Here is a 461373-nt window from a genome sequence, read left to right on the forward strand (position 1 = left end):
AATTAATAATAGAAGGTGATGAAACGTGGAAATTGCTATTATTGCGTTGTTTATCGTCAGTATAGCGCTTATTGCATTCTCATATTCTCAAAGAGATCCGATGAAAGACGTGGAACAGGAGCTAGAAACGCTTCAGCTTTCCGCCATGCAGGAAATTTACAAGTTGAAAAAGAAAATGACGGTGCTTGAAGAAGAATTGCTGGAAACCAACCTCGTGATCCGCAAAGCCAAAAGCAGCGGCATTAACCAAAAAATCGCCAAACAAATCATTTCAAAATATAACAACGGAATGTCTGCGGAAGCCATCGCAAAAGCGGAGCACGTGTCTGTCGAGGACGTCAATACCATTATTAAAGATAATGAGAAGGTGCTCGTATGACAAAACGGGGCATTCAGGCTTTTGCAGCAGGCATGATTTTAGCGACGGCCGTTCTCGCCGCTGTCTTCTATTTGACTGACCATGACCAGGCAGCCGCCGTTAAAACCGAAAAAACAGCATTGACAGAAAAAGAAGTAAACAGCTACCTCGACGATCAGCACAAAGTCTCCGTCAACCGGGATGACTATCAAAAACTGCTTGATTCTAAAGAAAAATCATTAAACAACGACCAAAACATAGACGCTAAAAAGAAAAAAGTAACATACAAACTGACGATTAAAGACGGAATGAGCACTGCTGATGTGTCATCCATTCTTGAAAAAGAAGGGATTATTCCTTCAGCGAAAGACTTCAATGATTACGTCATTGACGCAGGCTACCACAAAGAAATCCGTGCCGGCCATTTCAAAGTCGACTCAGATATGAGCTTTAAAAAAATCGTCAAAACATTAACCCGCTAAAAAAGCTTGCAGGCATCGTCCATTCAGATGGATACGGCCGGCAGGCTTTTTTAATAGGCATATAAAAAGGACCCGGTCAATGGCCGGGCCCGTTTTTTTATCCGAATTTTCCGGTGATATAATCATGTGTTTTTTGATGATCCGGCTGACAAAATATTTTTCCTGTATCGCCCCACTCCACCAGTTCGCCCATATAGAAAAACGCGGTTTGATCAGAGACCCTCGCAGCCTGCTGCATGTTATGAGTCACAATGACGATTGTATACTTTTCTTTCAATATCAAAATCAGCTCTTCTATTTTCCGCGTGGACACGGGATCAAGAGCGGACGTCGGTTCATCCATCAGAAGGACGTCCGGTTTGGTGGCGAGCGCCCTTGCGATGCACAGGCGCTGCTGCTGACCGCCTGACAGTGAAAGCGCCTGCTGGTGAAGGCGATCCTTCACTTCATCCCAGAGCGCAGCTGCTTTTAAAGATTCCTCAGCGATTTCAAGCAGTTTCTTTTTATTTTTTTCGCCGTGAATTCTCGGACCGTACACGACATTCTCAAATATTGACTGGGGAAACGGATTGCCTTTTTGAAACACCATACCGATCTGTTTTCTTAATTCTGCCGCATCCGTCTTTTCCTTCAGCAGATTGCGCCCGTTATAGATCATGTCGCCTGTCACTTTGACATTCGGAGCCATTTGCAGCATTAAATTTAATGTTTTAATAAAAGTGGATTTCCCGCAGCCGGACGGACCGATGATCGCAGTTACCTTCCGCTCCTCAAAACCGATCGTAATGTCTTTTAAAGCCTGATGGGCTCCGTACCATACGTTCATGCCGTGAATATCAAATAAATTCTGTGTGTGCACCGCTTCCTTCACAAGTCTCACAGTCCTTCCCCCTATCCGAACTTTCCGTTAATGTAGTCATCTGTCTTTTGCGCTTTAGGACTCGTAAAAATTTGTTCTGTCTGCCCGTATTCCACCACTTCCCCGTTTAAAAAGAAAGCCGTTCGGTCAGACACCCTCAGCGCCTGCTGCATGTTATGCGTAACGATAATAATCGAATAATCTTTTTTCAGTTCTGTCAAAAGCGTCTCGATTCTGGCGTTTGAAATAGGGTCCAGAGCGGATGCCGGTTCATCTAAAAGAAGCACGGCAGGTTTCATCGCAAGCGTACGGGCGATGCAAAGGCGCTGCTGCTGGCCGCCTGATAACGACAGAGCCGATGAATGAAGCCGGTCTTTGACTTCATCCCAAAGCGCCGCCTTCGTTAAGCTTTCCTCGACCGCATCATCCAAAACGGCTTTCCTGCGTTCCCCTGCATACTTCAGCGCATGTGTGATGTTATTGTAAATGGATTTCGGGAACGGATTCGGTTTTTGAAACACCATACCGATCTCCCGTCTGAGAGACACGACATTAATCGCTTCACCCAAAATATTCAGCCCTTCATAAAGGATCTCTCCCTCGCTTCTTGCCGAAGCAATGGCATCGTTCATTCTGTTAATCTGTCTCAAAAATGTTGATTTCCCGCAGCCTGACGGACCGATCAGAGCCGTCACCGCATGTTTTTCAATATTCATGTTTACATCTTTTACCGCTTGTTTGTCACCGTAATAAATTGATAAATGCTTCACTTCCAAAATCGAAGACTCCGGCGAACGCTTTGTCTGTTCCGCTTGTTCCCTGATGATGTGATCAATCATGTTTTCGCCTCTTTCCGATTAATTTGCCGTAAGCTTTTTATAAATGACAGACCCGAGCCATCTCGCACAAAGGTTAAACAAGAGAACCGAAATCACCAGCACCGCCGAGCCGCCGTTTGCAATCGCTTCGGCGTCAGGGATGATTCCCTGCGTATTGACACTCCATATATGAACCGCCAGCGTCTCAGCCGGCCTGAAAATGTTGAAAGGAGATGATTCAGAAAACGGGTTCAAATCCGTAAAGTTCAGCCGCGGCGTTGTCAGCCCCGCTGTAAATAACAATGCGGCCGCTTCTCCGAATACTCTTCCTGATGCGAGAATGGCTCCGGTTAAAATCGAAGGAATCGCACTCGGAATCAGCACCGTTTTGACGGTATGCCATCTCGATACGCCTAAAGCGAGAGAAGCTTCTTTCAGCTCCTTAGGGACTGCAGTGAGCGCGCCTTCTGTCACCCGGACCATAACGGGAAGGTTAAAGACCGTTAATGCGAGCGCGCCCCCGATAATCGTGTAGCCCCATCCGGTCAAGTTTACAAACATCAGCATGCCGAACATCCCGATGACAATGGACGGAAGCGAAGACAGCACCTCAATACACGTTCTGATAAAATCGGTGATTTTATTTCGGGGCGCATATTCAGCCATAAAGACGCCGCCCCCCACACCAAGCGGTATCGTGATCAGCATGGTGATAAACAGAATGTAAAAGGAGTTAAAAAGCTGATCCCGTATTCCGCCGCCTGAGGCAATGGCGCTCGATTTTGACGTAAGAAAATGCAAGGAGATTTCAGAGACGCCGTGAATAAGAATGTACAAAAACAATCCTGCCAAAATCGCCGCGATTACAGCGGCGCATAACCCGAATACACCGGTGGCCAATTTATCCGTTATTTTCCGGTTCATTACACTTTCCTCCTAGATGACAAGTAGCGTATGAGCAATATAAACAGAAACGACATGATGAGAAGAACAAGCCCCATAGACCATAACGTATTATTTTCAATACTGCCGTATGTGGTATGGCCCATGTTTAACGTGATAATCGTCGTTAATGTTCCCGCCGTATCAAGCAGGCTTTCCGGCAGAAGCTTTGTATTTCCGATAACCATCTGTACGGCGAGTGCTTCTCCGAACGCTCTTGCCATCCCGAGCACGACAGCGGTCAGCAATGTCGGAAACGCCGCCGGGATAAGCACCTTTCTGATTGTCTGCCACCTCGTCGCACCAAGCGCATATGAACCGTCGCGAAGGTGTTTCGGAAGTGACGCAAGCGCATCAGCGGAAATCGATGTAACAGTCGGCAGAATCATTACCGAGAGTACGATCGTTCCCGCCAGAAGGCTGTGACCCGTTCCGCTTGATTTAAAAGAGCCGATAAACGGAACCAATACTGTAAGACCTATGAATCCATAAACGACGGACGGAATGCCGACAAGCAGCTCAATTACCGGCTGCAGCACTTTTTTTCCCCAAGTCGGCGCAATTTCCGTCATAAACACGGCACCCGCAATACCGAGGGGCGCTGCGATCAGAGCGGACAGAACCGTGACCGCAAATGATCCGAAAATAAAAGGCAGCGCGCCGAACTCAGGTTTTGCCTGGGTTGGATTCCAATTCAGACTTGTTAAGAACTCAATCGGGCTTACACCATTTACAAAAAAAGATTGCAGCCCCTTTATGCCGAGAAAAATTGTGATCGCCGCTGATGCCGCAATGATAATCGCGGCACACACAGACACAATCACCCTTCCGCGGACTTCATCCAATTGCCTGTTTTGTTTTGAGCTTATTAAGCGTTCGCTTACAGACTCTTTTTCTCTGTGATTTATCATTTGTTTACACTCCTATAAAGAAGAAGAGGCGGGGAGCCCGCCCTCCCCTCAGCTTTGCTTGCCGTTTGCGTCACGTGTGACTTTCATATCAGAGATCGGAATGTAGCCCTGATCTTTTACGATACTTTTCTGTACTTCATCGCTGTTCATATAGTCAAGAAACGTTTTTGTAAGGCCTGACGCTTCACCTTTCGTATAAGAGTGCTCGTAAGCCCAAATCGGATACTCGCCTGTGACGACATTTTTCTCTTCCGGTTTGATGCCTCCGATCGATAAAGGCGTTACTTTGTCATCGTTTATATAAGAGAATGCCAGATAACCGATTGCTCCCGGCGTTTCCGCAATGATTTTTTTGACTGTATTGGAGGAATCCTCTGTAATGCCCTCTGCAGGCTCTGCTCCGTCAAGAGCATATTTGACGAACGTAGCGCGTGTTCCAGATGAATCAGGACGGTTCACGAGTGTAATTTTTTGATCTTTACCGCCAAGTTCTTTCCAGTTTTTAATTTTGCCTGTAAAGACATCTGTCAGCTGTTTTTTGGTTATATCCTTTACGCCCGCACCGGGGTTGACCGCAGCCGCCATCGCCACTACCGCTACTCGGTGGTCTTTTAGGGCTTTCGCATCAATGCCTTCTTTTTCTTCAGCGAAGACATCTGAGTTGCCGATTTGCACTGCCCCTTCAGACACTTGCGAAAGTCCTGTTCCTGAACCTCCCGCTTGCACCTGCACATCAGCATCCGGATGTTTTTCCATAAACTTTTCCGCCGCTGCCAGTACTAACGGCTGCATGGCTGATGAACCAGAAATGGTTAAAGAACCTGATGCTTTTTTATCCTCACTTGCAGATTGACTGTCTGTCTTGCCGCTTTCCTTTGCATTTCCGCATGCTGCAGCAACAATCATAACAGCAGCCATCAGAAGCATAAGCATCCATTTGTTTTTTTTCATTTCCTGAATTCCCCCTGCATTTAATGTGTAATTTGTCCTACACGTATAGAGTAAAGGGTTCTTGTAAAATGCGTATAAATCAAGTGTTAAGGTTTTGTAAATCCGGATGTTTTTTTGTATAAAAAAAACGCTCACAGGTTGTGAGCGTTTTTCTGTTAGTTGCTTGTATTGCCGTTTTCAGCGTCTTCCTGAATTTTATCTTCGTTTTTCTGCTTCGTATTATTATCTTCTTGTTTCTTTTTCAGCTCAAAGTATTTGTCCAGAGCTGCTCTTCCTATATCATTCGTAATCGAATATCGATCGCTGTAATTAATATAGGCCCAAGGAACGACTACAGAAATAGCCACTTCCGGATTATCAGCAGGTGCATACGCGACAAGAGTCGTATTATACGTTCCTTCACCCGTCTCTGATTTGTCAGGACCGTCATAGAAAGATTGCGCCGTACCCGTTTTACCGGCAGGACTGTATGTCGCCGTCGCAAAATCAGTTGCGGCTGTCCCTTTTGTCATGACACGTCTGAAACCTGCCTGCACTTCTTTAATGTCTGCATGATTCATATCAATCTTATTCAGTACTTGAGGCTGAACAGACTCTACAACGGCTCCGATTCCTTTTTTCGAATCAGGCTGTCTGACCTCTTTTACAAGCTGAGGTTTCAAACGATAGCCTCCATTGGCGATCGTTGATACATACTGCGCCATTTGCAGCGGTGTAAACGTATCATACTGTCCGATGGCAAAGTCTAACAGAAGACCGGAAATTCGCTGTGTCCCTTGGTACCCGGTTGCTTCATTCGGAAGATCAATCCCCGTCTTAACTCCGAGTCCGAACTGATTGAAGTAGTATCTGAAAGTATCGAATGCCTTCATATCAAGCGGCAGGGACTGGCCTTTTTTGTACTCCCCTTTACCGACAGCAATCGCCGTTTTGAACATGAACACGTTTGATGATTCCTGAAGCGCTTTTTGGATATCTACGGGACCTAAATTCGTCCATGATTTTTTCGGGTTTTTACTTCCCTTGAAATACATAGGTTCATCCTGGAAAACGGTGTTCAAATTAATCGCGCCCGTCTGCAGTCCGGTCAACACCGTCGCTCCTTTGACCGCCGATCCCATTGCGTAGGAGGAAGTCATTGCGCCGAGGGCATAATCATTAATTTTGTACTTTCCATGGTCATTCGTAATCTGCTTGCCGGCCATCGTCAGCACTTCTCCGTTTTTCGGGTTCATCATGACGACGAAGGCCCGATCAAGAAGCTTCGTGCTCGGTCTCGCTTTTGCCGATCTTAAATTTTTCTCAATGATTTTTTCAACGGATTTCTGCAGGTCCATATCAATGGATAAAACAAGGTCTTTGCCGGCCTGTCCTTTTGAAATCACTTTGCTGCCCGTGACATTTCCGGATGAGTCGGTTAAGTTCTGCACTTTCTCTTTTTGACCCTGCAGCAGGCTTTCATATTGATATTCTAAATAGCTTTTTCCGACCCTGTCATTCCGGCTGTAGCCGAGTGACAGATAGTGATCCAGCAGATTGGAAGGAAGACCTTCGTTCGCACTGGATACACTGCCGAGCAATGTCCGGATCAGGCTTTTATAAGGATAAGACCGTTCCCAGTCAGACGTCACGTCAACTCCCGGCAGTTCATCTAAATGTTCACTGACGACGGCCATTTCTTTTGCCGACACCCCTTCATTTTTGATGTATTGAGGCGTCAGTGAATAGCCTGAATCCATCTGCCTTTTGATCGCAAGGATCTGCATATCTTTTGAAGTGAGCTCGTTCAGCTGTTTGTCTGTGATACGTTTCAGCTGAAGCTGATATAAATCATCTTCAGACAGTTTTTTGTCTTCAGCTTTTTGCTTTTCTTCGGCCGTAATCAGTTTTTTCGCTTCATCAGGCCTCGTTAACATCCAATAGTCTTTTTTATCCCGCTCAGTCACCTTTTTGGTGCTTACCTTAATCATACCCGACAGTTTTTTTGCGATTTTTAAACGCTGCGCCTGGGTGGTTGAGGCTGAACGTGTATATGTAATCGCATTTAATGCTTTATTCGTTACGATAGGATTTAGGTTCCGGTCGTATATCTTCCCTCTCGGAACCGCCGTGCTGACATCAGACTCCTCCTGCTTATTAGCGGCGTTTTTATAATCATCACCCTGAACAATCTGCTTGATGCCAAGCTCGACGATAATCCAAGTGAAAATAAGAAACGCGGCCAAAAACAAAAAATTAAGCCGGATCGGCAGTGATTTTTTCTTTTCTTTGTTTACAGCTATTTTCTTTTTATTTCTCCTCATGACATCACCTTTTCTTATTTACAGAAAGAAATGACACCTTCTGTTCAGGTGCCATTTTTCATTCTAAAGGTTTTTTCGATATTTTTCTACAGATAACCCTTTTATCTTTCTCCTTTTATAAAATTCGGTTCCGCCGCCTGTTTTTGTCGGTCTTCTTCTACTGTTTCATCAGAAGTTTCCGTATCCAGTTTAATGTCTTTTATAAAGTAATAAATCAGCGGATGGCCGGCTCCGAGCAGCACGAGCGCCGCCGGTATTCCCACTTTTTCCTTGAATAATGTAACGATTACAAGGAAACAAAGGATGGAAACGATCCGGCCCGCATTTAAAAATAACTCCCTGAGCACAATGTATTCAATTCTGGCTTTTCTGGCAAGACGCGCCCGGCCTATCACATCATATGTAAGCGAGACATACGGCACGAGCAGAACTGGATAGCCGATCGCAATAAACACTCCGTACAAAAGGAGCGTCGTGAAGCTCATTTTAAAAATGATGAGAAACAGGGCGCCATACAAGATCAATCCGCCGATAAGAATCGCCTTTTTCCGAGCTCTTTTTTTGATGAGCCTTGATGCAAAATAATAGGCAAAAAAAGAAACCGCGGAATTGACGAGACCGAATGTTCCGAGCGCCAGCTCACTGTTTGTCGCAATGAATACAAATACGCTGATTAAAAAAACAAAAATCCCTTCTCTCAAGCCTTGAAAAAAGTGCGCGTTGGTAATCCGGCGCCAATTCAGATTCGTGTGGCGCTCATCAAAAACTTTTTTCAGCATAAACCGGCCTTTCGACTCCCTCCGCTTCAGAAAAAAGCTCATAACCACGGCAAGGGCAAATAAGCCGAGCGACAGGCTGAAAATGATTGTATAACCCGTATTGTTTTCAAGTCTTGAAATGACATATCCGGCCACAATCGGACCGATCATGCCCGCCGATGAAGACAAAATGCCTAAAAACCCGTTAAAAAAATCTCTCGTTTCCGGTTCCGTAATTTCGAACGTCAGCACATTAAAAGCCAGCCAGTAAAAGCCGTATCCAACTCCGAGCACGGCCCCTATCAAAACGAGACGGGAAGCAGCAGTTTCTCCGGCAAGCAGCACACTTAAATAAAAAGCCGCCAAAAAGATAACGCCGAACCTGAGAATAAACACCCTGTCGATTTTTTTAGCCAGCCGGCCAGCCAGCAGAAAGGTAACCGGCTGCATCGTTACGACCGACAAATTGTATATGGCCAAATCAATAAATTTTCCCGACTGCTTCCACAAATACACGTTGACAAATGTATTTGACAGCGCGATGCCCAATGAGTAAAGGCCGCCAATCGTCAATAACAGCAGCAGCCCTTTATTTATTTCGATGTCGCCGATAATTTTTTTTATTTTGCTCATCATTGACTCCCCTTTACTACACATTAGTTTGTCTCACTCAAACTGAGATATGTAAAAGGATTCAAAGTCAATAAAAAAACAAGGCCTCCCGCGGGAGACCTTGTTTGATCGAACTATTTATTTTGCTTCGCTGTAAAGACGGGCAACTTCATCCCAGTTCACAACATTCCAGAAAGCTGAAATGTAATCAGGACGGCGGTTTTGGTAGTTCAGGTAGTACGCATGCTCCCAAACATCAAGACCGAGGACAGGTGTTTTACCCTCTGAAAGCGGTGAATCTTGGTTTGGCGTGCTTGTAATTTCAAGTTTGCCGTTGTTTACAACAAGCCAAGCCCAGCCTGAACCGAAACGGCCGGCAGCTGCGGCGGCGAATTTTTCTTTAAATTGATCGAAGCTTCCGAACGTGCTTTTGATCTCTTCAGCAAGCTCACCAGTCGGTTCGCCTCCGCCGTTCGGAGATAAAAGAGTCCAGAATAAAGAGTGGTTGGCATGTCCGCCGCCATTGTTGCGGACAGCTGTGCGGATGTCCTCCGGCACTGCGTTCAAATCAGCAACAAGCTCATCTACAGATTTCTCTGCAAGCGCTGATCCTTCGATCGCTTTGTTGAGGTTTGTCACGTATGTGTTATGGTGCTTCGTATGATGAATCGTCATCGTTTCCTTATCGATATGAGGTTCTAAAGCATCATAAGCGTAAGGCAATTCTGGAAGTTTGTAAGCCATAATTTTTTTCCTCCTTTAAATATATGTACTGAAATGCCGCTTAACGCGAACTTTTCTAATCTCAATGTAACAAAAGAAAGCATGGTAATCAATGAAAAAGCTCACAATCCGGCGATTCCAGCAGACATATTACACTTTATCCGTTCACTGCCGAAATTAAACCTTTCTAAAGCACCGTCCATAAGAAATATCCGATCATAAAGAGCTGAATGACGCCTTTTGCCGCCACGCTTGTTAAAAAGCCGATTAACGAGCCGAGCCCCACTTTTGCCGCGGACTTGATATCCTTTTGATGAACAAACACCTCAGCGCAGACAGCACCGATAAACGGGCCTATTATAATGCCTGCCACGGGAATAACGAAGGGCCCGATCAACAATCCGATCGTGCTTCCCCAGATTGCCGCCCTGCTTCCTCCGTACCTTTTAACGCCAAGTAAATTTGACACATAATCAGCTGCAAATAAAACGGCCGCAAATACCGCCTCAATGAGCCAAAACAGGTAAGAATAAGGACTGAAGGAAAACAAAAATCCGTAGAGAAGAAAACCGGCCACAATAAAAATAACGCTTGGAATCACCGGATATACAAGCCCGATAAAAGCAATGACGAAGACCGCAATGATAATCAGCCAATACAAAACACTCATGACAAAAACACCCTCCTTTGTTTTGCGGGCGATCACCGCTTCCCGCTTTATCTTATTATGTATGATTCCTTATCACCGCTTTAAATACTCTCACTTGTGTTCATCCCCTGTGAACGATACAATAAGCAACATATACCAGTTTAGGCTAGGAAGTGAAGATGTTGAACATATTTACGGCTTTATTGAAAAGTACATACTCTCCGGCAGATATTGCAAAAACACGGTTTCAGGGGATAGGAAAAGCGATCCTTTATGTATTTTTGCTGTCTGTCCTTTTTACGCTGCCAAGCGCTTATTACCTTTGCTCCGGCACCGTAAACTCAATGAACGGTTTCAAAACCGTGTTAAAGAAAGATTTCCCTGATTTCAGCATTTCAAACGGAGAATTGCAGACGAAAGCATCCGCCTCTAAGGAAACGGAAGCGAACGGGTTCGTCATCGTGTTTGATCCCACAGATGCTTACGGCGCTAAACAAATAGCGGCGAAACAAAATGCGATCGGCATTTTGAAAAATAAAATGGTGCTTGCTGTAGACGGACAGGCGACAGAAATGAATTATTCGCTGATGCCTGCCGATATCACAAAAAAAGAAATCATATCAGCATTAAACCAAAATAAAACAATGATCGTCACCGTCCTGTCCGTTTTGCTGTTCATCATGACAGCGGCCGGCAAATTCATTGAAGTATCATTTCTCGCCGTCATCGGCCTGATATTGAAAAATGCGCAAAGAAAGACATTGAATTACCAGCAGCTCTGGAAGCTTTCGGCTTATTCCATTACACTTTCGACCATATTCTTTACGATCATGCGCGCGCTTGTTATTACGGTGCCGAGTGAATTTTTAGTGAATTGGTTTGTAAACTTTATCATCCTTTTCCTCGTCTTAAAAGAGATACCGCGAAGTAAAACAGCTGTGTAACAAAGACTGCCCCCGGCGGTCTTCTTTTTTGTCATGAACAAAACGGGACAAGCATACAATGAAGTAAAAATGTATGCGGGAGGCGGTTGGAATGAAGCGGCTTACTTTTGTATTCGGCAGTTTATTTGTGATATTCATTATCTTTTACGATCTTAAAATCGGCACGATCCCTTCTCAAGACCTTCCAGCATACGCAGCGGCGGCACAGCCAGCCCAACAGGAAGCTTCATACAGAACGGTTACGGTCAAAAAAGGCGATACGGTGATGTCGATAGTCGGCGCACATAAAGCGCCAGATGATATTGCACAAGATTTTGAGGCGCTGAATCCGAATGTAAAAGCAAACGCCATTCAGGCAGGCACCGCTTATAAATTCCCCGTCTACCGCAATTAAACGTTAATTTCTTGTCAGTTCGGCAAATACACTGTTACAATATAACATGTAAATAGAAGTTGCCTGACATGTAAAAGGCTCAGCCTGCAAAAGCGGTAACTACAATTAAGGAGCGATTGACAAGTGAGTGAAATCACACATCGTACAAAAACGCGTCCCGTCAAAGTGGGACCTTTAACAATAGGCGGAAATAACGAAGTCGTCATTCAGAGTATGACGACGACCAAAACACACGACGTAGAAGCAACAGTTGCGGAAATCAACCGTTTAGCCGAAGCCGGCTGCCAAATTGTCCGGGTGGCATGTCCGGACGAACGCGCTGCTAACGCGATTGCCGACATCAAAAAACAAATTTCCATCCCTCTCGTTGTCGATATTCATTTTGACTACAAGCTTGCATTAAAAGCAATTGAGGGCGGGGCCGACAAAATCAGAATCAACCCGGGTAACATCGGCCGGCGCGAAAAAGTGGAAGCCGTCGTAAAAGCGGCGAAAGAAAAAGGAATTCCGATCCGGATCGGCGTAAACGCGGGATCTTTGGAAAAGCGTATTTTAGAAAAATACGGCTATCCGACTGCTGACGGAATGGTTGAGAGTGCGCTTCATCATATCAAAATCCTGGAAGACCTTGACTTTCATGACATCATCGTCAGCATGAAAGCCTCTGACATCAATCTCGCCATAGAAGCATACGAAAAAGCGTCAAAAGCATTTGATTATCCGCTTCACCTCGGAATTACAGAATCGGGCACGCTGTTTGCCGGAACGGTAAAAAGCGCGGCCGGACTCGGAGCGATTTTAAGCAAAGGAATCGGAAACACGCTCCGGATCTCTCTGAGCGCCGACCCGGTTGAAGAAGTGAAAGTAGCCAGAGAACTGCTGAAATCATTCGGTCTCGCTTCAAACGCGGCTACGCTTATTTCATGCCCGACATGCGGACGGATCGAAATTGATCTCATCAGCATCGCAAATGAAGTGGAAGAATACATTTCTAAAGTCAAAGCGCCGATTAAAGTAGCCGTTCTCGGATGTGCCGTTAACGGACCGGGAGAAGCAAGAGAAGCCGATATCGGGATTGCCGGCGCGCGCGGCGAAGGACTTCTTTTCCGCAAAGGCCAAATCGTCCGCAAAGTCCCTGAAGAAACAATGGTCGAAGAGCTCAAAAAAGAAATCGACAAGCTGGCAGAAGAACACTATGCAAAGCTTGAAGCGGAAAAAGCAAAAGCAGAACAAGAAACACAAAAAGCTTGACGGATATTCCGCCAAGCTTTTTTTTGCGTTGTGTTAAAAAAACGGTGTAATGAAGATGCCAAGCACAAGGGAAACAATACCGATTCCCATCGCCCATCCGCCTAAAGCGCCTGCTCCTCTTCTTCTGGCGATATAGCCGACGATAATGCCGCATGCCCCTAATAAAACAGGGAGCACAAACAGGGAAATGATAGAAATAGCCAATGCTGCATACCCTATCCCCCGGCCTTCACTTACTCCGTCCCGATTATCATCACGGTCTGCTGCCCGGTCAGAAGCACGATATGGCTCTGAGATTTCGGCCGCTGTTTCTTCTGAATAAACATCACGCGTGATATCGGTTCCTTCCGATCCATGATCTACATAGTAATCGTTGCCTTTTCGATTTTCGTAATCGTATGCCACCTTCAATTCCCCCTTTTTCTTTTATGAAAGGAGCTTTTTTAGTTTCCGCGTTTTTTACGAATTCATGTTTGCTAAACTTTTCTGGTATTGTTAATTGTTTATGTTACACTTGAAGGGATGAATTTATAGGAGTGTGGACATGTTACGGTTAGGTATAGATATTGACGGCACAGTTACGGCACAGGATACATTTGTCCCTTATTTAAACCGCTCATTTCATCTTTCCATTACCTTGGATGATATGACTGATTATGATCTGACGAAGCTTTTGAACATTACAGACGAGGAATTTTGGGAATGGATGAACGTTCATGAAGCAGCCATATATAAAGAAGCGAAGCTCGCGGAATTTGCCAAGCAGGCACTGGACGGACTGAAAGAAGAGCACCGTCTTATCTACATTACGGCAAGACGCGGCCACTTAGCAGATGTTACGCTGGACTGGTTTGCAAATCGGGACATTCATTACGATCACATTGAGCTTGTCGGAGGCCATCACAAAGTGGAAGCCGTCAAAAAACACGGCATTGATTTATTTTTCGAAGATCACCACGGCAACGCGACAATGATCGCAAAAGAAGCAGGCATTCCGGTTATCCTTTTTAACTCCCCATATAATCAGCTCCCCATCGATTCCAATATTATCAGGGTGCAGAATTGGCTTGAAGCCGTCGCCTGGATTCATAAAAACAAACACAGCTTTCAGCATGTTAAAAGCTGAAAAAAACCTCCTGTATAAGCAGGAGGTTTTTTATCGGCACGCAGGACAGGTGCCGTAAATTTCAAACTTATGGCCGCTGATTTCATACCCTTCCAAATCATCGTGCAGCTTATCCATCGGACAGGACTCAATTTCCTTCGTTTTCCCGCAGGTTAAACAGATAAAATGGTGATGATGATGGGTATAAGAGCATGTAAAACGGAACAGTTTTTCTCCGGAAAGCTCCGTCGTTTCCAAAATGCCGAGTTCTTCATATAACGAAAGATTTCTGTATATGGTATCAAAGCTCAGACCCGGATAGTCGTCATTTAATGCGGCAAGCACGTTTTTGGCGGTCAGATATTTATCAGAATCAGCAAAAAGCTGCAGCATGTCTTCTCGCTTACTCGTATATTTATACCCTTTTTCTTTCAGCAGGTTCAACGCTTCTTGTACGTTCATGAGGACCTCCCCTTTACAACACGGTATCGCTCCAAAAAGAAAATGGCAGCTGTCTGAACAGCAGGCCATTTTCTTATGATGTATCAAATTATACCTATAAAATGATGAAAAGTAAATGAAAGCCTAGTGAATCGCGGTTTTGAACTTACCGCCCCTCGTTTCATGGGTATTCATGATCGTAATAAAGGCGTTTTTATCAATTTCAAACACAATGGATTTCAATTTAGTCACTTCAAGCCTTGTCACGACCGCGTAAATGACTTCTTTGGATTCATCCGTATATCCGCCTTTTCCCTGAAGCTTGGTGGTTCCCCTTCCAAGCCGATGCAAGATTGCATCTGAAATTTCCGCATACTGATCTGCCACAATAATGACCGCTTTTGTTTCATCAAGCCCCTGGATGACGGCGTCAATCGTTTTCATGGCAATATAATAAGTCATGAAAGAATACATCGCCTGCTCCGGACCGAACACAAAACCGGCCCAAATAAAAATAAACACATTGATGAGCATAACGAATTCTCCGACTGAGAAGGGCAGCTTTTTTGTGAGAAGGATACCGAGTATTTCAGTACCGTCCATCGAGCCTCCGTTTCGGATGACAAGGCCTACCCCGAAACCGAGCAAAAGCCCGCCGAATACCGTCGCCAAAATAGGCTGGGTCGTAATGGCCTCCACATGGTGCAAGGAGGATTCAATCAGCGCTAAACCGACGATTCCGATAACAGTAGAGATGAGAAATGTTTTTCCGATATATTTATATCCGAAAATCATAAATGGAATGTTGAGTAACACAACGAATAAGGCGAAATTGAGGAGGGGATTGGACATAAAGAGGTGGTCTAAAATTAATGAAACACCGATAATGCCTCCGTCGATAAAATTATTAGGGACCAGAAACAATTCAATACTTACAGCGGCTGAACCCGCCCCGATCAGAATCATGATGACCCTGAAGATAAAGTGTAAAAATGATTCTCTTTTATGCTGTTTATTTGGGGTCATAAAATCTCCTTTCCTGTAATAACTATTTTAAACAGTAAGCAACTTCATTTTACCATTAAAAGCCGTAACATTTTAATGATTTGCTCAATACATTATGTCTAAAGAGGTGAAAGTATCGATGATTTTAATACAAAGAATTATTTTGCAGCGGCTCAATCAAGTCACTGCGGACGATCTTCTGAAATATTCCAAGCAATACGGAATCAGCATTACGAGAAGTCAAGCGGCTGAGGTAGCGGCTCTGATGCACGGAAAAAACGTCAATATTTTTGATGAACAGGAGCGGCTTCGCCTGCTGAAAAAAGTGGAAACGATAACCTCAAAAGAAACGGCTCGGAAAGTTGACGAACTTTTCAATCAATTCTCAGGGTAAAAAAGGAGGGGCAATTCCCCCTCCTTTTTTATTGAGCTGATATTTTTTTAAGAAGCTCCTGATCAAACTGCTTTTCTTTCAGCATTTCGATTTCAAAACGGTACGGCGGCTTCTTATTTTTCTTGTCTTCGCCTACATACGGTGTTTCGAGGATTTTCGGAATATCGGCAAGCTGCTCGTGATGAACGATGTACTGCAGAGCGTCAAAACCGATCTCTCCGAACCCGATATTTTCATGGCGGTCTTTCCGGGCGCCTTTAATATTCTTACTGTCATTCACATGAAGGACTTTTATCCGATCGATACCGACGATTTTATCAAACTCGTTAAGAACGCCGTCAAAATCATTGGCGACATCATATCCTGCATCATGGGTGTGACAAGTGTCAAAGCAGACGGATAGATGTTCATTATGCGTAACCCCCGAAATGATCTCGGCCAGCTCTTCAAAGCTTCTTCCGCATTCTGATCCTTTGCCCGCCATTGTCTCCAGCGCAATCTGCACGTGTTGACCGGGAACAATCACTTCGTTTAAACCTTCAATGATTTTTTTGATGCCCGTCTCAGCCCCGGCTCCGACATGCGCCCCTGGATGAAGCACGATCTGTTTCGCGCCGATCGCTGCCGTTCTTTCAATTTCAGAACGCAGAAAATCAACGCCCAGCTCAAACGTTGCCGGATTTGTCGTATTTCCGATGTTAATGATGTACGGCGCATGCACGACAATCTCGTCGATGCCGTTTTCCTTCATATGGGCGCGGCCCGCTTCAATATTCAAGTCTTCAATTTTTTTGCGGCGCGTATTTTGGGGAGCGCCCGTATAGATCATAAATGTGTTCGCCCCGTATGAAACGGCTTCCTTGCTTGCGGCAAGGAGCATATGTTTTCCGCTCATTGAGACGTGTGAGCCTAATTTCAGCAACCCGATTCCCCCTACTTTCCTCTGTTAGATTGGTTTCTTCTCTGCTTCTTTCTGATTTTTTCCATTTCGTAGCTCATTTTCTTTTTATAGCCCGGCTTTACTTTTTTCGGCTTTTTCACAAGGCGTTTCGCCATTTGGTCAGCCTCATTTGCCGTCTTTTTGCGATTTTTGCGGCGGTGGCGGTCATCGCCTTTCTTCCATTCGCCGTTTACAAGCTCCGCATATTCAAACACAATACCCATCTTTTCGAGTCTTACGAGCGCATCTTCGTCAGAAAGCTCATAAATGGTCAGTGCTTGGCCTGATGAACCGGCGCGTGCGGTTCTCCCGACGCGGTGAACATAAAAATCCAGATCGTCCGGAAGCTCATAGTTGATGACGTGGCTTACGCCTTTAATGTCAATTCCTCTTGCCGCAAGGTCTGTCGCAATGACATAAGTGAATTCCAGATCATTAATCTGCTTCATTACCTTCTTACGCTCACGCGGCGTTAATCCCCCGTGCAGAAGACCGATCCTCATGCCCTTTTCAGTCAGGTATTTCGCAATATGGTCAGCCGTGTTTTTCGTATTGGCAAACACAATGCCCAGATAAGGGTTCAGATGAGACATCATATCAAAAAGCAGTTTGTCTTTATCACGCTGTTTAGAAGGAACCAAAACATGTTCAATCTTTTCGGCTGTGATTCTTTTCGGCTCAACATGCGCGTACTTCGGATTTTCCATATACTTTTTCAAAAACGGCTTCAGCTTTTCCGGAATCGTAGCTGAGAACACAAGCATCTGAAGTTCTTCCGGCATCCGCGATCCGATATAATCAACGTCTTCTAAAAAGCCCATGTCAAGCATCAGATCAGCTTCGTCAATGACGAGAGACTGCGCTTTATAGACGTTCAATGCCTGCGCCTTAATCAGATCCGCGATCCGGCCCGGCGTTCCGACGACGAGATGAGGCTGTGTTTTCAGCTTATCAATTGATTTTTGCTTGTCCGTCCCGCCGATGAAGCATTTTGTCCGGATCGGCTCATCTTCCGCACCCTGTGTGATTTTGAGCGCTTCCTGATGAATCTGATTGGCAAGCTCTCTCGTCGGCGCCGTGATAACAGCCTGCACCGTATCAGAACCCGGATCAATCCGATTCAAAATTGGCAATAAATAGGCGTGGGTTTTCCCCGTCCCCGTCTGGGACTGCCCGATCACGCTTTCGTTTTTCAGTACGGCAGGTATCAGCCGCTTTTGAATATCTGTCGGTTCATAAAAACCAAGGCGGTGAACTGCATCTATAATAAACGGTTTTAAGTTATATCCATCAAATTTAGTTTCTTTCATTTTTCCCAGCTCCTTAAAGCGGCACATTCTGTGTCCATCATCACATTATAACCGATTTTATTTAAAAACACCATGTCTTGGGGGAATCCTGTTTTCGAGACAGAAAAGCAAATGCCCCCTCCGATGCATATTGTAATAGCAGAGAGACAGAAAGGAGGTACAAGTATGTTTCCACAGCAGCCGATGAGAAATATGGCGCAGCAGGGCCGGCCGTTGATGAATCCGCGTATGAGGATGGGAGGAAGACCGTCATTGCCGGGCCGGCAGCTGATGCAGCAGGGCCGGCAGCTTTTCCCTCAGCAGCAGATTGCCGGAGCGGGCCTGAGAAACGCAGGCACGGGCGGCGGAGGGGGCTTAAAAGGGATGCTTTCCCGTTTTTTACCCGGTTCAGGAGGAGGAAGCGCTGCCGCGTCTGCACCGGCGGCGGCCAGCGGAGGAGCAGGTGCAGGACTGCAGGGAATACAGAACCTGGCAAGTCCGGCATCCCTGTCGAGCATGCTCGGCAACGTTCAGAAGGTGCTCGGCGTGGCGCAGCAGGTTACGCCGATGATCCAGCAGTACGGTCCTTTAGTACGGAGTCTGCCCGCCATGATGAAGCTTTACAGCCAATTAAGCAGCAGCGATGATGAGAATGAATCTGACGAGACAAAAGAAACAGACGAACAGGACAAAAAGGATGAAGCTGAAAAAACAGATGAAACAGAAGCTGAAAACAAATCAGACGCCTCATCCAAAACACCAAAGAAAACGTCAAAAAAAGCATCCGCTTCAAAAGAAAAAGACGCCGCACAGGCAGAATCAGCGGAACAGCCGCGTCCAAAAAGAACATCGGGCAGATCAAAGCCGAAATTATATATTTAACATTCTTTGATATCTCACGAAAGATTAGCTATAATGAGATCAGAAGAATGCAAGATTTGAGCCGTTTAACTACGGCTTTTTATATTGCCTCTACACTCACTTTTGATAGGAGGACATCTACATTGGACGTTATCAAAATATCGCCGCGCGGCTACTGTTACGGCGTTGTTGATGCCATGGTCATAGCCAAAAACGCGTCACTCGATAAAACACTGCCAAGACCTATATATATACTCGGAATGATTGTTCATAATAAGCATGTCACAGATGCGTTTGAGGAAGACGGCATTTACACGCTTGACGGTACAAACCGTCTGGAGATTTTAAAGCAGGTGGAAAAAGGAACCGTTATTTTCACGGCTCACGGGGTATCTCCGGAAGTAAGAAAAGCTGCTGAGGAAAAAGGGCTTGTTACGATTGACGCCACATGCCCGGACGTCACGAAAACACATGACTTAATCCGAAAAGTAAAAGCTGAAGGCTATCATGTCATATACATCGGCAAAAAAGGCCACCCCGAGCCTGAAGGAGCCGTCGGCGTCGCTCCTGAAATCGTTCATCTCGTTGAAACAGAAGAAGACGTGAGAAATCTCGATATTCAGGCTGAGAAATTAATCGTTACAAACCAAACGACAATGTCCCAGTGGGACGTCCACGATATTATGGAATCAGTCAAAGAAAAGTACCCGCACGTGGAATACCATCAGGAAATCTGCCTGGCCACACAGGTTCGTCAAGAGGCTGTATCGGAGCAGGCAAAAAAAGCGGACTTAACCATTGTTGTCGGCGATCCGAAAAGCAATAACTCCAACAGGCTGGCTCAAGTGTCAGAAGAAATCGCCGGAACAAAAGCCTACCGAATCGGAGACATCAGTGAACTGAAGCTTGAATGGCTGAAAGACGTCAATACCGTCGCCGTTACCGCGGGCGCATCAACACCGACACCGATTACAAAGGAAGTCATCCGCTTTTTAGAGCAGTTTGACCACAACGATGAATCGACATGGCAGCTTGAACACAGTGTGCCGCTCAAAAAAATCCTTCCGAAAGTAAAAATAAAAAACTGAGGCCCGGGGCCTCAGTTTTTTTATAAGAAGGTAAATGGGTTTGTATCTGTTTCGGAAGCGAAAATGCGCACGTCATAGTTTTTCTCTACGGCCATTGCCGTAAGCTTCTCAGCCGTGCCTTTTCTCATGATCTTTTCAGCATAATGCCCCGGGTCTACGACGTTTAATCCCATCATCATCGCATCCTGCGCTACGTGAAAATAAAGGTCGCCCGTCACGTAAACATCTGCACCTTTCCGCTTTGCCTGATAAATATATTTATTTCCGTCGCCGCCAAGAACCGCGACTTTTTTCACCTTGCTGTTTCGCTCTCCGACCATCCGGACTCCGTTAACGTCAAACTTTTCTTTCACAAACAGAGCAAACTCTTCAAGCGTCATGTCCTGCTGAAGTTTTCCGATCCGGCCGAGTCCTTTTTCAAGCGGAGACTGCTCCACCGGATAAATATCATACGCTACCTCTTCATACGGATGGCTTTTTTTCAGCGCTTTTACGACGGTTTTCTCCATACTTGCCGGAAAAACGGTCTCAAGTCTCACTTCATGGACGAGTTCCAGCTCTCCCGTCTGTCCGATAAACGGGTCTGCCCCCTCCAGCGGCTTAAAGCTCCCGATTCCCTCAGAAGAGAACGCGCAATGGCTGTAATTGCCGATATGTCCCGCTCCGGCGTTGCCGAGTGCGGTTCTTACAGCTTCTTCATAGTCTTTCGGAACATATACGGCAAGTTTTTTCATCGGGTCCGAATATGTCGGGACGAGCACTTCTGTGTCTGTCAGGCCGAGAGCTTCGGCAAGCAGATCGTTAACACCGCCGTCCGCTACATCAAGATTCGTATGAGCCGCATATACGGCAATATCATGCTTTATACATTTCTCAATCAGTCTTCCGCCCGGCTGATCAGTGGTGATCTGTTTAAGCGGCCGAAAAATCGGCGGATGGTGGGCGATAATTAAGTCAACTTTTTTCTCAATGGCTTCATCTACCGTTTGTTCCAGAACATCCAGTGTCACCATGACATTTTTCACCGGCTTATTCAATGTACCGATCTGCAGTCCGATTTTATCTCCTTCCACCGCATAAGCCTTCGGTGAAAATTGTTCAAACAGCTGGATGATTTCCTGTCCGTTCACATGTTTAGGCATGTCCGATTACCTCCTTCAGCAGAGAAATCCGCTCTTTCAATTCAGCTAATTTTTCATGATTTTCATGCTTTGCGCTGCGGCTGATCTGTTCATAAATTTGTTCAGTATGCTTAAGTTCCTGGCTCCATTTCCGAAGAAACACTTCGTTCCTCTCTTTTAATAAAAACGGACCCGCAAGCATTCCGGCAGCCATCGGCACGTCCCGGTACGGCGCATCACGGTCGCCAGTTTCCGCAACGAGGATTTCATAACACTTTCCGTCTTCTTCGAGAATCACTTCATCAAGCAGTTCATAACCTTCCTGATACAGCCACTCTCTTATATGAACGGCATGAATATTCGGCTGCAGAATCAGCCGTTCACGCCCCGTCAATTTCGTTTTTCCCGACTCCAAAATATGAGCGATCAGCGCTCCGCCCATGCCAGCGATCGTAATGGCGCCGGCTTCTCCTTTTTCAAGGACGCTCAGCCCGTCACCTTTCCTTACGGAGATAAGAGTGCTTAAGTCCAGTTTTTCCACCTGCTGTTTGGCGGATAGAAACGGTCCGTCTGTAATTTCACCGGCGATTGCGCGGCTTGCCAAATGATTCAAAACGGCATAGCAAGGAAGATACGCGTGGTCTGACCCGATATCAGCAACCAGGGCACCCGGAGGGATATATTCCGCCACAGACTGCAATCTTTTAGATAACTTCATTTCATTCACAATATCACAACTTTTCTCATGTTCTTTTTCCTTTACTATCATATAAAAAAACCGCCCGGAATCCAAGCGGCGGATAGAGTTTTTCATATGTCTTTTATATAGGGACCGGTAAAGCTTTATTTAATGTCAGAAACCCATTTTGCCATGTCATCCAGCTTTTCGGCCGGCACAAGGCCCGCAGGCATCCCGTTGCCGCCTTTTTCAATTTTTGTTTTAATCTCAGCGACATCTTTTCTTTTGCCGACGCCTTTTAAGTTCGGTCCTGACACACCTTCATAGTTTTCCCCGTGACAGGTGATGCAGTTCGCTTTATAAATCTCTTCAGGTGAAGCGTTTGCAGTTTCCTTCTCGGCATTTTTGCTTTCACCGCCGCTTGCGATCTGATGCGCATCTCCATTGCCTTTTACAGCTAAAAAGAAAGTCAGCCCTATTCCCAGCACTGCAATGAGCAAAAAAGGAATCAGCGGATTCCACTTCATATCTCCATCCCCCTTTTTCATTCTCCCCCTATGTAAACACTTCTAATTCTAACTTATTTTTACAAAAAGTAAATGGTCTTGCTCAGCAATTTCATTGATTTCACAATTTATACAAAAAGCAAAAATAACTGTTTTGTTTATCACAAAATTATCTTTATTCTATTGTATAATGAATTGTATACGCTTACAATAAAGAATATAAATAAACTTATCTCATTTTCCCTCTTTCAGGACATGCCGCATTTTTTCCGAACCCATTTGCAAAACATATGCTTATCCAGTAAAATAAAGGTATATTATCCATATATCTTATACATAAAAAAGAACGGATCAAAAAGACCCGTTCCATTCTATTCGAGAAAATCCTTCAGACGTTTGCTTCTGCTCGGATGTCTCAATTTACGAAGCGCTTTTGCTTCAATTTGGCGAATACGCTCTCTCGTTACTCCAAACACTTTGCCGACTTCTTCTAAAGTTCTTGTGCGTCCGTCATCCAGACCGAAACGGAGACGCAGCACGTTTTCTTCACGATCTGTCAACGTATCCAGCACATCTTCCAGCTGTTCTTTTAAAAGCTCATATGCCGCATGATCCGACGGAGATGTCGCTTCCTGGTCTTCGATAAAATCACCGAGATGTGAGTCGTCTTCTTCACCGATCGGCGTTTCTAAAGAAACCGGCTCTTGAGCAATTTTTAATATTTCACGGACTTTTTCAGGCGTAAGATCCATGTCTTCAGCAATCTCTTCCGGTGTCGGCTCTCTGCCAAGATCCTGAAGAAGCTGACGCTGCACCCGGATTAATTTGTTAATGGTTTCCACCATGTGAACCGGGATACGGATTGTTCTCGCCTGGTCAGCGATGGCGCGTGTAATCGCCTGTCTGATCCACCAAGTCGCATACGTACTGAATTTATATCCTTTACGGTAGTCAAACTTCTCGACGGCTTTCATGAGACCCATGTTTCCTTCTTGGATCAAGTCTAAGAAAAGCATGCCGCGGCCGACATACCGTTTAGCAATGCTGACAACTAAACGAAGGTTTGCTTCAGCCAGTCTGCGTTTAGATTCCTCGTCACCCTCTTCAATTTTTTGAGCGTAGGTGATTTCTTCTTTAGCAGAAAGAAGATTTACCCGTCCGATTTCCTTAAGGTACATGCGGACTGGATCATTGATCTTTACGCCAGGCGGTACGCTGAGGTCATTAAGGTCAAATTCTTCTTCGGCTTTGGCAAGCTGTTGAATATTAGGATCTTCCGTTTCTTCATTTTCACTAATTAATTCAACACCTTGTTCTCCTAAAAATTCATAATACTCATCCATTTGGTCTGATTCAATTTCAAAGCTGGACATGCGTTCAGCAATTTCTTCATATGTTAAAACGCCACGTTTTTTTCCAGTTTCAGTAAGCTGTTCTTTTACCTGGTCTAATGTAAGTTCTGTTTCTGTTTCGTGGGTTTGTTTATCAGCCATTATGGATCCCTCCTTCCAAAGCTTGCAACGAATTCTAAAAGCGGTATGTTTCTTATCCGCCCCGGAAGCCTTCTCTCTTTTTCAGCATGCAGGGCTGCGGATAATAATGACAATTCATGATGAGGTTAAGCGATCTATTTGCTCCTCCGCAAGGAATCATTGCCAATCAGAACGCAAGCCTCTTTTTGGTGTTACTTTAATGATCGGTTCAATGCAACAATTTCTTGAGCCAGAGACGCAGCTTTCACGAAGTCTTTCTGCCTCTCCGCATCCGCTCTTTCTGCTTCTTTTTCCTTTATCATTGACCATTTTCGGTGATCCAACACTTTTTTTACGTAATCGGATAACTCGGCCTCTGAGAGCTCCTCGTTTACTTGGAGCATCCCTATATCTGAAAGCAGCTGGCTGATTTCCTCATCCTGCATTCTCGCCATAAGATGCTGCGGCGTCATGTCAGCACCCTCTTCATAAACAGCGTACAGGTATGCTGCCAGCGCACGATGTCCGTCAATGTTAAATTCAAAGCCGACACGCTCAATCACTTTCTTTATGACGTTTCGGTCTCTCAGCATATGAGCGAGCAGAAGTCTTTCCGCGTTCTCATAGGCGGGACGGAGACGGCGCCGTTTCGCTTTTGTCGTCACCCGGGCCCGTCTTGTCTGCGGTTCGGCGTTTTTGTCGCCGGGGGCGTTTTGTCTGGCGTAGATGGAAAGCTGTTCCGTCAAAGATTCTACCGAAAGAGAAAATTCAGAGGCGAGCTGCTTCACATACATTTCCTGCTCAAGCGACCCGGAAAGAGCGCTGATTTCTTTCAGCACTTCTTTCATGTAAGCGAGCCGGTCTCCTTCGTCAGATAAGTTTTTCCCTTTGCGGAAATATTGCATTTTAAAAGCCATGACCGTAACGCTTGCATCAATGATATCGGTCCGGAATTTTTCTCCGCCCCGGGTTCTGATATAATCATCAGGATCAAGCCCGTCAGGCAGCATGCTTACTCTTACCTTACAATCAGCTTTCTGGAGCAGGCCGGCCGCTTTCAGCGTAGCTTCGTACCCGGCTTTATCCGAATCGTAGCAGAGAATGACCTCCTGAACATTTCTTCTGAGGATTTTCACATGCTCTTCGGTGAGCGACGTCCCCATTGTGGCGATACTTTCTTTTACGCCTGAGCTGACGGCGGATATGACGTCAGCGAAGCCTTCAAACAGAACGGCTCTCTCCTCTTTCCTGATCGGCAGGCGCGCCTTATGAAAGTTATACAGCAGCTTAGATTTATGAAACAGCGGCGTTTCCGGGCTGTTCATATACTTCGGCTGCTGGCTTCCGAGCGCCCTTCCTGAAAAAGCCGCCACGGCTCCGTGGTGATCATGAATGGGAAACATAATTCTGTTTCTGAAACGGTCAAAATACCCGCTGCCGTCTTCCCTTCTGATCAGCAGACCCGCTTTTTCCATCATTTCTTCCTCAAAACCGCGCTTTTTCAAGAATTTCGTCATGAAATCCCAGGAATCCAGCGCGTAGCCGATTTCAAACTCATCTATGAGCTCTTTCGTAAAACCCCTTGATAAAAGGTAATCTAACGCTTCCTGGCCTTCCTTTGTATTTATTAGCAAATGATGGTAAAATTTCTTCAGAAGCTCGTGGGCTTCCGCCATCTTCTGCTCTCCGGAAGATTCAGGCCTGGATGCAGAGTGAATCGTTATATCATCAGGGAAATCAATCTGATATTTATCCGCAAGGTGAGAAACAGCTTCCGTAAATGAATAGCCTTCCATCTGCCGTAAGAAAGAGAAAACGTTCCCGCCCGCTCCGCATCCGAAGCAATGAAAGATCTGCTTATCGCTGGAGACGGAAAACGAGGGCGTGTTTTCCCCGTGAAACGGACAGAGCCCAAAGTAGTTGCGGCCTTGCTTTTTCAATTGGACATAATCACCTATGACTTCAACAATGTCTGCTGACTGCTGCACCTGATTAACTACTTCATCTGGTATGCGGTTTCCCATCTTATAACACTCCGTCGTACATTATTCGATGTTTTGATTTGAAATCCCTTCATCATTCGACAGGATTTTTTTAAGCAGGGTAACAAATCGATTCCGATCTTCTTTATTTAATTTTTTAGGTCCTTTGGAATGAATGCCGCTTCTTCTCATTTTGCCTGACATATGACGGCTCATCAGAGCGAAGTCAATCGTGTCTTCAGTATAAGAACGGCCCCTTTCCGATAAGACGGCAATATTTCTGTTCAGCAAAAGAGATGCTAAACCGATATCCTGCGTGACTACGACGTCTCCCGATCTCACATGGTTTGCGATATATAAATCTGCCGCTTCTTTATGAGGATCAACGTATACCCAGTTCTCGTCTTTGCTTCTGGAAAGCTGGTAGTGTTCAAATGATGCGACGAAAATAACCCGAACGCTGAATTGCGATGCAATGAGCATTATTTCCTCTTTTACGGGGCATGCGTCTGCATCGACAAAAATCGTCTTTTCTTTTTCATTTAGAAGACTAATTCTCCATCCCTCCATCAATCTCCTGCATAAAAACAAGCGAAATCGCATATGCTCCATGACTGCGGATCTATTTTGAGCTTTGTCGAAAAATTTCCGGGAGTTATTCTTGACATCTTACCCATAATAGTTTATTCGTATCACACGAAGCTTAAACCTAAAAATAAACATTTTATCACAATTTTTTATTATAATACAAACTTCGCGAAGATGCCATCCTTTTTGTTTATTCCCTATTTGCATACCCAAAAACCCAGGATAAAGCGTCCTGAGTTATCGGCCCTTTGTTTTGAGATGATGAATGATGTTCGCTGTTTCTTCGACTGCTTTATTCGAAACGTCAACGACTTGGCAGCCGATCCGGTCCACGATTTTCTCAAAATACTCCAGCTCTTCTTTAATTCTGTTGATATTGGCGTAAATGGCTTTGTCATTTAAGCCGAGAGATTTTAACCGTTCTTTACGTATATGGTTCAGTTTATCAGGGCTGATTTTTAAGCCGATGCATTTTTTCGGATCAACGCTGAACAGTTCTTCCGGCGGATCGACCTCAGGAACGATCGGCACATTGGCCACTTTCAGACGCTTATGGGCAAGATATTGTGATAATGGGGTTTTAGACGTTCTGGATACTCCGAGCAGGATGATATCGGCTTTTAAAATGCCTCTTGGATCCCTGCCATCGTCATATTTGACGGCAAACTCGATCGCCTCGACCTTTTTGAAATAATCTTCATCAAGCTGGCGGACGCGGCCCGGTTCATATTTGGCGGTCAGACCGTAAGCCGATTCCATTTTATCGATGAGCGGACCGATAATATCGTAATACAGCACATTCGCTTTTTCCGCTTGTTCAACCAGGTATTTGCGCATTTCAGGAACAACGAGCGTAAAACAAATAATGCCGCCGTCCGCTTTGGCGAGAGACACGACTTCATTAATGGTGCCGATATCTTCCACATAAGGTATTCTTCTGATATGCGTATCATCGGCTGAGCCGTTAAACTGGCTGAGCGAGGCTTTTACAACGAGTTCGGCGGTTTCTCCGACTGAGTCTGATACTACATAAATGATGCGATTGTCCATGTTATCCCCCCGTTAGTTTTCAAGCTTATATGATTTCATTTTCTGATAAACTGACAAGTATCTTAGTCATATTCGTTTTGGTAAACCGGCCGATGACCTCAAAGCCTTTATCCGTATCTTTAATAACGGGCAGGGCATCGATCTGTTTTTCAATTAAATACTTGGCGATGTCCATCACATAATCATCACGCCGGCAGACGGCGATATTCGGCATTCTTGTCATGATAATATGAACCGGTATTGAGGCAAGTTCCTGCTGGCCGATGCTCGCCCGCAGCAAATCTTTGCGTGACAGCACACCGACTAAGACAGCATCACGATCTACGACAAATAACGTGCCGACATCTTCTAAAAACATGGTGCAGATGGCATCGTATACCGAGACATTTTCATTGATGACAACAGGGATCGATTGAAAATCTTTCACTTGCAGCTTTTTCAATTTATCCGCAAGCAGCTGATTTCCCGTTTTCCCCGTATAAAAATAACCGACCCGCGGACGGGCCTCTAAGAAGCCTGACATGGTGAGTATGGCCAAGTCCGGCCGCAGCGTGGCCCTCGTTAAATTGAGCTGTTCTGCGATATGCTCTCCGGTAATCGGGCCGTTTTCCTTTACAATCTGTAAAATTTGTTCTTGCCGTTTATTTAATTCGATCGTACTCACCACCTTTATGGAAGGGTTTCTTTATCTATGTTTTCATTCTGTGATGTTTATGTAAAAGGGGAAAAGACGATTGCCGATCACACAGCAACCGTCTTTTTCTTTATTTTACAATAAGATGATTCATATTAGCAAAAGACTTGATTACATCTGCAAGAGCGGCCATTTGCGCTAAACGGTTGGTTTTTAATGCTTCATCGTCCGCATTTACCATCGTGTGATTAAAGTAATCTTCGATCGGCTCTTTTAATCCGCTGAGCACGGCAAGCGCCTGTTCATAGTTTTTGGAGGCAAAGCTTTCCGCGACACTGTCTTTTGTTTTTTCATAAGCGTCAAACAGCTTTTTCTCCTGTTCATTTTCAAACAGATCCGGCTTGATATCGCGGCTCTCGCCTTTTTTACTGATGGAGATAACCCGGCCGAGTGATTCAGCCGTTTCTTTAAAGCCGGGTGTGCCGAGGTGCTTCTCAAGCACTCTTGCCTTATGAACGGCTGCATACGGCTCAAGTTCTGTGCTGTCCAGAACGGCTTCAATAACGTCATGACGGATGTCTTCGGCGTTTAAGACGTATTTCAGACGCTGTGTAAAGAAATCGAGGAGTTCATTTTCTTTTTCCGTTTCTGTCAACGACAGCAGTTCTTTAAAAGAAATGCCCCAGTTGCGGTCGATCAGAATGGAAACAATGCCGCTTGCCTGACGGCGCAATCCGTACGGATCCTGAGAACCTGTCGGAATTACGTCAATGCTGAAGAAGGAAGCAATCGTGTCCAGTTTATCAGCTAACGCCACGACCGCGCCGGTAAAGGTTGAAGGCACTTCCCCCCCGGCCGCTCTCGGCATATAGTGCTCATTGACAGCGGCAGCGACGGCTTCATCTTCACCGAGCATGCGCGCATATTTTTCTCCCATCACGCCTTGAAGCTCAGGGAACTCATAGATCATATGTGTAACCAGGTCAAATTTAGAAATCTCTGCGGCGCGCTTCACAAGTTTTTGCGTCTGTTCATCCGCTTTCAGGCGGACGGCAAGTTTGCCCGCAATGGTGACCGCTCTTCTTACTTTATCCCCGAGGGAGCCGAGCTCTTCATGGAAAACGATATTTTCCAGTTTCTTCACGTTTTCATCAATGTTCAGCTTTTGGTCTTCTTTGTAGAAGAACGCAGCATCTGAAAGCCTTGCTCTCAGCACTTTCTCGTTTCCGCGGGCAACATTTTCAATTGCATGGCTGTTCCCGTTTCGCACCGTAATAAAATGAGGAAGCAGATTCCCGTTTTCATCTTTTACCGGGAAGTAGCGCTGATGCTCTTTCATTGTTGTCACGAGCACTTCTTCAGGGATAGAAAGAAACTCGGATTCAAAAGATCCGTAAAGCGCCGTCGGATATTCCACCAGATGGTTGACTTCGTTCAGCAGATCCTCATCGACCGGAATATTCCATTTTTTCTTGGCCGCAAGCGCATCCAGCTGGCTTTGGATCATTTGTTTGCGTTCTTTCGGGTCAGCAATGACGCTTTGTTCTTTCAGCAGCTTTTCGTATGATGACGGCACATCAACAGATACTTCTTGGCCGAGAAAGCGGTGTCCCTGCGTGTTCCGGCCCGTCTCGACATTTGTGATTTCAAACGGAATGACATCTTTTCCAAAGAGGGCGGCAATCCATTTGATCGGACGGATATAACGCAGATCCTGCGTGCCCCAGCGCATGTTTTTCGGAAAATGCATTCCGGCAATCAAATTTTCCAGCTGCGGTAAAAGTGTCTTCGTCTCTTGTCCCGCCTGGAATTTTTGAACGAAGACATATTCCGTGCCGTTTACATCTTTTATATACAGGTCATCCACTCCGGCGCCTTGGCCTTTTGAAAATCCGATAGCGGCTTTTGTCCAGTTTCCGTCAGCATCCAGAGCGATTTTTTTCGCAGGGCCTTTTGCTTCTTCCTGAATATCAGCCTGTTTTTCTGCTACGTCTTTTATATATACTGCCAGACGTCTCGGCGTATTAAAAAGTTTCACTTCGCCGTGGGCGATATTTTTTTCAGCAAGCCAGCCGGTCAGCTTTTCACCGAGCTGCACCATGCTGTCATGTAAAAACCGCGCCGGCATTTCCTCGAGTCCGATCTCTAAAAGCAAGTCTTGTTTACTCATGGGAAGAGCCCTCCTCTTTAAGCATTGGGAACCCTAATTTTTCCCGTTCTTCATAATACGTTTTTGCCACTTTTCTCGCTAAGTTGCGGACACGGCCGATATATCCCGTCCGCTCTGTCACCGAGATCGCGCCTTTTGCATCAAGCAGATTAAATGTGTGAGAGCATTTCAGCACATAATCATAGGCCGGATGCACAAGCCCGTTATCCATTTGTCTGATCGCTTCTTTTTCATAGGTGCTGAACAAATGGAAAAGCATATCCACGTCAGATGTTTCAAAAGTATAAACGGAATGCTCGTATTCAGCCATCATAAATAAATCTTTCACAGTAAATCCTGACGTCCATTCAAGATCAAAGACGTTTTCTTTATCCTGAATATATGACGCGAGACGTTCAATACCATATGTGATCTCAACGGACACCGGTTTACATTCAATTCCGCCTACCTGCTGGAAATATGTAAACTGAGTAATTTCCATCCCGTCAAGCCATACTTCCCAGCCGAGACCTGCACAGCCTAAAGACGGGTTTTCCCAGTTGTCTTCTACGAAACGGATATCATGTTCAAGCGGGTCAATGCCGAGCGCACGCAATGAATCAAGGTAAAGCTCTTGAATGTTATCAGGCGACGGCTTGATAATGACTTGGAATTGGTGATGCTGATAGAGCCTGTTCGGGTTTTCACCGTACCGTCCGTCCGCAGGCCGTCTGGACGGCTCAACGTAAGCCACTCTCCACGGCTCCGGCCCGATGCTTCGTAAAAATGTATACGGACTCATTGTGCCTGCGCCTTTCTCCACATCATACGACTGCATGAGCACACAGCCTTCATTCGACCAGTGCTTCTGCAAGGTTAAAATCATATCTTGAATGTTCATTTCAAGCACCTCCACTTTCTCCATTCTTTTACAAGTGCGGCGGCAACCAAAAAACTCCCGTCTCTATGCTTGCCGGCCGCAAACATAGGGACGAGAGTTCTCCCGCGGTTCCACCCTAGTTGCTGAGGATGTGAATCACTCAGCCTCTTTTTAAAGGGTTGCTCGAGAATGCCTTTCGTTGCGCGCTCATCCTTAGCTTACACTGTCCTAAGGTCGCTTGTATGAGTTGGACGCAAGTACTTCTTTCTGTCACTGCAACATATTTTATAATAAATGATCATATAAAAAGATGGGCAGAATGTCAACTTTTGTTTTCATCCAAAAGGTTCTTCATGCTTTCCATCTGGTCTAAAAACCGTTTTGACTTTAAATAAAGTCCTGAATATTCCTCGTAATACAGATCAATGACCTGTTTAATTTCGTTTTTGGTTTCCTGTTTTAACGAGACGCTGCCGAGCCTTCCGATATCAAAGTAATAAAAAAGCCTTAGCAGCCTTGCCGTTTGCGGCGAAATCGGAACTCTGTACGGATCCTTTTCAAAGCAGCGGTGGCAGATAAAACCGTTATCTCTTATCGAAAAATGAAACGTCCCTTCCCCGCTTTTGCAGTGGACACAATGATTCAGCTCCGGATACAGCCCCATGACGCCGAGCATTTTCATCTGCACGATGAATGTGATCACGTCCGGGTCAGTCCCGTCATTCAGCCTCTTAAAGGATTCGAGAATCAATTCGAATAAATAGGGGTTCGGTTTCTTCTCTTCCGTTCCTTTGTCAGTGAGTTCAGCGATAAAAGCGGCATACGCCGTCAAAAATAAATCTTCTCTGATCGTTCTCATGCTGAGAATCATTTCACCCTGCTGGAGCGTGCCGAGTCCGGATGTTCTTTGCATTAAAAATGACCCGTACAAAAACGGCTGGCTGACTGCTGACAGCCGGCTGGCTGACTTCCTGGCGCCTCTTGCCATGACGCCGATTTTGCCGTGTTCCCTCGTCAGCAATGTCACGATTTTATTCGTCTCCCCGTAGTCATTCGTACGGAGCACGATTCCTTCACATTTAGTCAGCATTTCCGCACCTTCCAACAACGGGAGGGGCCAAGAGGTTTACAAAATTGGAAAATCAATTCGGGCTAGCTCATCTTCCGGTTCTTCGGGTCTTTCCAGGTTCTCTTTTTCCAGTTCTTTAAAAAGAAGGTACGTATCAACACTTCCTGTTTGAGAAAATACGTTCCAGGTAAAATTCAACACAAAAAACCCACCTTTCATCATTAAACTAGCTTGCCAATCCAAATTCTTACCCTTATCTTGACCTGATGTCCTCCTTTTCATGTTAAACAAATTTTGCTAACGAATCCCTGTTTCTGTGAGGTAATCCCACACATCAGGCATGCGCCTCAGATGAATTAATATTCATCCTCTTTGAAGCCGAAATCACGCAGCTGAGACATTTTATTCCGCCAGTCCTTCTGCACTTTCACCCATAATTCGAGGTAAACGCGTGAACCCAGCAGCGCTTCAATATCAGCCCGCGCTCTTTTGCCGACTTCTTTCAGAAGCGCTCCTTTTTTCCCGATGACGATCCCTTTTTGAGAATCCCGCTCAACCACAATGGTGGCGGCGACATGGACGGAGCCGTTCTCCTGCCCTTTAATGGACTCGATAGCGACAGCGATGCTGTGCGGCACTTCTTCCCTTGTCAGATGGAGCACCTTTTCCCTGATCAGTTCAGAAATAATGAACCGCTCGGGATGGTCAGTCACCTGATCGCTCGGATAGAACTGAGGCCCTTCCGGTAAATACGCTTCAATCTGCGCGAGAAGGGTTTCGACGTTGTTCCCTTCCAAAGCTGAGATCGGCACGATTTCTTTAAACGGATAGCGCGTACGGTACTCATCAATTAAAAGAAGCAGCTGGTCGGGGTGGATCTTATCAATTTTGTTTACGATCAGAAAGACCGGCGTGGACGTCTGTCCGAGCTTTTCAATGATAAACTCGTCGCCCTTTCCGTACCCTTCTTCGGCGTTAATCATAAATAACACCAAGTCAACTTCTTTCAGCGTATTCTGCGCCACTTTCATCATAAAATCGCCAAGCTTGTGCTTCGGTTTGTGAATGCCCGGTGTATCAATAAAAATGGTCTGCGACGTGCCGGTTGTCAGCACCCCTTGGACTTTATTTCTTGTCGTCTGGGGTTTGTCGCTCATGATGGCGATCTTTTGACCGATGACCCTGTTTAAAAAGGTAGACTTTCCGACGTTCGGTCTTCCGATGATAGATACAAATCCTGATTTAAAGCTTTCGTTCGTCATGTAAATCCTCCGATGAAAATGCGCCCGGCAATAATTCTTCCGCAGTCATTTCTTTTATTTGTCCTTGTAAGTTGGTCAGAATAACAAGCATATCCTTTGAGCACAGCTCGGAAATTACTTGTCTGCAGGCTCCGCACGGCGAAACCGGTCCCGGAGTATCCGCAGCCACGGCGAGCATCGCAAATTCCGTATCCCCCTCGGAAACAGCTTTGAATATCGCCGTGCGTTCAGCACAGTTGCACATGCTGTATGCCGCATTTTCAATGTTGCAGCCTCTGTACACTTTTCCGTCTTTGGTAAGAAGAGCGGCTCCCACTCTGAAATTTGAATACGGTACATACGCTGTGTCCCGTGCTTTTAATGCTTCTGCAATCAATTCTTGTCTGTTCATGTGTACTTAATTCCTCTCTTACCTTTATCCTGTATGATACCGCTGTCACTTTTATTTTACATAATTATGATCGGTTTTTCACGCCCATTTTTGGCAATGTAAAATAATTGTAAGAATCTTCTGCTAACATATCTTCGGCAGGAAGATGAGTAAACCAATGATACACGATATCACGGCAAAGACGCAAACGGCTCCGGCGGCCGCGTCCTTTGCCGCTTTTGCGAGCGGGTGATACTGATCGGTAACTAAATCCACAACATGCTCTATCGCCGTATTTAAAAGCTCCAAAGCAAGCATCCCTCCGATCAGCACCAAAACAACGGCCCATTCGGCTGTGCTCAGCCCGGTGAGAAAACCGCAAACGATAACGGCGCAGGCCGCGGTAATATGAAATTGAAAATTCCGCTCTGACCGCGCCGTTTTCCAGATTCCCCTCCATGCATGGACAAAGCTCTTCAGGAACCTGCTCCACTCATTTTTATGATCTCGTGAGTCCATACTCATCCAGCAAATCCTTTTGCTTTGAAAACATTTCTTCCTCTTCTTCTTTTGTCATGTGATCATAGCCAAGCAAATGCAAAAAGCCGTGCACGGCCAGAAAACCGAGCTCTCTCATAAACGAATGGCCGTACTCTTCCGCCTGCTCTTTCGTTCTGTCTGCGCTGATGATAATATCTCCTAAAACAGGCGGCATGTCGGCGCCTACGATTTCAACCTCGTCTTCGCCTTCTTCTTCAAGCGCAAATGAAATGACGTCAGTCGGGGTGTCTTTTCCCCGGTAGTCTCTGTTGATTTCTCTGATTTCTTCATTTGTCACAATCGTGACCGATACTTCAGCCTGATCCTGAACGCCTTCTTTTTCCGCCGCGAATTGGAGCAGCTTCTCCACTTCTTGGAGCGCATCAGCTGAGACGCTGTTCGTTTCATCAACAATATCTATGAGTAAACCCATTTATTTCACCTTCTTCGTAGCCTCCGGATATTCAATCCGGGAGTGGAAAATTCCTTTTAAAGTCGCACATAGTGTTTTTGCGATCGTATCCAGTTCTCGGAACGTGAGATCACATTCTGAGAATTGTCCGTCCTGAAGCTTATCGGATATAATTCCCCGCACCAGTTTTTCGATCCGCTCAGGATTGGGATTATGCATGGAACGGACGGCGGCTTCAACGCTGTCGGCCACTGAGATAATAGCCGCTTCTTTCGATTGCGGCTTCGGCCCCGGGTAGCGGAACTCTTTCTCTGTAATCTGGTCGCCCTTTTCTTTCGCTTTATAATAAAAGAATTTTAAAAGGGACGTTCCGTGATGCTGTTCCGCGATATCCACAAGCTCTTTCGGAAACTTATAGCTTCTGAGCATATTCGCACCGTCTGTCGTATGTGCGATAATGATATTTTTGCTGAGCTGCGGAGACAGCTTGTCATGCGGATTATCCATATTCATCTGATTTTCAATAAAATATTGCGGACGTTTCGTTTTGCCGAGATCGTGATAATACGCTCCGACCCGTGCCAAAAGACCGTTTGCCCCTACGGCTTCACAAGCCGCTTCCGACAGATTTGCCACCATGACGCTGTGATGATATGTACCGGGTGTTTCCGTTAAAATCTTTCGAAGCAGGGGATGATTCGGATTAGACAGTTCAATCAGCCTCATCGTTGAAAGAATGCCGAATCCCGTCTCAAAAAACGGCATCAGACCGATAATTAAAACGGATGAAGCAAGTCCCGAGACGACCCCCATCAGCATCAGCGTTCCGATTTCAACCGGTGACAGCGCCGTATTTTGTATTAATAAAAGCGACAGCACGATAATCATATTAATAAATGAGACGAACAGTCCCGCCTGCAATATTTTTGATCTCGCATTGTGTTTCCCCAAAAACAGAATGCCTGAAATGCTGCTGATTAAATAGTAAATGCCGATGACGTAATTAAATGTTCCCGTCACACCCTGATTAAACATCATACTGCCGCAGATCGCCAGAATGATGCTTCCTAAAATGGCGAGCCTTTCATTGAGCAGCAGCCTGATTAAAATCGCGCCGGCGGCGATCGGCACAAGATAGCCGATATTGGTGTATTCAATCTTCTGAAAGAGACTGACGACTTCCATAATGACGAGAATAAGCGTTGTAATGATAGAAAACAGCAAAAGAGATTTATTTTTCAGCTTAAGCTCCTGCTGCTGTTTCTCAAAATAGTAGACAAGCGTGGCAATAAACAGCCCGATCATCAGAAGCAGACCGCTGATCGGTTTTAACAGGTTGGAATTATTCAAAAGCCCCGTCAGTTCAAGCTTCCTGTATACTTCCCGGTCGATCAGATCATTCTCTTCCACGAGAACCTGTCCCTGTTTGATCTGTACCGGCTGGACGCTGTCTGACGCTTCCTGGCGTTTTTCATCCGTCGCTTTCGGATCAAATACGTAATTCGGGATGACCGCGTATTTTCCGATTTCAGTCGCAGCCGCTAAATATTTTGACGGCACAGAAGCGCTTTTCAGCTCTTTTGCGACCTTATCCTTCGCTTCGGCAAGCTTTTCAGAAGGAATTTCACTGCTCATCACCGTATTCACCGCGGTAATGACGGAATCCCTCACAAATGAGAAATCTTCATTGTTTGCATGGAGAAGCGATTTAATGGCATCTTCCGAGACGGATTCATTGACATCCTGTGTCAGCTTGTTTTTCACCGATTTGACCAGTGATTTTTCCGATGGTGACTTTTTGTCTTTTTCCGCATCTTTTTTCACTTCGCCGATGCTGTCAAAAATGGAAGTGATCAGGTCAAGCCGGTTGTCGGTATAGCCTTTTTTCAGGGTGTATTGATCTTCCACCGCATCTTCGGCCGCCTGTTTTTTCGATTCCGTCGCCTGCTGATCTTCCACTGTGGCGGGCGCGTAAATCGTCTTATCACTGACTGAAAACAAATCCAAATTAAGTGATTCAGGTTTTACATGAATAAAGAGCAAACCAAACATGATCGCTGAAAGCAGCAGGTACAGCAGCACATGGGCTGAGCGGGCATGTCTGAAACTGCGGAACCGTTCCCGGGCGCTTTTGCCCTTTTCCTTCTTTTTCAAAACAAGAACCTCCTCCCTGAAACATCAGGAACACATCATATAAAAATGACCCGATAACGGGAGATCGGGTCATTTTTGCATTACTTTTGCTTATCATAAGCTTCAATAATTTTTGCAACAAGCGGATGCCTGACCACATCTGTCTGGTCAAGTTCAATCACGGAGATGCCGTTTATATCCTTCAGCATATCCTTCGCTACTGCAAGTCCCGATGTGACGCCTTTCGGCAGGTCAATTTGGCTTACGTCGCCCGTAATGATCATTTTAGAGCCAAAACCCAATCTCGTCAAAAACATTTTCATTTGAGCGGGAGTGGTATTCTGGGCTTCATCAAGAATCACATACGCGTCGTCAAGCGTCCGCCCTCTCATATAGGCAAGCGGGGCAATTTCGATAACCCCTCTTTCCATAAGACGCTCCGTATGGTCGCTTCCGAGCACATCATGGAGCGCGTCATACAGCGGGCGCAGATAAGGATCTACTTTTTCCTTTAAATCTCCGGGCAGAAAACCGAGGCTCTCGCCGGCTTCCACAGCGGGTCTTGTTAAAATGATTTTTTTAATGTGGCCGTTTTTTAAAGCATGCACCGCTTTTACGACCGCCAAATAAGTTTTGCCGGTTCCCGCCGGCCCGATGCCGAACACCATGTCGTTTTTCTTCATCGCCGCCACATATTCTCTTTGGCCGAGGGTTTTGACACGGATCGGTTTGCCTTTTGCCGTTTTCGTTATTTCCTCTTCATACATGCTTTCAAAATAGTCCAGTTCATCTTTTTTTGCCATTTTCACGGCATACAGCACATCACGTTCCGAAATCTCGATCCCCTTGCGAATTAAAGTAAGGAGCGAGCCTAATAATCTGTCAGCGATCTCAAATGTTTCATCATTCCCGGAAACGTAAATGGTTTCACCGCGTGTGATGAGGCTAATGCCCAGATCCTTCTCCATTAAATGTAAAAAGGCATCTTGGCTGCCGAACAAAGAAAGTGCTTCGTCCGGGCTTTTCAGTTTGTGATTAATCGCAAGTAAATGTTCTGCCATTCTTTAGTCTCCCTGAACAATAGGTGTGGTTTGAACGATATCTTCTATAACTTGGTAGAGAATAATCAACTTTACTTTACCATTCTCAACGGATTGGTGCAAAACTTTTTCACTTTCCACCTCTCCGCTGCCGTTTAATCGCTTTTCTACATCTTGTCTTCCCATTTTGATACCGGCCTGAACCGCTTCGCCTTTCGTATAAGTCCGCACGGTTGTTTCACTTTCTCTTGTCTGTTCTTGAACGTAAGACACCGGAAGCTTCATCCCCAGAAATTGAAACGGGTGCTTTTCTTCCTCTGTTTTCGGATGTTTCAGCGGCTCCTCATTAAATTCAAAGCCCCAAAAAGGCACGCCCCATGATCCGAAAGACAGCTTGTGCTTCGTCCTTACTTTACCCGTATATAGCGTAAATGATGTTTCAAGAGGCACGGTTACTTCTGACTTGTACCATGTTTCTCCGTAAATTTCCGCTTTTGAGGCGACTTTCCGGTCTTCATTTCCGATCAGTCCTGAGACGAGAAGCTGTCCTTTGTTAACATGATCGTTCACAAAAGCCATCGGCTGCCCCTTTTGCACGAACATCCTTTTGATGACCGCCTTCTTTTTGGCAACGATATGGCGGGGGCTCACGTACTTTTCTTTTGTCGGTTCGTTTTTTTCGACCACTTTCATATGAAGGGCTGTCCCGTTCAATTCCACACCGACCCACGTAATATTATCAATGCCGTTTGTTAATGATTTTTGGATTTTCTCCGGCGTCATCATTAAAAATTGCAAACGGCCTTTTTTCACACCGATTTCTTCAAGGTGCTTTACCATCTGATGCTCGGTTTCGGGCTTGGCCCCTTTAATATCAATGTCCCAAATCATGTTGGACAAAAGAAACAATATAATGAAAAACATCACAAATCCCGCAGTGAAGCCCAGGTTTAATTTTGATTTGAGAAGCAGAAAGGGAAGACCCTTTCTTTTTGTAAAGCTTGCTTTGCATTCATGTTTTCTGATGACTCTTCTGAAAGCATGTACATCTTGAAGCTGAATCATCAGCAGAACACAGTCTTGCTTTTTTTTCACCGCAAAGATGGCGATTCCGTTTCTCGTGCATTCATTCAGCAGCCGTTCAATCCCTTTTCCTTTGACTTCCATTTGGACTTTACCCGAAAAAAATGACAGCCATTTGTTTTTCACATTATTTCCCCCCGGCTTTATGAATCGACATATCGTACGTGATCTATCGTGCCTTCCAAAAGGATTTCCTCAGGAAGGATTGCCTTAATGACCAAGTTTTTTCCTGATATGATACATTGCCCCTGCTTGAGCATCAGCCTGACTTCTTCTTCGCTGAACAGCAGGAGGCCTCTGTGATTCTCTATGTAGATATGAAGTCTGCCGACCATCGTAATACGAGGCAGATCCATCATAACGTCCGGGGGAATTTCCAATGCTCTTGTCAGCCATGCCTTTACACGATTCTTTCTTTGCCCCATAAAAAAAGAACCCCCTTTCATCTCATATGTATGATTTGAAAAGGGGTTCTAACACTTTATTTTTTACCGATGTTCCGCATGGTCCGATGCGGTTTTTTTGCACGGGGCGGACCCAAAACCTCACTGAATATGATGCCTTGGACCGCAGTTTCTTTATTTATTTTGAGGGCTGATTTCTTCAGAGATGCGTTTCGTGCGCGTTGAGAAGTCAGCTTATGTTCAAGCCCGTTAAACATCTGCTCCGTCTCCGCTAGGCGCTTTTCAGCTTCCCTTCTTTTTTGCTCAAAAGGGTTCTCTTCTGAAACGGCAGGCAATTCTTCCGCTTCCGGCTTATGCTCTTTCTGCGGCTGTTTTTGATCCTGCTTTTTTGCCTGATTTTCGGGACGTGTACCCGGCGGCCGTTTTTCATCTTTGTTTTTCTTGCCGAATATTGCCGATATAATGCCGATGACGGCGGCAATGACGAGCGGATTTGTCAGAATCTCGTGCATACAGCGGCTCCCTCCTTAATAGAGAGGTTATTGTTGGTCTTCATCTTGCTGGTCATTCGTCAGCTTGCCGATAGAATCCCTCATGTCCGTATCCGCGTCGATATTTTTTATGTTCATATAGTCCATGACGCCGATGTTTCCTTCACGCAGCGCTTCTGCCATCGCAAGCGGCACTTCGGCTTCTGCTTCCACGACTTTTGCACGCATTTCTTCTACGCGAGCGCGCATTTCCTGCTCTTGGGCGACCGCCATGGCACGGCGCTCTTCGGCTTTGGCCTGCGCAATGTTTTTGTCTGCTTCTGCCTGATCCGTTTGAAGAATCGCTCCGATGTTTTTGCCGATATCAACGTCGGCGATGTCAATCGAAAGAATTTCAAAGGCGGTGCCTGAATCCAGCCCTTTGCCAAGTACGGTCTGCGAAATCATATCAGGGTTTTCCAGCACTTTTTTATGATTACCCGAGGAACCGATTGTCGAGACAATCCCTTCTCCGACACGGGCGACAACCGTCTCTTCTCCCGCTCCTCCGACAAGGCGCTCGATATTGGCTCTTACGGTGATTCTGGCTTTTGCTTTTACTTCAATTCCGTCCATGGCGACACCCGCGATAAACGGTGTTTCAATGACCTTCGGATTGACGCTCATCTGTACGGCTTCCAATACGTCACGCCCGGCCAGGTCAATGGCTGCGCAGCGTTCAAATGTCAGCTCAATATTGGCGCGCTGTGCCGCAATCAGGGCATTGACCACCCTGTCGACATTACCACCGGCCAGATAATGGCTTTCGAGCTGATTTGTTGTTGCGGATAGGCCGGCTTTGTGCGCTTTAATTAACGGATTGACAACGCGGCTTGGTATGACGCGCCGCAGCCTCATTCCGACCAAAGTAAAAATGCTGATTCTGACTCCTGCCGCAAGCGCCGAAATCCATAGCATCACCGGTACAAAGGTGAAGAATATGGCTAACACGATTATGGCAGCTGCAACTATTGCTAAAATCGCCAAACTTGACAGTTCCATCTAATTCCTCCTCAAGGTTATCATCTATATTTCTCTCACGACAATGCGTGAGCCTTCCGCTTTCACTACTTTCACCTGTCTGTCTTTTTCAGTGAATGATCCTTCCGAGACGACATCCAGACGTTCATCATCAATAATGACGGTGCCTGACGGTCTGAGGGCTGTAGCGGTAATGCCGACTTTCCCCAACAGCTCCGTCCGATTCTGATTTGAAACATAACCGCTCTCCGTGCTTGTTGAATCAGTTAATATTAATTTTTTAAAGAATTTCATTCGTTTCCCCAACACCCTTGTTAATATGATAAAGGCTGTAATAGACACAGCAATGGCGATCAAGAGAGAAACCGCCATTACGGTAAAGCTGCCCGCAGCGAGAAAGAGGCTCGCGATGACGCCTGCAATACCGATAAGACCGATTATGCCTCCGGGCAGAAATATCTCTAAAAGGATAAAAACCAAGCCCGCGCAAAATAAGAATACGCTGTCATAGCCGGCGAATCCGGCAGCGATATGCCCGGTGAAAAACAGCAGCATGGCCGTCAGTCCGACGGCACCCGGTATCCCGAGGCCCGGCGAGAACAATTCAATGGTCAAACCAAGCAAAGCAAGCGTTAATAAGACGGGGACAACAAACGGATTTGTCAGCCATCTGCCCAGTTTGCCGACGAAACCTTCTTTTGCATGGTGAACATCCGCTTTGTCAAAACCTAGCTTTGTATATAAAGCATCAAGGTCTGAAACCGTGCCCTCCGAATATCCGACTTCCTTGGCTTTTTCAGCTGTCAGTGTCAGCAGTTTTCCCTTTGGGGCGCCCGCTTCCTTTGCATTGATGGCGGGATCTGCCATGGCCAGGGCGTATTTCGGATTTCGGTTGTTTTTAACCGCTGCGTCCTCCATTTCTGCATGCCACAGTGATTGAGCCTTTTTGTCCGCCGCATTTCCTTTTCCGTCGATGATGGCTGCGGCACCCATTTTTCCGCCCGGCGCCATATAGATTTCATCTGCCTGAAGCGCTATATACGCTCCGGCAGAAAGCGCCCGTTTATTAACGTAAGCGGTAACAGGCACATCCGCGCGGCCGATGATATCCGCAATATCCAAGGCTGATTGAACGGCGCCTCCCGGTGTATTGATGTCAAGAATAATGTGTGACGCGCCGGACTCCTTCGCTTCTTTGAAAGAACGCGATAAAAACGAGGCGAGCCCCTGTTCGACATTTTTCTCAACCGGGATGACATAAACCGATGGGTGATCAGCTTTCGCGTTCAATTGAACCCCTAATAAAGATAATACAAATAAGCCCAATAGAGCAACAGCAATTCCGTTTTTTTTTCGGAACAAGGCAAATATACCCTCCTTCCCGTTTCGTTCTTCTTTATATACGTAACAAATGTACTTTAGTTTCATTTTTTTATGTATAAAAAAAGACATCTCTCTAGGAAAGATGTCTTTTTTCTCGTCAATTAAGATAATTGACTGCTGACAAGTCTGTTAATTACGCTGCCGTCAGCTTTACCTTTTACTTTAGGCATAATAGCACTCATCACTTTGCCCATGTCCGCTTTGGAGCTCGCACCGACTTCAGCGATGGTTTCATTTACAATTGTCTGCAGCTCTTCTTCAGAAAGCTGCTTCGGTAAATAAATTTCTAAAATGTCCAGCTCTTTTTGAACTTTATCTACTAAATCTAAACGATCAGCGTTTGAAAATTCATGGAGGGAGTCTTTACGTTGCTTAAGTTCACGAGATAGGACAGTAAGTTCCTCATCCTCGGTCAAACTGTCTTTCTTAAGCTTAATTGCTTCGTTTTGAAGTGAAGCTTTCACCATTCGAACGACAGTCAGTTTGTCTTTCTCACGGCTTTTCATATACAGCTTCATATCTTGGTTAAGTCGCTCAAGAAGACTCATAAATCCACCCTCTTTTAGAATTTGCGTTTTCTAGCAGCTTCTGACTTTTTCTTGCGCTTTACGCTAGGTTTTTCATAAAATTCGCGCTTTCTTGCTTCTTGCAAAGTACCTGTCTTTGATACACTGCGTTTGAAGCGACGAAGAGCATCTTCAAGCGATTCGTTTTTTCTAACGACCGTTTTTGACATTCTCTTTCCCTCCCTCCGAATACACCAATCGACTACCTTTAAAAAGATACATATATAAACATGTACTTTGACATTATAATATAAGCCATCAGTCAGGTCAACTAAGCGAGCTCACTTTTCCGTCATGAATAAGGCTGCTTGTCTATATAATGATGGAAAGGGGTGTTTCGTTTGATAATACTGATTCTCTTTACCGCACTTATCCTGTTTTTTTTACTCGGAATGAGCCTGCTCAGGCAGGGCCTGATCGCATTAACGTATTCAAAAATTGAGAAAAGCCTGCTCTTATTTACCGACCACCCTTTGAAAGCTTTTCTCATAAGCATCGTATTCACCGGTTTTCTTCAGAGCAGCTCAGCCTTCATGGTCATTGTCATCGGCTTTGTCAGCGCAGGCGCTTTATCTTTTAAACGGACCATTCCGATGATTCTCGGCACGAATGTCGGCTCCACATTTACGACGGAGTTTTTAGCCATAAAGATGGATGTGCTCATTTGGGTGCTTTTTATCGGAGGCCTTGTGTTTATCCTCATCCGTAAATATCCGTTCAGGCAGATCGGTATAAGCTTCCTCGGTCTCGGCATCATCTTTTTTTGCATCACATGCTTCAGCCGGCTTGCCGTTCCGCTGACAGAAATGAAGGCGGGGGCGGAGGTTTTGCGCCATGTGAATGATTCGAGCTGGTCCGCTCTTTTTATCGGCATGATATTGACGGCAATCATTCATTCAAGCTCCGTCTGCATCGGCATTTTGATGAGTTTTATGAACGAAGGGGTGATCGGCATTGAACAAGCGGTCAGCGTCATTCTGGGATCTAATATCGGGACATGCGTCACGGCCGTCATGGCTGCTGTTTCAGGCGGTTATGCCGCCAGACAGACCGCCGGTGCTCACGTAGTGTTTAATATTCTCGGCGTGCTGCTCGTCTTTCCCTTCCTGTCTGCATCAGCAGGTATTACGGAGCGCCTGTCTGATGATCCCGCGCAGATGATTGCGCATTTCAGCCTGTTATTTAACGTAGTCACCGCGTTATTGTTTCTGCCGTTCACACATTTGTTTTACCGGCTGATTGACAGGCTGATTCCTCCGAAACCGTAAAAAAACCGATGCGGGAAGGCACCGGTTTTTTTATCTGTTATGAAGACATGCGCATGTTCCGGGTCATTTCACCCTCAACGACGCGGACGAATTGTCCTTCGTTATACGGATAGCCCGCTTTTTGAATTTTGACTTTAACAAGTTTGCCGATTACATCTTCCGTGCCTTTGAAGACGACTTTCATGTAATTGTCCGTATAGCCGACGAACATGCCGTCCTCATCAGACTCTTTAAATGCCTCTTCCGGAATGATTTCCAGAACCTCTCCTTCATAATCGGAGGCGTATTCTTTGGCAAGCTGGTCAGACAGCGCAATCAGCTTATGCACCCGTTCGTTTTTCACGTTCTCGTCAACCTGGTCTTCCATTCTGGCCGCAGGTGTTCCGGTACGTTTGCTGTAAGGGAATACGTGAAGCTCTGAAAACTTATGTTCTTTAATGAACCGGTATGTTTCCATAAATTCTTCTTCCGTTTCACCCGGGAAACCGACGATGACATCAGATGTGACGGCAAGACCCGGCAGCGCTTCTTTCAGCTTATTTAAACGGTCCGCGAAAAATTCCATCGTATATTTGCGTCTCATCCGTTTCAGAACGGTGTTTGATCCTGACTGAATCGGGATATGAAGGTGGCGGACGATTTTATCAGACGCGTCCAGCACTTCAATCACTTCATCAGTGATTTGGCTTGCTTCAATAGATGAAATTCTGATCCGCTTCAGTCCTTCTACACGTGTATCAAGCTCGCGGAGAAGCTTGGCGAAATTATAATCTTTCATATCTTCGCCGTAGCCGCCCGTATGAATCCCCGTCAGGACGATTTCTTTATAGCCGGCATCCACCAGCTGCTGCGCCTGTTTAATGACTTCTTCCGGATCGCGGGAACGAAGCAGGCCGCGCGCCCAAGGGATAATGCAGAACGTACAGAAGTTATTGCAGCCCTCTTGGATTTTTAACGACGCTCTTGTGCGGTCAGTAAAAGCGGGAACATCCAGCTCTTCAAACACGCGTGCTTTCATAATATTGCCGACGCCGTTGATCGGCTGACGCTCTTCCCTGTACTGCTCAATGTAACCGAGCATTTTTTCACGATCCTGCGTGCCGACGACGATGTCAACACCCGGGATGGCCATAATTTCTGCCGGAGAGGTTTGCGCATAGCACCCTGTTACGCAGATGACGCCGTCAGGATTTTGGCGGATCGCCCGTCTGATGACTTGACGGCTTTTTTTATCTCCCGTGTTTGTTACCGTACATGTATTAATGACATATACATCTGCTGTCTGTTCGAATTCTTTTCGTTCATAACCCGCATCTTTAAACAGCTGCCAGATTGCTTCTGTTTCATAATGATTGACCTTGCAGCCAAGGGTATGAAAAGCAACAGTTGCCATTACTGATCACCTCTTAATAACTCTGTATGATAGGAAACTGCGCTTAACGCGTAAAGAGGCGCAGTTTCAGTCCGTAAAATTCTCGGTCCGAGGCCGCATAAGACGGCGCCTTTTTCTGAAAGCTGATGAACTTCAGACTCAGTCAGACCGCCTTCAGGGCCGAATACGATTAAAAGAGACGAACCTTGCGGAAGGCTTTTAAGCTCCGCGGCGAAAGCGCCCGTTTCTCCCTGCTTTGATGACTCCTCGTATGCAACGACACATTTATCGACATTCTCCGCCATTTCAAGCAGCTGCCGGAACGTATGAACGGTTTTCACTTCGGGAATTTCATTGCGGTACGATTGCTCCGCCGCTTCCTTCGCGATTTTCGCCCATCTCTCCCGCTTTTTCTTTGCCTTTTTGTCGTCTAGCTTAACGACGGATCTGGCGCCTTGAAAGGGGATGAACATACTAGCCCCCAGCTCGGTCCCTTTTTGGATAATCCATTCAAGCTTATCGCCTTTCGGAAGGCCGCTGGCAATCCTGATCTTCAAAGGCAGTTCACGGTTTTCACCCGTCCATTCAGCAATGCTGCATGATATATGATCTTTAGAAACCGCTTTGAGCAGGCATAACGCTTCATGGCCGTCTTTCGAACAGCAGATAATCCGGTCTCCCGCACTCATTCTCATGACGTTCGCTATATGGTGGACGTCTTCCCCCGTAATTTGAAAATCGGGAGTTTCGTCCATCTCCTGCTTCGTGAGCTCGATAAAATATCGTTGCATACGCTGTGACACCTACTAACTGTTATTTTTTCGCGATGATGCTGACCCAATCTTCCATAGACAGAATCTCTGTGATGGTAAAGCCGGCTTTTTCCAACGCTTCTTTTACTTCCTGTTTTTTCTGGCCGATAATGCCTGAAGTAATAAAATGGCCTCCGTCTTTGAGCAGGTCGTACGCCTGTGATGTAAAGCGGAGAATCACTTCTGCCAAAATATTTGCGACAATGACATCATGTTCGCCCGTGATGCCGTCTAACAAATTGTTCTGCTTCACTTCGGCCGTATCACTCACTTTGTTCAATTTTAGATTCAGACGCGCGCTTTCAACAGCGACCGGATCAAGGTCATATGCATGAACCGATTCGGCCTCAAGCATGGCGGCCGCGATGCTTAAAATTCCTGAACCGGTGCCGACATCAATGACACGGTCGCCTTTTTGAACGATACGCTCAAGCGCCTGAATGCACAGAACGGTTGTCGGATGCGTTCCCGTACCGAATGCCATGCCCGGATCCATTTCGATAATCAGTTCATCGGTATTCACGGGTGTGTACGTTTCCCATGTGGGCACGATCGTGAATTTTTCAGAAATTTTCACCGGATGATAATACTTTTTCCAAGCTGTCGCCCATTCTTCTTCATTAACTTCAGAAATGGTGATTGTGTTTCTGCCTAAATCAATGTCGTACAAAAGCAGATTATTAATCGTCTCTTTAATGCCGTCCACCGTTTCGCCGAGGAAACTGTTAATCGGCAGATACGCTTTGACAATGACACCCTCATCGGGGTAATCATTGGGGTCGAGCTGGTAGATTTCCCCGTAAACATTCTCACGCTCTTTCATTAAATCAAGCGGATCTTCGATGACAACCCCGCTCGCACCAGCTTCATGCAAAATATTTGAGATGGGTTCGACCGCTTCATGTGTTGTGTGAATGCTGATTTCGGACCATTTCAAAACTACCAACTCCTATCCAATCATTACTCGCCTTTAAATGCGCGTTTTACTTTGTCAAAGAAACTCATTTCTTGTTCATCCGGCAGGTTTCCGCTGACTTCAGCGAACTCGCGGATGATGTCTTTTTGTTTGTCTGTCAGATTCGTCGGTGTGACGACGCGGACGACAATGTGCTGGTCGCCTTGTCCGTAGCCCCGGACGTTCTGAACGCCTTTGCCTCTTAATCTGAATTTCGTGCCTGTTTGTGTGCCGGCAGGTATTTTCAATTTCACTTTTCCGTGAAGCGTCGGCACTTCCACTTCGTCTCCGAGTGCTGCTTGGGCAAACGTTAACGGCATTTCGCAATAAATATCGTCTCCGTCGCGTTCAAAGAACTCGTGGGCGCGCACATGGAATACGACAAACAGATCTCCCGCAGGCCCTCCGTTTACGCCAGGTTCACCTTGGCCCGGAACGCGCAGCTGCTGTCCGTCATCCACACCGGCAGGAATCGTGACATTGATTTTTTTCCGTTTTTTCACTTTGCCCGTGCCGCCGCAGTCAGAACACTTGTTTTTGATGATTTTTCCTGTTCCTTCACAGTGGTGGCAGACTCTTCGGTTAACCACTTTGCCAAACGGCGTGTTCTGTTCGACGTTCAGCTGGCCTGAACCTCCGCAGTGCGAGCACGTATCCGGCTTTGTTCCCGGCTTCGCGCCCGATCCTTTACATGTTTCGCAATTCTCTTCGCGCGGAATTTCAATGATCGTTTCTTTTCCGAAAGCCGCGTCTTCAAATGACAGGGTCATTGTATACTGCAGATCCGCGCCTTGCCGCGGCGCATTCGGGTCACGGCGTCTCGTGCCGCCTCCGAAGATGCTTGAGAATATGTCATCGAAACCGAAGCCGCCGAAGTCTCCGCCGCCTCCGAAACCGCCGCCGAATCCCTGGTTAGGGTCTGTATGGCCGAATTGGTCATATTGAGCGCGTTTTTGGTCGTCTGAGAGCGCTTCGTACGCTTCTTTTACCTCTTTGAATTTTTCATCTGCTCCGGATTCTTTATTGATATCAGGATGATATTTTTTTGAAAGCTTCCGATAGGCTTTTTTGATTTCATCCTTTGAAGCGCTCTTACTTACCCCAAGCACTTCATAGTAATCACGCTTACTCATCTCGCTTCACTCTCCCGAATTTCTCACATAAATTAGATTGTATCATTTTGAATTATGTTTTTTCAATTCCTTTTATCCCGGGCAAGAAAAAAAGTCAAAGCCAAGAGATGCCTGACTTTGACTTTCTGTCTGTTGAATCAGAATATGCTGGGTGTTCTTCCGCCTAAAGCCATGCGGGAAAGAACTTATTTTTTCGTTTCGTCGTCTTTTACTTCTTCGTATTCCGCATCGACAACGTTGTCATCCGCTTTTTTGCCTTCAGCGTTTGCTGCGCCTTCAGCCTGCTGCGCTTTTGCCGCTTCTTCATAAAGCTTCATAGAAAGCTCTTGAACGATTGTTTGAAGCTCATCTTTTTTCGCTTTGATGTCTTCAATTTCGTTTTTCTCGATAGCGGCTTTCAGCGCGTCTTTCGCGTCGTTTGCTTTTTTCACTTGCTCTTCGTCCACTTTGCCTTCCAGATCTTTTAATGTTTTTTCCGTTTGGAACACAAGCTGGTCAGCTTCGTTGCGGACTTCGATTTCTTCTTTTCTCTTCGCATCAGCGTCAGCGTTTTCTTCCGCTTCTTTTACCATGCGTTCGATCTCATCATCAGAAAGACCTGAAGAAGATTTGATTGTAATGTTTTGTTCTTTTCCTGTGCCTAAGTCTTTCGCTCTTACGTTTACGATACCGTTTTTGTCAATATCGAAAGAAACTTCGATTTGCGGTACGCCGCGCGGTGCAGGCGGGATATCAGTAAGCTGGAAGCGGCCGAGCGTTTTGTTGTCGGCAGACATCGGGCGCTCACCTTGAAGCACGTGAATGTCAACAGCCGTTTGGTTGTCAGCTGCAGTTGAGAATACTTGAGACTTGCTCGTCGGAATTGTCGTGTTGCGGTCGATCAGTTTCGTGAACACGCCGCCCATTGTTTCAATACCGAGAGAAAGCGGTGTAACGTCAAGAAGAACAACGTCTTTTACGTCTCCCGTGATGACGCCGCCTTGAATCGCTGCACCCAACGCTACAACTTCATCAGGGTTTACGCCTTTATGCGCTTCTTTACCCGTTTCTTTTTTAATTGCTTCCTGTACGGCAGGAATACGTGTTGATCCGCCGACAAGGATAACTTTGTCGATTTCGCTCGCAGAAAGATCCGCATCTTGAAGAGCCTGACGGACAGGAGCCATTGTGCGCTCAACAAGGTGAGCGGAAAGCTCTTCGAATTTAGCGCGGGTCAGTGTCAGCTCAAGGTGAAGAGGACCTGCTTCTCCCGCTGTGATAAACGGTAAAGAAATTTGTGTAGATGATACGCCGGAAAGATCTTTTTTCGCTTTCTCAGCCGCATCTTTCAAACGCTGAAGCGCCATTTTGTCTTTTGAAAGATCAATGCCGTTTTCTTTTTTGAATTCTGCTACGAGATGATCGATGATGACTTGGTCAAAGTCGTCCCCGCCAAGACGGTTGTCACCGGCAGTTGAACGGACTTCAAACACGCCGTCGCCAAGTTCAAGAACAGATACGTCAAACGTACCGCCGCCAAGGTCGTAAACAAGAATCGTTTGGTCTTCGTCCGTTTTATCAAGTCCGTATGCAAGCGCTGCTGCAGTCGGCTCGTTGATAATACGCTCTACCTCAAGACCGGCGATTTTACCGGCATCTTTTGTCGCTTGGCGCTCTGCATCGTTGAAGTATGCAGGAACCGTGATAACGGCTTTTGAAACTGTTTCGCCGAGGTAGCTTTCAGCGTATGCTTTCAGATGCTGAAGGATAATAGCTGATACTTCTTGAGGCGTGTAGTCTTTTCCTTCGATTTCCACTTTATAGTCAGTACCCATATGGCGTTTAACAGACATGATTGTGTTAGGATTTGTGATTGATTGGCGTTTCGCCACTTCCCCTACTTGGCGCTCGCCGTTTTTAAATGCAACGACTGACGGAGTCGTACGGTTTCCTTCAGCGTTGGCGATTACTGTAGGCTCTCCGCCTTCAAGCACTGCCACACATGAGTTTGTCGTACCCAAGTCAATTCCGATTACTTTACTCACTTTGAATTACCTCCTGCTATGTAGTTATTGATTCACTTTTACCATTGAAGGACGGATGACGCGATCCTTCAGTTTGTAGCCTTTTTGCAGTTCTTCGATAACAATATTGCTGCCGAAGTTTTCATCTTCCACCTGCATGACGGCTTGGTGAAGGTTCGGATCAAATTCCTGACCGACAGCTTCGATGGCTTCAACGCCTTCTTTTTCAAGTGCGTCCATCAGCTGACGGCGGACCATTTCCATACCTTGCAGCAAGCTTTTTGTCTGCTCGCTTTCAGCTTCTACCTGTAACGCCCGTTCAAAGTTGTCGAGAGCCGGAAGGATTTCCGTTACGACGTTTTGAGAACGGTATTTCTGAGCAGCTTCCATTTCAAGGCGGCTGCGTCGTTTATAGTTTTCAAAGTCTGCTTGAACACGCAAAAGCTTGTTTTCTTTTTCATCAAGCAAACCCTGCAATTCATCAATTTGGTGCTGAAGGGCTTCTTCCTGACCTGCCGTTTCTTCATGCTGCTCTTGTGAAGCCGCTTGTTCTGCCTGTTCTGTCACTTCTTCTTGTTCTGCTGCTTCAACCTGTTCTGCGGTTTGTTTTTCTTCTGACATTGTGTTCACCTCCCTCAAATGCTGTAAAAAGATGACTGAAAATGATTGCCAAAATTCCCTTATTCATCATACAAACTTGTGAATGCTTTTGACAAGTCCGAAGTCACGTGCTGCAGCAGGCTGACGACTCTTGAATAATTCATGCGCGTCGGCCCGATAATCGCGATTGATCCGATCTGCTTCGTATCAACTGTATAGGTGGCCGTGATTAAGCTGCAGTTTTCCATTTCTTCGTAGTCGTTTTCTTTCCCGATTTTGATTGAAATTCCGGCTTTTGATGACTGAAACAGCTTCAGAACATCCTGCTCTTTTTCAATTAAAGATAAGAGCGAGCGGACCCTTTCAATATCGTGGAACTCCGGCTGATTCAGCATGTTGATCTTTCCGCCGAAAAACAATTTCTCAACGTGGGCCGCCGGATGGAATGTGGAGCGGAGCGATTCAAGTATGCTGTCATAGTTGGCGATATGCTGCCTTAAATATGTGACAACCTCTTTGAAAATGCGCTCATTCAATTCGTCCATCGGCACGCCCGCTAATCGATCGTTTAATATATTGACCAGTTTTTCAATATCGGCCAAATCCACTTTAGCCGGGAAATTGATGGTGCGGTTTTCGACATGCCCCGTGTTCGTGACGAGGATGGCGACCGCCTTATCCGGCTGGATCGGAACGATTTGAATCTGTTTAAGATAGTTCTCGCTCAGCGTCGGCCCGAGGACAATCGATGTGTAGTTTGTCAGATCGGACAGGATTTGCGCTGATTTTTGGACTGTTTTTTCCAGCTCGAAGATTTTTTCTTTAAATATCGAGTGAATTAAATCCAGATCGGTTTTTGTCAGCTTGACGGGTGACAGCAAATGATCGACATAATACCTGTACCCTTTTTCCGACGGAATCCGTCCTGAGGATGAATGGGTTTTTTCAATAAAGCCCAATTCCTCCAAGTCAGCCATCTCGTTTCTGATCGTTGCAGAGCTGAATGTAATCTCGTCTTTTTTTGAAAGAGTTCTTGATCCTACAGGCTGCGCTGATTGTATAAAATCATTAATAATCACTTGCAGGATCAACAGCTGACGATTTGTTAACATCATCATCACCCCTGTTAGCACTCAAGGTCAGCGAGTGCTAATTCTATATCAAAAGTAACAAACCAAAAGAAAAATGTCAATTATAACTCACCCAAAAAAGCGCCAAAAACCTCATTTCCTAATAATTTGCCCTCATGCGTTAATGCAACCGATTCTTCCGTGTCACAGATCAGGCCTTTTTCGGTTAAATCTTTGAGAACATCGGGAAACAGTTCGTCAACCGAGCGTCCGAATTTATCGAGAAAAGCTTGCTTTTGTACGCCGGACATTTTTCTGAGACCGAGGAACATTTCTTCTTCAATCTGCTCCTCCCGTGTCACCTCGTGCGTATCACGGTAAGGCAGCCCCTTTTCTTCGATGAGCTGAATATAATGTTTCACAGGCCCGGCGTTGACGGTGCGCGTGCCGCTGATATATCCGTGAGCGCCTGCGCCAAAACCGAAATACGCTTCATTGCTCCAATACGTCAGATTATGCTGTGACTCGTATCCGGGCTTTGCAAAGTTACTGATCTCGTATTGACGGATGCCCGCTTCACTCATCTGCCTCATGACCGTTTCATACATCTCGGCCTCTTGTTCTTGCGCCGGGAGATGCAGACGGCCTTTTTGCATTAAATTATAAAACACCGTTTTCGGCTCTACGATCAGCGAGTAAACGGAATAATGCTCCGCATCAAGAGACAAAGCCGTTTTGACGGAATTGTCAAGGTCGGCCAGCGTCTGACCCGGCAGGCCGAACATCAAATCGAGACTGATGTTGTCGAAGCCGAGAGCCCTCGCTCGTTCAAAGGAAGTGAATACGTCCTTTTGTTTATGCACTCTCCCGATTTTTTGTAAAAGCTCATCTTCAAAGGTTTGAACACCGAAACTCAGCCGATTGACACCGGCATTTTTCATGATTTTTAATTTTTCCGGGGACAAATCATCCGGATTCGCTTCCGCGGCAAATTCTATGAGTCCGTCAGAAGGTTTCAGCACGCGGTGAATGGAATCCATCAATTTTTCCAGCTGGGCGGGTGAGAGCGATGTCGGCGTGCCTCCCCCGATAAAAATCGTGCGGAGATCAGGGCGTCCCGTCCGTTCTATTGTATTTATCATTTCCTTTTCGAGTGAGTTTAAGTACTCATCGACAGGCTGGCTCTGAATAAAATATTTATTGAAATCGCAATAGTGGCAGATATGCTCACAAAACGGAATATGAATATAAGCTGATTTCATTTTGAAACACCTTCTTCTTTACAGAAAGAAGCCGCAGCGCGGGACTGCGGCGGCTTCCGTTATTTTTTCGGGCTGTCATCCATTTTAAGAACGGCCATAAACGCTTCCTGCGGCACTTCTACCGAGCCGACCTGCTTCATCCGGCGTTTTCCTTCTTTTTGTTTTTCAAGAAGCTTCCGTTTCCGCGAGATGTCTCCTCCGTAACATTTTGCAAGGACGTTTTTCCGCATGGCCTTAATGGTTGAGCGGGCCACGATTTTCTGTCCGATCGCTGCCTGCACGGGCACTTCGAATTGCTGGCGGGGGATCAATTCTTTCAATTTTTCGACGATGACTTTCCCGCGCTCGTATGCGTAATCGCGGTGCACGATAAACGACAGCGCATCAATTTTTTCTGCATTCAGCATAATGTCCATTTTGACGAGTTTGGACGGTTTGTAGCCGATCAGCTCGTAATCGAAAGAGGCGTACCCTTTCGTGCTGGATTTCAGCTGATCAAAAAATTCATATACGATTTCCGCAAGAGGCATCTCATATACAATGCTGACCCGGTTGGCGTCTAAGTACTGCATATCGATAAAGTTGCCCCGTTTCCCCTGGCAAAGCTCCATAACCGCTCCGACGTAATCGTTCGGAACCATCATCGTCGCTTTGACATAAGGTTCTTCCACCCGCTCTATTTTTTGCGGGTCAGGCATGTTTGACGGGTTATCCACGATGATCTTTTCGCCGTCCGTCATATAAACGTCATAAATAACGCTCGGCGCGGTCGTAATAAGGTCAATTTTAAATTCCCGTTCAATCCGCTCTTGAATGATTTCCATGTGAAGCATTCCTAAAAAACCGCAGCGGAAACCGAAGCCGAGGGCTTGTGACGTCTCCGCCTCGTATTGAAGAGATGAATCGTTCAATTCAAGTTTTTCCAGAGCTTCACGCAAATCATTATATTTGGCTGTGTCAATCGGATAAAGTCCGCAGTATACCATCGGATTGAGTTTGCGGTAGCCCGGAAGCGCTTCTGCCGCAGGCTTAACCGCGCTCGTGATCGTATCACCGACACGGGTGTCGCCGACGTTTTTGATTGCGGCTGTCAAATAGCCTACGTCACCGACTGTCAATTCGTCAGCCGGCTGCGCTTTCGGCGTAAAGACGCCGACTTCAATGACTTCAAACTCTTTTCCGGTTGCCATCATTTTAATTTTCTGGCCCGGTTTGACCGTTCCTTCTACGACTCTGATATACGCGACGACTCCGCGGTACGCGTCATAAAGCGAGTCAAAGATGAGCGCTTTCAGCGGAGCTTCCGGATCTCCCGCGGGAGCCGGCACTTTTTCTACGATCTGTTCTAAAATGTCTTCGATGCCGATGCCCGCTTTCGCTGAAGCGAGGACGGCGTCTGAAGCGTCAAGGCCGATAACGTCCTCAACCTCTTGACGCACACGTTCTGGCTCTGCGCTCGGAAGATCGATTTTATTAATGACAGGAAGAATCTCAAGATCATTATCAAGCGCCAGATAGACGTTCGCCAATGTCTGCGCTTCTATTCCCTGAGCCGCATCAACAACGAGAATCGCGCCTTCACAGGCAGCCAGGCTTCGCGAAACTTCATATGTAAAGTCGACGTGTCCGGGCGTGTCGATGAGATGGAATATATATTCTTCTCCGTCTTTTGCTTTGTATTTCAGCTGAACGGAATTTAATTTGATGGTAATTCCCCGTTCGCGTTCAAGGTCCATTGAATCAAGCAATTGTTCTTTCATTTCCCGCTGGGTGATCGCCGATGTTTTTTCTAAAATCCGATCCGCCAAGGTCGATTTGCCGTGGTCTATATGGGCGATGATGGAGAAATTCCGGATTCTTGACTGCCTCTCTAAACGCTTTTCTTTATCTGTCACAATCTATCACTCCTACTATTAAACGCAAAATACACTAGCTTAGATTATATCAATAGGATTGTAAACATTCAATTAAAACAAGAAAGAGAAAAGCTTCCTTTAAGGAATCATCCGCTTTTCTCTTCATCAATGCTATCGGTTCAGTTTCGAAACCCACTCGTACATCGCCTGCGCCGAGTCCGTCACGGTATTTGAAAGGGTTTCTCCCGCTTTTGAAAACAGGTTGAAGGTTTCCGCCTGTTCCAGCTGTTTTTGTTTTTCTTCCAGATCTTTCGCCGTAACGGTTTGCCCCAAAATGGAAGCTTCTTTTTCCTGTCCTTCTCCGCCGCCGAGGGTGAATGCTCCTTTTAAGGAGGGATCTTTGTATCCTTTCATATCAAGCATTCCGCTGTTTGCCTGCTGCATGCCGAACAAAACGCCGAAAAACATGACAATGGCGATCAGCAGGCATTTGCCGGTAAAACGGATCATTCGAATCACCTGATTTCTATTGTTTTTTCTTCTCTCCTGATTGCGAGCTGACCTTGTCTGCATCCCAGTACAGTTCGCTGAACACATCGGCCACGGCATCTGATGCGCGCCTCAGTTCTTCTAGATTGTTATCCACGCCCCCGAATTCCAGCAGAAGCGACCGGTCGTTTAAATCCTGGTTGTATACTCCATTATCTCCCGGAGAGCCTTTTGATAAAACACCGACGCTTAAGCCGGGGTATTTTTTCTCCATCAGCTTATGAAGTTCACTTGCGAGTTTATAGTTTTCTTCAAAATTAGCGCTTTTTTTGCCGACCACGATGGCGACTCTGGCATAGCTTTTTCCTTTGATGTCGGCTGTCGTATTTTTCTTGCGGCGGGAATCCCGGTGAATGTCTATGGTATATTGCAGGTTTTTATTTTTGGCGAGCGCGCTTTTTACGACCGGCCTTGATTCGTCATAGCTTCGCGCATAATTTAAGCCGTCTTTGTTCAGGCGGGCCTGAATGTCGGTTTTATCTACGGTCGCTCCTACACCTTGCGCTTCAAGCGCTTTTCCGAACATATCTCCGACAAGCGTGACATTGGCCTTCGAATGGCGGGCGTTATCCGGATTTGTTTCCCCCTTTAACAGAGGAAGATAGGATTCGGTATTATGAGTGTGGTAAATAAAAACGACTTTTTTGCTGCCTGTTGAATGTTTCGGCGGCGCCGTTTCTTCTTTTTTCGTTTTGTTTTCGATTTCTGCCAGGTTCACTTCTTTTTCTTTTTCCATCACCTTCGACGGCGGCGGAGATTCAGCAGGCATATTCGTATAATCCGTCCCCTGCCCCGCCAGAAGGATCTCCGTATCGTATTGGGCAAATCCCGGCAGCTCACGTCCCAAGAAACTCCGCGGGTCTTCCATATTAATACTTGTCGCCAGTTTTAAGGAAAGCCGGGACAGCTGAAAAGAGTCTTTTTCAGGAAGCTCTGAGGCGAAATAATGATTTTCCATACCGAGGAGGTGTGCAAACGCGTCACCCGGAAGTTCTCCGGCAATTCCGTGAAGAGAATCCGAAGAAAGCCTCAGTTCAGGGCGAAGCGATGTGAGCACACCCGATAATACGAAAATAACGATAAGGCTTGTCATAAACAAAAACATGCCCTTGAGCGCATTTCCACCGTTTACTGCAACGACAATTTGACGGTTTCTGCGTTTTTTTCTCATGATTTGAATCCCTCCAGCGCTTGTCTAGTAATTACTCTATGAACAAGCTAGAGGAGGTAGAACCATTTTAATGATTATAAGAGCCTTTGTTATCTTGTGACACTTTTTCATGAAGGGCGGTGTTTAACCCGTTTGCAAGCACGTTCGCCATATCATCAATAAAGGTGTCAATCTCCTTCGGCGTGACCATCAGATTATGGCCGAGCGGAGAGAGCACTTCGTGAATCAGCTGGCGTTTTTCGTTTTCGTCCAGCGTGCCGACAATACCGAGAAAGGATTGGCGTTCTTTTTCTCCGGGAAGGTCTTCGTCTGTCAGCACCTTCTTTTTGCCGAAGTTCATTCCGGCGGGCACCAGAGATCTTGACGGGCTGTCATCTTTCATCTCTCTGCCGAAATGCTTTAATATATAATCCACCGTATCGCTTGCGATCGTAACCGCATCAACGACAGTCGGTACCCCGATTGCGATGACGGGGATGCCGAGCGTCTCCTTGCTTAATTCTTTTCTCTTATTGCCGACGCCTGATCCCGGGTGAATGCCCGTATCAGAAAATTGGATGGTCGTGTTCACCCTTTCAACGGCTCTTGCCGCAAGAGCGTCTACCGCAATCACAAAATCCGGCTTTGATTCTTTGATCACACCTTGAATAATATCGCTCGTTTCAATTCCCGTTAATCCCATCACACCGGGAGCAAGCGCGCTGACCGGCCTGTACCCTTCCTGTACGTTTTCCGGCTGAAGCCTGAACAGATGCCGTGTCACAAGAAGGTTTTCGGTCACGAGAGGGCCGAGCGCATCCGGCGTCACATTCCAGTTGCCGAGACCGACGATCAAACAGCTTGCATCCTTTGGAATCTTTAATGCCGACAGATAGGCGGAAAATTCCTCGGCAAACACTTCCGTTACTTTTTCCTGCATGTCAGAGTCGTGTTCCCGAACCCCTTGAGCCTCGATCGTGACATAGCGTCCCTGCTTTTTCCCCGATAGCTCGGCGCCTTCTTTGGTAATATCGACGGTTCTGACTTTAATGCCGCCCTTGTCGCGTTCTTTTTCAATAAACCCGTTTATTTCTTTTGTCTGACCGGCTTGTCCGTCTTTTACCGCCTGTTTCGTTTCTACCGCTAAATCCGTCCGTATCAGAAATTGATTGACATTCAGTTCGTTGTTTTTCACAGGAAAGACCTCCTTCAATCATCGTGGTACATAGTGTGGCCATTTACAAAACGAATCATGCGAATTTACCCATCAACGAAAAATACTTTACATTTATATTGCAATCTAAAGTTCTGTTTGATAGAATACAATTTGTTCTATTGTGAAGAAGATTTAACCTTAAGACACTGTGCTACAGGTTGTATCTTAGGAGGTGAAACACATGCCAAACATTAAATCAGCGATTAAACGTACAAAAACAAACAACGAACGCCGCGCTCATAACGCGACAATCAAATCTGCTATGCGTACTGCAATCAAACAAGTTGAAGCTTCTGTTGCTAACAACGAAGCGGATAAAGCGAAAACTGCTCTTTCTGAAGCAGCGAAACGCATTGATAAAGCAGTGAAAACAGGTCTTGTACACAAAAATGCCGCAGCTCGATACAAATCTAGACTTGCGAAACAAGTGAACGGACTTTCTGCATAATACAAAAACGATCCCTTTAACGGGGATCGTTTTTTTCATTCAGTCCGGAGAAGCTCAAGGAGAAAGAGCTCCAGCAAGAGCTGCTTGTCCTTTTTCCCCGTTTTCATTTCATAATCCATCACTGCGAGCCTTTCTATAATACGCCGCAGCTCTTCTTCAGAAAAAAGCCTCGCCTGATCCATCGCCAGCTTTACCCGGAAAGGGTGCACCTTTAAGTTGGAAGCGATTTGCTTTTGGCCGTATCCTTGTCCCGCAAAATACTTTGTCTGCATAATCAGACGGAATTGGTTGGCGATCAGCGCCATAATTTTGATCGGTTCTTCGTTTTGTTTTAAAAGATCATAAAATATTTGAAGACTTTCCGTCCGTTTTCGGTTCACGATTTTGTTGATCAGCTCAAAAATATTCTGCTCCAAACTTCTTGCGACAAGCTCCCGGACATCTTCAAGCGTGATCTCATGTCTGTCACCGGTGTAGGCGGAGAGTTTTTGTATTTCCTGATATATGGAAGACAGATGGCCGTTTGCAAGCAGAACCAAATGCTCGGCAGCTTCTGTATCCATCGTTTTATTTTCGGATTTCGCCAGATTAATCGTAAAATCAGTCGTCTCCTTTGCATTCAGCTCCTTAGCTTCAATCATAAGGGCTTTTTGCTTCAGCGCTTTCGTCAGCTTTTTCCGTTCGTCCAGCTTTTCATACGGAGCCACAATCACAAAGACCGTATAAGGCGCAGGCTCCTTCAGGTAAGTCTCCAAAGCGCTTGTATTATGCTCTATTTTTTCTTTCTTTTTTTCTCCTGTTAAAAAAGACGGATTTTTTACGATAACCAGCCGCTTCTCTCCCATAAACGGAAACGTTTCCGCATCGGTTATGGCCTGGTCAAGCGGATCCTCTTCAAGATCAAAAACAGACAGGTTAAAATCTTTAGTCTCCTCATCAACGACAGCTTGTCTGATCCGGCTGACAGTCTCTTGGAGCAGATACGTTTCTTTTCCGTATAAGCAATAAACGGAGCGGACATCCCCTTTTTTCAGGGCTTTCCAAACATCAAATACCATGATCGTATGACTTCCTCTCTTTCTTGATCCCCTTCTATCCTAAATTGAGTTCGGCAAATAGTAAAGAGGAAGCTTTAAAAAGGACAGCTTCCTCATTTATAATAAACGCCTGATTCACAAGCTCCCGGGTCTGCTTGTAAAAAGGCGATAATCACAAGAACAGAAAACGTTACCATCACTTCTAGATTTTTCAAAACAATTCCAGTATACTTAGGGAAGTCAGGAGGGATGAAATTGAATGATTTTGAAAAAAACGTTCAAAGCAAACGAAATGATGCTGTTGACTCAGCTGTCGGTTTTGTCGTGTCCTTCGGATTTTTCGCCTTTTTGTTCGTGATGGCAACAGCCATCCATCTTATCGGCTCTTAGCCGCATTCCGGGCTGCTGTCAATCGGCAGTCTTTTTTACTTCTTGCGCCCTGGTTTCTTCTATATCATATGGAGGGAAGACGGAAAACGTTCCGGCGCCTTTTTCAAATCTGTATTGAATCGTTCCGCTGATATCGGTGCGAAGCACATTGACAGAGTACGCCTTCAAACGATCCAGCACTTCTTCATGCGGATGATGGTATCGATTCTCTTTTCCTGCTGAAATCAGCGCTGCTTCCGGCTGAAGCTGTTTCAAAAAGGCTTCACTCGTTGAGCTTTTGCTGCCGTGATGACCCGCCTTCAATATATCAGCCTTCAGTTTCGGATACGTTTTCAGCACTTCTGTTTCGCCGTCCGATTCTAAATCTCCCGTCAAAAGCCAGCTCACTCCGCCTAAAACCGTCCAAAGCACCAGTGATGAATCATTTTTACTCTTTCCGTCAGATGACTCCGGAGACAGCACCTGAAACTGAAGATCACCCGCTGTAATGGTGTCGCCCCGCTTTGCTTCGGCAACGGGAATGTTGTTTTCTTTCGCCATTTTTAATATGTTCTGATCCTTCGGTTCTTTTACGAATCCCACGGGGACAATTAACCGTTTGACTCTATGATTTTTGATTAACACTCCGGCTTCTCCGATGTGATCCTGATCCGCATGGGTTAAAAACAGCGCATCCAGCTTTTTCACCCCTTTTCCGTTTAAAAACGGAATCAAAACCTTCTCGCCGATAGAATACGGGTGGCGTTTTTCTTTCCATGATTCTCCGGGATAAGCAATCACTCCCCCTGTATCAACCATTACGGTCCCTTTGCGGTATGGCGCGCTTATAAACAGCGAGTCTCCCTGCCCGATATCAAGCATATCCGCTTCTCCCCATGGACTGAAATACGGACGGCATATTAAATAAGCCAAAACCGCGCAGAAAAAAAGAGCCGATTTCCTGAGTTTTAAAAAACCTCCCTTTTCCAAAGCCGCAAAAAGCGTAAAAACGGAAACCGCAAGCAGAAGAAGGGAAAGAAAGTCAGGCTTTGACACAATCATAGTAAATAAATCAACGGATGCCGCATATGTAATGAAATCATGCACAGGCTTCATCACAAGGTCAAACATATCAAACAAACATTCTCCCATCTGCCTTGAAAGCAAAAGAAGAAGGAAGCCGATGACAGAAACCGGAATGACAAATAACGTATAAAATGGCACCATCACCATGTTCATCGGAAAACTGACAAGTGAAATTTGTTGAAAATGATAGAGAAGAAACGGAAGTGAGCTGAGCTCTGCAATGAATGAGGCCATCGCAAGCCCGGCAAGTCTGCTTTTCCCCGCTTTCTTTAAAATGGAGGATGACAGAATTAAAGAGGCGCTTACCGCAAAGGAAAGCTGGAAGCCCGCCTGCCAAAGGAAGTAAGGATTAAACAGCAGGAGCAGCAGATAAGACAGAGACAATGCAGCAGAGGAATGAATGCCGCGTTTAACAAGAGTTCCGGCGATATAAAATCCCAGCATGAGGGATGCGCGCAATACGGATGGGGCGGCACCGCTCAGCAGCGTATATACCGGCAAAAACAGCAGCAGCAACATCCCCGCCTTTTCTCTTGTCAGCCCGATTCTGATCAGAGCATAAAATAGTCCCGCCGTAATAAGACCGACATGCATTCCTGAAATCGCCATTAAATGAACGACTCCCAGATTTTGATATGCACTCAGTATATCGTCCTCTATAGAAAATCTTTCACCTAAGGTCAGCGCTTCAACAATTCCGGCGGAAGATTCAGGCACGTGATTCCGAATGATTGAAATCAAATTTTTTCTGATGTTCAGCAGTTTAAACAGCGGCTGTTTGGATTTTTCACACCGCTGAATGGAAGTCACGGAAAATAACCAGTGAATCTGCTGAGAGTAAAGATATTCCTTATAATCAAAACCTCCGGGAATCGTCGCATGTGCAGGCTGTTCCAGAGAGCCTGTAAACGTGCAGCGCATCCCCGGTTCAAGCTGTTCAATGAGTCTCTTTTCCTCAAGAGACCGGATTTTATACGAAGCCGCCCATTTTTCCTTGTCATGTGTACGGATAACGGCTGACATTTTCGCTCCGTCAACCTTCGGAATATTAGTGATGACGGCCTGTTCAGTATAACTGCCGGCCTGATATCGCGTTACATTCGCAGCGTCACAAACCGTATAAAGAAAGAAATAAACACAAAAAGAAACGAGGCAGATGATAACCGGAGCAGGCTGCTTTGTTTTTATCATAATAAAGAGAAGATACAGAAGAAAAAGGAGCAGAACCCAGAAGACATGAGCGGCGGCAATTCCCGCAGTTGCAGAAACCGCCGCCAGAGGCAGAAGAAGGTATTTATATTTCATTTATACGTAACTGGTAAACAGCTCATTGGCCTGTTCATGAATTTTTTTCAGTTCATCTGCCTTAACTCCCGCATCAGATAATTGCTGAATCAGACCTGCGACAAAAGACAATTTTTCGCGATTTTTGAGATCGATGATCATTTCATCAAGTTCGACCTGCTCCACCTTGACTCCGGCTTGGCTGAACAGCTCTTTTGCATAAGGCTGTGTTTTGTAATCTTCGGCATAATAGACCGTTTTGATGCCTGCCTGGATAATTGATTTGCAGCATTGAATACAAGGATAATGCGTCACATAAATTTCGGCGCCCTCCGTCGGAACACCGAACTTAGAACATTGCAGAATCGCATTCATCTCTGCATGTATGGTCCTCTGGCAATGATTATCTATTAAAAGGCATCCTTCATCAGCGCAATGGACGCCGCCGGCAATTGAGCCGTTGTATCCGCCGGCAATCATCCGCTTATCTCTGACTACGGTTGCCCCGACTGACAGTCTCGGACATGTGCTTCTCAGCGCCAGCAAATGGCTTTGCGCCATAAAATATTGATTCCATGAGATTCGTTCCACAAGTGTTCCCTCCAAAAAGTCTTGTTGCTTTTCTAAGTTTACATAGATTTAAGCAGAACCGTCAATTCACTTTACCGTAATGGAAGTTTTTATCCGCTCAAATGACTTTTCTCCAAAGCCTGATACATTCATCAAATCTTCAGCAGTCTGAAACCGTCCGTTTTCTTCTCGGTAGGCGATAATGGCTTCCGCTTTTTTCTGCCCCACCCCGGAAATCGCCTGAAGTTCGTCCAAAGATGCCGTATTGATATTGACAGCTGCATTCTCCTTTTCACCCGCTGCTGTTTTCGGGTGATTCTCTTCTTCGCCTTCACTCGGAATATAAACAATCGTCCCGTCCTGCAGCTGCTCTGCTAAATTAACATTCAATTCATCCGCCTTTTTCTTCAGGCCTCCGGCTTTTTCAATGGCTTGCGTCACTCTGTCTCCCGCTTTCATTTCATACACGCCGGGATTTCGGACCGCACCTTTCACATCAATCATAATCTTATCGTCTGCGGTGTCTTTTTTGTCCGCGACGGATGCCGAGGCTGTTTGGCCGAGCACGGACTGCTGTTTGACCGGCTCTTCCTTTTCAGAACGAAACAGCCAAATACAGATAAAAACCGCCCCTGCCGCAAGACAAGCGCCCAGAATTTTCAGGTTCCGCCGCAGCCGCTCCGTCATCATCGCTTTCGTCATATTGCATTGCCTCCCCGCATAAGGTTTAGAGGATTAAGGGAAAAAGGAGGGGAATTCATTGAAAATAGGCTTTATCGGCACCGGAAACATGGGAACGATCCTGATTGAATCGTTTATCGAATCAAACGCTGCCGATCCCTCACATATCACCATCACAAACAGAACAATCGAAAAAGCATTAAAACTAAAAGAACGTTTCAGCGGCATCCATGTCACTGAGGATCAGGAAAAGCTCGTACAGGATAATGAAATAATATTCATTTGTGTAAAACCGCTGGATATATATCCTTTGCTGAAAAAACTCACACCGCATTTACGGAAAGATCACATTTTAATCTCCATTACCAGCCCCGTTCAGACGGATCAGATTGAACATACGGTTCCGTGTCAGACGGCCCGCGTCATTCCGAGCATTACGAACCGCGCCTTGGCCGGCGTCTCGCTTGTTACGTTCGGCAAAAGCTGCAGCGAGTCTGCAAAAGCGGATATTCAAACGCTGTTCACTCATATTTCAAAACCTGTTGAAATCAGCAGCGGCATTACAAGAGCGGCGTCAGACATTGTCAGCTGCGGACCCGCTTTTATGAGTTATCTCGTTCAGCGCTTTATTGACGCGGCAGTGGAAGAAACGGACATCACCAAAGAAGAAGCCGTGATTATGTCGACAGAAATGCTTGTCGGTCTCGGAAAGCTTCTTGAAACGGGGCATTACACGCTTCCCGCCTTGCAGGAAAAAGTATGCGTAAAAGGCGGCGTCACCGGAGAAGGACTGAAGGCTCTCGAAAGCGGTGTTCAGGATATGTTCAATCGTGTCTTTCAGCGTACACATGACAAATACGATGAAGATATATCGTTAGTGAAGAAGCAATTTCACGTGTAACTGAGTATGCCATAAAGAGCTTTATCGCGCCAATCGCAAAAAATGCATTTTAAAAACCATCGTTCCGTTTAAACGATGGTTTTTGGTTTGCCTGCCGTAAAGAAAAGACGTTCAGACTCTGTTGAAGGAGGCCGGTCTGTAAAATCAGCCGTCACCTTCTTCAGTTCAAATCCGGTCTCTGCAAGCATTTGTTCATATTCTTCAATGTAAAATGTTTTTTGCTCATGCGTCTCGTCATAGCGGTCATAAGATTGTCCGTTCCATACGAAAAAGGACATATCATGGATGACAGAAAGCTCTTCATCGCCGGCAAAGCTTTGCCAGATATAGCTGATCTGCTCATCCTGATCCGCATGGGTGCTGTCCGGAAAAAGCTCCGTCATTTTATACGGGGAATGGACGTCAAACAGAAGCAGGCCGCCCTCCTTCAAAACTTGAAAAACACTTTTGAAGGTGCTTAAGACATCATTTTTCGTTTTTAAGTAATTTAGGGAATCACAGCAGATGACTACGGCATCAAACTGTTCTTCAAAACCGGAAAGCTCTCTCATATCCTGCTGGAGAAAAAGAATCGGCTTTCCCGTTTTTTTCTGCTGGGCACAGCTCAGCATATCTTCACTCAAATCAATCCCCGTGACTTCGCAGCCTTTTTCAGCAAGCCTGATGGATATTTCTCCGGTTCCGCAGGCAAGATCAAGCACCCTTCCCTTTTCCGGAAGAGACGCTTCAATCCAGCCCGCCCATTCATCATACGGCGCATGTGACATTAACTCGTCATATACACCGGCGAAGCCTTGGTAAATCATGAGTTCAAGCCGAGTTCAAGCTCTGCGAGCGGCGCGTCGCCCCATAGCTTTTCAAGATTATAGTAGCTTCTTTCATCTTTATGGAAAACGTGGACAATGACGTCGCCGAGATCAACTAAAACCCAGCGGGCCTCATCAAACCCTTCCATCTTTTTGACATCAATGCCGTTTTCTTCTGCCTGATCTTTAATTTCACGCGCAATGGCCTGAACCTGTTTATCAGAATTCCCGTGGCAGATTAAAAAGTAATCCGCTACAAGTGAGATTCCTTCCATGTCCAGCGCTAAAATATCTTCTGCACGTTTATCGTCGCATGCTTTTGCCGCGATTTTTAATACGGAAGCTTGATTCATTTTCCATATTCCTCCTGTCATTTTTGAGACACCAGCCAGTTATAGGTTGCAAACGTCTCCGGAAAGACCGGCTGGTTTTTTTTCATCAGAAATATCATTGTATTTTTCATCGCTTGTATGAGCGCTTCGTTCAGATCTGTTTCCGCCAGACGGCGCACCTCTTCCACTCCGGGAAAATGGCGGCCGGGTTCAATGTAATCCGCAACGTAGATGACTTTGTCTAAAAGGGTCATTCCGGGACGCCCTGACGTGTGATAGCGGATTGCATCCAAGACCTCGGGATCAGTGATCCCCGCTTCTTTCTCAGCCAAATACGCTCCCACAGGGGCATGCCACAGCTCGGCATTGTAATCCAAGAGCTCAGCAGGCATTTTTTCCCGCACGATGATCTGCTTCATTTCTTCTTTCGGCCGGAATTTCGCATAATCATGAAAAATAGCCGCCATTTCCGCTTTTTTCGGATCTGCTCCGAACCGGCCTGCGAGAATAACCGCCGTATCTGTCACGCCGATTGTGTGGATGTAGCGATGCTCGGTCAGCTGTTCTTTGACGCAGGCAAGTGCTTCCTCACGATTCATATAAATCATTCTCCTCTATATACTGCCTCACTTTATCCGGCATTAAGTATTGCGTCGGCTTTTTTGCTTTGAGACGTTCTCTCAGCATCGTTGACGAAACGTCAAATTCCGGAACGTCGGCAAAAAGCAGCGGGTACGGGGTCTCGATATGATACCCCGGGCGCCGCACTCCGATAAATTGAATGAGCGTGAGCAGTTCGTCCAATTTGTACCATTTCGGCAGATATTCAATCATATCCGCCCCGATAATAAAGAAAAGCTTGTCGTTCGGGTGCCGCTCCTTCAGTAAACGGACGGTATCATAGGTATAAGAAGGGCCTTTCCGGTCCATTTCCGCAAGCTCAAGCTTAAAGAAGGAATTAGAGCTGATGGCAAGCTTCAGCATCTCCACCCGGTGCCGGCTGTCTGTAAAGTCTTCATTCTGCTTATGCGGCGGGATTTTATTGGGCATAAACCAAATCTCATCGAGCTCCGCCTGATGAAGGACTTCATTAGCCATCAGAAGATGTCCGTTGTGCGGAGGGTCAAATGTGCCCCCGAATATTCCGATTTTCTTCATGTCAACCACCTTACGGAAGCTCGATTTGTTTATTTTCCTTTGATTCCTTATACAATACGATCGTATTTCCGATCGTCTGCACCAATTGTGAGCGGCTGCCTTTCACAAGGGCTTCTGCGACATCGTTTTTATCGTCTTCGCAGTTTTGAAGCACGCTGACTTTAATCAGCTCTCTTGCTTCTAAAGCCTCGGCAATCTGTTTCACCATGTTTTCGTTGACTCCGCCTTTTCCCACTTGAAAAATAGGCGTTAAATGATGCGCTTTTGAACGCAAAAACCGTTTTTGTTTTCCTGTTAACATTGTGTTCCTCCTAGTTTTCCTTCAACAATTGCTCTCATTAAGCCGCTGTCAGGCTCTTGTTCCGTCCACAGCTTGAAAGACAGTGCAGCCTGTTCCACAAACATGCCGACACCGTCAAGGGTTGTTAAACCTCTTTTTTCAGCTTCTTTTAAGAACGCCGTTTGAATCGGGTTGTATACGATATCACAAACGATGGCGCCCGTTTTGGCCCGTTCCAATGAGAGCGGCACGGCATCCGTTTTCGGATACATGCCGACAGATGTTGTATGAATAATGACGTCATATTGTTCAAGCTGATTTTCAGCTTCTTTTAAAGTAAGGGCGCGTTTCTGCTGAAAAGAGGGAGCAGCCGCAATCAGACTTTCCGCTTTTTCCGGCGTGCGGTTGCAAACGTCAAATTGTTTCGGCTCTCTGCGGACGATTGTCGTAAAGATCGCTCTTGCCGCCCCTCCCGCCCCAATCATGAGGATGGAGAGCTCTGATATCGGTTTGTCCAATACTTTGACTAAGGATTTATAAAACCCATCTCCGTCAGTATTATACCCGATGAGCCTGTCTCCCTCTCTTTTGACGGTATTTACGGCCCCGAGTACTTTCGCGCTTTCATGTATTTCATCCAGATGCTCCATGATCGCAACTTTATGCGGAACTGTGACGTTCACTCCGCAGATGCCAAGCGCCTTGATTCCGTTAACGGCGTCCTTGAGATGACGAGGTTCCACCTGAAACGCAAAATACTGCCCGTTGATGTTCTTATCTTGCAAAGCTGCGTTATGAATATCGGGTGACATTGAATGCCCGATCGGATTTCCGATTACTCCGTACAATTGTTTCATGCTCCCTCTCCCCTTCTCTCTATATTAATGAACGGCGGACAAATACGTGTACGCCTTTCGGAGCGTATGCCGTTATTTTTTTATCTGCTTGCTGCACCGTGACCCAGCCGAGTCCGGAAAAAACGATATCCGTCTTTCCTTCTTTAATCGTAAACGTGTGGGCCGTAAGCTCCGGAAATTCATCCAAATGATCTTTTCCGGGCGGGGTAAGCAGTTCTCCCGCATGCTTTTCGTATAAAGCATCAGCATTTTCAAGCTTTGTTCTGTGAATCATCAATTCATTCGGCATATAGCAGACAAACGCCGTTTTATCGCCTGATACATAGTCAAACCGGGCAAGCCCGCCGAAATAAAGCGTTTGTTTTTCATTCAGCTGAAAAGTGCGCGGCTTCAGTTCTTTTTTCGGTGTCAGCACCTTTAAGTCACGCTTGTCCACGTAATGCGCCATCTGGTGATGGTTAATGATTCCCGGCGTATCATAAAGCGCAGATCCGTCATCAAGCGGGATTTCAATTGCATCAAGCGTCGTGCCCGGAAATTGAGAGGTGGTAATAATATTCTCTTCCCCTGAGACCTCTTTAATAATCCGGTTGATAAATGTGGATTTGCCGACATTGGTACAGCCCACCACATACACATCGCGCCCTTCGCGGTAATGTTCAATGGCGTCAATGACTTCCTTCATCCCTTGTCCGCGGGAAGCGCTGATTAAAAAGACATCAAGGGGTTTTAAGCCGTATTCTTTCGCTTCGCGTTTCATCCATTGGACGAGCCGTTCCCGCTTTACGGATTTCGGCAGGATATCGGCCTTATTACCGACAAGAATGATCGGATTACCGCCGACAAAGCGGTTCAGCCCGTTTATCCAGCTTCCGTTAAAATCAAAAATATCAACGACTTTGACAATTAGAGAGTCAGTATCGCCGATTGTGTGCAAAATATTTAAAAAGTCATCATCCGTTAATGAAACATCTTGAATTTCATTGTAATTTTTCAGTCTGAAGCAGCGCTGGCAGATGACATTCTCTTTTGTGAGCGATGCCTTTGGCGCGTATCCGAGACCTTGTTTATCCTCGGTCTGGATCGTTACTCCGCAGCCGATGCAAACAACCTTTTCCATTCCTAATCCTCCCACTGAATATGGCCTTTACGTTTCAAAGAACTCAATATTCTCCGTTCAATCCGGCGGTTAAAGCGCGTCATGACTCCGTCAGAGGAAGCGACAGGCACGACGAGGATCGTATGATACCCGTTTCTGTTTCCGCCGAGAACATCAGTAAGCAGCTGATCGCCGATGACCACACAGTCTTCTTTTTTCAGATCCATGCTGCTGACGGCTCTTTTAAAGGCGCGCCCCATCGGTTTTCTTGCCTTATAAATAAACGGTATGCCAAGCGGCTCCGAGAATAATTTCACTCTTCGTTCATTATTATTGGAGACGATCGTGACTTTAATGCCGTGCTCCTTCATTTCTTCAAACCACTCGATTAATCGAGGTGTCGCACTCGGTCTGTCCCACTCCACAAGCGTGTTGTCAAGGTCTGTAATAATCCCTTTCACATTGCGTTCCTTGAGCTTTTCCGGTGTGATATGAAATATATTTTTCACAAATTCGTCAGGTAAAAAAAACTTTTTTAACAAAACCCGCACCCTTCCTTTTCTTTCTATCATCTATATGTCGAAACCTGTCAGATTTAAAAACAAAGTCGGACTCAGTAAAAAAATTTCGACAAAAATTGGGTTTCTTCACCAGTTGTGGATAAAATTACACACATTATCCACTCTTATTACATCCGGATTTATCCAGATTATAAACAAGATACTAACAAGTTATCCACTTACGAGTGTGGATAACAGAACGATTGTTCTTATTTGTATTTCATGGTAGATTAAAGATAACCTCACCATGATTGAAACGCAACCTTCCATCATATGCTTGCGTCTGATGATTGATTACAATTGTAAGGAGGTGCCACTCCCATTAATTGGGTCCCCGGCATGAGAAAGCTTTCTGATGAATTACTAATAGAATCTTATTTCAAAGCCAATGAAATGAATTTGAGCCGTGAATTTATCGAGTTAATTGAAAACGAAATCAAAAGAAGATCGCTCGGACACATTATTTCCGTTTCTTCTTAAACAGAAAAAATTCCCGGGCGAATTTCCTTTTTTTACTCAGATGACTGATATTATATCACTTCGGTTATGCGCATTACTACCACTTTCAACAAAAAACACCCCTAAAATAGAGGTGTTTAAGAGGACGGCTGCTATATATTGAACCAATACAGACCGCCCAGGACGAGAATGACGACGAGCAGCACAACAAAAAATGCGTACCAGTACCCCGCATTCACCCGAGGAGGCGGGCATACAGGATATTGCGGAGGGAAACCGCGGTTCATAGCAATCGCCTCCAAAAGATGTTTTTTCTACAGCCTATGAAGCAGAAGCAAAACGGTTTAGGCAGCTGACGGCGTCAGCGTTCCAAAACCCGCCCATTTTTTATGCCTTCAATTAAGATTCTGGCACCTTTTGGCGTCATATGATTTCCGGAGGGATCTATCAGTCCGGATTGGATCAGCGCCCGGTCTGTATCTTTGCCGCCGTCCGCGCGTATAAAGTGTTTCCAGTTATCCACCAGCGGCACTTTCAACTCAGCTGCAACCTGCCTCGTAACGCCGTTATAGGAATTATGCCATTTTCTCGCGCCGCCTTTTTCTTTAAAGGCTGAGGCTTTATATCTCGAATAGTAATAGAGATGATGCGTTCCGTTTCCTTCTATAACCGGGATGCACGTCATTAAAATCGGCTTTATGCCGTGATTTCTGCTTTCGTTTATGAAATAAGTCAGGTTTTCTTTAAACCGTTTCTTTGATACTCGCGGCTGATCTCCCGTCAAAATGCCCGCATCATTTGTTCCGAACATGATAAATAAATATTGGGGCTTACGCTCCAGCACATCGCTTTGAAAGCGCAGGCGCGCATCCTCAGTCGTCTGGCCGCCTATTCCCGCATTTATAACCGTAAGACGGCCGCGTTCCGCTGTTTTTAAAATATTTACCCACTGCTGCGCCTTCGGATAATCACGATAATCCCAGTTGGAACCGCGCGTATTGCTGTCGCCGAACGCGACAACACTTTTCTCTTTGCCCGCAGCGCATCCTGATAACAGACAGGTTATCGTAATAAAAAGAACAGCAAACTTCATTTTCTCTCCCTCCAAACCTTACCTCCTATGGTACACATCTCTTTGGCGGCTTTCAACGCGGCGCTCTCTTTACTGGATATGAAAAGGACCGGAATCCTGTCCGATCAAATCCGAAACCTTAACAAACGTGTAGCCCTGCTTTTTCAGCTGGGGAATGATTTCTTTCAAAGCCTCCACCGTCTGGCGCCGGTTTCCTCCGCCGTCATGCAGAAGAACGATATCTCCATCTCTGGCATGTGAAACAACGTGCCTGACGATTTTTCCTTTTCCGGGCCTTTTCCAGTCCCTCGGATCTTGGTTCCATGACCACATGATGATATGATAGCCCTCTTTTAAGATGCTTTTGAAAGCCGTCTGATTCAACGACCCTCCCGGCGGGCGGAATAACTTGTCCCCTTCCGGCTGCAGCGATCTGATATGATGCGCGGAGCTGTGAAGCTCTTGTAAAATGTCTTTGCGTTTTAAACGGTGAAAATAAACATGGTTCATCGTATGGTTGCCGATTTCATGTCCTTCTTCAACGATGCGTTTTGCCGTTATGGGGTATTTGTCTATACGGCTCCCGATACAAAAAAAGGTTGCTTTAACATTGTGCTGTTTCAGCACGTCTAACACAGCCTCCGTATAGACAGGATGGGGGCCGTCATCGAAGGTTAAAGATAGCTTCTTTTTTTCAGACCTTATATCCCAGTACACGTTTCCCGTCTTCTCCATGTCACTTCTTTTTAAAGATTTCGCATCGGCGGACACGGCAGTGAGACTCGTGAGGACGCATATCATGATGATCAGATGAAAGCATCTCAACGTTTACACCTCCAGTAAACACTACTGTTAACGTGTCCCCTTTTATAAAAAATCATTCTCTGCATCAAATGATGTACATCCCCGCTTCCCGCTTGTTTTTGTCCAAATCCGGGTGCAGCCGTTTCTCATCAAACGGCAAATGCTGATAAACAAGTACGCTTATCGGACAGCTTATTTTAATAGAAGGAGATAGATTTGTGCTGTATACTAATTGAAAAGAGGTGAACGTACAGATGATAAAAAAGGGATTCAGTCTTGCCGTCATCATTGCTGTCGTGATGATCGGCTTTATGCAAAAAGACGTCTGGCTCAGCATGATTCGCGCGGGCGGCATGTACGCCGTGCTTATGAGTATCCTTCTGGTCGCAGCTGACGTATTTTTTCCGATCGTTCCATTCGCCATTATCGCAGCCTTAAACGGAGCGGTTTTCGGGATTGTAAACGGAGTGTGGATTACATTGTCAGGCGCGATGCTCGGAACAATGGCATTGTTTTTTCTCGTCCGGTACGGATTCAGAGACTGGGCCAGAAAAAAGCTGGCGGCTTACCCGGCCGCGGCTCAATATGAAGATTCATTTCATCAGCACGCGTTTACGGCGGTGCTTTTCGGGCGGCTGATTCCGATTATACCGTCGCTTGCCATGAATACCGTCTGCGGGCTGAGTAACATACGATGGCCGATCTTTTTTTCTGCGTCGGTGCTCGGCAAAATTCCGAACATTGTGATCGTGACCGTCGCAGGCGCTTCATTTACAAGCAACAAACTGCTGTCTTTCGGGATTTACGGAATGTATATGCTCGTCTTAATGGCGGTCATTTATAAGAAGTTTCCCGGTCTTTTAAAAACAACGAGAAAATGAAACGCGTACCGCCCCCTATTCCGGCGGTACGGCTCCTCTCATTCTGAGAACTTTTCCGTTACATTCTGAACCGATCACTTCCATGTTTTTCTTTCTGTAAAATGACAGAGCCGCTTCATTGCCCGGCGAAACTCTCAGGTGATATTCCGAAACACCGTTCGCTCTGAAAAACTGATTCGCGTATTGATGCAGTTTTGTTCCGCACCCTCTTCCCCTCTGCTGCTCAGTCATATAGTAAAGGTGCACATAACCGATTTTTTGGCTGCGGTAAAATTTGATGGAAGCTTCAAGCTGTCCGATCGGCTGCCCGTTATGAAGAAGCAGCTTAAAATTGTCGGGTGAGCATTAGATTTGGGATGACAGCCATCTGAGATATTCATCCTTAATAAAATGATCCGCCGTGCCAAAGCTGACGAAAAACGAATCCTCACGAAATGAAACGGCCGTCTCTTTATGTTTGTTTACATTGATCCGCTTGAAATACATCGGGAGTCCTCCTTTTTGAGGCCGCAAATAAGAACGAGCATAAAATGGCTGCCAACGCCAGCATAACAGCAGCCCCTGCGATGACGATGCCGCGGACGGAAGAACTGACAGCCGCCGCTCCGAAAACCGCCGTTACCAATATAATGAAGACGGCTTCGACTAATGAATAAAAGCTCCCCACTCTCCCCATGATGTCCACCGGAACATTCTTTTGATAAAACGTCAGAAAGCCTGTATTGGCAAACGCCAGAAAAAAAGCGAGAAGGAAAAATCCGAAAGCAGCCGTCCAAAAAACGTCAGAAAACGCATAAATCATATATCCTGCCGCTGTGAATAAAGAGCCCATTCCCATCAATAAAGAAGCCGGCATTTTTTTATTAAAGAACACATTGACAAGCGCCCCCGCAATAACCCCTGCCCCAGAGACACTGACGAGAAAACCGTAATCGGCATCAGTCAGCTGAAGAACTTCTTTTGAAAAAGCGGCTTCAAGCGAATCAAGCGCGGATAGCATAACGGTCATGACCAGACTGAATAAAAAATAAATGATCATGACGTTTCGCGCCGTTCGGCTGAAGCGATAGACGAGCTTCCAATCTTCTTTGCACACTGCCAAAGAAAGCTTCTGTGCGGGAGAATGTACGTGGGGCTCATTTTCAAGGTTCGGCAGCATCATCGTGATGAAACCGGACAGCACTAAAGCCCCCGCATTCACCCAAATCGCAAAAATCGGCGTGCCGGCGATAAAAAGCAGCCCGGCCGCAGCCGGCCCGAGGAGAAAAGCCCCTGATTCCGACAAAGCCCTTAGTGAATTGAATCGTTTTCTCCTTTCAGCCGGAATAAGCATCGTCACATACGCCATGGAACACGGTCGAAACATCGCATTGGCCATTTGAATCAAAAACACGATACAATAAATGGAAAATAAAGACCATACAGTAAACATCAACGGCAGAACGGCAATGAATGCAGCCCGGATGAAATCAAGCGACATCATCATATTCCGTTTGTTACACCGGTCGATGATGCTGCCCGCCCACCCATTTGTCATCAAAACAGCCGCAGGTCTGATTAAATAAAGGATGGAAACCGCAAAAGCAGACCCCGTTTCTTTTAAGACAATAAGATTAAGAGACAAAAAATAAATCCATTCACCAATATTTGCTATCCCGATTCCGGTTAACAGAAGCATCGGGTACCGCCAAGACTTCAGGTTTTTCATCTTATCCCTCCCTTAGAAATAAAAAACGCCCTCAAGACAATAAAGTCTTGAGGACGGGAAACAGCCCGCTATGCCACCTCAATTCGGTTTGGTGCCGGCCTTGCCGGGTACAAAGCTTACTCGGTAACAGGAGTATCCGCCGCATCATCCTCGTTTTTCATGATTCCGATGCGAAGCTAAGAGGTTTGTTTCAACACATCCATTCATACTCCTTCACAGCTCCCGGAGCTCTCTGTCATGAATGATATCTGTCTACTCGTCTCTTCAGCGCTTTTCGTTATATTCTTTTCACCCTTACTTTTTTTAACAATATACAGGCTCAATCAGCAAAAATCAAGAGGCTGTAAGAAATAAAACCTGCCTTTGATTAATTTCCCTGTACAGACACAAACAGCCTGACTGCCACATACAGTTACATATAGGCTTTTGCCTACATAACTTTGTGGAGGTGAGGATGGTGACAGGTGTTTTTGCAGCGCTCGGGTTTATTGTGAAAGAACTCGTGTTTTTAGTATCATACGTGAAAAATAATGCCTTTCCACAACCGCTCTCAAATAGTGAGGAGAAAAAATACTTAGACCTTATGGCTGAAGGCGATGAACACGCCCGCAACATGCTGATCGAACATAATCTCCGTTTAGTCGCCCATATTGTGAAAAAATTCGAAAACACGGGAGAGGACGCAGAAGATCTGATCTCCATCGGTACAATCGGACTGATCAAAGGAATTGAAAGCTACTCAGCCGGAAAAGGCACGAAGCTTGCCACATATGCCGCACGATGTATTGAAAATGAGATTTTAATGCATCTGCGCGCATTGAAAAAAACGAAAAAAGACGTCTCCCTTCATGACCCGATCGGCCAGGATAAAGAAGGGAATGAAATAAGCCTGATTGATGTTCTCAAGTCGGAAAGCGAAGATGTGATCGACACCATTCAGCTCAACATGGAACTTGAAAAGGTCAAAAAATATATTGATATTTTAGACGACCGCGAAAAAGAAGTCATCGTCGGCCGCTTCGGGCTTGATTTAAAAAAAGAAAAAACGCAGCGCGAGATCGCAAAGGAGCTCGGCATTTCAAGGAGTTATGTGTCGCGGATTGAAAAACGCGCATTGATGAAGATGTTTCATGAGTTTTACCGGGCGGAAAAGGAGAAGCGGAAGAAGAAGGGAAAGTGAGCAAAAAGCCGGATCTGACATTCCGGCTTTTTCTATTTTATCTTTTTCAATCATGACTATAAACAGAATATGCGTAGCGCTCAGTGTGAAGGGACAAATATACAAACTGTTTAATCGCGTCAAGGCCTGTGATGAATTCATTTGTGATACGGCCATTTTCAAAATATATTTTGTAGGTTTGAGAGGTCCCTATGACTTCGCTGTCATCTTCAATATCATCAAATTCAATTTCTGAGGAAAGGGTCATGATAAGATCACTCCTATAACGTTCCTCCATTTATTGATTGAATGAACCATAATAAAAACCGCTCCTAAAGAGCGATTTTAAAATATAAGAAATAATCATTCTAAGAAGAAATCGAAAGGGATTTATTTACTGCTTTTTGAGCATGGATTAAAGTCGTATCAAATAATGGCACTTTTGAATCGTCTGCCTTTACTAATAGTCCAATTTCAGTGCATCCAAGAATGATTCCTTCTGCTCCTCTATCCACCAAATTATTTATGATCTTCTTATAAATGTTTTTGGAAGACTGTTTAATTTCACCCAGACACAGTTCTTGATAAATAATATTATTTATTAATTCCCTTTCATCATCATCAGGAACAATGACATTAATATCATGAGACGCAATACGTGATTTATAAAAATCTTGTTCCATCGTATATTTAGTACCTAGCAATCCTACTGAGCGAATGTCTTGTCTAATAATTTGTTCTGCAGTTGCATCGGCAATATGCAAAATAGGTATAGTGATCATTTCTTGGATATATCCAAGAACTTTATGCATAGTATTTGTACATATTACAATAAAATCTGCACCTGCTTTTTCTAATGATCTTGCAACTTGACCTAAAGCTTCACCTGCTTTATCCCAAGCTCCTATGGATTGATAATGTTCAATTTCCTTAAAATCAACACTGTATAAAAGGCATTTTGCCGAGTGAAGCCCTCCTAACTTCTTTTTTATTTCTTCATTGATAATTCGATAATACTCAGCTGAAGATTCCCAACTCATTCCGCCAATAAGACCAATAGTTTTCATAACCCACCTCGGATAAAATTTTCAAAATATTATAGTTATTCTATAGCATAGATTAGGTCTTTACAATTATTTATTTTTTCAGGATTATTATCATAAATTTTATCGAGAATAAAAAATGATTGCCCGCCTTTTAAGGAGACAACCATCAAATTCTCACCCATTTTCAGTTCTTCATCTTCTCCAGAGCGCAACCGTTTAGGAATAATAATCAAATCAGCAGTATTATTAATTTGTCATTTTCATTAAGCCTTATTTCAATAGATGAAACGGAAATCACTTCAGCCGGCATAATATCCACCGGTGACTCAGAATCAATAAAGTCAGAATATAGAAAAAGAGATGTGACAGTTATGAAAATCATTTTTCTCATTCGTTACTGCATTTTGGTATCAAATGACTTGACTTATAAGTCCTTAACTTGCGTCCTCTCTCAAACGATTCAACGCCGGACGCTCTAAAAAGCTCTCAGAAAGTCCTTCACAGGCATACTTCAGTCCCTGCTTTCTATTTGCAGACCTCGATCTGGCTGCCGATGCTTGAGCCCTTGTTCCTCGGTTGATAACCTTACAGCTAATGGCTATCATCCTGAATCTTCTTCTTATACAGTTTTATTAAATAATGATAGAAATCGTTATGCATTTTCCAGTTTGCGGCTCTCGAAGATTATCACCTTCTTTAAATGCATCACCCCTTTGGTTATACTACGTAATAACTGTTTGTCCTACTTAGGTGATTTTCAACGGTGGAAAAAAGAAAAACTAGTTACTGATTAGTAACTAGTTTTTATCTTAAAAGATTCAAATATTAGGTTTCAGATTTTCTGGTTTAACCATCTCATCACATTGTTCTTCCGTTAATAATGTAAGCTGCACGCAGTCTTTTTAGCATTAACCCTTCCTTATGAACAAACTTGGCATTTTCTAATAATTTTCATACCTGATAAGGTTCTAATTCCCTAAGTTGTAGTATCGATATCCTCTGTGTAATCCATGGGATTAACCTTTTAAGTTTATTAAACCTAACTGTTTTATTAGACAAAGCTTACAGATCGAATTTCATAGCGCCTATCGATTTTACAATTTCCGGATCTTGGTGCGACCCGAAAAGACTTTCTCCTTTATCAAGGGTGGAAATTTTTTCGATATCCTCTAAGCTCAACTCAAAATCAAAAATGTCAAAGTTTTCGACAATCCGTTCTTTTCGCACCGATTTTGGAATCGTAACGACTTCACGCTGAACAAGCCAACGCAGCACAACCTGGGCGACGGATTTATTGTGTTTTTCCGCAATGGAAGTCAACACGCCGTTGCTGAACATGTTATTGCGCCCTTCAGCGAACGGTGCCCATGACTCGTGTTGAACTCCCTGCTCTTTCATAAAAGCAGCACTTTCTTTTTGCTGGCAGAATGGATGCGTTTCGACTTGATTGACGGCTGGCACGATTTCATTATGCATGATCAGATCCATTAGACGGTCGGGATGGAAGTTGCTGACTCCGATTGCCCTGATTTTTCCTTCGCGGTACAGATCCTCCATCGCGCGCCAAGCGCCGTAGTAATCGCCGTATGGCTGGTGAATAAGGTATAAATCAAGATAATCCAGCTGCAGCTTATTTAAAGATTTGGAAAATGCCGCCTTGGCACTTTCATAGCCGGCATCCTGAATCCAGAGCTTGGTCGTAATGAACAGCTCCTCACGCGGTACGCCGCTCCGCTTGATTGCACGTCCGACTGCCTCCTCATTTAGGTAACCGGAAGCAGTGTCAATCAGGCGATAACCGGCCATCAGTGCTTCATATACTGCGTTTTCACATTCTTGAGCATCGGGGACTTGGTATACACCGAAGCCGATAATTGGCATTTTCAATCCGTTGTTTAATGTTACGGTTTGCATTGTAATTCCTCCTATTGTTCAAATGTAGAACGACAAACGGCACGCATCCCGAAAATCGGGCACTGCAGAATGAATTCCACTGCGGCTGGTTTGCGTTATAATAAGCTTATTACCTTCGTGCAACACGAAGGCAAGCACTTTTTTAATAAATTTTTAAAGGAGGATTACACATGCATACAGTCAAAGAAGCAGCGATGATAACCGGACTCACTGAGCATGCGGTGCGCTTTTACACGGATAAAGGCCTGGTGCCGAGCGTACAGCGCAATAAAAACAATATCCGTTTGTTCGATGAAGAATCAATCAACTGGCTGTTTGGCGTCAAATGCCTCAGGCAATCCGGAATGCCGATTGAAGACATTAAAACGTACGTGAATCTCTGTCTCGAAGGAGATTCGACCATCCCACAACGGTACACACTCATGATGGAGCATAAAGAAGAAGCACTCGCTCAGCTCGAAGAAGCCAAACAGCACATTGCCCATTTGGAACAAAAAACCGCCCTATATCAGGCCATTCTGGAGCACCGCTCTTTTGATACAACTAATCCCGCCAACTGGGAAAAAATACAGCATATGCATAGTGACGTATTTTACTCGCCCACTGTCCGGTAGATGTGAAAGATATTTATGAGCACATCAATGGATCTTAAACTCCTAAATTGGAATCCATATTGAATAGGCTAAGTTTGATGACATGTTATGAGCGATTAAATTTGTTTATACGGCTATAGGGCTGCAAGTCCTTAATTTTTTTCTTACGGTTACTTTCTATTAATTAGAAATTGATAGAAGTCGCATCTGTATGCGACTTCTTGTTCGATGTTGTTTTCAAGTGTGTCAGTTGTTTCCACGATTTAATGGTGTTCACTGACACTCCGTACTTCTCGGCAAGGTCCTTGTATTTCATACCTTTAAGGTAGTCTTTATGCGCTTGAATGTACTTTTTAGCCATCTACATCCACCGCCGCCTCCTTTTGGATTGAGTTGTTTTGGAAAGTAATTTCTAAAACAACTCAATTCATTACGTTGACTAAATTGCATATTCTGAGTATTAAAAAGTACAAAAAAAAGATACCCTTTGAGGTATCTAGTTTATAAAGTACTAAAAGAAGCCATTGACATAAAAATAGAGCTTAAGTGTCTATTGTCCTTATTTAGATCAACAACTTCTTCGAGGCACTGCTCATAAAATTTAGTTCCAATTCCGGTTAACTTCCTTATTACGTGTTCATTCATTTCATGTTTCAACATATTTACCACGGAATATTTTATTAGACCATTTAAATCACTTCTATCTATACTATTCTTTAAGAAGTTAGCCGTATCAGCTGTAATCTTTTTTAATTGCTCTCCCTCAAATTCAATAAGTAAAAAATCGTTATCTTTTTTAAAAGTAAGTTCATTTACTAATTTTAAATATTTTTCAAATTGATCTCTGAAATTATTAGGTAAAGGCACAGAATAATCATTTATCTTTAAATTGTTATATTTAAGGTCTAGATTATTTTTTTTCAAGTTGCAAATTATTTCATAGCGTACCCCAGTTAATATTATCAATTTAATGATTATTGCTGATCTAAATTTATTAAAATATCTTTTCTCTTCAAAGGCATTTATATATATATCATCTGAATTTAATGTTTCATCACATTGCTTAATGAGATCATTAACCTCTTCTTCAAGTAATGTATTAAAACCGCTACTGTTTTTTAATATAGAGTTGTTTGAGATAAATTCATTCATTTTATATCTATATGATGAATGATTGCTAGCTGATAAATTTAACTCTCTTTCAAAGTCGAGGTTCTTGATACAATGTTCAGATTGGAGATACATAAAAAATTTTTTTATAACAACACTATACATATAAGCAGTTTCTTTTTTTAAAATTTTTTTCTTGCTCTGTGATCGATTTTCAATATTGAATTTTAAAGAATCAATTATCCTTTCTGTTCTAACACCTTGGAGAAAATCTATAATTGTATCATCAGTGACCTTTAAATGTCTCAGATAATCTTTAAAAGCCTTCAAATGAGTGAAATATGTATAAGGTACACTTTCAAGAAAAGACTCAAATATTTGTTCCATTTTACTCATCTCCCATCTTATTATCGACGAAAAACAATGATAATGGAACCATTTGCAAAATTTGTCGACAAAAAAGCACCCTACAGGATGCTTTATTTTCTGCTCTTGATGTAATTTTCCTTACTGATACCTAAAAGCTCCGCAGAATGCTCATCAGCTGAATGTTCTAAATGGCGTATTTGGTATTTAACGAATTCTTCTTCTGTAAATACCTTTTTGTCGATGAGAATATCAATAAGAGCTTCTATTGTACATTGACGGTTTACCGATCCGCATGCTAACTATTCTAACAAATGTTGTTGATTAACATTAATTGTTCTTGTCATGCTTTCACCTCCTACCTTAATATCGGCAAGAGATTATGACAAAGAACATTTTGCAGAATTTGTCGAACGCTTATGCATTACACAGATCCTTTTTTATATTAAAATTATTTCAAGGCTTTAGTAAGCTAGGTGGGCGCGGCTCTCACGGTTAATCCGACCAAGTCGAAATCCTTACTCGCCTAGAGGGGGGTGTGGTTATGGAAATCCACTTCAAAATTTCCCGAGAGTTTGCAGTCGCTATTTTAATTGCAATCGCTCATGCCTTTCTCCATTAGGAGAAAGGTTATTTCTAACGCGAATGATTAAACGATCCGCACCGACCTGCTTCCCATTTGACGCTACAGATTTTTTCAGATTCAACAAACGCTCAAAGTGGCAACCTAGGCATAAATGGATGATGAACTCATCTTTCATTTTGTGTACAGTTTCCCTTGAAATGCCAAGGTGAAGGCCAATAGCACGGTAACTCACCCCCTCCCTCATGCAATTATAAATAACTTTGTGTTGCTCTCCTTTGGTTTTTCCGGCGCCTAACTCAACTGCATATACTCGTTCCTCATAGTATTTAAGACGTTTGAAAAGACGCTCTTCTCTCATATCCATTTGTCGCAACTCAGCCTGACTCTTCCCAGGACTTCCTTTTGGCATAGCTGCTTTTAATCCATATTGAGCAACACCCTAATTTTTCATAGGAATTGTTGAACCATAAAGTACCCTTTGCAATCGATGAACCTCTTTCACCATCCAGTGATAGCTATTGATTAGATTTTCAATGCCTTTTCGATTCATGAATAGGTCCTCCTTTTCCAAATAAAAACGACACTAAACAAGCAGCGTAAATAATACTATAAGTTCAGTGTCCACAGGCTCTCCGTCTTGAACTTAATCTTTTAAATTTAATAATAAATCATTCAAATCGCAAATAAATTTGTAAACAACTTCGTGAAATTCTTTGCAAAATTCCCTATTTAGTATATGTATTCTGTCACGGTCATCAATTTCAATATAATTGTTTTTTCTAATAATTTGAATTAATTCTTTTTGCTTTGTTTCATCTGGTATCATTGTTATTATTCCTGAATTGTGAATATAACAATTTCTAATCTTAGAATAATCAACTATTTTATTCCAAACATTGTTCGAGAATATTTCTGACTCTTTAAATTTCTCATTACTTTTATATCTTAATTTAAAATAACTTTTGGCTTTAAAAATCCCTCTATCATACTTAACTTTGTCTAAAATTGCTTTATCTAAACATCTGCTTATAAGGTGGTACTCTAAAAAGCTATATATACTCGTGAATACACTACTTCTCAAAATTGAAGGATATGTGCTATTGAAGTCATGGTATTCATCAATATAATAATCCCAATAATCTTCTTCAATTTCCGGGCTCAATTCTTTTGCTTCATTTTCATACCGCATTTTTGATTTTTCAAATCTGTCTTCAACATCATCCAAATATTCAATAAACTCATTTAAAGGTGACAAAACCCTTAAATAGAAAGCAACACCTGATCCCTTTAAAAACATACTATCCTCCAGCGTTTTTGTTTATTTTACTACAAAATCACTTTTAAGTGCCTTTTTATTAAACTATCATTCATTTTAAACCCTATCTCATGATCAACCCGCGCAAAGCTACCCTTTACAGTTTGAATCACTGTTTTACCATGCTCCGGAGCATCTAAAACATGGGCAGTTCCTTGATTCCCATCTAAAACAATGATCTGAACTTTTCTGGGCCAATTTTCTGCTGAATAGTGAAGTCTTTTTTGAATTTCTCTTGGATTGTACACTCAATGCGCCCCCCTGTGTTATGATAGAAGGATCAGTTCATATCAAGAACACTGAGGCTAAGCGCTTCGGTGTTTTTTATTTTTAGGCAGAAACCTCTTTTATCTTGATCTCCACTCTCGGCTCTGCGCTATAAAACTTGCTTACTTTCAGATCCACAACCTGACTATCATCTTTGTATATCAGATGATTCAAAGCACCTTTTACACCCTTTACGTAGTTTTCAATATCAGGCTTCGTTTTTCCAGTTCGTCTTTGTTAGAAGGCTCGGAATCAATAATTCCTGAACTGTCTGCTTCATTAATAACTGCTTTTTAGAAAGAATTCCCCACTTACTCAAACCTGCTTTTTATACAGTCTTAATAGTCATCGCATCCCAGTCATTTTTCCATCCAACATCAGATTTACTGAGTTTCTTTTTGTGTTTCTCCACTTGTACCTTTGTCCAGTACACTGTTTTTCGGAAACCATTTATCAAAAATAAGCTCCATAACCAATCACTACGTCTGAATTCACACTTTTCAAAATCAATCTCGATCTCCTCAGTCAGCGGATTCCGCTTCTCCAATTCGCCTTCATGAATGGGTATGCAATTGATGGACTTATATTGGCCTGTTCGCAAAGCAAGCTGTATGTACCCTTTGTATCCTAGCTGGAATTGGGCCTTTCCTCCATAAGGAACTATCCAGGCATACCCTAAGTTTTTATCTATAGGCAGGTCGAGTGTCTGCCACAGGAACGCTTTTCATACATCATAATAAAACCTTATTAAAACTTTACAAGACAAGCTGAATTGACTATAGTCTAATTAGACTAAAATATTGATGTAAAGAAGTGAAAAATCAGATGATAAAGTCTTTTTTAATGTTGGGACAGTCGAATATGGCGGGCCGTGGATTTTTGAATGAAGTAGACCCTATCTATAATGAAAAAATTAAAATGCTGCGCAATGGACAGTGGCAGATGATGACAGAGCCGATTAATTACGACCGTCCGGTTTCCGGCGTTGGCCTGGCGGCATCTTTTGCAGATGCATGGTCAAAAGCTCATCCCGATGAAGAAATTGGCTTGATCCCGTGTGCGGAAGGCGGCAGTTCATTGAATGACTGGCATCCGGAAGGCATCCTTTTTCAGCATGCTTTGTCCGAAGCCCGCTTCGCCCTCCGTTCCAGTCAAATTTGCGGAATCCTTTGGCACCAAGGTGAGAGTGACAGTTATCATTCGCTGCATGAAACTTATTACGAGAAATTAACTCTTATCATTGGGACGCTAAGAAACGAGTTGAAACTTGATGAGGTACCGTTGATTATTGGAGGGCTTGGTGACTTTCTTGGGAAGACCGGTTTTGGACAGCACGCGACTGAATTTCGACAGGTTAATGAACAATTGCTGCGTTTTGCTAATGAACAACAGAATTGTTATTTTGTTACTGCGGCAGGTTTGACTGCGAATCCTGATGGCATTCATTTAGACGCAGCTTCACAACGTAAATTCGGTTACCGCTATTTCGAGGCTTTTTCGAAAAAGCACCATATCCTGAAACCCATTTCGGGAGAGGAGCAATCACTGAAAGTGAATGGTGACTATTCTAAAACAGAACAGATTTACCTTCATAGTATGGATTTGGCTTCGGGTAAAATCACGTACGCGGAATTTGAGGCGCGGATGGCGAAGGTGATGAAACCATGATTCCCTTACTTATCCTTGGCTTGCTCATCCAAAACCCCGGAGCTCACGGCTATGAACTTCTGGCTTTAATGGAAAAACGTCATTACAAATACATTGTTAACTTCACGAAAGGTTCATTTTATTACAATCTGCAGCAACTTGAAGAAAAGTGTTTGATTGAACAGATTCAGCAGAAACCCTCAACCAGCGGGCGTGAAATCCGTAACTTTAAAGTCACAGATTCGGGAAGGGCAGAATTCGAAAAATTAATGATCAAATACGGCACCAAATCGGAATATGTGAACCTGCAATTTTATGGGGCGTTACTCTTTGCCGATGAATTCGACAAAAATAAATTACTGGATCTGATCCAATCACAAATCGATCAGACTAAAACTCGAATCGAGCTCCTTGATGAATACCTGTCCATCACTCAAGAAATTCCCGGCACAATCAATTACTTTCGCCGTATGAATGAAAATTCCCGTTCACATCACTTGGTTAATTTAGAGTGGTTCGAAAAATTGAAAGCAGAAATAGAGTGAGCTATTGCATAATAAAATTTCGCATCGTCGGCATTAAAAAAAAGAGTCCCTATTTTGTTCAAAGGCGTGAATCCTGACATTGCAGCGATGTGGGAAAGTTTAGATGAAGCAGCAATCAATCAACTAAAAGAGCTTTCTAATGCAGCGCCTGCAGGACTCATCAGTGCATCCACGAACTTTTCTGAAGGCCGGACAGAGGAAAACGGAGAGCTTGATCACTATATTGGCGCAGCCACAACGAAACATTGCCCAAATCATCTATCACAGCTTGAAGTCCCTGCCTCAACGTGGGCTGTATTCAAAGCAGCCGGATCATTTCCGGATGCACTGCAGGAAGTATGGGGGCGGATTTATTCCGAATGGTTTCCATCGTCACATTATGAACAAATTGAAGGCCCAGAAATCCTGTGGAACGAGCATAAGGATGTAACATCGCCATCTTTTAAAAGTGAAATTTGGATACCCATTTCAAAAAAGTAATATATCTGACAATAAAATTAGAGGAATTAAAGGTTTTAAGGAAGGGGTCTTATCCCTTCCTCTTTATGTCACTAACCCGATCTGCGGCAATATTGATGCCACTAATCTTCGAATTGAGTTTTTTAATGAGCAGAGCCGATCTTACTGAAAATATAAATTGAGGTGTATTGCGTTTTGATGATCTGCTTCTCACTTCTTATTTTCCGCCTTAACGTCCGATCATTTCTGCAATTCTTCCCCAAAGTCTGACGTTGATGATTGACCGCCAAGTCTCCCGTTTTGATTCCTGCCTTCACGGTTTCCCGAAGTGAGTTCTCTATTAATTCCGCTGCTTCTTTCCGGAAATAAATCACTTCACAACAGACAAACTGAAGGCGGTATAAAAAAACAGCTCCGTTAAAATGGCCGGAACTGTCTTTGAATTTTGGATTTTGCAGTTATCTCCATCCGTTAGTTTAATTAGAATTCAGATAATCCAAGACACGATCAACTTTTTCATTGACTGAGTAATCTCCTTCAATTTTTAACAATGGACAAGATAAATCTGCCATCCAATGTTCGTGTAAAGCTTTGCTTCTAACTTCCATTCCGGCATGATCATATAAAGAAGCCCACTCTAAAAATGTTTTTGATTGTTCATATTTACTGCCGCCGGCTAACACTTCGTTTCCATAACGCTGAAATTCCCTATGCCTTAATCTCTCAAGCCGTATATCCTGCGGAATCCATAAGAAGATGACAAGGTCAAAATAACTTTTTAGATCATCGCCCCAGCGGCACACTGCGCCAGAAAGAATCCATTTCTCATTTATTGTCAAGTCTTTTTCAAGCAACTTTCTTCTTTCAGGGATTTCTCTTTTTTTAGTGAATTTATCTGTCCAATAGTAATCATCCGTATCAAGATGCGTATGCGGCAAATGCTTTGATAATGCAACACCCAATGTTGACGTTCCGACTCCGGAGGCTCCCAATATGTGAATCTTATTTTTCATACTTCCCCCTCCTTATGAAGCAACGAAACTCCCTGTCCGCTGCACAAGGTTCTTACTATTATTTTAACATAAATCCCCAAAAACCTTTACTTTGCCAGGGGAATCCAGATGCGGTTAAAACCATACCGCTTACGAACTTCATGGTCATTTTCAAACAGAATGATTAACTTTCTCTCCGGCCTATTTTAATATCCCTATACACTTTTTCAAAAGTCTCGATTGGCAGTGAAAACTTGGTTGTTTTCTCGTTACGGTGATTGATTACGATCTCAATTTGATTATTTTTTTGTTCAAACTCAATAAGTGCGTTCTCCCATTTATCTCTGATTGAAATGATACAATTTCCATTTTTCTTTTCCTTTTTCTTATAAATGTAATTCACTTTAACGCCCCTTTCATTGATCGGCAAAAGGTTTCGGAATAAGGAAGCTCCTCAAAAAAAGGATCAAAACTTTTATCAAGTTTGATCCTTTTCCCTTTTTAGTCATTTCTTCGCGAACGTTTATAGACATTCACGGTTACCAGCCAGCTCATAACAACGATTCCTGCAAAAAGAATGAGCATATTACTGTACAAATAAGCGGAATGATCAGCGTTAACAGGCAGCAGCCTTTGATCCAGCAAGCGGATCGATAATAAACCGCCTGCAATCGAAATACCCGTTCCCTCTGATAAAAAGCTCGTAAAATTAAGCAGACTCATTCCGGCGCCGGCTTCCTTTTGTTTCAAACTGCCAGACACAATTGTAGATATAACCGTTTTTGTGAAGGAGAGCCCCCCAAAAACAAAAACGATTATAACGGTCATGAGCCAAGGTGCCGCATCTATGAAAAAGGCAGCGATTAAAAAGCTGGAAGACATCAATACAATCCCAATGGTCAGCACATACAAAGAACCTTTCCGATCAACAAGCAATCCTCCAATGTAACCGAAGATGATGACGCTCATCGTCCCGGGGAACATAATCCCGCTTCCAATTGCCGCAGTACTTAAATGGTGAACATCTTTCATCATATAAGGAACCATAGACACAAATCCTGCAGCAGTGCCGAATATCAGGCCTCCGCAAAGGACGCCCATCATAAACAAAACATTTTTCCCCAGTGCAGGGTCAACAAAGGGATCTTGAGTTTTCCTAATATGTCTCACAAATATCAGGAAAGCTAGAGTACTGATGATCAGAAAAGATAGTCTATATGACGTTGTAAACAGCAGAAAAAATACGATGCCTGCAGACATTAATATAATCCCCGTCATATCAAAGCGCCCGCTGATTCTTTCTTCCTTTTCCAGCAGTTTCATCAGGAATGGAACGGTGATAACTGTTGCTGTCGGAATAAGCAGCAAATATGACCAGTGAATATAATGAGCGATCATTCCGCCAATAGCTGGCCCGACACCTTCCCCCATTGCCACCAGCGACCCGATCAGACCAAATGCTTTACCCCTGTTTTCTTTCGGAATATAGCGTACTACTGCAACCATCACAAGAGCCGGGAATGCGGCTGCACCAGCCCCTTGAATAAATCGGGCCAGAATGAGTACAGGAAAGAAAGAGTGTCCGACAAATCCAATGATCGACCCGAAGCCATTTACCATAATTCCAAATAGGAGCAGCTTTTTGATGCCCAGCTGATCTGATAACTTCCCATACAGAGCAGTTCCGATGGAAAAGGTTAACATAAAGGCCGTGTTCACCCAGTTTGCACTCGCTGGAAGTTTATGAAAATCGTTGGCGATATCAGGTAACGAGACGTTCAAAACCATTTCATTTAATACGCTGAAAAATGACAGAACACAAAGCCAAATGAACACTTGGTTGTGCCGTAAAGCTGACTGTGAATAAGGCGTATTCACAAATTTCCCTCCATTAATGAGGGCAGACGCAGTTTATAGGGCCATTGATACGCTTCCCTCTTTTAATTGTACCCTGTTCATTTTTTTGCACTTCATACATAACTCCCCCTGCATTGATTGATATACCTTATTATAAATCCTCAAGCCGATGTTTTGAATACTTTGCGGCACACACCCGCAAATAACGAAACATCAAATACTGTTATATTTAAAATTTACAGTACCAAAAAACCGCAATTTCATTTGCTGTTGAAAGATTGGAATAAAGCATTGTATCGACCGCTCCTATGACAAAGTTATTTTTGGCATAAAAATGACAAGCTGAAACATTAATATCTTGTGTTTCAAGCATAAGACCGCATAAATGATTCTCCTTTGCCCACTCAATCGCTTTATGTAATAAAGCCGTCCCGACACCATTTTTTCTATAATCTTTTGCAACGGCAATGTCTTCAATCAGTGCGTATCCATTCCAATTAGAACGAAGCTTACTCCGGCCGACACAGTCGTTCTCTGCGTAATAAAAAAAGACAACTTTATCCTCTTCTTCAATATAACTGACATCAATGTCATCATCGTCATATTTTTTGACATAAGGTTCAGCAAATTTCTCCTCTGTATATGTCCAAACATTGTTTTCAAATGAAGGGATGATTCTCCCTGAAACAACGAAAGGTTCGTTTGGTTTATTGAAGTCTTTCATATTGAAACGAGTCATTTTAGTTATCATCATAATCACCTTTCTGCATTTATTGACCTTAATTTACATCTTTTGAACTGTTGATTCGTCTGCATGTCAAGATACCGGTTTAATCACTTTAAGACTAAAACAAAAAAGATACCAACATCGATTGGTATCATCTATTCATTCGAGCCCTGCAACAACATCCTATTTCGGAGCTTCCAAACCAAATGTTGTCCATTCCTCTTTTGCCGGACCATAAATACCCGGAACAGGTAAACCCGCTTGTCTCATAAGGACAGTCATTTGTCCTCGATGATGGTTTTGATGTTGAATTAAAAACATCAAAAGTGAACCATTTGGCAATTGCTGACCAATAAAGTTGACACATTCTTGAAGTGTATCATCAGTCCATTGCGTTTTTAACGCCTGTACAAATGCATTACTGGCTTGGTGATAACTCTCAGCAATAAACCGCGCCGATGCAGGAACAGGATAATCTTCAGCAGGAGCGTGGAACGTTAAATCTGTGTTTGAGGTAATGATGTGAATGGCCGCAACAGTATGCCATGCAGTACGGCCTAAAGTCCAATGTTGTGAAGTGATTTCTTGTTTAAGAGATTCATCAGTCAGTCGATTCAGCAGTTTTTGTGTCGCGTCGGCTTCGAATTCCCAAGATTTCAAAAAATGGTCTAAGGTTTGAAACATAAAAATCCTCCTTATCCTTTTTTGTTTTTCTATGTATCTGCAGTTCAATTATAGTGCTCCGTTTAGTTAAAAAAGAACAAAACGATAGACAGACATGACAATAACAGACAAAATATAAGAACATAACAGATCACTCTATACTTCCTTTTCTTCAATCGACAAAAAAGGATAGCTGTTCAAACAGGATTCTTCAGTCTAATATTTTCGCTTTGCAAAAGTCCATATCGTCTTAGTGATTGAACCGGAGATAAAACAGCTCCCCGTCATCATAGCCACCCAAATGAAAAATGTCGGTTCGGCACCTATTACAATAAACATAAATATCAAGGACAAAATGAATACAATAACAACCATCATCCATACTTTTTTGAAAATGAAATATCCTAAAATCCCTAACAGAAAAGAAGCTGCCGGAAGAAAAATGAGAATGATATACGCGGGACTCAACAGCGGGCTAATACAAACACCTCCCAATTTCAAAACGAGGAAGTTCCTACTTTTTGTCTGATATCAAATGATATGAAGTGATTTTTTTCATCTTGATATTACGCCGTTTCATTCATTTTATACATATTATACCAATAAAACCGAGTCAAATATAGATATTTATTCATTTTTAACATATTTCCGGAAAATGAGGAGTGAATTAAAGTCTGAGAATAGCCCGCTTTTTCTTTTCCTAGTAAGTCCTGCCTCATTGGCTTTAGCCCATCTGCTTTCTCATTGTTTTTGCAGCGCTAATATTCTCATAATCGTGTGCATGACGCTGCTTTCCTCATTTGATTTGATGACAAAGTGCGCCGCATCTTTTATTTCGTCAATGGCGTTCTTAACCGCAAAGCTGTAGGATGCCGCTTCCATCAATTCTTTGTCATTGCGGCCGTCTCCGAATGCCATTGTTTCATCAGCCGAAACCCCTAATAATCGTTGCAGTTCTTGTACTGTTGATCCTTTATGTATTCCGATATTTGATATATCCATCCAGGTATCTTCTGATGCTACGATATATAATTGGTGAAAAAATTCATGCAGCTTTTCTCTCGTTTCCGGACAGTTGGCGTCGGGGTCATGAACCGTAATCTTGATAAAATCGTCTTTTATCTCAGTAAAATCAGTTATTTTCGTTACATGTGCATAAGAGGCATTTACATATTTCATTTCACTTTCAGACAGATTTTCTTTTACGATCGCGCCTTTTTTTGTGCACGCGATAATGGTGTGCCCGCAGCTGATTTTTTCTAAAGCGCCTATAATTGACAGTCCGGCTTTATTGCTGATTAAAGATTCATATACGAACTTGCCGTTCTTTTTCATACGTGCAGCACTGTCTCCTAAAATCCAAAAATCTTTCGCGTCTTCTCCGAATAAGGCTTCCACCCTTTCACACTGTTTCCCGGTGCAGATGGCGAAAGCGACATGCTGTTCCTCCATTACTCTTTTTGTCTTTTCAAATAACGTTCTGTCAAAATCGCCTTGATTATTTAAAAATGTGCCGTCTAAATCCGTAATCACTAATTTAATCATCGTTCAGCACCTCCGCAGTTAAAATGTCTTTTTCAGACAAAGGGTTTTTCACATTTGAGAATGGAATCAATCGCGTTTAAGACCCCTTCCTCATTGTTTGATTGCGCGATATGCGCCGCGGCCTGTTTAATGCTTTCCTGCGCATTATCCATGGCGACTCCGTATTTCACGGCGGACACCATCTCCAAATCATTGCCGCTGTCTCCGAAGGCCGCGCATTCTTCAGCATTTATCCCCCATTGTTTCTGGAGAAGCTTAATCCCGCTTGCTTTATGAAGCCCCGGTATGATCAGATCTATGTCACCGTGCCCGCTTGATACAGGCGTGACGAAAGACCCGATTGCGTTTTTTAAATGGCTCAGAAGTGCGGAACAATGTTCGGCGGGAAAGCTGATGGAAAATTTTAAAATGTCATCATCGATGTTTTCAAAATGCGGCACCCTTTTTAACACATAATAATACTTACTGGCATGCAGATATTCATCTTCACTGGCATTTTCATGAATATACGCGCTTTTTTTTCCGCAGACAATGACGTTTTTCACCTCATACTGCTCTAAAGCACGGATTACTGCTTTTATAGTGTCTTCAGACATGCTACCTGCGAATACTTCTTCTCCGGCATTCACGACGAAAGCGCCATTCTCGGCAACGAAAGCGATTTCACTTTTGATTTCCGGAAAGAAAGATGTAAGCTGCGCATATTGGTTTCCGCTTGCTACGGCAAATTTAATTCCCCGCGCTTTTAATTCACGATACTGATTCATAAAACGCTCTTCGTTATATGCCATTTCATCATTCAAAAACGTTCCGTCCATATCAACCGCTATCAGTTTGATACTCATATTGTCCTCCTTTTTTCGGCCGCTTTTGTCAGCGCCCCTTGAAGAGATCATGCATAAAGCGTATGAACGAATTATATCCGCAGTTGTTTTGACCGTAAATCATTGGCTGACGTCTTGTTTTGAATGACACAAAAAGTGATTTGTCACATAAATATAACACTATGTTTCTTTTAAAAATGATATGTTACGATGAGATGTACATTCACCATTCTCATAAAAAGGAGAATCCCCCTGCATGTTCACACACGAAATGATTGCTTCATTTAACGAGCTTGAAACTTCTTTATACAACTACATCTCCCAAAACAGCGAGAAAGTCGTCTATATGCGCATCCGTGAATTGGCAAATGAAACCCATGTATCTACGGCTTCTATTTTACGTTTCTGCAAAAAAATAAACTGTGAAGGGTTTTCAGAGTTTAAGGTGAAGCTGAAAATGTATGCGGAGGCAAATAAAAAAACGATTTTAAAGAGTCCCCATCATTCCGTTGCCGAGTTTTTTGAAAGAACAGTAAGCGGAGGGATGGAAGAAAAGCTGAAGGAAGCAGCAGCCCTTGCGGCCGATGCAGAAAGCGTCATTTTTATCGGAGTGGGTAGTTCAGGAATTCTCGCCGAATACGGAGCCAGATATTTTTCGTGCTTAGGGAAACTTTCAATGTATATTAAAGATCCTTACTTTCCGGCCCATTCCCATTTCCGCCATAACAGCATCACGATCGCATTATCGGTTTCAGGTGAAGGAGATTCTACGGTGACTCATCTGAATCAGCTGAAACAAGAAGGAAGCCGGGTCATCAGTATTACAAATCATAAACATTCAACCATTGCCAAAATGTCCGATGTGAATATTTCATATTACGTGACGGAAGAATGGGTTGAAAATGCGAATATCACCACCCAAATCCCCGCTATGTACATACTTGAATCAATGGCTCGGGAGATATACAAATTGAGAGAATAAATTCAGGAACGGACCACTGACACGTTAGAAATTTCGGCCTTTTTGTAAAAGTAACGAGAAACCCTTCTCTGCTGCCAGAGAAGGGTTTTGAAGATCACAGATGAGACACAATACACTTTGCATGGCCCGCCAGTTTATATTCTCCCAAACCGGAAGGCAGGAGAATGTGATCTCCTTTTCTAAAGGGATGTTCATGCCCGCCTGCAATCATTATTCCGTCTCCTTCGATCACGCTGACAAGAAGGAAGGGATGATTCTGGAATAAATTTGCTTCACCTTTTACATCCCACTTTTCGACTGAAAAATAAGGACATTCTATTAAAACAGCTGCCAGCAGATCATCTGTTTGTTTATATTGAACGGTCGGCCGTTCACGGACAGCTGGAACGTCTGTCACTTCTATACTTTTTTCCAAATGGAGCTCGCGCATCCTGCCGTCCGCATCTTTTCTTCCGTAATCATACAATCTGTAAGTCGTATCTGAATTTTGCTGCGTCTCTAAAATAAGTGTGCCCTTTCCAATCGCGTGAACGGTGCCGCTTGGGACAAAAAAGAAATCTCCCGGCTTTACCTTAACTCTGTTCAGGAGCCCGTCCCATTCTCCGCGCTCAATCATGGATATCAGTTCTTCTTTTGTTGTTGCGCTGTGGCCGAAAATGATCTCCGCATCTTTTTCACAATCAATGATATACCAGCATTCGGTTTTTCCAAGTTCCCCGTTTTCATGCATTTTGGCAAAGTCATCATTCGGATGCACCTGAACGGACAGGTCTTGGTCCGCATCCAAAATTTTTGTAAGAAGAGGAAAACGGTCTCCTTCAAGGTTTCCGAATAAATCTCTGTGATGCTCCCACAATTCACCGAGCGTACATCCTTTATACATGCCGTTTCGAACTGTGCTCTGTCCATTTTGATGAGCGGCGAAGGCCCAGCACTCCCCTGTCCGCTCGGACGGAATATTATAGTGAAAATCACGCAGGGCGGCGCCTCCCCAAATTCTTTCTTTGAAAACCGGATTGAAAAATATCGGTTCAGTAGACATGATCATCCCTCGCTTTATTCGATTTCTTCCAGAAGCTCATACGCCTCTTCTTTTGTCTGAACGGAGAGCAGCCTTTCCCGATAGCTGTCATCCATCAGTTTTCGGGATAACATCTGCAATATTTTCAGATGCTGATTTCCGCCGCTTTCCTTCGGTACAGCAATCATAAAAATCAGTTTTGCATCAGAACCATCAAGGCTGTTCCAGTCAACACCCGAACGTCTTATTCCGAATGCAACACCCGGCGTTCTGACGGCTTCAGACTTTCCGTGCGGAATGGCGATATTCATACCTATCGCCGTGGTTCCCTGCTGTTCACGGCTCAAAATGGCCTGCTTAAATCCGCTGTCAGACAGCAGCATACCTTTACGGGACAATTTCTCGATCATTTCATCGATAATGTCATCCCTCGTTTCGCCGGATAAATGCGGTTCAATCAAGTCCGTGCTGATAATGTCAGTCAGTTTTTTGATTTCGGTCATCCCGGCTTTTCGGCTGTCAGCCTGAGATGGTTCCTTTGTTTCTTTTGCCGCTGCAGCTTCATTTGATGCGGCAGACGGCAGCACCTCACCGGGCGCGGGGGATTTCGCCATATCTTTCTTCAGTACATTAACCAACAGAGCGGTGACAAGAGAGCCTGCTGTTACAGCGATAAAAAACATCAATACATGATCTACTGCTCCAAGTACAGCAACGATGGGGCCGCCGTGTGCCACTCTGTCCCCCACATGGCCGATCATCGCTATCACCGAGCCGGTCATAGAACCCGCCATAATACTCGGGATCACTCGAAGGGGGTCTTGGGCCGCAAATGGAATGGCTCCTTCCGTGATACCGAAAAGGCCCATCGTAAATGAAGCTTTTCCCATTTCTCTTTCTGCGGCGGCGAATTTTCTTTTTCCTAAAAACGTCGCAATCCCAAGCCCTATCGGCGGTATACAAATGGAAACGGCAATCGGGCCCATAATTTCATAATTTCCTTCTCCGATCATTGCCGATCCGAATAGAAAGGCCACCTTGTTTACGGGTCCTCCCATATCAAAGGAAATCATCGCTCCTAAAATCAATGCCAGGAGAATTGAGCTCGAGCCTTTCATTCCCGCAAGCCAAACCGTTAATGATGCGAAAATATGAGCGACGGGGGCGCCGATCAGAAACACAAACGCCAAACCGACGATCAGTGAGGCAAACACCGGAATAATAATGATCGGCATAATCGGCTGTATTGCTTTAGGAACTTTACATTTTTTGATTCCAAGCGCCGCATATCCCGCCAAAAATCCCGCAATGATTCCTCCAAGAAATCCTGCGCCGCTCGCACTGTCGTAAAAGCTGCCGGATGCCGCAATATATCCGCCGATCATTCCGGGGACAAGACCCGGCTTATCGGCGATGCTGAACGCGATGTACCCGGCTAAAATCGGGATCATGAATGAAAAAGAAGCGCTGCCGATCTGTTCAATCGTTTTCCAAAAAGACGCATCCGGAATGACTAAGCCCTTTGGTGTTTTTTCTCCTCCAAGCGTCAATGCAACCGCTATCAATAATCCGCCGACGACAATGAAAGGAACCATAAAAGAAACGCCGTTCATTAAATGACGGTAAATCGGGTTTTGTTTTTTGCCCTGCTGACTTGCGGATTCAGTTTTTGAAGCAGATTGATAGACCGGCACTTCACCGCTAAGCGCTCTTTGAATTAATTCTTCCGGTTTGCGGATGCCTTCCTGAACCCCGACGGCCAGCAGCTTTTTTCCCGCGAATCGGTCTTTGTTCACCGAACGGTCCGCCGCGATAATGATTGCGTCTGCTTCCCGGATTTCCTCTTCGGTCAGCCTATTTTCCACCCCGATTCCGCCCTGGGTTTCCACTTTGATCTCAACGCCTAATCTGCCGGCTGCTTTTTGTAAATTTTCAGCAGCCATATACGTATGGGCAATGCCGTTCGGACATGATGTAATCGCTAACAGTTTCATATAAATTCTCCTTTGCAGTCTGAATTTCAAGATCTTGTCTCAACTTTATACTGAAATCAGCCTGTGATAAGCGCGTTTTTTTACCATAAGTTCCGGAAATAACGGCATTTTTCCCTATAAACAGAAAAAAAGCAGGGAGCCATTCCCTGCTTTTAATAGTTTAAATACGATAAAAACGTCATCACATTTTTTTCTTCCGTCAGTTTTTGAATAAATGCCGGCTGCTCGCTAAGATAGGAAAGCTCACTGAATAATTGCTTTACCTTGTTTTGATCTTCGTGTTTGACGGCAAGCATAAATACAAGCGACACCTTTTCCGTCCCCCACTCAATGGGCTCTTTTAAGGTGGCGATTGCAATGGCTGATTGTTTGATATATTTAGAGTTCGCGTGAGGGATGGCAATACCCGCCCCGATATTTGTCGCCGACATTTTTTCTCTCATTACTGCATGAATGCCATACTCTTTTTCTACATAGCCTTTTTCATACAAAGCCTGCGCCAGCTGTTCAATGACCTGATAACGGTGCTCTGTCTCTTGCTGTAAAAAAACGAGAAACGGAGTCGTATCATTCAGCATTTTAAACGTTTTTTGCTCCCGGCGGTATGATGTATCAAGCTGTTGCATAAATGCGCTGAGCTTCTTTTCATCAGCAGGCTCCAAAAGCGGTGATACGACGATATGAGGGATCGTTACATTTCCAAGCTCTATCGTAGAAATGACGAAATCTATATCTTTATGCTTTTTGATATACTCTGTCAGCTCCGCTTTTGCGATACAGTCTTTTATCGTAATGTGATGAAATTTGCGTTCAATTTTAGTCCGCAGCAATTGCGACATGCCAATGCCCATATGGCAGACGATGATCGTCCTTTTAGGGTTATGACTGCTTCGGCGCAGCCGTTCGATCGCTGCCTGAAAATGCAGCGTCAAATAGGCCGCCTCTTCTTCAGGAATATAAAGATCAAATGTTTGATTGATGTCTTCTAAAACGTCAATGATAAGATGAAACAAATAAGGGTACATTTTTTTGATATCGTGGAGCATGGGGTTTGAAACAGAGAGATCATAGCTCAGCCGCTTCAACACCGGATCGAGATGAATGTTCAATCCGTTGATCAATTCCTGGTCTTTGTGAAAATCCAGCATTTTCAGTTCTGAAACACGATTGATCAAATGCCTGACGACTTTGGAAAGCTCAGAATCTTCAAGATCAAGTTTCTTTTCTTGCTGCAATGGATAGCGGACTTTCCCGCCTATTATATGTAAAGTTAAATAGACGGCTTCTTCCTCGGGAAACCGGATGGCAAATACCGGCTCAAGCCGTTTTAAACAAGCCAGTGTCCATTCATATTCTTTCTTCTTTTTTACCGCCTCCAGCTGTCTTGCAGAGATGGCGACCGGCTGTTTCATTTTGATACGGCGGATGGTCAGCAATGTATGCAGCAGCAAATTTTCAAATGTTTCATCCGTAAAATAGATAGAATGGTTTTTTTGTAATAACTTGATTTCTTTTCTCACAAAGTCCGCTTCATGACTTAAAAACTTACTTTTTATAAATTGGCTTGTAAACTCCGCATTATCAATCAAATCTGAAATTCGCGCCAATGCTTTTCTTTTGTTTTTTTCGTCCCCTTCAATCTTTAAGCCGAGCCGCTGTTTAGAAACCAGTATGAGGTCAAATCGCTTCAGCCACTCTTCAACCGCACTAATATCCTTTTTAATGGAAGCTCTGTTTACAAAATGCTGTGCGGCAATTTCTTTTGCGGAAACGGGCTTTGAATTCATTAATAAATCATAAGCGATGTGAAGTATTCTTTCTTCATCGGTCTTGTGCCTGCATGTAAAGTGCTCATTATAAATGTGCCGGCTTAACCGTGACCTTTCCTGTTCAGATATATGTAAATAGACGCCTAATCCCGGTTTGCGGATCAGCTGAGCTTGAGCATGTTCATTCAGGAAATCTTCAATCGTTTTCAAATCATTCCTGATCGTTTTTTCAGAACAGCGGACCCTGTCTGCGAAATCTTGCACAACTAAGTAGTCATCAGGTTCAGATAACAACAGATACAAAATCTTTTTCTGTCTTGAATTCATGTATTTCATCTGTTTTTCTATCCTTCCTGTCCGTTTCTGCTGGAGCAATTATGATAGGTTAAATATACTGCGCATACGAAACCGTTTTCATTGTATAGTGAAACAAAAGAGTAAAAAGTTTTGTTTTTTACCGCAGATTCCGGAAAAATCATGTTTTATACTGAGGCTGTTCACCTTTGGTTGACAACAAAACACCAACCGTTTTTAAACGATTGGTGTCGGCAGAAAACCTGCTGTTACAGCCAAAATGTTTCGCCAAGCGCTAATGCTTTCAGGTTTTCAGGAGGTAATGCACGCCGGTCCCACTCGCTGTGCAGTCTGCTTAATGCTTCCGGGCCTGTATCATCAGCAAGCCGGAATGCCCCGTAATGCATGGGAATGAAGCTGTCAGCCTTCAGCTCCAAAAACGCTTTCACGGCGTCTTCCGGATTGATATGTGACACTTTCATAAACCATTCGGGTTCGTATGCTCCGATCGGCATCAGAGCCGCCTTAATACGAAACCTCTCTCCGATTTCTTTAAAGCCTTCAAAATAGCCTGTATCTCCTGCAAAATAGATGGACTCGCCGTTTTCGCTTTCTATGACCCAGCCTCCCCAATGAGAGGTATCGGTATCCCAAAGCGTTCTCCGTGTCCAGTGCTGGGCCGGAACAAATGATATATTCACCCCCCGCATCTCAAAACGATCCCACCAATTCATTTCATGAACCTTTTTGCGGCCTTTTTTGATGAACAGCTTTTTCAGTCCCGCAGGCACGTAAAAATCCGGGTTTCCTCTCAGTTTTTTTATACTCGGAAAATCAAGATGGTCATAATGCCCATGTGAGATGAGCACGGCATCAATGTCAGGCAGTTCGCTCAATTCATATCCCGGCTCTGTCAGCCGTTTTTGAAAACCCATCCTCCGCGCCCATACAGGGTCGGTCATTATGTTAAGCCCCTGTATTTGGATCAGAAATGAAGAATGGCCGATCCATGTTATGGCGGTTTCCGTCCGATTGACGGCAACATCACGGACATCCCTTTTGACCGCTTTCGGAATGTTCTCGCTTAAGTCTTTACTTTTTTCTCTTCGTTCTTTCATCCATTTCCACATATCTCTGAATCCATGTTCATTCTTCACGCCATTCAAGTTTTCATATCTTTTTTTCATTATCATTCTCCCTTGAAACGTGTATTCCATTAGATTCATCGGACATTTATACAATGTCTGTAAATACCGCTCCGCTTGCTTCGGCTAAATCTTGAGGCGCTACTTTCAGCTGCATTCCGATTTTCCCCGCACTGACAATCATAAACCCCAGTGTTTCAGCGGATCTATCAATAAAAGTCGGAAACCTTTTTTTCATTCCGATCGGAGAACAGCCGCCGCGTATATAGCCGGTCACTCCCAAAAGGTCCTTCATGGCAATCATTTCTATTTTCTTCTCACCTGCCGCCTTCGCAGCCTTTTTCAGATTCAGTTCTTTTGCAACGGGAACGACAAAGACGTAATAACGATCAGTTCCTGCAGATGCCACTAAGGTTTTATAAACATATTCGGCAGAGTATCCGATTTTTTGTGAAACGGAAAGACCGTCTGCGGGCTGTCCCCCTTCTGTTTTGTAACCTAATAGCTCATAGGGAATGTTTTGCTGCTCAATGATACGGACAGCATTTGTTTTCACTGTTTTTTTCGCCATGGTTATCCTCCGTTTTCTGTATTTCTTTCTGCTTTATTTTCAACTTCGATTTTAATAAAATGACCGCTCAGTTGCGTGCTTTGTAATAATCAAGTGCAAACTGTTTAAAACGCTCAGCAGCGGGAGAGAGAGCATGGTTTTTTAACTGCGCTAACGCTATGGTGCGTTCGCATTGGTAATCTGCAACCGGGAGAAAAACGACCGGAAAGTATGAATGCTCCGCGGTTTTCGGCAGCACTGCAGCCCCAAGACCCGCGGCGGTCAGCCCTAATATGGTTGACACTTCCTCTCCTTCAAATGCGAGATGCGGGTGTATATTCAAATCCCGGCACATCAGATCAAACATATACCTCAGCCCGTATCCCGGTTTAAATCCGACAAAATCCTCGTCCTGCATCTCTTTCATTTGAATGCTTTTATTTCCTGCAAGCGGGTGGTTCTCAGGAAGCACCGCATAAAGAGGCTCTTTCTCCAGCACTGTCCATTGTAAAAGCTCGCTGGGAAGCGGCGGGGAGCTGAGACAGATATCCGCATCTCCCGTTTCCACCATTTTGCGAAGCGTTTCATTTGCGCCTTGATAAAGCCGGAAGGTCACGTTTGGGTATAGCTTTTTAAATTCGGCAATCAGCTGAGGCATTAAGCGCAGCCCGAGCGTATGAAGAAAAGATACAGATATTTCGCCGTGTTCCAGGCTCATATTTTTTTTCACTTGTTCAACGCCTTCATTTAAAGCTCGTCTCGCTTGTTTTGCTTTTATTAAGAACTGCTCTCCGTGCCTTGTCAGCCGGACGGCTTTTGTCTCTCTGTAAAATAACGGCGCGCCTAATTCTTCTTCGAGCCTGATAATCGATCGGCTTAATGCCGGCTGAGAAATCATTCTTTCTTTTGCCGCGTTTGTGAAATGCTGATGAGTTGCCGCCGCAATGAAGTTGTCAATTTGATGAAGCTCCATTTTCTCCTTCTCCCCTTTCCTCATAACCTACACGCATTAATTCTATAGTTATTATAAATTAGACACATTGAAATGAAAAGCGTACGATACATATATAACCAACAGTGAGAAAAGAGGGACATTCATGACGTTTATTCAGCCTCATACAAAGGCTTACAGAAAGGCCAGCTTGGCTCTGTTTATCAGCGGCTTTGTGACATTTGCCACGCTTTACACGACACAGCCGCTTATGCCTTTGTTTTCGGAAGAGTTTCATATTTCCGCTGCGGCTGCCAGCTTAACTTTATCCATCTCAACAGCCGTTTTGGCATTTTCATTATTGGCCGCCGCTTCGTTGTCTGACGGATTCGGCAGAAAAAAATTAATGGTGCTGTCGTTAACAGCTACTTCTGTTTTAGGTCTATTAACAGCGTTCAGTCCGGCTTTTCCGGCGCTTTTGGCGATGAGGGGGCTGCTCGGTATTTTTCTGGCAGGCGTTCCTGCTGTCGCTATGACATATGTAGGCGAGGAGTTTGATCCGAAGGGCCTCGGGAAAATGATGGGCTTATATATCAGCGGCACAAGCATCGGGGGAATGAGCGGCAGGCTGTTAACGGGGCTTCTGACTGATGTATTCGGCTGGCGGCCGGCGCTTGCCATTATCGGCATTCTTTCTATTGTATTAAGCTATTTGTTTTGGCGCTTTCTTCCGGCTCCGCGCCATTCATCTCAGCGGCATGCGGGCGTAAAAGCGGCATGTAAGGAATACGGAGCGGTTCTACACCGCAAACGGCTGCTTTTGTTAATATCTCTGGGATTTATATTAATGGGGAGTTTTGTGACATTATATAATTATATCGGCTTTCATTTAATGGCGGCTCCTTATCATTTGTCACAGACTGTGATCGGTTTTATTTTTATTGTCTATCTCGCGGGAACGTTCAGCTCTGTCTATATGGGGAAAAAAGCGGACCTTTTCGGAAGTTCAAAAATGATTAAGATTGCGATTTTTGTTATGCTGGCCGGTGCAGCGGTGACACTTTTGCCCCAGCTTGCCCTTAAAATTGCGGGCATTGCCGTGTTTACCTTCGGCTTTTTCGGCGCGCATTCGATCGCAAGCGCCTGGGTCGGCCGCGCAGCCGGTGATCAGCGCGCGCAAGCCTCTTCATTATATCTGCTTGCATACTATATCGGGTCAAGCGTGGCCGGGTCTTGCGGCGGTTTCTTTTGGACGCATTTTCATTGGATCGGTATCATTTCATTTATTTCGGTTTTGCTATTGCTGTCTTATCCGGTTTTATTTCTGGCGGAATTCAGAAAAAAGGGACATAGCCGCCTGCATGTAAATCAATAAAAACATTAAAGATTTGTGTCTTTTGTCCGATACTAAAGATAAGGCCGGCACGATACTCCCTATAACTATTCCTTTTGATTCAGTAGATTTCAAATATCGTGCCGACTTTCTTCAATTAAAACACAATCTTCAATTGCCTTACGCTTCTGTTACACACCTGCCCAAACATCTTTCGCATATCTTCCTTCCGCCTGCAGCTGTTCAAGCCAATTCGAGGAAGCTTTTGAATCAGTGTTATGCACCTTTTCATACGCCTGAAGCAGTACATTTTCGACAGCCGGAGCCATTTTGCTTCCGTCTCCGCATATATAGAGATGGCCGCCTTGGTCAAGAAGCGCAATAATCTGTGCAGCCTCGCGAAGCAGGACATCCTGTACGTAAACTTTACAGTCCTGATCTAATCTGGAATACGCCCGATGCACGGTGACAAGGCCGTTTTTCTCCGCATGGTCGAATTCATCTTTGTACAGATCGTCTTCTTCAGGATGTCTGCAGCCGAAGTATAAATGAGCTTCGCCCAGGCTGTTACCGGACATTTTTTCTGCTGCCCGCGCCTGGATAAATCCCCTGAACGGTGCAATTCCGGTGCCTGCTCCGATCATAATGAGAGGCGTTTTCGTATTTTCAGGCAATGCGAAACCCGACTGCGGCGAGCGGATGAAACAGACGGCAGAATCGCCATTTTGTAATCCGGCTAAATAGTTCGAAGCCACGCCCCTGTATTCTCCCCGGCCGCTCCACGCCGGAGCCGTCACAACGCCGACCGTGATACTGAGCTCCCTTTTGTTTGACTTCGGTGAGCTTGAGATTGAATAATAGCGCGCCTTTAAGGACGGCAGAAGTTCTAAAAAGCGCTCAAACGGCAGTTCACAAGCCGGATAATCTTCCAGCAGGTCCAGCATGGTCATTCGTTTTTTCAGCACGTTTTCTTTATATGCCGCATCGTCAGAATAAAGATGCTCCAATTCTTTTTGGTGCGGCGGGCACACGGTATGGGCGGCAAGTTCGCGAAGCTGGGCTCTCGTTGCCGGTTCCTGCAGCTCTACATATGACGCCAAAAGCGCCGGCGCATTAACCGGCCGGTCCATCGGCAGATGAGGCAGCTGCCGGCCCTTGATCTTAAAGTGCTGGTTCGGATCAAGACCGAATCGGCGAATGACACGGCTGATCAGTTCCCCGCTGTTTTGCGGAAGCACCCCGAGATGGTCTCCTTCCCGATACGTTTCGGTTTTCGGGAGACGCAGCTCAATATGCCGGACTGAACGCTTGCTGCTTTCGGTATGAAGCTCTTTGTTTGTGATGACTTCCGCCTCAAATGCTTTGTACGTTTTGGCAATCGGCGTCTCGGCTGCTTCACTTACGTATTCGATTGATAACTGTGATTTGTTTGCCTGTTTTGGAGCGGCCTCTATATGAAAAGCCTTCATGATGTCCTTCCAGAATGAGTCTTCCCAGGCTTCCTGACTGTACTCAAAATCATCGGCATTGTCGCCCTCCCCGATAGAAGTCAGCCTTTTTGCCCCTTTTTCTTCAAGCACTTTGTCTATCAGGCGGGGGATCCTCTGGTAAGTGGCGGCCCAGTTGCGGTCTCCGCAGCCGAAGACAGCATAAGAAACACCCTTTAATTCCTGATCTTCAAGGGTTTCCATCCATTTCACAAAACCCGCCGCATTATCAGGCGGCGCCCCGTTATAAGAAGCCGTCACAATAACGACTGCGCCTTTTACAGGCAGTTTCCCTGCATAATCATCGAGCGGGCCGGTTTCAGTTGAAAATCCTTTGCTTCTGCCGATGTCAGCCAGCTCTTCCGCAATTCCTTCCGCAGTTCCCAAATTTGAACCGTAAAGAATGAGAAGCGGCGTTCCGTGGGACGGTATTTCTTTCGTTTCTTCTTTGTGACCGCTGCCTTCAGCTTTATGGTTTTGTGCGGACTGCTGATTGGACACATCCTTGTTTTTCACACGGATTTTAAAATCACCGGGCTTAATGGTTAAAGCTTCTTTAATCGTAAGCTCATAATCAGTATGATCAATCAGTTCAAAGTGTTTAAGGACAAGGCCGAGCACCATTGTCGCTTCCTGCAGGGCAAACTGCATCCCGATGCATGCGCGCTGTCCGTTTCCGAACGGCTTATACGCATCAGCCGGAATTGCCGCGGGATCGCTGAACCTTTCCGGACGGAATAACTCGGCATCTTCTCCCCACGCGCTTTTATCCCGGTGCAGCTGCGGAGTCAGAATCGTCACCGGCTGTCCCTTCGCAATCGGATATTTCCCGCCGAGAACCGTATCTTCTTTCGCGTACAGGGAAAATGCCGGGGCAGTCGGATACAGCCGCAAAGTCTCGTTCAGCACCATGCGGATATATGTCAGCTGCTGAATCTGCTTATATTCAGGTGTCTCTCCCGTCAGCACCCGCTCGGCTTCCTGAACGGCTTTTTTCAATTTATCTTTATTTTTCAGCAGGCAGTATATCGCAAAAGAAAGCAGCCCGCTTGTGGTTTCATGCCCCGCGATCAAAAAGGTAATGATTTGATAACGGATATTTTCATCATCCAGCCTTTCCCCTGTTACAGGATCTTTCGCTTCAAGCATCAATGCTAAAAGATCAGACAGATTCTCATCCGGATTTTCTCTCCGCTCAGCGATGATCCGGTCTACGAGTTCATTCATCACTTCAATATCCTGCTGGAACTGATGTCTCGTTTTGATCATCAGCTTGTCCTGCAGGCTGTGTCTCTGTGATTGGCGCATTGCCTCCTGCAGCGCGCGAAGCATGCTCGTGATAAAAGGATGCTGTGTGTCGCGGTAAAAGCTGTTAAAGCGGTAATGAAATCCGCACAGGCCGATTGTATCCAGCGTCAGGCGCGTCATATCTTCAGCGACGTCAATTTCTTCATTCGGATTTAACCTGCTCCACTTCTGCACGAGCTGCATGGCAATATCAAGCATCATTGAATGATAGCCTTTCATCGCCTTCTGGCTGAAGCTCGGCAATAAAATCCGATGCGCTTTCTGCCAATTCTTTTCGTGAGTCCAGCTCGTAAATAGTCCGTCACCGCCAAACTCACGGACTTTCAGCAAGGCTTTGCTGAGGTTTTTATCAAATCGCTTTTCATCACAGACTTCTGCCGCGAGCTCGCGGCCTGAGACGAAGACCCCGACAGAGCTCGGAAATTCAAAACGAAAGATCGGGCCGTATTCTTCGGCAATTTTCCAGAGCGATTGTGACAGTTTTTCTTTTTCCAAGTGAGGGAGATTTTTCAGAGGTCCGTATGTTTTCGGCTGCGGTATAGCGCTTAGCTGTTTCATATCGATCTTCCTTCCTTCGGCGAATAATTAATGAGTTCTGATGGCATCCCAAGAACATTGTTCCAGTTCTTTCAGAAACGGTTTTGTTATTTCGACGCTTCCCGTCCGAATAAGCTGATAGAGTTTGAGATATGCCCCGAGCAGCAGCGCCATCAGCACATTGGACGGCAGATTGCGGAGCACACCTTCAGACTTGCCGCGCTGAAAAAAGACGTCAAGCATCTGTGTTATTTCATCAAGAAGCTTACGGCTCGTTTCATTCAGAAAGTAGGCGTCCTTATTCGTTTCAAGAAAAAACAATGCATACTCACTTTCCTTCGTAAAATCAATCAGACAATAAAACAGGTGATGAAACCCTTCTCTTACAGAGATACCCTGAAAGTCCGTTTTGACTTTTTTCATAAAACGCTGCGCACTTTCCTGATACAGTACGTTCACAAGTGTCTCTTTACTGTCAAAGTAACGGTAGATTGTGCCGGTTCCGACATCGGCCTGAGCGGCAATCATCGGAATCGTCGTGGCGTCAAATCCTCTATCTGTAAACAAAGTAAGCGACGCTTTCATAATGAGTTCAACCTTGTTTGAAGCTGTCATTTCATCCCCCTTTCTAAATGCGGAATGAATGTTCATTCCGTTTGTTCAAAATATTTAAAATGTACGGTCATCTGATTACCATTGTATAAGAAAAAAACTTTTTTTAATATAAAATAGATGTGAAATAACCAAAAATAAGGAAATATGCCCAATTTCACAAAAAGAGCTGCAGTGACTTAAGCAGCTCTTTTTATTTCCCAAGAAATATTCTATTTAATGGCAGTAATAAAATGGAATGAATCTCTGCTGACAACTGAAATGTCTCTGAAATGCTGATCATAGAGCACCTGAATCACATCCTTCTCACTCATCCGCGAAGGTTTCAAAACCATATAGAAACATCCGTCAATTTGAAGAACGCGGTACACTTCTTTACATGCTGTCCTGTAATCGCTGACTGTTTCAGCAGTATGTAATGAGAAAACTTTATGAAAGCTGCGATCGCGGAACGGTAAGCTTTCAGGCCTCCCCTGCTGAATGTTTCCGAGCCCGGCTTTTATAACCGAACGGTTTGCGCGCTGTGTTTTCCGTATTTTACGTTTCGATGTTTCTATCCTTTTAAGACTGCCCTTTTCAAGCTGTCCGATGATTTGTTTAAACATTGAGCCGTTTCCGGTCCCGATTTCCAAAATGCGGTCGTATTCCTGTATGTCCATCAATATTTGCTGAATGACTGACTCTGCCGGTTCTGATGCAGCAAAGTATTTCGCGCGCATTCGTTTTAATGCTGAAGATGTATGTTGCAACATTGTATAACACCCGCTTTTCCATTCCTGTGATTTATTATTCAGAAATAATATTACCTCGTATTAGTATGAGGTACTAACTAGACGCACTTCTCTTCATGAACGTTTCGATTTATTTGAAATTTATATTTGTTTTCATAAAAAAAAGACGGAAAACGTAGGTTTTCCGCCTGCTCTAGTACCAATAATACGGTGCTATATATCTTGTCTGCCGGGAAAGCGCCGCCATTCTCTGCCGGCGATACGGGTTGCCGTAGCCGTGTTTAAATGAATGGGGCATTGACGCATACCCGTGCCCGATGGATGGAATTCTGTTCTGACCGCCTTGCATGCTATCACCCGCTTACCAATTTTTCTTTCTTTACCATGGTATGCAGGCCGTCTGCGACGTGACAGCAACATCCTCGCTAAACCTGGTCCTTCTCCATTGTGTAATGATTCAGCAGTTCAATTCTGAACATGATGATCTCCTCCTTCTCCTCCGTTTTGGCCCTTCGTGTCCGTTCAGTTCATATAAAAGTGTTTCAGCTGTCGTTCTTTCGCTTCATTATAAAACTCTTCGACCTGCTGTTCTCGTTCATACTCTTCCGCACTTTTAAAACGCTTTGAAATGGTCAGTGTTAAAAAGAGAAGATTAATGGTCATTATCGCTCACCCCCTTTCAATATCCGCACAAGCGAAAATAACCCGCAGCAAACTTCATATGCGCTGCGGGCAGACTAAATCCGCAGACAAAAGAAGACGGAGCTTCTTTCCCTGCGGGGAGCTGCGAATGTCCTGATACTCCGAAATTAACGTGCTTGACGGGCAGAGGTTAAGGAAGGACACGAACTCTTCCACAGGCTGAATCGGTTCAATTGTAAATTTTGATTGCCGTTTAACGTCGTCATGTGATTCAACCTCCCTTTGCTTTTTTCTTACTTTGTAAGTATATCCATCAGCTTCCATTTTGTAAACATTTTTTTCAAGATTTGGACGGAAAATGTGCTGGCATTCCGCTTCAATTGTCCGTGTTTTCCGGCATCTTTCTTACCTCAGGAAACTCTTTTCATCCCTTGCTTTTTCTGATCTTTTTTTGAATATGCAATAAAATAAATAAGGCCGACAAACACTGCCCCGCCGATTACATTCCCGATAAAGGCCGGAATGAGATTGCCAATCAGATCACCCCACGAAAAAGAACCTGCAAAAATCGCAGCCGGGATGATAAACATATTGGCTACAACGTGCTGAAAACCAATTGCGACAAACGCCATAATCGGAAACCATATACCCGCGATTTTTCCGGCTCCGTCTTCTGCGCCGAAAGAAAGCCAGACGGCCAAACAGACAAGCCAGTTACAGCCGATCGCCGAAACAATGACTTTTCCAAACGGCATATCCAATTTGCCTTGTGCGACCGCAATCGTTTTTTCCAAGTAAGGTCCTGTTTCGGTTAATCCGACAACATGTCCGAAAAAGTAAGCGACAAACAGTGCGCCGACAAGATTCATCAACGTCACGATCACCCAATTTTTCACTAATGCACCGGCGGATATTCTTCTGGAAAACAGCGCCATAGATACCGACATCATATTTCCCGTAATCAGCTCCGCGCCGGCAAGAACGACGAGCACCAATCCGATGGGAAACACGGACGCCCCGATTAAACTCGACAGGCTTCCCCATTCTTTCGGAAGGTCGCCGATGACACGGATATCAAGCAAATAACCGAGTGCGATAAACGCTCCTCCCAAAAATCCTAATACAATCAGTGCTGAAAGCGGTGAATGCACCTTTTTTACCCCTGATTCGACCGCAAGCTCCGCTATTTCGTCCGGTTTACGAAAAGCCATAATAACCCCTCCATTTATCATTTCAGCCCGCAGTTTCCAAAGGCGCCTAACAAAAAAGGCAGCATTCAAACAGCCCGTCTAAAACGGGTTTGAATGCTGCCTAACTTGTATGCATACCCATACAACAATATCAAGCAGAATGAAAATATTAGCTATAGAAAATGTACAGATCATGCACACATTCCATAAAAAAATCGTCCTTAAGCCACTGCTGGCAGTTCATATCATATCAAATGTGACAATTTCGTGTCAATTGAATTTTTTTCAGCTTTTGATTTCTTCACGGCGCTCTTCAATGGTTCGGTCAAAGACAAATACAGACACCGCAATATTCTCTTCGATCTTGATGTCTGAAAACAGATGCACGAGCTTTGCTCCGATGAGCTCTTCCATTCCGTCAGGCGTTTGTTTTGAATACAGTTCCTGAATTAAGCTGGTCCGCGCCGCATGAACCATTTCTCTTCCTTCAGGCGTGCGTGCGATAAACTGCTCACTTGCGCTTAGATTGCCGTAAAGCGTTGATACCGCCATGTTATCCACAAAAACGGTGTGAATTCGTTCCGGCCCCTTTCCAAATAATTCTTTGCGCAATTTCCGGATAATATCGTTAAATTCATGAATTTTTTTAGACATATTGTCCCCTCCGATTTCAGCCTATGAAAGACATTCCCGGTTCCCCTTTTTGACATTTCACCTGGTTAAAGTTTTCCTTTCGTATTGTATTATAATAAATATCACCTTATAATAAAAGCAGTGAAGATGGATTTGTAATAGGAAACGTGTTACGAGTCTATCGTTTTATACAAATAGGATTGGTCTGTTAGTAAGACTTGCTAGTGAACTATTCCGCCATGCGTATTTATACCGTTCTCCGGACAGGAGGCCGGTATCTATGTGCATGGCTTTTTTTCGAGTTTAAAAGATGGAGGGGAATTGGAAGTGACAGACGTTCAGTCTATCCGTGTCAAAATTGACGGCACGGAGTATGAAGCACCAGAGGGGTCAAAGATTTTAGATATTTTAAACCAAAACGGAATTGAGATTCCGCAAATATGCCATGTACCGGAAGTAGATCCGATTCAAACATGTGACACCTGTATTGTTGAAGTAAACGGGAAATTGCAGCGCTCTTGTTCCACGGCTGCAGAAAACGGGATGTCCATCTCGCTTACGTCGGGAAGGGTAAAAGAGGCTCAGACAGAGGCCATGGACCGCCTGCTCGAGAATCACCTGCTTTACTGTACGGTATGCGATAACAACAACGGCAACTGCACACTGCATAATACAGCGGAAATGATGGGAATTGAGCATCAGAAATACCCGTATACGCCGAAAGATGATTCAAAGTGCGCGGTTGATATGTCTCACCCGTTTTACCGCTATGATCCGAACCAATGCATCGCCTGCGGCCAATGTGTGGAAGTGTGTCAAAACCTTCAGGTGAATGAGACCCTTTCAATTGATTGGGAGCGCGACCGCCCGCGGGTCATTTGGGATGAAGGCGTCGCCATTAATGAATCATCCTGCGTCAGCTGCGGCCAATGTGTCACTGTCTGCCCTTGTAACGCACTGATGGAAAAATCAATGCTCGGCCAAGCCGGATTTATGACAGGAATAAAAGAAGATGTCATGGAACCGATGATTGATTTAGTGAAAAATGTTGAACCCGACTATACAAGCATCTTCGCCGTGTCAGAAGTGGAAGCGGCTATGCGCGATAAACGGACGAAAAAAACAAAAACAGTCTGCACGTTCTGCGGCGTCGGATGCTCTTTTGAAGTATGGACAAAAGGCCGTGACATCCTTAAAATTCAGCCTGTTTCCGATGCTCCGGTTAACGCGATTTCCACTTGTGTGAAAGGGAAATTCGGCTGGGACTTCGTGAATTCGGAAGAACGGATTACAAAACCGCTTATCCGGAAAAACGGCGCATTTGTTGAATCGTCATGGGAAGAAGCTCTTGACCTTGTCGCTTCAAGACTCGGTTCGATCAAGGCCGAACACGGAAATGGTTCTGTCGGTTTTATTTCTTCTTCTAAAATTACGAATGAAGACAACTACGTTATTCAAAAATTAGCGCGTCAAGTATTTGAAACCAACAACGTGGATAACTGTTCACGCTACTGCCAGTCACCGGCAACGGACGGCTTATTCCGCACAGTCGGTATGGGCGGCGACGCCGGCACAATTAAAGATATCGCAAAAGCGGGCCTCGTGCTCATCGTCGGCGCCAATCCGGCAGAAGGACATCCGGTTCTGGCCACACGCGTGAAACGCGCCCATAAGCTGCACGGACAAAAATTAATTGTTGCCGATCTGCGCAGAAATGAAATGGCTGAACGGTCCGACCTCTTTATCAGCCCGAAACAAGGGACTGACCAAGTCTGGCTCATGGCAGTGACAAAATATATGATTGACCAAGGCTGGCACGATCAAGCGTTTATTGATGAGAATGTCAACTACTTTGAAGATTATAAAGAAACGCTGAAAAAGTATACATTAGAATATGCGGAGCGCATCACCGGACTTTCTCAGGATACAATCATCCGCATTGCCGAAATGATTCGTGATGCAGACGGCACTTGTGTTCTTTGGGGCATGGGCGTTACCCAGAATACAGGCGGCTCTGATACATCAGCGGCGATTTCCAATCTGCTGCTTGCCACAGGAAACTACCGCCGTCCGGGCGCCGGAGCCTATCCGCTGCGGGGACATAACAACGTTCAAGGCGCTTGCGATATGGGAACTCTTCCAGGCTGGCTTCCGGGGTATCAGCATATTACCGATGATGCGGCACGCGCTAAATTCGAAAAAGCTTACGGTGTTGAAATTGACGGCAAGCCGGGTCTTGATAATATCGAAATGCTCCATGCGATTGAAGAAGGAAACATGAAAGCCATGTATCTTGTCGGTGAAGATATGGCGCTCGTCGATTCAAACGCCAACCATGTTCATGACATTTTATCCAGCCTTGATTTCTTTGTTGTGCAGGATATTTTCCTTTCAAGAACGGCGCAATACGCGGATGTCATCCTGCCTGCAGTTCCATCTCTTGAAAAAGACGGAACATTTACAAACACAGAGCGGCGTGTGCAAAGATTGTATCAGGCGCTTCCGACGCTTGGTGATGCTAAACCGGACTGGTGGATTATTCAGGAAGTCGCCAATCGTTTAGGCGCTGATTGGAATTACACGCATCCAAGCGATATTTTCTCAGAAATGGCGAGCCTTTCTCCGCTGTTCGGAAAAGCAAGCTACGACGTTCTTAGCGGCTGGAACAGCTTCCTGTGGGGAAGCTTTACGGGAGAGAGCACTCCGCTTCTTTATGAAGACGGCTTTAACTTCCCGGACAAAAAAGCCCGTTTTGCGCTGAGCGATTGGGTGGAGCCTGCCGTATTCCCTGAAGAATATGACCTGCATATTAACAACGGACGGATGCTTGAACATTTCCACGAAGGAAACATGACAAACAAATCGAAGGGCATTCAGTCTAAAGTGCCGGATGTATTTGTTGAAGTATCGCCGGAGCTCGCGGCTGAACGCGGAATTTGCGACGGAACAATGATCCGGCTCGTCTCTCCTTTTGGGGCGGTTAAATTGAATGCGCTTGTGACAGACCGTGTCCGCGCAAATGAGCTTTATCTGCCGATGAACTCTACAGATAAAGATTCTGCGATTAATTTCCTGACCGGGCCTGCGTATGATTCACGGACACATACACCTGCCTATAAACAGACAAAAGTCCGCATGGAAGTGCTCGGCTCCTGTGATACACCGCCGCTTCCGAAAACGAATCCGCGGAACAAAAAACGTCATCCGCAAAACAGTGTGGAAGCTCAGCGAAAATGGAACCGTCCGGGCTATGTGCACCTAACTGATTAAGGAAAGGAGGAAACATTATGGCAAGCCCAATTACTGAAATTCAAAAAGAAACGAAAACAGAGGAACAGCTGAAAGCTGAAAAACTGGAAGAACTGAAGACGCTTCTCGCAGAAAATGAAGAAGCCGTCGCGAAAACGATGTCCATTATGGCAGAGCTGAATGGCTTGGGCATTTTTGATGCCGCCGGCTATATGCTCCAGGCAAAAGAGGAGATTGCCAAAATCGCACTCGGACAGATTTCCCGGGAACCTGTCACCAATCTTCTGAATACGATGATGGCCGCGGGAGGCGCGCTGTCAAAAGCTGATCCCGAATTTATGGGCAGACTTTTAGAAAGCGCCATGGCCGGGACGGATCAGGCGCAAAGATTTTTAAAGGAGGACAGGAAAGTCAGTATGTTTGAACTGATGAAAGCCGTCGGTGATCCTGATATTAACCGCGCGCTCGGCTTCGGGCTTCAGTTTTTAAAAGGAATGGGAAAAGAATTACGCGAAACCCCGTCTGAATAAGAAATGAAAAAGCCATTGTCAAAAGACAATGGCTTTTTTTATTCATCGGCCTCTTCCAGCCTCTTTTTATAAATAAGTGAACGGTCAACGCAGAAATAAGCACCCGCTAAAAATGCACAATCCGTTACAAACATCAGCATTTTCTGGCCCGCAGTCAGCCCTTGTCCGGGAAGAACCGCGCCGATATAAATGAAGGTGCTGACTGCAAGCAGAATAAATGCGTAATGCTTAAAATCTTCTATTAATGATTTCAGTCTTTTCTTCTCCATATAAGGTCACCTGCCAGTTTTATAGTCTACCAACATTATAATACAAGCTGACAGCCGACAGAGAATGTAAATCTATCCATTCTTTATAAAAGGGAATCAAGCGCCTGTTTCACATCCGCCGTTAAATCCTCAGTATCCTCAATACCGATTGAGATCCGTACGAGCCCGTCGGTAATGCCAAGCGCAAGCCGGCGGTCGCGCGGGATCGAAGCGTGCGTCATTCTGGACGGCACGGAGATTAAGCTTTCAACCGCTCCTAAGCTTTCAGCGATTGTAAACAGGTTCAATTTTTCTAAAAATGCGTCGACGCGTTCACTGCTGCCGATATCAAAGGAAATCATTCCGCCGAAACCGGAGCTTTGCGCTTTTGTCAGCTCATGGCCCGGATGTTTCGCTGATCCCGGATAGTAGAGCGTCTGAACGGCATCATGCGCTTCAAGCAGCTCGGCGATTTTCCCGGCGCTGTGATTGATGGCATCCATTCTGAGTCCCAGTGTTTTAATGCCTCTCATTAAAAGCCATGAATCCTGCGGTCCTAAAACGCCGCCCGTTGAGTTTTGCACGTAATGAAGCTTTTCACCGAGCTCTTTATCAGCCGTCACAACTAAGCCGCCGACGACATCGCTGTGGCCGCCGAGATATTTTGTTGCGCTGTGAAGCACGATGTCCGCGCCGAAGCTGAGCGGCTGCTGGAAATACGGCGTGTAAAACGTATTATCGACGATAAGCAATACGCCCGCTTCTTTTGCGATGTCAGACATCAGTTTGAGGTCAGTCACTTTCAATAGCGGGTTTGTCGGTGTTTCGATATAAATGGCTTTCGTATTCGGGCGAATGGCCTTTTTGACTTTTTCTTCACTGCTCGTATCAACAAAGTCCGCTTCAATGCCGAAGCGGTTCAGCACACCTGTCATCACCCGGTAAGTGCCGCCGTATACATCATCCGTCAAAATAACATGATCGCCGCTGTCAAACAGCATCATCACGGCAGTAATCGCAGCCATGCCTGAGCCGAACGCATATCCCGCCGCGCCGCCTTCAAGCTCCGCAATTAAGCTTTCAAGCGCCGTCCGCGTCGGATTGGCCGTTCTTGAATATTCATAACCCGTGTGCTCGCCCGCTTTCGGCTGCCGGTACGTGCTTACTTGATAAATCGGTACGGAAACCGCTCCTGTTTTTTCATCTCCCGTAATTCCTCCGTGCACCATCAGCGTTTTTTTCTTCATCTTACTGACCTCCTTGAAAAATGTTTTTGCTTATATATCGATCGCTGCCGTCAGGGAAAATAGTGACGATATTTGATCCGGCGGGCGCTTTTTTCGCTTCTTCAAGCGCTGCATAAAGAGCCGCCCCTGAAGAGCTTCCGATTAAGAGGCCTTCTTTCTCGGCCGCTTCTCTGACAAGCGAAAACGCCGTATCGTCTTCCACTGTGTAAATGGCGTCAAAATGGTTCTCGTCCATATATTCCGGGATAAACTCCATGCCGATGCCTTCCGTTTTATGGGCATGCGGCTCTCCTCCGTTCAGGATCGAGCCTTCCGGTTCAACGATCACCGTTTTGACGGCAGGATTTTTCTCTTTTAAATAAGCTGCCGTACCGGCAAAGGTGCCGCCGGAACCCGCTCCTGCGACAAAGGTGTGGATATCCCCGCCGAGCGCGTTCCATATTTCAGGTCCGATCGTTTTATAGTAAGTCAATGGATTTACTCGGTTTTTAAATTGCAGAACGGCATAAGAATTATTAATCTCTCTCTCCAGTTCAAGCGCTTTTCGAATGGCTCCCTGCATGCCTTCTTCTCTCGGGGTATGCACGATGTCCGCTCCGAGAGCTTCCATAATTTGCTGCTTTTCTCTGCTGAAATGCTCCGGGACGCAAAAAACGGCGCGAAGCTGATGCTTTCTGGCGCACAGAGCGAGTCCGATCCCGGTGTTTCCGGCAGTCGCTTCGATGATAACACCGCCCGGTTTCACCTTTCCCGTGCGAAGCGCATCTTCAATGAGCATTCCGCCCAGCCTGTCTTTAATGCTTCCGCCCGGATTCATCATCTCAAGTTTAGCATAAACCGCTGTTCCCTCCGGTATATCAAAATGCTTGAGACGGAGCAGCGGTGTATTTCCGATCAGTTCTGTAATATCTGTTATCACGTTCAATATGTGTCCTCCTCCTGGAAAAGCGGAGGAGAACGAGAATCCCCCGCTTAGTGAATTCGTTTGATGACATTCAGGACAAGCTCAGTTGAATGAGCGGCAGCCTGTTCTAAAAATTTATCAAATGAAACGTCAGATTCTTTTCCGGCAATATCAGATAAAGCTCTGATGACAACAAAAGGCGTTTTGAACTGGTGGCACACCTGTGCGACAGCCGCAGCTTCCATTTCAACCGCGTACAAATCTGCAAATTTGGCGCGTACGTCTTCAACCCGCTTCGGATCATTCATAAAAGAATCTCCCGTAGCGATTGTGCCTTTGGCGACTTGAATGCCGTTCAGTTCAGAAACCGCTTCCTCAGTAATACTGATCAGCTTTTCATCAGCTTTGTATGCTGCCGGAAGACCCGGCACCTGTCCGTATTCATAGTCAAACGCCGTCACATCCACGTCATGATGGCGGACATCTGTTGAGATGACGACGTCGCCTACATTCAATGTATGATGAAAACCGCCCGCTGAGCCTGTGTTAATCACATAATCAGGTTTGAAACGGTCAAGCAGAAGCGTCGTGCTGATCGCGGCGTTGACTTTTCCGATCCCCGATTTCAGCAAGATAACTTCGACGCCTTCATAGCTGCCCGTCGTAAACTCACAGTGAGCGATCATCTCTTGTTTTGCGTCTTTCAGTTTGCTTCTTAAAATCGTAACTTCCTCTTCCATTGCTCCGATGACTGCCAGTTTCATTTATACACAATCCCTTCGATTTACCGTTTAATCGCCTCCATTATCCAGACAAAGTCATTTTGCTGCGTAAACCGCGCGGCAAATCCCTCTTCTGAAAAGATGTTTTTCATTGTCCCGAGTGTCGGATAATGTTCCGTCTTTAAATCGTCCGCTAATTGATGATAGCCGTTTCGGATTGCTTTTTTAATTGTTTCATCATAAGCTTCATGATCTTTAAAGACGGTATCGGCAAACACTATTTTATCATGCTTCTGAAGGATTGTGCCATATTGCTTTACAGCCGCTTGCTTTTCTTCATCTGTTAAATGATGAAAGGCGTACGAGCTGACGATGGTATCTATTTGAAAAGGCGGAGCGGGAAACTCCAGAAAATCTCCGTCACTGAACACGGCTTTGTCAGAAAGCTTGTCAGCCGCCAGTTTTCTCATTGACGGAGACGGTTCTACACCAAACACCTTTTTGTTCGCGGCGGCTAATTTCGCCGTTAAATTCCCTGTGCCCGGTCCGAACTCTAAAACGTTTGAACCTGAAAGTGCGACGATGCTGTCAAGAATATTGTCATACCCTTTAAAAACATCAGCATATTGTTTGTCTGCCCCGTGCACTGTGGCATCATAAGTCGCTGCCCAATCTTCAAATAATGGAATAAATTCACGGCCCATATTTTTCACTCTCCATAATTTATAATTCCTATGAGTATAGTATGGATTAATCGTGGAACAGTTCCTATCCTATCACAAAAAAGAATGGAAGGGTACTAAAATACTTTGGGATTATTGCGCAATTACGGCAGAAAGGCTTATACTTTCATTGACTCAGAAGAAAAATCAGGAGGATCTGTACTGATGAATTTTCAATTGGATTTAATCAAAGATAAAGTAGAATTTTTCGAAGCGGCATCTTTGCAGGAGCTTGAAAAGAAAATAAACGTTCAGATTGAAAACAACCAGGCGATTATGCTTCGCGTCCGTTCTGTATCCCATCAGGTGACGGCCGTTGACGGCAGAATCCTTTACAGCGCGTCGGTGCATTTTTCAGCTGACGTATGACAGAAAAAAGCAGCTGAATAATCAGCTGCTTTTTTGCGGTTATTTTAACGTTTCTACTTTTGTCGGCTTCCAGCCTTTTTTGTCTTTCCAAGTGATGGTGACCTGATACTTTTTGCCGTTCGTTTTGTCTAAAACTTTACCCTTCGCATCTTGCGGGCTTCCATTGTTTCCGAGCCACAGCACTGTCATGTGATCTTTTGACACGCCTGTTGCGTAAGAGATGGCGTCAAGCATTTCGGACCAGTCTTCAGAGCTTGAGTCATACGTCGCCGCATGTTCTCCCGTCTGCTTTGTTCCGACCGCTTTCCATTTTGGGTTAACAATTGTTTTCTCGACATCGCTTGATGAGCCGCCCTCTGTTATTTTTGCTCCTTTAAAAGGATCGCTTGAATCAGAGTCTTTTTTGCTGCTGTCATCACTTTTCGATGAATCATCGTCTTTTTTGCTGTCAGAGTCTGAAGATGAATCAGATGTGTCCTTATCCTGTTTATCTTTTTTGTCATCGTCTGATGCCTTATCTTTTTTGCTGTCTTTTATGTCTTCATCGGATGTCTGCTTCGTCTTGCCTGATGCAGGTGTTTCCTGCTTCTGGCTCGTGTCCGCTTTTTCGCTCACGTCGCTCGACGGACTGTTGATGAAGAGGCTGACTGCAACGACGACAATAAGAATAGATACGATAGCAATTAAAATGTTAAGCACCATATTTGCTTTTCTGCGCTTATCACGGTTTTCAAAACGAGATTGTTTATTGCTCAATCATTCTGCACTCCTTTATCCCTCTTGCTCAGCATATATTTTAACATGGGCTGAGCGGTTGTTCTATGTCTGATTTGTTTCATTTTCATGTACCTTTTTAACAATATCATAAAACACTGTATTTGTCAGAGCCTTATCCCCCGGCGTGTCCATGTGCAGCACCACGAGAGCGTATTTCGGCTTGTCCGCGGGAAAGTATCCCGCAAACCATTTGTGGTAAAGCGTCTGTTTTTCTTTTGTGAACATTCCCGTCTGGGCCGTTCCCGATTTGCCTGCTATCTCATACGGCAGATCCTGAAACCTTCGGCCGGTTCCTTTCGGTGAGGTGACGACTTCTCTGAGAATTTTTTGAAGCTGCTGCGCCGTATATTTGTCGATGTTTTCCCCTTTTAACGGCTGATCTTTGAATGACGCCATCGTCGTTTTGTTTTTGTATTCAATTTTGTCCGCGATTTTGACTTGTTTTTTTTCACCGCCGCGCGCGATCGCCGCCATCATATTGGCGACTTCAAGAGGCGTGACTTTCACGTTTTTTTGCCCGATCGCCGTCTGTGCGACGGCTTTTTTTACGGTTTTGTCTTTGTCATCTCCCCAAATGACCCCGCTTTTTTCATTATACAGCTGCCTGAATCCGTCTTCCCGGTACAGCTTGCCTTCCCAGCCCGCCCGCTGTGTGAGACCTAGTTTTTCCGCCATGTTTTCAATAACGGAATCATCTTTTTTGATCAATTTTTCCGCAAGACTTGTAAACGTATAATTGCAGCTTTGGGCAAAGCTTTCTCCAAAACTGAGCGTGCCTTTGTCATCCCCCGGCTCTCCGTACAGGTTGAGATTGCAGTTAAAGGATGTGCCCGGCTTCACTTCGTTTTGTTCTATTGCGGCTGCGGCAATCACCGTTTTAAACACTGATCCCGGATAAATCGGCGTCAGCATGTAATTTTGCAGTGTCTGCTGCTTTGACATGTCAGCGTCAGGCTTTGATACCATTCCGAGCACACTGCTTTTTTCAATGTCTAAAAGGACGGCTCCCCCCTTTTTTAACCCGCGGTCTTTCAATACATCTTCCATTGCTTCTTGAATATTGCGGTCGATGGAGGTTTTGACTTGCAGCGGATAAAACGCGTTTGCTTCAGCCGTATATTTGACGTCCATTCCGAATAAAGGGTTTCCCCTTCCGTCGACATGATACAAAAGTTTTGTGTCCTGATCCGCCAGTAAAAACTCATCAAACGTCCGCTCCATCCCGCTTGTCCCGATTTTTGCCGTGATCGGCAGTTCCTTCCTCCCGGGGTATTTCTTTTTCAAAAGCTCAGGGTCCTGGTTTGTCGCGCCCAACAGATGAGCGGCTATGTTTGTTTCTTTGCTGTCTTTCATATATACGCCGTAAATGCCGGGATATTTCAAAGAATTGATATTTGCCACGGATTGTTTCGTCAAATGTTTTATTTTTCTGCTGTTCAGGATCACCGGTTTTTTTGCTTCCGTGAGCAGCTGCCTGAGCTCCCCCTGTTTCATTCCGAGAATGTCTGATACCCGGTCAACCGGCCAATCCTGCGTCACGAGAAAGGGAAACAGTATGACGGCAGGCTGCTTTTTTCCGGTCAGCTCTTTGCCGTTCCGATCAAGAAAAGAGCCGCGTCCGTCTGAAATAAGGACTTCTTCCGTCCGCTGCTTGACGCTTTCCTGAATCAGATTAATATTGGATTTTGAAAAAGATTCTGTAAAAAACAGCTGAATTTCAGCCAGCCTAGCAAGCAGAAAGAAAAACACGAGCAGAAAACAAATCACGGCCGTTTTCAGCCTTTTTGATACGATCATAAAAAACACCTCATCCACATTTTGGACGAGGTGTTTCATTGTTAAACGGATCTTATGAAATTTTCACAATTTTCACGAGCATTTCTCCGCCCGGCGTCTGAACTGTCACTTCTTCGTCCACTTTTCTGCCGAGCAGGCTTTTTGCGATTGGCGAGTCGTTTGAGATTTTTCCTTCAAACGGATCAGCTTCAGCGCTTCCGACAATCGTGTAAGATTCTTCTTCACCGTCGGGCAATTCGATGAATGATACGGTTTTTCCCAAACCGACTACATTTGAACCGCCGTCATCCTCGATGATTTTCGCATTGCGGATCATGTTTTCAAGCGTCGTGATGCGCCCTTCCACAAATGCCTGTTCTTCTTTTGCGGAATCATACTCAGAGTTCTCTGACAGATCTCCGAAGCTTCTTGCGATTTTAATGCGTTCTACTACTTCTTTACGTTTAACCGTTTTCAATTGCTCTAATTCTTGTTCAAGTTTTTGTTTTCCTTCGTGAGTCATCGGAAAAACTTTTTCTTGTGCCATGTTCCTTCACTCCTTGGTGGTTGTCCCTCAACAATAACGTGTGATTATGTATGAGAGCATAAACGAAAAAATCAAGAATGAGAACACAGGGCAGTCCTCGTTCTTCTCTCCCATATAGGTACTGTTTATCTTAAACTGAATGTGTGTTTTCTGCAAATGTTTCGGTTTATAAACAGGGAAAGAAGGGAACTGTCTCATTCCCTTCCAGCCTATACATAATATGGTCTGAGTTATTTATGTCTATGCTATGGTATTACAAAATTGCATTTTGTTCAAGGATCGTTTGAATCTTCGTGACCATCAGATCAATTGCGACGTGGTTTTGTCCGCCTTCCGGAATAATGATGTCCGCGTAGCGTTTCGTCGGTTCAACAAACTGATTGTGCATCGGTCTGACGACGGACACATACTGCTCAATGACAGAATCGATTGAACGGCCTCTTTCGTTAATATCTCTCATAATCCGTCTGATGATACGGAGATCCGCGTCCGTGTCGACATAAAGTTTCATATCCATGAGGTCGCGAAGTCTTTTATCTTCGAGGACGAGAATGCCTTCCAGAATAATGACATCCTTCGGCTCAACCGGAATGGTTTCCTCAGAACGCGTATGCAGTTTATAATCATAAATCGGCTTTTCTATCGGCCGGTAATTCAAAAGCTCTTGAATATGCTCGATTAAATAGTCATTATCAAATGCGAGCGGGTGATCATAGTTTGTGTTCAGCCTTTCTTCAAACGGAAGATGGCTTTGGTCTTTATAATAAAGGTCTTGCTGGATCATTAAAATCGAGTGTCCTTTAAACTGTTCATAGATGGAACGGGTGACGCTTGTTTTTCCTGATCCGGACCCTCCTGCGATGCCTATAACTACAGGACTCTTACCCATTGGTGATTACTTCCCCTTTCTCATCATGTTGCTCGGATAAATCTTTTTGTCTACTTTAAATGTAACGATTTGCAGGGGATGGCGGGCAGCATCAAGCTCGTTTCCGTCTTCGTCCCAAATAGTGCCGATTGTGAATGTGAAATTGTCGATTTCAGGACCGAAAAATTCCACTTCGTCACCTTGTTTAAAGAAATTGCGCTGCTGGAGCGTCACCATTTGAGTTTCCTCGTTATACGCGAGCACGAGACCGGCAAAATCAAATGTTGTTTTCTTTCCGTGTTCGCCGAACATCTGCTCTTCATACCCGGGCGTGCCTTCAAAGAAAGCAGGCGCGGTATCCCGGTTTGCACATTTGTCCAGCTCATCCAGCCATTCTTTTTGAATGACAAAGTTTTCAGGATCAGCGCAGTATGCGTCGATGACTTTGCGATACACGCTGACAACCGTCGCAACGTAATGAATTGATTTCATCCGGCCTTCAATTTTCAGACTGTCGATACCCATCTCGATCATTTGCGGAATGGATTCAATCAATTTTAAATCTTTCGGGCTCATCGCAAACGGAGCGTCTTCTTCGTCATAGAGCGCGACCGCGTTTGCACCGTCTGTCTGATACAGATCATAATCCCAGCGGCAGGACTGACAGCAGCCGCCGCGGTTGGAATCCCGGGCCGTCATGTGATTGCTCAGCACGCATCGTCCTGAATAAGCGATACACATAGCGCCGTGGATAAAGGTTTCGATTTCAATATCCACCTTTTCCTTCATTTCTTTAATTTCCAGTCCGCTCGTTTCACGGGCAAGCACCACGCGGTCAAGCCCTTCTTCTTTCCAGAACTGCACCGCTTTCCAGTTTGAAAGGGACTGCTGTGTGCTGAGGTGAATTTCTACGTCCGGGGCCACTCTCCGGCATGTTTCAATAATCAGCGGATCAGCGACGATAATTCCGGCAACTTTTGCGTCTCCCAACGCTTTTAAGTATTCTTCCAGACCGTCCATATTTTCATTATGGGCGAAAATGTTTGTTGTCACATATATTTTTGCCCCGTATTTTTTGGCAAATTCTACGCCCTCTGCGATTTCTTCTATTGAGAAGTTATCCGCATTTGAGCGGAGTCCGTATTCCTGTCCTCCGATAAAAACCGCGTCCGCTCCGTAATGAACAGCAATTTTTAATTTTTCAAGGTTTCCTGCCGGAGCAAGGAGTTCAGGTTTTTTCGTAATGACGCGTTTTCCGTTTACGACTTTGGAAATGGTTTGATTTACGGCTGTCATCCGTTGCACCCTCCTTTTTAATAGACCGTTTCTTTAAAGAAGAATCCTGTGTCGATGCTTCTGTTCACAGGCTGAATGCTTTCAATCCGCTCTATCCAGCTCTCTTTTTTCTCTTCGTATGTCTCTCGGCTTTCAAAGCACAGATTGATTGCTTCTCTGTACATGCGGGTCACTTCAGTTAAGTATTCAGGAGACTTCAAAACTCCGTCAATTTTGAAAGAATCGATGCCGGCGTCCATCAGGTCCTCTAATTCATCAATCATGCACACATCGTTCGGGCTCATGATGTGCGTGCCGTTTTCATCTTCAAAAATCGGGTATTTATTGCCCCGTTCCTTGTCATGCAGAAACATTCCCGCTTCTTTTTTCTTCTGTTCGATGTCCATGACTTTTCCCTGGTATTCGAAGTAATGGCCCACTAAAGAACGCTTCGATTGGAACATGCACGTCATGCCGTGGATTTGAATTTCAATTTCCACTTCGGCGTTTTCTTTTATGTCAATGATGCTGTCCATATTTAATTCTTTAGCCAGCACTGCCCGCCGTGCGCCTTTGCGTCCCCAGTAATTGCAGGAATAGTAGTTGGTACCCGTTGTTTCCGTGCTCCAGTGCAGTTTGAGATCGGGAGCCGCTTCACGCGCCGCCATTAAAACGGCCGGATCACCGAAAACAGCAGCATCAACGCCGGCCTCCTGCAAAAAGGCAAGATAGCCGTTCAGCTCGTCCACTTTTTCGTTGTGAAAAATAGCATTGACGGCGGCGTACACTTTCGCGCCTTCCTGATGAGCTGTCTTTACGGCTTCTTTTATATCTTCTCTTGAAAATTCCCCGGCCAGTCTCAGGCCGTATCTCTGTTCTCCGACTAACAGGGCCGTTGCGCCCGCTTGAATGAGCGGAAGAATATCCTGTACAGAAGTCGGAGTCACCAAAAGTTCAGGTTTTTTCATGATCATTCACCTCTTCTTTTTACTGATGGCGATGCCGTCTCCGACCGGAAGTATGACCGTTTGATAGTCAGGCCGGTTCATCAGCCATTGGTTATATTGATCAATTTTTTCAACAAGCTTCCGTCTTCTTTTCGGCTCAATGTCCGAGTGATTTTGTGCCACCAGTCCTTTAAACAGAACATTGTCCGTAAAAATGACTCCATCCGGCGCAAGCATCGGTTCATAGAGCTCAAAAAAGTTCGTGTACTGGCCTTTGGCCGCGTCGATAAAAATGGCATCATAAGGAGCCGTGACACGGACAGACTCAGAAAGTTCCAGCGCATCCCCGTGCATTACGTGAATCCGTTTTTCCATTTCAAAGTCTTTTATATTGTTCACAGCTTCTTCATAGCGTTTGTCGTCCCGTTCAATCGTGTAAATATTCGCATCCGGAAGCTCAAGCGCCATCCGTATGGCGGAATATCCGATTGCCGCGCCGATTTCCAAAATGTTTTTCGCCTGTTGAATCGACAGCATTTGAAGCAGCACTTCAATGCCCGCTTCTTCCATAATCGGAACATGGTGCTCTTTTGCATAGGCTTCAAGCTTTTTCACTTTATCAGGCCGAGGCTTCAGCATCGCGTTTATATACTCGTTTATTTGTTCATACCGATCATTCACGGCAAACAGCCTCCGTTCTAAAAAGGAGTGCCCCTGACGAATCCGCGGGGACACTCTCTTAAGACACTTCTTTATCCATAAGTAAACAACCCGATATATTTTATCATAAAACCTTTCAGAATGGAATAAAAGGAGAGCTTTTGCCCTCCTTTTATTCGCTGTCTTTTTTGGAAATATACTTTTCCTTCGCTTTATTATGGTCTTTTAATGTTTTGGTGAAAACGACCTCGCCGTTTGATTTTGCAAGGAAATAGAGATAATCCGTTTTGTCAGGGCGGAGAGCCGCTTCCCATGATGAATCGCCGGCATTTGCAATCGGTCCCGGCGGCAGCCCCTTATGTTTATACGTATTAAACGGAGAATCAATTTTCAGGTCTTTGTAGTAGACCCGGCTTTTATGCCTGCCGGCCGCATATAATACCGTCGGGTCAGTCTGCAGCGGCATTTTTTCTGCAAGCCTGTTGTAAAAAACGCTGGCGATTTTGTGACGGTCGGCTTTGGCGGTGGCTTCTTCTTCAATAAGCGATGCCATCGTCAGAGCGTTATGGACGGAAAGTTTCTTTTTTTCCAGTTCAGATTTATACGTTTCGATACGGGTGTTTGTTTCCTGAACCATTGCCGTCAAAATCGTGTCAAGCGATGCATCCGGATCATTAAACGGATATGTGGCCGGATACAGATAGCCTTCGAGCGGATGCTTGAGCTTCTTGTTTGAAAGTGCGTCCGTTATCGTATCAGGAAACTGTTTTTTCAGTTTGCCGATGAATGTTTTGTCATCCAGTTTCGCCATAATCTCTTCTTTTGAATATGATGTTTCTTTTGCGATCGCATCCGCAATCTGTGTAAGCTGTTTTCCTTCAGGAACGGAGATCTGAAAGGCATATCCCGTTGATCCCGCGGTCAGTTTTTTGATAATCGCATCCGCATCCATTCCTTTATTCAGGTGGTAAAATCCCGCCTGAAACCCGGAAGCGCCTTTATACTTCACATACAGCTGAAATGCTTTTTTGCTTTTGATGACATGCTGATCCTCAAGAATTTCAGCGATTGCCGAAACGGAAGAACCGCTCGGAATATTAATATTGACTGCCGTTTTGCTGCCTTTGTCAACCGGAGACAGCAGAGATTTTCCATAGAAAAAAGCACCGCAAATGATGATAAGCAGAGCAATCACGGAGGACAGTATTATCGTTGTTTTTTTGTTTTTACGCGGAAATGAATTTTTAGTCTGATTGATATTCATACAAGTATTTTCCTCCCAACAGCTCTTATACTACATGATTCATGTGCATTCGGCAATTTATTACAAAAAAAAGCCGAAGCGCATATGCGCTCCGGCTTTTTCTGTTCATTTTATTCTTCGTCTTCTTCCGCTAAAAACGTGTTCAGCGTTTCTTCGATCATTTCCCACTCTTCATCGGTTTCAATCGGCATCAGTTCGCCGTCTTCACCGTTTTCGTTCGGTTCGAAGCTTGAAGCGTGAATTTCGATTTCATCATCGTCTTGAGCATCAATCGGATAATAAAGTACGTAAGATTTGTTGAATGTGTCGTTTTCAAATGTGAACAGCACTTCGCAAAGCTGTTCGTTGCCTTGATCATCGACAATTGTAATGTGTTTTTCGCCGTGTTCCATTTCTTTCACCTCTTAGTTTAAACTGTCCAGATATCCTTGAAGGATCATGACAGCCGCCATTTTATCAATGACTTTTTTTCGTTTTTGCCTGCTGACGTCAGCCGCGATCAGCATTTTTTCAGCCGCCATCGTCGTCAGACGCTCGTCCCACAGCACAACAGGGACATTGTACGCTGTTTCAAGCAGTTTCGCAAATGTTTGGCTGGCTTCGCCTCTCGGACCGATCGTCCCGTTCATGTTTTTCGGAAAACCGAGCACGATCTTCTCTACATTATAGTCTTTCATCAGCTCGGATAAACGGTCCAGACCGTAATCTCCTTCAGCCTCGTTTATTTTTATCGTCTCAATGCCTTGAGCGGTCCAGCCCATTTCATCGCTTAAAGCTACGCCGAGTGTTTTCGTACCAAGATCAAGTCCCAATATTCTCATGAATGTATTTACGCCTCTTTATGCTGTTCTAGATAGGATTTTACCAATTCCTCGATTAATTCGTCACGTTCCAGTTTGCGAATTAAGTTCCGGGCGTCGCGATGCCTAGGAATGTATGCAGGATCTCCAGACAGCAAGTATCCGACAATCTGGTTGATAGGATTGTACCCCTTTTCCTGAAGCGCATCATATACCGTATTCAGCACTTCTTCGACGTTTGTTTCAGCAGAATCATCGGAGAAATTAAATTTCATCGTTTTATCAAACGAGCTCACCGTTTTGCACCTCTTTCCCAAATTCGCAGGCAAAGTTCAGCCTGAGGTCCTCATCTTATCATCATTCTACACTAGTTGAAAGGATTATAAAACGGATTTTATCCAATCTTCCGCAGATGCGAGCGCCTCTTCCAATTTTTCAGGCTGCTTTCCGCCGGCCTGCGCCATGTCCGGACGGCCTCCGCCTCCGCCTCCGCAGACTTCAGCCGCTTGTTTGACCATTTTGCCGGCGTGAAGGCCTTTTTCGATCAGGTCTTTCGTCACGCCTGCTGAAAGGTTGACTTTCTCGTTTTGCACGGCGCCGAGAATGATGACCGCAGAACCGAGCTTCGCTTTCAGATCATCCACCATAGTGCGAAGGTGGTTCATGTCTTTCGCATTTACTTTTTCAGCCAGCACTTTTACGCCGCCGATGTCTTTTACTTTAGACAGAATGGCTCCGGCTTCCACATTGCCAAGTTTGCTGAGCAATGATTCATTTTCTCTTTGCGCTTCCTTCAGCTCTGCTTGAAGAGACTGAATTCGCTTCGGTACGTCTTTTACGTTTGATTTCAGCTCGTCCGCAGCGTGCTGCAGAAGGCTGAGCTGGCTGTTCATTTCCTGATAAGCGCCTTTTCCTGTTACGGCTTCGATTCTTCGCGTACCTGCGCCGATCCCTGATTCGGATACGATTTTAAACAGACCGATTTCAGCCGTATTCGTGACATGGCATCCGCCGCAAAGCTCAAGGCTGTAATCTCCGACTTGTACGACGCGGACGATATCGCCGTATTTCTCGCCGAACAGGGCCATCGCGCCCATTTCTTTCGCTTCATTGATCGGTTTCAAATCAATCGCTACCGGAATGCTCTCCCAGATTTTTTCGTTGACGATTCCTTCAATGCGTTCAAGTTCTTCTTTTGTCACTTGACCGAAATGAGAGAAGTCAAAACGCAGACGATTTTCGGTAACGAGTGAACCCGCTTGGTTGACATGTGTGCCGAGAACGTCTTTCAGCGCCTGGTGCAGAAGGTGGGTTGCTGTATGGTTTTTCACCACGCCGCTTCTCATTTGATCTTCAACTTCAGCCGTCACGCTTGCGCCTTTTTGAATCGTGCCGCTATCCACCGTGCCTTCGTGTACATGCTGACCGTTCGGAGCTTTTTTCACGTCCTTAATGGTTACGACAGCCTGCTCGCTTCTCAGCACTCCTCTGTCACCGATCTGTCCGCCGCTTTCAGCATAGAAAGGCGTTTTATCAAGAAGAATTTGGACGGTATCCCCTTCATGCGCCTCGCTGATTAATTGCCCGTCATGAAGAAGCTCGATCACCTTCGCTTCAGCTTTTACGGCACTGTAGCCGACAAATGTGCTTTCTGCGGTAATGTCGCGCAATGCGCCGCCCTGCACCTGCATGCTTCCTACATCTTGGCGCGCATTTCTCGCCCGTTCACGCTGTTTTTCCATTTCGGCTTCAAAGCCTTTATGGTCAACCTTCATTTGCTCATCTTCCGCGTATTCCTCCGTCAATTCAACCGGGAATCCGTACGTATCGTACAGTTTGAATACGTCTTTTCCGGAGATGATGCCGCTGCCTTTTTCCTTCTCTTTCTTTATCACGTCGGATAAAATGGCCAGACCTTCGTTTAATGTTTCATGGAAGCGCTCTTCCTCCGTTTTGATGACTTTGGCGATAAACTCTTGCTTTTCTTTCACCTCCGGATAGAAAGCGTCCATAATTCCTGCAACAGTCGGAACCAGCTCGTACATAAACGGACGGCTGATACCGATGGTTTTCGCGTATCGCACCGCCCGGCGCAAGAGGCGTCTCAGTACATACCCGCGCCCTTCATTTGACGGCAGAGCTCCGTCGCTTACCGCAAATGCGACCGTTCTGATATGATCGGCGATCACTTTAAAGGCCGTATCCTTCACTGCATCCTTTCCGTAAGTATCTCCGGAAATACGCTCTGTTGCTTCAATAATCGGCATAAACAAATCAGTGTCAAAGTTTGTCGGGACGTCCTGAATCACGGAGACCATCCGTTCAAGCCCCATGCCCGTATCAATGTTTTTCTTCGGAAGCGGTGTGTACGTGCCGTCCGGGTTGTGGTTGAACTCTGAGAATACCAGGTTCCACACTTCAAGATAGCGGTCATTTTCGCCGCCCGGATACAATTCAGAATCTGACGGATCATTGCCGTATTTCTCGCCGCGGTCATAGAAAATTTCTGTATTCGGTCCGCTCGGGCCTTCGCCGATATCCCAGAAGTTCCCTTCCAGACGGATGATTCTTTCTTCCGGAACGCCGATTTTTTCCGCCCATAGCGTATAAGCTTCTTCATCCTCAGGGTGAACCGTTACAGACAGCAGCTCCGGATCAAAGCCGATCCACTTTTCGCTCGTTAAAAACTCCCATGCCCACGTGATGGCTTCTTCTTTAAAATAATCACCGATGGAAAAGTTTCCGAGCATCTCAAAGAACGTGTGGTGGCGCGCCGTTTTCCCCACATTTTCAATATCATTTGTGCGGATTGATTTTTGCGCGTTTACAATTCTCGGATTCTCCGGCACAACGCGGCCGTCAAAGTATTTTTTCAGCGTCGCAACGCCGCTGTTGATCCATAATAAAGACGGATCTTCATGCGGAACCAATGAGGCGCTCGGTTCAACGGCATGGCCTTTTTCTTTAAAGAAATCTAAAAACATTTGACGCACTTCAGCAGAAGTTAAGTGTTTCATCTATATTCCTCCTTATCACTACCCGAAATTCTCTTTTGCGACAGCAAAAAAGCTCTCTCCCTATGCAAACCATGCGTTCACACAGGGACGAGAGCTGTCTCGCGGTACCACCCTGATTACAGGCCGAAAAAGGCCTGTCACCTTTCATCCCGTAACGCAGGATTGCGGCAGCCTTTAACTGCACTCAGGATTAGCTTCGGCCGATCTTCTGCTGAAGCTCCTTTCAGCGTATCGGAGCTTCTCTCTTAAACAGGGCTTCGGCGTACTCATATCCGTCACTCGAGATTCGTATGTATTCTACTCGAAATTATAGACAAGCAGAACCCGAATGTCAATGTTCCGTCCTGATCCGCAAAAAGTGAATGGCCGTCACTTTTAAAACGGCTGCCGCCGGAACAGCGAGAATCATGCCGGGAATGCCCGCGAGCTCCCCTCCGGCAAGAAGCGCAAGCATGATCACGACGGGGTGCATCCTGAGACTTCGTCCGACAATGAGCGGGCTCAAAATGTTTCCTTCTATAAATTGAAGAATAAAAATCGTGACGATTACGATGATCACAGCCTTGGAGGAAATCGCCAGCGAAAGGAGCAGCGCCGGCACAGCGCCGATAAACGGACCGAAATACGGGATGACATTCGTAATCCCGATGGCAAGGCCCAAAATCAGCGGGTAAGGAAGCCCGAACAGCCAAAATGAAACGCCGGCTATGAACCCGAGCAAAAAACAAACGAGAAGCTGACCGCGGATGTAATCACCGAGAGAGTCGTCCACATCCCGCAGAAATTCACTCCCCCTTTTTCTCCAGGATTTCGGCGTCAAATACCAGACCGTCTTTTTCATAACGTCTATATCCTTCACCATATAGAACACGAGAAAAGGAATCGTCGCCGCGATCAGGATATAATCAAGCACGAAACGGATGCTTCTGATCGTGCTTTCAATCGTGCCGGCAAGAAACGTTTCTGTCTGCTGAATCATTTTGTCCATCCGATGGTGCATGCCGTCAGGCCAATGATCCGTGTGATTATGCAGATGCCTCAGCATGCTGTTGTAGTTTTCGGCCAGACCGGGAATGCTCTCAGACAGATCCTGCAGCTGTTCAATTAAAACAGGAACCCCTTTATAAACCCCCCAGCCGATTCCGCCGAAAAACAGGCAATAAATCAGAAGCAGGCTTAAAGTTCTAGGCATCCCTTTTCTATGAAGCCATTCAGTAATCGGAAGTAAAAGATAAGCAATAAATACTGCGATGAATATAGGAATAAAGAGAGATTTTATAACAAGCCAAATGGGAGACCATAACATATCGAGCATGCAAAAGACATACACTGTTAACAAAACGAGCAGACATACAGCCGTCCACATTAAGAGCTGCAGCGGTTTTTGAAGCATGACGTTTCACCTCTTGCTTTATCTTTTGACAGAAAGCCGGAATTATTCCCGTTTCATAAACTCCGCCTTATGACGCAGACCTCTTGATGGAAATAATTATCAGAAATTACGAAATAGTCTAACTAATATTCATAAAAGTCTGTATAACCATCGTAATGTGTTAAGGGATTTCAAAACTGTCCAGTCAATATGACTCATGTTTTTTTAAGGAGGATGGCCATGATTTCATTTCAGGATGTAAATAAGCACTACGGACATTTCCACGTGCTGAAAAACATTAATCTGCACATTAAAAAAGGGGAAGTCGTCGTTATCATCGGACCTTCAGGATCGGGAAAAAGCACGCTTCTCCGCTGCATTAATCAGCTGGAAACAGTTGATGGAGGCGCCTTAACGGTAAACGGCGTCTCCATCCGTGACAAGAAAACGGATATCAATCAGGTCCGCCGGAATATCGGAATGGTGTTTCAGCATTTTCATCTGTACCCGCACAAAACCGTTCTGCAAAACATCATGCTCGCACCGATCAAAGTGCTCAAGCAATCAAAAGAAGAAGCAAAGGAAACGGCCTTATACTATTTGAAAAAAGTCGGTATACCGGACAAAGCGGACGCTTATCCTTCACAGCTTTCCGGCGGCCAGCAGCAGCGTGTCGCCATCGCCAGGGGGCTTGCGATGAAGCCCGAAATTATGCTGTTTGATGAACCCACATCCGCGCTTGATCCGGAAATGATCGGGGAAGTGCTGGATGTCATGAAAACACTCGCAAAGGAAGGCATGACCATGGCAGTCGTCACACATGAAATGGGATTCGCAAAAGAAGTGGCGGACCGCATCGTGTTTATCGACGGCGGATCCATCTTAGAAGAAGCTGCACCGGCTGAATTTTACGAAAGCCCCCGTGAAGAGAGGGCGCGTTTATTCTTAAGCCGTATTTTAAATCACTGAAAAGAAACGGAGGAGCGCTTATGTCACGCGTAACAAAATGGTTGTCATTCGGATTGATATCACTGCTGGCCGTCTTTATGCTGGCAGCCTGCGGAGGGAAAGAAACGTCCGGGGATTCAAAAGGAACGGGAAAAGACACGTTAGCCTCTATTAAAGACAGAGACAAAATCATCTTCGGCGTCAAAACCGACACGAGGTTATTCGGGCTGAAAAACCCAAGCTCCGGTGATATTGAAGGCTTCGATATTGATATCTCAAAACAGCTCGCAAAAGATATTCTGGGGGATGAGAAGAAAGCGGAATTTAAAGAAGTGACGTCAAAAACGAGAATTCCGATGCTGCAAAACGGCGATATCGACGCCATCACCGCCACGATGACGATAACGGATGAGCGGAAAAAAGAAGTTGATTTCTCAGATGTTTATTTTGAAGCCGGGCAATCCCTGCTCGTCAAAAAAGGAAGCAGCATCAAAAGCACCGAAGACCTGGGAAAAGGCTCAAAAGTATTAGCGGTAAAAGGCTCCACTTCCTCACAGAACATCAGAGAAAAAGCGCCTGACGCCTCAGTGCTGGAATTTGAAAATTACGCCGAAGCGTTCACTGCGCTTAAAGCGGGACAGGGAGATGCGCTCACAACCGATAATGCGATTTTATACGGCATGGCGGATGAAAATAAACAATATCAGCTGACGGGCGAAACCTTCACCGATGAACCTTACGGAATCGCCGTCAAAAAAGGCCAATCCGGCCTTGTCAAAAAAATCAACGCCTCTTTGAAAAAAATGAAAGCCGACGGCAGGTACGAAAAAATCTATAAAAAATGGATAAAAGAAGAACCGGCAAAATAGGACGGACCGCGGGATGAGCAGGCATGCTCATCCCCGTTTTATAAGGAGTGACATAGATGAACTTTTCAATTTTAACGGAAAACTTCGATATGAATATGGACGGTTTCCTGCACACATTGCTTGCGAGCTTCATCGCGCTGGCAGGCAGCTTTGCGGTGGGCGTTCTGATCGCAGTCATGAGAATCACGGCTTTCAAACCCCTTCAATGGATCGGCACTGCGTATGTGGAATTTATCCGGAACATCCCTCTTCTCCTCATCACATTCGTTTTTTATTTCGGACTTCCGAACGCCGGGCTGAGACTGGACGGCTTTCAGGCGGGAACGATTGCGCTTACGATTTACACGTCCGCCTTTATCGCAGAAGCCATCAGAGCCGGAATTCAGACTGTCCCCAAAGGGCAGATGGAAGCGGCCAGATCGTCAGGCTTCACCTACAGTCAGGCGATGAGATATATCATTCTTCCTCAGGCCGTAAAAATCGTCATTCCCCCGCTCGGAAACCAATTTCTCAACCTTGTCAAAAACTCATCAATACTCGGAGTGGTGGCGGGACTCGATTTGATGTATCAGGCGGATCTCGTGTCCTCGAGCACTCTTGTCGTGTTTGATGTCTATATTTTCGTCGCGCTTTTTTATTTGATATTAACGATCCCGCTCAGCATCGGGGTTCACTATTTGGAAAGACGTCTCGGAAAGAGTTATTAGAGAAGGAGAGTGAAAAACATGGATTTTAGCGGCGCCTATACACCTGACCATCTGCTGTTTTTATGGGACGGCTTTTTGGTCACACTTTATGTTGCGCTGATCTCCATTGTCCTGAGTTTTATTTTCGGGCTTGCCGCCGGCACTTTGCGCTATGCGAACATTCCTATCGTCTCGGGCATTATAGCGGCCATTGTGGAAACCATCCGCAACCTGCCGCTGTTATTAATCATTTTCTTTACGTTTTTTGCCCTTCCGGAAATCGGGATCAAACTGGAAATTACCGCGGCCGCCATCACGGCGCTGACGATTTTTGAATCGGCCATGCTGTCAGAAATCATCAGAAGCGGTTTGCAATCCGTTGACAAAGGACAGATTGAAGCGGCGCGTTCTTCAGGACTGACGTACACGCAGACTCTTTTTCTCGTCGTCATGCCGCAGGCGCTCAGGCGTATGGTTCCTCCGATTGTGAGCCAGTTTATCTCCTTATTAAAGGATACGTCACTTGCGGTCGTCATCGCTCTGCCCGAACTGATTCATAACGCGCAGATTTTAAACGGACAAAGCGCTGACGGGGGGTATTTTTTCCCGATCTTTCTGCTGGCGGCCCTGATGTATTTCGCGGTTAATTACAGCCTGTCTCTCGCAGCCAGACGGCTGGAAGCGAGACAAACGTAAAAAGGATACTTCCGGAGAAGTATCCTTTTTTCTGCTTAAAACATTTTCATGACTCGTCTTCTCATCCGTTTCATACCTTTTTTATTCAGCATATCGGACTGAGAAGCCATACGATACATAACGGCTCCAGCTCCTAAAGCCAACAGAGAGGTCATTGTTCTGCCCATCGCGCGTATCTCCTTTCAACTTTAAAAATTGATACTGCGTTCGTCTTCAGAAAACAAATCATCAAGACTGCTTAACGTGCCGTCTTCCTCTACTTGATGTGTCGCAATTTTGCCTTTGGCCACCGTCAGCTCAATGAAGCAGCCCCAGCAATAGTATTGGTTTACGCCGATTTTGCCGATATCTTTACTTTTGCAGTTCGGACATACAAGCACAGACTACACCTCTTATCCGTTCAGGACGATGCCTTCTTTCCCCGCTTCAATAAGCGTATCGGCGGCGCGGCGCACTTGGCGTCTGCCAGCCAGATCTGAAAAGAAGCCGTCCGAGAGTTCATATGCTACGATTATGCCCCTGTCCAAACAAAAGTATACATCTTCCAGCAAACCGAACATTTCACCATCAGGCGATTTCACCGGCTGCATTTTAATCTGTTCAAAGGTGAAACAGCTCTTCGGCAAAGGCTGCAAATGAGCATGACCGGCAGCTACGGCTTCTTGATCCATCTCTTTTATATCACTTGCCCCTAAAAAAAGATGGCGGTTGTGAAACAAGCGTTTCTGCTCCAGCACGAAACCGAGAAACCGGCCGTCCAGAGAGAAACATACATCCGATATCATTCCGAGACTTCGCCCGGTGTTTTCGTCATATACTGTTCGTCCTTCAGCTGCATGGCATGTTCTCAAAGTGTGATCAACCACCTTTTGTTGAACACGTATAGGTTTTGCCAAGAAGCCGGGCAGCATACTTTGAAATGACTTCCACAGGCGAAAAACCGGCGCATAAACATGTGCCGGGTTTTATTTACGCTTTTTCTTCCATAAAGTCAAAAGGCGTGATGCCTTCCATTCCGATGTTCGCATCGTATACACTGAACGGCAGCTCTTTTTGCAGGGCGGCCAGTTCTGCATCCATCTCTTCAGTCTGCTCTGTGAGCCTGTTTTTAAGCGACGTCTGTCTGACGGTGGCATCATTGTTTTTGACGCCCCATTCAAGCGCTTCTTCTTCTCCGCAAAGAATCAGGAATTTTTTCGCTCTTGTAATGGCGGTATAAAGCAGATTTCTCCTGAGCATTCGATAGTAGCCTTTGACGACAGGCAGGACGACAATCGGGAATTCGCTTCCCTGCGACTTATGAATGGAACAGCAGTAAGCGTGGGTAAACTGGCTGAAATCCTTTTTCGTAAAGGTGATTTCGTTGCCGTCAAACGAGACGACGACCATGTCTTCTTTTTCCGTATTTTCTTTGGCATAAAAAATGGACACGATTTCGCCGATATCGCCGTTAAACACATTGTTTTCCGGCTGGTTGACAAGCTGCAATATTTTATCGCCCGTCCTGTAGACGACATCCCCGAATTTCAGCTCCCGCCTTTTTTCTTTAGGCGGATTCATGATGTCCTGAAGAAGCATGTTCAGCTCGTTAATTCCCGCTTTTCCCCTGTACATCGGGGCAAGCACTTGAATATCTCTGGAGGTATACCCCTTTTTTAACGCATTCGAGACGACCTGATCCACGACTTCTTTAATCTGTGAAGAATTACAGCGGATAAATGAGCGGTCCTTTGTCGGCGCGGTCAGCCCCTTTGGAAGCAGTCCTTTTTTCATATCATGGGCAAGTTCCACAATGGATGATCCTTCAGCCTGACGGTAAATATCTGTCAGGCGCACGGTCGGCAGCACTTCAGAAGCCAAAAGATCTCTGAGCACCTGCCCCGGTCCTACTGAAGGAAGCTGGTCTTCATCACCGACAATAATGAGCTGAATGTGCTTAGGAAGCGCCTTAAACAAATGGCTGGCGAGCCAGATATCAAGCATACTCGCTTCGTCTATAATGATCAGTTTCCCTTCAATCGGCTGATCTTCGTTGTAGGTAAAGCCTTCAGCGCCATTCCAGCCGAGCAGCCTGTGAATCGTAACAGCCGGCAGACCCGTAGATTCGCTCATCCGTTTTGCGGCTCTTCCGGTCGGCGCGGCAAGCAGCACCGGAAACGCCTCGTCTTTTTTATAATCACCGGGGTCAAGGGATACGCCGTGCAGTTCACTGTATAATTCCACGATTCCTTTAATAACGGTCGTTTTCCCCGTTCCAGGTCCTCCGGTCAGTAAAAGCATCGGTGAAGACAGCGCTTTTTGAATGGCATCCTTTTGGCTTGGTGCGTATTGAACATTCATCCGTTCTTCCAGTTCACCGAGTGCAAGCAGAAATTCCGATTCAGGAAATTGATCGGCATACTCCGTCTGAGCGGCAATGTCGAGCACGCGTTTTGCGACGTTTTGTTCCGCGTAAAACAAGGACGGAAAATAGCAGCGCTCTCCTTCGATGACGATATCCTTACTCTCCCCGAGGGCGATGATGCCGTCAGCCGCATCCATTTCCGTGACGCGGCCGCCTTCAGCTGACTGATTCAGAAGCGTTTGCGTATTGATAATCAGCTGCTTTGTTTCTATGTACGTGTGGCCCTCTGAAAGACATGTCGATTCAATCGTATATAAGATAGCCGCTTTGATCCGCTCCGGGTGGTTTCCTGACAGACCCATTTTTCCGCCCAGCTCGTCAGCTTTCACAAAGCCGATGCCCTCAACGTCTTTTACAAGCTGATAAGGATTTTCCTGAATTTTCTCCAAGGTTTCCGTTTCGTAGGCCTGATATATTTTCATGGATAGCTGGGGCCCGAAACCGTATTGGTTCAGAGAGATCATAATCTGCTCAAGACCCTGATGCCGCTGCAGCTCTCCGGCAAGCTTATCCGCTTTCTTTTTCGACATTTTCGGCACATCGTAAAGCACCGACGCATCCGACAGAATTTTATTGAGCGCGCCGTCTCCAAGCTTTTTGACGATTTCTTCCGCCGTTTTTTTTCCGATTCCTTCAAACAGATCACTTGATAAATAGTGAATGATTCCTTCTTTTGTGGTCGGAATTTCTTTTTTAAAGTGTTCAGCCTGAAATTGCAGGCCGAACTTAGGATGCGTGGCAGTTTTTCCGTAAAATGTATAGGTCTCATCTTCTTGCAGCAGAGGGAAGTAGCCCGTTACGGATACGACCTTGTCTTCGATCGCCTCAGACGTTTCTGCAACCTTGACTTTCAGCACTGTATACAGGTTGGTGTCATTATGATAAATGACCGTATGAATGACGCCTTTTACATACGGCTGTTCTTCGATGTTCAGCTGATCCACGAGCCTTCCCTCCTTTTGTTATGACTGGGTGATAAGCTGTTTCGCATGAAGCGCAAGCATATGATCAGGCTGTATGCCGATTGCGCCTTCCAGCATCTCAAGCGCCTTTTCACGATTTTCTTTGTACGCGTAAGCGACCCCGGCATTATAAAATGCGTCCGCGTGGCCTGGATCCTGCTCGATCACCGTCTCAAACTGCGCAAGCGCTTCATCCAGCATTTCTTCATTTGCAAGACACATTCCGAACTGGAAGCGCGCTTCCGTGTCATTTTCGTTTAATTCAACGGCACGCTGCAAATACGGCAGTGCAAGCTTCGGCCGCTCTAATTTAACGAGAACGGTCCCCAGCATATAAAACAAATCTCCGTTTTCCATTCCGGAACGAAGCGCTTTTTCAAACATATCCTTCGCTTCGGAAAACGATTCTTTCATCACATATACGTTTCCCGCACCGTAATAAGCGGCTGCCGCCGAATTGTCCAATTCAAGCGCTCTGTTATAGAATGCAAGCGCCCGTTCGAGTTCGTTCACAGAAGAAAGCAGATTTGCGAAGTTGATGTACGGCACCGGGTCTTGGCCGTTTTCCTCAATCGCTTTCGTAAAAGCCTCTGCCGCTTTTTCAAAATCGCCCTCCTGCATGGCGTCAATCCCGATTTTATTATAATCCATTTTTAACTTCCTTTCGCTAAAAAACCCCAACATGCGAGTTGAGGTTTTTTACATGTGTTATACGTACCACAGTTTTGTTCCGTCTTTATAAACGTCATCTATCGTTCCGCCGCCGAGGCACTCTTCTCCGTCATAAAAAACGACGGCTTGTCCCGGCGTAACGGCGCGTACCTGCCCGTCAAAAATGATTTCCGCTTCATCATCACCCGTCATTTTCACCGTTACTTTGTGATCTTCCTGACGGTAGCGGAATTTCGCCGTGCATGTCATTTCGCCGCTGTCCATCAGACCGGGACGCGTCCAGCTGACATTTGTCGCCGTGATCTTATCGGAATACAGAAGCGGATTATGGAATCCTTGATCAACATACAGAATGTTTTTTTCAAGATCTTTACCGACGGCGAACCACGGCTCGCCGCTTCCGCCGATTCCAAGACCGTGGCGCTGTCCGATTGTATAATACATCAGACCGTCATGACGCCCTTTTATTTCTCCGTCCATTGTCATCATATCGCCCGGCTGAGCGGGGAGATATTGGCTGAGAAACGTTTTGAAGTTGCGTTCGCCGATAAAGCAGATTCCCGTGCTGTCTTTTTTCGCAGCTGTCGCAAGTTCCGCTTCTTTGGCGATTTCCCGCACGCGGCTTTTTTGCAGATCACCGATCGGGAACATGACTTTGCTGAGCTGTTCCTGATTGAGCTGATTCAGAAAATAAGTCTGGTCCTTGTTTTCATCCAGACCGCGGAGCATGCGCACTGTACCTGCGCTTCTGTCCACGCGGGCGTAATGGCCCGTCGCAAGATAATCCGCGCCGAGTGACAGAGCATGATCCAAGAAAGCCTTAAACTTAATTTCTTTATTGCACATGACATCCGGATTGGGGGTTCTTCCGGCTTTATATTCATCAAGGAAATATTGAAATACCTTCTCCCAATATTGCTTCTCAAAATTGACGGCATAATACGGAATTCCGATCTGGTTGCAGACCCGGATGACGTCTTCATAATCTTCCGTCGCCGTGCAAAAACCGTTTTCGTCCGTATCATCCCAGTTTTTCATAAAGATTCCGATTACATCGTAGCCCTGCTCCTTCAGCAGAAGGGCCGCCACGGAAGAGTCCACGCCGCCGGACATGCCGACTACGACTCTTGTATCCTCCGGCCGTTTTTCCATTTGCATTCACTCCATTAAAAACGTAAGTCCGCCGTTTTAAGCAAGCCGTTTAACGACGGCGGCAAGCTTTTCGGCGGCTGTTTCGATTTGTTCCGCCGTATTGCCGAGGCCGAAGCTGAGGCGGATTGACGAAGTCAGCCTGCCGCTCTCACTTCCGAACATGGCCGTAAGCACATGGGACGGAAGAACGGATCCCGCTGTACAAGCAGATCCGCTGGAGACGGCAATGCCTTCCATGTCAAGATTGACCAGCAGCGCTTCCACCGGCACACCGGGAAAGTAAAGGTTTAAAATATGAGGCAGGCATTTCTCGGCATCTCCGTTCACCTCCGCTGTGACGCCGGCTTCTTCCAGCGTGCTCATGATGATGTTCTTAAACTCCTTATACTTCGCTGTTTTCTCTTCCCTCTCACGGTTTGAAAGGACGACCGCTTCTTTTAAGCCGGCGATGCCCGGTACATTTTCCGTCCCCGCGCGGCGCTTTCGTTCCTGCTCTCCCCCAAGAAGAATCGGTGACAGCTTCACCTCTTGATTTACATATAAAAAGCCTGTCCCTTTAGGCCCGTTAAGCTTGTGACCGGAAACAGACAGCATGTCAATTCTGCTTTTTTTCACATCAATCGGCATATAACCGAATGCCTGGACGGCATCTGTGTGAAAATAGGCCTGATGCCCGCTTAACAGCTCTCCGATTTCGTCAATCGGCTGAATGGTTCCGACTTCGTTATTGCCATACATGACGGTAACAAGGATTGTATCATCACGGAGCGCTTCTTTCACCTGATTTGCACTGATCCGTCCTGAAGGGCCGGGGATGAGGTATGTCACCTCAAAGCCGTCTTCTTCCAGCTTTTCGCAGGCGTGCAATACAGCATGATGCTCAACAGCGGTCGTAATGATATGCTTTCCTTCATTCTTCCGGGCGGCAGCCGTTCCGAAAATCGCTAAATTATCAGCCTCCGTGCCGCCGCTTGTGAAAATAATTTCCTGTTCTTTCGCACTGATTTCGCGCGCGATGTCCGCTCTCGCTTCATCGACCCATTTCCGGGATTCTCTCCCGAATGAATGAATGCTTGACGGGTTGCCGAAACTGCCGAAGAAATGGGGCTTCATTTCTTCGAGCACACGTTCATCCATCGGGGAAGTCGCGGCATGATCTAAATAAATCCGTTCCATTGTCTTTACACCTCTGGTTTAAATATAGAACATATAAGCTTCCTGCTCGCCGTCCGTGTAGCTCGCAAGGTCTTCTAACGTCGTGCTGTCCAGCACGTCTTTTACAGCGTCGCGGATGCGGATCCATAACTCCCGCTTGGCAGGCTCTTCATCCTCAAGCACTTCTACCGGGCTGATCGGCCCTTCCAGCACTCTGATAATATCTCCGGCCGTTATCTCTTCAGGCTGGCCCCCGAGCACGTAACCCCCGTAAGCGCCTCTGATGCTTTTTACGAGTCCGGCGTTTCTGAGCGGTGATACAAGCTGTTCCAAGTAATGCTCAGAAAGGCTGTTTGTTTGGGCGATGCTTTTGAGCGACGTCGGACCGTCTCCATGCTTTTTCGCCAATTCAATCATAATGGTGAGCCCGTATCTTCCCTTTGTCGATATTTTCAATATGAACACCCCAGTCAATTCTAATTGTTAATTTATACAAGTAAATGGATATGAATAATCTGTTTAGTATCTTATAGACCAACTGTTATTATAACATAACTTATCCTAATTTTCATTGAAACACGGGGCCCGCCGCAATTCGCTTTTCTAATCGGCCGTTTTCCGTTACCCTGTATATGTAAGGAGAGATGTTCATGAAACCATTGGCATATCGGATGCGGCCTGCCAATATCGAAGACATTATCGGCCAGGAACATTTGGTCAAAGAAGATAAAATCATCGGCAGAATGGTGCGTGCGAAGCACTTATCATCCATGATCCTGTACGGACCGCCGGGCATCGGAAAAACGTCCATCGCCACAGCGATCGCAGGATCGACAAGCATCGCATTCAGGAAATTGAATGCCGTCATTCATAATAAAAAAGACATGGAGATTGTCGTACAGGAAGCGAAAATGTCTGGTCAGGTCATTTTAATCCTTGATGAAGTGCACAGGCTTGATAAGGGAAAGCAGGATTTTCTGCTGCCCTATTTAGAAAACGGCATGATTATTTTAATCGGCGCGACGACCGCCAATCCTTATCATGCCATTAACCCGGCCATCAGAAGCCGAACCCAGATATTTGAGCTTGAACCGTTAACACCCGATCTGATCAAGCTGGCATTGAAAAGAGCGCTCACAGATGAACACCGGGGACTCGGTTCCTACAGCGTTTCGGTGGACGACGACGCGATGGATCATTTCGCACAAGGATGCGGAGGAGACGTCCGCTCCGCTTTGAACGCACTGGAGCTTGCCGTGCTCTCCACAAAGGAATCAAGCGACGGCACGATCCGGATTACACGGGAAACGGCGGAAGAATGTCTGCAGAAAAAAAGCTATACCCATGATAAAAACGGCGATGCGCATTATGACGTCTTATCCGCGTTCCAAAAATCGATCCGGGGCTCGGACGCAAACGCCGCCCTTCATTATCTGGCCCGTCTGATCGAAGCCGGAGACCTTGAAAGCATATCAAGAAGACTTCTCGTGATCGCCTATGAAGATATCGGCCTCGCAAGCCCGCAGGCAGGCCCCCGGGTGCTGAGCGCGATTCAGACCGCAGAACGGATCGGCTTTCCGGAAGCGAGAATTCCGCTGGCCAATGCGGTAATCGAATTATGCCTCTCGCCAAAATCAAACTCCGCCATCTCAGCCGTTGATGAGGCGCTCAAAGACATCAGGACTGGTAAAATCGGCGATGTGCCGAAACATTTAAAAGACGCCCACTATAAAGGGGCCCAAGAGCTCGGACGCGGGATCGGCTATCAATATCCTCACGATTTCGAGAATGGATGGGTCGAACAGCAATATTTGCCCGATCCGTTAAAAAACAAGCAATACTATAAACCGAAACAAACGGGGAAATTTGAAGCCGCCATAAAGCAAGTGTATGAAAAACTGATGAAGCAGAAAAAATAACCGGACAAGATCTTTCGTGTAAACGGCGGATTCAAATAAAAAAACAGCCTTTCCTGAAGAAGGCTGTTTTTCTTTTTACTTATCTTTAACCCGTTTAATGTCGATGTCCTTTAAGAGCTCCATGACAACATGTCCGCCCATAATCAGACCGGCCACTGACGGAACCCAGGCGTTGGAAGACGGCGGCATTTGCGCTTTGCGGATTTTCGCTTCATCATTCCCGACTTCTTTTCTGACGTCTTCACGGATGACGATCGGGCTTTCATCAGAAAAAATGACCTGTATGCCTTTTTTAATGCCCTCTTTACGAAGCCTTGTGCGGACGACTTTGGCAATCGGATCAGTATGGGTTTTTGAAATGTCAGCAATCTGAAAGCGTGTCGGGTCTGTTTTATTCGCCGCTCCCATGCTTGAAATCAGCGGAACATTCCGTTTCAGACATTCTTTCATCAGATGAATTTTATAATGAATCGTATCTGACGCGTCAATGACGTAATCAAGCGGATACTCAAAGAACTGCTCATACGTCTCTTCTGTATAAAACATTTTTAAGGCGACGACGTCACAATCCGGATTAATATCAGCGATCCGCTCTTTCATCAATTCTGTTTTCGGCTGTCCCACCGTCGACAAGAGCGCATGCAGCTGGCGGTTTACGTTTGTAATGTCAACATCATCTTTATCGACAAGCACGATCCGCCCCACTCCGGACCTCGCCAATGCTTCGGCTGCGAATGAACCGACTCCGCCGACGCCGAGAACGGCCACCGTGCTGTTTTTTAACGTGTCCAGCCCTTCTTTTCCAATCGCTAGCTCATTTCTGGAAAACTGATGTAACAAGAGACTCACTCCACATTCTGGTTTTATAAACTCGGCTTGTCAGAAAGCCGCTGGTTTTAGCGCACAAAAAATAAAGTCCCAATTGTGCCGTTGCAGCTTTCCTTCGTTTTGAACCCGCTCTCAGCAGGTGGGTGCCCTTTTTTAAATCTTGTAAGTCCTCTTTAGCGAATGAAAAGAGGCATGTACGCCATTTAAAAATGCGGGCTCCCAAATCAAAAAAATGTTCGGTCAAAACTAGGTGTACAACTAACACATCAGGACTTTATTTAACTTGTCAAAATCATATCACAGCAGATTTTGATTTTCAAGAAACAAACTGCTGATCTTTACTGTTTCACTTTTCTTTTGACAGAAAGGTGAAGTTCTTCAAGCTGGGCGTCGCTCACTTCGCCGGGCGCTTCCGTAAGAAGGCAGCTTGCGCTTGCCGTTTTCGGGAAAGCGATCGTATCTCTTAAGTTTGTGCGGCCTGCAAGAAGCATAACCAACCGGTCTAAGCCGAGCGCGATTCCGCCGTGCGGAGGGGCGCCGTATTCAAAGGCTTCAAGAAGGTATCCGAACTCCTGCTCCGCTTCTTCTTTTGTAAAGCCGAGAAGCCCGAACATTTTTTCCTGAACGTCTTTTTCAAAAATACGGATTGAGCCTCCGCCGAGTTCATAGCCGTTTAAGACGAGGTCGTAAGCCTGCGCTTTCATATCTTCAGGCGCCGTTTCAATCAGGCCAAGATCTTCACGGACAGGCATTGTAAACGGATGGTGAGCCGCATAGAAACGGCCTTCTTCCTCGTCATGCTCCAATAACGGCCAGTCCACAACCCACAGGAAGTTGAAGAGGCTTTCGTCAATCAGGCCGCGTTCTTTGCCGAGCTTTAAGCGAAGCGCGCCGAGGGATTGAGCCACAACCTCAAACTTATCAGCGCCGAACAGGAGCAGATCGCCTTCAGAAGCATCAAGCGCTTCAGCCAGTTTTGCCTGCTTCTCTTCATCAAAGAATTTCGCAATCGGGCCTTTTACGCCGTCAGCTTCTACTTTCACCCAAGCGAGACCTTTCGCGCCGTAATTTCCGGCAAAAACGCCGAGCGCATCGATATCTTTTCTGGAATAGTCGCCGGCAGCGCCTTTGACATTGATCGCTTTTACAACGCCGCCGTTTGCCACGGCTGATGAGAACACCTTAAATTCAGTATCTCTCACTATGTCTGACACGTCCGTCAGCAGCATGCCGAAGCGGGTATCGGGTTTGTCGGAACCGTAGCTGTTCATCGCTTCTTCATATGTCATTCGCGGAAGCGGAAGCGATACTTCAACGCCTTTTGTTTCGAGCATGACTTTCGCCATCATCTCTTCCGCCAGAGCCATGATGTCCTCTTGACTCATAAAGGACATTTCAATATCAATCTGCGTAAATTCCGGCTGGCGGTCGGCACGCAAGTCTTCATCGCGGAAGCAGCGGGCCACTTGATAATACCGTTCAAAGCCCGACACCATCAGAAGCTGTTTAAAAATCTGCGGCGATTGCGGAAGGGCGTAAAATTCCCCTTCATGCACCCGGCTCGGCACTAAGTAATCACGGGCGCCTTCGGGAGAACTTTTTGTTAAAATCGGTGTTTCAATATCAAGAAATCCGTTTTCATCCAAGAAATGGCGGATGGATTTTGTGACTTGATGCCGCATTTGCAATGTTTGAAACATCGCCGGGCGGCGCAAATCCAAATAGCGGTGTTTTAACCGGACGTCTTCAGAAACCTCAGCCGCCTGGTCACTGATCGGAAACGGAGGCGTTTTCGCCGTACTGAGCACCGTCACCGCTTCAGCTTTGATTTCAATTTTACCGGTTTTCAGGTTGGGATTCACCGTGCCTTCTTCACGGGCAGAAACCGTGCCTTCGATATCAAGCACATATTCGTTTCTGATTGCTTCCGCTGCGGCAAGGGCTTCCTTCGATACGTCAGGGTTGAACACGACTTGCACAATACCCGAGCGGTCACGCAAATCAATGAAAATCAAGCCGCCGAGATCGCGCCGCTTCTGCACCCACCCTTTCAGTTTGACGGTTTCGCCAATCGCTTTTTCAGTTATCTCGCCACAATAATATGTTCTTCCAAACATAGCGTTCCTCTCCTTCACTGCTTTTGATCTGCCTTTAACACTTGTATCAGCTCGTCTAACACCACTTCACGCTGCTCTCCTGTTTCCGCATCTTTTACATTGATTTTATTTTGGGCAAGCTCATCTTCCCCTAAAATCGCAATAAAACGTGCGCCGAGACGGTCAGCCGTTTTGAATTGGCCCTTCATCTTTTTATTTTCATAATCGATTTCACTTGAGATGCCCGCTTCTCTCAGTTTGTACACGAGGGAAACGGAATAATCCTTCGCTTTTTCTCCGAGCGTCACGATGTAGCAGTCGATCCCCTGATTGACGGGAAGGTCTGTTTTCTCAGCGTCAATGGCTGCCAGCAGTCGTTCGATGCTCATCGCAAATCCGATACCCGGCGCTTCAGGTCCGCCGATCTGTTCAACAAGCCCGTCATAGCGGCCCCCGCCGGCAAGGGTTGTAATCGCTCCGAATCCTTCGGCATTGCTCATAATTTCAAAAGCGGTATGGTTATAATAATCAAGCCCTCTGACAAGGTTCGGATCTATTTCGAACGGGATGCCGAGACCGTTTAAGTATTGTTTTACTTTCTCAAAATAAGCGGCTGATTCTTCATTTAAGTAATCAAGAATGGACGGAGCCGTTTTCATCAGTTCATGCTCTCTGTCTTTCTTGCAGTCAAGAATTCTGAGCGGGTTTGTGTGCAGACGCGATTGGCAGTCTGAGCAAAATTCTCCGATGCGCGGTTCAAAATGTTTGACGAGCGCTTCCCGGTAGGATTTGCGGCTCTCCTGGTCACCAAGGCTGTTCAGCACAAGCTTGACATGTTTCAAACCGGCTTTACGGTAAATACTCATCGCAAGCGCAATGACTTCTGCATCCACGGCCGGATCTTTGGAGCCGATCGCTTCAATTCCGAATTGATAAAATTGGCGGAAACGCCCTGTCTGCGGACGTTCGTAACGGAACATCGGTCCGACATAATAAAGCTTCGTCGGCTGCACCGGGTTCGCAAATAATTTATTTTCATTGAACGCGCGGACTGCGGCGGCTGTTCCTTCCGGCCGAAGCGTCAAGCTTCTCCCTTTGCGGTCTTCAAACGTGTACATTTCTTTCTGCACGATATCTGTAGACTCACCGACGCCTCTTGCGAATAATTCCGTATGTTCGAAGATCGGCGTGCGGATTTCTTTATATTGATAAGTGCGGCACGTCTCCCTCATAATTTGTTCGACGAACTGCCATCTGTCTGATTCACCCGGCAGTATGTCCTGTGTGCCTCTTGGAATGTGATATGCCATGTTACAGGCCTCCTTAATGTCTTTCTTCAAATAAAAAAACTCCCGCTCCTACTATACATGTATAGTAGGGACGAGAGTTATACCCGTGGTGCCACCCTAGTTGGAATGCCGAAGCATCCCCGCTCTGACCTTTAACGCAGGTTCACGTCCGCTGCCTAATGACTTGCAAAAGCGTTCAGCAGGGAACCTCCGGAGTGTTGTTTCGAGAAAGATGCAGTGCGGATCCGCTTTCAGCCCGGGACGGTTCCTCTCTTTTCCATGCATTCTGACCTACTCTTCTCCATTATCGGTTCAAAATCGTTATCATGAGTTATGTACATCAATTTCTATTATAATAATGGGATTGCACTCCCCTGTCAAGTTTTATTCCGTCTGTTTTTCCTTGCGACCGCTTCTTTCGATAAGAGACCGAACTCCGTCGCCGTCTCTTCAAGAAAACCCGCCTTTTCTCTATCGCTCTGATCACTGAAATGCAGATTTCCTTCCGCATCGTGCAGCGCGCGCCCCATTTTTGGTTGATATTTCATGATTTGCACACCTTTTCGCTGTATTTATGACTAGTATAAACAAACCATTTTATTTTTATTTAACATTCAGCAAGGAAAATACGATATTATACAAGAATGTATTTTAGTTAGTTCAGAAAGGAGGACAGCCATGAAGAAGAGAACTCTTGCTCTTATTTTATGCGGCGTCATCATCACAGCGCTTCTTCCGTCATTTCACACCGCAATCGCCGCAGAGGGAGAAGCGGTCATCGCGACAGACAAGATCAATGTCAGAGGCGGTCCCGGCCTGAGCTACGGAATAAAGGCTGAAGTAAAAAAAGGGGAAAGATACCCGATCGTTAAAGAAGAGGGAGACTGGGTACAGCTTCAGCTGAGCCCCGGTAAAACCGGATGGGTCGTTTCCTGGCTGATATCAAAAACAGCCGGGGGAGCAGACAATTCATCCGCAAAAAGCGGAACGGTCACTTCCACCGATCCTGACCTCCGCATCAGAAAAGGCCCGGGGACATCGTATGAAGTCATCGGCAAACTTCCGCAAGGCGCGCATGCATCCGTGCTGGACAAGAACAGCGGATGGGTGAACATTTCTTATCAAGGCACAACCGGGTGGGTTTCTTCCGAATACGTCACCGCGGACAGCGGCGGATCGGATACGAAAGCAACTTCGGCCCGAAGCGGGTCAAAAAGCGGGACGGTCGGCGTTTCTTCATTGAATGTCAGAAGTGCAGCGTCACATGATTCAGCGATTATGACTAAATTATCACGCGGAACAAAGGTTTCCATCTTAAGTGAAGACCACGGCTGGCTGAAAATTGAAGCAAACGGGCAAAAAGGCTGGGCAGCAAGCCACTACATCATAAAGGATTCTGACTCATCGGGCAGCGCATCCGGCTCGGGAGACGGTTCTGCGGGCTCAGGCTCCTCGAAAAAAGCGTATATTGTTTACAGCGGCACCAACTTAAGGAGCTCGGCCTCGACTTCCGCTTCTATCGTAAAAAGAGCAGATAAAGGCGCAGCCTACCCGATTGTCGGCTCAAGCGGCAAATGGTATGAAGTCCGGCTTGAAAACGGACAAACCGCATATGTGGCAGACTGGGTCGTACAAACGTCAAAAAGCGGTGAGGAAACAGGCGAAGCACCTTCTCCCAACACGTCAGGCGGCAGCGGCTCACTTAAAAACAAAACGATCGTCGTTGATCCCGGACACGGAGGAAAAGACAGCGGAACGATCGGCTACTCCGGAAAGTTTGAAAAAAACGTAACGATTAAAACCGCTAAGCTGTTAGCCGGAAAATTGAGAGCGGCCGGTGCAAACGTGTATATCACCAGACAGGATGATACATTTATCAGCCTGCAGGCCAGGGTTTCAACCTCTCATTACCGGAATGCGGATGCCTTTATCAGCATTCACTATGACAGCTATGCCGATACGTCAACGAGAGGAAGCACGGCTTATTATTACAGTCCGTCTAAGGACCGCCAGCTTGCCTCAGACGTCCATTCTGAAGTAGTGAAGCGTTCCCCTATTCCTGATCGCGGCGTTCTGTTTGGCGATTATTACGTCCTGAGGGAAAATAAACGGCCTGCCATGCTGTATGAGCTCGGCTATCTCAGTCAACCGCAAGAAGAAACAATCATACATAGCGGCTCTTATCAGGAAAAAGTGACAGACGGAATTGAAAGCGGATTGGAACATTATTTTCAATCATAAAAAAAAAGCTGCCGAACGGCAGCTTTTTTATTGTTTAGAATCCATAATCAATGTAATCGGCCCGGAATTCGTCAGCTGAACATCCATCATGGCTCCGAATATTCCGGTTTCCACTTTGACTCCTTTTTCCCGAAGGAGTTCGTTCCACTTTTCATAAAGGAGCACAGCCTGATCCGGTTTAGCCGCATTCATAAAATTCGGGCGTCTCCCTTTCTTTGTTTCGCCGTAAAGCGTAAACTGGGAAACGGATAAAATCTCCCCGCCCGTATCCAAAAGCGATAAATTCATCTTGCCGCTTTCATCATCAAATATCCGAAGATTCACGATTTTATCCGCCAAGTAAGCGGCATCTTCTTCTGTATCTTCATGAGTGATGCCGACAAGCGCCATAATACCGGGTCCGATCCGGCCGGCGACAGCGCCGTCAACCGTCACACTCGCTTCTGTTACACGCTGAACAACTAATTTCATAGCAAGCTCCTTTTAGTTCATTACCCGCCGGACTGAATAGATGTCTCTGATCTGTTTAATCCGCTCGACCACTTTGTGCAGATGATTGATGTTTTGAATAAAAATCGCCATATGAATCGTAGCGACTTTATTGCGGTCGGATTTGCCGGAGACAGAGGAGATGTTGGTTTTCGTTTCATTTACGGCTTGGAGCACCTCATTTAAAAGCCCGAGACGGTCATACCCCAAAATCTCAATCTCAACGTTATATTCTTTGCGTCTTTGAACCTGTGATTCATGCTCCCATTCAACGGGAATCAGACGTTCCTGCGCTTCATTCGTTTTGACGTTCGGACAGTCGTCCCGGTGAACGGATACACCGCGCCCTTTTGTAATAAAACCGACGATATGGTCGCCCGGCACCGGGTTGCAGCATTTCGACAAGCGGACGAGAAGGTTGTCAATGCCTTTTACGCGCACACCCGCTTCCCGTTTTCTCCCTTGAGGATAATGTTTCGGCTCGGAAGTGACTTCCTGAACGATTTTTTCCTGCTCTTCCTGGTCACGCAGCTTCCGTTCTTTTTCGGTGAGCCTGTTGGCCACCTGAAGAGCGGTAATGCCGTTATACCCGACCGCCGCGTACATATCCTCTTCATTTGAGAAATTGAACTTGTCGGCAACCTTTTGAAGATTTTCGAGTGTTAAAACATCTTTCACTTCAAAATCAAGATTTTTAATTTCTTTCTCGACAAGCTCACGGCCTTTTTCGACGTTTTCTTCCCGGCGCTGTTTCTTAAAGAATTGGCGGATTTTGTGTTTCGCCTGGGACGTCTGCGCCAGTTTGACCCAGTCTTGGCTCGGACCGTAAGAATGCTTGGACGTCAGAATCTCGACGATGTCGCCCGTCCGGAGCTTATGGTCAAGCGTCACCATTTTTCCGTTCACTTTCGCCCCGATTGTTTTGTTGCCGATCTCCGAATGGATCCTGTAGGAAAAATCAATCGGCACAGAGCCTGACGGCAGTTCAATGACATCGCCTTTTGGCGTAAATACGTATACCATGTCAGAAAACAGATCGATTTTCAGCGATTCCATAAATTCTTCCGCATCGGTAGACTCGTTTTGGAATTCCAGAATTTCACGGAACCAGGACAGTTTTTTCTCAAATGTCGCTTCTTCGTTTGCAGCCTTGCCTTCTTTATATGCCCAGTGTGCGGCCACCCCGTATTCAGCGATCTCATGCATCTCAAACGTTCTGATCTGCACTTCCAGCGGATCGCCTTTAGGCCCGATTACGGTCGTATGCAGAGACTGATACATATTCGGCTTAGGCATCGCAATATAATCTTTGAATCTGCCCGGCATCGGCTTCCAGCACGTATGAATAATGCCGAGTACGGCGTAGCAGTCTTTAATGCTTCCGACAAGAATACGGACGGCGAGCAGATCATATATTTCATTGAACTGTTTATTTTGCAGCGCCATCTTGCGGTAAATGCTGTAGATGTGCTTCGGACGTCCTGAAAAGTCCGCTTTAATATTCACTTCTTCAACGCGTTTTTTCACTTCATTGACAACCTCTTCGACATAAAGTTCGCGTTCCGCGCGCTTTTTCTTCATGAGGTTGACGATTCTGTAATATTGCTGAGGATTCAAATAACGGAGAGCGGTGTCTTCCAGCTCCCATTTGATCTTAGAAATCCCGAGCCGATGGGCCAGCGGAGCGAAAATCTCCAGCGTCTCATTTGAAATTCTCCGCTGCTTTTCCTGCGGAAGATGCTTTAACGTCCGCATATTGTGAAGGCGATCCGCCAGCTTGATCAATATGACTCTGATATCCTGAGCCATAGCGACAAACATTTTTCGATGGTTTTCCGCCTGCTGCTCCTCTTGAGATTTATACTTAATTTTACCGAGCTTCGTCACGCCGTCGACAAGCATCGCCACTTCTTCAGAAAATGCTTCCTTCAGGTCGTCGAGGGTGACATCCGTGTCCTCCACCACATCATGCAGAAATCCGCCCGCAATTGTGGAAGGGTCCATTTCCAGATCGACGAGGATCCCCGCCACCTGAATCGGATGAATGATGTACGGCTCACCTGATTTGCGGTACTGTTCGCGATGCGCGTCTTGCGCATACAGGTAAGCTTTCTCAACAAACGCAATCTGCTCCTCCGGCAGATAAGTGCGCGCTTTATCTATTACTTGCTCGGCAGTCAATACTTGTTCGTTCGCCATGGAATCACCTTTTTTAAATGTAAACTGTATTAGTTTATTATCAAGAAAAAAACGAGAGATGTAAAGGGCAGAAGTTCAAAACACCTAAAGAATCTGTCAGGATGATGAAATAATAGGAAAAAAGCACCCTGACACGAGTGCTTTTTTCCATATGCGGTTAATATTTCATTAATGTTAAAATATCGTAATCGTCAAGCTTGTCTCTGCCGTCAAGGTAAGAAAGCTCGATTAAGAATGCAATACCGGCTACGACGCCGCCCAGTTCTTCGACAAGCTTAATCGTTGCTTCGATCGTGCCGCCTGTTGCAAGCAAGTCATCAGTAATCAGCACGCGCTGTCCCGGCAGGATCGCATCTTTATGAATCGTCAGTACGTCTTTTCCGTACTCCAAACCGTAATCGACTTTAATGACCTCACGCGGAAGTTTCCCTTCTTTCCGAACCGGGGCAAAGCCGACTCCGAGCGCGTATGCAACCGGACAGCCGATAATAAAGCCACGCGCTTCAGGCCCGACAACTAAATCAATTTCTTTTTCTTTTGCATATTCAACAATTTGGTCAGTGGCGTAACGGTATACGTCGCCTTTGTCCATCAATGTCGTAATATCTTTAAATTGTACGCCTTCTTTCGGGTAATCGGGCACAATTGTTACGTATTTTTTAAGATCCATCTGTTCTATGTCCTCCTCGTACTTTCATAAGCCTCTGAACCTTGGTTCATCAGCTTATTCAGCCATTCCTTCAGCTCATGGGCTGCGGAATAATTGAGCTTCTGGTCTAATTCCATCAGCTGCTGTTTTACCTGATAGGTTTGCGAATCTGCCAGGTCGCGTTTTTTCGCGCCGCTCACGACAGACAGCACACCATCTTCTATTTTAACAAAACCGAGATCAAAAAACACCTTTGTCATGAAATTGATTGTGTCAATTGACCATCCTCTGTGTCTCGCAAGCTCTGAACCATGCTTGCCGAAGTCAAAAGCGCCCCTTTTCAAGAGAAATGCGTAAAACCACTTGAAATCATTCCGCGATGGAAATGAGGACAGGAAATGTTCTTCATGATTGATAAAAACAAAATAAATCCGTTCCGGCTTCTTTCCGTCAAGCAAATGCTGCAGGCGATCCGCTGACGGCGGCACATCCAGAAAAACGGCATATTTTCCGTCAAGCTGGAGAGCTTCCGCCTCGGATTCCGAAGTGATCTCGGCAAGCTCGCCCGTCAGCTCTTTTTCACGGAGCTTCTGAGCGGTTTTTTCGTTAAAGCTGATGAGCACCCGTTTTTCCTTCGGCAGTGCGGTGACCGTATCTTCCCACGTCCGCTTGCCTCGAATATCAAAAAGCTGCCATTCCGGCACCGCAGCATCTTTAATCATCAGCTGGGGCTTCTTTCTGTTGTTCCATTCATTAATGGACATCTCGCCGACAATGGAAATCGTTGATCCGGGAACAACTCCGGCTTCCAGCTCTCCTTTGTTAAAGCCGACGCAGTCAAGGACGGCGGAATCACTTTTCACCGTCATTTTCACGTGGTTTTTATTCGCTCCGATCAGGCGCACATCATCAAGCACGGCATTTTTCACCATCACATGCGGTTTAGGGTTAAGCATGCCGAACGGCGACAGCATATTCAATTCTGTAATGCTTTCAACGGTTATGTCTTCAACGCCGCAGACAAGATCAACCTCCTGAACGGGAATAAAATCCTCTTCCGTAAGGGTTTCTTCAGCCATTTGATTCAGCCTGTCCCTTAATTCCGCCACATCTTCAGCCTTCAGCGTCATTCCGGCCGCCATCGGATGCCCGCCGAAATGAGGAAGAATGTCTCTGCACTGTGAAAGGCTCGTAAAAAGGTTGAAACCTCTGATGCTTCGCGCCGACCCTTTGGCGATTCCCTGCTCCTCATCTATCCCAAGCACAACAGCGGGCCGGTAAAAACGTTCAGCCAGCTTCGATGCGACAATACCGACGACGCCCGGATTCCAGCCGGCTTTTGCCACTACAATGGCAGACGGGTTTCCGCCTTGTTGCTGTACCATTTCAACAGCCTCTTCGGTCATGGTTTTCACCATTTTCTGCCGCTCTTTATTCAGCCGGTCAATATCCGAAGCCAGTTCCTCCGCTTCAAACTGATCTTCGGTCATCAGCAGGTGCACAGCGGGATCGGCCTGTTCTATTCTTCCGACGGCATTAAGCCTCGGTGCGACCTGAAATCCAATCGTTTCCTCATCAGCTTGTCCGATATCTCCGCCGGAAAGCTTAATCAGAGCTTTGAGGCCCGGCCGATTTGTCGTACGAAGCCTTTCAATTCCGAGTGACGCAATTAATCTGTTTTCATCATGAAGAGGCACCAGATCTGCAACCGTACCGATTGCCGCCAAGTCCAGCATAGCTTCCGGCAAAGAACCCGTAAGCGCGTGGGCAAGCTTAAACGCCACACCGACGCCGGCCAATTCTTTAAACGGATAGCCGCATCCCGGCTGCTTCGGGTGGATGATCGCAAATACGTCAGGAAGCTCGGGTCCCGGCTCATGGTGGTCGGTAATAATGACGTCTAAGCCCAGCTCTTTTGCGACTTCAGCTTCATGGACGGCGGCGATTCCCGTATCCACTGTAATGATCAGCGAAAATCCCCGCTCTTTTATGGAGCGGAAAGCTTGTTCATTCGGGCCGTAGCCTTCTGTAAAACGGTCGGGAATATAAAAGTCAACGTCCGCCGACAGCTGTCTGAGTGCCGTCAGCATCACTGACGTGCTTGTAACGCCGTCTGCATCGTAATCTCCGTAAATCATAATCGGTTCCCCTTGAGAAACCGCCAGTTTTATCCGATCAACTGCTTCCCGCATTCCCTTTAATTCATACGGGTCATAAAAGTCTGCATCCTTTGTATGTAAAAACAGCCTTGCGCTTTCGGCAGTATCAAAACCTCTTTTTACAAGCAGTGATGCCACAAGAGGTGTTATGTCCAATTGTTCTGTGAGTGATTTGACTTTTTCCTGATCCGGCTGCTGGATTTCCCAGCGCATTTTTGACGCTAACATAAATTCACCCCTCAACCACCCTATTATACTAGAGCGGACTGAGGGGTTTCAAATGTTATTCTGATCCTTTTTTCTCTTCAAGCATTTCTTCCGGCGGAGCGGCTGTTTTTTTGCCGTCCGAATCAGCCGTCAATTCACCTGCGGATCTGTTTTCTTCCCGCAGCATTTTAATTTCGCGCTTCAGTTTCATCACTTGAAAGATACCGGCTGAAAACACGATCAGCGCTCCCATTAACACAGAGCCTAAAATGACTAAAATCAGCGGCCATTCAGCGGTTCCGAACAGATAATCAACCTCAACCGCCCGCACGTTAATGACGGCAAAGATGGCGACAATCAGAGTAAATAGTAAAGCGAATATAATAGTCCATTGTTTATTCATGCGTCTGCCCCCAATTATTGATTCTTATCTTTTCCCCCGTTTTCCCGGGAGTAAACCCCGGCCTCAGGAAATCCGGGCCGTCAACTGCTCGCGGACCAGCTTTTTCAGTCCGCTTCTTTCTCCCGATATGACGAGGGTGTCCCCTTCTTCAATTACGGTATCAATACCGGGACTCAGCTGTTTTTGCCGGTTTTTCTTCACGATCGCAATAATCTGGACGTTGTAATGTTTCTTGATCTCCAAATCTCCGATTGTACGGCTGACAGCCGGTGCATGAGATTCGGCTTTAAACCACTCAATGACGAGGTCATCAAGCGCGACTTCCACAGATTCCAGCGCTTTCGGCTTATACGTCATCCCGCCTAAAATAGCGGAAATCTGCCTTGCCTCTTCGTCGTTAAATTCAACGGATGCCAAGCATTCGTCATGATCATTCTCATCGAAGTAATAGAGCTCTTTTCTGCCGTCATCATGAAGAATAATACTGATTTTATCGTGATTTTTCGTAATGACTTCTACTTTCTGGCCGATGCCCGGAAGCTCCGACTCACGAACGTTCATAAGAACCCTCCTACATGTTTTTACAATGATGATTGATTATGTAAGCGTATGTCATTATAGCAAATGCAGGTTTTAAGTTCAATGCGGCCTAAAAAAAACAGGCTGCCTTCCGGAAGACAGCCTGTTTCCTTTTACTCTTCGATTGATTTTTTCCCTTTAAATTCTTTTCCTTTCCATACAAGCCACAGCTGCGCGGCGATGTAAAGAGAGGAATAAACGCCCGTCAATAAACCGACCAATAAGGCGACGGAGAAGTTTGTAATTGACGATGAGCCCAAAATGAGCAGCACGACGACAACAATCACAACGGTCAAGACCGTATTGATCGAACGTGTAAAGGTTTGCTGCAAACTCAGATTCACGATGTGTTCCAGATCGGCAAATGACTTCGGCTTGCGTTTTTTCATCTGCTCGCGTATCCGGTCAAATGTAACAATCGTATCATTTATCGAGTAACCGATTATGGTGAGAATAGCGGCGATAAAGGTTACGTCAACCTCCAGCCTTGTAATGCTGAAAAACGCGACGATAAAGAAAGCGTCATACAGCAGGGATACAATTGCGGCGATAGCCATTCTGTACTCGAAACGTATTGATACGTAAATAATGATGCCGATTGATGCAATTGCCACGGCATATAAAGCATTACGGGCCAGTTCTTTTCCGACTGTCGGCGATACCGTGCTGACGTTCGGTTCAGATCCGTATTTGTCCTTAAAGTACGTTTTGATTTCAGCGATTTTTTCTTTGGATGGCTCTCCGACAAACCGGGCCGCGGCAACATGGTTCTCTTTACCCGAGAGCACGATGTTTTCCGGATCCATGCCGAGAGAGTCAAAGTCTTTTTCAACCTGCTGCGCCGTCAATGCATGATTGCTCTGCACGTCAATCCGCGCCCCGCTTGCAAAATCGATTCCCAGGTTGAGCTTAAAGACCAGCAAGATGATAATTCCTGCAATGGTTACAGCGCTTGAGAAAATAAAGAAATATTTTCGCTTGCTCGTGAAATCCCATTTTTGGAATGCCGTATGCGGTTCAGTATTTTCATCCGTTTTTTGAATGTCCATAATATGTTTTTTCTTGACGCCGAACCAGCCTTTTTTCCGGTCAAGCCATCTGCTTTCCACGAGAAGGGAGAGCAGGAATCTTGAAAGGAAGACAGCTGTAATAAAGCTTGTCAGAATTGACAGAATCAGCATCGTCGCAAACCCTTTTACAGAGCTTGTCCCGAAAATAAAGAGCACGACCGCTGCGATGATCGTTGTGATGTTCGCATCGAAAATCGTCGCGAATGACCGTCTGTTCCCTGAACGGAAAGCTGAGCGGACGGATTTGCCGAGTTTCAGTTCTTCTTTTATCCGTTCATAGGTGATGATGTTGGCGTCAACCGCCATCCCGACACCCAAAATGAGAGCCGCAATACCCGGAAGCGTCAGCACCGCCTGCATCCAGTCAAACACTTGAAGCGTAATATACACGTATACAGAAAGCGTAATGACCGCTATGAGTCCAGGCAGTCTGTAATAAAGCAGCATAAATAAGAAAACAATTGCAATACCGATGATGCCGGCCTCTACCGTATCATGCAAAGCCTGCTGTCCGAATTGCGCCCCTACTGAAGTAGAGTATTTTTCGGTCAGTTTCACAGGCAGCGCGCCCGCGTTTAAAATATTGGCCAAGTCCTTCGCTTTTTGAACGGTGAACTGGCCTTCAATCGTGACATCCTTCGTGTTTAATTCCTGGCTCACATTCGGAGCGGATACATATTTCGGATGTTTTTTACCGACTTCTTTTTTAAATGAATCGCCTTTTTGGTAATCAAGCCAGATCACAAGCTGATTATTTGGCGCCATTTTCTTGACTTTTTTCGTCACTTCTCCGAACTTATCCGCATCTTTCAGCTTAACGCTGACAATCGGTTCGTTCGTCGTCGGATCAAAGGTTTGCTTCGCGCCGTTTTCCACGAGATCAGAGCCGTTTAACAGCTCTTTATCATTCGTATCCCTGAACGAGAGCTGCGCTTCCGTTGACAGAATTTCGCGCGCCCTGTTCTGGTTCGTGACGCCAGCCAGCTGAACGCGGATACGGTTATTTCCTTCAATCTGAATGTTCGGCTCGCTTACGCCGAGAACGTTAGCCCGGCGGTTCAGCGCCTGCACCGTGCTGACGAGCACGTCTTTTGTGATTTTATCGCCTTTTTTGACGGGCTGCACATCGTACAGAACTTCAAACCCGCCGCGTAAATCCAATCCTAACGTAATATTATCGGCAGCCGGTTTTGTAAAATACCCCAGCCCTGTGCCGATCAATAATACGATCAGGAAAAACGCAATCAAGCGTCCTTTTTTCATTATGTATTTCCTCCTTAAACCTATGCCGTCAAATCATTATCTCAGCAGTTCATCCAAAGCTTCCTGACCCTCATCGCTTTCCAGCCAATTAGACGACTTAAAAGCTTCAACGGTTGCATAGTTCATAAAATCGCCAATTTTAACTGATAAAATATGACCGGCCAATTCATGCAGCGGCAGTTCCTTTTTCTGTTTCCACTTTTTATGTATTAAGTATGACCATAAACTCTCGTGCTCAACATCATCGTATCCGAGGATTTTGAACTCTTCAAGTTTACTGTACAAGAAAGGCCGCAAATGATCTTTGTACATTTCGGCGGGATGTTTCTCCACTGGGCGCTCGCTCCTTTTTCCATTTTTCTCGAAGACTTGTCATGCTCGGACGACATCGGCGCATATCTTTATTGTATATGATTCCAGGTAGTTTGAGAAGGCAGGGGTTTATAAAATGGCAAAACAGACTTTTTTAAGGGGCACTCTTATTCTCATCGCAGCCGGGATGATTACGAGAATGCTCGGCTTTGTCAACCGGGTGGTTATCGCCCGGTTTATCGGTGAAGAAGGGGTCGGTTTATACATGATGGCTGCCCCGACATTTTTCTTGGCCACCACTTTGACTCAATTCGGCCTCCCCGTTGCCATCAGCAAACTTGTCGCTGAAGCAAGCGCGCGGGGGGACCGGCAGAAAATGAAACACATTTTAGTGATGTCGCTTACCGTCACTGGGATATTAAGTCTCATCTTCACGCCGCTGTTTTTATGCTTTGCGCCGATTATGTCCGAAACGATGCTGACGGATCAGCGCACGGTTTACCCGCTTCTGGCGATTACGCCCGTCGTGCCGATTATCGCGATCTCCAGCGTGCTCCGCGGTTACTTTCAGGGCAGACAGAATATGAACCCGCTGGCGTTTTCCCAAGTGCTTGAGCAGATCGTGCGGATTTCACTTGTCGCAGTCTGCACGACGGTGTTTCTGCCGTACGGGATTGAATATGCCGCAGCAGGAGCCATGATTTCGTCTGTCATCGGGGAGCTTGCCTCTCTTATTTATTTATTCATTTGTTTTAAAGCAAATAAAACAATCAGAATCAGAAAACAATTTTTCAAGTCGATCGCAAATGGAAAAGAAACCTTCCGCCAGCTGATGAGCGTGTCGCTCCCGACAACCGGAAGCCGCTTCATCGGAAATTTATCTTGGTTTTTTGAACCTATTGTCGTCGCGCAGAGCCTTGCGATTGCAGGAGTGGCCACCGCTGCCGCCACCAGCCAGTACGGAGAGCTGACCGGATTTGCCATGACGGTTTTGACGCTGCCCAGCTTTATAACCTATTCTCTGTCAACAGCGCTTGTTCCTGCGATCAGTGAAGGAATGGAGCAAAAAAAGCTGCAAGTTGTCGAATACCGTCTGGAACAGGCGATGAGGCTGTGTCTTTTAAGCGGAGGCATTTCGGTGGTTATTTTATTCTCTTTCGCTGATGAACTGATGTCCGTCATGTACGGATCAACTAATGCGGCGGTATTTGTTAAAGTGATGGCGCCGTTTTTTCTGCTTTACTATTTTCAGGGGCCCCTTCAGGCGGTGCTGCAGGCTCTCAATTTAGCCGGGGCAGCCATGATGAACAGTTTTATCGGCGCCGCTGTCAAAACCGGCCTAATTTTTGTTTTGGCGACCAGGCCCTCCTTGGGCATCATGGGCGCCGCACTTGCGATTGTAACGGGGATGGTCCTTGTCACCCTGCTGCATGCGGCCACCGTAAGCAAGGTGCTTCCGATCAGCATTAAAATAAAAGAATACGCGCTCTGTTTTGCCGTCATATTCATTTGCGGTTATGTCAGCCGCATCATCAAGCACGCCGTTCATTTTTCAGGATCAGAGGCTGTTAATCTCACAGGCTGGATTGCAATGACGGCGGCTTTGTACATTGCGCTTCTTCTGTTATTCAGGCTGATTAAAAGGGAAGAGCTGATCCGGATTCCGGTCATCGGCAAGTTCGTGACGCGGTGAAACCGATTTATGGCTCCCCTTTTTCATCTTTAAGATCAATAAAAAAAGCGCCGTCCGTAAACGTGCAGAATGATATAACCGAAAGATCGCGATATCCTCTTTTTGCTAAATTTTTTTCAAGCCAGTGTTTATCTTTCCCGATTCTGTCCAGATGCTCGTTCTGAATGACCCCGTCAACGATAAGCGATGTTTCCATCTGCTTATCCTTATTGTTTTTCTTTTTGACGATTGACAGTTTGCCCGAAGACTCCAAAATGGCGTACGACACGTCAGAGATTCTATCGATGTTATTCTCCCTCAGCTGCATAAGAAGATCGTCAAAATTGTAGCGCTGCGATCTCATCGCCCGTTCATCAATTTTTCCCTGTTTTATAATAATGGTGGGTTTTCCGTCAAGCAGCTGCCGTATTTTTTGGCTTTTGAGCGAAATAAAAGCAAGGCTTACTTGAATAATCATTAAAACGACAATCGGCACTATTGTGTGCAAAAGCTTATCTTTTACATTTTCAATTGCCAATACGGCAATCTCGGCAATCATAATGGAGACGACAAGGTCTAAAATGCTCAGTTCTCCGATTTCCCGTTTTCCCATCAGTCTGAAAATCACAAGAATGATAAAATAAAGCACAATCGTACGAAACGTAATAATGAAAATATCTTCCATATCGCACCTCCAACGGTCATAGCATTTGCCATCGGCTCTGAATTATGTAATAAACGGGCTGAACATCATGCATTTACGTCTAATTCGAACATTCAGAGAATACATTTAGAAAAAGACGGGCTCCGGCTTGTCATATATCAGGCCGCAGAGCGGAGAGGAGATAAAAATGGAAGAAACGAAACAAGTGGGAAGAGGCGTTTTGTACGGTTTAGTGGCTATTTTTGCGGTGATGCTTCTTACAAGTTTGGCGATTTCGCTTTTACTGACGGTTACCTCAATGGAAGAATCATCTTTCAGCTGGCTGATCACCGCGCTTTCTTTTCTTTCTTTATTTGCGGGAGGTTTTATATCGGGCGGCAAAGCGAAGGAAAAAGGCTGGATGATCGGAGCGTTAACCGCCGTCTGTTTTTCATTAATCATCTTGCTGTTTCAATATTTAGGGTTCGGAAAAACGTTTACATCCGGTCAGCTTTTGTTTCATCTCGGCTTTTTGGGAGTCAGTATGCTGGGCGGCATTTTCGGAGTGAATTTGAAAGGAAGCAGATCAGCGTAATAAAAAAAGAGCGGATTCTCCGCTCTTTTTTTGTATGTATGAGCTTCGCTGTTATTCAGCGGAAGCTTCTCTGATTGCGCGGCGGTCAAATGTTAAACGGGTGTTATCACCTGTTTTAATGACGACCTTGCTTTCATCAATTGAATCAACAGTGCCGTGCAATCCTCCGATTGTCACCACTGAATCCCCTTTTTTCAGCTCTTCCTGCATCTGGCGTACGGCCTTCTGCTGCTTTTGCTGCGGACGGATGAGCAGGAAATAAAGCACTGCAAACATTAAAATAATAGGAACGATTGTGCCTAAAGTACCCATCTGTTTCCCTCCTTTCAAGAATGGTTTTATTTAGAAGCTTTTCGCATTTGGCTTATTATAGCCGTAACGCTCAAAGAACTCTTCTCGGAAATCACCAAGACGATCCTCCCGGATGGCTTGTCTGACCTGCTCCATTAAGTGTAACAGAAAATGAAGGTTATGGTAAGTTGTTAATCGAATTCCAAACGTTTCATTACAGCGGATCAAATGTCTGATGTAAGCGCGGGAGTAATTTTTGCATGTATGGCAGCTGCACTCTTCGTCAATCGGACGGAAATCACGCTCATATTTGGCGTTTTTCATATTCAGACGCCCTTCATTCGTAAACACCGTGCCGTTTCGGGCAATCCGGGTCGGCAGTACGCAGTCAAACATATCCACGCCGCGGATGGCGCCGTCAATTAAGGCATCCGGTGAACCCACACCCATTAAATATCTCGGCTTGTCCTTCGGTAAAAGCGGAGTTGTAAACTCAAGCACTCGGTTCATGACGTGCTTCGGCTCGCCGACAGATAATCCGCCTATGGCATACCCCGGAAAATCAAGCGAAACCAAGTCTTTTGCACTTTGTGTCCGCAGGTCTTCGTATTCTCCGCCCTGTACGATCCCGAACAGACCCTGCTCATCTGAGCGCCCGTGCGCCTCCAGGCAGCGTTCCGCCCAGCGGCTGGTCCGTTCTACAGAGCGTTTCATGTAATCATACTCTGCCGGATACGGCGGACACTCATCAAACGCCATCATGATATCAGAGCCGAGGGCGTTTTGAATTTCCATCGCTTTTTCCGGAGATAAAAACAGCTTGTCTCCGTTTAAGTGATTGCGGAAATGAACGCCTTCTTCTTCTATATTACGAAACTTGCTCAATGAAAAGACCTGAAAACCGCCGGAATCTGTTAAAATCGCGCGGTCCCAGTTCATAAACTTATGAAGCCCGCCCGCTTCTTTTACAATGTCGTGTCCCGGGCGGAGCCATAAATGGTACGTATTGCTTAAAATAATGCCCGCATCCATAGATTTCAGCTCATCCGGAGACATCGTCTTTACCGTAGCAAGCGTGCCGACCGGCATAAATACAGGCGTCTCAAAGGAGCCGTGGGGCGTATGAACTCTGCCCAGCCGCGCTCCCGTTTGTTTGCATTCCTTTATAAATTCATAACGTATCGGTTGTTCAGCCACTTTGTATGAGGCCTCCTGTCATTCAAATTAGATAATCAGCATGGCGTCGCCAAAGCTGAAGAAACGGTATTCCTCTTCTACCGCATGACGGTAGGCGGAAAGAACATGCTCTCTGCCGGCAAGCGCAGAAACGAGCATGATAAGGGAAGATTTCGGCAGATGAAAATTGGTGATCATGCCGTCAATCGCTTTAAATTCATATCCCGGATAAATGAAGATGGACGTCCAGCCGCTTGAGGCGGTAAATACGCCGTCATGCTCGCCGGCAATGGTTTCCAGGGTGCGCGTTGATGTCGTCCCGACCGACACGATGCGCCCTCCCGCCTTTCTGACCTCGTTTAAAGAGGCGGCGGTTTCTTCCGTCATTTCATAAAATTCCGCGTGCATGTTATGCTCTTCCACATCATCCGCACTGACTGGGCGGAATGTGCCGAGTCCCACATGAAGTGTGATAAATTCAATCCGCACACCCTTTTGCTGCAGCTCGTCCAGAATCTCTTCCGTAAAATGAAGTCCGGCCGTCGGAGCTGCGGCAGATCCGATTTCTTTTGAAAAGACGGTCTGATACCGTTCTTTATCATCAAGCTGCTCTTTAATATAAGGAGGCAGCGGCATTTCACCGAGTGATTCAAGCACTTCGTAAAAAATCCCGTCATACCGGAATTCTATTTTTCTGCCTCCGTGATCAAGCTCCTCCGTGCAGACCGCTGTCAGCCGGCCGTCGCCAAATGTCAGGACCGTTCCTTTTTTTACGCGTTTCGCCGGCTTTACGAGCGTTTCCCATGTATCATTTTCTTCCTGTTTTAATAACAGAAGCTCCACTTTCGCTCCCGTATCTTCTTTTGTGCCGAATAATCTTGCAGGCAGCACACGGGTATTGTTCAAGACGAGACAATCCCCTTCATTAAAAAAGCTTACAATCTCTTTAAACGAACTGTCCGTCAGCCCGCCCGTCTGTTTGTCGAGCACCATCAGCCGTGATGCGTCACGCTCTTTCAGCGGCACTTGGGCAATGAGGCGTTCAGGCAGTTCAAAATCAAATAAATCGACTTTCATCATTTCACCTTTATTCTGTCTATTGTTATTTCATTCTGCCGAAAAAATTAAGCAGAATGGATAGTATCACACTGATCACAATACAAGTGACAACGGGAAAGAAAAATGTAACATTTCCCTTCTTAACGAAAATATCTCCGGGCAGCCTTCCGACAAAGTGCCAGACTGCGCCGGCAATAAGCAAAACGGCACCGAGAACCATGAGAACCTTCGGAAAGTCAGTCACGGGCGGGCGCCTCCAATCGAAAATGTTCATACACAGCCGGAGTCACGACCCGTCCCCTCGGCGTCCTCTGTAGAAATCCGATCTGCAGCAGATACGGTTCGTACACATCCTCTATTGTATGCGGTTCTTCGCCGATTGTCGCGGAAATCGTATCAAGGCCGACAGGACCGCCGCTGAATTTTTCGATCATGCCCATCAGCAGCTTATGGTCGATATGGTCAAGGCCGAGCGCATCGACTTGAAGACGTTCGAGCGCGTCGTGAGCGATTTCTTCCGTGATGCGGCTGTCGCCGAGCACCTGGGCAAAATCTCTCACCCTTCTGAGAAGCCGGTTTGCAACCCGCGGCGTTCCCCTTGACCGTCTGGCGATCTCCAGAGCCGGAGCTTCTTCGATATCCACTTCAAAAACGTCAGCCGTTCTTGACACGATATCTGTCAGCTCTTCCTGCGTATAGTATTCAAGGCGCGACAGCACCCCGAACCGGTCTCTGAGCGGTGCGGTCAATAATCCGACCCTTGTCGTCGCTCCTACAAGCGTAAAAGGGGGAAGGTCGAGACGGACGGAGCGGGCGGACGGGCCTTTTCCAATGACGATATCAAGGCAGAAATCCTCCATCGCCGGGTACAGCACTTCCTCAATCGAGCGGTTCAGCCTGTGAATTTCGTCTATAAACAGCACATCCCCTGGTTCGAGCGCCGTCAAAATGGCTGCCAAATCTCCCGGTCTTTCGATGGCGGGACCTGACGTCGTCCGCATCTCCACCCCCATCTCATTGGCCACGATAGACGCAAGCGTTGTTTTCCCGAGACCCGGAGGCCCGTATAAAAGAACGTGGTCCAGCGTTTCCTGCCTCATTTTCGCCGCATCGATAAACACGCGCAGATTTTCTTTCACCTTCTTTTGGCCGATATACTGGGCGAGATTCTGCGGCCTGAGGCTTTGCTCGATTATTGATTCATGGCTGTCTGCTTCACTTGAAACGAGCCGTTCATCCATGAACATCACCTTACTTTAATAATTTTTGCAATGCTTTTTTCACATATTGATCTGTTGAAAGCGCCGTTTCCTCTTTTAAGTGAGGAAGCACTTTTTTAATTTCTTTTTCGGCGTAGCCGAGAACCCTAAGCGCTTCAAGCGCCTCGTCAAGCGCCGTTTCAGCCTCTTGTTTTTCAATGCGCGCTTCATGATTGAACAGGTTGTCAATCATTTCAGGCACGACGTCGGCCAGTTTGCCTTTCAAATCAAGAATAATCTGCCGCGCCGTTTTTTTGCCCACACCCGGAAATTTCACCAAAAAGGCTTCATCTTCCTGTTCGATCGCTTCGATGACGGCTCCGGGGTCACCGGAACCGAGGATGGCGAGCGCCCCTTTCGGCCCGATGCCGGTGACGTTCAGCAGCTTTGTGAAAAGCGCTTTTTCTTCCCGGGTTGAAAAACCGTACAAAGAAAAGGCGTCTTCTTTTATATGATGATACGTAAAAATGGTCTCTTGATTGCTTACCTTATAAATAAACGGATTCGGAGTGAAGACCTGATAGCCGATTCCGCCGTTTTCAATCACGATGTATTGGGGAGATACATAATCAATCGTCCCCTTCACGAATTCAATCACACCTATTCACCTCTTTGACTGCTTATCATTGTAACACAAAAACAGCCAAAGTCTTATAGAAAAGTTAACGTATGTTCGCTTTGACACCTTCCATTCAGAAAAAAAAGACATGTGTCACATGTCTTGCGTCAAAGTCAGCCGCTGTAAGTCTTAATATGATCGATCACGCTCTCAAACTCCGCTTTTGTCCTGTACGGTATGCCGTGTTCCAAGTGCTTTTGCAATCGGCTTTCCAGCCTTTCTATATCAATCTGGAAGAAAGATTGAATCGGCTCGGCCAGCGATCCGGGACGGCCGTGAAAAGTGGAGATGACGCCTCCGTCCGTGACGCCGATATAACCGTTAACCTTACTGAGCGGAGAAATGTCATCAACATGCTTACGGAAAAGGACGAAGCCTTTTTTCTGCTCAACGAGCGTCCAGCCCGCATATGCGGCCCAAAAATCCTCCATCGCCAAAACGGTTTCATCCGTATGTTCGATGCCGACATCACCGTCCAGATAGACCTTTTCCAGCTGGACGTGCACCCGAAGCGGCCCGTAATGCTCAACCTCCGCCCCGTATGCGCCTTTTCCTCCGCAAATCAGGACTGCAGCCGATAAGATAAGCATAAACAATAGACGAGCACCGCAAATTCGTTTCACCAATAACACCTCTTTATTCAATCAAACTCTTGATGCTAGTTTGACCAAAGATGCCGGTGCTTAACCGTTTTCTTTCATTTGTCTGTTTCAGCCGGAAAAAAGCAGCCTCTATATGAGGGCTGCCCCGATGATTATGCCCGGCCGGCTGAAATCAGTTTCATTTGTCCGGGCGTCAGTTTGAGCCGGTATCCCCTTACGGTCAGATACACAGTTTTTGCTCCGCGGCTTTTGTCATGCTCCGTTTTTTTCATTCCGGCCCCTCCGTTACGTTTTATTACTTTTATGTTACCACCGCAACATAAAGAGCGTTTTAAGAATATGTAAAGAAATGATGAAGCTTTATCCATAAAAATACTGCCGGATGAAATCATCCGGCAGTCCCGTTTAACGGCTGTTTCTGTTCATGTCTTGCAGCTTTGTAAAAGTAGCGTTGTCGGTAAACACTTGAATTGTACGGCCGTCCGCAAATTTTTTGGCCGCATGTTTGACATGTTTATCATCATTTTTCGTAAAAGGATGATTTGTTCTGACGGCAATGACGACTCTCGTGTCAGTCACGATGACCTGACTATCCTGTACGCCTTTTACTTTTTTCACGCGGTTTGCAACTTTTGCCGCCAGCCTGATGTTTTCGGCGTTGTCATACCCATTATAAGACATTGCTGCCGGCGGCGTATTGACATTTCGGCCGTTATATGTGCCGTCCGTCGTTAACGGAACCCCGTCATTAGGCGCATACTGGTCGGACACGTTTGTCGTATTATGACGGCCGTTTCGGTTTTCCATCATTTCAGAAACGGGTCCTTGATGGTCCATTCCGTACTGGCGTCTGCCGTTATCATTATCATTCGAATAATATCCGACCGGACGTGTTGACTGATTGTAGCGTCCGTCATTCATGGCATTATTTGCTCCGCATGCCGTTAAGCTTGCCGTCACGGCTAAAACGCCTGCGATCGTCATCAGTTTTTTACCCAATGGAAAAACCCCCCGTGGATTCATCGCTGTTTGAGCGTTTTCCGCTCATGTTTAGGATGTGCGGCCGACGGCGGGTTTAAGCTTGTCAGTTATGTCCATTCCTCAGTCGGACATAAAAAAAGGAACGACATACATCGTCCCGAAACATTAATCTTCTTCTTCCTCCGGCCGTCCGAATACTTGATTTGGACTCGGCTGATTCGGCGCGGCATTAGGATTTGCTCCGCCGTAAGGCATAAAATATCCGGCGTTTGCACCCACATTCGGATACGGCTGCACAGGCACATTTGCGTGATGGTGATGTGAACCGTGGTGATGATGGTGGTGGTGATGTGAATCATGGCAGCCGCAATCATCATCCTTATATTTTCCATCATGATGAGGCGCGTTTGCGTAATGTGACGAATATCCGCCGTAATACGGCATTTGACCGTACGGAGCACCGCCGAAACCTGATGCAGAACCATCATAATGCTCTGCATTTTCATGGGCCTGGTTTTCATATTCACCGTAACCCGCTTGCGGCCCAAATCCCGGATGATGGAATCCGTGATGATGGAATCCGTACGGTAACGGCATCGGCATTACCGGAAAGCCTCCATAACCTCCTCCAAAACCGCCGAAACCCCCGCCTACCGGGAAGCACGGATGGCATAGTCCCGAACCCGGCAGCATCGGTGTCACCGGAACCGGACAAGGACAAGGCATGCACGGCATCGGGTAATGCATAAAAGGCGGTTCAACGGCCGGCATATTCGGAAACGGGACATTCGGAATGTTTGGCATGTTCGGCAGATGATAAGCGGCGTTTTCTTCTTCCATCTTACCGGCTTCAGGCGCCTTCGGCATATTCGGGTAATTCGCGTTTTCCATGTTGATCATTTCCTCCTGTTGTGGAATGTTATTGTCATGCTCTTTTTCTTTCGGCTCGACAAAATGTGTCACCGGTTCCTCCGGCTTAGGAGGCGACCACGGCTGAAACAGCTGATTGGACGGATAATATTGGTTCATATCAGCTTCCGGCAGCACATTTTCATGCTTTTCAGGGATTGGCGGCACATACGGAATTGACGGCTTTGGTTCTTCCGGTATGGTGTCTTCAATGTCCACAACTGATTTCGGTTTTTCTTTGGCATATGGATGCTCATGCTTATGCGCAGACGTTCCGAAGCCGGCCTTGGGTTCTTTTCTGACCGGAACGGCTTCTGAAGGCACCTTTATCTTCATTCCAGGCATAATTAAGTCTGGATTGCTAAGCTGATGATTCAGTTTTTTTAACTCTTCAAGATCAACTCCGTATTTTTCAGCTATTTTCCAGAGCGAATCGCCTTTTTGAACGATATGAATTTTCAACGTTTTCCCCTCCTATGCACAAAACGTGAACGGTACATTTGTCATTACAATACGTTTCTTCACACTATATGCCGGTGGACTGGGCATGATGATAAAAAATTTGGGAAGGAGGGGAAATTTTTATGATTACGTATGACTCAGCATTCTGTTCAAAGCACGAAGCGCTTCTGTCCGAACCGCTTCCGGAACTTTAATGACACCCTTCGGCTCGCCTTTTTCAAGCTGCTCAAGCGACCACAATAAATGCGGCAGGTCGATTCTGTTCATTGTCAGACACGGACACATATCGGGATTCAATGATTCAATCTGTTTATCCGGGTGCGAGTGAATGAGGCGCTGAACAAGATTCATTTCCGTGCCGATCGCCCACTTGCTTCCCGGTTCTGCCTGTTCAATCGTATCAATAATATATTTGGTAGACCCGCTGTCGTCACTGAGCGAGACCACTTCCCGCGAACATTCCGGATGAACGATAATGCGGATGCCGGAATCCCGCTGCCGCAGCTGAGAAATATTTTCCGCTGTAAACTTTTCGTGTACGGAGCAATGCCCTTTCCAAAGGATGACTTTAATGTTTTCCGGATGGTCAGTAAGCAATCGGTTCTGCCCCGGGTCCCATACAGCCATTTCTGTCAGCGGAATGCCGAGGTCATAGGCCGTATTTCTGCCTAAATGCTGATCCGGCAAAAATAAAATTCTTTCTTTTTGTTTAAAAGCCCATTTCAGCACACTCCGGGCATTCGAAGAGGTGACGGTCGCTCCTCCGTGCCGTCCGACGAATGCTTTAATTTCCGCCGTCGAGTTAACATATGTTAACGGAATGATGGTGTTACCGTACAGTTCTTGAAGCTCTTGCCATGCTTTGTCCGTCTGCTGAATATCTGCCATATCAGCCATCGAGCATCCGGCGCGCATGTCGGGCAAAATGACAGTTTGGTTATCATCAGTCAGCATATCAGCGGTTTCCGCCATAAAATGCACGCCGCAAAACACAATATATTCCGCCTCTTTATTTTTTTCTGCCACTTGAGCAAGCTGCAGGGAGTCACCTGCCGTATCGGCGAATTGTATCACTTCGTCTTTTTGATAGTGATGCCCCGGAATGAATAAGCGCTTTCCGAAAGCCCGTTTAATGGCGGCGACACGCTTTTCCATTTCTCCGGTGCTCATGTCTTTATAATGGCTCGGCATCATTTCGGCTGATGCAGTTAGCACGTCAAAAATAGACATCTTAAAAATCCCCCTGTTCCGCAGCCTCAACATCCATGCTGATGTCGGCGCTTTTTACTGAATGAGTCAGAAATCCGAGTGAAATATATTGGACGCCCGTCCCTTTATAAGCGGGCAATGTATCGAGTGTTATGCCTCCGGATGCTTCCGTTTTGATATGACCCGGTGTCATGCCTGCAAAACGCCGGACGGACTCAGGCGGACAGTTGTCAAACATAATAATGTCTGCGCCCGCTTCTATTGCCTCGAGCAGCTGCTGTTCGGATTCGATTTCGACTTCCACCGCAAGCATCTGCCCCGCCGTTTTTCTTGCCCGCTTAACGGCTGCCTTTATCGATCCGCAGGCGGCAATATGATTATCTTTAATCATGATGCCGTCATATAAGCCGAAGCGATGATTAAAGCCGCCTCCGATGCGCACAGCGTATTTTTCCAGCATTCTGAGCCCGGGTGTCGTTTTTCTCGTATCACAAAGCTTGATGGACGGATCATCAAGACGCCTTTTGGCCTCATCCGTCATGGTCGCAATGCCTGACATTCTTTGTATGAGATTCAAAATGACCCGCTCCCCCGTAAGAAGAGCTGCCGCCCGGCCTTCCATTTCAGCGAGCACGTCTCCTCTTTTCATCCGTTCTCCGTCTTTTTTCAGGGAGCGGATGCGGATATCATCGTGTAAAAGCTTCCATCCTTCACGGATAACGTCTTCTCCGGCAAACACGCCGTCTGTTTTTGCGATGATCCGCGCTTTACATTGCTGATCAGAAAAAATCGCTTGTGACGTCGCATCACCCGTTCCGATATCTTCCTGAAAAAAATGAGTCAGCATTTGTTTCAGCTGCAGAATGTCCATAGTTCCCCAATCCTTTCGTTTTTTCTGATAACTGTTCCAGATGTTGAATGAATGATTTGTTTTCCGTGCCACTCTTTCTCCGTCCCGGGAAAATCAGTGCGAAAATGAGCGCCTCTGCTTTCTTCCCGAATAAGGGCTGAGGTCACAACAAATTGCGCAGTCTTCCATAGGCAGGATAGCTCGGCTTGTTCCATTGTGATATCCTTCACATTCATATGACGCACAGATACGTTGTTAAGCCAGGATGCCAGCGCCTGCAGGTTTTCTTTTTCCCTGACGATGCCCGCTCCGGTTGTCATTTTGGCTTGAAGGACATGAAGCGTTGTGTCCGGCACTTGTAAGATGACATCAATTTTCTTCGGGGTTTTTTTATATCTTCCGTTTAACGGTGTATGAATGATATGTTCAGCACATCGTTGCCCGCTTGCCAGCGCTTCCAGCAGTGAGTTGCTCGCAAGGCGGTTCGCCCCGTGCAAGCCTGTGCAGGCGGTCTCGCCTATGGCGTACAAATCAGGCACGGACGTTTTCCCCCATGTATCGGCTTTTACTCCGCCCATTAAAAAATGCATTCCGGGTGCTATGGGGATCCCGCTTTCAAGATCAACGCCGGCTGTTTGACAAATTTCTGTTATGGTCGGAAAACGTTTGTTAAAATCGGCTATTCGGCTGCAATTTATAAAAACAGGATTTTCTTTCATCATTTCTTCATAAATCGCCCGTGAAACCACATCCCGGGGCGCCAAATCCTCAAGCGCGTGTCTGCCAGCCATGATCCTGCGCCCGAAGCGATCCGCTAAATATCCGCCTTCTCCTCTCACTGCTTCAGAAATCAGACCGTAAACAGTCCCGTTTTTCACAAGGAGGGTCGGGTGGAATTGGGTGAACTCCATATCCGTGATCTCAGCACCCGCGCGGAAGGCAAGAGCGATGCCGTCTCCCGTTATGGCGGAATCATTTGTGTGATATTGGTACAGACTGCCGCAGCCGCCTGAAGCAAGCACTACACAATCCGCTCTTCTGTAAGAAACGGCGCCTGAAGCATCCTTTACGGCAACGCCTGCGCATCGCCCGTGTTCAATCAGCAGATCAACAACCGTCTCGTGTTCAATGATCCGAATGCCGTCCCTCAGCTGCCGAACCAGAAACTCAACCAGCATCCGTCCGGTCGCATCTCCCCCGGCGTGCAGAATCCTCCTTTTGGAATGAGCGCCTTCCCTGCCGAGACAAAAGGTTCCATCCGACTTCGTATCAAAAGGGAAATGGCCTTCTATCAGCCTGTTTATCATGCTCTGTCCGCTTTTCAGCAAATGCCGCACGGCTGTCACGTCATTGTGTCCGCATCCCGCATACAGTGTATCGTTCACATGGGATTCTATAGAGTCATCTTTTGCGTATGACACAGCAATCCCGCCTTGAGCATAATGCGAATTGCTGTTCGTTACGTTTCTCTTTGTAATGACGGTCACTTGGTATGACGGAGGAAATGAGGAAGCACAGGCAAGGGCCGCCGTCCCCGAACCAATGACGATAATTGTTTTTTCAGACATACATCACCCTCCTGTTATATTTACACCTGTCTTGACACCTATATTTACACAACGATAAAATAAACTCAAGCTTTTTTTAACATAAACGGATAGGAGACGGGCTGTATGATTTATCTTGATTACGCGGCGGGAACGCCTTTAAGCAAAGAAGCCGCGAAAGTCTTTCAGCATCTCAGCACAGAGGTATACGGCAATGCAAGCAGCCTTCATGACGCCGGAGGAAGAGCGGCGGACGTGCTGGAATATTGCAGACATTCTGCAGGAAAATTGATCGGCGGAGCGGCAGACGGCATTTACTTTACAAGCGGCGGAACGGAAGCGAACATCTTGGCCGTCCAATCGTTGCTGCACGGTCTGCCCGACCACAAAAAACATTTTATTACGACCGCAATGGAACACCACTCGATCCATAATGCCGCGGCGTTTTTAGCTGACCGGGGAATTGATGTCACCATCATATATCCCGACGAAAACGGCCTTATAACCGAGGACATACTGGCGGCTCATATCCGACCTGACACGGGGCTCGTTTCCATACAGCACGCCAATTCAGAAACCGGCCTCATCCAGCCTGTGAATCGTCTGGCCGCTTTTCTTCACCAGAGAAACATTTTGCTGCATTGCGATTGTGTCCAAAGTTTCGGCAAACTGCCGATTGATGCGGATCAGGCGGGAATCGACGCCCTTTCCGTCTCCGGTCATAAAGTATACGGCCCGAAAGGCACCGGGGCTGTTTACATTCGGCCCGGTGTCAGCTGGAATCCGGTTTATCCGCATACCGTGCATGAAAACGGGTTCAGGCCCGGTACGGTGAATGTGCCGGCCATCGGCGCTTTTACCGCTGCTGCGGAGCATGCAGTGAAACATATGGAGGAACACCGTGAGCATGCTGACAGGCTGAGGAATTATTTGTATGATCAAATTCGGCGTCAAGGCCTTCCCATTTCATTTTCAGAGGAAGAAACCGGCGGTGAATGCCTGCCCCACATTGTCGGGTGTTTTTTTCACTCCTTTGAAGGACAATATATTATGTTAGAATGTAATCGTAACGATATTTGCATCTCAACCGGGAGCGCATGTTCCGCCGGCAGCCACGGCCCTTCTTCAGCTATGAAGGCGCTGAGAAAAACCGAACGGGAAGCGCGGCAGTTTTTCCGGATCTCATTCGGAAACGAAACAACATGTGAACAGCTCGATATGCTGATACATACATTTACGGCGCTATGGGAGCAAAAGAAAGGAGAATCAGCAATTTGACAGAAGGAACGAAGCTTACTGGGGCGAAAAGACGCGACATGCTGCTTCATTGGCTGAAAGAAGCCGGCTCGCCATTAACAGGAGGCGAATTGGCCAAAAAAGCAAATGTTTCAAGACAGGTGATCGTGCAGGACATATCGCTCTTGAAAGCAAAAAGCGAACCGATTATCGCGACGAGCCAAGGCTATTTATACATCAGCATGAATGCCGGCGGCGAAAAAAACGCCGAACGGATTGTCGCCTGTCTGCACGGCCCTGAGCGGACGGAAGAAGAGCTTGAACTCATTGTCGATGAAGGCGTCACCATAAAGGACGTCATTATTGAACACCCCGTATACGGCGATTTAACCGCCGCCATAAGAGTCAGCACACGGAAAGAAGTCAAACAATTCATGGATCACATTAACTCGACAAATGCCGCTTATCTTTCACAGCTGACCGGAGGCGTGCATCTCCATACGTTAAGCGCCCCGACAAAAGAGCGGATTGACCAAGCCTGCCAAGCGCTGGACGACGCGGGTATTTTAATAAAAGATTAAAAAAAAGCCCCCTGAAGGGCTTTTTTTATATCGAATAGGATTGATATGTTCCCAGAAGCTTGACCCGGCAGCCGAGGGCTTCCATCTCTTGAACGGCACCGGGAATGAGAACCTGATCCATCGCCTGTTCAATATCAATAATAAAGAAATAGTTGCCGAGACCCGTTTTTGTCGGGCGCGATTCGATCTTTGATAAATTCAGGTTTCTCCATGAAAAAGCGGACAGCACCCTGTGCAGCGCGCCTGATTGGTCATCTTGGGGAAGCGTTACCATCATCGTCGTTTTCGGCCGTGAAGACAGTTTCGCATTCACTTCGAATGAGACGTCTTTTTCAGGCGAAAGAATGACAAATCTCGTGTGGTTGTCCTGATAATCCTGAATATCCCGCTTCACGATGCTCAATCCGTATGTAGCGGCCGCCATTTCATTTGCAATCACGCCGATCGGAAGGTCCGAATGCTCACTGACATACTTGGCCGCCGCACCTGTTGACTTCGCATACTCATAAGGAACGGACGAAAAATGCCGGTGAAGAAATTTGTGGCATTGCGCAATCGCATGGGAATGAGAATAAATTTTCTCAAGCTTTTTCCACTCATTTTCTCTCGAAGGGTGAACGAGCAGATGCTGGTGAATCGGCAGCGTCATTTCCCCCACGATCGCAAGAGGCTGCTCATGAATCAAGTAGTCAATCGTTAAGTTAACCGAGCCCTCCAGCGCGTTTTCCAAAGGAACAAATGCAAGATCAACTTCTCCCGCAACCGCCGCATCCATGCATGCCGGTATTGTTTGATAAGGTGCTTGTGTCACGCTGTTTTGAAAGCAGGAACTGACTGCTAGATGTGTAAATGTGGCTTCTGGCCCTAAATAACCGACTTTCATGTCTCTTCTCTCCTTACGCGCCTGACCCTAAGATCTCAACTTTTTCTATAAAATCAAATTTTCTCAGTTTATTCATTAACGTATGAATGTTTTCTTCCATTGCGGACGTACTGATTGAGAGCGTGACATTCGCCCTGCCCTGAAGCGGAATCGTCTGGTGAATGGAAAGCACGTTGCTTCCTGAGTCAGCCACCGCCTGCAAAAGCTGGGATAACGCGCCTGACCGATCCTCCAAATGAAAGAAAAGTGTGATTATTTGTTCTTTAACCATCGTGTAAAAAGGGAAAACCGCATCTCGGTATTTATAAAAAGCGCTTCTGCTTAAATCAACTTTTTGCACGGCATCTGCAACCGATTCAGCCTTTTTTCTGTCCAGCAGTTTTTTGACTTCAAGGGTTTTCCGCATCGCATCAGGCAGAACGTCTTCACGCACTAAATAAAATGTCTCTTCTTTCACCTGCACCCCTCCCTTTTACATCAGAGAGCCTGCATTGCAAGCTCTCCATTTTTTTAATCAATAAATTCAAATTCAAATTCCAGCAGCCGGATGATATCGCCGTCTTTAGCACCGCGTTCTCTGAGCGCTTCATCAACGCCCATACCGCGCATCTGTCTTGCAAAACGCTTGACGGATTCGTCACGGGAGAAGTCAGTCATTTTAAAGAGGCGTTCCAGACTGTCACCTGAAAGCACAAACGCGCCGTCCGGATCACGGGTAATGTCAAATGGAATTTCTTCATCTTCCATCGTGTACATTACGCGGTTTTCCGCCAGTTCTTCTTCATCATACAGCGGGAATTCAGGCGTTGTTTCCAGCTGGTTGGCGACTTCAAACAGAAGATCGCGGAGCCCTTCTCTCGTCACCGCGCTGATCGGGAAGACAGGATGGTCATCCTGAAGCTTTTCTTTAAACGCTTTAAGATTTTCAGCCGCTTCGGGCATGTCCATTTTATTCGCAACGATAATTTGCGGACGCTCCGTCAGCCGCAGATTATATTCACTGAGCTCCTGATTAATGGTCACATAATCCTCATACGGATCACGGCCTTCCATCGCTGACATGTCAATAACGTGAACGATGACGCGCGTCCGTTCGATATGGCGGAGAAATTGGTGGCCTAAGCCGACTCCTTCGTGCGCTCCTTCAATCAAACCGGGCAGATCCGCCATGACGAAGCTTCTTCCGTCATCCGTTTCCACCATGCCCAGATTCGGAACAAGCGTTGTAAAATGATAATCGGCGATTTTCGGCTTTGCCGATGAAACGACAGACAGAAGCGTAGATTTTCCGACGCTCGGAAAGCCGACGAGACCTACGTCTGCAAGCACTTTCAGTTCAAGCACGATATAGCGCTCTTTTCCGGGTTCTCCGTGCTCTGACAGCTGCGGTGCCGGGTTGGCCGGTGTCGCAAAGCGGGTATTTCCGCGTCCGCCGCGTCCGCCTTTTGCGATGACGGCGCGCTGCCCGTGCTCTGTCAGATCGGCAATGACCTGTTTTGTATCGTCATCCGTTACGACTGTGCCGGGCGGAACTTTAACAACCATATCGTCCGCATTTCTGCCGTGCTGGTTTTTAGACATGCCGTGCTCGCCGCGTATCGCTTTGAAATGGCGCTGGTACCGGAAGTCCATAAGCGTGCGCAGTCCTTCATCAACCTCAAAAACGACGTCGCCTCCATTACCTCCGTCACCGCCGGCAGGCCCGCCTTTCGGCACATATTTTTCACGGCGGAACGCAACCATTCCGTTACCGCCGTCGCCGCCTTTTACATATACTTTCACCTGATCTACAAACATAATATCCTCCGTTCTAAACCGTAAAAAACCGCTAGTTCATTCCAATTTCGGCCACACATTCATGGCCGGTCAGCTCAAATTGCATGACATCAAAGTCCTCATACCGCGATTTGCGAAATTCATCAAACACATCTGCATTTGCAATCGTTCCATGAAAATCGAGATATACAATAAGCTGTCTGTCAGGGTGATCTGTCTGCAGCGATACGGTCAGATGATTTTCACTTTCATTGCTTACCGCCAGACCGAACAGATGAAACAGTTTTCTCATCAGGTTCGACAGCTTTTGATCATATGCCGATAAATCTTTAATTTCTCCGAGCACTTCGTATTCGAGCCTCATATAACGGGACTTCCAATTAAATGTCAGAAAGTCAAACGCCAAGTGCGGGGTTTTCAGGTTTGAGAGCTTTGATTCGTGCTTTGCATCTATGACCATTTCGTCAATAATTTCAACGACCCTGTCATACTTCTGCAAACTTAAGTTTCCTTTTATCAGCTGCAGCTTATTCATCCAATCATGACGGAAATGGCCCATTAATTGGATCAGTTCATTGATCAGAGCCGCATCGCTTACAGGTTCTTCTTGTTTCTTCGATACATCCTTCATTTTCGCACTCCCAATCGTTTAATTTCTTTTTAGGAGTCTTGATAAGTGTGTACTATGAATTATAACAGAGAAGGCTTTGTTAAAAAAACACTTGTTTTTCCTGGTTCATCATGTTCCTTTTTCGGATCGCATACAATGCGGATGCCAGGCAGAAACATTTTTGGTATCACTGCTTGGGGAACATATCCAGTGGGTATGAGAAGCTGATGTCCTCATTCAAGGCGGGGTTCACTCACGCATCCTCTGCTTTTCATTCTTGATGTTACTCCGCTTACTGCAAAAAAAACTCCAGTCAACGACCGGAGTTTTTTGTGTCATTATTGAGCTACAGGATATACGCTCACTTTTTTGCGGTCACGGCCGAAACGTTCGAATTTAACAGTTCCGTCGATTTTAGCAAAAAGAGTGTCATCTCCTCCGCGGCCCACGTTTTCACCTGGGTAGATTTTCGTTCCGCGTTGACGGTAAAGGATAGATCCGCCTGTTACGAATTGACCGTCTGCACGTTTAGCGCCTAAACGTTTAGATTCAGAGTCACGTCCGTTCTTTGTAGAACCTACACCTTTTTTAGAAGCGAAAAACTGAAGATCTAATCTAAGCATGTAACTCACCTCCTATATTTGGTTTGCAGTCAACCGTAAGTGTTCACTGTAATCCCGCTCGATCGTTTCAAGAGAAACAATCATGCCTTCAATCAGCAGCTGCGCTTTTTGCAAAGCTTCCTGATCAGCGGCTTCAGGGAATTCAAAGTAGAAATAACCCCCGTCCTCGCCTATATCAAGAATCGGTTCGAGAGGAGCCAGCGCGATAACCGCATTGACCGCTCCGAAAACGACAGCCGTGACCCCGGCGCAAACGAGATCTCGTCCATGTTCAGCAAAATCGGCATGTCCCGTCATTTCAAAGGACAAAATGCCCCCGTCATCCCGGGATCTTCGAATTGTTGCCTCAATCATGCTTACGCGTTGATTTTTTCGATTGTCAATTTAGTATAAGGCTGACGATGACCTTGTTTTTTATGAACATTTTTCTTTGGCTTGTAACGGAAAACAGTGATTTTTTTCGCACGGCCTTGTTTTTCAACTTTAGCTGTAACTGTCGCGCCTGCAACTGTTGGGTTGCCGACTTTCACGCTGTCTCCGCCAACAAACAATACGTCTTCAAACGTCACTGTTTCACCTGCTTCAGCAGCAAGTTTTTCGATGTAAACAGTTTGACCTTCTTCAACTTTGATTTGTTTTCCGCCTGTTTTAATGATTGCGTACATTCTCTGCACCTCCTATTAGACTAAGACTCGCCAGCAACAGGGGGCTTTAAAGCTCTTATCACCTGTCCCGAGCGGTTGTAGCATTGGTGCTACATCCATAACATTAAAAAATATATCAGAACCAAAAGGATATGTCAATCTATTTCTAGTAAGGCAGCAGCAGGTCTTCCATAGAGGAATCTGTCCGTTTATCGGCAAAATACGCATGAAGCACTTCATTTTCATCGAGCTGGCTGAGCTTTTCTCCGGCTTTTTCAATGATAATGGGGTGCTTGCATCCCCGTTTGAATTCGGCCATGACATGCTTTACTTTGGCATCGGCCGCGACCGTCAAAGGATGCAGCATGGCGACATCGCGGTTTTTGCCGTAGTATCTCTCCAAAAGAAACCTCAGCTGAATATAATGCCGCTTCCGGTATTCATCCCATAAAGAAGCGGCGAGAAAGACGAACAGCACCCATGCGCTGACCTGAAGGGGGACGGCCAGCACAATCCAGCAGCAGAGCAAAAGAGCGGAAACGGCCGATGTCTGCAGGCTGAGGAGATGCGCTTTTTGAAAAGCCATTTGTTTAGAGAAGTATAAAAACACGAACTTGCCGCCGTCAAGCGGCCAGATCGGCAAAAGATTGATGAAAAGAATGGAGAGATTATAAAAGGTAAACATCTCAAATGTCTGCTCACTTGCAAAGCCTGACATGAAAAAGAGCCAGGCTGCCGCCTGAAGCCACACATGCTGAAGCGGGCCCGCCAAAATGACCGCGAATTCCTCTTTTAGCGGCCGGTTTCCGTGCTCCTCCACCTCAACCGTCCCGCCGAAAGGGAGCAGAAAGATGCGTTTAATGCGCCACGAAAAAAACACAGCCAGAGCAGCATGCCCCAGCTCATGAACGGATACAACCAGCAAAAGACACAGCAGCGCTTTGATGTGCCCCGTCATAAGACCGAGCCCCATAATAATCCAAAGAAAAGGATGGACATGAATTTTAAAAAGGAGGATGAGCCATTTATTCATCAAATGTGATCACCTGGATCGGATCTATGAATTTATCGCCATCCTGGATCGCGAAATAGTACTGGCCTTTACTTTTATCGTTGAGCTTGATCGAACCGATCTTTTTCCCTTTATCGACAAAGTCGTACAATGAAACGTTAACATCTTTTAGCCGGCCGTAAATGCTGCTTGTATTGTCGGCGTGCTGCACCTTCACCGTCAGCCCTGTTTTTTTATCTTTGCTCACTTCCATAATGTAGCCTTCTTTTACACTGTCAATGGCTTCACTGGCGGTTTCGACGACGACGCCCTCTCCGTTATTTTGAAAGTCCTGCTGGATTTTCCCCGCGGCAGGAACGGCCATATCCTGACTGACCGCCACCTGACCGTCCTTCTTTTTCGTTCCCGGCGTAAGAAAAGCGAGCGGGTTTCCGAAGGAAGATACGAACCAATTGCTTACGGCAGCAAACTGAAATTCTTTTTGAAAGGTTTGTGCGATTGCCGGTTTGATCTGACTCAGCGGCTGTTTGTCAGTTTTATAGGCAATAGCGGAGATCAGTACGAGACAGGCGGCCAGCAGGCATTTTAAAATAATAGAATGAGCGCTGATCAATGGATGCCGCCCGTTAAATTCGGGCGGGTGTTCCGTTTGATATTCGTAGTCCGGAAGAAGCTTGTGCTTTTCCTGCTCCTTGACCGTCTGCCACGCGGGAAAATTCTGCGTTTGAGCGTTTTGAACGAAAGTCCGTTTTGATTCAGGCCGCTGTTTTCTTCTTTTGGCCAGTCTTTTTCTAATTTCATCAGCTCTGTGACTCATCGCCATCATCCTTTGCAATCGTTGGGTTTGTACATCCTATGTCTTGTCCATTGCAAATATGCGCTCTTAAAAAACAAAAAAGACCTGATAAGCTGGGCTTCATCAGATCTTTGTATTCTGGTATATATTATGAACGCACGCCGAAAAATGACTTGATTTTCGCCATCATCCCTTTTTGCTGCTCTTCAAGCACCTGCAAAGGAACGGATTCTCCTAAAATGCGCCGGGCGATATTGCGGTACGCAATGCTGGCGCGGTTTTTGGAATTCATGGCAATCGGTTCGCCGATATTTGAAGCCCTGATCACTTCATCATCGTCAGCAACGATTCCGAGGAGATCAATAGACAGATGATGAACAACTTCATCTACATCCATCGTGTCACCGTTTTTCACCAGGTGATTTCTGATGCGGTTCACGATAAGGCGCGGCGGTTCGATATCTTCCTGCTCCAAAAGTCCGATAATGCGGTCAGCGTCCCGCACCGCTGATATTTCCGGCGTCGTCACAACAATCGCCTTATCAGCTCCGGAGACGGCATTTTTATAGCCTTGTTCAATTCCGGCCGGACAATCAATAATGACATAATCAAATTCCTGCTTAAGCTCCTGCACAAGCAATTTGATCTGCTCAGGGACAACAGCCGTCTTGTCGCTTGTCTGGGCAGCCGGCATTAAATGTAGCAGATCATCAAAACGTTTGTCTTTGACAAGCGCCTGATGCGTCTTGCATCTGCCTTCAATTACATCTACTAAGTCGTAAATAATTCTGTTTTCAAGACCCATTACGACATCAAGGTTGCGCAGTCCGATATCTGTGTCTACCAAACAGACGCGCTTCCCTAAAATGGCTAAGGCGGTACCGAGGTTTGCAGATGTTGTTGTTTTACCTACTCCGCCTTTTCCCGAAGTTATTACGATAGCCTCACCCAATTTCACATTCCTCCCTCAAGCCTTGTTAGATCAGGTCTTAAATGAGCCAATTGCTGAAGGCGTTCAATGACCATATTTCCGTCAGTATCTAAATAAGCACATTCCATGTCGTTCCCTTTTTGAATGTGGTCTGGGGAGCGATTTAACACGTGATTGATCCTCAATTGTGTCGGCATCATTTCGGATGCGGCGATCACAGCCCGGTTATTTCCGTTATAACCCGCGTGGGCAATCCCTTTTAATGAACCGAGAACAAATATATTTCCTCCGGCTCTGATCGTACCGCCGGGATTCACATCTCCGATTAAAAGCAAATCTCCCGTCACGTGAAGCACCTGGCCCGAACGGACGATTTTGGAAACCGAAACAATTTCCTGCTCCTCTTTCATCCGCTGCGCTTCTTCTTTGGCGATGACTTCACTGTCAATTGAATGCACGACTAAATCTTTCTTTGACGCGATCAGATCAGTCAGCTGCTCTGCCTGTTCCTGATACAGATACCGATGCCCGAGTTTAATATGAACACTGATTTTTTGGCCTTTGCCATCAGTATATTGTTCAATCGACAGCATGTTTTGAAGACCATCGAGGAGCTCATCAAAAGAACACGCATCATCCAGATGCAATGTTAAGCCGTTTTTTGTTCCTTTTATTGTTACATATTGCTGCTTTTTGGTCTTCATCAATGTTCACCTCAACAACATACTCTTTTCGTCAAAAAAAGATAAAATCCTTTTTACTCATCTCTTAATTCTTTCTTCAGACTTATATAAAACAGCCTGAAGGGCAGGACTAATATAACGGCTCCCGCAATATTCAGCAAAGCGGTCGGCAAGAACCGCTGAATGACAAAATCGTTAAACGTCATAGTGCCGCTGCGGATTAACGTCTGAATGCCGTAGACGTAAAATTCAAGCACACATACGCTCAGCACCGCGACCAGAATGACCATCAGGGCGTTTGTCTGCAGCACTTTAAACGCTTTGGCCGCCAGATAGCATAATCCGGCAAAACCAAACATATAAACGCCTAAAACACCCGTATAATTGATGTCATAAAGAAATCCGAAAATGAAACCGTAGATCACCGCATGCTTTTGGTTGATATAAGCCGACATAAAAATCAGCGCAAGCAAAAGAAAATGCGGAACGACCTGCTGCTCGACGGAAACGAAAGGAAAACGCACCAGATCGGTATAGATGCTTTCCGCACAAAAGACCAAAATCATAATCAAAGGGAGAAGGAAACGTTTCACGATCCTTCCTCCCCTGTTGCTACGCTTCGGTTCACGACGATGACATGGTCAAGATCGTACAAGTCGGCAGCCGGTTTCACGTAAGCGATTTTCGTCAGGCCGTAAGCATCTGATTCTACATCGGTCACTTCGCCGACCGTCAGCCCTTGAGGAAATACGCCGCCCGTTCCGGAGGTCTCCACGAGGTCGCCTTTCTTCACTTCACGTTTTTCATCCGGTTCAAGGATGGTCATTTTCAGGGTCTGTTTCTTTTTATCATACCCTTCAATTAAACCGTAGCCTTTGCTTCCCTTTTTGCCGGAGATTTTGGTGGCCACTCTGTTATTGCGGTCAACATCGCTCAGCAGCTGAACGGCGGATGTGAAACTGTTGAGTCCGCTGCTTTTGATCTTCCCGACCAGCGCACCCTTTTCGTTCGTGACAGCCATGTCTTTGGCCACTTTATGCTTCGTTCCCTTATTGATCATGATCTGCTTGTACCATTGATCAGGGTTTCTCGCGATAACGGTCGCTAAAATCGGATCATAGTCGGAAATTGATTTGACATGCCCGAGTTCATCACGCAGCTTCTTGTTTTCATCTTTGAGTTCTTGGAGCTTCGCTTCATATTGTGTCTGTCCGTCCAGCTTTTGTCTTAAGCGTTCGTTTTCTTTGTACGTGTTTTTCAGGTCTTTTATGTCCCCGAAGAACCCTGCAAAATATTCGGCAGGCGTGTGAAAAATGTTTTGAAATACTCCCGTCGTATCACCGATCAGCTTTTCAGGCCAGGTGGTATTACGGCCGTTCTTCAGCGAGAATCCAATCATAGCCACCAATATGATAATACACAGAAGTAATAGCATTAACCGTTTGTTCGGCATCGTGATACACCTCTTCTATTTAACTCCTGATTATCTTGTTTTTCCTTTGAAAAGATGGATGTGCTCCAGTGCTTTTCCAGTGCCGATCGCAACACAATCCAGCGGATCTTCAGCGATAAGAACAGGCATTTTCGTTTCGTCGCTGATGACTTTGTCGAGATTGCGGAGCAGGGCGCCTCCCCCTGTTAATACAATACCTCTGTCCATAATGTCAGCGGCCAGCTCAGGCGGTGTTTTTTCAAGCGTGCTCTTCACCGCATCAACGATTGAGAGAACTGTATCACGCAGTGCATTTGCAATTTCCGTTCCCGTGATTTCGATCGTTTTCGGCAGACCTGTCAGAAGATCGCGGCCGCGGATTTCCATTGACGCATTTTCTTCACCGGTTTCGGCTGAACCGATTTCCATTTTAATGGCTTCCGCCGTACGGTCACCGATCATCAGATTATATGTTTTTCTGATATAGCTGATGATTGAGTCGTCCATTTCGTCACCGGCTACGCGGATTGACTGGGACGTGACAATGCCGCCTAAAGAAATGATCGCCACTTCAGTTGTTCCGCCGCCGATATCAACGACCATGCTGCCCGTCGGCTCCCATACCGGAAGATTCGCGCCGATTGCGGCCGCAAACGGTTCTTCAATCGGATAAGCGTCACGTGCGCCCGCTTGTCTTGTCGCGTCAATGACCGCCCGTTCTTCAACGGCCGTAATACCTGACGGCACACACACCATAACGTACGGCTTTCTCGCAAACAATCCTTTATTTTTCACAGCCTGATTAATGTAGTATTTCATCATTGTCGCAGTTGTTTCATAGTCAGCGATAACGCCGTCTTTCATCGGACGGAGCGCAACCACGTTGCCCGGAGTTCTTCCGATCATGTTTTTCGCATCGTTACCGACCGCAACGATTGACTTCGTATCCGTTTGCAGAGCAACGACAGACGGCTCTCTCACTACGATTCCTTTACCTTTAACAAACACAAGCGTATTCGCGGTTCCCAAATCTATACCAAGGTCTCTTGTACCAATTCCGAACATATGTATGTATCTTCCTTTCTTAAAGCAAAAATACCCTAAAGGGAAAAACTCATAAAATCTATTATATCTTAAATCAACGAAAAAAAAAGTGTTACAAATATCCTTTTTCCTTTAAACTCACAAATTTTTTATCACCAATGACCAAATGATCCAGCAGCTCGATGCCGATTAAATTTCCGCACTCAAAAAGCCGCCTGGTTACCTCTATATCTTCCCTGCTCGGTGTAGGATCTCCTGAAGGATGATTATGAACGCAAATGAAGGACGCGGCGGATCGTTTGAAAGCTTCTTTAAACACCTCCCGCGGGTGGACAATAGATGAATTCAGACTTCCGATAAAAACGGTGCGTTTATGAATGACTTGATTTTTGGTATTTAAATATAAACAGACAAAATGCTCCTGGGATAAAAAGCGCATATCCTCCATCACATACTTCGCCCCGTCTTCCGGAGAGCGGATGACGCAATGCTCCCCGGCGGATGTCTTATGAATGCGGCTCCCCAGCTCAATTGCGGCAAGAATCTGAACGGCTTTCACCGTGCCGATTCCCGGAATGCTGGAAAGCTCCTGGGCAGAGGCGCCTTTTAACAGGCGCAGCCCGTCAAACGTCCGCAGCAGCCGGTGAGCGAGGTTCATGACGGACTCATGTTTCGTTCCCGTCCGCAGCAGGATGGCGAGCAATTCATTGTTAGAGAGATGTTCGGCTCCGAAGTGCAGAAGCCGCTCTCTCGGTTTTTCTTTTTCGGGGAAATCTCTTAATTTTAACGGCAGATCACGGATGATCAACCCCTCCTTGTTCCCCTTCCCGGTTTGAACATCAAGCTTTTATATTAAATTCTTTCAAGGCTCTCATTGTTTTAGCGACAGGAAGCCCGACGACAGAATAAAAATCACCGTCTATTTTTTTCACTAAAAGCGCGCCTTTTCCTTGGATGCCGTATGCACCTGCTTTATCCATCGGTTCTTTTGTTTCAATGTAGAGCTGTATGTCGTCTTCACTGAGCGGCCAAAACGTCACTTCCGTCGTGTCACAGAATGTTTCTTTCCGGTCATGCGTCTGAATGCTGACCGCCGTAATGACTTGATGGCTTCGGCCGGAAAGCCTCCGCAGCATCTGTGCCGCTTCTTCCCTGTCACGCGGTTTGCCGAGGCACTCGCCGTCTATGCACACCATCGTGTCAGCCCCGATAACGACTGCATCGGGATTTTCGGCCAATACAGCACCGGCTTTTTGCTCGGCCAAACATTGGACGTTTTCTTCCGGCGAAAGGTTTCGATTTAATTTTTCTTCTGTGCGGCTCGCAATAATGCTGTAAGGAATCTGAAGAAGATTAAGGAGTTCTTTTCTTCGCGGAGATTGTGATGCGAGTATTAAGCGTTTTGTCATGGTTGTCATCCTTTCAGGGTTTGCTTAAGAAAAAAAGATACTTGTCTATCCTACCAAATCAAACGGGCAACCACAATTTCAGAAAAATAACTTTTTGATGACAAAATAAAAAATCCCGCCGGATGACGGGAAATGAGATACTATTTTACAACACTTAAAAGCTCTTTTTGGGCTTTCCAGCCGGATTCCGAACCCGACGTTTCCAGTTCTTTCAGCGCTTGAAGCACGGCCTCTTTCTGCTTTTTGTCAGCGGCGTCTGCGCCGTCTGCCGCTTTTGCCGCTTCAGCCACTTCCGTTTTTGAAAGATCTTTACCGGTAATCGCTTTGGCGGAGAGCTCAGATGCCTGTTTAAAAGAGTCTTCCAGCCCTGAATCGACCGCAAAGCTGAGCTCTTTTCCGCCCCAAGCCTCAAAATCATGGTCTATCAGTGTCTGACCCAATTGCTGTGATAAGCTTTTTTCCGCTGCAAGCCCGGCGATCACGTATGTGTATCCGTCTTCTTTTGCCAGAGAGACGGCCGAGTATCCTTTTTCAGTCAGCTGGTCAACAAGCGTTTGCGCTCCTTTTTCTGATGAAAATTTTCCGGCCTGCACCGCATATGTTTTATAGTTTCCCACTGAAGATTCCGCATCTCCTGTGCCGGCTGTTTCAGATTTGTCTTTAGAAACATCTCCCGCTTTCACCGTCTGCCCTTGTGAACCTTTGTCAGCTGATGCCGGAGCGGAGGCTTCTTTACTTCCCGACATATTTAAGGCGACAAGGCCGAGCCCGGTGCCTAAAACAGCCGCAACGGCAATTGTCGTGACCGCTTTTTTAACTGGAGAAGACGGCTGCTTTTTTTTCGGAAAATGAGGGCCTGTTTTTTTCTTCTGGTATGGCGGAACGACTTTCGGGTCATCTTCAAATACCTCAGAATTCTTCTCATGATCCCAATTGAAATCTTCTTCTTTCGGATCTTCATGGGAAGCGGCGGTCTCCTGTTCCGCCTTTTTTGTTTCTTCCCAATTGGAAAATGTGACGGTCTTCTCCCCGCCTTCATTCACATCTTCTTGTCCATACATCGTTTCTTCTTGTCCGTTAATGGTTACTTTAAGGGCATTGTTTTTAGCTTTGCTGTGCTTTTTGCTCTTCCTTTTTTTCAACGTCTCTTCCCCCTTGCATTCGTCTTGGCCGTACCTTGAACTGATCATGGTTCACACTTTAGCATAGGCGAAAAAAAAAAGAACAAGACTTTTGTCGTCTTGTCCAAAAAACGTTCGCCAAATTTTTCAAGCCCCGCCTGAAGCGAGCTTGATGTAAAACGAAAACAGCTCTTCTCCGTATAAATAACTCAAAGCGCTCCCGGCTGAGATGGCCGGCGCAAACGGAAATGGCTGCTTTTTACCAAGCCTGCCCCGGGCTGCGGCGCACATACCGTATACGGCTCCGATCATAACGGAAAGAAAGAATGCAATGAGCACGAGCTTCACGCCGAGCGTCAGGCCGATCACCCCAAACAGTTTCACATCACCTGCGCCGATGCCTCCTTTACTGACAAACATGATAAAAACAAGCAGAGCAAATCCACAAACAGCTCCTGCAAACCCCGCATACCATGAATCCAGCGGAGAAAACATACGGCCGGCGATGAAAAGCGGAAGAAAAAACAGCAGAACCTTGTCAGGAATCAGCATATATTGCAGATCCGTCACAGTAACAATCATCAGCAGAGACAGAAATAACAGCGCAACTAACAGTTCTTTTGAGAAACCGAAATGAATGCCTGCAGCCGTGAATAAACACGCCGTCCAGCATTCCGCCGCCGGATACATAACCGACAGCTTCGCACGGCAGTTTCTGCATCTGCCTCTTTGCAGAATATAGGAGACGACGGGCACAAGCTCCCCCCAGGAGAGCGGCAAGCCGCAGAACGAGCAGGCTGAACGCGGCGAAATAACCGAGATTCGAAGCGGGATACGGCACGCTGCTGTATAAAAAAAAGAACCGAAAATCAAGCCGAGAAAAAACAGAATCAAAAGCACTCAGACCACACCTTTACTATCAATCTGGCTCAGATTATAGCAAAGAAAAACACCATGACTGAAATGGCTGAAAATATATTTTCAGCATAAAAACACCCGGCAAAACCGGAAAATGGTCTGCCGGGCATCCGAGGGGCTGTCAGATAAGCCGCTTTCTCATTTCTGAAATAAAATATAAGGAGCCGGTAATGATGATGACATCATCCGCCCCGTCTTTTTGTTCTATCCATTCTTTCACACTGTCCGGGTTCTCATCGAAGCTCTTAGACGCAAGACTGCTTGCATTGTAAAGAGCTTCGGCGCTTGAAGCACGCGGAAAGTCAAATGATACAAAGTGAATGGAATCTGCTTCGGTTTCAAGCTTTTTAATCATTTCCTGATACGGTTTGTCTTTTAATGCGCTGAATACGACATGGACGTTTTTATCGGCAAAGCGCTGCCTGATCGTTTCTGTCAGCGTTTCAACGCCCTCTTCGTTATGCGCGCCGTCCGCAAACACTAAAGGGCGGCTTTGAAGACGTTCAAACCGGCCCGGCCAGGAAGCTTTTTTCAGGCCGTTTCGCATCGCTTCTTCTGAAATGACTGCGGCTTCCAGGCGATTCAGCCATTCAGCCGCCAATATCGCCAATGCCGCATTCTGCCTTTGGTGAATGCCGATCAGCGACGTTTGAATGTTTTCATAGCATTTCGTTTCTGTTTCCAGCGAAAAGCTTTCGCCGGACGGAAGCGCCGCTTCATTAAACAGTCTGCACGTTTTATATAGTGACTGATACGGAGCCTGCTTTTTTTCGGCTTCCGCTTCAATAACGCCGAGTGCTTCCGGCTGATTGACACCCGTAATGACCGGAATGGAATTTTTAATGATACCGGCTTTCTGCCCGGCGATCTCCTCGATGGTATTGCCTAAAATGGCCATATGGTCATGTCCGATACTTGTAATGACCGACAGGAGCGGTTTCACAATATTGGTTGAATCAAATGTGCCGCCGAGCCCCGCTTCAAAAATAACAAAATCGATATCAGCCCGCTTCGCAAAATATAAAAATGCACACGCTGTAATGATTTCAAATTCTGTCACCGTTCCGGCATCAGTCTTATCGAGCTCATCGACTATCGGCTTTATGTCATTAACGAGCGTTCTCCATTCCTCATCGGTAATCGGCGTGCCGTTGACGCTGATACGCTCATTAAACGTAATCATGTAAGGCGATGTGAACGTGCCGACCGTATAACCGGCTTCTTGAAGCACGGAACGGATAAAAGAGACGGTTGATCCTTTGCCGTTTGTGCCCGCCACATGAATGGCGCGAATGTTCTTTTCCGGGTGTTCCAGTTTTTCCATCAGCTTTTCCATACGGAGAAGGCCCGGCTTAACGCCGAACTTGAGTCTGCCGTGAATCCAGCTGATCGCTTCTTTGTACGTATTAAACAATGAAATCCCCTCTTTTATACGACAAGGCGGTTTCTTAGGAAACCGCCCCGCTGTTTTATCAGCCTTTCAGCTCTGCAATCCGCTGCCGGACAGCTTCGCGTTTTGCCGTGTAGTCTTTCTCTTTTCCGCGTTCTTCTTCAATGACATGCTCAGGAGCTTTTTTAATGAATCCTTCGTTGCCGAGTTTTTTCTGAACGCGTTCGACTTCTTTTGTCAGCTTGTCGAATTCTTTTTGCAGACGGGCGATCTCCTCATCAATGTTAATCAGCCCTTCAAGCGGCAGAATGACTTCCGCTCCGGTGACGACAGCTGTCATCGCTTTGTCTGCCGCAGCGATATCCGTCCCGATTTTCAGCGTGCTCGGATTCGTAAAGCGTTCAACGTAAGAACGGTTCTTCTCAAGGCGGCCGGCAATGTCTTCGGTAGATGTTTTAATGTAAAGTTCAACCTGCTTGCTCATCGGCGTGTTGACTTCGCTCCGGATATTGCGGACAGAACGGATTAATTCAACGAGCAGTTTCATATCCGCCGCTGCCTCTTTATCCGTATGTTCCGACACCGGAACCGGCCAAGAGCTGATCGTGATTGACTCGCCTTCATGAGGAAGGTGCTGCCAGATTTCTTCCGTTAAGAATGGCATAAACGGGTGAAGAAGACGCATCGTCTGGTCAAGCACGTATGCCAGAACAGACCGGGTTGTTTTCTTCGCCGCTTCATCTTCCCCGTACAGCGGAAGCTTCGCCATTTCGATATACCAGTCGCACACATCGTCCCAGATAAAGTTGTACAGGTGGCGTCCGACTTCACCGAATTCATAACGATCCGCAAGCTGCGTTACGTCTTCTATCGTTTCATTCAGTCTTGTGAGGATCCACTTATCAGCAACTGATTTTTCACCGGACAGATCAAGCTCGTCATACGTCATGCCGTCCATGTTCATTAAGGCAAAACGGGAGGCGTTCCAAATTTTATTTGCGAAATTCCATGTGGATTCCACTTTTTCATAGCTGAAACGGAGATCCTGTCCCGGTGAACTTCCGGTTGCCAGGAAATAGCGCAGGGAATCCGCTCCGTACTTGTCGATGACATCCATCGGGTCCACGCCGTTCCCAAGGGATTTACTCATTTTTCTGCCCTGCTCGTCACGGATTAAGCCGTGAATCAGCACGTCTTTGAACGGACGCTCGCCGGTAAACTCAAGACCTTGGAAAATCATCCGGGATACCCAGAAGAAAATGATGTCATATCCCGTTACAAGAACATCGGTTGAGTAATACCGCTTAAAGTCTTCAGCGTTTTCATCAGGCCAGCCCATTGTAGAAAACGGCCAAAGCGCGGAGCTGAACCATGTATCAAGCACGTCTGAATCCTGTTCCCAATTTTCGCTGTCCTCAGGCGCCTCAAGGCCGACGTACACTTCTTTTGTTTCTTTATGATACCAAGCCGGGATGCGGTGGCCCCACCACAGCTGACGGGAAATACACCAATCACGGATATTTTCCATCCAGTGCAGGTACGTTTTCTCGAACCGGTCAGGAACGAAGTGAACCTTCTCTTCTTTTGCCTGAAGGTCAACCGCAGCATCGGCCAGCGGCTGCATTTTGACAAACCATTGTGTGGACAGGTACGGCTCAACAACAGCGCCGCTTCTCTCACTGTGGCCGACAGAATGCATATGGTCTTCGATTTTAAAGAGAACGCCGGATTCCTGAAGATCTTTGACGAGTTTTTTGCGGCATTCAAACCGGTCCATGCCGTTATATTGCAGCGCTTTTTCATTCATTGTTCCGTCTTCATTCATGACGAGAATCCGCTCTAAATTGTGGCGGTTTCCGAGTTCAAAGTCATTCGGGTCATGGGCAGGCGTGATTTTAACGGCGCCTGATCCGAATTCCATATCAACATAATCATCGCCGACGATCGGAATTTCGCGGTTTGTAATCGGCAGAATCACCGTTTTGCCGATTAAGTGCTTGTAGCGCTCATCTTCAGGATGAACTGCGACAGCCGTGTCGCCAAGCATCGTTTCCGGACGGGTGGTCGCGATTTCAATTGAGCCTGAACCGTCTGCTAACGGGTAGCGCAAATGATAAAACGCGCCCTGTACGTCTTTGTAAATCACTTCAATATCGGATAAAGCCGTTTTTGTGGCAGGGTCCCAGTTGATGATATATTCGCCTCTGTAAATCAAGCCTTTCTCGTACAACTTGACGAATACTTCACGCACGGCTTTGTTCAGCCCTTCATCAAGAGTGAAACGTTCGCGTGAATAATCGAGTCCGAGTCCCATCTTGGCCCATTGGCTGCGGATGAAATCAGCATACTCTTCTTTCCACTTCCACGTTTCTTCTAAAAACTTTTCACGGCCGAGGTCATAACGGCTTGTGCCCTGCTCGCGGAGTTTCGCTTCGACTTTTGCCTGAGTGGCGATGCCGGCGTGATCCATGCCCGGAAGCCAGAGCACGTCATAGCCCTGCATGCGTTTCATACGTGTAACGATATCTTGCAGCGTCGTATCCCACGCATGTCCGAGGTGCAGCCTGCCCGTCACGTTCGGCGGCGGAATGACGACAGAATACGGCTGTTTCGTTTGATCGCCGCCCGCTTCAAAATATTTTCCTTTCAGCCAAAAATCATAGCGGCCTTTTTCAATCGCAGACGGATCATATTTTGTCGGCATTGTTTGTTCGTTTGTATCCATGATAACCCTCCAGCATGTTTAGAAATGGCTGAGCAACTAAAAAAGAGCCTTCATCCTGATAAAGGACGAAAAGCTCTTTCGCGGTACCACCTTTTTTCATGAACAGATTTGTTCATGCACTTAAACGGATAACGGGTGCGGCCCGAATTTCTCTACTGTATGTTCAAGAAATTATGCTCCCGGGCGACCTTCCAATGAGACGGCATAAGAAGCCTTTCAGCACAGTAGCTTCTCTCTCTTCATGCGTCTTTCTTGTACTCTTCCCGTTCAAAGCAGGTGTATTTATATCAGCTCATGATCTTATTTATTATGTTCTTTATTATAGTAAAAGTGTTTTTGATTCGTCAATCATCTTTTCCAAAAACCGCTGCCGTCATACATAAATGGGCATGCACCCCGCTCTTCCCCTTACATACGATACATAGAAAGGCGAATGTGAGGAGGAATTGCCCGTGAGAAAAAAATTCAATTCTTATTCGCTCCCCCAGTGGGCCAGACAGGTCCGCCTTGTATCCGTGCAAGTCATTATCCCGATTACGATCTTTCAGGGGATCAGGACGATTTTCTTTCCGACGACTTTTGATGTCCTGCTGCTTGCCATCCTGCTGTTTTTAGCGTGCGCCCTGCATTTGGATTGGATATAAAAAAACGAGTCCCGTTATGAAGAGGACTCGTTTTCCGCTTTTATTTTTTTCTCCCGCTCAATCTGATGAACCTTCATGAGAAAAGGTTCAACATTTTTCATCTGCCAAAACGCTCTTAATAATTGCGTGCACTCTTCTTTTTCAGAGCCCCTTTGGCCGGTCTGATACCGTTTCAGCACTTTGTACATGGCGGACGGATAAGCCATATAGCTGAGAAACAGGCTGATTTCCGCTTCACGGAGCGGGAATGATTTGTGATACGTATAAAACCAGTCCAGGCATTCTGGACATGCTTTCGGATAGCTTCTGAACATTCTGGAGTAAAAGCCGAGCAGGTCATTTTGCGGAGGACCCAGCGCAGCTTTCTCGAAATTCGTGAAAAAGCCCGATCCCGCATCATTATACAGAAAGTGGCGGCTCGATAAACTGCCGTGGTTGATCACCGCTCTCGTCTTGTCATGATCCTTTGCCGCGTCAAACCATTCTTCCAGACGTTCGAGAGCAAAATTGACGGCGGAAACCGTTTCTGTAAGATACGTAACAGCCTGCAGTTCAAAAGGTGAAAGGTACCACTCTTTTTCCGCCCGGTCGGCGAATTGTTCATAGACAAGTTTATCATTTTCCCAATCTCTTTTCGTTGCTTCATAAAAGCGGCTGATATCTTCAGTCCGGATTTGGATGTCCCGCACAGTCGCAGAATGGAGCTTCGCGACCTCTTTAAAAAGGTAAACATGTTTTTGGTCCCGTTCTTCTTCCTGATCGTACTGAAGCCAAGGCATTAAATAATAAGAATTCTCCGTCTGTCTTCCCGCAAAAAAATCGCCTGCATACGTGCGGCAGATCGGCACAAATGATCGGTAGCCTTTCTCCTCAATCTCAATCATAAGATCCGTAAATTCACTGCTGCGGGCCGGCTTGAGCTGTTTCAAAGCAAAAATGCCGTAGTTTGAGTAGACCTTCCAAACATGCGGGCTGACAGGCTCAATGTACTCAGCCGTCAGCCCGTATTCCTGAAGCACTGATTGGACTGCTTCCATTCCATTCACCACATTTTTACGGCCTCTTTGTGCTTACACATGGCTGTTATTATATTCAGGTATATACAGAAGCTGACCTTCCTCAAGCTCGTCATCAAACGATAAAGCATTCGTTCGGATGAGCTGCTGGGATGTAATGTCATATCGTTCACACACCCGGTCGATTGTATCTTGCTGCTGCACGATACAAATTTTCATTCTTGAAAACTTTTCTTCTTCCCTTGTAAATAATTTTGTCAAGTAATGAGAGTTGTCATTTTCCTTCTGCTCGGTTCCCGGTGCCGCTTCTTCATTCTTTCTTTCAGGCTTAAGCGGCTCAGGCTGTTCCGCTTGCGCCGGCTCCTCCGGCGGCAGTTTGGAAAACTGAAAAGACAAATCGAGAGGCTTCCCGGTTTCCTCCTCCGGCGGCGCCATCTTCCTTACCTCAATTTCAAACCCTTCTTCATCATGAGCCTCTTCTTCAAGCAGCTTAGGAGCGCTGTAAAACTCCTCTTCCTGCCGTTCCGGAACGAACTCACGATAAACGGGCGCCTGCTCTTCTTGAAAAACCGCAGGCTCATCTTCGTCTTCTGCCGCCTTATGATCGCTCTGACGGAGAAGCGGCTCGGCCTCTGGCTGTTCTTCTTTTTGAAGGAAGGGCTGTTCCGCAATTTTTGTTTTTTCTGCATGCGGAGTCAGAGTGAATGCAGGGAAAACCGGTTCGATATCATCTTTTGGCTCTTCCTGCGCTTCTGCTGAATCATCCTCAAATACGGGTTCATTCCTCACGGCTGACATGATTGCAGGCTCCTCAGCTTCTTCCGGTTCTTCTTCGTGCTGAAAGGAAACGGGAGGAGGAGGCTCAGTAAAGGAAACAGGTTTCGGCACCTCTTCTTGCTCCCTCAGAATCGGGGCAGTTTCCTGCTCTTCTTCCTGCTCCCTCAGAATCGGGACTGCTTCCTGCTCTTCTTCCCGCTCCCTCATAATCGGGGCTGCTTCCTGCTCTTCTTCCCACTCCCCCAGAATCGGGACTGCTTCCTGCTCTTCTTCCTGCTCCCTCAGAATCGGGACTGCTTCCTGCTCTTCTTCTTGCTCACTCAAAATCGGGGCAGTTTCCTGCTCTTCTTCCCGCTCCCTCAGAATCGGGGCTGCTTCCTGCTCTTCTTCTTCCCGCTCCCTCAGAATCGGGGCTGCTTCCTGCTCTTCTTCTTCCCGCTCCCTCAGAATCGGGGCTGTTTTCTGCTCTTCTTCCTTCCGCTCCCTCAGAATCGGAGCTGCTTCCTGCTCTTCTTCCTGCTCCCTCAGAATCGGGGCTGCTTCCTGCTCTTCTTCTCCCCGCTCCCTCAGAATCGGGGCTGCTTCCTGCTCTTCTTCCCGCTCCCTCAGAATCGGAGCTGCTTTCTGCTCTTCTTCCTGCTGCCTGAGTAAAGGCGGGATTTCTTCCTCGTTTTTCTCAGTTTCTTGTGCTGCTTCTTCTGATACAGTCAAAGGTATTTCAGGCTCATGGCGTATCATTAATTCTGGTTCATTTTCGTCCTCTGAATGATGTCCGGCAAGATTGATCATTTCTTCTCTGGCAAATTCAGGCGCCACGTACAAAGGGATCTCCGGCTCTTTTGGCTCGGATTCCTCAAGCAGCCCTTCAATTGCCAAATCAGCTTGAATGGTTAAGATCCTTGAATCCGTCAGCTGATAATCAAAGGCATCAATAAATACGAAAACATCATTGAGGTGGCTCACTTTATTTTTCGGAATCGTGATGTCCACCGGGAAACAATGAATGAGCTCGGCCGTGCCATCCTCCCTCGCCCTCACTTCCTCTACATGCCTCAGCTCACTATTAAGCTCTTCAAAATGACTGCTGTGATCTATGTTGTACTCGCCAGTAAGTTCTAATGATCCTTTAATTGAGACATAATCATTTACTTCCTGCACCCTGATGTCAGGGTCTAATGAAATCGAAAGTAATTCAGAAACTTCCTGTCCTTTTTGGAAACAGATTGATTCTTCAACAGAAAATTGCAATCGGTGATTATGCGGCAAGTTCATATCCTCCTTTCATCTAATCCATACAATTAGATGTCACTAAAGGTGTATGCCGCAATCCGGGAAAATATGATAATGGAAGCATTGAAAAAAGCCGATACAAGTCTTGCTTGCATCGGCTTTTCGGTATCAGCGGCTGATCGCCTGGAACACTTTCTCAGCGGCTTGAATGGTATTTTCAATATCCTCCATTGTATGCGCAGTGGAGAGAAACAATCCTTCAAATTGAGACGGCGGCAGAAATACGCCTGCGTCGGCCATCCCTTTATAATACTTGGCGAACAGCTTTAAATCAGAAGATTTGGCTGATTCATAGTTAATGACAGGCTCATTGGTGAAAAAGAAGCCGATCATTGACCCCGCCCGGTTAAACGTGTGCGGAATGCCATGTGCTGCAGCTGCTTTTGAAATGCCTTCTTCAAGCATATCGCCTTTTTTCACAAATTCTTGGTAAGATTCAGGTGTGAGCTGCTGTAACGTCTCAAGTCCCGCTGTCATGGCAAGCGGATTTCCTGACAATGTTCCCGCCTGGTAGATCGGACCGCTCGGCGCGATTCGTTCCATGATTTCGGCTTTGCCGCCATACGCACCGACAGGAAGACCGCCGCCGATGACTTTGCCGAGACACGTTAAATCAGGCGTCACGCCGAAATATCCTTGCGCACAGTTATAGTCCACGCGAAAACCGGTCATGACCTCATCAAAAATGAGCAGCGCGCCATACTGTTCCGTAATGTCGCGAAGTCCTTGTAAAAAGCCTTCCTGCGGCGGAACAACGCCCATATTGCCCGCTACCGGTTCAACAATGACCCCGGCAATATCTTCACCGTACTCCCGGAATGCGAGTGCAACGCTTTCCAAGTCGTTGTATGGAACGGTAATCGTATTCATCGCTATTCCTTCCGGCACGCCCGGGCTGTCCGGCAGGCCGAGTGTCGCCACTCCGGATCCCGCTTTGATCAGCAGCGAATCACCATGGCCGTGGTAACAGCCTTCAAATTTCAAAATTTTGTTGCGGCCGGTATATCCTCTTGCCAGACGCAGGGCGCTCATTGTCGCCTCTGTGCCGGAGCTGACCATCCGCACGATTTCAACAGACGGCACACGGTCAATGACCAATTTGGCCAGTTCGTTTTCCACTTCAGTGGATGCCCCGAAACTTGTCCCGTTCTCGGCTACTTTTTTCAGGCTTTCAACGACCCGGTCGTTCGTGTGACCCAAAATGAGCGGCCCCCAGCTCAGGACGTAGTCGATATATTCATTGCCGTCAATATCAAAAATTTTCGATCCTTTTCCGCGCTGCATAAAGATCGGGTCCATATCAACTGATTTAAACGCGCGCACCGGGCTGTTCACTCCGCCCGGCATCAGTTTCTGCGCTTCTTTAAAAGCGGCTTTTGATTTTTCATAGCTTCTCATCTGCCTCAGCTCCCGTCAAATGAAATCGTTACTCAGCAAGCCATTTTGCTGCGTCTTTTGCATGATACGTCATAATCAGATCGGCTCCTGCACGTTTCATGCCCGTTAAAATTTCCAGCACCATTTCTTTTTCTTTAATCCAGCCGTTTTGGGCTGCCGCTTTCACCATGGAATACTCCCCGCTCACATTATATGCGACCAGCGGCAGGTGATGGCGGTTTTTCACATCACGCATAATATCTAAGTATGACATAGACGGTTTGACGATTAAAAAGTCAGCGCCTTCTGCCGCGTCTGATTCAGCCTCACGTAGCGCTTCCAGGCGGTTGGCCGGATCCATCTGATATGTTTTTCGGTCACCGAACTGCGGCGTGCTGTCAGCCGCGTCGCGGAACGGACCGTAAAATTCACTTGAATATTTCACGGCATAAGACATGATCGGAACATTCGTGAATCCTTCTTTGTCGAGCGCTTCCCTGATCACTGTGACAAAACCGTCCATCATATTTGAAGGAGCGATGATGTCAGCGCCGGCTTTAGCCTGGCTGACGGCTGTCTGCGCCAGCAGTTCAAGCGACTCGTCATTCAGGATTACTCCGTCTTTCACGACGCCGCAATGGCCGTGATCCGTGTATTCACAAAGACATGTATCAGCGATGACGATCATTTCAGGATAATGCTTTTTAATCTCAGCAATCCCTTTCTGCACAATGCCGTGGTCGTGAAAAGCCTGGGTTCCGCAGGCGTCTTTTTCTTCCGGCACGCCGAAAACGATGACCGACTTAATGCCGAGCGATATCAGCTCAGCCATTTCATCCTTTAACAAATCGAGTGATACATGATAAACCCCCGGCATGGAAGGAACTTCTTTTTTTCCTTCGAGTCCTTCAACGACAAATAACGGGTAAATAAAATCTGAAGGGTGAAGACGTGTTTCTTTTACTAAATCTCTCATCGCAGCGTTCGCGCGCAAACGGCGGTGTCTGTTAAATGTTTGATTCATCATTATCTATCCTTTCCCGACATGCTGCACATGACGTCCAGCATGCCTTCAATCGTATAGGTGTCAGGCACATGGGATGAGATCCCGTATTCCAAGAGCGCTTTCTCTGTCAAAGGGCCGATGCTGATATAGCTCGCACCGCTGTTTTCCCACGCTTTTTCTCCGTCTCCGACCGCGTGCATAAACGTATGCACCGCCGATGAGCTGGTAAACGTAATAAAATCAAAATGAGAGCGGGATGCAGCCCGTCTCAGCTCGTCCATGCCTTTTTCATCCTGAATGGTATTGTATAACACCCATTCCCTTATTTGATAGCCAAGCGGCTCAAGCTCCGCTTTTATGACATCGCGTGATAAATTGCCCTTTATCACTGAAATGGGTTCGGCAGCTGATGCGTGCCGTTTTAAAGTATCAGCCAGACATTCCGCCACATACTCGTCAGGCATCGCATCCGTCCGGGCTCCCCGCTCTTTCAGGGCGCGCGCAGTCTTTTCACCGACGGCTGCGATTTTTTTCCGTCCCGGAAGCGCAAGGCCATGCTGATCAAGGTAGGAAAAAAAGAACCGGACACCGTTTACGCTTGTAAACACAAGCCAGCCCGGTTCAGAAAGGTCTTCCCGCAGACTGTCCGCACATTCATCCGGGAGCGCTTCCTGAAAAGCGATCAGAGAGGCGGAAACAGCCGTTCCGCCGAGCGCCTCCACTTTTTTTCGGAACGGTGCTGCCTGTCTTTTGTTCCGGGTGACGAGCACGGTCTTTCCTTGTAAAGGAAGGTCATTTGCCATCCTGTTCGAGCTCCTGTTTCACGCTGTCGATTAGTGCTTTGGCTCCTTTTTCAGACATCATCGCCGCACAGCGTTTCCCGATTTCTTCCGGATCATGTCCCGCCGCTGTTTCTTTATAAATCGTCTTTCCGTCCGGAGACGCGACAAGACCGACCAATTCAACCTCATCCCGGTCATTGACGGACGCATACCCGGCTATCGGCACTTGGCAGCCGCCTTCCATCGCGTGTAAGAAAGCCCGTTCGGCTGCCACCGTGCGCTGCGTATACTCATCGGTAAATTGCGCAAACAGCTTCAAAAGCTCTTCATCCGACTCTCTGCATTCAATGGCAAGAGCGCCTTGGCCGACCGCAGGCAGACAGCGGTCCGGTTCGAGGAATTCAGATACGACATCATCTTTCCAGCCCATTCTCGAAAGCCCCGCAGCCGCTAAAATAATAGCATCGTAATCTTCCGTTTCAAGCTTTTGAAGTCTCGTATCGATATTGCCTCTGATCCACTTAATTGTAAGGTCAGGGCGTTCAGCAAGAATCTGGGCGCTTCTTCTTAAACTGCTGGTGCCGATGATGCCCCCTTCTTTTATGCCGTCCAGCTTTTGATGCCCTTTTGAAATGAGCGCATCACGCGGATCCTCACGTTTCGGTATGCAGCCTATGACAAGACCCTCAGGCAAAACGGCGGGCATGTCTTTCATGCTGTGAACCGCCATATCAATCTCCTGATGCAGCAGCGCCTGTTCAATCTCTTTGACAAACAAACCTTTGCCGCCCACTTTTGACAGTGTAACATCGAGGATGCGGTCGCCTTTTGTGACAATCTCCCGGATTTCAAAGTCATAGGAAGGATTCAATTCCTTCAGTTTGTTAATCACCCATTTTGTCTGGGTCATAGCCAGTTTGCTCCGTCTGGAACCTACCTTAATCGTTCTCATTTTCTTTCCTCCCGAATCTGTTTGGGCGCGTGCGTTAACTGAACCAATGGAATTGTGACAGGCTTCCGAGCAGGAAGTAATTAATCATCAGCACGAGAAAACATGCTGAATTCCATAACGCCGCCACTTTTCCCTGCAGTTCCTTAATCATTCTGATATATAAATAGTAGCTGTATAAAAGCAGCACAATAAACGAGCCGAGCACTTTTGAATCAAACCAGTACAGCGTTTCCAGCGACACATACGCCCAGATCACGCCTAATATCAGGCTCAACAGCAGCATCGGAACCCCGATGACATTTAAAACGTAAGCCATATAATCAAGTTTTGACAAATCTTCAATTCTCAACAGCCATTTTCCCCATTTTTTCTTCTTTAATAAAGAATATTGAAACTGATAAAGAAGCGAAAAGACAAAAGAAAGGGAAAAAGCGCCGTAAGACAGAATCGCCATTGTAATATGAATGACCAAAAGCTCTGAGACCAGCTGGCCGGAAAAGGCGGCCGAATGCTGATCCGTCGGTGAAAACGTATGGATCGCAATCATCGAGAAACCGATGACATTCGTGAAAAACACGATAAAATCAACCCGAAGAATCTGCGTGACCACAAGTGAAAGCGTGACAAGCACCCACGCATAAAAGTAAAGGGCCTCTGTAATATTCAAGACCGGAAATCTGCCCGTCTGCCACATGAAATAAGAAAGATAGACGGTTTGCAGAGTCCAGACAATAGAAAGCAACCAGAAGGCTATTTTTCCAGCCTTCCGGTTGTGTTGAAGAAAATCTATAAAGTAAAAAAGGACGCTTACTGCATAAATAACAATTGTCGCTTCATTAAGTCTTGCCATTGCTGTATCAATCATACAGCCCTCACTCACTTACAAGCGGACGTAAGCCCGTTTTTGCTTCTGCCTTTTGAAACGAATGAACCGTCTGGCGGTTATCCAGGCTTTTGTCCAGCTGGCGGCCGGCCTCTTCCTCAATATCGAAAATCTGCATAAACAGCTTCAGCTTTTCATCTGAATCCGCTTCAGCCGCAAGCTCTTTCGCTTTCAGAATCGGGTCGCGCAGCATTTGATTAATGATGCTTTTCGTATGTTTGCTGAGAAGTTTTTTCTCTCTTACCGTCAGATGAGGCAGCTTGCGCTCAATGCTCTGCATCGTATCGGACTGGATGGACAGCGCCTTTTCACGCAGCGCCGAAATGACCGGCACGACCCCGAGCGTATTAAGCCACTGCTTAAACTCAACAATTGCCGCTTCAATAAACAGCTCGACTTTTTCAGCGGTTTCGCGGCGTTCTTGTAAGTTGGCTTCAACGATTCCTTCAAGGTCATCAATATCGTACAGAAAAACACCTTCAAGATCATTCAGCGCCGGATCGAGGTCTCTCGGCACAGCGATATCCACCATAAATAACGGACGGCCTTTCCGCTGTCTGCCCGCTCTCTCCATCATCTCTTTAGACACGACGAAATCACTTGCGCCTGTCGAACTGATTAAAATATCAGCTTCAGCAAGTGCATGTTCAAGCTGGTTTAAGCTGCGCGCTTCTCCGGAGAAACGGTCAGCAAGCGCTTTTGCCTTCAAAAACGTTCTGTTGATGACCGTTACTTTGCCGATACCCTGACCGTGCAGGTTTTCTGCGGCGAGCTCGCCCATTTTTCCCGCACCGAGAATCAAAATGTGCTTATTTGACAATGAGCCGAAGATTTTTTTCGCGAGTTCAACGGCGGCGTAACTGACGGAAACGGCATTGGCGCCGATATCGGTTTCGGCATGTGTGCGTTTGCCGACGGTCACCGCCTGTTTAAACAGCTCATTGAAAATGGTGCCGATCGTCTTTTCTGCCTGCGCCGTTTTAAAGCTCGAGCGGACCTGGCCGAGTATTTGCGTCTCTCCTATGACCATGGAATCCAAACCGCACGCCACACGGAATAAATGCTCGATCGCCGCGTCGCTCTCATAAAATTTCAGAAACGGAGACAGCTCTTCTTTCGGCAGCGAGAACCATTCGGATAAAAATGTCTTTATATAATAACGGCCGGTATGAAGCTGGTCGACCACCGCATATATTTCGGTGCGGTTGCAGGTTGACACGATAATGTTTTCAAGAACGCTTTTTTCTTCTTTTAAACGGAGCATCGCTTCTGCAAGCTCATCCGGCTGAAAACTTATTTTTTCGCGTATTTCAATAGGGGCGGATTTATAATCTACTCCCACAACAAGAATATGCATCGCTTTCATGCACCCCCGTACATCGCAATTTATTTATAATCATTCTAACATAGAATTTATTATTTATAATAATTATAACATAGTTTCTTCGGGAAAATGTGAACAGATTTCAAAAATGTTATGCTATAGTATAAAAAGCTCGTTTCCACTGTAATCATCATACTAAAAATCCTTTACTGCGGGTAGGTGACAGGATGAAAAAAACATCAATTTTATTACCGGGACTTCTGCTTGCCGCTTCATTATTCGCATGGCTTCAGAGCGGACAGGTTCACCTGTTTGCGAATCAGGGGGAATGGCCGGTGCTCCTTATGCTCTTGGGGGCCGTGCTCTTGTATCAGGGCAAAAAGGAAGCGGCCGGGCCTCACGTCCTGATCGGCATGCTTCTTTTCGGCATAGGTTTACACTTTTTCGCCAAACCTGAGCTCTCATGGTGGCCGGGAGATTTTGAAATGATTCTCTTCGTCTTCGGATTCTCCTTATTTGCGGCTGCCAGAAAAGAATATGTATACGAAGCGGCTGCCATGATTGGTTTTTCCCTCTTTTTATACTTCTTTAAACAAATTACGGCGTGGCTGGAGTCCGTCCATATTCCGACGGAACACTTCAAAACATACTGGCCGTATGTTTTCATCGGAATCAGCCTTTTATTATTGTTTATCAAGCGGAACAAAACTATACGATAAAACCCAAAACGCACTGCGTTTTGGGTTTTTCATTACCGGCTGATCATTTTTTTAATGGCTCCCCATGCTTCATCTTTGCCTTTTTTCGTTTCAGAGGAAAATAAAATCAGCTCATCTTCAGGATCCATATCAAGCGTCTGTTTGACAACCTTTAAGTGCTTGTCCCATTTTCCTTTTGGAATCTTATCCGCTTTTGTCGCGATAACGATGACGGGAATGCCGTAATACTTCAGGAATTCATACATGTTCACGTCTTCAGCAGACGGCGCGTGCCTGAGGTCGACAATCTGCACGCAGGCTTTCAGCTCTTCGCGGGTCGTCATATAGGTTTCAATCATTCTCCCCCATGCTTCACGCTCGCTTTTGGAAACTTTCGCAAATCCGTACCCGGGAACGTCGACAAAATGCAATTCATCATTGATGATGTAAAAGTTTAAAGTCTGTGTTTTCCCCGGTTTTGATGACGTTCTGGCCAAGTTTTTCCGATTGATTAATGAATTGATAAAAGATGACTTTCCTACATTTGATCTTCCCGCCAGCGCGATTTCCGGAAGCCCCCCATCTGGGTACTGCTCAGGTTTGACCGCGCTGATCACGATTTCTGACTTTGTGACTTTCATTTCTTCTCTCCTACTAAGGCATGTTCCAAAACGTCATCCAGGTGAGAAACGAATATAAACTTCAGTCCTTCTCTGACGCTTTCTGGAATATCCTCTATATCTTTTTCGTTATCTTTAGGGGCAATAATCGTGGTCAGGCCCGCTCTGTGCGCGCCGAGCGCCTTTTCTTTCAGTCCGCCGATCGGAAGCACGCGGCCCCGCAGCGTGATTTCTCCCGTCATACCGACTTCGCGTTTTACCGCACGGTCCGTTAATGCTGAAACGAGCGCCGTGGCCATCGTAATTCCGGCAGAAGGGCCGTCTTTCGGCACCGCTCCTTCAGGGACATGGATATGAATGTCATACTTCTCATGGAATTTCGGGTCGATTCCGAACTGTTCCGCTTTCGAACGGACATAACTGAAAGCGGCCTGCGCTGATTCCCGCATGACATCTCCAAGCTTCCCGGTCAGAATCAGCTTTCCTTTTCCCGGTGACAATGACACTTCGATTGACAGCGTATCTCCGCCGACCGTCGTATACGCGAGCCCCGTGACAACCCCGATTTGATCTTCGGTTTCCGCCTGTCCGTATCTGAATATCCGTTTTCCGAGATAGTCGGCCAGATTTTTCTCTGTAACCGTAATGCGTTTTCTCTCCTCAGACACAATGGCTTTCGCAGCCTTTCGGCAAATGGCGGCAATCTGGCGTTCAAGCGTTCTCACGCCGGCTTCCCTCGTATAGTAGCGGATGATGTCCGTAATCGCCTGATCCCGAATCTGCAGGCTGCTCTTTGTGAGGCCGTGCTCTTTGATTTGTTTCGGAAGCAGGTGGTCTTTCACGATCTCCAGCTTTTCGTTTTCAGTGTAGCCTGACAGGCTGATAATCTCCATTCTGTCTCTGAGAGGGCCCGGGATGGAAGCAAGGTTATTCGCAGTCGCGATAAACAGCACTTTCGATAAATCGAACGTCTCTTCAATATAGTGGTCGCTGAATGTGCTGTTTTGTTCCGGATCCAGCACCTCAAGCATCGCCGAAGACGGATCGCCTCTGAAATCAGACGACATTTTGTCGATCTCGTCGAGGAGAAAGACCGGATTTTGTTTGCCGGCTTTTTTCATTCCCTGGATAATCCGGCCCGGCATCGCCCCGACGTATGTGCGCCGGTGCCCGCGGATTTCAGACTCATCGCGCACTCCGCCCAGTGAAATTCTCACAAAACGGCGTCCCATGCTCGTACTGATTGATTTTGCAAGAGATGTTTTACCGACTCCCGGAGGTCCGGCGAGACAAAGAATCGGCCCTTTCAGCGTTTTCGTCAGCTGTTTCACGGCCAAATACTCCAAAATCCGCTCTTTCACTTTCTCTAAGCCGTGATGCTCTTTATCTAAGATTTCCCCGGCTTTTTTAATATCAAGTTTATCTTCTGTTTCATCCGACCACGGAAGGGCGATGAGCCAGTCGATATAGTTGCGGATAACAGAGCTTTCCGCTGAGCTTGACGGCACTTTTTCGTAACGGCTTAATTCCTTAAGCGCCGTTTCTTTGACACGCTCAGGCATGCCTGCTTCTTCTATCTTTTCCGTGAGCGACTGAACTTCGCCGGTTTTTCCTTCTTTGTCGCCAAGCTCCTTCTGAATGGCTTTCATCTGTTCACGCAAATAGTATTCCTTTTGAGTGCGTTCCATCGAACGTTTGACGCGCTGACCGATTTTTTTCTCAATCTCCAGCACTTCTTTTTCATTATGAATGGAACGAATGACCTTATTCAGACGTTCTTTAATATCCGCCGTTTCTAAAATGTCCTGCTTGTCCTTTAATTTCAGCGGGAGATGAGAAGCGACGATATCCGCCATTCTGCCGGGCTCTTCAATATCAGTCACAGCCGCATACGTTTCTGCGGAAATTTTTTTAGAAATTTTTATGTACTGGTCAAAATGGTCCAGCAGCGTCCGCATAAGCGCTTCGTCTTCCACGTCTTTTGAATCATCCTCATGCATCAGCTGTATATCGACCGAAGTATAATCTTCGAGTTCGGTGTATTCAAGGATCTGCGCCCGCTGAATTCCTTCTACAAGCACTCTGATCGTACCGTTGGGCAGCTTCAGCATCTGTTTAATTTTTGTATAAGTGCCGACGGCGAAAATATCCTCTTCACCCGGTTCGTCTATCGAAATATCCTGCTGAGTGGCTAAAAAAATCATATGATCATGCATCATTGCCTGTTCAAGAGCCTGAACCGACTTGTCACGGCCTACATCTAAATGTAAAACCATTGTCGGGTATACCAATAAGCCTCTTAAAGGGAGGAGCGGGATGCTGCGTTTTGTATCTTCTGCCATGTGACTGACACCTCCGTGACTTTAGTATGAACCATTATAATACAACTTTTTCATCGTTGTACAATTCCGGGATCGGGCTTTAATCGGCTTATCCGCCTGCCCTGTATATAAAACAGTCTCTTCGTAGTATACCCTTTCTTTCTGTTCTGAAAAAGGAAAAGATGTCCTCCATAAAAAAACCCCATTATAAAAATGGGGTTTATACAGATTCTTTATTCATTTGGATATCAAACGGTTTTTGTTCTGAAGGAGGGTCAACCAATATGACGTCAAGCACTTCCTGAAACGTTTTTACCGCTTTAATGGTGATTCCGTCTATTCGTTTCAGAATGGACTGCTGATTTTCATATGGGATAATGACCGTTTTTGCTCCGGCCTGTTTTGCGGCTTTAATTTTCGGAATGACGCCGCCGATCGGTTTGACAAGCCCCGTCAGGCTGATTTCTCCCGTCATCGCCACCGTATGGTCGATCGGGATGCGGTGAATCGCGGAAAAAATCCCCGCGGCCATCGCGATACCTGCTGAAGGTCCGTCAATCGGGCCTCCGCCCGGAAAATTGACGTGAATGTCATAGTCTGAAGGTTTGATGCCCATTGTGCGGAGAACCGTCAGAACATTTTCCACAGATCCCTTCGCCATGCTTTTGCGGCGGATCGACTTCGATTGGCTGCCGATGCTTTCTTCCTCTGCAATTCCCGTGATATTCAGGCTTCCTTTGTCCTGCGCCGGTGTGACATTCACTTCGATTTCCAGCAATGCGCCGCTGTTCGGCCCGTAGACGGCGAGTCCGTTCACGATGCCGACTTGCGGTTCATCGGCGATTTTCTGCTCATTTTTAGGTGTGAGCTGACTGGAATGAACAACCCATTCTATATCTTCTGTCGTGATTTCTTTTCTGTCCTCAGTCACCGCCATGCCGGCGGCGATCTGGATCATATTGACGGCTTCACGTCCGTTTCTCGTATATGCGGTCAGCACGCTGAGAGCTTCATCAGAAATCTCTTTCTGAATTTTGTCGGCTGCTTTCTTCGCAACGATTTTAAGTTCATCCTTTTCCAGCTCGCGGAAAAATACTTCAAGACAGCGCGAACGGATGGCCGGCGGAATTTCAGTCGGCATTCTCGTTGTCGCTCCGATCAAACGGAAATCTGCCGGAAGCCCATTTTGAAAAATATCATGGATGTGATTCGGTATTTGCGTATTTTCTTCACTGTAATACGCACTGTCTAAAAATACTTTTCGATCTTCAAGCACCTTCAGCATTTTATTCATCTGAATCGGGTGAAGCTCGCCGATTTCATCAATAAACAATACCCCGCCGTGCGCATGAGTCACAGCCCCCTGTTTCGGCTGCGGAATGCCCGCCTGGCCCATCGCACCCGCTCCCTGATAAATCGGATCATGCACTGAACCGATAAGCGGATCGGCAATCCCCCGTTCATCAAACCGCGCGGTCGTCGCATCAAGTTCAACAAAAACAGCCTGCTTTTGAAACGGTGACTGTTTATGTTTTTTCGCTTCTTCCAATACCAGCCGCGCCGCAGCCGTTTTACCGACTCCCGGAGGACCGTAAATAATGACGTGCTGCGGGTTCGGTCCGCAAAGCGCTGCTTTTAACGCTTTAATTCCGTCTTCCTGGCCGACAATGTCCTGAAAGCTTTTCGGCCGCACCTTTTCTGATAAAGGTTCTGATAAACTGATGGCGCGCATTTTGCGCAGCTGTTCCATTTCCTTTTTTGATTCTTTATCTATCGTCACTTTTTGTGTTCGCTGGTTTTTGAGCAGATTCCAAAAATATAGTCCGATGACTATCCCGAAAAACAGCTGTACAAATAATGCGATCCCTGTCCAACTCATACTGGTCCCTCCTGAAAAAACGATTTATGTATCCAATTCATTCCTCTGTCCGCTAGTATCTCCCAGCAAAGCCCGGAATAAACATTTTCAGAAGGGTCAGGACAAGAAAAAAACCTCCTGATCAAATCGGGTCAGGAGGTTTTGTCGTGTTATGCTGATGTTTTATCTTGGCCGACAACAGTGCCGTCTTTTAATACAAGACGCGGCGCTTCACCGTCTGCGACTGTCGCTCCGGTAATGACACATTTTTCAATATCATCGCGGGACGGCAGATCAAACATGACGTCAAGCATGATGCCTTCAATGATAGAACGCAGGCCGCGTGCGCCTGTTTTACGCTCGATCGCTTTTTTCGCAATTTCAGATAATGCCTCGCCTTCAAATTCAAGCTCGACATCATCAAGTTCTAACATTTTCTTGTATTGTTTGACGAGTGCGTTTTTCGGTTTAGTCAGAATTTCAACCAGTGCCGTTTCGTCAAGCTGCTCAAGGCTTGCAATGACAGGAAGACGGCCGATGAATTCAGGAATCAGACCGAAACGGAGCAAGTCTTCCGGGAGAACTTTAGAAAGCAGTTCTTCTTTTTCCAGGTCTGCCGCTTTATTATCTGAGCCGAAGCCGATGACTTTTTGTCCGAGACGGCGTTTGATGATTTGTTCAATGCCGTCAAATGCACCGCCGCAAATGAACAGAATGTTCGTCGTATCGATCTGGATGAATTCCTGATGAGGATGTTTGCGTCCTCCTTGAGGCGGCACGCTTGCAACCGTTCCTTCAAGAATTTTCAGCAGCGCCTGCTGAACGCCTTCGCCTGATACGTCGCGTGTAATGGACGGGTTTTCAGATTTCCGCGCTACTTTATCGATTTCATCGATATAAATAATGCCTTTTTCTGCTTTTTCCACATCATAGTCTGCTGCCTGAATCAGCTTGAGGAGGATGTTTTCTACGTCCTCACCGACATATCCGGCTTCAGTCAGAGATGTAGCGTCCGCGATCGCAAACGGAACGTTCAGAATACGCGCAAGCGTCTGGGCAAGAAGTGTTTTCCCGCTTCCAGTCGGTCCGATTAAAGAAATATTACTTTTAGAAAGCTCAACATCATCCACTTTACTGTTGGAATTGATGCGTTTGTAATGGTTGTATACCGCAACCGCAAGTGATTTCTTCGCCTGATCCTGTCCGATGACATATTCATTCAGAATCTCACGGATTTCCTGCGGCTTCGGAACGTCTTTAAATTCGACTTCTTCTTCCGTACCAAGCTCTTCCTCTACGATTTCTGTACAGAGCTCAATACATTCGTCGCATATATATACACCCGGTCCTGCAACCAGCTTACGAACCTGATCTTGCGTTTTTCCGCAGAACGAGCATTTCAATTGTCCTTTTTCCTCGTTGAATTTAAACATTCTTTCACCCCTTAATCTTGTCTCACTTTTTCTTTTACCTGAAGGGCAAAAGAAAACGGTTCTTGCTACGATCGAGTATGTATTGCATTTTACCATACTTTCCAGTAAGACGGTAACAATGTGTTTCGCACTTGCACATTCTATATGTATGACGAAAAACAGCCCGGCAATGACTATCTTGCCCCAAGAAAAAGAGTTATATCATAATTGTACAAAACAAGGCACGAATTAATCGCGCCCTGTTTTATTATGTCTATTATTATGAACCATATTAACGGTTTTCTACAAGAAAATCAATTGCTTTTCGAACTTTTAAATCTTCTTTCATCGCGTCAGTTGAACCGATTGCCTGCTTGATGTTTTCAACCGGCATGTTGTAAGCTTCAGCCATTTTAGTCAGCTCAGCTTCAACTTCTTCGTCCGTTACTTCAAGGTTTTCTGCTTGAGCGATCGCTTCAAGAGTCAGGTTTGATTTTACGCGTTTTGCGGCATCTTCTTTCATTTGCTCTTTTAACGCGTTTTCGTCTTGGCCTGAGAATTGAGTGTAAAGCTCAAGGTTCATGCCTTGCATTTGCAGACGCTGTTCGAATTCTTTCAGCATGCGGTCAAGCTCAGTGTCGATCATCGCTTGAGGAACATCAGCTTCAGCATTTTCAGATGCTTTCAGAACAAGCTCTTCACGCAATTTAGCGTCAGCTTCGTTTTCTTTTGCTTCTTCAAGGCGTTTTTTTGTTTTCTCAGTTAATTCAGCAAGCGTTTCAACTTCTTCGTCAATGTCTTTTGCGAATTCGTCGTTAAGCTCAGGAAGCTCTTTCGCTTTGATTTCATGAATTTTCACTTTGAAAACAGCTGGTTTTCCGGCAAGCTCTTCAGCGTGGTACTCTTCAGGGAATGTTACTTCAACATCCTTTTCAGCGCCTGCTTCAAGGCCTGTTAACTGCTCTTCGAAGCCCGGGATGAATGAACCTGATCCTACTTCAAGTGAGTAGTTCTCAGCTTTTCCGCCTTCAAACGCTTCGCCGTCAACGAAACCTTCGAAGTCAAGAACGACTGTATCGCCGTTTTCAACAGCGCCTTCTTCTTTCACGACAAGCTCAGCCTGACGCTCTTGAAGCGCTTTAAGTTCGTTTTGTACATCTTCGTCAGTAACAGCAGTGTCATCTTTTTCGATTCCTAAGCCTTTGTAATCGCCAAGTTTCACTTCCGGTTTTACAGTCACTTTTGCAGTGAAAATTAAGCTTTCGCCTTTTTCGATTTTTTCAACATCGATTTCAGGGCGGTCTACAGGCTCAATGCCGGCTTCTTCAACCGCTTTAGGGTATTCTACAGGAAGTAAAATATCTAAAGCATCCTGGTAAAGAGCTTCAACGCCGAAACGCTGTTCGAATAAACCGCGGGGAACTTTCCCTTTGCGGAATCCAGGAATAGAAACCTGTTTTACTACTTTTTTAAATGCATCATCAAGAGCTGTTTTGAACGTATCCGCATCAACTTCAACCGTTAATACGCCTTCGTTGCCTTCTTGTTTTTCCCATTTTACAGACATGTGTTTCCCTCCAAAAATCTATTCAGGTTGTGTCGGTCTTCCATTCTAAAGCAATCCGCGGCTTTGTCAAAGAAAAAACCGCTTTGAATCAGAATCATTATGTAATGAACTGGCAGCCTGTCCAACCGTAATTCTCATTTCAGTTAAACCGCTATACATAAATACAACCACTATATTATAACATAACGCCTACCGCTTTCAACTATATGGTGTGATTTACAAATAAGAAATTTCTTCAATATCCTTAATCATCGTGCAGGCTTCTTCGAGTTCGCGGCTGTCAAACTCGTACATCATATGAAGTTCCTCCGGCTCAATGTCAATGCCGTGCATCTCGTAACCGACCTTATGAAGCGCAGCCGCCCATAAATCCGCGTTCAAAAACTTCGGCATAAAAGGGTGCAGGACGTACAGATGCCTTCTCCACAGCTCCTCGACGGCAGCGTATAATGTAGGGTTTTCATTGCCGAGCGTTTCATCAAGCACCCGAAGAACGCGATGCAAAATCGGAGCTGCATCAGGCTGAACCGTTTCACTCGGAACCGCGGTCATTGAATCGCCGAATTTTGTAATATGAACCGGCTTGCTGTAGTCATGCTCCGCCATCAGCGTCAAAATCATCGTCTTGATAAGCGGATGCGCGCCCGGATCTTGAAGAATTGTTTTTAAGAGACCCGTGTATTTTGCAATATTGCGGTCTTTAAGAGAATGAATCAGATTCATTTGTTCAGCGGGGCTGTTCAGCACTTTTTCCGCATCAAGAATGTCCTCGTATTCCTCCTCCCACGCCTCATCCTGCTGATCGGGATCGGTCATTTTGCGGCTGAATTCGAGCAGCCGGTAGAATTGCTCCGCACTTTCTGCGGGCAGCTGGTTTTCTTCCAGCACAGCTTCAATTGTGCTTTTGACTTCTTCATATTGTTTCAGCTGAATTAAAATGGTCATGTACACCTGCAGCACGGTGAAATAATGGCCGTACCCTTCATTCAGCATTTTCTCGCAAACTTGTTTTGCTTCTTCCAATTCCCCGAGTTCCAGAAAACAAATCGCCATGCCTAAATGTACGTCGGACTCGGTATCGCCGTGGCTTACCGCCTCTGAAAACAGTTCGAGGGCCTCCTCATACTGTTTATCCTTCATGGCGGCCATCCCTTTATCAACCAAGCGTTCTTTCAGACGGGGGAAAGGAATGATATCAGCTTTTTTCTTGTCATGCGTCATACTTTATTTCCTTTCAGGCGCTATTTTGTTCAAGTGTATCAACACGCGTCATGAAACACAAGAAAGGATGATGCACACGGTAAAAAAAGCTGCCGGACAGATGCCGGGCAGCTTTTTTCAGGCTTGAAGCCATGAACTCCTTTTCGATTCAAACTGCTGAATGTCGTCCTCCAGCAGAAGCGTTAATGAAATTTCATCATAACCGTTAATCAGCATTTCCTTCCAGTGAGGATCGACTTCAAATGAAATCTCTTTTCCTTCACTGTCATGAATGAGCTGGTTTTCCAAATCAACCGTCATGTTAAGAGACTGATTTTCATATTGGCCGGCGAGTTTTTTCCACTGATCATACGGCATACGGATGGGAAGCATACCGTTTTTAAAACAGTTTTGATGAAAAATATCGGCAAATGACGGAGCAATGATGATTTTGAAGCCGTAATCATCCAACGCCCAAGGAGCGTGTTCACGGGATGATCCGCAGCCGAAATTCTCTCCGGCAATTAATATGGACGCGCCTTCATAGACTTTACGGTTTAATTCAAATTCAGGGTCAGGCTCACCGTTCTCAAGGTATCTCCAATCAAAAAACGCGAATCTGCCGTATCCGGTTCTTTCAATTCTTTTCAAAAACTGTTTCGGAATAATCTGGTCCGTATCGACGTTGATCCGGTTTAAGACGGCCGCTTTTCCCGTATGCGTTTTTAAAGGTTCCATCTTTTCGCGCACTCCTTACACAACTGTTTTTTCTTGATAAAACTTTCTTACATCGACGAAATGCCCGTGAATGGCCGCCATTGCCGCCATCGCCGGGCTGACAAGGTGTGTTCTCGCGCCTTTTCCCTGTCTGCCTTCGAAGTTGCGGTTGGAAGTGGAAGCGCATCGTTCCCCTTCAGGCACGACATCATTATTCATACTGAGGCACATGCTGCAGCCTGATTCTCTCCATTCAAAGCCGGCCTCGAGAAACACGCGGTGCAGCCCTTCTTCCTCGGCCTGCTGTTTCACGCTTTGAGAACCCGGCACCACAATGGCTCTGACGCTGTCGGCGACTTTTCGGCCTTTGATCATATCCGCAGCCTGGCGAAGATCGGTCATCCGCGAATTTGTACAGGAGCCGATAAACACATGCTCGACTTTAATATCTTCAATTTTTTGATTCGGTGAAATTCCCATGTATTCGTACGCGCGGATGGCTTCTTTTTTACCGTCTTCAGAATCAATCGTTTCCGGCGCCGGTATTTGGGCATCGACCGGAAGAACCATGCCGGGATTGACGCCCCATGTTACCATTGGAGAAATCTCGCTGCCGTCTAACACGATGGAATGATCGTATACGGCGCCCGGATCGGTTTTTAACGCTTTCCATTCTGCGGCGGCTTTTTCAAATTCCTCGCCTTTTGGCGCGTATTTACGGTTTTTACAGTATTCAATCGTCGTGTCATCTGGAGCGATCAGTCCCGCCCGTGCTCCCGCTTCTATTGACATATTGCAGACGGTCATGCGTTCGTCCATAGACATGTTTCTGAATACTTCCCCGGTGTATTCAATGACATATCCGGTACCGAATTTCACCCCGTATTTTCCGATGACCGACAAGATGACATCCTTCGCTGTCACTCCTTTTTGGAGCGTTCCGTCAACGCGGATTTCAAGCGTTTTCGGCCGTTGCTGCCATAATGTCTGTGTGGAAAGAACATGTTCCACCTCACTTGTGCCGATACCGAAGGCAAGCGCTCCGAACGCGCCGTGAGTCGATGTATGGCTGTCTCCGCAAACGATCGTTTTTCCCGGAAGTGTCAGACCAAGCTCAGGCCCGACTACATGAACGATCCCCTGGTCTGCGCTGTGAAGATCCGCAAGACGGACGCCGAACTCCTCGCAATTCCGTTCAAGCGCGGTTACTTGGCGCTTTGCGACTTCATCTTTAATGTCAAAACGGTTGACGGTCGGAATATTGTGGTCCATCGTCGCGAATGTGTTCTGCGGCCGTCTGACCTTTCTTCCCTTCTGCCTTAACCCTTCAAACGCCTGAGGAGACGTCACCTCATGAATGAGGTGCAGATCAATATAGAGAAGGTCGGGTTTTCCTTCACCGCTTTTTACAACATGCCGATCCCAAATCTTTTCGATGATTGTTCGAGGCATCATCTTTGTTTCCTCCCTCTACCTATGAACTAAGACCGCTTTAAAGCGTCATACTATAGATTTTGTATTCGAGCCGGCTAATGCGGCTTTTACTTTTTCAGTAATGTCATGCGTTCCGGCATATTGGCCGTCCCGGGCGATATCACGTGTACGGCTGCCGTCTGCAAGCACCTTTGCGACCGCTTTTTCCACCGCCTGCGCTTCGTTTTCAAGTCCGAAAGATGTTCTCAAAAGCATCGCCGCTGATAAAATCGCCGCAAACGGATTGGCCATCCCTTTACCGGCGATGTCAGGCGCAGATCCATGCACGGGTTCAAACAAGTGAAGACCTGAACTTGATAAACTGGCTGACGGCAGCATGCCGAGCGAGCCTGTCAGCATGGAGGCTTCATCGCTTAAAATATCGCCGAACATATTCTCAGTTACGATGACGTCAAACTGGCTCGGAGCGTAGATGAGCTGCATCGCGGCATTATCGACAAGCATATGTTCAAGCGTCACATCAGGAAATTCTTTTGCGATTTCATCTGCCGTTTCACGCCACAGTCTGCTTGAAGAAAGCACATTCGCCTTATCAACGGACGTCACTTTTCCTTTTCTGCCGGCAGCCATCTTAAAGGCTTCTCTGACAACGCGTGCGATTTCTTCTTTCTTATAAAAAAGGGTATCGACCGCTTCCTTTTCTCCCGCTTCATTGACATACTGCCTGCTCGGTTCTCCGAAGTAGAGGCCGCCCGTCAGTTCCCTGACGATTACAAAGTCGACGCCGCTGATATATTCTTTTTTCAGCGGAGACGCCTCAGACAAGCTTTCAAATACGGTCACGGGACGCAGATTGGCAAACAGGCCGAGTTTTTTTCTGATGCCGAGCAGGCCTTTTTCCGGTCTGAGCTCCGGAGGATTTTGGTCCCATTTCGGTCCGCCGACTGCCCCGAGCAGGATGGCGTCGGATCTTTCACAAAGAGCCACCGTCTCCTCAGGAAGGGGGTTTTGATGGGCGTCAATGGCCGCTCCCCCGATCAGTCCGTTTTCAAATTCAAATTCATGTCCGAATTGTTCGGCAACGCTTTTCAATACATCTGCCGCTGATTCCGCCACTTCCGGTCCGATTCCGTCACCGGGAAGCAAAGCAATGCGTTTTTTCAAATCAAACGTTCTCCTTTCTATTACGAGCCGACCGCAGTCTGTCTCTTTAATCCGTCTAAATTGCAATCCAGCACCAACTGCCGGTTCACGGCGTTCAGATAAGCTTTAGCAGAAGCTTCCAGAACATCCTGCGCGATTCCCCGCCCTGATGTTTCTTTTCCGTTCACGGTCACTCTGACGTAAACTTGAGCCAGCGCGTCTTCGCCTTTCCGGTTGGATTGGATGCGGTAGTCTGTCAGTTCAATATTTTTATCGATGCAGCGCCCGAGCGTATTATAAACGGCTTCTACGCTGCCCGCCCCCGTTGCGGCCTCTTGCATCAGCTGTTCGTTTTCCTGATTTTTCAAAGAGACTGTTGCAGTCGGCACCTGAGACGTCCCGTAATGCACTTGCAGAGACAAAAATTCATAGCCGATTTTTTTGTCCGTCACTTTTTCTTCTAAAATAAGAGAAATCAAGTCATCATCGGTGATTTCTTTTTTCTTTTCGGTCAGTTCTTTAAACATCGTAAAAAATTTATTGATTTCCTCACTATCAAACTGGAATCCAAGCGCATTCAGGCGGTCTTTGAACGCATGGCGTCCGGAATGCTTTCCGAGTACGAGCGCATCAGCAGTCACGCCGACAAGTTCCGGTGAAATGATTTCATATGTTGATTTTTCTTTCAGGAAACCGTCTTGGTGAATGCCGGATTCATGTGCGAAAGCGTTATCTCCGACGATTGCTTTATTGCGGGGAACGGCCATGCCCGTCAGTTTGCTGACAAGATCACTCGTCCGCTTCAATTCATGAAGATTGAGAGATGAATCGGCTTGATGCGCGTCATTTCTGACATGAAGCGCAACGGCGATTTCCTCTAGCGCGGCGTTCCCGGCTCTTTCTCCTATGCCGTTAATGGCGCATTCAATTTGATCAGCGCCGTTCTCAATTGCCGAAAGTGAGTTGGCAACCGCCATTCCGAGATCATCGTGGCAATGGGCTGAGAGCTTTACCCGGCTGATATTCGGAACGTGTTCCTTCATATATTTAAAGATGTTTCCGTATTCAGCCGGCGTCAGGTAACCTACAGTGTCCGGCAGGTTGATGACGCTCGCGCCGGCATCAATCACTTTTTCCACGATTTCAGCCAGAAACGGAAGTTCGGTGCGGCATGCGTCTTCTGCCGACCATTGAACGATCGGAAAGCGTTCTTTTGCATACTTCACCATTTCAACCGCTTTTTTCTTAACCTCTTCCCGCGTCATTTTCAGCTTATGCTTCAGATGAATGTCAGAGGTGGCGATAAAGATGTGAATGCGCGGGCTGGCCCCGTCTTTCAGCGCTTCCCAGGCTGCGTCGATATCACCTTTGACAGATCGGGCAAGCCCTGTTACCGAACAATTTTTAATCGTTCTTGCGATTTCCTGCACGGCTAAAAAATCACCTCGGGATGAAGCGGGAAATCCCGCTTCAATAATGTCCACCCCGAGTCTTTCAAGCTGCTTGGCTATCGCCAGTTTCTCCCGGGAATTGAGGTTGACCCCGGGAGATTGTTCACCGTCACGAAGGGTCGTGTCGAAAACATTAATTTTGCGCAACGGAGACCACCGCTTCCTTCTTCTTGCCTTGTTTGACAAACGGCATCATTTCACGAAGCTGTCTGCCGACCTTTTCAATCTGATGCTCGTTTTCGCTTGCATTGATCGCATTGAAACGAGGACGGTTCACTTGGTTTTCCACGATCCATTCTTTTGCGAATGTACCGTTTTGAATATCCGTTAATACTTGTTTCATCGATTCTTTTACCTTCGCATCGACTACGCGCGGTCCTGATACAAAGTCTCCCCATTGAGCCGTATCGGAGATAGAGTATCTCATGCCCGCCAATCCTTCTTCATACATCAAGTCTACGATCAGCTTCAGTTCGTGCAGACACTCGAAGTATGCGAGTTCAGGCTGGTAGCCGGCTTCTGTCAGCGTTTCAAAACCCGCTTTGACAAGCGCCGTTAAACCTCCGCACAGAACAGCCTGCTCACCGAACAAATCCGTTTCCGTTTCTTCTTTAAATGTTGTTTCAAGAACCCCCGCACGCGCTCCGCCGATTCCTTTTGCATAAGCAAGAGCCGTATCTTTCGCTTCGCCTGATACATCCTGGTAGATGGCAAACAATGCCGGTACGCCCGCGCCTTGTTCATATGTTCTTCTGACAAGGTGTCCCGGTCCTTTAGGGGCGACAAGGAATACATCCACATCAGCAGGAGGCACGATCTGATGGAAATGGACGTTAAATCCGTGTGCGAATACCAATGACTTGCCCGCCGTCAATTCATCTTTGATTTCAGCTTCATATACTTTTTGCTGCTGTTCATCCGGAAGAAGAACCATAATGATATCAGCCTGGGCAGCCGCTTCTCTTACCGAAAAGACTTGATGACCGTCTTCTTGGGCCTGTGTAAATGATTTACCTTGTCTGACGCCGACAATGACATCAATACCGCTTTCTTTTAAGTTCAGCGCGTGTGCATGACCTTGTGAACCGTAACCGATAATCGCTACTTTTTTACCTGCCAATACGTTCTCTTTGATATCACCGTTATAATATACTTTTACCATTTTAATCTCTCCCTTTTTTGTGTTATACAATTGAAATTGTTTTATTGGATGACGCCTTCTGCTGGGTTCCCCTCGCAAAAGCCGTTGTGCCCGTTCTCGCGATTTCTTTAATTCCGTAAGGTTTGAGAAGCTCTATGAGCGCTTCGATTTTATTAGATTCGCCGGTAACCTGAACGACGATGCTGTCTCTTGAGACATCAACGACGGAAGCTCTGAACGGCTCAATGATTCCATTGATTTCCGTTCTGGCCGACGGTGCGGAAACAACTTTGATTAATGCCAGCTCACGCTGTACAATCGATTGGTTTGTAATATCCGTCACTTTCAGGACGTCAATTTGTTTGTTAAGCTGCTTTGTCAGCTGCTCTACGTCATTTTCGCCTTCCACATGGACGACAAATGTAATCCTTGAAACACCGCTTGTTTCCGTGTGGCCTACAGTGATGCTTTCGATATTATAGTGTCTTTTTGTAAACAGGCCGGTGATCCGGTTTAATACCCCCGAGCGGTTGACCACCGTTAATGTGATAATGCGTTTCAAGGTTTCACCCCCACCATTTCATGAAGTCCTTTACCCGGCGCAATCATCGGGAATACTTTCTCGCTTTTGGCGACCCGGACGTCAATAACGGCCGGTTCTTTTGATGAAAGCGCCTTTTTAAGCTCTTCTTCCGCCTCTTCTTCCGATGAAATCCGGACGCCTTTAATGCCGTAGGCTTCTGACAATTTGACAAAGTCAGGCTGCGCCGAGAATTTGGATTCAGAATAGCGTTCTTCATAGAAGATTTCCTGCCACTGTCTGACCATGCCCAGACATTCGTTGTTCAAGATAACCACTTTGACAGGAAGATTCAGCTGCCGGATGACATCTAATTCCTGAAGGGTCATCTGAAAACCGCCGTCTCCGAGGATGGCAACGACCGTGGCGTTACGATCGGCCAGCTGCGCACCGATAGCCGCCGGAAGGCCGAAGCCCATTGTGCCGAGTCCCCCCGAGGTAACCCACTTATCAGCCTTTCGGAAAGGATAAAACTGAGCCGCCCACATCTGGTGCTGGCCGACATCCGTCGCCACAATCGCCTCACCGTTTGTGAATTGGTGAATATACTCAATCAGCTTTTGGGGTTTCAAGCCCTCTTCTCTGTTGTCTGTATACCAAAGCGGATATTCTTCTTTCCATTCTGAAAGCTGCTGTTTCCATTCCTCTGTCTGTCCCTGTTTTCCGTTTTGTTTCAATAATTCCTGAAGGACGATTTTACTGTCGCCGACCACCGGAATCTGCGTTTCAATAATTTTTCCGATTTCAGCAGGATCAATATCGATATGCGCTACTTTGGCCGATTTTGCAAAATGCTTCAGATTTCCGGTCACGCGGTCATCGAACCGCGCTCCTATGCTGATCAGCAAGTCACAGTGATAAAGCGCCATATTCGCTGTGTATGTGCCGTGCATCCCCGCCATTCCCAGAAAAAGAGGATGGTCTGCCGGGAAACCGCCCAGACCGAGAAGCGTGTGCGCTACCGGAATTTGCTGCTGTTCGGCATAATTTTTTAAATCTTCTGAAGCTTTACCGTGCAAAACACCCGCTCCGGCTAAAATAACCGGCTTTTTCGCACTGCTGACAGCTTCCACGAGCTTTCGGATCTGCAGATAGTTAGGCTCTTTTACCGGCTGATAACCCGGAAGATTGATCTCGTGATCATATCTGAATTCTCCTTCAAATGCTGCGACATCCTTCGGTATATCAATTAATACCGGGCCCGGTCTTCCCGTCGTGGCGATATGGAACGCCTCTTTAATCACACGAGGGAGATCTTCCGGACGGCGGACTTGGTAGCTGTGTTTCGTAATCGGCATCGTAATTCCTAAAATGTCGGCTTCCTGGAAAGCGTCGCTGCCGATGACCGAAGTGGCCACCTGACCGGTAAACACTACGAGCGGCAGTGAATCAATCATCGCATCCGCAAGACCGGTAACTAAATTTGTCGCTCCGGGTCCGGAGGTAGCAATCACAACCCCCGGCTTTCCGGAGACTCTCGCATACCCTTCTGCCGCATGGATCGCGCCTTGCTCGTGGCGGGGCAGGATGTGAACCAATCCTGATTGATACAGTTTATCGTAAATCGGAAGGACGGCTCCCCCCGGATAGCCGAAGATCATCTCGACATTTTCTTTCTTTAATGATTCAATCAGCATCAGAGCCCCGTTCATTGTTTTTGTACAATCGGCAGACAAAGAATCCGCCTGTACATTTGTGCCCATTTTCAGTTCCTCCTTTTCAATGTTCCCTTCTAAAATCCAATTCATAAAACGCAGCGCCGGCTGACGCAAATAAAAAAGCCTTCCCACCCACATTCAGCCAAGCATTTCATGCGATAGCCAAAAGGGGCGAAAAGGCTTTGCTCTCCGCGGTACCACCCTTGTTTACGGTCATATGCAGACCGTCTCATGGATAATGATTATCCGTTTTGATAACGAGTAAACATTGCGTTCACTCGGCCGAGTCCTACTCTTTACATTTCAGACCGGCACTCTGAGGGGAGTTCACTTTGATTTGTTTTACCGGCTCTCAGCGTTACCGGCTCTCTGTGAAAAACTTCAGCAAAGCTACTTATCCTCTTCTGCGCTTTTTATTATGGCAGCTCTTTTATTAAAAAAGAACCTTCATTTGTTTGTTTTTTCATTGTTTTATGATTTTTCTTTTTAGCGTGAATCATTTATTTATTTTTGTTTGAACTCATATTACGCCCGTTTGCAGACAGTGTCAACAGCATTTTTATAATTATTAGATAATTTAGATTAATCAATCTACTTTGTATACGCTTTCATTACTGGTACAAAGGGATCTGTAAATATTAAAAGTTTTTATCATTTTTTTATTAATCTCTCAAGATTACATGAAATTTTTCCGTTCATATACGAATATGTCACATTTTATTACGCGATTTTTCTCTGTCCTTCCGGCATGCTTGTCAGATATTCCGTTCGATTGAACAGGCTCTTTATACAGACATACGCATACACTGTTCTTATCTCGTAAGAAATGAGTGATGTCATGAATAAGATGTTATCAGGCATGCAGGGCCTGCCTCCTGGATTTCCGCCTTTACCGGTCTTACCGCCGCAGTCTTATTATCCTCCGGCCCCGATGCATACAGCACCATATCAAGGCGGCCCTTCTTTTCAGCAGGGATTCCCGTCATCCGGATACGGACAGCAGACCCCGCAAAGCACGCTGTCATTCGCCGGACAGCAATTCGTTCCGTACCCTTATACATCCGGGTACTACGGCCAAACCTTCAGTGACGTCGGCGGAAGCCTCGGCGCCGGGGCACATCCCGGCGCGCTCGGAGGCGGTTTCAGCGGCCATGCCGGGGGCTTCAGCGCTCCGAGCGGATTCAGATGATACAAAAACCGGTCTCACACGGCCGGTTTCTTTTCTTATTCACAGAGTATAACGGTCATTCCACTGATTCATTTCCTGCTCCGTATAGTAATCAGCCCTTGAAACCTCAACAATGATTAAACCGCATTGAGTGATTAAAAATTGTTTCAGTTCCTCAAACAGCTCGTCTTTTCCGCAAAAGATCGTTTCTATATTGTGATTTTTATATGCAAATGCGTACTTCAAAAGCTAATTCCTCCTGCTGTCTTTCTATCAATCATCGACAAAACATATGATAGAAATCAGATAATTTATCACTCAAGGGCGCCTTAAGTATCTTTATACATATATTTATTACGGTAAATATTACATTAAGTTTCATTTATATTAAAATTACTTTACAATTTTCATCAAATACGGAACTTTTGTTTCGTAAAATAAAAATAAAATACAAAAAAACCTCAAACCCATTGTCAGGGCTTGAGGTTTTTTTATACGTCCCAGGAGAGATTCGAACTCCCGACCGACGGCTTAGAAGGCCGTTGCTCTATCCGGCTGAGCTACTGGGACATGAAAAACAAATATCTGCTGATCATTTTACCATGATATCAGCGAATTGACAATATAGTCATCCGATAAAAAAGGCCAGCGGCATCAGTTTTCACTCTGATGTCACCAGCTCTTTTTTTGTACGTCCCAGGAGAGATTCGAACTCCCGACCGACGGCTTAGAAGGCCGTTGCTCTATCCAGCTGAGCTACTGGGACAGCTTTTGCTTTATGTATCAGCGACAAGATTTATTATATACAGGTTCAAATCATAAGTCAATATTTTTTTAAAAACTTTTGATGGGGAAGAATGAAATCTCCCCCATCACTTGTTAAAAACTGATTGTATTCCCCAAGTCCTTCAATTCCCGACCCGTTTCGTCGTAAAATGTCACGGCGCCTTCTCTTTCTGTAAGAGTAAGAATGGCATAGCTTTTCACATTGCGGACTCTCGGAAGACGGATGCTGCCCGGATTAATCAAAAGCTTGCTCCGAAGCACTTCACTCCCGGCAATATGTGAGTGGCCGAAGCAGACGATATCCGCCCCAAGCTCTTCCGCCCGGTAAAAAACAGTTAAAAGTGACTGTTTAATGCCGTGAAGATGCCCGTGAACAGCCAGAATTTTCTTTGAGCCGGCGTCCAGAAGGAGTTCATCCTGAAACCCGCCGCCAAAGTCGCAATTGCCTTTTACCGTGTGATACGGCGTGAGTGCCGGATGTGCGGCGTCAAGCTCTGAATCACCGCAATGAATCATCAGATCCGCTTCGTCTTCGTGCCGCTTTGCAATCGTCTCCAGCTCGTCTTCAAGGCCGTGACTGTCACTTATTATCAGCACTTTCATTGCATACGCTCCCCCTTATGAATCAAGCAGCTTTGACAGTTTCTTGAGCGCCTCAGCCCTGTGGCTGATTTTGTTTTTCTCAGCGCTTGTCAGCTGGGCCATGGTTTTATCTTTATCTTTTACAATAAAAATGGGATCATAGCCGAACCCGTTATCTCCCTCGGGTCCTTCTGCAATATACCCTTCAACATGACCTTCGACCGTTTTTGTTTCCTGCCCCGGCATGCTGACGGCAAGGGCGCAGCGGAAACGGGCCGTGCGCTGCTCTTTTTCGATGCCTTTTAATTCTGACAGCACCTTGTCCATATTCGCCTTATCATCTTTTGCTTCTCCGGCATAACGGGCTGAATAAACGCCCGGTCTGCCTCCAAGGTTGTCCACTGATAAACCGGAGTCGTCTGCAATGACCATTTTGTTGACGGCTTTTGCCACGGCTTCCGCTTTTAAGATGGCGTTTTCTTCAAAGGTATGTCCGGTTTCCTCAATTTCTTCCGTAAATCCGATTTCCGCCAAAGAAGAGACACTGTAGCCTTTCGGTTCGAGTATTTCCTTGAATTCTTTCACTTTTCCCTGATTGTGTGTCGCAATAATGACTTCTTTCACGCTGATCAGGCCTCTCTTTCTTATTTCAGTTCAGGCAATGTTTCTCCGAGCACTTCTTTTTGCTTTTGAATAAGCGTCTGGATTCCTTTTTCGGCAAGGCTTAACAGTCCGTTTAAATCTTCACGGGAGAATGTGGCTTCTTCGCCCGTCCCTTGAAGCTCTACAAAACGTCCGCTTCCCGTCATGATGATATTCATGTCAACTTCAGCCGCCGAATCCTCTTCATAATTCAGATCTAAAAGAAGGCCTTCTTCTTTATCCATCCCGACAGAAATGGCCGCGAGATAATCTGTCACGGGAGAGGTTTTGATAACGCCGCTTTTTACGAGTTTGCCGGTCGCAATGGCCATTGCCAAGAATGCGCCGGTAATGGAAGCCGTTCTTGTTCCGCCGTCAGCTTGAATGACGTCACAGTCGATCCAGATCGTCCGTTCGCCGAGCTTCTCCAAATCAACGACGGCCCGGAGCGCGCGCCCGATCAGCCGCTGAATTTCCATCGTTCTGCCGGAGACCTTTCCTTTTGAAGATTCTCTTATCGTTCTTTGATTCGTCGCGCGGGGAAGCATGCTGTATTCCGCTGTGATCCAGCCTTTTCCTCCGCCGCGTAAAAATGGCGGCACCCGGTCTTCCACAGATGCATTACAGATGACCTTTGTATTTCCCGCTGTAATTAAAACAGAGCCTTCCGGGTGAGTGATAAAATCCAAATCAAATGTGATAGGGCGCAGCTCATCGTGCTGTCTTCCGTCGTGTCTCATATTTTACCTCCGATTATATGTACATAAACCTTTTGTTCCGGATTGTGAATAAAGAAAGAGGCAGCCGGAACGCTAACCTCTTTTTTACTAGTATATCAAAAATCGCAAATTAAAAACTACCCGTATTCACTTGTGCCGGCCTCGAAACAGGTTTTGAAAGGGATTCTCCTTTTTCATTCACCAGTTCTGATTTTCCGTTTACTTTTATAGAAACACTTTTAATCGACGGCTGTTCGGTTAACGTGAGAACGATGCTGTCCAGTACGCCCGATGACACCATTTTTGTTTTTTCGTCGGCGCTTCCGTAAATAGAGCTGTTAAAGTCCAGTGTAACCTGGCCGTCTTTCACTTTCGGCTTGCTGAGAAGCTTAACATCGTTATTAAAGTCCGTCAAAAGCCCGCTTGCTTTGCCCGGTCCGTCGGTGAGCTGTTCAACGGCAGCGGTGATGTCATTTGTTTCCGAATTGTCAATCCGCTTTGTAACAGGCACGTAGTATTCGCTTGTCTCTGTTTCCGCCAGATAATATACAGTCAGCGGATGGGTGTCTGTCAGATCATTCACTCCGGCCGTTTCAATATTAATCCCGTCTTTTCTGCTTAAGTCGCCCGTAATCGGCGTGCCGCCCACCGGCATTTCTTTCAATTCGTGCCCGTTGATTCTGATTTTGACTTTATCTATTGAGCTGAATTGGGTAAGCGTCCATGTAATCGATTGCAGGATTTTTTGTTCGTCTTCTTTTTTATAGTTTTTAAATTCCTTCGAAAAATCAGCGACGGCAGTTCCGTCTTTTTTAATATCGACATTTACCGTCGTATCCGCAGGGAGCACCGCTCTGAAGCCGTTCGGCAGGATTTCTGATACAGGCCCTCCCTGAACCAAGTACTCAAGGGCCTGCTTTGCGGTTCCCTCACTGTTCGGAAGAGGCAGTGTCTGTGCTGCGACATAGCCGTTTTTATCAATCAGATACAGCTCTCGCATGACTGTATTGGCCGGCTGGTCGGCTTTAGAAGTGCCGTTTTTCTCTGACTGCTTTGGTTTTGCCTGAATTCCCGCTTCATCCTTTACATATGAAATGTCTTGAGGCGGGTCAATTTCCCCGGCTGTTTTATCGGATTGAAACAAACCGCATCCAGATAACACAAAAGCCGAAGTAAGACATGTTGCAGCAATGACTGCAGGTCCTTTTTTCAGCATACTTTTCCCTCCTAAGGCTGTTTGTACTATGATGTATACGAGCCCTGTCCGGGAAATAGACCGGGAAGCGCAAAAAAACCCGCTGTAAACAGCGGGTTTTTTGATTTATTTTCTGACCGGCTCTTGAAGGGAGATGCACTCGACATGGCCGATTTCGTGACCGAACCAGTCTTCGGCAATTTTTGCGAAGCCGTTCCGCTCTCCCGTTGTAAGAAATTGATGCTCCGGTGCATGTTTCGATTGGTTTAACAAACCTTTATAAGACAAGATGGTGCTCACTTCTCTCGCCGTCTCGTCTCCGGAGGAAATGATTTTCACATGCTCTCCCATATAATTCTGAATCGGGTCTTTTAAAATCGGATAATGCGTACATCCTAAAATCAAGGTGTCAATTGATGTACCTTTTAAAGGTTCAAGCGATGCTTCAACCGCTTCCTCCGCTGATTCCTGAAGAAACCGTCCGCTTTCCACAAACGGCACGAGCAGCGGACAAGCCGTGTTCTCAACTTGAAGTTCTGCGTTTAACCCGAGCAGCGCCTGCTCATACGCTCTGCTTTTAATGGTATTGACCGTGCCGATGACGCCGATATGCTGGTTTTTCGTGACCTTTATCGCCGTTCTCGCACCCGGCTGAATGACGCCGACAACCGGAATATCCGTTTTGCGCTGAATATCCTCCAAGGCAATGGCCGTGGCCGTATTGCAGGCGATCACGAGCATTTTGATATGGTGGTTTTCCAGCAGGTAATCGGTCATTTCCCACGTGTATTGAAGAACTTCTTCTTCAGGACGCGGGCCGTACGGGCAGCGTTTTGTATCTCCCACATAGATGATATTTTCCTTCGGTAGCTGTCTCATGATTTCCTTAGCAACGGTTAACCCGCCAACCCCGGAATCAATGACTCCTATCGGCTGTTCCAACAAAATCGCCTCATTTTCTTTTCATTTCATGCTGCAGTTTCAATAATGATTTTTCGAAAGCGGCTGTTTCTTCTTCGGAAAATGTCGCAAACATATCCCGCAAATAAGCCTGTCTTTTCAAAATCACTTCTTGGATAATGCGCTCTCCTTCAGCGAGAAGATGAATTCTGACGACCCGTCTGTCAGCCGGGTCTTTGACCCGCTCGACAAGCTTATTTTTTTCCATGCGGTCTATCAGATCCGTCGTCGTGCTGCAAGCCAAATACATTTTGCCTGATAATTCGCCTATTGTCATATCCCCCAATTCATAAAGCCATTGAAGCCCCACGAATTGCGGCGGTGTAATTGCATATTGGTTAAGGATTTCTCTTCCTTTTTGTTTAATGATCGCAGCGATATGGCGGAGTGATTTTTCGATATCCGCAACATGCTCTACAGATTTTGATGTCATTTGTCCATCCCTCACTCAAGGATCTTTCTGGGCTTTGCGCTCCGTGTCTATTTTCCTTCTTTTTTTAAGAAAATGCAAGACTGACGGAGAAAAAGGAAAAACCGGGATTTTCACCGCATGCCCATCAGCCCGGGCGCCAACGCAAATAACCGGCTCCTTCTCGTAAAGAAGGAAAACCGGCAAGAATCAGAGCTCTAGCTCACCCATTCTAAGAAGCTCGACAACAGCTTGCGAACGCCCTTTCACACCTAACTTCTGCATGGCATTTGAAATGTGATTCCGTACAGTTTTTTCACTGATAAATAGCTCGCTTGCAATTTCCTTTGTTGTCTTGTCTTGAACGAGCAATTCGAATACTTCTCTTTCTCTTTTGGTCAGCAGCGGCTTTGATTGAAAATCTTTCTCCTTCAAGTATTGTAACCCTCCTTGCTAAGGTGAGAGCGAATCTGAAACGAATGGGTTTATATAGTCAAGATATCATATGTAAAGGGCGCTTCGGAGGTGACGTCTCTTAGAGAAATAGTTATCCGTTCAGGCGAGCAGAATGCCTTTCTCCCGCTCCGTCCAGCTGACCGCTTTGCCGCTTTTCTTCGACACTTGAACCATAACGACGGAACCTGTAAAGCACGGCAGGCCCGACTCATTTTCTCCAAGGTAATGAAGGGTGACGGACGCATTTCCGGCAGCGCTTGCTTTCACATAAATCCGCAGATTTTCATACGGCATCACCTGACGCATATAGTCGCACTGCTGGCTTGCGACGACCGTCATCGTTTCCGAGTTTTGCGCCGTCATGCCCCGCTGTTTAAAATAAGCGATCCGTGCTTCTTCAAAATAGATGAAAGGGGTTACATTATTCATATGGCCGAACATATCCGTTTCTGAAAAACGAACCGATACTTCAGTAAAGAAAGAAAACGACTGTCTCCATTCTTCAAACGGGATATCAATATATTGCGGTTGTTTCATCACCTTCAGCTCCTTATAAAAAAACCTCTCCCGTGCGGAAGAGGCTCTTTTTCTCTTTCTTATACTCTGTCGCTTCCGAAGAAATTACGGAATGCTTGTAAATTGGTATCTCTGTTCAAAGCAGCGATTGAAGTCGTAAGCGGAATGCCTTTCGGGCAGGATTGAACACAGTTTTGTGAATTCCCGCAATCTCCGAGGCCGCCGTCTGTCATTAAAGCTTCTAAACGTTCTGCTTTGTTCATCGCGCCCGTCGGATGGGCATTAAACAGACGCACTTGTGACATCGGGGCAGGCCCCATGAATTTCGACTTGCTGTTGACGTTCGGGCAGGCTTCAAGGCAGACGCCGCATGTCATGCATTTAGACAATTCATATGCCCACTGGCGGCGTTTTTCCGGCATTCTCGGCCCCGGCCCCAAATCGTAAGTTCCGTCAATCGGCACCCATGCTTTCACTTTTTTCAGTGAATCAAACATTCTGCTGCGGTCAACCTGAAGGTCACGGACAACCGGGAATGTTTTCATCGGCTTCAGACGGATCGGCTGTTCCAGCTTATCAATCAGCGCCGTACACGACTGGCGCGGTCTTCCGTTGATGACCATGGAGCAGGCGCCGCATACTTCTTCAAGACAGTTCATGTCCCATGCGACCGGAGTGGTTTTCTCTCCTTTTGCATTCACGGGATTTCTGCGGATTTCCATCAGGGCGGAAATCACGTTCAGATTCGGGCGGTAATTGATTTCGAATTCTTCATCGTATGGCGCGCTTTCGGGCGTATCCTGGCGTGTAATGATAAACCGTATCTTTTTCTCACTCATGATTATTTCGCCACCTTCTTCTTCGAGTAGTCGCGTTTACGGGGCGCAATCAGTGATACATCGACATCCTGATATTCAAATTCCGGAGCTTCAAACGGACCGGCATGTTTAGCCATCGTCGTTTTGAGCCACTCATCGTCATTTCTTTCAGGGAAATCCGGTTTATAGTGCGCTCCCCGGCTTTCATTTCGGTTATATGCGCCGAGCGTGATGACTCTGGCAAGCTGAAGCATATTGGAGAACTGGCGGGTGAACATCGCCCCTTGGTTGCTCCATTTTGTCGTATCGTTGATATTGATTTTCTTAAAGCGTTCCATCAGCTCTTGGATTTTGTCATCCGTTTTCAAAAGCTTGTCGTTGTGGCGGACCACCGTGACGTTGGCCGTCATCCATTCTCCGAGCTCACGGTGAAGCACGTAGGCATTTTCGTCGCCGTCCATCTTCATGATATCGGCCCATTTTTCTTCTTCTTTTTTCACATAGGAATCAAATAATGAAGAAGACAGGTCTTCCGCTGATGTTTCAAGTCCGGAAACATATTTCACCGCATTCGGTCCGGCCACCATTCCTCCGTAGATGGCGGAAAGCAGAGAGTTCGCCCCTAAACGGTTTCCTCCGTGCATTGAATAATCACATTCACCCGCTGCGAACAGTCCGCGGATGCTTGTCATCTGATCATAATCAACCCACAGTCCGCCCATTGAATAGTGAACGGCAGGGAAAATTTTCATCGGAAGCTTGCGCGGATCATCGCCCATGAATTTTTCATAGATTTCGATAATGCCGCCAAGCTTAACGTCAAGCTCTTTCGGATCTTTGTGCGACAGATCGAGATACACCATGTTTTCTCCGTTGATGCCGAGTTTCTGATTCACGCACACGTCAAAGATTTCACGTGTCGCAATATCCCGCGGCACGAGGTTTCCGTAAGCCGGATATTTTTCCTCGAGGAAGTACCAAGGTTTTCCGTCTTTGTACGTCCAGACTCTTCCGCCCTCGCCGCGCGCCGATTCACTCATCAGACGCAGTTTATCGTCCCCCGGGATTGCTGTCGGGTGAATTTGGATAAATTCGCCGTTTGCATAATAAGCGCCCTGCTGATAGACGATTGATGCGGCAGATCCCGTGTTGATCATACTGTTTGTTGATTTTCCGAATACGATTCCGGGTCCTCCCGTCGCCATAATAACGGCGTCAGAACGGAATGACTCGATTTGCATATTGGTCAGATTTTGGGCTACGATACCGCGGCACGTGCGCTCATCGTCAAGAACGGCGCCGAGGAATTCCCAGCCTTCGTATTTTGTGACGAGACCCGCCACTTCATATCTGCGCACCTGCTCGTCCAGTGCGTAAAGAAGCTGCTGACCCGTCGTCGCTCCCGCGTAAGCGGTTCTGTGATGCTGTGTACCCCCGAAACGGCGGAAGTCTAAGAGCCCTTCCGGCGTTCTGTTAAACATAACCCCCATGCGGTCCAATAAGTGGATAATGGACGGCGCCGCTTCACACATCGCTTTTACAGGAGGCTGGTTTGCCAAAAAGTCGCCTCCGTATACCGTGTCATCAAAATGCTCAAACGGAGAGTCTCCTTCCCCTTTTGTGTTGACAGCTCCGTTTATCCCGCCCTGCGCGCAGACCGAGTGAGAGCGTTTGACCGGAACGATGGAAAACAATTTAACGGCCGTGCCTGATTCCGCTGCTTTAATTGTCGCCATGAGGCCGGCTAGACCCCCGCCGACTACGATAATGCTTGATTGACTCATGATAGCCCCTCTCCCTCTAGTAATCTAGTTCTCTTACACAAACGCAAAAATCGCTTTTAAACCTACGTATGAAAGCGCTAAAAATATAATCAGCGTCACGTAAGTCGAAATTCTTTGAGAACGCGGCGTGACCGTGATCCCCCATGTGACCGCAAAAGACCATAAGCCGTTTGAAAAGTGGAAAATGACCGATAAAACGCCTACAATGTAAAAACCGAGCATAAACGGCGAGCTCAGAATATTCGCCATCATATCGAAGTTGACTTCAGCGCCCATCTGCGCGGCAATCCGCGTCTGCCACACATGCCAGCTGACGAAAATAAGGGTGAGAATACCAGTGACACGCTGAAGCACAAACATCCAGTTTCTGAAATAACTGTAGTGGCCAGCGTTGTTTTTCGCAGTAAATGCTATGTACACACCGTAAACCGCATGATAAATTAAAGGTAAGAAAATAATAAAAATTTCTAACGCATACCTGAACGGCAGACTGTCCATAAAGCCGGCCGCCTTGTTAAACGCATCCGCTCCCCTTGCGGCAAATTGGTTGACGACTAAATGCTGGATCAAAAAGATGCCGACCGGAATAACACCGAGCAAGGAATGCAATCTTCGAAAATAAAACTCTCTGTTCCCAGACATTACTTTACCCCCTGTTTGATTTAAGTGCGAAATGTACTAAAATCTCTGCCCCCACTTCGTTTCAATTGTAAGCACTTTATTAAAATTTATTGACAATTTCATTTTACTCCTCCCTCAAAAGGGCGTCAAGAAAACGTGTACATAAATTATAATTTTCGGAATTGATTATCTGGAGGGAAAATTTTATTTTCCTGCGATATCTTTCTCACTTTTTTTCACGGGTTTTATAGGATCATCCTGTAATCCTCCCCCCTGTTTAAGCTATAATAAACGAAGGAGAGAGGGGAATACATAATATGAAGAATAATTATGAAGCAGCTTTAGAACCTTTAACTGAACTCGACGTCAGCGCATACGGCTACGAATTAATCCGGGAAATCATGCTTCCGGATATCCTCGGCCCGGAGCATTCATCGATGATGTATTGGGCGGGAAAACGCCTCGCCCGCAAATTTCCTCTTCAATCGTGGGAAGAAATCCCCGCCTTTTTTGAAAAAGCCGGCTGGGGAACTTTGACAAACGCAGGATCAAAAAAACAAGAATTGGAATTTGAACTGGAAGGACCGCTCGTGTCCAACAGGCTCAAACATCAGAAAGAGCCTTGTTTCCAGCTTGAAGCCGGTTTTATAGCCGAACAGATTCAATTGATGAACGATCAGATTGCAGAATCTTATGAACAGGTAAAAAAGAGAGCGGATAAAGTCGTCCTGACCGTAAAATGGGATATGAAGGACCCTGTATAATTGAAAAAAGGCGGTGACTCCAAGTCCCGCCTTTTTGCCTGCCCGTTTATACGGCAGACGGCTGTTTAGAAAGCTCAAACGCGTCATGAAGCGCTTCGACCGCTTTCACCATATCATTTTCGTTGACAACCGCTGATACTTTTATTTCGGATGTGCTTACCATTTTGACTTGTACATTTTTTTCCGCCAGTACGGCAAACATGTCCGCGGCGACGCCGGGATTTGAAACCATGCCCGACCCGACAATGGAGACTTTCGCCAGTTTTCTTTCGGTTTCAATTTTTTCATAGTCAAGCGCGTTTTTATATTCTTCAAGCACGGCGACCGTTTGCGCGGCATCTTCCGTTTTCACTGAGAAAGAAATATCCGCTTCCCCATCGTCCGACTGTGTCTGAATAATAATGTCAACGTTGATGTTTCGTTTTGCCAGCGCGGTGAAGATTGTTGAAAGTGTTGTCAGTCCGCTTGCAAGGCCCGTAACGGACACCCTCGTGATCTGGTCTTCAAATGCAATTCCTCTGACGATTAAATTCTGCTCCATTGATGATTCCTCCTCAATTAATGTTCCGGCTTCATGCTCCGTGCTTGACCGCACTTCTAAAGGCACTTGGTAGTTTTTCGCGAACTCAACCGCCCGCGGGTGAAGAACACCCGCTCCTAGATTTGCAAGCTCCAGCATTTCATCATAAGAAATTCCCGCCAGTTTTCTCGCTGACCGGACATACCGCGGATCTGTCGTAAATACGCCCGGAACATCTGTATAAATGTCGCATTTATCCGCTTCCAGCGCTGCTGCAAGAGCGACCGCCGTGGTATCGGAACCGCCCCGTCCGAGCGTCGTGATGCCGCCGTCTTCCGTTACGCCCTGAAAACCGGCAACGACTGTAATTTTACCTTCTGCAAGCTGCGAACGAATCGCCGTGATATCAATATCCGTAATTCTCGCATTGCCGTGAACGGCTTCCGTGCGGACACCCGCCTGCCAGCCCGTATAAGAGACGGCGTCATATCCTTTTTCCTGAAGCGCCATGGCCAAAAGCGAAATCGTGACCTGCTCCCCCGTAGACAAAAGCATATCCATCTCGCGTCTGCTTGGTTCAGATGTGATTTCAGCCGCGAGGTTAACGAGCGCGTCGGTTGATTTTCCCATTGCCGAAACGACGACTACGACATCATGGCCTTTTTGCTTTTCAGCAATGGCGCGATTTGCGGCATTTTGAATTTTTTCGGCAGAGCCGACGGAAGTGCCTCCGAATTTTTGTACGATAAGACCCATACTAGACCACCCTTTACATTTTGGTTCGTGCGGGTGAGGAGAAAAGAGCGTTTTGTCCACAATAAAAAAAGCAATGAGAGGAATAGCTCTCATTGCTTTTTCATATCAGTACGATTGATTATGAACAACGAGATAGCCCTCCAAGAAAATGAATTCTTGACAGCCTTACATTTATTTAATGCAAGGCCAGCAAATCACACCGATGGGATGTGATACACTTCGGCGACGCTCCCCTTTCAGCCTTTTTCGCAGAATCCATCATTCTCCAAAGGCTTACTATTGAAGTTCGCACCTCTATCTTCACCATATAACACGATCTTATGAAATTAGTTCACATTCTAGCAGATTTTTCAGGAAAGCACAATACTATTTTTTTAATTTTTCAAACAGCAGCTGGGCCGCCGCGGCCGGGACACCGGCTTTTTTGATATCGTCAAGGCTTGCTTCCTTCATCTTTTTGACAGATCCGAAATGTTTTAAGAGCATTTTTTTGCGTTTTTCGCCGATTCCGGGGATATCATCCAGAACGGATTGAAAGACGCTTTTTCCCCGGATCTGTCTGTGAAAGCTGATCGCAAAACGGTGAACTTCGTCCTGAATGCGCTGAAGCAGGTAAAACTCTTGGCTGTTCCGCTCCAGAAACACCGGTTCAAGCGGGTCGCCGATCAAAAGGTTCGATGTCCGGTGCTTATCATCTTTCGCCAATCCCGCTACCGGGACATCAAGGCCGAGCTCATTCTCGAGCACGTCGCGCGCCGCGTTAATCTGCCCTTTTCCGCCGTCAATGATGATTAAATCCGGCAGCGGAAGATTTTCGCGGAGCACCCTCGTGTATCTTCTTCTGACGACTTCCCTCATTGAGCCGTAATCGTCCGGCCCTGTTACGGTTTTAATTTTATATTTGCGGTATTCCTTTTTATTCGGTTTTCCGTCTATAAAGACAATCATGGCCGATACGGGGTTTGTGCCTTGAATATTGGAGTTGTCAAACGCTTCAATCCGATGCGGCGTGTAAATATTCAGTGCGTCGCCAAGCCGTTCGGCTGCACCGATTGACCGTTCCTCATCCCGCTCGATTAACGAGAATTTTTCCCGCAGGGCGATTTTCGCATTTTTGTGCGCAAGCAAAAGCAGCTCTTTTTTCGGGCCTTTTTTCGGCTGATGCACGGCGGTTTCCAACAGCTCGCTGATCATGTCCCTGTCAACGCTGTCAGGCACCAGAATTTCCTTAGGCAGAAAGTGATTGTTTTTGGAATAGAACTGGCCGATGAAGGTCAGAAACTCTTCATCCGCTTCCTGATACATCGGAAACATGCTGACATCGCGTTCGATCAGTTTTCCTTGGCGTATAAAAAAGACTTGGACGCACATCCAGCCTTTATCGTAGGCATATGCAAACACATCGCGGTCCAGAAGGTCATTCATGGTCATTTTCTGCTTCTCCATCGTCGATTCAATGTGAGCAAGCTGGTCGCGGAATTCTTTAGCCCGTTCAAATTCAAGCTTTTCGGCCGCTTCTGCCATTTTCGCTTCAAGCTCTTTTTTGATTTCGTTATGCCCTCCCTTTAAAAAACGGGTGATGTCTTCAACAATCTCGCGGTTTGTCTCCTCAGATATATCCTTTACACATGGGGCGAGGCATTGTCCGAGATGATAATAAAGACAGACGCGGTCCGGAAGCTTTGAGCATTTCCTGAGCGGGTAAAGGCGGTCCAGCAGTTTTTTCGTTTCCCGCGCCGCCTGCACATTCGGATACGGGCCGAAATAGCGTCCTTTGTCTTTTTTGACATTCCGGGTGACAATCAGCCGAGGATGGCGTTCATGGGTGATTTTTATAAAGGGATAGGTTTTATCATCTTTCAGCATGACGTTGTATTTCGGATCGTATTTTTTAATCAGATTCATTTCCAAAATAAGCGCTTCAAGATTGGAGGAAGTCACGATATATTCAAAGTCCTCAATCTCCGTCACAAGCCGTTGGGTTTTTGCGTCGTGAGAACCGGTGAAATAAGACCGCACCCTGTTTTTCAAGACTTTCGCTTTCCCCACGTAGATGACTGTTTTTTGACGGTCTTTCATTAAATAACAGCCCGGCTGATCGGGAAGGAGGGCCAGCTTTTCTTTCAGTTGTTTATTCATACGTTACCCTTCCTTACATTCATTTCTCGTGTCCATTCAGTGTATCACGAACATTTGTTTTTCTCCATTCTCAGCTTTTGGAAGATCAAAAAAAGGCGATTCCCTTTCAAAGGAATCGCCCTGCCGTAACGGAAGCTTTCGGCTTACAGATGTTTGTTTACAAGCTCTTCAAGAGCTTCTTTCGGTTTGAAGCCGACAGATGTTTCAACGACTTCTCCGTCTTTTAGCACGAGAAGTGTCGGGATGCTCATGACGCCGTATTTACCGGCAGTTTCTTGGTTTTCATCCACGTCGATTTTGACGATTTTCAATTTGTCTCCCATTTCTTGATCAAGCTCTTCAAGAACGGGCGCGATCATTTTACAAGGTCCGCACCAAGGAGCCCAGAAATCAGCCAATACGACACCTTCACTTGTTTCAGCTGAGAACGATTGATCAGTTGCTTTTACGATAGCCATTTGTTATTCCTCCAATTGTCAAATGATGATTTTTAGTATAGCATCTCCCATTCGTTCATGCTAATTTAATGCTTATATTATTTTCTCCCGAACCCGCCGGAAATAATCTTATTTATACAGTGTATTATAACCGGGCGGCGGGCGTTCAAAACTTAAGATGGACCCGCAGGCAGCGTGATTAATACAATCGCCATCGGAGGAAGCTCCGCCTCAAGTTTTCCTCCCTTTTGAGCAAACCCGGAAAACGGCTTCGGTTTGACGTTTTCCGGACTGCTGAATGTATTGCGGGCATTCATTTTTTCCGCGTGCAGAATCGTTCCCGAAGGCGTCCCTGTCTTTTTCATGCCCCGCAGTTCAATCTTCACGTCAGCTTTGTGCAGATGATCGATATTGCAAATGCTGATATGTATGTCTCCGTTTTGCTGTTTGGACGCTGAAATGCTGACTTGCGGGAGCCGGCCGTCATTCCATTCGTACCCGGCCGCTATTGTTTCTGAGGCTAAAAGAGATGCGTCCTGGTGCACCTTAAACATATCAAACACATGATACGTCGGCGTCAACAGCATATCGTTCCCTTCTGTCAGGATCATTGCCTGAAGCACGTTGACGGTTTGCGCGATATTGGCCATCTGTACGCGGTCTGCGTGCTGATGAAAAATGTGAAAATGCGCGGCGGCGACAAGGGCGTCGCGGATCGTATTCTGCTGATACAGAAAGCCCGGATTCGTGCCCGGCTCAGGATCAAGCCACGTGCCCCATTCATCAATGATCAGCCCGACTCTTTTTTCGGGATCGTACTGATCCATGATGGCGCTGTGCCTTGTGATCAATTCATCCATATGCGCCGCTTTTTTCATCGTGATGAACCATTCATCTTCCGTAAACTCCGTCGCTGATCCTTTCCCCTTCCAGAAGTCGCCCGGTATTGTGTAATAATGCAGGCTCAGCCCGTCCATGAGATCAGCGGCTTTTTTCATTAAAATTTCAGTCCAGCGGTAATCGTCGACATTCGCGCCGCCGGCAATTTTATAGATTTCATTACCGCTGTAATTGCGGACATAGGTTTGAAAGTTTCTGTAAAGGTCGGCATAATACTCAGGATGCATGTTTCCGCCGCAGCCCCAGTTCTCATTTCCTATTCCGAAATATTTCAGCTTCCACGGTGTTTCCCGCCCGTTTTCTTTTCTCCAGTCGGACATCGGCGTGCCTGCTTCAAACGTCATGTATTCAATCCAATCAGCCATTTCTTTAACCGTTCCGCTGCCGACGTTTCCGGCGATGTACGGTTCACATCCGAGCAGTTCACAAAGCATCATAAACTCGTGCGTGCCGAATTCATTAGAATCAATCGTCCCGCCCCAATGGGTATTCAGCATGGTTTTGCGTTTCCCTACACCGTTTGCCCAATGATATTCATCAGCAAAACAGCCGCCCGGCCACCTGAGGACGGGAATCTGAAGCTGTTTGAGGGCGGCGGCGACATCCGTCCTGACCCCTCCGGTATTCGGAATATCGGAATCTTTTCCGACCCAGATGCCCTCATATATGCCTCTTCCCAGGTGTTCCGCGAAATGTCCGTATATGTTTTTATTAATGGTTCCCCGTGTGATATCAGTTTGAATGACTGCCGTATTGTGAGACAAACTTGATCATTCCTTCCCCTTAATAAGAATGAAAGCACTAGAGCCGATCTATCTGGGATGTATGCTGAATGGATAAGTTTGTAAGCGCTTTACAAAAGCTTATTACATTGGTTCGTACATGTCAATCTATTGTTTTATTAATCTGTAATTTGTACGAACTAATTAACACAAATCAAAACCCTCTGACAAATAAGCCAGAGGGTTTTGATTATGAATGAATATTGGCATTTTTAAATTCCTGGGTCAGAAGCGGTACCACTTCGAACAAATCGCCGACAATTCCGTAGTCCGCTATTTTAAATATTTCCGCTTCCGGGTCTTTGTTAATGGCAACGATGACCTTACTGTTTGACATGCCCGCCAAATGCTGAATCGCTCCGGAAATGCCGCAGGCGATATACAAATCCGGCGTGACGACTTTTCCCGTCTGGCCGATTTGAAGAGAATAGTCGCAGTAGTCCGCGTCACACGCGCCGCGCGAAGCGCCCACCGCTGCTCCGAGCACCTCGGCAAGTTCTTTTAACGGTTCAAATCCATCTTTGCTTTTTACACCGCGGCCGCCTGCTACGATAATTTTCGCTTCTGATAAATCCACGCCGTCCGCCGTTTTTTTGACTACTTCTTCAATGACCGTCCGCAAATCTGCCGGAGGCGCCGCAAGCTCTTCAATATCACCCGTCCGGTTCGCGTCTTTTTCTAATGCCTGAATATTATTCGGACGAATTGTCGCCAGAATGAAAGGATCGGTTGAAATCACCTGTTCAAAGGCTTTTCCGGAATAGATCGGTCTTGTAAAAACGATGTTGTCTCCGGTAACGCTTACATCCGTGCTGTCTGAAATCAGCCCCGTTTCAAACCGGGCCGCAAGCTTAGGTGACAAATCTTTTCCCATAGAAGTGTGGCCGAAAATGACCGCATCAGGCTTTTCATTTTCGATCAAATCCCCGAGAACCGCGGCATATCCGTCCGCCGTATACTGAGAAAGCCCCGGCGAATCGGCTGTAAATACTTTGTCGGCGCCGTACTGAATGAGTTCTGATGCTGCATCAGCCGCGCCTTTTCCCATCAGCACGCCGATGACATCTCCTCCGCCGGAAATGGTTTTGCCTGCGGCTATGGCTTCAAAGGTGACGTTCCGTAAGGCGCCGTCACGAATTTCTCCGAGTACGATCACTTTTTTTCCCATTCTGACATCCCCCAGTTTCTTTAATATCGGTTTATACGACTTTGGCTTCTTTTCTCAGCAGTGACACAAGCTCTTTCGCCTGCTCAGCGGCTTCTCCTTCGATCAGTCTGCCCGCTTCTTTTTGCGGCGGCAGAAAACGTTCGATCGTTTTGAGCTTCGGTGCGGCATCATCTTCATCAATGCCGAGATCATCGAGCTCAAGTTCTTCCAGCGGTTTTTTCTTCGCCTTCATAATGCCCGGAAGCGACGGATAGCGCGGCTCGTTTAAGCCTTGCTGTGCCGTGATGACTAAAGGAAGTGAGGTTTTAATGATTTCGGTATCCCCTTCGTTGTCTTTCTCTGCCACAGCTTCATCGCCGCTGATTGTCAGTTTTGTAATCGTTGTGACGCAAGGAATGTTCAGCAGTTCGGCAAGCCTTGGAGCCACTTGGCCGGAACCGCCGTCAATCGCGACATTTCCGCCGAGAATCAGATCATATTCCCGGTCCTTGAAATAATGATATAAGATAGTTGAAATGGAGTATTGATCAGGATCGCTCAGATCATCTTCAATATTGATTAACACCGCCTGGTCACAGCCCATCGCAAGGGCGGTTCTCAGTTCTTTCTCCGCATCTTCTCCGCCGACGGTTACGGCGGTCACGGTTCCGCCGTGCTCTTCCTTCAGCTGAATGGCTTCTTCAATGGCGTATTCATCATACGGATTAATGATAAATTCGGCCCCGTCCTCCTGAATCTTTCCTGCTTCAATGACGATTTTCTCTTCTGTGTCAAACGTCCGTTTCATCAGTACAAATAGATTCATATTCTTATCCCCTTTATCTTCGCCCACCGAATTGAGGCTTTCTTTTTTCGAGAAATGCCTGAATGCCTTCTTTTGCGTCATCTGATGCAAATGCTTCCCCAAAGCGCTTTGCTTCAAGCTTTAAGCCGCCGTCATAAGAATAGACCTTGTTTGAATAAAGGAGCTCAAGCAGAGAAGCCATCGACTGCGGGCTTTTTTCCGCAAACTTGCCCGCGAGCATTTTCGCTTTTTGCAGCAGCTCTTCCTCATGTTCGGCGCCTATCGTGACAAGACCGAGGCTGAGCGCTTCTTCTCCGGTCACAGGTTCTGAAGTGCCGATCATTTCAAGCGCTTTCGCCGTACCGACGTACCGGGGAAGCCGCTGCGTCCCGGCAAAGCCCGGAATAATGCCGAGATTCAGCTCGGGCAGGCCGAGCTTTGCATCCAATGTTGCGATTCTGATATGGCAGGCCATGGCAAGCTCAAGGCCGCCGCCGAGCGCAGCGCCGTGAATCGCCGCGATAACGGGCTTCGGAAACCCTTCAATTCTTTCCATCAGCTGCTGGCCTTTATCCGCCATGGCAGAAGATTGCTCAAGATTTTTAAGCGACGTAAATTCCTTTATATCGGCGCCCGCCGAGAAAAATTTCCCCTCTCCGCGAATAATGATGCTTCTGACACTGTCATCTGTTTCACAGCGGTCGAACAGACCGGACAACTCATCTAAAACCGCACCGGACAGCGCGTTGGCCGGCTGATGATTAATGGTGATCACCGCAACAGATTGTTCTACCGCCATCGAAAGGCTGTTCATCCGTCAACCCCCTTTAGTTTTGATGAATCCCTGACACCAACAGCTCCAATACCTTGTCTGACAAATCCGGAAGATCATATTTCTGATCGTTCATCACCCATGTTGTCACTGTTTCATCTATCGTCCCGAATATCATCTGCCGGGCGAGGCGGACGTCGAGATTATCTTTCCATTCGCCCGACTCGATTCCTTCGGTCAAAATGGTGTCCAGCATGTTTAAATAACCTTTTAAAATATCATTGATTTTCAGGCGCAGCTTGATATTCGACTGTCTGAGCTCAAGCTGGGTCACAATCGCGAGGTGGCGGTCATTGCCGAGCAGTGTGAAATGCTGCTTAATAACGAGAGCGAGTTTTTCTTTTGCCGTCGTTTTTTCTTTCACTTCTTCTTCCATGCGTTCAATGAACTGGCCCATCTTTTCTTTAAAAAGAGAAATGAGTATATCCTCTTTGTTTTTGAAATATAAATAGATGGTGCCGTCCGCAACGCCGGCCTGCTTGGCGATTTTGGACACCTGTGATTGGTGATAGCCGTTTTCCGCTATGACTTCTACTGCTGCATCAATAATCTGCATATACTTTGGCCGTTTTTGGTTCAATGTCATCGTTCCTTCCTTCAATAAATGAATGACTATTCATTCATAACTTCATAATAAAAAGGAATCCGGATTTTGTCAAGTTTTTCTTTTAAGGCACCTTGTTTTCATGGGAAGCATCTTCCTCTTCGACTAAACGCCTTCTTAATATTTTTCCGACGGCCGTTTTCGGAAGCTCTTTTCTGAATTCGTACAGCTTCGGGACTTTGTACGGCGCAAGCCGCTCTCTTGCAAACGCATCAAGCTCATCGGGATCTGCCTCAGCGCCTTTTTTCAAAACGATAAATGCTTTCACCGTTTCCCCCCTGTAGGAATCAGGAATGCCCGCTACGACGATTTCCTGAACAGCTTCATGCTCATAAAGCGCCTCTTCCACCTCCCGGGGGTAGATGTTGTATCCGCCGGCAATGATGATGTCTTTTTTCCTGTCGGCGATGTAGAAAAATCCTTCCTCATCCATATATCCCATATCTCCGGTAAACAGCCAGCCGTCTCTGATGACACGCGCCGTCTCCTCCTGCTTATTCCAGTATCCTTTCATGACCTGAGGGCCTTTTACGATCAGCTCGCCGTGTTCATACGGCTCCGCAAGCCCGCTTTTTTCTTCTGAATATATTCCGGCGTCGGTATTGGGCCAGGGACAGCCGATGCTGCCGGGTTTATTTTTTCCCCAGATGAAGTTTGAATGGGTAACCGGTGATGCCTCGGATAATCCGTAGCCTTCCACAAGCTTTCCTCCGGTCACTTTTTCAAATTTCTGTTTGACCTCAACGGGCAGCGCCGCTGAACCGCTCGGACAGCTTACAATGGAGGACAAATCATACTTATCCAGCTCCGGGTGATGCAGCAGCCCGATGTAAATCGTCGGCGCCCCGGGGAAAACCGTCGGCTTCAGCCTGTCGATTGTTTTCAGGGTATCAAGAGGATTGAATTTGGGAAGAAGGATCATTTCACATCCCTGCATAATGGAAAAATTGAGCACGGCGGTCAATCCGTACACATGAAAAAAAGGCACGATGCCGAGCACCTTTTCGGCTCCCTTTTTCATTTTATACATCCAGGCGGCGCACATTTCTGTATTGGCCTGAATGTTTCGGTGTGTGAGCATGACGCCTTTCGGATAGCCGGTTGTTCCGCCCGTGTATTGAAGCACGGCGATGTCATGCGCAGAGTCAATATCAAATGGCTCTGCTTCCTCCGCTTTTTCGTCTTTTAAAATATCCGCTAATTTGTGAATTTGTTCGCAGCCATCGTAATCAATATGCACCTGTTGTTTTTGCGTGAGCGTATAAAGCATTTTTTTCGGAAACGGCAAAAAGTCTTTTATACTTGTTGTAATAATGCGTCCGACCAGTGATAACGTTTTCATTTTTATCACTTTCGGAAACAGCATATCGAGGGTGATGATCACGCGCGGCGCACTGTCTTTCAGCTGATACTCAAGCTCGTGTTCCGTGTAGAGAGGATTGGTCTGAACGACAATGCCGCCGGCAAACAATACGCCGTAAAAAGCGATGACCGACTGCGGACAATTGGGCAGCATAATGGCGGCTCTGTCACCTTTTTTCAGACCTGTTTTGCGTAAAAAAGCGGCTAGCTTTAATGAATCTGTGAGAACGTCTTGGAATGTGAGTTTTTTTCCGAGAAAATAAATGGCGGTGTGGTTCGGGAATTGAGCTGCGGAGTTTGTCAGATTGGATGGCAGGGTTTGATCAGTAAATTCAAGCTCATGCGGAATCTCTTCGGGATATTGAGAAAGCCATGGCTTTTCAGACTGCATAATACCTCTCCCTTCTGTTTTCCTATACACTATTATTATAGCAGAAGGGTGATTGGAATTGGAAAGCGTTTCATGTGAAATTTCGAGTCTCAGGAGGTGTTGAGTTTGCTGGAAACGCTGCATTTTGAAGAGGGAGTTCCTATCCTGCGCCAGCTGCCGAAGCCGTTTACGTCGGCCGCCTTTTTGCTTCATCCCTTTGTCCGGATGCCGGATGGGTGGGAAGAGCAAAAGCGCAAACGGCCTTATGAACATATGTATCCGAGTGATGAGGAGATCATCGCGATGGGCAGACCCGTTTCCTGGCAAACCGTCATGAGCATTTGCGGCCTGCGTTCTGAAAAAGAAACGGCGCTTGCGCTTATGACTGCTGTCACGGCATTGCGGGAGGAATATGCACATCCTGAATCCGCCGAGCGGTTAAATCGGCTCCATCCCGATCTGTACTTGCCGAGCGATGATGTCACTTCGCCATTTTTGATTCCGGGACTTTTGGATGTGTTCCGTTCAAAAGGCATAAAGCGCTGCACTTATTATGAGCCGTTCGAAGAGAAAGGCATATTTTTACTCAATCAAACGGCGGCTTCGGATGTATGCGGACTGCTGCGGGCTGACATGATCATTGCCGATGTAAAGCGGCGCGCCGCTTTTATGAGCATATATGATTCTTTTACGACACTCTTTCTTATGGAAGAACAAGACATGCCGTCTGTTGTCCACGCCATGAATTGGGAAGCCGTCATTTGCTCTGATACGGCCTGCATAAACTGGTATTCTCAATAAAAAAAGGCCGCCGATTTGAGTTCGGCAGCCTTTTTTCAGTATTAAGATGTCATGACCAGATAAATAAGTCCGATGAACAGAAAAATCCCCGCTGCCGACAGCAGCACTTTCGCAAGCTTCTCCATTTTTCCCCGTCCCCTTAAATCCCGGCGGCCACCACAAATGACAGGCCGACTGAGATGACAAATGAAATAAAGCCGACAGCTCTGTTATCTTTTTCAATTTCTTTATCAATTTTAAACCGGGGCGTCAGAAATTCAAAGATAAAATAGCTGATTAAAAGCATAATAAATCCGTATACGCCCCAGCCGATCATTTGCAAAAGCGAATTATGCTGGGCGATGCTGTGCTGAAAGACATTTGCGATACCGAGAATTTTCCCTCCGGTCGCCATTGCCACCGCAAGATTGCCTTTTTGGATTTCCACCCAGTTTTTATAGGATGTCACCAATTCAAACACGGTCAGAAAAATGACGAGACACAAGACGGCCACACTGTAATAAGCCGCGATTTCAACAAGCTCATTTTCCCAAAAAGCATTCATGACGTTTTCTCCCTTTTTATTTTAGTTCGACAATCGTTACGCCTGATCCTCCTTCTCCCGCTTCCCCGAACCGCGAGCTTTTCACGCTGCGGTGGTTTTTCAGAAGATCCTGCACCCCTTTTCGGAGGGCGCCCGTGCCTTTTCCGTGAATGATGGACACTCTCGGATAGCCGGCAAGCACCGCGTCATCTAAATATTTTTCGACGCGGCTGAGGGCGTTTTCGTAACGCTCTCCCCTGAGGTCAAGTTCAAGGGATACGTGATAATCCTTCCCTTTTACGGCGGTGATTGCTTTTTCTTTTTTCGGTTCAGGAGCCGATTTGAGAAACTCGAGATCTTTTTCCTTCACCTTCATTTTGAGGATGCCGATTTGGACGTTCCATTCTTTCTCGCCGGTTTTTTCAAGCAGCGCCCCTTTTTGTCCGAATGTGAGCACCTTTACTTCGTCGCCCGGCTTCAGCTCGCGTTTTTTCTCTGTTTTTCTTTCTGGCTGCTTTGATTTTTCAAAAGCCGGCATCGCGTCTCCGAGACGTTTTTTGGCGTCAATCAGCTCGTGTTCCTTAAAGGATCTGTGTTCTTGCTTGATGGACCTGAGCTCGCGGATAATCTGTTCGGCTTCATTTGCGGCGGCTTCCAGTTTTTCAGCAGCTTTCCGCTCGGCTTCTTCCATCATTTTATCTTTTTGGGCGTTCAGCTCAATGATTTGCTGCTGAAGCTCTTTGTGCAGTTTTTCTGCTTCTTTTCTGAGTGATTCGGTTTCAGAAAGCTCTTCATCCGCTCTTTTTTTGCTTTTTTCAAGCGATGCGATCATCAGATCGACTTCGTTATGTTCGGCGGTCATTTCTGACTTCGCCTGGCCGATGATATGCTCCGGAAGCCCAAGGCGTCTTGAGATTTCAAATGCGTTGCTTCGGCCCGGCACTCCGATCAGAAGCTTGTAGGTAGGCGAAAGCGTTTCAATGTCAAATTCAACGCTGGCATTCATGACGCCTTGTCTGTTATATCCGTATGCTTTCAGTTCCGGATAATGGGTTGTCGCAAGCACTCTGGCGTTTGTCCGGTGAACTTCGTCAAGGATGCTCATGGCAAGCGCCGCCCCTTCCTGCGGATCTGTTCCGGCACCGAGTTCATCGAACAGCACAAGACTGTTTTCAGACACGTCTTTTAATATATTGACGATATTGACCATGTGGGATGAGAACGTACTCAGACTTTGTTCGATCGACTGTTCATCGCCGATATCGGCAAACACATTGTCAAATACGGCTGCTTCCGATCCCTCATCAGCCGGTATGTGCAATCCTGCCTGCGCCATTATCGTCAGCAACCCGAGTGTTTTTAACGTAACGGTTTTACCGCCCGTATTCGGTCCCGTGATGACGATCGTTGAATAATCTCCGCCCAGTTCAATATCGTTGGCCACGACTTGATCTTGGGGCAGCAGCGGATGGCGCGCTTTTTTCAGACGGATAAAGCCGTCTCCGTTCATGAATGGTTTTATCGCCTTCATTGCTTTTGCGTATCTCGCTTTGGCGAAAATGAAATCCAGTGTCTGCAGCACTTCCACATTTTGAGCGATTTCTTGTGTGTGTTCAGCGGTATGCTCCGTCAGCATCCGGAGAATCCGTTCGATTTCCTGTTTTTCTTTTACTTTCGCCTGCTGAAGCGAGTTGTTCATATCTACGATCGCCTGCGGTTCAATAAACAGTGTCGCACCGGATGAAGATGTATCGTGGACAATTCCGCCGTAGCTTGATCTGTACTCCTGTTTGACCGGGATGACAAAGCGGTCATTCCGAATCGTAACGATGGTGTCAGACAGCATTTTAGAAGCGGAAGATGAACGCAGCATCGATTCAAGCCGGTCTCTGACTCTTGATTCAAGCGTCCTGAGCTGTGTGCGGATTCCCCTTAAAGCGGGAGACGCATGATCAAGCACTTCACCATGGTCATCAATGCAGGAGTTAATCTCCCTTTCCAAATCGCCTAATGTAATCAGCTCTTCTGCATGGGCCTGTATCAGCGGAATGCCGACGCCGTCTTCTGTCATTTGGCTGATAAAATGCTTCATTTGTTTAACGGCATACAGCAGCCCGGACAATTCGGTGAATTCCGCCGGCGTCAGCACACTGCCGATTTCCGCCCGCCGTAAAGCGGATCTTATGTCGGTCAGGCCGCCGAACGGAGCATGGCCTCTCAAGCGCATGATTGCGGATGCTTCTTCGACTTCATCCAGCTGTTTTTGGATGTCGGTTAGATCCGTCAAAGGTTTCAGCTGCAGAAGTTTCTCCCGGCCGAGCGATGAGGCGGCATGTGCGGTAATCTGTTCTTTTACTTTATGAAATTCAAGTGATGATAACACTTTTTGCTGCACGGTATTATGGTCCTCCTTACTTAATCATTGCGCGTCAGAAATGCTTTGACCTCATGTAGCGGCCGGGCGTTTAACACATGTTTTGTCTCCGTCCAGCCTTTGCGCGCAGCGGTCACGCCCGTTTTCATATCATCGAGCATCTCGATATTATGGGCATCGGTATTAATGACCAAAGTCACACCTTTTTCATTTGCTTTGATCAGATGCTCAGTCCGTAAATCGAGGCGCGCGGGGTTTGCATTCAGTTCAAGCGCCGTATTTGTTTTGGCGGCGAGCTCAATCAGCATATCGATGTCGACTTCATAGCCGGCCCGTCTGCCGATCAGGCGGCCCGTCGGGTGGGCGATAATGTCCACGTGCTTATTCGTCAGCGCCTGTTCAAGCCGTTTCATAATGACATGCTCCGGCTGGCTGAAACTTGAATGAATAGATGCGATGACAAGATCCATTTCAGACAGAACACTGTCATCATAATCAAGCGAACCGTCGGGGAGAATGTCCATTTCTACGCCTTTAAAAATATGAAAATGTTCAAATTCAGCGTTTAACGCGTCAATTTCTTCCGCCTGTTTTTTGAGCCGTTCGGCCGTTAACCCGTTGGCTACCTTTAAATATTGGGAATGATCGGTGATCGCCATGTACTGGTAGCCTTTTGCCATACATGCTTCTGCCATTTCTCTGATGGAAAAAGCGCCGTCACTCCAGGCTGAGTGCATGTGGAGATCGCCTTTTATCGCTTTATGCTCCACAAGGTCCGTTTCTTCCCGGTACGTGTCGACCTCCTGCCCGCTTTCTCTGAGCTCAGGAGGAATAAACGGCAGACCGAAGTGGGCGTAAAACGCTTCTTCGCTCGGGAATGTTTTGACGTCTCCCGTTTCTATGGTTTCTACTCCGTATTCACTGATCCGTTCACCGCGCTCTTTCGCCAGCTGGCGCATTTTAATGTTGTGATCTTTAGAACCGGTAAAATGATGCAGTGTGGTGGCAAACTGTTCCTCTGTCACAAGCCGGAAATCCACACTCGTCTCATATTCAAATGTGAGGATAACCGATACTTTTGTATCCCCGCTCGCTATCACGTCTTTTACGTTCGGGAGGGAAAGAAGCTGTTCTCTGACAGCCTCCGGATGATCTGTAGCGATAATGTAATCCAGATCTTTTACGGTTTCCCGCGCTCTTCTGAGACTGCCGGCCCGGGAATATTTCTGAATATCCGTCAGCCGGGCCAAATGTTCTTCAATGACTGAAGCAATGCTGAGCGCATAGCCGATCGGAAACCGTTCCGGCTGTTTTCCGGCTTCTCCGAGAGCCTGAAGGATTTTCTCCTCCGTTTTTTTGCCGAAACCGGCGAGCCCCTGTACTTTTTGCTGCTCGCATGCTTCTTTCAGCGATTCCGCGTCATGAACACCCAGTTCCTGGTACAGCTTGGCGATTTTTTTGCCGCCGAGGCCCGGAAGCTTCAAAAGAGGAACCAAGCCTTCCGGGACTTCTTTCTGCAATTGGAGAAGCGTGCCGGACACACCTTCCTGCATATATTCACGAATGACGCCGTAGGTGCCTTTTCCGATTCCGGATAAAGACATCATGTCGTCGATTTCCGACAGGCTGCGGTCATCCTGCTCAAGCGCCGCTGCCGCTTTTCGGAAGGCTGATATTTTAAACGGGTTGTCCCCTTTCAGTTCCATATAGACCGCAATCGTTTCAAGCAGCCTGATGATATCTTTTTTATGCATACTGTTAACCCCCAGTCGTTTCCTGCTTTTCATCATACAAATTTTTCTCCTCCGGCACAACTGACGCAGAGCTTGAAAAAAACTTCTCCGGTCAAGAGAAGTTTTTTATGCCCCGTACTGGGCCCACAGTTCTTGCAGGAGCCCTGACAGATACGGCGTATGATGTGTGATGATATTTGCAAGCGTCGATTGTGCGAGCATATCCTGAAGCGCGCTTACCGGCAGTACGGATGCGACGTATAACAGGATAAACGCAAATAAATAGACTTCCAGAAATCCAAGCACCCCGCCCAGCAGTTTGTTGATCTGTTTAATGACCGGAATGCCGGCGATGATATTAAGCGCCGCTCCGATAATCCGGAGCAGAATCTTTGCGATGATAAACAAAATGACAAACGCGATCGCGTTGTAATAAGCCGTCTCCACGTTTCCTTTAATAAAAGACAGAGCCGCCTGCCCGCCGGAAAAATCAGGCGCGGGTATAAAACTCAGATGCGGGGCCAGATTTTTGTAAAAAAGCGCCGCAAACGCAATCGAGAGGATGAAGCTCGTTAAATATATAAATTGGAGGATAAACCCTCTTTTTAATCCAAGCAATGTGCCCATTAAGAGCAGAACTAAGATGATGATATCTATCATATGGTGTTCATTCCTTTTCTTTAAGCTGCCGCTCCAGTATTTCATATTTTTCTTGCAGTTTCATATAATCATGCACGACATTGACCGCAGTCAATACAGCGAGCTTATTTATATCAAGATATGGATTTTTCTCGTTGATTTCTCTCATTTTATCATCAACCATTCCGGCCACATGGCGCATGTGCGCTTTGCTTTCTTCTCCGATAATGGTGAAGTGCTGGCCGTAAATGTTTACTGTCGTTTTGGTTTTTTTGCCGTCAGACAACGTTTCTCCTCCATTCCGCGAGAATCCTAGTTCCTATCATACCACGATTATCGTTTGAATGGAAAGACGAGCCTCGGGCTGTTATGATACACTGGTATATACAGTGAAAAGTGCCAAAAAAGGAGATTATATCGTGTCCCATTCTGTTATAAAAGTATCCGCTTCCGCTATGGAACAAATGAAACAATCCTATGCCGGCTCCCTAACTCCCGCCGTTCCGCAGGGCGCCGTCTTCCAGGCCAAGCCTCCGGGCTGTACCATTACAGCCTACCGCTCGGGCAAGGTTCTCTTTCAAGGAAAAAACGCCGGCACAGAAGCGGCCCGCTGGGGAACGGCTGAGGCACCGAAAGCAAAGAAAACCGTCAAAAAAGCGGTTGATCCGCTTTACGCTCCCCCGGCGGGCATTGCCTCCATGTCAGTGATCGGCTCTGATGAGGTCGGAACAGGCGATTACTTCGGGCCGATAACGGTTGCCTGCGCTTACGCAGACAAAACCAAGCTTTCTTTAATGAAAGAACTCGGTGTGAAGGATTCGAAGGATTTAAAAGATCCGCAGATTATTGAAATCGCCAAACTGTTAATTAAAACCATTCCTTACAGCCTGCTTGTGTTAAAAAACGAAAAATATAATCAGATGCAGGAAAAAGGCATGAGCCAAGGAAAAATGAAGGCGCTCCTTCATAATCAGGCGATTTCCAATCTGCTGAGAAAAATGAACGGCGTTAAACCGGAAGCGATTCTGATTGACCAATTCGCAGAGCCCGGCATTTATTTTAAGCATCTTTCCGGACGGGATATCGTAAAAGAAAAAACGTTTTTCAGCACGAAAGCGGAAAGCATACATCTTTCCGTCGCCGCAGCCTCTATCATTGCGCGATATTCTTTCTTAATTGAAATGGATAAGCTTTCCCGTGAGGCTGGGATGACGATTCCAAAGGGCGCGGGGCCGCACGTCGATGAAGCTGCCGCCAAGCTGATCATCAATAAGGGAGAAGGTGCGCTCAGAACGTTCACCAAACTTCATTTTGCCAATACGCAAAAAGCGAAACGCCTTGTAGAACGGAAACGGTCATAATAAAAAAAGCTTGCAGAATGATCTGCAAGCTTTTTCTTTATCCTCTTAATACCGCCTGATACGTTTCTTCCAGCGCTTTCAGCACGTTTTCATGTACTTTTGTCACTTCTTCTTCTGTCAATGTTTGTTCAGGGTTAACATATTGGAGCGAGAAGGCGACGGATTTTTTGCCCTCTTCCATATGCTCACCTTCGTACACATCAAATACGGTGACTTCTTTCAGCAGCGCGCCGCCGGCTTCTTTGATCACGGCTTCGAGCTGTCCGCTTGTAACGGTTTTATCTGCCACAAGCGCAATGTCGCGCGTGACGGACGGGTACTTCGGAATCGGCGTATACACGACAGGTTCTGTTTCCTCGGTCAGAAGCGCGTGCAGATCAAGCTCGAACACATACGTTTCTTTGATATCCAGCTCTTTTTCCATTGCCGGATGCACCTGGCCGATAAATCCGGCAAGCGAACCGTTCAATAGAATGTTTGCCGTCCGGCCGGGATGCATGTTTTTGCGTTCAGACTGGACAAATTCAACCCGATCTGACACATTCAATTGATGCAGCAGGCCTTCAACGATTCCTTTGGCGACGAAGAAATCAACCGGCTTTTTCTCACCCTGCCATAAATTTTTGCGCCACAATCCGGTTACAGCTCCGGCAACTCTTTCTTTTTCAACCGGTTTTGTGTTTTCTTCTTTCGTCAGAAATACAGAACCCGTTTCATATAAAGCAACGGAATCAGTCTGTCTGGCCAGATTGTATGAAACGGCTTCAAGAAGATTCGGCACGAGGCTGTGTCTGAGAATGCTTCTTTCTTCGCTCATTGGCAGAGCAAGCATCGTGTTGAATGATTTTTCAATCGCAAAAGCGGCCGCTTTTTTATCATTCGTTAATGAATAAGTGGTCGCTTGTGAAAGACCCGCTCCTTCAAGAAAACGTCTCACTTTCCGGCGTTTTGCCTGATACGGTGTCAAGCCGCCTGTCGTGCCGGCCGTTTCCGGAAGCGTGGACGGAATATTGTCATATCCGTACAATCTCGCCGCTTCTTCAATCAGGTCTTCTTCTATTCTAATATCTCCGCGGCGCGACGGCACCGTTACGACAAGAACGTCTTCAGCTTCACCGACTGCAAACCCGAGGCGCTTGTAAATGCTGATGATTTCTTCTTTAGCGATTGCCATGCCGAGCACGGCGTTCACTTTTTCAACAGACACGTGAATGTTGTTTGCTTCGATTTTCAGATGGTTTTCTTCAACCGTGCCTGAGAGCACTTCTCCGCCGGCATACGCCTGAATGAGACTGCAGGCCCGTTCAGCCGCCAGCAAAACGCGGGCCGGATCAATGCCTTTTTCATATCTGGCGCTCGCTTCGCTTCTCAGTCCGAGGTCTCTCGATGCTTTGCGGACGGTCTGTCCGTCGAAATAAGCGGCTTCCAGTAAAATCGCAGTGGTGTCTTCACGGACTTCAGACTCAGCTCCGCCCATGACTCCCGCAACGGCTTGCGCTTTTTTTCCGTTTGTGATGACCAAATGGCTGCTTGACAGCTTGCGCTCTTGTTCATCCAGCGTCACGATGGTTTCGTTTTCCGCCGCTTTTCTGACGACGACCTCTTTTGAACCGAATCGGTCGTAATCGAAAGCGTGAAGCGGCTGTCCGTACTCAAGGAGGACGAAGTTTGTAATGTCCACGACGTTATTATGCGGGCGGATGCCTGCATTCATCAGCTTCGTCTGCATCCAAAGCGGTGACGGGCCGATTTTGACGTTTTTAATGATTTTTGCGGCATAATGCGGATTGGCCTGCGTATCTTCAATCTTGACGGAGACAGCATCCGCCGCTTTTTCTGCCGCTTTTTCATATGAAGCCTCCGGAAGCTTTACCTCTGCGCCGAGGATAGCCGCAACTTCATAAGCCACGCCAAGCATGTTCATCGCGTCGGCGCGGTTCGGCGTTAAGCCCAATTCTAAAATCGCATCATCAAGCTGAAGGGCCGCCATTGCGTCAGCTCCCGTTTCAGCATCATTCGGAAAAACGAAAATGCCTTCCGCATATTCTTTCGCCACGAGCTTGCTTTCAATGCCGAGCTCCTGAAGGGAACAGATCATGCCGTGAGACGCTTCGCCGCGCAGCTTGGCTTTTTTAATTTTGAAATTGCCGGGAAGCACGGCTCCGACCGTTGCAACGGCAACCTTCTGTCCTTTATCAACATTCGGGGCGCCGCAGATAATCTGAACGGGTTCCTCCGCACCGATATCAACAAGGCATTTGTTGAGTTTGTCGGCATTCGGGTGCTGTTCACGCTCAAGCACGTGTCCGATGACAACGCCTTTTACGCCTTCCCCTTTATACTCAATACCCTCAACTTCAATACCGGCTCTTGTAATTTTTTCTGCAAGCACGGCCGGGTCGATTCCCTGCAAGTCAACGTAATCTTCTAACCATTTATATGAAACAAACATGTGTATCCTCCTCTTACGCCTGTTTAAACTGCGAAATGAATCTGACATCATTGGTATAGAAATGGCGGATATCTTCAATGCCGTATTTCAGCATCGCGATACGTTCAACACCCATTCCGAAAGCGAAACCCTGGTATTCCTCAGGATTGAATCCGGCCATCTTCAGCACGTTCGGGTGAACCATGCCGGCGCCGAGAATTTCGATCCAGCCTGTTTTTTTGCAGACGGAGCAGCCTTGGCCGCCGCACTTAAAGCAGGTTACATCCACCTCGACAGAAGGCTCTGTGAATGGGAAGAAGCTCGGACGGAGCCTGATTTCACGGTCTTGGCCGAACATTTTTTTGGCAACCAATTCAAGCGTGCCTTTCAGGTCGCTCATGCTGATTTTGCGGTCCACGACGAGACCCTCGATCTGCATGAACTGATGGGAATGTGTCGCGTCATCGTTGTCGCGGCGATACACTTTACCGGGACAAATGATTTTGACGGGGCCTTTTCCTTTATGCTTTTCCATCGTTCGCGTCTGCACCGGTGACGTCTGCGTTCTCATCAGCATTTCTTCTGTAATGTAAAAGCTGTCCTGCATGTCGCGGGCCGGATGTTCCTTCGGCAGGTTCAGCGCCTCAAAGTTGTAATAATCCGTTTCCACTTCAGGGCCTTCTTCGACGGTATATCCCATGCCGATAAATAAATCTTCAATTTCTTCAATAACGACCGTCAGCGGATGGCGTCCGCCAATGTTTACCTGACTGCCCGGCAACGTGACGTCAATCGTCTGGCTGCTGAGTTTTTTATTCATCTCTTCTTGTTCAAGCTGTTCATTTTTCGCCGTAATGGCTGCTGCAATGCGCTCTCTCACTTCATTGGCGAGCGCTCCCATTTTCGGGCGCTCTTCGGCGGACAGTTTGCCCATGCCGCGGAGAACTTCTGTAATCGGCCCTTTTTTTCCGAGATATTGCACCCGAATGTCGTTAACTTCTTTTAATGAACCCGCCGCTTCTACTTTTTCTGCAGCTTCCAGTTCAAGTTGTTTAAGCTTCTCTTCCATCATGCATCCTCCTTTTATGTAAACCAAACCGTTCTATGCCTTTTTCAGAAAACAAAAAAACCCGCCCCTTGAGAGAAGGGACGAGTTGTGGCCGCGGTACCACCCTTTTTAAGGCAGACTTCATCTGCCGACAGCTTCATTGACATAACGGAAACGATCGTTCCGGTTCACCTTTACGCGCGTTTGGCGCGGTCCCGGTGACAACTCGAGAGGTGAAAATCAATTTCTGTGCTGCGATAAAAATGCTCTCAGTCAGCGGCATTTTCTCCCTGGAAGGCAGCGTGTGCAAAAATTGACGTCCTCTGTCACGGTTTTTACATTATTGCTATCTATTATAGTGAAATCCAAGGCTTTTCGCAACCTATCCTCTGAGATGATAAACGAGGATGGCGGCCGCTACCGCCACATTCAGCGATTCCGCCTGTCCGTACAGCGGAACGTACAGGTTGAGATCGGTTTTTTGCAGAAGGCCGGCGTCCACTCCCGCCCCCTCGTTCCCGACGATTAACGCGAACGATTCTTCAGGCTTCACGCTTTGATAAGCGGCACCGTTTTCAAGCGCCGTGCCGTAGATCGCGACGCCTTGTGATTTCAGCTCAGCGGTAAACTCATCAAGCGGACGTTTCAAAATGGGAATATGAAAATGAGATCCCTGTGCTGAACGCAGCGTTTTTCCGTTGTACGGGTCTGCCGTTCCCTCACCAAGGACAACGGCGTCGATTCCCGCCGCATCTGCCGTTCTGATCATTGTTCCTAAATTCCCCGGGTCCTGTACGGCATCAATCAGAAGCAGCCGCTTCAGCTGATCAGGCCGCTTATCCGGCATATGGCAGACCGCGGCGATCCGCTGCGGCGTTTCCGTTTCCGTCACGGCTGAAAACGCGTCTTCGCTCAGCACGTAGCACGGAATGCTCATGTCCAGATCGGCCGGGATGGCGCTCTCATCGTTTACGAGAATTTCTTTTACCGTTCCCTTTGATTTGAGCGCTTCTTCTGCCAGATGCTCTCCTTCTATCAGAAATGTATTCGTTTTAAGTCTCTCTTTTTTTGTGTGAAGTTTTTTCCAGTCCTTCACTTTTTGGTTTTTTGCAGAGTCGATTCGTTTCACTTTATGTCTGTGCTCTCCTTTTTTCATGCATGTTGTTATTATATCTCAAGAACAGCACATAATAAACCGCGTGCGCGGTAAGAATATGCGTATCACATTCAGGAAAAAGGAGCGGTTGTAATGGATCTTAATTTACGCAACGCCGTTATTGCCAATGTAACCGGCAATAACCAGGATCAGCTGGAGCATACTATCGTTGACGCCATCCAAAGCGGTGAAGAAAAAATGCTTCCGGGCCTCGGCGTCTTATTCGAAGTTCTTTGGCAGCATGCGTCAGACTCAGAAAAAAATGAAATGCTCAAAACACTTGAAGGCGGATTAAAACCTGCGCAATAAGCATGAACCGGGTGATGGCACACCCGGTTTTTTTTGTATAATAATGGCGAGGGGGATCGCCATGCAGTTACAGCCGGAACTGGCAAAAAAATTGATTGCCGAAGTCAAACATATGTACAGCCGCGAAGTGATTATTGCCGATACAAAAGGGATGATCATCGCAGGCACCAACGAGGCGCGCGCCGGATGGTTTCATGAAGGCGCACTGATCTGCGCCCGCGAAAAACGGAATGTCATCATTACGAAAGAAGATGAAAAACGGCTCCAGGGCGTAAAAGCAGGACTGAACCTCCCCGTTTTTTCAGGCCATGAGGTGATCGGAGTGTTCGGTCTGACAGGAGACCCTGACGATATCCTGCCTTTCGGAGAATTGCTCAGGAAAATGACGGAGCTGTTTATTAAAGAAACGCGCCATATGGAAGAAGCGCAGTGGCGTGCGAGAATGCTTGAATCCTTTATGGTTGATTGGCTGCAGCTGAAAGAATGGTCTCCGGGCTTTTTAGAAAAAGCAAAGCTCATCGGCGCAGACCTTCACGCATACCGCCGGATCATACTCATTCAAGGACGTTATGAGCAATATAAAGCGGAGGAGCTCGGGCGGCTCTGGCAGAACGAATGCCCTGAAGACCTGTTTGTCCGCTGGGGAAATGAACGCATTCTCATTAATCATGAAGCAAATTCGGCTTCCAAAACACAGCTCATCAAAAAGATCGGCGCCGTTTTTGGGCAGCCTGTCACCGCCGGCATCGGACGGATCGTTCCGGGAGAGCGCCTCGCGGAATCATACGAACAGGCGGATAAAGCACTTTCAGCCGGAATCGGTGACAAGCAGGCCGTCTTTGAAGAAGATTTAAAACTGGATATGTGTATTGCCGATATCGCACCCGGCACGCGGTCGGAATTTTCACGGCGGGTTCTCAAGCATGTACTCGGCCGGGAAGAACTTCTGGATACGCTGCGTGCCTTTTTCGACCGGCAATTATCGTTAAAGCGCACCGCCGACGACATGCATATTCATATCAATACATTGCGCTACCGTCTTTCCAAACTGGAATCACTGACAAATATGAAGCTTGACCATCCCGAAGACATAACGGCTTTTTATTTGGCGCTCCGCTTTTTAGATCAACATACAAAAAGTACGTAATCATATCATCATTTTTCATATGTTTCTCCATAGTGTGCGGAATCGTTTTTCTTTACAATTAAATGAAAACGCTTTTCTTATCAGGGAGGTTGGGAGAACATGATTTCACGAGAGGCAAAAGAAGCGTTCATCCGGACGGTCGGGAAGGAGAATTATGATGATTCGGCGGCGGGGCGTCTAGTGTATTCTTATGATGCGGCTCCTCAGCTGCAAGCCATGCCGGATGCGGTAATCGCCCCCCGCAGCGCGGATGACGTGTCCCGTATATTAACGATTTGCAGCAGGCATGACATTCCGATCGTGCCGAGGGGTTCAGGCACAAACTTATGCGGCGGCACATGTCCGTCTGAAGGCGGGCTTGTGCTTTTATTCAAACATATGAACCGCATTCTTGAAATTGATGAAGAAAATTTGACGGCAACCGTCCAGCCGGGCGTGATTACGCAAGATATGATCCGTGCGGTTGAGCAAAAAGGTTTATTTTATCCGCCTGATCCGAGCAGCATGAAAATATCGACGATCGGCGGGAATATTAATGAAAATTCCGGCGGACTGCGCGGTTTGAAGTACGGCGTCACCCGGGATTATGTCCTCGGCCTTGAAGCCGTCTTGGCTTCAGGCGATATCATCCGCACAGGAGGAAAGCTGACAAAGGATGTCGCCGGTTATGATCTGACCCGGCTTTTCGTCGGATCAGAAGGTACGCTCTGCGTTGTGACGGAAGCGACTTTAAAGCTGGTTCCGAAGCCGGAAACGAAAAAAACGCTGCTTGCACTCTATGAACATATTGAAGCGGCTGCGGAATCTGTTTCTGCCATCATCGCTGAAAAAATCATTCCGGCCACACTCGAATTTCTGGATCAGCCGACACTGCAGGTCATTGAAGATTACGCCAAGATCGGGCTTCCGACCGACGCAAAAGCGGTGCTGCTGATCGAACAGGACGGTGACATCGAAACGGTCAGACGGGATATGGAAAAAATCGAAGCCATCTGTAAAAACGGAGCAGCCATATCCGTCCAAACGGCCGAAACCGAGGAAGAGGCATTCGCGCTTACAGAGGCCAGACGGTCCGCATTATCAGCCCTTGCCCGGCTGAAACCGACAACGATTCTGGAAGACGCGACCGTGCCGAGATCACAAATTGCCGGCATGGTCAAAGCCATTAACGAGATTGCAGAAACATACGGCCTGTCCATCTGCACATTCGGCCATGCCGGAGACGGCAACCTTCATCCGACGTGCACCACCGATATCCGAAATGCAGAGGAGATGGAACGTGTCGAAAAAGCTTTTGCCGCCATTTTTGAAAAAGCGATTGAGCTGGGCGGGACGATAACGGGTGAACACGGGGTCGGTATCGTAAAAGCGCCGTATTTAGAAATGAAGCTGAAAACAGAAGGCATCACCGCCATGAAAGCGATCAAACAAGCGCTTGATCCCCAAAATCTGCTGAATCCGGGAAAAATATTCGCCAATTCATCAAGGAAACGCGTGGTGGTGATGAAATGACAACGGCTAAAGAGCAGCAACACATTCAAACAGAATTCAAAACCCGCATGGATGAAGGTGAATTGCTGAATTGTATGCGCTGCGGCTTTTGCCTTCCTTCCTGTCCGACCTATATCGAATCGGGATTTCAAGAATCCCATTCGCCGCGCGGCCGGATCGCCCTGATGAAAGCCGTCACAGACGGACTGATCGAGCCGGATGAAGATGTCGAACGCTCACTTTCGCTGTGTCTCGGATGCCGGGCATGCGAGCCCGTTTGTCCGGCAGGGGTCAATTACGGACAGCTGCTTGAAGAAGCGAGGGATATCATTCATCAAAATAAAAAACATAAGCCGGGCGTGCGCCTCTTGCGGAAAGCCGCCTTCACCGGGCTTTTCCCTCATCAAAACCGCATGCAGGCAGCCGTGAATCTTCTCGGAATATACCAAAGATCGGGACTGCAGACAGCCGTCAGAAAAACCGGTATGCTGCGCGTTTTGCCTGAACATCTGCGCACGATGGAACAAGTGCTCCCGCCCGCCCCGAAACGGAAAGACATGAAGGAAAGGCCGCGTTTTCTTCCTGCCGCGGGTCCCGTCCAAAAACGGGCCGCTTTTTTCTCGGGCTGCTTAATGGATACGATGTTTTTAGCGACAAATCATGCGACAACGGCGCTTTTACAGGCGGCCGGGTGTGAAATCGCGGTTCCGGACGGCCAGGCGTGCTGCGGCGCGCTTCACGGGCACAGCGGAGAAAAAGAGATGGGAAAAGAACTGGCCAAGCGGAATATCGCCGCTTTTGAGGCACTTGACGCTGATTATATCATTACAAACGCCGGCGGATGCGGCGCCTTTCTTCAGGAATATCCGCATTTACTGAAAGATGAACCTGGATGGGCGGAACGTGCCGAACAATTCGTCCGGAAGCTCAAAGACTTTTCATCCGTACTGGTTGACCTGAAGTTCCATCAAAAAAACCTGCGGGCGCAGTCTCCTCATATCGTCACATATCAGGACTCCTGCCATCTCCGCAATGTGATGCATACGTCAGAGGAACCGCGAACGCTTTTGAAAAGCATTAAAGGGGCTGAGTACAGAGAAATGGAAAAGGCCGACAGCTGCTGCGGGTCGGCGGGAATTTATAATATAACAGAGTCAGAGATGTCTATGAAAATATTAGACAGCAAGATGAAAGCCGCCGGAAAAACGGAGGCGGCCGTCATCGTGACAGCCAATCCCGGATGCCTTTTGCAAATGCAGCTCGGCATTTTACGCGAAGGATTAACAGACCGTGTCCGCGCGGTTCATTTGGCGGATTACCTTTTGGAAGCGGCGGATTTGTCATAAGCTGATAGCAGAGAGACCGATCGGCTCTCTGCTTTTTTATGATGCTGCAATGTTCGGACGGCCGCGGATTTATCCGGGTATTGAAGCTTCCAGTCTGGCACTCGGATCACGCCATACATTCGCCCATTTTTTCACAGCCGCAATGATAATCACAAGCCCGAGAATGAGCATGATAATGGATAAAACGCCATTCAGCACGTTGTATCCTGCCGCTTCGGGGTTCAAATACACATACCGCACCATCCAATAACCCGCATAGTTGACGGTCACGTACAAATAAGCGAGAGGAATCAGGCATGTCAGCATATAGCGCCGCTTATCCGCTATTTTTAATACGACGGTCGCACCGATGATTAAGCCGACAGATGCCATAAGCTGATTGGATACGCCGAACAGCGCCCAAATGGAACTGATGTCGCCCGAATACAGAAGATAGCCCCACAGCAGGCAGGCGAGCGCGCTTGAGAAAATCGAGCCCGGCAGCCAGTCTGTTTTTTTCAGCGGCTTATAGACCTCTCCGAAAAACTCTTGAATCAAGTACCGGGCGACACGGGTTCCCGCATCAATCGCCGTTAAAATAAACACCGCTTCAAACATAATGACGAATTGAAAAAAGTATGAAGCCAAATGACTGAAAAACGGAATCTCCGTAAAGATATACGTCATTCCGACGGCAAGCGTAACAGCGCCGCCCGTTCTTCCCTCCAGACTGAGCCCGATTTCTTTGCTCAATTCAGGCAGATGGACGACATTCATCCCGAGGGTGCGGAATATTTCAGGCGTGCTGTTAATAGCAAAATAGTCGGCGGGCTCAAGAGCGGCAGCTGCAATGAGCGCCATAATTCCGACGAGACATTCCACAAGCATCGCTCCGAAAGCAACCGGTTTTATATCACTCCATTTATCCAGCATTTTCGGCGTTGTGCCGGAACCGACAAATGCATGAAAGCCCGAAATGGCGCCGCAGGCAATCGTTATTGAAATAAACGGCCAGACAGGACCCGCGATCACCGGCCCTCCGCCGTGAATAAACTCCGTTACGGCCGGGAATTTAATGGCGGGATTGACGAAAAAGACGCCTGCGATCAAAGCGGCAAAAACCCCGATTTTCATAAAACTGCTTAAATAGTCACGCGGAGCCAGCAAAAGCCAAACCGGAAGCGCCGCGGCGAAAAACGCATAGACGGGAAGCGCCACTGCAAGCGTTTTCGCATCCAGTGTCAGCATGTCCCCGAGAGCCGTTGTCTGCAGCCGCGGCCCGATTACAACACCGGCCATTAACAAAAGAAACCCGACTGTTGATGCGAGTTTGAGATTGCCCGTTTTTTTATAGTAGAGGCCGACCCCCATCGCGATCGGAATCGTAATCCCCACCGCAAACGTTCCCCACGGGTTTTTCTCAAGCGCATGAAGCACAACCATGGACAGCCCCGCCATCGTGATCGTAATGATAAACAGCATCGAAAGACCGGTGCAAAAGCCCGCCACCGGGCCGAGCTCTTCTTTAGCGACTTCAGAAAGCGTTTTCCCGTTTTTCCGCATTGATGCAAACAATACGACAATATCGTGCACGGCTCCCCCGATCACCGCCCCGATTAACAGCCATAAAAGCCCGGGCAGATAGCCGAACTGAGCTGCCAGAATCGGTCCCACAAGCGGGCCGGCAGCGGCGATTGCCGCGAAGTGGTGGCCGAATGATACCCACTTATTCGTCGGCACATAATCTTTCCCATCCTCAAGCACATGGGCCGGAGTCGGTGTCTGATCATTGATTTTTAATACTTTGACCATCATAAAGGTACCGTAAAGCCGATAGGCGATCGCCAAAATACATATAGACGCTATGACGATTGTAATCGCATTCATTTAATCCCAGCCCCTTTTCTCTTTTTCTAAATATTATCACAATTATCAGATAACAGGAGATGATTTTTGCGTAAAAAAAAAGCCGGCAGCGGCAGCCCGGCTTTTCGGAACATTATTTTCCTGATAAACGGATGACATTCCAGGACAGCGGAGTAAAATGTGCCGTTATCCCTTCAGCGTTTGCCGAAGACGTTCCGTTGGAGTGAGGAATGACTTCTTTTCTGTTTTTTTGATTGGTCGCTTTCATATCCTGATGCTCCAGCACGATATGCTCAATGATGCGGTAATCTTCAAACCCTCTCAGTTTGATCTCCGTTTCCATCAGTTCCTTGCTTTTGTTGACGGCGAAAATGGTCAGGGCTTCATCCTCTTCGCGGTAAACGGCCGCGGCCTCAACATACGGCACATCCGTAAAGTCCGCCGAGTCGTATTTCGGGGAGGTGATCAGCAGCTTCATTGAAGCCCCTCTCCCGTAGACTGAGGCGTGCATGTAAGGGTAAAAGATCGGCTGCCTCCATGCTTCTCCGCCCTTTTCAGTCATGATAGGCGCAATCACGTTGACAAGCTGGGCGAGACAGGCGATCTTCAGTCTGTCCGCATGCTGCAGCATCGTAATCAGCAGTGAACCGATCAACAGCGCATCTTCAAAATTGTAGATGTCTTCGAGAATCGGCCGAGCCGTAATCCATGGCTCCACTTTTTTATCCGCTTCATTTGAGTGATACCACACATTCCATTCATCTAAAGAAAGGTGAATCGTTTTTTTGCTGCGTTTTTTCGCTTTCATATAATCACATACGGCTGTGACGGATTTAATAAAATGGTCTAAATCCATAGACTTCGCCAAATAGTTCTCAAGATCATTTTCATGGTTGCCGTAATACGTATGCAGTGAGATGTAATCTACATGCTCGTACGTATGCTCAAGCACCTCGGCCTCCCACTCGATGAAGGACGGCATGCCGCTGTTTGAGCTTCCGCAAGCCACCAATTCGATCGTCGGGTCCGTCCATTTCATCACCTTTGCTGTTTCAGCGGCAAGCCGTCCGTATTCATGCGCCGTTTTATGACCGATCTGCCAAGGGCCGTCCATCTCATTTCCTAAGCACCATGTTTTGATGCCGTAAGGTTTTTCATATCCGTGCGATTTTCGTAAGTCGCTCCAGTATGACCCTTCAGGATGGTTGCAGTATTCGACGAGGTTCCGGGCGGCATCGATCCCTCTCGTCCCGAGATTGACCGCCATATTCACTTCGGCGTTCACTTTTTTCGCCCACGTTAAAAATTCATTCGTCCCCACTTCGTTCGTTTCTGTCGTCTGCCATGCCAAATCAAGCCTCCGCGGGCGGTTCTTCACCGGCCCGACGCCGTCCTCCCAATTGTAGCCTGAGAGAAAATTCCCTCCCGGATAGCGGATGAACGGCACTTGCAATTCCTTGATTAACTCCTGCACGTCTGTTCTGAAACCGTCCTTGTCGGCTTTCGGGTGTCCGGGCTCATAAATGCCTTCATACACCGCCCGGCCCATATGTTCTATAAAAGATCCGTACATCCGTTTGTCCACTTCACCGATGATATATTCTTTATCTGCTGTAATCCCCGCTTTTTTCATTACATTTCCTCCCTCTCTCTATCCCTTCACTCCGCCTACTGTGAGGCCGGAAATGAAGTATTTTTGGAAAAACAAGAATATGATGATCACCGGCAGTATCGCAAAAACGGACCCGGAAATCAGCATGTCATAGTTGTTGCCGTACGGACTCAGCAGCCCTGAAAGTCCGATTGGAAGCGTAAACATTTCTTTCGACCGAAGCACGATCAGCGGCCATAAAAAGTTATTCCAGCTGTTTAAAGATTGAAGAATGATCATTGCTCCGAATGCCGGTTTCATGAGCGGCGCCATTATTCTGAAGAAAATGCCGAATTCGGTGCAGCCGTCCATTCTCGCTGAATCAAGCAGATCCTTCGGAAGTCCGAGCGCATATTGCCGGAAAAAGAACACGGCGACAGGCGACACAATAAACGGCAGAATCACCCCCGTATAAGAATCGATCAAATGAAGACCCACCGTCAATTTGAACAACGGAAGCATCATCACTTCAAGAGGCACCATCATAATGATCAGCACAAGAACGAAAATAATATTTCTGCCTTTAAACTCGTAGACACCGAGTCCGTAGCCGATCAAAGAGGAAAAAAACAGCGTGAGAACCGTGGTGAGGACGCCGAGCAGCAGGCTGTTAAAAAACCATTTGAAATAAATGCTCCCCCCGTTGAACAAATAGGTGTAGTTATCAAGGCTCATCACATCCGGATCAAGACGCAGATTCAGCCCGATGCGCATCAGCTCAGATGACGGCTTTAAAGAACCGAGCAATAGACAGATCATCGGAAAGATATACAGCAGGCTCAGCATGATAAAAAACAAGGTAAACGCGACTCTGTACACGGAAAACATGTGATTGTTACGCAACGCTTATCCCTCCCCTTTAAACGAACCGGACAGTTTCAGTGAAACAAGGCTGACTAGTAAGATGACAAGCAAAAGCACAATTCCGATTGCGGCCCCGTACCCCATTTCGTTGTATGCAAGCCCCTGCTGATATAAATAACCGACAAGCGTAAGGCCGATATTGCCCGGGGAATTATTCTGCCAAAGCACATAGCTTTCCTCAAACATTCTGAAACCGCCGATCATACTGATCGTTAACACATAAACGGACACCGGCTTTAAAAATGGAAGGGTGATATGCCGGAACTTTTTCCACGTACTTGCCCCGTCAATTTCAGCCGCCTCATACAATTCTTTCGGCACGTTTTGCAATCCGGCCAGAAAGTAAAGAATGTTAATGCCCATCCACCTCCATGACGCAAGCAGCACCATTAAAAACATGCCGGTACCTTTGTTGTTGAGCCAGTTTTGGGGTGATGCGCCAAGCTTCATCATCAGCTCGTTTGCAAGCGACGTATTCATTTCTCCGAACATCAGCCGGAAAATAATCCCCGCTACGATCGTCGATGTTAAAGCCGGTACAAACAGAGCCGATTTAAACACATTTCTGAACCTGACGAGCTTCGAATTCAGAATCACCGCCAAAAGAAGCGGCACCGGAATCAGCACGATCAGCGTCCAGAAAGTATATTCCAATGTGTTAAATAATGCCGTATAAAAGGTTGGATTAAGAAGAGCGGTATAATTGGAAAACCCGACAAATGTAATTTCTCCCGGCAGTATCCGCTGAAAGCTCATGATAAACACGCTGATGATCGGATACAAAAAGAAAACGAGAAACGAAATGATAAATGGCGCCGTAAAAAGATAAGGCGCCGCTTTTTTTGAATACAGCACATTGCGCCGGCGCGGCTTCTTCCGGACTGCAGAAACGGTTTGCGCTGTCTCTGTCTTTACAGGTCTCATAAAAGCTCCCCCGCTTTCACTGTTAAATAGGGCGGCTTCTCCTATTTTTCCAATTGCTCTGCCGCCTCGTCCAAGGCTTCCTCAGGTGTTTTTTCCTGCGTCTTCAGCGCATCGAACAGCACCTGTCTGACAACGAGATCAGCCGCTTTAGAGAAGTCTTCATGCAGATAAATCGGATTGATCTCATCTTTTATTTCAAGAAGCGAGGAAAAAATTGACGTACCGTTCCGGAAGAAATCCGTGTACTTGTTTTTCTCCTTCAATTCTTTTGAATCCCACACGTCCCAGCGGAGCGGGTCAAAGCCGAGCACCGTCCACAGCTTTATGTTCCCTTCCTTTGAACCTTTCGCAAATCCGAGAAATTCTTTCGCGAGCTCCAGATGTTCAGCCTGCTTCGGCACGACGGTGGCTGTTCCGCCTAAACCCGCTGATCTGTCACCGCCTTCTTTCCAGGCCGGCATAGGGTAAATCGCCATTTTTCCTTTTAAATCAGGCATATAATCGATAAACCGTCCCATGTACCAAATGGGCATCAGCACTGAGGCTGCCCCGCCCTGATTCATAAAACCGTAGTATTCTTCGCTGTGATGGCCGCCGCCGGGAGCCGGCAGAAGGGTTTTATCATTTACCATGTCCTTTACATCATTCAGTGTATCTGTATTCGTCTTGCTGTTCAGAATCAATTTTCCGTTTTTGCTGTAGTAGCCTGACCCTTGCTGCGAAATCATGGATAGGAATGTGGCGGAATCGTTTGTTTCAACCGTTCCCATCGGTTTCCCAGCGGCCTTACGCACTTTTTTCCCTGCCCGCCGGTAATCTTCCCATGTCTTAATGGAGGCGGGATCAACGCCCGCTTTTTTCATGATATCCATGTTGTAAAACATGACGGTCGTCCCCACATGTGTATCAAGGCCGTACAATTTTCCGTTTTTGCTGTATAAGGCCAGACGCGCTTCCACAAACTTATCGCGGTCTTTTTCAATCAGCGGCGTCAGATCGGCAAGCGGGATATCCTTCCCCTTCAGAAAGTTCGAGAACCGGCTTAATTCCACGTCGGCTATATCGGGAAGCCCCTCACCCGCGATCAGCGAAACCGATAAATTATCATGCATTTGTCCATAAGGATAAACAACGGTATTCAGCTTGATTTTGCGATCCGGATACTTCTGATTCCATTCTTTGACCATTTCCTGATAAAACTGTTCGTGCAGGCCGTTAAACGTCCAAAACGTCAGCTCCGTTTCTCCCGGCCGGCCGGCAGTCCGTTCTTGTGAACAGCCGGCGGTAAACAAGAAGAGCATCATCAGCACCAAACATACAGCGGTTGTTTTTTTCATGTCATTACCCCTTCCACTTTAGGCCGTGCGGCTATTGATGCAAATGATGTGCAAAGAGCGCTGCATTTTCATTTATGATGGTTAAACCGGTATAACGGTCTCGCAGTGTGTGCGCATGCTTAAGCGCATCGCTGACAAGGTCCTTTTTTACACCGATCTCATCGAAACAGGCGGGACCTCCCGCAGATGAGAGCCACCCGGCAATTGTTTTGCCGTCGGGAAGCCCTTCATATGCGGACTGAATCGCCTCGCGAAAGTGCGGCGGCAGTTCAGCAAGCTTTTCGTGACAAGCCAGTTCTTTGTAAATATCACTCAGCACCGCGCACGCACAGCCGACCTTCGCACCGTGGAGAATCGGAGGCTGTTTTGCCTTCAGCATTTCCATCTCAATCCAATGCGAGATGTGATGCTCTCCTCCTGAGGCGGGGCGGGAGTGGTCGAGAGCAAGCATGACAAGACCCGAAACGATCAGCGCTTCCATCAGTATCTGAATGCCGGCCTCCGTTCCCATGGCAATGTCAGCGCGGTGATCAATGCACTGCCAAAGCGCGTCTTTCACAAGCTTCGCCCCGGCTTCTGAGTACGGCTCACCCGCAAGACTGCGGGAAATCTCCCAATCTGCCAGCGATGTTATTTTTCCGAGCATGTCTCCGAAGCCCGCGGCTGTCATTGAACGGGGCGCTTCTTTTAATACATTCGTATCGGCAAATAAGGCGATCGGTGCTTTCGTTTGGATCGTCGTTTTGATTCCGTTTAATATGAGCGGCGCTCCCGCCGATGTAAAACCATCGACTGACGGAGCGGTGGGGAATGAGATAAACGGCAAACCGCGCTGATAAGCGGCAAACCGCGTAATGTCGTGAATCGTTCCTGAACCGGCCGCAATGATGACATCCGTCTCTTCCGCGAGATTGATCAGCGTATAGACCAATGTCCTCTCATCAGCCGCGGCGGCCCCGGCTTCATGCTCCGGAATGATGACTTTTGATGCTTTGATTCCGCCTGCCCTTAATTCGTCCGCAAGCAGACGTCCCGCCGCCTCGTACGTGTTCCGGTCACAGACGAGGACCGGATGATTCCAGCATTTTTTTTGCAGAAATCTGAGAAGCTCTTCTTTTGCATTCGCCCCGATCACGATATCTTCTATTTGAATCGGTGAGCGGCTGGCCCCTTCCTTGTCAAACTCGGATTGAATGTCCTCAGGAGAACGTTTCATAAAAGGATTCCCTCCTTCGCTAATTCTGTCAGGTCTTTAATAGAATCAAGGACGATGTCAGGTTCATATAGACGGGGCTCCCCAAGTTTGGCCGACCCCGTCAGAACCAATACGCTTTTCATTCCGTACAGCCTGCCCATTGCGATATCAGATTCGAGGCTGTCTCCGATAATGGCGCATTCCTCAGGGGGAAGTCCGAGCGCTTCACATGCCGCCTCAGCCATCAGCCAAGACGGTTTGCCGATGACAAGCTCCGTTTTTGCTCCGGCGGATGCTTCAATGGCCCCGATCATTCCCGCGACATCCATGGCATGGCCGCCTTCATTCGGAAAGGAGCGGTCCCGGTTCGTGGCGATGATGCGCGCGCCGGAGGAAGCCGCCTTAAAAGCGAGATTCAGATCCTCATAGGTGACGGTTTCATGCAGGGAGATGACAAGCCAGTCTGCCGCCTGCGGGTTTTGCGCCAGGACGACACCCGCTAAAGCGAGTTCATCAGTCAGCCCTTTCTCTCCTAACACCCAGACCTTTGACAAAGGATAATGCTTCTTTAAAAATGATGCCGTCACACTGGAGGACAGCACGATGCTCCGTTCATCCGTGCGGATACCTGCACCCAGCAGTTTCTTTCGGCACATTGCTCTTGATAGATTGCCGCGGTTGCTTAAAAAGACAACGGCTTTGCCCAGTGACTGAAGGGTATGAACGGCTTCTTTTGCGCCGTCAATCAGCTCCCGCCCCCTGAATACGGTTCCGTCTAAATCAATCAGAAACCCGGCTGCGTCAAGTTTGGCCATAATAAGCATTCGCCCCGTGTTTTCTGTAAAAATGCTTATCATGCAGCACTCTGTCGATCGGACTGAGCTGTTTGTTCAGCATAAGCGAATGGTAGGCCATTTCCGCTACCGTTTCGAGCACAACGGCGTTATGCAGGGCATTCAGCGCGTCCGTTCCCCAGCAGAACGGGCCGTGGCTGTGGACGAGGACACCCGGATTTTGTTCATACGGTTCGTTTTGAAAGGTTTCGGCTATAACTTTGCCTGTATGATACTCGTAATCTTTCACAATTTCTTCTTCATACATTTCCCTCGTGCAGGGTATAGCGCTTTCAAAGTAATCCGCGTGAGTCGTTCCGAGAGCGGGTATGTCTCTTCCGGACTGCGCCCAGCTCGTCGCCCAGCGGGAGTGAGTATGAACGATTCCGCCGATAGCCGGAAACGCTTTATACAGATAAAGATGGGTCGGCGTGTCAGAAGACGGTTTCAGCGAGCCTTCCAGAATGTCTCCGTCCTCATTCAGAACGACCAGTTTGTCAGCGGTCAGCTCACTGTAATCGACACCGCTCGGTTTAATGACGATTCTCCCGCTCTCTCTGTCAATGCCGCTGACATTCCCCCATGTAAACGTGACAAGGTTATGTTCCTCGAGCTTCAGATTGGCCGCGAGCACTTCTTCTTTTAACGCTTCAAGCATGGAGGCTCCCCCCTTTCGCAAAATCGCGGTTTTTAATGGCTTTCAGGCGTTTCATGACATTGTTTTCTTTGCCGAAGTAGTGTACGAGCTCTTTATATTCCGCATATAAGCTGTCATAAATCTCAGCTCTTTCCCGGTTCGGGGCATAAAAGCCGTCTTTTAATTTCCCCATATGTGCGCATGCTTCAGCAATATTGGAGAATCCCCCGTTTTCCCGTCCCGCGGCGAGCGCTCCGAAAATCGCGGAGCCCAGTGCAGGCGCCTGCGGAGATCCGGATAATTGAATGTCCATATTTGTGACGTCTGCGTAAATCTGCATGACAAACTGATTTTTTTCGGCGATTCCTCCGGCTGCGTAAAGCTCTTCGACCGGAACGCCGTTTTCCCGGAACGTTTCGATAATCATCCTCGTTCCGAACGCCGTCGCTTCAATCAATGCCCTGTAGATTTCTTCGGGCTTCGTGTGCAGCGTCATGCCGAGCATCATGCCCGTCAAATCGGCGTCCACCAAGGTTGAGCGGTTTCCGTTCCACCAGTCAAGCGCGAGAAGGCCGCTTTCCCCCGGAACAAGTTCTGCCGCTTTTTTGCTGAGCAGCTCGTGAATGTCTATGTGTTTATCCTCAGCTTCCTTCTCATAGTCTCTCGGAACGCACGTTTTGACGAACCATTCAAAGTGGTCGCCGACACAGGACTGCCCCGCTTCATATCCCGCATATCCGGGCAAAATGCCGTTATTGACGACCCCGCACATACCGGGGACGATATGTTCTTCCTCGCCGAGCAGCACATGGCAGGTAGACGTTCCCATGATCATCAGCATTTTCCCCGGCTCTGTAATACCGACCGCGGGCACTGACACGTGAGCGTCGACATTGGCGACGGCAACGGCCGTCCCCGGCAGAAGCCCGGTCAGCTCCGCCATTTTTTCGGTCAAACCTCCTGCTTTTTCCCCGACTGAATAAATCGTGCCGCTTAATTTATCCTTTGTAATCGTTTTCATTAACGGGTTGAGCTTTTCGAAAAAATGATCCGGCGGATATCCCGTCTCCTCATTCCAGATTGCTTTGTAGCCGGCCGTGCAGTTGCTTCGCTTCAATGAACCGCACAATTGATAGACGATCCAGTCTGCCGCTTCCACAATCCGATCTGCCGCCTTGTATATATGCGGCGCTTCTTCCGCGATTTGCATGATTTTCGGGATCATCCATTCAGAAGAAATTTTACCGCCGTATCTTTTAAGGAATGGTTCCTTTGTGTCTTCGGCAATCGTGTTCAAACGGTCTGCATGTTTTTGAGCCGCATGATGCTTCCACAGCTTCACATAACTGTGGGGCTCCCGTTCAAATTCCGGCAGCATACAAAGCGGCTGCCCCGCGCCGTCTATCGGCAAAATCGTACAGGCGGTAAAATCAATTCCTATGCCGATCACGTCTTTTGGATCAGCGCCCGCCTGCTCAAGCAGGTTCGGAATCGCCGTTTCCAGAACTTCGATATAATCGGCAGGATGCTGAAGCGCCCAGTCCCGAGGGAGTTTTTCACCCGTCTTCGGCAACGTGCGGTCGATGACGGCATGAGTGTATTCTTTTACCGCAGACGCGATTTCTTCGCCCGTGCGGACATTGACAAGCACCGCCCGGCCGGACAATGTGCCGAAATCAATACCAATCGTATACGCCATATCAATTCCCTCCCAGCCGGTATAATACGTCATTCCATTTCAGCTCTTTTTTCAGCTCATGTATTTCGGTATTGCGGGAAATAAAGATGCTTTCAATGCCTGCCATCTCAGCCCAGTCAAGCATCTGTTCAGCCGTAAGCCGGAAGGACATACAGGTATGGTGGGCGCCCCCCGCCAAAATCCATGCTTCCGCAGCTGTTTTCAGTGATGGCTCCGGCTTCCACAGCACCCGCGCCACAGGGAGATTCGGCATATCATGATCAATTTCCCTGCCTTCCGCTTCATTCAGAATGAGACGGAATCGCCCGCCGATATCAATGATGCTGGCGATGATGGCTGAACCGCCGATTCCGTTAAAGACCAGCCGGGCCGGATCTTCCTTCCCTCCGATTGAGAGAGGATGGACTTCGATTTTCGGCTGATCAAGAGCGATCGTCGGACATACTTCAAGCATATGTGATCCGAGAATCATCGCATGACCCGGTTCAAAATGGTACGTATAATCTTCCATGAAGGAGGTTTGTTCTCCGTCCGCCATTATTTTCATCATTCGCACAAGGGCAGCCGTTTTCCAATCGCCTTCGCCGGCAAATCCGTACCCTTTTTCCATGAGACGCTGAACGGCAAGACCCGGAAGCTGCTTCATTCCGTGCAAAACTTCAAAGGAGGTCGAAAACGCTGTATATCCGCCCCGTTCGAGAAAGGCCGTTAATCCGAGTTCAATTTTCGCCTGTTCTTTAATGGCAGCAACTTTTGCTTCATCCCGCTTCGTTTCGTCGCTGATGACATACAATTTGTCGTATTCCTCATAAAGCGCCTCAATTTCTGCGTCGGTGACATTGTTCATCACCTCGGTAAGATCGCCGATTCCGTACCCGTCAACCTGCCAGCCGAATTGAATGTGGGCGCCGACTTTGTCTCCGTCAGTAACCGCCACATTCCGCATATTGTCGCCGAACCGGGCTACTTTAATATTCCTGCTTTCATTCCAAGCGGCAGCCGTGTTCATCCATTGCGAAATGTCATGTTTGACTTCCTCATCATCCCAATAGCCTGCGATGACTTTTCTCGTCTGCCCCATTCTTGACTGGATATATCCGTATTCCCGGTCTCCGTGAGCGGATTGGTTGCTGTTCATAAAGTCCATATCAATCGTTTCCCACGGGATGTCGCGGTGATATTGGGTATGCAGATGAAGCATCGGCTTTTGAAAAGCAGAAAGACCTTCAATCCACATTTTCGCAGGGGAAAATGTATGCATCCATGTCACGACCCCGGCACAGTTTTCTTGATACTGCGCTTCCCGCAAAACCTCTCTGATCGTTTCAGATGACGTGACAACCGGTTTATGCCTGATCTTGTATCTTGATGACACCCCGCAGAGACCGTCACATATTCCCTTTGCGTGTTTATCGACAAGCTGCAGCGTTTCCTCTCCGTATAAGTGCTGGCTTCCCGTTACAAACCAAAATTCATATTCTTTGTTCTGAAGCACATTCATTTCCCCTTCCCATCAAAATAAAGCGCTTGCATTTTTAAATAAATATACGTACGAATATAAATAATAAAACTTTTATTCTTTTATTTGTACGAACAACTTCATTATAGTTAAGGAGGAATCAAACTGTCAATCTTTTATTGCAAGTAAAAAAGCCGGACACACATGCCCGGCTGATCAATTAATAGGAAGGCCAGCCTGAACTCCAATCGATATCATTGATGAGCATCTTCGGAATTCCGCTGTTTTCGGCATCATACGCATGACGCACTAAAATATTCCCGTTCACAATATCTTGACCGCCCGGGCCTTTCCAGCGGTCATTGCCGGAATCAAGAATCGTCCCTCCGCCTTCAGACATGCTTTTCCCGCTTTTATCGAGATATGGGCCGGTGATGCTTTTGGATCTTCCATAAGCGATTTTGTACGTACTATTCACGCCTGAACAGCATTTATCAAACGACACCATTAAGTAATAGTAGCCGTTCTGGTAGGTGATGGCCGGCGCTTCCAAAGCTCCGCCGTTATTCGGCCTGGCAGCGATGGAATAAAGTGATCCCGTCGGTTTCATTGTATTTTTATCAAGCTTTGTCAGCTTAATGCCGCTCCAAAAAGAACCGAAGGCAAGCCAGGGGTTTCCGTCTTTATCAATTGTCAGCTCCGGATCAATTGCATTGTAGTTATTGGCGCTTGTTGAACGGATGACGAGCCCTTCGTCCTTCCAGTTTCCCGAACTGAGACTTGTAGATGATGCAAGACCGATCGCGGAGGTATTTTTGCCGAATGAAGAAACGGCATAATACAGCCAATACTTTCCGTTAAAATATTGAACATCGGGGGCCCATTGATTCAGCCCGTAATTCGGCACATAATTGCCCCACCATGACAGCGGGGAAGTAAAGATTGATTTCTGAACGGTCCATACGCCGCCGCTGCCCGCCTTTAAGACGCGAAGCCCCCTCTCCCCTTCCAAACCGGTTCCGAAAGCGTACCACGTGTTTCCTTCCTTCGCCATTGTCGGATCATGAAGCAATTCATTTGATGCCCCCCAAAACGCGGCAGATGCCGGAGATGAAGACATCAGAAGCAGACCGGCTGTAACGGCTGCGCATGAAAAGCGGATCATGCGTCTGAATCTGTTTTTCATTTGTAAACCTCCCTTTTTTTAAAGCGCTTTCAAAAAAACATGTTGTCAGATTTTTCTATGTCTTTTCTTATTGTAGACGCAAGGCTCATATTTGTACAGACAAAAAAAAGAATCTGCTTAAAAAAGCAGATTCTTCCGTATCTTTATTGATAAGTAATACGGTCAACCGTTTCCCGGTCTAATTTTTTAATCACTTCTGTGATCAATTTTACCGTATTCTCATAATCATCCCGATGCAAAATAGCGGCATGAGTGTGAATGTAGCGCGTCGCGATCGTAATGGACAGCGCCGGCACTCCGTTTGCGGTTAAATGAATAGAACCTGAATCCGTGCCCCCTCCGGCAATGGAATCGAATTGATACGGAATTCCCGCTTCTTCCGCCGTGTTTACGACAAGGTCGCGCAGCCCTTTGTGAGATACCATTGACGCGTCATACAGAATAATTTGCGGCCCTTCGCCGATTTTGCTTTGCGCCTCTTTTTCAGAAATTCCCGGTGTATCTCCGGCAATTCCGACATCCACACCGAACGCGATATCAGGCTGGATCGTATGTGCCGCTGTTTTCGCCCCGCGCAGCCCGACTTCTTCTTGAACCGTTCCGACCCCGTATACTTCATTCGGGTGATCACTGTTTTTCAGATTTTTTAATACATCGATGGCAATCGCACAGCCGATACGGTTGTCCCACGCTTTCGCCAATAAATGCTTTTCATTGTTCATCACTGTAAATTCAAAATACGGCACAATCTGATCACCCGGAAGAACGCCCCATTCCATTGCTTCTTCACGGCTGGACGCCCCGATATCGATGAACATCTCTTTAATATCAGCGGCTTTTTTTCTGGCGTCAGGAGGCAGAATGTGAGGCGGTTTCGAACCGATGATCCCCGTGATGTCCCCTTTTTTTGTCACGACGGTGACGCGCTGGGCCAGCATGACCTGAGACCACCAGCCGCCGACGGTTTGAAAGCGGAGAAAGCCTTTATCAGTGATTTGCGTCACCATAAAACCGACTTCGTCTAAATGCCCTGAGATCATGATTTTCGGACCGTTTTCTTTGCCGGTTTTTTTGGCGATTAAACTTCCCAGCCGGTCTGTTGTGACATCATCGGCAAATGGTTCTATGTATGATTTCATCACTTGTCTTACTTCTCTCTCATTTCCCGGTATCCCTTTTGCATCCGTTAACGCTTTCAGCATGGTGAGCGTTTCATCTAATTTTGTCATCAATAAACCTCCTTTTTTTCACTACCCTTCTTATTATACAAAACCAATGCTGAAGCATACGATTAATTCGCCTGAAAAACGGGTAAATGTTTTTATCTATTTCTTTTAAAAAAATGAAACTTTTTGTTTTGTTTTTCGTATTACATCAGATCATGACAAAGGTGAGGAGGTGCCTTCACACATATGGCCATTACAGTATTGAGGATTGTCTTGCTTGCACTTCTTATTTATTTTATTTACATGTGCGTCAAATTTTACGCAAACCCGAAAAGAAGGCTCAGACTGGCGCAATCAAAAGAGAATTTTTATTTTATTGACGAACAGAAAAACACGCGAAAAAATCTCCAGCTTACTTATAAAGGAGTGCTCTTTGAAGGAGAAAAGCATATCCCTTCCAAAGATCATCCGCTGTTTATTCATACGATATTTGTATGGACCGAAAATCCGGAAAAGCTGAACCGCTTTTCTGCAGGTGATTTTGAAGAAGTCGAAAAAAAGGTATTGGAGCGGTACCCGAATTGCAAGATTGATTGGGACCAGCCCATCAAAAAAGCGAAAAAAGCAGGCGAGCGATAAGCTCTCCTGCTTTTTATTTTTTATACATCAAATACATGAGCATAAGGGCGGCTTCAGTGAGAAAAAGCAGCGGCACCCCGTATAAAAAGGATTTGTGCTTCGTCTTATGCCTGAAGGTGCGCATGCCGATCCATACGCCGAGTGAGCCGAACATGGCGGCTGTGAGCCATATTCGTTTCTCTGATATTCTCCACCTGTGCGCCTTTGCTCTTCTTTTATCAGCGCCCATGATCCAAAAGCCGTATCCGTTTATCAATACGGCGTAAATGAAGAGAGCCATTGATTGTCACCCTTTACGTAAAAAAACCGCTCCCGGAAAGAGAGCGGCTTTTTCAACTTACTTGTCTAACTGAGCTTTAGCAGCATCAGCAAGCTGATTGAAAGCAGTAAGATCGTTTACAGCAAGATCAGCAAGCATTTTGCGGTTTACTTCGATGCCTGAAAGCTTAAGACCGTGCATTAAACGGCTGTAAGAAAGACCGTTCATACGTGCAGCAGCGTTGATACGAGTGATCCAAAGCTTACGGAAATCACGTTTTTTCTGACGGCGGTCACGGAATGCATAGTTTCCTGATTTCATGACCTGCTGGTTTGCTACTTTGTATAATGTATGTTTTGAACCGAAATAACCTTTTGCTAATTTAAGAACCTTTTTACGACGCTTACGTGTAACAGTTCCGCCTTTTACTCTTGGCATTAGATTTCCCTCCTAATTGTTCCTTGTCCGATTACTTGATGTTGGCAAGCTGTTGTTTGATGCGTTTGAAGTCTCCTGCGCTCACAATAGCACCCTTGCGAAGCTTACGCTTTTGCTTTTGGGATTTGTTGGCGAATAAGTGACTTGTGTATGCATGAGAACGTTTTAACTTCCCAGAACCTGTCTTTTTAAAACGTTTAGCAGATCCGCGGTGAGTTTTCATTTTTGGCATGGGATTTCCTCCTTATTGCTTTTCGTTTTTCGGCGCGAGCATTAAGAACATGCTGCGGCCGTCCATTTTTGGTTTTGTTTCGACTGTCGCAACTTCCGCACATGCTTCAGAGAAACGGTCCAATACGCGCTGGCCGATTTCTTTATGAGTGATTGCGCGCCCTTTAAAGCGGATAGAAGCTTTCACTTTATCGCCTTTTTCAAGGAATTTAATCGCATTGCGCAATTTCGTGTTAAAGTCATGCTCATCGATCGTCGGACTTAATCTAACTTCTTTTAAGTTAATGATTTTTTGATTTTTGCGTGCTTCTTTGTCCTTTTTCTGCTGCTCGAATCGGAACTTACCGTAGTCCATGATGCGGCAGACAGGCGGTTTTGCATTTGCTGCAACTAACACAAGGTCAAGATTTGCGCGGCCGGCGATTTCAAGTGCTTCCTGACGGGACTTGATGCCGAGCTGATCGCCATTTTGTCCGATCAGACGAACTTCACGTGCACGGATACCCTCATTAACCAATTGATCTTTGCTAATAATGAGCCACCTCCATAGTTTCTTCGAATTGATTCACAACGCTTTTTGACTGCATTCTGCAGGCAAACAAAAAGTGCGGGCATGACAACACACCCACACTACGAACATCTGCATAAATAAAAATGTACGGTCAACCTGCCAACTACATGAATGTGTCAATCAGGTGAGAAGCGGGTGCCTCTGCTTGTGATTTATATTCAATTCAATAACTATTCTACACAATACCGGATCATTAGTCAAGAATGACTTCTCCGGATCAACTTTCTCATTTTAACACGATGCCAGTGTGAGCGCAAGGAAAAATGTGAAATTTCGTTCTTTGCCGCCCGCGGACGTGCCAACACAATAAAAAACCCGGGTCTATGACCCGGGTTTATCCTCCGATGAGCTGAACGAATACCGGAATGACCAGCACCGTCACCACTCCTACGACGACAACCGCGATACTTGCCATTGCCGCTTCTACTTCCCCCATCTCAATGCCGACCGCAACACCGAGTGCGTGTCCTGATGTGCCGAGAGCCAGTCCCTTAGAGATTGGGTGCTTTACTTTAAACAGTTTTAAGAATAGAGCGCCCAGAGCATAGACGATAACGGCGTTGAAAATAACGGCGAAAGCGGTGATGTCGGTGATGCCGCCGATCCCTTTTGACAGCGGAAGGGCAATTGCCGTTGTCGCCGCCTGCGGAAGCATGCTTTTCATAACGGCCGCGTCGAGATGAATGCCTTTTGCGATCAAATAGACAATCGTGACTGAGCAGATAGAGCCGACAATGATGGAGGACATAATCTGCCACCAGTATTTTTTCAGCTTGTCACGCTGTTTGTATAAAGGGATGGCAAAAGCGATCGTCGCGGGCTCCAGGAAGAATTTGATAATGTCTCCTCCGCTTTTATAATCTTCATATGAAAAACCGCCGAGCTTCAGAAAAAGGATTCCAAGCACCATCGCGACAAACAGCGGGGTGAAGAGGAAAAAGCCTCTCGTTTTTTTAAATAAATACGTGCCGATGCCAAAGGCCGCAAGTGAAACGACAATACCGAAATATGGACTCATCCGTTTTCCCTCCTAATGCTGCACAAGTTCGTTTTCCTGATTGGAACGGCGCACCGTTTGTTTATCAGCCGGAGCAGCCTTCTGACGTTTTTGGCTGACAGACAAGATCAGCTGAGAAAAAAGGCCCGTCGCCCCTAACAGAATGATGGTGGCGAGTAAGATGACGAGTGCGATCTGCACGCCGTACTGCTGCATGACGCCAAGTGAATTCATCACGGAGATGCCCGACGGGACAAATAAAAATCCGATCAGTGACGTTAATGATGTTCCCAGCGTTTCTACTTGTTCAAGCTTAATCACTTTCAGGCATAAGAGGACAAATAATAACACCAAACCTACTACGGAAGCGGGTATAGGAATGGGGACAATCGCTGCAATCCCATTAGATATGAGCATAATTACGGCAAAAATAAATGCTTGTGTCAGAAATCCGTACACTTTTTTCGCACTCATTTTCTTCACCTCTTTCTCTTTGTTAGGTCCATTATAAAAGAGAAATTGATTTTTAAAGCGCTTTCATAACAAACGGCTGAATATTCATTCTGAAATGCAAAAAACGGCTGCTGAAATGCAAAAGCCGCCTCATATAATATGAAGCAGCTTTTTTAAGTCCTTGGCGTATGTACGGCTGACGGGAATTTTAGAGCCGTCTTTTAAGATCAGATTGTAAGTCGAATTAAACCACGGATGAATTTCCGTAATATGCTCCGTATTCACGATGAACGCGCGGTGCACTCTCAAGAAACCCGTATCAGGCAGTTTTTTCTCAATGACCGCCAAAGTTTCATGAACGGAATAAGACGCGGCAAACGTTTTGACGGAAACGTGTCCGTCCTCCATGCCGGCGTAAATAATGTCCTTCGTATCTAAAATGACAATAGATTCACCGGCTGATACAGCCAGTTTATGCGCTCCGGCTGCGGACGGCTGCTCCGAGACGGCTCCTGCCCTGTCCAGCTTCACTCTTTTAAACTTTCTGATCGTCTGGCGCACTCTTTCTTCATCAAAAGGCTTCGTTAAATAATCGAGCGCGTCGACTTCAAAAGCTTTTAAAGCAAATTGGTCATACGCCGTCGCAAAAACGACGGCCGGCGGATTTTTCATGTTTTTCAGCCGTTTGGCAATGTCAAATCCGTTTTCTCCTGACAAATCAACGTCCAAAAACAGCAGATCCGGTTTTTGATCCATCATACTGTCAAAAGCGGATTCAATATTTTCAGCTTCGTTTATGTCACTTACTTCATTCGTCCGTTTCAGCAAATAAGCTAATTCATCTCTTGCCAGCATTTCATCATCAACGATTAACACCTTCAGCATGTTCTTCTCCTTTAGTCATCAGTTTCAAAGGCAGCTCAAATGATACGTCCGTACCTTTGCCGGCCTCACTTTCCAATCGCAGGGCTGCTTGTGGGCCGAACAGCCCGATCAGCCGCTGATTTAAATTGTAAAGCGCGGTTCCCGTCCCTTCTTTAGACGGGAGCGGACGGTTTCCGAGCACGGACAGCAATTCCGGATCAATTCCCCGCCCGTTATCTCCAACCCGCATTAAAACCGACTGACCGGCGGATACCACGCTGACATTGACTGCACAGCTGTCCTGCTTTCTTGAAAATGCATGGCGAAGCGCATTTTCGACGAGAATCTGCAGCACAAAAGGAGGAATTTCGATGTCCTCCAAACCGCGTTCGATTTCAAGACTGATTTTATATTTCCCGGGAAAACGGGCCTGCTCCAATGATAAATACGCCTGCAGATGGTTCAGTTCTTTAGAAAGCGGGATGAGCAGCTGCCTTGCTCCCTGCAGATTGGAACGGAAATAGACGCTGAGCTGCAGCAGAAGCTTTCGGGTTTTTTCCACATCCGTACGGCAAAGTGCAGAAATCGTATTGATCGCATTAAACAGAAAATGCGGATTGACCTGTGCTTGAAGCGCCTTTATTTCTGCGTCTTTCAGCAATTTGCTCTGCAGTTCCGCCTCGCCGAGTTCAAGCTGAGTGGAAAACAGCATGGCGAGTCCTTCTGCAAGCTCTTCTTCAACCCGGCTTAAACCTGACGGGCTTTTAAAGTACATTTTCAGCGTCCCGATCGTTTTGCCGTTTGACGTCAGCGGCAATACAATCGCCGCATGCAGCGGACAGGGATCGTGCGTGCATTCAATTTCTTCCTTTGATGTCGCTTTCATAATATGACCCGTTTTAATGACGCGTTTTGACAATCCGGTGATCAGGCTTTCAGACGGAATATGATGGTCGGCACCCGCGCCGACGTGCGCCAAAATCTTTTCGTTATCCGTAAGCGATACCGCGTCCGTTCCTGTTTGCCTGTGAATGATGGCGGCGACGCTTTTGCATGAGCTTTCATTCAGTCCCTGGCGGAAAAACGGAAGCGTCTGATCGGCAATCATCAGCACCCTATGGGTTTCAAGGGCTCTCGCCCGTTCTTCCTTCCGGATAATCGACTGAATGATCGAAAGAAAAATAAAAGTCCCTGACCCGTTTACCAATATCATCGGGATGCCGATGATGCTCACAAGCGTCCAAGCATCAGAAAACGGCTTGGCCATCAAGAGGATGAGCAGCATTTGCAGCGATTCCATTCCGAGTCCGACAAGCGCGGCCACACGCGGTGTCGGCATCGCATAGCGTTTTCTGAAATACCGTCCGATCCAGCCGGACAAAATGCCCGCTAAAACGGATGAGACGGCACAGCTGACTGCGGTCGCGCCGCCGAGTGATAAACGATGCAGGCCGGCCAGTATGCCGACGCCGATTCCCACATACGGGCCGCCTAAGAGTCCGCCGATTTCAACGCCCATAATTCTTGTATTGGCAATTGAACCGGACGGATTAATTTGAAACACCCAGTCATTATTCATGATTGTATTCCGCTGAATTTCTATTCCCGTATAGTTGCTGATGATACTGAACAGCGAGAAAATTGAAATCAGCACCGCTTTGCCTTTATAGCTCTCAGGCTGCTGGAGCGCCTGTCTGAACAATCTGGTATGAGCCAGAACAAATCCCAATATGACGATAATTCCGACTCTTTCCAGCATCATGATGATCAAATGCAGCATACTTTTCACCTGTTCTTTCAAATTGTATTTTATCACGTTTTAGAGCCTGAGACAGAATCTGACACAAACCTGCCTGTTTTTTTCAAATCATCTGAAAACATCTTTCACAGTCTATGTATCTATTGTAGAATAAACGGGAGCCTTGCGGCAGAGAGTTTCAGAATATAACAAAGAGGAGAAGATCATGAAAGCCGTATTTTTTGATTTGGACGATACACTGTTATGGGATGAAAAAAGCGTCAGAACAACATTCAGGGAAACATGTTTACAAGCGGAAAAAAAATATGGCCTTGACCCGCATACATTTGAAGAGGCGGTTCGGAAAGCGGCACGGGAATTGTATATGTCATACGAAACCTATCCTTATACGGTCATGATCGGCATTAATCCGTTTGAAGGATTGTGGGCGAATTTTTCCGAGCCGGTCAGCGAAGGATTTAAACAGCTGAATCGGATTGCGCCGGAATACAGACGAAACGCCTGGACGAACGGCTTAAAAAGCGTCGGTATAGACGATGCGGCTTACGGCGAATATTTGGCGGAGTTTTTCGCGGCGGAACGCAGACAGCGTCCGTATGTGTATGATGAAACGTTTGCGGTGCTTGATAAGCTGAAAGGTGTTTATGAATTGCTTCTGCTGACAAACGGCGATCCCAGCCTGCAGAAAGAAAAACTCGCCGGCGTTCCTGAGCTCGCGCCTTATTTTAATGAAATCGTCATCTCAGGCGCTTTCGGAAAAGGGAAACCCGATGCCTCCATATTCGAACATTGCCTCGGCCTCCTGAACCTGAAAAAAGAAGACGCCATGATGGTCGGAGATAACCTCAATACTGATATATTGGGAGCGAAACGGGCAGGCATTACGACAGTCTGGGTAAACCGGACGCAAAAGAAAAATGATACGGACATTGCGCCTGATTACGTGATCAGCGATCTTCACGAGCTGTTTGCGATTATAGAGAAACAAAAAGAAAGATAATTTTATACGCTAAAAAACCCCATTCTGAATGAACGGGGTTTTTGTATTTCCGGTTATTTTTTCGCTTCGGCTACAGCCTTTTTCACAAAATCGTCCAATGAGACGGTTTCTGATTTCTGCTCGCCGTATTTCCGGACGTTTACCGCGCCGTTTTCCGCTTCTTGGTCACCGACCACAAGCATGTACGGGATTTTTTGCATTTGCGCTTCACGGATTTTATAGCCGATTTTTTCGTCCCGGCTGTCAAGCTCGACACGCAGGCCTTCGCGCTGCAGGCGCTCCTGCACTTTTTTCGCATAGTCAAGATGCACGGACGGTGATACAGGAATGACTTGGAATTGCACCGGCGCAAGCCATGTCGGAAGGGCGCCCTTGTGCTCTTCGATTAAGAAAGCAACGAAACGCTCCATCGTTGACACGACTCCGCGGTGAATAACGACAGGGCGGTGCTGTTTGCCGTCTTCTCCGACGTAAGTGAGATCAAAGCGTTCCGGAAGAAGGAAGTCAAGCTGTACAGTTGACAATGTCTCTTCTTTGCCGATCGCCGTTTTCACCTGCACGTCAAGCTTAGGGCCGTAAAACGCCGCTTCGCCTTCCGCTTCATAATAGTCGTGCCCCATCTCATCCATTGCCGCCTTCAGCATGGATTGCGCTTTGTTCCACATCTCATCATCATCAAAATATTTTTCCGTATCTTCAGGATCGCGGTAAGACAGGCGGAATGTGTAATCACTCAGGCCGAAGTCTTCGTATACGTCTTGAATCAAACGGACGGTGCGGATGAATTCTTCTTTAATCTGATCAGGGCGGACGAAAATGTGCGCGTCATTTAACGTCATGCCGCGTACGCGCTGAAGACCTGAAAGCGCCCCGGACATTTCGTATCGGTGCATCGTTCCCAGCTCTGCAATCCGGATCGGAAGCTCGCGGTAGCTGTGAATGTCCTGTTTGTAAATCATCATATGGTGAGGACAGTTCATCGGACGGAGCACGAGTGTTTCATTGTCCATTTCCATCGGAGGGAACATTGTATCCTGATAATGATCCCAGTGCCCTGATGTTTCGTACAGGTCTTTGCTTCCGAGGACAGGCGTATAGACGTGCTCATAACCGAGGCTCAGCTCTTTATCCACAATGTAGCGCTCGATCACGCGGCGGATGGTCGCGCCTTTCGGCAGCCAGAGCGGCAGACCTTGTCCGACTTTTTGAGAGTTGGCAAACAACTTTAATTCTTTGCCCAGTTTTCGGTGGTCACGCTCTTTCGCTTCTTCAAGCATGCGCAAATGCTCTTTCAAGTCATCCTTTTTAAAGAAGGCCGTGCCGTAAATGCGCTGAAGCATTTGGTTTTTGCTGTCGCCGCGCCAGTATGCGCCCGCAAGGCTCAGCAGCTTAAATTCTTTAATTTTGCCTGTAGACGGCACATGCACGCCGCGGCACAGGTCAAAAAATTCGCCCTGCTCATAAATGGAGACCGTTTCGTCTTCTGGGATGGCATCCAGCAATTCAAGCTTCAGATTATCGCCGATTTCCGCAAACATGGCTTTTGCTTCATCACGGCTCACTTCTTTTCGGATGATCGGCAGATTTTCACCAATGATGCGTTTCATTTCTTTTTCAATCTTCGGAAGGTCATCCGGCGTCAGCGCCTGCTCCATTTCAACGTCATAATAGAACCCGTTTTCAATGACGGGGCCGACTCCGAATTTCACATCTTTATAAATGCGTTTAATCGCCTGGGCCAATAAATGCGCCGTGCTGTGCCGCATGATGTTCAAGCCTTCTTCTGTGCCTTCTGTAATGATTTCTACGGCACCGTCCTCTTGAATCGGCGTTCTTAAATCAATTTCCTGTCCGTTCAGTTTTCCGGCTAAAGACTTTTTCTTTAATCCCGGACTGATGGATGCCGCGATATCTTCTGTTGTTGTTCCTTTCGGAAATTCCTTTACCGCTCCGTCCGGAAATGTGATGTTGATCATATCTGACATCTTCGTCACTCCTTTTTTTATGCAAATCAAAAACCCCGCCCCCTATGAAAGGGACGAGGTTAAATAAACGGAATCGTGGTTCCACCCTTTTTTCCGCGCGGCCGATTGTTTCGGCACCTGCGGCTCTAAACTCTGTAACGGGAGTTCCCGTCAGCTATTACTGGCGCTTATTCCGGCGTTCACAGCTGAAGTTCAAAGGCGGTAAAGACAATGATCCATAGCTGGAAAGCTTTCAGCCTGGGCTCTCCTCTCTTATAAAGCCGGTATCAATGCTTCATGTCCTTATCAATACGTGTAGCAATCATTAATCTTTTATGTATTATAAAATGTCTGTGAGAAAAATGCAACTCGGTTTTCCGTCTGATTTCGCACAGACAGCCCTGCCGCTTACGCAAGGCCGTCCGAGCGGCTATCCTTCCGTCTTCTCGGCTGCAAACGCGCCCAGCGGAAAAAGGCGCACCCTCTCCTGAAACACGTTTTGAATCGTTCTGGACATCATATGTTCCGGTTTGTCCGTATACAGTTCGACCGTCTCAGGCGCAATGGAGATCAGCGGCGCAAGGAGATGGGAATCTATATACATCGGGTGCTCCCGCACAAACCGTCTGTCTATGTATTTTTTCTGTTCCCGTTCTGACACATAGCGCAGCTCCCACAGCGTAAAAGCCCGTTCATGTACGATGCGGACTTTCTTCATCCGCGGCGGATTGGATGTCACATAATCTCTCAGAGACTGGATAAAGTTTTGATATTCCTGTTCCATCCGGTATTCATCTATCGCAGCCTCCGCGTATTCTCTGAGCCTCTCATAATACCTGCCGAGCCGGAACGTCTGAAACGAACGCACGGAAAAAACACCCGCATCAAGTGAAATCGTCCGGAGCGCATCTGAAATAAACTGTGCGCGCGGCTCTTTCTTCGGCTCAAACGGATGATCCTCAAGCTCTCCTTCCATAATGCTGTGTGCAAGCTGAAGGATTTGCTGCTGTTCATCCTGATCGGTGAAGCAGTATGCGTCCTCAATAAGCGAAAGCATATGCTCGTCTTCTTTGCATTCCAAAAAAAACCTGACAAGTATCGGCTCAATAAAGCGCTGAACGCAAAAAGCCGTTTCAGACCTTGCGATTCCGACTTTTTTTATGCCTTCACGGACAATAAAATGTCTCCGGTCGTCCGATTGCTGAATGAGATGTAAAAAAGCGGCGGTATCGTGGTCATCTTCAAAGATCACTTCAAGCATATTTGTCCCCCCTTACGGCATCTGTTACAAGTATATGGGGGATGTTTTTAAAATAGACGTAAAGGTTAGCTTTCACCGCCGAACAAATGACGCACCTTCTTTTTAAATATAACGGGAAGCGATAAAAATACGACGTAAAGACAGATCACGCAGAGTACGGTCAGCACATTGCCGGACATAAAGCTCGCGCCGAGCACATTCAGGACGATCGTCCCCGGAATGATGCCCGCTGCGGTCGCCAAAAAATACGTTACCGGCCTGACTTTCGATAGGCCCGCGGCATAGCTGATCACATCAAAGTTAACAGGCAGAATGCGCAGGATAAAAATATAAAAGAAGCCATTGGTTTTCATCTGCTTTTGAATGGCTTCCATTTTTCCATGACGGCTTTTCACATTAAAGGCAAACAGCCCCGCCGCAAAAAAAGACGCGGCGGCAGCGCCCATTGAGCCCGCCAGCGTATACATGGTGCCGAAAAACGGGCCGAACGCCAATCCTCCGGCGACGGAAACGATTGATACGGGAAACAGCACAAAAGGCCTGACGATGGAAATTCCGATAAACACAAGCGGCGCAAAAACACCGAACGATAACACCCACAGCCGGATCTCCTTAGGCGACAGATTCAGATATTTGCGGTTTGCCCACAGCAAAAGACCCGCTCCCGCCGCAGCCGCAGCCCAAGTGACAGCCTTCTTATTCCTCATTCCCTCAAATCCTTCCCATTGGACGCCGGCATCATGAACGGCGGCGGTTTTCCCCGTCAAGACGGACGGGCGAAGCCAAATATAAAATCCGCTCCATCAGTCTTGCCGCTTTTACTTCTTCCTTTTCTCCCCGCTGTGAATACGTAAAATGATGCTTCAGCTCGTCTGGTGAAAAATTAGACGAGAAGAAAGTGGGAAGCTGCTGGCTCATTCTGTGCTGAAGCACGGTGCCGATGACTTCATCCCTGACCCAGCTTGTCATTGATTCCGCTCCGATGTCATCAAGCATCAGTACGGGCGTCGTTTTCACCATATTCAGTTTCGCCTCCAGCGACTGATCCTGGAGCGAGTTTTTCAGCTCTCTGACAAATTCGGGAACATATACGATCATTGATGAATACTCTTTTTCCGCCAGTTCGTTGGCAATGGCGGCTAAAATAAATGTCTTTCCGATTCCGAATTTTCCGTACAGATACAGGCCTTTGCCTTTTCCCGTTTCATTATAGCTCTTCAGAAAATCCGTCACATGCTGGAAAATGCCGAGTCTGCTCGGATCGGTAATGTCGATCTGCTGAAACGTCGCGCCGAGAAGATCCTGCTGGATATACATGCTCTTCATCAGGGACTTTTGCCTTTTCTGGCGGTCGAGCTTTCTCTTTTCCGGACATTCGTAATATTCAATATCAATGGAACGCCCGTTGATCACAAGCTTCGGATGGTAGCCTTCAAGCAGGCTGTTCGTCCGGCTGTCTTTCGAACAGAAGGCGCACTGTTTGCTTTGCTGAACGAATTCGTACAGTTTATTTAACCCTCTGTCAATCATGCTTTGATTGATTACATCTTTCTGTTCCTTCAAAAAAGCCTGGACGTCTTCGTCGGCCATGACTTGCTGCTGCATTCGTTCCAGGCGTTTTTGAAAGTCAGGTCTTTTCGTCACGCCTTCTAAGGATCGGCTGATCGGTTCCATTCAATATCACCCCGCTTCTCTGTCTCAATAGGCAGAGTATTTTTTCAGTTTTTTCATTTCTTCCATCATTTTTTTCTTCTGTTTTTCAAGATCCTGTGCGGAAAGAGCCGGCTGTTCTTGTTTCTTCCCGGTTTCTTCTTTCATCCAATCAGGGCGCTTTTCTTCCCGGACGGTTTTTTTGCCGCGCGCCGCGCCGTTTGTTTTGCCGTCCGCCCAATCAAGATATTGCCTGTGCTCTTCGATTGCGAGCTTCATTGCTTCCCGTACCGTTTTGACTTTCTTTCTGGCCCAGTGGGCGGCGATTTTTTGGATATAGTTTTTGGACAGCTTCATATCCGTTTTCAGCATGACATAATAAATCAGCACATTGGTGACGCCGGGCTCAAGCTTTTGTTCGAACATAATATCGGCGATAATCTGCAGGTCGGCTTTTGACGGCTCGGTCCCGTCCGCAATGTCCTGAAGAAGCTTTCTCGGTGATATGGTCTCAAGCTGTGCGATGAGTTCGCCGTTCAATGAATCGTCCTTTTCCGTCCGATTTTCTCTCAAGGTGACAGGCTGTGTTTTATCAATCAGTTCGGGAAGCTTGCCGCTTCTTTCAATTTGGTACCAGTCGCTGGCCGCTTTCCTCAGCGCTTCTGCCGTTATCGTATCCTGTTCATTAATTGCGGTCATGACGACGTGCTGCATGGAGATAGGATCTATTCCGTATAAATATGAAAGCTTTTTAATGCTCTCCCGCACATCCTGTGTGATTGATTTGCGCGGTATCATCGTTTCTGATAACCCCGCTAAAAACAGCTCAAAATCAAACACTTCCTCCGTCACCGTATAGGAAGGCGCTTGTCCGACAGACGCCGTCTCATAGTCCTGGGGGAGCTTCATCGCCTCTTCCATATCAGGCGTCATTTTCCATTCACTCGGCTGAAAAGAGGCAAAGGCGTGATTAAACGGACGGGTAATTTCCCTTGCGCCCGCGCCGACGGAAGGGTGCGTGTAAAATTGTCTCAGCTGCTGGTATTTCGTTTTACCGACTCTGTTATAAAGAAAGACATTCAGCATGCCGTCTTCAAAAAAATCATTCGGCCTGAGCGGGGGCAGCAGCTCATAAATAAACATCCGCTCTTTTTGCTCGGACTCCCGGATATACACTTTCAGCAGCCCGATTCCTTCAAGCTTTCCCTGTTCATGATGAATCTTTTTTAAATTTGACTGCATCATGCCCATCAGCTGCCTGTGCGTGGATTCCGCTCCCCACAAGCGGTTCTGCTCAAGCTCCCCCCACAAGGTCATATAAAGGGAGAATGCAAAAGAACCGATCAGCGGCTGGTACAGATGTGTCAAAACCTGTCTGTCGACATCCTGAAGAAGCGAACGGCTTTTGACCGTATAAGGATCTACAGGCAATACGTCATTCCAATAGTCAGCCATGATTCTCAAACCTTCCGATATGTTTCTACTCTCATTTTACACCGTTTCTGCGATCTATCAAATGCCAATTTTGCTCATGAGAAAAGAGCCAGACACAATCTCTTAGCTCTCTCAGCGTTCTTTCTTTATTAAATCTTTCAATTCATCGATAAACACGTTTATATCCTTAAACTGCCGGTAGACGGAGGCAAAGCGGACATAAGACACCTCATCGATTTTCGCCAGGCGGTCCATTACCATTTCTCCGACAAGTTCGCTTTTGACTTCAGATACGCCTTGGTTTCTCAGCTCTTTTTCAATGTCAAAGCACATGTCTTCCAATGTTTTTAAAGGAACGGGCCTTTTTTCACAAGCTTTAATTAACCCGCGCAGCATTTTTTCACGGCTGAATTCTTCCCGGACGCCTTCTTTTTTCACGACGATCAGAGGCATCTCTTCAAACTTCTCAAATGTAGTGAAGCGGTAATGGCAGGCTTCGCATTCCCGCCTTCTGCGGATTGATTTCCCTTCGTCCGCAGGCCGTGAATCAAGTACGCGGGAACCGTTATGCTGGCATGAAGGACATTTCAAATTGGATCAGCTCCCATCTGTTTCGTTGCTGTAATGCGGTTCGCAAGCTTCCGGTAAATGCCCGCCAACGTTTCTAGGATGAGCCTATTTGTTGGGAGAGCCGATAGACCGGCCTTATCTTTTCTATTTTACAAAAAAAATGCTTAAAGAAAAAGCAATGCTGTTTTTTTACATTAGAAAAGGAGCATCAGCTTCAAAGCGCGTAATGGCTTTTTCAGCTTAGCTCCCTTGTGTTTGCGTTTTGAAAATTACAGTACTTTCGCTTGTGCCTGTTTAATCTGTACAGGCCCCATTCCTCTCGGTATTTCAATGTTTTCTCTTGTATCTGCATGTAATGCGTCCGCAATGTAATCCGCAGCCACATTAGGATCCAGGTCTCCACAAGTATAAACATCAATGCTTGCATATCCGTGTTCAGGAAAACTGTGAATCGTTAAATGTGACTCAGAGATAATAACGACTCCGCTTACGCCTTGCGGTGCAAATTTGTGAAATGCGACCTCGCGCACTTCAGCTCCTGATTTCAAAGCAGCATTTACAAACGTTTTTTCAATAAAATCCATGTCATTGAGCTTATCAAAATCGCATCCCCACAGCTCGGAGATGACGTGACGCCCCATTGTTTCCATAATCATGGACCCCCCTTAACAAGAATTAAAAAAGTGAATTTCCGAGAACTGACCCGGCCATTTACCACGGGGGAAAGTTAGTCCGGAGAGGTCCTAACCCTTTAAGTAATTCCGAAGCAGTCACGAGCAAGAAGTTCACGAAAGATAGTATACTGTGTTTAAGTTTATTTTGCAAGGTGTGTTTTTTGCGAATATGCCGTTAAGGGTTTTTTTCTAACAAATGTCCATGATCTTTAGTCTACACAGCTGACGGGTGTTTCATTCGCGCGGCGACGTGACGGATAAGATCAACGACCCGGCAGGAATATCCCCATTCATTGTCATACCAGGCGAGCACCTTTACTTTTCGGTCTTCCATCACCATCGTTGTCAGTCCGTCGATGATCGCAGAGTGTGAATTCGTATTATAATCCGAAGAAACGAGCGGCTCATCCGAATAATCAAGAATTCCGTACATCGACGTTTTTGCGGCTCTTTGGAAAGCGGCGTTCACTTGCTCGGCAGACACATCTGTTTTCAGATCGCAGACAAGGTCCACTAATGACACATTCGGAACGGGAACACGCAAAGCAAGACCGTGAAGTTTTCCTTTCAAATGAGGCAGCACGAGCGACAGCGCTTTGGCGGCGCCTGTAGAAGTCGGAATGATGGATTCTCCGCACGCTCTCGCCCTCCGCAGATCTTTATGCGGATTGTCGATATTTTTTTGATCATTCGTGTAAGCGTGAACAGTCGTCATCAGGCCGCTTTCAATCCCGAATTCCTGATCAAGCACTTTGACGACCGGCGCAAGACAGTTTGTCGTGCAGGATGCATTTGAAATAATGACATGTTCATCGGGATTGAACTGCTCTTCATTTACTCCCATGACAATGGTAACGTCTTCATTTTTGCCCGGAGCCGTCAAAATGACTTTTTTCGCCCCTGCTTCAATATGGCTCATCGCTTTTTCTTTTGAATTAAATTTCCCCGTTGCTTCTACAACGATGTCTATTCCGCATTCTTTCCACGGAAGCTCTCTCGGGTCCCGGCGATTGAACAGCATAATATGTTTTCCGTTGACAATCAGGCTGTCGTCAGCGGTCTCAACTTCTTGATCGTATTTGCCGTGAATTGTGTCATACTTTATCAAATGAGCAAGCGTTTCCGGGGGATAGCTTGCATTAATGGCTGTTATTTGAATTTGATCATCTTCCATTGCTTTTCTGAACACCATTCTTCCGATTCTTCCAAACCCGTTGATTGCTACTTTTACCTTCATGCTCAGGTCACCCCTTTTTAATATGCCACTCTAATTTACCTTTATTTATATATAGTATAACACATTAAAAGAAATCCGCCAGTACAACTTGATAAAAATCCACCCTTATACCGATCAATATGTTGTTCAATCGGTTTTTTTGCATATAAAATGATCTTTCTTCCATAAAAAAAGCAGGATCAGCGTCTCAGGCTGCCTGCTTTTTTTCTTATATTTGTCCCGGTTCTTTAAATTTGTCATTTAAAATGCTGTCCTCTAAAACGGAAGACACCTCGCCGTACCGTTTAGCAATATGCATCGCGCCCCAGTCACACAGCGCATTTAAAATTCTTTCCAGACTGTGCCCGTATTCACTCAGCTCGTATTCCACTTTCGGCGGCACCTGATTGTACACGATCCGGTTGATGACGCCGTCAGCTTCCAGCTCCCGCAATTGCTGTGTCAGCATCTTCTGGGTGATGTCCGGCATAAGCCGCTTCAATTCGCTTGTCCGTTTTTTCCCGCGCATGAGGTGGCAGAGGATCACACACTTCCATTTTCCGCCGATCACTTCAAGCGCCGCCTCTACGGATATATTGTATTTTTTCTTCAGCAACGGTAATTCCTCCTCATCTATAGGAACTAAAAAGTGCCTATGGCACTTAAAAGTACGTTCTTTTCAATGACACTTCTATCAATCATAATGACATTTGCCGGCTGAAAAGGAATGTACTCTTATACTTATATCGTTTACCCGGCATCATTTCAACCATACATTATCGTTCAAGGAGGAAAACAGATGTCTTCACATCGCCAAAGCTATTTACCAGCGCTGCTGGCATTAGCCGTCAGCGCTTTTGCGATCGGCACAACCGAATTTATCAGCGTCGGACTGCTGCCGCTTATATCTCAAGATCTGCATATACCTGTGACAACGGCGGGACTTACCGTTTCCATGTATGCTCTGGGCGTGACTTTCGGCGCGCCGGTTTTAACGTCTCTCACATCCGGCATGTCGCGGAAAACGCTGCTGCTCTGGGTGATGTTGATTTTTATCGCCGGAAATACACTCGCAGCGAGCGCTTCCTCAATCGGCGTCTTACTGGCGGCACGGGGCATTTCGGCTTTTTCCCACGGCATTTTCATGTCAATCGGGGCAACGATCGCCGCCAATATCGTGCCGGAGCATAAAAGAGCAAGCGCGATTTCTATCATGTTCACGGGGCTGACGGTGGCTACGGTGACCGGCGTTCCGTTCGGCACCTATCTCGGCCAGCAATTCGGATGGAGGATTGCCTTTGCCGTCATTGTGGCGGTAGGAATCATCGCATTCCTCACAAACGCGCTTCTCGTTCCGTCACATTTGCGAAAAGGGACGAAAACCGCATTTTCCGAGCAGGTCAAACTCGTCACAAACGGCCGGTTATTGCTTTTATTTATTATTACGGCGTTAGGCTACGGCGGAACGTTTGTCGTGTTTACGTATTTATCTCCGCTTCTTCAGGAGGTAACCGGTTTTCAGAAAGAAACCGTCGCGGCCATCCTGCTCATTTACGGAATTGCGATTGCCATCGGAAACATGATTGGCGGCCGTTTATCAAACCGGAATCCGCTGAAAGCCTTGTTTTATATGTTCATTGTCCAGGCTGCTGTGCTGTTTGTCCTGACTTTTACCGCGCCGTTTAAAACAGCCGGGCTGATCACCATTATTTTCATGGGGCTGTTGGCGTTTATGAATGTGCCGGGGCTTCAAGTATATGTCGTGATGCTGAGTGAACGTTTTGCGCCAAGCGCCGTTGATACAGCATCAGCCTTAAATATCGCGGCATTTAATGCCGGAATCGCGATCGGCTCGTTTGCCGGCGGAATCATTACAGACTCAATCGGAATCATTCATACCGCTTGGATCGGGGCGCTGATGGTGCTCAGCGCGGTCGTATTAACCGGATGGAGCCGGAAGCTTGAAAAGCGGGACCGCACTGCCATTGAAAGGAGGTGAGTTTTTCTTCAGCGCATTTTGATTTTTTCAACAGAAAATAATAGGAGGAATATATACATGACAACACATTTACAAGCAAAAGCAACATTGCATAACGGAGTAGAGATGCCTTGGTTCGGCATCGGAGTTTTCAAAGTAGAGGAAGGCGCGGAACTCGTCAACGCGGTGAAAACGGCATTGGTGCACGGCTATCGCAGCGTTGATACCGCCGCGATTTACGGAAATGAAGAAGGTGTCGGCGAAGGGATCCGCCAAGGGCTGCAAGAAGCGGGATTAAAACGTGAAGACATTTTTGTCACGTCAAAAGTATGGAATGCCGATTTAGGATATGAAGAAACGTTAAAAGCGTTTGACACAAGCTTAGAAAAACTCGGTTTAGATTATTTAGATTTATATTTGATCCATTGGCCTGTCGAAGGAAAGTACATCGATGCGTGGCGGGCGCTCGAAACCCTCTACCGGGATGGACGCATTAAGGCGATCGGGGTCAGCAATTTCCAAATTCACCATCTGAAACATCTTATGAAAGAAACGGAAATCAAGCCGATGATCAACCAGGTGGAGTACCACCCGCGCCTGACACAGAAAGAACTGCTTGCTTTCTGCACTGAACAAGGCATTCAGCTTGAAGCGTGGTCGCCATTGATGCAAGGGCAGCTGCTTGATCACCCCGTCTTACAGGAGATCGCTGAGAAATACGGCAAATCAGCCGCTCAAGTGATTTTGCGCTGGGATTTGCAAAACGGTGTCATCACCATTCCGAAATCAACTAAAAAACACCGTATTGAAGAAAATGCAAATGTCTTTGATTTCGAACTGTCAGCTGACGATATGAAGCGGATTGATGATCTGAACGAAAATCTCCGTGTCGGTCCGGACCCTGACAATTTTGATTTTTAACCAGAAAAACACCGTTCGGCTTTCCGAACGGTGTTTGTTTATGCCCAGCCGCTCAATACTTCCTCAAGCTGGTGCTTTGTATGTTCAAGACTGCCGCTGTTATCAATGACGGCGTCAGCTTTTTTTGCTTTGTCCGCTAAAGGCATTTGCGACGTTATCCGGCTCATCGCTTCTTCTTCTGTCAGGGAATTCCGCTCCATCAGCCGTTTGAGCTGAATGTCTGCCGGTACGGTGACGACGAGCACCTTGCCGACAAGATAATCAAGCCGGCTTTCATACAAAAGCGGTATATCCAAAACGACGAACTGCTCTTTTCTCGCAATGGCTTCATCCCGCTGTTTCAGCATTTCCGCACGCACTGCCGGATGAACGATCTGATTCAGCTTCAGACGCTTCTGTTCGTCAGTGAAAACGATAGAACCGAGTATTTTTCTGTCAATATCGCCATTTTCCAGCAGGATGTCTTTTCCGAATGCTTCCACAATTTGTCCGTAAGCCGGCATTCCTTTTTCCACCGCCTGTTTCGCGATGACATCCGCATCAATGACTGTTATTTTTTTGTCGATCAGCATACGCGCTACCGTGCTTTTGCCGCTTGCGATGCCTCCCGTTAAACCGATGACCAAGCTCAAAAAGCCCACTCCTTCTTACATTTTCCAAATCCCGATGATAATCAGCAGGACTCCAGGCAAAAATGTCATTTTATCTATCCAATTCCATCTTGAGAGCAAATGCCCCGCGTTTATGCCGAGTGAAACAAACAGCGAGCTCATCACCCCGACAGTCACGCTCATCATAACCGGAGAAAAGCCGAGAATGGCCGCTCCCAGCCCGGCGCCAAACGCGTCAATGGATAAGGCGATACCGAGCAGAAGCGCCTCGACTCCGTTAATGGTTCCGGATTGATCAATATCGGCGCTGGTCGGTTTTTTCAAAATATGAATGACGATGCCGAGCGATTTCACTTCAAGATTAAGCAGCGTTTTTTCATGCAATAAGTAATCCGGCTCTTTAGCCGGTTTAAAAAATTGCCAGATGACCCATGCCCCGATTCCGATTAAGATCAGCCCGCCCAGTTTCTCCGTGACGGATACGGGAAAAATCTTTGTCAGAAAATGGCCGATCAGCATGGATATAAACATCACAGAGGCTGAACAGCAGGCGATCACGGCAATCGCTTTGAACGGGATTTTCATTTTTCTCAAACCGTACGTAAACCCGACTGAAAAACTGTCCAAGCTGACAGCAAAAGCCAAAAGCAGCAAAGAAACAATCTCCATATCCGTTTCTCCCTTTCTCTTGATCGGCAATTGTGGCATATGCCTATTGGGTGAATCACAATATATATATGGAGAAAGGTCATCAACTGTGTTAGAAAAAAGTCATTCTGCTGCCGCCTGCTTGAACAGCTTCAGTTTATGATTTTTTTTGGCAGCGGGCGCAAAAATGCGTTCCCCTTCCGCCGACCACGATTTTAGAAATCATCGTGCCGCACGTTTTGCACGGTTCATCCTTTTTGCCGTATACGTAATGTTTGAGCTGAAACATTCCGATTTCCCCTTGAGAATTGATATAAGACCGGACGGTGCTCCCGCCCGCGTCAATCGCTTCCTGAAGGGTGTCTTTAATTTCTGTATGAAGCGTTTTTATCTGCCCGTCCGACAGACTGTTCGCTTTTGTCTCAGGATGAATACGCGCCCGGAATAAAGCTTCATCGACATAAATGTTGCCGAGGCCGACGACCGCTTTTTGATCGAGCAGGGCGGTTTTCACCGCGCGGTTCGTTTTTGCAAGCCGCTCTTTTAAATAATCGGCGGTAAATGCTTCATCATCTGGTTCGGGCCCGAGCTGTGAAAGCGGCAATGCAATCCGTTCCTCTCCCGGCGCAAATAAATGCATCGTGCCGAATTTCCGGACATCCCGGTAGCGGAGCTGTGTTCCGTCCGTCATGTGAAACACGACGTGCACATGTTTATCGTCAGGCTCATCGGCCTGATGAAGACCGTATTTCCCCTCCATCCGCAGGTGGGACACCATGACATAATGATCCAGATGGAAAAGCAAAAACTTTCCCCTTCTTCCGATGGATCGGATCGTTTCTCCTGCAATCTGCCGCGCGAATTCCTCCGGCTCGGCGGGTTTTTTGATGATATTCGGCCATCTGATATCCGCCGATTCAATCGTTTTCCCCTTCACAAGACCGGTCAGAGTGCGCCGGACCGTTTCAACTTCTGGTAATTCCGGCACAATCATCACTTCCTTTTTTTCTGTTTATTTTGCATCGTACCAGGACGGCCCTGAAGCATAATCAGCCTTCAGCGGCACGTCTAATGCCAAAGCATGCTCCATCACTTCAGGCACCAGCTTCTCTAATATTTCAATTTCTTCCTTAGGCGCTTCAAAAATCAATTCATCGTGCACCTGAAGCAGCAGCCGCGCCTTCAGTTTTTTCTCTTTCAGCTCAACTGCCATGTCAATCATGGCTTTTTTAATAATATCAGCGGCGCTTCCCTGAATCGGCGTATTCATGGCCGTCCGTTCCGCAAAGCTCCGCAGGTTGAAGTTGCGGCTGGTCAGCTCAGGGATATAGCGGCGACGCTGCATAAGTGTCGTCACATATCCTTTTTGTTTCGCTTCCTGCACCGATTCTTCCATATATGCCTTGACGCCCGGGAAGCTCTCCAAATAGCGGTCAATAAAAGCGCCCGCTTCTTTCCGGGTGATGCCGAGATTTTGCGAAAGCCCGTAATCGCTGATGCCGTAAACGATCCCGAAATTGACGGCCTTTGCCTGGCGGCGCATCGCTTGTGTCACTTCATCTTCACTGACATGAAACACGTCCATGGCGGTTTTTGTGTGAATGTCCATGTCATTCGTAAACGCTTCGATCAGATTTTCATCTTTTGAAATATGCGCAAGCACCCTTAATTCAATTTGTGAATAATCGGCGGCGAAAATAAGCCAGTCCGGTTCGGACGGTACGAAAGCCTGACGGATTTTCCGCCCTTCCTCCAGCCGGATCGGAATATTTTGCAGGTTCGGATCCGTTGAGCTGAGGCGTCCGGTTTGAGTCAATGCCTGATTGAATCGTGTATGCACCTTATGAGAACCCTTGCGCGTGACTTTCAGCAGCCCTTCAATATAAGTCGATTGGAGTTTGCCGATTTGTCTGTATTGCAGAATGTATGCGACGATATCATGTTTGTCTGCGAGCTTCTCAAGCACATCAGCTGAAGTGGAATAGCCCGTTTTTGTTTTCTTTACTGGCGGCAGGCCGAGTTTTTCAAACAGAATGACGCCGAGCTGTTTTGGTGAATTGATGTTAAACGGCTCACCGGCGATGTCATGGATTTTTTCTTCATATTCTTTCAGTTTTGCCTTGAGCTCTTCTCCCATTCGCTTCAGTCTTTCCACATCCACTTTGACGCCCATTGATTCCATTTCTCCGAGAATTAGCGCAAGCGGGAGTTCAAGATCTTCATAAAGCTCAAGCTGATTATTTTCTTCCAAAGCGTCAAGCAGTTTGTCACGGAGGCTGTTAACGGCAGACGCTTTCCGCGCGAGATGATCGGCAAGCTCTTTTTCAGCGGGAACGGCGCGTTTTGCGCCTTTTCCGTATACCGCTTCATCTTTTGAAACGATATTCAGCCCGTATTCTTTCGCTACGCTCGCGACATCGTCGTACGAATTGCCCGGGTTTATAATGTAGGCAGCAAGAAGCGCGTCAAATTCCGTTCCCTTCAGCTCAATTCCCTGCCAGCGCAAAGCGACGACGGAACGTTTGCTGTCGAACACCCACTTTTTCATCGATTCATCTTCAGCCCAAGATTTAAAAGCTTCAGACTGAATGGCGATTTCTTTCGGAATATAATAAAGACCTGTTTCATTCACGATGGAAAAGCCGAGGATCGGTTCTTCGTGATAGTTATCACCGATTTGTTCGACGACCAAAGCGGACGGCGAAACGAGCATATCTTCGGTGATTTCTTCTGCCATTTCGACATTGATGTCTTCAAAATTTTCTTCCGCCGTTTCCCCGCTTTCTTCACCGAGCCGCTCAAGAAGCGTATTAAAACCGAGGTCTTTAAAAATGGCAACAACTTGTTCACGGTCAAACCCTTGGTAATCTAAATCTTCGGGCTTGACTTCAATCGGCGCATTTGTCATAATCGTCGCCAGCTCTTTGCTCATCAGGGCTTGTTCCTTATATTCTTCAAGCTTTTCTTTTAATTTTTTTCCGCTGACTTCATCAATGGAATCAAGCAGTTTCTCAACCGAATGGAACTGCTTTAAGAGCTTAATCGCGGTTTTTTCCCCGACGCCGGGGACGCCCGGTATGTTATCGGATGAATCCCCCATTAATCCCTTCATATCAATGATCTGCAAAGGGGTCAGACCGTACTTTTCCTGCACGTGCTCCGGCGTGTAATCTTCTACGTCGGTAATGCCTTTTCTCGTAATGGCAACGGTCGTTTTCCCGGTGGCAAGCTGGGTTAAGTCCTTGTCCCCCGAAACGACCTTCACTTCAAAGCCGTCTTTTTCAGCAGATACGGCAAGCGTGCCGATAATATCGTCCGCTTCATATTCAGGAAGCTCGTAGCGGCTGATGTTGTAGGCATCGAGGAGCTCACGGATGAACGGCATCTGTTCTGAAAGCTCCGGCGGCGTTTTTTGTCTTCCGCCTTTATATTCTTTAAACGTGCTGTGGCGGAAAGTGGTTTTTCCCGCATCAAAAGCCACCAGCATATGGGTCGGTTTTTCATCTTCCAGCATTTTCATTAAAATCATCGCAAACCCGTATACGGCATTTGTATGAATGCCTTTTTCATTGCTTAAAAGCGGCAATGCAAAAAACGCCCGGTACGCCAGACTGTTTCCGTCGACAAGCACTAATTTTTTTCGTTCCGTCATTCAATATCCTCCTAAGAGCAAAAGCTCGTCATTCCTCTGTTTTTTAATCTCACAGCTTCTCTTATTTTAACAAAGTTCAATTTGAAAGGAAAATGAGCGGACCCCGTGAAAACGCAAAAAAGGACGGGAACAAAAAACGCGTTCCCGCCGTCAAAATTGGCTCCTTGGATGAAGGGGTTCTGTTACATCCTAACAAGATAGGTTTAACAGGTCATGAAGAAATTGTTAATCCTTTGTAAAGCTGATCACGCTTCCGGCTGCCGCTTCAGCGTCACAGTGAACACAGTTCCCTGTCCCGGCTCGCTTGTGACCTCGATTTTACCTTCATGGGCTTCTATTAAGTGCTTCACGATGGCAAGGCCGAGTCCGGTTCCTCCCGAGTTGCGGCTTCTGTCTTTATCCACGCGGTAGAATCTCTCGAATATCCGCGGGATCTCTTCCTTCTGAATGCCGATTCCCGTATCGGACACTTTGATATCGACGACGGTTTCTTTCACATGTACCGAAATCCCCACCGTCCCTTTTTCAGGCGTGTAGGTCAGGGCATTGTTCGCCAGATTCAAAAATACCTGCTTCAGCCTGTGCGCATCACCCGTCACAAAAATCGGCTCTTCCGGGAGATCGAGCTGAAAGCTGATGCCTTTTTCCTCAGCCTTATGCTGCAAAAGCGCCTCAATTTCATGCAGAATTTTTGCAGCATCAAAGGACTCTACGCGCATCGTAAAGTTTTGCTGCTCCATCTTGGATAAATCCAATAAATCCTGCACGAGAGATTGGAGCCGCTCACTTTCTTTCAGAATGATAGACAGAAAGTCTGAAAGCGCCTTTTCGTCTTTCATCGCTCCGTCTAACAGTGTTTCCGTAAATCCTTTAATCGAGGTGATCGGTGTTTTCAGTTCATGGGAGACATTGGCGACGAAGTCCTTTCTCATCTGCTCCAATTTTTTAATTTCCGTCATATCGTGAAAAACGAGGACGATGCCCTTCCATTCATCGTCAGGGCCCATGATCGGAACGCCGTCAACTTCAAAGTAGCGCCGCTCAATGTTGATGGGAAGTCTGAGCAGCTGGCATTTTTTCGTCTCCGTCATAAAAATGTCTTCGACAAGCCGAATGATCTCCTCATGTTCAAACGCATCGTGGTAAAGGCGCCGAAGCAGACGTTCAGGCTTTGTATGAAACTGCTTCGTGTATGACCGGTTCACGAGATTGATAAAACCTCTCCCGTCTATTAAAATCAAACCGGATCCGATATTTTCAATGACGGTTAACAGACGATCGCGCTGCATATCCTGCGTTCTTGTCATTTCCATTAAATCGACCGCCAGGCTGTTCATCGCACGCCCGAGACGGTCCGACCGCCTTGCGTAACCGCTGTAGGAGCGGGCGTCATAATTCCCCTTGGACAGCTCCGTCGCCACCTTTGTCGCGGCGTCGATTGATTTTTTGTAACGGGACGTCATGTTTGTATAAAAGAAAACGATAATGATAAAAGCGGTACAAAGACTTGCTGCCAGCATGCCCCACATTTCTCCGGTAACGCTTGAACCGCCGTTGATCTCCGAGGAAACGAGTACATACCCCGCAATTTTCCCTGCGTCATTTTTTACGGCAGTGCCGCGGATGACTTTGCTTTTCGACTGTACAGCTTCCTCGCTTTTATTGTGAGAAATGAACTCCTTTACGGCTGAATCATCAGCACGACTGCCGGAATGATATACGGCGTCACCCTTCTCGTTGAGCACGGAGACGTTTATACCGAGGGTGCGGCCGGCGTCACGGATTACCGTTTCATTGCTTTTATTGCCGATTCGGCCGGTGTCAAGAAGGCCCGCTATGTATACCGATTCCTTTTTCAGCTGATCCGCCGTTCTTTCTTCAGCGGATGAAGAAATAAGCTGCTGTAAAAAAAGACCGAGAACACTGAAAACCAATATGATACATACAACGAGTAAAGCGAACAGACGCACACGGACTTTATTCATTCATTTTTGGCTCCTCCAGTTTATACCCCAAACCTCTGATTGTTTTAATATAGATGGGTTTTTTGGTATTTGATTCGATTTTGTCGCGCAGATGGCTGATATGAACGTCAACAATCCGGGTATCCCCGGCAAAATCATAGTTCCAGACCGCGCTCAGCAGAAGATCTCTCGTCAGCACTCTTCCCTTGTGTTTTCCCAAATACAGAAGCAGTTCAAATTCTTTAGGCGTCAATTCCAGCTGTTCTGACTTAAAATACGCTTCGTAATGCTCAGGAAGAATTTTCAGCTCGCCGATGAGGATCTGCCCGTCCTTTTCCTCTTCTCTGCCTTGTGACAGCGAAGAAATGTCAGCCCTTCTTAAAATGGCTTTCACCCGCGCAGTGACTTCCCGCGGACTGAACGGCTTTGTCATGTAATCATCCGCTCCGAGCTCCAGTCCCAGCACCTTATCAAATTCCTCATCTTTTGCTGTCAGCATCAAGATCGGAACCATCATTTTCTGCTGTCTGAGCTGTTTACAGACGTCGATTCCGTCCACTTTCGGCAGCATGACATCCAGTACGATTAAATCCGGATTTTCATTCTCTGCCAGCTCCAGAGCCTCTTCACCGTCTGATGCGGTTATGACATCATAGCCGGACCGTTCCAGATTATACTGTAAAAGAGTAACGATAGATTGTTCATCATCTACAACTAAAATTTTTTTGTTCATGCTGCGCCCTCCGCTGTCTATTTTCCCCGACATCCAATTTTCTCTATTTTATGTGCTGCATATCACTTTATGATTTCATTTTATCCAATACTGCCCGTTCAGACAATTCGCCTTTTTGATCATTTTCAGAGAAAGGATCGCTCAGGGAAAAAGAAAACGCTTTCATTAATTGTAAAAAGAGGAAGGCTTCTGATTCGGAAGCCTTCCCTTTTTTCTTATGACAATACTTTCATCACGTTTTTGACAGATTCAACTGATTTACTCAGCTGCGCTTTTTCATAGTCTGTCAGTTCAAGCTCGATGATTTGCTCTAGGCCGTTTCCTCCGATAATCGTCGGTACGCCTAAGTAAATGCCTTCATGACCGTATTCGCCTTCTAAGTAAGCGATGGTCGGAAGCACGCGGCGCTGATCTTTCAAAATGGCTTCTACCATTTCAGTCAGTGATGCAGCAGGCGCGTAGTAGGCGCTTCCGTTTCCGAGAAGGTTGACGATTTCCCCGCCGCCTTTTCTTGTGCGTTCTACAATCGCATCAAGACGGTCTTTCGGGATAAGCGTTTCAAGCGGAATGCCGCCCGCATAGGAATAACGGACGAGAGGAACCATGTCGTCACCGTGTCCGCCAAGAACAAAACCGGTCACATCTTTTACAGACAGGTTTAATTCTTCAGCGACGAATGTTCTGAATCGCGCAGTGTCAAGCACTCCGGATTGTCCGATGACGCGTTCTTTCGGGAAGCCTGATTCTTTGTACACCGCATATGTCATCGCATCAACAGGGTTTGTCAATACAACGATAATGCAGTCAGGAGAATATTTCACGATCTCACGTGTGACGCTTCTCATGATTTTTTCGTTTGTAGATACGAGATCATCACGGCTCATGCCTGGTTTTCTCGCAATTCCGGCTGTGATGACGACGATATCAGAACCGGCTGTGTCCTCGTAGTTGGACGTGCCTGTGATTTTCGCGTCAAATCCTTGAACCGGACTTGCTTCGAGCATGTCTAGCGCTTTTCCTTTTGTCGGGTTTTCTAATTGCGGAATATCAACGAGCACAACGTCCGCAAGCTCTTTTTGAGCTGTAAGAAAGGCTGTTGTCGCTCCCGTAAATCCTGCTCCGATAACAGAAACTTTACTGCGTGTTTTTCCCATGATTCTCTTCTCCTTTTTTGGCTTCATTAGAAGTCTGCTTTAGGTTCAGTCCATGTTTTTGATGAGCTCTTCACCGAACTCTGAACATTTCACTTCAGTTGCACCGTCCATTAATCTAGCAAAATCGTACGTTACTACTTTTGAAGCAATCGTTTTTTCCATAGATTTAATGATCAAGTCAGCAGCCTCATTCCAGTTCAGGTGTTCAAGAAGAAGCACTCCTGAAAGGATGACGGATGACGGGTTGACTTTGTCAAGGCCGGCATATTTAGGAGCCGTTCCGTGAGTCGCTTCGAAAATCGCATGCCCTGTTTCATAGTTGATGTTCGCTCCAGGCGCGATCCCGATTCCGCCTACCTGAGCGGCAAGCGCATCAGAGATATAGTCTCCGTTTAAGTTCATTGTCGCCACGACGTCGAATTCGCTCGGACGGGTTAAGATCTGCTGAAGGAAAATATCAGCGATGCTGTCTTTGACGATGATTTTCCCTGCCGCTTCCGCTTCGCTTTGCGCTTTATCAGCCGCTTCTTTTCCGTCTTTTTCGACAATGCGGTCATATTCAGCCCAAGTGAATACTTTATCTCCGTATTCTCTTTCGGCAAGCTCGTAGCCCCAGTTTTTAAATGCCCCTTCAGTGAACTTCATGATGTTTCCTTTGTGGACAAGCGTGACAGACTTACGGCCGTTTTCGATCGCATACTCAATGGCAGCTCTGACTAAGCGGCTTGTGCCTTCTTCAGAAACAGGCTTGATGCCGATTCCTGACGTTTCAGGGAAACGGATTTTGTTAACGCCCATTTCATTTTGCAGGAAGCTGATCAGCTTTTCAACTTCTTCAGAACCTTTCGCATACTCAATTCCGGCGTAAATATCTTCCGTATTCTCGCGGAAAATGACCATATCCGTATCTTCAGGACGTTTGACCGGAGAAGGCACTCCAGTGAAATATCTGACAGGGCGCAGGCACGTAAACAAATCAAGCTCCTGTCTCAGCGCCACGTTCAGTGAACGGATACCGCCGCCGACCGGTGTCGTCAGAGGACCTTTGATAGCAATGAAGTACTCTCTGATGTCTTCCAGCGTTTCGGCAGGAAGCCACTCACCTGTTTTATTATAAGCCTTTTCACCGGCATAAACTTCTTTCCACGTGATTTTTTTCTCGCCTTTATATGCTTTTTCAACAGCGGCTTCCAATACTTTAGAAGCGGCGTTCCAAATATCAGGGCCTGTGCCGTCGCCTTCAATAAACGGGATAATCGGATTATTTGGTACGTTTAATACTCCATTAGAGACTGTAATTTTTTCACCTTGTGACACAATATTACCTCCCAGTATGTAATTCATATTTAGAAAACATTTTATTTTTCTTGTATAAAAAATAAAATGACTTTTCTCAAGATTCTATCAAAATTGTAAACCAATCCGGGCTTGATTAACAAGAGGCTAACGACATGAAAATCACCAGCCTCCCGTTTGATCAGGCTCTTTCATCAATCGGAACAAAAGTCTGCTTATCCGGGCCCGTGTAATCAGCGCGCGGGCGGATGAGGCGGTTGTTATCGTACTGTTCAAGAATATGGGCGATCCATCCTGACATTCTGCTGACCGCAAAGATCGGCGTGAACAGATCGTGATCAATGCCGAGACTGTGGTATACAGATGCGGAATAGAAATCAACGTTAGGCGGAAGTTTTTTCTCCGACGTCACGATTTCTTCGACACGGATTGACATCTCGTACCATTTGCTTTCACCCGTCAGATTCGTCAGGCGTTTGCTCATTTCTTTTAAGTGTTTGGCGCGCGGGTCTCCATGCTTATACACACGGTGTCCGAAGCCCATTACTTTTTCCTTTTTCTCCATTTTGCTGCGGATATAAGGCTCGGCGTTTTCCACTTCGCCGATTTCTGTCAGCATTTTCATGACGGCTTCATTGGCTCCGCCGTGAAGCGGTCCTTTTAAAGCGCCGATGGCGGCGGTGATGCCTGAGTAAATATCAGATAAGGTGGCGACACATACTCTCGCCGTAAATGTTGATGCGTTCAGCTCATGATCCGCATGAAGAATGAGCGCTTTGTTAAACGCTTCCACTTCGATCGGAGAAGGCTCTTCACCGTTTAAGGTGTAAAGGAAGTTCTCCGCGATTCCGTACTCTTCCTTCGGTTCAACAGGATCAAGTCCTTTGCGGATTCTTGAGAAAGCGGCGACAATGCCCGGCACTTTCGCCTGCAGACGGATGGCTTTTCTGTAGTTCGCTTCCGGATTCATGACATCGGCTTCACTGTCAGTCAGACCGAGTAATGAAATCGCCGTCCGGAGCGCAGCCATTGGATGTACGTTATTGAGGGGATAGGATTTGAAGTGCTCAATGATTTCTTGTGGAACGGCAGCTTCTTTCGCAAGCTGTTTTTTCAGTTCAGCAAGTTCCGTTTTATTCGGCAGGCGCAGATGCCACAGCAAATAAATGATTTCTTCAAAACTTGCATTCTCTGTCAAGTCGTCAATATCGTACCCTACATATGTAAGGGTATCGTCGATAATAGAGCTTACAGATGATGTTGTTGCTACAACCCCTTCAAGACCGCGTGTTGCTGTCATATTCAACCTCTCCTTTTCAATCAAAATTCCCCTTTAAAGAGTATATAAAACATACGGCTTACTTAAAATGAGTCATGCAAACAATCCCTTTCCCCTTTAAGAAAATGCTTACATTTCACTGGTTGCGGTTACATAACCGGTATGCTTATAGAGGAACATAACAAATTCTTATAAGCTTATTTAAGTTTAAGCCTATTCTTATTATAAACAATAATCTGATTAATTTGTAGACTTTTAACTAAAAATGTTTTAAAAGCCCTATATATCAAGGCTTGGCGTTGATAAATTTAATCGCTTGCTTTCAGATGCTTTGTAAAACCATGTATTCTATGTCTTCATTTGGGGGAGCTTTGGGGAAACATTAAAAGGACAGGCGCGACAACTTCACCGCAAATTTAATCCCCTTCTTAGGAAAGTGAATAATATGAATGGGGCAGAGTTCTCAATTTTATCGGACCGAAAACAGCAAATGCAGTCAAACGATTCCAGTCCATGTACGGCCTGACTGCTGACGGCATTTATGGGCCAAAGACAAAGACGAAAATATGGTCCTTGCTATAATATAAAGCCTTCCCATTAATGTCTCTTAGTGGCAGCCTTATAGAATTTACGGACATTGTTAATATATCTTTACATAAAAGTTCTTACATAAAAGTTCTTACATAAAAACATCAAATAGCTCTTGAGAATCTTTTAGGTTCTGGCGGTGTTCTGTTTTAACAGCAGCCACTGTGATAGAGCTTAACGAAAATATAAGATCAACAATACAATTAGTTTTTCAAATTAATCATCTCCCTTCATAAAAAAAGAGAGTTTATGATTACTTCAGCCAAGACAAGATTTTCGCTTTTGCACAGCCCGTAAATATCCTCATCAAACCGTTCATCAATTGAAGCTGACTCATTTACTGATGTAAGTGAAGTTAAATAAATGCAGAAAAACCCTCCTCATCTCGAGAAGGGCTTGATTTCTGCTTCTTCTTTCTAAATCAGTCCGAAGAAAAAACTGATGCCGCTCAACTTTTCAATCGAAGGGCTCCATCGGGTTCTCCAACTATTTGCCCCTATGCTTTTCTTTTGCTTTTTGTTTTCTGATTAAATATTTTTGTTCCTTTATTTTTTCTCTTTGTTTTCTGTTCAGTTGTTTTTTCTTTTCTTTTCTTGCTTCAAGCTCCTGTTTTATCGCTTTTTGCGCCTTAGTTGATATCCCGATATTTTTCATCTCTTTAGAAGCTTGCCGTTGTAATCTTTTTGGGTTTAACTTCTTAGATTTTGCTTTAACACAAACCCCTGCTTGTTCAGTACGGGAGAGAGTCTGTAAAAGTTGATTATGAACAAAATGCATGATTTCTGAATCCTTGGGCTCTTGTCCAAACAAATGACGAATGGCTCTTAATTTCCCATCATTCACAACTTCAATGACTCCTACCCAAAACTGACCATCGTAGTAAACCGTTAATTTCATAACGATTCCCTCCTCCTAAATTTACTGAAGAATGATGGACATCCCGAGGAGGGGAAGGTTACTGACATTTTAAATCATGCATCCGGACTACCAACCGAATTGTGTTTTTTCATTCTCACTATAAATTTAACAAACTTTCAAATTGAAGGAAAGGGTCTCCGCTTATTTTAACAACACTTCAAGTTTTGATTTGGTTCAAGTGCATAAATTCCATCAGCTTTTAATCCATTCATCAATTGGAATCGTCTTACTGCATCCGCTGTCATCGCACAATATGCGCCGTCGATTCCGAAGTTCTTTGTTACATGGTAAGCCACTTCATTCCTCGGAATAATGCAAATAGCATTTGTCTGAACTACAAAATGCGCTGCAAACTCTTATTTTCACCCGCAAAAAAAAAGCAGCTTTACGCCGCTTTTTTTACTTTATGAAGTGAATATTTTAACGATTTGCATGGCCAAGTAGGCGATTCCGGCGCCGATTAACGGGCCGACGGCAACGCCTCCGAAAAGCGCGACGGCAAGTATCGTGCCGATGACCAGCGCCGTTGTAATATGAGGGTCGTTTTCCAATAAGGTAAGACCGTTTTTGGCGATTAAGGCAACCGCGATCCCGGCACCGAGAGCGATCCACGCATAATATGATTTCATCGCTTCTCCAAGCTGTTTAAAACCGATATCACCTGTGGCAATCGGCACTAAAACGGCGATTGTAATGACGGTGACCCCCCAGTTGATGCCTTTTGACTGAATAACCGGAAATAGTTTCTGATCAAGACCGACAGCTTTTATCACAATGAGAAAGCCGACGGCAAAAAGCAATGACTGATTTTTGGCTACCAATGCGATGGCCAGCAATAATAGTAAAAATAAATTCGCCTGTGTAAACATCCTGAAAGCACCCTCTTTCATCATATCTGTAATCATATCCTTTTTTTTGACGAATAAACTAATGTAATAGGACGTGCCGACCGAGAGGAGGATCGATGTGAATCCGCACTATGCAACTGTTTTTTTCCGCGCGCTGTTTGTACTCGCTGCGGCCGGCGGCGCTTTAGCGGCCGGTTACGCCTCATTTCCGTTAACTTATCCGTTTCTGATCGCCCTTATTCTGTCATCAGCGATCATTCCCGTTGTTGACTGGCTGGACAAACTGACGGGGCTGCCACGGTCAGTCAATACAGTCATTGTCCTGGTCTTCTTTTTGCTTATTCTTCTCGGCGCGGCAACATTTCTCGTTGCGGAAATCATTTCGGGAACCGCCTATCTGGCCAAAACGCTCCCTCCCCATATCAGCGCCTTTATGACGTATTGCGAAGAGCTGTTCACTTCCCGCATTCAGCCATTGTACCACGAGCTGACCGTCCTATTTAACGGGCTGGAAACCAATCAGCAGGCCTCCATCGTGACGCATATTCAGACCCTCGGTGATACAGCCGCTAAAAACGCGGGGCTCATGCTTTCACATCTTTTGGAGCTGGTGCCGAAATGGATTGCCTTCCTTCCCAATACAGCTGCCGTCTTCATTTTCGCAATGCTGGCGACTTTTTTTATGACAAAGGACTGGCATAAGCTGAAGGCGCTGCTTTATTCCATTTTTCCGGAACGGGTTTCGGCAAACGCCAAGGCCGTATCGGGAGAGCTGAAAAAAGCGATGGCAGGTTTCATTAAGGCGCAGGCCGTGCTCATACTTTTCACGATGATCATTGTCTTTATCGGACTTTTTCTTTTAGGGATTGAGCATGCGGCAACCATCGCCTTTTTTATCGGCCTGGTTGATCTGCTCCCGTATCTCGGCGCCGGGTCGGTCTTTGTTCCCTGGATTATGTATTTGGCCATTGCCGGTCAGCTTCCTCAAGCGATCGGTCTCGGTGTTTTATATATTGTGGTTCTCATTCAGCGCCAGCTGACGGAGCCGAAAATTTTAAGCAAGTCAATCGGACTTGATCCGCTTGCGACCTTAATCGCCCTGTTTGCCGGCTTTAAATTGTTCGGAATTTTAGGACTGGCTGCGGGGCCCGCGCTGCTCGTTTTCATTCAGGCCTTTATCACAACGGGCGCTTTAAAAGAAATATGGGCCTATATTACTGTTCAATCCAAATAAAAACAGCAGCCCTGTAAGAAGGCTGCCGTTTTTATTTGATAATGATCCGCTTGTTTTTTGACATCCCTCTCAGCCATTTGAACAAAAGCGGCTTCATGCGGTTCCGAGTGAACGGAATCAGAAGACAGGCCCCTGCAATATCGGACAGAAAACCCGGAAGCATCAAAAGCAGGCCTCCGAAAAAGACGCATATCCCGTCAAGAAGCGCTTCCCCCGGCATTTTGCCGTGCTGCAGGTCGCGCATCACCCGATGATACACATCGGTTCCCTGTCTTTTTGCCACCAAAGCGCCTAACACGCCTGTCAAAATGATGAGAAGGAAGGTCGGAAAAATACCGAGCCATTTTCCCGCCAGCAGAAACAAACCGATTTCAATTGCCGGACATACGATAAACAGTAAGAATAACACTCTCATTTTTCTGCCCTCCTGCCCTTCTAAAAGCGCGTCACCGCCCGCATAGGAATAGGAAAATCAGCCTAAAGACAAAAGAGAAGGGAGAACCCCCCTCTCTTTTTTAAAGCTGTTTAAAGAACGCTTGCGCGGCCTTCATACACAGCGCCGCGGGCAGCGTCAACTGTGATAACCTGTCCTTCTGTTAAAACTGAAGTTGCGTTCTCAAGGCCGACAATAACCGGAATGCCCAAGCTTAAACCGACAACGGCTGCATGGCTTGTCAGACCGCCTTCTTCAGTGATGAGCGCTGATGCTTTTTCAAGTGAAGCGATCATGTCGCGGTCAGTGCTTGAAGCAACCAATACTGCGCCGTCTGTCATTTTTTGTTCAGCTTCTTTCGCATTTTTTGCAACAACGACCGGACCGAATGCAGATTTGCGTCCGATGCCTTGCCCTTTCGCGATAATGCTGCCGACAGTGTGGACTTTCATCAGATTCGTCGTGCCTGATTCACCGACAGAACCTGCTGTAATGACAATCAGATCACCGCGTTTCACGATGCCGCTGTCAAGTGATTTTTGAACCGCGTCTTCAAGCATTTCATCGGTAGAATTCGCGTTTTGGCCGCTTGACGGGAATACACCGAATACAAGGCCGAGTTTGCGTGATACAGACTCATTAACCGTAACGGCTACAATCGGAGCCTGCGGACGGTATTTCGCGATCATACGCGCCGTATGGCCGCTTTCTGTAGGCGTCACGATAGCTGCCGCACTCAGATTGATCGCCGTGTGCGCAACTGATTGGCCGATCGCATCGGTAATCGTCATACCGACCTGATCTCTGCGTTTAGACAGAATTTCTTTGTAGTTCAGAGATTCTTCCGTACGTGTGGCGATGTTAAACATTGTTTGAACCGCCTCAACAGGATATTGTCCCGCAGCCGTCTCACCGGAAAGCATGATCGCATCTGTGCCGTCGAAAATGGCGTTGGCAACGTCACTTGCTTCAGCACGTGTCGGACGAGGGTTGCGCTGCATGCTGTCAAGCATTTGTGTCGCAGTAATAACCGGTTTGCCGAGCGCGTTGCATTTTTTGATCATTTCTTTTTGCACGAGCGGCACTTCTTCGGCCGGAATCTCTACGCCGAGGTCTCCGCGCGCTACCATTAGGCCGTCAGATACTTCCAGGATCGCATCCAGGTTGTCCACGCCTTCCTGGTTCTCGATCTTAGGAATGATTTGAATGTCAGACGCGTTATGCTCTTCAAGCAGTTCGCGGATTTCCAGGACATCCGTAGAACGGCGTACAAATGACGCAGCGATGAAATCAACGCCTTGCTCGATACCGAATACGATGTCTTTGGCGTCTTTTTCAGTAATTCCGGGAAGGTTGACGCTGACGCCGGGAACGTTTACGCCTTTTTTATTTTTCAGCGTGCCGCTGTTTAAGATTTTTGTTTTGATTTCGTGTTTTTCCGGATTTGATTCCAGCACTTCCAATCCGATTAAACCGTCATCCAGCAGGATGATAGACCCTGCTGACACGTCGTCTGCCAGGCCTTCATAAGAAACTGAGAATTTTTCAAGCGTTCCCAGCACCTGTTTCGTAGAAACGATAATTTCATTTCCCGCCTGAAGCTCAAGCGCGCCGTTTTCCATATCGTGCGTGCGGATTTCCGGACCTTTCGTATCGAGGAGAATCCCCACGTTTTTGCCGAGCTTTTTGCTGGCTTCTCTGATGTTTTTGATTCTTGCGCCGTGCTCTTCGAAATCACCGTGTGAAAAATTCAGACGAGCAACGTTCATACCCGCTTCCATCAATTTTGTCAGCATTTCTACACTTTCACTGGCCGGACCGATTGTACAAACGATTTTTGTTTTTTTCAACTCGTTCACTTCCTTCTGAAATCTTCAGCTTCTTCCGCCTTAAATAGACAGTTCTTTTGAAAGCTGATACATGTTTGGTTCAACAGTATGTTTTGATTCTAAAATTTCTATAATATCATGGTCTACAAGCTTGTTGTTTTGTATACCTACGCAGCGTCCGCCTTTTCCTTTAAGCAGAAGCTCAACCGCGTAAGCGCCGAGGCGGCTTGCAAGAACCCGGTCAGAAGCGCTTGGAGATCCGCCGCGCTGGATGTGCCCTAAAACGGATACCCGTGTTTCAAGGTTCGTTTCTTCTTCAATGCGTTTTCCGAATTCAACCCCGCTGCCTACCCCTTCTGCAACGATGATGATACTGTGTTTTTTGCCGCGGTCGTGCCCTCTCTTCAAACGGCCGATAATTTCCTCCATATCGTAGTCCGCTTCAGGAATTAAAATTGATTCCGCTCCGCCTGCAAGACCTGCCCATAAAGCAATGTCGCCCGCATGGCGCCCCATCACTTCAATAACGTATGTACGCTCATGAGACGTAGCGGTGTCACGGATTTTATCAATCGCATCAATTACGGTGTTTAACGCCGTATCAAATCCGATCGTAAAATCAGTTCCCGGGATGTCATTATCTATCGTACCCGGTACACCTACACACGGAAACCCGTGTTCCGTTAATTTTTTCGCACCCATGTATGAACCGTCTCCGCCGATGACGACAAGACCTTCAATGCCGAGTTTCTTTAAATTTTCGATTCCTTTTTCACGGCCTTCAACTGTTTTGAATTCAGGACATCTGGCCGTATACAGCTTTGTTCCGCCGCGGTGGATGATGTCACCGACCGAACCCAGCTCCAGTTTTTCTATTTTTCCGCTGATTAATCCTGAATAACCGTTATAAATTCCGTACACTTCGACGTCGTGGTAGATAGCTTTCCGCACAACCGCGCGCACCGCAGCGTTCATACCCGGGGAATCCCCGCCGCTCGTTAGTACTCCTATACGCTTCATTTCCTATTCACCTCAGCAACATATATATGTTAAACATATCATGATCATTGCCCTAAAACAATGAAAAGGGACGCCTGAGCTCCCATGAAACCTTACCTATTATACAATTAAATAAATTGTTTTTAAATAAAATTTAAGGAATATCACAAAAATCACAAAAAATAAACGTGAGCCATAGGCTTCACGTCTATTCAGTTTACCCCGATATATTGATCCTCAACCGAAACTTTCCCGATTGCTTTATATTTTTCATAGCGCTGTGAGATCAATTCTTCGGCGTTCAATTGAAGAAGAGATTTTAACGTTTCTTTAAGAATACCGTCAATGTAGCCCGCCTGCTGCTTGATATCATGGTGAGCTCCGCCCTTCACTTCTTTAATCATATCATCAATAATTCCTAATTCTAATAAATCGGGCGCAGTAATCTTCATGGTTTCGGCCGCTTTTTTCGCAAGGCTGGAATCTTTCCACAAAATGGACGCGGCTCCTTCAGGAGAAATAACGGAATACGTCGAGTTCTCAAGCATCAGCATGCGGTTGCCCACACCTAACGCAAGCGCGCCTCCGCTGCCGCCTTCCCCGATGACGATACAAACGACAGGCACTGTCAGGCCGGCCATCTCGAACAGGTTCTTGGCGATGGCTTCACTTTGTCCCCGTTCCTCCGCCGCTTTACCCGGGTACGCTCCCTTCGTGTCGATGAAGCAGATAATCGGGCGGTTGAACTTATCCGCCTGCTTCATGAGACGAAGCGCTTTGCGGTAGCCCTCAGGGTGAGGCATCCCGAAATTGCGGACAAGGTTTTCTTTCGTGTCTTTTCCGCGCTGATGTCCGATGACGGTGACCGGCATGCCGTGATATTTGGCGACTCCGCCGACAATCGCAGCATCATCTCCGTATGTTCTGTCTCCGTGGCACTCAAAAAAGTCGGTAAACAGGTATTGAATGTAATCAAGCGTCGTCGGCCGGTCGGGAAGGCGTGCGATCTGCACTCTGTCCCACGGCTTCAGATTTTTATAAATCTCATCCTGGAGCTTGCTGAGCCGGTCTTCAAGCCTTGCGATTTCAGCGCTTAAATCCATCTCCGAATCTTGGGTGAATTTTTTCAGTTCGGCGATTTTCGTCTGCAGTTCAATCACCGGTTTTTCAAATTCTAATCTTGCAGCCACTCATGCTCACCTCCTGTTTGGTGCATGTCCAGCAGAAATGCGAGTTTGTCTTTCATGTCGTTTCGGTGAATCACCGCATCAAGCTGGCCGTGCTTTAATAAAAATTCCGCCGTCTGGAAATCTTCCGGCAGTTTTTCCCCGATCGTCTGTTCAATAATACGTCTTCCTGCAAATCCGATCAAGGCGCCCGGTTCAGCGAAATTATAATCACCGAGAGACGCGAAACTGGCCGATACGCCGCCTGTCGTCGGGTGGGTCATGACAGAAATAATCAGTCCCTGCTCCTCACTGAACAGTTTTAATGCAGAGCTTGTCTTTGCCATTTGCATAAGACTTAAGACCCCCTCCTGCATACGTGCGCCGCCGGAAGCGGTAAAGATGATAAACGGGACTTTTTCCTCTTTTGCTTTTTCAATTGCAAGCGTGATTTTTTCGCCGACAACCGAACCCATGCTGCCCATTCGGAATGTTGAATCCATGATCGCGATCACGGCAGGGAATCCGCTGATGGTTCCTTTTCCGGTAACCACCGCTTCATTCAGAGATGTTTTCTCACGGTCTTTTTCGATTTTTTCTAAGTATTCCGGGAAACCGAGCGGGTTTTCAGATATCATTCCCTGGTTGAATTCTTCGAATGAATCTTCATCCAGGAGGCTTTCAATGCGCTGCTTTGCATTCATCGGGAAATGGTGCCCGCAGTTCATGCAGACGCGCAGGTTTTTATCTAACTCTTTTGTGAGCATGATTTTTTTACATTTGGGGCACTTTGTCATAATGCCTTCCGGAACATCATGTTTTGCCTGCTCAGACGGCACGGAAGCATATTTTTTCTTTTTTGTGAATATATCCTTTAACAAATGATTACCTCCCTTTTGTGAAGGGTTCTCTTCACTGCATGTCTTCCGATTAGATAGACTTAATAATAACTTTACCGAAACTATTGTACTTTTTTTGTCAAACGGTGTCATCCTCCATTCGACATTTTTTGCTGCAAAACAGACGGAAACGGACGGATTTCATACCGTCAAAAGCGTTGTTCAGCCTTATCTGTCAGCGTTTTCAAAAGAAATAAGGATTCTGCTGAAATTTTTTTAAGACCTGCCCTTAAAAAAATGCCGGCAGTCCGTATATTGAACAGCAGCGCGTTGTTTTTTTCCAACGCGCTGCCATTTCATTTTTGTGTTATTATTCGCCGATGACCGTGAGCTGTCTTGTTTTTTCAGCCACTTCTTCAGGATCGACCGTAATTCTGGCGACGCCCGTTTCCATCGCTGCTTTCGCAACAGCTTTCGCAACGGCAGGAGCCACGCGTTTGTCAAATGGAGCCGGGATGACATAATCAGCGCTTAATTCTTCCTCTGAAACAAGGGAAGCAATCGCTTCAACCGCAGCAATTTTCATTTCTTCGTTGATGTGAGTCGCGCGTACGTCAAGCGCCCCGCGGAAAATTCCTGGGAATGCCAGTACGTTGTTAACCTGGTTCGGGAAATCAGAACGGCCTGTTCCGATTACGCTAGCGCCGGCTGCGCGCGCGTCTTCAGGCATGATTTCCGGATTCGGGTTGGCCATTGCGAAGATAATCGGATCTTTCGCCATGCTCTCCACCATTTCTTTTGTCAGCGCGCCTTCGACTGATACGCCGATAAAGACGTCTGCATCTTTAATGACATCCTGCAGCGAACCGTCGTTTCGGTCTTGGTTTGTAAACTTTGCCACTTCGTTTTTCACCGCGTTCATGCCAGCCGGACGCCCTTCGTAAATCGCTCCTTTAGAGTCGCACATCACGATGTCGCGTACGCCGAAATGGTAAAGAAGCTTAATGATCGCGATGCCTGCCGCTCCCGCTCCGTTTGCCACAACTTTAATGGATGACATGGATTTTCCTGATAATTTCAGCGCGTTTACAAGTCCGGCAACGGTTACGATGGCAGTGCCGTGCTGATCATCGTGGAAAACCGGAATGTTTGTTTCTTTTTTCAAGCGCTCTTCGATAATGAAGCAGTTCGGCGCCGCAATATCTTCAAGGTTGACACCGCCGAATGTCGGTGCAAGCAGCTTCACAGTGTCAATGATTTTGTCCACATCGTTTGTGTCAAGCGCGATCGGGAATGCATCCACGCCCGCGAAACTTTTGAACAGCACCGCTTTCCCTTCCATGACCGGAAGTGAAGCTTCAGGCCCGATATTACCGAGACCGAGAACGGCTGATCCGTCTGTTACGACTGCTACCATGTTCCCCTTCATTGTATAATCATATACTTTATTTTTATCGTCATAAATCTCTTTACAAGGCTCAGCTACTCCGGGAGAGTAGGCAAGGCTTAAGTCGTCCGCGTTTCTGACTTCTACCTTTGCTTTTGATTCCAGCTTTCCTTGATTTACTTTGTGTAAATGTAACGCTTCTTCTCTTAATGACATTCTAAACACTCCTTTTAAGTACTTTGTTACATATTCTGCCGCATAGACTGGTACAATCGCTGGAGGTGAAAAATTTCAGAATCTTTAAATAAGATAGCACAATTGTTTCAATTGTATAACAAAACGATTATTGTTACCACTATTTTAACACGACGTTTTCGCGGCCCAGCAGCTCTTTTAAACGGTATAACGCCTGATGGTCCGCCTGAATATGAAAAGTATCCGGCAGCCTGATCGTCTGCTTGTCTTTTTCATAATATAGATAAACGCCGGTTTCCCCTTTATGCTCCAGTAAAATACGCTTCATCTTTTCCAAAAACTCCTGATTGTGCCGGCTGCCTTCGATTTTGATGTAAACAGACGGCGCTCTGTCTGCCTCCGTCTGCTCAAGAAGAGAGGCGGATGACATGATGAATTGTGTCTTCTCCTGACGCTCTTCCATTTTTCCGGCGGCGAATAAAAGCGCGCCTTCTTTTAACAGCGGAGACAGCCTTCTATATTGGTCAGGAAACACGACGGCTTCCATTTCTCCCGTTTCATCGCTTAATGTGAGAAACGCCATATGCTGACCTGTCTTTGTCCGAATCGTTTTGATGCCCGCGAGCAAAGCGCCGATTGACAGCTGTCCCTTCGGCATCTGCCGCGCTGCTGTGATCGCTTGCGCCCCCCGTTTGTTCAGGAGATCCCTGAAAGCAGACAAAGGATGGCTTGAGAAATAAACACCGAGAGCTTCTTTTTCGAACCGAAGCTTGTCCACGAGCGGAAATTCCTCAGCCTCTACATATTTTGGCTTAATGGAGAACGATTCTTCCAAAAACAATCCCATTTGGTCATCGTCTGCACGAAAAAGTTCAGCGTGCTCTAAAGCCACATCAACGGAAGCCAGCAAGGCGGCGCGATTTTGATTGAATTCGTCCATGGCGCCAGAAAATATAAGGGCTTCGATGGTTTTCCGATTCACGCTTTTTGCAGGTACGCGAAAGCAGAAATCGAAAAGATCCTCGAACGGTTTATGTGTTCTTGCTTTATAAATATCTTTCACTGCCGAGACGCCTACGTTTTTAACGGCCCGCAAACTGTATCTGACGGCTCCGTTTTCCGGCGCAAACGGAAAACCGCTTTTGTTTATTGACGGCGGAAGGACTTGAATCCCGCTCCCCTTCGCTTCATGCAGATATTGCGATATTTTGTCCTCATTGCCGATGACGCTCGTCAACAGCCCGCACATAAAATATAACGGATAATGCGCCTTTAAATAGGCGAGCTGATAGCCGATCATGCTGTATGCGACAGCATGGCTTCTGTTGAATCCGTAGTTAGCGAATTTTACAATCAGATCGTAGACCTCGTTTGCAGTGACTACAGAATACTCCTTTTTTAAGCACCCTTCAACAAAATGGCTTCGCTCTCTGTCCAGAATGTCCTTTTGCTTTTTGCTGACAGCCCGTCTGAGCAGATCCGCTTCACCTAATGAAAACCCTGCCATGCGCGAGGCGATCATCATTATCTGTTCTTGATAGACGATGACGCCGTAAGTGTCACTGAGAATATTTCTTACGTCCTCGTGCGGCACTTCCACACGCGCGCGGCCGTGCTTCCGATCGATAAATAACGGAATATTTTCCATCGGTCCCGGCCTGTAAAGCGCGTTAACCGCGACAATGTCTTCCAGTCTTGACGGCTTCAGGCGCTTCAGCACGTTTCTCATTCCTGATGATTCCAGCTGAAAAATGCCCGTCGTATCACCGTTTGACAATAGCGAGAACGTTTTTTCATCCTGATAAGAAATCTCGGAAAAATCAATTTTCGTATTCGTCTCTTTTTCAATCATCGTTTTAATGGATTCAATAAGCGTCAGGTTGCGCAAACCTAAAAAGTCCATTTTCAAAAGACCGAGATCTTCCAGGTGATCCATCGCATACTGCGTTAAATACACGCCGTCATGCCCTTCTTGAAGAGGGACAACTTCCGAAAGCGGCTCTTTACTGAGAACGACCCCGGCCGCGTGTGTTGACGTGTGTCTCGGAAGACCTTCAATTTTCCTTGCGATCTGAAACACTTTATGAAGAACGGCGGATTCGGACAGCCGCCTGTTCAGCTGAGCGGACTGCCGCCTCGCCTCCTCAAGCGTCATTCCCGGTTTTGACGGAATCAGGCGGGCAAGCTGGTCGGCTTCTTTCGGGCTGATTCCGAACACTCTCCCGGTATCCCTTAACGCCGCCTTTGCGGCCAATGTCCCGAAGGTGATAATCTGGGCGACGTGCATGGCCCCGTACTTATTTTGTACATACTGAATGACCTCATCCCTTCTCGTATCAGGGAAATCGATATCAATATCCGGCATGCTGATCCGCTCGGGATTAAGAAATCTCTCAAACAGCAGAGAATGTTTAAGCGGATCCACGTCGGTAATGAAAAGCGAGTAAGCGACAAGCGAGCCTGCCGCGGACCCCCTTCCCGGGCCTGTCACAATGCCCTTTTCATGCGCGTACTTCATAAAGTCCCATACGATGAGAAAATAATCACTGAATTTCATGCGCCTGATGACGTCCAGCTCATATTCAAGCCGGCGGACAGCCCGCTCATCAGGAGTGCCGAAACGGAGACGCAGCCCCTCATGACAGACTTCCGCCAAATAGTCATCGGCTGATTTGCCGTCCGGCGCCGGAAAAGACGGAAGCTGTGTCTGTCCGAGGCTGACATCGACCCGGCATTGCCGGGCGATACGGGCGGCTGCTTCAATCGCTTCCGGATGCCGCGTGTAAAGCTCTGCCATTTCTTCAGGCGTCCTCAAGTATAAGTCCGGCAGATTCCCGCTCTGATCCTCCCATTTCTCTCCGGCTTTAATAGCGCACAGACAGCGGTACGCATCTTGATCCTCTTTCTTGATATAGCGGACATCCCCCGCAGCGCAGACAGCGATTTCCGTCTCGGCTGACAGGCGGAGAATCTCTTCTGATAACGCCTCATGTCCTTTAAACGGCTGGTACCCTAAATAAAAACGGCCGTCTCCGAACAGCTCCCGGAATCCTTCGGCAGCCCGGACCGCTTCTTCAAACTTCCCGGCTTGAAGCAGGCTTTCAATGTACCCGTTTTCACCGGGCGTAATGGCGATCAGCCCCTCATGATAGCTCTTCATCCATTTTCGCTTCATGCCGCCCTTTGCCATGGATTGCAGCGCACTTGAGATTTTCACCAGGTTCTGATAACCGGTGTTTGTCTCCGCTAAAAGAATGAGCGGGTGTGCTTCAAGCTCTGTATCGTCCGTGTATATAGAAGCCGTCAGACCGATAATCGGCTTAATTCCGTTTGATTTGCATGCTTTATAAAACTCAATGGCGCCGTACATCACATTTTCGTCCGTCAGCGCCAATGATGAATATCCGAGTTCCTTCGCTTGTGTAACAAGCTCTTTTACAGAAGCGGCGCTGTTTAACAGGCTGTAGCCGCTATGTACTTGCAGGTGAACAAAAGACGACAATGCCGCCACTCCTTTCCCATACGTTCATTTTGCCTTTCTACATTATAAGACGGGTTTTCTTAAGAAACAAATGTTCTTTTTTGACTCATCATCATACTTGTCCGTTTCGCTCAATATGATAGAAAAGTGAGGTGGTGTATATATGGATCAGGAAGCCGGCTTTATGGCGAATTTCATCAGCAGTTATTTTATCGCTCTCGGTGTGTTGCTCGGCGGCGCGCTGATCGGCGGCCTCGGAGCTTATTTATCAGGCGAGCCTCCGCTGACGGCGATCACAAAATTGGCGAACAGGCTGAAAATCTGGGCGCTTGTCGCGGCCATCGGGGGAACATTTGACGCGGTATACAGTTTCGAGCGGGGGCTGTGGGAAGGCAACACGCGCGACATCTTCAAACAGCTTCTTTTAATTATTTCAGCAATGGGCGGCGCGCAGACCGGCTGGCTGATTATTTCATGGCTGACCCAGGAGAATATGTCATCATGAGAATTCCCGAGTATTATAAAAAACCGGGATGGCAGCGTTTTTTTGCGGGAATGATGTGCGGAGCCATCGTCAGCTGGCTGTTCTTTCTGTTTACATACGGAACGTTTCAGGAAGAACAGGTGACGTTAATTGAAAAGCAGCGGGAGCACGCGCGGGATTTAAAAAACCAAATCTCCATCTATCAGAAAGATCTTCATAAATTAAATGAGGATAATAAGCAAAGACTTCTCATCCAAAGTGTTGATGTGAAGCTGATTAATTGGGAAAAATACAGAATCGCCCAGCCTGACAAGATGAAATTTGAGGAACAGGTGAAAGATAATATTTCTGAAGTCATCACAAAGGATATTGAAAGCGTGTATAAAACAAAGGAGCTTTTAAAACGGACGATTGAAAACAAAATATACACCATAAATGAGAAGGAATTTAAAGCTGAAGTAAAGGAACTGACGATTTATACGAGATTGTCTGTCGAAATTCATATTTCTTTTGCGACGTAATTATGTCATTTTTAAAAATTTTCCATAGATCTGTCGCTTTTTTCTCCGCTTTTTTATAAACTGTAGATGAGACATTTTCAACGATTCTGAAGGGAGGAAGGGAAAATGGAGGTTTTTAGTGAACGCCGCTTGGCAAAAGATCATGCAGCCCGAATCAGACAAGGCTATTCCGCATATGCAGAAACAGACACACTCGCTTCCCTCATAAAAAAAGAACTCCAAATCTGTAATCTCCGCGTCTACGAAGACCTGACTGAATTCGGCTGCTGGTTCATCCCCGTGACAGATGAACACTAAGAAAGAGGGTCTCCCCTCTACTTGTGTTCGTTACATACCTCTTCCAGATCAGCAAGAATCTGATCGGTTTCATCCCAGCTGAAGATGGATGCGCCGGCCGCAAGCGGATGTCCGCCTCCATTGTATTTCCGGGCAATTCCGTTGATGACCGGACCTTTTGAACGGAACCGGACTCTGATTTGATCGTCTTCTTCTACGAAAAACACCCAAGCGCGGATACCCGAAATATTTCCGAGTGTTCCGACAAGCTGCGACGCTTCAGAAGCGGTGGTTCCATATGTCTCCAAAATGTCTTTTTTAATGAAAACGGAAGCGACGCCGTTTTCAGACAGTGACACATTTTGATAAATAAAGCCGTTAAGCTTCACCACATTTAACTTTGTTTCATACAATTGATTGAACAGCTCTGACGATGAAAATGGGAACTCAATGAGCTCTCCCGCGTATTTTAATGTCTTTTTTGTGGTGTTCGGGAACAAGAAGCGCCCCGTATCACCGACGATACCCGCGTAGATCAGCTCAGCTGCTTTCGTATTCAGTTTCCAGCCGTGCTGCTTTCCTTCCAGGTACAGCTCATAGATCATTTCGCTTACGGAGCTTGCATTCGTATCGACCCATAACAGATCGCCATACGGATCTTCATTTGGATGGTGGTCTATTTTCATGAGCTTTGCGCCGGAATGGTAGCGCTGATCGTCGACCCTGCCTTGGTTTGCGGTGTCGCACACGATGACAAGAGCATCTTTATAGGTTTCGTCATCCACCTCATCGAGGGAATATAAAAAAGACAAGGACGGTTCAGGCTGTCCGACGGCAAAAATATTTTTTTCGGGATACGTTTCCCGCAGGATTTCCGTAAGGCCGCACTGCGAACCGTAGGCGTCCGGGTCAGGCCTCACATGTCTATGTAAGATAATGGTGTCATATAATGATATGGTTCTGATCAGTTCGGATTTCATCGTTTTCTCCTTTTCGTTTTTATTCATTTAATCATACTCTTTATCCATGGAAAAGGAAAATCTTTCAGCAACGGTATAAACGGTTTTGCAAACTCATATAATGGAGGATTTCATTTATGCTGGTTTTTGTTTTTCTCATCGGGCTTTCTGCCTGCTTTTACGTGTATTACAAAGTAAAAGGAATCCAGACGAAACGGGCGCTGGAGAAGGAATGTTTTTCGGCTAAATCAAGTATGGCATTAGGCGCGCTGGTGCTTTTGTACGGAGTAAACCAAATGATTCTGTTCCACTCCGTTCTGACCCTGGTCATCGGCGGCGTCTTCATTTTAATCGGAGCAGGCAGCGCATGGGCCGGGTATAAAGCCTATAAGCATTATGAGCCTATCCATGCAAAGGAAGCGGAGAGGGACCACGCATAATGAATGCCAAGGGACCCGGGTGCGTCCCTTAACTTCTCTCCATCAGCTGCACCATGAGCATCGCTTTTGAAACGATGCCGCTTTGGCTTGACACTTCCACTTCCATTTTCCCGAATTTCCGGCCCGCCTCTAAAATGCGCGGTTTCACTTCAATGACCGACTCCATCTGTACGGGCTTCAGGAAGAAAATCGTAATGCTTTCAATGACCAGCTCGCCGCGTTTGCGGGAGCGTAAAAATCGGCTGGCGGCCTGGGTTAAAATCGTGGTAAACACCCCGTAAGAAATCGTGCCGAGCTGATTGGTCATTTGCGGCGTGACTTCATATTGATAAACGGCCGGCGTTTTGTTATCTTCCTCTTCTTTAAATCCCCTTGAAACAATATCATCCAGCTTTTCTCCGACCTGAGGCTGCTTTTGAACCATCTGAAGCGCTTTTAAGACATCCTGGCGGCTGATCATTCCGATCAGTTTGTGATGCCCGTCTGTCACCGGAAGCACTTCAATTCCTTCCCAAACCATCATTTGAGCCGCTGAGGCGACAGATGTTTTTCCGATCACCGTGACAGGGTTTTTGGTCATTACTTTTTCAATGGGAACTGACCGGTCATGCCCCGCGATATCTTTCGGCGTGAGGATTCCGTGGATTTTCATCTGCTGATCGATAACCGGAAAGCGGCCGTGTCCGGTTTCATAGTTCTTTTCGTACCATTTCTCCAGTTTATCCTTAGGGAACAGCGTCACTGTCCGATCTGCGGGCGTCAAAATATCTTCCACGAGCACAATCTCTTTTTTTATGAGCTGATCATAGATCGCCCGGTTGATCATCGCGGCTACCGTAAAGGTATCGTAGCTCGTGGAGAGAATCGGAAGCTCAAGCATATCGGCCAGCTCGATAATGCTGTCGTCGGTATTAAACCCTCCTGTTACCAAAACGGCCGCGCCCGCTTCAAGCGCCTGGCGGTGGGCGTTGATTCGGTTCCCGACGATTAACAGGTTCCCCGCGGCCGTATAACGCATCATCGCGTCAAGCTCCATCGCCCCGATCACAAACTTATTCAACGTTTTATGCAGACCTGCTTTTCCGCCGAGCACCTGGCCGTCGATCACATTGACGACCTCAGCGTATGTCAGCTTTTCAATATTTTCTTTTTTCTTCTGTTCAATCCGGATGGTCCCCACACGTTCAATAGTGGAAACGAATCCTTTGTTTTCGGCTTCCTTAATGGCTCTGTAAGCCGTTCCTTCACTGACTTTCATTTCTTTCGCAATTCTTCTGACCGAAATTTTTTCACCGACAGGAAGCGAATCTATGTATGATAGGATTTGTTCATGCTTTGTTGCCAAGCGTTTCACCTCTAAGGACAGTCTTCTCTTTTATTATAAGGGTACGGGGGATTCATTCGCAATGAGACGCCCGAAAAAAGGCGGCATCACAAAAAAGACCTTCTGAATGCTTGATTCAGAAGGTCTTTGACACATATGTCAGGCAAGCTCAATGGTCTCGCCGACCGCCATGACTTTGCCGACGCCTCCGGGCAGACTTTCAGCGAAAGCGTCAGGGTCCTGTTCAATGACGGGGAATGTATTGTAATGAACGGGAACGACCTGTTTCGCTCTCAGCCATTCAGCCGCGAGTTTCGCATCTTCAGGCCCCATGGTGAAGTTATCACCGATCGGCAGAAACGCCAGGTCAATGTGATTCAGTTCCCCGATCAGTTTCATATCTGAGAACAGCGCCGTATCGCCGGCGTGGAAAATCGTTTTGCCGTCAATCGTTAATAAAATCCCGGCCGGCATCCCGGTGTATGTGATGGTTTTGTTTTCTTCATCAGTGACCGCCGATCCGTGGAACGCCTGTGTCAGTTTTACTTTGCCGAAATCAAATTGGTGCGCCCCTCCGATATGCATCGGGTGGACCTTTAACCCTTTAAAGCCGAGATAAACGGCCAGCTCGTTCGGCGCAATGACGAGCGCATCGTTTTGTTTGGCGATCTGCTCTGTATCTCCAACATGGTCATTGTGTCCGTGAGTAAGCAGGATGACATCCGCTTTCACTTCTTCCGGTTTCAAATTTGTCAGACTGTTTCCGGTCAGAAACGGATCAAAAATAATGTTATGGGTTTTCGTTTCCACTTGAATGACAGAATGTCCGTGATAAGTCACTTTCATCGTTTTCACCTCATAAAAAATTAATATTTATCAAGTTCCCTTTTTGACAAACGAAAAAACTTACAGGGATTGATGCCTGTTAATCACATTCAGCCCGCCTGTTGCTTCAATGACCGTTCCGGTTACAAGATCGGAATCTTCTTCACATAAAAAGGCGATGATTCTCGCAATGTCCTCTCCGGTTCCGGACCTGCCGATCGGCGTCTTTTCTTTGCCGATTTTCCGTCTTGCTTCCTCTATAGACGCTTCTTTCATATCTCCTACAATATCGCCCGGGCAGACCATATTGGCTGTAATGCCTGATTCGGCTTCTTCAATCGCAATGGTTTTCGTTAACGAAGCCAATCCGACTTTAGCCGCTCCGAAAGCGGAACGGTGAAGCCAGCCGGGGGCATGGTCCGCTCCTTGAAAACCGTATGTAATAATCCGGCCGAAGCGCTGCTGTCTCATGACCGGGATAACCGCTTTAAACAGATGGAAAACGGCGCTTAAATTCCCTTCAAGCATGCCATACCATTCGTCATCGGAGTAATCGGCAAGCTTTTTGCGCTCAAATATGTACGGCCCGGCATTGTTAATCAGTATGTCAATCCTTCCAAACCGCTGAAGGGCTGCATCGGCGATCCGCATGAGATCTTCTTTCCGGGTTACATCGCCCTTAACGAATTGCAATCTGTCATGGCACCCGGGATAATCCGCCTTCAGACAAGCGACCGCTTCTTCGTCCTGTCTGTAATTCACTGTGACAGAAAAGCCTTTTTCCAGAAGCATTTCAGTCACTTTTCGGCCCAATCCCTTTGTACCGGCAGTGATTAGAGCATGTCGCACATTGAATACCCTCCCCAGGCAACGTAGCCGCTTCAATAAAATCAAGACGTTTCTCCCTCTACTTTACTATAAACAAACGGCAATATCACTTTTTTGCACTTCGTCCGCACGAAAAAAAAGCCGTCTTTACAGACAGCTTAATTTTCTGAAGGAGCCGAGGCTTCCTCCATGCCGACATAACCGCTTTGGTATGCCTCTGAGATGAGCCTGGCCGTTTCTTCACTTTCTTTTTCATCATAGATGTAACGGTCTTGTTCTTTGCGCATTCCTTCTACCTCCCATCTTTTATAGATGTAGGGTGTCTGATATGACGGGAAAATATGAAGGAAATTTCAGCAAATTAAATGCCGGCGCAGGCTTTTGCTTTTACGAGCGCCTGTTCTACCTGCTGAAAACCCGTTCCGCCGGCGCTCATTCTTTTTTCAACCGCATGATGCGGATCGAGCACGGTATAGATATCTTCTTCAAAGAGACTGCTGGCTTGAAGGAATTCTTCAAATGCCATGTCACTTAAATAGATTCCTTTTTCAATACAGCTGTACACAAGCTTGCCGACCACTTCATGCGCTTCTCTGAACGGCATGCCTTTTTTAGCTAAATAATCGGCAAGTTCCGTCGCGTTTGAAAAATCTTGTTTTGTCGCTTGTTTCATGATGTCTTTGTTTACCTTCATCGTTTCAATCATGCCCGTGAAAATCTGAAGGCTTCCTTCTACGGTTTTCACCGTGTCAAACATGCCCTCTTTATCTTCCTGCAGGTCTTTGTTGTAAGCGAGCGGGAGCCCTTTCATAATCGTGAAAAGCCCCATCATATCACCGTATACGCGTCCGGTTTTACCGCGGATCAGCTCCGCCATGTCGGGGTTTTTCTTCTGCGGCATCATGCTGCTTCCCGTCGCGTACGTATCATCCAGTTCAATGAATCTGAATTCCTGCGAGCACCATAGAATGATTTCTTCTGATAAACGTGAAAGGTGCATCATCAGCATGCTGCTGCCGCTTAAAAACTCGAGAATAAAATCTCTGTCACTGACTCCGTCAAGACTGTTCTCATAAATGGAGTCAAAACCAAGCAGCTCCGCCGAATAGTTACGGTCTATCGGAAACGTAGTTCCGGCAAGCGCCCCGCATCCGAGCGGCGATATGTTAATCCGCTTCATAGCATCCCGAAAACGCTCTTTATCCCGTTCAAGCATCCAAAAATAAGCAAGCAGATGGTGGGCGAAAGAAATCGGCTGGGCCCGCTGCAAATGGGTGTACCCCGGCAGAATGGTCTCGACATTGGCCTCCGCTTTTTCGATCAGCGCTTTTTGGAATTGTTCAATCAGCACGATGATATGCGAGACATGATCTTTCAAATACAAATGCATGTCGGTCGCCACCTGGTCATTCCGGCTTCTGCCGGTATGGAGCTTGCCGCCTAGCGGTCCGATTTCTTCGATCAGCATTTTTTCAATATTCAAATGGATATCTTCATAATCAACAGAGAATTCAAGCGTTCCTTCCTCTGCTTTTTGCAGGAGGGTCTGCAGCCCCTGTCGGATGGCTCCTTCTTCTTCTTCCGTCAGAATGCCGCATTTTTTCAGCATTGCCGCATGAGCGAGAGACCCTGTAATATCCTCTTTGACTAAGTTTTGGTCGAATGTGATGGATGCGCCGAACTCATCGACCCACTTTTCCGGTGTTTTTTGAAAACGGCCTCCCCAAAGCTTCTTCATGCTTCAATCTGCTCCTTCTTTTTCACAATGCTGTTTACTTTTGTCGGCAGTCCCCAAAGCTCGATAAAACCGATTGCCGCGTGATGGTCAAACGCATCGTCTTTTGTATATGTCGCAAGTTTTTCATCGTAGAGTGAATATTCCGACTTGCGTCCTTCTACAATGGCATGGCCTTTAAACAGCTTGACTCGCACAACGCCGGTGACGTGCTTTTGGGTTTCTTTCAGGAATGCAAGCAGCGCGTCTTTTAACGGCGAGAACCATAAACCGTTATAGATGATTTCAGACAGTTTTTGTTCAATTGCCGGTTTGAAATGGGCCACTTCTTTCACTAAAGTCAGATCCTCAAGCTCTTTGTGAGCCGTAATCAAAGTCATGGCGCCCGGGCACTCATAAACTTCACGGGACTTAATGCCGACCAGGCGGTTTTCCACATGGTCAATCCGGCCGATGCCGTGTTTTCCGGCAGTCTCGTTCAGCTTGAGAATTAAATCAGCGAGCGGGTAGGTTACGCCGTCGATTGAAACCGGAACACCGGCTTCAAATGCGATTTCGATGATTTCCGGAACGTCCGGCGTGTTTTCAAGAGATGCTGTCAGGTCATATGCCCCTTCAGGCGGCGCCGCCCACGGATCTTCTAATATACCGCATTCATTGGCGCGTCCCCATAGGTTCTGGTCGATGGAATACGGGCTGTCAAGATTGATCGGAATCGGTATGCCGCGGCTTGCAGCGTATTCAATTTCTTCTTCACGCGACCATTGCCACTCACGGACCGGAGCAATAACCTCCAGATCAGGGTTTAATGATTTAATGGATACTTCGAAACGAACCTGATCGTTGCCTTTTCCCGTGCAGCCGTGCGCTACGGCCACCGCGTTTTCCTTTTCCGCCACTTCAACGAGTTTTTTCGCGATTAACGGACGGGATAGTGCAGATACGAGCGGATACTTGCCTTCATACATTGTATGGGCCTGCATAGAAATGAGCGCGTACTCCCGGGCAAATTCTTCTTTCGCATCAATCACATACGAATTTACGGCGCCAACTTCCAGCGCTTTTTGCTGAACGAATGCCAAATCCTTTCCTTCCCCAACATCTAAGCAGCATGCAACAACATCGTATCCCTGTTCTTGCAGCCATTTTATCGCTACAGAAGTATCAAGACCTCCTGAGTATGCCAATACAACCTTTTTTTGTTCTGCCATGTTAAAAGCTCCCTTTGTATAAAAATTAGTTTTAATTAATAAAAATGCATTTTGTATGTATACACTGTAACAAGTAAATTCTGTTTTTTCAAGCCTTTTATAAAAAAAACCCCACCCAATTTTTTGAGCGGAGCAAAGCCTTTTTATACATTTATAAATCTTTTCGGATTTCCCGGAGCACATGAGGCAGTTCAGGAATAATCAGTTTACTCATTGCAAGCTTTACGGCGCCTGAGGAGCCGGGCGTGCAGAAGACTGCGGTATTTCGGATCACACCCGCTGCCGCTCTGGACAAAATGGCGGCGGAACCGATGTCCTCCGTATAGCTCAGCATGCGGAACAGCTCGCCGAATCCCGGGAGTTCTTTTGAAAACAGCGGCGTGACCGCTTCAATTGTGACATCCCTTTCGGCAATGCCCGTCCCTCCGTTTAACAGCACCGCATCTGTATATTCATCCATACAGCCGGATAAAACGGCTTTCTGCAATTCATCTTTTTCATCTTTTACAATGTCATAAGCGACCGTTTCAAATCCCGCTTCTCTGATGAAATCCATCATGACGCGCCCGCTTTTGTCGGTTTCTTTCGTTCTCGTGTCGCTGACTGTAATCACCTTGCAGCGCACGGCTGACGGGGCTTCTTGTTTATGTTCATGCACACTCATTGCTTCACCTCATCGTTTATGTATTAAACATATCGTAACGTTTGACTCTGGGGCATTCAATAAAAAAGCACACCCTAAAGGATGTGCTTTTTTCGATCATTACTGTGCAAGGCGGACAACGTCGCGTGCGATCATGACCTCTTCGTCAGTCGGAATGATGATGACTTTGACAGGAGAGTGAGGGTAGCTGATAAACGCTTCCTCGCCGCGCACGTTGTTCAGCGCAGGATCCCAATATACACCCATGAATTCTAAGCCGCGAAGCACGCGTTCTCTGACTTCAACGCTGTTTTCACCGATACCCGCAGTGAAAATAATCGCGTCAACGCCGCTCATTCTCGCAGCGTAAGAACCGATGTATTTATGGATTCTGCTTGCAAACACTTCAAGAGCCGTTTCCGCTCTTTCGTTTCCTTCTTTTGAAGCTTCTACGATATCGCGAAGGTCGCTTGAGAAACCGGATATGCCAAGCAGTCCGCTCTTTTTATTTAACGTATTTAATACTTCATCTGCCGTCTGATCCGTTTTTTCCATAATGTACGGGATCAATGCAGGGTCGATGTTTCCTGAACGTGTTCCCATCGCAACACCCGCAAGCGGTGTGAAGCCCATTGACGTATCAATGGATTTTCCGCCTTCTACGGCCGCAATACTTGCGCCGTTACCGAGGTGGCAGGAAATCAGACGCAAATCTTCAAGCGGGCGGCCGAGAAGCTCAGCTGCGCGCTGTGTCACGTATTTATGAGAAGTGCCGTGGAAACCGTATTTACGGATGCCGTATTTCTCGTAGTATTCGTACGGAAGGCTGTACAGGTAAGATTGCTCAGGCATCGTTTGGTGGAACGCCGTATCAAACACTGCAACCGCAGGCACATCCGGAAGCACTTCTTTAAAGGCTTTAATGCCGACGATGTTAGCCGGATTATGAAGCGGCGCAAGTTCTGAAATCTCTTCAATCTCACGGATTGTTTCATCCGTAAGCAAAACAGAATCGCTGAATTTTTCTCCGCCGTGAACCACACGGTGGCCGATTCCGTCAATTTCATTTAAATCCTTTATAATACCGAATTCAGTCAGCTTGTGAAGCAGCATCTTCACCGCAACCGCATGATCCGGAATATCTGTCACTTCTGTATTTTTTTCGCCGTTAACAGAGATAGTGAAAACGCTGTCGGCGATACCGATCCGTTCTACTAAACCTTTTGTTAGCACCTTTTCTGAAGGCATTTCGAATAACTGAAATTTTAAAGATGAGCTTCCTGCGTTAATTGCAATAATTTTAGACATAAATGACGCTCCTATCAAAATTCTTCTTCGTTTGTTCGTTCTTTTTTCCCAGACCATAACTGCGGTCCAAAAAATATCTGACTTTTCCATTTAAACATTGTCAACCCAGCATTTCAAGTCAACATCCACATTGGTACCGCTTACAACACGAAGTCGATATTTTCTGATAAATCTCATTTGTGCCAAATGGACGGCACGGCCTTACGGAATGTTATTTTCTTTCCTTAATTTGTGTTTTCGCCCTGATTTCCATTCATTTTAAAAAGCGAAAAGCAGCGCGGGATTTTGCGTCTCACACTGCTTTTTCGCCATTATTTTTCTTTTTGAATCCACTGATCCAATTTTGCCATCATCTCCCGCATCGCCTGCTGGTTCGCAAAAGAAGGAAGATTCGCCAAAAGCGCTTGTTTCGGCGGCTTTGTGTCTTCGCCTTTTTTCTGCAAGATTAAAATGCTCTTTGCCTGCGCTTCGTCTTTAAACATCGTAGCCGGCAGCTGGAGAAGGGCGTTGATATACACTTTTTCCGCAAAAAACCGCTTCAGTTTATCGCTTTGCGCGCTGTCAAACAGATGGTTCGGAATCATAAAAAATAAGTATCCGCCCGGTTTTGTATGTTTGACGCTCTGCTCAATAAATAAGTGGTGAGCAAATGAGTGGCCTTCATCCGCTTTCAGCTCAAACGCTTCAGCGCCTTCGTCATTCGGATAGTAGCCGACCGGCAAATCGCAGATAACCGCATCGGCCGGTTCGATAAATAACGGCTGAAGACTGTCCTGGCAGAACAGCTCCATTTCTTTTTCCTGCAGATTCGCCTGAGCATAAGCGATCTTCAGAAGGACATCGTCGATTTCAATGCCGAAGCTTTTTGCCGCTTTGTCAGAAAGCTGGTTTGCCGCGGTCAGCAGAAGATTTCCGGTGCCGCAGGCAGGGTCCAGCAATGTCAGGCCTTTTCGGCCGCCCGTAAATTTATTCACGAGGTAACTGATGAAAAGGCCGATCGTATCAGGCGTCATCTGTCTGTTCGGATGGGACTTATCTTTCAGTCCTTTTAAAATGGCGAGCTGGAACGCCTTGCGGATCCATTCATGCTCCCATTTTCTGAAGTCTGCTTTCGCAAGCAGGCTTTTAAGCTCGCCGGCTTGCTTTTCCTGAAGCGGAAGCTGGTCGGCCGTTTCAAGAAAATACATCTCTCCCGCCTCCGCAAGCCCCTCAATATAAGAAATCTCAAGGCCTTCTGCTATCACTTGGGCGGCTTTATCTAAAAGTTCATAAATCTGACCGACATGGTCGTGTTGCATGCTGTTTCCTCCTTGCCATGAAAAGAGCTCCGCGGCAGCACCCGGAGCTCTTTTTCTTTCTTTACTTGATTAACGCTTTTGCAGCTTCGATAGGCTTTTCATAATTCGGGTGGTTTGTCGCTTCGCTTACGTATTCCGCGTAAACGACTTTTCCGTCCTGATCAAGGACGAATACGGAACGTGCCAAAAGACGAAGTTCTTTGATGTAAACACCGAATGCTTCACCAAATGACATCTCTTTATGATCCGATAATGTTTCCACTTTATCAATTCCGTTCGCTCCGCACCAGCGCGCTTGTGCAAACGGAAGGTCGGCGCTGATTGTATAAACGTTCACATCACCGAGTTTTGCGGCTTCTTCGTTGAAGCGGCGTGTCTGCGCGTCACATACGCCTGTGTCAATGGAAGGAATAACGGATATGATCGTTACTTTCCCTTTCATATCTGCTAATGTCTTCTCTTCTAATCCGTTTGTCAAAACCGTGAAGTCAGGAGCTTGGTCACCCGGTTTCACTTCTTGTCCGATCAGCGTCACGGCTCCGCCTTTAAATGTAATTTCAGCCATTCTGATTCCTCCCTTTATCTATGTATAGCTCTATCATAGTCGAGTTTTATGCAAACTGCAAAGGTTATGCCGCATCGTAAAAAAAGCTAACTGCGGGCGGCAGTTAACTTTTCTGTTATAAATCGATATCCGTTCTTTTTTGGTTCCGGCCTTTTTCATTCTTTTTAAACATATGCTGGATGCGTTCAATCGTTTGAGGCGCGGAGTCTAACAGTTTATCAATCAGATGGGTGTTTTCGTCTAAATGAAGCATACGCACGCCGTTTGTTCCGACAATCAGAAACGCAATCGGCGTAATGGATACTCCGCCGCCGCTTCCGCCGCCGAACGGGAGCTTCTGCTCTTTTCTTTCATCATCATCGGTTCTTTTTTCAGCCGGCTTTCCTCCAAACTCGCTTCCGCCCGCCGCAAATCCGAATCCAACCTTTGAAACCGTTAAGATTACGCTGCCGTCAGGCGTTTCAACAGGATCGCCGATGATTGTATTCACGTCAATCATTTCTTTTAAATTTTCCATAGCGGTTTTCATTAAACCTTGAATGGGGTGGTCTGCCATATGCGCTCCTCCTTAAACTGATGAATCATTCTTTGAAGCAACCGGAACCGGCTGTTTCTTTCGTATGATAGAAAGTCCGTTCCGCCCGTATTTGAGCAATTTGAAAGCTGCACCTATAAGATGTCCAAAACGAAAAAAGAATATACACTGCAAATGCGTCTTGGATGCAGGCACTTGAAAAGAAGGAATGACTTCGTACACCGGTTTATGTATGAAACGCAGATGATCATACAGCATCGCCGTAAGGCCTCCCTTTACGGCCCACAATCCGCCGGCGGCGATTCCCGTAACGGCGGCGTCTTTTATTCCGATAACCGTCACCCATTCGAACTTCGTAACACGGACTCCCGCAAGAAATGAGGCGGCGATTTGGCGCATCTGAAAGACTTGGTGCAGAATCATTTCTATTCTGTGAATGCTCTGTTTGACATCTTCATATGTGATTTTTTTCTTCTCTTTTTTCTGACCTTTCATTTCTGATTTCGTGTCCTGTTTGACATCAATAGACGCGTCTTCGCTGTTTACTTTAATGACGGGCAGCGTTTTTTTAAAACGGACCAGCCCGTATAAGGCCGAGAGTTTAAACGTCAGTTTGTCGTTATCTTTATCGTGAAGATATTCGAAAGTCAGATGGATTTTCATCCTCATGAGCAGCCAGACCAAAATGAGAATGAGAATAACAGCTGCTGCGGCATATCCCATAAGCTTCACTTCCTTAGCAGCATTATCGCCAAAACCCAAAAAAATAAACCCGGACGTTTATTCCGGGTTTACTGCTTTTATTTGCGGTACAGCGCTTCGTGAATCACCGTTGTGTCGGCGATCAAATCGTGAATGCCCTGCTTTTTGGGCGTAAACGCAATGACGATATAGAGAATCCAGATTTTATCGATATAACGCCCCACCGCTTCTCTGAAAATGACGGTGCTCCAAGTCAGCGGCTTTCCGGGCGTCAAAGAAGTGACCTTTAACCCGAAGACCATTTTGCCGAGTGTCTGATGAAACCATTTCGTCATGAACACAAAATAGGCGAGGTAGACGATCAGGGTTGTGACGGAATAAGCTGAGATTGTAAACATTCCGCTTGTTGCCGGGAGCTTCATCAGCGTGAAAATCGGTGAAACGATGAGATGGTTAAGTCCCCAGACCACCAGCCAATCAAGAAGAAACGCCCAAAACCTGATCCAAAAGCCTGCATATGCCTGCTCGGGCGCCTTCTGTTGTTCGGCTTCCTCTTCTTTGCCGTGAAAGCCTTCGTAAGTCGCGTCCATTCTTTCTTCCCCCCTACTTTGCATAGAGATACATCATCCGCGGCGAACCGGATTGCGAAATGAGTTCTTTCATATTCAGAAAATCAATTTCGCTTTTAAACATTTTCGCTGCGCTCATGGAAAAGAGCGAGCCTAATCCGAATCCTTCCTCGTATGTGATGACTGAAGCGTTTTTCATATTTTTATGGTCCTTTTTCATCGCGCTGATCGTATCATCGTAAAAACCGAGCTCATCAACGAGGCCGATTTTTTTCGCTTGTCTGCCGTCGTAAACACGGCCGTCGGCAATTTTTTTCACATCCGCTTTTGACATGTGCCGGCCTTTTGAAATGACATTGACAAATCCTTCATAAGAATCGTTGACCATTGTCTGCATGATCTTTCTTTCTTCCTTCGTCATGTCGCGGGTCGGGGACATGATGTCTTTATGCGCGCCGCTTTTAATGGTTTCAAACTTGATGCCGAGTTCATCGGCGAGCTTGGAATAATTGACGCTTTCCATGATGACGCCCAGTGAACCCGTGAGCGTTTCCGGTGAAGCATAGATTTTATCGGCGGCCGTTGAAATATAGTAGCCTCCCGATGCCGCCATGGAGCCCATGGATACATAAATCGGTTTCTTCGTTTCTTTCTTTAGTTCTTCCAGTTTTTTATGTATTTCCGCGCTTTCGTAAACGCCTCCGCCGGGGGAATTGATTTTCAGTACAATTCCTTTGACGCTTTTATCTTCTTTCGCACGCTCAACCTGTTTTAAAAATGATCTGTGATCATACCCGCCTGAGCTGAGCAGGCCAGCGGACCCGCCGTTATCCTCAATCGTGCCGTCCACTTCAAGCACGGCGATTTTACTGCCGGGGCTGCCCTTATCCAGCGTCACTTCCTCTGTGTCATCTGTCAGTGATGCAAAGTCAGACCCGGTATCTCCGATATTCTTCAGCACCCCGACGGTCACACTTGCAATGACTGATACGCCGAAAATGCCGAGCGCGATGACGAGCGCAATCCATCTTTTTGCATTCATTTGTTCTCCTCCTTTTCTGTCAATATTCGTACGTTCCCCCGTAAAAAAAGATTCATTTTTTTCATGAAGCGCTTTCTCTTAACGGATAAACAGGAAACATGTTACACTATTGCCACAGGTATTTTAACACAATACCTGCTGGGAGAAAAACGTAAATATGACAGCAAAGGGGAATGGGGATATGACCGATCTTCGCCGCAATGTTTATTTTTTTCACAAACAAAACAACGAAACAAAAGAACAAGTCAGCTCTTTGAAGCAGCTTGCTGAATCGCACGGTTTTACAGTTGCGGCTCAACCGGAGGATGCCGGTATTATCGCCAGCATCGGCAGCGACGGCTCATTTCTGCAAGCCGTCAGAAAAACCGGATTCCGTGATGACTGCCTGTATGTCGGCATCGCTAAAAAAGGGAAAGCCCATTTGTACTGTGATTTTCACAGCGATGAGCCTGAAAAAATGGCGGCCAGCATGACCGCGGAACAGCTTGAGGTCAGAAAATACCCGCTCATTCACGTAACGGTGGACGGCAGCAATCATTTTCACTGTTTAAACGAGGTTTCCATCCGTTCAAGCATTATTAAAACGTTTGTGATGGATGTGTTAATTGATGATCTTCATTTTGAGACGTTCAGAGGAGACGGGATGATCATTTCCACCCCGACGGGCAGCACCGCCTACAATAAATCTGTCTCAGGCGCCGTTGTTGATCCTTTGATTTCCTGCATGCAGGTATCCGAACTGGCGTCGTTGAACAACAACACATACCGTACACTCGGATCTCCATTTATTTTAAGCTCAGACCGGAAGCTGACACTGCAGGTGGTGCAGGACGGAAATGAGCATCCGATTATCGGGCTTGATAATGAAGCGCTCAGCACGCGGAATGTCAAAAAGGTTGAGATTACACTATCCGATAAAAAAATCAAAACGGTGAAACTGAAAGACAACTCTTTCTGGGAAAAAGTAAAGCGATCATTTTTATCATAAAAAAAGAGGACGGGCATCACTGCCTGTCCTCTTTTTCATATACGATACGGCCGCCGACGACGGTTTTGACCGCTTCCAATTCATGAAGCTTTTTCGGATCCGTCCTGAACGGATCACCGCTGAGTACGGTAAAGTCGGCATCATAGCCGGGGGCGATCCGTCCGCGGCTATGTTCTTTATGGACGATGGCCGCGCTTCCCTCCGTGTAAAGCTGAATGGCTTCGTACACGGTCAGGCACTCTTTTTCATAATAGGCCGGACCTTCCGGGTGCTGCTTGCTTGTACGGAGCACAGCCGATTGAATGCCCAGAAGCGGATCGGCCGGCTCAATCGGGGCGTCTGAGCCTCCGGCGCACAGCAGCCCTTTTGACAGCAGTGTTTTCCAGGCGAAAGCCGTTTTCATCCGCTCTTCTCCGAGCCGGTCAATCACCCACGGAAAATCACTGGCCACAAAATGCGGCTGAAGATCAAGTCCGATCGGCAGCCGGGCGGCTCTTTCAATCAATCCGTCATCTAATACTTGCGCATGAATGAGCCTGTCTAGCTGTCCGGGCTTTGCCGGATATCTTTCGATAACATCGAGCACCTTTTCAAATGCAAGGTCGCCAATCGCGTGTACGGCGATTTCCATTCCTTTCTCTCTCGCTTTATAAACAAGAGCGGCAAGGGTCTCGTCATCGTGCACCTGAACGCCGGAAACTGACGGATTATCATGATAAGGCTTTTTCAACAGAGCGGTTCTGCCTCCGAGCGCGCCGTCAGCAAAAATTTTCATCGCTCCGTATTCCAGGTAAGGTCCGGTCGATTTATCCAGAGCGCTCCAGCTGTCGACGGCTTCGTGATGAACGAGCAGATGGGCGCGAAAAGGATAAAGGCCGCTGCCGGTTAATGACTCGTACGCGGCAACGGGAACGGACGCGTCTCCGTAGTAAGCCAGATCTTCTGAATGCCCGCCTGTCAGGCCTTTTGACCAGCAGTCCGTAATCGCCGTTTGAAGCGCGCGTTTGACATAGTGAAGTGAGACGGGCGGCAGGGCCTGTGTCACAAGCTCTTGGGCTTTATCCAGCAGAAGACCTGTCGGACCGGTGCCGTCCCGGACGATAATCCCGCCGTTTGGATCAGGTGTTTCGGTTGTAATTCCCGCCTCGCGCAATGCGGCCGAATTAACCGCAACGGCGTGCCGGCATACCCGCTTCAGCAGGACGGGGCGGTCGGGAAAGAGCGGGTCAAGGTCATGCTTCGTGACGTAATCCGGCCGTTCAAACAGATTTTCATCCCAGCCTTCGCCGATCAGCCATTCGCCATCTTCCAATTCACGCTCTGCTTCTTTTGCGGCCCGCAGGATCGCTTCTTTTGACGTCAGCTGCGACAAATCGAGGCGAAGCTGTTTTTCCCCGTGTCCGATTAAATGCATATGACTGTCCGAAAACCCCGGGAACATGACAGCTCCATGTAAATCGATTTCCTCCGTATCAGGCGAACCGTATGTTCCCTGGAGCTCCCGGAAGCCGCCCGTCTGTTTGATGATGCCGTCTTCGGTATAAACGGCTTCAGTGACATGATTCTCGTCAAGCATTGTATAGATGGTGCCGCCGTGCCAAATCGCTTTCATCCCCGCTCACCCTTTATCCTGTATTATGCTTTTTTATCAGCCTTCAGCCGTTCTTCACGCTGTCTCAACTCCACACGTCTGATTTTTGCGGACGCCGTTTTCGGCAGGCTTTCGACAAATTCAATTTCTCTCGGATATTTGTAAGGCGCCGTAATCGTTTTTACGTGGTTTTGCAGTTCTTTGACAAGTTCGTCACTGCGCTTTTCATCGTCTTGTAAAACGACATAAGCTTTTACGATTGAACCTCTGATTTCATCCGGGCTCGCCACGACTGCACATTCTTTCACTTCCGGATGCTTCACGAGCGCGTCCTCTACTTCAAAAGGCCCGATTGTATATCCGGAGCTGACGATAATGTCATCATTGCGGCTCTCAAACCAAAAGTAGCCGTCCTCGTCTTTTTTCGCGCGGTCTCCTGTAAGAAAGTAATCTCCGCGAATCTGCTTTTTCGTTCTTTCGGGATCTTTATAATATTCCTTGAATAAGGCCGGTGTGCTCAAATGCACGGCGATATCGCCAGTTTCGCCTGTTTCGCATATTTCGCCCTTATCGTTTATAATCTCTACTTGATTTCCGGGGGTCGGTTTGCCCATGCTTCCCGGCTTAATATCCATATCCTTCAGGACGCCGACTAACAGGGTGCTCTCCGTTTGGCCGTATCCGTCTCTCACTTTAATGCCGAAATGCTTCCGGAATACGTCAATGACTTCCCGGTTTAATGGCTCACCCGCAGAAACTGCGCTGTGAAGAGCAGAAAGATCATATTTGTCCAGCTCCTCCACTTTTGCCATCAGGCGGTATTCCGTCGGGGTACAGCAGAAGACATTTACTTGATGGCGCTCCAGCAGCTCTAAATACGTCTTGGCGTTGAATCTGCCGTGATAAATGAATCCTGTCGCGCCGCTTCCCAGAACGGCGAGCAGCGGGCTCCACACCCATTTCTGCCAGCCGGGCGCCGCGGTGGCCCACACTGTATCGTCTTCGGAAATATCCAGCCATGCACCGGCTGATGTTTTTAAATGGGCAAAGGCCCAGCCGTGTGTATGTACAACGCCTTTAGGCTGGCCGGTCGTGCCTGAAGTATAGGACAAAAACGCCATGTCCTCTCTTGTTGTATCAGCTGTTTGAAAACTGTCTCCGTCCGCTTCAATCGTTAGGAGGTTTTTCCAGCCGGCATCATTTTCACCGATTGACAATGTCACCAGCTGCTCGGTATTCACCTCGTCAAATGCGTTTATAAATGAAGGATAAACGATAGCGCCTTTCACTTCGGCGTGTTTGATCCGGTATTCAAGGTCTTTGGCGCGCAGCATTTCCGAGCAAGGAATGACGACCATCCCCGCTTTTAAGATCGCTAAATAAACGGCATACGCTTCAAGCACTCTCGGAACCATGACAATCAGCTTATCGCCTTTTTCAAATCCGAGACCTTTCAGGCGGGCTCCGATTTTATTCGTTTCTTCCATCAATTTTTCATACGTCCAGACTTTCTTGCCGCCTGTTTGATCTTCCCAAATAAGCGCGTTCTTCTCTTTGGAACGGCTGAACTTTTCGATTTCATTTACAAGGTTATAGTTCTTTGGGGCGATTAAATCTTCTCGTTTTAACACGAACAACTCCTCACTTTCTTTCCCCATTATACATAAACATAGGCCATTACAATAAAAATATGCATAAATTGCTTCCCGCTTCTATCTATACTCATGAAAAAAGAGCGGGGGAATTCCCCGCTCTCTTAGCCATTATGTGAAGTTGTGATTAAAACTGCTGCTGGCTGCTTCCGCCCATGCTTTGCTGAGCAAAAGAGACAAGACGTTTTGTGATTTCTCCACCGACAGAACCGTTGGCGCGAGAAGTTGTTTCCGGTCCAAGGTTTACACCGAATTCAGAAGCGATTTCGTACTTCATTTGGTCGATAGCTTGAGCAGCGCCTGGCACTAAAAGCTGGTTGCTGTTTCCGCTGTTTGATTGTGACATGTGTATCACCTCCTTGTGAGTATAGAATGTGATAAAACACATGTCTTCATTCAAAAAAACTTTGGTAATTGTATACAGTTTTAAAACAGGCCGGCAAACTTATCGTGAGCTTCCTGCTCTGAGTAAACAGTGATGGTTTCGATGCCGGCAGCGGCCTCTGCAATCAGCGGTTCAAAATCAACGAAGCTTTCGAAGTGCTCGATTTTTTCTTTTTTCGGACGTGTTTTCGGACTTGGCGGCGTAAAGATGGTGCAGCAGTCCTCAAACGGCTGAATGCTTGTTTCATAAGTGCCGATTTCTTTTGATTTCTCGATGATTTCTGTTTTGTCCATTCCGATTAAAGGGCGCAAAACCGGTGTTGCCGTCACGGCATTGATCGCATACATGCTTTCAAGCGTCTGGCTCGCTACCTGCCCGAGGCTTTCCCCCGTAATGATCGCGAGCGCTTTTCGTTCTTCTCTGATTCTGTCCGCGATTTGCAGCATAAGACGCCGCGTCGCCGTCATCGTATAGTTTTCCGGGATTTGTTTTTGAATGAGTTCCTGCGTCTTTGTAAACGGCACGATATGAAGCGTCATACTGCCGCCGAACTTCGCGAGGCATCCCGCGAGATCCATGACTTTCTGCTTTGCCCGTTCGCTCGTATACGGCGGACTGAAGAAATGTACGGCTTCAACTGATAATCCCCGTTTCATCGCGTAAAAACCGGCGACCGGACTGTCAAAACCGCCGGAAAGCATCAGCATCGCTTTACCCGCGGAACCGACAGGAAGGCCTCCGGCGCCTTTTTCGTTACGAATGGTCAGGAATGTCGCTTCCTCCCTGATTTCAATCCGAAGCGGAATATCGGGATTTTTCACATCGACGGTTAATCCATCCGTGTTTTTCAAAATATGGCCGCCGATTTCAGCGTTCATCGCATTCGTATCTAATTCAAACTGCTTGTAAGCCCGTTTGGTCTCGACCTTAAACGTATTCCCCGGTTTATATTCGCCTTCTATCGCGGCTAAAGCCGTTTTTTTAATGTCTTCCAGCTTGCTTTCGCATTTAATTGCGAGACTGAAACTTTGAATGCCGAATATATTCTTTAATAAGGAACAAATTTCCTCCGGGTTTTCTCCATTAAGTGTAATTGACATCCGGTCCCGGTTTGAAAAGTATTTTACTTTTTTATAATCCTTTAATACCAGGCGGATATTCTGTTTTAATCTTTCAATAAAACTGCGTCTGTTTTTTCCTTTTGTGGATATTTCACCAAAACGGATTAAAATATGATCGTAATTCATATGCTACCTCATCATTTTTTTTAGTTTTTGAACAGCCGGCGCCAGCGCGGCCATAAACGGCTCCGTGATGTCAGCCGTATGGCTGAAGTTCAGGCTGACTCTGATGCTGCTTGATGCAATCTGTTCGCCTTTATTCATTTGCAGAAGAACACGGCTCGGTTTGTGCTCTCTTGCCGAACATGCCGCGGTTGTGGAGACATATATTCCTTTTTCCTCAAGCATGTGCAGCAGCACTTCCGCCTTCACACCCGGAACGGAAAAATTAATGATATGCGGCGCGCTATTTTCGGCGGGAGTGTTGATGACGACCCCGTCCGTCCCGCTCAGCCTTTCCATGAGCGCATTCTTGGCAGCCTCCACGGAAGAAAGCCGCTCATTCATGTCACGCGCGGAAAGATTGATCGCTTTCGCAAGGGAAACGGCGCCTGCCGTGTGTTCTGTTCCGGCGCGGACGCCTTTTTGCTGCGAGCCGCCCGTTATAAGCGGAATGAGCCGCGTTCCTTTTTTGACGATAAGCGCTCCGGTCCCTTTTAAGCCATGAAACTTATGCCCTGAAACGGTGCAAAGGTCAATGCCCGCTTCTTCTATAGACAGAGGAACTTTATGAATGCCCTGCACATGATCAACATGAAACAGAATATTCCGGTGCTGCTTCAAAAACCCGCCGATTTCCTTTACGGGCTGAATGGAGCCGACTTCGTTATTGACATGCATGACGCTGACGATTATCGTATCCGGCCTGATAGCCGATTTGACGTCTTTCAAAGAAACGAAGCCGTTTTGATCGGCCGGAAGATATGTGACTTCAAAGCCGAACAGCTCTGTCAGCTGATCAAGCGTCTCCGTCACAGAAGGATGCTCAATCGCCGAAGCAATGATATGTCTTCCTTTACTCATGTTTGCCCAGGCCGCTCCCTTTAACGCAGCGTTATTCGCTTCAGTCGCGCCTGATGTAAATACAATATCATAATTTTTTAAACGTAAGGTTCTTTTTATTTGCTGAGCGGCCGCTTCAAGGAGCTGTTCCGTCTCAGTTCCTAACTGGTGCAGAGACGAAGGATTGCCGAAATAACGGCTGCTCGTCTGTTTATACACTTCCAAAACCTCTTCATACGGCTCGGTCGTTGAACTGTTGTCTAAATATATCATTTTTTTTACTCCTTTTATGAAAACGGTACATCGTATGATATTTATGCTACCATAACAAAAGTAAATAGAAATTTGCAATAAATCGAGTATTGACTTCTCTGTACATTGCCATATAATAAGTAATGTTCGTTTTGTTATATTATCTGACAATTAATTGACAGAATATTTCAACATAGTATTTAGGAGGACTTTTATGAAACACTCACTACCTGTCAAAGATACCGTTATTATCGGTTTCATGCTCTTCGCACTTTTTTTCGGGGCAGGAAATATGATATATCCGCCGGAGCTTGGGCAAGCGGCGGGGCATAATGTCTGGAAAGCGATGGGCGGTTTCTTACTGACCGGCGTAGGACTGCCGCTTTTGGGTATTATCGCCATCGCATTAACAGGCAAAGACGCGAAAGGACTTGCCGATAAAGCTCACCCGGTATTCGGCACTATTTTCACCGTTGTGCTTTATTTATCAATCGGGCCGCTTTTCGCGATTCCGAGAACCGGAACCGTTTCATATGAAATCGGTGCAGTTCCGTTTTTAAGCGGCATCCCGGAAAGATTATCTTTATTTGTTTTCACGTTGATCTTTTTTTCTATTACGTATTATTTAGCTCTTAACCCGTCCAAAATCGTGGACAGAGTCGGAAAGATTTTGACTCCCATTAAATTCGGTATCATTTTAATCATTGTCGTAAAAGCCATAGTCACTCCGATGGGCGGGCTGGGCGCCGTACATCAGGCATATTCCGGAACGCCGGTGTTCAAAGGATTTTTGGAAGGCTATAAAACAATGGATGCGCTCGCCTCAATCGTCTTCGGCGTCGTTGTCGTCAACGCTGTTAAAAGCAGGGGCGTCACCCAGCGTAAAGCGCTCGCGGCCGCTTGTATTAAAGCGGGTCTGATTGCAGCGGCGGGTTTGACATTCATTTATTTATCTTTGGCCTATCTGGGAGCGACAAGCACGGACGCTGTCGGGCCGCTCGGCGAAGGCGCAAAGATTTTATCAGCTTCATCTGATTACCTGTTCGGTTCACTGGGAAACATCGTTCTCGGCGCCGCCATCACCGTTGCGTGTTTAACGACAAGCATCGGGCTTGTCACATCTTGCGGCGAATATTTTTCAAAATTGATTCCCGCTTTATCATACAAAATGGTGGTTACGATTGTCACGCTGTTCAGTCTGGCGATTTCAAATTTCGGACTTGCTGAGATTATTGCATTTTCAGTTCCTATTTTATCAGCCATTTATCCGCTGGCGATTGTCATTATCGTCCTTTCCTTTATTGATAAAATCTTTAAGGAAAGACGCGAAGTCTATATCGCCTGCCTGATCGGAACGGGACTGTTCAGTATCCTGGACGGTTTGAAGGCAGCAGGCATTCCGCTCGGATCATTAGATTCATTCTTAAACGCAAATCTTCCGCTTTACAGCATGGGAATCGGCTGGGTGCTTCCGGGCATTGCCGGAGCGATCATCGGCTGCATCATCACGTTTTTTATCAGCCCGCCCATCGAATTAAATAAAGCAAAATCGTAACATTCAGCGCCTGCGGTTTGATGTATATCAGCCATAGGCGCTTTTTATATTCCGTGAGAAACAAAAAAACTGCACCTCTGATTTCCATCAGGGTGCAGTTTTTGCTTGTGCGTCTATGAAGCAGATTGATCAGCTTTAATTTTTTTCACGGCGCCGGGAGCTGCTTTTTCAACAGCAGCTGCTGCCATCTCATAAGCTTCATTATAGCTGTAAGCGTAAAACAGCCGTTCCGCTTCTTTCAGCTGTTCGGATAAAATATGATTCTGGCTTCGGAAGCGGTTGCCGTACTGGATGATCCGCTCAATCAGCTTCACCTGAATCACAAGTTCTTCCGCCTCTTCGCTGACTTCCGCAACCACCTTTTCAGCTTCGGTCAGATGTTTGGCGGCTTCCTCCATGTTTAACGGCAGCTCTTCCAATTGGCTGACGGTCTCTTCTATATGATGATTTGCCGTCTCGAGCTTGTCCTTGACTTCTTCAGGAATTCCCGGCACGTTGCTTTTTTGCAGCATTCGGGCCGTGTCAGAAATGGTTTTCCGAAGATGCATCAGCGTTTCCCGCGCCTGCAGTTCTTCTTTTCTGAGCGCCTGCAGATTTTCACGGTATTCGGCATGTTCTTTCTGAGCCTCTTCCATCTGCTTTTCGATGGCCTCGACTTCTTCAATCAGCAGAGAGTAAGCGACATGCTCGCCGTCAAGCTTTTCTCTCGCCTGCTCAAGGAGCCGGCCGATCGTTTCCAGCTGTTTTTCGAAAGCATGCTGTCTACCGATTTCTCCCGCCGTCAGCTGATAGCTTTCCTTGACGAGCTCCGTTTCGGTTTTTGTGCGGTCTTTTTCTTCCTCAAGCTTCTCATACGCGATGATCAGCTCAGGCATTTTGCTTAATACGGACTGTCCGGCTTCCACTTCGCCTTCCAGCTGTTCATACATCGATTGAATGGTTTCATCAATCAGCTGAAGAATGGCGGACGCTTCGTCGACATCTAATTCTTCCAAAAGCGCGCTTTCGGCCCGTTTCAATTGATTTGTGAGTGTCTCCAGCTCTTTTTCGATTTGAATATGCTCCAATTTGTAGCCTTTTTCCGTCATTTCCCGGTAGCCGTCTTTCAGCTTGGCAATTTGGTTCGGCACGGTCTGTTTACAGTCCGCGAGCAGTTTCGGAACGTCATCTATGTATGTTTGAAGCTGATCCAGTCTGCGGTCCTGTTCAAGCAGCACTTTTCTCGCTTTGATGTAATTGCCGCTTTCCGTCTCTTCTTCGAACTTTTTTATGCCGCTCCAGATTTCGTCGAGATCCGTCTCCAGGCTGTTATATAGCTCTCCGTAGAGATGGCTGTACGCCAGAAGGTTTTTTCGCGCTTTTGAATACCGCTCACGCACCTGTTCAATCTCTCCGCGGCTTTTTTCCTCGCTCGTCACAAGGTCGCTGATCTCACGCAGTATGCCTTCTATATTTGATTCGGCTGCAGTGAGGAGGTCGTCGATGTGGACAAGCACCTGATTCGCTTTTTTGAACCGGTATTTGTCGGCGTTCTCTTCGGCATCATAAAGGAGCTCTTCTACTTTCGGCAGATGGGCTGTGACAATTTCATCCCACTCTTCGCGCCATCTTTCAAAGAACTCTTCCGTCTCTCCGGTCATTTTCAGATGTTTGATCTTGGACATTTCTTCCACTATCGAACGGTTTAAAATTTCAATCTTCCATGACTCCAGCCGGTCAATTTCCGTATAAATTTTTTTCCTGAAAAAGTAGCCCGCCGCAAAGAGCGCGAGCAGTATAACCAATAATCCGATGACTAACTCCATAATGAGCCCCCTTGTTGTTCTCTTAATCTGTCAGGGTGTTTTATGTATTCAGAAAGATTTCAATATATGTATTGAGAAAATCTGTCGTTTTCATTGTTATTATGATACCATGTAACCAACATTTTTTGACCAGAAATCAAAAACTTTTTGCATAATTTCGGCAGGATTCTGCAATTTTTTAATGGAGTGACACAAATGGAAAAACGAGACGCTCATATCCACACGCCTTTTTGCCCTCACGGCTCGAAGGATGCGCTGAAAGAATATGTCGAAAAGGCCCTGGAAAGAGGCTTTGACTCGATCACATTTACAGAGCACGCCCCCCTTCCTCCGTCATTTCAAGACCCCGTACCGTTTCAGGACAGCGCGATGGATCTCAGACAGATGGAGGTTTATTTGGAGCGGCTGTCACAGCTGAAAAAGGAATACGATGGACAAATCAGCATTCTGACCGGGCTAGAAACCGATTTTATCACAGGGTATGAAGAGGAAACCGCGGCGTTTCTGAACACGTACGGCCCCTCACTGGATGACGGCATTTTATCCGTTCATTTTTTGAAGACCGGTCCGTCTTATATCTGCCTCGATTTTGACGAGCATGCGTTTCGGCAGCTTGCCGACCACTTCGGAAGCGTTGAAGCCGTATATGAACAATACTATGAAACTGTGTATTCTTCCATTGTAACACCTCTCGGCCCCTTTAAGCCAAAACGGGTCGGCCATATCACGCTCGTCAAAAAATTCGCACGCCTTTTCCCTTACAGCATGTCACCTCAAATAAGAGAGCTTGCGGCCCGCTGTCTTGACGCCGTGAAAGAACACGGAATGGAGCTGGATGTGAATACATCCGGGCTCAGAAAGAAGTTTGCCGGGGAAGTATACATGGAGGATTGGATGGCTGAGACGGCGAAGCAAAAAAAAATCCCGCTCATATTCGGGTCGGACGCCCATCAAGCGGAAGATGTCGGCAGTTCCTATGAAACGTACAAAAGCATCATTACTTCATAAGCGCCGCATCAGGCCGTCGGAACACGCTTTCGATCCATATCTTCACCTCTTCAAAATACCTTTTATAAAAGTACGGTTCATGAGGCTGCATATAGAGCACCTCCGTAATGTATTGAGGCTGAAGATACGGCATCATCAAGAGGGATTTCAATTGCAGAATAAAATGCGGCACGGGCAGCGTCAGCCGTCTGTAGCGTGACTGCCCTTCTTCAATTACCAGCTGGAAAATATATTTTTCTTTCATTAAGTAAGTAGACATAATTTCCCTGATAAGCACGGAATCAATCGTCACTTCCCGGTACACAAACCGCGTTAATTGACGGTTATCGTGCTGATAGGATAAAATATCGAAAATCACCCGCAGGATGCGTTCCTGCGCGTCTTCACCGTTCATACTGACGGCGGCTTTTTCCAGCGCTTCAGTATAGCCTTCGTAAAACTCGGAAACTAAATGTTCCATTAATCCGCCTTTCCCTTTAAAATAGTAGGAGATGTGCGCAACATTTACATCAGCTGACTTTGCGATTTCACGGACGGACGTGCCGGAATAACCTTTTTGGTTAAACAGCTGGACAGCGGCGTTAATAATTTTGTCTTTGGTGCTTACTTTCATACGGCTCACCCCTTTATGTGTAACAATTCAAGCAGAAAGGCGCCGTTCCTGTAAGAACTTCTCGACAAATGCCGGCAGAACGGCCGGAACTTTGTTTGATATTATAGAAAAAGTGAGGGTTTTCCATGTTTCATGTCGAAAAACAATCCGGAGATAAAGAAAAAAGTTATCAGCTTCTGCTTAAACAGCTCGAAGCCATGACAGAAGATGAAACGGATGCGATCGCAAATTACGCGAATGCATCAGCGCTTTTATACCATTCATTACATGAAGTCAACTGGGCGGGGTTTTACTTCGCTAAAGAGGGCGAGCTTGTGCTCGGACCGTTTCAAGGACTTCCTGCCTGTGTGCGCATTCCGTTCGGCAGAGGCGTATGCGGCACTGCCTACTCTAACGGCGACGTGCAGCGGATTGCCGATGTGAATGCGTTCCCGGGACATATCGCCTGTGACGCGGCTTCCCAGTCAGAAATCGTTCTCCCGATCCGCGTAAACGGTGAAGTGATCGGTGTGCTGGACATTGACAGCCCCGTGAAAAACCGTTTTGATGAAACGGACGAAACCTATTTAGCAAAGTTTGTTGAAACGCTTGAAAAACGATTAGGATAAAAAAAGGAGCCCGGCCGGCAGGCCGGCTCCTTTTTTATGTCGTCGTGCTGTTTTGATGGATGATCAGCCGGTTTTTGCCGTTCCGTTTGGCGATATAAAGCGCCTCGTCCGCTTGCTGAACGAGCATTTTCAACGGCATCGGGCCTGTCTTTGACCAGCAGGAAACGCCGCAGGAAATCGTCACGCGCGGCTCGGTGTTTTCCCGGATGGCGCGAACAAGCCTTTTAGCGATGCGTTCTCCGGATGACACGTTGATATTCGGCAGATAGACAGCCAGCTCCTCGCCCCCCCACCTCGCAGCGACATCATGCTCACGAATATGGTTTTTCATAACGGAGGCCACCTGAATCAGGATCGAATCTCCCGTTTGATGACCGTATGTATCATTAATGGTTTTGAAATTATCGATATCAACGAGGATGAATACACCCCGTTTATGAATTTTCATGCTGTATTGAATTTTCTCATCCAAATAGGTTCTTGAATACAGCTCCGTCAGCTGGTCTGTCTGAACAAGATGCTCAAGCCTGTCGCGCAGCATGGAGTTCGTGACCGCTAATGTCGCATGGTGAATGAGCGCTTGAAAAAGCTTATACATTTCAAACGTAAAAGCATATAAATCCTTTTTCAATAAAATCGCGAACCCGAAGACGGTGTCATTTTCGATCATCGGCACCGCCATCAGCGAGCCGAAGCCGTTTTCGCCGAATACAGTCTTTCCGCTGCCGATAAACACGCCCTTTTCTCCCTCGAACAGCTTTTCTTTCACAATGCTGATATAGGGGTTCGCACGTTCTGTCTTAAAAAAAGCGGTATGTCCCGGAAGCAGATTTTGCGTCTCAAAATGATCAATATGAAAAAAAGCCACTTCTTCCGCATGAAATGATTGGGTCATAATGGCGGCGAGTTCCCGCATCGTGTCAGTGAGTCTGAGGCGCTGATTCAGCTGGCGCGATGTTTCATTAATGAGCTCCAGATTCGCAATGCTTTTTTTCGATTGCTCATAGAGCTGCGCATTTTCAAATGCTTTTCCCGCTGCGCCCGCAAGCAGCAGCATTTCACTGAGAGTACTGCACGAAAGAACGGCATCCTGCAGCCCCTCCGTCTTCAGAACCCCGTAAGTCCCCTGCTGGCCTTTGATCGGCAGGTAAGCAGATGACCTGCCTTTTCTGAGCAGTCTCCCCGATAAATAAACCTTCAGGGCAGACGGGTCGGCATCTTTTCCGTCCATATGTAATTCTTTTGCGGGAAGCTGTCTGTCCGTATCCTGATCCTGCGTGATAAACAGTGAAAAGCGGAAAGACCGGAAAGCCGTACTCAAACTTGCCTGCAGTTTTTCCAAAACCTCATTTTGATCCAAAAGCGAATGGAACATTTCTGTCATTCTGTGAATTTTCCGCTGATGCTTCGTTTTGTCAAACAGTCCGCTTTGTCTCACAGATTGATTGATAAACTGAGTAACGATCTCAGGCAATGATTCCGGGATCGGCAGCCCGCCTTCCGAGCGCAGATAAAAGGATCTGCCGGACGTCTGATTCCTGATCATAAAACGGCCGTCACTCTCTTTCAGCGGAGCATAATGCGGTTCATCTTCTGTTTTTATGGTGAAACGTGTTGATTCTGCCGGTGAAAGGGTCAATGAAAGAGATGTAAAGCAGGATTCTAGAGCTGAGGCCAGCCATAACAGCGAGTCGGATAATGAGACGGATTCAGATTTCGTTAAGAAAAAAGAAAGCATTTTCTGATGAAAGGCCGTCACTTCATCAATTGTTTGTTTTTTCATTTTTATCACCTAAACATGTACTACTCATTTTTGTACATTATATCATAAACCGGCACTCTTCATGGAGAAATGGTTGACGGCGGCGGGGAAAAATCATATAATGTTCTTTGTGTGAAATATTGCAGCCTTTTTGTTCAGCTTCTGTGTTTGCATTTTGTTCCTTAGCTGTAAGGTGTATCGTGTAACTCTCTGCTGCTGGAGCGAGGATACATGAAAACAAAATGTGCACGGTCGGATCGAACAGACGGTTTTTATTTTCCACAAAATAAAACCAAAGGAGGAGTCACATTATGGCTCGCTATACAGGTCCATCTTGGAAACTGTCCCGCCGTTTAGGAATCTCTCTTAGCGGTACAGGTAAAGAATTAGAAAAACGCCCTTACGCACCAGGTCCCCACGGTCCGGGACAGCGTAAAAAACTATCAGAATACGGTTTGCAATTGCAAGAAAAGCAAAAACTTCGTCACATGTACGGTGTAAACGAACGTCAATTCCGCACATTGTTTGACAAAGCTGCAAAAATGACTGGTAAACACGGCGAAAACTTCATGATTCTTTTAGATGCACGTCTTGATAACGTTGTGTACAAGCTCGGTCTTGCACGCACTCGCCGTCAAGCTCGCCAATTAGTTAACCACGGTCACATCCTTGTTGACGGAAGCCGCGTTGACATTCCGTCTTACCAAGTAAAACCTGGTCAAACAATCGGTGTTCGCGAAAAATCAAGAAACCTTTCTATCATCAAAGAATCTGTAGAAGTAAACAACTTCGTTCCTGAGTACCTTACTTTCGACGCTGAAAAGCTTGAAGGTACATTCACTCGTCTTCCAGAGCGCTCTGAGCTTGCTCCGGAAATTAACGAAGCGCTTATCGTTGAGTTCTACTCCCGTTAAGTAAAACGCTCTTTAAAGAGCATTGGATTAAACCCCGGACATGTTGTCAATGACAATGTTTCCGGGGTTTTTCTTTTGGGCTGCTCCCTCTCTTTATTAAAAAAAGCCCCTGTCCGGGGCTTTTTTTATGTGCCAACTGGCTTTTCAGCTACATGTACATTAGAAAACCCCATAATGCCTGCAACAGATAATGCCGCAAAAAGAATTCTCTTTTTCATCAAATTCCTGCCGCAAACGCAGAAATGAGTTTGTTATTTTTTCTGACACACCATAAGCATTTGACAGGCAGGAGCGATTTTTTACATAATGAATCATCATACCTTATAAAAAGGAGAGACGGAATGAACAGCATCCCCTCTATCGTCAGCAAGCACAAAGCCTATTTTGCGGCGGGGCATACGAGACCGCTAGAATCAAGGCTGAACATATTGCAAAAGCTGAAACAAGCCATCAAAACACAAGAAGCCGATATAGCAGCCGCTCTCTATCAGGATCTCCACAAATCCGAACAGGAGGCGTACACGACAGAAATCGGAATTGTACTGGAGGAAATCAGTTTTGTGATGAAGCGGCTGAGAAAATGGGTCAAACCGAAACGAGTCAAAACGCCTCTGACTCACCTGGGCTCGAAAAGCATGATTATCCCTGAGCCATATGGAACCGTTTTGGTGATTGCGCCTTGGAATTATCCCTTGCAGCTGGCGCTTTCACCCTTGATTGGAGCCATTGCGGCCGGAAACACAGTCGTTCTCAAACCGTCAGAATATACGCCTGCGGTTTCCGCTGTTCTTTCTAAACTTATCAGCAGCGTTTTTCCGAGTGATTATGTCGCTATGGCGGAGGGCGGGCCCGACGTCAGCACTGTGTTATTACAGCAGCCCTTTGACTATATTTTCTTCACAGGAAGCGTTGCCGTGGGAAAAATCGTTATGGAGGCCGCCTCCAAACAATTAATTCCCGTTACCTTGGAGCTCGGCGGCAAAAGTCCCTGCATTGTCCATAAGGATGCTGATATACAGCTTGCCGCCAAACGCATCGTCTTCGGGAAATTTACAAATGCAGGGCAAACCTGTATCGCACCGGATTATTTATTTGTCCACCAAGATATCAAAACGAAGCTCATAGAAGAAATGAAGCATGCGATCAGTGAATTTTACGGCCCCCAGCCTGAACAAAATCCGCAGTACTGCAAAATCGTCAGTGAACGCCACTATCAGCGGCTGCTCAGCTTTCTGAATGATGGCGTCCCGCTTACAGGCGGACAATTTAATCCTGATCACCACAAAATAGCGCCGACGATTCTAGATCAAGTGAAGGATGACTCTCCAGTGATGCAGGAGGAGATTTTCGGGCCGATTCTTCCGCTGTTTACATACGGCGATATCGATGAAGTCATCGAAAAAGTCCAATCACGCCCAAAACCGCTCGCTCTTTATGTCTTCACAACAAACAAAGGAATCGAGCGAACTGTTTTAGAGAATCTGTCATTTGGCGGCGGCTGTGTCAATGATACGTTAATGCACGTCGCGACACCGTATTTGCCATTCGGCGGCGTCGGAGAAAGCGGCATCGGCAGCTATCACGGATTTGACAGCTTTAACGCATTTACGCACAAAAAAAGCGTCGTCAAACAAACGAACCGCTTCGACTTCGCTTTCCGTTATCCTTCTTCCAAAAACGGGCTGCGAATGATTCGGAAAATACTTAAATAAAAAGCGCAGAGTATCTGCGCTTTTTATAAATCCTCTATACACCAATTAATCGGTTTGCCTCCCAAATTAAACCTATTTTTAAAAGTTCAAGTCGAAGTCTAATAGTAAAAATGAACCAACCCAACTGTAGGAAAGGTTAATCCTCATCACCCTGGTGAGTCCTATAATAATTTTCAGCAGTGTAAATATTCCATTCCCAAAAACTTGATCCCTGAGATAAAATATACCTATCTAAGAATATCTCAAAATTAAGTTGCATGGGTTCATACTCAATAAATCCGCGGAACCATAAATAGTTTGGATCTGCGGACATTTTGGTTTTGTTAATTAACAAATAACATCCGTCTAACAGATGTGCGACGGGAATAAACTGAGGCTCTAAAAAACCATTTTGCATATACTTTTCAATATCTTCTAAATTAAGAATATGCAAACCCCCACCTACATTCTCACCGTAAATCAACAAATCAAATATTCTGGCTCCGTTATGCAATTTTAAAAAGGTTTTATAATCTTCAGGAAGTGAGACTTTTATTTTCTTCTCAAAACTCTCAATCTCCAGATCTGTTGCACCTTTAAAGAAAGTACATTCTGTTTCTAAAAGAGCTCCTTCATTCCCTAAAATGTTTAAGCGGCCTTCTTCATCAATTAATTCTTTTAGACCTTGAAGCGTTTTTTCAACAAAAACTGCCATTGAGCCACCTCTTACTATTAGAGCATTGCTATTTTATTCACAAGAGCAGGAGCCAATGTTCCAGTTGAAGTATCAGGAAGTGAACCTTTCCATCCGGCTACCGAAGTATGTTGGAACATAAAAAACTTTGTCTTTTTAGGATAATACGACTTTGAATATGATTTACCTGCTTTAATATCCTTCCTTAAAAATTCTCTATTATGGAGAAAAACCCTTCCATATTTTTTCCGCTATAAGTGTTACTTACGTATAATCGTTTGTTCCTCCTCCCCACCACTTCTTTCCGGGTGCCTCCTGTTGTGGCACTTTAAACAGATCGTTTTATGATTATCAAGATTAAATGCCACGCTTGGATCATCTCTTAATGTGTTGGTATTTGCCTCCGTTATTAATCCACGACAACGTCACTCACAACACAAATAGCCGTCCCTTATCAGAACGACTTTCCTTACTCGCTTCCAGCGTGCTGTATTATATATTTTGTCTAATTCGTCACGTTGCCTTCCCATGCTTATTCCTTTTCTGATTTACCTGAACAGACTACACACGACAAGCAGAAGAACGTGAGCGCAATAAACCATGACATCTCAAATGAGTGCGCATAAATTGTTTCCATGCTCTATCTCCTTTACTCAACATAATAAAAGCTTCTGTGGATAGCGGCTTGGGTGTTGGCATCCTTTCAGCCGCACACCTTAGATTATTTCCTAATTCCTCAAAGGCTTGACTAATTGTTTTCATGTAATCCCTCCAATCATATTCTTTCTAAACTACCCCCGCACTCAGCGTTAACCGCCAATTGTTCTCCCTGAGATTTACCGGAAGCAGTTTACAGAGAATATAAAAAAGCACCATCCCGTAGAATGATGCCAACTGTCCAATGCCTATCCTTTAGATTCTTTTTTAGATTCTTTTTTAAACTCTTCCATTACTTCGTCTAATAACAACTTAAAACCCCGCTGCTGTTCATAATATCTCTTACTTTTAGTTGTGAGCCACCCCCACGTCCCAAACATTATAAGAGTCATAATAATACTAAAATAAAATATTGGCGAAACTAGTTGCATTCCAATTTCAATAATAGTATTAAGGATGTCTCCAGGATTTATCTTATTTTCTTTATCCTTTTGTAACATAGTGTTGGAAAAACTATTAGTAGTATTGAAATAGAAAGTGAACATAACAACAAAGACACTAAGCACTGCGGCAAGAGCTGATGTAAGTAATGTAAAAGGAATAGTTGTAAGAGAGCTTAGATCACTTGAAACATTGAGATTCGAATCTAATCTATTAACCATCAGTTTCAATTGCTCTTCACTGTGATCTCTTTTTAATGCTTCTTTAACAACTTGCTGAATGGTCAGATTTTCTTTATAGGGTTTCCCGTATCTTTTTTCTAGGTATTTCGATATTTCTTTCGCTTCCATCAACGAATGGTTTTGCATATTATCACCTCAATCCCTTTTATCGGCAAAAGAGCATGACAATGAAACCATCCGCAAAATTTGTCGAACGATTTACCGGAAGCTGTTTACAGAGAATATAAAAAAGCACCTTAAAGGGTGCTAAACTTGAATTAATAAAGTATAGATTTTGGAATCTCAAATTCACCTTCTAACAAATCTTCGGTATCCAAGACAATAACTTGATCCCGAATCCCTTCAAAATTAATTATAATGCTATCCTCAATTCGTTTATCTGGAAGCACTATCCTAATTTCTCTTTGAGTTTTAAAAAAAAGGTCCTTCCAAAAAAACATATCAATAGAACCATTCTCAAAAAGTTTCCTTCTATTTTCATCTAGAAAATTAAAATCGCAATATTGCACTAGTTTCGCTACGCCTAGAATATTTTGTTTTTTCAAAGACGAGAGTACTTTTTTTAAGAAATCACCCGGAAAAATTATCGCTTTCTCACCAAAATCTTTAATAAATACATCCTTTTCTTCTGGATTCAAATCTAGTCCAATAATTATCTTCTCATCTTTTTCTTCTAAAATTTTAAAATCTTCACTAGGAAAATAGGTAAAACAATATAATGGAATCTTTGATGCCTCAGTGTACCTTTCAATAATTTCTGCTTCTTTACTCACTCCTATGACTTTTTTTGTTCTAAGGTCTATGATTCTTAAATCGACTGCTCTTGTTACAAAAGCAGCTTCGAACTTGTCTCCCTGTCCTTTAATTTTCTCTTTCTTTTCTAAATCTATGAAGTGTTTAAAATTCTTCATGTATAGCTTTCCATCTAAAATATCATTTACATACTCCTCTTTTGTAAATTTCACAAACAGATTCAATTTCTCAAACTCATTTTTTAATGTACCCACTTTATCGTCCTCCCACCTTATTATCGGGAAAAGGGCGTGACAATGGAACAATTTGCGAATTTTGTCGAACAATTTACCAAATCAGTTTACAGAGGAATATAAAAAGCACCCCGTAGGATGCTCTGATTATTTCTTAAATAGTTGTTGATATTTAAGCATATATTGCCGTATAACTTCTCAAATACTTCTTGCCATCTACCGGCATCAAAAAGCTCTTTGGCTAAAAATTCAACAAAGTGATAATTGCCATTTTGTTCAGGAACAATTTTATACAAAGCTTGTTCAAAGGAACCGTGGTGTACGTCCATTTTATTCTCAATACGGGTTCGGTAGTCATCAAAAAGATCATAAATTTGATCTACTTGTTCTTCTGTTATTTTATATTCGAAAAACAAACGTGAAACAGAATCGTCCCGAAATAACAATTCCTGTCTGTATTAAATAAACTTCAATCTTTTCTCTAAATCACTCATTCTATCACCTCCTACCTTTATTTTCGGCAAAAGAGCGTGACAAAGGAACCATTCGTAAAATTTGTCGAACGATTTCCGAATGCAATTTACAGAGGATATAAAAAAGCGTCCTGCTGGGCGATCTAACTATAATTTATTTATTTTTCTTTTTCCATTCAAATTTACGTTTGATCTTTCGAAAAAACTTGTGCTTCTCATCTTTTTTTTCTAATCCTAAACTTATAGCTTTCTCTTTATAAATTTTGGCGATTTTCTTATCTGATAATTCTTCCCCCTTTTTTATTTCGATTTTTATTCGCTTCCACTCAGCTTTCAAAATCACTTGTTGAATTAAATTTAATTCTTTAATGTGATTGTCATATGCTTTGACATTATAATTGTAATCACCGGTTAAAAGACCAATAATTTTTACTAATTTTTTAGATAATCTATCAGAAAACTCTTCATTGGGATTTAACAAAAGATTAATACGATCGCATAAAGCTCTTAATTCATAATGTTTTTCTGTAAAATCAAAATCATTTTTCTCTTTATTTTTTTCAATAGTATTTTTATTGGAAGAGTATGCATAAGCTAACTTATTAAAATCCACGAACTGGTCTCTTAAATTATTCATCCACAGTATTCTTTCTGTACTTATTGTGCTTTTTAGTGCTGCCTTTTTAGCAACTCTCCCGCTAATCCACGCACCAATTAAGGCAGCCAATATTGTAGCTATTGGTATCCAAATTGAACTAGAAATACTTGAAGTTGTACTCGTTACTTTTTCTGCCACTCCTAAATAACCACTATTAAACAAAGTTTCCACTCTCCTTAATTATATTATCAATAAATGAGAGCGACAATGGAACCTCCTGCGAAATTTGTCGAACAAAAGTTCCTTTCACATATTAGTCCCAACCGTAAGACAAAAAATGATATTTTTTAAAAATAGGCACAGACACGTATAAATAATACGTGTTATAATATATATGAAGGGAGGGAAACATGAAGTCTTCAAGAGATATCATAAAGATACTTACAAAAGATGGGTGGTATTTAAAGCGGGTTGTTGGTAGTCATCACCACTTTAACATCCAACCAAACCGGGCACGGTAACAGTCCCACATCCAAAAAAGACTTCGAACCCAGCACACTAAATTCTATACTTTTAACAACCCCCTTGTAAGGAGGTTTTATATATATGGCAAAGTATTTATTTCCGGCGATTTTTGATGCAGGAGAAGACGGAAGCGACGGCTACACAATTACCTTTCCCGATTTACCCGGATGCATTTCAGAAGGCGAGAACGTGGATGATGCTATGAGCATGGCAAAAGATACGCTCGAAGGCTTTCTATATGGCATGGAAGAAGACGGCGAAGACATCCCTTCCCCATCCGCTCCAAAAGATATCAAAGTGCCGGCAACCGGTTTTGTTGTTATGGTAAGCGCCTGGACAGATATTGTCCGTGATGAAATGGAAAACAAAGCGGTGAAAAAGACACTTACTGTACCTAAATGGCTGGCGGAAGCAGCAGAAAAAGAAGGTGTAAACTTTTCACAGCTTCTTCAATTTGCATTACGTGAGCGGCTTGGCATTAATAAAAGATCATCATAAAAAAAAGACAGCCAATTTAAGATAAACAAAAAAGGCTGTCAATTGCTCAATTTTTCAATTTTTAAGCGGGATCGTTCAATATTCTTTTGAACGGTTCCTTTTTTTATATTGAGTAAAGCGGCTATTTCTTCAAAAGACAAATTTTGCACAGCGTGCATGATAAAAATATCTTTCTCGCGGTCTGTCAGTACAGATAAAGCATCCGCTATTCTTTCCCTATATCCCAATCGCTTGAATCAGGCTCACTGCCGGTATACCTTTTTAATATCTGTCAATGCGCTTTTATATTCAATGATTAAATCCTTCATATGTTTCCTCCTGTTATTTCCCCTTAAAAAAGGCGCTCCCGGATCGTTTCATCCTTTGCCAATCCCAAGGTAAGGGAAGCGCTCAGATGAATCCTACGCATTTATATCAGCATTTCTTTGCCGCCTTTTCCGGAAAACAAAAAACGGACACCAATCAGAGCACAGTAAATCTGTACAATGATCAGTGTCCACAGGCTTTCCGTCTAGGGCTTACTTAAACTTTTCGCTTTATCTTCTTTCTACTACCTAGTTTGATTTCTTTCTCTAATAAATATCCTTGTAAAATCCGTTCCAGTTCCTTATATGCTTTTTTTTCACTAAAAATACTTAATGTGGGTAATGCTTTAAATGATGTTGCACCAATAAACCATAACATAATTGTAATAGAACCAAGAGTTAATAAAAATCCCTTAAATTCTACTAAACTGGCTGATTCATTAATACTTGTGGTAAACAATACCCCAATATACTAACAGGTATTGATACTACAATAGACGGGATCACAATTTTCAGAAATGAACCAATGGAATATAACTCAAGATTGGAGTTTTTCGATATTATATAAGGTAAAATGCGTTTTTCAATAACTTTATTGTTATAATTTTTTCTGTGTAAATATTTTTTTAAGGCCTTATAAGAAAGTGAATAATATAAATCACTTATTCCCCATTTACGATCAACCAACATAGCATATTTCCTTAAAGTAACCGCAATTATCACCATAATTGGAAAGATTGAAAGGCTTATAGTTAATATAATGGCGTTAGACTTCGAAATATCTAATTTAGCAGTCAAATCTTCTAATGAATAATATAAATTCTTAAACAAAAATTTCCTTCCGATGAAAAAGTAAGCTATTATACTAACAACTCCAAGAAAGAAGTAAAGCCTCTTTTTCCATCGGTCTCCTTTAGATTTTAGGAAAGACGATGCCCAAAACACATTTTTGACACTCTTAGCACATTTTACCTCTTGTGCCATCTTAAATATTTCAACATCTATATTCATATTAACACTCCTCCATTAATCTTACCATCTGAATGACGGATAGTTTCATTAATTTCCAATCAAATAAGATTTCATTATTATTCTCCAAATCCCTTGCTCTTGTCTCCTTTTTTAACCTGTTGTTCTTATCCAACAAATAAGGCGTCTATTTTATCCTTAAATTTTCCTGCAGATAAAAATTTAGCAACCTATTCCTGATCCTTGCTCTAAACCAAAAAACTCAATTAGCAGGATAAGAGAATAATAATTATGCCTCAGTGTTTCTCTATAGCAATCTCTAACTGTCAAATCTACGCTCCAAATCAGGAACAAACCGTATTCTTTAATGAAACTCAGTTAAACAGTTTTGACCGGCCGTTTCGCTGCTTTTAACTTTGCTCTCGCTTTACTTTTCGTAATAATTCTTCCGATGAAGAAACCCAATGACAACCGCGACCAATTCAATTTGTTCCGATTCTCTTATGTCCTGCCGCTGTTCAACGCTCCGTGAAAGCTGACTGACGTAATAACGCAAATATCCAACTCGCAGGCCATATGTTTTACATGCGGCTGATTTTGATGGCGGTCAAAAATTCCGAGATCGGCAGAACCGAGAACCCCGTTTACTTGTAAAAGCAATATTTCCAAGGATGGAATGACATTTCAGGAACTGCTTATTCAAGGAAGAAAATACCCACTCCGCAAAGGGGCCGATATAAAATAAAAAAGCACCCAACCCGGGTGCTTCATACATTAAAATCATCGTCCTTCCTTCTTCAATCACACCATACTCAGCTGCGGTTCAAATAATTCATAGTGAATCGATTCCAGCGTTGTATTGAATTCAGAAATCAGCTTTTTCATTTCTTTAATGAACGACGGGGATCCGCACAGGTAAAAATCAGCATCTTTATCTGTCATCACTTCTTCTAACAGCTGTTTGTCAATCCGGCCTTCCCGAAAACGAATGTTTTCTGAACGGTCTTGTTCGGACGGCTCACTGTAAATAAAGACGGTGTCAACGGATGAGTGTTCTGCGGCTTCTTCAGCTTCATGCCGCAGCGCATGATACTCTCCGCTCCTTGCCGCATGGATAAAGAGAACGTTTCGCTGCGGCTGGGTTTTGGCAACCGTCTTTAACATGCTGATCATCGGGGTAATTCCGACACCGGCACTGATGAGAACCAGATTCTTTTTGGAATCAGGGTCTAATACGAAATCCCCGGCCGGAGCGCTGATCTCAATTGAATCCTTTTCGTGTAATTGGTCATGCAGATATGAAGAAACAATTCCGTCTTTTTTCACGGAAATCCGGTAATAATCCTTACCGGATACATCCGACAAACTGTACTGGCGGACATGCGTATAGCCCGTGTCCGGAATGTATACTTTTACACTGATATACTGTCCCGCTTTGAATTCGGGGAGAACTTGTCCGTCTTCCGGTTTTAAATAAAACGACGTTATCTCTTTGCTTTCTTTTACCTTTTTATCAATTTTAAACGCCTTATCGTCTTTCCAGCCGCCTTTTTGCGTTTCCGCTTGTTCATACATGTCCTTCTCAATTCCGATAAAAGCATCTGCAATGACGCCGTATGCTTTTTCCCATGCCTGAATGACCTCAGGAGCAGCCCTGTCTTTTAGCACATCCTTTATCGAGATTAACAAGTACTTTCCAACGATTGGATAATGCTCGGGCTTAACACCGATACTCCGGTGCTTATGGCTGATTTGTTTGACGACGGGTACTATGTTTTCCAGCCGGTCAATATTGGCTGCGGCCGCAATCACAGCATTCGACAAGGCCGTACGCTGTGTTTTTTTCTTTTGATTCGTCTGATTAAAGATATTCAGCAGCTCAGGGTGATGCTGAAAAAGCAGGTCATAAAATCGGCCTGTGATTTCTTCACCACGCTCTTCTAAGACCGGCACTGTGCTTTTAATGATTTCAATCGTTTTTTCATCGAGCATTCTGAAATCCCCCTAAAGATGTATGCATCTCGATTGACCTGAGAAAAGAATCGTTTTTGAATTCTTTTTTATAGATTTCCCCGTTCAAAAAGGGTTAGCCATACCAATTTGAGACGGATTCAGGAAAAACCAGAAAAACGAAATTGCAGCTGAAAAATTGTGGACTTGCCATGGTGTACTTGTCCGATGCAAAATCCTCCTTTTCAGCATTTAATAAAGTACGGGAGGTGAGATGAATGGGTAAAAAATCGAAAGTGTATTACTGTGACCCTAAGTATATTGTGACTGACAAGTATACTGACAAAGAAGTGGTTTACGTCCATCCCATCAAACACATTAACAGAGAACATATCCGTTATGTTCCCCGCCACGTTTATCAGGAAGAAACAATTCACGAAGTCATTGATCCGGGCGAACCGGGGAAATGCGGGTGTAAAAAGGATAAAAAAAGACGCAAAAAGTAATTGGTTCGATTTCTTGCCTTATCTCAAGTTAAACACGTAAGTTTCAGCAGACCTCCGTACCTTTTGGCTCCTCTTTTTCAGAGGGGTCTTTTTTTCATGCCGTATCTTCAAGCAAATACGTTGTGAGGCGGCAATCCGCCTGATATTCTTGTCATATACAAATTCACAGGAGGCATGATGTATGAGCAAAAAAATCGCAGTTCTGATGACAGATCAATTTGAGGATATTGAATATACAAGCCCGGCGGAAGCATTTAAAGAAGCGGGACACAGTGTGGTGACAATAGATTTGGAAGCAGGGAAAGAAGTGACGGGCAAGCACGGTGAGAAAGTAAAGATCGATCAAGCGATCTCAGACGCAGACCCAAAGGAATTCGATGCGTTATTGATTCCCGGAGGCTTTTCACCGGATCTTCTGCGCGGAGATGACCGCCCGGGTGAATTCACTAAAGCATTCGTGGAAAATCAGAAACCCGTTTTCGCGATCTGCCACGGCCCGCAGCTGCTGATTGATACCGACCTTCTTAAAGGAAAAGATATCACTGGATTCCGCAGCATCCGCAAAGACTTAATCAATGCCGGCGCACATTATAAAGATGAAGAAGTCGTCGTGAGCCATAACATCGTAACGAGCAGAACGCCTGACGATTTGGAAGCCTTTAATCGTGAATCATTGAACCTGCTGAAATAAGCGAATAAAAATGCACAGACCCGTTCAGTCTGTGCATTTTTTTATGGATTTATAAAGAAACACCAATCGTTAGACCTATTCTCTTCCCCATCCATAATAAGTAAAATAAAGAGTGGGTTTTTCAACACTCGACGGGAGGTTCACTGATGTGGATGATCATTTTGCTGCTGATCATTTTAATCGGTTTTACCGGTAATATCGTCTCGCTTTTGAGAGCGCAAAAACACGCATCTCAAAGAATAATTGAGCTTTTAGAAAAGCAAGGCCGAAAATAATCTGTTAGCGCTGTGTTACCCATAATAGTAATAATAATTCCGGCAGATTTCCTGAAATATGATTTGATGCCCTTTCTCGTTCGGATGAAGACCTTCTGACATGCACATGCTTCGGAAAGCGGGATTATACGGGTCGATGAGATCTGTATCAAACAGGTCGGCATACGGTACAGAGAGGAGTGTGCAGGCTTCTTTTTGGGCTTTCACATAGTCAGCCAGCTTCAGGCCCAGTTTATTTTTATCAGTATCACGGCGGACGATTTTTCCTTTTGATATTTTTGCTTGTCTCGTTGGGGTCACCACAATGATGCTCGCGCCTTTATTTCCGCTTCGCAGCTGCTGAATCACTTGACAGAAGCCTCCGTAAAATGTGGTGATATCCTTTTCATCTGTGCCGATGGGAATGTGGTTGCACCAATCATCATCTGTTCCCTGGACAATAATGACATCATGTCCCTTTGTTTTAAGCGCTTGCTGATAAATGTTATCGCTTCCGTTGTTGCTCATATTAACGCCGCTGACAGAGAGATTGGTTATTTCAGCGTCTGTCCGGTCTTTCAGAATGTCACCAAAGCCGTATTCCGCACGCAGCCCCCGGGCGACGCTGTCACCTAAGATCGCGATCTTTGAAGCCTTCCGCAGCCTGCTTATGCTGATGAAGTCAACGCTGATATGCCCGCTGTCCGTGATATGCAAAAGCTTGCTGCTTATGTTTTGCGAAGAGACTGTCTTTCCTTCAGAGTTATAAAAGTCCTCATTCAGCTTCATTCGGCGTCATCCCTTCCTTTTTATCCTCCGGCATCTTTTTTTGACACGAAAAACGGACACGAACAAACAGCGCCATGTTGTCAGTTCAGTGTCCGCAGATGATGATACCGGATCTTTTATGCAGTTCTCTTGCCATTATAGCAGATCTCCGTTACTTGTAATAGAGTCTGCAGTCAGCATTTAAAACAGCGCTTGCGGGTACGTTTTTGATGGGACCGTCTGCTGCGTGAACGGTGTGTCCGGTGATGGCTCCGTCTTCTGCTGCGGGAGCGGTGTGTCCGGTGATGACTCCGTCTTCTGCTGCGGGAGCGGTGTGTCCGGTGATGACTCCGTTTTCTGCTGCGGGAGCGGTGTGTCCGGTGATGACTCCGTTTTCTGCTGCGGGAACGGTGTGTCCGTTTTCTGCTGCGGGAACGGTGTGTCCGTTTTCTGCTGCGGGAACGGCCCGAACATTTTTTGGAAACCGGTTCTTGGTATAAATACTCCCCTAAACCTTCTCTTTCCGCAACGGCAACTCCATGTTCAATTTCTTTAACAGAAATAGCGTTCAATTCTGTTCACCTCCCTTTTTCTTTACAACATAACGTATGAAATGTATCCCTCACGTGTATAAGCTTCTCTCTCATATGAGCGAGAAATGGACATTTGTACAACAAAAAGACCCGTGGGAACGGGCTTTTGCAGGCATTTTGCCGGGAACAAACGCAAACATAAGATCGATTTATTTCTTCCTCTCGCTCTCCGGCTCGGGGTGAATCATTACCTGTGCTTGTTTGAATTCATCCGTAATATCTCTTTCAATGCGGTCACACAGGTCGTGCACGTCTTTAATCGTCACGTGAGAGGCTACGACCAGGTGAAAATCAATATACTCTTGCGGGCCGGAGCGTCTTGTACGAAAATCGTGAATTTCAATAAATTCCTGTTGAAATGTTTCGATAATCTTTAAAATTGTTTTTTCTTCCTCTTCCGACAAACGGGTATCAATCAGCGGCGGGAATGCTTCTTTCATTAATTTAAACGCTTCATATATGATATACACCGCCAGCACCATACCTATAATGGGATCAAGTATGTACCACTCCGTTAAGGTAACGACCAAAAGGCTTGCCGCTACGCCTAATGATGTGTACACGTCAGTCAGTAAATGCAGGGCATTTGATTTCATTGCCACGGAATTAACCTTTTCGGCTTCTCTTTTTACGAACTTCGAAACGATCAAATTAATGAGAGCCCCCGCAAGCATCACAACAATTCCCAATACGGGCAGATGAACCGGCGCCGGGTTCACCAGTTTTTGAACGCATTCATATATCATCCAAATCCCTGCCGCAAAAATCAGAATCGTCTCGATGGTCCCCGACAGATTCTCGACTTTTCCATGACCGTACGGATGCCCTGTATCAGCCGGCTTTTTTGAAATCCTGACGGAGATAAAGGCGATGAAGGCGGCGATCAAATCTAAAAAAGAATGAATGGCTTCAGAAAGTATCGCGACAGATCCGGTTATTATCCCCACCACTATTTTGAGCATGACGACCAGGGAATTGCTTATAACCGATAAAAAAGCGATTTTAGAGGTGTTTTCCACCGTGATCCTCCTCTTTTTGACTTCTTGTATTTATCGTATCAAACGGCATTCGTGTGGGTCTACGGCAACGTTTTTCACAAAAGCCATACATGTAACTCATCATAAACTAAGTTGGAAAGCGACAAAACAGGCAAACCTTTCTTTCAGCACTCAAGTCCCATTGACAAGATATAACCGCTTACATTATAGTAGTTTCATGAATAACCACTACGGAGGATGTTTATGGACGATGTTCTGAAAGAATTACAGAAGTTTGGATTTTCTCAATATGAATGTAAAGCATATATCGGCTTGTTGAAACACTCGCCTGTTACCGGATATGAAATCAGCAAAAGGTCAGGCGTCCCCCGCTCAATGATCTATGAGGTGTTGGGGAAATTAGTTGATAAAGGCGCTGTCCATATTGTACCGTCTGATCCGGTTACATATGCCCCGCTGGCCGGAAAGGAATTAATCGACCGGCTCCGGCACGATTTCGAGAACTCATTCGGCTACCTTGAGGAAAAGTTATTGGCGCTGGAAAGCGAGCAGGAGATGAATGTCATCCGCCGCATCAGCACGAATGATCATGTCATCAATGAGATGAAGGATATGATTGAAAAAGCCGAGGAAGAGTTGTGGCTGTCTGTCTGGGAACAGCAGATTCCCTTTATTCAAGAAGCCGCTAATAAACGCGCCGCCGAACAATTGCCCGTCTTTTCGATTGTGTTCGGCCCTCCGGAAGTGAAGCTCGGAAATACGACAAATCATAATATGTCTCCTGAAGTGGCGGAGAAACGGATGGGCGGAAGATTAACGATAGCTGCCCGAGATAATAAAGAAGTCTTAATCGCCAATTTTTCTCCGCAGACGAATGCCTGGGCCATTAAATCAGAAGATCCCGCTCTCGTTCTCGTGGCCATGGAATATATGAGGCACGATCTGATGTTCGCAGAGCTTGTGAAAGAAGTCGGGGCTGAAAAAGTTGAAGGCCTGATGAAACAAAACCATTCGTTATTTCATGTCGTCACCGGAAATCGGTTCATATAAATGTGAACCGTATTTTCTTTGATTTTTTCATTAGTCGTTATCATTATAATCTCTATGAAAGGAGTATAAAAAATGATTAACACAGAAGTGCAAAAAACCGCCGTTTCCCGGGAAATGAACGATACGTTTTTACAGGGGGTGCGGGATTGTGTGCCTACGCTGCTGGGCTATATGAGCATCGGTTTTGCTTTCGGCATCGTCGGCGTTGCCTCTCATCTAAGCATTCTTGAAATCTGTTTGTTATCCTTGTGTGTCTATGCCGGCGCCGCCCAATTTATTATTTGCTCGCTCCTTGTTTCCGGGAGTCCGATTTCCGCCATTATTTTAACGACGTTTATCGTCAATCTGCGGCACCTTCTGCTGAGCCTGACCATCGCGCCGTATTTCACGAAATACTCTCTGGCAAAAAATATCGGCTTCGGGGCTCTGCTTACTGACGAATCTTTCGGAGTAGCGGTGAACAAAGCGGCTCAGAACGGCAGGTTATACGATAAGTGGATGAACGGCCTCAATATAACCGCTTACATGTGCTGGGTTATTTCCTGCGTGATGGGCGGGCTTCTCGGGCAATGGATATCTGATCCTTACGCGCTCGGCCTGGACTTTGCTTTGCCCGCTATGTTTGCGGCGCTGCTTGTGCTGCAATTGCAGTCATCCGCTTCGGAAAAGCTGAAGCACAGCCTCTCCTTAATTCTCTATATGATCATTTTTATGGTCTTGTTATCGTATTTCGTCCCGTCACACATCGCGGTCATCGTCTCAACCGTGATTGTGGCAACGATCGGGGTGGTGACGGACAAATGAGCATCAGCACACAAATGATCTGGATTATACTCGGCTGCATGATTGTTACACTTGTGCCGCGCATTGTTCCGTTTATATTTGTCCGGAACATTCAGATGCCTGAATTGGCTTTAAAATGGCTCTCCTTTATTCCGCTTTGCATTTTGACTGCTCTGGTAACGGAAAGCATGATTGTGAAAACAAACAGCGCTTTGACCTTTGATTGGAAAGCAATGATCGTTCTCATCCCGACATTGCTTTGTGCGATGCTGACAAAAAGCTTATCCATCACGGTCATCACAGGAGTCGTGCTGATGGCCGCCGTCAGGCTGATATGGTGACAATCAAAAGCCTCCATTCCGCAGAATGGAGGCTTTACCTTTATGATATCGGATTTTCTTCTTCCGTCTCTGATTCCTCGGCTTCGGCTTCGGCGTTTATGCTTTGCTGCTGTTCCCAATGATCCCGTTGCAATCTTTCTTTGGCGATGGTAAACATAAAATTCACGGCGCAGCACCCCTTCCCTGTTTTGCTTATACCATGTACTGTACTCATTTCCCCGTGCAGTATTCACAAAACATAAAAAAGCAGCCTGCCGCATGGAGCGGCCGGACTGCTTTTTATTTTTAGTACGTGATCAGGAAGTATTTTTTCTTTCCGCGGCGCAGTACGGTAAATTGATCTTCAATGCGGTCTTCCGCAGTCAGAAGATGCCCGATGTCCGTCTGGCGCTCGCCGTTAATGTAAACAGCTCCGTTTTGAATGTCTTCGCGGGCCTGCCGTTTTGAAGGCGATAATTTAGATTCCACTAGCACGTCTACTAAAGACAGTTCTTCAGAGCGGTCTTTTTCAAACGAAGGTACATCTTTAAATCCTACCTTGACGTCTTGAGCAGAAAGCTCTTTAATATTGCCGCTGAACAGCGCCTGGGAGATATGAACGGCCTGCTCAAGCGCTTCGCGGCCGTGTACAAGAACCGTCACCTCTTCAGCGAGACGTTTCTGCGCTTCTCTTTTCTCAGGAGCCGTCTCCGTTTTTTCAGCATAAGCTTCAATTTCCTCTTTTGACAAGAAAGTAAAGTATTTTAAGTATTTGACGACGTCGCGGTCATCTGTATTGATCCAGAACTGGTAGAATTCGTACGGCGATGTTTTTTCTTTATCAAGCCAAATGGCGCCGCCTTCCGTTTTGCCGAATTTCGTGCCGTCAGCTTTTGTGACGAGCGGAATGGTAAGACCGAAAGCTTTCGCCCCTTCTTCTTCTGATTTTCTGATCAGTTCAAGACCGGCCGTGATGTTGCCCCACTGGTCACTGCCTCCGATTTGGAGTTTGCAGTTCTTTTCTCTGTACAGATTCAGAAAATCGTAGGATTGCAGGATCATGTAGCTGAATTCCGTGTAAGAAATTCCGGTTTCAATTCTTGAGCTTACAGTATCTTTCGCAAGCATGTAGTTAATTCCGAAGTTCTTTCCGACGTCGCGGAGAAATTCAATGATGCTCAGCTTTCCGATCCAATCAAAGTTGTTCGCTATGACAGCGGGGTTTTCTCCCGCCTCGAAATCTAAAAATCGGGAAAGCTGATTTTTAATTTTTTGCGACCATTCGACAACGATATCCTGAGTATTTAACGTACGCTCCGCTTTTTTGCCGCTCGGATCGCCGATCAGTCCCGTCGCGCCGCCTACAAGCGCAATCGGATGGTGGCCTGCAAGCTGGAAACGGCGCAGTGTCAATATCGGCAGAAGGTGTCCGATGTGCAGGCTGTCAGCCGTCGGGTCAAACCCTGAGTATAAACGGATTTTTTCTTCGCTCAGCTGTTTATTCAGTCCTTCTTCATCCGTCATTTGCTGGATTAAGCCGCGGAATGATAAATCCTCTAATAAGTTAGTCATTTTGTCTGCTCCTTTGTTTATGAAAATAAAAAACGCCCCTTCGTTTAAAACGAAGGGACGATATAATCGCGGTACCACCCTACTAATAAAAACATAAAAAAGCTTTTATCACTCTTTTTGATAACGGACCGTGTCCGTTCTTTCACTACTGAAAGCCTTGGAATAGCTTTGTTCGCAAAAGCGGTTCATGAGTGTATTCGGCATATCTTATGTGCTGATTTTCACCGGCCATCAGCTCTCTGGAACAATCAGATATCCTACTTGTCTCAATCAAAACCTTTTCGTATGAAGCTTACTCATTTTTAACATAAATAAGATACGATGTCAACGCCGTCTTTAATCTTCCATTGTGGACAGGTCGCCTGCCGGCAGGTTCAGCTCCCACGCCTTCAGCACACGTCTCATGATTTTTCCGCTCCGTGTTTTCGGAAGTTTATCTTTGAATTCAATTTCCCGCGGTGCGGCATGCGCGGCAAGCCCCTGTTTTACAAAGAGGCGAATGTCCTCCTTCAGCTGATCGGATGGCTCATGCCCTTCTCTGAGCGCGATAAACGCTTTAATAATTTCTCCCCGGACAGGATCCGGCTTTCCGATGACCCCGGCTTCGGCAATCGCCGGATGTTCAACAAGTTTGCTTTCGACTTCAAACGGGCCGACGCGCTCGCCGGATGTCATAATGACATCATCGACTCTGCCTTGGAACCAGAAATAACCGTCTTCATCCATATAAGCAGAATCTCCGGAAACATACCAGCCGCCCGGCATGAAATAAGAATCATATTTCTCTTTGTTGTTCCAAATGGAATCCATCATCGACGGCCAGCCCTTTTTAATGGCGAGATTTCCCATCCGGTACGGCGGAAGCTCATTTCCCTGATTGTCAACGATCGCCGCTTCCACTCCCGGAATCGGTTTCCCCATTGAACCCGGCTTGATCTCCATGCAAGGATAATTGCAGATGAGCTGTCCGCCCGTTTCTGTCATCCACCACGTGTCGTGGATGCGCTTGCCGAATACTTTATGTCCCCACTTGATGACCTCGGGGTTCAGAGGTTCTCCGACACTCAGGACGTGACGAAGTGAAGTAAGGTCAAATTTGGATGCCATTTCATCTCCGGCGCCCATAAGCATTCTGAAAGCCGTCGGAGCGCTGTACCAGACGCTGACACCGAGCTTCTCAATCGTGCCGTACCAGTTTTCCGGACTGAATCTGCCGCCGACGATCACGTTCGCCGCTCCGTTCAGCCACGGCGCAAATATCCCGTACACCGTCCCGGTCACCCAGCCCGGGTCCGCAGTGCACCAGTAAATATCGTCTTCTTTAAGATCAAGCACCCACTTGCCGGTCTGGTATTGCTGAATCATGGCTTCATGAACATGGAGCACACCTTTGGGCGTTCCGGTAGACCCTGATGTGTAGTGAAGCAGGTAGCCGTCTCTTCTGTCCATCCATTCAATATCAAGTCTCGTGCTTTCTCCCTCAGCCGCTTTATCATAATGGATGATTTTATCTCCCGCTTCTTTGCTGCCGCCGACAATGAAAATATGCTCGAGGTCGGGCAGGCTGTCCGCCGGAATCCGTTCGGCCAGTTCAGGTGTCGTCACGACAACCTTTGCCTGGCTGTTCAACAGGCGGTCTTTGACGGCGCCTTCCATAAACGCTTCAAATAAAGGGCCGGCGATTGCACCGATTTTAATTGCGCCGAGCATAATAAAGTAAAGCTCCGGCGAACGCGGCATGAAAATAAAAACGCGGTCCCCTTTTTCCACGTTTCCATACCGTCTCAGTACATTTCCCGCCCGATTCGATTCCTCCATCATTTCTTTAAATGTATATTTTTCATCCCGGTTTGCGTCCTTGTAATACAGCGCTACTTTGTTTTTTCGAAATGATTCGGCATGACGGTCAATCGCTTCGTACGCCGCATTCAGCTTCCCCGTCTGATGCCAGGAAAACTCCGCTTCGACCTCTTTCCAATCGAAGCTGCGGTACGTTTCCTCATAATTTCGCAGATGATAATTCCCCTTTTCCGCCGGCAACGCTTTCAAATTCATGCAACATCCCCCTTTGCTTATCTATAGACTAATTATAGTAGATGTTCACAGTTTTCTCAATTTTTAAAATATAAATTACAACACTATTGAAAACGCTTTATATTTTGTTATGCTTAAGAGAGATGTGTTTTTATTAAGAACCGACAGGCGGTGAATCAGTGAAACATCATAAAACGTACCATTCTTCATCAATTCAGACAGCAGCCGGCCCTCTATTGGTAGAAGGGCCCATTCCTCCAGAGGACCTAGCACAGTATGAGTTTCATGAAGGCCTGACAGCCTTTCGCCTTCCTCATGAACAGCACAAAGCGTTAATCGAGATCGCCAGGCTTCCTGAAGGTCGGATCATTATCGCCAGGGACGGACAGACGATTATCGGCTATGTGACGTATTTATATCCTGATCCGCTTGAACGGTGGTCTGACGGAAATATGGAAGACCTCCTTGAACTCGGGGCGATCGAGGTCGCTCCCGGCTACAGGGGCTGTTCTGTCGGAAAAACGTTGCTGACAGTCAGCATGATGGATGAACAGATGGAACGGTACATCATCATGACGACGGAATATTACTGGCATTGGGATTTAAAAGGAATGAAAAAAGATGTGTGGGAATACAGAAAGATCATGGAAAAGATGATGAATGCCGGGGGTCTTGTCTGGTTTGCAACGGATGAACCGGAAATCAGCTCTCATCCGGCCAATTGTCTGATGGCCCGCATCGGCAGGCACGTCAGTCAGGAGTCAATTGAACAGTTCGACAGGCTTCGTTTTTATCAGCGATTTATGTATTGACTGACATACAAAGGGGATAAAAAGATGATTGCAGAACAAATCATGAAACGGGACGTCATCACCGTCTCAAAACACGACTCCATTGAAACAGCCGTCCGTAAAATGAAGGTATATCATATCCGCCATCTCCCTGTCATCGACGACGAGCTGCACGTCACCGGTATTGTCACAGACAGAGACATTAAACAGGCCGGCCCCGGCAGCTTTGAACAAAAGGAACGCGGCGCGTTTCTGACAAACAAAGTGGAGACCATTATGAAGCGGGATGTCATCTGCGCCCATCCGCTTGACTTTGTGGAAGAAATATCCGCCTCCTTTTATGAGCACGGCATCGGCTGTCTGCCGATTACGGTAAACCATAAGCTGACGGGCATTTTAACGAAAACCGACGTGCTCCGGACTTTCGTCAGCCTGACAGGCGCGGCCCAGCCGGGATCCCAGGTGGAAATCCTGGTGACGGATATGACAAAAAGCCTTGCTGATCTCAGCTGCTTGTGCCGTGATCTTCAGCTTCAAATCCTGAGTGTGCTCGTCTATCCCCATGATTCCGCCGGGTCGAACATTCTCGTCTTCCGGGTGAAGACGATGAATCCGCTCCCTTTTATCCGTGCCGTTCATGAAGCCGGATACAATGTCTTATGGCCGAAGCATTTGAGGGATCAGCCATGAAAGACAGCGTTTTTGTTTATTCGCCTTCTTATCAGACGTATCAATTTCATCAGGATCATCCGTTCAATCAGCAGCGCGTGCTTTTAACATACGATCTGCTTCAGGCGGCGGACGCGTTTGACGAAGGAGACATCGTCATTCCGCGCACGGCCTCTAAAGAAGAGCTGGCTCTCGTTCATACAGAGGATTATATACAGGCGGTGGAACTTGCGGGTGCGGGCCGGCTCCCTGCCGCAGAAGGAGAAAGCTACGGTCTCGGAACGGAAGACACCCCCGTTTTTGCCGGCATGCATGAAGCTGCGTCGCTTCTGGTGGGCGGCACCTTAACGGCGGCTGATTACGTCATGACGGGACAAGCTAGGCACGCCTGCAATTTAGGAGGCGGCCTTCACCACGGCTTCCGCGGCAGGGCGTCAGGCTTTTGTATCTATAATGACAGCGCCGTGGCCATCCAATACATCCAGAAGAACTACGGGGCAAAAGTGTTATACATTGATACAGACGCCCACCACGGCGACGGCGTTCAATTTACGTTTTACGACAGGTCTGATGTCTGCACTGTTTCTTTTCACGAGACCGGGCGTTATTTATTTCCCGGGACGGGGCAGGTACTGGAAAAAGGAAGCGGGCAAGGCTACGGCTATTCTTTTAACATTCCGCTGGACGCTTTCACAGAGGACGATTCCTTTCTCCACGCTTACAAAACGGCCGCCTCAGAAATCGCGGCTTTTTTTAAGCCGGATGTCATACTTACCCAAAACGGTGCGGACGCCCATTATTACGACCCGTTGACACACCTGTCCAATACAATCTCCATTTATCAGGAGATCCCGCGGCTCGCTCATTCATTAGCCCATCAATATTGCAGCGGCAGATGGATCGCGGTCGGCGGCGGCGGATACGATATTTGGAGAGTCGTCCCGAGAGCATGGAGCCGCATTTGGCTTGAGATGAAAGGGATTGATCCCGGGGAGCGCATACCGCAGAAATGGATTGATAAATGGCAGAAGCACTCCCCCTGCACGTTGCCCGCTTTTTGGAGTGATCCTGAACAATTATATCCTCCGATTCCCCGCAAAGAAGAAATTTCAGAAAAAAATGCCCAAACCGTGGAAAAAGCACTTTTTGCCATCCGGTCTGAGCAGCGGTATAAAACAAAATAAAAACGACCTTATGAGGAGGTCGTTTTTTTGATCACAATTTCTACACGGCGGTTTTCTTTCATATGTCCGGGACTTTTGTTGTCCTTCACAGGTTTCGTATCCGCATACCCGGCAGAGATAAACCGTTTGGCGGAAAAGTCTTCATTCGCGGTAAAATACCGGATCACACTCGCCGCTCTTGCAGAAGACAGCTCCCAGTTCGACGGGAATTGATAGGTGGAAATCCGGCGGCTGTCCGTATGGCCCTCTACCTGTATGTTATTCGGAATTGTTTTTAAAAGCACCGCGATCTGATGCAGAACCGGCTCGGCGTTTTTCAGCACATCCGCTTTTCCCGTCTGAAACAGAACGGCCTCCTGCAGCACAAGAACCACTCCGCGCTCATCGCGCTTCGCCGTCAATTTCGAACTCAAATGATGCGCTTTTATGTATGTCTTCACGTTTTGTAACAGCAAATCCTGTTCTTTATTTTCGTTTGCTTTGTCTGATGACGCCGGTTCACCCCCGCCGCCGTTTGTATGAATCGATGAAACGGCAGATTGAAATTTTTCCGCGTCTATTTGCGACATCGAAAAAAGCAAGATAAAGAACACGAGAATGAGCGTGATCAAGTCAGCGAACGTCACCATCCATCTCGGTGAACCGCCGGAATGTTCCGGTTTGTTTCTTCTTTCAAAACGCTCTTTTCTAAGCTTCATGGACAGCGCCCTTTTTCTTGTTCGCAGGCTGTCCTTTACGCCAGTCTTCTCTTGAGCTGAAGACGACGAGCTGACTTTCGAGGTTGCGGGGATTTTTGCCCGATTGGATGCCGACAACCCCTTCGATCATGACCTGTTTGATGAAAATTTCACTTTCCGTTTTTTCTTCAAGCTTTGCCGCGATTGGGATAAACACCAAATTGGCAAGCAACGCTCCGTACAGCGTCGTCAATAGCGCAACGGCCATGTTCGGTCCGAGGGTATGCGGATCATTTAAGTTTTTGAGCATGAGAACGAGTCCGACGAGCGTCCCGATCATTCCCCAGGCGGGTGCGAAATCACCGGCTTTTTCAAAAACGCGTCTTCCTTTTCTGTGTCTTTCTTCCATTGCGGCGATCTCAGAATCCATCACCAGCCGGATCGTTTCCTCGTCCCAGCCGTCAATCGCAAGCAAAAGCCCTTTTTTTAAAAACGGATCATTGATCTCCCGCGCCTGGTCATCCAGAGACAGCAGCCCCTGCCTGCGCGCCTGCTCCGAAAGGCTGACAAATACTCTGACAAGCTCTTTCACATTGTCATCCTGACGGGAGAATACCTGTTTCAGAACAGAAGGGGTTTTCTTTAAATCCCTCGGCGGAAAGCTGATAAAGACCGCCGCGGCAAGGCCGCCTGTGACGATTAAAAAAGAAGTCAGATCTAAAAATGAACTGATTCCCGCCAGTCCCGTCCCTGACAGAATACCGATTGCGACGATAATACAGCCTAACATAAAGCCAACGGGCGTCAGATAATCAAAACGTTTCATATCTTCTCCTTACTCAAGTAAAAAAGCAAGATTCCACCCCTCAGAGTGAAGCTTGCTTTTCCGTTTTTTTATGACTTGGTTGATTGTCTTAATTCGATGCGGTGGGGCAATTCGACGATATGCTCTTCAACCGGCTCTTTGTTCATCAGTTTTGTCAAAAGTCTCATCGCCACGGCGCCGATATCGTACGTAGGCTGCACGACTGTTGAAAGCTGAGGGCGGACCATCAGGCTCAATCTCGTATTGTCAAAACCGATAATATCAAGATCATCAGGTATCGAAAGACCTTGATCTTGGGCCGCATGGATAATGCCGAGAGCCATTTCATCCGTCGCAGAAAGAATCGCCGTCGGTTTCCGGTCAAGGCCCATCAAGCTTTGAAGCGCCTCCATACCGGAATCATAAGTGTAATCGCCTTCCGCTACGAATTGCTCGTTAAACGGAATCGCCGCTTCTTCAAGCGCCCGTTTGTACCCTTGCAGTTTTTTCGAACGGTTGATCGGCTCTTGCATCGGTCCGGAGACGAAAGCAATATCACGATGCCCTTTATCAATGAAAAGCTTAACGGCATCATAAATCGCCTGTTCATAATCAATGGCGACAGAAGGCGTCTCGCCCTGTTCTTCCACTGATGCAGCCAAGACGATCGGCACAGGAGAGCGCTTAAATTCTTCGACATGCTCGTCCGTAATGTTGCCGCCCATAAATACGATACCGTCCACTTGTTTGCCGAGCATCGTATTTAACAGATGCAGTTCTTTCTCAAGATTTTGATCCGAGTTGCTTAAAATAATATTATATTTGTACATCGTCGCGATATCTTCAATTCCACGCGCAAGTTCCGAGTAGAAAATGCTTGAGATATCAGGGATGATGACGCCGACCGTTGTCGTTTTTTTGCTTGCAAGCCCTCTTGCCACCGCGTTCGGACGGTAGCCGAGCCGGTCAATGGCTTCCAATACTTTTTTTCTGGTCGTCGGTTTTACATTCGGGTTGCCGTTCACGACGCGGGAAACAGTCGCCATACTGACATTTGCTTCTCTGGCCACATCGTATATCGTAATGTTGCTCACTGAAACCACTCCTTTTACTGGATACACTTATCCTTATCTATAGCATAAACACTTTATGTAAAGAAATGTCGTACGATTTCGCATTCTGTCGTTTATGATTGTAAGCGTAAGTCAGTAGTGTACATTATTTTTCATTATTCATCAAATTTAAATATCTCTCATGAAATTATACACGTTTTTCCCAGTGATGAAAACGTTCACTTTCATTTTATAATTAAATAAAATGAAGATACGAAAAAAAGCCGCGCGAGGCGGCCTTTAAAGAGCGGAACATTGTATTATGCTTTTACTTTCAGCATCGGCTTTAATTCGTTCAGCCATTTCTCGAATTCAGGGATATCCATCTGCTGCGCAGAGTCTGACAGGGCAACGGAAGGATCAGGGTGAACTTCGGCCATCACGCCGTCAGCGCCGATCGCAAGCGCCGCTTTTGCTGTCGGAAGCAGGAGATCACGGCGGCCTGTTGAGTGTGTGACGTCAACAAACACCGGCAAGTGAGTTTCCTGTTTCAAAATCGGCACGGCAGAAATGTCGAGCGTGTTTCTCGTTGCCGTTTCGTACGTTCTGATTCCGCGTTCACAAAGAATGATTTGGTCGTTTCCTTGTGACATGATGTATTCAGCTGCATTGATAAATTCTGAAATTGTTGCGGCAAGACCGCGTTTTAACAATACCGGCTTTTTAACGGAGCCGGCGGCTTTCAGCAATTCAAAGTTTTGCATGTTCCGCGCGCCGATCTGAATGACGTCAATGTAATCAATCGCTTGCTCAATGTGGGCGGGCGTTACGATTTCACTGATCACCGCGAGGTCATATTCATCAGCGACGCGTTTAAGAATTTGCAGGCCTTCTACACCGAGACCTTGGAAATCATACGGACTTGTGCGGGGTTTAAACGCGCCCCCGCGCAGGATTTTAATGCCTTGTTTTTTCGCGGCGGCCGCGACTTCGGCAACCTGCTCATAGCTTTCTACGGCACAAGGTCCGACGATGAATCTCTGATCGCCGTCACCGATTTTTTCGCCTTTAATGTCAACGATCGTATCTTCTGCTTTTTTCTTCCGGGAGACGAGCAACGCTTTGCTGTGATCCTCTTCTTGAAGTTCAAGTCCGGCTTTGAAAATTTCTTTGAAAATATGCTGGATCGTTGAGTTTTCAAATGGGCCGTCATTGCTTTCAATAATGCGGTTAAGCATTGTACGCTCTCTGACAGGGTCAAATCGGTTGACACCCTGTGCTTCCTTTGCTTTACCGATTTCTTTTACAACGGCTCCGCGTTCATTGATTAATTTAAGGATTTCTAAGTTTAGTGCGTCTGCCTGCTGTCTTAGGCTCTCTAATTCCTTGTTGCTCATCTTTTTCATCCCTTCTATGCTATGTTTTATTTTAATGGTTAACATGCATCTTACTACAGTTATGCGAAAATAGGAATATGAAATAATAAATTTTTTCACATTCGACTTTATCACCAAAACGCTTTTAAGCTTTTATGCGTTGAAGTAGTATATATTGATATCCTACATGATCCGGCTGAAATGATCAATAGTTTTTTTCAAAAAAAAAACCGCCGGTATCAACCGGCGGCCAGCAATTATGAAAGGTGCTGCTCTATTGCGTTTTTTGTGATTTGTGAATGAGACGCGTGCCATTTCACTTCGCCGTTTGTAATGACGAATACTTGCGGGCTTTCATGTTTCACGCCGTATGTCTCGGCGATATAGTTTGAAAGCGGCCGGCTGTCCTGCACATGCAGGTAATAAGAAGGTACTTCTGAATGCTCCGATGCAAAGGCGTCAAACTCCTGAAACGCGGCTTGGCTGATCGGGCAGGTTGTGCTGTGTTTCAAAAACACGAGCGTGTTTTCTTTCTCAGCGGCATTTTTGAACTCTTCTTCAGATGATATCAGCTGTTTTGTCATGTCGGTTATCTCTCCTTATTGAAGGTCAGCGATTTGCCTGACCGGCTTTTTCCCCGGCGTCTTCCGCTTCGGCCTTGATGCTTTGGGCCGTGTCCTGCATTTCGCTTCTCGTCTCTTCGGCTTTCTCGGTTAGTGTGCTCTTAGAACGGTCTTTTAAATCCTTCACTTTATTCATAATCTGGCCTGACTGATCAGCTACCAGCTGGGTGATATTAGATGTTTTGTCCTTGGCGATGCTGACATATTGAGAGCCTTTTTCTTTCGCATCGGCCGTCATTCTGTCCGTCTTATCCTTTAACGCAGAAGCCTGACTGCCGAGATCGTCGCGCAGCTCCTTACCTGATTTAGGCGCCAGAAACAACGCCGTTGTCGCGCCGATAATTCCCCCGATCAGCGTTCCGATTAAAAAATCCTTACTATTGATTCCATCTTTGCTCATTATGATTCCTCCTTAGTGGATTTTTCTTATGATTAAAGCGATGTTTTTTTCTTTTGCTTCCACTTGTCCCATATTTCCATAGCGGCCTGGCTCCAGGTGACAACCTGACTGATCTTATCCTGATTCTCTCTTACAGAGGCCGTAACGGAACCTGCTGCCTGCTTTATGGATGTATTAAACTGCTGGACGGAAGTTCCCACTTCCTGAACAGCATGGACAACCGTATTTAATTTCTCTGATTTTTCCTGAATGTCTTCCGCGAGACGGTTTGTCTTATGTAACAGCTCGGTTGTCTCTGCGGTAATGCCTTTCATCTGCCCTTCAAGGCCGTCTAAAGTCGAGGCTACGTTTGTTAAAGTCATCTGCACGGACTTTAATGTTTTGGACAGATAGATGACGAGGATGAGAAATGCAACGGCAATGAGTGCGACGCTTAAGTAAAGAATGATGATCATCTAATACCTCCTTATAATGCAGGATATAGTGGTATATACCCAATTCTCAAAATGATAAACATATATGAAAGGTCTGTATGTATACTATTTCTCCGTTTATCGGTAAATCCCTTTTGCAGCACGCGCAAAAAAGCAGTGAGAGCCCCACTGCTTTTTTGTTACGCTATGACGTTTTCATAGGCTCTCATATATTTTTGAATGTCTCCGGCGCCCATGAAGATCAGCACTGCGCCTTCATGCGCTTTCAACACGGATGTGTCATTTTCTTCAATGAGTTCTGCGTTATCGATTTTTTCCTGAAGATCCGTGATCGTGAGCTTGCCGACGTTCTCGCGGGCAGAGCCGAAAATGTCGCACAGATACACGCGGTCGGCCGCGCTTAAGCTTTCTGCGAATTCATCCAGGAATGATTGCGTCCGTGTAAACGTATGCGGCTGAAATACCGCGATGATTTCACGTTCGGGATATTTTTGGCGCGCCGCCTCAATCGTGACTTTGATTTCAGTCGGATGGTGGGCGTAGTCGTCGATCAGTACCTGGCTGCCGATCACTTTCTCATTGAATCTGCGTTTGACGCCGCCGAATGATTCAAGTCCGAGCTTAATCATGTTCACGTCTATCTCTTCATAGTGGCAGAGCGCAATGACCGCTAAGGAATTGAGGACATTGTGATGGCCGTATGCCGGGATGTAGAACGTATCGTAAAACGTATTGCGGACAAAGACGTCAAATGTCGTGCCTTCCGTATTTTTTACGATGTTTCTCGCTTGAAAATCGTTTTCTTCTCCCGTGCCGTAATAAACGACTGGCACATTGGCGTGAATTTTCGGCAGGTACTCGTCATCACCGCAGGCAATGATGCCTTTGTTGACTTGAAGCGCCATGTTTTGGAAAGCATCAAACACATCGTCAATGTTGGCGAAATAATCAGGGTGGTCAAAATCAATATTCGTCATAATCGCATAATCAGGCTGATAGCTTAAGAAATGACGGCGGTACTCGCAAGCTTCAAATACAAAGTATTCGCTGCTTTCATTTCCTCTGCCCGTCCCGTCCCCGATAAGAAACGAAGTCGGCTTCGCCTGCTGCATCACGTGTGCCAAGAGGCCCGTTGTGGACGTCTTGCCGTGTGCGCCCGTTACCGCGACACTTGTGTATTTTTTCATATATTCAGCTAAAAATTTATGATATCTGATGACAGGAATCCCTTCATCGAGCGCCTTTGCGATTTCCGGATGAGAATCAGGAAATGCGTTTCCGGCGATTACCGTTAAGCCGGGTTTGATGTTATCGGCGCTGAACGGATAGATCGGGATATTTCTTTTTTCAAGGGCAGCCTGAGTGAAAATCTGCTTCTCGATATCCGATCCCTGCACCTGATACCCCGTATCATGCAGGATTTGAGCAAGCGGGCTCATACCTGTCCCTTTTATTCCAACAAAATGATAAACAGTCATAATCGTACCTCCAACAAACGTCTATCTGTTCCCCAGTATATGACGCTCATTTCATTTTGCGACCGCAGCGGGCGAAAAGCCCGCACAGCGGCGCTTCCATTTATTTTTACGTTATCGTCAGTATCTGTAACTTTCTTTTTGATTAAACCTGCCGCATGATATTTCAGCGCGTGACAGTGATGCAGTTTTGATGGTCCATCCACTATCATACCATGTTTGTGAGAAAAATGAACGATATTCTTATTCTTGAGAAATGTCAGCGGCCGTAATCAGCACTTCACGGGGTTTGCTGCCCTTCGCTTCTGAGATCATGCCTTCGGCTTCCATCATGTCAATCAGCCTCGCGGCGCGGTTATAACCGATTCTGAACCTTCTTTGAAGGCTTGAGGTGCTGGCGCTGTTTTGCTCCACGACGAATTGGCACGCCTCAGGAAACAGTTCGTCTTCTTCCTTAAGGGCGGTTCCCTGCCTGATCAGTTCTTCCTGTTCAAACAAATAAGAAGGCGGCAGCTGCTTTCTGACATGAGAGACGACGCGGTCAATCTCTCTGTCGGATACAAAGTTGCCCTGCAGGCGCACCGGTTTTCCGGTACCGTTTTCCCAGTACAGCATGTCGCCTTTTCCGAGCAGCTTTTCCGCTCCCGCCATGTCGATGATCGTTCTGGAATCTACCTGGCTTGAGACGGAGAATGCAATTCTCGTCGGTATGTTCGCCTTGATCATTCCGGTAATGACATCGACAGACGGACGCTGTGTCGCGACAAGCAGATGAATGCCGCAGGCTCTCGCTTTCTGCGCGATTCTGGCGATGCTTTCTTCCACATCGTTCGGCGCGACCATCATTAAATCGGCAAGCTCATCAATGACCACTACGAGGTACGGAAGCTTTTCGCCTGTCTTATGATCGGCCGTTAATTCATTAAAGCGGCCGATATCTCTCACACCCGAATGGGCAAACAGTTCATACCGCCGTTCCATCTCTTCCACAACCCATTTTAACGCGGCGGTCGCGGCTTTGGCGTCCGTGATGACGGGGCTGACCAAATGCGGTATTTGGTTATAAGGCGCAAGCTCGACCATTTTCGGATCAATCAGAAGCATTTTGACATCACTCGGATCCGCCTTATAAAGCAGACTGACCAAAATGGTATTGATGCAGACGCTTTTTCCCGATCCTGTCGCACCCGCTATCAACCCGTGCGGCATCTTTTTCAAATCAATGACGACCGGGTTTCCGGAAATATCGACACCGAGCGCGGCGGTAAGCGGAGACGGATTCGTCCTGAAAGCGGCGCTTCTGATCATCTGCCTTAAATCGACGACTTTGCTTACGCGGTTCGGAACTTCAATGCCGATCGTGTTTTTACCGGGGATCGGCGCCTCAATCCGAATATCCTTGGCAGATAAACTCAGCTTTATATCATCTGCTAAGTTTGTAATTTTGTTTACTTTCACTCCGGGCTCAGGATGCACTTCAAAACGTGTGACGGACGGGCCTTGTGTGACATGAACGACTTGGGCGCGCACATTAAAGTTTTTCAGCGTAACGTTTAAAAGCTCGCGCTGTTCTTCAATCCACGATTGGTCGTCATGTCTTTGCGCCGGCGGTACGTCCAGAAGCGACAGATTCGGAAAGACATAGCTCGCTCCGCCCTCTGGCGTCTTCGTCTGCTTGTGTTTATCGCTTTTAAGCATCATGACGTTAAACGGAACATTGCGCTCTTTCGGCCGCTCCGCTTTTCTCACAGTCTGAGGCTGTCCGTGATGCTCCGTTTTTTCCTCGGCGAGCCGGGACGGGGCATCAGCCGTCTCAATGCTTGCAGGTTCAGGCTCAAGGTCTGAATGCCGGTCTGCTTCATTGTACTCAGGCTGAGAGTCTGCTTCCTGTTTCGCGTCGGTTTCAGCTGATTCGGGCTTGTCTTCAGACTGCGGCTGAACTTCCTCATCGTATCCGGGTTCTGTGTATGTATACACCGGTTCTTCTGCGGTTTCAAAAGGAGGTGCTTTTTCCGGCTCAGGCTCCTGATATTCCCCCTGCAGCGCCGCTTGTTCCTCTGTGTTTTCAGCCGTTCGGGATGCTTCATACTCAGGCTCTTTAATAGGCTGCGGTCGGGTTTGTTCATGCTCTTGTTCTTCTGTAAAGCCGGCAGACTCCGCGCTTTCGGTGTGCTCCCGCTCTTCAGCCTGCTGCGGTTCTGGTGCTGCAAACACTTGCTCTTTTGCATTCTCAGCCTCGGTGTGAAGCTCCTCTTTTTTAACGGCCTGGATTTCTTCCGTTTCTTGTTTCGCAAACGGTTCTGGCCGGTCATTCGTCTGTTTTGTTATACCGGATGTTGTGAAGACGGGCTCTTTTTCCGTTTCCTGACCGGATTTTGGCGGAACAAATTGCTCCTCTGACAGCAATGTTACGTTCTCTTCACGCCGCTTTTCGGAAATAGGCGCTTTTTTTATGCTGTGCTGAGATTGAAAGCCGTAAACCGGTGAAGGAATGGATGACGGTTTAAAGGGCTTTTTCACGGCATCAGGCTCTTTATGTGTATGCTGTTTCCGCTCGGTTTGCTCCTTCCCGGCGGCATAACCCCGGGACGGCTGGCGGCGTTCGTGCCTTTCCCGCTGTCTTTGGTTTTGCTCCGTTCGCTTATAGCCGTCCGGAACGACCGGGAAGCGGAAATTCCCTTTCGGATATTCGTAATATATTTTAGGATCTTCCATGCGCGTTAATTTGCCTTCTGGCTGATCCGGTATGTGCTGTTTCGGGATTTGGGCATGCGTGTTCGGTTCACGTTCATGCTCTTCTTCTTTTTCACCTAAAAATAAGTCAAAAAATTTATTCAGCCAACTCATGTTTAATCACTCTCTAACTCCCTTTTTAGTAGTCTGGGACGATATTTAGTATACCATTGCCGGGCGGTTCAGAAAAGATTAAGCTCCCAACTGAAGAAAGCCGTTAAGCAGGCCTGCTTAACGGCTTTCTCTCACATCATTCGATTCTGTGCGCTTATTTATGGGAGTTAGAATTGAAATGCTTCGCCGGCCTCGCGGCTGTCTTCAAGAACAAGAATCCCTTTTTCCGCCGGCGCATCCGGCAAAGCGAGTTCTTTCGCGGAGCAGATCATGCCGCTTGACGGAACGCCTCTTAATTCAGCGTCTTTAATCACAAGTCCGCTCGGCATTACCGCGCCGACTTTAGCGACGACGACTTTTTGCCCTTTGTCCACGTTCGGCGCGCCGCAAACGATTTGAAGGGTTTCCTCTCCCACATTCACTTGGCAGATATTCAGTTTATCCGCATTCGGATGTTTTTCTTTCGATTCAACGTGACCGACAACAAATTTCGGAGAAAGGTCAACCGTCAGCGTTTCTGAAACGCCGTTTCTGTTCAGTATTTCATTCACATCCTGAACGAATGTCTCAGACAAAGCGACGGGGCCGTTGTCCTCAATCTGTAAGTAAGAAGACACGTTAAAAATGTTAAAGCCCGTCGTTTCTTTTGTTTCTTTGTTAAAGATTCTGACGACATCGCCTTCTCTTTCATAGCCGATTTCTTCGCGTGCTGCATCTTTAAGAGAGATCAGAAGCGTATCTCCCACACCTTCTTTATTGTAAAAAGCGTTCATAAGAAAAATCCTTTCTAATCCTTTTTCGGCCGGCTTTTCGCCATGATAAACACAGGTTCCAGTCTGCCTTCATTATACAGAAATGAAAGGGCCGTAATCGGCACCGTGCCGCTTGCAAAGAAGCTCATGGACATTTGCCCTAAAATATCATAACCCGATTCATTTCGAATGTCAGCAAGTATTAATACATCCTGATGCGGAACGGAAATCGCTAATTCGCCTTCAGCGGCCTGCTTGTATTCATGAAGAATCGAATCATTGAGAATCCGGCTGGCGTCATAGCCGTCATTCGCCCTGAAAAAATAAAAATAATTGTCCGCAACCGTATCCTGTTTCACGACCGAAGGAAGAGAGCGGAGATTGAATGACGCCGTCTCCCTGATGCGTTCTTTTGTCCAGCTTTCTTTCTCGAGCATACGGCTGTCAATTAAGCGGTACGTCTTACCGAGATCAAGCGCGTAGTAGATTCTCGTTTCGGCCGTATGGTCATCATACACGAGCGGAATGCCGTCGCTCGTTTGATCGGGAAATGACGTAGAGCGGATGACCGGATAGATTCCGGCTTCCTTTCCGGACATCTCCTGTCCGCTGCCTTCCATCGCCTCCATCGCTTCTGACACATAGTAGACGATTTCGTCGATCGCTTCTTCTTTTTTTGTCTCCCACTTCGCAATGATCGGCGGGAGCTCCAATGTGATGCCTTTTTTGGTCGTTTGATCCTCAACACGGAGGGTGTCTTTTTCTCTGTCAAAAAAGAAGGATCGGTTCTCGTGCTGCAGGCGCTGTTTTAATAAATCCGCCAGCTTCCTTGACGTCATTTTCAAAGCCCGTGGCCTCCTTTATGCTTTAGCAAGGGAATCGGTTAAAAATTGCTCAATTTCTTCTTTTGTTTTACGGTCTTTGCTGACGAAGCGGTTCACTTCTTTTCCTCCGTTAAACACAACAAAGCTCGGAATGCCGTAAATTTCCCATTCCGCGCATGTATCAATAAATTGATCGCGGTCTACGTAGTAATAAGTGAATTCGGGAAAGTCCGCTTCCAGCTCAGGGAGAAACGGCTCCACAAAGCGGCAGTCCGGGCACCAATCCGCTGAAAACATAAATACCGCCCAATCGTCTTGTACCGCTTTTTGCAATTCTTCCGTGCTTTCAATCTTTTTCATTGTCATTCCTCCATCTGGATTATGAGTTTTTTATATGCTGATGTTTGTCCAATTGGATCATACCAGACTGTTTACGGCAAGACCAACTATATGCAATATCATTATCATATTTCATTTGCATTATCAAGCAAGTTTCGTTTACCATTTTGCTTGTAGCCGTACGAAATTCTGAATATGTACATAAGGAGGGGCAAAAGATGCAGTTTGTCGTGTATTTAGCCGGTGAAATCCACAGTGATTGGCGGGATGAAATCAAACAAAAAACAAAAGCGCTGAACCTGCCGATTACGTTTGTCGGCCCGATGGAAAACCATGAACGCTCAGACAATATCGGAGAAGAGATTATGGGCGTGCAGCCCGATTCTGTTTTAAAAGACGCCAGAGCTTCTGATATCAACAATTTCCGTACAGAGGTGCTGATGGAAAAAGCCGATTTTGTGATCGCCCTGTTTGGCGAGAAATATAAACAGTGGAATACCGCGATGGATGCTTCTTATGCCGTCGCAAAAGGAAAGCCGCTCATTCTCATCCGTCCGAAAGAACTTCATCATCCGCTGAAAGAGCTTTCCGGAAAAGCGAATATCACGGTCGAAACCGTAAATCAAGCGATGAAAGCACTTTCTTATTTATTTGAAACAGAATAAGCAGGCCGCCTTTATGCGGTCCTGCTTACCTAAACTCACCACTTCAGTATGAATCAGTTCAAGAGGAAATTTTATGTTTGTCTTTTTTGTCATAATCATACCTCCTTGCAGAACAAATAAAAAATGCAAATGACTCGACTTTTGTGAAATCGCTGCTCATCTCAATGCTTGCAGCATGTTTTTGATTTAAAAACGCATTGCAATAAAGATTCGTGGTTGTTTATTTGGATTGGAACCATTTTGATAATAATATTGAAAAATAATATGTGTTACCTAATTCTATTTTCAATACGCTTTAATGAACTGTCTCGATCATGCGGCTTAAAACAGAATGTAAAAACAGCAGTCAATAAGTGTTCAAAGGGACTTATTGACTGCTTATTTTTTTACACATTTTCTCTGATCGTTTCGACCGTCTGTTTGTCACTCGCCATGACCAGCTTAATGAGCATTTCTTTCGCCGCGGCATAATCATCGACATGGATGATAGCGGCATTTGTATGAATGTATCTTGAACAAATGCCGATGACGGCAGACGGAACCCCGCTGTTTGATATGTGGACCCGTCCGGCATCCGTTCCTCCGCCTGAAGCGAAATATTGATAAGGGATATTGTACGTTTCCGCCATATCAAGGACGAACTCTCTCATCCCGCGGTGCATGACCGTCGTTCTGTCGAGAATGCGGAGCAGCACCCCCTCGCCGAGACGGCCGAACAGCTCCTTATCACCGCTCATATCATTTGCCGGGCTGGCATCAAGCGCGAAGAAGAGATCAGGCTGAATCATGTTGGCCGCTGTCTGCGCCCCTCTCAAGCCGACTTCCTCCTGAACGGTGGCCCCGGCGTACAGATTGTTCGGCAGGTCTTTTCCGTGCAGCTCTTTTAATAGTTCAATGCTTAACCCGCAGCCGTAGCGGTTATCCCACGCTTTGGACAATATTTTCTTCTCGTTGGCCATCGGGGTGAACGGGCAGACCGGCACGACCTGCTGTCCCGGTCTGATCCCCATTTTGACCGCGTCCTCTCTGTCATCGGCACCGATATCAATCATCATATTTTTGATCTCCATCGGCTTTGCGCGCTGGGCATCCGTTAAAATGTGGGGCGGGATGCTTGAGATGACGCCGATAATCGGTCCGTTATCCGTCTGCACCTCGACGCGCTGGGCAAGCAGCACCTGGCTCCACCAGCCGCCGAGCGTCTGAAATCTCAGCATGCCGTTATCCGTAATCTGTGTCACCATAAACCCGACTTCATCCATATGCCCGGCTACCATAACGGTCGGCGCATCTTCAGCGCCGCGCCTTACTCCGAAAACACTTCCGAGTCTGTCCTGCACGATGTCATCCGCATATTTCGCAAGCTCCCGTTTCATAAAGGAGCGGACCTGATGTTCATTTCCCGGTGCGCCGGGAAGCTGCGTCAGCGTCCGGAAAAGCGTTTTCGTTTCCTCATTCATATTTTCCCCTCATTTCTATGTAATGCTTTTATTTTATTAGAAAAACAACTGTTTTCCAAGCGCTCAGATTGAATGGGCTGTAAAACCGCCGCTTTACTTAACACCGTCTGGCATCTTCTGTATAATAAAAACTACGACATAATTGGAGGTGCTTCATATTGAAATTACGTCATTTTCTCTTAGGTGCAGGAGTCGGATTATGCGCTGCCATCGCAGTGAAAAAGTATGCGATGAAACCTTATATCTCTTCAGAAAAAGCGCTCCGTATCGTGAAAGCGGCTTTTAAACAGCGCGGGCCGATAGACGGATCATGGATTTACACAGAGCCCGAGCCCTACCAGGTAAACGGAGAAACCATCCAGGTATACAAAACCGGCGTGACACGTTCGGCATTCGGCGAACTGGAGCAATATGAAGTTATGGTTAATGCAAAAACAGGCCAGATTGTCGATGTCATTGATTCTGTCGCCTCATAATTCGGACAAGCAAAAAATAAAGCCCAAAACCATCAGCGTTTTGGGCTTTATTCGGTTACATCGGCCGAATTCGTTTATATACGGGGTTCCACATCGCGTCCTGCACCGCTTGGATCAGATCCTCGGGTTCCGTTTCCGCTACACCGTCCTGAATCGCAGCTTTAGCTACGGCTACCGCCACTGTTGCCGATACCGTCCTGAGATCCTCCACTTTCGGAAGCATCGGCGCTCCCGGCTTGCCGACGTCCACCATACCGGCGATGGCATTCGCGCAGGCAACGAACATATTGTCCGTAATGAGCCTTGCTTTTGTCACAATCGTGCCGAGCCCGAGTCCCGGGAATACGAGCGCGTTGTTCGCCTGTCCGATATGGTAGGTAACGCCGTTATACGCAACAGGCGGAAACGGACTTCCCGTTGTGACAAGCGCGCGGCCTTCCGTCCATTTAATTAAATCTTCAGGTTTTGCTTCTGATAATGTCGTCGGATTTGACATCGGCAAAATAGCCGGCCGTTTGACATGTGAGGCCATTTCTTTGACGATTTCTTCCGTAAATGCGCCTGAAACGGTGGATGTGCCGATCAGGATCGTCGGCTTGGCCTGACGCACCGTCTCCGCCAGATCAATTGATCCGCCTTCACCGCTGCGGCCGTACTCTTTCACTTCATCAGCAGGGCGGGCGTACGGAACCTGAAAATCACGCAGGTCCTTCATATCATCCGTTAACAATCCGTTTCTGTCGATACACCAAAAGCGGCTGTATGATTCTTCTTCGCTTAATCCGTCATGCACCATAGCTTCGCGCAGCTGCTCAGCAATTCCGATACCGGCCGTTCCCGCGCCGAAGACGACGACTTTATGCTCTTTTAAAGGCACTTTTGATGCTTTCGCACACGCTAAAACAGCTGCAAGTGACACCGCGCCCGTTCCTTGAATGTCATCGTTAAACGTACAGACTTTATCTTTATACCGTTTTAATATGCCGCGGGCGTTAGCCGTACCGAAATCCTCCCAATGAAGCAGCGCATTCGGGAATGTTTCCCGGGCAAGCGAGACATACTCATCAATAAAGCGGTCATATTTCTCGCCGCGCACTCTTGAATGCTGGTTTCCGACGTACAGCGGGTCATTTAAGAGGCTTTCTTGATTTGTCCCGGCATCTAATACGACCGCAAGCACTCGTGACGGATCAATTCCGGCCGCCGCCGTATACACCGCGAGTTTTCCGACAGAAATGGCGATGCCGCCGACGCCCCAGTCACCGATTCCCAGAATACCCTCCGCATCTGTGGCAACGATTAAGTCAATGTTTTCATTTTTTCCGAACTGCTGAAATGCGGCGCGCATTCCTTCAGGGTCATCTATTGACAAATACAGACCGCGGGGTTTTCTGTACTCGTGGCTGTAACGCTGGATCGCGGTGCCGACGGTCGGCGTATATACGATCGGCAGCATTTCGCCTAAATGATCATTTAACAGCCTGTAAAATAACGTTTCATTCCGATCATGGAGAGCGGTCAAGTAGACATTTTTGCTCAGCTCATCAGGCTGCGAACTGAATTGTTCGTAGGCCCGCCTCGCCTGCTCTTCGATTGTCAATACTTTCGGCGGCAGAAATCCCTCGAGCCCGAGTTCCTTTCTTTCCTCCTGTGTAAAGGCCACCCCTTTATTTAAAAAAGGCGTAGAAAGCACTTCTAATCCGCGCAGAGTTGTTTTGATTTCTCCATCTTTCGTCACTTGAAATTGATTCACCTGTCTCTTCCTTTCAAAGCAATTTGTCTTAGGTTTGCTTTTATTCCCGAAATTCATACAGGTAAATCATCGATCCGCCTATTTTTTCTCCCGTCTGACAGATGCAGCCACTTCGCCGTCTTCTCCCCATTTTACCGCTCTGTAAATCGCATCGTGATAGAAGATCAGCCAGGCGTCTTTTTCTGCCGCGAACGTCTGCCATTTCTGCTTTTCTGGAATGGAGGTCATCGGATAATCATCGTATGCCAGCACCCATAGCGGATTTTTATGCGCATTCGTCGGCATCAGGTCGGCAAAATGCACAGCCGTCTCCCCGCCGTCTTCTAAGACGATGACGCTGTGGCCGTCGCTGTGGCCGCCGGTGTGGTGCATCGTAATGCCTTCTGTCAGCTGATACTCGTTCTCAAAGGTTTCGACCTGATCTTGTACCGCCTCCCAATTTTCTCTCCAATATGTATTTTTCGATCTGATATTAGGGTTTCTCATTTCGCGCCACTCTGTTGCAGAAGTGATAATGCGGGCATTCGGGAAAACAGAGACAAGCTCCTCTCCGCTGTATTCCGTCAAGCCGCATGCATGGTCAAAATGAAGATGGGTCATCGCCGCAATATGAATGTCCTCACAGGAAAGCCCGAGTTCACGAAGAGAGTGTTTTAAATTGGATTCCTGTGTTACACCGTAATTCCTTTTTTGTTTATCAGAAAATTTCCCTCTGCCGATACCCGCGTCAACCAATAGATTCAGGCCGTTTGTTCTGATCAGAATCGGGTCTGTTCTTAATTCAATCTGGTTTTTGTCATTTACGGGGTATTTTCTCGACCATAAAGGCTTCGGGACAACGCCGAACATCGCTCCGCCGTCCATATGCGTTACACCGCCGTCCAGCCATGTTAATGAAATATTCCCAATATTCAATGTCTCCATCTTGATCCCTCCTGATGTAATGGTAGCAAATGGCGGCATAAAAAAACAGACTCCCGCATCAGAGTCTGTCTTTTGTTCTCCATTCAACTTCGGCCCGGTAAATCGGCTGGCCGAGCGCGGAGAATTTTTCTTCGTATTCTGTCATAATATTGCCCTTCGGATCGCTGTTGTGCAGATCAAGACTGACTTCCGTCAGAAGCAGGCCGTATTCGGAAAAGCTTTTCAGAGAGTATTCGAATAAACCGCGGTTATCGGTTTTAAAATGAATCTCACCTGTTTCGCCCATCACTTCTTCGTATTTTTTCAAGAACGTTTTAAATGTTAAACGGCGCTTTTCGTGACGGTTTTTCGGCCACGGGTCAGAAAAGTTTAAATATACGCGCTTGATTTCTCCCCGTTCAAATACGTCATTCAGTGTTTCCGCGTCTATATTTAACAAACGGACATTGTGAGCCCCGCTGTCCTTTACTTTTTGGACGGCAGTGACGATGACGCTTTTAAACAGCTCAATTCCGATATAGTTGATATCCGGATTCTGCTTGGCCATTCCAGAAATGAACTGCCCTTTTCCCGTACCGACTTCAATATGGATCGGGTTGTCATTGCCAAAGACCGTGTTCCATCGCCCTTTATACTGGGCCGGATCACTGATGGCGATGTCAGCGTTTTCTGCCAGAAAATCATTCGCCCAAGGTTTATGGCGCATTCTCATATGATTGACACCTCTATCTATAATTTCGAGTAACAACATACCATGAAACATAAAGAGCCGCAAGCGCCTTTTAAAGGCGCCGGCTGCATAAAAAAAGAGGCTCCCCCGGTCCGGAACACTCATGTGATGCATAAAACCGCACCGCTTTGCACAATGTATGACACAGAAAGGATGTGTATATGAATCATGGGCTTAACAAGCGAACATCAGGTCCGGTTATTAAAGGACATATTGGCCGACCATCAATTGGATTGCTGCGGCACGGTTGCCGAGTATGAACAGCTGGAGCGCGTCATCAAATCACTGATGGCCAACACCGGGCTTGATTCAAATATAAAAAACGTGCTCGAGGATGTCTACCGCTACAGCCAGTCCGGCATCACGGCCGATTCCATCGACACGCATATTCAGGAGCACCAAAACCATTTGTCCCAATGGGTGGAGCAGATGGATTCGTACTCCTGACTACTTGACAATCCGCTTCATCAGGGCATGAAGCTCTTCCATGGCATCATGATACGCTTTGTCGTTTCCTTTTGATTTGTGCCAGGCGATGAAGGTGATGGTCTCCGATAACATGTACCACGCCATCCGCAGCCGAAGCCCTTCCGTGAGCTTCATGCCGTACATCCCAAGCCAGCTGTCCCACGCTGGCTCTTCGACGTAATGATACAATAAAGGGCCGAGATCCATGGCCGGATCGGCTATCATGGCGCCGTCCCAATCTATTAAATACAGCTGGTTGTCTTCTGACAGAAGCCAGTTATTATGATTCACATCACAATGGCAAACGACTTTTTCACCGAATTGCACCTGATCCACATGAGCTTCCAAATAAGCAAGGCCTTCCTGAATAAGCGGCGAAAATTGCCGCACAGCAAAGACGGCCTGCTTCAGCTGCGACAAAAGGGCGCCCGGATCAAGCGGTTCTTTTCCCAATCTTTTCAGCATGTCGAGCAAAGCTTTTGATGTGTGGATTTTGCGGAGCAGCTCAGCCACCGGGCGTCCGCTCATATCCTTTGCCTTCAGCTCCCTGCCCGCCATCCAATGCTGAGCCGTAATGACGTCTCCGTTTTCCATCCGTTTTGTCCAAACCAGCTTCGGAACAATGCCTTCGGCGGATAACACGGCTAAAAAGGGCGAGCTATTACGTTTTAAAAAAAGCTGTTGGCCGTTATGTTTCGCATAATATGCATCTCCTGTAGCTCCTCCGGCGGGGAAGATCTCCCAATCGCTACCTAGTAATTGTCCCAACCAGTTCATATCAATGTTCAACCCATCATTTCTTAAAATATTTTAGAATAGGCCTCCAGCCTTTCTCTATTGGCGGAGCGGCCTGTCATAAACAATTTCATGAGAATAAAAAAGACAGCTATTGAGAGTCTCATATGCTAATCAATAGCCGTCCTATAAATTTTAGCGCTACAGCACAAACTTCGTCAAGCAAAACTAGCAAGAACACCTGTGAATTCTGAAGATTTATGCCGCGAACCGCTCTTTTCCGTGAAACATTTGACGGGTTTCATTTGTTTATTATGTTTTTATTTTCAACGGCGCGCCGCCCGGCATAAGCCGAAACGGCGTCGTTCCGATCAGCTCGCCGTCAGCGTGAAACGGAATTTTCCCATCTGTTTCAAAAACGAATTCCTTCCCCTTTATCATCGTCACTCCGTCCATTTTGATATGCCGGCCGAAGCTCATCGCCCATAAAAAACGATACAGCGAGAAAAAGGACAGGTTTTCTGCAATGACAATATCAAAATGGTTTTGACGGGGATTTGCTGAAGGCGCCGCTTTCATGCCGCCTCCGTAATAAGGATGATTAGCCGCAATGACAAACCAGACATTGCGGAATTCACGCCTCTGGCCGTCTGCCGTGCAAACAAATCTGAACGGCTGAAACCCCGAGGCCGTATGTAAATGCGCGAGCGGGTAAATCACAAAACCGAGACGCAAAAACCGAAGAATGCGCGATAACGGAAAATTCACGGCTGCCTTCAAAACTGAGGCATCGAAACCGACAGACAGGTGGTTAATAAAATAAAGTGATTGCGCTTTGTCATGAAAAAAGTTGATGTTTCCCGCAAAAAATTTCCGTGTGAGCGGGCGGTGCAGACTTTTGATTTCTTGGAGGAGCGCCGACTTCTTAATACCGAGCCCTTTGGAAAAGTCATTGTACGAACCGGCGGGCACAAAGGTCAGCTCAATCTGATCCGTTCCTTTCAGTCCGTTAATGACTTCATGCATCGTCCCGTCACCGCCGATGACGAACAGCCGCTTAAGCTTATGATCCTGCATCATTGAAATCTGTCTCGCCAGCACCTCCGCATGTCCGGGATGCCCGGTCAAAAAAGAGCGGTGGCTGACCCCGCGCCTGGTCAGCTCTTTTTGAACTGATTTCCAGACACGCCGGCCCCGCCCGCCTCCTGAGACCGGATTAATAATAAAAAACCATTGACTCATCGTTTGTTTCACCTGCTTCATAGATGAAGAGACAGCCGGCAAACGTCCGCTTTAATCAAGCCATTCCTGTCTCCGGCTTGAATCGCTCAACCCGTAAGACAAAAGAGCCTTCGCCGCCTTCAGCTGGTGGTGCTTGATCGGCGCCGTATTTTTCTGCTGCTTTTCCAGCCACCCTGCGGCAGTCCGTTTATCAGCTATTTCCAGCCCATACGGCGGCTCCGGGTAATCAATATAAGACGTTCTGCTGAGCAAAAGCTTCCGCACGGGAATGTCGGCCTGCTTTTCTTTTATGATTTGCGAAACGACCGAGCCCGTCCGGTGCAGGCTGAGAGACGGATTCAATACTTGGCGCGTGCTGCCGGAGCCTCTTTCTTCCCAAAAACGGTGTTTTGATCCGATATATACGCTGTCCTCTTCCGCTTCCATAAAAGCGGCGCAGAAAATCTCCAGCGGCGAGATGATGATAATGCTCAGTTCGACGGACGCCTGCTGAATTTGCAGAACCGGATGATACATCACAAAATAGGAATCGGGCAGCTTTTGAGCCAGCATTTTTAACATCCTGTCCCCTTTGACCGCCTGCGAAAGCTCAGACTTTTGAGAAAGCGTGGAGCTCGCCCATTTTAATTGAAAGTCATACAGCTGATCTTTGAAAAAAGGCGCGAGCTCAGACTTTTGAGACGGAAGATTCCCGAACAGCGCCTCTTCTCCCTCCGGTTCATCAAACCATTGGTGCCTCTTTTCATTTATATCGGCCGTATTTTCTTCTTTTCTCTTTTTTAAGGAAAATTTTTTCCTGGCCGGCGCTTGATCGGTTTCCCCGCCGGCAGCCGTTTCCGTTTCCGTTTCTTCCGTCATCCGGTCAAACGCTTCAAGAAGCGCCTCCCAGCGTTCTTTCTTCAGCCGGATAAACTGGTTCATATAATGGTATGGATCAAGTTCATATCTGGATATGCAGTCGTGAATTTTGATGATCTGTGCCATGTGATTTCTCCACTCCGAATATTTGTTTATGTCAATTGAAACTGTGCGATTTCTTCGTATTTAGGCGACCGGTCAAGATGGGTCTGAAACAGGGAAAACCGGCTGACGGCACTTTGCACCCTGCCGCTTTCAAACGGCACATCGTCAGGAAACGGCCGGTCTCCCGCCCACTTCCGCGCCATCGTCATATGAGGGTGATACGGCCGTTTTTCCACTTGAAAACCGGCTTTCAAAACAGCCTGTTTTGTTTTTTCCCGCAAATCAAAGAGCAGTTCATTCCGTTCGGGCTCAAGGTGAAGCACTCTCGGCTGTCTGCGGTCGCCGAAAATATCCAGATGCTGAAACTGTACGGTAAACGGCTGCGCTGCCGACGCAGCATCTGCGAGCAGAGACGATAATTTCGCAAGCCGTTCTTCATCCGCGGCTCCGAGAAAAATGAGTGTAATATGATAGTCATGCGGGTGCACCCATTTTTTGAATGATAACGCCGGCTCCTTTTTGGCTGCTTCCCAAATCGGTTCAGCAATGTCAGCCGGAATCGGAATGCCGATAAAATAATGCGGCAATGAAGCTTTCATACGAGGATCTCCCCCTCTTTGGTTATGGTGTTATTATAAAACGGATAAGCGGAGAGGAGAACCCTGTCCGCTCATTATGATAGGATATTATGTACCAACAGTTTTATACAGAAAGGAATGAGCCGGCCTTGAAAATCGCAAACAGCACGGCGGAGCTGATCGGCGGCACACCGATCGTAAAGCTCAATCGCCTTCAGCCAGAACATGCAGCACAGGTCTATTTAAAATTAGAATCGTTTAACCCGAGCGGCAGTGTCAAAGACAGAGCGGCTTACAATATGATCATTGAAGCGGAAAACAGCGGGCATTTAAAACCCGGCTCTGTCATCATCGAACCGACAAGCGGCAACACAGGCATCGGCCTGGCGATGAACGCGGCGGCGCGCGGCTACAAGGCAATCCTCGTCATGCCTGACACGATGACGAAAGAACGCATCAACCTCCTGAAAGCGTACGGCGCGGAGGTTGTGTTAACACCGGGGGCGGAAAGAATGCCCGGCAGCATCAAAAAAGCGAAAGAACTCGCCGAACAGATTCCGGGAAGTTTTATCCCGATGCAATTCGATAACGGCGCAAATCCAGATGCCCACCGAAAAACGACAGCCATTGAAATCTATCAGGCCGTTCAGCAGCTCAACAGACCGCTCGGTGCTTTTGTGGCAACGGCGGGAACGGGCGGAACCATTACCGGAACCGGAGAAACGCTGAAAGAGCTTTTCCCGGATATGATTGTTCATGTCGCCGAGCCTGCGGGATCTCCCGTCCTGTCTGGCGGAAAACCCGGCGCTCATAAGCTTGTCGGGACAAGCCCCGGATTTATTCCCGGCATACTGAATCAGGACGTTTACGATGAAATCATGAAAATATCTGATGAAGATGCGTATACGACAACACGGCGTCTGGCCCGGGAAGAAGGCATACTCGTCGGCCCGTCTTCAGGCGCCGCCTGCTTTGCCGCCATTGAAACCGCCAAACGCCTCCCTTCCGAACAGATCGTCATCTGTATGACGGCCGATACGGGAGAACGTTATTTATCAACGGATTTATGGTCATTTGAATGATAAAAAGGGATGCCGCTTTCGGCGTCCCTTTTTATTATCACTTGGCAAGCTCATAAATGGCTTCGGCATATAAAGCCGTTGACCTGAGAAGGTCATCGATTTCAATGTACTCATCCTTTTGATGCGCGCTGTCAGGCCGGCCGGGGAACAGCGGCCCGAACGCGACGCCCGCCGAAAGGGATCTCGCATACGTTCCTCCGCCGATTGAAATCAGATCCGCTTTCTTTCCCGTTTGTCCTTCGTAAACCTTTTGAAGCGTCTTTACGAGCGGATGATCAGCAGAAACGTGGTGCGGTTTGCTGTCTTTAAATTCTTCAAGCCGGAATTCTTCAGCAGACGTAAAAGCATCACGGATGACTTTGCCGTCTGAAGTGACGGGATAACGGATGTTGATGCCGAGTTCTCCTTCCTCACCCTTTCTGTATGTAAAGGTGCCGACATTCAATGTCAGCTCTCCGCTGATGTCATCCCTGCAATCAATTTTCAGCTTTTTGCCTCGTGTATCATTTGAAAAATAGTCACTGATGGTTTTGACAAAGTGCTTTCCGGCTCCATCCAGCTCTGTTCCGTTAAGGCATTCAGCAAGCTTTAAGCCGGCATTGACACCATTATCCGGTTCCATCGCGTGGCATGATTTTCCGTACACCCGAAGCGTCAGTTTTCCATTTTCCGAAACTGCTTCACCTTGTGTTTTTGACTGCTCAAGCCATTTGCTGAAATACGCGTGCACGGCATCAAGACCGTTCCCTTCAATAACCGCTTCAGCCGCATCCGGCACCATGTTCAAACGCAGTCCTGAACGGAATGACAGAAGCACGTTTTTTGCGTCTTTGTCAGAAGCGCTTTTTACAATGCGCAGTGACGCATCTATAATTCCTTTTTCCGCGTTAATGATCGGAAAATCTGCGTCAGGAGCAAAGCCGATGTCAGGCATTTTTTCGTGTTTGAAGTAGTGATCCACGCATCTCCAATCACTTTCTTCATCCGTTCCGATGATGATTCTCACGCGTTTGGATAAAGGGAGCTGCATGTCTTTGACGATTTTCAGCGCATAAAACGCCGCCATTGTCGGCCCTTTATCATCAATGGCGCCTCTGGCATATATCCGGCCATCCCTGATATCGGCTGAAAACGGATCGCTCGTCCAGCCGTCTCCGGGCGGAACGACATCGACGTGGCACAAAACGCCGACGATTTCGTCACCCGTTCCCCATTCAATATGGCCCGCATAGCCGTCAAGATTCTTTACGGTGAAGCCTTCTTTTTTACCGAATTCCAGCAGTGACGTCAGGCTGGCATTGACGCCTTCTCCAAACGGCCGGCCGGGACCGGCTGTTGATTCGTCCATTACGCTGTTGATCTGCAAAAACTTCTGCGTGTCACGGATCAGATCTTCTTTGTTTCTGATGACTTCAACTTCCCAGTTCATCACAAATCCCCTTTCTTGATAAAGACTTGCAAAATGTCGATAAAACGAATAATATAGATGATGTTTTGAAAAAATGTTCGTCATTGGAGGTACTTATGTTTCATCTCGACAAGCATCAAACGACAATAAAAAGAGAAATTACCGCGGGATTGACCACCTTTTTCACAATGGTGTATATCATTGTCGTCAATCCGGTGATCCTTTCCAATGCGGGGATTCCGTTTGACCAGGTATTCACCGCGACGATTATCGCTTCCATTGTCGGAACTTTATGGATGGCTCTCGCTGCGAATTTTCCGATCGCCATTGCCCCCGGCATGGGCTTAAACGCGTATCTCGCCTTTCACGTTGTCGGCACAGGCAGCGGCATTACGTATCAGACGGCTTTCAGCGCCGTTTTTATCGCGGGAGTCATCTTTATTATTTTATCGTTAACGCCTTTAAGAAAACAACTTATAGAAGCGATTCCGGACAATTTAAAATACGGAATTACGACCGGCATCGGCTTATTTATCGCTTTTATCGGCTTACGCCAATCCGGAATCATCACGGCTGATAAATCCAATCTGGTCGCACTCGGCGATCTTCATTCGCCCGCCGTCATTTTAACGCTTATCGGACTTATCATCAGTATCGTGCTGATGGTGCTGAATGTAAACGGGGCTCTGTTCATCGGAATGGCGCTGACCGCCGTCATTGCCTTTTTGACCGGACAGATCCATTTTGCGAAAGGGTTCGTTTCATTCCCGCGCCTGCCGGAGGGGCTTTTGATCACAAATCCGTTCGGAGCCCTCGGGGATGTCGTGCATCACGGTCTGTACGCCGTTGTGTTTTCTTTTCTTCTCGTTACGATTTTTGACACGACCGGCACCATGATCGGTGTCGCCGAACAAGCGGGATTGATCAAAAACAATCAGCTGCCGAATGCCAGAAGAGCGCTGTTGGCTGATTCGACCGCTACGACGGTCGGAAGCATCTTCGGCACCAGCCCGACGACCGCGTTCGTTGAATCTTCAGCAGGTGTGGCCGCCGGCGGAAGAACGGGTCTGACGGCGCTGACGATTGCCGTTATGTTTGCCGTTTCCATGTTTTTCAGCCCGCTTGTCAGCGTCTTATCGGAAGTGTCCGCGATTACGTCACCGGCTCTGATTATTGTCGGCAGCCTGATGATGGGTGCTGTGTCGAATATCCGCTGGAATGAGCTTGACGAAGCGTTCCCGGCCTTTCTCGTCATTTTGGCGATGCCTTTAACGTCCAGTATTTCAACCGGAATCGCACTCGGCTTCATTTCATATCCGCTTGTTAAAGCAGCTAAGAAAAAATGGCGCGAAATCCATCCTCTAGTCCTCATCTTCGCCGTACTGTTTTTTATTCAGCTTTTTATTTTGAACGGACATTAAGAAAAATCCCTTTCCTTTTCGGAAAGGGATTTTTACATATAAAGAACGGAAAGAATCGCGGCAATGAGACACCAGGCGGAACAGATGATTTGAATGACGGTTAATGCGCTGTTTCGCGCCCGGAAATAGTCATCGCTGTCTCTCTTGATACCGCTTAAAACCGGTTTACCCGTGATCCGGTCAAATAAAAGTGACGCGGCATAGCGGCTGACGATCGCAAATAAAATAAGGACTGCCGGCTTCACTAAGAGCGGAAGAACGAGAATAAGAGCCGTAAAAGCCGCGGTTAAAAGGTAAAGCTGCCGGAGATACCCGCCGTTTCGGATCAGCACTTTAAAGAACAATTCTTTCCACGCCGTATACGCCGACCGTTTTGTAAAGATGTGCTTTGAGCCGGGATATAAAAACGGCTTGTTCCGCCCTTTATTTTTACCATTCGGGAGCTGCACATCATGGCTGAGCATCAAAACAGAGGCGGCGAGTGAAAGCTTCCGCCTGTTCTCCTCAAGCACTTCTTCCTCAAAGGCCGATAATGTCTCCGTCCCTCTCCAAGTCAAAAGAGCGGAACAGATGAACAATATACATCCCGCCGGCCAAAGCCAATACCATTCGGCGGCAAAGGTGATCATAAAAAACGCACCCGCCATCAGAACCATCACTTTCAGCCAGCCCGCCGCCTGATTCCCGAATGTCCGCCTGCTGTTTTTTCTGTGCCGGTGCACCGCTAATATCGCGGTATGGAAGCCGAACAGACAGCAAAACATACCTGAATATGCCGGTAAGGTACAGTCACCGTACTGGCGCCATAAGGGAAATAATAATACGGCAAGCGCACCCCAATTGATAAGGGAAAGGAACATCGAATACAAAAGCGCGTACCGTTTCAGCTTTTGCATCAGATGTTTTGCATGCACCAAAAACACGTGATCCGCTTCCAGCAAAAAGGTATGAATAAAACCTGTGCATAACAGCAGGGCACTGAATACATACAGCCAGCCCCATCCTAATACTCCTGCCCCTCCATTAAGAAGCCCCCTGCCGTTCAGCCATTCAGCATATTGATAAACGGCAAATGCGGCAGCGGGAAGAACGATATACAGCGCGACCGTCCAATCAATGACCGTCTGAAACACCTTCCATTGATACCGCCAATAATGAAACAGCCTTTGAAAAAACAGAGCCCGCCCGGTCATCGCTGACTGCTCCGAACCGCTGAATAAAAGCAATCCAGCAGTGAACGGCTCCCCGTTTTTTCCTGAAGCTCCTCTAATGTGCCTTGAAGAAGCAGAGCGCCCTGATCCAGCAAATAAAATCGGTCGCAGATTTTTTCCGCCGTATCCAGAACATGCGTGCACATCAAAATCCCCGCGCCCCTTTCTTTCTCAGCAATCAGCATGTCGGTAAACAGCTTTGTTGAGATCGGATCAAGTCCGATAAAAGGCTCATCAATGATGTAAATATCCGGCTTCGCCAAAAATGCCTGTATAAGCATCAGCTTTTGCTGCATCCCTTTTGAAAAACCGGAAGGCAAATCATGTTTTACAGACGTCAGCGAAAACTCTTCAAGCAGCCGCCCTGCCCGCTCACGGCACTCTTCCCCTTCTATACCCCGCAATGACCCGGTCAGCTCGAGGTGCTCCCAAAGTGTCAGTTCATCGTAAAAACTCGGACGCTCCGGTATGTAAGCATAAGACGAATCATTCCACTCAATACCGCCTTCAATATCCCGGGACAGCCCGAGAACCGCCTTTATCACTGTACTTTTCCCCGCGCCGTTCGCTCCGATTAAACCGGCAATTTCACCAGCGTTGACTGACAGAGATACATCAGAAATCACCTTCGGCCTGTCAGCATAACCGGCGCAGACAATGTTTGCATTCAATAATTCTCCCAAACTTCTCACTCCCCCGTTTTCATACGGACATGTATAAAAAAAGTTTCAGTTTCCATAATAATAAAAGCGGGCCGGACATAGTAATGCACCAAGGCTGTACCCATTTGAAAAAATTACCTGCGCTTATTCCTAGATTCATGTCGTCCATATCGTGTATAATGGAGGCAGTTAAAAGAGAAAAAACAGAATGTCATCCTTTGTTGCTTATTCGTACGAAGTTTTAGAGTCGAAAGTTGTGGTATATCAAGTCCATCCGATCTTATGATAGGGAGTGGTTTTTTGAAACCTTCAACAAATCGTATGCTGACTCGGATTAAATCAGTTTACATGTTCATCCAGGAAAAAGGCCTTGTGACAACACAGGAACTGGTTGATGAATTCGGCATTACACCTAGAACCATTCAGCGAGACTTAAATGTGTTAGCATACAATGATCTTGTTCATAGTCCTAGCCGAGGCAAGTGGGAGACAACACGAAAAAAAGTGAAAATTACATCTTAAGCGAACAATTACATAAGGCCCTTTTCGGCCTGACATGCTGCAAGGCAAAGCAGCGTCTTTGCCTTGTTTTTTGTTCCTCTATATAAAAAGCCCAAAACAAATCTGTTTTGGGCTTTTCTGATATCGATTACACTTCTGCGCCTCTCAGCGTTTCGAGCTCCTCTTCAGTCAGCTCGCGGAATTCTCCCGGTTTAAGATCCGGGTCAAGAGAAACAGCCCCCATCGAAAGCCGCTTCAAATAAGCCACTTCATTTCCGACAGCCTTTGCCATCAGCTTCACCTGATGATATTTGCCTTCTGTAATGGTCAAGTGTATCACCGTTTCATCCGGGCTTTCTGTAATAATTTCAACGGCTGCCGGCTTCGTCTTATAGCCTCCTTCAATGACGACGCCTCTTTCCAGATGAACGATGTCTTCCGGTGACAGAGGTGAAGTTAACCGGACCTCATATGTTTTAGGCACATGCTTTTTCGGAGAAAGGAGGCGATGAGCGAGCTGCCCGTCATTGGTGAGAAGCAAAAAGCCTTCCGTATCCTTATCAAGACGTCCCGCCGGAAACGGTTCAAATCGCTGTTCTTCAGGCGTCAGCAGATCAACCACCGTTTGCTGGCGGCTGTCTTCTGTAGCAGACAGCACTCCTTGCGGCTTATTCATCATGACATAAATAAATTCACGATAGTCTGCCGGCTCTCCGTATACCGTGATGTCCTGTTTTTCCGGATCGACATGGGTTTTCACATCTTTCGCCGGCTCTCCGTCAATCATGACAGCCCCGGCCTTGACGATTTTTTTCACATCTTTTCTTGAGCCGAATCCGCTGTTGGCAAGCAGCTTATCAAGTCTCATCCTGATCCTCTCCTTTAAAAAGAAAAGCCCGCGATAAGCGGACTATTCATTATTTCTCAATGGGCGGAATGCCTGCCTCTTCTCAAAACGCGGGGCAGACGGTTTCCAAACATTTTCTGTAAAAATCCGATTCGGTATGCGGCAAACATGTACACCGCACCGCCGACAGCGGCGCAGACAAAGACGACAATCGCCGCATGCACCTGGCCGCTTTGGTATGTTACAAAGAAGCTGAGCAGCCATTGAGTCATCTTGACCGCGACTCCCATCACGACGGACAGGACTGCGATTAAAATGACCCGTTTTATAAGTACCGTATACGAATAGCCCGCATGGCGCTTAATCATGACAAAACCGTACAGAAGAGAAGCGATATAACCGAGCGCCGTTGCCAAGATGGCCCCGTCTCCCTGAAACAGCTTGATCAGCGGCACGTTCAGCACCACTTTGATAATGACGCCGATGAAAAGGCTCACGACAGCAAATTTCTGCTTATTAATCCCTTGCAGGATCGCGGCGTTTACGGTAAACAGAGAAAACAGAATCGCGACAGGCGCGTACCAGAACAATATATCCTGTCCGATATCCGGGCGAAGACTTTCAGAGCCGTAGAAGAATGTATAGGCCGGACCCGATAACACGGACATCCCGACAACAGCGGGAATAACCAAAAACAGAATGATTTGCATCGTCTGGTTAATCTGCTGGTTTAAAAGCTTATAATTCCTGCTCGTAAACGATTCAGTAATCGTCGGAATCAGCGTCAGACCGAAAGCGGTCGCCAGAGAAACCGGGATCATCACAAGCTTCGGCACATAAAGGGTGACAATCGCAAGCATGTCCTGGCTGATATCCTTATGGCCCGCCGCAATCATCGCTTTATTAAACGTATTCGTATCGATATACGAATACAAAGGAATCGCCAGTCCGACAAATACATAAGGAGCGGCATAACTGAAAAGCTCAATGAACATTTTTTTATAACTTAAGTTCGCAGACGGGACGAGATTCGGCTTCATCGCCAGAAGATCGCCCTTCCGCTTATTCCAGTAAATATAAAGGACGACAAGCCCTCCGAATGATCCGATCAGCGCCGCAAAAGTCGCGTATCCGACTGCGATGACAAGGCCGCCGTTGATCACTCTTAAAATCAAATACGTTGCGCCCAATAAAAAGATGATCCGGGCAAGCTGCTCCACAACCTGTGAAACGGCTGTCGGCCCCATCATCTGATGACCTTGGAAAAAACCGCGCACAAGACTCATAATCGGCACGACCAAAAGTGCCAGACTGACCATCCGGATCACATAAACGACGTGGTCAATCGTAAGTCCGTTGTTACTCGTGCCGCCGAGAGATGTTTCCGCAAAAAACGGCGCCGAAATATAAAGAATTGAAAAAGCGATCATCCCGGTTACGAGCATAACCGACATTCCCGCTCTCAGCATCCGCCTGCTCGTCTCATAGTCTCCTTTGGAGTTATATTTCGAGACAAATTTTGAAACCGCGGCGGGAAATCCCATCGTGGCAATGTTTAAAAACAGTGTATATTGATTATATCCGTATTGAAACAAAGCTCCGCCCGTCGCTCCGACCATCGCTCCGAACGGGATCAGATAAATCATCCCTAAAATCCGCGATATATAGGTGCCGAGCGTCAGCACGAACGTGCCCCTTAACAATTTGCTTGACATGTTTCCTCATCACCATTTTCTACGAAGATTCAACTTTTCTATTTTAACACAACTGGGCAATTAGACGGTAATAAATACAGCGGGAAACTTTTTGGGAAAGCTCTTAAAAAAACAAAATACGTTTAAGGAATCCCTTTCTTTCGCTATAATAGCAGAAAGCGGACATTTCCGCCTATTATACGTGAAAAAGAAAGTTGTTGATGAAATATGAAACATTATGACGTCATTGTGATCGGCGGCGGTCCGTCCGGTTTAATGGCTGCGATTGCCGCAGGCGAAGAAGGGGCGGACGTATTATTAATCGATAAAGGAAACAAGCTGGGACGGAAGCTGGCGATTTCCGGCGGCGGGCGCTGCAACGTGACCAACCGCCTCCCCGTTGAAGAAATCATCAAACACATCCCCGGCAACGGCCGCTTTTTATACAGCGCGTTTTCCGAATTTAATAATGAAGATATCATCGCCTTTTTTGAAAAACTCGGCATTCAGCTGAAAGAAGAAGACCACGGGCGCATGTTCCCGGTGACGGACAAAGCGCAAAGCGTTGTCGATGCGCTTTTGAACCGATTAAAACAACTGAATGTCACCATCCGCACAAATGAAAAAATCAAAGAGGTGCGGTACGAGAACGGCAGGACAGCGGGCATTACGACAAACAATGACGAACACATTAACGCAGACGCCGTCATTATCGCGGTCGGCGGAAAATCAGTCCCGCATACCGGCAGCACCGGAGACGGCTATGCATGGGCGGAAGCGGCCGGTCATACCGTGACCGAACTCTTTCCGACGGAAGTGCCGGTTACGTCGTCAGAACCGTTTATTAAACAAAAAACACTTCAGGGGCTGTCCCTTAGAAACGCGGCCGTCAGCGTCCTGAATAAAAAAGGCAAACCTATTGTCACACACGTGATGGACATGCTGTTTACCCATTTCGGCTTGTCAGGCCCCGCCATTCTCCGCTGCAGCCAGTTTGTCGTCAAAGAACTGAAAAAGCAGCCCGATGTCAAATTACGCATCGATCTGTTTCCCGGCATCAACGAGGAAGAGTTATTTCAAAAGATGCACAAGGAACTGAAAGACGCACCGAAAAAAGCGCTCAAAAACGCGCTGAAGCCGTGGATGCAGGAACGGTATCTGCTTTTTCTTCTGGAACGGAACGGTCTTGATCCGCAGACAAGCTTTACGGAACTGCCGAAGGATCAATTCAGGGCTTTTGTCAAAGACTGCAAACAATTTACGGTTGCCGCTGACGGAACGCTTTCTTTGGACAAAGCGTTTGTCACAGGCGGAGGTGTTTCCGTAAAAGAGATTGAGCCGAAACAAATGGCGTCTAAAAAAATGGAAGGCTTATATTTTTGCGGAGAAATACTCGACATTCACGGCTATACCGGGGGCTACAATATCACTTCAGCCTTTGTCACGGGGCGTCTCGCCGGTTTGAATGCAGGACGTTTCTCACGCTCGCTGTAAATGGTTTAAAGCGCATTTACCTGAGCGTCCCCGTTGATAATTGACCAAAAGCATGATACAGTTTTCTGCGTTTTGTTTCACCTGATTGAGGGAACAGGAAGAAAGGAATGATCTGCAATCGTGCGACCATACTAAAAAGTGGCGTATTGAAAAAAATAGTCAGAGGGTGAGAACGTTTGAAGAAGAACATCTCCAGTGTTTTTTGGATTGTGATTGTCATCACAGCCGCTGCGGTTTTATGGGGGGCCATTTCTCCTGACAGCCTGCAGCAAGTCACTGATACGGCACAAAAATTTATTACGGATTCTTTCGGCTGGTATTATCTGCTGGTCGTTTCTATATTTGTCGGTTTCTGTCTCTTTCTCATTGTGAGTCCGATCGGCACAATAAAACTCGGAAAACCCGGGGAAAAACCGGAATTCGGCTTATTATCATGGTTTGCCATGCTTTTCAGCGCGGGCATGGGAATCGGTTTGGTATTTTACGGGGCTGCGGAACCGATCAGCCATTACGCCATCAGCTCTCCCTCAGGTGAAACAGAAACACCCCAAGCATTTCGTGATGCGCTCCGGTACACGTTTTTCCACTGGGGGCTGCACGCTTGGGCCATCTATGCGGTCGTCGCTTTATGTATCGCTTATTTTCAATTCAGAAAAGACGCGCCCGGTTTGATCAGCAGCACACTGACACCGCTTTTGGGCGATAAAGTAAACGGCCCGATCGGCAAAGCAATTGACTGTATCGCGGTGTTTGCGACCGTTGTCGGTGTGGCGACAAGCTTAGGGCTCGGAGCGACTCAGATCAACGGCGGTCTGCATTATTTATTCGGCATTCCGAAAACATTTTCCATTCAGCTGATCCTGATCGCTGTCGTGACCGTGTTATTTTTGATTTCTGCGTGGAGCGGAATCGGCAAAGGGATTAAATATTTAAGCAATACCAACATGGCGCTCGCGGCTATTTTAATGATCTTTATGCTCATTGCAGGCCCGACGGTGCTGATTATGAACTCATTTACCGATTCTATCGGCCAATACATCCAAAATATCGTGCAGATGAGCTTTCGCTTGTCTCCGAATGATCCCCAAAAACGCGAATGGATTAACAGCTGGACCATTTTCTATTGGGCCTGGTGGATATCCTGGTCGCCGTTTGTCGGCATTTTCATCGCCCGTGTATCAAGGGGCCGGACGATCCGGGAATTTTTAATCGGGGTGTTGGTGACACCTTGTATATTGGCTTTCTTATGGTTTGCGATTTTCGGTGTATCCGCGATGGATCTTCAGCAGAAAGGCGTATTCAATGTCGCGGGAATGTCAACGGATACGATGCTGTTCGGCGCACTCAGCCACTATCCGCTGACAATGGTGACATCCGTATTAACGCTTGTTCTGATCGCTGTATTCTTTATTACATCAGCGGATTCAGCGACATTTGTGCTTGGAATGCAAACGTCTTACGGCTCTTTGGACCCGTCCAACCGGGTGAAAATCATCTGGGGCGTCATCCAGTCCGCCGTGGCAGCTGTATTATTATATTCCGGCGGTCTGGCCGCACTGCAAAACACGGCCATTCTCGCCGCGGTTCCGTTTTCAGTCGTGATCCTTCTGATGATCGTGTCTCTGTACAAGTCATTAGCGAGCGAAAGAAAAGGAATCAAACAAGCGGAGAAATACCAAAAACCGAGAAGTCCCCGCGTCAAAAAAGCATAATGCATAAAAAAGCCCGGTATTTCATCCGGGCTTTTTTATTTTCGGTATAAAATGAGAGCGGAAAAACAATAAAGCTGCTCACCTTCAGGATCACAGGCCGCCGCTACCGTATATTTAATATCAACGAGCTGTTCATCAGAAATCCCCTTTAAAAATGTATTGACTTCAGTCTGCAGATCCTTTTCATGCTCCTCATCAAAAACAGCTATCTTCAGCACATCACCCTCTCCTTTCTCTATCAATTTATTCCGGTTCAATTGAAATATGATAGAGAAAAACAGATTTTCTTTTTTACTGATTTTTACTAAAAGTAACCAAAAATAGTAGTTGAAAACGCTTACTAACGTATGATAATATCATTTTAACAATAACCAGGTCATTTCTGTTTAGTAAATATTTAGTAAAAAGGAGATGCGAAATGGTCCGTCTCAAAGATATTGCCTTACAGGCATCTGTATCCAGCGCGACAGTATCGAGAATTTTGAATAAGGATGACTCTTTGGCCGTGACTGATGAAACAAGAGAAAAAGTTCTGAGGATCGCCGATGAGCTGGGCTATCAGCCGTCGGCAAAAAAACGGAAGAACCGCAGCCGCAGCGATTCAGCGCCCCTGATCGGCGTTGTCAGCTGCCTGTCACCGGAAGAAGAACGGCAGGATCCTTATTTTTCAGCGATCCGAAAAGGCATTGAGGAAGAATGCTTTCGGCAAAAAGTTTTTATCACATCTTCTATCCATCTCGGTTCTTTTCAAGAGCATATGTTTCACGAACTGGACGGCGTGATCGTAATCGGCAGCCTGCAAGACGAGGCGCTTACGAATATCAGCGCCGCTTTCAGGCACGCGGTATTTGTTAACGGCACCCCCGATCCCGCCCGCTACGATTCCGTCAGCGTGGATTTTTATGCCGCAGCGCAGAAGGCGATAGAACATCTTCTGTCGCTCGGTTACCAGCGGCTCGGTTATATCGGCGGCCGGGAGCGGGAGCATACCGTCATAGACGGTGTAAACAGCAATAAAACGATTGAGGATAAGCGTCTGACCGCTTTCTTACAAATGGCCGGCGCCGGGCCGGAGCATGTACTGATCGGCGAATACAGCATGCACGAAGGGTTCCGGCTGATGAATGAAGCCATCAAAGGCGGAAGTCTCCCCGATGCCTTTTTTATCGCAAGTGATTCGATGGCTGTCGGCGCTTTAAAAGCCTTGCAGGAAGCCGGCCTTCAAGTCCCGCGCGATACGGCAATTGTCAGCTTCAACGGAATTGATGAGGCAGAATACGCCAGCACGCCGTTATCAACGGTAAAAGTATACACGGAAGAGATGGGCCGGACGGGTGTCAAATTGCTTCTCGACCGTTTAAACGGCAGAACCGTCCCGCTGGCCGTGACGCTCCCCACTTCATTGATTGTCAGACAAAGCTGCGGCTCACAAGAAAGGAGGTGACATGTCCCGCAGCGTTTATATCATATTTAAAGGAGGAAAAGATGAAACGCTTACTGGCTTTGTTTCTTTCTTTTACTTGCATGATACTTCCCGGCTGCTCGGCAGAACGGAGCGGCGCCGGAGAAAAGCAGAAAACATTGACAGTCTATTCCACAATATCCTCAGACAGCGAACGCGCCGTATTCAGAAAGTTGGCTGATTCATTCCAAAAAGAACATCCGGACATTCAAGTAAACGTTCATTTCCCAGGCAATGACTACGAAAATATGATGAGGGTCAGAATGGCGGCCGGTGACATGCCCGATCTTTTCGACACACACGGCTGGGCCAAAATCCGCTACGGAGAATATACCGCCGACCTCAGCGGCATGTCTTGGACGAAGCGGCTCGATCCGAATTTAAACAGCATGCTCAAAGACGCCAAAGGCAGAATATACGCCTTCCCTCTGAATCAGGCAAAGGACGGACTGGCCTACAACCGCACAATGTTGGAAAAATACAGAATCAAACCGCCGGAAACAATGGATGATTTTATGAAGGCACTGAGACAGATTAAAGAAAAAAGCGGCGGAACAGTCACCCCCTTCTGGTTTGCCGGCTATGAGAAAAGCTCATTTGCCCAATATTACGATCAATTCGCCGCACCGCTTCTCATCACAGATCCCGCACACCGTTTCAAAAAACAGCTGTTAAACGGAACCTTCCGCTGGACACACTTCACCTATTTATCTGACAAACTGAAAGAGATGCAAAAGGAAAACCTGCTCAATATAGATGCCGTGACGGCAAAACGGTCCCAGCTCATTGAACTGATGGCGCAAAACAAAATCGCCTTTACGCTGCAGGGCGGCACCCTCGGCCAAGACGTCGCTCAAATCAATCCTAAGGTAAAAGTCGGCATCATACCGACCCCGGCCGTCCACAAGGGAGACGCGCCGGTTTGGATCGGAGGCGAACGTTACACGCTGGCGGCATTCAAGGATTCCCCGCGGCTTGAAGAAGCGAAACAGTTCATCGCATTTATGGCCCGTCCCGAGCATGCGAAATCAATTGCCGAAGCGACCTCGCTTCCGGCCGGATTAGTGAATGTGCAAACGGACATTTTCTACGCAAATGACTATAAGCGCTATCAGCATATTAAGGTGCAGCCTTATTTTGACCGCCTTTATTTGCCGAACGGAATGTGGGATGTGATGGGGACAGCCGGGCAGGAGCTGATGGCCGATATCTTAACCCCCGCGGAAATTTCGGCGAAACTCGGCAGGGAATATAAGCGGCTCCGTCTTCAATCTGATTCACAAGGAGCTGAAAAAGAATGAGTGATCTTGCAAGAGAACCCCAAGGATTTCAACATCAAAAGCCGGTAAAACCCGCGTCACTGTGGTGGATGTACGTTCCCGCTCTTGCCACGGTTTTTATTTTCATGATTTTTCCGTTTGTCAAAGGCGCTTTTATCACATTTACAAACTGGAACGGCTTCTCACAGACGTATCAATGGGTGGGGGTCACTCAATATAAAAGGCTTTTTACAGATCCGGACACGTGGCTTGTTGTGAAAAACACTTTGCTTTACGGCATCGGAAGCACTTTTTTTCAGAATATGCTCGGACTTTTATATGCGCTGCTTTTGAATCAGAGCTTAAAAATGAAGGCGCTCACAAGAACGATCGTCTACCTGCCCGTCATTATCAGTCCGCTGATTATGGGATACATTTGGTATTTTATTTTCTCATATGACGGGGGTGCGCTGAATGATGTACTTGGCGCACTGGGAATCGGTCCTGTCAACGCCTTGGCAAGCCCTGCGGCAAACCCTTGGATTATCGTCATGATTAACACGTATCAATACGCAGGCATTGCGATGATTGTATATTTGGCGGGGCTGCAAAGCATTCCGAAAGATTATTACGAAGCCGCAAAAATGGATGGCGCGGGAGGTCTTCAGCCGTTTTTCACCATCACCCTGCCATTATTGATGCCGGCTGTCACCATCAACATGGTCATCAATATCATCGGAGGGCTGAAGCTGTTTGATGTCATTTTCGCGCTGACCGCAGGCGGGCCGGGCAATTCCTCTCAATCGATGTCGACGTTTATGTATGATTTATATTTTAAACGGCAGGATGCGGGATATGCCGCCGCCCAAGGCGTGTTTATGTCCGTTATTATTCTTGTCATCAGCTTTTCGGCTCTCGTGTATTTCAAGCGAAAGGAGACGGAAATGTCATGAAAACAGCCCGAATGCGGATCTTTACGCTGTTGGCTGCCGTTATCTCGTGCGTTCATATTGTCCCCTTTTATATTTTGCTGACCACGTCATTAAAAGCAAAAGGAGACTACAGTTCAAAATGGTCGCTGCCATCCGCCTTTTCATTTCAGAATTTTCGTGAAGCATGGGAGCGCGCCTCTCTCGGGCAATCCTTTCTGAACACGATCATCATTACAGCCGTTTCCGCCGCCTTGCTAATTTTTATGGGTTCGCTTGCCGCATACCCGCTCGCAAGAAGAAATACAAAGCTGAACAAAATCGTCTTCGGCCTTTTGATTTCAATCATGATCATCCCGCCTTTGACTTCCATGGTTCCTTTATACAAGATGGTCGCTGATGCGGGGCTGGTCAATACGCATGCCGCAGCCATTCTCATTAATACGGCTGCATATATGCCGCTGACCGTTTTCTTATATTCAGGGTTTATCCGCTCCTCTATTCCGAAAGAACTTGAGGAAGCCGCCAGGATGGACGGCGCGGGATTGATCAGGACTTTTTATACGATCGTGTTTCCTTTGTTGAAACCGATTACCGCAACGGTCTGCATTATTTCCTGCGTGTTTATCTGGAACGATTACCAATTTGCGATTTTCTTTTTACAAGATCAAAAGGTGCAGACATTGACCGTGGCCATGGCGGGATTCTTCGGCGAAAACGCGAACAATCTTCACTTAGTCGCCGCAGCCGCAATTATGGCGATGCTGCCGATGGTCGTATTGTTTTTGGCGCTTCAAAAATATTTTATCTCAGGGCTGTCCTCCGGGGCGGTCAAAGGCTGAGAAGAAAAGGGAGGAATTTCTGTTGAAGAAAATTACGTTTATCGGAGCGGGAAGCACGATTTTCGCAAAAAATGTACTGGGGGACTGCTTACTGACTGAAGCATTAAACGGATTTGAATTCGCGCTTTATGATATTGACGCTGTACGGCTGAAAGAATCCCAGCTCATGCTGGAAAACATGAGGGACCGCTACAATACGAGTATATCCATCATCTCTTACGATGACCGAAAACAGGCGCTTACACAGGCCAGATATGTGATAAACGCCATTCAGGTCGGAGGCTATAAACCCGCGACGGTCATTGACTTTGACATCCCGAAACGGTACGGTCTCCGCCAGACGATTGCCGATACCGTCGGAATAGGCGGCATTTTCCGTTCCCTTCGCACCATCCCCGTTTTATTTGACATCGCAAAAGACATGGAAGAGGTCTGCCCGGATGCGTGGCTGTTAAACTATACAAATCCGATGGCCTCTCTGACCGGAGCGATGCTCAGACATACAAATGTCAAAACGGTCGGCCTGTGCCACAGCGTCCAGGTCTGTACCAAAGATCTGTTCGACTCACTCGGCATGGATCACGAAGGTACGGAAGAACGCATTGCCGGCATCAACCATATGGCTTGGCTTTTGGAGATTAAAAAAGACGGAATTGATTTATATCCGGAAATTAAAAGACGGGCACGCGAAAAACAAAAGACGAAACATAAGGACATGGTGCGGTTTGAGCTGATGGATAAATTCGGCTGCTACGTGACGGAATCATCTGAGCATAATGCCGAATATCACCCGTATTTTATAAAAAGCCGGTATCCGGAGCTGATAGATGAACTCCAAATTCCGCTTGATGAATATCCGAGGAGATGCGCGGATCAAATCAAAAATTGGGAAACGATGAGAGACGGCATCATCAACAACCAAAACCTGACGCATGAACGCTCGAAAGAATACGGTTCGAGAATTATAGAAGCGATGGAGACGGGCCGTCCGTTCACATTCGGCGGCAATGTGCTGAATACCGGGCTGATACCGAATCTGCCGGCGAAAGCGGTCGTTGAAGTGCCGTGCGCCGCCGCCAAAAACCAAATTATGCCGTGCTATTCCGGCGAACTTCCGGAGCAGCTCGCGGCGCTCAACAGAACAAACATTAACACACAGCTTTTAACCATCGAAGCAGCCGTTACATTAAAAAAGGAAGCCGTATATCAAGCGGCCATGCTTGATCCGCATACGTGCGCCGAGCTTTCCATGAATGACATCATCTCTTTGTGCGATGACTTATTTGAAGCGCACAAAGACCGGCTTCCGGCTTATCATTGATCATTCGCGATCCGGTCCTGAGCGGGCCGGACGCTTTTATATGTTCAGCACCAGTTTGACCGTCTGTAAGGTGTGTCCTTTAAAATCTTCTTCAAATTCACATACCCTTTGAAACCCTTTCGCTTGATAAAAGGACAAGGCGATGCGGTTCTCTTTTTCTGCATGGACATAAAGCTTTTTTACCCCGCCGGACTGCCTGATGCATTCTTTAAGAAGTGCCGTGCCTATCCCGCTTCCCTGGCAATCCGGGTCAATATAGATGGCGGTCAGCTCCGCATTTCCGTCTTTTTGAACCGGGGTGACATTTGCAAAACCGAGCACTCGCCCCTCTTCTTCTGCCACAAAGAACAAAGAATGCAAGAGCCGGCGTTCCATCATCCCATCCTGATAGGCGGATTCGAGAAACTGATCCTGAATGTGTCTGGGAATAATCCCTTCATATGTATGATGCCAGCTTCGTTCTGCGACTTGCCGGACCTGTTTGATATCGTTTGTTTTCATCGCGCGGATCATCGGTTTCACCTGATTCGCCTCCCGTTTTTTTATAAAAAAAGAAGAAAAAGACGCACGTCCCTTTTCTTCTTTCACTTCAAAGCGTTATTTCTTCGGCTTTGTTTCGCCTTCCCACTCCAGCATGCCGCCTTCAACATTAACTGTACGGAAGCCCTGCTCATGTAAATACATACAAACGTTCATGCTTCTTTTTCCGGAACGGCAGATAAATACATATTCCTTGTCCTTGTCTAACGCATCCATCTTCTCAGGGATGTCCCCCATGCGGATATGAACGGCCTCCGGAATCATTCCTTCGGCAACTTCTTCATCTTCTCTGACATCAATCAGATACAGCTCTTCTCCCGCTTTTAATTTTTCTTCCAGTGCGGCTGTGCTGATTTCATTTATTTTCAATGCGTGACACTCCCATTCATCTTTATGGTGTTAAGTATACCAAAGCCCGCGGTGCAATTTCTATGATAGAGGCCTGATAAAAAAGCCCCTCTCTGTAAGAGAGGGGCTTCGTCCGGTCAGTTTGCCACGATATTGACAAGCTTGCCTGGTACGGCAATGATTTTTCGGATCGTTTTTCCTTCAAGCTGCTCTTTTACTTTTTCGTCAGCTTGTGCGAGCTGTTCTAACGCTGCTTTATCAGCATCAGCCGGAACCATTAATTTCGCTTTTACTTTTCCGTTCAGCTGGACGACGATTTCCACTTCATCGTCCACCAGTTTTGATTCATCATAAGCAGGCCAAGCCTCGTATGCAATCGAACCTTCGTGGCCGAGTTTTTCCCACAGTTCTTCCGCCAAATGCGGCGCAACAGGAGAAAGCAGCTTCACAAAACCTTCGATATATTCTCTCGGCAGTTCATTCGCTTTGTAAGCTTCATTAATGAAGACCATCAGCTGAGAAATGCCCGTGTTAAAACGAAGGGCTTCGAAGTTTTCTGTCACTTTCATAACCGTTTCATGATAGACGCGCTCAAGAGTTTCGCCCGCGCCTTCTGTCACTTTACCCGTCAGCTCGCCGTTTTCCTCGATAAACAAACGCCATACGCGGTCAAGGAAGCGGCGCGCTCCGTCAAGACCTGATTCAGACCAGGCGATAGATGCGTCAAGCGGCCCCATAAACATTTCGTACAGGCGAAGCGTATCTGCTCCGTGAGACGCCACAATTTCATCCGGATTGACGACGTTTCCGCGGGATTTACTCATTTTTTCATTGTTTTCCCCGAGAATCATCCCTTGGTTATACAGCTTTTGGAACGGTTCTTTCGTCGGCACGACACCGATATCATAGAGGAATTTATGCCAGAAACGAGCGTACAGAAGGTGAAGCACGGCATGCTCCGCTCCTCCGATGTAAATATCGACGGGCAGCCATTTATCCAATTTCTCAGGTGAAGCGAGCTGATCCGGATTTTTCGGGTCGATAAAGCGGAGGAAATACCAGCAGCTTCCCGCCCATTGCGGCATCGTGTTCGTTTCTCTTCTGCCTTTTCTGCCCGTTTCAGGATCAGTGACTTCCACCCACTCTTTAATGTTGGCAAGCGGTGATTCACCTGTTCCGCTCGGTTTGATCTCATCGGTTTTCGGCAGAATCAGCGGCAGCTCTTCCGCCGGAACGGCTGTTGACGTGCCGTCTTCCCAATGAATGACCGGAATCGGCTCGCCCCAATAGCGCTGGCGGCTGAACAGCCAATCACGCAGACGGTATGTCACTTTTTTCTCACCGTTTTTCGTTTCTTCAAGCCAGGCGATCATTTTTTCAATCGCTTCCGCTTTATTCAGTCCGTTCAGAAAGCCGGAATTGACATGTTCTCCGTCTCCCGTGTACGCTTCCTCTTCCGTGTTTCCGCCTTTTACGACTTCTTTGACAGGCAGGCTGAACACTTTGGCGAATTCAAAATCACGTTCGTCATGCGCCGGCACGGCCATTACAGCGCCCGTTCCGTAAGAGGCGAGGACATAATCCGCTATCCAGATCGGCAGCTTTTCCCCGTTTGCAGGGTTTACGGCATATGCGCCTGTGAAGACGCCCGTTTTTGTTTTCGCAAGATCTGTCCGTTCCAGGTCACTTTTCGCCTGAACTTCTTTAACATAAGCGTCTACCGCTTCTTTTTGTTCAGGTGTCGTGATGGCCTCCACAAGCTCATGCTCAGGAGCCAGTACGGCATAAGCCGCGCCGAACAGCGTATCCGGTCTTGTCGTAAAAACCGTAAACGTGTCATCAGTGCCGTCGATCGCGAAATGCACGTTTGCGCCTTCTGAGCGTCCGATCCAGTTGCGCTGCATGTCTTTAATGCTTTCCGGCCAGTCAAGTTCTTCTAAATCTTCAAGAAGCCTGTCCGCATAAGCGGTGATTTTCAGCATCCATTGTCTCATCGGGCGGCGTTCAACCGGATGGCCGCCCCGCTCGCTTTTGCCGTCAATGACTTCTTCGTTCGCAAGCACCGTTCCGAGCGCCGGGCACCAGTTGACCGGCACTTCGTCTACGTATGCGAGCCCTTTTTCGTACAGCTTGGTGAAGATCCATTGCGTCCACTTGTAATAGTCCGGATCAGTCGTATTGATTTCACGATCCCAATCATAAGAAAATCCGAGTGATTGGATCTGGCGGCGGAAATTATCTATATTTTGTTTTGTGAACTCAGCCGGATCATTTCCCGTGTCAAGCGCGTATTGCTCGGCAGGAAGCCCGAACGCGTCCCATCCCATCGGATGAAGCACATTGTACCCTTGCATGCGTCTCATGCGAGAAAGGATATCGGTTGCCGTATAGCCTTCCGGATGTCCGACATGAAGGCCGGCTCCTGAAGGATACGGAAACATGTCAAGCGCGTAAAACTTCGGCTTGTCATTCTCTTCACTGACGGCGAACGTTTTATGATCCAACCAGTAATTCTGCCATTTCTTTTCTATTTTTTCGTGCTGAAAACTCAACGTAAAAACCTCCTTCTGATTGAATACGGCGTATGTAGTCCAAGTATTGACGGGATGAGGAAGATTATATTCAGATTATTCTAAAACTAAAAAAAACTCCCTCATCCCTAAAAGGGACGAGAGATTTTTGTTTCCCGCGGTACCACCCTCGTTAGCGCGGTTTTAAGCCGCACTCACTTGATACTTTTAACGCAGTTATGCGTCAGCGGTTTTGCCGCTGCAACTCTGAGGCGAGTTCGGAAACAGACTTGATTGACTTGCACCGGCCGTCAACTCTCTGAGTGCGAAATCTGCTTCTTACTGCTCCTCTTCACTGTTCTTATCGCTACCGTAATCTTACCTGTATTTTATAGAATTCTGTTCATAAGTGCAAGCAGGTTTGTATACAATGGGAATGTACCCGGAACGGGTCGTGAGCGGGGATATTATTTTGATGGAGGATTTTTTTGCTGGTGTGGTTTTGCTTCGGCCGAATCACTGTTTTGTTCTCTGACAAAATCAAAGCTCCTGAGAACAGCTTCTCCGCCGTAGCCTGCGATTATGGATAAGATGACGAGTTGAATTCCTGAATCGGGGTCAGCGGATAAGACAAGTAAGATGGAAGCAGCCATTCCGATAAAACCATCTTCCAAAAAACCGAGATAAATAAACCGCTTTGTCATTCTGGGTTTCTCCAGCCTGCCTCTCTTTTTCACATGACCGAGAACCCCCATGATGCCTCCAATTACACAAGCAATTATTACCTGATGCAGCATCTTCATCACCTTCCTAAAGCCCTTATTTAGTAAAGCGACTTCAGGCCATCCAGCCCCCTTACGAATACGATGATTTTCGATATCTACATACCGGCGATTGAACAGGAATGTAAAAAGCTTGTTTCTTCCATTATATGTGAACACATGATCGGTAAGCTTGATGCATTAGATTCATTTTTCACCCAGTGACAATGACCTAGTCACTTACTTAGCGATGATGTGCCTTCCCCTTATATATTCAGTGTATATGAGGACAAGCCCGAATGACAAATTGCAAACTTCGGCTGCTTGAATCAGAACATATGTTATGCTACGGTTACTGTAGATTCATTTAAAAAGGGGAGAAACAACGGCTGAAAAAAGCGCGCAGCTTTACGGCCAAAAGGGGGTTTTACATGGCTGACTCAAATGTATCCGGAAAACTGGAGCAGCTGGAGCTTATCAAAAAGGCGCTTGATCACGCACGCATCGGCGTGGTGATTACAGACCCCTCTCTTGAGGACAATCCCATCATATATACAAATCAGGGATTTATGGATATGACAGGCTACTCTTCCGAAGAGATATTAGGTAAGAACTGCAGATTTCTGCAAAGCAAAGAAACCGACCGTCAACAAGTCGCGAAAATAAGAAAGAGCTTAAACCAGAAAGAAAAGATCACGGTGCGGCTGAAAAATATCAAAAAAGACGGCACCCCGTTTTGGAATGAACTCAACATTGATCCTCTGTATGTTGAAGACAAGCTCTATTTTGTCGGTTTTCAAAAAGACATTACAGAGCAGAAAGAATACGAAAAGCTCCTTGAGGATTCCCTCACAGAAATCACGACGCTTTCAACACCGATTGTTCCGATCCGAAACGGCATCTCCGCCTTGCCGTTAGTGGGAAACTTAACGGAAGAACGATTTGATTCAATTGTGACAACTTTGACGGACATATTAACCGCATCTAAAGATGATTACTTAATTATAGACTTATCAGGTTTGGCCGAGGTAAACGAACAGACCGCAGACCGGATTTTCAAATTGCACCACCTGCTTAAATTAATCGGCACAGAACTGATTATCACGGGTATCAAGCCTTCCCTCGCCATGAGAATGAATCAGCTTGATGCCAGCTTTTCTTCATTAAAGACATATTTAAACGTTAAGGACGCCGTCAACGTGCTTCCGGTCGTATAAACAAAAAAATCCCGCCGAAACAGCGGGATTTTTTTATGTCGTCATCGCACTTGGACGTTTTGTTTATTAACGGTTTTCAGGCGTTTGTCGTACAGCACCGTCGCTGCGATGCTGACAACAAGAAGCACCATCAGGATCAACAGCAGCACGCTCATGCCGTACTGATCAACCAGCACACCGCCAAGGAGCGGCCCGATCATTCTGCCGCCCGTCGCCGCACTGTTGACGAATCCTTGGTAAAACCCTTCTTTCCCCTTAGGCGCAAGCTGATTGGCAATGGTAGGAACGGCAGGCCAGACAAGCATTTCTCCGACGGTTAAAATCACCATTGCGGTGAGGTACATCGGAAATTGCCTGGCGCTAAGAAGCACACCGAACGAGACGATAAAAATACAAAAGCCGATGACCATCTGCGTTTTTAACGCACCGGACCATTTTTTCAGAACAGCTCCTATGAGAGGCTGTCCGGCGACAATTAATATTCCGTTTACGGTCCAGAGCACACTGTATAATGAAAGCGGCATACCGATGCTTTGAGTATGTGACGCAACGGTTGTGGACCACTGCGAATAGGCAATCCACCCGAGAACATACCCGCCGCTCAATATGAGAAGCGCCGTAAATTTCGTTCTGCTGCTGACAGGCTCGTAGTCCAGAACAGAAACCTGGCTCGCATTTCCGGTTTTGATATTTCGAAACCCGAAAAATACGATAAGGAAAAACAGCACATACAGCAAAGCATTGGCTAAAAACACGTACGTAAACGAGTACGCCGCAACCATCCCGCCGAGTGCCGAGCCCACGGCGACACCTGCGTTCTGAGCTACATAAATCGCATTAAAAGCTCTCCGCCCGCCTTCTTTCCATACCGCTCCCGCCATGGCGTAACTGGCCGGAAACACGATACCGGAACCGAAGCCGACAATGATGAGCAGCCAAATATAAACGGGCCATTGGTGAAACAGAACGAGTCCGAGAAGACTTGCCAATGTGATCATAATGCCCAGCATAATGGATTTGAATCCGCCGATTTTATCAAACAAAAATCCGCCGCATAAATTCCCCGCCACACTGGCCCCGGAATTCAGCATCAGAACAATCCCCGCAACAGTCAGCGATTTCCCTAAATGATTATGAATATAGATCGTATTCAGCGGCCACAAAAAAGATGCGCCCGTCACATTGATAAACATTCCGATGATTAATATCTTCAAAGCGCGCGGCATACCGATCCCCCTCTCTCTATAAAAAACCCCATGAAAAAACGGAAACCGCAAGCCGCGGCTCCGTATCGATCACGTTATCATAGCACATTCATTCTATCGCCGCGGACGTCTTTTTTCAACATCAGAATCTGAAAAAAATAATGCCGGAATGTTGAAAAAATTACAAATGATTGGATTCGCAAAAACAGACCGGCTTCATGCTCTTTTCCTCAGCAGCCAAAACGGAATATACAGAATGAAAAAGCTCAATATCACCGCCGCTTCCATTGATAGAAGATACCACGGCCAAGGTCCGAAAACATTCAGAAGCGAAGCGGTCTTCGGTTTTTTCATTAAATATAGGTAATTTGCATTCAGCACACGATCAATAAAAAAGACACACGCCCCGTACAGATTTACGATCAGCACCGACACCCACAGCCCGCGCGCAGACGGTCTGTACTTTTCTGCAGCGGCCATGAATAGACAGGTAAGAAAAACACAGCCGTGGGAGACGAAAAACACGATGTACCGAAAATGCGGGAAAGAATACGCCCCTAAATCAGGTGTTGCCATCGCCTGTACGGCGCTGCCCAAACCGGCAAAATAGAGGAAGGCGAACAGCTTTTTGCTTTTTGTCATAACCATCAGCATCGCCAAATAGACGGAAAGGTCGCTCAGCTGCAGCGGCAGAGCTGTTTTCAGCGACCAGGCATGATGACAAAGCAGCCGTATATGATAGCTGATCTGCGACACGGCAAGGAGAATGAATAGTACATAGCGGATCATGCGACTCTGGTTGAGCTTTTTCCGGAATACGATCACGCCCGCCCCCAGCAATCCGATGATCAACAGCGTGAAAATGTGTTCCTTGGAAAAAAGATGAAAGGCCCCTGTTTCAGATTTCAATTGAAAATACTTCTGCATAAGGCTCCCCCGCGCGAAAAAATGACGTATGTCTATTCTTTTAAAAATCGCTTTCTTCTATTCATACAAAAAAAGCCTCCGCTTATGCGGAGGCTCCTCAACTTGTTTTACAAGGCGGATTGAATGACCTTTTTATAATACAGCACCGACAGCATGCCGAAGATGGAGTACAGCAGCGTATACAGCGCCATGACGATGATCATCGGCGTCCACACTTCCGTTCCGAATAAAAACCATCCTGATTGAACGGCAAAATAGCTGTGGAACAGCCCGAGAACGAGCGGAATGCCGAAATGATACGCCTGCTTCCGGCGGATGCCTTTCAGCAGATCTCCCGTTGTGAAGCCGAGCTTCCGCAATATCGTATAATCAGCCTTCTCATCCTCACACTCGCCCATTTGTTTAAAATAAAGGATACAGCCTGAGGTGATCAGAAAGGTTAATCCTAAAAAGCCGACAATAAACATGATCAGCCCCATGTTTTTCTTTTGCGTGTCAGCCGTTTCAAATTGTGAAAGCGCGCCGTCTGAATAGTGCTGCGCCTGAAACAGACCATCAGCTTTTTGGATGTCCTCTTCTCGTTTGAGTGTAATGCCGAAAAACCGATTTGATTTTCCCTGGATGGACGGGTCGATATCTTTCTCGATCCGGTCGAATACCTGCTGCGTGACGATAACGGTCGGCAGCCCTCCGCTTGTAAATGTATATGACAGGAGGAAGTCGTTCTTCAAGCCCTTATACGCCAGCGGTATTTTATCCGTTTTGCCGTTTATATCAATGGAACCTGACGTTTTCAGGTCGAGAAATCTTTTCATCATATCATTATATCCGGTAAACACGGCTTCTCCGTCAGAAAGCTCCGTCCCTTCTGCGTCTTTCTCGCTTATAATCGGCAGCGCCAGGCTGGACGGGTCTTGTTGAAAGCTTTTCATGTCGCCGTTTATGATGTTCTTCATATTGACACCGGCTTGAATGGTCTTGATTGTTTTTACTTTGTGTTCAATTCCGTTTTTCTTCAATAAAGCGGTAAATGAGTCAGTCTCCTTTTGGTTATCAAACGCAAAGTCCGCGGCTGTATTTTGCTCAGCCGATTTTTCCGCGGAGTAGTACGAGATATAGCTTAAAGACAGTAAACCGATTGCCAGCGCCGAAAGAGTCGTAATAATCGTCAGCAATACGGCGTTTGACTTCATCCGGAACATGATGGATGACAAAGACAGCACTTCACTGACATTCAGATACCCGCCTTTTGATTTCCGGATGAGATTTGCCAGAAAGCTGACCGAACCTTTATAAAACAGATAGGTTCCGATAATGACCGAGCCTAGAATAAACACCATGGCCGAAAACAGTTCATTCATGCTCGTAAAACTGCCTCCGAATAAATCCGCGGACACGGCATAGCCGGCGATAATGGCCGCAATACCGACAACGCCGATCAACATCTGCACCCAAGAAAGCCGTCTTATGCCGCTTTCTGACGATGACGCGGTTTTAAATAAAGACAAAATGCTTTGCCGTTTAATAAATAAGTAATTCATCATCATAATCAGCACGTAAATTGCCCCGAACACAATTAACGTCTGAACGAGCGCCTTGCTAGAAAAAAACAGTGAGACAGAGGCTTTCACATCGACTGTATGAAACAGCATCATCATACATAATTTCGAGAGGGAAAAGCCGGCAAAAATACCGATCCAAATCGATCCGAAATACAAAATGAAATTTTCTGCGCTGAGTATGCGGAAAATGTGCATTTTCGTCATGCCGATTAATCGGAATAAGCCGATTTCCCGGCCGCGCCGTTTAATAAAAATGGTGTTGGCGTATAAAAGAAATACCGACACGATCGCCACAAGCAGTACAGAGGCGGCCCGGATTGCCGCCGCTCCTTTTATGGAGCTTTTCATTTCATCAAGCGCAGGATCGTATTGCATCGTGACAAACGCGAAATAAAGGGCGGCGCTGAACACCAGCGCAAAAACGTAAAGGTAATAGTTTTTCATATTCTTTTTCAGGTTCTGGAAGATCAAATGATGAATACTCATGCCTGAACCCCGCCCAATACACTTTGCGTTTTCATAATATCCTGAAAAAAGTCCGGTCTGTCCTGGCCGCCTTTATTCAGCTGTGTATACACACGGCCGTCTTTAATGAAAACCACACGTCCGGAATAGCTGGCGGCAACCGGATCATGCGTCACCATCACAATGGTGGCGCGGCGTTTTTGATTCAGGCGGCTGAGTTTATTCAATAAATCCGTGGCAGCCTTTGAATCGAGCGCTCCGGTCGGCTCATCAGCAAAAATAATGCCCGGCTCGTGAATAACAGCTCTTGCGGCAGACGTCCGCTGTTTTTGCCCGCCGGAAATTTCACTCGGATACTTATGTCTCAAATCATAGATCCCAAGCTCCTCTGCCGTCTCGGCAAATCGCAGGTCCGCCTCTTTCTTAGACATTTTCGTAATGGATAACGGAAGGAGTATGTTTTCCTTCACGGTCAGCGTGTCCAATAAATTATAATCCTGAAAAATAAAGCCGAGATGCCGTTTTCTAAATTCGGCAAGCTGTTTTTCTTTCATGGATGTAATCTCCGTCTCGTTCAGTTTAATGGTGCCCGCGCTCACTTTATCAATGGAGGAAAGCACATTCAAAAGGGTCGTTTTCCCTGATCCTGACGGGCCCATAATGCTGACGAATTCCCCTTTGTGAATCTGAAGATCAATTCCTTTCAGCACCTCTTGTTTATTCAGCTTGTTTCCGTAGCTTTTTTGGATATTGCCTGCTTCTAAAATCATCACGTTATGAGTCTCCTTTTACATTGGTTATCTTTATTTTAAAAACAGAAGCCGTTTTTTTCGTTTGATTAAGCGAACAAAAGAGAAAAGCATGTGACACTTTTGTCACACGCTGAACATGCTGACGGCATCGTTCTGTTTCGGAAACACCAAGGTAAAAACCGTGCCGCTTTCCGGCTCAGAGCGCACGCTGATTTGGATGAGAAGAGGAGCCGCGGCTTTTTGAGCCAAATACAGGCCCATCCCCGTTGACGCGTGATCTCGCCTCATTCGCGTCGAGGTAAATCCTTTTTCAAAAATGCGCGGAAGATCTTTGGGCTCGATGCCGATGCCGCGGTCTTCAATATCGACATGCACCCGGCCGTTTTGTTCATAGCTTTTTACGGTAATGTCATCCGCTTCACTGTATTTGACGGCATTGCTTAACAGCTGCCTGATGATGAAGGAAAGCCATTTTCCGTCACTGTGAACGTCCGGTGAATCAAGCTGAATGTCAAACCCGATCCCTTTTTGTATGCACCATGATTGCAGATTTTTAATTTCTTTGAAAACGAGCGGTCTGAGCTGAATGCGCTGGAATGATAAATCATTTTCAATAAAGGACAATCGTTTCTGATGAAGCTGCTGGTCCAGGAGATGGTGAATCCGCAGCCATTCATACAGCAAAGGGGCTTTCAGCGGCTGTTCATCAAGGCGCTCGATCATGAGATGCATCGCTGTCAGCGGTGTTTTGACCTCGTGAATCCATGACATCAGGTCATCCTTTTCATGCTCTGACGCCGCCTGAAGATCAAGTGAGCTTTTTCGTAATTGCTCTGTCTGCCCTTCAATGCTTTCTTCAACGATAGACTCAAACGGACTGTCAGGCGCTTTAAGATAAGACATGTCTAAATTGGCGTCCCACTCTCTTAAGCTTTTATAATAGGCGGTCTCTTTCCGATAGCGGAACAAGAGAAATACAAGAAACACAAGAAGCGACAGGTAAACAACATACAGCACTGAAAGAAACGGAATAGACGGATCAATATATGCCGCAAAAAGGAGCACAGCCTGCTGCAAAAGAAACATCGCGATCCAGCTTTTTCTTTCGAGCAGAAATGATTTAATCATAAAGACCGTCTTCTTCCTTTGCGATGTATCCCTGCCCGACCTTGGTTTCAATCATTTTCCCGATGCCTAATTGATCGAGTTTTTTCCGCAGCCGGTTGACATTCACCGTCAGCGTATTATCACTGACGAAACGCTCATCATTCCATAGGCTTCTGATGAGTTCTTCCCGGCTGACGATTTTATTTTTCTGTTCAGCCAGCAGTTTTAAGATCAGCATTTCGTTTTTGGTCAGTTCGACCGAACCGTTTTTACGGCTGACCGTGTTGGTTTCTGTGTCAATGACCGCCCCGCACCATCTTTTCATCAGCGCCGGTTCTGTGCCGTATTGGTGCACACGGCGGAACACGGCCTGTATTTTCGCGATTAACACATCAAAGTGAAAAGGCTTCTGAATAAAATCATCTGCCCCGAGCTGCATCGACATGACCATATCCGCGGGATGATCGCGCGAGGACAAAAAGAGAATCGGCACGTTTGATTGGGAGCGTATCATTCTGCACCAATGAAAGCCGTCAAATTTCGGCAGCTGTACGTCAATGATCACCAAATCAGGCTTGATTTCGGTAAACTCCCGGATGACCCGGCTGAAATCCTTTATTCCGTGCACCGCAAATGACCAGCCCGTTAATCTCTCTTTCATCTCGTGAAACAAAGTGTTATCGTCTTCTATTAACAAAATGTGAAACATGGTATCCGCCCTTTTCTGATAGATAGAGGAAAAACCGGCTGATGTCCAGCCGGCTTTTTTCCTTTACAGTTCTCTTCTTAATGCGGTCAGAACGTTGGTTTTTGTCGCTTTGCGGGCCGGATTCATACCGGAAATTACCGCGACCCCCGCACAAATGACAACTGCGATCACAACGAGGCTGAGCGGGATATAGGAGAAGGTATAATGAAGATCTTCAGCTCCGGTGTTTCCCCCTACCGCTTTCAAGATAACCGGCACAGCCAGATTGACGGCAAAACTCACTCCGTAAGAAATGATAATCCCGATGACAGAACCTAATATCCCGATATAGGCGCTTTCCATCAGGAACATTCTGCGGATGATGGACGGGCTTGCGCCGATCGCTTTCATAATCCCGATTTCCTGCGTTCGTTCCGTCACCGCCATCGTCATCGTATTGAAAATACCGATGGCAGAAATCACGACGGCGATAAAGCCGACAAAGATCAGGCCGATTTTAAAGACGAGGAAAAAGGTGTTGACGCCCTTCAGCTCGGTTGTGACAGATCTGACATAAAAGCCGTCATCCGTGAGGTCATGGGTAAGCTGATCGACATGATCGAATTTGTCCGCATACACATTGATGCTTTTTTCCGCATTTCCATTCTTCAGATCCAAGAATGTCGAGAAGTCTTTTTTGAATTGATCACTCACAAAAATATTTGTATCCTCCATCCAATCTTGGGACGGTTTTTTTGTAATTCCGACTACTTTGAAGTCGTACGTTTTCGTTTTTTCAACGTCTCCGTCTTTGTTTGTTTTGGAGATGCTCAGCTGTATCGTTTTATTAAGCAGGTCTTTCGTATAGCCTTTTGGTTTTTTCACCTCCGACATGTCGCCTTGGTGATCCTTTAACTCTTTGTCGTAAGCGTCAGCCTCTTTTTTCGTCAATAGGTTCTTCGCAAAATCATAGCCGACCACGATTTCATTCTCTGTGCGGGCGACTCTTCCCTGATCAAGCTCCATATTGGCTTTGACTTCATCTTTCATGTTTGTCAGCACAATGGCTGAATCTTCATTTGTTCGGTTTCCCAATGACGCTTTGTTCGGTTCATACACTTGTGTTCTCTCAACGACAGACTTGACATTTTTATACTTTTCCAAGTCTGATTTCTTCACGGCTTTTCCGTTCTCTTGGCCGAGCACATTGATTTCCGTAACAATCTGCTGGCTCATGGTAATGTCTGTAATCGTTTTTTGGATGCCGAATCCGACGGAAGCCAGCACCACTAAAAACGCGCACGCCATTGTCGTCGCCAGCACCGTCATGAAAACACGCAGCCGGTTTTTCTTCATATTTCTTCTGATAAAGTGAATCTGATCCTTAAATCTCAACAGTAACGCCCCCTTTTAATACACCGTCATGCAGCTGGAATTTTGAATGCGCGATCGAAGCGACTTCATCGTCATGCGTAATGATGACAAATGTAATCCCGCGCTCCCGGTTCAGCTGCTGAATTAATGCAAGCACCTCAAGTTCCGTTTCTGAATCGAGGCTTCCCGTCGGCTCATCGGCTAAAATAATTGACGGATTTAAAATGAGGGCTCTTGCGATACTGACACGCTGCTGCTGGCCGCCTGACAGCTCATTCGGATAATGATTCGCATGATTCTCAAGTCCGACCCGTTTCAGCATATCCGCGACTTTCTGCTTGCGTTCAGACGGTTTGACGCCTTTTAAGGCAAGCGGCATTTCAACATTTTCATAGGTTGTCAGACTCGGAATGAGCTGAAAGCTTTGAAAAATAAAGCCGAAATACCCGAGGCGGAACTGCGCCCACTCTTTTTCATTGAAACCCGTCACATCAGTGCCGTTAATGACGATACGGCCCTTTGTCGGCGCTATGTATCCCGAAATTAAATTCAGAAGCGTTGATTTTCCGGAACCGCTCCGCCCGACGATACAGGCAATTTCCCCTTTTTCAACGGTCAAAGAGACATCCTTCAGTACCGGAACCTCACTCTCTCTGCCTTTCCTGCCGATTTTAAATGAATGATCGATATGCTGTACCTCTATCACGTACACCACTCCCCCTTATATCTGTTTCGTTTTTTTATAGATGAAGTAATAACTGATGAAAAACCCGATAACCGCACCGATGAGCATGCCGAATATGTAACCGGTATACGAACCGTTATAAGCATATCCGCATACCCCCGCACTTCCCATCATACTGAGCGACATGACGAGCACTTGAATGATGCGTTCAATGTGTTTGCTCAGGATAAAATGTCCGCTTCGTTCATTCGGCATTTTCAGGAAATTCACATAGCCGAATAGATAGAAACAAAATCCCATTAATGCGGAGATGAACAATGCGTTTTTCATGTAATACATCCATGATGTATGGATGTAAGCCGCAGGCATGAAATAGATCAGAAATCCGCTCCAAGGGAAATCAATATCCGGCACAGCCTGCCTGCCAAAAAGGAACTCAGCGTTTAACAGGTAAATCGTCATAACCACGATCGGAAAGACGGAAACCGTGAACGCTGTGATCAGCTGCGCCGCTAAATTGCCCGTTATCGTGCCGGCAGCTGTCACTAATGCATAAATCATCAAGCTGATGACCAGCATCCCTGCGCTGAATGATTGAAAATGATGGACAGCGTCAGGTTTAAGCGCTAGAAACAATATGTCTGATACTCCGTAAGAAACAAACTGCGAGCCGGCTAACACGGCTGCTCCCAAGAAAAACTTCGTATGAAATATCCGACTTCTCGAATACGGAAGACTCAGTGTAAACATCCTTTCAGCCCGGCCTGCTCTTATCAGAAAAAGCCCCATAACAACCGGCGGAATGAAATGAAGCCCAATCAAATTCCGATAATTGCTGTAATCGATGCTGAATGTACAAACTGACCCCGGGTACAGCTGAAGTGCACGTAAACAATCCTTATAGTGAAAATACTCATTTATAATTGCCAAAGGGCCTAAGATAGATAAGAACCCCGCTGTAAGCAGCAGCAGCGTCTGCCGCTGCTTACATTCTTTATAAAGCAAACCGCTAATCGGCACCTTGCCTTCCTCCAAACTGCTCATTTTCAAACGGATCTACATATGCTTTGACTTCCTGTAAACCGTAAAATAACTGATGAAAAACCCGATAACCGCGCCGAAGATAATGCCGGCTAAATAGCCGAACATCGTGTCTGTGACCCCATATCCGAAAACACCGAAACCCATAACGGCAAACGCAATCACCAAAATCTGCACCGGACGGTCCAATTTTCTCCATAGAAAGAATCTGCCGTTCCGTTCATTCGGATGTTTCAGAAAGCTGACGTAACCGATCAGATAAAAGACAAGACTCATCACCATCGGAATGATTAAAACCAAATCCCTTTCTCTGATCCACTCGTTAAACACATATCCAATAGGGGTTACAAATATAAAAAGACGGGATTCGATATAACTGCTGATAAAAGAAAATTGATCTCCCACACTAACACCGAAAACGACCTCCAAATTCGCGGCCGGCAGACCGATGAGTAAAAAAGGCAGAATCGTTACGGTAAACGCCGTTAACAGCTGGGCGAATATATGTCCCGTTATTGCTCCGGATGCCATTAACAAGGCGTAAGCCATAAAACTGATGACAATCATTCCGATTGAAAAATGATCAAAATCGTACGTATGGCTCGGTTTCAGCAAAGATATCAGCAATGACGCCGCTCCATAGCCTATCGCCTGAGGAACAACAATGACTGCCCCGCCGAGCCAGAATTTAGTCTGAAAGATTTGGCCTCTGCTGTAAGGCATGCTTAACAAAGCATCCATCGTTCCCTTTGTCCGTTCCAAGCCTAATAAGAAGACAGCAATGATGACACTCACAATCCAGCTGAAGGAAAGAAGCGACCCATTCGTATAACTCACGGTAAATTCACAATATTGCGGATCCAGATAATTCAAACGTCCTTGGTATGATAAATAGTAGTAATAAATCATAAAAGGGTTTGCCGCTATTAAAAAAATACCGCTCAACAAAAACAACCACTGATTTTTCTTCCATTCTGTGTACAACAATCCCCGCGGTATCATTCCGGTCCTCCTTTCTTACACATGCTTCGTTTTTTTATATATGGCAAAATAACTGACCAAAAATCCGAGAACTCCTCCGACCAGCATCCCGGCCACATACCCTGTCATCGTCTGTCCCGTCGAGTACCCCGCCAGGCCAAAACCGAGAACGGCGATGATGATCACCACAATCTGAATGGGCCGGTCAAGCTGTCTCCAGAGAAAAAAATGGCCGTTCCGTTCCACCGGCTGCCTGACATAGCAAAAGTACCCGATGGCATAAAATACAATGCTCATCACTGCCGGAATGATTAATATATACTTGCTGGCAGATACCCAATCTGTATCCATGTACATGATCGGATTCAAATATTGAAAAAGATTGTATACTTCGAGATAAGCATCTTCTGACGGCATCAGCTCATACATGCCGGCTCCGAAAATGACTTCCGCATTGGACAGCGGCAGTGTAATAATCAGGTATGGTGATATCGACACAGCAAACGCCGTTAACAGCTGGGCGAACGTATTCCCCGTTAAGCAGCCTGCGCTCGCGACCAATGTAAAAGCCAAAACACTCACAATAATCTCTCCGACGCTGTAATGGTGGAAGAAATATACGCGCTCAGGCTTTAACAGAAGAATGAGCAGCTCAGCCAGCCCGTAGCCGATCACCTGAGCGCCGGTAATGACCGCCGCCCCGAGCCAAAATTTAGTGTGAAACACCTGAGCGCGGGAATAAGGCAGACTGAAAAGCGCATCAATGGTTCCTTTCGTACGCTCCAGTCCGAATAAGCAAACCGCCAAAATCACAGCGGGCGCCCAGTTTAAGTTCAGCATTCCGCTATCCAAAGAATTCACATAAAACTTACAATATGCTCCGTGGGTGTCCAGACAGCCTTGATAAACCAGATAGGTATTTAACACTTCAAATGGATTGACCGCCGCTAAAAAAATGCCGACCATCACAAGAACAGTTCGATTCTGCACCCATTCCCTGTACAGCAATCCCCTGTCTACCATCTCCGGTTCCCTCCAAACTTCGCGATGAAAACTTCTTCTAAGTTCACAGGAAGCTCGTTCCATACTTTAGGCTGCAGCTCTTGCAGAAAGTTCTTTTTCTTCTCATCGTTCTTTTGAATCAGCACCGTATAAAACACACCGGCATGGTCGAGAATCGGTATATTTTGTTCCCTGATCTTCAAGGCGACGTCCTCTTCAAATGCCATTTGGATTTTCATGTACTCTTCCTTCATATCATCCAAGTCCATCACATTCGTCAGCTGATTTCCTTCCAAAAACCCGATCCGGTTGCACATTCGCTCAATATCTTCTAAACGGTGTGAGGTAATCAGAATGCTCGTTTCCCGTTCAGCTACTTCATCCACCATAAGCTGAAGCACGTCATGACGCGTTACGGCGTCAATTCCGTCCGTCGGTTCATCCAAAAGGATAAGAGCCGGGCGTGAAGCAAAGGCAAGGACGAGCGCAAGCTGTTTTTTCAGGCCTGTCGATAATTCACGATATTTCTTCGTTTCCGGAATGCCGTACCTGTTCATCAGCTCATTGGCGTAAGTCACATCAAAATTCGGATAGATTCTGCTTACAATCGCAACAAGCTGTTTATATGTATACTTGTCATAAAAAGGATTTTCAACAGGCATATAAATGATATTCTGTTTGACTTTCGGATGACGCTTTATTTCCACCTGATTAAATAAAACCGTCCCTTGATCCGGAAGCAGAATCTGCTGAATGAGCCGGAGCAGTGTTGTTTTCCCTGATCCGTTTCGCCCGAGCAGCCCGAAAATTTCCCCTTTTCCGATGGTGAGCGAAATATCTTTGAGCACTTCTTTACCGTCTATCGTTTTTGAGAGATTCCGCAATTCAATCATGATCCTTGCCTCCTTTCACATCAGCGCTGATTTCCTTTATCCATTCCTGCAGCTTCTCCAGCTCAACTCCCGCGTAATGGGCATCGATGATGAGCTGTTTCAATTGCTCTTTTATCATCGTCATCTTCCCTTCAACCAATGTCGTTTTTGCATTCTCCGATATATACGTTCCTCTTCCCCTCAGCGTTTCAATGACACCATCGCGTTCGAGCTCCTTGTACGCTTTGCTGACTGTGTTCGGATTGGCGATAATAATCGTTGCCAATTCCCTGACAGAAGGAAGTTTATCCCCCGGCTTCATGATCCCTTTTAAACAAAGCTCTTTCAATTGCTGTATGATCTGCTCATAAATCGGAGTTGAGCTTCTCGGATCGATTTGAATCATTTACTTCCCTTCTTTCTTTTACGAGCTGCTCTCTTTCTTTAAATGTTCTGCCATTGAAAACCGATGACGACAAGAACGACAAACAGACTGCTGGCCAAAACCGAGGCGGCGATAATAAGAGGCACATCTTGTTTTACGGATCTTTTGTTTTTCATGAAAGTTCCCCTTCCCTATGCTTAACATTTATATGTCGATTTCATTTTTTGAGTGTTTTATGTGTATTACATCAAGTAGTACACGTAATACAATAAACACACTCAGGCCTATTGTCAATTCTTTTTTAAAAGAAATACAAAAAAACCCGCCGGGATTCCGGCAGGTTTGCTGAACCATTTGAAACGGCGCGGTCAGTAATCAAAATTACGCTGCAAAATCATATTGTTTTGCAAGGTCTGCAGCTGCAATCTCATTCGGTAAAGCTGCTCTCTTTGCTGATCATTCGCAGATAATGACAGCTTGTTTAATTCATTCACCGCGTTTTCAAGCATCATTTGCGCTTCACTGTACTCATTATCATTATAATGCTCTTGTTTTGAAGCGGTCATAAATTGCTCATTCGCAAATTCATACGCCTGTTCGCTTCTTTGGAGATGTTCATCTACTGATTGTCTTGTTGCCAACGAAACCCCTCCTCAGTGAATGGGAAATCAAGCTTAGTTTGAGCGGACCCAAAATAATAACACCCGAAGGTTGCAGGAAAGAGAACCAAATTTTCCGTGTTTAAGCTAAAAGAATGAGAATCCTGCCTGGAGTCATAATAAACAAAAGAAAGCCGCATCCTGTTTTCAGATTGTGAACCCCCATCATTCATGCTACAATTTTAGGATGCATCTGATGTGAGGGAGGCTTTTTGAACATTGAACGAGAATAACCCTTTTCCTTATTCAAATACGGAAAAACGGTACCATACATTAAATTATCACCTGCGGGAGCATTTCGGGCATAAAGTGTTTAAAGTCGCGCTTGACGGCGGTTTTGACTGCCCGAATCGGGACGGCACGGTTGCACACGGCGGCTGCACATTCTGCAGCGCGGCGGGCTCCGGTGATTTTGCCGGCAATCGAGCCGATGACTTACTCACGCAATTTCACGATATCAAAAACCGCATGCACGAAAAGTGGAAAGACGGCAAATATATCGCATATTTCCAGGCGTTCACGAATACGCATGCCCCTGTAGAGGAGCTGCGTGAAAAATTTGAATCCGTCCTCAAGCTTGACGGCGTTGTCGGCATGTCTATCGCGACCCGTCCGGACTGCCTGCCGGACGATGTCGTGGAATATTTGGCAGAACTGAATGAGCGGACCTATTTGTGGGTTGAACTCGGGCTGCAGACCGTGCATGAGCGGACCGCCCTTCTGATCAACCGCGCCCATGATTTTGACTGCTATGTTGAGGGTGTCAATAAACTGAGAAAACACGGCATCCGCGTTTGTTCCCATATCATTAACGGGCTTCCGCTTGAAAACAGGGACATGATGATGGAGACGGCCAAAGCCGTCGCTGATTTGGATGTGCAAGGCATTAAAATTCACCTGCTTCACTTATTAAAAGGCACACCGATGGTGAAGCAATATGAAAAAGGAAAGCTGGAGTTCCTTTCTCAAGAAGAATATGTAAGTCTTGTATGTGATCAGCTCGAAATCATTCCCCCGGAAATGATCGTTCACCGCATTACGGGAGATGGGCCGATCGAATTAATGGTCGGGCCGATGTGGAGCGTCAATAAGTGGGAAGTACTGGGCGCCATTCAAAAAGAGCTGGAAACACGGGGAAGCTATCAAGGAAAGCTCTTCAGAAAGATCGGGGAGGAGACCGCCCTATGACCTTGATGCACATCCTCCCTTTCAGTAAAGAATTGCTGAAGTCCGCCGCACAGGAAGGTGATATCACGGTTGACGCGACGATGGGCAACGGACATGATACATATTTCCTGGCCGGCCTTGTCGGTGAGACAGGACATGTCCATGCCTTTGATATTCAAGCGGACGCACTCGCTAAAACGAAGGAGCGGCTCGGTGCCGACTTCGGCCCGCGCGTCACGCTTCACCATAAGAGCCATGATCAAATAAAGGCATCGCTGCCTGAAGATGCGCACGGTCGTGTGGCTTGCGCCGTCTTTAATCTCGGCTATCTGCCAGGCGGCGATAAAAGCATTACGACAAACGGTCACTCAACCATTTCCGCGATCGAACAGCTCCTTGAACTGCTGAAGGAGAACGGGCTGATCGTTCTCGTTGTGTACCACGGGCATCCTGAAGGCAAGACGGAAAAAAGTGCATTACTGGAATACTGCAGCAATCTTGATCAGGAAAAAGCCCGCGTGCTGAGCTACGGCTTTCTCAACCAGCAAAACGACCCGCCGTTTATTATAGCGATTGAAAAGAAATCTGCCGGCAAATAAAGAATCGGCCTGTCATAAGCGGGCCGATTCTTTTTGTATTTACTTTTCAAGAAAAATCAATTACTATGAAATAATGGAAAAAAGTTCATCTTTTAAGCGTAACATCTGAGAGGAGCGGCAGTTTGAATATTCTTCGCATCATATTTTCAAGTGTTCCCTATGTAATGTTTGTCATCATTTTATCAAGACATTTAGGATTTGAGTTCGCGAAAACCTATTACTGGTGGTTTGCTGCATTTTTTGTCATCGGGCTGATCGGCAAATTCGCAATGCACCTTGCGGCAAAAAAGAAACCGTTAAAAAAAGAGACAGCGTAAAATGCGCATGTCTCTTTTTTATCAGAAATATTAAGTGTAAGCACTTTCACCCATTACGAACTTTTCGTCCAAGCCATCTTCTGAAATTTGCGGTAAGCTCTTCCGTTGATATAAAAGAAAAATGACGTTTTTCCGCTTGCCCTGATCAGCTTTCGCGCGAGGCGGCCCATTTCTTTTTGGCCGGCGACTTTGTCATCGGATAAATAGACGCCGAGCAGCCCCCTGTTGATCAGCCGGTGAAAATTTTCATGCGGAATGCCTTGCAAATGTTCATCCGCTTTTTCAATAAAATGCTGCAGTCTCTGCATCATTTCTTCATGGGACTGATAATACGTACAGAAATTCAGATCGCCTTCAAGCAGATCTTCTTCCTGGTCAATTAAATAATCGAGCAGTATGTGCAGCCCTTGTATGTACGGAAAATAACTGCTGCGGATTTTCTCAGCGGTATGTTCGTTAAAATCAGGCTGGAATGAGTAAGCAACGAGACAGAAAATGCCTAGCGTCGATCCCGCGCAGGCCGAGAACTCAAACCACTCCATTTCCGGAAGCTGCGACCGGTACTGCTCAAACCAGGCTTTAAGCCTCGGAACGCGTTCATGCTCAACGACATGCTTATGAACCTGAAGATCGCAATAATAATCACACAGCTCAAGCAAATAAGGTTTAATGATACCGTAATGTTCTATTGACCCGAGCACCCGCTGGCATGTTCTGACCAGCTCATGAAGATAACCGCCGTCATCCCGCTCCTCTCTGTACTGATAGTACGGCCGCACCTCGGCACCGACCGTCAGCGCGTCACGCATGGAAAGATGAAGCATGCGGAAGTCCTCCGGATCAAGCGAGGTGCTGCGGTCGCACAGATTGTCCAGATAATCACTGATTGTCTGATACGCGATGATAAATTGCACGCATTTCTGTTTCTGCTCTCCCGAAAGCAGGGCTAAAATGCCGCCTCCTTCACAATGAAACGACTTATCGCGGATACTTGCGGCCGCCTGCTGCCGCAGTTCGGTATTTTTAATGGAATCTGATTTTTCCCGCCACATGTTCAATTCCTGATGAACGAGCGGAAAAATTTCCCGATACACTTTTGCCATAAGGTTAAAAGGATGTTCCGGTACTGTCAACATATGCACCCCCAGCGAATTCAAATATACTGATCTGTAAAGGCTTTTGCCGCCTTAAACACAGTTTCTCTTTCCGGTTCATTAAAAATTTCATGATAAAGCCCTTCCCATTCCCGGTACGATTTATTATGGGAAGCCACACCGGAAAACCATTTGCGGACTTTCATTTTATCGACGATTTTGTCATCACCGCCCTGCATAAGCAAAAGCGGCACCTTTAAAAACGCATCAGTCGGCACCATAGCGGCATCAATGGTTTTTAAAAGCTCTCTGTACCATCTTACGGATACCTTCGTGACATATAAAGAATCGTTTTGATCCGCTTCAATCATATCCGCATTCCTCGTTGCCATATCAGGTGATAAGCCGGAATCCACTCTGAGGGACGGAGCGAGGACGTTCAGTCCTTTAGACGCAAAATCAAGGACTTTATTGACTTTTATTTGCAGACCCAGACAAGGTGATGATAAAATGAGTGCCGTAATGCGGGGATTTCTCTGCTGCTTAAACCATTCTATCGCAATCAGTCCGCCCATGCTGTGGCCCAAAAGGAAAACGGGCGCTTCAAGCGTTCTCGCTTTATCAATCCATATATCTACTTCATCAATGTATTCTTGGAAAGAGCGAATATGCCCTCTGGCGCGGGTCGACGTTCCCTGACCGGGCAAATCGCCCATCACCACGTTATATCCGGAAGATCTCCACATTTCAACGAGCCATTTATAACGCCCGTGGTATTCGCTCGCCCCGTGGATAATGACAATGGTACCGACGGGCCTGTCTGCTTTCCAAGTCCACATGCAGTTCACCTCTTACATAAATTTAGAGAAAGAAGGATGAGACATGATAATCTACCCTTATAAACAATTTACGCCGGACATACATCCTGAAGCGTTCATTGCGGATAACGCCGTCATAACGGGCGACGTCGTGATCGGAGAACAATCGAGCATCTGGTTCTCGGCAGTCATCCGGGGGGATGTTGCGCCGACAAGGATCGGAAAAAGAGTCAGCATACAAGACTTGAGCTGTCTGCATCAAAGCCCGAACCGCCCGCTTCTTATTGAAGATGACGTCACGATCGGCCATCAGGTTACACTGCACAGCGCAATCATCAGAAAGAATGCTTTAATCGGTATGGGCTCCGTCATTCTTGACGGGGCGGAAATCGGAGAAGGCGCGTTTATCGGCGCCGGAAGTCTCGTTCCTCCGGGCAAAACCATTCCTCCCGGCTGTCTTGCGTTCGGCCGGCCCGCAAAGGTTATCCGCCGGCTGACAGAAGAAGACATACGGGACATGGAAAGAATCAGAACGGAATATGTTGAAAAAGGCCGATACTATAAAACAATGCAAGAGAAATAAAAAAGATCAGCTTTGTTTTACTACTGTACCATTTTTCAAAATATTATTTAAGTAAAAACCATTTGCATTCTCCCGATTGTCAGGAAACAGAAGCAAAATGTTCAGGAATTTGTTTTATTCTTCCCCCTTTTACCCGATCCTATGAAAAAAGAGCCCATTTCAGCGGGCTCTTTTTTTACGCTTTTTCGGCGAATGTCTGTCCGTTTTCCAGATCTATGTCTTTTCTTTTATGGAAACCTTTGCCGTAATAGGCGGCTAATAATATGCCGAACCAGACAGGACCGATGATGACGGCCACCCTGGTCTCTGCATCAAAAGCCATCAGCACAACGACAAAAGCCAGAAATGCCAGCGAGATATATGAGGAAAAGGGGTATAAAGGCATTTTATATTTGAGTTTTTTCCGTTCTTCCGGCTGTAAGCTTTTACGGTATTTCATTTGGGAAAGCAAAATAATCGACCATGTCCAAATTGCTCCGAACGTCGCAATGCTCGTCACCCACGTAAACACTTTCGCCGGCACCACGTAGTTCAACAGGACGCCGATGCATAACGCACCCGCTGAAACCAATACCGCTTTTCCCGGCACACCGCCTTTTGTGACCGTACCATATGCTTTAGGCGCTTCATTTTGTTCCGCCAGATTGAACAGCATACGCCCCGTGCTGAAGATCCCGCTGTTGCAGGAAGAAAGAGCCGCCGTCAATACGACAAAGTTAATGATTCCGGCTGCAGCGGGTATTCCGATTTTTTCAAATGTCAAAACAAACGGGCTTCCGCCTGAACCGATTTCCTGCCACGGATAAATTGACATAATGACAAACAAAGCTCCGACGTAAAAAATGAGAATGCGCCAAAAAACAGTATCTATGGCCCGCGCCAGTGATTTTTCCGGATTTTTGACCTCACCGGCTGTGACACCGATCAGCTCAATCCCGAGATAGGCAAACATGACCATCTGAAGCGACAGCAGCACCCCTTTAATCCCATTCGGGAAAAAGCCGCCGTGGCTCCATAAATTGCTGATTCCGAGCGCAACGCCTCCGTTTCCGAGACCGAATACGATCATCACCAGACCGATCGCGATCATTGACAGAATCGCCAAGACTTTAATGAGCGCAAACCAGAATTCAAGCTCACCGTACGCTTTGACCGCCAGAAAGTTGACAGCCGTCATAATGACGAGTGCACAAAGCGCCCAGATCCATGACGGCACGTCAGGGAACCAGTAGCCCATATAAATGCCGACCGCGGTGATTTCCGCCATGCAGGTAACGACCCATAAAAACCAATAATTCCAGCCTGTTAAAAACCCGGCAAGCGGACCGAGATAATCTCTGGCATACCGGCTGAACGAGCCGGCTACAGGCTTTTGAATCGCCATTTCCCCCAATGCCCGCATAATAAAAAACATAATCAGTCCGCTGCAGGCGTAAGCGGCTAAAATCCCCGGCCCGGCAAGCTTTATGGCAGAAGCTGACCCGAGAAACAGCCCGACTCCAATCGCGGCGCCCAACGACATAAGCGAGATATGCCGCTCTTCCAAGCCGCGGTGAAGCGTTTTTTCTTTGTTTTGCATAACTCTCCCTCCCCCTGATTTTGACAAAGAAACAACAAACCGAGACGAAATAGCCAGAAAACTCTTTCCGGAATCTACCCGATTAGTCCTATTATAACCTTTTTCTGAATATTGCGTAATACTTTGTCGAAAACAGAGCGGAATAGACGGTTTACAAAAAACAATAAAAAAAAGGCCTTCGATAACATCGAAAGCCCTTTTGGATTAAACGAAAATGACTTCTTTCGGCTGATGATTCAGCTCTTCCGGCACCAGTCTTTTTTCAACATTGATACTGTGCCAGATCATGAAGATCAGCACGGTCCAGATTTTGCGGCTGTTGTCCGCTCTGTCGGCACAATGATCTTCCAGAAGCTGAAGGACATAATCCTTTTCAATATAAGCATCTGTTTCACTTTCACGAATGATGTTGCGAACCCATTCGTTCATTTCATTTTTCAGCCAGTGGCGGATCGGCACAGGGAAGCCGAGTTTTTTGCGGTTAAGCACATGATCAGGCACTACCCCTTCAGCAGCTTTGCGCAGAAGGTATTTCGTCGTGCCGTTTTTCGTTTTCAGTTCATCCGGAATTTTAGAGGCCACGTCAAACACGACTTTATCAAGGAACGGCACGCGCAGTTCCAATGAGTTGGCCATCGTCATTTTGTCAGCCTTTAACAGGATGTCGCCGCGCATCCACGTATGGATGTCAACATACTGCATTTTATTAATGTCGCTGTATGAACGGCTTTCCGTAAAGTACGGCTTCGTGACATCACGGTATGAAAGCTCTGGATTGTAATGTTTGAGCAGCTGTTTTTTCACGGGCTCTTCAAAAATCTTCGCATTACCGATATAGCGCTCCTCAAGCGGTGTGCAGCCGCGGACTAAGAGGCTTTTCCCTCTCATTCCTTCAGGCATGACGGACGCCACATGAAGAAGCATTTTTTTCAGACCGGACGGAATGCGTTCAAACGGTTTAAGCGAAAGCGGTTCGCGGTAAATATTGTACCCGCCGAACAGCTCGTCCGCGCCTTCCCCGGATAATGCAACCGTTACATGCTTTTTCGCTTCTTTCGCGACAAAGTACAAAGGAATCGCCGCCGGATCTGCAAGCGGGTCATCAAAGTGCCAGACGATTTTCGGAAGCTCATTCATATACTCCTCAGGAGAAATGACTTTGCTTATATTTTCAATCCCGAGCGCGGCAGCCGTTTCCTTCGCTACGTCAACTTCACTGAAGCCCTGCTGCTCAAAACCGACGGAAAATGTTTTAAGGCTCGGGTGAAATTCTTTCGCAACTGAGACGATAAAAGAAGAGTCGATACCGCCGGATAGAAACGAACCGACAGGAACGTCACTTCTCATGTGAACTTTGACAGAGTCAAAGATTGCGTCTCTGACTTCTTTCACCAATTTATCTTCATCAGACTGAACAGGCTTGAAGTTCGCTTTGAAATATGTTTTAAACGCGATGTCGCCTTCCGGGCGGATCGTAAACTGGCTGCCCGGCTCGACTTTTTTCACTTCAGCGTCAAGCGTGCTCGGTTCAGGAACGAATTGGAAAGACATATATTGCTGTAAAGAAGCTGTATCAAGATCAATACCGTTTTGAGCGGCCATTAAACTCTTTCTTTCAGATGCAAAATATACTTTGTCCCCGATGGTTGTGTAATACAGCGGTTTAATTCCGAACGGGTCTCTCGCGCCGTACATGACGCGGTCAGCTTTGTTCCAGATTAAAAACGCAAACATTCCGCGAAGCTTTGAAGCGGCTTCTTCTTTATAATGACGGTATGTCGCAAGGAGCACTTCGGTATCGGAATCTGTATTGAAAGTGTAGCCTTTCGCTTCAAGCTCTTCTCTCAATTCAATGTAGTTATAGATTTCGCCGTTAAAAATGATCCAATATTTTTCGTCTTCATATGATAAAGGCTGTCCGCCGTTTTCTACGTCAATAATACTGAGCCGTCTGAAGCCGAATCCGACGTGCTCGTCATGATAATACCCATCGCTGTCAGGACCGCGGTGAACGATCATTTGGTTCATTTGTTTGATTAGCTCTTCTTGATCTGCGGTTTGAGTTAATGGATGCTTATTAAAAACACCGACAAATCCACACATAGTATAGCCTCCATAAGTGTAATTTTCTAATTGGACCCCCTTTTTATAGACGCTTTGTTACGCCATTGGTTTCACGCTATGTAAAAAATAAGCATGGCAGCATCTACAAAAAGGGAAAGCCGCTTAAGTAAGCGGCTATAAAATTATTCTCCTAGTGCTTCTTTGCGAAGCGCATCCGCCTTGTCAGTACGCTCCCAAGGAAGATCAACATCATGACGTCCGAAGTGGCCGTAAGCAGCTGTCTGCTTATAGATCGGGCGGCGCAGATCAAGCATTTTAATAATGCCGGCAGGTCTCAGGTCGAAGTTATTCCGTACGACTTCGATCAGTTTTTCTTCAGAAGCTTTTCCTGTATCAAATGTATTGATGGAAATAGAAACAGGCTGTGCCACGCCGATCGCGTATGCAAGCTGCACTTCACAAGAATCAGCAAGACCTGCTGCCACGATGTTTTTCGCTACGTATCTCGCAGCGTATGCCGCAGAACGGTCTACCTTCGTCGCATCCTTACCGGAGAATGCGCCGCCGCCGTGACGTGCATATCCGCCGTATGTGTCAACGATGATTTTACGGCCGGTAAGACCCGCATCACCTTGAGGTCCGCCGATTACGAAACGTCCCGTAGGGTTGATGAAGTATTTTGTTTCTTCATCGATCAGTTCCTCAGGCACGACAGGGTTAATGACATGCTCTTTCAGATTGCGCTGAATCTGCTCAAGCGTAATTTCCGGGTGGTGCTGAGTTGAAATGACGATCGCGTCGATGCGGACCGGCTTGTTGTTTTCATCATATTCAACGGTAACTTGCGTTTTGCCGTCAGGGCGAAGGTACGGAAGAATGTCTTCTTTGCGGACTTCGCTCAAACGGCGGGCTAATTTATGCGCCAAAGAGATCGGAAGCGGCATAAGCTCTTTCGTTTCGTTACACGCATAACCGAACATCAGGCCTTGGTCTCCCGCTCCGATTGCTTCGATTTCAGCATCGCTCATTGTGCCTTCACGCGCTTCAAGAGCCTGATCGACACCCATTGCGATATCCGCAGACTGTTCATCAATTGATGTTAAAACAGCGCAAGTCTCCGCATCAAATCCGTATTTGGCGCGTGTGTAGCCGATTTCTTTAATCGTTTCACGGACTGTTTTCGGAATGTCAACGTATGTTGATGTAGTAATCTCTCCGCTTACCAGCACAAGTCCTGTCGTTACAGATGTTTCGCAGGCCACGCGCGCGTTCGGGTCATTTTTTAAAATCTCATCTAAGATACTGTCAGAAATTTGGTCACAGATTTTGTCCGGATGACCCTCAGTAACAGATTCAGATGTAAATAGTCGACGGTTTTTACTCATTCACTTTTCCTCCTGAAAAAAGATCTTTTGCAAGACCTTCTCATATGATACGGAACTCGCTCCCTCTTAATACAATGTCATACTATATCAGAGAATGTTAATTGGCATATTTTATGAAATAAAAAAACCTTTTCCACTCGAGGAAAGGGTTTGGTCTGTGTGCCTTTCACTCTTATCGCTCAAGGAAAATATTAAACCTTGCATCAGGTTAGCACCTTGGTTTCCCACAGTGTTTTCACCTGCTTTTTTACAGAGAAACCGGTTGCTGGGCTTCATCGGGCCTGTCCCTCCGCCAGCTCGGGATAAGAGTATCCGCTCAATGAAATATCTTATCGTAAAAGGGCGGAAAGTGTCAATATGAATTAAAGCGATTGCGCGCCTTTATTTCGGGAAGCAATGGAAAAACACAAACAAAAAACCGCAAATAGTATAGACTATTTTCAGATATATGTTATACTAATTCCACATTCAGCGAAATACAAATAAACCGGCAAAGGAAGGTTTTTATGAAATTAGTTGATTTAACCGCAGATCTTCAAGCATTACTTGCAAGTCCGAATGTGCATCATAATTTATCGGCTCCAAAACTTACCGAAAAAGTAATCAGCCGAAATGAAGGAACGCTGACATCAACGGGCGCCGTACGCGCCACCACCGGCGCATATACAGGCCGGTCACCTAAAGATAAATTTATCGTCCGTGAACAAAGCACAGAAAATCAAATTGATTGGGGCGCGGTGAATCAGCCCATTTCTGAAGAGGCGTTTGAAAAGCTGTACGCCAAAGTCGTCAGCTACTTAAAACAGCGGGATGAACTGTTTGTGTTTGAAGGATTCGCGGGAGCGGATGAAAAATACAGACTGCCGATTACGGTCGTAAATGAATTTGCGTGGCACAATTTATTCGCGCGCCAGCTGTTTATCAGACCGGAAACGGATGAAAGAGACCCGCAAGCGCAGCCTTTCATCATTCTCTCAGCTCCGCATTTTAAAGCAGACCCGGAGACGGACGGGACGCATTCGGAAACATTTATCATTGTCTCTTTCGAAAAGCGCGTCATTTTAATCGGCGGTACCGAATACGCCGGAGAAATGAAAAAATCAATATTCTCCATTATGAACTTCCTGCTTCCGCAGCAGGATATACTGCCGATGCACTGCTCAGCCAACGTCGGTGAAAAAGGCGATGTCGCCCTGTTTTTCGGCCTTTCCGGCACAGGGAAAACGACGCTTTCAGCCGATGCGGACCGCAAACTGATCGGAGATGACGAGCACGGCTGGTCAGATTCCGGCGTTTTCAACATTGAAGGCGGATGTTACGCTAAATGTATCAATCTGAGCGAGGAAAAAGAACCGCAGATTTTTCGTGCGATCCGCTTCGGGTCTGTTCTTGAGAATGTCGTGCTTGATGAAAAAACGGGTGAAGCGGATTACGACAATTCCTTCTACACGGAAAACACAAGAGCCGCATATCCGATTGAGATGATCGGCAATATCGTGCAGCCGAGCATTGCCGGCCATCCGCAGGCGATCGTCTTTCTAACGGCGGACGCATTCGGCGTGCTTCCTCCGATCAGCAAACTGACGAAGGAACAGGCGATGTATCACTTCTTAAGCGGATACACCAGTAAACTCGCGGGAACCGAACGCGGCGTGACATCTCCGCAAACGACTTTCTCGACGTGCTTCGGTTCACCGTTCCTTCCGCTTCCGGCACATGTATATGCCGAAATGCTCGGGCGTAAAATCGACGAACACGGCGTTCAAGTCTTCCTGGTCAACACAGGCTGGACCGGCGGAGGGTACGGAGTCGGAGAACGGATGAAACTTTCGTATACAAGAGCGATGGTCAAAGCCGCTATTGACGGCAGACTGAACCAGACTGACATGACGGCAGACAGCATTTTCGGCCTGCACAGTCCCGTTCATGTTCCGGGCGTGCCGGATGAAGTTCTTCAGCCTGAAAACACATGGAGCGATAAACAAGCATACAACGAAAAAGCGCTGTTTTTAGCCAATGAGTTTAAAGAAAACTTTAAAAAGTTTTCCCATGCAGACTCGATTGCCAAAGCCGGCGGACCTCTCGTGTAATCAAAAAAGCCAAGGGCGTTTATGCCCTCGGCTTTTGTTTTTTCAGTTTGTCGAATGAAGCGAAGTGAGTCTGTATGTAATGCTTGTCCGGCCGTTCGCCCATTCGAGCTTTTGGACCTCGCCGGTGCCGGATTTCTCTCCGGTTTTCGTTTTGCGCACGTCCATCGGAATATCAAGAGGATAGACGCGGTAGCCCTCTTTCTCCAATAAAAAGATATTTTCCTCTATCCGTTTTTCATTGCCTTTTGTCACAATCATGGTATTAAATTCAACAGGCATTCCCAAAATGAAAATCCCCTTTCATTCTCTTATTCTTTATTATCATATCATAAATCAGGCATCTTACCGTGTCTTCATCCATTCCGCCAGCCGCCGGACAATGCGTCTGTTTTCCTGCGGCGGAAAATAATGCGTAAAACCGCTGTAATACCAAGTTTCCACCGGTTTCCCCGCCTCTTTCAGCTTGTCCTCGATCATCCGGGCGTGTTCGATCGAAACATTCTCATCATTCTCTCCATGGATGAGCAGCACAGGGGCCTGAATGCGGTCTGCTTTTTCAAACGGCGAACGCCATCTGTATTCATCCGGCACCTTTTTCGGCGTGCCCCCGATCACCCGCTTCATCATCCGCCGCATATCCTTCCGCTCTTCATAAGTAAGCACCATATCGCTCACACCGCCCCATGAAACGAGTGAAGCCGCTTGATGCCCCATTTCAATCGCGGTCAAAAGCCCCATGATTCCGCCCCGGGAAAAACCGAAAATATGCACCCGCCCTTCCCTGACGTTCGGATGCTCCCGAAGAAGGCGGAAAGCGGAAAACGCGTCCTCTCTGTCCTCTCCCGCAAAATCTTCATTTCCCTCGCCGCCCTGGTTGCCTCTGTAATAAGGCGCAAACACGACAAAGCCTTGGGAAGCGAATTGAACGATTCTTCCGGGGCGTACCATGCCGACATTTTTTATGCCGCCGCGCAAATATAAAAAACCGTCATATGTTCCCGGCGCCGCAGGTTCGGCAAGGAGCCCCTTTACCTTCAGACCTTCTGACTCATAGCATACCGCAAAGAGGCGGACATGCGGACTCGGAGACGGGAACCTTTTCTTTTCTACCAGCAAAACAATGCGCCTCCTTATATCATCAGTTTTTTTATTCTTTCCCAACGTGAATATGGGCACTCACACATTTTTTATACCCATCATACGATATGTAAAGCAGAAAAGGTTATTTTAACGCTTAAACAAGGAGGTTACACCGTGAACAAATGGCTCAAAGCGGGCTGCGTTTTTGTCATATGCGCCTTTTTCCTGCTCATTCTTCCGGCTTGCAGACAGGAAGAAAGTCTGACGAAGGTAAAGGTGGCGGAAGTCACACACTCCATCTTCTATACGCCTCTGTATGTCGCTGAAGCAAAAGGTTTTTTTAAAAAAGAAGGGCTCCAAGTGTCACTTCAAACAACATGGGGCGGAGACAAAACGATGACATCGCTTTTGTCAAACGGGTCAGACATCGCGCTGGTCGGTTCTGAAACATCCATTTACGTGGAGGCGCAGGGAGCAAAAGATCCGGTCATCAACTTCGCGCAGCTGACGCAGACGGACGGCACATTTCTCGTGTCGCGGAAGGATGAGAAATCATTCAAATGGAACGATTTAAAAGGAAAAACATTTCTCGGCCAGCGAAAAGGCGGCATGCCCCAAATGGCCGGTGAGTACGTCCTGAAAAAGAATCACATAGAGCCGAAAAAAGACATTAACCTCGTTCAAAACATTGATTTCGCCAATATTTCCAACGCATTCGCATCCGGAACGGGTGATTATGTGCAGCTGTTTGAACCGACGGCATCCCAATTTGAAAAAGAAGGCATCGGTCATATCGTCGCATCCTTCGGAGAAGCTTCCGGCCAAGTGCCATACACAACCTTTATGGCAAAAGAAAGTTATTTGAAAAACAATGAAAAGACGGCGGAAAAATTCACCCGCGCCATTTATCGCGCCCAGCAATGGGTGGAAAGCCATCCGGCCAAAGACATCGCAAAAACGATTCAGAAGGAATTTGCCGATACAGACCCGGCCATTATCGAAACATCGATAGAGCGCTATAAAAAACAAAAGTCATTCTCTGCAGACCCAGTTCTGCAAAAGGATGAATGGGAACTGCTTCAATCTATTATGGATGAAGCCGGAGAGCTCCCGAAACACATTCCGTACAGCAAACTCGTCAACACAAAAATCGCCAAAAAAGTCACCTCAGAACAATAGGAGGAACATGAATGTCTTTTTTACATGTGGATCATGTAACACATACTTATTTCTCGCTGAAAGAAAAGACAACCGCCGTGAAAGATATACATTTTCAGATTGAAAAAGGGGATTTCATCTCCTTTCTCGGGCCGAGCGGATGCGGAAAAACAACACTCCTGTCCATTCTGGCCGGACTTATCACCCCTGCGCAAGGCCGGGTGCTGATCGAAGGAAGCGTGCCGAACCATAAAGAACACCAAATCGGTTATATGCTTCAGCAGGATTATTTATTTCCTTGGAAATCAATTGAGGAAAACGTGCTGCTCGGTTTACACATTTCAAAAACATTAACAGAAGAAAAAAGAGCTGAAGTTCTCAGCCTTCTGCCTAAGCTCGGATTAATCGGCGTTGAAAAGAAATATCCGAAAGAGCTCTCAGGCGGAATGCGGCAGCGGGCGGCACTTGCCAGAACTCTTGCGCCGGACCCTGGACTGCTGCTCCTTGATGAACCGTTTTCCGCGCTGGACTTTCAAACGAAGCTTTCTTTGGAAAACCTTGTCTTCAGAACATTAAAGGATTTTCAAAAAACCGCCGTGCTCGTCACCCACGATATCGGTGAAGCCATCGCCATGAGCGATACGATCTATTTATTTTCGAATCAGCCGGGCACCATCCACCAAATATTCACCGTGCCTAAGGAGCTCGCGGCTTTAGATCCGTTTGACGCGCGTCAGGATCCGGCCTTTCAGCCGCTGTTTCAAACCATATGGAAGGAGCTGAATTCCCTTGAAAAACAGCAGCGGCACGATTGAACAGCTTCATCAGCAGTTTAAGAAAAGACACCAAAAAGAAAAGCTCCGGATCCGTGCGTATCAGGCCGCCATTTTCATCGTATTTTTTGCCGGGTGGGAAATATCGAGCAGGGCGGGCTGGATCGATCCGTTAATCTTCAGCTCACCCTCCGCCGTTTGCAGGCTTTTAGTTGAAAAGATTGCGGACGGATCCCTTGCGGCGCACATCGGCGTAACCTTAGGAGAAACCGTTCTCGGCTTTTTGCTCGGCACGCTTCTCGGCACATGCCTCGCCGCTCTGTTATGGTGGTCAAACAGGCTCGCCCGGGTTTTAGACCCGTACCTCGTCATTTTAAACGCGATGCCGAAGGTCGCACTCGGACCGATTCTCATCGTGGCACTCGGACCGAATTTCACAAGCATTGTCGCCATGGGAGCAGTCATCAGTGTCATTATCACGACAATCGTCGTCTTTACGGCTTTTCAGGAAGTGGATGAAAACTATATTAAGGTGATGAAAACATTCGGAGCGAAAAGAAGCATCATGTTTAAAGAAGTCATTCTGCCGGCATGCGCCCCCGCGATTATTTCCGCGCTTAAAGTGAACGTCGGTTTATCCTGGGTCGGCGTCATCGTCGGCGAGTTTCTCGTTTCCGAAAAAGGTCTGGGCTACATGATCATTTACGGATTCCAGGTCTTCAATTTCACTCTTGTGTTCTTAAGCCTTCTGATCATCGCGATTTTTGCGACATTGATGTATCAGGGAGTCGAACTGTTAGAAAGAAAATGGACGAAAGGAAAAATATAAAAAAGACCCGTGCGTAAGCGCCGGGTCTCCGTTTTTTATGATTGAAATACGCCGTCCTCTTTCAGCTTTTTCAGACTGATCGGAAGCACCGAATCTTTCATAATGAAACTGAATTTTTTATTTCGGGGGAGATTCTCCGGCAGTTCGCTGAACAGCACCGGCCCCTTTGTTTCAAAATAGTCAGCCTGTTTTTCAAGCTTTTCAATATCGGCAAAATAAATATTCTTCACGATTACCTTTTCCCTGCCGAGAACTTTATACTGTCCGACGTACTTCAGATGTCTTACCGCGGCGCCGGTTTCTTCTTTCACCTCGCGCAGGGCCGCTTCCTCCGCACATTCCATCGGCTCCACTTTTCCGCCCGGAAATTCAAACCCCCGGTCTTCGTGCTCAGTCAAAAGCCACTTATCTCCATATCGGCATATGACCCATACATGCTTCGGGCTGTCTGAAAAAGGCTGGTGTTCAAAGGAGAGCTGAACAGTATTCTGATAATAGTCTTTAAACTCGTACATGTTTATCCCTCTAATCCGTTCCTTCATATCTTCCATACATCATACCACAGTTGCGTTTGTTCGGAAGCCCTTTATCAAAAATTCAGAGGAAAACCATCCTACCCGCTAGTATAGCCTCCTTTGAAGCAAATGTTACGGTTTGCGCTTGAATTTATTTTTCAGGGTATCCAATAGGTCGACGAGCACCTGCGGAACCGGTATGCCCAGCGAGCTTGCCGTAATCACGATCTGAACCGATTCGTATAAGATATAAAACATAATAGCCAAATTGCGGATGGCGCCTTCTGAATGAAGCAGCTGATCAAAAAAATGGCAAACTGAGACTAATGCCAGGGTCACGATTTTTTTGACCAGCCGCGCAAAAAGCTTTCTTGTGCTCAGCTGCTGCAAAAGAGATTCTTTTAAGCTTGTACTGATAAACTCAATCGCCATGACCGATAGCAAAATCAGAAACGAATACTGAAAACCGCCAAAGAAAAACCCCGCTGCCGACACGATCACTGCAAAAAACGAAAAGATGCCAAAGTCTTTGCCCACTTGATCCAACATCCTTTCACAGAAACGGCCTTACATTATTCTATGAAAAGTGAATGGAACGGACTGGATTTTTCAGAAAAATGGACAACACCTCTCTTCGGCAGCCAAATAAAAGACCGAGTGCTTTATAGCCCCGGTCTTCCCTTGTTGATTATCCTAAATACGCTTTCAGCATCCAGTTATGTTTTTCGATATTCTGGTGAATGGCAAGCAGCATATCTCCGGTCGTTTCGTCTCCGACCTCATCTGCGAGATCCATGCCGCTTTTCAGCTCTTCCGCAATGACAGTGAAATCATCATAAATGTTCTGTACCATTTGTTCTGCGCTCTCATTGCCTTCCGCCTCTTTTATAGAAGCAGTCTTCAATGATTCCGTCATTGTGCCGATCGGCTTGCCGTTCAATGCCAGCAGACGTTCTGCCAGATCGTCAATATATGTAGCCGTTTCGTTATACAGCTCCTCGAACTTTTCGTGCAATGTGAAAAAGTCCTTCCCTTTGACGTACCAATGATAGTTATGTAATTTCACATACATGACCGTCCAGTTTGCAACTTGTTTATTGACCGCTTCCAATAGTTTTTCTGACATGCCTATCTTCCTCCTTTGATTTACTATTGATATACCCTATATATCGTGTGTTAAAACATAAATTTTTAGCCCTTGATTTTACGGATGGAAAATATGTTATGATTTGTTAAAAAGGAGGGATTTTATGCTGCTTCTTCTGGGCTTCGGCTTTCTTATCGTGCTCGCCGTGCTGCTTTTATCCATCTGGTCGACTGTAAGAGCTTATAACGTAAAACATACGATTGACCCGCCGGAGGACGCATCAAAAGGCTTGACGGATAAAAACAATCCTTAATGATGATGCGTCTGTTCCTCATGGCCGGAGGAATCATCGGCAGCTTCAGCATCCCCGACACGCACTTTTACAGTCGGCATATTATGCTGCTGTTTTGCCGTTACGTGGGATTGAACGGTATACACACCCTCTTCATCAAATTCAGTCCGCAGGTGATACGCCCCTTTTTCCTCCTTGGCCTTGCTTGTTTTGCTGCTTCCTTTTTTTCCATCTTTCCATACTTCAAACATGACTTCATCCGCATCCGTGACACGCTTGCCGCCGTAAAAAACCTCCGCCTTGTATTCCGTTTTTTCATGCGGTGCTGCCGTTTCCGGTCCTGTAAGCTTGACCTCAAGCGCTTTAGGCTCCTCATCCGCGGAGGTTTTGTCCGAATTGCCCCCGCAGGAAGATAATAGAAATACCATACCGCACATACCTGCCAATACAGCCCGTTTCATCCCATCACTCCTTCATGTTTGCTTCTATTTTAGCAAACGCTTACACATAAGGTGTGACATTTTTTAGAAATATGTAAAAAAGCCTTTTTGCATGTCAGCAAAAAGGCCTGTTTTTTATCCGAACACTTTCAGCAAATCTTCTTTATCTTGTGACAGCCAGAAACGCATCAGCCGTTTCGCGCCTTCTAAATCATGAAGTTTCGCCTGGCCGCACTGTTTTTCGTTGGCCGCCGGAATCTCCGTAATATCGATGGCTTCTTTCAGCGTAGCGTCAAGCAGGTCTACAATTTCTTCCGCTGTCGGCTCGCCGCTGACAACAAGATAATAGCCTGTCTGGCAGCCCATCGGTGAGATATCTATGATGTCGAAGTGATCGTATTTCTCAGAATGTGTGCGAATCGTAAACGCAAGCAAGTGCTCAAGCGTATGAATCGTATCCGGCTTCATCGCCTGTTTGTTCGGCTGGCAGAAGCGAATGTCAAACTTATTCACGACGCCGTCTGTTCCGACTTTATGCACTCCGCAATGTCTTACATACGGAGCCACAACCGCATTATGGTCTAGCTCAAAACTTTCTACTGAAGGCATAATGGCACTCCCTTTTTTTCAGAATATGCATCCATTATAACACAGTTTTCCGATAAGAATTGTGGCGGAAGCTTTTCAATCTGAAATTTTTTTTCTATACTAGCATCAGAAAGGTGGTTTTTTGATGAAAACCATAATGATTGCGTTAATCCGCGGATACCAGAAGTTCATCTCTCCGCTGACGCCGCCGTCATGCCGCTTTTATCCGACGTGTTCGCAGTACGGAATCGAAGCCGTCAAGACTCACGGCGCATTAAAAGGCGGATGGCTGACACTGAAGCGGATTTTAAAGTGCCACCCTTTTCATCCGGGCGGTGTTGATCCCGTACCGGACAAAAAACAAAAACATTAGTCCATATGCTGGTAGCCGTCGATCACCAGATCCAGTTTACCGGTTTCAGGATCAATCACCAGACCGTGCACCGGGACATTGTCAGGGAATAGCGGATGGTGTTTAATGACGTTTACGCTGTCTGTAACACTCGCTTCTACTGAATCAAAGCTTTTCAGCCATTGATCAAGATCAACACCTGAGTGCTTCAGCATGTCAATCCGCTCTTTCGGAATACCGCGGTCGATAATTTTATCAAGCATATCCTCGCTGTTGATTTTGCTCATGCCGCAATCATGGTGGCCGATAACGCAGACTTCATCAGCGTTTAATTCGTATACGGCCACTAAAAGGCTGCGCATGATGCTTCCGAACGGGTGGGCGACAAGCGCGCCGGCACTTTTAATAATTTTCACATCGCCGTTTCGCATGTTCATCGCATGCGGAAGCAATTCTACAAGACGTGTGTCCATACAGGACAAAATTGCCATCTTTTTATCCGGGAATTTAGATGTTTGGTATTTTTCATAATCTTTGTTTTTAGTGAACTGCTCATTAAATTGCATGATATCGTTTAGAAGACTCATCTTGGTGTTTCCTTTCTGCTTTTTTATTCACAATATAACATAAGGCGGGTCATTTCGTCACTCCCCGCACGAGATGACAAAGTGCTCAATAAATAAGACAAACCCCATTGGGCTTGTCTTATTTCCCCATATTGTATTTTTTGTTGAACTGTTCGACTCTCCCGCCTTTTTCGTTGAATTTTTGGCGGCCTGTATAAAACGGATGCGTATCTGAGCTGACTTCTACTTTAATCAGCGGGTATGTTTTTCCGTCTTCCCACTCTGCCGTTTCCTCTGACGTTTTCGTAGAATGGCTTAAAAAGCGGTAGCCGCTGTTCACATCTTGAAAAATCACTTGATGGTTATCCGGATGAATATCTTTTTTCATGCTGATCTCCCTTTCTCAAATCGTAATAATTACGTTTTATTCTAAACCTTAAATAGGCGCTTGTCAATCATATATGCCCTGATCCCTTGATTTCTAAACCCTGCACATATATGGAATCGGAAGAATAATCTAATCGCTTCAGCAAATAATATAACCACATTACATAAAACGGTAATTTAGAAAGGCGGTTTATGATCGTGGATGATTTAGTATTAGCCAGAAGTCTGTTCGGGACAACCATGGGCTTTCATATTATTTTTGCGACGCTTGGTGTCGGCTTGCCTCTGATGATTTTAATGGCTGAATTGATTTATCAAAAAACAAAAGATCCGCATTATGCCATTATGGCGAAAAGGTGGACGAAGGCGCAGGCTGTTCTGCTCGGCGTGGCGATACCGACCGGAACGATCGCGGGTACACAGCTTGCCCTTTTGTGGCCCGGATTCATGGAGGTCATCGGCAGGGTGATGTCACTTCCGTTTCAGATTGAAATTTATGCTTTCTTTATCGAAGCGCTGTTTATGTCCATTTATGTCTACGCCGCTGATCGGCTGACTCCGGCGATGCGCATCATTGCCGTTATTTTCGTTTTGATCGGCGCCGCGGCATCCGCCGTCTTAATCACAAATGTTCACGCATTTGAAGGAACGCCGGCCGGCTTTAAAATTTTAAACGGCAAAATCACTGACGTCGAACCGTGGGCAGCGTTTTTTAATCCAAGCTTTTTCACCACCGCGGGCCATGTCGTTCTGACGGCTTTCATGACCGGTGCATTTATCGTCGCGTCAGTAGCGGCTTATAAAATGCTGAGAACGAGAAAACAGGAGCAGGTATACCGCTTTCACCGAAAAGCGCTGCTGCTTGCCTTAACGATCGGCGGGATATTCTCCATTCTTGCCTCTTTAAACGGTCACGAGTCAGCCCAGCTTCTTTACGAATACCAGCCTGAGAAGCTTGCGGCCGCAGAAGGGCTGTTTGAAACTAGATCACACGCTCCGCTTGCGATCGGGGGTTTTACTGATGCAAAAGAAGAAAAAGTAAAATGGGCGATAGAAGTGCCGTGGGCTTTAAGCTTTTTGGCCGCAAACAGCTTTGATACCGTCGTCAAAGGATTGAACGCGTTTCCGAAAGACGAGTGGCCGCCTTTATTCATCCATACACTGTTTAACGGAATGGTCGGCATCGGGATGCTGCTCATTTTGTACTCCATCATCGGCATCGTGTGGAGAAAAATTTTAAAGAAAGACAGCTTTCCGACTTGGCTTTTGATTTTATTTTTAACCGCAGGACCGCTCAGTCTGATCGGAATTGAATTCGGGTGGATATTCGCTTGTACGGGGCGGCAGCCATGGGTGATTTACCATCTCCTGAAAACGTCTGATGTCGTCACGACAACCGGTTCAATCGGTTTGCTGTTCATCCTGTTCACAGTGGTTTACGCCATTTTGGCAGCCGCAGTCATTTATGTGCTGCTTTATTATTTCCGCAAACATCCTGTTGAGGAGGATGTAAAAGCGGTGGAATCCTAACAATAGAAAGGGCTGAATTGAAATGGACATTACCATGGATGCTCTCATTGCGATATCAATCGTATGGGGCTTCGTGTTTATCTACGCGGTCATGGCAACGATGGACTTCGGAGCCGGCTTTTGGTCGATGATTTATTTAAATAGAGAACAAACAAAGGCGACAAACATCGCCAACCGTTATTTGTCCCCGACATGGGAAGTGACCAACGTCTTTATCGTCGCGATCGTTGTCGCCCTATTCAGCTTCTTTCCAGGGGCAACCTTCGTGCTGGGAACCGTTTTATTGATCCCGGGAAGTATTATTTTACTGCTCTTAGCCATCCGCAGCGGCTTTCTCGTCTTCTCCAATACCGCGAAGGAAAGAAAAATCATGAGATATATCTCCGGAATTTCAGGCTTCATTATTCCCGCTGTGCTGATTTTGGTCCTTCCGGTCACACACGGAGGATTTATTGAAAAGACGGGCGGAGTGTATCACCTAAATTTGGCAAATGTCTTTACAAGCCTTAATGCGTATGCGTTTATCGGCTTTGCCATTTTAAGCACTTTATTTTTATCTTCACTGCTTCTGGCCGATTTTTCAAATGTTGCGGAAGAGGAGCATGCGTACCGCATCTACAGACGGAGCTCTTTAATAACAGGTCCGCTGTCGCTTCTGTTTGCCTTCTTCATTATGCTGACATTACGCTCTGAAGCCGGGTGGCTGTATACGGGGATGATGAAAGACAAGACATGGCTCATTCTGTCTGTCATTACATTTATCATTGCCGGCGTGGCTCTGTTTTTGCCGAATAAGCGCTTCGGCCGCAACCTCGGCAAACCGAGAATCGCCATGATCGCCATAGCGCTTCAATACTTTTTGGCAAGCTATGCATACGGACGGGCTCATCTTCCTTATATGATTTATCCGGATATTACGGTCATGTCAGGATTTACGGAGCCTGCAACCTTCAGGGCGCTGTTTATGACGTATATCGTCGCTTTCATCATTTTGTTCCCCGGGTTTTATTTCTTCTGGAAGCTCTTTATGAAAGACAGACGTTATATCCGCCAGGAGGAATAACAAAAATCAGGGCGGCTCATACTAATGGCGTACCTTTTATCTTGGAGGGGAGCCAGCATGGACCAAAAAATTCTGTGTGAAGTCAATAACTGTTCATATTGGGGCAGAGGAAACAAATGCACGGCCGACGCTATTTATGTGGTCAGCCATACAGGCGAAACCGCTGAAAAAAGTGAAGAAACGGATTGCAAAACCTTTAAACCGCAAGATTTATAAAAGAAAAGAGCTGTTTTATACAGCTCTTTTTCATTTCCGCGCCGCAAGCCTTTTTGATATCATCCCTGAACCGGAGAAAACCGCGCGGATGAGAAGCATGGCAGAAAGGCGGTTCGGCGGCAAATATAGGCGGCGGCATGCGATACAATCAGTATCGCATTCATGACAAGCACAGAATTTTTTATCAAGATGTACATGTTTGCCCCAGCCGGAAAGCAGCACCTGCGATGTAAAGCCGACACTGTTTGAAGAATAAAAAAATCATCGCATTTGCCTATTAAAAAAACCGGCTGATACAGCCGGTTCAAACGGGGGAAGGGGTGATAATGAACAGTTTCAATATAACAGCAGCATACAGGCAGCTCAACTCGCTGAAATGTCTTTTTATCAGTTGTTTGTCGTAAAAACGTCCATTTGGGTGACGTATTTTCTCATTATTTCCTGATTGACTTCGACACCCAGTCCGGGACCGTCCGGGACAGAGATGAATCCCTCTTCGATACGGATGTCGGGAGTGACAATATCCTCCTCCCAGTATCGGTCTGATGAGGAAATATCACCCGGTATTGTAAATTGCGGCAGCGAAGCAAGCGCGACTGTCTGCGCTCTCGAAATGCCGGTTTCAAACATTCCGCCGCACCAAACCGGCATGTGATGCTCTCTGCATAAGTCATGTATTTTTAAAGCCTCTGTCAGGCCCCCTACACGCGCCGGTTTTATGTTAATGATTTTACAGCTCCCAAGCTCAATCGCCCGCCTTGCATCATCATATGAGCATATGCTTTCATCAAGGCATACCGCGGTTCTCAAGTGTTTCTGCAGGTGGCGGTGATCGACAATATCGTCTGCCTGAAGCGGCTGTTCTATCATCATGAGCTGGAATTCATCCAACTCTTTCAGCCTGCTGATGTCTTTCAGTTCATAAGCCGAGTTGGCATCCGCCATCAGCGGTACGTTCGGAAAACGGCTGCGGATGGCTCTGACCAAATCAACGTCATGGCGGGGCTGAATTTTTATTTTTATACGTTGATAACCTTCTTTTACGTATTGCTCAATTTCCCGAAGCATCTCATCAGCCGAAGCCAGACCCACCGCCACGCCGGCGGGCACTTTATCTCTTTTGCCCCCTAAGGCTTCTGCGAGAGATATCCCCTTTTTCTTGGCATATAGATCCCACACGGCTGATTCAAGCCCCGCTTTTGCCATGCGGTTTCCTTTGAAACGCGCGAGACTGTCAGGCACTTCTGACGGATGGAAAAACTCGCGGCCTACGACATTTGGGATGAAAAAATCTCTCAGCATATGCGCGCATGTCTGAATCGTTTCTTCTGTATACCACGGAGAAGAAAACGCCGATACCTCCCCCCAGCCGGTTCTCCCGGTTTCATCGATCGCTTCCACGATCAAAAATTTACGATCCTGCAGCGTTTCAATACTTGTTTTAAACGGTTTTTTCAGCCTCATACTTACATGATAAAGGGTGATTTTTTCAATCTTAATCATGACAATTCTCCTTTACGAAGCTCATTCAGCCGATGCCTCATCAGTTTATTGGACGCGTTCCGCGGGAGCTCGTCAACCTCGAAAAAAGCAGCCGGTATTTTATATTTTGCAAGCCGCTCACGGCAAAAGGCGGTCAGCTCCTCAGAACTGACAGAAGAAGTCAGCACGAGAAAAGCATGCGGCACTTTCCCCCACTTCGGATCTTCGGCTCCCGAAACACCAACCTCCGCTACAGCCGGATGGGCAAGCAGCGCCGCTTCCACTTCTGCCGGGTAGATGTTCTCTCCGCCTGAAATGATGAGGTCCGACCGCCTGTCCAGCACGTATAAAAACCCTTCATCATCCAAATAGCCAAGATCGCCCGTTTTAAACCATCCATTATGAAAAGCGGCCTGGTTCGCGTCGTCACGATGATAATACCCTTTCATTACATTCGGGCCTTTCACCGTAATTTCACCATGTTCAAACGGCGCACAAGGGTTTCCGTCCTTTTCAATTCTAATTTCGCATGAAAACAGCGGTTTACCGGCCGAGCCGAGCTTGTCCATGCTGAATTCCGGAGAAAGCGTGACAATCTGTGAGCAGGTTTCAGTCAAGCCGTAAGATTGGAATACCGGAAATTGTTTCCTGCGGCATTCTTCAAGGAGCGGCAGCGGTGCCGGACCCCCGCCAAGCAGAATGCAGCGCAGTGATGCAGGACATTGTTCAGTTTCCGCAAGCAGGCCCGAGAGCATGGTCTGCACCGCTGAAATGATCGTGACCTGATGGGAGCTGATGCTGTCCAGCACATCAGTGACAGAAAATTTTTGATGAAGCACGACAGGCATGCCGTAAATGACCGACTTAAACAGCGCAGACAGACCGCTGATATGAAACAGCGGCAGCGCAATAAGCCAGCGGTCCCGCTCTGTGACCCCCAGATTCAGCGCAGACGATACAGCGCTGGAATAATGATTACCGAAAGTCTGCTGCACCCCCTTCGGCCTTCCCGTTGTTCCTGACGTATACATAAGAGTCGCCGTATCATCAAGTGTTACATAAGCTTCCGGCTCCATGTCACCCGCCTCTTCAGCCTGCAGCTCGTCCACATCTGCGGTGGCGACCGCAGATTCATATTCTTCGCGGCAAAAACCGTCCTCCGTTAATAAAAGCTTTGCCTGTGAATCTTCGAGCTGAAACAACCGTTCCTGTTTTGAGAGCTTCGTATTCAACAGCACAGCTTCCGCCCCTAATAAGAAGCAGGCGTGAACGGCATAAACCATTTCCGGTCTGTTAGAAAGCAAAATCGCGGCCCTGTCTCCTTTTTTAAGCGAGCAGTATTTGGACAGCCGCGCGGCCATTTGTTTAGAAGCATGATATAATTCTCTGAATGTCATCTGTTTGTTTTCAAATTTGAGAGCGATTCTCTCCGGTGTCAGCTGAGCCCTTTGAATGAGCCAATTCGGCTGTTCTGTCAGCATGTTATCATCTCCGAGGTAAAAGTACTGTTTTTGAAAAGAAAACAGCTTGGACCAGAGCGGCTCAAGCTGTTTCGTAGTGTCATCTGATCACGGAAAACGAGGGAATTGACCGAAATCGGGACTGCGTTTCTCTTTAAAGGAATCACGGCCTTCTTTCGCTTCGTCAGTCGTGTAATAAAGAAGCGTTGCATCTCCTGCAAATTGCTGAATTCCGGCGAGGCCGTCTGTATCAGCGTTAAATGCCGCTTTAAGGAAACGAAGGGCTGTAGGGCTTTTCTCAAGCATTTCTTCACACCATTTAATTGTTTCCTCTTCAAGTTTCTCTAATGGGACAACCGTATTGACAAGCCCCATGTCGAGCGCTTCCTGCGCGTTGTATTGACGGCACAGGTACCAGATTTCACGGGCTTTCTTATGTCCGACGATACGCGCCAGGTAACCTGAGCCGTAACCGGCATCAAAGCTTCCCACTTTCGGGCCGGTTTGACCGAAAATCGCGTTATCGGCCGCAATCGTTAAATCACAGACGATATGAAGCACATGGCCTCCGCCGATGGCATAGCCTGATACCATCGCTACGACCGGTTTAGGAATCACGCGGATCAAACGCTGAAGATCAAGCACATTCAGACGCGGGATCTGATCGTCTCCGACATATCCGCCGTGACCGCGGACTTTTTGGTCTCCGCCTGAACAGAATGCTTTATCTCCCGCTCCCGCAAGAACGATGACACCAATATTAGAGTCATCACGCGCACAAGCAAATGCGTCAATCATTTCTGATACCGTCTTAGGAGTAAATGCGTTATGTACCTCCGGGCGGTTAATTGTTATTTTTGCAATACCGTTATACGTCTCGTACAGGATTTCATCGTACTGACGTTCACTTTTCCATTCTGCAGCCATTGATATGACCTCCTTCATTTTTGCCTGAGTCCGGCCGAAAAGCTATTTTCTTTATGCTTTACAAGCCGTATAAAAACTCACTTACTATCTTACCAAAAATTCGCGGCTGTTCCACATGTACCGTGTGCCCCGCCTGTTTGACAACCTCTATTTTACTTGATGGGAGCAGGTTATGCACCTTTTGATTAATAGCGCAAAACTTTTCATCCCATTCACCGCATATGAGCAGGACGGGCGCCTTGATGCGGTGTAATGCCTCCCACCAGGAAGGCTGTGAGCCCGTCCCCATTCCGAGCAGGCTTCCTGCAAGTCCGGACGGATTATTCTTCAGCCTGCCGACACGGATGGACGCCTTTACGCTGTCCGGCAGAGAAAGCTGCGTGGCAAACAACGGAATGCTCTCCCAATAATCAACAAACGATGTTATACCTTCCCTCAATATAAAGTCAGCAAGCTTCCGGTCTGACTGAATCCGCTTTTTGCGTTCCTGAAGCGTGCTGAGGCCCGGGGTTGTACTTTCCAAAACAAGCGCTGACACCCGATGCGGAAATGCCTGTGCAAAGGAATACGCAAGTCTTCCCCCCATAGAATAACCAATAAGTTTCACTTTGTGAAGTTTTAATTGATCAAAAACGGCGGCAAGGTCCGCAACCTGCCGGCTCGCACTATACCTTGCCGCTTGCACAGGCGCGTCTGTCTCCCCGTGACCCAGGCAGTCAATCATCACCATTCGCTCGCCGGGAAACATGCCGCGTAAAAACATCCATGATTCTTTGCTGCCCGTAAATCCATGCAGACAAACAATAGCTTCAGACGATTCGTGTCCGCTATCAGCAGCACGATAGCATACGCCGTCAGCCGTTTTAACTGTTACAGTTTCCATTCTTTTTTCACTTCCCGCACTGCGGCCTGCAGCAGATCACGATGGAATTGAACTCTTGATGTCCGATCTGTTTTCAGCTCGATTATATGAAGTCCGGGCTTGTCCGCCTGCGGCTGATACGCATCCTTAAATGCTTCCCATGTCTCAGGACAAGTATACGTCCCGCCGTACAGTGCGGCGGCATGCCGGAAATCAAGACCCGTCGGCGTACCGAACAGTTCTTCAAAATGAGTCTTATCAGATGCCTGCGGCAAAAACGAGAAAATCCCGCCGCCATCATTGTTTATTAAAATAACCGTAAGCGGAATTCCAAGTTTTTTAGCCGCTAACAGCCCGTTTAAATCATGGTAAAACGATAAATCTCCAATGACAAGCGTGACAGGAGCTTTTGTACCTTCACACAGCCCCATAGCCGAGGAGACAACTCCGTCAATGCCGTTAGCACCGCGGTTGGCATAGACACGGAAGGAACGATCTTGTTTTTCAAAGAAAGTATCCACGTCGCGGATCGGCATGCTGTTGCCGACAAAAATCGAACTGCCTTCAGGGACAAGGTGCTGAAGCTGACGATATACATTTCCTTCAAATGATAAATCATCCATGCTCGCGGCCTGTAAATGACTCCGGAACCGCGCATTGACAAACTGCCATTTCTCAAGCCATCCGGACGGCCGTTTTCCGGTTTCAGCTGAACGGACCGCTTCCAAAAACACCGACGGATGGCAATGAATCATATGCGCGCCGGCCTGGGTGGGATCTCTCCATCCTCCGTCTTCATCGACGATAAACTGCTCAATGGCAGGATCATCTCTGAGCCATAAAAAGAGCGGTTTGGAAACCGGCATCGGGCCGAAGCGGATCACAGCCTCAGGGCGCAGCGCCTCTTTTATTTCTTCATCTTTTAAGAACGAGTCATAAGCATCAATAATCAGCGTCTTATCATGCTCCCCGTTTCGGAGGTTTGAAAGCGGATCAGCCAAAATCGGGAACTGAAGCATCTCGGCAAGCGCGATGATTTGCTGCTTTTCTGCTTCACCGTGAATTTCGCCGCAGACGATCATACCTCTTTCGGTACCCGCGAGACGCTCTGTAATATGACAGAGCGCGTCTTGATCAGCTGACTGCATCCCTGTTGTGACTGAGACGTGCTTCCCCTTTCTCATTCTTTCAAAAGGTCCGGCTGATAAATCCGGCATCAAAGGCTCTCTGAGCGGCACATTGATATGGACTGGCCCCATCGGGCGCTTCCCGGCTTCACTTACGGCTCTGCCGGCCAATGTTCTGATATAGCTCAGCATTTGAGGATTTTCCTCAGGCAGAGCCGAGTCTGTGAAAAACTTAACAAAGTTACCGAACAGAAAATGCTGGTTAATCGCCTGAGGCGCCCCCACTTCCCTCAATTCATGAGGCCGGTCAGCAGTCAGGACAATAAGAGGCACTCTTGAATAATGAGCTTCAATCACGGCCGGATAGAAGTTAGCCGCTGCCGTTCCTGACGTACAAATCAGCATGACCGGACGCTGGCGGGCTTTTGCAAGACCGAGTGCGAAAAAACCTGCGGATCGTTCATCAATCTGTATATGGACTTGAATATCCGGGTGGGCCGCCGCCAAAACCGCCAGGGGAGTTGACCTCGATCCCGGGCAAACAACCGCGTCGGTGACACCAGATAGAGCGAATTCATCAATAAAACTTCCGATATAATGTGTAATCGGGTTTGTCAAAGCCTTTCACCTCCTAAAGCAGAGATCATCGGCTTTAGTTTAATTTGTGTTTCTTCATATTCTGATTGCGGATCTGAATCTTCAACAATACCGCAGCCTGCGAAAAGCCGCGCACTTTTGCCTTCAATCAGCCCTGATCGGATAGCCACGACAAATTCTCCGTTTTCCCTGCCGTCCATCCAGCCGATCGGAGCCGCGTACCATCCGCGTGTCATCGGTTCAATATCAGCGATAACTTCAACAGCTTTCTGCTGGGGAGCTCCGCCCAATGCCGGAGTGGGATGCAGCTTTTCAATTAAATCAAACAGCGAAGCGGAGGTTTTAAGATGGCCTGTGATCGGCGTATATAGATGCTGAACACTTTTTGTTTTATATAATTGCGGACCTGCAGGCTTTTTCACATCGCTGCAGCTCGCCAAGAAAGAATCGTGTATCATCTGAACCACAAAATCATGTTCCGCAAGATTTTTTTCGTCATGCAGCAGCTCTTTGCCGAGACGGTCATCTTCTTGTTGATTTTCTCCGCGCTTAATTGAACCTGCCAGACAGGTGGACATAACGTCTTTGCCGGATTTTTTGATCAGCCGTTCCGGTGAAGCGCCGACAAAGCATTTATTTCCCTGCTCAATCGCAAAAACATAGCTTGTCGTTTGGTCCGTCAAAAGCTTGCGGACAACGCTCTCCGCCGGAATAGGCCCATCATATGACAAAACGACTTCCCTTGCCAGCACGACTTTATCATATTGATTTGCCTTCATATCATTTGTTGCTGTTTTAATGGCCTCAAGCCAGTTTTCCACATCAAGTTCTTCCGCTTTTGTTAAAACAGGATATTCTTCATACTGAATTGAAGAAACTGCAAAAGCTTCTGAAAAAGATTTCAGACGTTTCAGCGTATCTTCTGCCTGATTACCGTCTGCCGCCCATTGATTGACGGTTAAATAATCACCATCTGCCGTCTTTGTCAGCATGAGTGAGGGGATAAAGAACAGCCCTTCTTCGAACCCGTTCCATTCGTCTCCTCTCTCTTCAGCGGGATTAAATGAAAAACCGCCGAATAAGACAGGGCCGACCGCGGTATGCGCCGCCTCTTCTTCTTCATGAATATGAAAAGCCGTCTTTTTAAAGCGCTCCCATTGTTCAAAAACGTCGTGATAACGTTTTCCATTTTTTTCATTCGATTGGAACAGCGCTTCTGTGCCAAGACCGACTATTGTTAATTCACTACCGGGTTCTGACCAAAAAAATCGTTTGCCTTTATATTTTTTTGCTCCGTCTTTGAAAAATGATAGAGGGTCTAAAGACGCAATACGTCTTGAATAGCTCAATAAGACAGCATGGTTGACTTGTTTGGCTTTATGTAATGCATGATCTGCTTCCTCTCGGAACGTATGCTGCACCGTTGTCACCATGAGACATTCCTCCATAATCCGTTAAATGCTTTTAATACAATACACCTGTGATGAATTTGTGTCAAACACACAGATTTGAGCACGACAAAATGCCCGCATTTCTTATTATAAACCTTTTTGCGCAAATGAATAAAGAAACAAACTTGAATTTTCTTTCCCCACTCTCGGCAATCACTGTATCCTTTTACTTCCCCGTGGGAAAATGACTATTTTTATCCACCATTTTTCTGCGCAAAAACGTTCATACTAACAGTAAGCATCACATAGAAACGAGGGATTGATGTGCTTACAAACGAACAGATCACACACTTAAAAAAAGAATTGGAAGAAGCCAGAGATGATATTTTAAGCCGCTTTAAAGAAAATGATCAATTTCAGTTAACTGATGAATTCCCGTATCAATCATCCGGCGAATTGTCTTCCTATGACAATCATCCCGGCGATCAGGCGACCGAATTATACGAGCGGGAAAAAGACCTGGCTCTGCTCGACCATGAACGGGAGCACCTTCGCGATATTGATTACTCTCTGAAACAAATTGAAAACGGCACATACGGCACATGTGAAGTCAGCGGCAAGGACATTCCTTATGACAGACTCGAAGCTCTGCCGACGGCTACGACATTGGCGGAATATTCCTCGCAGGATGCCGTTTCCAAAGACAGGCCGATTGAAGAGGAAACACCGTTCGGACAGTTTGAATTTGATGATGATGAATCAATCCGGGCGGCTTACGATAGTGAAGATGCTTATCAGGATGTTGAGGAATACGGAAACTCAGAAACGCCTCAGGATTTAGAAGATCCGCCGCTCAGCTATGGGGATATGACAATGAACTCAGAAGAAAACATCGGCTATGCTGAGGATTATGAAAACTTTATCGCGACAGATATTACCGGAAAAAACATTTCCGTGTATCCAAGCAAAGCACACGAAAAATATGAGCAGGAACTGGACGAAGAAGGAATTATGACGACCTTTGGCGATCTTCATGCTGATTAAAACCCCGGCCTGCCGGGGTTTTTGAATACAAATAATTGGTTTGCTGCATTTTCACACTGAAAACTCATACACTTAATGGTGCATGGATCTTTAAAAGGCTTGATCTTTCCAAAAGAGGGAACTAACGTATTGACATTGAATGGCGGAGGGAACAAATGAAAAAGAAGTATATCGGTGCAATTATTGTATTTATCATTACATATGTCTTGTTTTCTTTAGCAGGGTTTCTCTTTCCCATCGACCGGGAATGGTACGACGCGCTGCAAAAACCTGACTGGACGCCGAGCGGATCAGTGATCGGCATCATATGGGCGGTTTTGTTTGCGCTTATTTCGCTCTCAGCAGCCTTGATATACGCAAGGTTTTCATGTAAAGAATCCAAAGCTTTTTGGGTGATGCTCCTCATCAATTATATCGTGAATCAAGGATTCAGCTATTTTCAATTCACACAGAAAAATTTGCTTGCTGCATCTATCGATTGTCTGCTTGTGGCTGTGACAACACTCATTCTGTTGCTCATTGCCGGTAAATACAGTAAAGCTTCAGCCTGGCTTCTGGTTCCTTATTTATTATGGAGCGCTTTTGCCACATACCTGTCTTTTACCATTTACGCTATGAACGCATAATAAAAAAACCTTGCATACTATGCAAGGTTTTTTTAATGACCCGTACGGGATTCGAACCCGTGTTACCGCCGTGAAAGGGCGGTGTCTTAACCGCTTGACCAACGGGCCTTATGGCGGAGAAGGAGGGATTTGAACCCTCGCGCCGCTTACACGACCTACACCCTTAGCAGGGGCGCCTCTTCAGCCACTTGAGTACTTCTCCGTATGGCTCCACAGGCAGGATTCGAACCTGCGACCGATCGGTTAACAGCCGATAGCTCTACCACTGAGCTACTGTGGAAAAATCATCATGGTGGGCCTGAGTGGACTCGAACCACCGACCTCACGCTTATCAGGCGTGCGCTCTAACCAGCTGAGCTACAGGCCCATGACAATATAAAAATGGAGCGGGTGATGGGAATCGAACCCACGACATCAGCTTGGAAGGCTGAGGTTTTACCACTAAACTACACCCGCATGTTGTTTGGGGCGATTGATGGGAATCGAACCCACGAGTGCCAGAGCCACAATCTGGTGCGTTAACCACTTCGCCACAACCGCCAAAACAATATTAAATTAAATGGTGGCTCGGGACGGAATCGAACCGCCGACACACGGATTTTCAGTCCGTTGCTCTACCAACTGAGCTACCGAGCCTTTTTATAAATGGCGGTCCGGACGGGACTCGAACCCGCGACCTCCTGCGTGACAGGCAGGCATTCTAACCAACTGAACTACCGGACCATTTTTTTGGTTGCGGGGGCAGGATTTGAACCTGCGACCTTCGGGTTATGAGCCCGACGAGCTACCGAACTGCTCCACCCCGCGATGATAATTAAATTAGATATGGCGGAGGAAGAGGGATTCGAACCCCCGCGGGCTTTGACACCCCTGTCGGTTTTCAAGACCGATCCCTTCAGCCAGACTTGGGTATTCCTCCGTATAAGTGGTGGACCTTGTAGGACTCGAACCTACGACCGGACGGTTATGAGCCGTCTGCTCTAACCAACTGAGCTAAAGGTCCAATGGTAGCGGCGGAGGGGATCGAACCCCCGACCTCACGGGTATGAACCGTACGCTCTAGCCAGCTGAGCTACACCGCCAAAAACAATTAAAATCAAGTGGAGCCTAGCGGGATCGAACCGCTGACCTCCTGCGTGCAAAGCAGGCGCTCTCCCAGCTGAGCTAAGGCCCCAAAATGGTCGGGAAGACAGGATTCGAACCTGCGACCCCATGGTCCCAAACCATGTGCT

Annotated in this window: 464 protein-coding genes, 16 tRNA genes, 1 other RNA gene, 15 pseudogenes, 2 riboswitches and 8 other annotated features (1 of these 506 only partly in view); of the genes and pseudogenes, 101 read left to right on the forward strand and 395 right to left on the reverse strand. The window is 46.5% G+C overall.

The genetic code is table 11. The features are described 5' to 3' along the window. Positions 1 to 25: 25 nt before the first annotated feature. Together OWN49_RS10675 and OWN49_RS10680 are read left to right on the forward strand one after the other, a co-directional pair. On the forward strand, positions 26 to 379 hold the full coding sequence (locus tag OWN49_RS10675; RefSeq protein WP_003153047.1) for a hypothetical protein: 354 nt from the start codon (positions 26 to 28) through the stop codon (positions 377 to 379). Beyond that, positions 376 to 840, forward strand: coding sequence for an endolytic transglycosylase MltG (locus OWN49_RS10680; RefSeq protein WP_176283425.1), 465 nt, complete (start codon positions 376 to 378; stop codon positions 838 to 840). Before OWN49_RS10675 ends, OWN49_RS10680 begins: the two co-directional genes overlap by 4 nt. Before the next feature lie 97 nt (positions 841 to 937). Here OWN49_RS10680 and pstB (OWN49_RS10685) read toward each other — a convergent pair whose 3' ends face one another. From pstB (OWN49_RS10685) to OWN49_RS10725, 9 genes are all read right to left on the reverse strand, one after another. Continuing rightward, entirely contained in the window at positions 938 to 1666 is a 729-nt protein-coding gene (pstB, locus tag OWN49_RS10685) for a phosphate ABC transporter ATP-binding protein PstB (protein ID WP_217904214.1), read from the reverse strand. Positions 1667 to 1731: 65 nt separating this feature from the next. Beyond that, positions 1732 to 2538 (reverse strand): phosphate ABC transporter ATP-binding protein PstB, encoded by an 807-nt coding sequence (gene pstB / locus OWN49_RS10690; protein WP_070082116.1) that lies wholly within the window; start codon positions 2536 to 2538, stop codon positions 1732 to 1734. 18 nt (positions 2539 to 2556) lie between these two features. Then, a complete protein-coding gene (pstA, locus tag OWN49_RS10695) occupies positions 2557 to 3441 on the reverse strand; it encodes a phosphate ABC transporter permease PstA (protein WP_017418153.1) in 885 nt (294 codons plus the stop codon). Beyond that, positions 3441 to 4370 (reverse strand): phosphate ABC transporter permease subunit PstC, encoded by a 930-nt coding sequence (gene pstC, locus OWN49_RS10700; protein WP_007612605.1) that lies wholly within the window; start codon positions 4368 to 4370, stop codon positions 3441 to 3443. The genes pstA and pstC overlap by 1 nt, the downstream gene beginning before the upstream one ends. 48 nt (positions 4371 to 4418) lie before the next feature. Then, on the reverse strand, positions 4419 to 5321 hold the full coding sequence (locus OWN49_RS10705; RefSeq protein ID WP_012117998.1) for a phosphate ABC transporter substrate-binding protein: 903 nt from the start codon (positions 5319 to 5321) through the stop codon (positions 4419 to 4421). A 155-nt stretch (positions 5322 to 5476) separates the two neighbouring features. After that, positions 5477 to 7624 carry a penicillin-binding protein 2A gene (gene pbpA / locus OWN49_RS10710; RefSeq protein WP_014305428.1) on the reverse strand — a complete coding sequence of 716 codons (2148 nt, stop codon included), beginning with the start codon at positions 7622 to 7624 and terminating at the stop codon, positions 5477 to 5479. 101 nt (positions 7625 to 7725) lie between these two features. Beyond that, complete coding sequence (locus OWN49_RS10715) at positions 7726 to 9015, reverse strand: MFS transporter (RefSeq protein WP_012118002.1); 1290 nt, start codon at positions 9013 to 9015, stop codon at positions 7726 to 7728. Positions 9016 to 9132: 117 nt separating this feature from the next. Next, positions 9133 to 9738, reverse strand: a complete 606-nt coding sequence (gene sodA / locus OWN49_RS10720; protein ID WP_003153025.1) for a superoxide dismutase SodA — start codon at positions 9736 to 9738, stop codon at positions 9133 to 9135. Positions 9739 to 9904: 166 nt separating this feature from the next. Further along, entirely contained in the window at positions 9905 to 10387 is a 483-nt protein-coding gene (locus OWN49_RS10725; protein ID WP_017418157.1) for a DUF456 domain-containing protein, read from the reverse strand. A gap of 158 nt (positions 10388 to 10545) precedes the next feature. Here OWN49_RS10725 and OWN49_RS10730 point away from each other — a divergent pair, with 158 nt between their 5' ends. The 3 genes from OWN49_RS10730 to ispG all read left to right on the forward strand — a co-directional run bounded on the left by OWN49_RS10730 (position 10546) and on the right by ispG (position 12955). Continuing rightward, positions 10546 to 11310, forward strand: coding sequence for a DUF1189 domain-containing protein (locus tag OWN49_RS10730; protein ID WP_060562627.1), 765 nt, complete (start codon positions 10546 to 10548; stop codon positions 11308 to 11310). Between the two features lie 91 nt (positions 11311 to 11401). Further along, positions 11402 to 11704, forward strand: a complete 303-nt coding sequence (locus tag OWN49_RS10735) for a LysM peptidoglycan-binding domain-containing protein (protein WP_003153022.1) — start codon at positions 11402 to 11404, stop codon at positions 11702 to 11704. A 132-nt stretch (positions 11705 to 11836) separates the two neighbouring features. After that, entirely contained in the window at positions 11837 to 12955 is a 1119-nt protein-coding gene (ispG, locus tag OWN49_RS10740) for a flavodoxin-dependent (E)-4-hydroxy-3-methylbut-2-enyl-diphosphate synthase (RefSeq protein ID WP_176283499.1), read from the forward strand. A gap of 33 nt (positions 12956 to 12988) precedes the next feature. On the opposite strand, the gene OWN49_RS10745 is transcribed toward ispG, so the two are convergent. Further along, positions 12989 to 13366, reverse strand: a complete 378-nt coding sequence (locus OWN49_RS10745; RefSeq protein WP_087920773.1) for a DUF308 domain-containing protein — start codon at positions 13364 to 13366, stop codon at positions 12989 to 12991. A 133-nt stretch (positions 13367 to 13499) separates the two neighbouring features. Between OWN49_RS10745 and OWN49_RS10750 the strand changes: the two genes are divergently transcribed. Further along, positions 13500 to 14081 (forward strand): hypothetical protein, encoded by a 582-nt coding sequence (locus OWN49_RS10750; protein WP_077722598.1) that lies wholly within the window; start codon positions 13500 to 13502, stop codon positions 14079 to 14081. 30 nt (positions 14082 to 14111) lie between these two features. On the opposite strand, the gene OWN49_RS10755 is transcribed toward OWN49_RS10750, so the two are convergent. Next, positions 14112 to 14522 carry a Fur family transcriptional regulator gene (locus OWN49_RS10755; RefSeq protein WP_003153018.1) on the reverse strand — a complete coding sequence of 137 codons (411 nt, stop codon included), beginning with the start codon at positions 14520 to 14522 and terminating at the stop codon, positions 14112 to 14114. 123 nt (positions 14523 to 14645) lie between these two features. After that, positions 14646 to 15527, reverse strand: coding sequence for a YitT family protein (locus tag OWN49_RS10760; protein ID WP_003153016.1), 882 nt, complete (start codon positions 15525 to 15527; stop codon positions 14646 to 14648). A 118-nt stretch (positions 15528 to 15645) separates the two neighbouring features. Here OWN49_RS10760 and OWN49_RS10765 point away from each other — a divergent pair, with 118 nt between their 5' ends. Continuing rightward, positions 15646 to 15900: a DUF2624 domain-containing protein gene (locus tag OWN49_RS10765; RefSeq protein WP_017418160.1), complete on the forward strand. Its 255-nt coding sequence runs from the start codon at positions 15646 to 15648 to the stop codon at positions 15898 to 15900. A gap of 28 nt (positions 15901 to 15928) precedes the next feature. Here the strand turns inward: OWN49_RS10765 and OWN49_RS10770 are convergent, their stop codons facing one another. Both OWN49_RS10770 and OWN49_RS10775 read right to left on the reverse strand, forming a co-directional pair. Further along, positions 15929 to 16822, reverse strand: a complete 894-nt coding sequence (locus OWN49_RS10770; RefSeq protein ID WP_017418161.1) for a deoxyribonuclease IV — start codon at positions 16820 to 16822, stop codon at positions 15929 to 15931. 11 nt (positions 16823 to 16833) lie between these two features. Continuing rightward, on the reverse strand, positions 16834 to 18150 hold the full coding sequence (locus tag OWN49_RS10775; protein WP_017418162.1) for a DEAD/DEAH box helicase: 1317 nt from the start codon (positions 18148 to 18150) through the stop codon (positions 16834 to 16836). A 165-nt stretch (positions 18151 to 18315) separates the two neighbouring features. Here OWN49_RS10775 and vrrA point away from each other — a divergent pair, with 165 nt between their 5' ends. Both vrrA and OWN49_RS10785 read left to right on the forward strand, forming a co-directional pair. Next, entirely contained in the window at positions 18316 to 19011 is a 696-nt protein-coding gene (vrrA, locus tag OWN49_RS10780; RefSeq protein ID WP_104842685.1) for a VrrA/YqfQ family protein, read from the forward strand. A 122-nt stretch (positions 19012 to 19133) separates the two neighbouring features. Next, positions 19134 to 20078, forward strand: coding sequence for a 4-hydroxy-3-methylbut-2-enyl diphosphate reductase (locus tag OWN49_RS10785; protein ID WP_003153006.1), 945 nt, complete (start codon positions 19134 to 19136; stop codon positions 20076 to 20078). Positions 20079 to 20098: 20 nt separating this feature from the next. Here the strand turns inward: OWN49_RS10785 and OWN49_RS10790 are convergent, their stop codons facing one another. The 25 genes and pseudogenes from OWN49_RS10790 to rpsU all read right to left on the reverse strand — a co-directional run bounded on the left by OWN49_RS10790 (position 20099) and on the right by rpsU (position 43082). Next, positions 20099 to 21220 carry a Nif3-like dinuclear metal center hexameric protein gene (locus OWN49_RS10790; RefSeq protein WP_146284348.1) on the reverse strand — a complete coding sequence of 374 codons (1122 nt, stop codon included), beginning with the start codon at positions 21218 to 21220 and terminating at the stop codon, positions 20099 to 20101. Next, positions 21213 to 21917 (reverse strand): tRNA (adenine(22)-N(1))-methyltransferase, encoded by a 705-nt coding sequence (locus OWN49_RS10795; RefSeq protein ID WP_032860295.1) that lies wholly within the window; start codon positions 21915 to 21917, stop codon positions 21213 to 21215. The genes OWN49_RS10790 and OWN49_RS10795 overlap by 8 nt, the downstream gene beginning before the upstream one ends. 125 nt (positions 21918 to 22042) lie before the next feature. Next, positions 22043 to 22405 carry a cytochrome c550 gene (gene cccA / locus OWN49_RS10800; RefSeq protein ID WP_003152999.1) on the reverse strand — a complete coding sequence of 121 codons (363 nt, stop codon included), beginning with the start codon at positions 22403 to 22405 and terminating at the stop codon, positions 22043 to 22045. Between the two features lie 350 nt (positions 22406 to 22755). Next, entirely contained in the window at positions 22756 to 23877 is a 1122-nt protein-coding gene (gene rpoD, locus OWN49_RS10805; RefSeq protein WP_003152998.1) for an RNA polymerase sigma factor RpoD, read from the reverse strand. A 191-nt stretch (positions 23878 to 24068) separates the two neighbouring features. Continuing rightward, positions 24069 to 25880, reverse strand: coding sequence for a DNA primase (dnaG, locus tag OWN49_RS10810; RefSeq protein ID WP_003152996.1), 1812 nt, complete (start codon positions 25878 to 25880; stop codon positions 24069 to 24071). Positions 25881 to 25901: 21 nt separating this feature from the next. Beyond that, a complete protein-coding gene (locus tag OWN49_RS10815; RefSeq protein WP_014418404.1) occupies positions 25902 to 26408 on the reverse strand; it encodes a YaiI/YqxD family protein in 507 nt (168 codons plus the stop codon). 255 nt (positions 26409 to 26663) lie between these two features. Further along, the gene (locus OWN49_RS10820) at positions 26664 to 27476 is read right to left on the reverse strand and encodes a pyruvate, water dikinase regulatory protein (protein ID WP_003152991.1); all 813 of its coding nucleotides are present in this window, start codon (positions 27474 to 27476) and stop codon (positions 26664 to 26666) included. Between the two features lie 25 nt (positions 27477 to 27501). Beyond that, positions 27502 to 28140 (reverse strand): transcriptional regulator CcpN, encoded by a 639-nt coding sequence (gene ccpN, locus OWN49_RS10825; RefSeq protein ID WP_003152989.1) that lies wholly within the window; start codon positions 28138 to 28140, stop codon positions 27502 to 27504. Positions 28141 to 28240: 100 nt separating this feature from the next. Next, entirely contained in the window at positions 28241 to 30280 is a 2040-nt protein-coding gene (gene glyS / locus OWN49_RS10830; RefSeq protein WP_176283427.1) for a glycine--tRNA ligase subunit beta, read from the reverse strand. Further along, positions 30273 to 31160 (reverse strand): glycine--tRNA ligase subunit alpha, encoded by an 888-nt coding sequence (gene glyQ / locus OWN49_RS10835; protein WP_003152984.1) that lies wholly within the window; start codon positions 31158 to 31160, stop codon positions 30273 to 30275. Before glyQ ends, glyS begins: the two co-directional genes overlap by 8 nt. A 301-nt stretch (positions 31161 to 31461) precedes the next feature. Next, positions 31462 to 32229 (reverse strand): DNA repair protein RecO, encoded by a 768-nt coding sequence (gene recO, locus OWN49_RS10840; protein WP_003152982.1) that lies wholly within the window; start codon positions 32227 to 32229, stop codon positions 31462 to 31464. A gap of 36 nt (positions 32230 to 32265) precedes the next feature. After that, positions 32266 to 32409 carry a YqzL family protein gene (locus OWN49_RS10845; protein ID WP_007408286.1) on the reverse strand — a complete coding sequence of 48 codons (144 nt, stop codon included), beginning with the start codon at positions 32407 to 32409 and terminating at the stop codon, positions 32266 to 32268. Between the two features lie 155 nt (positions 32410 to 32564). After that, positions 32565 to 33470, reverse strand: a complete 906-nt coding sequence (gene era / locus OWN49_RS10850; RefSeq protein WP_007408285.1) for a GTPase Era — start codon at positions 33468 to 33470, stop codon at positions 32565 to 32567. Beyond that, positions 33451 to 33861, reverse strand: coding sequence for a cytidine deaminase (locus OWN49_RS10855; protein WP_003152976.1), 411 nt, complete (start codon positions 33859 to 33861; stop codon positions 33451 to 33453). The genes era and OWN49_RS10855 overlap by 20 nt, the downstream gene beginning before the upstream one ends. Positions 33862 to 33984: 123 nt before the next feature. Further along, positions 33985 to 34359, reverse strand: a complete 375-nt coding sequence (locus OWN49_RS10860; protein WP_003152974.1) for a diacylglycerol kinase family protein — start codon at positions 34357 to 34359, stop codon at positions 33985 to 33987. After that, positions 34340 to 34813: an rRNA maturation RNase YbeY gene (ybeY, locus tag OWN49_RS10865; protein ID WP_003152973.1), complete on the reverse strand. Its 474-nt coding sequence runs from the start codon at positions 34811 to 34813 to the stop codon at positions 34340 to 34342. The genes OWN49_RS10860 and ybeY overlap by 20 nt, the downstream gene beginning before the upstream one ends. Further along, positions 34814 to 36946 carry an HD family phosphohydrolase gene (locus OWN49_RS10870; protein WP_003152972.1) on the reverse strand — a complete coding sequence of 711 codons (2133 nt, stop codon included), beginning with the start codon at positions 36944 to 36946 and terminating at the stop codon, positions 34814 to 34816. Positions 36947 to 37026: 80 nt separating this feature from the next. Continuing rightward, a complete protein-coding gene (locus OWN49_RS10875) occupies positions 37027 to 37986 on the reverse strand; it encodes a PhoH family protein (protein WP_003152970.1) in 960 nt (319 codons plus the stop codon). Continuing rightward, positions 37950 to 39174, reverse strand: a pseudogene (gene yqfD / locus OWN49_RS10880) (sporulation protein YqfD). Before yqfD ends, OWN49_RS10875 begins: the two are co-directional and overlap by 37 nt. A 17-nt stretch (positions 39175 to 39191) precedes the next feature. Then, positions 39192 to 39473: a sporulation protein YqfC gene (gene yqfC, locus OWN49_RS10885; RefSeq protein WP_003152966.1), complete on the reverse strand. Its 282-nt coding sequence runs from the start codon at positions 39471 to 39473 to the stop codon at positions 39192 to 39194. A gap of 56 nt (positions 39474 to 39529) precedes the next feature. Continuing rightward, positions 39530 to 39964 (reverse strand): hypothetical protein, encoded by a 435-nt coding sequence (locus tag OWN49_RS10890; protein WP_070082126.1) that lies wholly within the window; start codon positions 39962 to 39964, stop codon positions 39530 to 39532. Between the two features lie 27 nt (positions 39965 to 39991). Next, entirely contained in the window at positions 39992 to 40984 is a 993-nt protein-coding gene (floA, locus tag OWN49_RS10895; protein ID WP_003152961.1) for a flotillin-like protein FloA, read from the reverse strand. A gap of 24 nt (positions 40985 to 41008) precedes the next feature. Next, the gene (locus OWN49_RS10900) at positions 41009 to 42325 is read right to left on the reverse strand and encodes an NfeD family protein (protein ID WP_017418173.1); all 1317 of its coding nucleotides are present in this window, start codon (positions 42323 to 42325) and stop codon (positions 41009 to 41011) included. Between the two features lie 122 nt (positions 42326 to 42447). After that, positions 42448 to 42894: a GatB/YqeY domain-containing protein gene (locus tag OWN49_RS10905; RefSeq protein ID WP_003152958.1), complete on the reverse strand. Its 447-nt coding sequence runs from the start codon at positions 42892 to 42894 to the stop codon at positions 42448 to 42450. 14 nt (positions 42895 to 42908) lie between these two features. Then, a complete protein-coding gene (gene rpsU / locus OWN49_RS10910; protein WP_003152957.1) occupies positions 42909 to 43082 on the reverse strand; it encodes a 30S ribosomal protein S21 in 174 nt (57 codons plus the stop codon). Between the two features lie 171 nt (positions 43083 to 43253). On the opposite strand from rpsU, the gene OWN49_RS10915 reads away from it, so the two are divergent. Further along, positions 43254 to 44180, forward strand: a complete 927-nt coding sequence (locus OWN49_RS10915) for a Na/Pi symporter (RefSeq protein WP_176283428.1) — start codon at positions 43254 to 43256, stop codon at positions 44178 to 44180. 37 nt (positions 44181 to 44217) lie between these two features. On the opposite strand, the gene mtaB is transcribed toward OWN49_RS10915, so the two are convergent. The 12 genes from mtaB to gpr form a co-directional block, all read right to left on the reverse strand. Beyond that, a complete protein-coding gene (gene mtaB / locus OWN49_RS10920; protein ID WP_025852978.1) occupies positions 44218 to 45573 on the reverse strand; it encodes a tRNA (N(6)-L-threonylcarbamoyladenosine(37)-C(2))-methylthiotransferase MtaB in 1356 nt (451 codons plus the stop codon). After that, positions 45573 to 46343 (reverse strand): 16S rRNA (uracil(1498)-N(3))-methyltransferase, encoded by a 771-nt coding sequence (locus tag OWN49_RS10925; RefSeq protein WP_003152900.1) that lies wholly within the window; start codon positions 46341 to 46343, stop codon positions 45573 to 45575. The genes mtaB and OWN49_RS10925 overlap by 1 nt, the downstream gene beginning before the upstream one ends. A gap of 22 nt (positions 46344 to 46365) precedes the next feature. Continuing rightward, entirely contained in the window at positions 46366 to 47301 is a 936-nt protein-coding gene (prmA, locus tag OWN49_RS10930) for a 50S ribosomal protein L11 methyltransferase (protein WP_003152897.1), read from the reverse strand. A gap of 23 nt (positions 47302 to 47324) precedes the next feature. After that, on the reverse strand, positions 47325 to 48452 hold the full coding sequence (gene dnaJ, locus OWN49_RS10935) for a molecular chaperone DnaJ (RefSeq protein ID WP_003152895.1): 1128 nt from the start codon (positions 48450 to 48452) through the stop codon (positions 47325 to 47327). Positions 48453 to 48637: 185 nt separating this feature from the next. Further along, positions 48638 to 50476, reverse strand: a complete 1839-nt coding sequence (gene dnaK / locus OWN49_RS10940; protein ID WP_003152893.1) for a molecular chaperone DnaK — start codon at positions 50474 to 50476, stop codon at positions 48638 to 48640. 24 nt (positions 50477 to 50500) lie between these two features. Then, positions 50501 to 51076 carry a nucleotide exchange factor GrpE gene (gene grpE, locus OWN49_RS10945; RefSeq protein ID WP_003152892.1) on the reverse strand — a complete coding sequence of 192 codons (576 nt, stop codon included), beginning with the start codon at positions 51074 to 51076 and terminating at the stop codon, positions 50501 to 50503. 59 nt (positions 51077 to 51135) lie between these two features. Next, positions 51136 to 52167: a heat-inducible transcriptional repressor HrcA gene (gene hrcA, locus OWN49_RS10950; protein WP_003152889.1), complete on the reverse strand. Its 1032-nt coding sequence runs from the start codon at positions 52165 to 52167 to the stop codon at positions 51136 to 51138. 80 nt (positions 52168 to 52247) lie between these two features. Beyond that, entirely contained in the window at positions 52248 to 53387 is a 1140-nt protein-coding gene (hemW, locus tag OWN49_RS10955) for a radical SAM family heme chaperone HemW (protein ID WP_003152887.1), read from the reverse strand. A 59-nt stretch (positions 53388 to 53446) separates the two neighbouring features. Then, on the reverse strand, positions 53447 to 55282 hold the full coding sequence (lepA, locus tag OWN49_RS10960) for a translation elongation factor 4 (protein ID WP_013352938.1): 1836 nt from the start codon (positions 55280 to 55282) through the stop codon (positions 53447 to 53449). A 132-nt stretch (positions 55283 to 55414) separates the two neighbouring features. Then, positions 55415 to 55753, reverse strand: a complete 339-nt coding sequence (locus tag OWN49_RS10965) for a YqxA family protein (protein ID WP_007408270.1) — start codon at positions 55751 to 55753, stop codon at positions 55415 to 55417. Between the two features lie 16 nt (positions 55754 to 55769). Continuing rightward, on the reverse strand, positions 55770 to 56963 hold the full coding sequence (spoIIP, locus tag OWN49_RS10970; RefSeq protein WP_013352939.1) for a stage II sporulation protein P: 1194 nt from the start codon (positions 56961 to 56963) through the stop codon (positions 55770 to 55772). A 67-nt stretch (positions 56964 to 57030) separates the two neighbouring features. Continuing rightward, positions 57031 to 58137: a GPR endopeptidase gene (gene gpr / locus OWN49_RS10975; RefSeq protein ID WP_172614837.1), complete on the reverse strand. Its 1107-nt coding sequence runs from the start codon at positions 58135 to 58137 to the stop codon at positions 57031 to 57033. Positions 58138 to 58339: 202 nt separating this feature from the next. Between gpr and rpsT the strand changes: the two genes are divergently transcribed. Then, complete coding sequence (rpsT, locus tag OWN49_RS10980) at positions 58340 to 58606, forward strand: 30S ribosomal protein S20 (protein ID WP_003152876.1); 267 nt, start codon at positions 58340 to 58342, stop codon at positions 58604 to 58606. Positions 58607 to 58622: 16 nt separating this feature from the next. Here the strand turns inward: rpsT and holA are convergent. Both holA and OWN49_RS10990 read right to left on the reverse strand, forming a co-directional pair. Next, a pseudogene (holA, locus tag OWN49_RS10985) lies at positions 58623 to 59664 on the reverse strand (DNA polymerase III subunit delta). A gap of 39 nt (positions 59665 to 59703) precedes the next feature. After that, positions 59704 to 59858: pseudogene (locus tag OWN49_RS10990) on the reverse strand (hypothetical protein). A 40-nt stretch (positions 59859 to 59898) separates the two neighbouring features. Between OWN49_RS10990 and OWN49_RS10995 the strand changes: the two are divergent. Beyond that, positions 59899 to 60033: a YqzM family protein gene (locus OWN49_RS10995; protein WP_003152870.1), complete on the forward strand. Its 135-nt coding sequence runs from the start codon at positions 59899 to 59901 to the stop codon at positions 60031 to 60033. Positions 60034 to 60051: 18 nt separating this feature from the next. Here OWN49_RS10995 and OWN49_RS11000 read toward each other — a convergent pair whose 3' ends face one another. From OWN49_RS11000 to OWN49_RS11010, 3 genes are all read right to left on the reverse strand, one after another. Next, positions 60052 to 62403 carry a DNA internalization-related competence protein ComEC/Rec2 gene (locus OWN49_RS11000; protein WP_077722611.1) on the reverse strand — a complete coding sequence of 784 codons (2352 nt, stop codon included), beginning with the start codon at positions 62401 to 62403 and terminating at the stop codon, positions 60052 to 60054. After that, positions 62404 to 62973, reverse strand: a complete 570-nt coding sequence (locus tag OWN49_RS11005) for a ComE operon protein 2 (RefSeq protein WP_003152868.1) — start codon at positions 62971 to 62973, stop codon at positions 62404 to 62406. A 66-nt stretch (positions 62974 to 63039) separates the two neighbouring features. Continuing rightward, on the reverse strand, positions 63040 to 63654 hold the full coding sequence (locus tag OWN49_RS11010) for a helix-hairpin-helix domain-containing protein (RefSeq protein ID WP_013352942.1): 615 nt from the start codon (positions 63652 to 63654) through the stop codon (positions 63040 to 63042). A 58-nt stretch (positions 63655 to 63712) separates the two neighbouring features. Here OWN49_RS11010 and comER point away from each other — a divergent pair, with 58 nt between their 5' ends. After that, positions 63713 to 64534, forward strand: a complete 822-nt coding sequence (gene comER / locus OWN49_RS11015; RefSeq protein ID WP_014305449.1) for a late competence protein ComER — start codon at positions 63713 to 63715, stop codon at positions 64532 to 64534. A 68-nt stretch (positions 64535 to 64602) separates the two neighbouring features. Here comER and OWN49_RS11020 read toward each other — a convergent pair whose 3' ends face one another. The 8 genes from OWN49_RS11020 to OWN49_RS11055 are packed head-to-tail and all read right to left on the reverse strand — an operon-like array spanning position 64603 to position 69608. Beyond that, positions 64603 to 65340: a class I SAM-dependent DNA methyltransferase gene (locus OWN49_RS11020; RefSeq protein ID WP_031378935.1), complete on the reverse strand. Its 738-nt coding sequence runs from the start codon at positions 65338 to 65340 to the stop codon at positions 64603 to 64605. Next, positions 65337 to 65693 carry a ribosome silencing factor gene (gene rsfS / locus OWN49_RS11025; protein ID WP_003152864.1) on the reverse strand — a complete coding sequence of 119 codons (357 nt, stop codon included), beginning with the start codon at positions 65691 to 65693 and terminating at the stop codon, positions 65337 to 65339. The genes OWN49_RS11020 and rsfS overlap by 4 nt, the downstream gene beginning before the upstream one ends. A 17-nt stretch (positions 65694 to 65710) precedes the next feature. Then, positions 65711 to 66271 (reverse strand): bis(5'-nucleosyl)-tetraphosphatase (symmetrical) YqeK, encoded by a 561-nt coding sequence (gene yqeK, locus OWN49_RS11030; RefSeq protein WP_077722612.1) that lies wholly within the window; start codon positions 66269 to 66271, stop codon positions 65711 to 65713. Next, complete coding sequence (locus tag OWN49_RS11035) at positions 66261 to 66830, reverse strand: nicotinate-nucleotide adenylyltransferase (RefSeq protein ID WP_003152860.1); 570 nt, start codon at positions 66828 to 66830, stop codon at positions 66261 to 66263. The genes yqeK and OWN49_RS11035 overlap by 11 nt, the downstream gene beginning before the upstream one ends. Before the next feature lie 10 nt (positions 66831 to 66840). Then, the gene (gene yhbY / locus OWN49_RS11040; protein WP_003152858.1) at positions 66841 to 67131 is read right to left on the reverse strand and encodes a ribosome assembly RNA-binding protein YhbY; all 291 of its coding nucleotides are present in this window, start codon (positions 67129 to 67131) and stop codon (positions 66841 to 66843) included. After that, positions 67125 to 67967 (reverse strand): shikimate dehydrogenase, encoded by an 843-nt coding sequence (gene aroE, locus OWN49_RS11045; protein WP_015417858.1) that lies wholly within the window; start codon positions 67965 to 67967, stop codon positions 67125 to 67127. The genes yhbY and aroE overlap by 7 nt, the downstream gene beginning before the upstream one ends. 19 nt (positions 67968 to 67986) lie before the next feature. Continuing rightward, complete coding sequence (gene yqeH / locus OWN49_RS11050) at positions 67987 to 69087, reverse strand: ribosome biogenesis GTPase YqeH (RefSeq protein ID WP_014305454.1); 1101 nt, start codon at positions 69085 to 69087, stop codon at positions 67987 to 67989. A 2-nt stretch (positions 69088 to 69089) separates the two neighbouring features. Next, the gene (locus OWN49_RS11055; protein WP_007408254.1) at positions 69090 to 69608 is read right to left on the reverse strand and encodes a YqeG family HAD IIIA-type phosphatase; all 519 of its coding nucleotides are present in this window, start codon (positions 69606 to 69608) and stop codon (positions 69090 to 69092) included. Between the two features lie 357 nt (positions 69609 to 69965). Between OWN49_RS11055 and OWN49_RS11060 the strand changes: the two genes are divergently transcribed. Continuing rightward, the gene (locus OWN49_RS11060) at positions 69966 to 70106 is read left to right on the forward strand and encodes a sporulation histidine kinase inhibitor Sda (protein ID WP_003152850.1); all 141 of its coding nucleotides are present in this window, start codon (positions 69966 to 69968) and stop codon (positions 70104 to 70106) included. A 131-nt stretch (positions 70107 to 70237) separates the two neighbouring features. On the opposite strand, the gene OWN49_RS11065 is transcribed toward OWN49_RS11060, so the two are convergent. The 3 genes from OWN49_RS11065 to OWN49_RS11075 all read right to left on the reverse strand — a co-directional run bounded on the left by OWN49_RS11065 (position 70238) and on the right by OWN49_RS11075 (position 71982). Beyond that, the gene (locus OWN49_RS11065; protein WP_003152848.1) at positions 70238 to 70372 is read right to left on the reverse strand and encodes a hypothetical protein; all 135 of its coding nucleotides are present in this window, start codon (positions 70370 to 70372) and stop codon (positions 70238 to 70240) included. 74 nt (positions 70373 to 70446) lie between these two features. Beyond that, complete coding sequence (locus OWN49_RS11070) at positions 70447 to 71178, reverse strand: SGNH/GDSL hydrolase family protein (RefSeq protein WP_025649828.1); 732 nt, start codon at positions 71176 to 71178, stop codon at positions 70447 to 70449. Between the two features lie 69 nt (positions 71179 to 71247). Continuing rightward, on the reverse strand, positions 71248 to 71982 hold the full coding sequence (locus OWN49_RS11075; RefSeq protein ID WP_013352949.1) for a polysaccharide deacetylase family protein: 735 nt from the start codon (positions 71980 to 71982) through the stop codon (positions 71248 to 71250). Between the two features lie 233 nt (positions 71983 to 72215). Between OWN49_RS11075 and OWN49_RS11080 the strand changes: the two genes are divergently transcribed. After that, on the forward strand, positions 72216 to 72842 hold the full coding sequence (locus OWN49_RS11080; protein WP_013352950.1) for a TVP38/TMEM64 family protein: 627 nt from the start codon (positions 72216 to 72218) through the stop codon (positions 72840 to 72842). 15 nt (positions 72843 to 72857) lie between these two features. Here OWN49_RS11080 and OWN49_RS11085 read toward each other — a convergent pair whose 3' ends face one another. From OWN49_RS11085 to OWN49_RS11095, 3 genes are read right to left on the reverse strand one after another with little or no spacing between them, the layout of a single operon-like run. Beyond that, positions 72858 to 73166, reverse strand: coding sequence for a GNAT family N-acetyltransferase (locus OWN49_RS11085; RefSeq protein WP_250324172.1), 309 nt, complete (start codon positions 73164 to 73166; stop codon positions 72858 to 72860). A gap of 21 nt (positions 73167 to 73187) precedes the next feature. After that, a complete protein-coding gene (locus OWN49_RS11090; protein WP_245133885.1) occupies positions 73188 to 73328 on the reverse strand; it encodes a hypothetical protein in 141 nt (46 codons plus the stop codon). After that, a complete protein-coding gene (locus tag OWN49_RS11095; protein ID WP_176283429.1) occupies positions 73294 to 74550 on the reverse strand; it encodes an MFS transporter in 1257 nt (418 codons plus the stop codon). The genes OWN49_RS11090 and OWN49_RS11095 overlap by 35 nt, the downstream gene beginning before the upstream one ends. A 454-nt stretch (positions 74551 to 75004) precedes the next feature. On the opposite strand from OWN49_RS11095, the gene sigK reads away from it, so the two are divergent. Then, entirely contained in the window at positions 75005 to 75730 is a 726-nt protein-coding gene (sigK, locus tag OWN49_RS11100; RefSeq protein WP_020956104.1) for an RNA polymerase sporulation sigma factor SigK, read from the forward strand. A gap of 49 nt (positions 75731 to 75779) precedes the next feature. Here sigK and OWN49_RS11105 read toward each other — a convergent pair. From OWN49_RS11105 to OWN49_RS11130, 6 genes and pseudogenes are all read right to left on the reverse strand, one after another. After that, a pseudogene (locus OWN49_RS11105) lies at positions 75780 to 75977 on the reverse strand (DUF2634 domain-containing protein); the annotation flags it as partial. 100 nt (positions 75978 to 76077) lie between these two features. Beyond that, positions 76078 to 76776 carry an aspartate/glutamate racemase family protein gene (locus tag OWN49_RS11110; protein WP_176283430.1) on the reverse strand — a complete coding sequence of 233 codons (699 nt, stop codon included), beginning with the start codon at positions 76774 to 76776 and terminating at the stop codon, positions 76078 to 76080. 95 nt (positions 76777 to 76871) lie between these two features. Beyond that, positions 76872 to 77137, reverse strand: a pseudogene (locus OWN49_RS11115) (DUF2577 family protein); the annotation flags it as partial. A gap of 55 nt (positions 77138 to 77192) precedes the next feature. Next, a pseudogene (locus OWN49_RS11120) lies at positions 77193 to 77310 on the reverse strand (hypothetical protein); the annotation flags it as partial. 396 nt (positions 77311 to 77706) lie between these two features. Beyond that, positions 77707 to 77814, reverse strand: coding sequence for a winged helix-turn-helix transcriptional regulator (locus OWN49_RS11125; protein ID WP_146284331.1), 108 nt, complete (start codon positions 77812 to 77814; stop codon positions 77707 to 77709). Positions 77815 to 77817: 3 nt separating this feature from the next. Further along, complete coding sequence (locus OWN49_RS11130) at positions 77818 to 78669, reverse strand: aldo/keto reductase (RefSeq protein WP_176283431.1); 852 nt, start codon at positions 78667 to 78669, stop codon at positions 77818 to 77820. 170 nt (positions 78670 to 78839) lie between these two features. Here OWN49_RS11130 and OWN49_RS11135 point away from each other — a divergent pair, with 170 nt between their 5' ends. Further along, on the forward strand, positions 78840 to 79283 hold the full coding sequence (locus tag OWN49_RS11135) for a MerR family transcriptional regulator (protein ID WP_052586319.1): 444 nt from the start codon (positions 78840 to 78842) through the stop codon (positions 79281 to 79283). Between the two features lie 229 nt (positions 79284 to 79512). Here the strand turns inward: OWN49_RS11135 and OWN49_RS11140 are convergent. The 7 genes and pseudogenes from OWN49_RS11140 to OWN49_RS11170 all read right to left on the reverse strand — a co-directional run. Next, a pseudogene (locus OWN49_RS11140) lies at positions 79513 to 79623 on the reverse strand (phage terminase small subunit); the annotation flags it as partial. Positions 79624 to 79763: 140 nt separating this feature from the next. Then, entirely contained in the window at positions 79764 to 80759 is a 996-nt protein-coding gene (locus tag OWN49_RS11145) for a site-specific integrase (protein WP_176283432.1), read from the reverse strand. A gap of 665 nt (positions 80760 to 81424) precedes the next feature. After that, a pseudogene (locus OWN49_RS11150) lies at positions 81425 to 81874 on the reverse strand (sigma-70 family RNA polymerase sigma factor); the annotation flags it as partial. Between the two features lie 93 nt (positions 81875 to 81967). After that, positions 81968 to 82621 (reverse strand): hypothetical protein, encoded by a 654-nt coding sequence (locus OWN49_RS11155; RefSeq protein WP_045208300.1) that lies wholly within the window; start codon positions 82619 to 82621, stop codon positions 81968 to 81970. A 29-nt stretch (positions 82622 to 82650) separates the two neighbouring features. Then, positions 82651 to 82887: pseudogene (locus OWN49_RS11160) on the reverse strand (XtrA/YqaO family protein). An 82-nt stretch (positions 82888 to 82969) separates the two neighbouring features. Further along, positions 82970 to 83125: pseudogene (locus tag OWN49_RS11165) on the reverse strand (RusA family crossover junction endodeoxyribonuclease); the annotation flags it as partial. 109 nt (positions 83126 to 83234) lie between these two features. Beyond that, positions 83235 to 83621 carry a recombinase RecT gene (locus OWN49_RS11170; RefSeq protein WP_176283500.1) on the reverse strand — a complete coding sequence of 129 codons (387 nt, stop codon included), beginning with the start codon at positions 83619 to 83621 and terminating at the stop codon, positions 83235 to 83237. A gap of 110 nt (positions 83622 to 83731) precedes the next feature. Here OWN49_RS11170 and OWN49_RS11175 point away from each other — a divergent pair, with 110 nt between their 5' ends. The 3 genes and pseudogenes from OWN49_RS11175 to OWN49_RS11185 all read left to right on the forward strand — a co-directional run. Continuing rightward, a complete protein-coding gene (locus tag OWN49_RS11175; protein WP_176283501.1) occupies positions 83732 to 84574 on the forward strand; it encodes a sialate O-acetylesterase in 843 nt (280 codons plus the stop codon). Continuing rightward, positions 84571 to 85098: a PadR family transcriptional regulator gene (locus OWN49_RS11180; protein ID WP_065180886.1), complete on the forward strand. Its 528-nt coding sequence runs from the start codon at positions 84571 to 84573 to the stop codon at positions 85096 to 85098. Before OWN49_RS11175 ends, OWN49_RS11180 begins: the two co-directional genes overlap by 4 nt. A gap of 17 nt (positions 85099 to 85115) precedes the next feature. Continuing rightward, positions 85116 to 85578 (forward strand): annotated as a pseudogene (locus OWN49_RS11185) (GyrI-like domain-containing protein); the annotation flags it as partial. A 455-nt stretch (positions 85579 to 86033) separates the two neighbouring features. Here OWN49_RS11185 and OWN49_RS11190 read toward each other — a convergent pair. From OWN49_RS11190 to OWN49_RS11220, 9 genes are all read right to left on the reverse strand, one after another. After that, a complete protein-coding gene (locus OWN49_RS11190; RefSeq protein ID WP_176283433.1) occupies positions 86034 to 86570 on the reverse strand; it encodes an ATP-binding protein in 537 nt (178 codons plus the stop codon). 163 nt (positions 86571 to 86733) lie between these two features. Further along, positions 86734 to 86952 carry a hypothetical protein gene (locus tag OWN49_RS19465; protein ID WP_041481659.1) on the reverse strand — a complete coding sequence of 73 codons (219 nt, stop codon included), beginning with the start codon at positions 86950 to 86952 and terminating at the stop codon, positions 86734 to 86736. Between the two features lie 98 nt (positions 86953 to 87050). Further along, a complete protein-coding gene (gene tet, locus OWN49_RS11195; protein ID WP_077722622.1) occupies positions 87051 to 88427 on the reverse strand; it encodes a Tet(L)/Tet(K)/Tet(45) family tetracycline efflux MFS transporter in 1377 nt (458 codons plus the stop codon). A gap of 33 nt (positions 88428 to 88460) precedes the next feature. Further along, on the reverse strand, positions 88461 to 88523 hold the full coding sequence (locus OWN49_RS19530; protein ID WP_134816631.1) for a tetracycline resistance efflux system leader peptide: 63 nt from the start codon (positions 88521 to 88523) through the stop codon (positions 88461 to 88463). 112 nt (positions 88524 to 88635) lie between these two features. Continuing rightward, a complete protein-coding gene (satA, locus tag OWN49_RS11200; protein ID WP_025649659.1) occupies positions 88636 to 89157 on the reverse strand; it encodes a streptothricin N-acetyltransferase SatA in 522 nt (173 codons plus the stop codon). Positions 89158 to 89316: 159 nt separating this feature from the next. Continuing rightward, positions 89317 to 89817, reverse strand: a complete 501-nt coding sequence (locus OWN49_RS11205) for a DinB family protein (protein WP_176283434.1) — start codon at positions 89815 to 89817, stop codon at positions 89317 to 89319. A 195-nt stretch (positions 89818 to 90012) separates the two neighbouring features. After that, positions 90013 to 90297, reverse strand: a complete 285-nt coding sequence (locus OWN49_RS11210; protein ID WP_077722623.1) for a DUF2651 family protein — start codon at positions 90295 to 90297, stop codon at positions 90013 to 90015. Between the two features lie 240 nt (positions 90298 to 90537). Beyond that, positions 90538 to 91341, reverse strand: a complete 804-nt coding sequence (locus OWN49_RS11215) for an HAD-IIB family hydrolase (protein WP_146284323.1) — start codon at positions 91339 to 91341, stop codon at positions 90538 to 90540. Between the two features lie 32 nt (positions 91342 to 91373). Further along, a complete protein-coding gene (locus tag OWN49_RS11220) occupies positions 91374 to 92186 on the reverse strand; it encodes a Cof-type HAD-IIB family hydrolase (protein ID WP_102421623.1) in 813 nt (270 codons plus the stop codon). A gap of 235 nt (positions 92187 to 92421) precedes the next feature. Here OWN49_RS11220 and OWN49_RS11225 point away from each other — a divergent pair, with 235 nt between their 5' ends. Continuing rightward, complete coding sequence (locus OWN49_RS11225) at positions 92422 to 93147, forward strand: MurR/RpiR family transcriptional regulator (protein WP_053573170.1); 726 nt, start codon at positions 92422 to 92424, stop codon at positions 93145 to 93147. Between the two features lie 94 nt (positions 93148 to 93241). On the opposite strand, the gene manA is transcribed toward OWN49_RS11225, so the two are convergent. The 6 genes from manA to OWN49_RS11255 all read right to left on the reverse strand — a co-directional run bounded on the left by manA (position 93242) and on the right by OWN49_RS11255 (position 100893). Beyond that, positions 93242 to 94189, reverse strand: coding sequence for a mannose-6-phosphate isomerase, class I (gene manA, locus OWN49_RS11230; RefSeq protein ID WP_176283435.1), 948 nt, complete (start codon positions 94187 to 94189; stop codon positions 93242 to 93244). 14 nt (positions 94190 to 94203) lie between these two features. Then, positions 94204 to 96162 carry a fructose-specific PTS transporter subunit EIIC gene (locus tag OWN49_RS11235; RefSeq protein ID WP_176283436.1) on the reverse strand — a complete coding sequence of 653 codons (1959 nt, stop codon included), beginning with the start codon at positions 96160 to 96162 and terminating at the stop codon, positions 94204 to 94206. Between the two features lie 152 nt (positions 96163 to 96314). Then, entirely contained in the window at positions 96315 to 98267 is a 1953-nt protein-coding gene (locus OWN49_RS11240) for a BglG family transcription antiterminator (protein WP_176283437.1), read from the reverse strand. 227 nt (positions 98268 to 98494) lie between these two features. Continuing rightward, positions 98495 to 99412: an MBL fold metallo-hydrolase gene (locus OWN49_RS11245; protein WP_176283438.1), complete on the reverse strand. Its 918-nt coding sequence runs from the start codon at positions 99410 to 99412 to the stop codon at positions 98495 to 98497. Between the two features lie 46 nt (positions 99413 to 99458). After that, entirely contained in the window at positions 99459 to 99941 is a 483-nt protein-coding gene (ybaK, locus tag OWN49_RS11250; protein WP_013352996.1) for a Cys-tRNA(Pro) deacylase, read from the reverse strand. A 67-nt stretch (positions 99942 to 100008) separates the two neighbouring features. Further along, positions 100009 to 100893, reverse strand: coding sequence for a LysR family transcriptional regulator (locus OWN49_RS11255; protein ID WP_003152795.1), 885 nt, complete (start codon positions 100891 to 100893; stop codon positions 100009 to 100011). 124 nt (positions 100894 to 101017) lie between these two features. Here OWN49_RS11255 and OWN49_RS11260 point away from each other — a divergent pair, with 124 nt between their 5' ends. Continuing rightward, the gene (locus OWN49_RS11260; RefSeq protein WP_070082149.1) at positions 101018 to 102226 is read left to right on the forward strand and encodes an MFS transporter; all 1209 of its coding nucleotides are present in this window, start codon (positions 101018 to 101020) and stop codon (positions 102224 to 102226) included. Between the two features lie 149 nt (positions 102227 to 102375). Here the strand turns inward: OWN49_RS11260 and OWN49_RS11265 are convergent, their stop codons facing one another. The 7 genes from OWN49_RS11265 to OWN49_RS11295 form a co-directional block, all read right to left on the reverse strand. Then, positions 102376 to 105537 carry a bifunctional cytochrome P450/NADPH--P450 reductase gene (locus tag OWN49_RS11265; protein WP_176283439.1) on the reverse strand — a complete coding sequence of 1054 codons (3162 nt, stop codon included), beginning with the start codon at positions 105535 to 105537 and terminating at the stop codon, positions 102376 to 102378. A gap of 27 nt (positions 105538 to 105564) precedes the next feature. Then, positions 105565 to 106131 (reverse strand): TetR/AcrR family transcriptional regulator, encoded by a 567-nt coding sequence (locus tag OWN49_RS11270; RefSeq protein ID WP_003152789.1) that lies wholly within the window; start codon positions 106129 to 106131, stop codon positions 105565 to 105567. A gap of 209 nt (positions 106132 to 106340) precedes the next feature. Continuing rightward, complete coding sequence (locus OWN49_RS11275) at positions 106341 to 106880, reverse strand: class I SAM-dependent methyltransferase (RefSeq protein WP_077722629.1); 540 nt, start codon at positions 106878 to 106880, stop codon at positions 106341 to 106343. A gap of 172 nt (positions 106881 to 107052) precedes the next feature. Continuing rightward, entirely contained in the window at positions 107053 to 107208 is a 156-nt protein-coding gene (locus tag OWN49_RS11280) for a hypothetical protein (RefSeq protein WP_007408227.1), read from the reverse strand. 173 nt (positions 107209 to 107381) lie between these two features. Then, on the reverse strand, positions 107382 to 107522 hold the full coding sequence (locus OWN49_RS11285; RefSeq protein ID WP_077722630.1) for a YrzI family small protein: 141 nt from the start codon (positions 107520 to 107522) through the stop codon (positions 107382 to 107384). A gap of 389 nt (positions 107523 to 107911) precedes the next feature. Beyond that, the gene (locus OWN49_RS11290; protein ID WP_007408225.1) at positions 107912 to 108712 is read right to left on the reverse strand and encodes a formate/nitrite transporter family protein; all 801 of its coding nucleotides are present in this window, start codon (positions 108710 to 108712) and stop codon (positions 107912 to 107914) included. A 264-nt stretch (positions 108713 to 108976) separates the two neighbouring features. Further along, complete coding sequence (locus tag OWN49_RS11295; RefSeq protein WP_003152783.1) at positions 108977 to 109345, reverse strand: DUF2294 domain-containing protein; 369 nt, start codon at positions 109343 to 109345, stop codon at positions 108977 to 108979. 306 nt (positions 109346 to 109651) lie between these two features. Between OWN49_RS11295 and fdhF the strand changes: the two genes are divergently transcribed. Continuing rightward, positions 109652 to 112594: a formate dehydrogenase subunit alpha gene (gene fdhF / locus OWN49_RS11300; RefSeq protein ID WP_154066755.1), complete on the forward strand. Its 2943-nt coding sequence runs from the start codon at positions 109652 to 109654 to the stop codon at positions 112592 to 112594. A 17-nt stretch (positions 112595 to 112611) separates the two neighbouring features. Next, the gene (locus tag OWN49_RS11305; RefSeq protein WP_003152780.1) at positions 112612 to 113103 is read left to right on the forward strand and encodes a DUF1641 domain-containing protein; all 492 of its coding nucleotides are present in this window, start codon (positions 112612 to 112614) and stop codon (positions 113101 to 113103) included. A 38-nt stretch (positions 113104 to 113141) separates the two neighbouring features. Here the strand turns inward: OWN49_RS11305 and OWN49_RS11310 are convergent, their stop codons facing one another. The 5 genes from OWN49_RS11310 to OWN49_RS11330 all read right to left on the reverse strand — a co-directional run bounded on the left by OWN49_RS11310 (position 113142) and on the right by OWN49_RS11330 (position 116928). Then, complete coding sequence (locus OWN49_RS11310; protein WP_013353003.1) at positions 113142 to 113372, reverse strand: YrhC family protein; 231 nt, start codon at positions 113370 to 113372, stop codon at positions 113142 to 113144. An 83-nt stretch (positions 113373 to 113455) separates the two neighbouring features. Beyond that, complete coding sequence (locus OWN49_RS11315) at positions 113456 to 114598, reverse strand: bifunctional cystathionine gamma-lyase/homocysteine desulfhydrase (RefSeq protein ID WP_077722631.1); 1143 nt, start codon at positions 114596 to 114598, stop codon at positions 113456 to 113458. Between the two features lies 1 nt (position 114599). Then, positions 114600 to 115523, reverse strand: a complete 924-nt coding sequence (locus OWN49_RS11320) for an O-acetylserine dependent cystathionine beta-synthase (RefSeq protein ID WP_077722632.1) — start codon at positions 115521 to 115523, stop codon at positions 114600 to 114602. A 47-nt stretch (positions 115524 to 115570) separates the two neighbouring features. Continuing rightward, the gene (gene mtnN / locus OWN49_RS11325) at positions 115571 to 116266 is read right to left on the reverse strand and encodes a 5'-methylthioadenosine/S-adenosylhomocysteine nucleosidase (RefSeq protein WP_077722633.1); all 696 of its coding nucleotides are present in this window, start codon (positions 116264 to 116266) and stop codon (positions 115571 to 115573) included. A 20-nt stretch (positions 116267 to 116286) separates the two neighbouring features. Further along, on the reverse strand, positions 116287 to 116928 hold the full coding sequence (locus OWN49_RS11330; RefSeq protein ID WP_003152772.1) for a class I SAM-dependent methyltransferase: 642 nt from the start codon (positions 116926 to 116928) through the stop codon (positions 116287 to 116289). 183 nt (positions 116929 to 117111) lie between these two features. Between OWN49_RS11330 and OWN49_RS11335 the strand changes: the two genes are divergently transcribed. Next, entirely contained in the window at positions 117112 to 117315 is a 204-nt protein-coding gene (locus tag OWN49_RS11335) for a YrzA family protein (RefSeq protein ID WP_003152771.1), read from the forward strand. Positions 117316 to 117354: 39 nt separating this feature from the next. Here OWN49_RS11335 and OWN49_RS11340 read toward each other — a convergent pair whose 3' ends face one another. The 13 genes from OWN49_RS11340 to OWN49_RS11400 form a co-directional block, all read right to left on the reverse strand. Then, entirely contained in the window at positions 117355 to 118071 is a 717-nt protein-coding gene (locus OWN49_RS11340) for a YrrS family protein (protein WP_003152769.1), read from the reverse strand. Between the two features lie 63 nt (positions 118072 to 118134). Next, positions 118135 to 119889, reverse strand: a complete 1755-nt coding sequence (locus OWN49_RS11345; protein ID WP_003152768.1) for a peptidoglycan D,D-transpeptidase FtsI family protein — start codon at positions 119887 to 119889, stop codon at positions 118135 to 118137. A gap of 52 nt (positions 119890 to 119941) precedes the next feature. After that, complete coding sequence (greA, locus tag OWN49_RS11350) at positions 119942 to 120415, reverse strand: transcription elongation factor GreA (RefSeq protein WP_003152766.1); 474 nt, start codon at positions 120413 to 120415, stop codon at positions 119942 to 119944. Positions 120416 to 120668: 253 nt separating this feature from the next. Next, the gene (gene udk, locus OWN49_RS11355) at positions 120669 to 121304 is read right to left on the reverse strand and encodes a uridine kinase (protein WP_003152763.1); all 636 of its coding nucleotides are present in this window, start codon (positions 121302 to 121304) and stop codon (positions 120669 to 120671) included. A 6-nt stretch (positions 121305 to 121310) separates the two neighbouring features. After that, positions 121311 to 122579, reverse strand: coding sequence for a peptidase U32 family protein (locus OWN49_RS11360; RefSeq protein ID WP_003152759.1), 1269 nt, complete (start codon positions 122577 to 122579; stop codon positions 121311 to 121313). 17 nt (positions 122580 to 122596) lie between these two features. After that, positions 122597 to 123526 carry a peptidase U32 family protein gene (locus OWN49_RS11365; protein WP_176283440.1) on the reverse strand — a complete coding sequence of 310 codons (930 nt, stop codon included), beginning with the start codon at positions 123524 to 123526 and terminating at the stop codon, positions 122597 to 122599. A gap of 6 nt (positions 123527 to 123532) precedes the next feature. Next, the gene (locus tag OWN49_RS11370; protein ID WP_003152755.1) at positions 123533 to 124186 is read right to left on the reverse strand and encodes an O-methyltransferase; all 654 of its coding nucleotides are present in this window, start codon (positions 124184 to 124186) and stop codon (positions 123533 to 123535) included. Positions 124187 to 124337: 151 nt separating this feature from the next. Then, positions 124338 to 125429: an endolytic transglycosylase MltG gene (gene mltG, locus OWN49_RS11375; RefSeq protein ID WP_013353010.1), complete on the reverse strand. Its 1092-nt coding sequence runs from the start codon at positions 125427 to 125429 to the stop codon at positions 124338 to 124340. Between the two features lie 110 nt (positions 125430 to 125539). Then, on the reverse strand, positions 125540 to 125821 hold the full coding sequence (locus tag OWN49_RS11380; RefSeq protein ID WP_003152751.1) for a DUF1292 domain-containing protein: 282 nt from the start codon (positions 125819 to 125821) through the stop codon (positions 125540 to 125542). Between the two features lie 12 nt (positions 125822 to 125833). After that, positions 125834 to 126250, reverse strand: coding sequence for a Holliday junction resolvase RuvX (gene ruvX, locus OWN49_RS11385; RefSeq protein ID WP_003152750.1), 417 nt, complete (start codon positions 126248 to 126250; stop codon positions 125834 to 125836). A gap of 8 nt (positions 126251 to 126258) precedes the next feature. After that, positions 126259 to 126525 carry an IreB family regulatory phosphoprotein gene (locus tag OWN49_RS11390; RefSeq protein WP_012118070.1) on the reverse strand — a complete coding sequence of 89 codons (267 nt, stop codon included), beginning with the start codon at positions 126523 to 126525 and terminating at the stop codon, positions 126259 to 126261. Positions 126526 to 126609: 84 nt separating this feature from the next. Then, positions 126610 to 129246, reverse strand: a complete 2637-nt coding sequence (alaS, locus tag OWN49_RS11395; RefSeq protein WP_069473521.1) for an alanine--tRNA ligase — start codon at positions 129244 to 129246, stop codon at positions 126610 to 126612. An 80-nt stretch (positions 129247 to 129326) separates the two neighbouring features. Further along, positions 129327 to 129534, reverse strand: a binding site (T-box leader). A 43-nt stretch (positions 129535 to 129577) separates the two neighbouring features. Further along, positions 129578 to 130639 carry an AI-2E family transporter gene (locus tag OWN49_RS11400; RefSeq protein ID WP_014305488.1) on the reverse strand — a complete coding sequence of 354 codons (1062 nt, stop codon included), beginning with the start codon at positions 130637 to 130639 and terminating at the stop codon, positions 129578 to 129580. Positions 130640 to 130858: 219 nt separating this feature from the next. On the opposite strand from OWN49_RS11400, the gene OWN49_RS11405 reads away from it, so the two are divergent. The 4 genes from OWN49_RS11405 to OWN49_RS11420 are packed head-to-tail and all read left to right on the forward strand — an operon-like array spanning position 130859 to position 133817. After that, positions 130859 to 131587, forward strand: a complete 729-nt coding sequence (locus OWN49_RS11405) for an amino acid ABC transporter ATP-binding protein (protein WP_003152746.1) — start codon at positions 130859 to 130861, stop codon at positions 131585 to 131587. Between the two features lie 20 nt (positions 131588 to 131607). Next, complete coding sequence (locus OWN49_RS11410; RefSeq protein ID WP_094247705.1) at positions 131608 to 132435, forward strand: transporter substrate-binding domain-containing protein; 828 nt, start codon at positions 131608 to 131610, stop codon at positions 132433 to 132435. A 56-nt stretch (positions 132436 to 132491) separates the two neighbouring features. Continuing rightward, positions 132492 to 133142 carry an amino acid ABC transporter permease gene (locus tag OWN49_RS11415; RefSeq protein WP_176283441.1) on the forward strand — a complete coding sequence of 217 codons (651 nt, stop codon included), beginning with the start codon at positions 132492 to 132494 and terminating at the stop codon, positions 133140 to 133142. Positions 133143 to 133160: 18 nt separating this feature from the next. After that, positions 133161 to 133817 (forward strand): amino acid ABC transporter permease, encoded by a 657-nt coding sequence (locus tag OWN49_RS11420; RefSeq protein ID WP_025649673.1) that lies wholly within the window; start codon positions 133161 to 133163, stop codon positions 133815 to 133817. Positions 133818 to 133852: 35 nt separating this feature from the next. Here OWN49_RS11420 and OWN49_RS11425 read toward each other — a convergent pair whose 3' ends face one another. The 8 genes from OWN49_RS11425 to cymR all read right to left on the reverse strand — a co-directional run bounded on the left by OWN49_RS11425 (position 133853) and on the right by cymR (position 140618). Beyond that, positions 133853 to 133984 carry a YrzQ family protein gene (locus OWN49_RS11425; RefSeq protein ID WP_003152741.1) on the reverse strand — a complete coding sequence of 44 codons (132 nt, stop codon included), beginning with the start codon at positions 133982 to 133984 and terminating at the stop codon, positions 133853 to 133855. Positions 133985 to 134005: 21 nt separating this feature from the next. Continuing rightward, positions 134006 to 134197 (reverse strand): hypothetical protein, encoded by a 192-nt coding sequence (locus tag OWN49_RS11430; RefSeq protein WP_003152738.1) that lies wholly within the window; start codon positions 134195 to 134197, stop codon positions 134006 to 134008. A gap of 12 nt (positions 134198 to 134209) precedes the next feature. Beyond that, the gene (locus tag OWN49_RS11435) at positions 134210 to 134668 is read right to left on the reverse strand and encodes a PRC-barrel domain-containing protein (RefSeq protein ID WP_017418223.1); all 459 of its coding nucleotides are present in this window, start codon (positions 134666 to 134668) and stop codon (positions 134210 to 134212) included. A gap of 118 nt (positions 134669 to 134786) precedes the next feature. Beyond that, complete coding sequence (recD2, locus tag OWN49_RS11440) at positions 134787 to 137165, reverse strand: SF1B family DNA helicase RecD2 (RefSeq protein ID WP_043867315.1); 2379 nt, start codon at positions 137163 to 137165, stop codon at positions 134787 to 134789. An 18-nt stretch (positions 137166 to 137183) separates the two neighbouring features. Next, positions 137184 to 137804, reverse strand: coding sequence for a tetratricopeptide repeat protein (locus OWN49_RS11445; RefSeq protein ID WP_088005508.1), 621 nt, complete (start codon positions 137802 to 137804; stop codon positions 137184 to 137186). Between the two features lie 87 nt (positions 137805 to 137891). After that, complete coding sequence (mnmA, locus tag OWN49_RS11450) at positions 137892 to 139007, reverse strand: tRNA 2-thiouridine(34) synthase MnmA (RefSeq protein WP_058906210.1); 1116 nt, start codon at positions 139005 to 139007, stop codon at positions 137892 to 137894. Between the two features lie 36 nt (positions 139008 to 139043). Continuing rightward, entirely contained in the window at positions 139044 to 140183 is a 1140-nt protein-coding gene (locus tag OWN49_RS11455) for a cysteine desulfurase family protein (RefSeq protein WP_071391560.1), read from the reverse strand. 18 nt (positions 140184 to 140201) lie between these two features. Beyond that, positions 140202 to 140618: a cysteine metabolism transcriptional regulator CymR gene (gene cymR, locus OWN49_RS11460; protein ID WP_003152730.1), complete on the reverse strand. Its 417-nt coding sequence runs from the start codon at positions 140616 to 140618 to the stop codon at positions 140202 to 140204. A 194-nt stretch (positions 140619 to 140812) separates the two neighbouring features. Here cymR and OWN49_RS11465 point away from each other — a divergent pair, with 194 nt between their 5' ends. Next, positions 140813 to 142081, forward strand: coding sequence for a replication-associated recombination protein A (locus OWN49_RS11465; protein ID WP_176283442.1), 1269 nt, complete (start codon positions 140813 to 140815; stop codon positions 142079 to 142081). A gap of 75 nt (positions 142082 to 142156) precedes the next feature. Here OWN49_RS11465 and OWN49_RS11470 read toward each other — a convergent pair whose 3' ends face one another. The 5 genes from OWN49_RS11470 to OWN49_RS11490 form a co-directional block, all read right to left on the reverse strand. Beyond that, positions 142157 to 142921 (reverse strand): tRNA threonylcarbamoyladenosine dehydratase, encoded by a 765-nt coding sequence (locus OWN49_RS11470; RefSeq protein WP_077722639.1) that lies wholly within the window; start codon positions 142919 to 142921, stop codon positions 142157 to 142159. Between the two features lie 71 nt (positions 142922 to 142992). Beyond that, positions 142993 to 143185: non-coding RNA, 6S RNA (gene ssrS, locus OWN49_RS11475), on the reverse strand. A 62-nt stretch (positions 143186 to 143247) separates the two neighbouring features. Continuing rightward, positions 143248 to 145026: an aspartate--tRNA ligase gene (aspS, locus tag OWN49_RS11480; RefSeq protein WP_176283443.1), complete on the reverse strand. Its 1779-nt coding sequence runs from the start codon at positions 145024 to 145026 to the stop codon at positions 143248 to 143250. Positions 145027 to 145040: 14 nt separating this feature from the next. Next, complete coding sequence (gene hisS / locus OWN49_RS11485) at positions 145041 to 146315, reverse strand: histidine--tRNA ligase (RefSeq protein ID WP_003152726.1); 1275 nt, start codon at positions 146313 to 146315, stop codon at positions 145041 to 145043. Positions 146316 to 146378: 63 nt separating this feature from the next. Next, positions 146379 to 146611, reverse strand: a binding site (T-box leader). A gap of 60 nt (positions 146612 to 146671) precedes the next feature. Continuing rightward, positions 146672 to 146842, reverse strand: coding sequence for a YrzK family protein (locus OWN49_RS11490; protein ID WP_003152722.1), 171 nt, complete (start codon positions 146840 to 146842; stop codon positions 146672 to 146674). A 130-nt stretch (positions 146843 to 146972) separates the two neighbouring features. Between OWN49_RS11490 and OWN49_RS11495 the strand changes: the two genes are divergently transcribed. After that, the gene (locus OWN49_RS11495) at positions 146973 to 148535 is read left to right on the forward strand and encodes an SH3 domain-containing protein (RefSeq protein WP_025853067.1); all 1563 of its coding nucleotides are present in this window, start codon (positions 146973 to 146975) and stop codon (positions 148533 to 148535) included. 27 nt (positions 148536 to 148562) lie between these two features. Here the strand turns inward: OWN49_RS11495 and dtd are convergent, their stop codons facing one another. From dtd to OWN49_RS11535, 8 genes are all read right to left on the reverse strand, one after another. Further along, the gene (dtd, locus tag OWN49_RS11500; RefSeq protein ID WP_007408194.1) at positions 148563 to 149006 is read right to left on the reverse strand and encodes a D-aminoacyl-tRNA deacylase; all 444 of its coding nucleotides are present in this window, start codon (positions 149004 to 149006) and stop codon (positions 148563 to 148565) included. A 12-nt stretch (positions 149007 to 149018) separates the two neighbouring features. Beyond that, a complete protein-coding gene (gene relA, locus OWN49_RS11505; RefSeq protein WP_060674703.1) occupies positions 149019 to 151223 on the reverse strand; it encodes a GTP diphosphokinase in 2205 nt (734 codons plus the stop codon). A gap of 157 nt (positions 151224 to 151380) precedes the next feature. After that, positions 151381 to 151893, reverse strand: coding sequence for an adenine phosphoribosyltransferase (locus OWN49_RS11510; protein WP_003152714.1), 513 nt, complete (start codon positions 151891 to 151893; stop codon positions 151381 to 151383). Between the two features lie 5 nt (positions 151894 to 151898). Next, positions 151899 to 154259 (reverse strand): single-stranded-DNA-specific exonuclease RecJ, encoded by a 2361-nt coding sequence (gene recJ, locus OWN49_RS11515; protein WP_015387899.1) that lies wholly within the window; start codon positions 154257 to 154259, stop codon positions 151899 to 151901. Between the two features lie 55 nt (positions 154260 to 154314). Next, positions 154315 to 154641 (reverse strand): LapA family protein, encoded by a 327-nt coding sequence (locus tag OWN49_RS11520; RefSeq protein WP_176283444.1) that lies wholly within the window; start codon positions 154639 to 154641, stop codon positions 154315 to 154317. Between the two features lie 63 nt (positions 154642 to 154704). Then, complete coding sequence (locus tag OWN49_RS11525) at positions 154705 to 155202, reverse strand: cation:proton antiporter regulatory subunit (protein ID WP_012118088.1); 498 nt, start codon at positions 155200 to 155202, stop codon at positions 154705 to 154707. A gap of 131 nt (positions 155203 to 155333) precedes the next feature. Beyond that, the gene (gene secDF / locus OWN49_RS11530; RefSeq protein WP_077722642.1) at positions 155334 to 157553 is read right to left on the reverse strand and encodes a protein translocase subunit SecDF; all 2220 of its coding nucleotides are present in this window, start codon (positions 157551 to 157553) and stop codon (positions 155334 to 155336) included. 36 nt (positions 157554 to 157589) lie between these two features. Continuing rightward, positions 157590 to 157886, reverse strand: coding sequence for a post-transcriptional regulator (locus tag OWN49_RS11535; protein ID WP_007408189.1), 297 nt, complete (start codon positions 157884 to 157886; stop codon positions 157590 to 157592). Between the two features lie 115 nt (positions 157887 to 158001). Here OWN49_RS11535 and spoVB point away from each other — a divergent pair, with 115 nt between their 5' ends. Then, on the forward strand, positions 158002 to 159558 hold the full coding sequence (gene spoVB, locus OWN49_RS11540) for a stage V sporulation protein B (RefSeq protein ID WP_070082162.1): 1557 nt from the start codon (positions 158002 to 158004) through the stop codon (positions 159556 to 159558). Positions 159559 to 159565: 7 nt separating this feature from the next. Here spoVB and OWN49_RS11545 read toward each other — a convergent pair whose 3' ends face one another. Further along, on the reverse strand, positions 159566 to 160222 hold the full coding sequence (locus OWN49_RS11545; protein ID WP_003152699.1) for a DUF421 domain-containing protein: 657 nt from the start codon (positions 160220 to 160222) through the stop codon (positions 159566 to 159568). A 166-nt stretch (positions 160223 to 160388) separates the two neighbouring features. Between OWN49_RS11545 and OWN49_RS11550 the strand changes: the two genes are divergently transcribed. Continuing rightward, complete coding sequence (locus tag OWN49_RS11550) at positions 160389 to 160775, forward strand: TIGR04086 family membrane protein (protein ID WP_003152697.1); 387 nt, start codon at positions 160389 to 160391, stop codon at positions 160773 to 160775. Positions 160776 to 160826: 51 nt separating this feature from the next. Here the strand turns inward: OWN49_RS11550 and yajC are convergent, their stop codons facing one another. The 13 genes from yajC to nadB all read right to left on the reverse strand — a co-directional run bounded on the left by yajC (position 160827) and on the right by nadB (position 171760). Continuing rightward, positions 160827 to 161087 carry a preprotein translocase subunit YajC gene (gene yajC / locus OWN49_RS11555; protein WP_003152695.1) on the reverse strand — a complete coding sequence of 87 codons (261 nt, stop codon included), beginning with the start codon at positions 161085 to 161087 and terminating at the stop codon, positions 160827 to 160829. A gap of 30 nt (positions 161088 to 161117) precedes the next feature. Next, positions 161118 to 162263 (reverse strand): tRNA guanosine(34) transglycosylase Tgt, encoded by a 1146-nt coding sequence (gene tgt / locus OWN49_RS11560; protein WP_007408186.1) that lies wholly within the window; start codon positions 162261 to 162263, stop codon positions 161118 to 161120. Positions 162264 to 162290: 27 nt separating this feature from the next. Further along, entirely contained in the window at positions 162291 to 163319 is a 1029-nt protein-coding gene (gene queA, locus OWN49_RS11565; RefSeq protein ID WP_077722643.1) for a tRNA preQ1(34) S-adenosylmethionine ribosyltransferase-isomerase QueA, read from the reverse strand. Positions 163320 to 163344: 25 nt separating this feature from the next. Beyond that, entirely contained in the window at positions 163345 to 163545 is a 201-nt protein-coding gene (locus OWN49_RS11570; RefSeq protein ID WP_003152687.1) for a DUF2905 domain-containing protein, read from the reverse strand. Then, positions 163538 to 164542: a Holliday junction branch migration DNA helicase RuvB gene (gene ruvB / locus OWN49_RS11575; protein ID WP_003152685.1), complete on the reverse strand. Its 1005-nt coding sequence runs from the start codon at positions 164540 to 164542 to the stop codon at positions 163538 to 163540. Before ruvB ends, OWN49_RS11570 begins: the two co-directional genes overlap by 8 nt. A gap of 10 nt (positions 164543 to 164552) precedes the next feature. Further along, on the reverse strand, positions 164553 to 165158 hold the full coding sequence (ruvA, locus tag OWN49_RS11580; protein ID WP_003152683.1) for a Holliday junction branch migration protein RuvA: 606 nt from the start codon (positions 165156 to 165158) through the stop codon (positions 164553 to 164555). A 134-nt stretch (positions 165159 to 165292) separates the two neighbouring features. Next, positions 165293 to 165802 carry an intercompartmental signaling factor BofC gene (locus OWN49_RS11585; protein WP_012118093.1) on the reverse strand — a complete coding sequence of 170 codons (510 nt, stop codon included), beginning with the start codon at positions 165800 to 165802 and terminating at the stop codon, positions 165293 to 165295. A gap of 131 nt (positions 165803 to 165933) precedes the next feature. Beyond that, on the reverse strand, positions 165934 to 166053 hold the full coding sequence (locus tag OWN49_RS19535) for a hypothetical protein (protein WP_007612850.1): 120 nt from the start codon (positions 166051 to 166053) through the stop codon (positions 165934 to 165936). A gap of 133 nt (positions 166054 to 166186) precedes the next feature. Further along, positions 166187 to 166780, reverse strand: a complete 594-nt coding sequence (locus OWN49_RS11590; protein WP_069013531.1) for a YhcN/YlaJ family sporulation lipoprotein — start codon at positions 166778 to 166780, stop codon at positions 166187 to 166189. 147 nt (positions 166781 to 166927) lie between these two features. Beyond that, positions 166928 to 168133: a spore coat assembly protein SafA gene (gene safA, locus OWN49_RS11595; RefSeq protein WP_176283445.1), complete on the reverse strand. Its 1206-nt coding sequence runs from the start codon at positions 168131 to 168133 to the stop codon at positions 166928 to 166930. Positions 168134 to 168259: 126 nt separating this feature from the next. Beyond that, the gene (gene nadA, locus OWN49_RS11600) at positions 168260 to 169363 is read right to left on the reverse strand and encodes a quinolinate synthase NadA (protein WP_025649684.1); all 1104 of its coding nucleotides are present in this window, start codon (positions 169361 to 169363) and stop codon (positions 168260 to 168262) included. A 1-nt stretch (position 169364) separates the two neighbouring features. Next, entirely contained in the window at positions 169365 to 170213 is an 849-nt protein-coding gene (gene nadC, locus OWN49_RS11605; RefSeq protein ID WP_077722647.1) for a carboxylating nicotinate-nucleotide diphosphorylase, read from the reverse strand. After that, a complete protein-coding gene (nadB, locus tag OWN49_RS11610; RefSeq protein ID WP_176283446.1) occupies positions 170195 to 171760 on the reverse strand; it encodes an L-aspartate oxidase in 1566 nt (521 codons plus the stop codon). Before nadB ends, nadC begins: the two co-directional genes overlap by 19 nt. A gap of 105 nt (positions 171761 to 171865) precedes the next feature. Here nadB and OWN49_RS11615 point away from each other — a divergent pair, with 105 nt between their 5' ends. Continuing rightward, positions 171866 to 173017: an IscS subfamily cysteine desulfurase gene (locus tag OWN49_RS11615; protein ID WP_146277253.1), complete on the forward strand. Its 1152-nt coding sequence runs from the start codon at positions 171866 to 171868 to the stop codon at positions 173015 to 173017. Beyond that, the gene (locus tag OWN49_RS11620) at positions 173014 to 173556 is read left to right on the forward strand and encodes a transcription repressor NadR (RefSeq protein WP_014305508.1); all 543 of its coding nucleotides are present in this window, start codon (positions 173014 to 173016) and stop codon (positions 173554 to 173556) included. The genes OWN49_RS11615 and OWN49_RS11620 overlap by 4 nt, the downstream gene beginning before the upstream one ends. A gap of 25 nt (positions 173557 to 173581) precedes the next feature. Here OWN49_RS11620 and pheA read toward each other — a convergent pair whose 3' ends face one another. The 20 genes from pheA to OWN49_RS11720 form a co-directional block, all read right to left on the reverse strand. After that, positions 173582 to 174439 carry a prephenate dehydratase gene (gene pheA, locus OWN49_RS11625; RefSeq protein WP_003152668.1) on the reverse strand — a complete coding sequence of 286 codons (858 nt, stop codon included), beginning with the start codon at positions 174437 to 174439 and terminating at the stop codon, positions 173582 to 173584. Between the two features lie 13 nt (positions 174440 to 174452). Beyond that, positions 174453 to 174896 (reverse strand): transcriptional regulator ThrR, encoded by a 444-nt coding sequence (thrR, locus tag OWN49_RS11630; protein ID WP_007408173.1) that lies wholly within the window; start codon positions 174894 to 174896, stop codon positions 174453 to 174455. A 53-nt stretch (positions 174897 to 174949) separates the two neighbouring features. Beyond that, positions 174950 to 176236 carry a GTPase ObgE gene (gene obgE / locus OWN49_RS11635; protein WP_003152665.1) on the reverse strand — a complete coding sequence of 429 codons (1287 nt, stop codon included), beginning with the start codon at positions 176234 to 176236 and terminating at the stop codon, positions 174950 to 174952. A gap of 31 nt (positions 176237 to 176267) precedes the next feature. Continuing rightward, positions 176268 to 176846, reverse strand: coding sequence for a sporulation initiation phosphotransferase B (locus tag OWN49_RS11640; protein ID WP_003152664.1), 579 nt, complete (start codon positions 176844 to 176846; stop codon positions 176268 to 176270). A 317-nt stretch (positions 176847 to 177163) separates the two neighbouring features. Next, positions 177164 to 177448, reverse strand: coding sequence for a 50S ribosomal protein L27 (gene rpmA, locus OWN49_RS11645; protein ID WP_003152662.1), 285 nt, complete (start codon positions 177446 to 177448; stop codon positions 177164 to 177166). Between the two features lie 12 nt (positions 177449 to 177460). Further along, positions 177461 to 177802 carry a ribosomal-processing cysteine protease Prp gene (locus OWN49_RS11650; RefSeq protein ID WP_060674727.1) on the reverse strand — a complete coding sequence of 114 codons (342 nt, stop codon included), beginning with the start codon at positions 177800 to 177802 and terminating at the stop codon, positions 177461 to 177463. Positions 177803 to 177804: 2 nt separating this feature from the next. Further along, positions 177805 to 178113 (reverse strand): 50S ribosomal protein L21, encoded by a 309-nt coding sequence (rplU, locus tag OWN49_RS11655; protein ID WP_003152660.1) that lies wholly within the window; start codon positions 178111 to 178113, stop codon positions 177805 to 177807. Between the two features lie 13 nt (positions 178114 to 178126). Continuing rightward, positions 178127 to 178200, reverse strand: a sequence feature (ribosomal protein L21 leader region). 58 nt (positions 178201 to 178258) lie between these two features. After that, positions 178259 to 179125 (reverse strand): M50 family metallopeptidase, encoded by an 867-nt coding sequence (locus OWN49_RS11660; protein WP_003152659.1) that lies wholly within the window; start codon positions 179123 to 179125, stop codon positions 178259 to 178261. Then, complete coding sequence (locus tag OWN49_RS11665; RefSeq protein ID WP_007408168.1) at positions 179118 to 179921, reverse strand: M23 family metallopeptidase; 804 nt, start codon at positions 179919 to 179921, stop codon at positions 179118 to 179120. Before OWN49_RS11665 ends, OWN49_RS11660 begins: the two co-directional genes overlap by 8 nt. A gap of 127 nt (positions 179922 to 180048) precedes the next feature. After that, positions 180049 to 180852, reverse strand: a complete 804-nt coding sequence (gene minD, locus OWN49_RS11670) for a septum site-determining protein MinD (protein ID WP_060674730.1) — start codon at positions 180850 to 180852, stop codon at positions 180049 to 180051. A gap of 2 nt (positions 180853 to 180854) precedes the next feature. After that, the gene (gene minC / locus OWN49_RS11675) at positions 180855 to 181535 is read right to left on the reverse strand and encodes a septum site-determining protein MinC (protein ID WP_003152653.1); all 681 of its coding nucleotides are present in this window, start codon (positions 181533 to 181535) and stop codon (positions 180855 to 180857) included. Positions 181536 to 181588: 53 nt separating this feature from the next. After that, complete coding sequence (mreD, locus tag OWN49_RS11680; RefSeq protein WP_003152650.1) at positions 181589 to 182107, reverse strand: rod shape-determining protein MreD; 519 nt, start codon at positions 182105 to 182107, stop codon at positions 181589 to 181591. Continuing rightward, positions 182104 to 182967 (reverse strand): rod shape-determining protein MreC, encoded by an 864-nt coding sequence (mreC, locus tag OWN49_RS11685; protein WP_003152649.1) that lies wholly within the window; start codon positions 182965 to 182967, stop codon positions 182104 to 182106. The genes mreD and mreC overlap by 4 nt, the downstream gene beginning before the upstream one ends. Positions 182968 to 182997: 30 nt before the next feature. Then, complete coding sequence (mreB, locus tag OWN49_RS11690; protein ID WP_003152647.1) at positions 182998 to 184011, reverse strand: cell shape-determining protein MreB; 1014 nt, start codon at positions 184009 to 184011, stop codon at positions 182998 to 183000. A 91-nt stretch (positions 184012 to 184102) separates the two neighbouring features. Then, positions 184103 to 184798, reverse strand: a complete 696-nt coding sequence (gene radC / locus OWN49_RS11695) for a RadC family protein (RefSeq protein ID WP_007408165.1) — start codon at positions 184796 to 184798, stop codon at positions 184103 to 184105. A 31-nt stretch (positions 184799 to 184829) separates the two neighbouring features. After that, a complete protein-coding gene (locus tag OWN49_RS11700; RefSeq protein ID WP_070082167.1) occupies positions 184830 to 185399 on the reverse strand; it encodes a Maf family protein in 570 nt (189 codons plus the stop codon). Between the two features lie 140 nt (positions 185400 to 185539). Continuing rightward, positions 185540 to 186541, reverse strand: coding sequence for an SPOR domain-containing protein (locus tag OWN49_RS11705; RefSeq protein ID WP_070082168.1), 1002 nt, complete (start codon positions 186539 to 186541; stop codon positions 185540 to 185542). A 126-nt stretch (positions 186542 to 186667) separates the two neighbouring features. After that, positions 186668 to 187420, reverse strand: coding sequence for a prepilin peptidase (locus tag OWN49_RS11710; RefSeq protein ID WP_071181911.1), 753 nt, complete (start codon positions 187418 to 187420; stop codon positions 186668 to 186670). Positions 187421 to 187559: 139 nt separating this feature from the next. Then, on the reverse strand, positions 187560 to 188852 hold the full coding sequence (locus tag OWN49_RS11715) for a bifunctional folylpolyglutamate synthase/dihydrofolate synthase (protein ID WP_077722653.1): 1293 nt from the start codon (positions 188850 to 188852) through the stop codon (positions 187560 to 187562). A 58-nt stretch (positions 188853 to 188910) separates the two neighbouring features. Then, positions 188911 to 191553, reverse strand: a complete 2643-nt coding sequence (locus tag OWN49_RS11720; RefSeq protein WP_060674740.1) for a valine--tRNA ligase — start codon at positions 191551 to 191553, stop codon at positions 188911 to 188913. A gap of 58 nt (positions 191554 to 191611) precedes the next feature. Continuing rightward, positions 191612 to 191833: a binding site (T-box leader), on the reverse strand. A gap of 172 nt (positions 191834 to 192005) precedes the next feature. Here OWN49_RS11720 and OWN49_RS11725 point away from each other — a divergent pair. Then, positions 192006 to 192197: a hypothetical protein gene (locus OWN49_RS11725; RefSeq protein WP_060674742.1), complete on the forward strand. Its 192-nt coding sequence runs from the start codon at positions 192006 to 192008 to the stop codon at positions 192195 to 192197. 14 nt (positions 192198 to 192211) lie between these two features. On the opposite strand, the gene ysxE is transcribed toward OWN49_RS11725, so the two are convergent. The 8 genes from ysxE to hemA all read right to left on the reverse strand — a co-directional run bounded on the left by ysxE (position 192212) and on the right by hemA (position 201637). After that, positions 192212 to 193234, reverse strand: a complete 1023-nt coding sequence (ysxE, locus tag OWN49_RS11730) for a spore coat protein YsxE (protein WP_060674860.1) — start codon at positions 193232 to 193234, stop codon at positions 192212 to 192214. 33 nt (positions 193235 to 193267) lie between these two features. Beyond that, positions 193268 to 195256, reverse strand: coding sequence for a LysM peptidoglycan-binding domain-containing protein (locus OWN49_RS11735; protein WP_212102593.1), 1989 nt, complete (start codon positions 195254 to 195256; stop codon positions 193268 to 193270). 132 nt (positions 195257 to 195388) lie between these two features. Further along, on the reverse strand, positions 195389 to 196678 hold the full coding sequence (gene hemL, locus OWN49_RS11740) for a glutamate-1-semialdehyde 2,1-aminomutase (protein ID WP_110085406.1): 1290 nt from the start codon (positions 196676 to 196678) through the stop codon (positions 195389 to 195391). A 28-nt stretch (positions 196679 to 196706) separates the two neighbouring features. Further along, complete coding sequence (gene hemB / locus OWN49_RS11745) at positions 196707 to 197681, reverse strand: porphobilinogen synthase (RefSeq protein WP_094247687.1); 975 nt, start codon at positions 197679 to 197681, stop codon at positions 196707 to 196709. A gap of 2 nt (positions 197682 to 197683) precedes the next feature. Then, positions 197684 to 198466 (reverse strand): uroporphyrinogen-III synthase, encoded by a 783-nt coding sequence (locus tag OWN49_RS11750; protein ID WP_176283448.1) that lies wholly within the window; start codon positions 198464 to 198466, stop codon positions 197684 to 197686. Further along, positions 198456 to 199397 carry a hydroxymethylbilane synthase gene (hemC, locus tag OWN49_RS11755; RefSeq protein ID WP_003152630.1) on the reverse strand — a complete coding sequence of 314 codons (942 nt, stop codon included), beginning with the start codon at positions 199395 to 199397 and terminating at the stop codon, positions 198456 to 198458. The genes OWN49_RS11750 and hemC overlap by 11 nt, the downstream gene beginning before the upstream one ends. Positions 199398 to 199431: 34 nt before the next feature. Continuing rightward, positions 199432 to 200262 carry a cytochrome c biogenesis protein gene (locus OWN49_RS11760; RefSeq protein ID WP_003152629.1) on the reverse strand — a complete coding sequence of 277 codons (831 nt, stop codon included), beginning with the start codon at positions 200260 to 200262 and terminating at the stop codon, positions 199432 to 199434. Positions 200263 to 200269: 7 nt separating this feature from the next. Beyond that, positions 200270 to 201637 (reverse strand): glutamyl-tRNA reductase, encoded by a 1368-nt coding sequence (gene hemA / locus OWN49_RS11765; RefSeq protein WP_003152628.1) that lies wholly within the window; start codon positions 201635 to 201637, stop codon positions 200270 to 200272. Between the two features lie 194 nt (positions 201638 to 201831). Between hemA and OWN49_RS11770 the strand changes: the two genes are divergently transcribed. Continuing rightward, on the forward strand, positions 201832 to 202323 hold the full coding sequence (locus OWN49_RS11770) for a hypothetical protein (RefSeq protein WP_014305520.1): 492 nt from the start codon (positions 201832 to 201834) through the stop codon (positions 202321 to 202323). Between the two features lie 32 nt (positions 202324 to 202355). Here the strand turns inward: OWN49_RS11770 and yihA are convergent, their stop codons facing one another. The 13 genes from yihA to ilvB all read right to left on the reverse strand — a co-directional run bounded on the left by yihA (position 202356) and on the right by ilvB (position 219449). Continuing rightward, on the reverse strand, positions 202356 to 202943 hold the full coding sequence (yihA, locus tag OWN49_RS11775; RefSeq protein WP_003152626.1) for a ribosome biogenesis GTP-binding protein YihA/YsxC: 588 nt from the start codon (positions 202941 to 202943) through the stop codon (positions 202356 to 202358). Further along, positions 202940 to 205264: an endopeptidase La gene (gene lon, locus OWN49_RS11780; protein ID WP_052827698.1), complete on the reverse strand. Its 2325-nt coding sequence runs from the start codon at positions 205262 to 205264 to the stop codon at positions 202940 to 202942. Before lon ends, yihA begins: the two co-directional genes overlap by 4 nt. A 199-nt stretch (positions 205265 to 205463) precedes the next feature. Next, positions 205464 to 207122 (reverse strand): ATP-dependent protease LonB, encoded by a 1659-nt coding sequence (gene lonB / locus OWN49_RS11785; RefSeq protein WP_003152622.1) that lies wholly within the window; start codon positions 207120 to 207122, stop codon positions 205464 to 205466. Between the two features lie 149 nt (positions 207123 to 207271). Continuing rightward, positions 207272 to 208534, reverse strand: coding sequence for an ATP-dependent protease ATP-binding subunit ClpX (gene clpX / locus OWN49_RS11790; protein ID WP_003152620.1), 1263 nt, complete (start codon positions 208532 to 208534; stop codon positions 207272 to 207274). A 271-nt stretch (positions 208535 to 208805) separates the two neighbouring features. After that, positions 208806 to 210080, reverse strand: a complete 1275-nt coding sequence (gene tig / locus OWN49_RS11795) for a trigger factor (protein ID WP_003152618.1) — start codon at positions 210078 to 210080, stop codon at positions 208806 to 208808. A 216-nt stretch (positions 210081 to 210296) separates the two neighbouring features. Beyond that, entirely contained in the window at positions 210297 to 211301 is a 1005-nt protein-coding gene (ddcA, locus tag OWN49_RS11800) for a DNA damage checkpoint antagonist DdcA (RefSeq protein WP_070082174.1), read from the reverse strand. 117 nt (positions 211302 to 211418) lie between these two features. Beyond that, on the reverse strand, positions 211419 to 212018 hold the full coding sequence (leuD, locus tag OWN49_RS11805; protein WP_007408146.1) for a 3-isopropylmalate dehydratase small subunit: 600 nt from the start codon (positions 212016 to 212018) through the stop codon (positions 211419 to 211421). 15 nt (positions 212019 to 212033) lie between these two features. Then, positions 212034 to 213452 (reverse strand): 3-isopropylmalate dehydratase large subunit, encoded by a 1419-nt coding sequence (leuC, locus tag OWN49_RS11810; protein WP_007408145.1) that lies wholly within the window; start codon positions 213450 to 213452, stop codon positions 212034 to 212036. Positions 213453 to 213497: 45 nt separating this feature from the next. Next, positions 213498 to 214595 carry a 3-isopropylmalate dehydrogenase gene (leuB, locus tag OWN49_RS11815; protein WP_003152604.1) on the reverse strand — a complete coding sequence of 366 codons (1098 nt, stop codon included), beginning with the start codon at positions 214593 to 214595 and terminating at the stop codon, positions 213498 to 213500. A 20-nt stretch (positions 214596 to 214615) separates the two neighbouring features. Further along, positions 214616 to 216172, reverse strand: a complete 1557-nt coding sequence (locus OWN49_RS11820; RefSeq protein ID WP_146284271.1) for a 2-isopropylmalate synthase — start codon at positions 216170 to 216172, stop codon at positions 214616 to 214618. Continuing rightward, entirely contained in the window at positions 216159 to 217187 is a 1029-nt protein-coding gene (ilvC, locus tag OWN49_RS11825; RefSeq protein WP_007408142.1) for a ketol-acid reductoisomerase, read from the reverse strand. The genes OWN49_RS11820 and ilvC overlap by 14 nt, the downstream gene beginning before the upstream one ends. Before the next feature lie 22 nt (positions 217188 to 217209). Then, on the reverse strand, positions 217210 to 217728 hold the full coding sequence (ilvN, locus tag OWN49_RS11830) for an acetolactate synthase small subunit (RefSeq protein WP_003152598.1): 519 nt from the start codon (positions 217726 to 217728) through the stop codon (positions 217210 to 217212). Continuing rightward, positions 217725 to 219449, reverse strand: a complete 1725-nt coding sequence (ilvB, locus tag OWN49_RS11835; protein ID WP_062623543.1) for an acetolactate synthase large subunit — start codon at positions 219447 to 219449, stop codon at positions 217725 to 217727. Before ilvB ends, ilvN begins: the two co-directional genes overlap by 4 nt. A gap of 119 nt (positions 219450 to 219568) precedes the next feature. Further along, positions 219569 to 219820 (reverse strand) — a binding site (T-box leader). Between the two features lie 422 nt (positions 219821 to 220242). Here ilvB and OWN49_RS11840 point away from each other — a divergent pair. Further along, complete coding sequence (locus OWN49_RS11840; protein ID WP_020954258.1) at positions 220243 to 220593, forward strand: hypothetical protein; 351 nt, start codon at positions 220243 to 220245, stop codon at positions 220591 to 220593. A 39-nt stretch (positions 220594 to 220632) separates the two neighbouring features. Here OWN49_RS11840 and OWN49_RS11845 read toward each other — a convergent pair whose 3' ends face one another. The 14 genes from OWN49_RS11845 to sdhC all read right to left on the reverse strand — a co-directional run bounded on the left by OWN49_RS11845 (position 220633) and on the right by sdhC (position 230081). After that, positions 220633 to 220818, reverse strand: a complete 186-nt coding sequence (locus tag OWN49_RS11845) for a hypothetical protein (protein ID WP_007408136.1) — start codon at positions 220816 to 220818, stop codon at positions 220633 to 220635. Between the two features lie 250 nt (positions 220819 to 221068). After that, positions 221069 to 221142, reverse strand: a tRNA-Arg gene (locus tag OWN49_RS11850). Between the two features lie 122 nt (positions 221143 to 221264). After that, positions 221265 to 221338 (reverse strand) — tRNA-Arg (locus OWN49_RS11855). 113 nt (positions 221339 to 221451) lie between these two features. Further along, the gene (locus OWN49_RS11860; protein WP_176283449.1) at positions 221452 to 221961 is read right to left on the reverse strand and encodes a YfcE family phosphodiesterase; all 510 of its coding nucleotides are present in this window, start codon (positions 221959 to 221961) and stop codon (positions 221452 to 221454) included. A 15-nt stretch (positions 221962 to 221976) separates the two neighbouring features. Continuing rightward, entirely contained in the window at positions 221977 to 222573 is a 597-nt protein-coding gene (locus OWN49_RS11865; protein WP_095315571.1) for an XTP/dITP diphosphatase, read from the reverse strand. 11 nt (positions 222574 to 222584) lie between these two features. Beyond that, positions 222585 to 223322, reverse strand: coding sequence for a ribonuclease PH (rph, locus tag OWN49_RS11870; RefSeq protein ID WP_003152583.1), 738 nt, complete (start codon positions 223320 to 223322; stop codon positions 222585 to 222587). 109 nt (positions 223323 to 223431) lie between these two features. Continuing rightward, complete coding sequence (locus OWN49_RS11875; protein ID WP_003152582.1) at positions 223432 to 224517, reverse strand: GerMN domain-containing protein; 1086 nt, start codon at positions 224515 to 224517, stop codon at positions 223432 to 223434. A 105-nt stretch (positions 224518 to 224622) separates the two neighbouring features. Next, on the reverse strand, positions 224623 to 225441 hold the full coding sequence (gene racE, locus OWN49_RS11880) for a glutamate racemase (protein ID WP_012118125.1): 819 nt from the start codon (positions 225439 to 225441) through the stop codon (positions 224623 to 224625). Positions 225442 to 225448: 7 nt separating this feature from the next. Next, positions 225449 to 225889, reverse strand: a complete 441-nt coding sequence (locus OWN49_RS11885) for a MarR family winged helix-turn-helix transcriptional regulator (RefSeq protein WP_003152580.1) — start codon at positions 225887 to 225889, stop codon at positions 225449 to 225451. A gap of 186 nt (positions 225890 to 226075) precedes the next feature. Next, on the reverse strand, positions 226076 to 226300 hold the full coding sequence (gerE, locus tag OWN49_RS11890; RefSeq protein WP_003152579.1) for a spore germination transcription factor GerE: 225 nt from the start codon (positions 226298 to 226300) through the stop codon (positions 226076 to 226078). 120 nt (positions 226301 to 226420) lie between these two features. Beyond that, positions 226421 to 226858: an acyl-CoA thioesterase gene (locus OWN49_RS11895; protein ID WP_003152577.1), complete on the reverse strand. Its 438-nt coding sequence runs from the start codon at positions 226856 to 226858 to the stop codon at positions 226421 to 226423. Between the two features lie 59 nt (positions 226859 to 226917). After that, positions 226918 to 227676: a succinate dehydrogenase iron-sulfur subunit gene (gene sdhB / locus OWN49_RS11900; protein WP_003152575.1), complete on the reverse strand. Its 759-nt coding sequence runs from the start codon at positions 227674 to 227676 to the stop codon at positions 226918 to 226920. Between the two features lie 2 nt (positions 227677 to 227678). After that, complete coding sequence (gene sdhA, locus OWN49_RS11905) at positions 227679 to 229439, reverse strand: succinate dehydrogenase flavoprotein subunit (RefSeq protein WP_003152573.1); 1761 nt, start codon at positions 229437 to 229439, stop codon at positions 227679 to 227681. A 33-nt stretch (positions 229440 to 229472) separates the two neighbouring features. Beyond that, complete coding sequence (sdhC, locus tag OWN49_RS11910; RefSeq protein WP_003152571.1) at positions 229473 to 230081, reverse strand: succinate dehydrogenase cytochrome B558; 609 nt, start codon at positions 230079 to 230081, stop codon at positions 229473 to 229475. 296 nt (positions 230082 to 230377) lie between these two features. Between sdhC and OWN49_RS11915 the strand changes: the two genes are divergently transcribed. After that, positions 230378 to 230824 (forward strand): YslB family protein, encoded by a 447-nt coding sequence (locus OWN49_RS11915; RefSeq protein ID WP_176283450.1) that lies wholly within the window; start codon positions 230378 to 230380, stop codon positions 230822 to 230824. A gap of 46 nt (positions 230825 to 230870) precedes the next feature. Here the strand turns inward: OWN49_RS11915 and OWN49_RS11920 are convergent, their stop codons facing one another. From OWN49_RS11920 to OWN49_RS11960, 9 genes are all read right to left on the reverse strand, one after another. Further along, positions 230871 to 232100, reverse strand: a complete 1230-nt coding sequence (locus OWN49_RS11920) for an aspartate kinase (protein WP_146277277.1) — start codon at positions 232098 to 232100, stop codon at positions 230871 to 230873. Between the two features lie 125 nt (positions 232101 to 232225). Next, a riboswitch (Lysine riboswitch) is annotated at positions 232226 to 232405 on the reverse strand. Between the two features lie 61 nt (positions 232406 to 232466). Further along, positions 232467 to 234239 carry an excinuclease ABC subunit UvrC gene (gene uvrC, locus OWN49_RS11925; protein WP_071391533.1) on the reverse strand — a complete coding sequence of 591 codons (1773 nt, stop codon included), beginning with the start codon at positions 234237 to 234239 and terminating at the stop codon, positions 232467 to 232469. A 143-nt stretch (positions 234240 to 234382) separates the two neighbouring features. After that, complete coding sequence (gene trxA / locus OWN49_RS11930) at positions 234383 to 234697, reverse strand: thioredoxin (protein ID WP_003152560.1); 315 nt, start codon at positions 234695 to 234697, stop codon at positions 234383 to 234385. 152 nt (positions 234698 to 234849) lie between these two features. Further along, positions 234850 to 236340, reverse strand: coding sequence for an alpha-N-arabinofuranosidase (locus OWN49_RS11935; RefSeq protein ID WP_176283451.1), 1491 nt, complete (start codon positions 236338 to 236340; stop codon positions 234850 to 234852). A 208-nt stretch (positions 236341 to 236548) separates the two neighbouring features. Beyond that, positions 236549 to 237526, reverse strand: a complete 978-nt coding sequence (locus OWN49_RS11940; RefSeq protein ID WP_017418309.1) for an electron transfer flavoprotein subunit alpha/FixB family protein — start codon at positions 237524 to 237526, stop codon at positions 236549 to 236551. A gap of 31 nt (positions 237527 to 237557) precedes the next feature. Beyond that, positions 237558 to 238331: an electron transfer flavoprotein subunit beta/FixA family protein gene (locus tag OWN49_RS11945; RefSeq protein ID WP_017418310.1), complete on the reverse strand. Its 774-nt coding sequence runs from the start codon at positions 238329 to 238331 to the stop codon at positions 237558 to 237560. 13 nt (positions 238332 to 238344) lie between these two features. Next, positions 238345 to 239124: an enoyl-CoA hydratase gene (locus OWN49_RS11950; protein WP_176283452.1), complete on the reverse strand. Its 780-nt coding sequence runs from the start codon at positions 239122 to 239124 to the stop codon at positions 238345 to 238347. Positions 239125 to 239137: 13 nt separating this feature from the next. Next, entirely contained in the window at positions 239138 to 239722 is a 585-nt protein-coding gene (locus OWN49_RS11955; RefSeq protein WP_014470798.1) for a TetR/AcrR family transcriptional regulator, read from the reverse strand. Positions 239723 to 239810: 88 nt separating this feature from the next. Further along, entirely contained in the window at positions 239811 to 241499 is a 1689-nt protein-coding gene (locus OWN49_RS11960) for an AMP-binding protein (RefSeq protein ID WP_176283453.1), read from the reverse strand. 105 nt (positions 241500 to 241604) lie between these two features. Between OWN49_RS11960 and OWN49_RS11965 the strand changes: the two genes are divergently transcribed. Beyond that, on the forward strand, positions 241605 to 242279 hold the full coding sequence (locus tag OWN49_RS11965) for a DUF2711 family protein (RefSeq protein WP_176283454.1): 675 nt from the start codon (positions 241605 to 241607) through the stop codon (positions 242277 to 242279). A gap of 139 nt (positions 242280 to 242418) precedes the next feature. Here the strand turns inward: OWN49_RS11965 and OWN49_RS11970 are convergent, their stop codons facing one another. The 5 genes from OWN49_RS11970 to zapA form a co-directional block, all read right to left on the reverse strand. Beyond that, on the reverse strand, positions 242419 to 242823 hold the full coding sequence (locus OWN49_RS11970; RefSeq protein ID WP_003152541.1) for a DUF350 domain-containing protein: 405 nt from the start codon (positions 242821 to 242823) through the stop codon (positions 242419 to 242421). Between the two features lie 16 nt (positions 242824 to 242839). Next, the gene (locus tag OWN49_RS11975) at positions 242840 to 245197 is read right to left on the reverse strand and encodes an endonuclease MutS2 (protein WP_176283455.1); all 2358 of its coding nucleotides are present in this window, start codon (positions 245195 to 245197) and stop codon (positions 242840 to 242842) included. A 20-nt stretch (positions 245198 to 245217) separates the two neighbouring features. Continuing rightward, positions 245218 to 246930, reverse strand: coding sequence for a DNA polymerase/3'-5' exonuclease PolX (gene polX, locus OWN49_RS11980; protein WP_077723170.1), 1713 nt, complete (start codon positions 246928 to 246930; stop codon positions 245218 to 245220). A gap of 105 nt (positions 246931 to 247035) precedes the next feature. Beyond that, on the reverse strand, positions 247036 to 247569 hold the full coding sequence (locus OWN49_RS11985) for a CvpA family protein (RefSeq protein ID WP_003152534.1): 534 nt from the start codon (positions 247567 to 247569) through the stop codon (positions 247036 to 247038). Positions 247570 to 247576: 7 nt separating this feature from the next. Then, a complete protein-coding gene (zapA, locus tag OWN49_RS11990; protein ID WP_003152533.1) occupies positions 247577 to 247834 on the reverse strand; it encodes a cell division protein ZapA in 258 nt (85 codons plus the stop codon). 133 nt (positions 247835 to 247967) lie between these two features. Between zapA and rnhC the strand changes: the two genes are divergently transcribed. Then, entirely contained in the window at positions 247968 to 248909 is a 942-nt protein-coding gene (gene rnhC / locus OWN49_RS11995) for a ribonuclease HIII (protein WP_077722671.1), read from the forward strand. A gap of 37 nt (positions 248910 to 248946) precedes the next feature. On the opposite strand, the gene pheT is transcribed toward rnhC, so the two are convergent. From pheT to OWN49_RS12010, 3 genes are all read right to left on the reverse strand, one after another. Then, positions 248947 to 251361 carry a phenylalanine--tRNA ligase subunit beta gene (gene pheT, locus OWN49_RS12000; protein ID WP_014305542.1) on the reverse strand — a complete coding sequence of 805 codons (2415 nt, stop codon included), beginning with the start codon at positions 251359 to 251361 and terminating at the stop codon, positions 248947 to 248949. A 13-nt stretch (positions 251362 to 251374) separates the two neighbouring features. Then, the gene (gene pheS, locus OWN49_RS12005; RefSeq protein ID WP_003152530.1) at positions 251375 to 252409 is read right to left on the reverse strand and encodes a phenylalanine--tRNA ligase subunit alpha; all 1035 of its coding nucleotides are present in this window, start codon (positions 252407 to 252409) and stop codon (positions 251375 to 251377) included. 361 nt (positions 252410 to 252770) lie between these two features. Further along, complete coding sequence (locus tag OWN49_RS12010) at positions 252771 to 253517, reverse strand: TrmH family RNA methyltransferase (protein WP_003152529.1); 747 nt, start codon at positions 253515 to 253517, stop codon at positions 252771 to 252773. Between the two features lie 120 nt (positions 253518 to 253637). Between OWN49_RS12010 and sspI the strand changes: the two genes are divergently transcribed. From sspI to OWN49_RS12030, 4 genes are all read left to right on the forward strand, one after another. After that, positions 253638 to 253853: a small acid-soluble spore protein SspI gene (gene sspI / locus OWN49_RS12015; RefSeq protein WP_003152527.1), complete on the forward strand. Its 216-nt coding sequence runs from the start codon at positions 253638 to 253640 to the stop codon at positions 253851 to 253853. A 61-nt stretch (positions 253854 to 253914) separates the two neighbouring features. Then, on the forward strand, positions 253915 to 255000 hold the full coding sequence (locus OWN49_RS12020; protein ID WP_102421654.1) for a CdaR family transcriptional regulator: 1086 nt from the start codon (positions 253915 to 253917) through the stop codon (positions 254998 to 255000). A 99-nt stretch (positions 255001 to 255099) separates the two neighbouring features. Continuing rightward, on the forward strand, positions 255100 to 256512 hold the full coding sequence (gene glcD / locus OWN49_RS12025; protein WP_176283456.1) for a glycolate oxidase subunit GlcD: 1413 nt from the start codon (positions 255100 to 255102) through the stop codon (positions 256510 to 256512). After that, entirely contained in the window at positions 256509 to 257837 is a 1329-nt protein-coding gene (locus OWN49_RS12030) for a (Fe-S)-binding protein (RefSeq protein ID WP_025649708.1), read from the forward strand. The genes glcD and OWN49_RS12030 overlap by 4 nt, the downstream gene beginning before the upstream one ends. Positions 257838 to 257906: 69 nt before the next feature. Here the strand turns inward: OWN49_RS12030 and cstA are convergent, their stop codons facing one another. From cstA to OWN49_RS12090, 12 genes are all read right to left on the reverse strand, one after another. Further along, complete coding sequence (gene cstA, locus OWN49_RS12035; RefSeq protein WP_012118141.1) at positions 257907 to 259703, reverse strand: carbon starvation protein CstA; 1797 nt, start codon at positions 259701 to 259703, stop codon at positions 257907 to 257909. A 112-nt stretch (positions 259704 to 259815) separates the two neighbouring features. After that, the gene (arfA, locus tag OWN49_RS12040) at positions 259816 to 261315 is read right to left on the reverse strand and encodes an arabinosylfuranosidase ArfA (RefSeq protein ID WP_176283457.1); all 1500 of its coding nucleotides are present in this window, start codon (positions 261313 to 261315) and stop codon (positions 259816 to 259818) included. An 18-nt stretch (positions 261316 to 261333) separates the two neighbouring features. Continuing rightward, complete coding sequence (locus tag OWN49_RS12045) at positions 261334 to 262161, reverse strand: carbohydrate ABC transporter permease (RefSeq protein ID WP_007612991.1); 828 nt, start codon at positions 262159 to 262161, stop codon at positions 261334 to 261336. Positions 262162 to 262179: 18 nt separating this feature from the next. After that, positions 262180 to 263121 carry a carbohydrate ABC transporter permease gene (locus tag OWN49_RS12050; protein WP_003152513.1) on the reverse strand — a complete coding sequence of 314 codons (942 nt, stop codon included), beginning with the start codon at positions 263119 to 263121 and terminating at the stop codon, positions 262180 to 262182. Positions 263122 to 263162: 41 nt separating this feature from the next. Further along, a complete protein-coding gene (locus OWN49_RS12055; RefSeq protein ID WP_176283458.1) occupies positions 263163 to 264458 on the reverse strand; it encodes an ABC transporter substrate-binding protein in 1296 nt (431 codons plus the stop codon). Between the two features lie 31 nt (positions 264459 to 264489). Continuing rightward, on the reverse strand, positions 264490 to 265674 hold the full coding sequence (locus tag OWN49_RS12060; RefSeq protein WP_167860328.1) for a sn-glycerol-1-phosphate dehydrogenase: 1185 nt from the start codon (positions 265672 to 265674) through the stop codon (positions 264490 to 264492). Beyond that, positions 265671 to 266477, reverse strand: a complete 807-nt coding sequence (locus tag OWN49_RS12065; protein WP_370649020.1) for an HAD-IIA family hydrolase — start codon at positions 266475 to 266477, stop codon at positions 265671 to 265673. The genes OWN49_RS12060 and OWN49_RS12065 overlap by 4 nt, the downstream gene beginning before the upstream one ends. Further along, entirely contained in the window at positions 266455 to 267144 is a 690-nt protein-coding gene (gene araD, locus OWN49_RS12070; protein WP_003152509.1) for an L-ribulose-5-phosphate 4-epimerase, read from the reverse strand. The genes OWN49_RS12065 and araD overlap by 23 nt, the downstream gene beginning before the upstream one ends. Then, positions 267137 to 268822, reverse strand: coding sequence for a ribulokinase (gene araB / locus OWN49_RS12075; protein WP_176283459.1), 1686 nt, complete (start codon positions 268820 to 268822; stop codon positions 267137 to 267139). The genes araD and araB overlap by 8 nt, the downstream gene beginning before the upstream one ends. A gap of 1 nt (position 268823) precedes the next feature. Next, positions 268824 to 270317 (reverse strand): L-arabinose isomerase, encoded by a 1494-nt coding sequence (gene araA / locus OWN49_RS12080; RefSeq protein WP_176283460.1) that lies wholly within the window; start codon positions 270315 to 270317, stop codon positions 268824 to 268826. Positions 270318 to 270501: 184 nt separating this feature from the next. Further along, positions 270502 to 271467: a glycoside hydrolase family 43 protein gene (locus tag OWN49_RS12085; protein ID WP_015387871.1), complete on the reverse strand. Its 966-nt coding sequence runs from the start codon at positions 271465 to 271467 to the stop codon at positions 270502 to 270504. Between the two features lie 143 nt (positions 271468 to 271610). Continuing rightward, a complete protein-coding gene (locus OWN49_RS12090) occupies positions 271611 to 272696 on the reverse strand; it encodes a M42 family metallopeptidase (RefSeq protein WP_007408096.1) in 1086 nt (361 codons plus the stop codon). A 183-nt stretch (positions 272697 to 272879) separates the two neighbouring features. On the opposite strand from OWN49_RS12090, the gene OWN49_RS12095 reads away from it, so the two are divergent. After that, positions 272880 to 273272, forward strand: a complete 393-nt coding sequence (locus tag OWN49_RS12095) for a hypothetical protein (RefSeq protein WP_003152498.1) — start codon at positions 272880 to 272882, stop codon at positions 273270 to 273272. A 13-nt stretch (positions 273273 to 273285) separates the two neighbouring features. Here OWN49_RS12095 and OWN49_RS12100 read toward each other — a convergent pair whose 3' ends face one another. From OWN49_RS12100 to OWN49_RS12135, 8 genes are all read right to left on the reverse strand, one after another. Next, complete coding sequence (locus tag OWN49_RS12100) at positions 273286 to 273552, reverse strand: DUF1294 domain-containing protein (protein ID WP_094247673.1); 267 nt, start codon at positions 273550 to 273552, stop codon at positions 273286 to 273288. 57 nt (positions 273553 to 273609) lie between these two features. Then, a complete protein-coding gene (gene rplT / locus OWN49_RS12105; protein ID WP_003152495.1) occupies positions 273610 to 273969 on the reverse strand; it encodes a 50S ribosomal protein L20 in 360 nt (119 codons plus the stop codon). Positions 273970 to 274000: 31 nt separating this feature from the next. Further along, on the reverse strand, positions 274001 to 274201 hold the full coding sequence (gene rpmI / locus OWN49_RS12110) for a 50S ribosomal protein L35 (protein WP_003152493.1): 201 nt from the start codon (positions 274199 to 274201) through the stop codon (positions 274001 to 274003). Positions 274202 to 274213: 12 nt separating this feature from the next. Continuing rightward, entirely contained in the window at positions 274214 to 274735 is a 522-nt protein-coding gene (gene infC / locus OWN49_RS12115; protein WP_071543361.1) for a translation initiation factor IF-3, read from the reverse strand. Between the two features lie 58 nt (positions 274736 to 274793). Continuing rightward, positions 274794 to 274924 (reverse strand) — a sequence feature (ribosomal protein L20 leader region). 181 nt (positions 274925 to 275105) lie between these two features. After that, entirely contained in the window at positions 275106 to 275789 is a 684-nt protein-coding gene (gene lrgB / locus OWN49_RS12120) for an antiholin-like protein LrgB (protein WP_007408093.1), read from the reverse strand. A 12-nt stretch (positions 275790 to 275801) separates the two neighbouring features. Then, positions 275802 to 276242, reverse strand: coding sequence for an antiholin-like murein hydrolase modulator LrgA (lrgA, locus tag OWN49_RS12125; RefSeq protein WP_003152485.1), 441 nt, complete (start codon positions 276240 to 276242; stop codon positions 275802 to 275804). Between the two features lie 129 nt (positions 276243 to 276371). Beyond that, positions 276372 to 277106 (reverse strand): LytR/AlgR family response regulator transcription factor, encoded by a 735-nt coding sequence (locus tag OWN49_RS12130; RefSeq protein ID WP_058906272.1) that lies wholly within the window; start codon positions 277104 to 277106, stop codon positions 276372 to 276374. Further along, entirely contained in the window at positions 277084 to 278865 is a 1782-nt protein-coding gene (locus tag OWN49_RS12135; RefSeq protein WP_031379151.1) for a sensor histidine kinase, read from the reverse strand. Before OWN49_RS12135 ends, OWN49_RS12130 begins: the two co-directional genes overlap by 23 nt. Positions 278866 to 279049: 184 nt before the next feature. On the opposite strand from OWN49_RS12135, the gene OWN49_RS12140 reads away from it, so the two are divergent. Then, positions 279050 to 279844 (forward strand): HAD family hydrolase, encoded by a 795-nt coding sequence (locus OWN49_RS12140; RefSeq protein WP_061046572.1) that lies wholly within the window; start codon positions 279050 to 279052, stop codon positions 279842 to 279844. A gap of 53 nt (positions 279845 to 279897) precedes the next feature. On the opposite strand, the gene thrS is transcribed toward OWN49_RS12140, so the two are convergent. The 9 genes from thrS to OWN49_RS12185 form a co-directional block, all read right to left on the reverse strand. Then, a complete protein-coding gene (gene thrS / locus OWN49_RS12145; protein ID WP_003152480.1) occupies positions 279898 to 281829 on the reverse strand; it encodes a threonine--tRNA ligase in 1932 nt (643 codons plus the stop codon). A 409-nt stretch (positions 281830 to 282238) separates the two neighbouring features. Beyond that, complete coding sequence (gene ytxC, locus OWN49_RS12150; protein WP_146277310.1) at positions 282239 to 283069, reverse strand: putative sporulation protein YtxC; 831 nt, start codon at positions 283067 to 283069, stop codon at positions 282239 to 282241. 65 nt (positions 283070 to 283134) lie between these two features. Beyond that, positions 283135 to 283776, reverse strand: a complete 642-nt coding sequence (locus OWN49_RS12155) for a TVP38/TMEM64 family protein (protein ID WP_176283461.1) — start codon at positions 283774 to 283776, stop codon at positions 283135 to 283137. 31 nt (positions 283777 to 283807) lie between these two features. Next, positions 283808 to 284743: a primosomal protein DnaI gene (dnaI, locus tag OWN49_RS12160; protein ID WP_007408085.1), complete on the reverse strand. Its 936-nt coding sequence runs from the start codon at positions 284741 to 284743 to the stop codon at positions 283808 to 283810. A 24-nt stretch (positions 284744 to 284767) separates the two neighbouring features. Continuing rightward, a complete protein-coding gene (locus tag OWN49_RS12165) occupies positions 284768 to 286174 on the reverse strand; it encodes a replication initiation and membrane attachment family protein (protein ID WP_176283462.1) in 1407 nt (468 codons plus the stop codon). Between the two features lie 111 nt (positions 286175 to 286285). Further along, positions 286286 to 286744 carry a transcriptional regulator NrdR gene (gene nrdR, locus OWN49_RS12170; protein WP_003152473.1) on the reverse strand — a complete coding sequence of 153 codons (459 nt, stop codon included), beginning with the start codon at positions 286742 to 286744 and terminating at the stop codon, positions 286286 to 286288. Positions 286745 to 286992: 248 nt separating this feature from the next. Further along, positions 286993 to 287373: an adenosylmethionine decarboxylase gene (gene speD / locus OWN49_RS12175; RefSeq protein WP_003152471.1), complete on the reverse strand. Its 381-nt coding sequence runs from the start codon at positions 287371 to 287373 to the stop codon at positions 286993 to 286995. Positions 287374 to 287611: 238 nt separating this feature from the next. Then, the gene (locus OWN49_RS12180; protein ID WP_063174674.1) at positions 287612 to 288634 is read right to left on the reverse strand and encodes a glyceraldehyde-3-phosphate dehydrogenase; all 1023 of its coding nucleotides are present in this window, start codon (positions 288632 to 288634) and stop codon (positions 287612 to 287614) included. A 208-nt stretch (positions 288635 to 288842) separates the two neighbouring features. Next, on the reverse strand, positions 288843 to 289229 hold the full coding sequence (locus OWN49_RS12185; RefSeq protein ID WP_003152469.1) for a winged helix-turn-helix transcriptional regulator: 387 nt from the start codon (positions 289227 to 289229) through the stop codon (positions 288843 to 288845). A 183-nt stretch (positions 289230 to 289412) separates the two neighbouring features. Between OWN49_RS12185 and OWN49_RS12190 the strand changes: the two genes are divergently transcribed. After that, the gene (locus OWN49_RS12190) at positions 289413 to 290612 is read left to right on the forward strand and encodes an MFS transporter (protein WP_077722685.1); all 1200 of its coding nucleotides are present in this window, start codon (positions 289413 to 289415) and stop codon (positions 290610 to 290612) included. 57 nt (positions 290613 to 290669) lie between these two features. After that, entirely contained in the window at positions 290670 to 291512 is an 843-nt protein-coding gene (locus OWN49_RS12195) for an aldo/keto reductase (RefSeq protein ID WP_003152464.1), read from the forward strand. Positions 291513 to 291550: 38 nt separating this feature from the next. Here OWN49_RS12195 and coaE read toward each other — a convergent pair whose 3' ends face one another. From coaE to citZ, 9 genes are all read right to left on the reverse strand, one after another. After that, complete coding sequence (coaE, locus tag OWN49_RS12200; protein ID WP_077722686.1) at positions 291551 to 292144, reverse strand: dephospho-CoA kinase; 594 nt, start codon at positions 292142 to 292144, stop codon at positions 291551 to 291553. A gap of 15 nt (positions 292145 to 292159) precedes the next feature. Further along, entirely contained in the window at positions 292160 to 292792 is a 633-nt protein-coding gene (gene ytaF / locus OWN49_RS12205; protein WP_014305562.1) for a sporulation membrane protein YtaF, read from the reverse strand. A 136-nt stretch (positions 292793 to 292928) separates the two neighbouring features. Next, positions 292929 to 293759, reverse strand: a complete 831-nt coding sequence (gene mutM, locus OWN49_RS12210) for a DNA-formamidopyrimidine glycosylase (protein ID WP_003152460.1) — start codon at positions 293757 to 293759, stop codon at positions 292929 to 292931. A gap of 24 nt (positions 293760 to 293783) precedes the next feature. Further along, a complete protein-coding gene (polA, locus tag OWN49_RS12215) occupies positions 293784 to 296423 on the reverse strand; it encodes a DNA polymerase I (protein WP_077722688.1) in 2640 nt (879 codons plus the stop codon). Positions 296424 to 296668: 245 nt separating this feature from the next. Beyond that, on the reverse strand, positions 296669 to 298408 hold the full coding sequence (gene pnpS / locus OWN49_RS12220; protein WP_176283463.1) for a two-component system histidine kinase PnpS: 1740 nt from the start codon (positions 298406 to 298408) through the stop codon (positions 296669 to 296671). Continuing rightward, a complete protein-coding gene (locus OWN49_RS12225; RefSeq protein WP_003152457.1) occupies positions 298401 to 299120 on the reverse strand; it encodes a response regulator transcription factor in 720 nt (239 codons plus the stop codon). The genes pnpS and OWN49_RS12225 overlap by 8 nt, the downstream gene beginning before the upstream one ends. A gap of 215 nt (positions 299121 to 299335) precedes the next feature. After that, complete coding sequence (gene mdh, locus OWN49_RS12230; protein ID WP_003152455.1) at positions 299336 to 300274, reverse strand: malate dehydrogenase; 939 nt, start codon at positions 300272 to 300274, stop codon at positions 299336 to 299338. A 45-nt stretch (positions 300275 to 300319) separates the two neighbouring features. Then, the gene (gene icd, locus OWN49_RS12235) at positions 300320 to 301591 is read right to left on the reverse strand and encodes an NADP-dependent isocitrate dehydrogenase (RefSeq protein ID WP_003152454.1); all 1272 of its coding nucleotides are present in this window, start codon (positions 301589 to 301591) and stop codon (positions 300320 to 300322) included. Positions 301592 to 301751: 160 nt separating this feature from the next. After that, on the reverse strand, positions 301752 to 302870 hold the full coding sequence (gene citZ / locus OWN49_RS12240) for a citrate synthase (protein WP_003152453.1): 1119 nt from the start codon (positions 302868 to 302870) through the stop codon (positions 301752 to 301754). A 453-nt stretch (positions 302871 to 303323) separates the two neighbouring features. Between citZ and OWN49_RS12245 the strand changes: the two are divergent. Continuing rightward, positions 303324 to 303431: pseudogene (locus OWN49_RS12245) on the forward strand (peptidoglycan-binding domain-containing protein); the annotation flags it as partial. Positions 303432 to 303923: 492 nt separating this feature from the next. Here OWN49_RS12245 and OWN49_RS12250 read toward each other — a convergent pair. The 3 genes and pseudogenes from OWN49_RS12250 to OWN49_RS12260 form a co-directional block, all read right to left on the reverse strand. After that, positions 303924 to 304334, reverse strand: a complete 411-nt coding sequence (locus OWN49_RS12250) for a YjdF family protein (RefSeq protein ID WP_176283464.1) — start codon at positions 304332 to 304334, stop codon at positions 303924 to 303926. A 162-nt stretch (positions 304335 to 304496) separates the two neighbouring features. Continuing rightward, positions 304497 to 304633: pseudogene (locus tag OWN49_RS12255) on the reverse strand (peptidoglycan-binding domain-containing protein); the annotation flags it as partial. 126 nt (positions 304634 to 304759) lie between these two features. Then, the gene (locus OWN49_RS12260) at positions 304760 to 305224 is read right to left on the reverse strand and encodes a DUF441 domain-containing protein (protein ID WP_003152447.1); all 465 of its coding nucleotides are present in this window, start codon (positions 305222 to 305224) and stop codon (positions 304760 to 304762) included. 97 nt (positions 305225 to 305321) lie between these two features. Between OWN49_RS12260 and ytvI the strand changes: the two genes are divergently transcribed. Further along, a complete protein-coding gene (ytvI, locus tag OWN49_RS12265; protein ID WP_003152446.1) occupies positions 305322 to 306437 on the forward strand; it encodes a sporulation integral membrane protein YtvI in 1116 nt (371 codons plus the stop codon). A gap of 31 nt (positions 306438 to 306468) precedes the next feature. Here ytvI and OWN49_RS12270 read toward each other — a convergent pair whose 3' ends face one another. The 7 genes from OWN49_RS12270 to dnaE form a co-directional block, all read right to left on the reverse strand. Further along, positions 306469 to 306852 (reverse strand): FxsA family protein, encoded by a 384-nt coding sequence (locus OWN49_RS12270; protein WP_012118168.1) that lies wholly within the window; start codon positions 306850 to 306852, stop codon positions 306469 to 306471. Between the two features lie 110 nt (positions 306853 to 306962). Then, positions 306963 to 308720, reverse strand: coding sequence for a pyruvate kinase (pyk, locus tag OWN49_RS12275; protein ID WP_017418349.1), 1758 nt, complete (start codon positions 308718 to 308720; stop codon positions 306963 to 306965). Between the two features lie 39 nt (positions 308721 to 308759). Further along, positions 308760 to 309719 (reverse strand): 6-phosphofructokinase, encoded by a 960-nt coding sequence (gene pfkA / locus OWN49_RS12280; RefSeq protein WP_003152443.1) that lies wholly within the window; start codon positions 309717 to 309719, stop codon positions 308760 to 308762. 191 nt (positions 309720 to 309910) lie between these two features. Further along, positions 309911 to 310888 (reverse strand): acetyl-CoA carboxylase carboxyl transferase subunit alpha, encoded by a 978-nt coding sequence (accA, locus tag OWN49_RS12285; protein WP_007408067.1) that lies wholly within the window; start codon positions 310886 to 310888, stop codon positions 309911 to 309913. Then, positions 310873 to 311745 carry an acetyl-CoA carboxylase, carboxyltransferase subunit beta gene (gene accD / locus OWN49_RS12290; protein WP_003152441.1) on the reverse strand — a complete coding sequence of 291 codons (873 nt, stop codon included), beginning with the start codon at positions 311743 to 311745 and terminating at the stop codon, positions 310873 to 310875. The genes accA and accD overlap by 16 nt, the downstream gene beginning before the upstream one ends. 328 nt (positions 311746 to 312073) lie before the next feature. Further along, positions 312074 to 313306, reverse strand: a complete 1233-nt coding sequence (locus OWN49_RS12295) for an NAD(P)-dependent malic enzyme (protein ID WP_007613079.1) — start codon at positions 313304 to 313306, stop codon at positions 312074 to 312076. Positions 313307 to 313445: 139 nt separating this feature from the next. Next, positions 313446 to 316787, reverse strand: coding sequence for a DNA polymerase III subunit alpha (gene dnaE, locus OWN49_RS12300; RefSeq protein WP_217904188.1), 3342 nt, complete (start codon positions 316785 to 316787; stop codon positions 313446 to 313448). Positions 316788 to 316929: 142 nt separating this feature from the next. Between dnaE and OWN49_RS12305 the strand changes: the two genes are divergently transcribed. The 3 genes from OWN49_RS12305 (at position 316930) to OWN49_RS12315 (ending at position 318068) form a co-directional block, all read left to right on the forward strand. Continuing rightward, on the forward strand, positions 316930 to 317271 hold the full coding sequence (locus tag OWN49_RS12305; RefSeq protein WP_017418353.1) for a YtrH family sporulation protein: 342 nt from the start codon (positions 316930 to 316932) through the stop codon (positions 317269 to 317271). Next, complete coding sequence (gene ytrI / locus OWN49_RS12310) at positions 317268 to 317771, forward strand: sporulation membrane protein YtrI (RefSeq protein WP_071391505.1); 504 nt, start codon at positions 317268 to 317270, stop codon at positions 317769 to 317771. The genes OWN49_RS12305 and ytrI overlap by 4 nt, the downstream gene beginning before the upstream one ends. A 105-nt stretch (positions 317772 to 317876) precedes the next feature. Next, a complete protein-coding gene (locus tag OWN49_RS12315) occupies positions 317877 to 318068 on the forward strand; it encodes a hypothetical protein (protein WP_003152436.1) in 192 nt (63 codons plus the stop codon). Between the two features lie 17 nt (positions 318069 to 318085). On the opposite strand, the gene OWN49_RS12320 is transcribed toward OWN49_RS12315, so the two are convergent. After that, positions 318086 to 319027 (reverse strand): DHH family phosphoesterase, encoded by a 942-nt coding sequence (locus OWN49_RS12320; RefSeq protein WP_003152435.1) that lies wholly within the window; start codon positions 319025 to 319027, stop codon positions 318086 to 318088. A 116-nt stretch (positions 319028 to 319143) separates the two neighbouring features. Between OWN49_RS12320 and OWN49_RS12325 the strand changes: the two genes are divergently transcribed. Continuing rightward, complete coding sequence (locus OWN49_RS12325; protein WP_003152434.1) at positions 319144 to 319446, forward strand: YtpI family protein; 303 nt, start codon at positions 319144 to 319146, stop codon at positions 319444 to 319446. 28 nt (positions 319447 to 319474) lie between these two features. Here OWN49_RS12325 and OWN49_RS12330 read toward each other — a convergent pair whose 3' ends face one another. The 14 genes from OWN49_RS12330 to sppA all read right to left on the reverse strand — a co-directional run bounded on the left by OWN49_RS12330 (position 319475) and on the right by sppA (position 332031). Next, positions 319475 to 320791, reverse strand: a complete 1317-nt coding sequence (locus tag OWN49_RS12330) for a CBS domain-containing protein (protein ID WP_003152433.1) — start codon at positions 320789 to 320791, stop codon at positions 319475 to 319477. A gap of 138 nt (positions 320792 to 320929) precedes the next feature. Further along, positions 320930 to 321616 carry a metal-dependent hydrolase gene (locus OWN49_RS12335; RefSeq protein ID WP_003152432.1) on the reverse strand — a complete coding sequence of 229 codons (687 nt, stop codon included), beginning with the start codon at positions 321614 to 321616 and terminating at the stop codon, positions 320930 to 320932. 60 nt (positions 321617 to 321676) lie between these two features. Next, entirely contained in the window at positions 321677 to 322444 is a 768-nt protein-coding gene (locus tag OWN49_RS12340) for an SDR family oxidoreductase (RefSeq protein WP_003152431.1), read from the reverse strand. A gap of 137 nt (positions 322445 to 322581) precedes the next feature. Beyond that, the gene (locus OWN49_RS12345; RefSeq protein WP_003152430.1) at positions 322582 to 322710 is read right to left on the reverse strand and encodes a hypothetical protein; all 129 of its coding nucleotides are present in this window, start codon (positions 322708 to 322710) and stop codon (positions 322582 to 322584) included. A gap of 74 nt (positions 322711 to 322784) precedes the next feature. Further along, on the reverse strand, positions 322785 to 324161 hold the full coding sequence (argH, locus tag OWN49_RS12350; RefSeq protein WP_003152429.1) for an argininosuccinate lyase: 1377 nt from the start codon (positions 324159 to 324161) through the stop codon (positions 322785 to 322787). Next, entirely contained in the window at positions 324158 to 325369 is a 1212-nt protein-coding gene (locus OWN49_RS12355) for an argininosuccinate synthase (RefSeq protein ID WP_003152428.1), read from the reverse strand. The genes argH and OWN49_RS12355 overlap by 4 nt, the downstream gene beginning before the upstream one ends. 151 nt (positions 325370 to 325520) lie before the next feature. Continuing rightward, the gene (locus OWN49_RS12360) at positions 325521 to 326033 is read right to left on the reverse strand and encodes a MogA/MoaB family molybdenum cofactor biosynthesis protein (RefSeq protein ID WP_003152427.1); all 513 of its coding nucleotides are present in this window, start codon (positions 326031 to 326033) and stop codon (positions 325521 to 325523) included. Positions 326034 to 326132: 99 nt separating this feature from the next. Continuing rightward, the gene (locus OWN49_RS12365; RefSeq protein ID WP_003152426.1) at positions 326133 to 327320 is read right to left on the reverse strand and encodes an acetate kinase; all 1188 of its coding nucleotides are present in this window, start codon (positions 327318 to 327320) and stop codon (positions 326133 to 326135) included. A 311-nt stretch (positions 327321 to 327631) separates the two neighbouring features. Next, positions 327632 to 328618, reverse strand: a complete 987-nt coding sequence (locus OWN49_RS12370; RefSeq protein ID WP_176283466.1) for a class I SAM-dependent methyltransferase — start codon at positions 328616 to 328618, stop codon at positions 327632 to 327634. 61 nt (positions 328619 to 328679) lie between these two features. Beyond that, positions 328680 to 329183, reverse strand: a complete 504-nt coding sequence (gene tpx, locus OWN49_RS12375; RefSeq protein ID WP_007408050.1) for a thiol peroxidase — start codon at positions 329181 to 329183, stop codon at positions 328680 to 328682. Between the two features lie 115 nt (positions 329184 to 329298). Continuing rightward, complete coding sequence (gene ytfJ, locus OWN49_RS12380; protein ID WP_003152423.1) at positions 329299 to 329739, reverse strand: GerW family sporulation protein; 441 nt, start codon at positions 329737 to 329739, stop codon at positions 329299 to 329301. 12 nt (positions 329740 to 329751) lie between these two features. Beyond that, the gene (locus OWN49_RS12385) at positions 329752 to 330441 is read right to left on the reverse strand and encodes a DUF2953 domain-containing protein (RefSeq protein WP_069473535.1); all 690 of its coding nucleotides are present in this window, start codon (positions 330439 to 330441) and stop codon (positions 329752 to 329754) included. Between the two features lie 77 nt (positions 330442 to 330518). Continuing rightward, on the reverse strand, positions 330519 to 331010 hold the full coding sequence (locus tag OWN49_RS12390; RefSeq protein WP_017418361.1) for an RDD family protein: 492 nt from the start codon (positions 331008 to 331010) through the stop codon (positions 330519 to 330521). A gap of 13 nt (positions 331011 to 331023) precedes the next feature. Next, positions 331024 to 332031 (reverse strand): signal peptide peptidase SppA, encoded by a 1008-nt coding sequence (gene sppA, locus OWN49_RS12395; protein WP_003152419.1) that lies wholly within the window; start codon positions 332029 to 332031, stop codon positions 331024 to 331026. Positions 332032 to 332212: 181 nt separating this feature from the next. Here sppA and OWN49_RS12400 point away from each other — a divergent pair, with 181 nt between their 5' ends. Next, positions 332213 to 333019, forward strand: a complete 807-nt coding sequence (locus OWN49_RS12400; RefSeq protein WP_176283467.1) for an NAD kinase — start codon at positions 332213 to 332215, stop codon at positions 333017 to 333019. Positions 333020 to 333035: 16 nt separating this feature from the next. Here OWN49_RS12400 and OWN49_RS12405 read toward each other — a convergent pair whose 3' ends face one another. The 5 genes from OWN49_RS12405 to OWN49_RS12425 all read right to left on the reverse strand — a co-directional run bounded on the left by OWN49_RS12405 (position 333036) and on the right by OWN49_RS12425 (position 339043). Then, positions 333036 to 334631 carry an amidohydrolase gene (locus tag OWN49_RS12405; RefSeq protein WP_176283468.1) on the reverse strand — a complete coding sequence of 532 codons (1596 nt, stop codon included), beginning with the start codon at positions 334629 to 334631 and terminating at the stop codon, positions 333036 to 333038. Between the two features lie 23 nt (positions 334632 to 334654). Then, entirely contained in the window at positions 334655 to 336241 is a 1587-nt protein-coding gene (gene mbcS, locus OWN49_RS12410; protein ID WP_020956201.1) for an acyl-CoA synthetase MbcS, read from the reverse strand. A gap of 148 nt (positions 336242 to 336389) precedes the next feature. Beyond that, positions 336390 to 336608 (reverse strand): alpha/beta-type small acid-soluble spore protein, encoded by a 219-nt coding sequence (locus OWN49_RS12415; RefSeq protein ID WP_003152415.1) that lies wholly within the window; start codon positions 336606 to 336608, stop codon positions 336390 to 336392. Positions 336609 to 336688: 80 nt separating this feature from the next. Beyond that, positions 336689 to 337894 carry a tRNA uracil 4-sulfurtransferase ThiI gene (gene thiI, locus OWN49_RS12420; protein WP_032858466.1) on the reverse strand — a complete coding sequence of 402 codons (1206 nt, stop codon included), beginning with the start codon at positions 337892 to 337894 and terminating at the stop codon, positions 336689 to 336691. Positions 337895 to 337897: 3 nt separating this feature from the next. Continuing rightward, the gene (locus OWN49_RS12425) at positions 337898 to 339043 is read right to left on the reverse strand and encodes a cysteine desulfurase family protein (RefSeq protein ID WP_109567121.1); all 1146 of its coding nucleotides are present in this window, start codon (positions 339041 to 339043) and stop codon (positions 337898 to 337900) included. Positions 339044 to 339236: 193 nt separating this feature from the next. Between OWN49_RS12425 and brnQ the strand changes: the two genes are divergently transcribed. Beyond that, on the forward strand, positions 339237 to 340577 hold the full coding sequence (gene brnQ, locus OWN49_RS12430; protein ID WP_003152412.1) for a branched-chain amino acid transport system II carrier protein: 1341 nt from the start codon (positions 339237 to 339239) through the stop codon (positions 340575 to 340577). Between the two features lie 113 nt (positions 340578 to 340690). Here brnQ and ezrA read toward each other — a convergent pair whose 3' ends face one another. After that, positions 340691 to 342382: a septation ring formation regulator EzrA gene (gene ezrA / locus OWN49_RS12435; RefSeq protein WP_176283469.1), complete on the reverse strand. Its 1692-nt coding sequence runs from the start codon at positions 342380 to 342382 to the stop codon at positions 340691 to 340693. A gap of 195 nt (positions 342383 to 342577) precedes the next feature. Between ezrA and hisJ the strand changes: the two genes are divergently transcribed. Further along, the gene (gene hisJ, locus OWN49_RS12440) at positions 342578 to 343390 is read left to right on the forward strand and encodes a histidinol-phosphatase HisJ (protein WP_176283470.1); all 813 of its coding nucleotides are present in this window, start codon (positions 342578 to 342580) and stop codon (positions 343388 to 343390) included. On the opposite strand, the gene refZ is transcribed toward hisJ, so the two are convergent. After that, entirely contained in the window at positions 343380 to 344003 is a 624-nt protein-coding gene (gene refZ, locus OWN49_RS12445; protein WP_071391496.1) for a forespore capture DNA-binding protein RefZ, read from the reverse strand. The two genes, hisJ and refZ, sit on opposite strands and share 11 nt — an antisense overlap. Before the next feature lie 125 nt (positions 344004 to 344128). Between refZ and OWN49_RS12450 the strand changes: the two genes are divergently transcribed. After that, on the forward strand, positions 344129 to 344611 hold the full coding sequence (locus OWN49_RS12450) for a GAF domain-containing protein (protein ID WP_007408037.1): 483 nt from the start codon (positions 344129 to 344131) through the stop codon (positions 344609 to 344611). A 34-nt stretch (positions 344612 to 344645) separates the two neighbouring features. On the opposite strand, the gene OWN49_RS12455 is transcribed toward OWN49_RS12450, so the two are convergent. Next, the gene (locus OWN49_RS12455) at positions 344646 to 346394 is read right to left on the reverse strand and encodes a sensor domain-containing diguanylate cyclase (protein WP_003152407.1); all 1749 of its coding nucleotides are present in this window, start codon (positions 346392 to 346394) and stop codon (positions 344646 to 344648) included. Positions 346395 to 346684: 290 nt separating this feature from the next. Here OWN49_RS12455 and rpsD point away from each other — a divergent pair, with 290 nt between their 5' ends. Then, entirely contained in the window at positions 346685 to 347287 is a 603-nt protein-coding gene (gene rpsD / locus OWN49_RS12460; RefSeq protein WP_003152406.1) for a 30S ribosomal protein S4, read from the forward strand. 341 nt (positions 347288 to 347628) lie between these two features. After that, positions 347629 to 348999 (forward strand): aldehyde dehydrogenase, encoded by a 1371-nt coding sequence (locus OWN49_RS12465; protein WP_077722702.1) that lies wholly within the window; start codon positions 347629 to 347631, stop codon positions 348997 to 348999. Positions 349000 to 349135: 136 nt separating this feature from the next. On the opposite strand, the gene OWN49_RS12470 is transcribed toward OWN49_RS12465, so the two are convergent. The 5 genes from OWN49_RS12470 to OWN49_RS12490 form a co-directional block, all read right to left on the reverse strand. Further along, positions 349136 to 349693 (reverse strand): SMI1/KNR4 family protein, encoded by a 558-nt coding sequence (locus OWN49_RS12470; RefSeq protein ID WP_077722703.1) that lies wholly within the window; start codon positions 349691 to 349693, stop codon positions 349136 to 349138. An 884-nt stretch (positions 349694 to 350577) separates the two neighbouring features. Continuing rightward, positions 350578 to 351138, reverse strand: coding sequence for a hypothetical protein (locus OWN49_RS12475; protein WP_077722704.1), 561 nt, complete (start codon positions 351136 to 351138; stop codon positions 350578 to 350580). 131 nt (positions 351139 to 351269) lie between these two features. Next, positions 351270 to 352019: a hypothetical protein gene (locus tag OWN49_RS12480; RefSeq protein WP_077722705.1), complete on the reverse strand. Its 750-nt coding sequence runs from the start codon at positions 352017 to 352019 to the stop codon at positions 351270 to 351272. A gap of 86 nt (positions 352020 to 352105) precedes the next feature. Then, entirely contained in the window at positions 352106 to 352414 is a 309-nt protein-coding gene (locus OWN49_RS12485; RefSeq protein ID WP_077722706.1) for a hypothetical protein, read from the reverse strand. A gap of 211 nt (positions 352415 to 352625) precedes the next feature. Beyond that, entirely contained in the window at positions 352626 to 353300 is a 675-nt protein-coding gene (locus tag OWN49_RS12490; RefSeq protein WP_154066731.1) for a hypothetical protein, read from the reverse strand. Positions 353301 to 353479: 179 nt separating this feature from the next. Between OWN49_RS12490 and OWN49_RS12495 the strand changes: the two genes are divergently transcribed. After that, complete coding sequence (locus OWN49_RS12495; RefSeq protein WP_101287773.1) at positions 353480 to 353590, forward strand: type II toxin-antitoxin system HicA family toxin; 111 nt, start codon at positions 353480 to 353482, stop codon at positions 353588 to 353590. A gap of 85 nt (positions 353591 to 353675) precedes the next feature. Beyond that, positions 353676 to 354092, forward strand: a complete 417-nt coding sequence (locus OWN49_RS12500; RefSeq protein ID WP_077722708.1) for a type II toxin-antitoxin system HicB family antitoxin — start codon at positions 353676 to 353678, stop codon at positions 354090 to 354092. Positions 354093 to 354108: 16 nt separating this feature from the next. Here the strand turns inward: OWN49_RS12500 and OWN49_RS19540 are convergent. From OWN49_RS19540 to hmpA, 4 genes and pseudogenes are all read right to left on the reverse strand, one after another. Beyond that, positions 354109 to 354339, reverse strand: a pseudogene (locus tag OWN49_RS19540) (sigma-70 family RNA polymerase sigma factor); the annotation flags it as partial. Between the two features lie 481 nt (positions 354340 to 354820). Then, positions 354821 to 355408 carry a hypothetical protein gene (locus tag OWN49_RS12510; RefSeq protein ID WP_077722709.1) on the reverse strand — a complete coding sequence of 196 codons (588 nt, stop codon included), beginning with the start codon at positions 355406 to 355408 and terminating at the stop codon, positions 354821 to 354823. A 385-nt stretch (positions 355409 to 355793) separates the two neighbouring features. Further along, positions 355794 to 355922 carry a DnaB-like helicase C-terminal domain-containing protein gene (locus tag OWN49_RS12515; RefSeq protein ID WP_229154343.1) on the reverse strand — a complete coding sequence of 43 codons (129 nt, stop codon included), beginning with the start codon at positions 355920 to 355922 and terminating at the stop codon, positions 355794 to 355796. A 245-nt stretch (positions 355923 to 356167) separates the two neighbouring features. Next, positions 356168 to 357358 (reverse strand): NO-inducible flavohemoprotein, encoded by a 1191-nt coding sequence (gene hmpA, locus OWN49_RS12520; RefSeq protein ID WP_176283471.1) that lies wholly within the window; start codon positions 357356 to 357358, stop codon positions 356168 to 356170. A 236-nt stretch (positions 357359 to 357594) separates the two neighbouring features. On the opposite strand from hmpA, the gene OWN49_RS12525 reads away from it, so the two are divergent. The 3 genes from OWN49_RS12525 (at position 357595) to OWN49_RS12535 (ending at position 358788) form a co-directional block, all read left to right on the forward strand. After that, positions 357595 to 357822, forward strand: a complete 228-nt coding sequence (locus OWN49_RS12525; RefSeq protein ID WP_176283472.1) for a hypothetical protein — start codon at positions 357595 to 357597, stop codon at positions 357820 to 357822. A 181-nt stretch (positions 357823 to 358003) separates the two neighbouring features. After that, the gene (locus OWN49_RS12530) at positions 358004 to 358513 is read left to right on the forward strand and encodes a type 1 glutamine amidotransferase domain-containing protein (protein WP_025285115.1); all 510 of its coding nucleotides are present in this window, start codon (positions 358004 to 358006) and stop codon (positions 358511 to 358513) included. A gap of 146 nt (positions 358514 to 358659) precedes the next feature. Continuing rightward, positions 358660 to 358788, forward strand: coding sequence for a hypothetical protein (locus tag OWN49_RS12535; protein WP_255219918.1), 129 nt, complete (start codon positions 358660 to 358662; stop codon positions 358786 to 358788). A gap of 15 nt (positions 358789 to 358803) precedes the next feature. On the opposite strand, the gene OWN49_RS12540 is transcribed toward OWN49_RS12535, so the two are convergent. From OWN49_RS12540 to OWN49_RS12550, 4 genes and pseudogenes are all read right to left on the reverse strand, one after another. Further along, a complete protein-coding gene (locus OWN49_RS12540; protein WP_029973317.1) occupies positions 358804 to 359556 on the reverse strand; it encodes an SGNH/GDSL hydrolase family protein in 753 nt (250 codons plus the stop codon). A gap of 180 nt (positions 359557 to 359736) precedes the next feature. Beyond that, the gene (locus tag OWN49_RS12545) at positions 359737 to 360009 is read right to left on the reverse strand and encodes a hypothetical protein (RefSeq protein WP_173613147.1); all 273 of its coding nucleotides are present in this window, start codon (positions 360007 to 360009) and stop codon (positions 359737 to 359739) included. A gap of 47 nt (positions 360010 to 360056) precedes the next feature. Next, a pseudogene (locus tag OWN49_RS19545) lies at positions 360057 to 360107 on the reverse strand (hypothetical protein); the annotation flags it as partial. 170 nt (positions 360108 to 360277) lie between these two features. Further along, a complete protein-coding gene (locus OWN49_RS12550) occupies positions 360278 to 361147 on the reverse strand; it encodes a cation diffusion facilitator family transporter (RefSeq protein WP_173613146.1) in 870 nt (289 codons plus the stop codon). 222 nt (positions 361148 to 361369) lie between these two features. Between OWN49_RS12550 and OWN49_RS12555 the strand changes: the two genes are divergently transcribed. The 3 genes from OWN49_RS12555 to OWN49_RS12565 all read left to right on the forward strand — a co-directional run bounded on the left by OWN49_RS12555 (position 361370) and on the right by OWN49_RS12565 (position 363300). Then, the gene (locus OWN49_RS12555) at positions 361370 to 362176 is read left to right on the forward strand and encodes a TrmB family transcriptional regulator (RefSeq protein ID WP_017418381.1); all 807 of its coding nucleotides are present in this window, start codon (positions 361370 to 361372) and stop codon (positions 362174 to 362176) included. Positions 362177 to 362248: 72 nt separating this feature from the next. After that, positions 362249 to 362980: an AzlC family ABC transporter permease gene (locus OWN49_RS12560; RefSeq protein WP_003152395.1), complete on the forward strand. Its 732-nt coding sequence runs from the start codon at positions 362249 to 362251 to the stop codon at positions 362978 to 362980. Next, a complete protein-coding gene (locus OWN49_RS12565) occupies positions 362977 to 363300 on the forward strand; it encodes an AzlD domain-containing protein (protein WP_003152394.1) in 324 nt (107 codons plus the stop codon). The genes OWN49_RS12560 and OWN49_RS12565 overlap by 4 nt, the downstream gene beginning before the upstream one ends. A 40-nt stretch (positions 363301 to 363340) precedes the next feature. Here the strand turns inward: OWN49_RS12565 and sr7p are convergent, their stop codons facing one another. The 3 genes from sr7p to acsA form a co-directional block, all read right to left on the reverse strand. After that, the gene (gene sr7p / locus OWN49_RS12570) at positions 363341 to 363466 is read right to left on the reverse strand and encodes a small protein SR7P (protein WP_255219922.1); all 126 of its coding nucleotides are present in this window, start codon (positions 363464 to 363466) and stop codon (positions 363341 to 363343) included. 119 nt (positions 363467 to 363585) lie between these two features. Next, a complete protein-coding gene (tyrS, locus tag OWN49_RS12575; RefSeq protein ID WP_025853300.1) occupies positions 363586 to 364851 on the reverse strand; it encodes a tyrosine--tRNA ligase in 1266 nt (421 codons plus the stop codon). A gap of 50 nt (positions 364852 to 364901) precedes the next feature. Next, positions 364902 to 365134: a binding site (T-box leader), on the reverse strand. A 53-nt stretch (positions 365135 to 365187) separates the two neighbouring features. Next, positions 365188 to 366906, reverse strand: a complete 1719-nt coding sequence (gene acsA / locus OWN49_RS12580; protein WP_014418650.1) for an acetate--CoA ligase — start codon at positions 366904 to 366906, stop codon at positions 365188 to 365190. 158 nt (positions 366907 to 367064) lie between these two features. Here acsA and OWN49_RS12585 point away from each other — a divergent pair, with 158 nt between their 5' ends. The 3 genes from OWN49_RS12585 to OWN49_RS12595 are packed head-to-tail and all read left to right on the forward strand — an operon-like array spanning position 367065 to position 369529. Further along, complete coding sequence (locus OWN49_RS12585) at positions 367065 to 367697, forward strand: GNAT family N-acetyltransferase (protein WP_176283473.1); 633 nt, start codon at positions 367065 to 367067, stop codon at positions 367695 to 367697. A gap of 24 nt (positions 367698 to 367721) precedes the next feature. Further along, complete coding sequence (locus tag OWN49_RS12590; protein ID WP_176283474.1) at positions 367722 to 368366, forward strand: acetoin utilization AcuB family protein; 645 nt, start codon at positions 367722 to 367724, stop codon at positions 368364 to 368366. Then, the gene (locus tag OWN49_RS12595; protein ID WP_071391487.1) at positions 368363 to 369529 is read left to right on the forward strand and encodes an acetoin utilization protein AcuC; all 1167 of its coding nucleotides are present in this window, start codon (positions 368363 to 368365) and stop codon (positions 369527 to 369529) included. The genes OWN49_RS12590 and OWN49_RS12595 overlap by 4 nt, the downstream gene beginning before the upstream one ends. Before the next feature lie 8 nt (positions 369530 to 369537). Here OWN49_RS12595 and motS read toward each other — a convergent pair whose 3' ends face one another. The 12 genes from motS to OWN49_RS12655 form a co-directional block, all read right to left on the reverse strand. Beyond that, entirely contained in the window at positions 369538 to 370227 is a 690-nt protein-coding gene (gene motS, locus OWN49_RS12600) for a flagellar motor protein MotS (RefSeq protein ID WP_176283475.1), read from the reverse strand. Continuing rightward, positions 370217 to 371032 (reverse strand): flagellar motor protein MotP, encoded by an 816-nt coding sequence (gene motP, locus OWN49_RS12605; RefSeq protein WP_176283476.1) that lies wholly within the window; start codon positions 371030 to 371032, stop codon positions 370217 to 370219. The genes motS and motP overlap by 11 nt, the downstream gene beginning before the upstream one ends. A gap of 68 nt (positions 371033 to 371100) precedes the next feature. Then, positions 371101 to 372105, reverse strand: coding sequence for a catabolite control protein A (ccpA, locus tag OWN49_RS12610; RefSeq protein ID WP_003152385.1), 1005 nt, complete (start codon positions 372103 to 372105; stop codon positions 371101 to 371103). Between the two features lie 278 nt (positions 372106 to 372383). After that, positions 372384 to 373460 (reverse strand): bifunctional 3-deoxy-7-phosphoheptulonate synthase/chorismate mutase, encoded by a 1077-nt coding sequence (locus OWN49_RS12615; RefSeq protein WP_003152383.1) that lies wholly within the window; start codon positions 373458 to 373460, stop codon positions 372384 to 372386. Between the two features lie 236 nt (positions 373461 to 373696). Next, positions 373697 to 374023 carry a bacillithiol system redox-active protein YtxJ gene (ytxJ, locus tag OWN49_RS12620; protein ID WP_017418385.1) on the reverse strand — a complete coding sequence of 109 codons (327 nt, stop codon included), beginning with the start codon at positions 374021 to 374023 and terminating at the stop codon, positions 373697 to 373699. A gap of 25 nt (positions 374024 to 374048) precedes the next feature. Then, the gene (locus OWN49_RS12625; protein ID WP_003152380.1) at positions 374049 to 374462 is read right to left on the reverse strand and encodes a YtxH domain-containing protein; all 414 of its coding nucleotides are present in this window, start codon (positions 374460 to 374462) and stop codon (positions 374049 to 374051) included. 32 nt (positions 374463 to 374494) lie between these two features. Beyond that, positions 374495 to 374917, reverse strand: a complete 423-nt coding sequence (locus OWN49_RS12630; RefSeq protein ID WP_007408777.1) for a DUF948 domain-containing protein — start codon at positions 374915 to 374917, stop codon at positions 374495 to 374497. A 158-nt stretch (positions 374918 to 375075) separates the two neighbouring features. Then, entirely contained in the window at positions 375076 to 376374 is a 1299-nt protein-coding gene (gene murC / locus OWN49_RS12635; RefSeq protein WP_003152377.1) for a UDP-N-acetylmuramate--L-alanine ligase, read from the reverse strand. Positions 376375 to 376614: 240 nt separating this feature from the next. Beyond that, positions 376615 to 379218: a DNA translocase FtsK gene (locus OWN49_RS12640; protein WP_070082225.1), complete on the reverse strand. Its 2604-nt coding sequence runs from the start codon at positions 379216 to 379218 to the stop codon at positions 376615 to 376617. Between the two features lie 167 nt (positions 379219 to 379385). After that, positions 379386 to 379991 carry a YtpR family tRNA-binding protein gene (gene ytpR / locus OWN49_RS12645; protein WP_003152375.1) on the reverse strand — a complete coding sequence of 202 codons (606 nt, stop codon included), beginning with the start codon at positions 379989 to 379991 and terminating at the stop codon, positions 379386 to 379388. Positions 379992 to 380005: 14 nt separating this feature from the next. Then, positions 380006 to 380815: a DUF1444 domain-containing protein gene (locus OWN49_RS12650; protein WP_014305597.1), complete on the reverse strand. Its 810-nt coding sequence runs from the start codon at positions 380813 to 380815 to the stop codon at positions 380006 to 380008. Between the two features lie 15 nt (positions 380816 to 380830). Next, positions 380831 to 381154, reverse strand: coding sequence for a thioredoxin family protein (locus tag OWN49_RS12655; protein WP_003152373.1), 324 nt, complete (start codon positions 381152 to 381154; stop codon positions 380831 to 380833). A 197-nt stretch (positions 381155 to 381351) separates the two neighbouring features. Between OWN49_RS12655 and OWN49_RS12660 the strand changes: the two genes are divergently transcribed. Next, on the forward strand, positions 381352 to 381798 hold the full coding sequence (locus OWN49_RS12660; protein ID WP_039063465.1) for a YtoQ family protein: 447 nt from the start codon (positions 381352 to 381354) through the stop codon (positions 381796 to 381798). Between the two features lie 386 nt (positions 381799 to 382184). Here the strand turns inward: OWN49_RS12660 and OWN49_RS12665 are convergent, their stop codons facing one another. Beyond that, entirely contained in the window at positions 382185 to 383258 is a 1074-nt protein-coding gene (locus tag OWN49_RS12665; RefSeq protein WP_020956222.1) for a M42 family metallopeptidase, read from the reverse strand. Positions 383259 to 383416: 158 nt separating this feature from the next. On the opposite strand from OWN49_RS12665, the gene OWN49_RS12670 reads away from it, so the two are divergent. Further along, positions 383417 to 383734, forward strand: a complete 318-nt coding sequence (locus OWN49_RS12670; protein WP_003152366.1) for a PepSY domain-containing protein — start codon at positions 383417 to 383419, stop codon at positions 383732 to 383734. Positions 383735 to 383789: 55 nt separating this feature from the next. Here the strand turns inward: OWN49_RS12670 and OWN49_RS12675 are convergent, their stop codons facing one another. The 3 genes from OWN49_RS12675 to trmB all read right to left on the reverse strand — a co-directional run bounded on the left by OWN49_RS12675 (position 383790) and on the right by trmB (position 387123). Then, a complete protein-coding gene (locus OWN49_RS12675) occupies positions 383790 to 385487 on the reverse strand; it encodes an NAD-dependent malic enzyme (protein ID WP_024085698.1) in 1698 nt (565 codons plus the stop codon). A 78-nt stretch (positions 385488 to 385565) separates the two neighbouring features. Beyond that, positions 385566 to 386411 carry a YtnP family quorum-quenching lactonase gene (locus OWN49_RS12680; protein WP_176283477.1) on the reverse strand — a complete coding sequence of 282 codons (846 nt, stop codon included), beginning with the start codon at positions 386409 to 386411 and terminating at the stop codon, positions 385566 to 385568. Positions 386412 to 386469: 58 nt separating this feature from the next. Next, positions 386470 to 387123: a tRNA (guanosine(46)-N7)-methyltransferase TrmB gene (gene trmB / locus OWN49_RS12685; RefSeq protein WP_003152359.1), complete on the reverse strand. Its 654-nt coding sequence runs from the start codon at positions 387121 to 387123 to the stop codon at positions 386470 to 386472. Positions 387124 to 387309: 186 nt separating this feature from the next. On the opposite strand from trmB, the gene OWN49_RS12690 reads away from it, so the two are divergent. Next, the gene (locus OWN49_RS12690) at positions 387310 to 387588 is read left to right on the forward strand and encodes a YtzH-like family protein (protein WP_003152357.1); all 279 of its coding nucleotides are present in this window, start codon (positions 387310 to 387312) and stop codon (positions 387586 to 387588) included. Here OWN49_RS12690 and OWN49_RS12695 read toward each other — a convergent pair whose 3' ends face one another. The 4 genes from OWN49_RS12695 to thpR all read right to left on the reverse strand — a co-directional run bounded on the left by OWN49_RS12695 (position 387589) and on the right by thpR (position 391148). Beyond that, positions 387589 to 388386, reverse strand: coding sequence for a phosphotransferase family protein (locus OWN49_RS12695; protein WP_003152355.1), 798 nt, complete (start codon positions 388384 to 388386; stop codon positions 387589 to 387591). 270 nt (positions 388387 to 388656) lie between these two features. Beyond that, positions 388657 to 389586: a YegS/Rv2252/BmrU family lipid kinase gene (locus OWN49_RS12700; protein WP_176283478.1), complete on the reverse strand. Its 930-nt coding sequence runs from the start codon at positions 389584 to 389586 to the stop codon at positions 388657 to 388659. Between the two features lie 51 nt (positions 389587 to 389637). Then, positions 389638 to 390570: a hypothetical protein gene (locus OWN49_RS12705; protein WP_176283479.1), complete on the reverse strand. Its 933-nt coding sequence runs from the start codon at positions 390568 to 390570 to the stop codon at positions 389638 to 389640. Between the two features lie 26 nt (positions 390571 to 390596). Further along, on the reverse strand, positions 390597 to 391148 hold the full coding sequence (thpR, locus tag OWN49_RS12710; RefSeq protein WP_012118221.1) for an RNA 2',3'-cyclic phosphodiesterase: 552 nt from the start codon (positions 391146 to 391148) through the stop codon (positions 390597 to 390599). A gap of 89 nt (positions 391149 to 391237) precedes the next feature. Here thpR and cysK point away from each other — a divergent pair, with 89 nt between their 5' ends. Continuing rightward, complete coding sequence (cysK, locus tag OWN49_RS12715) at positions 391238 to 392209, forward strand: cysteine synthase A (protein WP_176283480.1); 972 nt, start codon at positions 391238 to 391240, stop codon at positions 392207 to 392209. A 37-nt stretch (positions 392210 to 392246) separates the two neighbouring features. Here cysK and pepV read toward each other — a convergent pair whose 3' ends face one another. After that, positions 392247 to 393638: a dipeptidase PepV gene (gene pepV, locus OWN49_RS12720; protein WP_176283481.1), complete on the reverse strand. Its 1392-nt coding sequence runs from the start codon at positions 393636 to 393638 to the stop codon at positions 392247 to 392249. Positions 393639 to 393733: 95 nt separating this feature from the next. Here pepV and OWN49_RS12725 point away from each other — a divergent pair, with 95 nt between their 5' ends. After that, on the forward strand, positions 393734 to 395038 hold the full coding sequence (locus tag OWN49_RS12725) for an NCS2 family permease (protein WP_070082232.1): 1305 nt from the start codon (positions 393734 to 393736) through the stop codon (positions 395036 to 395038). Between the two features lie 32 nt (positions 395039 to 395070). Here the strand turns inward: OWN49_RS12725 and OWN49_RS12730 are convergent, their stop codons facing one another. Continuing rightward, positions 395071 to 396231 (reverse strand): ABC transporter permease, encoded by a 1161-nt coding sequence (locus tag OWN49_RS12730; RefSeq protein ID WP_176283482.1) that lies wholly within the window; start codon positions 396229 to 396231, stop codon positions 395071 to 395073. Then, positions 396228 to 396932, reverse strand: a complete 705-nt coding sequence (locus OWN49_RS12735) for an ABC transporter ATP-binding protein (RefSeq protein WP_014418670.1) — start codon at positions 396930 to 396932, stop codon at positions 396228 to 396230. The genes OWN49_RS12730 and OWN49_RS12735 overlap by 4 nt, the downstream gene beginning before the upstream one ends. 279 nt (positions 396933 to 397211) lie before the next feature. On the opposite strand from OWN49_RS12735, the gene OWN49_RS12740 reads away from it, so the two are divergent. Continuing rightward, positions 397212 to 397433: a DeoR family transcriptional regulator gene (locus OWN49_RS12740; RefSeq protein WP_003152337.1), complete on the forward strand. Its 222-nt coding sequence runs from the start codon at positions 397212 to 397214 to the stop codon at positions 397431 to 397433. Between the two features lie 127 nt (positions 397434 to 397560). Here the strand turns inward: OWN49_RS12740 and OWN49_RS12745 are convergent, their stop codons facing one another. Both OWN49_RS12745 and OWN49_RS12750 read right to left on the reverse strand, forming a co-directional pair. After that, positions 397561 to 398280, reverse strand: coding sequence for a pseudouridine synthase (locus OWN49_RS12745; RefSeq protein ID WP_007408795.1), 720 nt, complete (start codon positions 398278 to 398280; stop codon positions 397561 to 397563). A gap of 56 nt (positions 398281 to 398336) precedes the next feature. Beyond that, the gene (locus tag OWN49_RS12750) at positions 398337 to 399974 is read right to left on the reverse strand and encodes a putative polysaccharide biosynthesis protein (protein ID WP_176283483.1); all 1638 of its coding nucleotides are present in this window, start codon (positions 399972 to 399974) and stop codon (positions 398337 to 398339) included. A gap of 207 nt (positions 399975 to 400181) precedes the next feature. On the opposite strand from OWN49_RS12750, the gene OWN49_RS12755 reads away from it, so the two are divergent. Then, positions 400182 to 401447, forward strand: coding sequence for an NAD(P)/FAD-dependent oxidoreductase (locus OWN49_RS12755; RefSeq protein WP_003152311.1), 1266 nt, complete (start codon positions 400182 to 400184; stop codon positions 401445 to 401447). Positions 401448 to 401623: 176 nt separating this feature from the next. Beyond that, positions 401624 to 403159, forward strand: coding sequence for a glycine betaine transporter OpuD (opuD, locus tag OWN49_RS12760; RefSeq protein WP_012118228.1), 1536 nt, complete (start codon positions 401624 to 401626; stop codon positions 403157 to 403159). A 35-nt stretch (positions 403160 to 403194) separates the two neighbouring features. On the opposite strand, the gene OWN49_RS12765 is transcribed toward opuD, so the two are convergent. Beyond that, entirely contained in the window at positions 403195 to 403377 is a 183-nt protein-coding gene (locus OWN49_RS12765) for a sporulation protein Cse60 (protein WP_003152309.1), read from the reverse strand. 200 nt (positions 403378 to 403577) lie between these two features. Here OWN49_RS12765 and OWN49_RS12770 point away from each other — a divergent pair, with 200 nt between their 5' ends. Genes OWN49_RS12770 through melA form a run of 5 tightly spaced genes read left to right on the forward strand, consistent with a single transcriptional unit; the run spans position 403578 to position 408972 of the window. After that, entirely contained in the window at positions 403578 to 404603 is a 1026-nt protein-coding gene (locus OWN49_RS12770) for a LacI family DNA-binding transcriptional regulator (protein ID WP_044053540.1), read from the forward strand. Between the two features lie 41 nt (positions 404604 to 404644). After that, a complete protein-coding gene (locus tag OWN49_RS12775) occupies positions 404645 to 405922 on the forward strand; it encodes an ABC transporter substrate-binding protein (protein ID WP_176283484.1) in 1278 nt (425 codons plus the stop codon). Continuing rightward, entirely contained in the window at positions 405919 to 406833 is a 915-nt protein-coding gene (locus tag OWN49_RS12780; RefSeq protein ID WP_176283485.1) for a carbohydrate ABC transporter permease, read from the forward strand. Before OWN49_RS12775 ends, OWN49_RS12780 begins: the two co-directional genes overlap by 4 nt. Beyond that, entirely contained in the window at positions 406830 to 407651 is an 822-nt protein-coding gene (locus tag OWN49_RS12785; protein ID WP_003152305.1) for a carbohydrate ABC transporter permease, read from the forward strand. The genes OWN49_RS12780 and OWN49_RS12785 overlap by 4 nt, the downstream gene beginning before the upstream one ends. 22 nt (positions 407652 to 407673) lie before the next feature. Beyond that, positions 407674 to 408972, forward strand: coding sequence for an alpha-galactosidase MelA (gene melA, locus OWN49_RS12790; protein WP_176283486.1), 1299 nt, complete (start codon positions 407674 to 407676; stop codon positions 408970 to 408972). Between the two features lie 36 nt (positions 408973 to 409008). Here the strand turns inward: melA and OWN49_RS12795 are convergent, their stop codons facing one another. From OWN49_RS12795 to OWN49_RS12810, 4 genes are all read right to left on the reverse strand, one after another. Continuing rightward, on the reverse strand, positions 409009 to 409485 hold the full coding sequence (locus tag OWN49_RS12795; protein WP_217904219.1) for a GNAT family N-acetyltransferase: 477 nt from the start codon (positions 409483 to 409485) through the stop codon (positions 409009 to 409011). 84 nt (positions 409486 to 409569) lie between these two features. Further along, positions 409570 to 409881, reverse strand: a complete 312-nt coding sequence (locus OWN49_RS12800; RefSeq protein WP_003152299.1) for a rhodanese-like domain-containing protein — start codon at positions 409879 to 409881, stop codon at positions 409570 to 409572. A 116-nt stretch (positions 409882 to 409997) separates the two neighbouring features. Then, entirely contained in the window at positions 409998 to 412412 is a 2415-nt protein-coding gene (leuS, locus tag OWN49_RS12805) for a leucine--tRNA ligase (RefSeq protein ID WP_003152297.1), read from the reverse strand. A gap of 109 nt (positions 412413 to 412521) precedes the next feature. Next, positions 412522 to 412735 (reverse strand) — a binding site (T-box leader). Positions 412736 to 412837: 102 nt separating this feature from the next. After that, positions 412838 to 413173: a DUF4257 domain-containing protein gene (locus tag OWN49_RS12810; protein ID WP_015418038.1), complete on the reverse strand. Its 336-nt coding sequence runs from the start codon at positions 413171 to 413173 to the stop codon at positions 412838 to 412840. Positions 413174 to 413562: 389 nt separating this feature from the next. On the opposite strand from OWN49_RS12810, the gene OWN49_RS12815 reads away from it, so the two are divergent. Then, a complete protein-coding gene (locus OWN49_RS12815) occupies positions 413563 to 414348 on the forward strand; it encodes an STAS domain-containing protein (RefSeq protein WP_156735674.1) in 786 nt (261 codons plus the stop codon). A gap of 41 nt (positions 414349 to 414389) precedes the next feature. Here OWN49_RS12815 and OWN49_RS12820 read toward each other — a convergent pair whose 3' ends face one another. The 14 genes from OWN49_RS12820 to OWN49_RS12890 form a co-directional block, all read right to left on the reverse strand. After that, positions 414390 to 415574 carry an MDR family MFS transporter gene (locus OWN49_RS12820; RefSeq protein WP_176283487.1) on the reverse strand — a complete coding sequence of 395 codons (1185 nt, stop codon included), beginning with the start codon at positions 415572 to 415574 and terminating at the stop codon, positions 414390 to 414392. 195 nt (positions 415575 to 415769) lie between these two features. Further along, positions 415770 to 416480 carry a YwaF family protein gene (locus OWN49_RS12825; protein ID WP_176283488.1) on the reverse strand — a complete coding sequence of 237 codons (711 nt, stop codon included), beginning with the start codon at positions 416478 to 416480 and terminating at the stop codon, positions 415770 to 415772. 107 nt (positions 416481 to 416587) lie between these two features. Next, positions 416588 to 418528, reverse strand: coding sequence for an FtsX-like permease family protein (locus OWN49_RS12830; RefSeq protein WP_176283489.1), 1941 nt, complete (start codon positions 418526 to 418528; stop codon positions 416588 to 416590). Then, positions 418525 to 419280: an ABC transporter ATP-binding protein gene (locus OWN49_RS12835; protein ID WP_015387828.1), complete on the reverse strand. Its 756-nt coding sequence runs from the start codon at positions 419278 to 419280 to the stop codon at positions 418525 to 418527. Before OWN49_RS12835 ends, OWN49_RS12830 begins: the two co-directional genes overlap by 4 nt. Before the next feature lie 102 nt (positions 419281 to 419382). Next, positions 419383 to 420387, reverse strand: coding sequence for a sensor histidine kinase (locus OWN49_RS12840; RefSeq protein WP_176283490.1), 1005 nt, complete (start codon positions 420385 to 420387; stop codon positions 419383 to 419385). Continuing rightward, complete coding sequence (locus tag OWN49_RS12845; protein ID WP_014305616.1) at positions 420380 to 421075, reverse strand: response regulator transcription factor; 696 nt, start codon at positions 421073 to 421075, stop codon at positions 420380 to 420382. Before OWN49_RS12845 ends, OWN49_RS12840 begins: the two co-directional genes overlap by 8 nt. A gap of 63 nt (positions 421076 to 421138) precedes the next feature. After that, on the reverse strand, positions 421139 to 422449 hold the full coding sequence (locus tag OWN49_RS12850; RefSeq protein WP_003152283.1) for an ABC transporter permease: 1311 nt from the start codon (positions 422447 to 422449) through the stop codon (positions 421139 to 421141). After that, positions 422439 to 423134 (reverse strand): ABC transporter ATP-binding protein, encoded by a 696-nt coding sequence (locus OWN49_RS12855; RefSeq protein WP_176283491.1) that lies wholly within the window; start codon positions 423132 to 423134, stop codon positions 422439 to 422441. Before OWN49_RS12855 ends, OWN49_RS12850 begins: the two co-directional genes overlap by 11 nt. A 15-nt stretch (positions 423135 to 423149) precedes the next feature. Beyond that, positions 423150 to 424133, reverse strand: a complete 984-nt coding sequence (locus tag OWN49_RS12860) for an ABC transporter permease (RefSeq protein WP_110085466.1) — start codon at positions 424131 to 424133, stop codon at positions 423150 to 423152. A gap of 36 nt (positions 424134 to 424169) precedes the next feature. Continuing rightward, positions 424170 to 425156, reverse strand: coding sequence for an ABC transporter permease (locus OWN49_RS12865; RefSeq protein WP_176283492.1), 987 nt, complete (start codon positions 425154 to 425156; stop codon positions 424170 to 424172). A 15-nt stretch (positions 425157 to 425171) separates the two neighbouring features. Further along, a complete protein-coding gene (locus OWN49_RS12870) occupies positions 425172 to 426158 on the reverse strand; it encodes an ABC transporter permease subunit (protein WP_102422710.1) in 987 nt (328 codons plus the stop codon). Beyond that, entirely contained in the window at positions 426152 to 427030 is an 879-nt protein-coding gene (locus tag OWN49_RS12875; RefSeq protein WP_003152276.1) for an ABC transporter ATP-binding protein, read from the reverse strand. Before OWN49_RS12875 ends, OWN49_RS12870 begins: the two co-directional genes overlap by 7 nt. Beyond that, entirely contained in the window at positions 427023 to 427415 is a 393-nt protein-coding gene (gene ytrA, locus OWN49_RS12880) for a GntR family transcriptional regulator YtrA (protein WP_003152275.1), read from the reverse strand. The genes OWN49_RS12875 and ytrA overlap by 8 nt, the downstream gene beginning before the upstream one ends. A gap of 347 nt (positions 427416 to 427762) precedes the next feature. Beyond that, on the reverse strand, positions 427763 to 428035 hold the full coding sequence (locus tag OWN49_RS12890; protein WP_003152272.1) for a YtzC family protein: 273 nt from the start codon (positions 428033 to 428035) through the stop codon (positions 427763 to 427765). A gap of 237 nt (positions 428036 to 428272) precedes the next feature. Between OWN49_RS12890 and OWN49_RS12895 the strand changes: the two genes are divergently transcribed. From OWN49_RS12895 to OWN49_RS12905, 3 genes are all read left to right on the forward strand, one after another. Continuing rightward, entirely contained in the window at positions 428273 to 429241 is a 969-nt protein-coding gene (locus OWN49_RS12895; protein ID WP_007408822.1) for a TIGR01212 family radical SAM protein, read from the forward strand. After that, positions 429238 to 429819, forward strand: coding sequence for a tRNA (mnm(5)s(2)U34)-methyltransferase (locus OWN49_RS12900; RefSeq protein ID WP_025853375.1), 582 nt, complete (start codon positions 429238 to 429240; stop codon positions 429817 to 429819). Before OWN49_RS12895 ends, OWN49_RS12900 begins: the two co-directional genes overlap by 4 nt. Before the next feature lie 122 nt (positions 429820 to 429941). Beyond that, positions 429942 to 430136: a hypothetical protein gene (locus tag OWN49_RS12905; RefSeq protein ID WP_003152265.1), complete on the forward strand. Its 195-nt coding sequence runs from the start codon at positions 429942 to 429944 to the stop codon at positions 430134 to 430136. Between the two features lie 53 nt (positions 430137 to 430189). Here the strand turns inward: OWN49_RS12905 and OWN49_RS12910 are convergent, their stop codons facing one another. Beyond that, on the reverse strand, positions 430190 to 431269 hold the full coding sequence (locus tag OWN49_RS12910; RefSeq protein WP_003152263.1) for a tetraprenyl-beta-curcumene synthase family protein: 1080 nt from the start codon (positions 431267 to 431269) through the stop codon (positions 430190 to 430192). A gap of 20 nt (positions 431270 to 431289) precedes the next feature. Next, complete coding sequence (locus OWN49_RS12915; RefSeq protein ID WP_003152261.1) at positions 431290 to 432069, reverse strand: alpha/beta hydrolase; 780 nt, start codon at positions 432067 to 432069, stop codon at positions 431290 to 431292. Between the two features lie 46 nt (positions 432070 to 432115). On the opposite strand from OWN49_RS12915, the gene OWN49_RS12920 reads away from it, so the two are divergent. Then, a complete protein-coding gene (locus tag OWN49_RS12920; RefSeq protein WP_025853382.1) occupies positions 432116 to 432631 on the forward strand; it encodes a gamma carbonic anhydrase in 516 nt (171 codons plus the stop codon). Positions 432632 to 432806: 175 nt separating this feature from the next. Here OWN49_RS12920 and alaP read toward each other — a convergent pair whose 3' ends face one another. From alaP to metK, 3 genes are all read right to left on the reverse strand, one after another. Further along, a complete protein-coding gene (gene alaP, locus OWN49_RS12925) occupies positions 432807 to 434210 on the reverse strand; it encodes an alanine permease AlaP (RefSeq protein WP_043867361.1) in 1404 nt (467 codons plus the stop codon). A gap of 204 nt (positions 434211 to 434414) precedes the next feature. After that, a complete protein-coding gene (gene asnB / locus OWN49_RS12930) occupies positions 434415 to 436313 on the reverse strand; it encodes an asparagine synthase (glutamine-hydrolyzing) (protein ID WP_003152255.1) in 1899 nt (632 codons plus the stop codon). Positions 436314 to 436456: 143 nt separating this feature from the next. Further along, positions 436457 to 437659 (reverse strand): methionine adenosyltransferase, encoded by a 1203-nt coding sequence (metK, locus tag OWN49_RS12935; protein WP_003152253.1) that lies wholly within the window; start codon positions 437657 to 437659, stop codon positions 436457 to 436459. Between the two features lie 169 nt (positions 437660 to 437828). After that, a riboswitch (SAM riboswitch) is annotated at positions 437829 to 437968 on the reverse strand. Positions 437969 to 438165: 197 nt separating this feature from the next. On the opposite strand from metK, the gene pckA reads away from it, so the two are divergent. Beyond that, positions 438166 to 439749: a phosphoenolpyruvate carboxykinase (ATP) gene (pckA, locus tag OWN49_RS12940; protein WP_176283493.1), complete on the forward strand. Its 1584-nt coding sequence runs from the start codon at positions 438166 to 438168 to the stop codon at positions 439747 to 439749. Positions 439750 to 439791: 42 nt separating this feature from the next. On the opposite strand, the gene OWN49_RS12945 is transcribed toward pckA, so the two are convergent. Beyond that, entirely contained in the window at positions 439792 to 440034 is a 243-nt protein-coding gene (locus OWN49_RS12945) for a DUF2584 domain-containing protein (protein WP_003152249.1), read from the reverse strand. Positions 440035 to 440091: 57 nt separating this feature from the next. Further along, positions 440092 to 440865 carry an alpha/beta hydrolase family protein gene (locus OWN49_RS12950; protein ID WP_015418056.1) on the reverse strand — a complete coding sequence of 258 codons (774 nt, stop codon included), beginning with the start codon at positions 440863 to 440865 and terminating at the stop codon, positions 440092 to 440094. 138 nt (positions 440866 to 441003) lie between these two features. On the opposite strand from OWN49_RS12950, the gene OWN49_RS12955 reads away from it, so the two are divergent. Genes OWN49_RS12955 through OWN49_RS12965 form a run of 3 tightly spaced genes read left to right on the forward strand, consistent with a single transcriptional unit; the run spans position 441004 to position 443589 of the window. Further along, positions 441004 to 442008 carry an ABC transporter substrate-binding protein gene (locus tag OWN49_RS12955; protein ID WP_014305628.1) on the forward strand — a complete coding sequence of 335 codons (1005 nt, stop codon included), beginning with the start codon at positions 441004 to 441006 and terminating at the stop codon, positions 442006 to 442008. 11 nt (positions 442009 to 442019) lie between these two features. Further along, entirely contained in the window at positions 442020 to 442802 is a 783-nt protein-coding gene (locus OWN49_RS12960) for an ABC transporter ATP-binding protein (RefSeq protein WP_003152246.1), read from the forward strand. Next, positions 442777 to 443589: an ABC transporter permease gene (locus OWN49_RS12965; protein ID WP_014418698.1), complete on the forward strand. Its 813-nt coding sequence runs from the start codon at positions 442777 to 442779 to the stop codon at positions 443587 to 443589. Before OWN49_RS12960 ends, OWN49_RS12965 begins: the two co-directional genes overlap by 26 nt. A gap of 35 nt (positions 443590 to 443624) precedes the next feature. Here the strand turns inward: OWN49_RS12965 and ytkD are convergent, their stop codons facing one another. The 3 genes from ytkD to OWN49_RS12980 form a co-directional block, all read right to left on the reverse strand. Next, on the reverse strand, positions 443625 to 444104 hold the full coding sequence (ytkD, locus tag OWN49_RS12970) for an RNA deprotection pyrophosphohydrolase (protein ID WP_003152244.1): 480 nt from the start codon (positions 444102 to 444104) through the stop codon (positions 443625 to 443627). Positions 444105 to 444236: 132 nt separating this feature from the next. Beyond that, positions 444237 to 444641, reverse strand: coding sequence for a phage holin family protein (locus tag OWN49_RS12975; protein WP_102422714.1), 405 nt, complete (start codon positions 444639 to 444641; stop codon positions 444237 to 444239). Between the two features lie 151 nt (positions 444642 to 444792). Beyond that, positions 444793 to 445230, reverse strand: coding sequence for a Dps family protein (locus OWN49_RS12980; protein WP_003152242.1), 438 nt, complete (start codon positions 445228 to 445230; stop codon positions 444793 to 444795). Between the two features lie 124 nt (positions 445231 to 445354). Here OWN49_RS12980 and ytzI point away from each other — a divergent pair, with 124 nt between their 5' ends. Then, the gene (gene ytzI / locus OWN49_RS12985; RefSeq protein WP_071391461.1) at positions 445355 to 445504 is read left to right on the forward strand and encodes a YtzI protein; all 150 of its coding nucleotides are present in this window, start codon (positions 445355 to 445357) and stop codon (positions 445502 to 445504) included. On the opposite strand, the gene OWN49_RS12990 is transcribed toward ytzI, so the two are convergent. Next, positions 445501 to 445944, reverse strand: a complete 444-nt coding sequence (locus OWN49_RS12990) for a FixH family protein (protein ID WP_077722733.1) — start codon at positions 445942 to 445944, stop codon at positions 445501 to 445503. The two genes, ytzI and OWN49_RS12990, sit on opposite strands and share 4 nt — an antisense overlap. 114 nt (positions 445945 to 446058) lie before the next feature. Further along, positions 446059 to 446532 (reverse strand): S-ribosylhomocysteine lyase, encoded by a 474-nt coding sequence (locus OWN49_RS12995; RefSeq protein WP_003152237.1) that lies wholly within the window; start codon positions 446530 to 446532, stop codon positions 446059 to 446061. A 124-nt stretch (positions 446533 to 446656) separates the two neighbouring features. Between OWN49_RS12995 and yidD the strand changes: the two genes are divergently transcribed. Next, a complete protein-coding gene (gene yidD, locus OWN49_RS13000) occupies positions 446657 to 446884 on the forward strand; it encodes a membrane protein insertion efficiency factor YidD (RefSeq protein WP_003152235.1) in 228 nt (75 codons plus the stop codon). On the opposite strand, the gene OWN49_RS13005 is transcribed toward yidD, so the two are convergent. Together OWN49_RS13005 and OWN49_RS13010 are read right to left on the reverse strand one after the other, a co-directional pair. Then, entirely contained in the window at positions 446881 to 447450 is a 570-nt protein-coding gene (locus OWN49_RS13005; protein WP_003152233.1) for a beta-class carbonic anhydrase, read from the reverse strand. The two genes, yidD and OWN49_RS13005, sit on opposite strands and share 4 nt — an antisense overlap. Before the next feature lie 118 nt (positions 447451 to 447568). Then, entirely contained in the window at positions 447569 to 447817 is a 249-nt protein-coding gene (locus tag OWN49_RS13010; RefSeq protein ID WP_003152229.1) for a type B 50S ribosomal protein L31, read from the reverse strand. A gap of 197 nt (positions 447818 to 448014) precedes the next feature. Between OWN49_RS13010 and OWN49_RS13015 the strand changes: the two genes are divergently transcribed. The 3 genes from OWN49_RS13015 to OWN49_RS13025 are packed head-to-tail and all read left to right on the forward strand — an operon-like array spanning position 448015 to position 450625. Continuing rightward, complete coding sequence (locus OWN49_RS13015; RefSeq protein ID WP_070082728.1) at positions 448015 to 449346, forward strand: cytochrome ubiquinol oxidase subunit I; 1332 nt, start codon at positions 448015 to 448017, stop codon at positions 449344 to 449346. Positions 449347 to 449368: 22 nt separating this feature from the next. Beyond that, entirely contained in the window at positions 449369 to 450409 is a 1041-nt protein-coding gene (locus OWN49_RS13020; RefSeq protein WP_176283494.1) for a cytochrome d ubiquinol oxidase subunit II, read from the forward strand. Between the two features lie 57 nt (positions 450410 to 450466). Then, the gene (locus OWN49_RS13025) at positions 450467 to 450625 is read left to right on the forward strand and encodes a DUF1540 domain-containing protein (RefSeq protein WP_003152224.1); all 159 of its coding nucleotides are present in this window, start codon (positions 450467 to 450469) and stop codon (positions 450623 to 450625) included. Between the two features lie 387 nt (positions 450626 to 451012). On the opposite strand, the gene menC is transcribed toward OWN49_RS13025, so the two are convergent. From menC to OWN49_RS13055, 6 genes are all read right to left on the reverse strand, one after another. Further along, complete coding sequence (gene menC, locus OWN49_RS13030) at positions 451013 to 452128, reverse strand: o-succinylbenzoate synthase (RefSeq protein ID WP_172614921.1); 1116 nt, start codon at positions 452126 to 452128, stop codon at positions 451013 to 451015. After that, the gene (locus OWN49_RS13035; protein WP_176283495.1) at positions 452125 to 453588 is read right to left on the reverse strand and encodes an o-succinylbenzoate--CoA ligase; all 1464 of its coding nucleotides are present in this window, start codon (positions 453586 to 453588) and stop codon (positions 452125 to 452127) included. The genes menC and OWN49_RS13035 overlap by 4 nt, the downstream gene beginning before the upstream one ends. Before the next feature lie 87 nt (positions 453589 to 453675). Then, complete coding sequence (menB, locus tag OWN49_RS13040) at positions 453676 to 454494, reverse strand: 1,4-dihydroxy-2-naphthoyl-CoA synthase (RefSeq protein WP_003152221.1); 819 nt, start codon at positions 454492 to 454494, stop codon at positions 453676 to 453678. Between the two features lie 58 nt (positions 454495 to 454552). After that, positions 454553 to 455377 (reverse strand): 2-succinyl-6-hydroxy-2,4-cyclohexadiene-1-carboxylate synthase, encoded by an 825-nt coding sequence (menH, locus tag OWN49_RS13045; RefSeq protein ID WP_176283496.1) that lies wholly within the window; start codon positions 455375 to 455377, stop codon positions 454553 to 454555. After that, entirely contained in the window at positions 455365 to 457101 is a 1737-nt protein-coding gene (gene menD / locus OWN49_RS13050) for a 2-succinyl-5-enolpyruvyl-6-hydroxy-3-cyclohexene-1-carboxylic-acid synthase (protein ID WP_173613123.1), read from the reverse strand. Before menD ends, menH begins: the two co-directional genes overlap by 13 nt. Next, positions 457098 to 458513: an isochorismate synthase gene (locus tag OWN49_RS13055; RefSeq protein ID WP_077722738.1), complete on the reverse strand. Its 1416-nt coding sequence runs from the start codon at positions 458511 to 458513 to the stop codon at positions 457098 to 457100. Before OWN49_RS13055 ends, menD begins: the two co-directional genes overlap by 4 nt. A 282-nt stretch (positions 458514 to 458795) precedes the next feature. Between OWN49_RS13055 and OWN49_RS13060 the strand changes: the two genes are divergently transcribed. Both OWN49_RS13060 and OWN49_RS13065 read left to right on the forward strand, forming a co-directional pair. Continuing rightward, complete coding sequence (locus OWN49_RS13060; RefSeq protein WP_003152213.1) at positions 458796 to 459515, forward strand: TraR/DksA C4-type zinc finger protein; 720 nt, start codon at positions 458796 to 458798, stop codon at positions 459513 to 459515. A gap of 155 nt (positions 459516 to 459670) precedes the next feature. After that, positions 459671 to 460141 carry a TspO/MBR family protein gene (locus tag OWN49_RS13065; RefSeq protein ID WP_077722739.1) on the forward strand — a complete coding sequence of 157 codons (471 nt, stop codon included), beginning with the start codon at positions 459671 to 459673 and terminating at the stop codon, positions 460139 to 460141. A gap of 36 nt (positions 460142 to 460177) precedes the next feature. On the opposite strand, the gene OWN49_RS13070 is transcribed toward OWN49_RS13065, so the two are convergent. The 14 genes from OWN49_RS13070 to OWN49_RS13135 form a co-directional block, all read right to left on the reverse strand. Further along, positions 460178 to 460249, reverse strand: a tRNA-Glu gene (locus OWN49_RS13070). A gap of 3 nt (positions 460250 to 460252) precedes the next feature. After that, positions 460253 to 460343: transfer RNA gene (locus OWN49_RS13075), tRNA-Ser, on the reverse strand. Positions 460344 to 460346: 3 nt separating this feature from the next. Further along, positions 460347 to 460421: transfer RNA gene (locus OWN49_RS13080), tRNA-Asn, on the reverse strand. Between the two features lie 10 nt (positions 460422 to 460431). Further along, positions 460432 to 460508, reverse strand: a tRNA-Ile gene (locus OWN49_RS13085). 15 nt (positions 460509 to 460523) lie between these two features. Beyond that, positions 460524 to 460597, reverse strand: a tRNA-Gly gene (locus OWN49_RS13090). An 8-nt stretch (positions 460598 to 460605) separates the two neighbouring features. After that, a tRNA-His gene (locus tag OWN49_RS13095) sits at positions 460606 to 460681 on the reverse strand. Between the two features lie 20 nt (positions 460682 to 460701). Next, positions 460702 to 460777, reverse strand: a tRNA-Phe gene (locus OWN49_RS13100). 10 nt (positions 460778 to 460787) lie between these two features. Further along, positions 460788 to 460864 (reverse strand) — tRNA-Asp (locus OWN49_RS13105). 7 nt (positions 460865 to 460871) lie between these two features. Next, positions 460872 to 460948 (reverse strand) — tRNA-Met (locus OWN49_RS13110). 19 nt (positions 460949 to 460967) lie between these two features. Beyond that, a tRNA-Ser gene (locus OWN49_RS13115) sits at positions 460968 to 461060 on the reverse strand. A gap of 7 nt (positions 461061 to 461067) precedes the next feature. Then, positions 461068 to 461144, reverse strand: a tRNA-Ile gene (locus OWN49_RS13120). A gap of 2 nt (positions 461145 to 461146) precedes the next feature. After that, positions 461147 to 461223: transfer RNA gene (locus OWN49_RS13125), tRNA-Met, on the reverse strand. Positions 461224 to 461242: 19 nt separating this feature from the next. Beyond that, a tRNA-Ala gene (locus tag OWN49_RS13130) sits at positions 461243 to 461315 on the reverse strand. A 4-nt stretch (positions 461316 to 461319) separates the two neighbouring features. Next, a tRNA-Pro gene (locus OWN49_RS13135) sits at positions 461320 to 461373 on the reverse strand; it runs 23 nt beyond the window's last position.

It is taken from the genome of Bacillus sp. NEAU-242-2, assembly GCF_027853835.1.
In the GTDB taxonomy this organism is placed as follows: Bacteria; Bacillota; Bacilli; order Bacillales; family Bacillaceae; genus Bacillus; species Bacillus velezensis.

What these genes read in the sequence shown, in the direction of transcription:
- OWN49_RS12060 (WP_167860328.1), bottom strand. Translation starts at nt 265,674, where the DNA reads ATGAAACGTTCTCCTGAGGACATTCAATCCGAGTTTGACAAGGAAGGG.
- OWN49_RS12455 (WP_003152407.1), bottom strand. Translation starts at nt 346,394, where the DNA reads ATGAAAAAACAAACAATTGATGAAGTGACGGCCTTTCATCAGAAAATG.
- OWN49_RS12845 (WP_014305616.1), bottom strand. Translation starts at nt 421,075, where the DNA reads ATGTTTCACATTTTGTTAATAGAAGACGATAACACTTTGTTTCACGAG.
- motP (WP_176283476.1), bottom strand. Translation starts at nt 371,032, where the DNA reads ATGAAACGTTTTGATTATCTGACGCCCGTTGGCTTTATGTTAGGCTGT.
- OWN49_RS11490 (WP_003152722.1), bottom strand. Translation starts at nt 146,842, where the DNA reads ATGAAATATCAACCAAAAATGGGGCGCGCGCTGCACGATGCGGAAGGA.
- OWN49_RS12475 (WP_077722704.1), bottom strand. Translation starts at nt 351,138, where the DNA reads ATGCAAAACCATTCGTTGATGGAAGCGAAAGAAATATCGAAATACCTA.
- OWN49_RS10790 (WP_146284348.1), bottom strand. Translation starts at nt 21,220, where the DNA reads ATGCCTAAACATGTGAACGGACAGGAAATCATCCAGCTGTTTGAACAA.
- OWN49_RS11985 (WP_003152534.1), bottom strand. Translation starts at nt 247,569, where the DNA reads ATGATAGATATCATCATCTTAGTTCTGCTCTTAATGGGCACATTGCTT.
- OWN49_RS12915 (WP_003152261.1), bottom strand. Translation starts at nt 432,069, where the DNA reads ATGTGGACTTGGAAAGCAGACAGGCCCGTCGGTACCATTGTCATTATC.
- ytxC (WP_146277310.1), bottom strand. Translation starts at nt 283,069, where the DNA reads ATGCTTGAAGTGATCTTTGAAGATGACCACGATACCGCCGCTTTTTTA.
- ilvB (WP_062623543.1), bottom strand. Translation starts at nt 219,449, where the DNA reads ATGGGCACAAATGTACAGGCGGATTCTTTGTCTGCCGATTGTACAAAA.
- OWN49_RS11410 (WP_094247705.1), top strand. Translation starts at nt 131,608, where the DNA reads ATGTCACGCGTAACAAAATGGTTGTCATTCGGATTGATATCACTGCTG.
- OWN49_RS12540 (WP_029973317.1), bottom strand. Translation starts at nt 359,556, where the DNA reads ATGAAGCTGAATGAGGACTTTTATAACTCTGAAGGAAAGACAGTCTCT.
- brnQ (WP_003152412.1), top strand. Translation starts at nt 339,237, where the DNA reads ATGAAACACTCACTACCTGTCAAAGATACCGTTATTATCGGTTTCATG.
- yqfC (WP_003152966.1), bottom strand. Translation starts at nt 39,473, where the DNA reads ATGGGGCAAAGAAAGAATCGTGTAAAGGCATGGCTGACAAGAGCATTG.
- ybaK (WP_013352996.1), bottom strand. Translation starts at nt 99,941, where the DNA reads ATGGCGAAAAAAACAGTGAAAACAAATGCTGTCCGTATCATTGAGCAG.
- argH (WP_003152429.1), bottom strand. Translation starts at nt 324,161, where the DNA reads ATGAAGAAGCTTTGGGGAGGCCGTTTTCAAAAAACACCGGAAAAGTGG.
- OWN49_RS11205 (WP_176283434.1), bottom strand. Translation starts at nt 89,817, where the DNA reads ATGTTTCAAACCTTAGACCATTTTTTGAAATCTTGGGAATTCGAAGCC.
- tig (WP_003152618.1), bottom strand. Translation starts at nt 210,080, where the DNA reads ATGTCTGTAAAATGGGAAAAACAAGAAGGCAACGAAGGCGTATTAACG.
- OWN49_RS12565 (WP_003152394.1), top strand. Translation starts at nt 362,977, where the DNA reads ATGAGCATCAGCACACAAATGATCTGGATTATACTCGGCTGCATGATT.
- ytkD (WP_003152244.1), bottom strand. Translation starts at nt 444,104, where the DNA reads ATGTACGAGTTTAAAGACTATTATCAGAATACTGTTCAGCTCTCCTTT.
- nadC (WP_077722647.1), bottom strand. Translation starts at nt 170,213, where the DNA reads ATGGACATTCTGCAGCTGAAACAAATGCTGACTCATTTTTTTCAGGAA.
- OWN49_RS10775 (WP_017418162.1), bottom strand. Translation starts at nt 18,150, where the DNA reads ATGAAAGAAACTAAATTTGATGGATATAACTTAAAACCGTTTATTATA.
- dnaJ (WP_003152895.1), bottom strand. Translation starts at nt 48,452, where the DNA reads ATGAGTAAGCGTGATTACTATGAAGTGCTTGGGGTAAGTAAGAGCGCT.
- ruvX (WP_003152750.1), bottom strand. Translation starts at nt 126,250, where the DNA reads ATGAGAATATTGGGACTTGATCTTGGTACGAAAACACTCGGCGTAGCT.
- hmpA (WP_176283471.1), bottom strand. Translation starts at nt 357,358, where the DNA reads ATGCTCGATGAAAAAACGATTGAAATCATTAAAAGCACAGTGCCGGTC.
- minC (WP_003152653.1), bottom strand. Translation starts at nt 181,535, where the DNA reads ATGAAGACCAAAAAGCAGCAATATGTAACAATAAAAGGAACAAAAAAC.
- OWN49_RS12630 (WP_007408777.1), bottom strand. Translation starts at nt 374,917, where the DNA reads ATGATCATCATTCTTTACTTAAGCGTCGCACTCATTGCCGTTGCATTT.
- grpE (WP_003152892.1), bottom strand. Translation starts at nt 51,076, where the DNA reads ATGTCAGAAGAAAAACAAACCGCAGAACAGGTTGAAGCAGCAGAACAA.
- OWN49_RS12870 (WP_102422710.1), bottom strand. Translation starts at nt 426,158, where the DNA reads ATGGTAGACAGGGGATTGCTGTACAGGGAATGGGTGCAGAATCGAACT.
- yqeK (WP_077722612.1), bottom strand. Translation starts at nt 66,271, where the DNA reads ATGAATCGTGAGGAAGCACTTGCCTGCGTCAAAGAACAGCTGACCGAG.
- OWN49_RS12165 (WP_176283462.1), bottom strand. Translation starts at nt 286,174, where the DNA reads ATGGCTGACTATTGGAATGACGTATTGCCTGTAGATCCTTATACGGTC.
- sppA (WP_003152419.1), bottom strand. Translation starts at nt 332,031, where the DNA reads ATGAATGCAAAAAGATGGATTGCGCTCGTCATCGCGCTCGGCATTTTC.
- OWN49_RS11970 (WP_003152541.1), bottom strand. Translation starts at nt 242,823, where the DNA reads ATGAATGCTTTTTGGGAAAATGAGCTTGTTGAAATCGCGGCTTATTAC.
- OWN49_RS11295 (WP_003152783.1), bottom strand. Translation starts at nt 109,345, where the DNA reads ATGTCTAAAAAAATTCATGAATTTAACGATATTATCCGGAAATTGCGC.
- OWN49_RS11840 (WP_020954258.1), top strand. Translation starts at nt 220,243, where the DNA reads ATGAATAAGATGTTATCAGGCATGCAGGGCCTGCCTCCTGGATTTCCG.
- OWN49_RS11060 (WP_003152850.1), top strand. Translation starts at nt 69,966, where the DNA reads ATGAGAAAGCTTTCTGATGAATTACTAATAGAATCTTATTTCAAAGCC.
- aspS (WP_176283443.1), bottom strand. Translation starts at nt 145,026, where the DNA reads ATGTTTGGAAGAACATATTATTGTGGCGAGATAACTGAAAAAGCGATT.
- OWN49_RS12390 (WP_017418361.1), bottom strand. Translation starts at nt 331,010, where the DNA reads ATGGACGCGACTTACGAAGGCTTTCACGGCAAAGAAGAGGAAGCCGAA.
- ytfJ (WP_003152423.1), bottom strand. Translation starts at nt 329,739, where the DNA reads ATGGCAGACCACCCCATTCAAGGTTTAATGAAAACCGCTATGGAAAAT.
- OWN49_RS11660 (WP_003152659.1), bottom strand. Translation starts at nt 179,125, where the DNA reads ATGAATAAATGGCTCATCCTCCTTTTTAAAATTCATGTCCATCCTTTT.
- OWN49_RS12195 (WP_003152464.1), top strand. Translation starts at nt 290,670, where the DNA reads ATGACAACACATTTACAAGCAAAAGCAACATTGCATAACGGAGTAGAG.
- spoVB (WP_070082162.1), top strand. Translation starts at nt 158,002, where the DNA reads ATGGCAAAACAGACTTTTTTAAGGGGCACTCTTATTCTCATCGCAGCC.
- OWN49_RS11035 (WP_003152860.1), bottom strand. Translation starts at nt 66,830, where the DNA reads ATGAAGAAAATCGGAATATTCGGGGGCACATTTGACCCTCCGCACAAC.
- OWN49_RS12815 (WP_156735674.1), top strand. Translation starts at nt 413,563, where the DNA reads ATGGCTGACTCAAATGTATCCGGAAAACTGGAGCAGCTGGAGCTTATC.
- leuC (WP_007408145.1), bottom strand. Translation starts at nt 213,452, where the DNA reads ATGATGCCTCGAACAATCATCGAAAAGATTTGGGATCGGCATGTTGTA.
- OWN49_RS12385 (WP_069473535.1), bottom strand. Translation starts at nt 330,441, where the DNA reads ATGGGATATGCCGCAGCAGCTGTTATTCTCATTCTCATTTTGGTCTGG.
- OWN49_RS12995 (WP_003152237.1), bottom strand. Translation starts at nt 446,532, where the DNA reads ATGCCTTCAGTAGAAAGTTTTGAGCTAGACCATAATGCGGTTGTGGCT.
- OWN49_RS12980 (WP_003152242.1), bottom strand. Translation starts at nt 445,230, where the DNA reads ATGTCAGAAAAACTATTGGAAGCGGTCAATAAACAAGTTGCAAACTGG.
- OWN49_RS12360 (WP_003152427.1), bottom strand. Translation starts at nt 326,033, where the DNA reads ATGAGTGTGCATGAACATAAACAAGAAGCCCCGTCAGCCGTGCGCTGC.
- ruvB (WP_003152685.1), bottom strand. Translation starts at nt 164,542, where the DNA reads ATGGATGAACGGCTCGTTTCAAGTGAAGCAGACAGCCATGAATCAATA.
- OWN49_RS11235 (WP_176283436.1), bottom strand. Translation starts at nt 96,162, where the DNA reads ATGAAACTGTTAGCGATTACATCATGTCCGAACGGCATTGCCCATACG.
- OWN49_RS13025 (WP_003152224.1), top strand. Translation starts at nt 450,467, where the DNA reads ATGGACCAAAAAATTCTGTGTGAAGTCAATAACTGTTCATATTGGGGC.
- OWN49_RS11065 (WP_003152848.1), bottom strand. Translation starts at nt 70,372, where the DNA reads ATGAACCGCGGTTTCCCTCCGCAATATCCTGTATGCCCGCCTCCTCGG.
- OWN49_RS11415 (WP_176283441.1), top strand. Translation starts at nt 132,492, where the DNA reads ATGAACTTTTCAATTTTAACGGAAAACTTCGATATGAATATGGACGGT.
- OWN49_RS12180 (WP_063174674.1), bottom strand. Translation starts at nt 288,634, where the DNA reads ATGAAGGTAAAAGTAGCAATCAACGGGTTTGGAAGAATCGGAAGAATG.
- OWN49_RS11405 (WP_003152746.1), top strand. Translation starts at nt 130,859, where the DNA reads ATGATTTCATTTCAGGATGTAAATAAGCACTACGGACATTTCCACGTG.
- hemB (WP_094247687.1), bottom strand. Translation starts at nt 197,681, where the DNA reads ATGAATCAAACATTTAACAGACACCGCCGTTTGCGCGCGAACGCTGCG.
- pnpS (WP_176283463.1), bottom strand. Translation starts at nt 298,408, where the DNA reads ATGAATAAAGTCCGTGTGCGTCTGTTCGCTTTACTCGTTGTATGTATC.
- OWN49_RS11445 (WP_088005508.1), bottom strand. Translation starts at nt 137,804, where the DNA reads ATGCAGGAGGGCGATTTTGAAAAAGCGGCAGAGGCTTTTACGAAAGCG.
- OWN49_RS12795 (WP_217904219.1), bottom strand. Translation starts at nt 409,485, where the DNA reads ATGATCCGCGCGATGAAAACAAACGATATCAAACAGGTCCGGCAAGTC.
- vrrA (WP_104842685.1), top strand. Translation starts at nt 18,316, where the DNA reads ATGTTTCCACAGCAGCCGATGAGAAATATGGCGCAGCAGGGCCGGCCG.
- OWN49_RS12270 (WP_012118168.1), bottom strand. Translation starts at nt 306,852, where the DNA reads ATGAGAGTGTTATTCTTACTGTTTATCGTATGTCCGGCAATTGAAATC.
- rpmI (WP_003152493.1), bottom strand. Translation starts at nt 274,201, where the DNA reads ATGCCAAAAATGAAAACTCACCGCGGATCTGCTAAACGTTTTAAAAAG.
- OWN49_RS10730 (WP_060562627.1), top strand. Translation starts at nt 10,546, where the DNA reads ATGTTGAACATATTTACGGCTTTATTGAAAAGTACATACTCTCCGGCA.
- pstA (WP_017418153.1), bottom strand. Translation starts at nt 3,441, where the DNA reads ATGAACCGGAAAATAACGGATAAATTGGCCACCGGTGTATTCGGGTTA.
- acsA (WP_014418650.1), bottom strand. Translation starts at nt 366,906, where the DNA reads ATGAATTTGAAAGCGTTGCCGGCGGAAAAGGGGAATTATCATCTGCGA.
- OWN49_RS11650 (WP_060674727.1), bottom strand. Translation starts at nt 177,802, where the DNA reads ATGATTGAGGCAACAATTCGAAGATCCCGGGATGACGGGGGCATTTTG.
- tyrS (WP_025853300.1), bottom strand. Translation starts at nt 364,851, where the DNA reads ATGACTAACTTATTAGAGGATTTATCATTCCGCGGCTTAATCCAGCAA.
- pckA (WP_176283493.1), top strand. Translation starts at nt 438,166, where the DNA reads ATGAAATTAGTTGATTTAACCGCAGATCTTCAAGCATTACTTGCAAGT.
- satA (WP_025649659.1), bottom strand. Translation starts at nt 89,157, where the DNA reads ATGATAACTAAAATGACTCGTTTCAATATGAAAGACTTCAATAAACCA.
- OWN49_RS11940 (WP_017418309.1), bottom strand. Translation starts at nt 237,526, where the DNA reads ATGGGAAAAAAAGTGATCGTACTCGGAGAAATTCGTGACGGCGCCTTA.
- OWN49_RS11095 (WP_176283429.1), bottom strand. Translation starts at nt 74,550, where the DNA reads ATGAAAAACCTGAAGTCTTGGCGGTACCCGATGCTTCTGTTAACCGGA.
- refZ (WP_071391496.1), bottom strand. Translation starts at nt 344,003, where the DNA reads ATGAAAGTAAGCACCAAAGACAAAATTATTAACGCCGCTGTCCAGCTG.
- OWN49_RS11770 (WP_014305520.1), top strand. Translation starts at nt 201,832, where the DNA reads ATGAAAAAAACATCAATTTTATTACCGGGACTTCTGCTTGCCGCTTCA.
- relA (WP_060674703.1), bottom strand. Translation starts at nt 151,223, where the DNA reads ATGGCGAACGAACAAGTATTGACTGCCGAGCAAGTAATAGATAAAGCG.
- OWN49_RS12250 (WP_176283464.1), bottom strand. Translation starts at nt 304,334, where the DNA reads ATGAAATTAACGGTTTACTACGATGGTCAGTTTTGGGTAGGAGTCATT.
- OWN49_RS12785 (WP_003152305.1), top strand. Translation starts at nt 406,830, where the DNA reads ATGAAAACAGCCCGAATGCGGATCTTTACGCTGTTGGCTGCCGTTATC.
- dnaG (WP_003152996.1), bottom strand. Translation starts at nt 25,880, where the DNA reads ATGGGAAACCGCATACCAGATGAAGTAGTTAATCAGGTGCAGCAGTCA.
- OWN49_RS10705 (WP_012117998.1), bottom strand. Translation starts at nt 5,321, where the DNA reads ATGAAAAAAAACAAATGGATGCTTATGCTTCTGATGGCTGCTGTTATG.
- floA (WP_003152961.1), bottom strand. Translation starts at nt 40,984, where the DNA reads ATGGAACTGTCAAGTTTGGCGATTTTAGCAATAGTTGCAGCTGCCATA.
- OWN49_RS12595 (WP_071391487.1), top strand. Translation starts at nt 368,363, where the DNA reads ATGAAAGACAGCGTTTTTGTTTATTCGCCTTCTTATCAGACGTATCAA.
- rpsD (WP_003152406.1), top strand. Translation starts at nt 346,685, where the DNA reads ATGGCTCGCTATACAGGTCCATCTTGGAAACTGTCCCGCCGTTTAGGA.
- OWN49_RS12750 (WP_176283483.1), bottom strand. Translation starts at nt 399,974, where the DNA reads ATGTCAAGCAAATTGTTAAGGGGCACGTTCGTGCTGACGCTCGGCACC.
- rpsT (WP_003152876.1), top strand. Translation starts at nt 58,340, where the DNA reads ATGCCAAACATTAAATCAGCGATTAAACGTACAAAAACAAACAACGAA.
- OWN49_RS12725 (WP_070082232.1), top strand. Translation starts at nt 393,734, where the DNA reads ATGTTTCATCTCGACAAGCATCAAACGACAATAAAAAGAGAAATTACC.
- OWN49_RS12320 (WP_003152435.1), bottom strand. Translation starts at nt 319,027, where the DNA reads ATGAAATCCGAACTGATCAGAACCATATCATTATATGACACCATTATC.
- pfkA (WP_003152443.1), bottom strand. Translation starts at nt 309,719, where the DNA reads ATGAAGCGTATAGGAGTACTAACGAGCGGCGGGGATTCCCCGGGTATG.
- OWN49_RS11400 (WP_014305488.1), bottom strand. Translation starts at nt 130,639, where the DNA reads ATGCTTCAAAAACCGCTGCAGCTCTTAATGTGGACGGCTGTATGTCTG.
- queA (WP_077722643.1), bottom strand. Translation starts at nt 163,319, where the DNA reads ATGAAAGTCGATTTATTTGATTTTGAACTGCCTGAACGCCTCATTGCC.
- OWN49_RS12030 (WP_025649708.1), top strand. Translation starts at nt 256,509, where the DNA reads ATGACAACGGCTAAAGAGCAGCAACACATTCAAACAGAATTCAAAACC.
- rplU (WP_003152660.1), bottom strand. Translation starts at nt 178,113, where the DNA reads ATGTACGCAATCATTAAAACAGGCGGAAAACAAATCAAAGTTGAAGAA.
- OWN49_RS11960 (WP_176283453.1), bottom strand. Translation starts at nt 241,499, where the DNA reads ATGCAGTCTGAAAAGCCATGGCTTTCTCAATATCCCGAAGAGATTCCG.
- sspI (WP_003152527.1), top strand. Translation starts at nt 253,638, where the DNA reads ATGGATCTTAATTTACGCAACGCCGTTATTGCCAATGTAACCGGCAAT.
- OWN49_RS12535 (WP_255219918.1), top strand. Translation starts at nt 358,660, where the DNA reads ATGTGGATGATCATTTTGCTGCTGATCATTTTAATCGGTTTTACCGGT.
- OWN49_RS11275 (WP_077722629.1), bottom strand. Translation starts at nt 106,880, where the DNA reads ATGTTGCAACATACATCTTCAGCATTAAAACGAATGCGCGCGAAATAC.
- OWN49_RS10860 (WP_003152974.1), bottom strand. Translation starts at nt 34,359, where the DNA reads ATGGACTCACGAGATCATAAAAATGAGTGGAGCAGGTTCCTGAAGAGC.
- OWN49_RS11360 (WP_003152759.1), bottom strand. Translation starts at nt 122,579, where the DNA reads ATGACAGCCGTAAATCAAACCATTTCCAAAGTCGTAAACGGAAAACGC.
- OWN49_RS11315 (WP_077722631.1), bottom strand. Translation starts at nt 114,598, where the DNA reads ATGAAGAAAAAAACGCTGATGGTGCACGGAGGAATTACGGGAGATGAA.
- dnaI (WP_007408085.1), bottom strand. Translation starts at nt 284,743, where the DNA reads ATGGAACCGATCAGCCGATCCTTAGAAGGCGTGACGAAAAGACCTGAC.
- yajC (WP_003152695.1), bottom strand. Translation starts at nt 161,087, where the DNA reads ATGGGTACTTTAGGCACAATCGTTCCTATTATTTTAATGTTTGCAGTG.
- hemW (WP_003152887.1), bottom strand. Translation starts at nt 53,387, where the DNA reads ATGAAATCAGCTTATATTCATATTCCGTTTTGTGAGCATATCTGCCAC.
- araD (WP_003152509.1), bottom strand. Translation starts at nt 267,144, where the DNA reads ATGCTTGAAGCGTTAAAAGAAGAAGTGCTCGCGGCCAATCTGAAGCTC.
- OWN49_RS12155 (WP_176283461.1), bottom strand. Translation starts at nt 283,776, where the DNA reads ATGAGGAATAAGAAGGCTGTCACTTGGGCTGCGGCTGCGGCGGGAGCG.
- thiI (WP_032858466.1), bottom strand. Translation starts at nt 337,894, where the DNA reads ATGAATTACGATCATATTTTAATCCGTTTTGGTGAAATATCCACAAAA.
- menH (WP_176283496.1), bottom strand. Translation starts at nt 455,377, where the DNA reads ATGGAAACTGTAACAGTTAAAACGGCTGACGGCGTATGCTATCGTGCT.
- OWN49_RS12625 (WP_003152380.1), bottom strand. Translation starts at nt 374,462, where the DNA reads ATGAGCAAAGATGGAATCAATAGTAAGGATTTTTTAATCGGAACGCTG.
- ytzI (WP_071391461.1), top strand. Translation starts at nt 445,355, where the DNA reads ATGCTGCTTCTTCTGGGCTTCGGCTTTCTTATCGTGCTCGCCGTGCTG.
- OWN49_RS12560 (WP_003152395.1), top strand. Translation starts at nt 362,249, where the DNA reads ATGATTAACACAGAAGTGCAAAAAACCGCCGTTTCCCGGGAAATGAAC.
- ybeY (WP_003152973.1), bottom strand. Translation starts at nt 34,813, where the DNA reads ATGGGTTTACTCATAGATATTGTTGATGAAACGAACAGCGTCTCAGCT.
- OWN49_RS11700 (WP_070082167.1), bottom strand. Translation starts at nt 185,399, where the DNA reads ATGACAAAACGCTTAATACTCGCATCACAATCTCCGCGAAGAAAAGAA.
- dtd (WP_007408194.1), bottom strand. Translation starts at nt 149,006, where the DNA reads ATGAAATTAGTTGTTCAGCGTGTAACAGAAGCGAGTGTGACGGTTGAC.
- udk (WP_003152763.1), bottom strand. Translation starts at nt 121,304, where the DNA reads ATGGGTAAGAGTCCTGTAGTTATAGGCATCGCAGGAGGGTCCGGATCA.
- OWN49_RS11915 (WP_176283450.1), top strand. Translation starts at nt 230,378, where the DNA reads ATGAAGAATAATTATGAAGCAGCTTTAGAACCTTTAACTGAACTCGAC.
- OWN49_RS11260 (WP_070082149.1), top strand. Translation starts at nt 101,018, where the DNA reads ATGACGTTTATTCAGCCTCATACAAAGGCTTACAGAAAGGCCAGCTTG.
- rpsU (WP_003152957.1), bottom strand. Translation starts at nt 43,082, where the DNA reads ATGTCAAAAACGGTCGTTAGAAAAAACGAATCGCTTGAAGATGCTCTT.
- manA (WP_176283435.1), bottom strand. Translation starts at nt 94,189, where the DNA reads ATGTCTACTGAACCGATATTTTTCAATCCGGTTTTCAAAGAAAGAATT.
- OWN49_RS10905 (WP_003152958.1), bottom strand. Translation starts at nt 42,894, where the DNA reads ATGAGTCTTCTTGAGCGACTTAACCAAGATATGAAGCTGTATATGAAA.
- OWN49_RS11305 (WP_003152780.1), top strand. Translation starts at nt 112,612, where the DNA reads ATGGCAAGCCCAATTACTGAAATTCAAAAAGAAACGAAAACAGAGGAA.
- trmB (WP_003152359.1), bottom strand. Translation starts at nt 387,123, where the DNA reads ATGAGAATGCGCCATAAACCTTGGGCGAATGATTTTCTGGCAGAAAAC.
- OWN49_RS12960 (WP_003152246.1), top strand. Translation starts at nt 442,020, where the DNA reads ATGTCTTTTTTACATGTGGATCATGTAACACATACTTATTTCTCGCTG.
- OWN49_RS11190 (WP_176283433.1), bottom strand. Translation starts at nt 86,570, where the DNA reads ATGAAAAATAAGATTCACATATTGGGAGCCTCCGGAGTCGGAACGTCA.
- OWN49_RS19535 (WP_007612850.1), bottom strand. Translation starts at nt 166,053, where the DNA reads ATGAAAAAAACGGAGCATGACAAAAGCCGCGGAGCAAAAACTGTGTAT.
- OWN49_RS11545 (WP_003152699.1), bottom strand. Translation starts at nt 160,222, where the DNA reads ATGGAAGATATTTTCATTATTACGTTTCGTACGATTGTGCTTTATTTT.
- OWN49_RS10755 (WP_003153018.1), bottom strand. Translation starts at nt 14,522, where the DNA reads ATGAACGTACAAGAAGCGTTGAACCTGCTGAAAGAAAAAGGGTATAAA.
- OWN49_RS12820 (WP_176283487.1), bottom strand. Translation starts at nt 415,574, where the DNA reads ATGCCGCGCGCTTTGAAGATATTAATCATCGGAATGTTTATCAATGTG.
- hrcA (WP_003152889.1), bottom strand. Translation starts at nt 52,167, where the DNA reads ATGTTAACAAATCGTCAGCTGTTGATCCTGCAAGTGATTATTAATGAT.
- OWN49_RS12355 (WP_003152428.1), bottom strand. Translation starts at nt 325,369, where the DNA reads ATGGCAGAACAAAAAAAGGTTGTATTGGCATACTCAGGAGGTCTTGAT.
- OWN49_RS11070 (WP_025649828.1), bottom strand. Translation starts at nt 71,178, where the DNA reads ATGAAGTTTGCTGTTCTTTTTATTACGATAACCTGTCTGTTATCAGGA.
- OWN49_RS12315 (WP_003152436.1), top strand. Translation starts at nt 317,877, where the DNA reads ATGGAGGTTTTTAGTGAACGCCGCTTGGCAAAAGATCATGCAGCCCGA.
- OWN49_RS11550 (WP_003152697.1), top strand. Translation starts at nt 160,389, where the DNA reads ATGGAAGAAACGAAACAAGTGGGAAGAGGCGTTTTGTACGGTTTAGTG.
- alaS (WP_069473521.1), bottom strand. Translation starts at nt 129,246, where the DNA reads ATGAAACACTTAACTTCTGCTGAAGTGCGTCAAATGTTTTTAGATTTC.
- OWN49_RS12745 (WP_007408795.1), bottom strand. Translation starts at nt 398,280, where the DNA reads ATGAGACTTGATAAGCTGCTTGCCAACAGCGGATTCGGCTCAAGAAAA.
- OWN49_RS10735 (WP_003153022.1), top strand. Translation starts at nt 11,402, where the DNA reads ATGAAGCGGCTTACTTTTGTATTCGGCAGTTTATTTGTGATATTCATT.
- OWN49_RS10715 (WP_012118002.1), bottom strand. Translation starts at nt 9,015, where the DNA reads ATGAGCAAAATAAAAAAAATTATCGGCGACATCGAAATAAATAAAGGG.
- OWN49_RS12510 (WP_077722709.1), bottom strand. Translation starts at nt 355,408, where the DNA reads ATGAATATAGATGTTGAAATATTTAAGATGGCACAAGAGGTAAAATGT.
- OWN49_RS10680 (WP_176283425.1), top strand. Translation starts at nt 376, where the DNA reads ATGACAAAACGGGGCATTCAGGCTTTTGCAGCAGGCATGATTTTAGCG.
- OWN49_RS11945 (WP_017418310.1), bottom strand. Translation starts at nt 238,331, where the DNA reads ATGAATCTATTTGTACTGATGAAACGGACGTTTGACACAGAAGAGAAA.
- OWN49_RS11525 (WP_012118088.1), bottom strand. Translation starts at nt 155,202, where the DNA reads ATGAACGTTCGTGAGTCGGAGCTTCCGGGCATCGGCCAGAAAGTAGAA.
- hisJ (WP_176283470.1), top strand. Translation starts at nt 342,578, where the DNA reads ATGGAAAAACGAGACGCTCATATCCACACGCCTTTTTGCCCTCACGGC.
- OWN49_RS11245 (WP_176283438.1), bottom strand. Translation starts at nt 99,412, where the DNA reads ATGAAAAAAAGATATGAAAACTTGAATGGCGTGAAGAATGAACATGGA.
- sigK (WP_020956104.1), top strand. Translation starts at nt 75,005, where the DNA reads ATGGTGACAGGTGTTTTTGCAGCGCTCGGGTTTATTGTGAAAGAACTC.
- citZ (WP_003152453.1), bottom strand. Translation starts at nt 302,870, where the DNA reads ATGACAGCAACACGCGGTCTTGAAGGGGTTGTAGCAACAACATCATCT.
- OWN49_RS11365 (WP_176283440.1), bottom strand. Translation starts at nt 123,526, where the DNA reads ATGAAAAAACCTGAACTTTTGGTGACTCCGACTTCTGTACAGGATATT.
- OWN49_RS12990 (WP_077722733.1), bottom strand. Translation starts at nt 445,944, where the DNA reads ATGAAACGGGCTGTATTGGCAGGTATGTGCGGTATGGTATTTCTATTA.
- OWN49_RS11750 (WP_176283448.1), bottom strand. Translation starts at nt 198,466, where the DNA reads ATGGCAAATGACCTTCCTTTACAAGGAAAGACCGTGCTCGTCACCCGG.
- OWN49_RS11335 (WP_003152771.1), top strand. Translation starts at nt 117,112, where the DNA reads ATGAATTTTCAATTGGATTTAATCAAAGATAAAGTAGAATTTTTCGAA.
- OWN49_RS13020 (WP_176283494.1), top strand. Translation starts at nt 449,369, where the DNA reads ATGGACATTACCATGGATGCTCTCATTGCGATATCAATCGTATGGGGC.
- OWN49_RS13055 (WP_077722738.1), bottom strand. Translation starts at nt 458,513, where the DNA reads ATGGTGACAACGGTGCAGCATACGTTCCGAGAGGAAGCAGATCATGCA.
- OWN49_RS11310 (WP_013353003.1), bottom strand. Translation starts at nt 113,372, where the DNA reads ATGGAGAAGAAAAGACTGAAATCATTAATAGAAGATTTTAAGCATTAC.
- OWN49_RS12865 (WP_176283492.1), bottom strand. Translation starts at nt 425,156, where the DNA reads ATGATACCGCGGGGATTGTTGTACACAGAATGGAAGAAAAATCAGTGG.
- OWN49_RS12660 (WP_039063465.1), top strand. Translation starts at nt 381,352, where the DNA reads ATGCAGTTTGTCGTGTATTTAGCCGGTGAAATCCACAGTGATTGGCGG.
- nadB (WP_176283446.1), bottom strand. Translation starts at nt 171,760, where the DNA reads ATGTCTGAAAAAACAATTATCGTCATTGGTTCGGGGACGGCGGCCCTT.
- OWN49_RS12810 (WP_015418038.1), bottom strand. Translation starts at nt 413,173, where the DNA reads ATGAAGATGCTGCATCAGGTAATAATTGCTTGTGTAATTGGAGGCATC.
- OWN49_RS12325 (WP_003152434.1), top strand. Translation starts at nt 319,144, where the DNA reads ATGCTGGTTTTTGTTTTTCTCATCGGGCTTTCTGCCTGCTTTTACGTG.
- OWN49_RS10795 (WP_032860295.1), bottom strand. Translation starts at nt 21,917, where the DNA reads ATGAAGTTATCTAAAAGATTGCAGTCTGTGGCGGAATATATCCCTCCG.
- yidD (WP_003152235.1), top strand. Translation starts at nt 446,657, where the DNA reads ATGAAAACCATAATGATTGCGTTAATCCGCGGATACCAGAAGTTCATC.
- OWN49_RS11420 (WP_025649673.1), top strand. Translation starts at nt 133,161, where the DNA reads ATGGATTTTAGCGGCGCCTATACACCTGACCATCTGCTGTTTTTATGG.
- OWN49_RS10890 (WP_070082126.1), bottom strand. Translation starts at nt 39,964, where the DNA reads ATGCACGAGATTCTGACAAATCCGCTCGTCATTGCCGCCGTCATCGGC.
- OWN49_RS10855 (WP_003152976.1), bottom strand. Translation starts at nt 33,861, where the DNA reads ATGAACAGACAAGAATTGATTGCAGAAGCATTAAAAGCACGGGACACA.
- ytaF (WP_014305562.1), bottom strand. Translation starts at nt 292,792, where the DNA reads ATGGAGATTGTTTCTTTGCTGCTTTTGGCTTTTGCTGTCAGCTTGGAC.
- OWN49_RS12450 (WP_007408037.1), top strand. Translation starts at nt 344,129, where the DNA reads ATGTTTCATGTCGAAAAACAATCCGGAGATAAAGAAAAAAGTTATCAG.
- thpR (WP_012118221.1), bottom strand. Translation starts at nt 391,148, where the DNA reads ATGAAAGCTTCATTGCCGCATTATTTTATCGGCATTCCGATTCCGGCT.
- ilvC (WP_007408142.1), bottom strand. Translation starts at nt 217,187, where the DNA reads ATGGTAAAAGTATATTATAACGGTGATATCAAAGAGAACGTATTGGCA.
- mtaB (WP_025852978.1), bottom strand. Translation starts at nt 45,573, where the DNA reads ATGGCAACTGTTGCTTTTCATACCCTTGGCTGCAAGGTCAATCATTAT.
- rsfS (WP_003152864.1), bottom strand. Translation starts at nt 65,693, where the DNA reads ATGAATCAAGCTTCCGTATTAAAAATCGCGGCAAAAGCATGCGACGAT.
- yhbY (WP_003152858.1), bottom strand. Translation starts at nt 67,131, where the DNA reads ATGTTAACAGGAAAACAAAAACGGTTTTTGCGTTCAAAAGCGCATCAT.
- OWN49_RS12345 (WP_003152430.1), bottom strand. Translation starts at nt 322,710, where the DNA reads ATGCGCAAAGAACAAGACCGTTACATCTATGATGAAAAAGAAAGTGAA.
- OWN49_RS11510 (WP_003152714.1), bottom strand. Translation starts at nt 151,893, where the DNA reads ATGGATCTTAAAAAATACGTAACAATTGTGCCCGATTACCCGAAAGAA.
- OWN49_RS12085 (WP_015387871.1), bottom strand. Translation starts at nt 271,467, where the DNA reads ATGAAAAACAGATTCAGACGCATGATCCGCTTTTCATGCGCAGCCGTT.
- arfA (WP_176283457.1), bottom strand. Translation starts at nt 261,315, where the DNA reads ATGAAAAAAGCGGGGATTACAGCAGATAAAGAATATATCATCGGTGAA.
- alaP (WP_043867361.1), bottom strand. Translation starts at nt 434,210, where the DNA reads ATGCAAAACAAAGAAAAAACGCTTCACCGCGGCTTGGAAGAGCGGCAT.
- OWN49_RS11920 (WP_146277277.1), bottom strand. Translation starts at nt 232,100, where the DNA reads ATGGGTCTTATCGTACAAAAATTCGGAGGCACTTCCGTCGGCTCTGCC.
- OWN49_RS11465 (WP_176283442.1), top strand. Translation starts at nt 140,813, where the DNA reads ATGAAACCATTGGCATATCGGATGCGGCCTGCCAATATCGAAGACATT.
- OWN49_RS12830 (WP_176283489.1), bottom strand. Translation starts at nt 418,528, where the DNA reads ATGAGTATTCATCATTTGATCTTCCAGAACCTGAAAAAGAATATGAAA.
- OWN49_RS10925 (WP_003152900.1), bottom strand. Translation starts at nt 46,343, where the DNA reads ATGCAACGATATTTTATCGAGCTCACGAAGCAGGAGATGGACGAAACT.
- mdh (WP_003152455.1), bottom strand. Translation starts at nt 300,274, where the DNA reads ATGGGAAAAACACGCAGTAAAGTTTCTGTTATCGGAGCAGGATTTACG.
- OWN49_RS12045 (WP_007612991.1), bottom strand. Translation starts at nt 262,161, where the DNA reads ATGTTTTCCGTGTACAGAGTCGCGTTTACCTTGTTTTTTATCATGCTG.
- OWN49_RS12100 (WP_094247673.1), bottom strand. Translation starts at nt 273,552, where the DNA reads ATGGCTCTCTTCATTTACGCCGTATTGATAAACGGATACGGCTTTTGG.
- pepV (WP_176283481.1), bottom strand. Translation starts at nt 393,638, where the DNA reads ATGAACTGGGAAGTTGAAGTCATCAGAAACAAAGAAGATCTGATCCGT.
- pstC (WP_007612605.1), bottom strand. Translation starts at nt 4,370, where the DNA reads ATGATAAATCACAGAGAAAAAGAGTCTGTAAGCGAACGCTTAATAAGC.
- mltG (WP_013353010.1), bottom strand. Translation starts at nt 125,429, where the DNA reads ATGAATATCAATCAGACTAAAAATTCATTTCCGCGTAAAAACAAAAAA.
- mreB (WP_003152647.1), bottom strand. Translation starts at nt 184,011, where the DNA reads ATGTTCGGAATTGGTACAAGAGACCTTGGTATAGATTTGGGAACCGCG.
- OWN49_RS11020 (WP_031378935.1), bottom strand. Translation starts at nt 65,340, where the DNA reads ATGATTTACCAAGGCTTCGCCGGTGTATATGACGAGTTAATGTCACAT.
- OWN49_RS12415 (WP_003152415.1), bottom strand. Translation starts at nt 336,608, where the DNA reads ATGTCACAATCAAACAGCGGAAACAGCAACCAGCTTTTAGTGCCAGGC.
- cccA (WP_003152999.1), bottom strand. Translation starts at nt 22,405, where the DNA reads ATGAAGTGGAATCCGCTGATTCCTTTTTTGCTCATTGCAGTGCTGGGA.
- OWN49_RS11280 (WP_007408227.1), bottom strand. Translation starts at nt 107,208, where the DNA reads ATGCAAGGCGGTCAGAACAGAATTCCATCCATCGGGCACGGGTATGCG.
- OWN49_RS11110 (WP_176283430.1), bottom strand. Translation starts at nt 76,776, where the DNA reads ATGAAAACTATTGGTCTTATTGGCGGAATGAGTTGGGAATCTTCAGCT.
- OWN49_RS12400 (WP_176283467.1), top strand. Translation starts at nt 332,213, where the DNA reads ATGACCGATCTTCGCCGCAATGTTTATTTTTTTCACAAACAAAACAAC.
- OWN49_RS11345 (WP_003152768.1), bottom strand. Translation starts at nt 119,889, where the DNA reads ATGATCGTATCAAAAAGGCTGAAAACGGCCGTGATTTGTTTTCTGCTC.
- pheA (WP_003152668.1), bottom strand. Translation starts at nt 174,439, where the DNA reads ATGAAAGTCGGTTATTTAGGGCCAGAAGCCACATTTACACATCTAGCA.
- glyS (WP_176283427.1), bottom strand. Translation starts at nt 30,280, where the DNA reads ATGAGTAAACAAGACTTGCTTTTAGAGATCGGACTCGAGGAAATGCCG.
- OWN49_RS11265 (WP_176283439.1), bottom strand. Translation starts at nt 105,537, where the DNA reads ATGAAACAGCTAAGCGCTATACCGCAGCCGAAAACATACGGACCTCTG.
- rplT (WP_003152495.1), bottom strand. Translation starts at nt 273,969, where the DNA reads ATGCCAAGAGTAAAAGGCGGAACTGTTACACGTAAGCGTCGTAAAAAG.
- leuD (WP_007408146.1), bottom strand. Translation starts at nt 212,018, where the DNA reads ATGGAACCTTTAAAAACGCATACGGGAAAAGCGGCCGTCTTAAACCGG.
- trxA (WP_003152560.1), bottom strand. Translation starts at nt 234,697, where the DNA reads ATGGCTATCGTAAAAGCAACTGATCAATCGTTCTCAGCTGAAACAAGT.
- OWN49_RS12090 (WP_007408096.1), bottom strand. Translation starts at nt 272,696, where the DNA reads ATGACAAAATTAGATGAAACGCTCACCATGCTGAAAGCGTTAACGGAT.
- OWN49_RS11720 (WP_060674740.1), bottom strand. Translation starts at nt 191,553, where the DNA reads ATGGATACAAACGAACAAACAATGCCGACAAAATATGATCCGTCTGCG.
- lonB (WP_003152622.1), bottom strand. Translation starts at nt 207,122, where the DNA reads ATGAGTTGGACAGGGATCGCATTATTTGTACAGCTGTTTTTCGGGATA.
- OWN49_RS12705 (WP_176283479.1), bottom strand. Translation starts at nt 390,570, where the DNA reads ATGGCACAGATCATCAAAATTCACGACTGCATATCCAGATATGAACTT.
- menC (WP_172614921.1), bottom strand. Translation starts at nt 452,128, where the DNA reads ATGATTAAGATTGAAAAAATCACCCTTTATCATGTAAGTATGAGGCTG.
- nadA (WP_025649684.1), bottom strand. Translation starts at nt 169,363, where the DNA reads ATGTCTATTTTTGACGTGCTAACTGCATCAGCCGAAATGATGCCGAGC.
- OWN49_RS12825 (WP_176283488.1), bottom strand. Translation starts at nt 416,480, where the DNA reads ATGCAGAAGTATTTTCAATTGAAATCTGAAACAGGGGCCTTTCATCTT.
- OWN49_RS12655 (WP_003152373.1), bottom strand. Translation starts at nt 381,154, where the DNA reads ATGAAAAAGATTGAAAGCACGGAAGAATTGCAAAAAGCGGTACAAGAC.
- OWN49_RS11380 (WP_003152751.1), bottom strand. Translation starts at nt 125,821, where the DNA reads ATGGAACACGGCGAAAAACACATTACAATTGTCGATGATCAAGGCAAC.
- metK (WP_003152253.1), bottom strand. Translation starts at nt 437,659, where the DNA reads ATGAGTAAAAACCGTCGACTATTTACATCTGAATCTGTTACTGAGGGT.
- OWN49_RS11010 (WP_013352942.1), bottom strand. Translation starts at nt 63,654, where the DNA reads ATGACGAAAGCGATGATGACGGAGCGGCTGCGGCGGAACCTGAAAATT.
- era (WP_007408285.1), bottom strand. Translation starts at nt 33,470, where the DNA reads ATGACGAACGAAAGCTTTAAATCAGGATTTGTATCTATCATCGGAAGA.
- OWN49_RS12140 (WP_061046572.1), top strand. Translation starts at nt 279,050, where the DNA reads ATGAAAGCCGTATTTTTTGATTTGGACGATACACTGTTATGGGATGAA.
- spoIIP (WP_013352939.1), bottom strand. Translation starts at nt 56,963, where the DNA reads ATGAGAAAAAAACGCAGAAACCGTCAAATTGTCGTTGCAGTAAACGGT.
- OWN49_RS10965 (WP_007408270.1), bottom strand. Translation starts at nt 55,753, where the DNA reads ATGATCCGTTTTACCGGCAAATGCCTGCTGATCGCCATTGTCATGTTT.
- OWN49_RS12900 (WP_025853375.1), top strand. Translation starts at nt 429,238, where the DNA reads ATGACCTTGATGCACATCCTCCCTTTCAGTAAAGAATTGCTGAAGTCC.
- OWN49_RS11425 (WP_003152741.1), bottom strand. Translation starts at nt 133,984, where the DNA reads ATGGGCAGAACAATGACCTCTCTGTTGGCTTTAGGAGCTGGAGCCGTT.
- rpoD (WP_003152998.1), bottom strand. Translation starts at nt 23,877, where the DNA reads ATGGCTGATAAACAAACCCACGAAACAGAAACAGAACTTACATTAGAC.
- OWN49_RS11290 (WP_007408225.1), bottom strand. Translation starts at nt 108,712, where the DNA reads ATGGCTTTTCGTAAACCGGACGAAATAGCGGAGCTTGCGGTCGAATCA.
- greA (WP_003152766.1), bottom strand. Translation starts at nt 120,415, where the DNA reads ATGGCACAAGAAAAAGTTTTTCCGATGACTCACGAAGGAAAACAAAAA.
- OWN49_RS11270 (WP_003152789.1), bottom strand. Translation starts at nt 106,131, where the DNA reads ATGACAGCTTCAAACAAGGTTGAACTCATTATGAAAGCGTCGCTTACT.
- hemC (WP_003152630.1), bottom strand. Translation starts at nt 199,397, where the DNA reads ATGAGAACGATTAAGGTAGGTTCCAGACGGAGCAAACTGGCTATGACC.
- sdhB (WP_003152575.1), bottom strand. Translation starts at nt 227,676, where the DNA reads ATGAGTGAGAAAAAGATACGGTTTATCATTACACGCCAGGATACGCCC.
- OWN49_RS11240 (WP_176283437.1), bottom strand. Translation starts at nt 98,267, where the DNA reads ATGAAATACATGAATTCAAGACAGAAAAAGATTTTGTATCTGTTGTTA.
- OWN49_RS11640 (WP_003152664.1), bottom strand. Translation starts at nt 176,846, where the DNA reads ATGAAGGATGTATCGAAGAAACAAGAAGAACCTGTAAGCGATGCGGCT.
- pstB (WP_070082116.1), bottom strand. Translation starts at nt 2,538, where the DNA reads ATGATTGATCACATCATCAGGGAACAAGCGGAACAGACAAAGCGTTCG.
- ddcA (WP_070082174.1), bottom strand. Translation starts at nt 211,301, where the DNA reads ATGACGCATGACAAGAAAAAAGCTGATATCATTCCTTTCCCCCGTCTG.
- OWN49_RS12130 (WP_058906272.1), bottom strand. Translation starts at nt 277,106, where the DNA reads ATGCTGAAGGTGTTAATCGTTGATGATGAAATGCTGGCAAGAGATGAA.
- OWN49_RS10725 (WP_017418157.1), bottom strand. Translation starts at nt 10,387, where the DNA reads ATGAGTGTTTTGTATTGGCTGATTATCATTGCGGTCTTCGTCATTGCT.
- clpX (WP_003152620.1), bottom strand. Translation starts at nt 208,534, where the DNA reads ATGTTTAAATTCAACGAGGAAAAAGGACAATTGAAATGCTCGTTCTGC.
- lrgA (WP_003152485.1), bottom strand. Translation starts at nt 276,242, where the DNA reads ATGAGTGCGAAAAAAGTGTACGGATTTCTGACACAAGCATTTATTTTT.
- OWN49_RS11180 (WP_065180886.1), top strand. Translation starts at nt 84,571, where the DNA reads ATGATTCCCTTACTTATCCTTGGCTTGCTCATCCAAAACCCCGGAGCT.
- OWN49_RS12545 (WP_173613147.1), bottom strand. Translation starts at nt 360,009, where the DNA reads ATGTTCGGGCCGTTCCCGCAGCAGAAAACGGACACACCGTTCCCGCAG.
- OWN49_RS12055 (WP_176283458.1), bottom strand. Translation starts at nt 264,458, where the DNA reads ATGAAAAAAACAACCGCTGTATGTTTGGTGCTGATGATGCTCTTCTTG.
- cysK (WP_176283480.1), top strand. Translation starts at nt 391,238, where the DNA reads ATGTACCAACAGTTTTATACAGAAAGGAATGAGCCGGCCTTGAAAATC.
- OWN49_RS11285 (WP_077722630.1), bottom strand. Translation starts at nt 107,522, where the DNA reads ATGACCATTAATCTTCTCTTTTTAACACTGACCATTTCAAAGCGTTTT.
- polX (WP_077723170.1), bottom strand. Translation starts at nt 246,930, where the DNA reads ATGCATAAAAAAGATATCATCAGGCTGCTTGAAACGATTGCGGTCTAT.
- OWN49_RS12700 (WP_176283478.1), bottom strand. Translation starts at nt 389,586, where the DNA reads ATGAGTCAATGGTTTTTTATTATTAATCCGGTCTCAGGAGGCGGGCGG.
- sodA (WP_003153025.1), bottom strand. Translation starts at nt 9,738, where the DNA reads ATGGCTTACAAACTTCCAGAATTGCCTTACGCTTATGATGCTTTAGAA.
- OWN49_RS12525 (WP_176283472.1), top strand. Translation starts at nt 357,595, where the DNA reads ATGGGTAAAAAATCGAAAGTGTATTACTGTGACCCTAAGTATATTGTG.
- OWN49_RS12665 (WP_020956222.1), bottom strand. Translation starts at nt 383,258, where the DNA reads ATGAATGAGGAAACGAAAACGCTTTTCCGGACGCTGACGCAGCTTCCC.
- OWN49_RS10820 (WP_003152991.1), bottom strand. Translation starts at nt 27,476, where the DNA reads ATGGACAATCGCATCATTTATGTAGTATCAGACTCAGTCGGAGAAACC.
- OWN49_RS11145 (WP_176283432.1), bottom strand. Translation starts at nt 80,759, where the DNA reads ATGGAACAAATATTTGAGTCTTTTCTTGAAAGTGTACCTTATACATAT.
- obgE (WP_003152665.1), bottom strand. Translation starts at nt 176,236, where the DNA reads ATGTTTGTAGATCAGGTGAAAGTATATGTAAAAGGCGGCGACGGCGGT.
- OWN49_RS13005 (WP_003152233.1), bottom strand. Translation starts at nt 447,450, where the DNA reads ATGAGTCTTCTAAACGATATCATGCAATTTAATGAGCAGTTCACTAAA.
- OWN49_RS12840 (WP_176283490.1), bottom strand. Translation starts at nt 420,387, where the DNA reads ATGATTAAATCATTTCTGCTCGAAAGAAAAAGCTGGATCGCGATGTTT.
- ytxJ (WP_017418385.1), bottom strand. Translation starts at nt 374,023, where the DNA reads ATGACAAAACAGCTGATATCATCTGAAGAAGAGTTCAAAAATGCCGCT.
- OWN49_RS11130 (WP_176283431.1), bottom strand. Translation starts at nt 78,669, where the DNA reads ATGCAAACCGTAACATTAAACAACGGATTGAAAATGCCAATTATCGGC.
- cstA (WP_012118141.1), bottom strand. Translation starts at nt 259,703, where the DNA reads ATGAATGCGATTACAATCGTCATAGCGTCTATATGTATTTTGGCGATC.
- yqeH (WP_014305454.1), bottom strand. Translation starts at nt 69,087, where the DNA reads ATGGAAAAGGTTGTTTGCATCGGCTGCGGAGTAACGATCCAGACCGAG.
- glcD (WP_176283456.1), top strand. Translation starts at nt 255,100, where the DNA reads ATGATTTCACGAGAGGCAAAAGAAGCGTTCATCCGGACGGTCGGGAAG.
- pstB (WP_217904214.1), bottom strand. Translation starts at nt 1,666, where the DNA reads ATGAACGTATGGTACGGAGCCCATCAGGCTTTAAAAGACATTACGATC.
- hisS (WP_003152726.1), bottom strand. Translation starts at nt 146,315, where the DNA reads ATGGCATATCACATTCCAAGAGGCACACAGGACATACTGCCGGGTGAA.
- OWN49_RS12615 (WP_003152383.1), bottom strand. Translation starts at nt 373,460, where the DNA reads ATGAGCAACAAGGAATTAGAGAGCCTAAGACAGCAGGCAGACGCACTA.
- OWN49_RS12640 (WP_070082225.1), bottom strand. Translation starts at nt 379,218, where the DNA reads ATGAGTTGGCTGAATAAATTTTTTGACTTATTTTTAGGTGAAAAAGAA.
- rph (WP_003152583.1), bottom strand. Translation starts at nt 223,322, where the DNA reads ATGAGACACGACGGAAGACAGCACGATGAGCTGCGCCCTATCACATTT.
- hemL (WP_110085406.1), bottom strand. Translation starts at nt 196,678, where the DNA reads ATGAGAAGCTATGAAAAATCAAAAGCCGCTTTTAAAGAAGCGCAGAAA.
- OWN49_RS11665 (WP_007408168.1), bottom strand. Translation starts at nt 179,921, where the DNA reads ATGAGTCACAGAGCTGATGAAATTAGAAAAAGACTGGCCAAAAGAAGA.
- OWN49_RS12730 (WP_176283482.1), bottom strand. Translation starts at nt 396,231, where the DNA reads ATGACCGGGCGGGCTCTGTTTTTTCAAAGGCTGTTTCATTATTGGCGG.
- OWN49_RS12780 (WP_176283485.1), top strand. Translation starts at nt 405,919, where the DNA reads ATGAGTGATCTTGCAAGAGAACCCCAAGGATTTCAACATCAAAAGCCG.
- OWN49_RS13065 (WP_077722739.1), top strand. Translation starts at nt 459,671, where the DNA reads ATGAAAAAGAAGTATATCGGTGCAATTATTGTATTTATCATTACATAT.
- OWN49_RS10750 (WP_077722598.1), top strand. Translation starts at nt 13,500, where the DNA reads ATGTTACGGTTAGGTATAGATATTGACGGCACAGTTACGGCACAGGAT.
- OWN49_RS12020 (WP_102421654.1), top strand. Translation starts at nt 253,915, where the DNA reads ATGCAGTTACAGCCGGAACTGGCAAAAAAATTGATTGCCGAAGTCAAA.
- OWN49_RS12225 (WP_003152457.1), bottom strand. Translation starts at nt 299,120, where the DNA reads ATGAACAAAAAAATTTTAGTTGTAGATGATGAACAATCTATCGTTACT.
- sdhC (WP_003152571.1), bottom strand. Translation starts at nt 230,081, where the DNA reads ATGTCTGGGAACAGAGAGTTTTATTTTCGAAGATTGCATTCCTTGCTC.
- ysxE (WP_060674860.1), bottom strand. Translation starts at nt 193,234, where the DNA reads ATGGAAGCAGTCCAATCAGTGCTTCAGGAATACGGGCTGACGGCTGAG.
- OWN49_RS12530 (WP_025285115.1), top strand. Translation starts at nt 358,004, where the DNA reads ATGAGCAAAAAAATCGCAGTTCTGATGACAGATCAATTTGAGGATATT.
- OWN49_RS11330 (WP_003152772.1), bottom strand. Translation starts at nt 116,928, where the DNA reads ATGGGCCGTGAATTTATTCCATTATTTGAAGATTGGGCAGCGACTTAT.
- motS (WP_176283475.1), bottom strand. Translation starts at nt 370,227, where the DNA reads ATGAAGCTTAGAAAAGAGCGTTTTGAAAGAAGAAACAAACCGGAACAT.
- OWN49_RS13035 (WP_176283495.1), bottom strand. Translation starts at nt 453,588, where the DNA reads ATGCTGACAGAACAGCCGAATTGGCTCATTCAAAGGGCTCAGCTGACA.
- speD (WP_003152471.1), bottom strand. Translation starts at nt 287,373, where the DNA reads ATGGAAACAATGGGGCGTCACGTCATCTCCGAGCTGTGGGGATGCGAT.
- OWN49_RS13010 (WP_003152229.1), bottom strand. Translation starts at nt 447,817, where the DNA reads ATGAAAAAAGATATTCATCCGGATAACCATCAAGTGATTTTTCAAGAT.
- OWN49_RS11615 (WP_146277253.1), top strand. Translation starts at nt 171,866, where the DNA reads ATGATTTATCTTGATTACGCGGCGGGAACGCCTTTAAGCAAAGAAGCC.
- OWN49_RS11090 (WP_245133885.1), bottom strand. Translation starts at nt 73,328, where the DNA reads ATGTATTTCAAGCGGATCAATGTAAACAAACATAAAGAGACGGCCGTT.
- OWN49_RS11155 (WP_045208300.1), bottom strand. Translation starts at nt 82,621, where the DNA reads ATGTTTTTAAAGGGATCAGGTGTTGCTTTCTATTTAAGGGTTTTGTCA.
- OWN49_RS11895 (WP_003152577.1), bottom strand. Translation starts at nt 226,858, where the DNA reads ATGAAACAACCGCAATATATTGATATCCCGTTTGAAGAATGGAGACAG.
- yihA (WP_003152626.1), bottom strand. Translation starts at nt 202,943, where the DNA reads ATGAAAGTCACAAAGTCAGAAATCGTGATCAGCGCGGTCAAACCTGAG.
- uvrC (WP_071391533.1), bottom strand. Translation starts at nt 234,239, where the DNA reads ATGAATAAACAACTGAAAGAAAAGCTGGCCCTCCTTCCCGATCAGCCG.
- lrgB (WP_007408093.1), bottom strand. Translation starts at nt 275,789, where the DNA reads ATGAGTCCATATTTCGGTATTGTCGTTTCACTTGCGGCCTTTGGCATC.
- OWN49_RS12305 (WP_017418353.1), top strand. Translation starts at nt 316,930, where the DNA reads ATGGATCAGGAAGCCGGCTTTATGGCGAATTTCATCAGCAGTTATTTT.
- OWN49_RS11950 (WP_176283452.1), bottom strand. Translation starts at nt 239,124, where the DNA reads ATGAACAGCCTTTCGATGGCGGTAGAACAATCTGTTGCGGTGATCACC.
- sdhA (WP_003152573.1), bottom strand. Translation starts at nt 229,439, where the DNA reads ATGAGTCAATCAAGCATTATCGTAGTCGGCGGGGGTCTAGCCGGCCTC.
- OWN49_RS12405 (WP_176283468.1), bottom strand. Translation starts at nt 334,631, where the DNA reads ATGAAAGCGATTTGGCACGGCGGCACCATCTATACAATGCTTGACGAG.
- thrS (WP_003152480.1), bottom strand. Translation starts at nt 281,829, where the DNA reads ATGTCAGATATGATCAACATCACATTTCCGGACGGAGCGGTAAAGGAA.
- OWN49_RS10875 (WP_003152970.1), bottom strand. Translation starts at nt 37,986, where the DNA reads ATGGCAGAACATTTACTTGCGATTAATCACAAACTGAAAAGCCCGGAC.
- pheT (WP_014305542.1), bottom strand. Translation starts at nt 251,361, where the DNA reads ATGTTTGTTTCATATAAATGGTTAGAAGATTACGTTGACTTGCAGGGA.
- OWN49_RS12470 (WP_077722703.1), bottom strand. Translation starts at nt 349,693, where the DNA reads ATGGCAGTTTTTGTTGAAAAAACGCTTCAAGGTCTAAAAGAATTAATT.
- OWN49_RS11455 (WP_071391560.1), bottom strand. Translation starts at nt 140,183, where the DNA reads ATGGAACGGATTTATTTAGATCATGCCGCGACTTCCCCGATGGATGAA.
- OWN49_RS12335 (WP_003152432.1), bottom strand. Translation starts at nt 321,616, where the DNA reads ATGAAAGTGACTTATCACGGACATTCTGTCATTCAAGTGGAAACGAAA.
- secDF (WP_077722642.1), bottom strand. Translation starts at nt 157,553, where the DNA reads ATGAAAAAAGGACGCTTGATTGCGTTTTTCCTGATCGTATTATTGATC.
- ytrI (WP_071391505.1), top strand. Translation starts at nt 317,268, where the DNA reads ATGAGAATTCCCGAGTATTATAAAAAACCGGGATGGCAGCGTTTTTTT.
- ytrA (WP_003152275.1), bottom strand. Translation starts at nt 427,415, where the DNA reads ATGATTCAAATCGATCCGAGAAGCTCAACTCCGATTTATGAGCAGATC.
- OWN49_RS12755 (WP_003152311.1), top strand. Translation starts at nt 400,182, where the DNA reads ATGAAACATTATGACGTCATTGTGATCGGCGGCGGTCCGTCCGGTTTA.
- ytpR (WP_003152375.1), bottom strand. Translation starts at nt 379,991, where the DNA reads ATGAACGCTTTTTACAATAAAGAAGGTGTGGGAGATACGCTTCTGATC.
- OWN49_RS11080 (WP_013352950.1), top strand. Translation starts at nt 72,216, where the DNA reads ATGATAAAAAAGGGATTCAGTCTTGCCGTCATCATTGCTGTCGTGATG.
- tpx (WP_007408050.1), bottom strand. Translation starts at nt 329,183, where the DNA reads ATGGCTGAAATTACATTTAAAGGCGGAGCCGTGACGCTGATCGGACAA.
- OWN49_RS11215 (WP_146284323.1), bottom strand. Translation starts at nt 91,341, where the DNA reads ATGATTAAATTAGTGATTACGGATTTAGACGGCACATTTTTAAATAAT.
- OWN49_RS11875 (WP_003152582.1), bottom strand. Translation starts at nt 224,517, where the DNA reads ATGCTGAAAAAAGGACCTGCAGTCATTGCTGCAACATGTCTTACTTCG.
- murC (WP_003152377.1), bottom strand. Translation starts at nt 376,374, where the DNA reads ATGACTGTTTATCATTTTGTTGGAATAAAAGGGACAGGTATGAGCCCG.
- OWN49_RS11760 (WP_003152629.1), bottom strand. Translation starts at nt 200,262, where the DNA reads ATGATTGATACAGCAATGGCAAGACTTAATGAAGCGACAATTGTTATT.
- OWN49_RS12495 (WP_101287773.1), top strand. Translation starts at nt 353,480, where the DNA reads ATGAAGTCTTCAAGAGATATCATAAAGATACTTACAAAAGATGGGTGG.
- araB (WP_176283459.1), bottom strand. Translation starts at nt 268,822, where the DNA reads ATGGCGTATACGATTGGTATTGATTTCGGCACATTGTCCGGCCGGGCG.
- OWN49_RS11000 (WP_077722611.1), bottom strand. Translation starts at nt 62,403, where the DNA reads ATGAAATATAAATACCTTCTTCTGCCTCTGGCGGCGGTTTCTGCAACT.
- OWN49_RS12295 (WP_007613079.1), bottom strand. Translation starts at nt 313,306, where the DNA reads ATGTCATTAAGAGAAGAAGCGTTACATTTACACAAAGTAAATCAAGGA.
- OWN49_RS11520 (WP_176283444.1), bottom strand. Translation starts at nt 154,641, where the DNA reads ATGAATAAACAATGGACTATTATATTCGCTTTACTATTTACTCTGATT.
- OWN49_RS11495 (WP_025853067.1), top strand. Translation starts at nt 146,973, where the DNA reads ATGAAGAAGAGAACTCTTGCTCTTATTTTATGCGGCGTCATCATCACA.
- aroE (WP_015417858.1), bottom strand. Translation starts at nt 67,967, where the DNA reads ATGAAACAATTGTACGGAGTAATCGGAAATCCGATCGGGCATTCAATG.
- mnmA (WP_058906210.1), bottom strand. Translation starts at nt 139,007, where the DNA reads ATGGAAAAACGGCCGGAGGATACAAGAGTCGTAGTCGGCATGTCCGGC.
- pheS (WP_003152530.1), bottom strand. Translation starts at nt 252,409, where the DNA reads ATGGAAGAGAAGCTTAAACAACTTGAACTGGAAGCTGCAGAAAAAGTA.
- OWN49_RS12370 (WP_176283466.1), bottom strand. Translation starts at nt 328,618, where the DNA reads ATGCAACACGACCATGTCGGTCAGATTTATGAACTTTTAGATAAAGCC.
- OWN49_RS12425 (WP_109567121.1), bottom strand. Translation starts at nt 339,043, where the DNA reads ATGATATATTTAGACAACAGTTCAACGACCGAGCCGTATGAAGAGGTT.
- OWN49_RS12260 (WP_003152447.1), bottom strand. Translation starts at nt 305,224, where the DNA reads ATGTTTACACAGGCGAATTTATTTTTACTATTATTGCTGGCCATCGCA.
- mtnN (WP_077722633.1), bottom strand. Translation starts at nt 116,266, where the DNA reads ATGAAACTGGCAGTCATCGGAGCAATGGAAGAGGAAGTTACGATTTTA.
- OWN49_RS11135 (WP_052586319.1), top strand. Translation starts at nt 78,840, where the DNA reads ATGCATACAGTCAAAGAAGCAGCGATGATAACCGGACTCACTGAGCAT.
- OWN49_RS11225 (WP_053573170.1), top strand. Translation starts at nt 92,422, where the DNA reads ATGTTCACACACGAAATGATTGCTTCATTTAACGAGCTTGAAACTTCT.
- rpmA (WP_003152662.1), bottom strand. Translation starts at nt 177,448, where the DNA reads ATGCTTAGATTAGATCTTCAGTTTTTCGCTTCTAAAAAAGGTGTAGGT.
- OWN49_RS12770 (WP_044053540.1), top strand. Translation starts at nt 403,578, where the DNA reads ATGGTCCGTCTCAAAGATATTGCCTTACAGGCATCTGTATCCAGCGCG.
- OWN49_RS12065 (WP_370649020.1), bottom strand. Translation starts at nt 266,477, where the DNA reads ATGCTTATTATGGCCAAACTTGACGCAGCCGGGTTTCTGATTGATTTA.
- pbpA (WP_014305428.1), bottom strand. Translation starts at nt 7,624, where the DNA reads ATGAGGAGAAATAAAAAGAAAATAGCTGTAAACAAAGAAAAGAAAAAA.
- OWN49_RS11885 (WP_003152580.1), bottom strand. Translation starts at nt 225,889, where the DNA reads ATGACATCAAAATCTGTAGAGCATGTTGCGGATATCGAAAAATCACTC.
- OWN49_RS12590 (WP_176283474.1), top strand. Translation starts at nt 367,722, where the DNA reads ATGATTGCAGAACAAATCATGAAACGGGACGTCATCACCGTCTCAAAA.
- OWN49_RS12190 (WP_077722685.1), top strand. Translation starts at nt 289,413, where the DNA reads ATGTCTTCACATCGCCAAAGCTATTTACCAGCGCTGCTGGCATTAGCC.
- ezrA (WP_176283469.1), bottom strand. Translation starts at nt 342,382, where the DNA reads ATGGAGTTAGTCATCGGATTATTGGTTATACTGCTCGCGCTCTTTGCG.
- hemA (WP_003152628.1), bottom strand. Translation starts at nt 201,637, where the DNA reads ATGCATATTCTTGTTGTGGGAGTAGATTATAAATCCGCCCCTATTGAA.
- OWN49_RS12680 (WP_176283477.1), bottom strand. Translation starts at nt 386,411, where the DNA reads ATGGAGACATTGAATATTGGGAATATTTCATTAACATGGCTGGACGGC.
- OWN49_RS11175 (WP_176283501.1), top strand. Translation starts at nt 83,732, where the DNA reads ATGATAAAGTCTTTTTTAATGTTGGGACAGTCGAATATGGCGGGCCGT.
- OWN49_RS12690 (WP_003152357.1), top strand. Translation starts at nt 387,310, where the DNA reads ATGGGCTTAACAAGCGAACATCAGGTCCGGTTATTAAAGGACATATTG.
- polA (WP_077722688.1), bottom strand. Translation starts at nt 296,423, where the DNA reads ATGACGGAACGAAAAAAATTAGTGCTTGTCGACGGAAACAGTCTGGCG.
- OWN49_RS12365 (WP_003152426.1), bottom strand. Translation starts at nt 327,320, where the DNA reads ATGTCTAAAATTATTGCAATTAACGCAGGAAGCTCATCTTTAAAATTT.
- OWN49_RS11220 (WP_102421623.1), bottom strand. Translation starts at nt 92,186, where the DNA reads ATGAGTATCAAACTGATAGCGGTTGATATGGACGGAACGTTTTTGAAT.
- OWN49_RS10760 (WP_003153016.1), bottom strand. Translation starts at nt 15,527, where the DNA reads ATGACCCCAAATAAACAGCATAAAAGAGAATCATTTTTACACTTTATC.
- OWN49_RS12875 (WP_003152276.1), bottom strand. Translation starts at nt 427,030, where the DNA reads ATGATTGAATTGCGGAATCTCTCAAAAACGATAGACGGTAAAGAAGTG.
- recO (WP_003152982.1), bottom strand. Translation starts at nt 32,229, where the DNA reads ATGCTGACTAAATGTGAAGGAATCGTGCTCCGTACGAATGACTACGGG.
- OWN49_RS12775 (WP_176283484.1), top strand. Translation starts at nt 404,645, where the DNA reads ATGAAACGCTTACTGGCTTTGTTTCTTTCTTTTACTTGCATGATACTT.
- lon (WP_052827698.1), bottom strand. Translation starts at nt 205,264, where the DNA reads ATGGCAGAAGATACAAAACGCAGCATCCCGCTCCTCCCTTTAAGAGGC.
- OWN49_RS10815 (WP_014418404.1), bottom strand. Translation starts at nt 26,408, where the DNA reads ATGGAGGGATGGAGAATTAGTCTTCTAAATGAAAAAGAAAAGACGATT.
- recJ (WP_015387899.1), bottom strand. Translation starts at nt 154,259, where the DNA reads ATGTTAGCGTCAAAAATGCGCTGGGAAATCCAGCAGCCGGATCAGGAA.
- asnB (WP_003152255.1), bottom strand. Translation starts at nt 436,313, where the DNA reads ATGTGTGGATTTGTCGGTGTTTTTAATAAGCATCCATTAACTCAAACC.
- glyQ (WP_003152984.1), bottom strand. Translation starts at nt 31,160, where the DNA reads ATGAACATTCAAGATATGATTTTAACCTTGCAGAAGCACTGGTCGAAT.
- OWN49_RS12695 (WP_003152355.1), bottom strand. Translation starts at nt 388,386, where the DNA reads ATGAACTGGTTGGGACAATTACTAGGTAGCGATTGGGAGATCTTCCCC.
- OWN49_RS12095 (WP_003152498.1), top strand. Translation starts at nt 272,880, where the DNA reads ATGGCCATTACAGTATTGAGGATTGTCTTGCTTGCACTTCTTATTTAT.
- OWN49_RS11860 (WP_176283449.1), bottom strand. Translation starts at nt 221,961, where the DNA reads ATGAAAGTGCTGATAATAAGTGACAGTCACGGCCTTGAAGACGAGCTG.
- OWN49_RS12465 (WP_077722702.1), top strand. Translation starts at nt 347,629, where the DNA reads ATGAACAGCATCCCCTCTATCGTCAGCAAGCACAAAGCCTATTTTGCG.
- OWN49_RS12135 (WP_031379151.1), bottom strand. Translation starts at nt 278,865, where the DNA reads ATGCTGCATTTGATCATCATGATGCTGGAAAGAGTCGGAATTATCGTC.
- menB (WP_003152221.1), bottom strand. Translation starts at nt 454,494, where the DNA reads ATGGCTGCAGAATGGAAAAGTGAACGTCAGTACGATGAAATCCTGTAC.
- OWN49_RS12500 (WP_077722708.1), top strand. Translation starts at nt 353,676, where the DNA reads ATGGCAAAGTATTTATTTCCGGCGATTTTTGATGCAGGAGAAGACGGA.
- mreC (WP_003152649.1), bottom strand. Translation starts at nt 182,967, where the DNA reads ATGCCGAACAAACGGTTAATGCTATTACTTCTGTGTATTATCATATTG.
- OWN49_RS10765 (WP_017418160.1), top strand. Translation starts at nt 15,646, where the DNA reads ATGATTTTAATACAAAGAATTATTTTGCAGCGGCTCAATCAAGTCACT.
- OWN49_RS11255 (WP_003152795.1), bottom strand. Translation starts at nt 100,893, where the DNA reads ATGGAGCTTCATCAAATTGACAACTTCATTGCGGCGGCAACTCATCAG.
- OWN49_RS12050 (WP_003152513.1), bottom strand. Translation starts at nt 263,121, where the DNA reads ATGAGACCTGTAAAGACAGAGACAGCGCAAACCGTTTCTGCAGTCCGG.
- OWN49_RS12555 (WP_017418381.1), top strand. Translation starts at nt 361,370, where the DNA reads ATGGACGATGTTCTGAAAGAATTACAGAAGTTTGGATTTTCTCAATAT.